The sequence below is a fragment of the Enorma shizhengliae genome (assembly GCF_009676995.1).
GTDB classification, from domain to species: Bacteria; Actinomycetota; Coriobacteriia; order Coriobacteriales; family Coriobacteriaceae; genus Enorma; species Enorma massiliensis.
This window is the reverse complement of the sequence record NZ_VTFZ01000001.1, coordinates 56,872-518,244: the sequence shown is the minus strand read 5'-3', so window position 1 is coordinate 518,244 and position 461,373 is coordinate 56,872. Positions and strand designations below refer to the sequence as shown.

The 461,373-nt window shown below is 61.9% G+C and carries 369 protein-coding genes, 5 tRNA genes, 5 pseudogenes and 1 riboswitch (2 of these 380 cut by a window edge); of the genes and pseudogenes, 161 read left to right on the top strand and 218 right to left on the bottom strand.

Annotation, left to right across the window (positions count from 1 at the left end; translation table 11 throughout):
• The 7 genes and pseudogenes from GJE22_RS02145 to GJE22_RS02115 form a co-directional block, all read right to left on the bottom strand.
• A protein-coding gene (locus GJE22_RS02145; RefSeq protein WP_144687155.1) for a flavodoxin crosses the window boundary here: on the bottom strand, positions 1-207 show its 5' end (the start). The gene continues 213 nt to the left of window position 1, outside the view; 207 of the gene's 420 nt are visible here — the first part of the coding sequence; the start codon lies at positions 205-207; the stop codon falls past the left edge of the window.
• Between the two features lie 90 nt (positions 208-297).
• Positions 298-1,125: a DUF3793 family protein gene (locus GJE22_RS02140; RefSeq protein WP_144687156.1), complete on the bottom strand. Its 828-nt coding sequence runs from the start codon at positions 1,123-1,125 to the stop codon at positions 298-300.
• A 174-nt stretch (positions 1,126-1,299) separates the two neighbouring features.
• Positions 1,300-2,175: a class I SAM-dependent methyltransferase gene (locus GJE22_RS02135; RefSeq protein ID WP_144687157.1), complete on the bottom strand. Its 876-nt coding sequence runs from the start codon at positions 2,173-2,175 to the stop codon at positions 1,300-1,302.
• Between the two features lie 59 nt (positions 2,176-2,234).
• On the bottom strand, positions 2,235-2,579 hold the full coding sequence (locus tag GJE22_RS02130; RefSeq protein ID WP_144687158.1) for a hypothetical protein: 345 nt from the start codon (positions 2,577-2,579) through the stop codon (positions 2,235-2,237).
• Between the two features lie 331 nt (positions 2,580-2,910).
• Positions 2,911-3,036: pseudogene (locus tag GJE22_RS10265) on the bottom strand (helix-turn-helix domain-containing protein); the annotation flags it as partial.
• Positions 3,008-4,432, bottom strand: a complete 1,425-nt coding sequence (locus GJE22_RS02120) for a tyrosine-type recombinase/integrase (RefSeq protein ID WP_218957876.1) — start codon at positions 4,430-4,432, stop codon at positions 3,008-3,010. The gene GJE22_RS02120 and the pseudogene GJE22_RS10265, both read right to left, overlap by 29 nt.
• 221 nt (positions 4,433-4,653) lie before the next feature.
• The gene (locus tag GJE22_RS02115) at positions 4,654-5,451 is read right to left on the bottom strand and encodes a helix-turn-helix domain-containing protein (protein ID WP_087196390.1); all 798 of its coding nucleotides are present in this window, start codon (positions 5,449-5,451) and stop codon (positions 4,654-4,656) included.
• Between the two features lie 235 nt (positions 5,452-5,686).
• Between GJE22_RS02115 and GJE22_RS02110 the strand changes: the two genes are divergently transcribed.
• The 5 genes from GJE22_RS02110 (at position 5,687) to GJE22_RS02090 (ending at position 11,497) form a co-directional block, all read left to right on the top strand.
• Positions 5,687-5,902, top strand: a complete 216-nt coding sequence (locus GJE22_RS02110; protein WP_066834602.1) for a helix-turn-helix domain-containing protein — start codon at positions 5,687-5,689, stop codon at positions 5,900-5,902.
• Positions 5,903-6,085: 183 nt separating this feature from the next.
• Complete coding sequence (locus GJE22_RS02105) at positions 6,086-8,830, top strand: phage NrS-1 polymerase family protein (RefSeq protein WP_186297341.1); 2,745 nt, start codon at positions 6,086-6,088, stop codon at positions 8,828-8,830.
• 268 nt (positions 8,831-9,098) lie between these two features.
• Positions 9,099-9,512, top strand: coding sequence for a hypothetical protein (locus tag GJE22_RS02100; RefSeq protein ID WP_144687160.1), 414 nt, complete (start codon positions 9,099-9,101; stop codon positions 9,510-9,512).
• Positions 9,513-9,798: 286 nt separating this feature from the next.
• Positions 9,799-10,227 carry a helix-turn-helix domain-containing protein gene (locus tag GJE22_RS02095; protein WP_144687161.1) on the top strand — a complete coding sequence of 143 codons (429 nt, stop codon included), beginning with the start codon at positions 9,799-9,801 and terminating at the stop codon, positions 10,225-10,227.
• Positions 10,220-11,497 (top strand): PBSX family phage terminase large subunit, encoded by a 1,278-nt coding sequence (locus GJE22_RS02090; protein ID WP_144687162.1) that lies wholly within the window; start codon positions 10,220-10,222, stop codon positions 11,495-11,497. Before GJE22_RS02095 ends, GJE22_RS02090 begins: the two co-directional genes overlap by 8 nt.
• A gap of 24 nt (positions 11,498-11,521) precedes the next feature.
• On the opposite strand, the gene GJE22_RS02085 is transcribed toward GJE22_RS02090, so the two are convergent.
• Complete coding sequence (locus GJE22_RS02085; RefSeq protein ID WP_144687163.1) at positions 11,522-11,791, bottom strand: hypothetical protein; 270 nt, start codon at positions 11,789-11,791, stop codon at positions 11,522-11,524.
• Between the two features lie 714 nt (positions 11,792-12,505).
• On the opposite strand from GJE22_RS02085, the gene GJE22_RS02080 reads away from it, so the two are divergent.
• Positions 12,506-14,071 carry a hypothetical protein gene (locus tag GJE22_RS02080; RefSeq protein WP_144687164.1) on the top strand — a complete coding sequence of 522 codons (1,566 nt, stop codon included), beginning with the start codon at positions 12,506-12,508 and terminating at the stop codon, positions 14,069-14,071.
• A gap of 979 nt (positions 14,072-15,050) precedes the next feature.
• Here the strand turns inward: GJE22_RS02080 and GJE22_RS02075 are convergent.
• Positions 15,051-16,055, bottom strand: a complete 1,005-nt coding sequence (locus GJE22_RS02075) for an Abi family protein (protein ID WP_144687165.1) — start codon at positions 16,053-16,055, stop codon at positions 15,051-15,053.
• Positions 16,056-16,218: 163 nt separating this feature from the next.
• On the opposite strand from GJE22_RS02075, the gene GJE22_RS02070 reads away from it, so the two are divergent.
• From GJE22_RS02070 to GJE22_RS01965, 22 genes are all read left to right on the top strand, one after another.
• Complete coding sequence (locus GJE22_RS02070) at positions 16,219-16,824, top strand: recombinase family protein (protein WP_144687166.1); 606 nt, start codon at positions 16,219-16,221, stop codon at positions 16,822-16,824.
• 241 nt (positions 16,825-17,065) lie between these two features.
• Positions 17,066-17,659: a hypothetical protein gene (locus GJE22_RS02065; protein ID WP_144687167.1), complete on the top strand. Its 594-nt coding sequence runs from the start codon at positions 17,066-17,068 to the stop codon at positions 17,657-17,659.
• Positions 17,660-17,708: 49 nt separating this feature from the next.
• Positions 17,709-18,572, top strand: coding sequence for a sugar transferase (locus tag GJE22_RS02060; protein ID WP_235895715.1), 864 nt, complete (start codon positions 17,709-17,711; stop codon positions 18,570-18,572).
• Positions 18,572-19,714: a glycosyltransferase family 1 protein gene (locus GJE22_RS02055; RefSeq protein WP_144687169.1), complete on the top strand. Its 1,143-nt coding sequence runs from the start codon at positions 18,572-18,574 to the stop codon at positions 19,712-19,714. The genes GJE22_RS02060 and GJE22_RS02055 overlap by 1 nt, the downstream gene beginning before the upstream one ends.
• Entirely contained in the window at positions 19,705-20,832 is a 1,128-nt protein-coding gene (locus GJE22_RS02050; protein ID WP_144687170.1) for a glycosyltransferase family 4 protein, read from the top strand. Before GJE22_RS02055 ends, GJE22_RS02050 begins: the two co-directional genes overlap by 10 nt.
• A gap of 28 nt (positions 20,833-20,860) precedes the next feature.
• Entirely contained in the window at positions 20,861-21,985 is a 1,125-nt protein-coding gene (locus GJE22_RS02045) for a polysaccharide pyruvyl transferase family protein (protein ID WP_154324056.1), read from the top strand.
• The gene (locus GJE22_RS02040) at positions 21,979-23,136 is read left to right on the top strand and encodes a Coenzyme F420 hydrogenase/dehydrogenase, beta subunit C-terminal domain (RefSeq protein WP_144687172.1); all 1,158 of its coding nucleotides are present in this window, start codon (positions 21,979-21,981) and stop codon (positions 23,134-23,136) included. The genes GJE22_RS02045 and GJE22_RS02040 overlap by 7 nt, the downstream gene beginning before the upstream one ends.
• A gap of 181 nt (positions 23,137-23,317) precedes the next feature.
• The gene (locus GJE22_RS02035; protein WP_144687173.1) at positions 23,318-24,385 is read left to right on the top strand and encodes an EpsG family protein; all 1,068 of its coding nucleotides are present in this window, start codon (positions 23,318-23,320) and stop codon (positions 24,383-24,385) included.
• A gap of 38 nt (positions 24,386-24,423) precedes the next feature.
• On the top strand, positions 24,424-25,458 hold the full coding sequence (locus GJE22_RS02030; protein WP_144687174.1) for a glycosyltransferase family 2 protein: 1,035 nt from the start codon (positions 24,424-24,426) through the stop codon (positions 25,456-25,458).
• A gap of 145 nt (positions 25,459-25,603) precedes the next feature.
• Complete coding sequence (locus GJE22_RS02025; RefSeq protein WP_144687175.1) at positions 25,604-26,689, top strand: polysaccharide pyruvyl transferase family protein; 1,086 nt, start codon at positions 25,604-25,606, stop codon at positions 26,687-26,689.
• The gene (locus GJE22_RS02020) at positions 26,682-28,187 is read left to right on the top strand and encodes a lipopolysaccharide biosynthesis protein (RefSeq protein WP_144687176.1); all 1,506 of its coding nucleotides are present in this window, start codon (positions 26,682-26,684) and stop codon (positions 28,185-28,187) included. The genes GJE22_RS02025 and GJE22_RS02020 overlap by 8 nt, the downstream gene beginning before the upstream one ends.
• Positions 28,188-28,195: 8 nt before the next feature.
• Entirely contained in the window at positions 28,196-29,401 is a 1,206-nt protein-coding gene (locus GJE22_RS02015) for a Coenzyme F420 hydrogenase/dehydrogenase, beta subunit C-terminal domain (RefSeq protein WP_186297342.1), read from the top strand.
• Between the two features lie 113 nt (positions 29,402-29,514).
• A complete protein-coding gene (locus GJE22_RS02010; protein WP_144687178.1) occupies positions 29,515-30,051 on the top strand; it encodes a nucleotide exchange factor GrpE in 537 nt (178 codons plus the stop codon).
• 3 nt (positions 30,052-30,054) lie between these two features.
• Entirely contained in the window at positions 30,055-31,071 is a 1,017-nt protein-coding gene (locus tag GJE22_RS02005; RefSeq protein ID WP_144687179.1) for a hypothetical protein, read from the top strand.
• Positions 31,072-31,199: 128 nt separating this feature from the next.
• Positions 31,200-31,454, top strand: coding sequence for a hypothetical protein (locus GJE22_RS02000; protein WP_235895716.1), 255 nt, complete (start codon positions 31,200-31,202; stop codon positions 31,452-31,454).
• The gene (locus GJE22_RS01995) at positions 31,455-31,784 is read left to right on the top strand and encodes a minor capsid protein (protein ID WP_144687180.1); all 330 of its coding nucleotides are present in this window, start codon (positions 31,455-31,457) and stop codon (positions 31,782-31,784) included.
• On the top strand, positions 31,784-32,182 hold the full coding sequence (locus GJE22_RS01990) for a hypothetical protein (RefSeq protein ID WP_144687181.1): 399 nt from the start codon (positions 31,784-31,786) through the stop codon (positions 32,180-32,182). The genes GJE22_RS01995 and GJE22_RS01990 overlap by 1 nt, the downstream gene beginning before the upstream one ends.
• Complete coding sequence (locus tag GJE22_RS01985; RefSeq protein ID WP_144687182.1) at positions 32,172-32,351, top strand: hypothetical protein; 180 nt, start codon at positions 32,172-32,174, stop codon at positions 32,349-32,351. The genes GJE22_RS01990 and GJE22_RS01985 overlap by 11 nt, the downstream gene beginning before the upstream one ends.
• Entirely contained in the window at positions 32,348-33,064 is a 717-nt protein-coding gene (locus GJE22_RS01980; RefSeq protein WP_144687183.1) for a phage distal tail protein, read from the top strand. Before GJE22_RS01985 ends, GJE22_RS01980 begins: the two co-directional genes overlap by 4 nt.
• The gene (locus tag GJE22_RS01975; protein ID WP_144687184.1) at positions 33,065-34,258 is read left to right on the top strand and encodes a phage tail spike protein; all 1,194 of its coding nucleotides are present in this window, start codon (positions 33,065-33,067) and stop codon (positions 34,256-34,258) included.
• Between the two features lies 1 nt (position 34,259).
• Positions 34,260-35,768 carry a collagen-like domain-containing protein gene (locus tag GJE22_RS01970; protein WP_186297343.1) on the top strand — a complete coding sequence of 503 codons (1,509 nt, stop codon included), beginning with the start codon at positions 34,260-34,262 and terminating at the stop codon, positions 35,766-35,768.
• Positions 35,769-37,151: a leucine-rich repeat domain-containing protein gene (locus tag GJE22_RS01965; RefSeq protein WP_144687185.1), complete on the top strand. Its 1,383-nt coding sequence runs from the start codon at positions 35,769-35,771 to the stop codon at positions 37,149-37,151.
• On the opposite strand, the gene GJE22_RS01960 is transcribed toward GJE22_RS01965, so the two are convergent.
• Complete coding sequence (locus GJE22_RS01960) at positions 37,148-37,504, bottom strand: hypothetical protein (RefSeq protein WP_144687186.1); 357 nt, start codon at positions 37,502-37,504, stop codon at positions 37,148-37,150. The genes GJE22_RS01965 and GJE22_RS01960 overlap by 4 nt on opposite strands.
• A 159-nt stretch (positions 37,505-37,663) precedes the next feature.
• Here GJE22_RS01960 and GJE22_RS01955 point away from each other — a divergent pair, with 159 nt between their 5' ends.
• Genes GJE22_RS01955 through GJE22_RS01940 form a run of 4 tightly spaced genes read left to right on the top strand, consistent with a single transcriptional unit; the run spans position 37,664 to position 39,173 of the window.
• A complete protein-coding gene (locus GJE22_RS01955) occupies positions 37,664-37,876 on the top strand; it encodes a hypothetical protein (protein WP_144687187.1) in 213 nt (70 codons plus the stop codon).
• 2 nt (positions 37,877-37,878) lie between these two features.
• Positions 37,879-38,103, top strand: a complete 225-nt coding sequence (locus GJE22_RS01950; RefSeq protein WP_144687188.1) for an alanine racemase — start codon at positions 37,879-37,881, stop codon at positions 38,101-38,103.
• Positions 38,096-38,239 carry a hypothetical protein gene (locus GJE22_RS01945; protein ID WP_154324055.1) on the top strand — a complete coding sequence of 48 codons (144 nt, stop codon included), beginning with the start codon at positions 38,096-38,098 and terminating at the stop codon, positions 38,237-38,239. Before GJE22_RS01950 ends, GJE22_RS01945 begins: the two co-directional genes overlap by 8 nt.
• On the top strand, positions 38,229-39,173 hold the full coding sequence (locus GJE22_RS01940; RefSeq protein ID WP_218957875.1) for an N-acetylmuramoyl-L-alanine amidase: 945 nt from the start codon (positions 38,229-38,231) through the stop codon (positions 39,171-39,173). The genes GJE22_RS01945 and GJE22_RS01940 overlap by 11 nt, the downstream gene beginning before the upstream one ends.
• 164 nt (positions 39,174-39,337) lie before the next feature.
• Here the strand turns inward: GJE22_RS01940 and GJE22_RS01935 are convergent, their stop codons facing one another.
• Positions 39,338-39,634 carry a hypothetical protein gene (locus GJE22_RS01935; RefSeq protein ID WP_087186593.1) on the bottom strand — a complete coding sequence of 99 codons (297 nt, stop codon included), beginning with the start codon at positions 39,632-39,634 and terminating at the stop codon, positions 39,338-39,340.
• Positions 39,635-39,814: 180 nt separating this feature from the next.
• The gene (locus tag GJE22_RS10010; protein WP_268878499.1) at positions 39,815-39,934 is read right to left on the bottom strand and encodes a helix-turn-helix transcriptional regulator; all 120 of its coding nucleotides are present in this window, start codon (positions 39,932-39,934) and stop codon (positions 39,815-39,817) included.
• A 55-nt stretch (positions 39,935-39,989) separates the two neighbouring features.
• On the opposite strand from GJE22_RS10010, the gene GJE22_RS01925 reads away from it, so the two are divergent.
• Positions 39,990-40,418 (top strand): flavin reductase family protein, encoded by a 429-nt coding sequence (locus GJE22_RS01925; protein WP_218957872.1) that lies wholly within the window; start codon positions 39,990-39,992, stop codon positions 40,416-40,418.
• Between the two features lie 430 nt (positions 40,419-40,848).
• Here the strand turns inward: GJE22_RS01925 and GJE22_RS01920 are convergent, their stop codons facing one another.
• From GJE22_RS01920 to GJE22_RS01910, 3 genes are all read right to left on the bottom strand, one after another.
• Entirely contained in the window at positions 40,849-41,361 is a 513-nt protein-coding gene (locus GJE22_RS01920) for a hypothetical protein (protein WP_154324054.1), read from the bottom strand.
• A gap of 117 nt (positions 41,362-41,478) precedes the next feature.
• On the bottom strand, positions 41,479-42,465 hold the full coding sequence (locus tag GJE22_RS09950; protein ID WP_218957871.1) for a GNAT family N-acetyltransferase: 987 nt from the start codon (positions 42,463-42,465) through the stop codon (positions 41,479-41,481).
• A 70-nt stretch (positions 42,466-42,535) separates the two neighbouring features.
• Positions 42,536-43,651 carry a winged helix DNA-binding domain-containing protein gene (locus GJE22_RS01910; protein ID WP_144687191.1) on the bottom strand — a complete coding sequence of 372 codons (1,116 nt, stop codon included), beginning with the start codon at positions 43,649-43,651 and terminating at the stop codon, positions 42,536-42,538.
• Positions 43,652-43,738: 87 nt separating this feature from the next.
• Between GJE22_RS01910 and GJE22_RS01905 the strand changes: the two genes are divergently transcribed.
• Positions 43,739-44,263, top strand: coding sequence for an AAA family ATPase (locus tag GJE22_RS01905; protein WP_144687192.1), 525 nt, complete (start codon positions 43,739-43,741; stop codon positions 44,261-44,263).
• Positions 44,264-44,320: 57 nt separating this feature from the next.
• Here GJE22_RS01905 and GJE22_RS01900 read toward each other — a convergent pair whose 3' ends face one another.
• From GJE22_RS01900 to GJE22_RS01880, 5 genes are all read right to left on the bottom strand, one after another.
• Positions 44,321-44,650, bottom strand: a complete 330-nt coding sequence (locus GJE22_RS01900) for a macro domain-containing protein (RefSeq protein WP_144687193.1) — start codon at positions 44,648-44,650, stop codon at positions 44,321-44,323.
• Positions 44,651-44,693: 43 nt separating this feature from the next.
• Positions 44,694-45,272, bottom strand: coding sequence for a GNAT family N-acetyltransferase (locus GJE22_RS01895; RefSeq protein WP_144687194.1), 579 nt, complete (start codon positions 45,270-45,272; stop codon positions 44,694-44,696).
• Positions 45,265-45,711: an Rrf2 family transcriptional regulator gene (locus GJE22_RS01890; RefSeq protein ID WP_144687195.1), complete on the bottom strand. Its 447-nt coding sequence runs from the start codon at positions 45,709-45,711 to the stop codon at positions 45,265-45,267. The genes GJE22_RS01895 and GJE22_RS01890 overlap by 8 nt, the downstream gene beginning before the upstream one ends.
• Before the next feature lie 529 nt (positions 45,712-46,240).
• Positions 46,241-47,509: a uracil-xanthine permease family protein gene (locus tag GJE22_RS01885; RefSeq protein ID WP_144687196.1), complete on the bottom strand. Its 1,269-nt coding sequence runs from the start codon at positions 47,507-47,509 to the stop codon at positions 46,241-46,243.
• A 12-nt stretch (positions 47,510-47,521) separates the two neighbouring features.
• Positions 47,522-47,935 carry a cysteine-rich small domain-containing protein gene (locus tag GJE22_RS01880; RefSeq protein ID WP_144687197.1) on the bottom strand — a complete coding sequence of 138 codons (414 nt, stop codon included), beginning with the start codon at positions 47,933-47,935 and terminating at the stop codon, positions 47,522-47,524.
• A 324-nt stretch (positions 47,936-48,259) separates the two neighbouring features.
• On the opposite strand from GJE22_RS01880, the gene GJE22_RS01875 reads away from it, so the two are divergent.
• Positions 48,260-48,856, top strand: coding sequence for a helix-turn-helix domain-containing protein (locus GJE22_RS01875; protein WP_144687198.1), 597 nt, complete (start codon positions 48,260-48,262; stop codon positions 48,854-48,856).
• Positions 48,857-49,198: 342 nt separating this feature from the next.
• Here GJE22_RS01875 and GJE22_RS01870 read toward each other — a convergent pair whose 3' ends face one another.
• Genes GJE22_RS01870 through GJE22_RS01860 form a run of 3 tightly spaced genes read right to left on the bottom strand, consistent with a single transcriptional unit; the run spans position 49,199 to position 52,516 of the window.
• A complete protein-coding gene (locus GJE22_RS01870) occupies positions 49,199-50,389 on the bottom strand; it encodes an ABC transporter permease (RefSeq protein WP_144687199.1) in 1,191 nt (396 codons plus the stop codon).
• Positions 50,376-51,572 carry an ABC transporter permease gene (locus tag GJE22_RS01865; RefSeq protein ID WP_144687200.1) on the bottom strand — a complete coding sequence of 399 codons (1,197 nt, stop codon included), beginning with the start codon at positions 51,570-51,572 and terminating at the stop codon, positions 50,376-50,378. The genes GJE22_RS01870 and GJE22_RS01865 overlap by 14 nt, the downstream gene beginning before the upstream one ends.
• Positions 51,573-51,580: 8 nt before the next feature.
• Positions 51,581-52,516, bottom strand: a complete 936-nt coding sequence (locus tag GJE22_RS01860; protein ID WP_144687201.1) for an ABC transporter ATP-binding protein — start codon at positions 52,514-52,516, stop codon at positions 51,581-51,583.
• A 409-nt stretch (positions 52,517-52,925) separates the two neighbouring features.
• Here GJE22_RS01860 and GJE22_RS01855 point away from each other — a divergent pair, with 409 nt between their 5' ends.
• Entirely contained in the window at positions 52,926-53,813 is an 888-nt protein-coding gene (locus GJE22_RS01855; protein WP_235895717.1) for a helix-turn-helix transcriptional regulator, read from the top strand.
• A 113-nt stretch (positions 53,814-53,926) separates the two neighbouring features.
• Here the strand turns inward: GJE22_RS01855 and GJE22_RS01850 are convergent, their stop codons facing one another.
• Both GJE22_RS01850 and GJE22_RS01845 read right to left on the bottom strand, forming a co-directional pair.
• Positions 53,927-55,225: an MFS transporter gene (locus GJE22_RS01850; protein ID WP_144687202.1), complete on the bottom strand. Its 1,299-nt coding sequence runs from the start codon at positions 55,223-55,225 to the stop codon at positions 53,927-53,929.
• Positions 55,226-55,369: 144 nt separating this feature from the next.
• A complete protein-coding gene (locus GJE22_RS01845; RefSeq protein ID WP_144687203.1) occupies positions 55,370-56,305 on the bottom strand; it encodes a TetR/AcrR family transcriptional regulator in 936 nt (311 codons plus the stop codon).
• A 659-nt stretch (positions 56,306-56,964) separates the two neighbouring features.
• Here GJE22_RS01845 and GJE22_RS01840 point away from each other — a divergent pair.
• From GJE22_RS01840 to GJE22_RS01830, 3 genes are all read left to right on the top strand, one after another.
• Positions 56,965-57,549: a hypothetical protein gene (locus GJE22_RS01840; RefSeq protein ID WP_144687204.1), complete on the top strand. Its 585-nt coding sequence runs from the start codon at positions 56,965-56,967 to the stop codon at positions 57,547-57,549.
• 540 nt (positions 57,550-58,089) lie between these two features.
• The gene (locus GJE22_RS01835; RefSeq protein WP_144687205.1) at positions 58,090-58,725 is read left to right on the top strand and encodes a TetR/AcrR family transcriptional regulator; all 636 of its coding nucleotides are present in this window, start codon (positions 58,090-58,092) and stop codon (positions 58,723-58,725) included.
• On the top strand, positions 58,722-59,258 hold the full coding sequence (locus GJE22_RS01830) for a flavodoxin family protein (protein ID WP_144687206.1): 537 nt from the start codon (positions 58,722-58,724) through the stop codon (positions 59,256-59,258). Before GJE22_RS01835 ends, GJE22_RS01830 begins: the two co-directional genes overlap by 4 nt.
• A 47-nt stretch (positions 59,259-59,305) precedes the next feature.
• Here the strand turns inward: GJE22_RS01830 and GJE22_RS01825 are convergent, their stop codons facing one another.
• Positions 59,306-60,157, bottom strand: coding sequence for a class I SAM-dependent methyltransferase (locus GJE22_RS01825; RefSeq protein WP_218957869.1), 852 nt, complete (start codon positions 60,155-60,157; stop codon positions 59,306-59,308).
• A gap of 77 nt (positions 60,158-60,234) precedes the next feature.
• Positions 60,235-60,828: a TetR/AcrR family transcriptional regulator gene (locus GJE22_RS01820; protein ID WP_144687207.1), complete on the bottom strand. Its 594-nt coding sequence runs from the start codon at positions 60,826-60,828 to the stop codon at positions 60,235-60,237.
• Positions 60,829-60,982: 154 nt separating this feature from the next.
• On the opposite strand from GJE22_RS01820, the gene GJE22_RS01815 reads away from it, so the two are divergent.
• The 4 genes from GJE22_RS01815 (at position 60,983) to GJE22_RS01800 (ending at position 62,626) form a co-directional block, all read left to right on the top strand.
• On the top strand, positions 60,983-61,267 hold the full coding sequence (locus GJE22_RS01815) for a type II toxin-antitoxin system RelB/DinJ family antitoxin (protein WP_144687208.1): 285 nt from the start codon (positions 60,983-60,985) through the stop codon (positions 61,265-61,267).
• Positions 61,268-61,269: 2 nt separating this feature from the next.
• Positions 61,270-61,578: a type II toxin-antitoxin system RelE/ParE family toxin gene (locus tag GJE22_RS01810; RefSeq protein ID WP_144687209.1), complete on the top strand. Its 309-nt coding sequence runs from the start codon at positions 61,270-61,272 to the stop codon at positions 61,576-61,578.
• 259 nt (positions 61,579-61,837) lie between these two features.
• Positions 61,838-62,188 (top strand): DUF2200 domain-containing protein, encoded by a 351-nt coding sequence (locus tag GJE22_RS01805; RefSeq protein WP_144687210.1) that lies wholly within the window; start codon positions 61,838-61,840, stop codon positions 62,186-62,188.
• Between the two features lie 132 nt (positions 62,189-62,320).
• Positions 62,321-62,626, top strand: a complete 306-nt coding sequence (locus tag GJE22_RS01800) for a hypothetical protein (protein ID WP_144687211.1) — start codon at positions 62,321-62,323, stop codon at positions 62,624-62,626.
• A 29-nt stretch (positions 62,627-62,655) separates the two neighbouring features.
• On the opposite strand, the gene GJE22_RS01795 is transcribed toward GJE22_RS01800, so the two are convergent.
• From GJE22_RS01795 to GJE22_RS01770, 6 genes are all read right to left on the bottom strand, one after another.
• On the bottom strand, positions 62,656-63,447 hold the full coding sequence (locus GJE22_RS01795; protein WP_235895718.1) for a MerR family transcriptional regulator: 792 nt from the start codon (positions 63,445-63,447) through the stop codon (positions 62,656-62,658).
• Between the two features lie 423 nt (positions 63,448-63,870).
• Complete coding sequence (locus tag GJE22_RS01790) at positions 63,871-64,092, bottom strand: DUF6440 family protein (protein WP_087186569.1); 222 nt, start codon at positions 64,090-64,092, stop codon at positions 63,871-63,873.
• A 183-nt stretch (positions 64,093-64,275) separates the two neighbouring features.
• Positions 64,276-64,872, bottom strand: coding sequence for a helix-turn-helix domain-containing protein (locus tag GJE22_RS01785; protein WP_144687212.1), 597 nt, complete (start codon positions 64,870-64,872; stop codon positions 64,276-64,278).
• Between the two features lie 352 nt (positions 64,873-65,224).
• Complete coding sequence (locus GJE22_RS01780) at positions 65,225-66,271, bottom strand: glycosyltransferase family 2 protein (protein WP_235895746.1); 1,047 nt, start codon at positions 66,269-66,271, stop codon at positions 65,225-65,227.
• A gap of 921 nt (positions 66,272-67,192) precedes the next feature.
• Positions 67,193-68,608 (bottom strand): lipopolysaccharide biosynthesis protein, encoded by a 1,416-nt coding sequence (locus GJE22_RS01775; protein ID WP_144687214.1) that lies wholly within the window; start codon positions 68,606-68,608, stop codon positions 67,193-67,195.
• Positions 68,609-68,626: 18 nt separating this feature from the next.
• Entirely contained in the window at positions 68,627-69,733 is a 1,107-nt protein-coding gene (locus GJE22_RS01770) for a glycosyltransferase family 2 protein (protein WP_186297345.1), read from the bottom strand.
• A gap of 499 nt (positions 69,734-70,232) precedes the next feature.
• Between GJE22_RS01770 and GJE22_RS01765 the strand changes: the two genes are divergently transcribed.
• Complete coding sequence (locus GJE22_RS01765) at positions 70,233-71,216, top strand: D-isomer specific 2-hydroxyacid dehydrogenase family protein (RefSeq protein WP_144687216.1); 984 nt, start codon at positions 70,233-70,235, stop codon at positions 71,214-71,216.
• Between the two features lie 293 nt (positions 71,217-71,509).
• On the opposite strand, the gene GJE22_RS01760 is transcribed toward GJE22_RS01765, so the two are convergent.
• Positions 71,510-72,403 carry a CorA family divalent cation transporter gene (locus tag GJE22_RS01760; RefSeq protein WP_186297346.1) on the bottom strand — a complete coding sequence of 298 codons (894 nt, stop codon included), beginning with the start codon at positions 72,401-72,403 and terminating at the stop codon, positions 71,510-71,512.
• Positions 72,404-72,873: 470 nt separating this feature from the next.
• Here GJE22_RS01760 and GJE22_RS01755 point away from each other — a divergent pair, with 470 nt between their 5' ends.
• The 6 genes from GJE22_RS01755 (at position 72,874) to GJE22_RS10210 (ending at position 78,383) form a co-directional block, all read left to right on the top strand.
• Positions 72,874-73,602, top strand: a complete 729-nt coding sequence (locus GJE22_RS01755; RefSeq protein WP_144687218.1) for a lantibiotic protection ABC transporter ATP-binding protein — start codon at positions 72,874-72,876, stop codon at positions 73,600-73,602.
• Positions 73,599-74,459 carry an ABC-2 family transporter permease gene (locus tag GJE22_RS01750; protein WP_235895719.1) on the top strand — a complete coding sequence of 287 codons (861 nt, stop codon included), beginning with the start codon at positions 73,599-73,601 and terminating at the stop codon, positions 74,457-74,459. The genes GJE22_RS01755 and GJE22_RS01750 overlap by 4 nt, the downstream gene beginning before the upstream one ends.
• A complete protein-coding gene (locus tag GJE22_RS01745; protein WP_144687219.1) occupies positions 74,459-75,292 on the top strand; it encodes an ABC-2 family transporter permease in 834 nt (277 codons plus the stop codon). Before GJE22_RS01750 ends, GJE22_RS01745 begins: the two co-directional genes overlap by 1 nt.
• A complete protein-coding gene (locus GJE22_RS01740) occupies positions 75,285-75,755 on the top strand; it encodes a hypothetical protein (protein WP_144687220.1) in 471 nt (156 codons plus the stop codon). Before GJE22_RS01745 ends, GJE22_RS01740 begins: the two co-directional genes overlap by 8 nt.
• 373 nt (positions 75,756-76,128) lie before the next feature.
• The gene (locus GJE22_RS01735; protein ID WP_144687221.1) at positions 76,129-76,791 is read left to right on the top strand and encodes a response regulator transcription factor; all 663 of its coding nucleotides are present in this window, start codon (positions 76,129-76,131) and stop codon (positions 76,789-76,791) included.
• 29 nt (positions 76,792-76,820) lie between these two features.
• Positions 76,821-78,383: a sensor histidine kinase gene (locus tag GJE22_RS10210; RefSeq protein ID WP_186297347.1), complete on the top strand. Its 1,563-nt coding sequence runs from the start codon at positions 76,821-76,823 to the stop codon at positions 78,381-78,383.
• Positions 78,384-78,692: 309 nt separating this feature from the next.
• Here the strand turns inward: GJE22_RS10210 and GJE22_RS01725 are convergent, their stop codons facing one another.
• From GJE22_RS01725 to GJE22_RS01715, 3 genes are all read right to left on the bottom strand, one after another.
• A complete protein-coding gene (locus tag GJE22_RS01725; RefSeq protein ID WP_144687223.1) occupies positions 78,693-79,091 on the bottom strand; it encodes an MmcQ/YjbR family DNA-binding protein in 399 nt (132 codons plus the stop codon).
• A gap of 101 nt (positions 79,092-79,192) precedes the next feature.
• Positions 79,193-79,942 carry a GyrI-like domain-containing protein gene (locus tag GJE22_RS01720; RefSeq protein ID WP_144687224.1) on the bottom strand — a complete coding sequence of 250 codons (750 nt, stop codon included), beginning with the start codon at positions 79,940-79,942 and terminating at the stop codon, positions 79,193-79,195.
• 89 nt (positions 79,943-80,031) lie between these two features.
• Positions 80,032-80,484, bottom strand: coding sequence for a zinc ribbon domain-containing protein (locus GJE22_RS01715; protein ID WP_022348805.1), 453 nt, complete (start codon positions 80,482-80,484; stop codon positions 80,032-80,034).
• 322 nt (positions 80,485-80,806) lie between these two features.
• Between GJE22_RS01715 and GJE22_RS01710 the strand changes: the two genes are divergently transcribed.
• Positions 80,807-82,810 carry a GTP-binding protein gene (locus GJE22_RS01710; protein WP_186297348.1) on the top strand — a complete coding sequence of 668 codons (2,004 nt, stop codon included), beginning with the start codon at positions 80,807-80,809 and terminating at the stop codon, positions 82,808-82,810.
• Between the two features lie 498 nt (positions 82,811-83,308).
• On the opposite strand, the gene GJE22_RS01705 is transcribed toward GJE22_RS01710, so the two are convergent.
• On the bottom strand, positions 83,309-84,064 hold the full coding sequence (locus GJE22_RS01705) for an ABC transporter permease (protein ID WP_144687226.1): 756 nt from the start codon (positions 84,062-84,064) through the stop codon (positions 83,309-83,311).
• 54 nt (positions 84,065-84,118) lie between these two features.
• Between GJE22_RS01705 and GJE22_RS01700 the strand changes: the two genes are divergently transcribed.
• The 5 genes from GJE22_RS01700 to GJE22_RS01680 all read left to right on the top strand — a co-directional run bounded on the left by GJE22_RS01700 (position 84,119) and on the right by GJE22_RS01680 (position 87,534).
• Positions 84,119-85,084 carry a LytTR family transcriptional regulator DNA-binding domain-containing protein gene (locus GJE22_RS01700; RefSeq protein WP_144687227.1) on the top strand — a complete coding sequence of 322 codons (966 nt, stop codon included), beginning with the start codon at positions 84,119-84,121 and terminating at the stop codon, positions 85,082-85,084.
• A gap of 286 nt (positions 85,085-85,370) precedes the next feature.
• Positions 85,371-85,631: a hypothetical protein gene (locus GJE22_RS01695; RefSeq protein WP_144687228.1), complete on the top strand. Its 261-nt coding sequence runs from the start codon at positions 85,371-85,373 to the stop codon at positions 85,629-85,631.
• Positions 85,632-85,778 (top strand): hypothetical protein, encoded by a 147-nt coding sequence (locus GJE22_RS01690; RefSeq protein ID WP_154324049.1) that lies wholly within the window; start codon positions 85,632-85,634, stop codon positions 85,776-85,778. It begins immediately after the preceding gene.
• A gap of 204 nt (positions 85,779-85,982) precedes the next feature.
• On the top strand, positions 85,983-86,771 hold the full coding sequence (locus GJE22_RS01685; protein ID WP_235895720.1) for an ABC transporter ATP-binding protein: 789 nt from the start codon (positions 85,983-85,985) through the stop codon (positions 86,769-86,771).
• Between the two features lies 1 nt (position 86,772).
• Positions 86,773-87,534 (top strand): ABC transporter permease, encoded by a 762-nt coding sequence (locus GJE22_RS01680; protein ID WP_144687230.1) that lies wholly within the window; start codon positions 86,773-86,775, stop codon positions 87,532-87,534.
• Between the two features lie 206 nt (positions 87,535-87,740).
• Here the strand turns inward: GJE22_RS01680 and GJE22_RS01675 are convergent, their stop codons facing one another.
• On the bottom strand, positions 87,741-88,403 hold the full coding sequence (locus GJE22_RS01675) for a pentapeptide repeat-containing protein (RefSeq protein ID WP_144687231.1): 663 nt from the start codon (positions 88,401-88,403) through the stop codon (positions 87,741-87,743).
• A gap of 333 nt (positions 88,404-88,736) precedes the next feature.
• On the opposite strand from GJE22_RS01675, the gene GJE22_RS01670 reads away from it, so the two are divergent.
• Together GJE22_RS01670 and GJE22_RS01665 are read left to right on the top strand one after the other, a co-directional pair.
• Positions 88,737-89,243, top strand: coding sequence for a flavin reductase family protein (locus GJE22_RS01670; RefSeq protein WP_144687232.1), 507 nt, complete (start codon positions 88,737-88,739; stop codon positions 89,241-89,243).
• 170 nt (positions 89,244-89,413) lie between these two features.
• Positions 89,414-90,043 (top strand): helix-turn-helix domain-containing protein, encoded by a 630-nt coding sequence (locus tag GJE22_RS01665; RefSeq protein WP_144687233.1) that lies wholly within the window; start codon positions 89,414-89,416, stop codon positions 90,041-90,043.
• A gap of 211 nt (positions 90,044-90,254) precedes the next feature.
• On the opposite strand, the gene GJE22_RS01660 is transcribed toward GJE22_RS01665, so the two are convergent.
• On the bottom strand, positions 90,255-92,078 hold the full coding sequence (locus GJE22_RS01660) for an ABC-ATPase domain-containing protein (protein WP_144687234.1): 1,824 nt from the start codon (positions 92,076-92,078) through the stop codon (positions 90,255-90,257).
• Positions 92,079-92,281: 203 nt separating this feature from the next.
• Here GJE22_RS01660 and GJE22_RS01655 point away from each other — a divergent pair, with 203 nt between their 5' ends.
• Positions 92,282-92,857 (top strand): YdcF family protein, encoded by a 576-nt coding sequence (locus GJE22_RS01655; RefSeq protein ID WP_186297349.1) that lies wholly within the window; start codon positions 92,282-92,284, stop codon positions 92,855-92,857.
• 337 nt (positions 92,858-93,194) lie between these two features.
• Here GJE22_RS01655 and GJE22_RS01650 read toward each other — a convergent pair whose 3' ends face one another.
• Complete coding sequence (locus tag GJE22_RS01650; RefSeq protein ID WP_144687236.1) at positions 93,195-94,193, bottom strand: VanZ family protein; 999 nt, start codon at positions 94,191-94,193, stop codon at positions 93,195-93,197.
• 317 nt (positions 94,194-94,510) lie between these two features.
• Between GJE22_RS01650 and GJE22_RS01645 the strand changes: the two genes are divergently transcribed.
• Positions 94,511-94,981, top strand: a complete 471-nt coding sequence (locus tag GJE22_RS01645; RefSeq protein WP_144687237.1) for a YbaK/EbsC family protein — start codon at positions 94,511-94,513, stop codon at positions 94,979-94,981.
• Between the two features lie 89 nt (positions 94,982-95,070).
• Here GJE22_RS01645 and GJE22_RS01640 read toward each other — a convergent pair whose 3' ends face one another.
• The 14 genes from GJE22_RS01640 to ilvA form a co-directional block, all read right to left on the bottom strand.
• Complete coding sequence (locus tag GJE22_RS01640) at positions 95,071-96,351, bottom strand: MFS transporter (RefSeq protein ID WP_235895721.1); 1,281 nt, start codon at positions 96,349-96,351, stop codon at positions 95,071-95,073.
• A 402-nt stretch (positions 96,352-96,753) separates the two neighbouring features.
• Positions 96,754-97,752 carry a ketol-acid reductoisomerase gene (ilvC, locus tag GJE22_RS01635; RefSeq protein WP_144687238.1) on the bottom strand — a complete coding sequence of 333 codons (999 nt, stop codon included), beginning with the start codon at positions 97,750-97,752 and terminating at the stop codon, positions 96,754-96,756.
• 103 nt (positions 97,753-97,855) lie between these two features.
• Positions 97,856-98,329 (bottom strand): acetolactate synthase small subunit, encoded by a 474-nt coding sequence (ilvN, locus tag GJE22_RS01630; RefSeq protein WP_019127688.1) that lies wholly within the window; start codon positions 98,327-98,329, stop codon positions 97,856-97,858.
• A 1-nt stretch (position 98,330) separates the two neighbouring features.
• On the bottom strand, positions 98,331-100,538 hold the full coding sequence (ilvB, locus tag GJE22_RS01625; RefSeq protein ID WP_235895722.1) for a biosynthetic-type acetolactate synthase large subunit: 2,208 nt from the start codon (positions 100,536-100,538) through the stop codon (positions 98,331-98,333).
• Complete coding sequence (ilvD, locus tag GJE22_RS01620) at positions 100,535-102,199, bottom strand: dihydroxy-acid dehydratase (protein WP_144687239.1); 1,665 nt, start codon at positions 102,197-102,199, stop codon at positions 100,535-100,537. The genes ilvB and ilvD overlap by 4 nt, the downstream gene beginning before the upstream one ends.
• Positions 102,200-102,855: 656 nt before the next feature.
• Complete coding sequence (locus tag GJE22_RS10260) at positions 102,856-103,305, bottom strand: YdeI/OmpD-associated family protein (RefSeq protein ID WP_407923522.1); 450 nt, start codon at positions 103,303-103,305, stop codon at positions 102,856-102,858.
• Complete coding sequence (locus tag GJE22_RS01610; RefSeq protein WP_144687240.1) at positions 103,278-104,120, bottom strand: PHP domain-containing protein; 843 nt, start codon at positions 104,118-104,120, stop codon at positions 103,278-103,280. The genes GJE22_RS10260 and GJE22_RS01610 overlap by 28 nt, the downstream gene beginning before the upstream one ends.
• A gap of 105 nt (positions 104,121-104,225) precedes the next feature.
• Positions 104,226-105,218: a CehA/McbA family metallohydrolase domain-containing protein gene (locus GJE22_RS01605; RefSeq protein WP_144687241.1), complete on the bottom strand. Its 993-nt coding sequence runs from the start codon at positions 105,216-105,218 to the stop codon at positions 104,226-104,228.
• A gap of 265 nt (positions 105,219-105,483) precedes the next feature.
• Positions 105,484-106,509, bottom strand: coding sequence for an ABC transporter ATP-binding protein (locus tag GJE22_RS01600; protein WP_144687242.1), 1,026 nt, complete (start codon positions 106,507-106,509; stop codon positions 105,484-105,486).
• Entirely contained in the window at positions 106,509-107,339 is an 831-nt protein-coding gene (locus tag GJE22_RS01595; RefSeq protein ID WP_144687243.1) for an ABC transporter permease, read from the bottom strand. Before GJE22_RS01595 ends, GJE22_RS01600 begins: the two co-directional genes overlap by 1 nt.
• Positions 107,336-108,238 carry an ABC transporter permease gene (locus GJE22_RS01590; RefSeq protein ID WP_218957866.1) on the bottom strand — a complete coding sequence of 301 codons (903 nt, stop codon included), beginning with the start codon at positions 108,236-108,238 and terminating at the stop codon, positions 107,336-107,338. Before GJE22_RS01590 ends, GJE22_RS01595 begins: the two co-directional genes overlap by 4 nt.
• 65 nt (positions 108,239-108,303) lie before the next feature.
• The gene (locus GJE22_RS01585) at positions 108,304-109,458 is read right to left on the bottom strand and encodes an ABC transporter substrate-binding protein (RefSeq protein WP_235895723.1); all 1,155 of its coding nucleotides are present in this window, start codon (positions 109,456-109,458) and stop codon (positions 108,304-108,306) included.
• 344 nt (positions 109,459-109,802) lie between these two features.
• Positions 109,803-111,182: a PQQ-binding-like beta-propeller repeat protein gene (locus tag GJE22_RS01580; RefSeq protein WP_144687244.1), complete on the bottom strand. Its 1,380-nt coding sequence runs from the start codon at positions 111,180-111,182 to the stop codon at positions 109,803-109,805.
• A 465-nt stretch (positions 111,183-111,647) separates the two neighbouring features.
• Positions 111,648-112,868, bottom strand: a complete 1,221-nt coding sequence (ilvA, locus tag GJE22_RS01575; protein ID WP_144687245.1) for a threonine ammonia-lyase — start codon at positions 112,866-112,868, stop codon at positions 111,648-111,650.
• Between the two features lie 377 nt (positions 112,869-113,245).
• Here ilvA and GJE22_RS01570 point away from each other — a divergent pair, with 377 nt between their 5' ends.
• On the top strand, positions 113,246-114,064 hold the full coding sequence (locus GJE22_RS01570) for an ABC transporter ATP-binding protein (protein ID WP_144687246.1): 819 nt from the start codon (positions 113,246-113,248) through the stop codon (positions 114,062-114,064).
• 105 nt (positions 114,065-114,169) lie between these two features.
• Here the strand turns inward: GJE22_RS01570 and GJE22_RS01565 are convergent, their stop codons facing one another.
• From GJE22_RS01565 to GJE22_RS01495, 16 genes and pseudogenes are all read right to left on the bottom strand, one after another.
• Positions 114,170-114,811, bottom strand: a complete 642-nt coding sequence (locus tag GJE22_RS01565) for a hypothetical protein (RefSeq protein WP_235895724.1) — start codon at positions 114,809-114,811, stop codon at positions 114,170-114,172.
• A gap of 198 nt (positions 114,812-115,009) precedes the next feature.
• Positions 115,010-115,075, bottom strand: a pseudogene (locus GJE22_RS10255) (zinc-ribbon domain-containing protein); the annotation flags it as partial.
• Between the two features lie 610 nt (positions 115,076-115,685).
• Entirely contained in the window at positions 115,686-116,558 is an 873-nt protein-coding gene (locus GJE22_RS01560; RefSeq protein WP_144687248.1) for a MetQ/NlpA family ABC transporter substrate-binding protein, read from the bottom strand.
• Between the two features lie 142 nt (positions 116,559-116,700).
• The gene (locus GJE22_RS01555; protein WP_087186538.1) at positions 116,701-117,384 is read right to left on the bottom strand and encodes a methionine ABC transporter permease; all 684 of its coding nucleotides are present in this window, start codon (positions 117,382-117,384) and stop codon (positions 116,701-116,703) included.
• Positions 117,377-118,126 carry a methionine ABC transporter ATP-binding protein gene (locus GJE22_RS01550; protein WP_022348863.1) on the bottom strand — a complete coding sequence of 250 codons (750 nt, stop codon included), beginning with the start codon at positions 118,124-118,126 and terminating at the stop codon, positions 117,377-117,379. Before GJE22_RS01550 ends, GJE22_RS01555 begins: the two co-directional genes overlap by 8 nt.
• 302 nt (positions 118,127-118,428) lie before the next feature.
• Positions 118,429-119,043 (bottom strand): Asp23/Gls24 family envelope stress response protein, encoded by a 615-nt coding sequence (locus GJE22_RS01545; RefSeq protein ID WP_235895725.1) that lies wholly within the window; start codon positions 119,041-119,043, stop codon positions 118,429-118,431.
• Positions 119,044-119,088: 45 nt separating this feature from the next.
• Positions 119,089-119,538: a DUF2273 domain-containing protein gene (locus tag GJE22_RS01540; protein WP_022348865.1), complete on the bottom strand. Its 450-nt coding sequence runs from the start codon at positions 119,536-119,538 to the stop codon at positions 119,089-119,091.
• Positions 119,531-120,079 carry a hypothetical protein gene (locus GJE22_RS01535; RefSeq protein WP_144687249.1) on the bottom strand — a complete coding sequence of 183 codons (549 nt, stop codon included), beginning with the start codon at positions 120,077-120,079 and terminating at the stop codon, positions 119,531-119,533. Before GJE22_RS01535 ends, GJE22_RS01540 begins: the two co-directional genes overlap by 8 nt.
• Before the next feature lie 192 nt (positions 120,080-120,271).
• Complete coding sequence (locus tag GJE22_RS01530; protein ID WP_144687250.1) at positions 120,272-121,078, bottom strand: YebC/PmpR family DNA-binding transcriptional regulator; 807 nt, start codon at positions 121,076-121,078, stop codon at positions 120,272-120,274.
• 237 nt (positions 121,079-121,315) lie between these two features.
• The gene (locus GJE22_RS01525; RefSeq protein ID WP_144687251.1) at positions 121,316-122,428 is read right to left on the bottom strand and encodes an SIS domain-containing protein; all 1,113 of its coding nucleotides are present in this window, start codon (positions 122,426-122,428) and stop codon (positions 121,316-121,318) included.
• A 186-nt stretch (positions 122,429-122,614) separates the two neighbouring features.
• On the bottom strand, positions 122,615-123,946 hold the full coding sequence (glmM, locus tag GJE22_RS01520) for a phosphoglucosamine mutase (RefSeq protein WP_144687252.1): 1,332 nt from the start codon (positions 123,944-123,946) through the stop codon (positions 122,615-122,617).
• Positions 123,947-124,481: 535 nt separating this feature from the next.
• Positions 124,482-125,408, bottom strand: coding sequence for a DUF4430 domain-containing protein (locus GJE22_RS01515; RefSeq protein ID WP_144687253.1), 927 nt, complete (start codon positions 125,406-125,408; stop codon positions 124,482-124,484).
• A 20-nt stretch (positions 125,409-125,428) separates the two neighbouring features.
• The gene (locus GJE22_RS01510; protein ID WP_186297350.1) at positions 125,429-128,245 is read right to left on the bottom strand and encodes a DUF4430 domain-containing protein; all 2,817 of its coding nucleotides are present in this window, start codon (positions 128,243-128,245) and stop codon (positions 125,429-125,431) included.
• A gap of 45 nt (positions 128,246-128,290) precedes the next feature.
• Positions 128,291-128,397: riboswitch (adenosylcobalamin-variant (AdoCbl-variant) riboswitch) on the bottom strand.
• 336 nt (positions 128,398-128,733) lie between these two features.
• Positions 128,734-129,549: a prolipoprotein diacylglyceryl transferase gene (gene lgt, locus GJE22_RS01505; protein ID WP_144687255.1), complete on the bottom strand. Its 816-nt coding sequence runs from the start codon at positions 129,547-129,549 to the stop codon at positions 128,734-128,736.
• 105 nt (positions 129,550-129,654) lie between these two features.
• Positions 129,655-129,939 carry a NifU family protein gene (locus GJE22_RS01500; protein ID WP_019127648.1) on the bottom strand — a complete coding sequence of 95 codons (285 nt, stop codon included), beginning with the start codon at positions 129,937-129,939 and terminating at the stop codon, positions 129,655-129,657.
• A gap of 352 nt (positions 129,940-130,291) precedes the next feature.
• Positions 130,292-132,118, bottom strand: coding sequence for an OPT/YSL family transporter (locus tag GJE22_RS01495; protein ID WP_144687256.1), 1,827 nt, complete (start codon positions 132,116-132,118; stop codon positions 130,292-130,294).
• A 158-nt stretch (positions 132,119-132,276) separates the two neighbouring features.
• Between GJE22_RS01495 and GJE22_RS01490 the strand changes: the two genes are divergently transcribed.
• Positions 132,277-133,191 (top strand): type III pantothenate kinase, encoded by a 915-nt coding sequence (locus tag GJE22_RS01490; protein ID WP_235895726.1) that lies wholly within the window; start codon positions 132,277-132,279, stop codon positions 133,189-133,191.
• Positions 133,192-133,715: 524 nt separating this feature from the next.
• On the opposite strand, the gene tet(W) is transcribed toward GJE22_RS01490, so the two are convergent.
• From tet(W) to GJE22_RS01430, 11 genes are all read right to left on the bottom strand, one after another.
• Entirely contained in the window at positions 133,716-135,635 is a 1,920-nt protein-coding gene (gene tet(W), locus GJE22_RS01485) for a tetracycline resistance ribosomal protection protein Tet(W) (RefSeq protein WP_000691721.1), read from the bottom strand.
• Positions 135,636-136,326: 691 nt separating this feature from the next.
• A complete protein-coding gene (locus tag GJE22_RS01475) occupies positions 136,327-137,343 on the bottom strand; it encodes a hypothetical protein (RefSeq protein WP_235895727.1) in 1,017 nt (338 codons plus the stop codon).
• Between the two features lie 396 nt (positions 137,344-137,739).
• Entirely contained in the window at positions 137,740-142,449 is a 4,710-nt protein-coding gene (locus tag GJE22_RS01470) for a 2-hydroxyacyl-CoA dehydratase (RefSeq protein ID WP_144687258.1), read from the bottom strand.
• The gene (locus GJE22_RS01465) at positions 142,442-143,134 is read right to left on the bottom strand and encodes a TetR/AcrR family transcriptional regulator C-terminal domain-containing protein (protein ID WP_328592309.1); all 693 of its coding nucleotides are present in this window, start codon (positions 143,132-143,134) and stop codon (positions 142,442-142,444) included. The genes GJE22_RS01470 and GJE22_RS01465 overlap by 8 nt, the downstream gene beginning before the upstream one ends.
• Positions 143,135-143,840: 706 nt before the next feature.
• Positions 143,841-144,698 carry an HAD family hydrolase gene (locus tag GJE22_RS01460; RefSeq protein WP_144687259.1) on the bottom strand — a complete coding sequence of 286 codons (858 nt, stop codon included), beginning with the start codon at positions 144,696-144,698 and terminating at the stop codon, positions 143,841-143,843.
• Positions 144,699-144,933: 235 nt separating this feature from the next.
• Positions 144,934-145,755 (bottom strand): ZIP family metal transporter, encoded by an 822-nt coding sequence (locus tag GJE22_RS01455; RefSeq protein WP_144687260.1) that lies wholly within the window; start codon positions 145,753-145,755, stop codon positions 144,934-144,936.
• A 309-nt stretch (positions 145,756-146,064) separates the two neighbouring features.
• Entirely contained in the window at positions 146,065-147,162 is a 1,098-nt protein-coding gene (locus GJE22_RS01450) for an aldo/keto reductase (RefSeq protein WP_144687261.1), read from the bottom strand.
• Positions 147,163-147,309: 147 nt separating this feature from the next.
• The gene (locus GJE22_RS01445; protein ID WP_218957864.1) at positions 147,310-148,176 is read right to left on the bottom strand and encodes a transporter substrate-binding domain-containing protein; all 867 of its coding nucleotides are present in this window, start codon (positions 148,174-148,176) and stop codon (positions 147,310-147,312) included.
• Positions 148,177-148,231: 55 nt separating this feature from the next.
• Positions 148,232-149,038, bottom strand: coding sequence for an amino acid ABC transporter ATP-binding protein (locus tag GJE22_RS01440; protein ID WP_144687262.1), 807 nt, complete (start codon positions 149,036-149,038; stop codon positions 148,232-148,234).
• A 4-nt stretch (positions 149,039-149,042) separates the two neighbouring features.
• The gene (locus GJE22_RS01435) at positions 149,043-149,717 is read right to left on the bottom strand and encodes an amino acid ABC transporter permease (protein WP_019127633.1); all 675 of its coding nucleotides are present in this window, start codon (positions 149,715-149,717) and stop codon (positions 149,043-149,045) included.
• Entirely contained in the window at positions 149,710-150,009 is a 300-nt protein-coding gene (locus tag GJE22_RS01430; RefSeq protein ID WP_144687263.1) for a hypothetical protein, read from the bottom strand. Before GJE22_RS01430 ends, GJE22_RS01435 begins: the two co-directional genes overlap by 8 nt.
• A gap of 247 nt (positions 150,010-150,256) precedes the next feature.
• Between GJE22_RS01430 and GJE22_RS01425 the strand changes: the two genes are divergently transcribed.
• From GJE22_RS01425 to GJE22_RS01395, 7 genes are all read left to right on the top strand, one after another.
• Positions 150,257-151,129 carry a LysR family transcriptional regulator gene (locus GJE22_RS01425; protein ID WP_144687264.1) on the top strand — a complete coding sequence of 291 codons (873 nt, stop codon included), beginning with the start codon at positions 150,257-150,259 and terminating at the stop codon, positions 151,127-151,129.
• Between the two features lie 137 nt (positions 151,130-151,266).
• A complete protein-coding gene (locus GJE22_RS01420; RefSeq protein WP_144687265.1) occupies positions 151,267-152,118 on the top strand; it encodes a putative RNA methyltransferase in 852 nt (283 codons plus the stop codon).
• A gap of 92 nt (positions 152,119-152,210) precedes the next feature.
• Positions 152,211-152,942 (top strand): response regulator transcription factor, encoded by a 732-nt coding sequence (locus GJE22_RS01415; RefSeq protein WP_235895728.1) that lies wholly within the window; start codon positions 152,211-152,213, stop codon positions 152,940-152,942.
• 262 nt (positions 152,943-153,204) lie between these two features.
• Complete coding sequence (locus GJE22_RS01410) at positions 153,205-154,218, top strand: ATP-binding cassette domain-containing protein (RefSeq protein ID WP_144687267.1); 1,014 nt, start codon at positions 153,205-153,207, stop codon at positions 154,216-154,218.
• Positions 154,219-154,452: 234 nt separating this feature from the next.
• Positions 154,453-155,301: a hypothetical protein gene (locus GJE22_RS01405; RefSeq protein WP_144687268.1), complete on the top strand. Its 849-nt coding sequence runs from the start codon at positions 154,453-154,455 to the stop codon at positions 155,299-155,301.
• 191 nt (positions 155,302-155,492) lie between these two features.
• A complete protein-coding gene (locus GJE22_RS01400) occupies positions 155,493-156,407 on the top strand; it encodes a sensor histidine kinase (RefSeq protein WP_144687269.1) in 915 nt (304 codons plus the stop codon).
• A gap of 135 nt (positions 156,408-156,542) precedes the next feature.
• Positions 156,543-158,318, top strand: coding sequence for a 1-deoxy-D-xylulose-5-phosphate synthase (locus GJE22_RS01395; protein WP_144687270.1), 1,776 nt, complete (start codon positions 156,543-156,545; stop codon positions 158,316-158,318).
• 303 nt (positions 158,319-158,621) lie between these two features.
• On the opposite strand, the gene GJE22_RS01390 is transcribed toward GJE22_RS01395, so the two are convergent.
• Complete coding sequence (locus GJE22_RS01390) at positions 158,622-159,740, bottom strand: aminotransferase (RefSeq protein ID WP_144687271.1); 1,119 nt, start codon at positions 159,738-159,740, stop codon at positions 158,622-158,624.
• 242 nt (positions 159,741-159,982) lie between these two features.
• Here GJE22_RS01390 and GJE22_RS01385 point away from each other — a divergent pair, with 242 nt between their 5' ends.
• The 3 genes from GJE22_RS01385 to GJE22_RS01375 all read left to right on the top strand — a co-directional run bounded on the left by GJE22_RS01385 (position 159,983) and on the right by GJE22_RS01375 (position 162,763).
• On the top strand, positions 159,983-160,618 hold the full coding sequence (locus tag GJE22_RS01385; protein ID WP_144687272.1) for a flavodoxin family protein: 636 nt from the start codon (positions 159,983-159,985) through the stop codon (positions 160,616-160,618).
• A 192-nt stretch (positions 160,619-160,810) separates the two neighbouring features.
• On the top strand, positions 160,811-161,893 hold the full coding sequence (locus GJE22_RS01380; protein WP_019127620.1) for a 6-phosphofructokinase: 1,083 nt from the start codon (positions 160,811-160,813) through the stop codon (positions 161,891-161,893).
• Between the two features lie 492 nt (positions 161,894-162,385).
• Entirely contained in the window at positions 162,386-162,763 is a 378-nt protein-coding gene (locus GJE22_RS01375; protein ID WP_144687273.1) for a MerR family transcriptional regulator, read from the top strand.
• 219 nt (positions 162,764-162,982) lie between these two features.
• Here the strand turns inward: GJE22_RS01375 and GJE22_RS01370 are convergent, their stop codons facing one another.
• Entirely contained in the window at positions 162,983-163,531 is a 549-nt protein-coding gene (locus tag GJE22_RS01370) for a TetR/AcrR family transcriptional regulator (protein WP_022349047.1), read from the bottom strand.
• A gap of 134 nt (positions 163,532-163,665) precedes the next feature.
• Here GJE22_RS01370 and GJE22_RS01365 point away from each other — a divergent pair, with 134 nt between their 5' ends.
• Both GJE22_RS01365 and GJE22_RS01360 read left to right on the top strand, forming a co-directional pair.
• Complete coding sequence (locus tag GJE22_RS01365; RefSeq protein ID WP_144687274.1) at positions 163,666-164,367, top strand: ABC transporter ATP-binding protein; 702 nt, start codon at positions 163,666-163,668, stop codon at positions 164,365-164,367.
• Positions 164,368-164,376: 9 nt separating this feature from the next.
• Positions 164,377-168,261 carry an FtsX-like permease family protein gene (locus tag GJE22_RS01360; RefSeq protein WP_144687275.1) on the top strand — a complete coding sequence of 1,295 codons (3,885 nt, stop codon included), beginning with the start codon at positions 164,377-164,379 and terminating at the stop codon, positions 168,259-168,261.
• 384 nt (positions 168,262-168,645) lie between these two features.
• On the opposite strand, the gene GJE22_RS01355 is transcribed toward GJE22_RS01360, so the two are convergent.
• Both GJE22_RS01355 and GJE22_RS01350 read right to left on the bottom strand, forming a co-directional pair.
• Positions 168,646-169,671, bottom strand: a complete 1,026-nt coding sequence (locus GJE22_RS01355; protein ID WP_144687276.1) for an aspartate-semialdehyde dehydrogenase — start codon at positions 169,669-169,671, stop codon at positions 168,646-168,648.
• A gap of 243 nt (positions 169,672-169,914) precedes the next feature.
• Positions 169,915-171,309, bottom strand: a complete 1,395-nt coding sequence (locus GJE22_RS01350) for an aspartate kinase (RefSeq protein ID WP_019127614.1) — start codon at positions 171,307-171,309, stop codon at positions 169,915-169,917.
• 96 nt (positions 171,310-171,405) lie between these two features.
• Here GJE22_RS01350 and thrC point away from each other — a divergent pair, with 96 nt between their 5' ends.
• The 3 genes from thrC to GJE22_RS01335 all read left to right on the top strand — a co-directional run bounded on the left by thrC (position 171,406) and on the right by GJE22_RS01335 (position 176,121).
• Entirely contained in the window at positions 171,406-172,929 is a 1,524-nt protein-coding gene (gene thrC / locus GJE22_RS01345; RefSeq protein ID WP_144687277.1) for a threonine synthase, read from the top strand.
• A gap of 6 nt (positions 172,930-172,935) precedes the next feature.
• Positions 172,936-173,817, top strand: a complete 882-nt coding sequence (thrB, locus tag GJE22_RS01340) for a homoserine kinase (protein ID WP_144687278.1) — start codon at positions 172,936-172,938, stop codon at positions 173,815-173,817.
• A 117-nt stretch (positions 173,818-173,934) separates the two neighbouring features.
• The gene (locus tag GJE22_RS01335) at positions 173,935-176,121 is read left to right on the top strand and encodes a YgiQ family radical SAM protein (protein WP_144687279.1); all 2,187 of its coding nucleotides are present in this window, start codon (positions 173,935-173,937) and stop codon (positions 176,119-176,121) included.
• 302 nt (positions 176,122-176,423) lie between these two features.
• On the opposite strand, the gene yihA is transcribed toward GJE22_RS01335, so the two are convergent.
• From yihA to GJE22_RS01295, 8 genes are all read right to left on the bottom strand, one after another.
• Positions 176,424-177,014, bottom strand: a complete 591-nt coding sequence (yihA, locus tag GJE22_RS01330; protein WP_019127610.1) for a ribosome biogenesis GTP-binding protein YihA/YsxC — start codon at positions 177,012-177,014, stop codon at positions 176,424-176,426.
• 50 nt (positions 177,015-177,064) lie between these two features.
• A complete protein-coding gene (gene mtnN / locus GJE22_RS01325; RefSeq protein ID WP_144687280.1) occupies positions 177,065-177,796 on the bottom strand; it encodes a 5'-methylthioadenosine/S-adenosylhomocysteine nucleosidase in 732 nt (243 codons plus the stop codon).
• Between the two features lie 435 nt (positions 177,797-178,231).
• A complete protein-coding gene (locus tag GJE22_RS01320; RefSeq protein ID WP_144687281.1) occupies positions 178,232-179,122 on the bottom strand; it encodes a MurR/RpiR family transcriptional regulator in 891 nt (296 codons plus the stop codon).
• Between the two features lie 467 nt (positions 179,123-179,589).
• Positions 179,590-180,492: a ketose-bisphosphate aldolase gene (locus GJE22_RS01315; RefSeq protein WP_144687282.1), complete on the bottom strand. Its 903-nt coding sequence runs from the start codon at positions 180,490-180,492 to the stop codon at positions 179,590-179,592.
• 129 nt (positions 180,493-180,621) lie between these two features.
• Positions 180,622-181,485: a class II fructose-bisphosphate aldolase gene (locus tag GJE22_RS01310; protein WP_144687283.1), complete on the bottom strand. Its 864-nt coding sequence runs from the start codon at positions 181,483-181,485 to the stop codon at positions 180,622-180,624.
• Positions 181,486-181,650: 165 nt separating this feature from the next.
• Complete coding sequence (locus GJE22_RS01305; RefSeq protein WP_144687284.1) at positions 181,651-182,778, bottom strand: PTS fructose transporter subunit IIC; 1,128 nt, start codon at positions 182,776-182,778, stop codon at positions 181,651-181,653.
• Positions 182,779-182,816: 38 nt separating this feature from the next.
• Positions 182,817-183,125, bottom strand: a complete 309-nt coding sequence (locus GJE22_RS01300) for a PTS fructose transporter subunit IIB (protein WP_019127604.1) — start codon at positions 183,123-183,125, stop codon at positions 182,817-182,819.
• Positions 183,126-183,327: 202 nt separating this feature from the next.
• Positions 183,328-183,819: a PTS sugar transporter subunit IIA gene (locus GJE22_RS01295; protein ID WP_019127603.1), complete on the bottom strand. Its 492-nt coding sequence runs from the start codon at positions 183,817-183,819 to the stop codon at positions 183,328-183,330.
• Positions 183,820-184,197: 378 nt separating this feature from the next.
• Here GJE22_RS01295 and GJE22_RS01290 point away from each other — a divergent pair, with 378 nt between their 5' ends.
• Positions 184,198-185,088 (top strand): ROK family protein, encoded by an 891-nt coding sequence (locus tag GJE22_RS01290; protein WP_144687640.1) that lies wholly within the window; start codon positions 184,198-184,200, stop codon positions 185,086-185,088.
• 192 nt (positions 185,089-185,280) lie between these two features.
• On the opposite strand, the gene GJE22_RS01285 is transcribed toward GJE22_RS01290, so the two are convergent.
• A complete protein-coding gene (locus GJE22_RS01285) occupies positions 185,281-186,270 on the bottom strand; it encodes a hypothetical protein (RefSeq protein WP_144687285.1) in 990 nt (329 codons plus the stop codon).
• A gap of 197 nt (positions 186,271-186,467) precedes the next feature.
• Entirely contained in the window at positions 186,468-187,265 is a 798-nt protein-coding gene (gene pflA, locus GJE22_RS01280) for a pyruvate formate-lyase-activating protein (protein WP_144687286.1), read from the bottom strand.
• Between the two features lie 297 nt (positions 187,266-187,562).
• Between pflA and GJE22_RS01275 the strand changes: the two genes are divergently transcribed.
• Positions 187,563-188,483, top strand: coding sequence for a ketopantoate reductase family protein (locus GJE22_RS01275; RefSeq protein WP_144687287.1), 921 nt, complete (start codon positions 187,563-187,565; stop codon positions 188,481-188,483).
• Positions 188,484-188,916: 433 nt separating this feature from the next.
• Here GJE22_RS01275 and grcA3 read toward each other — a convergent pair whose 3' ends face one another.
• Together grcA3 and pflB are read right to left on the bottom strand one after the other, a co-directional pair.
• Entirely contained in the window at positions 188,917-189,168 is a 252-nt protein-coding gene (gene grcA3 / locus GJE22_RS01270) for an autonomous glycyl radical cofactor GrcA3 (protein ID WP_019127598.1), read from the bottom strand.
• 149 nt (positions 189,169-189,317) lie between these two features.
• A complete protein-coding gene (pflB, locus tag GJE22_RS01265) occupies positions 189,318-191,414 on the bottom strand; it encodes a formate C-acetyltransferase (protein WP_144687288.1) in 2,097 nt (698 codons plus the stop codon).
• A 754-nt stretch (positions 191,415-192,168) separates the two neighbouring features.
• Here pflB and GJE22_RS01260 point away from each other — a divergent pair.
• From GJE22_RS01260 to GJE22_RS01240, 5 genes are all read left to right on the top strand, one after another.
• Entirely contained in the window at positions 192,169-193,203 is a 1,035-nt protein-coding gene (locus GJE22_RS01260) for an SPFH domain-containing protein (protein WP_087186844.1), read from the top strand.
• 151 nt (positions 193,204-193,354) lie between these two features.
• Positions 193,355-193,543: an Arc family DNA binding domain-containing protein gene (locus GJE22_RS01255; protein WP_144687289.1), complete on the top strand. Its 189-nt coding sequence runs from the start codon at positions 193,355-193,357 to the stop codon at positions 193,541-193,543.
• 116 nt (positions 193,544-193,659) lie between these two features.
• Positions 193,660-194,487, top strand: a complete 828-nt coding sequence (locus GJE22_RS01250) for an ABC transporter ATP-binding protein (protein ID WP_144687290.1) — start codon at positions 193,660-193,662, stop codon at positions 194,485-194,487.
• Positions 194,488-196,164 (top strand): hypothetical protein, encoded by a 1,677-nt coding sequence (locus tag GJE22_RS01245; protein ID WP_144687291.1) that lies wholly within the window; start codon positions 194,488-194,490, stop codon positions 196,162-196,164.
• Positions 196,165-196,366: 202 nt separating this feature from the next.
• Positions 196,367-196,648, top strand: coding sequence for a hypothetical protein (locus tag GJE22_RS01240; protein WP_144687292.1), 282 nt, complete (start codon positions 196,367-196,369; stop codon positions 196,646-196,648).
• A gap of 187 nt (positions 196,649-196,835) precedes the next feature.
• On the opposite strand, the gene GJE22_RS10145 is transcribed toward GJE22_RS01240, so the two are convergent.
• The 4 genes from GJE22_RS10145 to GJE22_RS01225 all read right to left on the bottom strand — a co-directional run bounded on the left by GJE22_RS10145 (position 196,836) and on the right by GJE22_RS01225 (position 200,463).
• Positions 196,836-196,958 carry a hypothetical protein gene (locus GJE22_RS10145; protein ID WP_019127590.1) on the bottom strand — a complete coding sequence of 41 codons (123 nt, stop codon included), beginning with the start codon at positions 196,956-196,958 and terminating at the stop codon, positions 196,836-196,838.
• 75 nt (positions 196,959-197,033) lie between these two features.
• Positions 197,034-199,232, bottom strand: coding sequence for an FtsX-like permease family protein (locus GJE22_RS01235; protein ID WP_144687293.1), 2,199 nt, complete (start codon positions 199,230-199,232; stop codon positions 197,034-197,036).
• Positions 199,222-200,043, bottom strand: a complete 822-nt coding sequence (locus GJE22_RS01230) for an ABC transporter ATP-binding protein (RefSeq protein ID WP_019127588.1) — start codon at positions 200,041-200,043, stop codon at positions 199,222-199,224. Before GJE22_RS01230 ends, GJE22_RS01235 begins: the two co-directional genes overlap by 11 nt.
• Before the next feature lie 225 nt (positions 200,044-200,268).
• Positions 200,269-200,463 carry a hypothetical protein gene (locus GJE22_RS01225; protein WP_144687294.1) on the bottom strand — a complete coding sequence of 65 codons (195 nt, stop codon included), beginning with the start codon at positions 200,461-200,463 and terminating at the stop codon, positions 200,269-200,271.
• A gap of 252 nt (positions 200,464-200,715) precedes the next feature.
• Here GJE22_RS01225 and vsr point away from each other — a divergent pair, with 252 nt between their 5' ends.
• A complete protein-coding gene (gene vsr / locus GJE22_RS01220) occupies positions 200,716-201,564 on the top strand; it encodes a DNA mismatch endonuclease Vsr (protein WP_144687295.1) in 849 nt (282 codons plus the stop codon).
• Positions 201,565-202,271: 707 nt separating this feature from the next.
• On the opposite strand, the gene htpG is transcribed toward vsr, so the two are convergent.
• A complete protein-coding gene (htpG, locus tag GJE22_RS01215; protein ID WP_144687296.1) occupies positions 202,272-204,305 on the bottom strand; it encodes a molecular chaperone HtpG in 2,034 nt (677 codons plus the stop codon).
• A 969-nt stretch (positions 204,306-205,274) separates the two neighbouring features.
• On the opposite strand from htpG, the gene GJE22_RS01210 reads away from it, so the two are divergent.
• Positions 205,275-206,114: a hypothetical protein gene (locus tag GJE22_RS01210; protein ID WP_144687297.1), complete on the top strand. Its 840-nt coding sequence runs from the start codon at positions 205,275-205,277 to the stop codon at positions 206,112-206,114.
• Positions 206,115-206,181: 67 nt separating this feature from the next.
• On the opposite strand, the gene GJE22_RS01205 is transcribed toward GJE22_RS01210, so the two are convergent.
• From GJE22_RS01205 to GJE22_RS01185, 6 genes and pseudogenes are all read right to left on the bottom strand, one after another.
• Positions 206,182-206,694, bottom strand: a complete 513-nt coding sequence (locus GJE22_RS01205; protein ID WP_235895729.1) for a GNAT family N-acetyltransferase — start codon at positions 206,692-206,694, stop codon at positions 206,182-206,184.
• Between the two features lie 255 nt (positions 206,695-206,949).
• The gene (locus tag GJE22_RS01200; protein ID WP_144687298.1) at positions 206,950-208,371 is read right to left on the bottom strand and encodes a sensor histidine kinase; all 1,422 of its coding nucleotides are present in this window, start codon (positions 208,369-208,371) and stop codon (positions 206,950-206,952) included.
• Positions 208,372-208,409: 38 nt separating this feature from the next.
• Positions 208,410-209,090 (bottom strand): response regulator transcription factor, encoded by a 681-nt coding sequence (locus GJE22_RS01195; protein ID WP_087186832.1) that lies wholly within the window; start codon positions 209,088-209,090, stop codon positions 208,410-208,412.
• 401 nt (positions 209,091-209,491) lie between these two features.
• A pseudogene (locus tag GJE22_RS10250) lies at positions 209,492-209,716 on the bottom strand (ATP-binding protein); the annotation flags it as partial.
• Positions 209,717-210,184: 468 nt separating this feature from the next.
• Positions 210,185-210,511, bottom strand: a pseudogene (locus GJE22_RS10245) (histidine kinase dimerization/phospho-acceptor domain-containing protein); the annotation flags it as partial.
• 1,394 nt (positions 210,512-211,905) lie between these two features.
• Positions 211,906-212,601 (bottom strand): response regulator transcription factor, encoded by a 696-nt coding sequence (locus GJE22_RS01185; RefSeq protein ID WP_087186830.1) that lies wholly within the window; start codon positions 212,599-212,601, stop codon positions 211,906-211,908.
• A gap of 389 nt (positions 212,602-212,990) precedes the next feature.
• On the opposite strand from GJE22_RS01185, the gene GJE22_RS01180 reads away from it, so the two are divergent.
• The gene (locus tag GJE22_RS01180) at positions 212,991-214,352 is read left to right on the top strand and encodes a D-alanyl-D-alanine carboxypeptidase family protein (protein WP_235895730.1); all 1,362 of its coding nucleotides are present in this window, start codon (positions 212,991-212,993) and stop codon (positions 214,350-214,352) included.
• A gap of 105 nt (positions 214,353-214,457) precedes the next feature.
• On the opposite strand, the gene GJE22_RS01175 is transcribed toward GJE22_RS01180, so the two are convergent.
• The 6 genes from GJE22_RS01175 to GJE22_RS01150 all read right to left on the bottom strand — a co-directional run bounded on the left by GJE22_RS01175 (position 214,458) and on the right by GJE22_RS01150 (position 221,866).
• A complete protein-coding gene (locus GJE22_RS01175; RefSeq protein ID WP_235895731.1) occupies positions 214,458-215,738 on the bottom strand; it encodes a PHP domain-containing protein in 1,281 nt (426 codons plus the stop codon).
• A gap of 63 nt (positions 215,739-215,801) precedes the next feature.
• Entirely contained in the window at positions 215,802-216,767 is a 966-nt protein-coding gene (locus GJE22_RS01170) for a TatD family hydrolase (RefSeq protein WP_144687299.1), read from the bottom strand.
• Positions 216,764-217,717, bottom strand: coding sequence for a 16S rRNA (adenine(1518)-N(6)/adenine(1519)-N(6))-dimethyltransferase RsmA (rsmA, locus tag GJE22_RS01165; RefSeq protein ID WP_144687300.1), 954 nt, complete (start codon positions 217,715-217,717; stop codon positions 216,764-216,766). The genes GJE22_RS01170 and rsmA overlap by 4 nt, the downstream gene beginning before the upstream one ends.
• A 375-nt stretch (positions 217,718-218,092) precedes the next feature.
• A complete protein-coding gene (gene metG / locus GJE22_RS01160; protein WP_144687301.1) occupies positions 218,093-219,715 on the bottom strand; it encodes a methionine--tRNA ligase in 1,623 nt (540 codons plus the stop codon).
• Positions 219,716-219,868: 153 nt separating this feature from the next.
• Positions 219,869-220,786: a 16S rRNA (cytidine(1402)-2'-O)-methyltransferase gene (gene rsmI / locus GJE22_RS01155; protein ID WP_144687302.1), complete on the bottom strand. Its 918-nt coding sequence runs from the start codon at positions 220,784-220,786 to the stop codon at positions 219,869-219,871.
• 18 nt (positions 220,787-220,804) lie between these two features.
• Positions 220,805-221,866 (bottom strand): glycoside hydrolase family 5 protein, encoded by a 1,062-nt coding sequence (locus GJE22_RS01150; RefSeq protein ID WP_144687303.1) that lies wholly within the window; start codon positions 221,864-221,866, stop codon positions 220,805-220,807.
• Positions 221,867-222,067: 201 nt separating this feature from the next.
• Between GJE22_RS01150 and GJE22_RS01145 the strand changes: the two genes are divergently transcribed.
• Together GJE22_RS01145 and GJE22_RS01140 are read left to right on the top strand one after the other, a co-directional pair.
• Positions 222,068-222,140: transfer RNA gene (locus GJE22_RS01145), tRNA-Phe, on the top strand.
• A gap of 273 nt (positions 222,141-222,413) precedes the next feature.
• On the top strand, positions 222,414-223,535 hold the full coding sequence (locus tag GJE22_RS01140; protein WP_144687304.1) for an IS1249 family transposase: 1,122 nt from the start codon (positions 222,414-222,416) through the stop codon (positions 223,533-223,535).
• A 486-nt stretch (positions 223,536-224,021) separates the two neighbouring features.
• Here GJE22_RS01140 and GJE22_RS01135 read toward each other — a convergent pair whose 3' ends face one another.
• The 13 genes from GJE22_RS01135 to GJE22_RS01075 all read right to left on the bottom strand — a co-directional run bounded on the left by GJE22_RS01135 (position 224,022) and on the right by GJE22_RS01075 (position 238,146).
• The gene (locus GJE22_RS01135; RefSeq protein ID WP_144687305.1) at positions 224,022-224,447 is read right to left on the bottom strand and encodes a hypothetical protein; all 426 of its coding nucleotides are present in this window, start codon (positions 224,445-224,447) and stop codon (positions 224,022-224,024) included.
• A gap of 161 nt (positions 224,448-224,608) precedes the next feature.
• Positions 224,609-226,654 (bottom strand): hypothetical protein, encoded by a 2,046-nt coding sequence (locus tag GJE22_RS01130; protein ID WP_144687306.1) that lies wholly within the window; start codon positions 226,652-226,654, stop codon positions 224,609-224,611.
• A complete protein-coding gene (locus tag GJE22_RS01125; RefSeq protein WP_235895732.1) occupies positions 226,626-227,108 on the bottom strand; it encodes a TadE/TadG family type IV pilus assembly protein in 483 nt (160 codons plus the stop codon). Before GJE22_RS01125 ends, GJE22_RS01130 begins: the two co-directional genes overlap by 29 nt.
• A gap of 34 nt (positions 227,109-227,142) precedes the next feature.
• Positions 227,143-227,370: a hypothetical protein gene (locus tag GJE22_RS01120; RefSeq protein WP_144687308.1), complete on the bottom strand. Its 228-nt coding sequence runs from the start codon at positions 227,368-227,370 to the stop codon at positions 227,143-227,145.
• Between the two features lie 93 nt (positions 227,371-227,463).
• A complete protein-coding gene (locus tag GJE22_RS01115) occupies positions 227,464-227,838 on the bottom strand; it encodes a hypothetical protein (protein WP_144687310.1) in 375 nt (124 codons plus the stop codon).
• 341 nt (positions 227,839-228,179) lie between these two features.
• Positions 228,180-228,368 (bottom strand): class III signal peptide-containing protein, encoded by a 189-nt coding sequence (locus GJE22_RS01110; RefSeq protein ID WP_186297371.1) that lies wholly within the window; start codon positions 228,366-228,368, stop codon positions 228,180-228,182.
• 110 nt (positions 228,369-228,478) lie between these two features.
• Positions 228,479-229,165 carry a type II secretion system F family protein gene (locus tag GJE22_RS01105; RefSeq protein ID WP_328597176.1) on the bottom strand — a complete coding sequence of 229 codons (687 nt, stop codon included), beginning with the start codon at positions 229,163-229,165 and terminating at the stop codon, positions 228,479-228,481.
• On the bottom strand, positions 229,126-230,073 hold the full coding sequence (locus tag GJE22_RS01100) for a type II secretion system F family protein (RefSeq protein WP_144687314.1): 948 nt from the start codon (positions 230,071-230,073) through the stop codon (positions 229,126-229,128). The genes GJE22_RS01105 and GJE22_RS01100 overlap by 40 nt, the downstream gene beginning before the upstream one ends.
• Positions 230,049-231,404, bottom strand: coding sequence for a CpaF family protein (locus GJE22_RS01095; RefSeq protein ID WP_407923520.1), 1,356 nt, complete (start codon positions 231,402-231,404; stop codon positions 230,049-230,051). Before GJE22_RS01095 ends, GJE22_RS01100 begins: the two co-directional genes overlap by 25 nt.
• The gene (locus tag GJE22_RS01090; protein ID WP_144687318.1) at positions 231,401-232,942 is read right to left on the bottom strand and encodes an AAA family ATPase; all 1,542 of its coding nucleotides are present in this window, start codon (positions 232,940-232,942) and stop codon (positions 231,401-231,403) included. The genes GJE22_RS01095 and GJE22_RS01090 overlap by 4 nt, the downstream gene beginning before the upstream one ends.
• Positions 232,939-233,697 carry a Flp pilus assembly protein CpaB gene (cpaB, locus tag GJE22_RS01085; RefSeq protein WP_144687320.1) on the bottom strand — a complete coding sequence of 253 codons (759 nt, stop codon included), beginning with the start codon at positions 233,695-233,697 and terminating at the stop codon, positions 232,939-232,941. The genes GJE22_RS01090 and cpaB overlap by 4 nt, the downstream gene beginning before the upstream one ends.
• A gap of 316 nt (positions 233,698-234,013) precedes the next feature.
• Positions 234,014-235,120 carry a ribosome small subunit-dependent GTPase A gene (gene rsgA, locus GJE22_RS01080; RefSeq protein WP_144687646.1) on the bottom strand — a complete coding sequence of 369 codons (1,107 nt, stop codon included), beginning with the start codon at positions 235,118-235,120 and terminating at the stop codon, positions 234,014-234,016.
• Between the two features lie 350 nt (positions 235,121-235,470).
• Positions 235,471-238,146 (bottom strand): cation-translocating P-type ATPase, encoded by a 2,676-nt coding sequence (locus GJE22_RS01075; RefSeq protein ID WP_144687322.1) that lies wholly within the window; start codon positions 238,144-238,146, stop codon positions 235,471-235,473.
• A gap of 506 nt (positions 238,147-238,652) precedes the next feature.
• Between GJE22_RS01075 and pyk the strand changes: the two genes are divergently transcribed.
• Positions 238,653-240,122, top strand: coding sequence for a pyruvate kinase (gene pyk, locus GJE22_RS01070; protein WP_087186881.1), 1,470 nt, complete (start codon positions 238,653-238,655; stop codon positions 240,120-240,122).
• 324 nt (positions 240,123-240,446) lie between these two features.
• A complete protein-coding gene (locus GJE22_RS01065) occupies positions 240,447-241,502 on the top strand; it encodes a hypothetical protein (RefSeq protein WP_144687324.1) in 1,056 nt (351 codons plus the stop codon).
• Between the two features lie 226 nt (positions 241,503-241,728).
• Here GJE22_RS01065 and GJE22_RS01060 read toward each other — a convergent pair whose 3' ends face one another.
• From GJE22_RS01060 to GJE22_RS01045, 4 genes are all read right to left on the bottom strand, one after another.
• The gene (locus GJE22_RS01060) at positions 241,729-242,589 is read right to left on the bottom strand and encodes a hypothetical protein (RefSeq protein ID WP_144687326.1); all 861 of its coding nucleotides are present in this window, start codon (positions 242,587-242,589) and stop codon (positions 241,729-241,731) included.
• A gap of 194 nt (positions 242,590-242,783) precedes the next feature.
• A complete protein-coding gene (pheT, locus tag GJE22_RS01055) occupies positions 242,784-245,291 on the bottom strand; it encodes a phenylalanine--tRNA ligase subunit beta (protein WP_144687328.1) in 2,508 nt (835 codons plus the stop codon).
• 78 nt (positions 245,292-245,369) lie between these two features.
• Positions 245,370-246,446 (bottom strand): phenylalanine--tRNA ligase subunit alpha, encoded by a 1,077-nt coding sequence (gene pheS, locus GJE22_RS01050; RefSeq protein WP_144687330.1) that lies wholly within the window; start codon positions 246,444-246,446, stop codon positions 245,370-245,372.
• 464 nt (positions 246,447-246,910) lie between these two features.
• The gene (locus tag GJE22_RS01045; protein WP_186297352.1) at positions 246,911-248,047 is read right to left on the bottom strand and encodes a C45 family autoproteolytic acyltransferase/hydolase; all 1,137 of its coding nucleotides are present in this window, start codon (positions 248,045-248,047) and stop codon (positions 246,911-246,913) included.
• Positions 248,048-248,721: 674 nt separating this feature from the next.
• Here GJE22_RS01045 and GJE22_RS01040 point away from each other — a divergent pair.
• On the top strand, positions 248,722-250,230 hold the full coding sequence (locus GJE22_RS01040; protein WP_144687334.1) for a carboxypeptidase M32: 1,509 nt from the start codon (positions 248,722-248,724) through the stop codon (positions 250,228-250,230).
• Between the two features lie 291 nt (positions 250,231-250,521).
• Here the strand turns inward: GJE22_RS01040 and GJE22_RS01035 are convergent, their stop codons facing one another.
• The 3 genes from GJE22_RS01035 to GJE22_RS01025 form a co-directional block, all read right to left on the bottom strand.
• Complete coding sequence (locus tag GJE22_RS01035) at positions 250,522-251,355, bottom strand: class II fructose-bisphosphate aldolase (protein WP_144687336.1); 834 nt, start codon at positions 251,353-251,355, stop codon at positions 250,522-250,524.
• A gap of 87 nt (positions 251,356-251,442) precedes the next feature.
• Entirely contained in the window at positions 251,443-252,582 is a 1,140-nt protein-coding gene (locus GJE22_RS01030) for an alpha/beta hydrolase (protein WP_144687338.1), read from the bottom strand.
• A gap of 24 nt (positions 252,583-252,606) precedes the next feature.
• Positions 252,607-254,520, bottom strand: coding sequence for a glucose PTS transporter subunit IIA (locus tag GJE22_RS01025; protein WP_144687340.1), 1,914 nt, complete (start codon positions 254,518-254,520; stop codon positions 252,607-252,609).
• Between the two features lie 193 nt (positions 254,521-254,713).
• On the opposite strand from GJE22_RS01025, the gene GJE22_RS01020 reads away from it, so the two are divergent.
• Complete coding sequence (locus tag GJE22_RS01020; RefSeq protein WP_019127545.1) at positions 254,714-255,574, top strand: MurR/RpiR family transcriptional regulator; 861 nt, start codon at positions 254,714-254,716, stop codon at positions 255,572-255,574.
• Positions 255,575-255,929: 355 nt separating this feature from the next.
• Here the strand turns inward: GJE22_RS01020 and GJE22_RS01015 are convergent, their stop codons facing one another.
• Entirely contained in the window at positions 255,930-256,925 is a 996-nt protein-coding gene (locus GJE22_RS01015) for a DMT family transporter (protein ID WP_144687342.1), read from the bottom strand.
• Positions 256,926-257,274: 349 nt separating this feature from the next.
• On the opposite strand from GJE22_RS01015, the gene GJE22_RS01010 reads away from it, so the two are divergent.
• Positions 257,275-260,442 (top strand): insulinase family protein, encoded by a 3,168-nt coding sequence (locus GJE22_RS01010; RefSeq protein ID WP_144687344.1) that lies wholly within the window; start codon positions 257,275-257,277, stop codon positions 260,440-260,442.
• A gap of 322 nt (positions 260,443-260,764) precedes the next feature.
• Here the strand turns inward: GJE22_RS01010 and metA are convergent, their stop codons facing one another.
• The 4 genes from metA to GJE22_RS00990 all read right to left on the bottom strand — a co-directional run bounded on the left by metA (position 260,765) and on the right by GJE22_RS00990 (position 266,100).
• On the bottom strand, positions 260,765-261,712 hold the full coding sequence (gene metA, locus GJE22_RS01005; RefSeq protein ID WP_144687347.1) for a homoserine O-acetyltransferase MetA: 948 nt from the start codon (positions 261,710-261,712) through the stop codon (positions 260,765-260,767).
• A gap of 429 nt (positions 261,713-262,141) precedes the next feature.
• Positions 262,142-263,260 (bottom strand): Gfo/Idh/MocA family protein, encoded by a 1,119-nt coding sequence (locus GJE22_RS01000; protein WP_144687349.1) that lies wholly within the window; start codon positions 263,258-263,260, stop codon positions 262,142-262,144.
• A gap of 367 nt (positions 263,261-263,627) precedes the next feature.
• Positions 263,628-265,625, bottom strand: a complete 1,998-nt coding sequence (locus GJE22_RS00995) for a RecQ family ATP-dependent DNA helicase (RefSeq protein ID WP_328592312.1) — start codon at positions 265,623-265,625, stop codon at positions 263,628-263,630.
• A gap of 399 nt (positions 265,626-266,024) precedes the next feature.
• Positions 266,025-266,100 (bottom strand) — tRNA-Arg (locus tag GJE22_RS00990).
• A 161-nt stretch (positions 266,101-266,261) separates the two neighbouring features.
• On the opposite strand from GJE22_RS00990, the gene GJE22_RS00985 reads away from it, so the two are divergent.
• Complete coding sequence (locus GJE22_RS00985; protein ID WP_144687351.1) at positions 266,262-266,894, top strand: TetR/AcrR family transcriptional regulator; 633 nt, start codon at positions 266,262-266,264, stop codon at positions 266,892-266,894.
• A gap of 69 nt (positions 266,895-266,963) precedes the next feature.
• On the opposite strand, the gene GJE22_RS00980 is transcribed toward GJE22_RS00985, so the two are convergent.
• The 5 genes from GJE22_RS00980 to GJE22_RS00960 form a co-directional block, all read right to left on the bottom strand.
• The gene (locus GJE22_RS00980; protein WP_144687354.1) at positions 266,964-267,503 is read right to left on the bottom strand and encodes a hypothetical protein; all 540 of its coding nucleotides are present in this window, start codon (positions 267,501-267,503) and stop codon (positions 266,964-266,966) included.
• Positions 267,504-267,572: 69 nt separating this feature from the next.
• Positions 267,573-268,016 carry an aconitase X swivel domain-containing protein gene (locus GJE22_RS00975; protein ID WP_087186903.1) on the bottom strand — a complete coding sequence of 148 codons (444 nt, stop codon included), beginning with the start codon at positions 268,014-268,016 and terminating at the stop codon, positions 267,573-267,575.
• Positions 268,016-269,302 carry an aconitase X gene (locus tag GJE22_RS00970; protein ID WP_144687356.1) on the bottom strand — a complete coding sequence of 429 codons (1,287 nt, stop codon included), beginning with the start codon at positions 269,300-269,302 and terminating at the stop codon, positions 268,016-268,018. The genes GJE22_RS00975 and GJE22_RS00970 overlap by 1 nt, the downstream gene beginning before the upstream one ends.
• Before the next feature lie 503 nt (positions 269,303-269,805).
• Positions 269,806-271,860, bottom strand: a complete 2,055-nt coding sequence (locus GJE22_RS00965) for an oxidoreductase (RefSeq protein WP_144687358.1) — start codon at positions 271,858-271,860, stop codon at positions 269,806-269,808.
• A 108-nt stretch (positions 271,861-271,968) separates the two neighbouring features.
• Entirely contained in the window at positions 271,969-272,178 is a 210-nt protein-coding gene (locus tag GJE22_RS00960) for a hypothetical protein (protein ID WP_144687360.1), read from the bottom strand.
• 309 nt (positions 272,179-272,487) lie between these two features.
• Between GJE22_RS00960 and GJE22_RS00955 the strand changes: the two genes are divergently transcribed.
• Positions 272,488-272,877, top strand: coding sequence for a hypothetical protein (locus GJE22_RS00955; protein ID WP_144687362.1), 390 nt, complete (start codon positions 272,488-272,490; stop codon positions 272,875-272,877).
• A gap of 102 nt (positions 272,878-272,979) precedes the next feature.
• On the opposite strand, the gene GJE22_RS00950 is transcribed toward GJE22_RS00955, so the two are convergent.
• A complete protein-coding gene (locus tag GJE22_RS00950) occupies positions 272,980-273,630 on the bottom strand; it encodes an HAD family hydrolase (protein ID WP_144687364.1) in 651 nt (216 codons plus the stop codon).
• 128 nt (positions 273,631-273,758) lie between these two features.
• Here GJE22_RS00950 and GJE22_RS00945 point away from each other — a divergent pair, with 128 nt between their 5' ends.
• Positions 273,759-274,244 (top strand): S-ribosylhomocysteine lyase, encoded by a 486-nt coding sequence (locus tag GJE22_RS00945; RefSeq protein WP_144687366.1) that lies wholly within the window; start codon positions 273,759-273,761, stop codon positions 274,242-274,244.
• A 575-nt stretch (positions 274,245-274,819) separates the two neighbouring features.
• Here GJE22_RS00945 and GJE22_RS09945 read toward each other — a convergent pair.
• Together GJE22_RS09945 and clpB are read right to left on the bottom strand one after the other, a co-directional pair.
• Positions 274,820-275,890, bottom strand: a complete 1,071-nt coding sequence (locus GJE22_RS09945; protein ID WP_218957858.1) for a hypothetical protein — start codon at positions 275,888-275,890, stop codon at positions 274,820-274,822.
• Positions 275,891-276,371: 481 nt separating this feature from the next.
• Entirely contained in the window at positions 276,372-278,996 is a 2,625-nt protein-coding gene (gene clpB / locus GJE22_RS00935) for an ATP-dependent chaperone ClpB (RefSeq protein WP_144687368.1), read from the bottom strand.
• A 363-nt stretch (positions 278,997-279,359) separates the two neighbouring features.
• Here clpB and GJE22_RS00930 point away from each other — a divergent pair, with 363 nt between their 5' ends.
• The 3 genes from GJE22_RS00930 to GJE22_RS00920 all read left to right on the top strand — a co-directional run bounded on the left by GJE22_RS00930 (position 279,360) and on the right by GJE22_RS00920 (position 282,553).
• Positions 279,360-280,571, top strand: a complete 1,212-nt coding sequence (locus GJE22_RS00930) for a hypothetical protein (RefSeq protein ID WP_144687370.1) — start codon at positions 279,360-279,362, stop codon at positions 280,569-280,571.
• A gap of 219 nt (positions 280,572-280,790) precedes the next feature.
• Positions 280,791-281,627: an alpha/beta hydrolase gene (locus GJE22_RS00925; protein ID WP_144687372.1), complete on the top strand. Its 837-nt coding sequence runs from the start codon at positions 280,791-280,793 to the stop codon at positions 281,625-281,627.
• A 29-nt stretch (positions 281,628-281,656) separates the two neighbouring features.
• On the top strand, positions 281,657-282,553 hold the full coding sequence (locus GJE22_RS00920; RefSeq protein ID WP_144687374.1) for an alpha/beta hydrolase: 897 nt from the start codon (positions 281,657-281,659) through the stop codon (positions 282,551-282,553).
• Positions 282,554-282,810: 257 nt separating this feature from the next.
• Here the strand turns inward: GJE22_RS00920 and GJE22_RS00915 are convergent, their stop codons facing one another.
• The 6 genes from GJE22_RS00915 to GJE22_RS00890 form a co-directional block, all read right to left on the bottom strand.
• On the bottom strand, positions 282,811-284,670 hold the full coding sequence (locus GJE22_RS00915; protein ID WP_144687376.1) for an ABC transporter ATP-binding protein: 1,860 nt from the start codon (positions 284,668-284,670) through the stop codon (positions 282,811-282,813).
• 2 nt (positions 284,671-284,672) lie between these two features.
• Positions 284,673-286,565, bottom strand: a complete 1,893-nt coding sequence (locus GJE22_RS00910; RefSeq protein ID WP_144687378.1) for an ABC transporter ATP-binding protein — start codon at positions 286,563-286,565, stop codon at positions 284,673-284,675.
• Positions 286,566-286,668: 103 nt separating this feature from the next.
• On the bottom strand, positions 286,669-287,178 hold the full coding sequence (locus tag GJE22_RS00905) for a MarR family winged helix-turn-helix transcriptional regulator (protein WP_144687380.1): 510 nt from the start codon (positions 287,176-287,178) through the stop codon (positions 286,669-286,671).
• A gap of 889 nt (positions 287,179-288,067) precedes the next feature.
• A complete protein-coding gene (locus GJE22_RS00900; protein WP_019127511.1) occupies positions 288,068-288,373 on the bottom strand; it encodes a hypothetical protein in 306 nt (101 codons plus the stop codon).
• Positions 288,374-288,570: 197 nt separating this feature from the next.
• Complete coding sequence (locus GJE22_RS00895; RefSeq protein WP_144687382.1) at positions 288,571-289,620, bottom strand: helix-turn-helix transcriptional regulator; 1,050 nt, start codon at positions 289,618-289,620, stop codon at positions 288,571-288,573.
• A gap of 393 nt (positions 289,621-290,013) precedes the next feature.
• The gene (locus GJE22_RS00890; protein ID WP_144687384.1) at positions 290,014-291,069 is read right to left on the bottom strand and encodes a YeiH family protein; all 1,056 of its coding nucleotides are present in this window, start codon (positions 291,067-291,069) and stop codon (positions 290,014-290,016) included.
• A 117-nt stretch (positions 291,070-291,186) separates the two neighbouring features.
• Between GJE22_RS00890 and GJE22_RS00885 the strand changes: the two genes are divergently transcribed.
• Positions 291,187-292,071, top strand: a complete 885-nt coding sequence (locus GJE22_RS00885; RefSeq protein WP_144687386.1) for a LysR family transcriptional regulator — start codon at positions 291,187-291,189, stop codon at positions 292,069-292,071.
• A 117-nt stretch (positions 292,072-292,188) separates the two neighbouring features.
• Here GJE22_RS00885 and glmS read toward each other — a convergent pair whose 3' ends face one another.
• Positions 292,189-294,075, bottom strand: a complete 1,887-nt coding sequence (glmS, locus tag GJE22_RS00880; protein WP_144687388.1) for a glutamine--fructose-6-phosphate transaminase (isomerizing) — start codon at positions 294,073-294,075, stop codon at positions 292,189-292,191.
• Between the two features lie 1,007 nt (positions 294,076-295,082).
• Between glmS and GJE22_RS00875 the strand changes: the two genes are divergently transcribed.
• Positions 295,083-295,159: transfer RNA gene (locus GJE22_RS00875), tRNA-Met, on the top strand.
• A gap of 14 nt (positions 295,160-295,173) precedes the next feature.
• Here the strand turns inward: GJE22_RS00875 and GJE22_RS00870 are convergent.
• Positions 295,174-296,661, bottom strand: coding sequence for a tyrosine-type recombinase/integrase (locus GJE22_RS00870; RefSeq protein WP_154324045.1), 1,488 nt, complete (start codon positions 296,659-296,661; stop codon positions 295,174-295,176).
• Between the two features lie 77 nt (positions 296,662-296,738).
• Entirely contained in the window at positions 296,739-297,764 is a 1,026-nt protein-coding gene (locus GJE22_RS00865) for a hypothetical protein (RefSeq protein WP_154324044.1), read from the bottom strand.
• A gap of 181 nt (positions 297,765-297,945) precedes the next feature.
• Between GJE22_RS00865 and GJE22_RS00860 the strand changes: the two genes are divergently transcribed.
• The 6 genes from GJE22_RS00860 to GJE22_RS00835 all read left to right on the top strand — a co-directional run bounded on the left by GJE22_RS00860 (position 297,946) and on the right by GJE22_RS00835 (position 303,542).
• Positions 297,946-298,158: a helix-turn-helix domain-containing protein gene (locus GJE22_RS00860; RefSeq protein WP_154324043.1), complete on the top strand. Its 213-nt coding sequence runs from the start codon at positions 297,946-297,948 to the stop codon at positions 298,156-298,158.
• Positions 298,159-298,422 carry a helix-turn-helix domain-containing protein gene (locus GJE22_RS00855; protein WP_154324042.1) on the top strand — a complete coding sequence of 88 codons (264 nt, stop codon included), beginning with the start codon at positions 298,159-298,161 and terminating at the stop codon, positions 298,420-298,422.
• Positions 298,415-301,093 carry a phage NrS-1 polymerase family protein gene (locus GJE22_RS00850; RefSeq protein ID WP_154324041.1) on the top strand — a complete coding sequence of 893 codons (2,679 nt, stop codon included), beginning with the start codon at positions 298,415-298,417 and terminating at the stop codon, positions 301,091-301,093. The genes GJE22_RS00855 and GJE22_RS00850 overlap by 8 nt, the downstream gene beginning before the upstream one ends.
• 310 nt (positions 301,094-301,403) lie before the next feature.
• Complete coding sequence (locus tag GJE22_RS00845) at positions 301,404-301,811, top strand: hypothetical protein (protein ID WP_154324040.1); 408 nt, start codon at positions 301,404-301,406, stop codon at positions 301,809-301,811.
• Positions 301,812-301,873: 62 nt separating this feature from the next.
• Positions 301,874-302,272, top strand: a complete 399-nt coding sequence (locus GJE22_RS00840) for a hypothetical protein (RefSeq protein WP_154324039.1) — start codon at positions 301,874-301,876, stop codon at positions 302,270-302,272.
• The gene (locus GJE22_RS00835) at positions 302,259-303,542 is read left to right on the top strand and encodes a PBSX family phage terminase large subunit (protein WP_154324038.1); all 1,284 of its coding nucleotides are present in this window, start codon (positions 302,259-302,261) and stop codon (positions 303,540-303,542) included. Before GJE22_RS00840 ends, GJE22_RS00835 begins: the two co-directional genes overlap by 14 nt.
• Here the strand turns inward: GJE22_RS00835 and GJE22_RS00830 are convergent.
• Positions 303,509-304,066, bottom strand: coding sequence for an AAA family ATPase (locus GJE22_RS00830; protein WP_154324037.1), 558 nt, complete (start codon positions 304,064-304,066; stop codon positions 303,509-303,511). The two genes, GJE22_RS00835 and GJE22_RS00830, sit on opposite strands and share 34 nt — an antisense overlap.
• Positions 304,067-304,180: 114 nt before the next feature.
• On the opposite strand from GJE22_RS00830, the gene GJE22_RS00825 reads away from it, so the two are divergent.
• The 5 genes from GJE22_RS00825 (at position 304,181) to GJE22_RS00805 (ending at position 316,487) form a co-directional block, all read left to right on the top strand.
• Complete coding sequence (locus tag GJE22_RS00825) at positions 304,181-305,671, top strand: hypothetical protein (RefSeq protein ID WP_154324036.1); 1,491 nt, start codon at positions 304,181-304,183, stop codon at positions 305,669-305,671.
• Positions 305,672-306,494: 823 nt separating this feature from the next.
• Positions 306,495-306,680, top strand: a complete 186-nt coding sequence (locus GJE22_RS00820) for a type II toxin-antitoxin system prevent-host-death family antitoxin (protein WP_195760767.1) — start codon at positions 306,495-306,497, stop codon at positions 306,678-306,680.
• Entirely contained in the window at positions 306,673-310,272 is a 3,600-nt protein-coding gene (locus tag GJE22_RS00815) for a helicase-related protein (RefSeq protein ID WP_154324034.1), read from the top strand. Before GJE22_RS00820 ends, GJE22_RS00815 begins: the two co-directional genes overlap by 8 nt.
• Positions 310,263-313,031, top strand: coding sequence for a DUF1156 domain-containing protein (locus tag GJE22_RS00810; protein ID WP_154324033.1), 2,769 nt, complete (start codon positions 310,263-310,265; stop codon positions 313,029-313,031). Before GJE22_RS00815 ends, GJE22_RS00810 begins: the two co-directional genes overlap by 10 nt.
• A gap of 15 nt (positions 313,032-313,046) precedes the next feature.
• Positions 313,047-316,487, top strand: coding sequence for a DUF499 domain-containing protein (locus tag GJE22_RS00805; RefSeq protein WP_154324032.1), 3,441 nt, complete (start codon positions 313,047-313,049; stop codon positions 316,485-316,487).
• A 22-nt stretch (positions 316,488-316,509) separates the two neighbouring features.
• Here GJE22_RS00805 and GJE22_RS00800 read toward each other — a convergent pair whose 3' ends face one another.
• Both GJE22_RS00800 and GJE22_RS00795 read right to left on the bottom strand, forming a co-directional pair.
• The gene (locus GJE22_RS00800; protein ID WP_154324031.1) at positions 316,510-318,846 is read right to left on the bottom strand and encodes a S8 family peptidase; all 2,337 of its coding nucleotides are present in this window, start codon (positions 318,844-318,846) and stop codon (positions 316,510-316,512) included.
• A 2-nt stretch (positions 318,847-318,848) separates the two neighbouring features.
• Entirely contained in the window at positions 318,849-319,940 is a 1,092-nt protein-coding gene (locus tag GJE22_RS00795) for an AAA family ATPase (protein ID WP_154324030.1), read from the bottom strand.
• Between the two features lie 247 nt (positions 319,941-320,187).
• Between GJE22_RS00795 and GJE22_RS00790 the strand changes: the two genes are divergently transcribed.
• The 12 genes from GJE22_RS00790 to GJE22_RS00735 all read left to right on the top strand — a co-directional run bounded on the left by GJE22_RS00790 (position 320,188) and on the right by GJE22_RS00735 (position 329,177).
• Positions 320,188-320,682, top strand: coding sequence for a hypothetical protein (locus GJE22_RS00790; RefSeq protein ID WP_154324029.1), 495 nt, complete (start codon positions 320,188-320,190; stop codon positions 320,680-320,682).
• Positions 320,683-320,694: 12 nt separating this feature from the next.
• Positions 320,695-321,708, top strand: coding sequence for a hypothetical protein (locus GJE22_RS00785; RefSeq protein WP_154324028.1), 1,014 nt, complete (start codon positions 320,695-320,697; stop codon positions 321,706-321,708).
• 17 nt (positions 321,709-321,725) lie between these two features.
• Positions 321,726-322,055: a hypothetical protein gene (locus tag GJE22_RS00780; protein ID WP_195760766.1), complete on the top strand. Its 330-nt coding sequence runs from the start codon at positions 321,726-321,728 to the stop codon at positions 322,053-322,055.
• Positions 322,052-322,381 (top strand): putative minor capsid protein, encoded by a 330-nt coding sequence (locus tag GJE22_RS00775; protein WP_235896383.1) that lies wholly within the window; start codon positions 322,052-322,054, stop codon positions 322,379-322,381. Before GJE22_RS00780 ends, GJE22_RS00775 begins: the two co-directional genes overlap by 4 nt.
• Positions 322,378-322,767: a phage tail terminator protein gene (locus GJE22_RS00770; protein WP_154324027.1), complete on the top strand. Its 390-nt coding sequence runs from the start codon at positions 322,378-322,380 to the stop codon at positions 322,765-322,767. The genes GJE22_RS00775 and GJE22_RS00770 overlap by 4 nt, the downstream gene beginning before the upstream one ends.
• The gene (locus GJE22_RS00765; RefSeq protein WP_154324026.1) at positions 322,764-322,931 is read left to right on the top strand and encodes a hypothetical protein; all 168 of its coding nucleotides are present in this window, start codon (positions 322,764-322,766) and stop codon (positions 322,929-322,931) included. The genes GJE22_RS00770 and GJE22_RS00765 overlap by 4 nt, the downstream gene beginning before the upstream one ends.
• Positions 322,928-323,641: a phage distal tail protein gene (locus GJE22_RS00760; RefSeq protein WP_154324025.1), complete on the top strand. Its 714-nt coding sequence runs from the start codon at positions 322,928-322,930 to the stop codon at positions 323,639-323,641. The genes GJE22_RS00765 and GJE22_RS00760 overlap by 4 nt, the downstream gene beginning before the upstream one ends.
• Positions 323,641-324,861, top strand: a complete 1,221-nt coding sequence (locus tag GJE22_RS00755) for a phage tail spike protein (protein WP_218957857.1) — start codon at positions 323,641-323,643, stop codon at positions 324,859-324,861. The genes GJE22_RS00760 and GJE22_RS00755 overlap by 1 nt, the downstream gene beginning before the upstream one ends.
• 53 nt (positions 324,862-324,914) lie before the next feature.
• Positions 324,915-326,348 (top strand): BppU family phage baseplate upper protein, encoded by a 1,434-nt coding sequence (locus tag GJE22_RS00750; protein ID WP_328597175.1) that lies wholly within the window; start codon positions 324,915-324,917, stop codon positions 326,346-326,348.
• The gene (locus GJE22_RS00745; protein ID WP_154324023.1) at positions 326,348-327,736 is read left to right on the top strand and encodes a leucine-rich repeat domain-containing protein; all 1,389 of its coding nucleotides are present in this window, start codon (positions 326,348-326,350) and stop codon (positions 327,734-327,736) included. Before GJE22_RS00750 ends, GJE22_RS00745 begins: the two co-directional genes overlap by 1 nt.
• A gap of 88 nt (positions 327,737-327,824) precedes the next feature.
• Entirely contained in the window at positions 327,825-328,979 is a 1,155-nt protein-coding gene (locus GJE22_RS00740) for an SDH family Clp fold serine proteinase (RefSeq protein ID WP_087186518.1), read from the top strand.
• A gap of 9 nt (positions 328,980-328,988) precedes the next feature.
• Entirely contained in the window at positions 328,989-329,177 is a 189-nt protein-coding gene (locus GJE22_RS00735) for a hypothetical protein (protein WP_087186496.1), read from the top strand.
• 105 nt (positions 329,178-329,282) lie between these two features.
• Here the strand turns inward: GJE22_RS00735 and GJE22_RS00730 are convergent, their stop codons facing one another.
• Together GJE22_RS00730 and GJE22_RS00725 are read right to left on the bottom strand one after the other, a co-directional pair.
• Complete coding sequence (locus tag GJE22_RS00730) at positions 329,283-329,597, bottom strand: hypothetical protein (RefSeq protein WP_087186495.1); 315 nt, start codon at positions 329,595-329,597, stop codon at positions 329,283-329,285.
• 349 nt (positions 329,598-329,946) lie between these two features.
• Positions 329,947-331,617, bottom strand: a complete 1,671-nt coding sequence (locus GJE22_RS00725) for an RNA-binding domain-containing protein (RefSeq protein ID WP_144687390.1) — start codon at positions 331,615-331,617, stop codon at positions 329,947-329,949.
• Positions 331,618-332,116: 499 nt separating this feature from the next.
• Here GJE22_RS00725 and GJE22_RS00720 point away from each other — a divergent pair, with 499 nt between their 5' ends.
• The 7 genes from GJE22_RS00720 (at position 332,117) to GJE22_RS00690 (ending at position 340,886) form a co-directional block, all read left to right on the top strand.
• On the top strand, positions 332,117-333,535 hold the full coding sequence (locus GJE22_RS00720; protein WP_144687392.1) for a glycoside hydrolase family 1 protein: 1,419 nt from the start codon (positions 332,117-332,119) through the stop codon (positions 333,533-333,535).
• Between the two features lie 107 nt (positions 333,536-333,642).
• Positions 333,643-334,434, top strand: a complete 792-nt coding sequence (locus tag GJE22_RS00715; protein WP_186297353.1) for a MurR/RpiR family transcriptional regulator — start codon at positions 333,643-333,645, stop codon at positions 334,432-334,434.
• Positions 334,435-334,674: 240 nt separating this feature from the next.
• Positions 334,675-336,060, top strand: a complete 1,386-nt coding sequence (locus GJE22_RS00710; RefSeq protein ID WP_144687396.1) for a PTS transporter subunit EIIC — start codon at positions 334,675-334,677, stop codon at positions 336,058-336,060.
• A gap of 226 nt (positions 336,061-336,286) precedes the next feature.
• Complete coding sequence (locus GJE22_RS00705) at positions 336,287-337,060, top strand: MurR/RpiR family transcriptional regulator (protein WP_186297354.1); 774 nt, start codon at positions 336,287-336,289, stop codon at positions 337,058-337,060.
• A 223-nt stretch (positions 337,061-337,283) separates the two neighbouring features.
• The gene (locus GJE22_RS00700) at positions 337,284-338,633 is read left to right on the top strand and encodes a family 4 glycosyl hydrolase (protein ID WP_144687400.1); all 1,350 of its coding nucleotides are present in this window, start codon (positions 337,284-337,286) and stop codon (positions 338,631-338,633) included.
• A 60-nt stretch (positions 338,634-338,693) separates the two neighbouring features.
• Entirely contained in the window at positions 338,694-340,310 is a 1,617-nt protein-coding gene (locus tag GJE22_RS00695; protein ID WP_144687402.1) for an alpha-glucoside-specific PTS transporter subunit IIBC, read from the top strand.
• Positions 340,311-340,427: 117 nt separating this feature from the next.
• Positions 340,428-340,886, top strand: coding sequence for a hypothetical protein (locus GJE22_RS00690; RefSeq protein ID WP_144687404.1), 459 nt, complete (start codon positions 340,428-340,430; stop codon positions 340,884-340,886).
• 187 nt (positions 340,887-341,073) lie between these two features.
• On the opposite strand, the gene GJE22_RS00685 is transcribed toward GJE22_RS00690, so the two are convergent.
• Positions 341,074-342,057, bottom strand: coding sequence for a helix-turn-helix transcriptional regulator (locus tag GJE22_RS00685; protein ID WP_195760765.1), 984 nt, complete (start codon positions 342,055-342,057; stop codon positions 341,074-341,076).
• Between the two features lie 706 nt (positions 342,058-342,763).
• Between GJE22_RS00685 and GJE22_RS00680 the strand changes: the two genes are divergently transcribed.
• Positions 342,764-344,413, top strand: coding sequence for a hypothetical protein (locus tag GJE22_RS00680; RefSeq protein ID WP_186297357.1), 1,650 nt, complete (start codon positions 342,764-342,766; stop codon positions 344,411-344,413).
• 144 nt (positions 344,414-344,557) lie between these two features.
• On the opposite strand, the gene GJE22_RS10205 is transcribed toward GJE22_RS00680, so the two are convergent.
• Positions 344,558-344,749, bottom strand: a complete 192-nt coding sequence (locus tag GJE22_RS10205) for a VOC family protein (RefSeq protein WP_328597174.1) — start codon at positions 344,747-344,749, stop codon at positions 344,558-344,560.
• Positions 344,750-345,015: 266 nt separating this feature from the next.
• On the opposite strand from GJE22_RS10205, the gene GJE22_RS00670 reads away from it, so the two are divergent.
• Positions 345,016-346,365 carry a DUF2252 domain-containing protein gene (locus tag GJE22_RS00670; RefSeq protein ID WP_144687410.1) on the top strand — a complete coding sequence of 450 codons (1,350 nt, stop codon included), beginning with the start codon at positions 345,016-345,018 and terminating at the stop codon, positions 346,363-346,365.
• A 139-nt stretch (positions 346,366-346,504) separates the two neighbouring features.
• On the opposite strand, the gene GJE22_RS00665 is transcribed toward GJE22_RS00670, so the two are convergent.
• Both GJE22_RS00665 and GJE22_RS00660 read right to left on the bottom strand, forming a co-directional pair.
• Positions 346,505-348,343 carry a carbon starvation CstA family protein gene (locus tag GJE22_RS00665; protein ID WP_144687412.1) on the bottom strand — a complete coding sequence of 613 codons (1,839 nt, stop codon included), beginning with the start codon at positions 348,341-348,343 and terminating at the stop codon, positions 346,505-346,507.
• Between the two features lie 437 nt (positions 348,344-348,780).
• Positions 348,781-350,784: a cation:proton antiporter domain-containing protein gene (locus GJE22_RS00660; RefSeq protein WP_144687414.1), complete on the bottom strand. Its 2,004-nt coding sequence runs from the start codon at positions 350,782-350,784 to the stop codon at positions 348,781-348,783.
• A 468-nt stretch (positions 350,785-351,252) separates the two neighbouring features.
• Here GJE22_RS00660 and glmU point away from each other — a divergent pair, with 468 nt between their 5' ends.
• Together glmU and GJE22_RS00650 are read left to right on the top strand one after the other, a co-directional pair.
• Positions 351,253-352,644, top strand: coding sequence for a bifunctional UDP-N-acetylglucosamine diphosphorylase/glucosamine-1-phosphate N-acetyltransferase GlmU (gene glmU, locus GJE22_RS00655; protein WP_144687416.1), 1,392 nt, complete (start codon positions 351,253-351,255; stop codon positions 352,642-352,644).
• 54 nt (positions 352,645-352,698) lie between these two features.
• Positions 352,699-353,682: a ribose-phosphate diphosphokinase gene (locus tag GJE22_RS00650; protein ID WP_019127476.1), complete on the top strand. Its 984-nt coding sequence runs from the start codon at positions 352,699-352,701 to the stop codon at positions 353,680-353,682.
• Positions 353,683-353,989: 307 nt separating this feature from the next.
• Here the strand turns inward: GJE22_RS00650 and GJE22_RS00645 are convergent, their stop codons facing one another.
• Entirely contained in the window at positions 353,990-354,970 is a 981-nt protein-coding gene (locus tag GJE22_RS00645) for a hypothetical protein (protein ID WP_235895734.1), read from the bottom strand.
• A gap of 397 nt (positions 354,971-355,367) precedes the next feature.
• On the opposite strand from GJE22_RS00645, the gene pth reads away from it, so the two are divergent.
• From pth to gltA, 3 genes are all read left to right on the top strand, one after another.
• Positions 355,368-355,997: an aminoacyl-tRNA hydrolase gene (gene pth / locus GJE22_RS00640; protein ID WP_186297358.1), complete on the top strand. Its 630-nt coding sequence runs from the start codon at positions 355,368-355,370 to the stop codon at positions 355,995-355,997.
• 218 nt (positions 355,998-356,215) lie between these two features.
• The gene (locus GJE22_RS00635) at positions 356,216-357,052 is read left to right on the top strand and encodes a sulfide/dihydroorotate dehydrogenase-like FAD/NAD-binding protein (protein WP_144687418.1); all 837 of its coding nucleotides are present in this window, start codon (positions 356,216-356,218) and stop codon (positions 357,050-357,052) included.
• Positions 357,040-358,449: an NADPH-dependent glutamate synthase gene (gene gltA / locus GJE22_RS00630; RefSeq protein WP_144687420.1), complete on the top strand. Its 1,410-nt coding sequence runs from the start codon at positions 357,040-357,042 to the stop codon at positions 358,447-358,449. The genes GJE22_RS00635 and gltA overlap by 13 nt, the downstream gene beginning before the upstream one ends.
• A 108-nt stretch (positions 358,450-358,557) precedes the next feature.
• Here the strand turns inward: gltA and GJE22_RS00625 are convergent, their stop codons facing one another.
• The 15 genes from GJE22_RS00625 to GJE22_RS00555 form a co-directional block, all read right to left on the bottom strand.
• Entirely contained in the window at positions 358,558-359,901 is a 1,344-nt protein-coding gene (locus GJE22_RS00625) for a lipase family protein (protein WP_144687423.1), read from the bottom strand.
• 352 nt (positions 359,902-360,253) lie between these two features.
• On the bottom strand, positions 360,254-361,003 hold the full coding sequence (locus tag GJE22_RS00620) for a cytidylate kinase-like family protein (protein WP_019127470.1): 750 nt from the start codon (positions 361,001-361,003) through the stop codon (positions 360,254-360,256).
• Between the two features lie 51 nt (positions 361,004-361,054).
• A complete protein-coding gene (locus tag GJE22_RS00615; protein ID WP_019127469.1) occupies positions 361,055-361,702 on the bottom strand; it encodes an amino acid ABC transporter permease in 648 nt (215 codons plus the stop codon).
• Positions 361,703-361,705: 3 nt separating this feature from the next.
• Positions 361,706-362,452 carry an amino acid ABC transporter permease gene (locus tag GJE22_RS00610; RefSeq protein ID WP_144687425.1) on the bottom strand — a complete coding sequence of 249 codons (747 nt, stop codon included), beginning with the start codon at positions 362,450-362,452 and terminating at the stop codon, positions 361,706-361,708.
• A gap of 165 nt (positions 362,453-362,617) precedes the next feature.
• Positions 362,618-363,475 (bottom strand): substrate-binding domain-containing protein, encoded by an 858-nt coding sequence (locus GJE22_RS00605; protein ID WP_144687427.1) that lies wholly within the window; start codon positions 363,473-363,475, stop codon positions 362,618-362,620.
• Between the two features lie 113 nt (positions 363,476-363,588).
• Positions 363,589-364,320 (bottom strand): amino acid ABC transporter ATP-binding protein, encoded by a 732-nt coding sequence (locus tag GJE22_RS00600; RefSeq protein ID WP_019127466.1) that lies wholly within the window; start codon positions 364,318-364,320, stop codon positions 363,589-363,591.
• Between the two features lie 304 nt (positions 364,321-364,624).
• A complete protein-coding gene (locus GJE22_RS00595) occupies positions 364,625-365,263 on the bottom strand; it encodes a recombinase family protein (protein ID WP_144687429.1) in 639 nt (212 codons plus the stop codon).
• Positions 365,264-365,773: 510 nt separating this feature from the next.
• The gene (locus GJE22_RS00590; RefSeq protein ID WP_144687431.1) at positions 365,774-366,217 is read right to left on the bottom strand and encodes a GatB/YqeY domain-containing protein; all 444 of its coding nucleotides are present in this window, start codon (positions 366,215-366,217) and stop codon (positions 365,774-365,776) included.
• 85 nt (positions 366,218-366,302) lie between these two features.
• Positions 366,303-367,598: a peptidylprolyl isomerase gene (locus tag GJE22_RS00585; protein ID WP_144687433.1), complete on the bottom strand. Its 1,296-nt coding sequence runs from the start codon at positions 367,596-367,598 to the stop codon at positions 366,303-366,305.
• Between the two features lie 230 nt (positions 367,599-367,828).
• Positions 367,829-368,488: a phosphoribosylglycinamide formyltransferase gene (purN, locus tag GJE22_RS00580; RefSeq protein ID WP_235895749.1), complete on the bottom strand. Its 660-nt coding sequence runs from the start codon at positions 368,486-368,488 to the stop codon at positions 367,829-367,831.
• A 310-nt stretch (positions 368,489-368,798) separates the two neighbouring features.
• Positions 368,799-369,923: a phosphoribosylformylglycinamidine cyclo-ligase gene (gene purM / locus GJE22_RS00575; RefSeq protein WP_144687437.1), complete on the bottom strand. Its 1,125-nt coding sequence runs from the start codon at positions 369,921-369,923 to the stop codon at positions 368,799-368,801.
• A 299-nt stretch (positions 369,924-370,222) separates the two neighbouring features.
• Positions 370,223-371,593 (bottom strand): sortase domain-containing protein, encoded by a 1,371-nt coding sequence (locus GJE22_RS09940; RefSeq protein ID WP_218957856.1) that lies wholly within the window; start codon positions 371,591-371,593, stop codon positions 370,223-370,225.
• 120 nt (positions 371,594-371,713) lie between these two features.
• A complete protein-coding gene (purF, locus tag GJE22_RS00565) occupies positions 371,714-373,339 on the bottom strand; it encodes an amidophosphoribosyltransferase (RefSeq protein WP_144687439.1) in 1,626 nt (541 codons plus the stop codon).
• Positions 373,340-373,594: 255 nt separating this feature from the next.
• Positions 373,595-374,920: a VanZ family protein gene (locus tag GJE22_RS00560; RefSeq protein ID WP_144687441.1), complete on the bottom strand. Its 1,326-nt coding sequence runs from the start codon at positions 374,918-374,920 to the stop codon at positions 373,595-373,597.
• 265 nt (positions 374,921-375,185) lie between these two features.
• The gene (locus tag GJE22_RS00555) at positions 375,186-377,867 is read right to left on the bottom strand and encodes an ABC transporter ATP-binding protein/permease (protein WP_144687443.1); all 2,682 of its coding nucleotides are present in this window, start codon (positions 377,865-377,867) and stop codon (positions 375,186-375,188) included.
• A gap of 591 nt (positions 377,868-378,458) precedes the next feature.
• Between GJE22_RS00555 and GJE22_RS00550 the strand changes: the two genes are divergently transcribed.
• The gene (locus GJE22_RS00550; protein ID WP_144687445.1) at positions 378,459-379,640 is read left to right on the top strand and encodes a hypothetical protein; all 1,182 of its coding nucleotides are present in this window, start codon (positions 378,459-378,461) and stop codon (positions 379,638-379,640) included.
• A 232-nt stretch (positions 379,641-379,872) separates the two neighbouring features.
• Here the strand turns inward: GJE22_RS00550 and GJE22_RS00545 are convergent, their stop codons facing one another.
• Together GJE22_RS00545 and GJE22_RS00540 are read right to left on the bottom strand one after the other, a co-directional pair.
• Positions 379,873-380,757 carry an aldose 1-epimerase family protein gene (locus GJE22_RS00545; RefSeq protein ID WP_144687447.1) on the bottom strand — a complete coding sequence of 295 codons (885 nt, stop codon included), beginning with the start codon at positions 380,755-380,757 and terminating at the stop codon, positions 379,873-379,875.
• A 227-nt stretch (positions 380,758-380,984) separates the two neighbouring features.
• On the bottom strand, positions 380,985-383,051 hold the full coding sequence (locus GJE22_RS00540) for an elongation factor G (protein WP_144687449.1): 2,067 nt from the start codon (positions 383,049-383,051) through the stop codon (positions 380,985-380,987).
• Between the two features lie 382 nt (positions 383,052-383,433).
• Between GJE22_RS00540 and GJE22_RS00535 the strand changes: the two genes are divergently transcribed.
• Genes GJE22_RS00535 through GJE22_RS00525 form a run of 3 tightly spaced genes read left to right on the top strand, consistent with a single transcriptional unit; the run spans position 383,434 to position 387,794 of the window.
• The gene (locus GJE22_RS00535; protein WP_144687451.1) at positions 383,434-383,928 is read left to right on the top strand and encodes a MarR family winged helix-turn-helix transcriptional regulator; all 495 of its coding nucleotides are present in this window, start codon (positions 383,434-383,436) and stop codon (positions 383,926-383,928) included.
• Positions 383,921-385,792, top strand: a complete 1,872-nt coding sequence (locus tag GJE22_RS00530; protein WP_144687453.1) for an ABC transporter ATP-binding protein — start codon at positions 383,921-383,923, stop codon at positions 385,790-385,792. Before GJE22_RS00535 ends, GJE22_RS00530 begins: the two co-directional genes overlap by 8 nt.
• On the top strand, positions 385,785-387,794 hold the full coding sequence (locus GJE22_RS00525; RefSeq protein WP_144687456.1) for an ABC transporter ATP-binding protein: 2,010 nt from the start codon (positions 385,785-385,787) through the stop codon (positions 387,792-387,794). Before GJE22_RS00530 ends, GJE22_RS00525 begins: the two co-directional genes overlap by 8 nt.
• A gap of 161 nt (positions 387,795-387,955) precedes the next feature.
• Here the strand turns inward: GJE22_RS00525 and GJE22_RS00520 are convergent, their stop codons facing one another.
• On the bottom strand, positions 387,956-388,777 hold the full coding sequence (locus GJE22_RS00520; RefSeq protein WP_144687458.1) for an HAD-IIB family hydrolase: 822 nt from the start codon (positions 388,775-388,777) through the stop codon (positions 387,956-387,958).
• Between the two features lie 127 nt (positions 388,778-388,904).
• Here GJE22_RS00520 and GJE22_RS00515 point away from each other — a divergent pair, with 127 nt between their 5' ends.
• Together GJE22_RS00515 and GJE22_RS00510 are read left to right on the top strand one after the other, a co-directional pair.
• Positions 388,905-391,385, top strand: coding sequence for a class I SAM-dependent methyltransferase (locus tag GJE22_RS00515; RefSeq protein ID WP_144687460.1), 2,481 nt, complete (start codon positions 388,905-388,907; stop codon positions 391,383-391,385).
• Between the two features lie 171 nt (positions 391,386-391,556).
• On the top strand, positions 391,557-393,770 hold the full coding sequence (locus GJE22_RS00510) for a KUP/HAK/KT family potassium transporter (protein ID WP_144687462.1): 2,214 nt from the start codon (positions 391,557-391,559) through the stop codon (positions 393,768-393,770).
• Positions 393,771-394,246: 476 nt separating this feature from the next.
• Here GJE22_RS00510 and GJE22_RS00505 read toward each other — a convergent pair whose 3' ends face one another.
• Entirely contained in the window at positions 394,247-395,122 is an 876-nt protein-coding gene (locus GJE22_RS00505) for a nitroreductase family protein (protein ID WP_144687464.1), read from the bottom strand.
• A 368-nt stretch (positions 395,123-395,490) separates the two neighbouring features.
• Between GJE22_RS00505 and GJE22_RS00500 the strand changes: the two genes are divergently transcribed.
• Positions 395,491-397,719 (top strand): LTA synthase family protein, encoded by a 2,229-nt coding sequence (locus tag GJE22_RS00500; protein WP_144687466.1) that lies wholly within the window; start codon positions 395,491-395,493, stop codon positions 397,717-397,719.
• Between the two features lie 236 nt (positions 397,720-397,955).
• Here GJE22_RS00500 and GJE22_RS00495 read toward each other — a convergent pair whose 3' ends face one another.
• Positions 397,956-398,774, bottom strand: a complete 819-nt coding sequence (locus GJE22_RS00495; protein ID WP_144687468.1) for a tyrosine-protein phosphatase — start codon at positions 398,772-398,774, stop codon at positions 397,956-397,958.
• Between the two features lie 210 nt (positions 398,775-398,984).
• Here GJE22_RS00495 and GJE22_RS00490 point away from each other — a divergent pair, with 210 nt between their 5' ends.
• A complete protein-coding gene (locus GJE22_RS00490) occupies positions 398,985-400,559 on the top strand; it encodes a Mur ligase family protein (protein ID WP_144687470.1) in 1,575 nt (524 codons plus the stop codon).
• 124 nt (positions 400,560-400,683) lie between these two features.
• Here GJE22_RS00490 and GJE22_RS00485 read toward each other — a convergent pair whose 3' ends face one another.
• The 10 genes from GJE22_RS00485 to GJE22_RS00440 form a co-directional block, all read right to left on the bottom strand.
• Positions 400,684-401,385 carry a 4Fe-4S binding protein gene (locus GJE22_RS00485; RefSeq protein WP_144687472.1) on the bottom strand — a complete coding sequence of 234 codons (702 nt, stop codon included), beginning with the start codon at positions 401,383-401,385 and terminating at the stop codon, positions 400,684-400,686.
• Positions 401,386-401,389: 4 nt separating this feature from the next.
• Positions 401,390-402,478: a hydrogenase large subunit gene (locus tag GJE22_RS00480; protein WP_019127443.1), complete on the bottom strand. Its 1,089-nt coding sequence runs from the start codon at positions 402,476-402,478 to the stop codon at positions 401,390-401,392.
• A 1-nt stretch (position 402,479) separates the two neighbouring features.
• Complete coding sequence (locus GJE22_RS10000; RefSeq protein ID WP_144687474.1) at positions 402,480-403,202, bottom strand: NADH-quinone oxidoreductase subunit C; 723 nt, start codon at positions 403,200-403,202, stop codon at positions 402,480-402,482.
• A 9-nt stretch (positions 403,203-403,211) separates the two neighbouring features.
• A complete protein-coding gene (locus tag GJE22_RS09995; RefSeq protein WP_235895735.1) occupies positions 403,212-403,862 on the bottom strand; it encodes an NADH-quinone oxidoreductase subunit B family protein in 651 nt (216 codons plus the stop codon).
• A gap of 9 nt (positions 403,863-403,871) precedes the next feature.
• On the bottom strand, positions 403,872-406,736 hold the full coding sequence (locus tag GJE22_RS00465) for a proton-conducting transporter transmembrane domain-containing protein (protein WP_144687476.1): 2,865 nt from the start codon (positions 406,734-406,736) through the stop codon (positions 403,872-403,874).
• 459 nt (positions 406,737-407,195) lie between these two features.
• A complete protein-coding gene (locus tag GJE22_RS00460; protein ID WP_144687478.1) occupies positions 407,196-408,380 on the bottom strand; it encodes an FprA family A-type flavoprotein in 1,185 nt (394 codons plus the stop codon).
• Positions 408,381-408,466: 86 nt separating this feature from the next.
• Positions 408,467-408,862, bottom strand: coding sequence for a helix-turn-helix domain-containing protein (locus GJE22_RS00455; protein WP_186297360.1), 396 nt, complete (start codon positions 408,860-408,862; stop codon positions 408,467-408,469).
• A gap of 382 nt (positions 408,863-409,244) precedes the next feature.
• Entirely contained in the window at positions 409,245-412,532 is a 3,288-nt protein-coding gene (carB, locus tag GJE22_RS00450) for a carbamoyl-phosphate synthase large subunit (protein WP_144687482.1), read from the bottom strand.
• A gap of 292 nt (positions 412,533-412,824) precedes the next feature.
• Entirely contained in the window at positions 412,825-414,288 is a 1,464-nt protein-coding gene (carA, locus tag GJE22_RS00445) for a glutamine-hydrolyzing carbamoyl-phosphate synthase small subunit (RefSeq protein ID WP_235895736.1), read from the bottom strand.
• 287 nt (positions 414,289-414,575) lie between these two features.
• Positions 414,576-415,640: a Spy0128 family protein gene (locus tag GJE22_RS00440; protein WP_154324020.1), complete on the bottom strand. Its 1,065-nt coding sequence runs from the start codon at positions 415,638-415,640 to the stop codon at positions 414,576-414,578.
• A gap of 108 nt (positions 415,641-415,748) precedes the next feature.
• On the opposite strand from GJE22_RS00440, the gene GJE22_RS00435 reads away from it, so the two are divergent.
• On the top strand, positions 415,749-416,909 hold the full coding sequence (locus tag GJE22_RS00435) for an IS256 family transposase (protein ID WP_144687486.1): 1,161 nt from the start codon (positions 415,749-415,751) through the stop codon (positions 416,907-416,909).
• Positions 416,910-417,407: 498 nt separating this feature from the next.
• Here GJE22_RS00435 and GJE22_RS10240 read toward each other — a convergent pair whose 3' ends face one another.
• The 3 genes and pseudogenes from GJE22_RS10240 to GJE22_RS00425 all read right to left on the bottom strand — a co-directional run bounded on the left by GJE22_RS10240 (position 417,408) and on the right by GJE22_RS00425 (position 424,631).
• A complete protein-coding gene (locus tag GJE22_RS10240) occupies positions 417,408-418,316 on the bottom strand; it encodes a Spy0128 family protein (protein WP_407923524.1) in 909 nt (302 codons plus the stop codon).
• A gap of 21 nt (positions 418,317-418,337) precedes the next feature.
• Positions 418,338-419,936, bottom strand: a pseudogene (locus tag GJE22_RS00430) (Spy0128 family protein); the annotation flags it as partial.
• 18 nt (positions 419,937-419,954) lie between these two features.
• A complete protein-coding gene (locus GJE22_RS00425; protein WP_154324018.1) occupies positions 419,955-424,631 on the bottom strand; it encodes a DUF7601 domain-containing protein in 4,677 nt (1,558 codons plus the stop codon).
• 648 nt (positions 424,632-425,279) lie between these two features.
• On the opposite strand from GJE22_RS00425, the gene GJE22_RS00420 reads away from it, so the two are divergent.
• Complete coding sequence (locus GJE22_RS00420) at positions 425,280-426,173, top strand: PfkB family carbohydrate kinase (RefSeq protein ID WP_144687494.1); 894 nt, start codon at positions 425,280-425,282, stop codon at positions 426,171-426,173.
• 461 nt (positions 426,174-426,634) lie between these two features.
• Here GJE22_RS00420 and GJE22_RS00415 read toward each other — a convergent pair whose 3' ends face one another.
• From GJE22_RS00415 to GJE22_RS00395, 5 genes are all read right to left on the bottom strand, one after another.
• The gene (locus GJE22_RS00415) at positions 426,635-427,657 is read right to left on the bottom strand and encodes a hypothetical protein (protein WP_235895737.1); all 1,023 of its coding nucleotides are present in this window, start codon (positions 427,655-427,657) and stop codon (positions 426,635-426,637) included.
• 78 nt (positions 427,658-427,735) lie between these two features.
• A complete protein-coding gene (locus GJE22_RS00410) occupies positions 427,736-429,511 on the bottom strand; it encodes an ABC transporter ATP-binding protein (RefSeq protein WP_144687652.1) in 1,776 nt (591 codons plus the stop codon).
• A 189-nt stretch (positions 429,512-429,700) separates the two neighbouring features.
• Complete coding sequence (locus GJE22_RS00405) at positions 429,701-430,174, bottom strand: PTS sugar transporter subunit IIA (protein WP_144687496.1); 474 nt, start codon at positions 430,172-430,174, stop codon at positions 429,701-429,703.
• A 170-nt stretch (positions 430,175-430,344) separates the two neighbouring features.
• Positions 430,345-430,420 (bottom strand) — tRNA-Ala (locus GJE22_RS00400).
• A gap of 62 nt (positions 430,421-430,482) precedes the next feature.
• Positions 430,483-430,559 (bottom strand) — tRNA-Ile (locus GJE22_RS00395).
• 900 nt (positions 430,560-431,459) lie between these two features.
• On the opposite strand from GJE22_RS00395, the gene GJE22_RS00390 reads away from it, so the two are divergent.
• On the top strand, positions 431,460-432,236 hold the full coding sequence (locus GJE22_RS00390; RefSeq protein ID WP_186297362.1) for a class B sortase: 777 nt from the start codon (positions 431,460-431,462) through the stop codon (positions 432,234-432,236).
• Here the strand turns inward: GJE22_RS00390 and GJE22_RS00385 are convergent.
• Complete coding sequence (locus GJE22_RS00385; protein ID WP_019127426.1) at positions 432,233-432,421, bottom strand: hypothetical protein; 189 nt, start codon at positions 432,419-432,421, stop codon at positions 432,233-432,235. The genes GJE22_RS00390 and GJE22_RS00385 overlap by 4 nt on opposite strands.
• Before the next feature lie 155 nt (positions 432,422-432,576).
• Between GJE22_RS00385 and GJE22_RS00380 the strand changes: the two genes are divergently transcribed.
• Positions 432,577-432,813 (top strand): glutaredoxin family protein, encoded by a 237-nt coding sequence (locus GJE22_RS00380; protein ID WP_144687500.1) that lies wholly within the window; start codon positions 432,577-432,579, stop codon positions 432,811-432,813.
• Between the two features lie 222 nt (positions 432,814-433,035).
• Here GJE22_RS00380 and GJE22_RS00375 read toward each other — a convergent pair whose 3' ends face one another.
• Positions 433,036-436,371 (bottom strand): hypothetical protein, encoded by a 3,336-nt coding sequence (locus GJE22_RS00375; RefSeq protein ID WP_144687502.1) that lies wholly within the window; start codon positions 436,369-436,371, stop codon positions 433,036-433,038.
• A 213-nt stretch (positions 436,372-436,584) separates the two neighbouring features.
• Between GJE22_RS00375 and GJE22_RS00370 the strand changes: the two genes are divergently transcribed.
• On the top strand, positions 436,585-437,598 hold the full coding sequence (locus tag GJE22_RS00370; protein ID WP_144687504.1) for a helix-turn-helix transcriptional regulator: 1,014 nt from the start codon (positions 436,585-436,587) through the stop codon (positions 437,596-437,598).
• Complete coding sequence (locus tag GJE22_RS00365) at positions 437,588-438,514, top strand: helix-turn-helix transcriptional regulator (protein WP_144687506.1); 927 nt, start codon at positions 437,588-437,590, stop codon at positions 438,512-438,514. Before GJE22_RS00370 ends, GJE22_RS00365 begins: the two co-directional genes overlap by 11 nt.
• 343 nt (positions 438,515-438,857) lie before the next feature.
• On the opposite strand, the gene GJE22_RS00360 is transcribed toward GJE22_RS00365, so the two are convergent.
• Both GJE22_RS00360 and GJE22_RS00355 read right to left on the bottom strand, forming a co-directional pair.
• Entirely contained in the window at positions 438,858-441,782 is a 2,925-nt protein-coding gene (locus tag GJE22_RS00360; RefSeq protein WP_144687508.1) for a helicase C-terminal domain-containing protein, read from the bottom strand.
• Positions 441,782-442,735 carry a D-alanine--D-alanine ligase family protein gene (locus GJE22_RS00355; RefSeq protein WP_144687510.1) on the bottom strand — a complete coding sequence of 318 codons (954 nt, stop codon included), beginning with the start codon at positions 442,733-442,735 and terminating at the stop codon, positions 441,782-441,784. The genes GJE22_RS00360 and GJE22_RS00355 overlap by 1 nt, the downstream gene beginning before the upstream one ends.
• 123 nt (positions 442,736-442,858) lie before the next feature.
• On the opposite strand from GJE22_RS00355, the gene rlmN reads away from it, so the two are divergent.
• Positions 442,859-443,911, top strand: a complete 1,053-nt coding sequence (gene rlmN / locus GJE22_RS00350; RefSeq protein ID WP_144687512.1) for a 23S rRNA (adenine(2503)-C(2))-methyltransferase RlmN — start codon at positions 442,859-442,861, stop codon at positions 443,909-443,911.
• 203 nt (positions 443,912-444,114) lie between these two features.
• On the opposite strand, the gene GJE22_RS00345 is transcribed toward rlmN, so the two are convergent.
• The 9 genes from GJE22_RS00345 to rpmH form a co-directional block, all read right to left on the bottom strand.
• The gene (locus GJE22_RS00345; RefSeq protein ID WP_144687514.1) at positions 444,115-444,372 is read right to left on the bottom strand and encodes a hypothetical protein; all 258 of its coding nucleotides are present in this window, start codon (positions 444,370-444,372) and stop codon (positions 444,115-444,117) included.
• A gap of 1 nt (position 444,373) precedes the next feature.
• Positions 444,374-445,243: a ParB/RepB/Spo0J family partition protein gene (locus GJE22_RS00340; protein WP_235895738.1), complete on the bottom strand. Its 870-nt coding sequence runs from the start codon at positions 445,241-445,243 to the stop codon at positions 444,374-444,376.
• Positions 445,236-446,033 (bottom strand): ParA family protein, encoded by a 798-nt coding sequence (locus tag GJE22_RS00335; protein ID WP_144687653.1) that lies wholly within the window; start codon positions 446,031-446,033, stop codon positions 445,236-445,238. The genes GJE22_RS00340 and GJE22_RS00335 overlap by 8 nt, the downstream gene beginning before the upstream one ends.
• Positions 446,034-446,939: 906 nt before the next feature.
• Positions 446,940-447,704, bottom strand: coding sequence for a 16S rRNA (guanine(527)-N(7))-methyltransferase RsmG (gene rsmG / locus GJE22_RS00330; protein WP_186297364.1), 765 nt, complete (start codon positions 447,702-447,704; stop codon positions 446,940-446,942).
• A gap of 101 nt (positions 447,705-447,805) precedes the next feature.
• On the bottom strand, positions 447,806-448,387 hold the full coding sequence (locus GJE22_RS00325; protein ID WP_019127412.1) for a Jag family protein: 582 nt from the start codon (positions 448,385-448,387) through the stop codon (positions 447,806-447,808).
• Between the two features lie 62 nt (positions 448,388-448,449).
• The gene (locus tag GJE22_RS00320) at positions 448,450-449,226 is read right to left on the bottom strand and encodes a YidC/Oxa1 family membrane protein insertase (protein ID WP_022349740.1); all 777 of its coding nucleotides are present in this window, start codon (positions 449,224-449,226) and stop codon (positions 448,450-448,452) included.
• Between the two features lie 27 nt (positions 449,227-449,253).
• A complete protein-coding gene (gene yidD / locus GJE22_RS00315) occupies positions 449,254-449,466 on the bottom strand; it encodes a membrane protein insertion efficiency factor YidD (protein ID WP_019127410.1) in 213 nt (70 codons plus the stop codon).
• Positions 449,467-449,474: 8 nt separating this feature from the next.
• The gene (gene rnpA, locus GJE22_RS00310) at positions 449,475-449,804 is read right to left on the bottom strand and encodes a ribonuclease P protein component (protein ID WP_144687518.1); all 330 of its coding nucleotides are present in this window, start codon (positions 449,802-449,804) and stop codon (positions 449,475-449,477) included.
• Between the two features lie 18 nt (positions 449,805-449,822).
• A complete protein-coding gene (gene rpmH, locus GJE22_RS00305) occupies positions 449,823-449,957 on the bottom strand; it encodes a 50S ribosomal protein L34 (protein ID WP_019127408.1) in 135 nt (44 codons plus the stop codon).
• A gap of 347 nt (positions 449,958-450,304) precedes the next feature.
• Here rpmH and GJE22_RS00300 point away from each other — a divergent pair, with 347 nt between their 5' ends.
• The 7 genes from GJE22_RS00300 to gyrA all read left to right on the top strand — a co-directional run.
• A complete protein-coding gene (locus GJE22_RS00300; RefSeq protein ID WP_144687655.1) occupies positions 450,305-451,732 on the top strand; it encodes an ATP-binding protein in 1,428 nt (475 codons plus the stop codon).
• 37 nt (positions 451,733-451,769) lie between these two features.
• Positions 451,770-453,548: a DnaA ATPase domain-containing protein gene (locus GJE22_RS00295; protein ID WP_144687520.1), complete on the top strand. Its 1,779-nt coding sequence runs from the start codon at positions 451,770-451,772 to the stop codon at positions 453,546-453,548.
• 301 nt (positions 453,549-453,849) lie between these two features.
• A complete protein-coding gene (gene dnaN, locus GJE22_RS00290; protein WP_144687522.1) occupies positions 453,850-454,959 on the top strand; it encodes a DNA polymerase III subunit beta in 1,110 nt (369 codons plus the stop codon).
• A gap of 22 nt (positions 454,960-454,981) precedes the next feature.
• Positions 454,982-456,115: a DNA replication/repair protein RecF gene (gene recF, locus GJE22_RS00285; RefSeq protein WP_144687524.1), complete on the top strand. Its 1,134-nt coding sequence runs from the start codon at positions 454,982-454,984 to the stop codon at positions 456,113-456,115.
• Positions 456,099-456,677 (top strand): DciA family protein, encoded by a 579-nt coding sequence (locus tag GJE22_RS00280; protein ID WP_235895739.1) that lies wholly within the window; start codon positions 456,099-456,101, stop codon positions 456,675-456,677. Before recF ends, GJE22_RS00280 begins: the two co-directional genes overlap by 17 nt.
• A gap of 128 nt (positions 456,678-456,805) precedes the next feature.
• The gene (gene gyrB / locus GJE22_RS00275; protein WP_019127402.1) at positions 456,806-458,827 is read left to right on the top strand and encodes a DNA topoisomerase (ATP-hydrolyzing) subunit B; all 2,022 of its coding nucleotides are present in this window, start codon (positions 456,806-456,808) and stop codon (positions 458,825-458,827) included.
• Between the two features lie 186 nt (positions 458,828-459,013).
• On the top strand, positions 459,014-461,373 hold the 5' portion of the coding sequence (gene gyrA, locus GJE22_RS00270) for a DNA gyrase subunit A (RefSeq protein WP_144687657.1). Its footprint extends 382 nt past the window's final position; the window shows 2,360 of its 2,742 coding nt (coding positions 1-2,360); it begins with the start codon at positions 459,014-459,016; its stop codon lies off the right edge, out of view.

The following is a 461,373-nucleotide window of genomic DNA, read 5'->3' as shown; positions in this document are numbered from 1 at the left end:
AAATTCCTCGCTTTCAAGCTCCTCCGCACCCATCGCGGGGCACCCAAAGGCAAAGGCATCGTAGGCATCGAGCTCTTCGACCGAGAATTCTGTCGCCTGGATTACACTAGCCTCACCGCCTGCGGACTGCACGCCCTCGGCTACGAGATCAGCCATGGCCTCAGTGTTTCCCGTCCCACTCCAAAACACGACTGCAACGTTACTCATATTGTTTCCCTTCTTTGAGCCATAGGCCCGTCATCTCCCTAGGTCCGTAGGACCCGATGAACCTAACCACGCGTACTGAGCTACACTGAACTAAGCCCCTCCACGCCCCCGATAACGACAACCGGCTGCGATGTCTACCACTTTGCTGCCGCTTCGTCGCAGCCGCACGCACCGGCGCGTACATCTTCGGTAGCGCGCAAACAGCTTCGCTGCCGCCCGAGGGTCGCCGTAGACCTTCCAGCACCCGCAAAATCGGAACTTCCGGCCCCGATGTCGCACGAACCCCTCAACATCCTCGTAGGGATAGCCCAAGAAGAAGCCAATCTCGTGGGGGAGCTTTTCCATAGCAAACCTTTGGGTAAGATGTGCGAGCAGCGCGTCGAGGGAAGTTTCTCGCACCCGATCAGGTAATACGCTGTTGAGAACGGGATATCCTAGGCTCGCCAACACCGCTGTTGTACGCGCATCGCGCAGATGCGAAACGAGCAAATCCGGACGATACGCAAGCACGATAGCGCCAAACGCCCGCCAAGCGATCACGCGCACGCGTACGCCGTATGGGCCCAGTTCCCTATCGAGCCTATGCACAAGAAGCCCAAGCTCTTCCCGCCGACGCCCGGTTATCGTGCAAGGGCAACGCTGATCGGTGCAGCCATGCTCGTCATCGGCCGCATGGGGCTGGCTCCAAGATTCCGCACAACCGTCGGCACATGCCCGGCTGAGCGGCTCCTCACAACCCGCAGCGCGACACCAGACGCGAGCATCCTCAAAAGCATTGGCCGACGGGGCCTGCACCTCATCGTCCGAAAAGCGCCCCGAGAAGGTAAACATGTTCGCCGGTTTCACGCCAAGCAGCGTCGGCGCGCACATGCGCACGACCGAGTCCTCGAGCTCCTCATCTGTAACCTGCTTCATCATGCCGCCTCCCGTGGCGCATCGTTTCAGGCAATAAGTTATCTATATTTAACTTTTCGGCCATTGCTTAGGACACTACAATGCTCCTCTGCAATAAGTTTCCATATGTTTACTTTTTAAATTGAGTGCGGAAACCGGGATCCGTCACGCCATCCCCGGCGTCCATTCCGCCCTACCTCATCGGACAGGCACGATACAGTCGTAGCGAACGCTCTTACCTGCCAGGGAGTAGCTCGGCTTAATTCCGGCGAGATGCGGTCCCTTGACCGGGCGCTTGACGACCACCTTGCGCGGATGCGCCGCCAAAGCTGCGCGCATGAGCGCCTCCTGATCGTCGCACGGATGCTCGAGGTAGTGGATGAGCTGGAATTTCTTCTTTACTGCCGCGCTCTTTCTCCGTTCGGGAAACATAGGGTCGAGATAGACCACATCAGGTGCAAGATCGATCGCCGGCATGGCTTCGACGCTGTCGGTACCCGCGAGATGCATGCGTGACGCGGCATCGGCAAGCTGCGGATGCTCTCGCGCGCGGCGCAGGCTATCGGCCAGGAGCGCGGCGATAACCGGGTCACGCTCGAAAAGCATCACCTCGAAGCCGGCCGCAGCGAGCAACAGTGCATCTTCGCCTAAGCCCGCCGTCGCGTCGACAGCACGCAGGGGGCATTCGCCCACCTGAGCGCCCTTGATGCGTGCGGCACGAACCAGCAGTTCGCGATTGAGGCGCCCAGCCTTGAGGCGCGGAAGCATCGCGGCCAGATCCGCGCGCATGCTCAGCTCACCACGCTGCAGGGACACGCCATCCGTATCAAAGCGCACAACGAGGTCGGACGGATCGAGAACACACTCATCGCGGAGCGGCGCCACGCCGATTTTGGCTCCCAGGCGCTCGGCAGCATCCTCATCGGCACCGGGGAGCACCAAGATGCGAACGAGCGACAGGGCAGTATCCGCGGGATCCGCCGGCGCAGACGCATGGGCCTTCCGCCCTGCAAACGCCTGCGCTCCATCGCGACCACACTGCGATGCTTGCCGAAAGCTATCTCGCTCGCCCATTTCTCCCCCTTTCGCCTTGGCAATTCAGCATACCGCACCGTCTGCGGCGTGGCCCGCTCTTATTCCTCGATCCCCGCTATGCGCTCGAGCCGCACGGCAACCAACCGCGCGCCCTGCCCGGAACCCATCGTTCTCACCAGCACCCATTCATCATCGACATCTTCTACCACGTCCTCGATCTGAGAGCTGTTCGCAACGAAGTGTACTTCGCCAAGCAAAAGCCGGCAGCGGGCGCCTTTGCGCGCACGCAGCTCCGCCGCGAGCCCCGCAGACCTGCGCGCCTCGGCATCGGGGTGCGTCGCCTTGCGGAGGTCGCGCTTCGTGGGCATCGAGAGCACGAGGTAGATGACGAAGCCAAAGATGAGAATCGCCATCGTATAGCCAAAGGGAATGAAGCTATCCATGCGCTACGCCTCCTTTGCGGGACCATGCGGCGCGCGCGAGCCGCCGGCGAGGCGCTCCTCGATCGCTATCGAGCACACGTCGTTGAGGTCGATGAGGCGAATCACGCGCTCGCTTTCCACGCGCGGCGAACCGAGCCGCGCGCTTGACCGTGCAGGACACGCGCAGCCATGCCGAGCTCACATCGAGCAGCTCTACATCTTGCTGCACCCCGTCAACAAGTTCCAACGTCGCAGCCCGCCCCATGAGACCCTGAAGCACGTGCAGGTCGCGCGGGGCATCATGCGCCCCCGTACTCACGACATCGACCTCATCGGACACGAGGTCATCGAGCGTCACGCCGTAGAGCCGCGCAAGCTCAGCAGCCTTGTCGAGCGCTGGAGACCCCTGGCCGAGCTCCCACTTCGAGACGGTTCGTTGGTTGAGCTTGTTAGATTGCCTCTGAAACTCGCAGGTCAGGGGCGGTGGTGATTACTTGGAACTTGGGGCGCTCGGGCTGCTGGTACGAATCTGGTACGAATCGTTCCTCGGTTTGTACCGGGGCTTGTTCTGGTGCTCTCGTGCGGCGTGACGGGCGGACGTGGCGAACCTTGTAGGGGCGGCCCTTCGGGGCGTCCTCGGCGTGCTTCGCCATGAACTCCTCCTCGGCGCCGATGCTCTGGAAAGCGTCCTCCATGACGTCGGCGGCCTCGCGCTTCTGGTCCATGTTCACATGGGTGTAGATGTCCATGGTGATGGTGGCGCTGGCGTGGCCGGCGAGCTCCTGCATCACCTTGGGGTGTACGCCCTGCTGGGCGAGCATCGAGAGGTAGGAGTGGCGCAGCTCGTGGAGGCACCAGCCGTCCAAGCCGAGGAGCTTGCGGTCGCGCTCCCACCATTTGCCGAAGGTGTCTGGATGCACGCGCTGGGCGTAGAAGTCGAGGACGACGGGCGTGTCCTCGGTCTGCTCGCTCCAGCCCTTCTTGAGCCCTCGGTGAAGGTAGTTGCGCGTGAGAAAGTACTCCTGCTGGGCTTTCTTGCGGCGCAGCAGCGCATTGCAGACGAACTCGGGCATGGGGAGATTCCTCATGCCGGCGTGGGTCTTTGCCTCCTTGAGGTTGCGGAACGCGTCGAAGTTGTGGTTGACGGTCAGCACCTTGTTGTCGAAGTCGATGTCTCGCCACGACAGGGCGCAGATCTCGCCGCGGCGGAGCCCCATCGTGATGGCCAGGAAGTAGCCGATGTCGCACGAGGTTTCGACCTCGAGCTGGTCGACGAGCTGCCGCATGCGAGCCGGCGTGAGGGCCCGCTTCTCCTTGGTGTCAACCTTTGGCGTCGCCACCTTGTCGATGGGGTTGCGCACGATGACCTCTCGCTCAACGAGGTCGCGGAACATGAGGTCGAGGGTCTTGTTGATCTGGTTCAGGTAGGCCCCGCTCGACGGCTTTCCCGAAAGCGTGTCGCCCTGGCGCATCGCCGCGTACATGTCCTCGATCATCTCGGGCGTGATGAGGGCGACTTCGGCCTTGCCGATGTGGCGGGAGACGGCCTTGAAGCAGCGGCGGTAGCGCAGCTGGGTGTTCTGCGAGAACTCGCCGGAAAGGTCGCGCCGCTCCATGAAGTCGGCGGCGCACTCCTCGAAGGTGGTGCCGGTGCGCTTCCAGACGCGGTCGTCCTCGATCTCCTCGATGAAGTCGCGCAGGGCCTTCTTGGCCTGGGTGTAGGTCATGCCGTTGACGCGGCGCGTGCGGGTCTTGTACTTGCCCGTGCGCGGGTCGAGGCCCACGGGCACGCGCAGCTGCCACTTGCGGCACTTGGACTTGGGCTTGTCCTTCTCGAGCTGGACGATGGTGCCCTCGCCGATTACCTTGGCCATGCTTAGCACCTCCTCTCGAGGAGGCGGGCAGCGGTTTGATGGCTGATGGGCATTGCCGCGCGGTATGCGCAGATGGCGGCGCCTGTGGCCGCATGGTCGGTCGATGGCATATAATGTCACCGGTCCTTTCCTTGTTAGCGCTTGGTTGGGACTGTCTTTGGGCTCGTGGGAGGTACCAGCTCCTGCGGGCCCGCATCTGTTTGTGCGATGCCTCCTTCCTGTTAGCCGCGGTTGTTGTCGAACGAGCCGCCGAGGCCGTGGGCGAAGGCGTTGCGGCGCCGGCGCATGCCGTCGTAGGCGGACGTGATGCCCTCCAGAACCTCGCGGTCTCGCTCCTCGTACTGTGCGGAGAGCATGTTGGAGAGCTTGTAGCAGGCGAGCTCGATCGACAGGGGCTCCTTGGGCTTCGTATCGCGTATGAGGAAGCGCTCGCCCGCCACCTCGAACTCCCAGCCGTTGTCGCGGGCGTTGCGGCGCCCGACGCTCTCCGCCATGTCGAGGGCGTCGGCGATCTCGCGGTCGCGCTCGTCGGCGAGGCGCGTCTCCACGAACTCGAGGAACCGCGCGCGCAGGGCGTCGGCGTCGCCGAGCGACACCAGGTCGATGAAATCGGCTTCGCCCGAGCCCATGGACTCGTAGAACTGGCGGCTGTACTGCTGGACCAGCTCCTCGTAGCGGCGCTGGTCCTGCGCGCGGTCGCGCGCCTGCTCCTTGCCGTCCTTGTACTGGATGTAGTCGAGGTAGTCGTCGAGCAGGCCCTTGTTCTTGTCGGACAGGGCGTCGTAGGCGCGCTGCACGGGGCCGCGCATCTCGCTGGGCTTGATGGGCGTGCGGCCGACGACGGCGTCGATGGTGCAGCCGAGGAAGTCGGCGATGATCCAGGCGCGCTCGATGGGGATCTTGGCGGGCTCCTGCTCGTAGCGGGTGTAGGTGGGTGCGGGTATGTCCACCGCCTCGGCGAAGTCCTTTGCCGTGCGGTATCCCGCCTCCTTCCTGAGATTTTGCAGGCTGTTAGGCACGGCTCGGCCCTCCTCGGATGCGTGCGTCCTATGGAGGCCCGATACGTAGAGATGCCTCCTGTAGTATCCGTTGGAATCATATTACAACATTGAGAATCACCAGGCAACCAGATTTACAATCATTGGGCGAGTTTGTATCGCAATGTGATTCTAAGCGTGGTAATGTAGCGCGTACGGACGGGGGACGCAAGGGAGCCCTCGCGAGGCGCGGCTTTGCCGCAGGAAGGGAGGGGTCATGGTCAGGAGCTTCCACGAGCTGCCGCTGCTGATGACGCCGAAGCAGCTTGCCGACGCGACCGGAGAGCACGTGAACTCTATACGGCGAAGCATCGCCGCCGGGCGGATTCCGGCGGACAAGGTTGACGGGCGGATCTACATCTGCAGGGATCTGGTGTTCCCGAACACGGCGAAGGGAATGGTGGGGCATGGCGACGACGCGCGCGCCCGCTGAGCGGTGGCGGTCGGGTGCCGGTGCGGGGGCGCTTGCAGGCGCGCCCGGATGCGGCGGACCGGTCGGATACGGCCCCGAAGGGGCGGCGAGCGCGGTTGCAGCCACGCCCGCCGCGATGAAGATTCCTGGCGGGATTCTTCGGGGAGACAGTGTAGCGCATACGGCGACGGGCGGTGCTTCTCCATGGCATCGCTAGAAAACGTGCCCGCTGAGCTGCGGGCGGAGGCGCGCTGGGTGTGCTGGCGGCGCGAAGAGCGCGGCGGGAAGACAACGAAGCTGCCGGTGTGCGCGAAGAGCGGGCGGATGGCCAAGAGCACCGACCCGGCGACGTGGGCGACCTTCGATGAGGCCGTGGCTGCTGTCGGGCGGTGGCGCTGCGACGGCGTTGGGTTCGTGTTCGGGCCCGACCGGGCCTTCACGGGGCTCGACCTCGACCACGTGATCGTCGATGGAGTGCTGGATGCTGAGTACCGCTGGGTGGTCGAGGAGGCCGGCACCTACACCGAGGTGTCCCCCTCGGGCGACGGCCTGCACCTGATCTTCCGGGGCGCGAAGCCCGACTGGGCGCAGAGATCGCGCAAGGGGCAGCCCGGCGGGCGCGTGGTGGAGATGTACGACCACGACCGCTACTTCACGGTGACGGGCGACGTCTTCGAGGGGCGCGGGGCGCTCGCGGAGAACTCCGGAGTGGTGGAGCGGGCGTACCGCACCTGGATCGAGCCGGAGGCCCGCTCGGCGCAGCCGCGCCTGGACGACGCGGCGCGCGAGGCCTCCACGGGCGACATGGGCGACGACGAGCTCGTCGAGCGCATGCTCGCGAGCAGGAGCGGCGACGACATCCGCGCCCTTCTCGCCGGTGACTGCTCGGCGCAGGGCGGCGACCATTCCGCCGCCGACATGGCGCTGTGCAGCCACCTGGCCTTCTGGTGCGCGGGCGACGCCGCGCGCATGGACAGGATCTTCCGCGCAAGCGGCCTCATGCGCGGCAAGTGGGACAGCAGGCGCGGCGGCACGACCTACGGCGCGCAGACGATAGAGCGCGCGATCTCGGGAGCCACGGAGTTCTACAGGCCGAGGGCCGCGAGACGTGATGGTTCTTCTCGCTCTTCCCGTGCCAATGATAAGAACGTGTGTTCGATGTCAACGCGGCGCGAGCGGCAAGGGGTACCCGACGATGGCGCCGCGCCGAGGGAGGCCACCACAGAGGGTGCGCCCTCGGTCGAGGGCTGGCACGTGGACGAGCGCGGCAGGCTCTGGGCGGCGGACGCCGCAGGCGAGCTGCGCTACACCGTGACGGCGACCGCGCCCTGGATCGCCTGCGACCTGGTGGACGTGGACACGGGCGACGTGCGGGCGCTCGTGCGCGTGGCGGTGGCGGGCGGCGTGCGCGAGCGGGCGCTCGACCGCGACGTGCTGCTGAACCAGACGCGCATCATCGGGGCGCTGGCGCCGCTCGGGGCGAACGTGTCGAGCACGAATTCCAAGGACGTGGTGCGCTACCTCACCGACTGCGAGCGCAGACTCGGCGGCGAACGGCCGCGGGTCCGGAGCGTGACGCACCTGGGCTGGGCGGACGGGCCGCTCGGCGCGTTCATGCCCTACGACGAAGGCGAGGTGCGCTTCGACCCGTCTCCCGACGAGGCGCTGAAGGCGCGCCCCTTCATGGCGGCGGCGGGCACGCTTGCCGAGTGGGTCGCGGGCGTCGCCCCGGCGCGCGCGGCGTCGCCCCTGTTCCGCTGCGTCCTGGCGGCGAGCTTCGCCTCGCCGCTCGTGGCGCTTCTCGGCGTGCAGACCTTCATCGTCTACGTCTGGGGCCGCTCGCGCTCCGGCAAGACGCCGACGCTCAAGGCGGCAGGATCGGTGTGGGGCGACCCGACCGAGGGGTCGGATTCGTACTTCCGCACGTTCGCGGACACTCCGAAGAGCATCGTGAGGGCGGCGGCCCTCCTGCACGACATTCCCGTGATCATCGACGAGCTGCAGAGCAAGGGGGCGCCTGGCGGCCAGGCGTCGAAGCGCCAGATCGTCGAGGACCTGCTCTATTCCCTCTCGCTCGGGCACGAGCGCGGGGCGCTGAACTCCGACCGCTCGATGATGCGGGCGGGCAGCTGGCGCTCGCTCACGATCGCCACGGGCGAGATCCCCATCGTCGGGGACTCGACGCAGCAGGGGGCTTCGAACCGCACGCTTGAGCTATCGGGCGAGCCCTTCGCCGACGTGCGCTCTGCCCAGGCGATGCACCGGCTCGTCGCTCAGCAGCACGGGACGGCAGGGCGGGCGTACGTGGCGGCGCTGAAGAGGAACGAACCGGCGTTCTACGCTGACCTGTTCTCCCTCGTGCGCGACGGCGTGGACGGCATCGCCTCCGGGCATCCCCAGGCCGACAACATCGCGCTGCTGGCGCTCGCGGACGCGCTCGCCGAGTACTACGTGCTCGCCCCTGGTTCCGAGTGGGCGTCGTGCCTGGACGGAGCGATGGAGATGGCGGCGTGGGCACTCGGCAACGCGACGGGGGCGGAGAGCGACACCGACACCCGCGCAATCCAGTTCGTCGCGGAATGGTTGGCGGGAAACCGCATCCACTTCGACGACTACTGCGAAAACGACCGGCTGGAGCGCTGGGGCGCTATCGAGGAGAAGTCATGCGCGACGGGGTTTCGCTGGTATGTGTTCTCGAGCGTGCTGGAGCGGGCGCTCACGGGCGCGAACTTCGACCGCGCCAAGACGCTGCGACGCATGGACGAGGAGGGCATCCTCGTGCGCGACTCGGGGCACCGCTACACCCGGCAGAAGAGGTTCCGCAACGCCGGGCGCGTCTACTGCGTCTGCATCGACAACGAGGCGCTGGAGGCGTTTCTCGACCGGTCTGCCGGGGCCACGGGCACAGGCGGTGCCGGCATCGCGTCTCAAGGAGGCGCGCCATGTTGAGACGGGGTTTGAGACGGCCATACCGGCTGGTGAGGGTGGTTGCCCGTCCCTCTTGTCTTGCTGTCTTGACAGGAATGCGAGTTGCAGGGGCATCGCGCGCGGGCACGCGCGCGCACATGCGCGCGGGGCTCTTTGGTGCCGTTCTGCTTGAGACGTTGAGACGGGCGGCGTTTGCGCTGGCAGTGGGCTTGTCCTGCGTCTCAAGTGCGGGTATTCGGCGCGATGGCGCACGCGGGCGGTGCATGAGACGGGCCGGGAGGGGGCGGAGATGAGCTGGTGGACCGAGGAGCAGGACGACGTCCTGCGCGAGGTGAGCTTCAGGGGTGCGGCCTACGTGGCCGCCGAGATCGAGCGACGCTGCGGCGTTACCCACTCCGTGCGGGCGGTGGAGATGCGGGCGAGCCGGATCCACTGCTCGCTGGCGGTGCAGACGGTGTGCCCCTCCTGCGGCGCGGTGGGCGTTAAGATCAACCGGCAGACCGGCATGTGCCGGCGGTGCACCGAGGAGTACCACCTGGCGCAGGAGCGCGCCTTCAACGAGCAGCTGGAGCGCGAGCGGGTCGCCGCCGAGGAGGCGGCGGACATCGACGACGTGCGGCGCGAGCGGGACATGATGCGACAGAGGAACAGCCGGCTGTGCAGGAAGTACGGGCTGAAGGGTAGACGGGAGCGGAAGGGATGAAAATGGTGGCGGTGCCCGGATTCGAACCGGGTGTGGCTAGAACCTTGAAAGACCGTGGTATTGCTTCGGACACCGCCGCCTAGCCACTTTGCCACCAAAGCAAGGAGACTCAAGAGTGCAGAAACTAGACTCATAGCATCACCTCCAAGAAAGAATTCAAGCAGGGAGAGGCCGAGCTCCACCACGGTGCTATCAAGCAACTAGTAAGCCTAACCATCATAGTACTTGTGACGCGCCTAGAGAATTCACCGTGATGAGATCTATTGACTTTCACGGGGGTGATTGCATGGCGAGGCGTCCGAAGCTGACGCAGGAGATGGTGGACGAGGCAATCAGCCTCAAGGCGGACGGCCTCTCCAACGGGGACATCGTCTGCGCCCTGGGGATCCATGAGTCCACGTTCTACCGCTGGATCGGCGACCCGAAGAACAAGCTGCAGCGCGCGTTAAGCGAGGGGCTAAAAAAGGAAGAATCGGCGTTCAAGCGGACGCTGCTCACGACTATCCGCTCGGCGGCTCTGGCGCGCAACCAGTACTGGACGGCCGCCGCATGGCTGCTCGAGCGCAAGTACCCGGACGAGTACGGCAAGGCGGACCGGCAGCGCGACGACGCGAAGGCGGCCGCGGCGCCGCAGATCGTGCTGGGCGTGGTGGCCCAGCCGGTGCAGGAGGCGCTGCCCGGGCTCGGCGGCACGGAGGGCGGCGGCAATGGTTGACGCGTCCTCGCTCGTCATCCCGCGCTTTCACGACGTGCTTGGCGACGTGATGGCCCACGGCCACACGCACTACTGGCTGCACGGCGGGCGCGGCTCCACGAAGTCGAGCTTCATCAGCGTGTGCGTCGTCCTTCTCCTCCTGCTGAACCCCGAGGCGAATGCGGTGGTGGTGCGCAGGTTCTCGAACACGCTGCGCGACTCCGTGTTCTCGCAGATGACGTGGGCGATCGCGGCGCTGGGGCTCGACGCGTGGTTCCGCGCGCGCATCTCCCCGATGGAGCTCACGTATCTGCCGACGGGGCAGCGCATCGTGTTCCGCGGGGCGGACGACCCGCTCAAGCTCAAGGGTGTGAAGTTCGCGCGCGGCTACGCTGCGGTGGTCTGGTTCGAGGAGCTGGACCAGTTCGACGGCATCGACGCGGTGAGGAGCATCCTGAACTCGCTTCGGCGCGGCGGCGACGACTTCTGGATCTTCTACTCGTACAACCCTCCCCGGACGCTTTGGAGCTGGGTGAACCGCGAGGAGCTGGAGCGGGAGCGCAGGGCCGACACGCTCGTTCGCCGGAGCTCGTACCTGGACGTGATCGAGAGCCACCCGGAGTGGCTGGGCGCTCCGTTCATCGAGGAAGCGGAGTACCTGCGCAGCGTCGACGAGCGGGCGTGGAGGAGCGAGTACCTGGGCGAGGTGACGGGCACGGGCGGCTCGGTGTTCAACAATGTCGTCTCGGTGCGCCTGTCCGACGCGCGGGTGCGGGGCTTCTCGCGCACGCGAAACGGCGTGGACTGGGGCTGGTTCCCGGACCCGTGGCGCTTCGTGCGCTGCGGCTGGGAGCCCGGAGAGCGGCGGCTCACGATCTTCGGCGAGCTCTCGGCCAACAGGAAGACGCCCTCCGAGACGGCGGCGATGGTGGTGGACGCGCTCACCTACGCCGACGAGCCCGGGGAGGACGCCTATCTGCACGACGAGCTGATATGGTGCGACGACACGCCGGACGGCAAGCAGTCGATGGCGGTTTGGCGGCGCGAGGCGGGGCTTCGCGTTCGGCCGGCGCGGAAGTCGAACATGCGCAGGCTCTCCTACGAGTGGCTGGCGGGGCTTCGGGAGATCTGCATCGACCCGGAACGGGCGCCCTTGGCCTACGAGGAGTTCCGGCTCAAGGAGTACGACCGCGACCGAGACGGCACGTGGATCGACGACATCCCGGACGGCAACGACCACTCGATCGACGCGGTGCGCTACGCGATGATGGACGACGTGCTGAGAGGGTAGCGACGCGAGCGTTCTTCTCGTCCCCTAATCATCGTTGGGAAGATACCAGCCGTGCTCCCTGTGTACGGGATATCCCGGCTCGCTGTCAGGATGTGAGGCCTTGTAACGACGGTTTTTCTCTCGATCTATTACATCGAGATGGTGCATTGCCCGCTCGTCACCAGAGCAATGCCGAAGCCTAATCTTCTCGCGCTCTTCGTCCAGCTCTTCCTCTGGAGACTTTTTCAGCCAGTCGTACGTGTACTTGTCGTAAGGGTCTTCCGAGCCCTTGAACAGCTTGCTGAAGAATCCCATGGTTCCTCCGTTCTTCTCGCCCTTCATTCGATATGGTAGTCGCTCGAGCTCGACGACCATTCAGTTGCCAACTGAATTTCTGGCGTTCTTCTCGCTCATCTCCTCCCCCTGCGGAGCAAGACCCGGAACGGGGCTTGCGGAGCCCGCGGAAAGACCGCGGAGGGAGCGCAGCGACCGTAGCGGGCTTGGAGCGGTGCGGAGGGTGACAGCGGAACGCTGGCACCCGCAGCTGCGGAGGCAGACCCGCCCGCGGGGCTGCCGGAGCGTGGAGCAAGACGGACCGGGCGCCGCCGTGGGGTGCGATGTGGGCGCGCGGCGCCCGCGGCGGCCGGGCTGGCTTGCGGAACAAGAGCGCCGACCTTGGCGGCGCGTTGCGGAGCGCAGACCTTTGGGCTGCGCGGAGGGGCGAGCGACCTTGGCGCGAGCCGCCTGCTTATGCAGGCCGCATAAGCAGGAACACCTTCGACAGCTCATATGGCGAAAACAGGGATAGCAGCATGACGGCGCCGTCGCGCGCGTGCATATGTGAAAGCGGCGGGGGCGGTGTGGCATGAGCGCTATGGGCAGCGAGAGAGCGGGCATGAACGCGGGTATTGGCGATCTGTGCGCGTGCATGGATGCCTGTGGCGCGTATGAGGGCGGCGGGGGCGGCGGGAGTTTGGGACGGGCGCGTAACCTGAGCGGCGAATCGGTTGGCTGCGTGGGAGGTGCGCTGTGCAGGGATTGGACGACGAGTACTGGGTGCCGGAGCATGTGAGGGCGTTTCTGCGGGGGCTGGGGTTCTCGCTGCCGCTGGAGGACATGGAGCCGCATATACGGGCGTGGGACCGGTGGATGCGGGCGCTCGGGGACTTCTACGACTATAGGGACACCGACGGCGTGGGGCGGGTGTACGAGGTGCACCGGCGTTCCATTCACCCCGCCATGAGGGCCTGCCGGGAGTGGGGGTCGCTTCTTCTCAACGACAGGACGCAGGTGGCGTGCGACGACCAGGCGTGCACGGACTGGCTGGCGGCGTGGATGGCGCGCACCGGGTTTCTCGCCAGCGCGCAGGAGTGCGTGGTGCGAGCGTTCGGCCTGGGAACGGGTGCGTGGGGACTCTGGGTCGATGCGGAGTCTCGAGAGGTGCGCGTGAGGCGCTACGACGCGCGGATGGTGGTGCCGCTCACGTGGGACGAGGAGGGCGTCACCGAGTGCGCGTTCGTGACGCGGGCGTTCTGGCGCGGGCGCGCGGTCGACCAGGTGCAGCTGCACCTCAAGGGTGCTGCCGACGCGTTCTTCTCGCCAAGCGAATCATCTGGAGGGGCTGCGGCGACGGGTCCTTCTCGCCTGACTGACGATGAAAGCGAGGGCACGTATCGGATCGTCACGGCGTGCTTCGACCAGGACGGGAACAGGGTCGAGCCGGAGGGCGTGTGCCCGGTGTACGACACGGGCTCGGCGTGGCCGACCTTCTCGATCGTGAAGCCGGCCATCGACAACACGCGGGTGGACATGTCGCCCTACGGGCAGTCGGTGTTCGCCGATGCCGTTGACGCGATCCAGGCGGTCGACCTGTGCTACGACGCGATGATGTCGGAGATCGACAACGGGAAGATGCGCGTGTTCCTCTCGGACGTGATGTTCGACGTCGAGCGCGACGGCAAGGGCGGGCGCGTCTCCATCCCCTTCGGGCGGCAGGACTGCACCGTGTTCAGGAAGGTCATGAGCACGGAGGACACGATCCACGAGTTCGCGCCGACGCTGCGCACGGAGGCGCAGGCGCGGGCGTTCAGGGTCGCGCTGCAGACGCTCGGCGACCTGTGCGGCTTCGGCATCAACTACTTCGACCTCGAGAACGTGGGGTATGTGAAGACGGCCACGGAGGTGTCGGCCGACAACTCGGCGCTGATGCGCAACATCAGGAGACACGAGCATGCGCTGGAGGGCGCGATCGCAGGGATCTGCCGGGCACTGCTCGCGGTGGAGCGGCGGCTCGGCGTGGGGCTGCCCGACGAGGGCGGGATCAGGGTGACGTTCGACGACAGCATCATCACGGACACGACGGCCGAGAAGCGCCAGGACATGGACGAGGTCGCGGCGGGGCTCATGGAGCCGTGGGAGTACCGAGCCAAGTGGTACGGCGAGGGCGAGGTCGCTGCGAGGCGCGGAGGGGCGTCTGGCGGGTCCGCTGCGAGCCGCGGCGGTTCGGATGGCGGCAACGCAGCCCAGGACGGGGTGCCGGGGCGCGGGCGCCGCCGCGAGGAGTGGGCGACGGGCGCGCCGGCGCGGATGAGATGATGTCCGAGGCGAGGGACGCGGCCGCTCCGGCGGGCGCGGAGGCGCAGACGAAGCGCCCGTGGGAGCGGGCGGGTGCCCGAGCCTCGGCCGTGTGATTGCGGCGCCGGTGCGGACGGCGGCTGCGACCCGGCGCACGCGCCCCGGCTCCCCGGCCTGGGCGACGGGCATCGGACCTCCGGTCGGGCAAGCCCCGAGGCCCCGTCAGGGGCTTCGGGGCGCTCTAGCGGGCATGGTTTCGCTCGGGATGGAGCTCGGCTCGCTCACGGGCGCGTGGGCACCTCAGCCCATGGTCGGCGCGCTTCTGGGCCCGTGACGGCCGTGCGGCAGCCGCTCGGCACGTCCGGGGCATGGGGCGGACGTGCGTCAGCGTGAGGCGTCTGCGACTCCCTCAGTGAGAGACGCGAGCAGATCTCACACCCCACAGCCACCCGCGAACGTGAAGAAAAACGTAGCAGCCCAGCCGCCGTAGCGGAGTGCGCGCCGCCGCGAGGAACCGACCCGACCTGCGCATGTCGAACCCCCGGCAGGCCATGCCCAGAGCGGAGGCTGTGTATGCGCAGCGCCGCGAGGGACAGACAGCGCAGCCGGAGTGTGCGACCGCCGCGAAGGGCAGACGGCGCAGCCGGCTGACCTGAGCCGGGAGCAACACGCAGGCGGAGCTGGCTGGCCCGAGCCGCGGAGCATACACAGCCGGAGCGGCGGGCATGGCCGTGAGTGGCGCTCTCCGCGCAGGGCGGGGCGGGTCCGAGCCGTGCGCGCAACGGAGCGCAGGCGGATGGGCTGCGGTGCGGCCCTCGACGGGCAGCGGGTGGCTGTGGGGTGTGGGATCTCTCGTCAATAAAAAAACTAGGCGGAACCGCTTGCGCGACTCCGCCTTACAAAGCCCGAGGGCTTTTCTGTGGCAAATGAAAACCGGGGCAGAAACGCTTTCGCACTCCCGCCCCGTAAAAACCTCCGAGGAGGTTTTGCTGTATGCGAGTCATTCTATCAGACCGAGGCCGCGTGTCAAGCGCTCGGCGAAGGTGAGCGAGGAAACTGCCGGGTTCTCGCTCGGGAGGCAGGCGCCCTCGCCGTGAAGGTAGCCGAACAGGTCGGCCAGCGCGCGCTCGCGGTCGGTGCGCACGGTGCCCTCGGGGACGGTCCGGTCGTAGAGGTACAGCAGCGTGCACATCTGGGCCATGCGCGGGCTCCTGAGCCGCTTTGCGCGCAAGCGCTTCGGGACGCCGCACGAGGCGAGCGCCCTCGTGACGGCGTCGGGCGCTCGCCAGCGGCGCGACGGGCGCTCGGAGAGGTCGTTGACTGCGCATGAGCCGTGCGCGGAAGCGTTGCGGATCGACTTTACCCACTTGAGGTGGTAATGGAGGTCCGAGAGCTCCACGTCGCCCCAGCGGTCGGCGCAGAACCTCAGGACGCCGAGGAAGGCGCCGAACGAGACGACCTCGCAGAACGCCCAGAGCGGCATGTCGTGCCGGTACTTGCGCACGACATCGCCGGCATAGGGATCGTCCTCGCGGCGGTCGAGCTCGCGCTCCAGATGGGATCTCTGCCTGTCCGTGACGGATGCCATGTAGCCGCGCATGACGGCGTAGCCGTCCTCGCCGGCGTCTTCGGCTGCGGCGAGCAGGCGCACCTTGGCGAAGTGCTCCAGGTCGAGCGCCATGGGGAGCAGGGTGTCGCGCAGCTTGCGGTCGAGGTTCGACAGGACGCGGAGATGCCCGAAGTCGAGGCCGACGTACTGCCCGTCGCGGTCGCCGCCGACGTGGCGGTCGAAGTTGCGGCGGTAGGCGTAGACGCGGAAGAACTGGCACTTGGCGCGCAGGTGGGCTGCGGCCTCTGCCTCGGAGACGAGGTCGAAGGTTATGCCCTTCGCTTTCATGTGGGCTATCTGCTGGTCGACGGTGAGCATCGGCTTGGGGTGCGCCTCGGCTGCGCCGATGTTTGCGTTGTCGTCTTGGATCTGGGTCGTTTGGGCTTTGTTTTCCACCTGGAGCCTCCGTTTCGCTACCGGCTCATTCTACCAGCGCGTTGGAAACCTGGGTATGCCGGGCGGTTTGCGACCGCCTTTTAACGTTGGCGCGTGAGTCCCTGCCTGCTTGCGCCCGCGCAGGTTGGGGCGGGTGGCGCGCGGGCGGGAAGGCGGGGTTTTGATGGCGAGGACGTACGGGTACGCGCGGGTGTCGACGCGGGAGCAGAACCTGGATCGGCAGATGGACGCGCTTCAGGAGTTCGGGGTGGCCCGGGAGGATATCTTCGCGGACAAGGCATCGGGAAAGGACTTCGAGCGGCCGCAGTGGATCGCCATGAAGGAGGCGCTGCGCGAGGGCGACGTGCTCGTGGTGAAGTCGATCGACAGGTTCGGGCGCAGCTACGAGGAGATCATCGAGCAGTGGCGCGACATCACCAAGGTGCGCAGGGCTGCCGTGGTGGTGCTCGACATGCCGCTTCTGGACACGCGCCGGGAGCGCGACGGGATCACGGGCGTGCTGATCGGGGACATCGTGCTGCAGCTGCTCTCCTACGTGGCGCAGGTGGAGCGCGAGAGCATACACCAGCGGCAGGCCGAGGGGATCGCGGCGGCGCGGGCTCGCGGGGTACGCTTCGGGCGGCCGGCGAAGAAGCGGCCGGGGACGTACGGGGCGACGAGGGACGCCTACCTGGAGGGGCACATCACGCGCGCGGAGGCGGCGGGCAGGCTCAAGGTCTCCATATCCACGTTCGACAAATGGGTGCGTCAGGACCGCGAGGACGCCTGACGAGAAGAGGCTCCAAAGTTGCGTTTGCGCTGGTAAACGGCAGTTTTCCGGTGCGTCAAAAGGTACACCTTTTCATGTCCTTAAAAACATGCCGATTATACGGCATCACAGACAGATGCGGCGGAAAAATCCCCAGCTCGCACTTTCAAAACACACCCCCTGACCCGCGAAAAGGCACCTGCGTTAAAAGGTGTACCTTTTCGCGCTCGCTGCGCGGGCACCGCTTGGGAGGAGGGTCGGCATGGCTTTGGCAACGGCGTCGCGTGCGCGTGCCCCGCGCATGGCCATGGGCCTTCCGTGCGGCCGCCGCGTGCCCAAGGGGCGCGTGCGCTGGTACCCGCTGAAGGTGCGCGAGGGCTCGGAGGACTCCACGTGCGCGAAGCTTCTGCGCCTGCTGCCCCGCGACGTCCTCATGGACTGCTTCCCGCTCGTGAAGGAGCGCTGGTTCAAGCGCGCGGGAGTCTGGGAGCTGCAGCGGGCCACGGCCTACCGCGGCTACGCGTTCGCCGTGACGGCGGACCCTGCGGGTCTCTACAAGGCGCTCTCCAAGGTCGATGTGAACGCGGAGATCGCGGGCGCGGACGGGCGCGCCTGGATGCCGCTGGCGCCGGACGCCCAGGAGTGGTTCGAGCGCTGCATGGACGAGAGTCACGTGCTCCGCAGCTCCACGGCGGTGATCGTGGACGGGGTGCTGCACGTCCAGGAGGGGCCGCTCGTCGGGCAGGAGGAGCGGATAGGCAAGATCGACCGGCACCGCAGGCGCTGCGAGGTGGCGGTCGGCTGGGACGGCGGGTTCACGGAGCAGATGCCGCTCGACGTGCCGTTCAAGAGCTAGCGGGTGCGTGTCGGGATACATGAGCACACGGGTCGGTGTTTTGGAAGCGATGGCTGAGGACATACGGAATCTCCCCGCGGATGCAGCGGGGGCGGGCGCTCATGCGCCTGGCAAGGACAACGGGATGGTCGGCGCGCCAACGGCGCGCTGTTGCGCTGTGGAGGGCGAATGCGCCCAGCATGGCGAGAGGCAGACCCATGGGGACTGGATCGCCTGCGACTGCAGCGACGCCGAGGCGACGGAGGTGCTCCGTCATGCCGACTCCGGTGTGAGGCCCGACCTGTCCCGCCACGGCTACCGCTTCGCCAAGCGCGCGTTCGACATCGTCGCCTCGGGCGCCGCCATCGTCCTCCTGCTCGTCCCCGGGGCGGTCCTCTCTGCCGTCATCTGCGCCAAGTCACCCGGCGCGGGGCCGTTCTACTCGCAGGTGCGCGTGGGCAGGCTGCGCAGGGACGGCTCGTTCCGCCTGTTCCGCATGTGGAAGTTCCGCTCCATGGTGCCCCGCGCAGACGAGATGCTCGCCCAGCTCAAGGAGAAGAACGAGGCGGATGGCCCCCTCTTCAAGATCAAGGACGACCCGAGGATCATCCCCGGCGTCGGGGGCTTCATACGCAGGCACAGCATCGACGAGCTTCCCCAGCTCCTGAACGTGTTCGCCGGCCAGATGACGCTCATCGGGCCGCGCCCCGCGCTGCCCCGCGAGGTCATGCAGTACGACTACCGCGCCATGCGGCGCCTCTCGGTCAAGCCCGGCTGCGGCGGGGCCTGGCAGGCGGGCGAGCGCTCGGACTCCACGTTCGAGGGCATGGTCGACGCCGACCTCGAGTACATCGAGAGGAGCTCGTTCGGGCACGATCTCCGCCTCATTCTCGGGACGCTTCGATCCATGCTTGACGGGAAGGGGGCGTACTGATGGCGGAGCCCATCCGCATCCTGGAGGTCGTCAACGCGATGGACCGCGCCGGCCTCGAGACGATGATCATGAACTACTACCGGGAGTTTGACCGCGACCGAATCCAGCTCGACTTCCTCACCCATCGCGACTGGCGTGGGGACTACGACGACGAGATCGAGTCGCTCGGAGGGCGCATCTACCGCGCCCCGAGACTCTACCCTCAGCATTGGTTCTCGTACCGGCGGTTCATGCGGCGCTTCTTCGCTGAGCACGACTACCCGGTCGTGCACTCGCACATCGACGCGATGTCCGCGTTCCCGCTCGCCATGGCGAGGGCGTGCGGCGTGCCGGTGAGGATCGCTCACTCGCACAACGAGTCAGTGGACCATGACCTGAAGTTTCCCATCAAGGAGCTTGCGCGCCGAAGGCTGCCGATAGTCGCGAACCGCTACTGGGCCTGCAGCGAGGCGTCCGGTGCCTACTTGTTCGGCGAGGCCCGCCGTGCAGAGATCCGCGTGGTGAGGAACGCCATCGACCTCGAGTCGTACCGGTTCGACCCGACCGCCCGCAAGGAGGTCCGCGCCGAGCTCGGCATAGCTGCCGGGCAGACGGCGATCGGCCACGTCGGCCGCTTCTCCAAGGTCAAGAACCATGCCCTTCTTGTCAGGCTGCTTGGCGAACTCCGCTCTCGGGACGAAGACGCCGTCCTCGTCCTCGTCGGCGACGGGGAGCTCCGCCGGGAGGTGGAGGGCATGGCTGAGAGCGAGGGCATCGCCCCATACGTGCGGTTCCTCGGGGTACGAGGGGACGTCGAGCGCGTCGTAAACGCCTTCGACGTTGTCGTGTTCCCCAGCATCCACGAGGGGATCCCCCTCGCGCTCATCGAGGCACAGGCGAACGGACTGCCCGTGCTGGCGTCGGACGCCGTGTCTGGCGAGTCGCTGCTGCTCCCCACCGCCGAGAGCCTGGCGCTCAGCGCGTTTATCGAGGATTGGGCGGACGCGACATCCCGGCTTTCGCGGACTGGTCGCTGCGAGGGGCCGATCGACATCCTCGCCGACGCGGGGTACGAGATCCATCGCGCCGCAAGGGGCCTCGCGGATGAGTACGCCTCGCTCTACGGGGCCGCTCGGAAAGACGGGGGGCGGTCATGCGCATAGCGATGATCGGGCAGAAGCGGACGGGGTCGCGCGAGGGCGGTATCGAGGTCGTCGTGACCGAGCTCGCCGTCCGCATGGCGGCGCTCGGCCACGAGGTGACCTGCTACGACCGCAGCGGCACCGACGTGAACGGTGTGCCCGCGCCGACCGAGCCCTACGAGTACAACGGGGTGCGCATCGTGCCCGTCAAGACGGTGGACGTGAAGGGCCTTGCTGCCCTCACGTCCGCGTACGCCGCCACGCGTGCCGCGCTCGGGGATCGCCCGGACGTCATCCACTACCACGCGGAGGGGCCGTGTAACGCGCTGCCGCTCGCGGCGCGCGCGGGCGTGCGCACCGTGGCCACCATCCACGGCCTCGACTGGCAGCGCGCCAAGTGGGGCGGCATCGCCTCCCGCGTCATCAGGCGCGGTGAGCGGAATGCCGCCCGGATGGCGGACGAACTCATCGTGCTGTCCAAATCGGTGCAGGGCTACTTCCAGGACGAGTACGGTCGCGAGGCGCACCTCATCCCCAACGGCGTGAACGTCGCGGAGCGCGTCCCTGCCGACCGCATCACCGAACGGTGGGGGCTCACGGAGGGCTCGTACGTCCTTTACCTCGGCCGCATCGTACCCGAGAAGCGCCCGGAGCTCCTGCTGGAGGCGTTTCGCGGCCTCGACACCGACAAGCGCTTGGTGATTGCGGGCGGGTCCTCCGACACGACGGGGTTCTACGGGGAGGTCCGCTCCCTCGCCGCGCGCGATCCTCGCGTGATCATGGTCGGGTTCGTCGAGGGGAGTGTGCTTGAGGAGCTCTACTCGAACGCCTACTGCTACGTGCTCCCGTCCGACCTGGAGGGCATGCCCATGAGCCTGCTCGAGGCCATGGCCCACGGCTGCTGCTGCGTGACGAGCGACATCCCCGAGTGTGCGGAGGTCATCGCGAATGCGGGGATTACTTTCCGGAGCGGCGATGTGGGAGATCTATATAACGCACTTAGGCTTTTGCTCGGCGATCATGCCGGTGCGGCCAGGCTCGGAGATTTGGCCCGTGCGTGCATTGGGTCCGAATGCGATTGGGATTCCGTGGTGCGCAAAACCCTCTCACTTTACGCAAGGGACTTGACCAACCGGTAGAGCCGTTTCTACGATTTGAAAGGCGATTGTGAAAGTATCACTTATTACCAGGCATGCGGCCATCAACTACGGCTCCCTGTTGCAGACCATAGCCACCCAGCGTTCCATCGAATCGCTGGGGCACGAGTGCGTCGTCATAGATTACGTCCGGGAAGACGAGGGCGTTTGGAACATCGAGAAGACGCTTCTCGCTTCGAAGCCGGAATGGAACGGCTCCGCGCTCAAGCGCTTTCTCTACCTAGCGATGAGGCAGCCGCCGAGCATCATTGCCGGAAAGCGCTTCAAGGCGGAGAGGGAGCGCTACCTGGCTCTGACGTGCCGCTATTCCTCCTATGACGAGCTTGCAAGCGATCCTCCCGAGGCGGACGTCTACATGACCGGGAGCGACCAAGTGTGGGGACCCATCGTAGATGGAGCGTACGACCCCGCCTACACGCTCGGCTTCGCTCCTGAGAATGCTCGCAAGGTTGCGTACGCGGCGAGTTTCGGAAAAAACGTACTAGACGCTGCAGCTGCAAGGTTGATGCGGAAGCGCCTGATGGCATACGACGCGATCGCGGTTCGCGAGGACATAGCCGTCGAACAGCTGCGGGAATGGGACATCCCATCTGAGCAGGTGCTCGACCCCACCCTCCTTCTTGACGCGGACGAGTGGCGCTCTCTGTCCGGGGAGTCAGGAGATTCTTCGGACGGCGGTGGTTCGCCGTATGCGCTTGTATACCAGGTACACAACGACCGGCAGCTCTCGAGCTATGCGGAGAGGGCAGCCGAGCATCTGGGGCTGCCGCTCTTCAGGGTCTCGCCCTACCTCCATCAAATCGGTCGCGCCGGGAAACTTCGCTACCTTCCCAGCGCCGGGCGCTTCATCGACTTGTTGGCGAACGCCTCTTGCCTGATTACGGACTCGTTCCATGGGACAGCATTCGCCATAAACTTCAATGTTCCGTTCGTGGAGGTCCTCCCCAACACCGGAACGACCGGGCGCGCGATGAGCCTACTTCGAATGACCGGGCTGCAGAGCCGCGTACTCGCCGACCCGGACGATGTCGCCCTAGCGGGCACCCCGGTGGAATTCGTAGAGGCCAACCGCATCTTGGCGGAGCAGAGGAGCCGTTCGCTCGACGTGATGAAGGGGCTGATCGAGGGATGCTGACCATCTGTGACGAGGGGATGTGCGCCGGCTGCATGGCCTGCGCTGACATATGCCCCACGGGGGCCGTAGAGGTTGTGCCGGGCATCGACTATTACCGTCCGGTCATCGACCAGGAGAAGTGCATCGGCTGCGAGCGCTGTAGCAAGGTTTGTCAGCAGCTCAATCCCGCCGCGTTCAGGAAGCCGGTCAAATGGCAACAGGGCTGGGCGGTGGATCCTGCCGAGCGCTCGGCATCCTCCTCCGGCGGCTTCGCCTCCGCGATCTCACGGGCCTTCGCAAGGTCGGGCGGCGCGGTGTGCTCATGTGCGTTCTCAGGGGGCCGTTTCGGCTTCGAGGTTGTGGACGATCCAGGCGATATCGATCGGTTCAGGGGCTCCAAGTACGTGAAGAGCGACCCTTCCGGTGTGTACGGGCAGGTTAAGAGTTTGCTCAAGGCCGGACAGAGGGTCCTTTTCATCGGGCTTCCATGTCAGGTGTCCGCCATGCGCAACTTCGTCGGCGAACGGCTTGAAGAGCGCCTCTACACGATCGACCTCATATGCCACGGCACGCCTTCTCCCCAGCTGCTTGAAACGTTCCTCGAGGAGCGCGGTTGCAAGCTTGGTGACATCGTCGACATAGCCTTCCGACGGAAGTCGAGCTTCCAGCTGCGCGATGGTTACGCCACTATCGATACCCCGGGCGTTGTCGACCGCTACCTCATCGCGTTTCTGGAAGGTCTCGACTATACCGAGAACTGCTATTCGTGCGCTTACGCGAGGAGAGAGCGCGTGTCCGACCTCACCCTCGGCGACTCATGGGGCACCGAGCTCGAGGACGAGGCGGGCGGCGGGATCTCCCTCGCCCTTTGCCAGACGGAAAAGGGGGGAGAACTGCTGCGGATGGCAAGGCTCAGAGTCCTCCCCGTCGACGAGGATCTTGCGACTGCCAACAACAAACAGCTCAACCGGCCCATGGAGTTGCCTGCGCAGCGGAGCCGCTTCTTGCGAGATGTCGAATCTGGGGTGCCGTTCGAGCGCGCCGTCAAAAGGGCTCTGCCCAAGCGGTGCCACAGACAGGATATCAAGCGCGCGTTGATTCGCTTGCACCTTTGGAAGCCGTCGGGGGGGGGATCTATGAAACCAGTGTCCTCGCATTTCGTAGATAGGTAGTCCAGATGGACAGGTGCCCTAGGTTGCATAGTCGAAGTCGGCAGCGATTCGGGTTGGAAAGCGTGTTGTCGACGCGCTACGCTGAGGGCGGACGGGGGTTGGGCAGTTGCTGCCGTATTTAGTTTCATTTTGCGCCACCTTGTTTGTATTGGCGGTCATACAGTCATGGCCCCGTAATAGTGTGGGATACATATTTTGGTCCATCGTCGCGGTGTTGATTCCGTGCATTCTCGCTGGTATGCGCGCGGACAGCATCGGCACCGATGTCGCGGTTTATGCCAAGCCGCTTTTTGATGTCGCTCATTCCTGCAGCTCTTTCGGTGAGTTCTATGGATCCGGGTTTGTACAGCACTGGTCGTACGCCAATGTTTCGGAATTCGAGCTCGGCTACCTTGTCCTCGTATGGATATCCTCCAGATTGTTCGATTCCGTTCAGGGGCTGTTGTTTCTGACTCAGCTGCTTATTGTTGTTCCGATTTACTGGACCCTGACGCGCGAGGGAAACAAAGAGACGCTTGCCATGGGCATGTGTCTCTTCCTATTCCTGTATTTCAACCAATCTTTGAATATGATGCGCCAGTGGATCGCTATGGCGTTCGTCTTTTTTGGCGCCGTGGGTCTCTACAAGAAGAATGGGAGCACCGAAAACCATATCGCAGGAATCGTTTCGATATTGATCGGTGCATCGTTTCACACCTCTGCGGTTCTCGGGCTTGCCGTGTTCGCTATCAGGTCGTACATGGACTCGAGCTCTAACGGACAGTTGAAAAAGGTAGTACATGTCTGCGGCCTAGCGCTGATTGCGATCCTCTTCATAGGCCCGGTTGCCTCGCTGCTCACGTCTTTCGGATTTGGATCCTATGTTGCGGGATATCTGGGCAACCAATCGGTAGGAATTATGCCCAACCAGATAATTATGCGGCTACCCCTAATCGTCTTCGCGCTTATCGCCTTCAGGCGAACCGAACAGCGAGACTCTTTCGCCGCATTTTTGCTTTGCATGGTAATCGTGGGCGTTCTGCTTTCGCAACTGACCTCGCTGAGCGACCATGGGGGCAGAATCGGCTTGTATTTTGATATGTTCGCTCTAGTCCTCCCCTCCGCGCTCCTGCGCACATATCAGATAAATAACGCGACGAGATTTGCAATCAAATCTGTCCTGATTGTGTATGCCGTGATCTATTGGGCTTATTTCTATGTCCTTATGGGCAGTAGCGAGACCGTTCCGTACCTTGCCATCTGGGGCTAGCAATTGTTTTACGTCATCAATCCGAGAAGAAGGGCTCTATGAAATACTCAGTTGTAGTTCCAGCTTACAATTGCGAGCGCTTTGTTGGCGAGTGCATCGAATCGATCCTCGGCCAAACATACGGAAACCTTGAGCTCATCGTGGTAGACGACGGGTCTGCCGACGCCACATTGGACATCTGCAACTCCTACGCTGAGAAAGATGCCCGCATGAAGGTCATCCACCAAGAAAATGGCGGTCCCTTTTCCGCGCGCATGGCCGCATACCCTTCGGTATCGGGAGACTATGTCCTGCACGTCGACGCCGACGATTGCCTGAGGGAGGATGCGCTTGAGGTCTTGAAACCGCTTACCGAGCCGGGCGATTATGACATAATCTTCTTTGAATTCTCGTCTTGTCCGGATTTTTCTTCCATGGACAAGAGGTTCCCATTTAGCGACTCTCGACAGTTTGGGCTTGGGGAGAAGGCGCAATATCTCAACCTCGCCCTCGATACCTATTGTCTCCACAGCATGTGCTCGAAGGCGGTCAAGGCGGAGCTTCTTTTGAATGCGCCTTATCCTTCGGATGCTCGGCACCTTGTTTCTGGAGAAGACCACCTTCAGTCGCTCTTTCTGCTCGATCGGGCGGACAAGACGTATTATCTCATGGAGGCTCTTTACTATTATCGCGACACCTCAAGCGGCACCACGAGCACCTTTCGCCTCAACGACTACCTCGATTTCCAGACCAAGGCAAAGTACTTCGCGCGGCTCCTTCAAAAATGGAAGAAGCTGCCAGGGTTCTGTCTCACGGACGACGCATTCGACGCCTACGTCCTCCTGTCGACTTGTCGCTATCTGACATCTTCGGTCAGGAACGGGGACCGCTCTGCATATAAGCAAGCAGTGGAGATCGTCACCTCATCAAAGATATTTCGAAGAGCGGTCAGCAATCGTGCCGCTGTTCGCAGGCTGAGGATTGACAGGCGGCTGGTGTCCAGACTGTTGGCTTTGGGCCATGCAACTTTGGCGAAAGGAGTGCTATCTATTGCCGTTGCAGCTTCAAGGACTCAGGGTGCTCTTAATGTTTAGCGCCGAAATATCACCCTGAATAAAGGGGTGCGTTGTCAAACTCTGGAAGAGAAAAAATCATCACCTTGATGCCTCGAGAAGGAGCTTTGGTAACGAGGCGAACGGTAGTGAACAATAGTAAATAGTAGTGAAAGGAAGGACAAACATGGTTAATGCCAAAGGGAAAGTTGGCATCGTTACCATTCAGGGAAGATTCAACTATGGGAATCGACTTCAGAATTATGCAGTGGATTGGATATATCGCCAATCGGGCTATACTGCGGAATCTCTCCTTCTTGACCGTCCATTTTCAATTATGCAGGCTGCAAAGAATACGACCAAAAAACTGTTGGGGAAAATGCCTCCTGCACCCGAATCAATGATGAGCGCCAATCGTCTAGCCGCTTTCGATAAGTTTAACTCATGCATTGCTCTGAGGACGCTCAAAAGCCTTTCAGAAGAAGTAATAGATGAATATTGTTTCTTTTCCGCCGGAAGCGACCAGATTTGGCGGATGGGTCGTAGCGCATATGATGAGGATTGGAGGTTTCTTCAGTTTTCAAGACCAGAGCAGAGAATCGCTCTCGCCCCTAGCTTTGGAACAGATGCGCCCCTTTCGAGCGCTCAGTTACGTAGACTTGCTAAGTACATCGATGGCTATTCGCGTATTTCTGTAAGGGAGGAGACGGGCGCCCGGTTCATCAAAGAGGCTTCTGGCAGGGATGCGTCAATCATCTGCGACCCTACGTTGGTTCTCAGTGTCCAAGATTGGCATTCGGTTGCAGACGAGCGAATTATTCCGAACTACGACTACGTATTCGCATATCTGTTGGGAGGCGTCTCCGAAGAGACAGAGAAGGTCCTTGATGTGGCAAGCAGACAGGGTGAGCTCCCTGTAATATATCTTTCCGATCGAGAGAAAGAAGGCGAGCCTGCAGCGGGGCCTGCTGAGTTCATTTCGCTTATCGAGAATGCTTCCTGGATCGTTACGGACTCGTTTCATGGGTCAGTTTTCTCGGCCATCTTCCAGAGACCTCTTACGATTGTTCGTCGTGGTGGCAATAGCGCAAAGCGTCCGCAGATGTTTGGACGACTCGAAACCCTGGCAGACAAACTCGGCATCGAACACAAGATTTATGGCTCACAGGACTTCGATTTTTCCCGTTCCGCTGATTACGAGGGCGTTTCCGAGGCGATCGAACGCGAACGCTCGAAGTTCATGGAGTATTTGGAGGCGTGCCTGAGTGCCTAGCCAACGTCGAGCCGGGGTTGTCCTCGGCTACGCCAACATCGTAGTCAAGAACCTAGTCAACCTGGTCTATACGCCCATGCTTCTGTCCTTTGTGGGGCAGGCGGAGTACGGCGTCTATCAGACGAGTTACTCGTTCGTTTTCTCGCTCACCCTGCTGTCGTTCGGGTTCTCGCAGGCGTACGTGAGGTTCTACACACAGAGGAAGGCGCACGGGACCGAGGAGGACATACGGCGGCTCAACGGAGTCTACCTCGTCCTATACCTCGCCGTCAGCGCCACGGCGCTCGCGCTCGGCCTAGCCTTCGCGGTGAACGCCGGAGCCGTGTTCTCGGCGAGCTTCACTCTGGAGGAGGTCAGCCTCGCCCAAACGGTCATGTCCATCATGGCGGGGAGCATTGCTATCACCCTCCTCAACTCGGTGTTCGATGCGTACGTGCTCGCGCACGAGGAGTTCCGCTTCCAGCAGACGAGGCAGCTCGCCACCACGCTCGCCACGCCCTTCTGTGCCTACGGGTTGCTGCTCCTCGGCATGGGTACGGTCGGCGTAGCGGTGGCGCAACTCGCCGTGAGCGTCCTGTTGCTCGCTCTCAACGCGTCGTTCTGCATCGGGCGCCTGCGCATGCGCTTCGACGTGCGGCGCCTCGACGGCGCGCTCTTCCGCTCGATCGCGGCGTTCAGCGCGTGGATCTTCGCCAACCAGGTGTGCGACCTCGTGAACCAGAACGTCCCGAACGTCCTGCTCGGCGCGCTTGCGGGCGCCTCGACCGTGGCGGTCTTCGCGGTGTCGGTCCAGGTGAGGAACGTGTTCGTCTCTCTCTCGTCAACGATGTCGAACGTGTTCACCCCCGAGATCAACCGCATCGTCGCGGAGTCCGACGACAACGGCGCTCTCACGCGCCTCATGGCTCGCGTAGGTCGCTACCAGATGGTGCTGTTCTGCTGGATCTACGGCGGCTTCGCATTGCTTGGCAAGTTCTTTGTTTTGAAGTGGGCGGGTGAAGGATTTGCTGATGCCTACTGGCTCATCCTCGTCATGGCGCTCCCCCTGGTGATCCCGCTAACACAGAACACCGGCATCGAGATCCAGCGGGCGAAGAACATGCACCGTGCGAGGAGCGTCGCCCTGCTTCTCATGGCTGTCTTCAACGTCGCCTTCACGTTGGTCGCTTCCCCCCTTATCGGGTATTGGGCGCCGGCGATCGGCTACGTGGCGAGCATCGCGCTCGGCAACGGTGCCTTCATGAATTGGTACTACCAGCGGCGGGTGGGCTTGGACATGTTCCATTTCTGGGGGCGGAACCTACCGGCGCTCGTCGCGGGGGCGGCAGTGACCGCGGTTTGCCTAGCGGCATCGCAAGCGCTCCCGGTCTCCGGCTGGGTCTCCTTCTTCGCATGGGGAGTCGCCTACACAGCCATCTTCGGTGCGGCGCTGTGGCTGATTGTCCTCGACGGAGACGAGAAGCGCGCCATATCTGCGCGCCTTCCGTTTCTCAGATAGGAGTCGAATTGGATTCGAAACGATACGAAGCTGGGATAGCCTCCCTGGGCGATGCTTGTTGCGGCTGCGGGGCCTGCGCGACGCGCTGCCCGAAGGGCTGCATCGCCATGGAACCCGATACGTGCGGGTTCCCGCGGCCCGTGATCGACGCCGACACGTGCGTGGGCTGCGGCGCGTGCGACGCCGTGTGCCCGGTGCTGGACCCGCCCGCCGGGGATTCCGCCGAGAGCGCGCTCTGGGCCAAGGCGGATGACGCCGACCTTCTCGGCCGATCCTCCTCGGGCGGTGTGTTCGGGCTTCTCGCTCTCGACGCCCTGTCGCGCGGCGGCGTCGTCGCAGGGGCGGCGTGGGCGGACGGCTGCAGGGAGCTCCGGCACGTCGTCGTCGAGCGCGAGGACGACTTGGACTCCATCATGCGCTCCAAGTACGTGCAGAGCTCCGTCGGGCGCGAGGTGTACGAGGGAATCAGAGATGCACTCCGTGGAGGGAGATTGGCTCTCTTCTGCGGCACCGCTTGCCAGGTGGCCGGGATGCGCTCATATCTTGGCAAGCTGGCAGACTCCGAGCTGTTCCTCGGCGTCGACGTCATCTGCCACGGCGTCCCGTCGCCCGAGCTGTGGAGGCGCTGGCTCGGGTACATGGAGGAGCGCGAGGGCGGCGAAGTTCACGGAGTGAACTTCCGGAGTAAGACAACCGGATGGTTGTCTTACTCCGTCATGTACGAGTACATGACGGAGAAAGATGGCGCTGCGCGAAGCTCGTCGACCAGGTTTTCAGACGACTGGTACATGAGGGCGTTCCTTAAAAACGCCTCCTTGCGCGGGTCGTGCCCATCCTGCCCCTTTAAGCGTAGGTGCGGCAGCGATATTACGCTTGGCGACTTTTGGGGAATTCAGAAGCAGCATCCAGAGGTTTCCATCGACGGTGGCGTCTCAGCCGTATTGGGCAACACACAGAAGGGCGTCGACGCCCTCTCGCGCATCTCGGGATCTATGGCCGTCGGTGATTCCTCTCACGAAAAGGTTGTTCCGGGCAACCCGGCCCTTGTTCGTCCTGTCCAGCCGTTCGTTGAGCGAGGCGAGTTCCTGTCCGCCCTCGCGACGGGGGCTTCGATTCCGGAAATGATGAGACGTTGGGATTTCGAGCCTACCCGCAAACAGAAGATTATTTCTGGAGCAAAAGCCGTGGTGAAGAGGTTGATTGGCAGGAGGTAAGCTTTTCATCTCCTCTGAGATTATATGCATCTTGTGACCACCTCATAGCCTGTACCCATCTGATGGGTGCGGGCTATTTCTTTGCCCGCCCGAGGAGAAAGGCGGGCCTTTTCATGGGTGGCGAGAACGATGGCGCGGCCGCGCAGGCGCAGGTCGCGGGTGAGCCGCAGGCGCAGGGCGACCAGGCGGCGCAGGCGGCGGTGACTGCCGGGCTCCAGGGCGCGGGCGCTGCGGGCGACGGCGGCGACGTGGTCGCCCGCGCCCACAAGGACTACGAGGCGGCGCTCGCGGAGCGCGACGCGCGGATCGCGGAGCTCGAGGGCGAGATCGCCGAGGCCGCGAAGACCGCCGAGGGCGCCGATGCGCTCCGTAAGGAGATGGACGAGCTGCGCCGCAGGGGCGACGAGGAGCGCGTGGGCTTCGAGCTCCAGCTCGCGGGCGCGAGGAACGTCAAGGCCGCCCGCGCGCTTCTCCCTGACCACGATAACGACATCGAGAAGCTCAAGGCGGCCGAGCCTTGGCTGTTCGGCGCGGGAGCGCCCGCGCAGACCGGCGCGACGGGGCTGCCCAACGCGGGAGCGGCGTCTGACGAGGGCAAGACACTTAAACGCTGGCGCTCGATCGCCGGCCTTCCCGAGAGTGAGGAGTAACTGATGGCAAACAGCATCGCATACACCAAGAACTACACGGCCGTGCTCGACGAGGTCTACAAGCGCGCGGCGTGCTCGACGTGCCTGAACAGCCCGCGCCGCATGGCGCGCGCGGGGCGCAACGCCAAGGAGATCATGGTCCCGAAGATCGAGGTGACGGGGCTCGGCGACTACACCCGAAACGTGGGCTACAAGACCGGGTCGATCACCTACGGGTTCGAGACGAAGACCTTCAACTACGACCGCGGCATCAGGCTGCTCGCCGACGTGATGGACGTGGAGGAGGCCGGGGTCCTCGACTGCTTCGTTGCCGCCGGCTCGGAGCTCCAGCGCACGCAGGTGGCGCCGGAGGCGGACGCCTTCACGTTCTCCGAGATCGCCGGTCACGAGGGCGTGACGCCCGCCGTCGAGGACTTCTCGGACGCAGACGCCGAGGACGTGCTGGCGTCCCTGCGCGCGGCGACGAACGCCATGGACGAGGCGGAGGTGACGACCGGGAGCCGCATCCTCTTCATCACGCCGACGCTGAAGGGCGTGCTGGACGACTTCAGCCTGGCGAACCCGGCGCGCTCGAACCGCGTGCTCGAGCGCTTCAGCCGCATCGTGGAGGTGCCTCAGACGCGCTTCTACAGCGCGATCGCGCTTAACTCCGGAGAGGAGGACCAGTTCGGCTACTCGCGCGCCGAGGGCAGCTACGTGAAGACCGAGGACACGAGCGTCACGCCCGGTAAGACCTACTACACGGAGAGCTCCGGCACCTACACCAAGGTCGCGAGCCCGAGCTCGGGGAGCCTCTCCAACTATTACGAGCTCGTGGGCGCGGGCGCGCCGATCAACTTCATGGTGGTCGAGCGAAGCGCGGTGATCAAGTTCGACAAGCACGTGGCGTCGAGGGTCTTCTCCCCGGACGAGCTGGAGAATTTGGACAGCTACATGATGAAGTACCGCAAGTACGGCATCGTGGAGCTGCTGGACAACAAGCTGGACGGCGTGCACGTCTCCTGCGCGCCGCTGGCGTGAGCGAGGGGCTGACGGGCGCGGCGGGCTGCGGCCCCGCGCCCGTCTCCTATGACTTCTACCTCGACGGCTACGGCGGGGCGCTGGCGGCTGCGGACTTTTCCGAGGTGATGCCGGCGGCGGTGCGCCTGGTGGCCTCCATCACCGGCGCGCGCGGTGTGCGCGATGACTGGGACGCGGAGCAGGCGGATGCCTGGCGGCGCGCGGTGTGCGCCGCAGCCGACGCCTTCGCGGAGTACGGAGAGGGGCGCGTGGGCGGTTTCTCCATCGGGTCCTTCTCGGTGACGAACTACCGCGACGAGGGCACGACGGGCGCCGAGGTGGCGCGGGAGGCCGCGCTCGCGGAGCTGGCTGGGACGGGGCTCTGCTGGAGCGGGGTGAGGTAGATGCGATTCTTGAGGCCGATACCGAGGCGCCTTCTGCCCGACGACATGATCGTGTGGCCGGCGGCGGGCGACGGGACGTACGGGCCGTCCGTGCTGGTGAGGCACGTGCGGTTCGAGCGCACGGAATCTGCCGTGGACGACGCTCACCGCAGCGCTGACGGCGGAGCGGGGCGGATCTTCGTGGACGCGACGAGCTCCGCGGGCGCCTTCGAGGTGCCCGCGGGCTCGCGCGTGCTGGTGGGCGCTGGCCCGAGCTTGCACGTGCGCGGGTGCCGGCGCTGCTGCGTGGTGCGTGGGCACGTGCACCACTGGGAGCTGGAGGTGGGCTGATGGTCTCATGCGGCGACGTGGCAGGCGCGGTGGCGTCGATGCTCTTTGCGCTGGGGTTTGCGGGCGTGTTCTGCGCACCGCCTTCGGCGAGGTGTTGCGCCGAGCCGATCGTGGTGTCCCAGGGGGCTTTTGAGCGCGAAGCGCGGCTGGCGGACGGGTGCGAGCGCGGGCGCGTTGACATTGGCGTGCTGGTGTGCCGCGAGGAGGCCGGGGCCGCTGAGGCTGCTTGCCTGGCTGCCGAGCGGGCTCTGCGCGGCGCTGCGTGGCCGATCGACGTCGACGGGGTGAGGATCTCCTCGGTGGACTCCGATGGGGCCGGGCCGCGCGGACGCGACGGGTCCGGGCGGTGGCTGTGGGGGTTCACCTTGATCTGCACGGTGGTGAGGCATGTTGGATAACGGACATGGGCGCGGGCGCGGGAACCGCAGCCGCGAGGATCTTAAGAAGGGGCCGGCTCGCCGCGATGCGCGGGACGATGGCCGGTACCGCGCCTCCGAGACCGACCGGATGGGTCGCGAGCAGCAGCGGCGCGCCACTGCGTACGGGCGCGCACGGGGGCAGCTGTGAGCGGGTTCTCCTACGCGGGGCGCGACTTCTCCCCGTACGTGCAGGCGGAGCTTGTTGAGCCGGCGGCGCACGTCCTGGAGCCGCGTGCGTTCCCGGTGTCCGGCAGACCCGGCGCGGTGCTTTTGGGCAGCGAGCTGCCGCCGCGCGAGGTGCGGCTGCGGCTGCATCTGGACGCGGGGTCGCAGATGGCAGCGTTCGAGCTGTCGCGCCTGCGGGCGCTGCTGCGCGCGTGGCTCTGCGTGCCCGGCGGCGGGGACCTTGCCGTTCCCGGCGAGGGCTCGCTCACGTGGCGCGGCGCGGTGGTGACGGGAGTCTCGGACTGGGATTCCCTTTTCGAGGGCGGCTCGTGCGCCGTGGATTTCACGTGCTACGACCCGGTGGCGTACGGCGATGCGCGCTCCTGCACGGGGACGGAGCTGGAGGTGCTGGGCACCTGGCCGACGCTTCCCGTGGTGAGGCTGACGGCGACAGCCGGCTCCTCCGTGAAGGTTGCCGACGAGGACGGCCGCTACGTTCTGGTGGAGCGGGATCTCTCCGCCGGGGACGAGGTGGTGATGGACTTCTCGGCCGAGTCCGTGACGGTGGGCGGCGAGGACGCCTCGACCGACGTCGCGGTGGAGAGCGCGTTCTTCTCGCTCTCGCCCGGTGCGCACGTCCTGACGTTCTCGGGGTGCTCGGCGCACGAGGTGGCGTGGACGGAGAGGTGGCTGTAGATGGTTCCGGCGATCTATCTCTTCGACCGCTTCGACGGCCGCCTGGGGATCCTGCCTGCCGTGGCCTCGCTTGCGCACACCGAGGAGCTGGGCGGCGAGGACACGATCGAGTTCGACTGCGGGGCTGCGCCCGAGAAGGGGTCCCGCCTGCTGTGGCGCGACCCCGAGGACGGCGCCTGGCGCGAGCACGTGGTGGTGCGCACCGACGAGCCGGCCGCGGGCCCCGCGCGCGTGTACGCCGAGTCCTCTATAAGCGAGCTCCTTGGCGACTTCATCGAGGAGGAGCGGCTGTCCGCGAAGACCGCCGCCGAGGCCCTCGCCGCCGTGCTGGCGCACACGCGCTGGGTTGCGGGCGACGTGGGCGTCGGCGACGCTGCACACGGGTGCCTCCTCTACCACGTGAACGCGCTCGCGGCGCTCCGGCGCGTCGAGGAGGTCTGGGGCGGCGAGCTCTTGTGCTCGATAGCCGTGGAAGACGGGCGTGTCGCCGGGCGCACGGTGTCGCTGCCCGCGCGGCGCGGGCGCTGGCGCGGGGCGCGGCTCACGCGCGGCAAGGGGCTCGTCTCCTGCACGCGCACGGTGCTGGAGGACGAGGTGTTCACGGCGCTCTATGGATTTGGGCGCGGGCTGCCGGTCCTGGACGAGAGCGGCGAGCATACCGGCGGATACACCAGGCGGCTGACCTTCGGCGCCGTGAACAACGGCGTGAACTGGGTGGGAAGCGACGAGGCGCGCCTTGCGTGGGGGCGCCCCGACGGCGCCGGGGGCCGGGCGCACCGGTTCGGCAGCGTGGTGTTCGCTGACTGCGAGGATGCCGACGAGTTGAAGGCGCTCACCGAGACGGAGCTTGCGCGGGCGTGCCGTCCGCGCGTGGCTTACGAGGCCGAGGCGGCTCGGGTCTGCGGCTGCGGCTTCGTGGGGTTGGGCGACGATGTGGCGGTGTGCGACGACGCGCGGGTGCCGCCGTGGCGGTTCACGGCGCGCTGCGTGCGGCGCGTGAGGGAGTTCGGTGCGGGCGGGATCGTGCGCCGGCTCTCGCTGGGGACCGTGGAGCGCACGACGTGGTCGGCGTCCGCCGACGTGGCGGCGCGCGTGGCCACGGTCGAGGAGACGGCTTCCGCCGCCGGCGAGGCGGCCGCCGCGGCCGCCGGTGCGGTCTCATCCCTGGAGGATCTGAGCGAGATGGAGTTCTGACATGGCTGACGAGGAGACGTTTGCGCTTGCGGGCGACGGGCTGTACGAGGTGACGTGGGACGGGGCCGACGCCCCGCTGCGAGTTCCGCTTCTTGCCTCGCCCGCAGACGCGCGGGGGCGCGGCATGGACCTTTCCGTGGTGCGCGGCGGCGAGGCGGTCGACCTCACGGGCGCGACGGCCTACCTGCTGTGGCGCCACCGCGAGGCGCGGGCGCGCGGGTGCGAGCCGTTCGAGGCCGTCGACGCCGAGCACGGCCGGTTCCGTGTGTTCTGGCCCGCCTCGATGGCGTGCGCGGAGGGCACGGTCGACGCGCAGGTGGTGGTCTGCGGCGGAGACGAGGCGATCTCGTCCGCGCCGTTCGCCGTGCGCGTTTCCGCTGCGCTTGCCAGCGTCGAGGGCTCGGGCGGAGACGGGTACTCGATGTTTCTGGAAGCGATCCGGAAGTTCGAGGAGGCCGACGAGCTGATCGACGCCGCCGTCGAGAAGGCGCAGCAGGCGGCTTCGGCCGCCGAGGGGGCGTCCGCCGCGATCGCTGCGGCGACGGCCGCGGCCGCGGCGGCGACCGAGGCGAAGGACGACCTGCTCGCGGCGGCGGAGCGCGGCGACTTCGACGGCGACCCGGGCGCCGCGGGCGCCGACGGGCAGGACGGTGCCGACGGCCAGGACGGCGTGAGCCCGACGGCGAAGGTGGAGCAGACCGAGACCGGAGCGCTCATCACCGTGACGGACGCTTCCGGCACCACGACCGCGACGCTCGCGCACGGGCAGAAGGGCGACGCGCTCACGTTCGACGACCTCACCGAGGAGCAGGTCGCGGCGCTGCGCGGCGAGAAGGGCGATACGGGCGACGCGTTCGAGTACTCCGACTTCACGCCCGAGCAGCTGGAGGCCCTGCGCGGGCCGGCCGGGGCGGACGGGGCCGACGGTGCGGACGGCATCAGCCCGCAGGTGTTCTTCGTCAGCTATCCCGAGGATGAGGGCATCAAGATCCAGATCTGGGACTATCAGCACGCGGAGGCGCGCGTGATCAGGCACGGCACGAGCTGCACCCACTCGTGGGACGGCACGGTGCTCACCGTGACGAGCGCGAGCGGGACGAGCTCGGCAGACCTCGCGGGACCGAAGGGCGACAAGGGCGACCCCGGCGACGCGTTCGAGTACTCGGACTTCACGGCGGAGCAGCTGGAGGCGCTGCGCGGGCCGGCGGGTGCCGACGGCGCAGACGGCGCGAACGGGGCCGATGCCGACATCGTGGGGGCGACCGCCACGGTGGACGGGTCCACGGGGACGCCCGCGGTCACCGTGACGATGGGCGGTGCGCCGGGGGCGCGGACGTTCGCGTTTGCCTTCTCGGGCCTCAAGGGCGAGGCCGGAGAGCCCGGGCCGCAGGGAGAGCCGGGCGCGGACGGGGCGCCGGGCAGCGCGCCCGACCTTTCCGCGTACGCGACGAAGGCCTATGTGGACCAGGCGATCGAGGACCTGGACGATCTTTCCGAGATGGAGTTCTAGATGGCTGTGGGAACGGTTTCCAAGGCGCTTCTGACCGAGATCGCCAACGCGATCCGCGAGCAGAACGGGCAGCAAGTGCACTACATGCCGCTGGAGATGAGCTCGCGGGTGCTGGAGATGGACGGGACGCGCGAGGGCGCGGGGCTCGTCGCCGCGCCTGAAGCGGGCACCGGGATCCTCTCCGAGGTCGTGTTCGAGCTTCTTGCCGACGCGATCCGCACGCAGAACGGGTCGACGACGACCTACACCCCCGCCGAGATGCCGGCGGCGATCCGCGCGCTCACATGGGACACGGGGGTCAAGATGCGTGCGCTGTTGCTCTCTGACGGGACGCTCGAGCTGAACTACCGCGACGGTCGGTCCTCCGACGTGGAGGGGGCGGTGATCCTGGAGGGATGGGAGATCCCGGCCGAGGGCTTCTCGTCCTCGAGCGACATCCCCTGGCGCACGCGGCGCAGCGAGGTGCTGCGGGCGCTGATAGACTCGGACTTCGCGGGCGGCGGCCTGACCAACGCGTCGCACCTGTTCCAAAGCCTGCAGCAGATGACCGAGGTGCGGGGGTTCGAGGCGCTCGAGGGCGCGCTGAGCTTCGATCAGGTGTTCTCGAGCTGCCCTTCGCTGGAGAGCGTGTACGCGGCCAGATGGGAGCCTGCCGGCGAGCAGACGGGCAGCCTTGGCCTCTACGGGTGCAACCGCCTGGTGGGCGGGATGGGCTATTCGCCCGACTACGGCGAGGACATCGACGGGCACCTGGGGTTCGGCGAGGACGGCATCCTGACGGATCCCGCGGCCGACGCGCGCGAATGGGTGGCGTGCCACCTGTACGCCGACGGCGAGCTCGTGCTGACGCTGGATCCCGAGCCCGAGGAGGGACGCGAGGTCGCGCTGAGCTCGCGGATGTGCGCGACGGCGCGCTACCGGGCGATTGGGTCGCGCGCCTGGGACGATGCCGGGGTGGACGTGCTGAAGGCGACGTTCTCCGAGGACCTGTCGGGACTTACGTACGCGAACCTGTCGTACTGGTTCTACACCGACGGGGAGATGACCGAGGTCGCCGGGCTCTCCAACCTGCCGGAGGTCCGGGAGATGCGCTACGCGTTCTCGAACTGCGACGGGCTCACCGAGCTCGACCTGTCTGGGTTTCCTACCGAGGGGCTCACGGACCTGTTCTACTGCTTCTCGGGCTGCTCGAACCTGGCGACAATCTGGGTGGATGCGGACTGGTCGCTGCCCGCGGGGTGCGAGGGGTCCGGCATGTTCTACGGCTGCGAGGCGCTGGTGGGCGGCGCGGGGACGGCGTACGACAGCGGAGGCAGGGACGAGGGTTACTGCCGGATCGACGACCCGCCGGTGGCTCCGGGGTATCTGACTGTGAAGGGCTAGGCTCTGCTGTTCAGCGCCTTCCTGACCTTCTCGTAGAGCTTTTCTCCGCTGAGGCCCCAGGGCTTGTCTATGGTCCTGAGCGCCTCAGCTACCTCATCGGAGCACGCATAGTCCTGTGCGTCTTCGAAGTCCCAGCCCATGTATTCGGCAAGGTATGCAGATAGCTCGCGCATCGGATAACCCTCCGTACGCTCACGCGCAAGATACATGCGCGCATCCATCAAAGAGAGATCCCAATGCTTCTGCAGCAGACCGATGATTTTCTTCTCGTCTGCTATTCCCTCATTCAGCGCAGCGACTGCCCGGGCGAGGGATTCGTCGTATCCATTTTGATATTCGATGCTCTGGTACATCTGCCGCCCCCTCTTATCGCCTACATGCTCTTGTGAACTCCTTTGTGAAGAAACAGAACGCAACATTACGCCCATTTTACCAGCTAGATGGGCATTTTGTGACTGCGCATGACACTTCTCCCAGAGGGCGGGGCGTTCCCGTCCGGGGAGGAGGCGCGCATGGAGTCGGTGATCGCGGCGCTCGTGACGGGGGTGCTCACCCTCGCGGGGGTGCTCGTGTCCAACTCGCGCAGCCGCGCGGTCATGGAGGTCAAGATCGACAACCTGACGAGGCAGGTCGAGAGGCACAACTGCCTCATCGAGCGCACCTACGCCCTGGAGCAGGACGTCGCCGTCGTGAAGGCGGAGATCGAGAACATGCGGAAGGGGTAGGTATGGAGGCTTTCCTGACATCCAACGAGTGGCCGTGGCGCCTGGCGAGGACGATCGCGCAGGGCGTGCTCGGCGTGGCGGTGGCCAACGTGGACATGCTCGTTGGCTGCGCGGTGCTGGAGCCCGAGTGGCGCGCCGTGGTGGTGGCGCTCGTGATGGCCGTGCTCACGCCGGTGATGGCGGAGCTCGGCGCGGCGCTGCCGTCGGGCGGTGGTTCCGATGAGTGACGGGCGCGAGTTCGCGAGCGAGGAGGAGCGCTGGGAGGCGCTGCGCGGCGAGGGCGTCGAGGCGGCCGCGCCCGACGGCTGGGAGCCCGACGAGGGCGAGGACGGCGGCTTCGAGGAGGCGCCCGATGGCGTATAGCATCCTCTTCAAGCAGTGCGGATCGGACCACATGACGCGCGGGCGCTCGCGCGCGATCGACCGCATCGTGGTGCACTTCACCGCCACCCTAGCGTCGGCGCGCAACAACGCGACGTACTTCTCGCGGAACGAGGGCCAGGGCGCGAGCGCGCACTACTTCGTCGACGACATCACGCCGGAGATCTACCAGAGCGTGGCCGAGGGCGATACCGCCTGGCACGCCGGCGACTGGCAGATGAACTGCCGTGCGATCGGCATCGAGGTCGTGTCGGCCGGCGAGGACTTCAGCGCGACCGAGGTCGAGAAGCTGGGCTGGCTCGTGAGGAAGCTCATGGCCAAGTACGGCATCGGCGCCTCCGGGGTCATCCGCCACTACGACGTGACGGGCAAGCTCTGCCCCGCGCCCTACGTGGCCGCGTCCAAGTGGGCGGCGCTGAAGGCCGCGATCACGGATGGGGCGGCGTCCGGCGGGACGACTTCCGCCGCGCCCGGTGGCACGGTCTCTGAGCTCGCGCGGCGCGTCATCGCCGGCGAGTTCGGCAACGGGGACGCGCGGCGCGCAGCCCTGGGGAGCCGCTACCCGGAGGTGCAGGCGGAGGTGAACCGCATCCTGGGCGGGGGCTCCTCGTCTGTTCCCGCGCAGCCCGCCGCCCCCGACATCGAGGCGCTGGCCCAGGCGGTGATCAGGGGCGACTACGGCAACGGGGACGATCGGCGCGCGGCGCTCGGTGCGAGCTACGACGCGGTGCAGGCTAGGGTCAACGAGATCCTGGGCGCCGGCGGCGGTTCTTCTGGCGGCTCGGGCGGTGCGGACATCGAAGCGCTAGCGCGGGCGGTCATACGCGGCGAGTACGGCAACGGCGAGGAGCGTAGGTCGCGCCTGGGGTCGCTGTACGACGCGGTGCAGGCGCGCGTGAACGAGATCCTACTTTGACGGTAGGCCAGGGCCCGGCGCACGGCTTTTCAACGTTTTCCATGCGCCGGAGGGCCCTGCTATAGCCCGCAGGCGTGTGGAAAAAGTTGGAAAGCCCCGGGCCCCTTGCTTTGGGATCGACATGGTGCGGCCCCGCATCTCTTGGGATGCGGGGCCGCCTTGTCTTAGATGGTTATGCCTTCGCGGCGCCTGGGGCCTGCTACGAGCATTCGGTACCACCAGCCGCGGTCTCTCGGGCCCGCCTCGGCGAGCGTGTCTATCAGGCGAGTTTGGGTCACCTCGTCGAGGCGAGCGAAGTCGTCGCGCATCGCGTTCTCGATTGCTGCGGACGCCTCGATCATGTTGCGCGGGATCCTTTGCTTCTCCTCTAGGGTGAAGCTCTGTGGGGAAATCTCGACCAGTTCTGCCATGAAGTAGGCGCGGTCCTCTTCGGCGGTGAGGGCGTTCCAGTCGGTTGCCATTTGGAATCTCCTTTTTCTTCTGGAACCGTCTTTCTGGGACTTCTGGGTGGTACGAATTCCGGTACGAAGGAGCCTGGAAGGAGCGTTTCGCAACGTTTTCTTGCGTTGTGCGCATCAGTCCGAAAAACGGTATTCTACCTGCGGGAATGATGCGTTTTGTTGCGAAGCGCTCCTTGGTGCTTATACCCCCTCAGTCCCCCAATTGCTTACCGTCTGCCGCGTTACCCCGATGGTTGCGGCGACCTCCTGCTGGCTCATTCCCGCGCGCCGCCGCAATAGCGCCAGTTTGTCGTGAATCATGGCTCTCCCCTGCCCGAGCTTGCCTGTTCCCCTATTGTCGCTAATGGCGCGGGCCTTGCCTAGCAAATCGCCTTGGCGCATGCGCAAATCGAGTTGGCGCAGTGCATTCACGCTGAGCATCGCGGACGTGGCCCATCTGGACGAAAGCGACTACTTTGGCATCGCGAGCGGAAACAAGGTGGCAGACAAGTTTGAGCGCACGGGCATGACCGCGACGAAGAGCAAGCGCGTCGACGCTCCCGTGGTCGACCAGTATCCCATCACGCTCGAATGCAGCGTGGTCGAAATGCAGGAGCAACCCTACGGCCTGCGCGTGCTGGGCAAAATCGAAAATGCGCTGGCCGACGAGGCAGTGCTCGACGAAGAGGGTAAAGTCGACCCTGCAAAACTCGGCGCATTCGCCTTTGACCAGTTCCAGAGCGGATATTACGCCCTGAGCGAGAAGGTTGGCCAGGCCTGGGACAGCGGCAAGCGGCTCGTGTAGGAAGCTATGCCGGCGAGGCGCTGCCATTGCTAGGACGTACATCACGAGGACGTATTGCGTCGCCCTGATGCGCTTTTTCGCAGCAGGCCCCATTTTTCTGGCAGTTATTTCAGATATGCGCGATTGACTTGCGTAGCTGTCGCTGTAAAACACCGAGACACCCACAGAACGATGATAAAACCGCAGGAAAGCGGCACTCGAAACTGACAGCTTGGTCCATTCTTGCGCCTTTGCGCCACTTCACACGCCCGTCAATCGCGCATATCTGAAATAACTGCCAGAAAGAGCCCGAGCATCGAGAAAAAACATTGGCTTTGTCGCAACGCATCGTTGATTTCCAGCGTCTTCCCATGCGAAGGAGCGAGAATCACGGCGCGTTCTTTTGACCTATCGTGCGCATTGTGACAGCAAAACTTCGCACAACCATGCCCTATGCGTTCTTTGGCGCTTTGCCGCCGGCCGAAGCTCCTGCATCCCGTTCGCGACGCTTGCGCGCGACCGCATCTCCGACCGCCTTGCCGCCGGCAGCCGCAAGCTTGCCTCCTGCCTTCGCTGCCGCCGCGATTCCTTTGCCCGCAACTCGGACTGCCTTTTCTGCCACTACGGGCGCTTCCCGCGCCGCTGTCTTCGCGATATTTCCCGCCTCTTTTTTGGCGGCGCTGCCAAGCTTTTCTGCAGCAGCATCAAGCTTGCGCTCCACCTTGGTCGGCTTTCGGCCTGAATAGGTGCGCTGCCCCTTGCTCGCCAGCGCCGCCCCGCAAGCAATGACCGCCACGCCGGGACCAGGCAGCACGCACAGCGGGACACCAATGGCTGCCACTGCAGCGCCTGCAATCATTTGAGAGATTCCCTTTGCTTTCTCTCGCTTCGGCTGCTGGGTACGCCCTGTTCTTGTTTGCGGATTCGTTGCCTCGTTACCCTCGGGCATGCCTTTGGTCTGCACGGAAACTCCTTTTGCGTTCGTACCTTAGCAGCGCTTTTTCCCGAAGGCATGCAGGCTATACACCGCTTGCACTCAACCACGAACAAAGCGCCCCGTTAGCCGAGCGCCTCGCAAGCCTCACGCATCCGCCCGCTTCATATAAAGCAGCGGAAACGGATCACCTTGCGTATCGGTATCCGTTCTTCGATAAGTCACGAAGCCCATATGCTCGTAAAACCCTATGGCCTGCGGATTTTGCTCGTTGACCGAGAGCTCCGTGACACCGAGAAGCTCTGTTGTGCGCTCAAGCAGCAGCCGACCGACGCCCGAACCCCGTGCATCGTCCGCAACGAAGAGCATCTCGAGAAACGCGCCGTCGGTTCCTGCAAATCCCACCGGCGCACCACCCCGGCGCGCCACAAGCAGATGAGGAACCTCCGCTATGGCCTGCGGAACCATGCCACGCAAGCGCTGAATGTCTGCCTCGGCCAGAAAGGCGTGCGTTGCGCGGACAGACCCTTCCCATATGTCGAGCAACCGGGCGACGAGCTCGCTCGACGGACGCTGTTCCTCCCCAACGGTTATACCCTGGCGCTCGAGCGCAAGCAGCGCCCGCTTGCGCCAGAGGCCGCCGGCATATCCTGTGAGCGAGCCATCCGCCCCCGTCACGCGATGACACGGCACGATGAGCGAGACGGGATTCCTGCCCACCGCCGCGCCAACCGCGCGGGCAGAAGTTGGCGTACCGCGACGCTCGCCAATGCTCTGGGCAAGTTTGCCGTACGTTGTCGTCTCGCCATACGGGATACGCTGCAATGCCTCCCAGACCATTCGTTGGAACGGCGTACCAAGGAGTTCAAGCCGAAGCAACTCGCCAGCCGGCGACCTCAGCCCCGGACCAGCGGGCGCGCCCGCGCACACCTTCGGCACTTCACCTGCAAAATATGACTCGAGCCATGCTTGCGCGAATTCGAAAACCGGCAACTCTGGAGCATCCGCCGCATCGGCTGGCAAACCCGCACCGCAATACGCCTGCCCCACAAACCACAAACCCGTGAGCGCCGCGCCGTCGCTTGCCAAGAGTATGTCGCCCAGCGGCGACGGGCACACCGTCTTGAACTGCATATACGCCTCCCTTGTCGCCTTCAGTCTACCTCGATAGATAGATCGGCACTCCGAACAAGCGCCGCGGCCGTTAGCCCTCAGATGAGCCGCGAAGCGCACTGGGCAGCGTCTCGAGGTTGAAGGGCTTTGGCGCGGGAAGGTCCGCCTCTGTTTGAAAGCCCACCCCGATGCGCCTTCTCGCAAAAAGCCTGCGCCCACGCGCAGCGATTGCATCGCGCGCCGTTTGAGAAAGCGGGCGGAATTCCGTGATGGACAGGCGCTTGCCCATAAGCTTCCAGCGCGCGCAGGCGCGGCCGCGATAGAGCACGATGGGGAAGACGATGCCCGCCCTGTTGGTGATGTGGGGCAGGTCATCGGTGCGAGCAAACCGGGATCGGTTGCGGTATCCCAGCACGAGCTGGTCAAAGCCCGCCAAGTACACGCATCCGGGCACGCGCGCCTCGGGGTCGAGGTCTCCAAGATAGAAGAGCTCGATGCCGTCGCATATCACCCTGCGCAGCGGCAATCCGGCGCGGCGCACGAGCTCCGCCACCTCGCTCGAGGGATACCCAAGAAACGCCGCGCAGTCCGCTATGGTCGCCGGGCCGAAATGCTCGAAGTATCGACGGACGAACATCGTTCGCGCCTCGTCTCGAGGCATCCATACGGGCTCCTCGGGAGGGAGTGTGAAGCGCTTGGACGTGCCCGCCTCATACACGAGCATGCCGCGGTCGCACATCTCCTTAAGCAAGCCGCCCCATCCGTTGAAGATGCGCGGCACGAGCTCCGGGGCCATACCGGCAGCCACGCAGGCCCGCTTGAGTTCCTCGCGCTCGCCCATGCCTGCAGCAGCTCGCTCGCGGATAACATCGGCCCAGCGTTCGACCTCATCCAGCGGGATACCCCAGCCATACCATGCCTCGGTAAGCGAGCCCGTATTGCCGCGCGCCGAGAGGTGCAAGCCAAGCTCGCTCGCCGGCACCACATGGATGGTGCCGCGATGCGACCAGATCTTGACAAGCCCCCGGTCCCAGCCGTCCTCGGTGTAGTCTTGCGCCCGAATGCGCAACGCCTCGCGCGGACCGGTGGCAAACTGGGCCTGTAGGCCGCAGAGGTCCGACACGACCTGGAGCCGGGCGGCGCGCTGCAGCACATGGTGCCGAGCTAAGGACTGCGCGAGCAGCTCTTTCTTGGTAAGGCTCGTCATGGGCGCCTCCTCACACGTAAGATATGGCAAGCTTATAGCAGAAGCAGCATGCCGCAATCTGCGAAGGCTCCACTCGGGAGGAAGCACATGAAGACCTTGTATCTCATCGGCGGCACCATGGGGGTGGGCAAATCGACGGTCGCCCAGCACCTGCTCGACACGCTCCCCGCCGCCGTGATGCTCGATGGCGATTGGTGCTGGAGCGCAGACCCCTTCATCGTGACGGACGAAACGCGCGCGATGGTGCTCGACAATATCTGCCACATGCTCAGCAACTTTTTGCGTTGCAGTGCCTATGAGAACGTTGTGTTCTGTTGGGTGATGCACGAGCAAGCGATTATCGATGCGATACGCACGAACCTTCCTCTTGCGGAAACCGGCTGCCGTGCCGTGAACATATCGCTCACCTGCTCGGAAGCAGCATTGCGCGAACGGCTGGCGCGCGACGTTTCCGCTGGCAAGCGCACAGACGACGTTATCGCACGAAGCGTTGCGCGCCTGCCGCTTTACTCTACCCTAGACAGCACGCTTATCGATACCACCGCGCTCACACCAGAAGAGGTTGCAGAGAGAGTCCTCTCAATCAGCCCCCTGCTTGATAACGGCGCTTAGGTACTTGCCGGGAGATTGACCGGGAATTCCAGCGAGAAGCTGGCAGGCTCAAATCTGCTACGCGCTGAGCAGGCGCCGGTAGATCGCAGCGTCCTCGTCGAGGAACACGTTGAAGATAACGCGCAGACAAGCACTTGGATGCGCGCCGAGCCACGCGCGAACGGTTCGCACGGCGATATGCGCCGCTCCATCGCGCGGGAAACCGAACACGCCCGTGCTTATGCAACAGAATGCAATGCTGCCGAGCCCCTCGCCCGCCGCCGCATCCAGGCAGGCCGTGTAGCACCGGGCAAGCTCGTCGCGGTGCCGGTCGCTCGGCCGCCCTCCCGCAATGGGACCGACCGTATGAATCACGCGCCGCGCGGGCAAGTTGTACGCATGCGTCACCTTGTTTACTTACATCGAATCACACGAGGCTCCGCCACTCGCCTTAGCAAGCAGCCGCCCATGCGTCGCGCGACAAGCACATGCCGTGCTCCACGCGCCGCTCGCCGAGCAAGGGCACGTCGCATTCCGCGCTGCGTTGGTACGCCATGCCCAAGCGTTCCATCACCCGGCGGGAGCGCTCATTCCCCTCGTAATAGCAGGCCCATATTGCCGAAAGCCCCAACTCGGCAAAGCCGTATCGAATAAGCTCGTGGGACGCCTCCGTAGCAAGTCCCTTGCCCCAGAAAGGCACGCCAAGCCAATAACCCAGCTCGGCCTCCCCCTCGCCTGCAGCGTTCGACGCCTCCGCCGGCGTGAGGCCAACGCAGCCAACCAGCGCGCCGCTATCTTCAAGAAACGCGGCGAAGCAATGGGGCGCGGACAGCACGTCTCGAATCACCTGCCGGCTCTCGTCAACGCTCGTATGCGGCGCCCAGCCCGCCGGCGGCCCCACCCGCGAATCGCGCGCAAGCTCGAAGAGGGCGGGCGCGTCATCGACGTTCCAAGGACGCAGCAGCAGGCGCTCACTGCGCAAGACCGTGCAATCATCGCAAGACGAGGCACTTGGTGCGGGGCTAGGCACGAGAGCCCTCCTTTGCAAGCTGAAGTTCGACCTCCGCGTCTAGATCGGCGATCGTCGTCTCGCTCAGCCGCTGTTCGAGCGCATGCTGCGCCGCAGCAACCTCGCTATCGAGGACCGCATGCACGTTGCGCCCCACCGGGCACTCCGGATTGGGATTGGCATGGAAGCTGAACAGGTCGCCCTGCACGCAATCGACCGCCCGGTACACGTCGAGCAAGGTGATGCGCTCCGCAGGGCGCGCAAGCGTGGCGCCGCCCACACCCGCCTCGACCAGCACGATGCCCGCTTCCTTGAGCTGCCCGAGCGTCCTTCGAATGACGACCGGATTCACGTTTACGCTCCCCGCGATGAACGCCGAGGTCATTTTCTGCGAGCCCGAGAACCGCGCGATGCACAGCAAGGTGTGCACCGCGATAGTAAAGCGAGAAGAGATCTGCATGCCCGTACCTCCGAATACTGCGAGAAGCTTTGGCGCCGCCGCGGCGCGTCGCGTTGTATACATCAAGTGTACAACACACGGAGCGGTGGTCCGGCGCGGGACGGCTATTTGGAGCGGGGCACGCAATTCAGAGGCCACCCGCCGCTCGGCTCGGAGGGCCGCCGCTCGGCCGGTCCGCAGCCCGCGCTACCGCCGCTCGAAACGGCAGGGCCGCCATCTGCGCTGCCGCCGCTCGGCCGGCCCGCCACCCAGTTCGGAGAACCGGTGCCCAGAACGGCCGGCCGGCCATTCGACACGAGACGCGCTAGGGAAACGCTGATTTTATCTTAGGGGCGATCGCGATTTCAGCTTTTGGGCACTTGGGGGCGAGGGGTCCGAGTAGCCGCGCCGCATCCGGGAGGGCGCCGGCCGCCTGAGCTGCGCCTTTCCCTTCCCCTCGCTTTCCTCTACCTGCCCGCCGCGTCGGGAAGTGCCCAAAAGTTGAAACCTCGCGGGACGGACGGCTCCGGTGCCCAATAATCAGCGTTTCCTAGCGGCTCTCCTGGCGCCCGCCCGGCAGAATCAGGTTGAGCAGAATGCCCGCAAGCGCCGAGGTGGCCATGCCGGGAAGCGTGTAGTCGCCGATGGGAATCGAGATGCCCGAGGTCTCCATACCCACGCCCACGATGATGACGACCGATGCGATCATGAGGTTACGGTTGACGTCGAAATCAACCTTGTTGGAGACGAGCATGCGCAGGCCGTTCGAGGCGATGAGGCCAAAGAGCAGCAGGCACACGCCGCCCATGACCGGGCTCGGGATGGACTGGATGAGCGCCGCCAACTTTGGGCAGAACCCGCCGATAACAAGCGCGAAGCCGCCTGCATACCAGAAGATCTGCGTGGAATACACGCGCGTGACGCTCATGACGCCGATGTTCTCGGCATAGGTGGTGGTGGGAGGACCGCCCAGGAAGCCGGAAATCATAGTGGAGATACCGTCGCCCGCGAGCGAGCGCGGCAGCATCTCGCGGTAATCCTTGCCCACAATCTCGCCCACGGCAAGCAGGTGGCCGATGTGCTCGATCACCACGACGATGGCCACAGGAGCCACGAGCGCAATGGCGCCCACATCGAAGCGCGGGGCGGAGATATTCGGCAAGCCGATCCACGCTGCCTCGGCCACGGGCGCGAAGTCCACGAGCCCGAGCGGGACCGACACCACATAGCCCACGATGATGGCCAGAAGCACCGGAATGGTGCCGAAGATGCCTCCCATGCTGGAGAAAACCACGGCTGCAACGAGCGTGATGGCGGCAACGATGGCTCCCAAGCCATAGAACGCCGACGTTCCATCGGGGAGGTCCTGCATGAAGGCCATATCGACCGCCGTAGCCGAAAGCCCCACGCCGATGACCACCATCACCGACGCCACGAGCACCGGCGGCAGCAAACGGTCGATCCAGCCGGTACCAGCAAGCCTAACGATGCCGGCAACCGCCAAAAACACGAGGCCCGCGACCACGACACCGGACATGGCAGCGTCGAGCCCCTGCGTGGCGCCCACGGCGAGGATGGGGCTGATGAAGGCAAAGGAGCTGCCCAGGTAACTGGGAATCTTATTGCCCGTAACCAGCAGATAGCAGATGGTGCCGATGCCCGAGCACATGATGGCAACGTTGGGATCGAGGCCCGTGAGCACGGGCACGAGCACCGTCGAGCCGAACATGCTCATCATATGCTGGATGCCTAGCGGTATGGCGCGGCCAACCGACACGCGGTCGTCGACGCCGATCACTTCACGTTCATGTGAACTCATGCAAAGCCCCTCTCAGTCGGTGCCATCATTCTCGCATACCGCGCGCCCCCGAGGCGCCCGCCCCGTGCTCTTAGCAAGATTGGAAACACGTTCAAACTGCCGCATGAGGTACTCGTAGTTTTCCACGCGGTGCGGCAGCGTGCACGCGCTGCAATCCTTGATATCTCCGATATAGCTGAAATTGCCCCCGCAGGTGCTGCCCAGGCAGTAGAGCGGGCAGAAGCAGAATAAGCAATTGAGCTGCTCGGCGGGCATATCGTGGCACGGATAGAATTCGCATGCCGTATGGTTGAAGAACTTGTAGTGTTGGGTGATGGGCCCCTCGCCGTGCCCGGCGGGCCGGCCCTCGGGCTCAACAGGGCGGGAGCCGCGCTCGGCGGGCTGGCCTTCGCACTCCGCGGACCGCTCGCTCAGCTGCTCGTCCATGCGTCCTCCTCATGCCATGGCACCCAACATGAGGACGCCCTCGTCTGTGCCATTGTAGCGCGCGTACACCAAACTCGTGAATCGTAGACACCGGGTGTTCGCGAGTCATGCACCAAATCGAGGTCCGCGGGGCGCCGCATGGTTCGCAGACACCTGGTTCCCGCGAACCATGTGAATCGTAGACACCGGGTGTCCGCGAGTCACGCTCTACGGTCCGTAGGTAGCGCCCGGCCGAATCGGCGTACATAATGAGCGGTGCCGGCACCAGTCAAGCGACCGTCATACCTCGACGCACTCCATAGCCACACAACGCGAAAGGATGCCATGAGCACCTACATCACTGCAGATACCATCCGAACCCTGCGTGAGCAGCAGGGACTCACCCAGCGCGCCCTTGCCGAAGCCGTCGGCGTCACCGACAAAGCGGTTTCCAAATGGGAAAGCGGCCGGGGCCTTCCCGACATCTCGCTCATCGAATCGCTCGCCGCAGCGCTCGGGGTGTCGGTAGCCGAGCTTCTCACGGGCGATGTGCGCCAAAATGCCAACCGCGCCGGCAACATGCTTCGTTCTCGCTTCTACGTTTGTCCTATCTGCGGCAACGTTGTCCATGCCCTTGGAGAAGGATCGTTCTCCTGTTGCGGAAGCCAGCTGATCTCCCAGGAAGCAGAAGAGCCCGACGAGCACCATAACGCAACCGTGACCTACCTCGACGGATCGTGGCATGTGCTGATCGACCACCCCATGACCAAGCAGCACTACATCAGCTTTATCGCCTACGTAACCTCGGGCGGCATCCAGCTCACCAAGCTTTATCCCGAGCAGGAGGCAGAGGTCCGCATCCCCGCAAACGGATCGGGATACCTTTACTTCTTCTGCAACCAGCACGGCCTGTTCCGCGTGCGCACCCCGCGCCGCCGCTAGGGAATCGCTGACTTTGCCATCGGGAGCGATTGGGATTGCAACTATTGGGCACTTCGCGGCGATGGGCTCGAGTAGCCGCGCCGCGGCCGGGAGAGCGCAGGCCCTCTGAGCTGCACCTTTCTCTCCGCCCCGCTCGCCCGTATCTGCCGTGCGCGCGGGGAAGTGCCCAAAAGTTGAAAACTCGACGGCAGCACGCCCCCGACTCGCCGGCCGGACGCTCCCGGCGCCCGGCAATCGGCGCTTCCCGAGGAAATCGCTGACCATTGCTCTTGGCGCGCGGCGTCGGCACCTCCGAAAACCCCATTCCCCGCCGCTCATGTTCGCGACATGCGGACTTCCCGGCTACGCCCTTGGGCGGGCGCGTCCCAAAGCAAGCCCCACTGCCGTGAAGGCGACAGCAAAAAGCAAGGTAACGCCCACATCGGTTCCCATGCGCAAGAGAAGCTCTTCGGTAATCGAAGGCGAGGTCAACGCAGCGGTAACGGCATCGTTCGTCCAGTACGCGGGCGAGAAGAGCGCGGCCGTCTGAACGGCGTCGCCCAAAAGCGCTATAGGCACCCACGCCCCTCCCAAAAACGAGGACACCATGCCTCCAAGGTTACCCAGAGCATTGAGCCCTTCCTCACGAAAGCCCAGCTGAGAGAGCATGAAGGCAAGCGCGAGCGGAACAAGGGAGAAGGCGAGCATCGCGCCGAGTGCAAGCGCGATCTGCGCTGCGCCCACACCGTTGGCAAGCGCCCCGCTCGAGATGACCCCCACCGCGCTCGTGAGCGCCCAGACGCACAGCACGAGCGCAAGACATGCTACGAGCACTCCGGCGCTCAAACGCCACGGGCGCGTGGGCGACACGAGCATGCGCCGGCGAACATCCTGCTCGCTTATCTTGGTGAGCACAAGGCCCACGCAGACCACAACTGAGCACACGATGGTGTACGTGCTAAAGCTCAAGTACGCTCGAAGCGGATACGAGGGCCCTCGCGACGACGAGACCTCGATCACCTCGGTATCGGCTCGCTCGGCGGTCGCAGCGGCAGCAAGCTCAGCAATCTGCGAAACGTCCGCCTCGGGCTCCAGCGACGCAGCAGCCCCGGCCAGCTGGACCCACTGCACCGCCTGTTGCTCAGCCAGCGCAGACGCCTGCGTGTAGCCGCCGTACGCGACCTCGACCTTCGGGAGCTCCTCCCCCGCACGCGCCGCCGCCAGGCAATCCGACCCGAAACCCTCCGGAACGATGACCACCGCGTCAACCGTGTTAGTGGCAAGCGCATCTTGCAGGGCGAACTCATCGTCTGCCACGTCCGTGACGTTGTGCATGCCTGCAAGATAGGCCTCAAGCGCCTGCGAGAGCGCCGAACCGTCGCGATCGACCACCGCCAAGTTCGCCGGCTCCGCCACATAGGTGGTGCCAGCGGTGTCCACATAGGTAGACCCGCCGGTGAGAAAGATTCCCAGAAGCGAAAGGAACACCACGTAGACACCCAGATAGATGGGATGCGCCAAGGCAATACCAAAGACCGATTTACAGATGCGCATAGCGTTGCCTCCTGAACAACGGCGCCGCGAGCGCGAAGAACACGACTCCCCAAGCGATGCAGGCCGCAAGGCGCGCGGCGAACGGCGCGAGCGATTCGTAGAAGTACAGGCTGTGGAACAGGTCGCAAACGAGCTTGGCCGGGTTGATCCACGCGGAGACCGGCACCGCGCGAGCGATGGCGTCGGCGAGCTTCATGGTGGGCTCGCCGTAAAGCCCCGCGAAGATGGAAAGGACACAGGTGAGGCCCGTAAGGATGCCCGATCCAGCAGAGGCACCCCCGTGGAGCGGAAGCGAGCCCACCAGCGAGCCGAGCCCCGCCGCCATGAACGCGCTACCGGCGATGCCAACCAGGCTGAGCACCTCGCGCCCCGCGAAGTCGATGTTCACCACGAAGCGGACATAGCAGAAGGCGACCGAGAGGAACACGACCGAAAGCAGCCATGACCCTGCGAGCGCGCCGGCAAGTTGCCGGACGCGGCTCACCCCGGCGATAGAGCGCCGCGCGGCGACGGCAGAGGCAGTGGGCCGGATGTTCGCCACGGCAAGCATGGAGAGCTGCGACGCGAAGAGCGCTGCCATGCCCATGAGGGCGTAATAGTAGCGCACCGTCTCGTCGGGCGTGCCCCGGGTGAGCGACACACGCTCCGAGCCAGCCTCGAGCGAGAGCGCGCGAGCCACGGCCGCGGGGTCGGCGAGCGCGGCGGGATCAGATGCGGCAACCTCCTCGATCAGTGCCGCCGACTGCACGTAAGAGCTTGCGAGCGTCTCTAAGATGGACCGATTGATGCCGTAGGACCGGCCGCGTTCACCTTGGTGGGCGTCGGAGGACTCGGGCGCGACCGTAAGGTGCGGAACGCCCGCCTCGTCGACCTCGAACGTGCCGTCTACCTCGCCCTCCTCAAGAAGTGAGCGGGCCTCGGCCGCATCATCTACCTCCCGCACGGCCACGAGCGCATCGTCACCCGATGCAAGGCCATCGATGACCTGCGAGAACGTTGATTCTTCCCATGCGCCATCTGCTACCACCGCCACGGGCACGGCGTCGACCGTACCGTCGGTGCGCATGCTCGAGAACATGAACATGAACAGCGTTGCCATGAGGATGGGGAACGCCAGCGCCCACACGATCGCCCCCGGCGTGCGCAGGAGCATCTTGACGGTGGCTTTGAACGTACTTCTCATGTGAGCCCCTAATCGCGCAGTTCGCGGCCAGTAAGCTCGAGGAACACGTCGTTCAAAGTGGGTGGCTCGGCCCAAACGCGCCCGGGCACGATGCGCGCCGCCCCCAACACGCCGAGCACATCGACGAGGTTGTGCGGGCTCGCCTCGCAGCGGACCGTAAGCTCCCCATCGGCGAACGCGGCGTCGATCACATGCGGGAGGGCGCGCAGGCGCTCGAGCACGCGAGCGGGAAGCTCAGAAAGTTCTACCACGATTTTCTCGCCCGTAGATACCATGCGCTTGAGCTCTTCATTGATGCCCTGCGCCAGCACGCGCCCGCGATCCATGATCATGATCTGAGAGCAGATCTGCTCGACCTCTTCCATGTAATGGCTGGTATAGACCACCGTTGCGCCCTCGTCGCGCAGGCCCTGGATGCCAGAGAGAATGGCGTTACGGCTCTGCGGGTCCACGGCGACCGTGGGCTCATCGAAGAAGATGAGCTCGGGCTTATGGGCGATGCCGCAGGCGATGTTAAGGCGGCGCAGCAGGCCACCCGAGAGCTTCTTCGGGCGGAACCGCACGTAATCTCCGAGGTCGACGAACTCGATCGCCTCGTCTACCAACGTCCGGCGGCGGGCGCGGTCGCGCACGTAGAGCGAGCAGAAGAAGTCGACGTTCTCGCGCACGGTGAGCTCCTCGAGCACCGCGACCTGCTGCGGCACCATGCCGATGCGCCGCTTGAGGTCGTAGCGCGTGGGCGCCATGGCCTCTCCGAAGAGCTCGATGGAGCCGCGGTCGTAGGTGAGAAGTTGCAGCATGCAGTTGATGGCCGTGGTCTTGCCGCTGCCGTTGGGGCCGAGCAGGCCGAATATCTCGCCCTGCTTGATGGACAGATCGAAGTGGTCGAGCGCAAGCAAATCTCCGTAACGCTTGACGAGGCCGGTAACACGAACGATATCCACAGGCTCCTCCTCGTGGTCGGACGACCGGATGGTCGAGTGGTCGGATAAGCGGTCGGGCAGTTGATAGATGGACTCGCAATCTTGCGTGGACGCGACGGCAGGCGCGGGCAGACGAGGCCTCGCAGGCGGCGAGCGGGCGCGCGCAACGGGCGCGGCTTCGCAGCCGGCGCAGCTTCGCAGCCGGCCGTTGCGGCACCGCGGCGACACACGAAATCGCGCCGGCGGGCTGCCGCGCTGCGGACAGCGGCCCCGCGTTGCCACCCATAATGCATAAGAGCGCTTCCCGCAACTAGTGACAAATGTCACGAAGTATCGTTTTCGCAGGTACGTTGATTGTGCTGAGATGCAAGGCCGGCGCGGTCCCATCACCTTTGCCGCGCGACTTCGCGCATTTGCTACTATGGAGCGCATGGAACGAATGACCGACAAATGCGCCGTATTCATCGCCTGCCTCGTGTGCCTGCTCACCGGGGACGCACTCGCGGGCGAGGCGGGAGGGGCCGCGTTGCTTTCTGCACCGGGCGTCGCCATGGTGCTGCTCGCCATCTCCGCCGCAGCGCTCGAGCACGCGCTCCCCGCACGGCTGCGAGCGGTCGCGCCGATCGCCTATGGCGTCGTCGCGCTTGCCGCCCAACCGGGCCTTTACTTCATGCCCCTTGCGCTCTATGACGCCATGCGCGAAATCCACGAGCCGGGCGTCGTTCGCGGCGCGCCCGGAATCGTCGCAGGCTTGCTTGCCGTAGCCGTGGTGGCCTGGCGCCCGCAGTTTTCGTCCATTCTCCTCGTCCTCGCTTCATGCGGGCTCGCCACGCTGCTCGCCCTGCGCACCAACCGCCTGCTCGCGCGGCTCGGCACCTTCAACCGCATACGCGATGACCTTGCCCTCAGGACGCGCTCGCTCCAAGACCGTAACCGCGCGCTCGAGGCCAAGCTCCACCATGTGCAGCACGCCGGAGGCGCCCCGGGAACCGCTGGCTTCTCCACAGCGGCCGGCACGTCTGCAACTGCCGGCACGCCTGCGCGCTCAGCAGGCCTCTCTAGCATGGACGCACCGGCCGAGGCGGATCTTCATTCCGCGGCCCTTGAGCGACCCGCCGCGTTCAGCTGTCTCACCGATCGGGAGTACGAGGTCGCGCGCCTTGTGGCCGACGGACTCGACAATCGCGAAATCGCCGCTGCGGCCTATATGGGCGAGGGCACGGTGCGCAACCACATCTCTTCGATTCTCTCCAAAATGCAGCTTAGCAACCGCACCCAGCTCGCCGTGTCGTTCTGGCGCGCCCACTACGAGGCGTGAATCCGGGCCCGCCCGCAATCTGCCTCCGCGCGATTCGCAAGCACCCAATACGTGAATCGCAGACACCCGGTGTTGGCGATTCATTCGCCGCGAACGCGCCGCTGCCGCGAGGGTCATTCCCCGCGGCGGAAGGAGCGCGACATGGGCACCGCCACAAGCGCCGTCGCCACCGCCGCCAGCGCAGCGACGAACCACGGGCTCGCAAGGTCAAACGCTGCGCCGTATGCTATCTGCCCCGCGGGAGTAGCCAGATTGCCGAACATCATCGCGAGCCCCATCACTTTGCCGGTGAGCTCGTCCGGCGTCTCCATCTGCAGATACGACGTCATGAGGATCGACGCGGCCATGCAGCACACCATCACCCAGAGATAGCTCGCGAGCATACCCGCGAACGCAACGTAGGGCTCCCCTGCAACGAGTAGCACAATCGCTACGGCCCCGATGCCTGCCGCCGCAAGCCCGACGAGGCGCGGCGTGGCCTTCACCGTGAAGCGCTCCGGCATGAACACCACGAGCGCGCCGCCCAGAAGCCCACCCACGGCAAGCGCCCCCTGTGCGATGCCCATGAGCTGGTTCGAGAGTCCAAGCGACTCGGTCACGATATAGGGCGTGCCGATGTTGATGAACGACGACCCGAAGAGGTTTATCAGCGTGGCAGCGGCGATAATCTGCCAGAGCACAGGCCGTGTGCGCAGGAAATGCAGCGCGTCGCGGATGTCGCCGGCGGCTGTGCGCAGCACGCCCTCGGTCCGGGCCGGCGGCTCGTACGGAATGTGCACGAATGCAAGCACCAGCGCGCTCGAGATGGCAAATGACACCGCCGCGACCACTACGATGGGCGCCAAGCCAAAAAATCCGAACACCATGCCGCCGATCACCGGCCCGCCAATACCCGTAATCATGCTCACCTGGTTTGCGATGGCCGTGGCCTGCGGAATGCGCTCGGTGGGGACCACGAGCGGGAGGGCAGACTGCACACAGGGGTGGTAGATAGCCTGAGCCGCGAAGGCGACCATAAGCACGAACACGGTGATTCCCACGAGGTGCTGGGACCCCGAACAGGCAAGGTAGCCGAGCATGATAAGCGCGAGAACGGCGTCGAGCGCGGCCATGACCCCGCGCTTGCGGGTACGGTCGGCAATGACGCCGCCCACCGGCGACAGGGCGATATAGGGAACAAAACCGGCTGCGACCACTCCCCCGTACAGCGTGCCCGATCCAGTCAGGTTGAGCAGATGGAGCGGAAGCACGAACTGCAGAATCTCAATGCCAAGGAGCGAGAACACCTGCGCCACCACGATGGCGCGAAACCCCGGCGTAAGCAAACGGCTTTGGGAACCGGTTTTTGGCTCGTCATGAAGCACCTGCGGCACCTCGTGCGGAGCCCGCGCTGTTCTGTGCCTTCTTTCCATGGTACATTCCTTTCTCTTTCATACATTCGGTTGGTATGTAAACACGGTCGAAAGAAAGCCGCTTGTAGCGGCTTCCTCCCGCGATTACAACCATACGGGGCTGGCGCGGTTGCATCCACCAACCACTGGTTGCAAGATGAGATGCTACGAATCCGCCTCCCTGGGGCAACCAGCAGGTTCCTCCCCGGCGGCAGCGGGGCTCGCGGCTGTTCCGGTGGCGGGCCCTTCCTTGGAAGCTGCGGCGGTAGCCGGGCTGGCCTCCGTACCCGCAGCGGGCTCCTCCCCGGAAGCCACAGCGACAGCGGACCCCTCCCCGGCCGTCGCTCCAGCAACGGGCTCCTTCCCGACGACCATGCCAGCAGCGGGCCCCTCCTCGCCGCCTGCCCAAGGCTCCTTCTGCGCCCAGCGCCAGCTCGCCCAGCCCTCTTCCTCCGCTACCTTCCCAACGCGTTTTTGGTCAAGGGATTTCCAGTCAACCAAATCGACGCCGACCGCATGCGAAACGCGCAGGAACGTTTGGACGCGGCGCTGGTACGCCTCGCGATCGTCTGCCGGCAACGGGTTGAACATTGGCACGAGCCAGAGATTCGCCAGGAGTATCAGCACTTCAGCTACCTCGCGCGGGTGCTCAGCGGCGATGGACCCATCCGCCATGCCCTCGCGAATCACCGGCTCAACATAGCGGTGCGCCGTATCCATGGCATCAACGAACTCCTGCGCGATGAGGCGCGGGTTCTGGACGGGGTCAGATGAAGGCTTCATCGCGTGCCACATATCGACCGAAGGACCCTCGGAAGACGCCTTGTCGAGAGCGCGAAACTTCTCCAAACCCGTAAGCGAACGGTCGGCAAGAATCGCATCCGATCGCTCGTACACCGGCCTGTTCGCCCTCTCGAACACGGCCTCGAAAATCTCCTCTTTGCTCTTGAAATGATGGTAGACGGCACCCTTGGTTAGGCCCCCAAGCCCATCGACGATATCCGCCATGGTGGTGTGCTCATAACCCTTCGTATAGAAGAGCTCTTCGGCCACATCGAGAATGCGGCGAACGGTCTCCTCGGGATACTTGTTGCGCGCCATCGACGCCTCCTCTTGCGCGGCAAGGCACCTGCATGCCACGCCCCGCTCAAAGCCCACCGGGCCTCTCTCGCGACCCGCCCTCACCGGACCTCTCGCGATCTACTCACACGCTGTAGCCACATTACATACCATTAGTATGTAAGTGTCAACTGCCATATGCGAACGCCGCGGTCCCTTTCGGCTATTCACCCTAGGAAAACACTGATTATTGGACGCCGAGGGCATCCCGCCAAGAGAGATTTCACTTTTGGGCACTTACCCGCACTGCGGGCGAGTACGGGCGAGCGAGGGGGAGGGAAAGGCGCAGCTCAGGCGGCCGGCCTCTCCCGGACGCGGCATGGCTACCCGGGCCCTCCGCCCCAAAGTGCCCAAAAGTTGCAATCCCGATCGGCCCGAAGATAAAGTTAGAACCGTTCCGTTAGCCTGGGCTCACGCCCCGAATGTCGAGCGAAGCGAGAGCCATGTCACTGCATCCTGCCACACACCGGACCGAGGCCCCCATGCGCGAGCCCCTGCCGGCTGATGAAACGCACACACCGGGTGTGCACGATTCGGGCAATGCGCTAACGCATGATGTGCGCTGCGGGGAGAACGCTGAAACGCGCTCGCCCGGCCTGCACGGTTCACGAGAGGAGGCTTTGCGCCGAAGGACGCTCGCCATGCTCGCAGAGCGCGGGCTGCTCATGCAAGCACCTGATGGCACCCGTCGCAATCGCAACCGTAACCACCAGCACTTCGAACACACGTGTGACGCACAACAGCAAAACGTAATAGAGGCAGAACCACTCACCATCTACCACCAACCGGCATGGCGCGCCATCGATCCCGAACGCAAGCCGCAAGCACTCATGGATGCCTCCGCACGTCAGCGCGACCTCGTTGCCCTTGCCCACGCCACGCCCGCAGCAGAGGCGGACCAATGCGCCGCCTGGGTTGAGCGCGTCTTCCTCCGCATGGGGCTCGGCGTAGTTACCGGCGATGCGTCCGCCCTCTATCACGCCTGGTGCCAAAGCTCCGACACGCGATGTCTTCGCGTGGGCATGATCGTCGCCGTACCCGCACACCCCTATGGCGCGGGCGGGCGCTCATGGGGTCATGTTGGTCTTTATCTTGGCGACAGCCGTGTGCGGCATTGCACGGACGGACACCTCGCAGACGCCCCACTCGAGTTGTGGACGTCGGTATACGGAGTCATGGCCGAACCGCGCTGGGGCTGGCTCGGCGGTATCGCGCTCGGTTCATAGACTCGATCGTTTTGCACTCAGTCCCATAAACGTTCGCATTGCCGATGGAGCGCCGGTTGATGGCGATGGCGCGGGCGAGGGAACCTAACCGGTACAGCGCTCCCTGCCGGTTATGTGCAGCCTGCGACGCCACCCCCGGCAGCAGGCCGGCTACCAGTACCGCCCCGGCAGCGAGCCAGCTCATGTCGCGGCCCCATCCCAAGCATCAGTGCGCAAAAACTTGTCGAGTGCTGCGCACAAACTTGCTGAGTGCCCGGAAATGCGTAACTTCGGCAAAGTTGTGCGCAGCACTCGTCAAGTTTTTGAACCCGATCGGCCATGGACGCCGCTCGGCTACATAGGTCACTCGGCCATGCGAGCCGCTCAACCATATAGGCCACTCTGCCACGTGCGCCGTCCGGCGACGGGCTCCGCTCGGCCATGGGCTCCGCTCGGCCATGCGCACCGTTTAGCAAGGCCGTGCGCACCTACCCCGGCATTCCCTTGACTCGCACGCCTTTCCCAATAAACTAATAGTTGATAGTTTAAGAAAGGAGTGGCATGGGACGGCCAGCGGGACCAACGCGCGACACCAAGGCCCTTATCTGCGAGCGAGCGCTCGACCTATTCGCGGAAAAGGGCTACACCGCCTCGACCATGCGCGACATCGCCCATGGGGCGGGGATGAAGGATGCTTCTCTCTACAACCATTTCTCCAGCAAACGCGACCTGTTCGACGCGACGGTCTCGTTGCAGCTCGAGCGGCTCACAAGCCTGCTGCGCAGCCACCAGGCCCTCGCTCATCCCGAGGACAGCACGGCAGCATATGCAACCGACGACCCCAACCAGCTGCTCTCGACCGTCCTCGCCAGCTACGAGCCGTTCTTTTCAGATCCGGCCATCATCAAGCTGCGGCACATCCTCGAAGCGGAGCGACACGCCGACCCAAGCATCTCCCAACTCTACCGCACGATATTCATCACGAGGCCAATCCAGCTGCAAGGAGCGATTTTCGCCCAGCTCATCGCACGCGGATACCTCGGTCCCTGCGATACGGAGCTTGCCGCCCGGCAATTCCACGGAGCGGTGTTCCTAGCGCTCTCAGAGGAGATGCCGTGGGACGACGCCCGCCGGTTTATCGCCAAGCACCTCGACGCATTCCAAAGTGAGCACCGCATTCGAAAGGAGCGCGCATGAGCACCGCCGTCGTCTACTGCTCCCAAACGGGGTACACCAGGACCTATGCTCGATGGCTCGCTGAGTCGCTCGGCACGGAATCCCTTCCATTCGAGAGGCGCGACGAGGCGGCGACGTCCGGCGCCGATACGCTCGTCTTCCTCAGCTGGTTCCATGCCGGCGGGCTCAAGGGCGCGAAATGGCTGCGCGGCCTCATGGATGCGCAGCCGGGCAAACGCTATGTCGTCGTCGGCGTGGGCGCGTACCCCATGCCGAGCGAAGACTGGCCGCAGAGCGATACCGACGAGGCGTTTGAGCGCGCCTTTCCCCGCGAGCGGTACTCCGCGCTCAAGCACTTCTATTGCCAGGGCGGCTTTGATTTTGACCGGCTTTGCACGCTCGACAAGCTGGCCATGCGGGCGTTCTTCCGCATGCAGGCCAAAGCAGCCGAAACCGATCCGCGCATCGCCTTTGCCCTCGAGTCCATGAAGCAAGGATTCGACGGCACGAACCGCGCTTACCTGAAACCGGTCCTCGACTATCTTGGAGCCTGATGGCGCGACATGCTGGCACATGGTCGATTGTTCCGCAGTTCAGGCATTTAGCCCTTGCTTGCGACCACAAGGCACCCCGTGAGCCCAATCCGGCTCCAGCGCACTCGCTGGAACCATGTGCCCAGAATCGTGCGGAGCTCCGCCTCCGAGTAGATGCGCACGTCCCCCTCGTGAGAGAACGGCATCCAGGCATTCATCACCGCGCGTGCGGGCGCTGGCTGCCACACGTCGCCCAGTACCAGCGCCCCGCCTTTTCTGAGAACGCGCCACATCTGAAACGCCGCACGGTCTGGATCGGGATAGTGATGAAACGAATCATTGCATACCACAAGGTCGAAGGCTCCATCATGAAAGGGCAGACGCTCCGCATCGGCCTCGCGGACCTCCGCCCTGCCCGCAAGGCGTGCCCGTGCACGCTCTACCATGGCAGGCGAAAGATCGACGCCGGCAAGGCGGCAGGAAGGGAATGCGCCTAGTAGCCGCTCGGACAGCATCCCGGTACCACAGCCCACGTCCAGCACGCTTGGAACGGGAATACTTTCCATCGCTCGGCGCGCTTCCTCGAGAATGCAGGGATAGAGCGCTCGGGCATGGTCCCCTTGCATACCCTCGTCGTATATCGGCGCTTGCTCGTCAAAAGCCGCTTTTGAACGAGCTTTGAGCTGCTCCGGAGCGAGCTTGCTGCTCCTGCGCCCCTGCGCGCTGAACCGCTGCGGGGCCGGCGCTTCTCCCTTGCGCCCGCGCGCGCTAGATCGCCGCGAGGCTGGCGCATCTCCCCCGCGCCCGCGCGCATTGAGTCGCTGTGGGGCTGGCATTTCGCCCTTCTCCTCGCGTGCGTCGAGCTGCCCCGAGTCCGCTGCTCCGCCCACGCCCGCCTGTCTGTCGATACCCTCGTCCATCTCTCATCCTTTCTGTTGAACATTGCTCAATCATTACGTGCAAGAAAAGCCCAAGCCTAAGGACTCGGGCAAATCTCCTATCCTTTGCGCTCGCCGATGTGCCGGAACTCCTTCATAAGGGCCGCTACGTAGCGGCGCGCCGCCCGCCTCGTCTGCTCACCCAACTCGTGCCCATCCGACGCAAGCCCGATGCTTCCGTATACGAGCATTCCGGCAAGCATCTCGGCATCGGGCGCCGGCATGCCGCGCGTTGCCGCATCGCGCTCGAGCGCAGCGGTCAGGCTGGGCCGCACCGCTTCGCAGATGCCAAGAGAGAGCCTCTCGTGAAGCGCACCGTGCTCGCTCGCATGGAAGAAATCGGCATACGGGAACGCTTCCCTCTTAGTTCCCAGGTCGAAGGCCAGGTCAAGCTGCTCATCCAGCGAGAGCGAGCGGTCGGCAAAAATCGAGCAGAACCGTTCCGCGCACTGGCGTGCGTACTCCTCAATCGCCGCATCAAAGAGCGCCTGCTTGGAATCGAAATAGTGGTACGCGAGCCCCGATGCCACGCCCGCCTCCCGCGCGACCGCACGAACCGACACGTTGTCATAGCCTTTCTCGGCAAACAGCCGCATGGCGCATGCCAAAAGCTCGCGTCTGCGCTCCTCGGGATCTTTAACCGTTCGGGCCATACCATCGCCTCCTTGTCAGGCCTCATGGTAGTCCTCGATTGAGCATTGGTCAATAATGGGATCCATAATCTCTCACTTAAGTTCAGAAGTGATGTATATATACATATGAATGAGGTATATTCGATATATCTTCTATATAGCTGAGGTGATTGCTATGGCAACGACAACTATTACTCTGGATGATATCGTCAAGCAAGAAACAACGGAAATCCTCGACAGCCTTGGTCTTTCGCTCAGCGGGTACTTCAATCTTGCTGCCCGTCAGCTCATCATCAAGCGCCGCATTCCATTCGATATCGAAGCGCCCGATCCCGCGCCAAACGAGGCAACACGTCGCGCAATGGTGGCAGCCGAAGCAAGGGAACTCGGCATCATTCCCGATGATACGCCGGCTTTCACCGACGTCGATGACCTTCTCGCTTACCTTGACGAGGCGTAAACATGTTCGAGCTGAAACCTGAGCCGCAATTTATCGCCGACTATCGGCAGGTGATGCGAAAACACCCTGCATTAAAATCGGAACTCAGAGCCGCTCTTCGAGAACTTGCCGCCACGGGAACGCTTCCCGCAATGTACCGGCTTCACCAGCTTGCCAATCCGGGAGGAAACTACAACGGGCACATGGAGTTCCATCTCGCCGACGGCATGGTTGACGTCCTTGTCCTATTCATGCGCCACCGCTCCAACCCTGTTATCAGGCTTGTGCGCATGGGATCGCACCAAGAGCTGTTTCAGGGCCCGCTGAAATAGCAAACAGAAGCACGAATTAAGAAGAAAGAAGCATCGCTGACACTAGAAATGAACGTCACAACCCGTACCCTCCGATGGAAAGGGCTCGTACGCGCATGGTACGCTTGACGGACAGCCTTGATTCTCCTCAGGATGAAGGGCGATGACCCCGTCCCGGCTCGGCTCGCCTTGGTCCCGGCTCGGCCCGGCTTGCCCCGCCGGCTCGGCCCGGCTTGCCCCGCCGGCTCGGCTCGGCCCGCCTTGACTGAAAGGAACTGCCATGGCTCGCATGCAGATTGCGCAGATGTCGTTTGCCAAGGTCTATCCACTGCTCGTGCAGAAGGCCGAACGCAAGGGCCGTACTAAGGAGGAGGTCGACCAAGTTCTCTCCTGGCTTACCGGATACGATGCGGCGGGGCTTCAGGCACAGCTTGAAGCGGATGCCACCTACGAGCAGTTCTTCGCGTCAGCGCCGCGGCTCAATCCCAATCGTTCCCTTATCACCGGCAAAATCTGCGGCGTAGACGTCTCTGCGATTAAAGATCCGGTCGAGCAGAATGCGCGCTATCTGGACAAATTGGTAGATGAGCTCGCTCGCGGGCGCGCCATGGAAAAGATCCTACGGTCATAGCCGTCGTAAAGCCATCCCCGGCGACCGCCGCGCCGGCGCTCCTCCGGCGGCGTCATTCCTGGAAGTTGGTTCGCTGGGCGAACGATCGGCCCTGGTTCTCGCCCGAATGAGTCAAAACAGACCCGTCCCATTTTGACCATTTCCATCAAAATCATCGTTGACCTGCGCCGCGCGCTTTCAGACGACCGGGCGCTTCGCCGCCTCCACGCAAAGGAGAACGACGAGCTCCAGGCTCACATGGAGCGGGAAGTTGCGAGGACGTTCATCCAGATCATGCCCGCGCTCGCTGTGATCGCCATCTTCGCCGGGGCGCTCGTGAGCCTTGAGTCCATGGCAGCAGCTGCCGCAACGCTCGTGTTTCTCTCGGTGGCCCTGCTCGTGGTCAAGCTATCCTACAAGATCCGCCTGCAGGGCGAAATCGGTGACGATGTGGAGTAGCGGGCGCTTCACCATACCGTGATGCCAAGCTATAACAGGTAGGCCTCGAGCACCTTGACGAGGAACTCCGTTGCCCCCGCGCCGGCAGCATCGTCGTAATACGAGCGGAATCGGTCGTCGGCCAGGTACATCTGCGCCAAGCCTCGATGCGCCTCGGGCGTGTAGCGCCCGGCACCCCAATGCCCCTCGATCCACTGTGCATGCATGTGCGCGAGCCGCCGCGCTTCCTCGCTCGCCGGGTCACCCGTTGCCATGGCAATCGCGAGCTGCCTGTTAATTTCATCGCCCAGCTGCTCGAGCGAATCCCATTCCTCGCGCGAAGCGGCCCGCAAGCGCTCATTCGCCGCATCTACCGCTTCATCGCCCCAGCGCGCCCGTGCCTCGTGACCATACGCACGCTCGTTCTCCGCGATCCTTTCGCCCTTCAGCGCCTCGAAGGCATCGTTCTCGTTCATCTGCTCGATCCTTTCGATTGTGGCAATTGCCGCTTCCGTGCGTTCAATCGCCTCGTCCAGCGAATCTCTCTGCGCGCTCAGAGTAAGAAGGTGCGCATGGAGCACATGGCGGAGATCTCCCTCATCGTTCTCTAGCAAGCTGTGAATCGTAGCCACCGGCAAGCCGCAGGCCCGCATGGACAGGATGTACGCCAAGCGCTTGGCATCGCTGGCGGCGTACACACGATACCCGCTCTCCGCGCGCGAAGGACGGAGTAGCCCCTCCTCCTCGTAGTACCTGAGCGTGCGCGCGCTCACGCCGGCGAGCTTGGCCAACTGGCCCACCGTATAGCTCGCGTCGCTGCGCCCCATACCTCGTTTTCCCATGCCACACCTCCCTGCAACCATAGTGCACCTTGCCGCAGCGGAAAGGTCAAGCATGGGACGGCTGACGCCCCAACCTCCCTCTCTTCAATACATCGAGCGCACATAGACATACCGGCCGCGCGATTTACCAACCACGCGCCCCAATGCCCCCTCCTCTTACAAGGTTTCAACTTTTGGGCACTTAACGTGCGCACCGCCGAGTGCAAGCAAAATTGCCCGAAAGAAAAGCGCTGGTAGAACGGTTGATGGCCATTAGCAAACCCGGCTTATACTCGGGGCCCTCTCGATAAAGTGCCCAAAAGTTGCAATCTCGTATGCGCTTGCATCCGGAGAGCGACTCGCAGGCGTTTTCCAGGCCGCCAGCCGACAAGCATGGTGCTCGCGATACAGCGCCCACCGCGTTGCGATGGGCGCCGGCATCAGCTATTCCCTGTCGAGCAGCTGGCCCATCGCTACCGGGTCGTCTGCGTCGAGCGGCGTGACCACTGGCTTGCCGTCGGCGTCTACCAAAACGGTGATGCCGCTACCGCCCGTCATGTTGGAAGACATCAGCAGGTAGTTCACCCCGGTTTGCGTGTCGACAATAATCTTGCGAACGTTGGTCACTCCCTGGGAGTAGACCTCGACGAAACGATCGTGTGCCATGGTTGTTCCTTTCCGTAGATGGACAGCAGCAATCGCACTGGGCATTTCCCACACCCAGGAGATTCCACGAAGCGAAGGCTGGCTCGAGACGAGGTGGCTCGGACCTAGAGGCAAAGCAAGCCGAAGCGAGGCGACGCAAGCGCGCGGCAAACCGGGGACGGAGCCTTTCTCGCCGATGGGCCATCACCCTATGAATCTGACGACGATGCCGGCGGCTCCCCACCCGCAGCAAAGCCCTACGATAATCATCAGAACAGTGAGCGCGATCCTCCGCGCGACCCAGTGCTCGCCGGCGCGCTGGTTGAAGCGGCTATTCACATCGGGGTCTTCGCCCGCTAGGTACGCCTCCACCGACTGGTACGCGTACAGCTGGTTGTCATGACGCATCTTGTCGACTCGGAACGCAGCAACCGATGCGGGAGCGAACAGAACCACGGCGGGCATCACGATGCACGGGACGTCTAGATCCATGATGATTCCGGCTATCACCCACACCAAGCAGGCAAGACCGAATACCGTCATGATGATTCCAAGACGACGCATCCTCTTCGAGCCCACGGCAAGGGCCTCGCGCATCTCAGGCGAATCCTCCCTCACCAGCGCATCGATGCTCACGCCAAAGATATTGCTTAGGAGGAGCAGGCTCTGCACGTCGGGATATGTTCGATCCGTCTCCCAGTTGGAGATCGTGTTCCGTGTTACGAATACTGCCTTCGCCAGCTCTCCCTGGGACATCCCCAGCCGCTCGCGATGCTCCTTGATGCGCTTTGCGAGTTCCACGCGGATCCCTTCCCTCCAACTGCGTAGGCACCAGACCGGGCCACTGTAGCACCCAAGCGCTTTACCGTACGTGCAGCCATGCGAAAATAGCATGCCAAAAGTCTTTGGCAGCCGCGCTGAACTGGAAGCTTTGTGAAGCACAAAGCTTCGATATAAAGCAAAAGGACCCCTGATGGGAGCGATGGCTCAATTGATGAAATGCATATTATGATGGATGTTCATTGCTTTGAATGACGAAGAACGGCCTTGGCCCCGTCCTTCATCTCGGACGAGGCGAGCATCGGAAGTCCGAGGGGTAACCAAACGATGCGGGTAGCTCATTGGCACCAACAAGGTCACCCGAATTCTTCGCTCAGCCAACCATGAAAGCACGGACACTTCGATTACGGATTCGCCTGGCGAGCCCTGCTGCACGAATAAGTTTTTCAACCACTGTGAAATGACCCTGCCTAAGGTTGCAAAGTATCAGCCAATAATCAAAGCGCTGGACCGCAATACTGCAGCGTTCAAAAGCCCCTTCTTTGAGCATTGTCGAACGAATGACCCTATAAAGACTCATCTTCTCTTCGCGAGACACAGCGCCTTTGTCCAACAGATTTAAAAGGCTGATGTACAGGCTTGCCTCTCCGACAGAAGCAGCCTTGATGCATGCCCCTCCCCATTTGCTTGCGTACTCCGTAAGTCCGCGCGATACCACTACAACGTCGTCGAGCTGCCGCCTTCTAAAACGGCTCGTGCTTGATGATCCGTTATCGCGGTAATAATATAGCGGCTCATTTATTTGCACCAGGCTCTCGGATCGATCGATTATGGAAAGCAGCTGGAAGAGGTCCTCACCATGCACTAGCCCTTTGTACGCCCCATAGTCAGAATCCATGTCTATGCGGCAAAGCCGCACGGCTTTGCCGCATAGATTGTTGAAGCACCCACGACAGACGCATTCCTTCACCTTCGCATACCTTTTATCGCGATACTCGCCAGGCCGTAGCCTCACTCTTTGTGAAACCGAGAAGTCGGGCACCCTTGAAAAGGGGAATGAAACGATGTCCGCCCCCGTGCGCTCAATCTCCCTAGCTAATACCATGAGCGCATCGTCTCGCAACAGGTCGTCTGAGTCGAGAAAGACCACATACTCACCTCGTGCGTACGATATCGCTATTCGGCGTGCCATGAGTGGGCCTGCATTTTCCTGGCGGAGAACCCTGAAACGCAGCCTGGAATCAGCAATTCCACTCAGTATTTCGCGGGTTCCATCCGTGGATCCATCATCAACGACAATCGCCTCAAAGTCGTCAAATTGTTGCAAAGCGACAGAATGAAGCGTTTCTTGAAGATATCGCTCCGCATTGTAGGCAGGAATAACTATGGAGAACAGCGGGTTTGTTCCAGCATTTTCCATTTTATTCACACGCTCCGTCCTAATCCATCTTGAGGCTGCGCGCCCCTGGCCCATGAGCAAACCCGTCTGCACGCGCAGCGCTCGCCCACAATTGAGGCGGTAGAGCCGCTAACCGCGTAGACACCATCGGTGACGAGGGCATAGCGGCGATAATCTCGTCATAGGGGGAGTCCAAAAGCTCGACGGACAGGACGAGGCACAAGATAGCTGACCAAGCCCACCTCGTCTGCGAAAACAGAAAGCACGACCCTCGGTACAGGCTCCTGGATTTCGCGAACCAGCATCTCCGCCACTTTATATAGTGCTCCTCGCAAAGCATGGAAGCATCGAACGGAACTGATTCGGACAACAAGGCTGAATTCCGCACAGATGGACATCTCACGCCCACCGGCGTATGCACGAGGCGCTAGCGCGCATGCCTTCAACGCACAGCACCCCATGGAAAAAAGCCCGGCGGCCAAGCTGCATCGGCTTTGAACATCCGGTCTCGCTTCTGGCATTGCTGCGGCGGACACCCAAGCCCCCTCTTCTCCGGTTGGTACTCCTGTACTCCCGGATAGGGAGTACATTTCTGAATCCGTAAATAACGACATTATACGTCACCCTTTTAGTGCCTTACAGACAAATGACCTGCTCTACGAGATTTGGCACCTGCTCCGATGCGCTCGAAAGCGATGGGCGAAAAGATGCGCTTTGTGACGCCACGAACAACTTCGCCCACCCATGAAAGCGGGCTATCGCCCGACGGCTGAGCCCCCTTCACCCTGCCTTCACGCAACCGCTTATTGAAATCAGAGGCGGCCAACTCAAGGCGCCTCACTGCCTGCAAGCTACTTCAAGCTCCTCTGGAAACACGTGTCATCTGGGACCCGTAGCAGGCATAATAACTTCAGATGATAAAACCCTGGAGCTTGCACCGATTTATGCATGACGCAGCCCGACGAGACGCCCAACCACTCGAAGGGAGTCGCGGTTAACCATGTAGTAGAGCGTTAGCACCACTAAGAAGGCAATAGGAGCATCGAAAAGAACGATCGACACCTCAAAGAAAGCTGCAAGGAGAACTTCTGATGCAAGCTGCCGACGAACGCTTACCCCGTAGAGGCGGAGTAATAAGGCTTCGGATGCAACGCTACGCACGGCAATACAAACGACGACGCTCAGCGCCGCCAAATGCACGTTATCGAGCAGAAAAATGCTCATGGCGGCAAGGGAACTCGAAGCGAACATCGTCAGAAGGTTGACCACAAGAAGGTAACCCTCCTTCCGGAGCGCCTTAAAGTAGGTACCGCAAAGCAGGTTCATCTTGCAATCGAAAAAACAAATGGGCAGCAAAATCGCCAGAAAATCAACGCTCGCCAAGTATTGCGGAAGCCACCAGGCAATCAGCAGGCGCACCGGAAAGTAGAGTAGATAGCCAAGGGGAAGCACGGCATTGAGCACCGCCCGCATTTCGCCTACAGCACGGGCCGCCCCGCCATCTCCCAAACGCCGAATCATCGGCAAGAACACAGTGGACAACTGCGACACAAACGAGAGAAAGAACATGACAATCGAGGTCGAAAACGAAAAGACCCCAAACACGGCGACGCCCCATCGTGCATCCACCATTGATCTGGCAACTCCCACAATAAGCTGGTCTGCTTGATAGGCCACCATGACCTTGAAGCCTGAGCGTACGTCGGCGATGATGTCGCGCATTGCTCCCTTCCAATCCGCGCGCGTCCCGTTAAGCAGACTTCGCATGTAAAGGCATACAAGCACCAGGAAGCCCAACTGGGAAAGCATCGACGTGACGATCAGCTGCACATATCCCAGTGCACCTCCTGACAAGAGCCCCAGCAGCATCGCAAAAAACGCAATCCGACATGCCATACCGACCTTGGACTGAACATGGGTAAGATTAACGCTTTGGAGCAGAAACGACATGAACGTCGTTATATTACATATGACGCCGTTGACCATCACCGCCACCACTACAATCAGCCGCTCTGGAGAACCCCACCATGCAACGACAAGCGGAACGGCAAGTATCGCGAGCAGAACGGTTTGCGAAAAAGCCACCAAAATCAGCTCGCCGCGAAACGTATGGCAATTGACCTCGCTGAGATGTTTGCCTGCCAACCGCAGAACCAGGCCGTCGTTCACGCCAAGCATGGCAATCCCGGTATAGCCGGAATAGAGCGAGAACAGTTGCCAATAGCCGTAATCGCCTACCCCCAGCGCCTTGGGAACCACAAGCGAGGTGAGCACTGCCGACACAAGGTTCAACGCCTGAGCCGCCGTCGCAAAGAACAGGTTTTTCCGGATGCCTCCGCATTCCTCAAGCCTAAACATGCTCACGGTACCTTCAACTTAATCAGCACTTCGAGCTCCGCTTCTTTGCCCATTCGGCCTTTCTGAGGAAACATCGCCATCGATAATTGATGGAAACAGGACTCGCATATGTTGGCTAATCCATGACAATTGCTGCTTAAAGCATCGCAGAAACCCATAAAAAAGACCCAACGCCCTCGGACAATCATGCAAAAGGTAGAACCGAATCGGACGACATTTAAGCGGAAGCGGGACCTCTCGCATCCTTTCAAGGGCACCGTTTCGCATCATCGTAGACCGCATCAGCGAAAAAGCCTTGAGTGCCTGATGGCGATCTGCGCCACTATATGCAATCTCAAGCACGTATAGATATAGCGAGGCCTCTCCCACCAAGCCGCTCTCCTGACACGCATCGCCCCATGAGGCCGCATATTTGCGCAATCGCCTACCAACCGTCTCGATGTCGCGAATCATCCCGAAGCGAAAGTGGCTTGTAACGGAATTCTGGTTCCTCCGATAGAAGTGCAAAACGTCCGGTATGAGGACAAATGAGCATGCCGCATCAAAAATGGGGAGAATCTGAAAAAAATCTTCTGCCTGAGTAAGCCCTATATATGACGAATAGTCGGCATCTATATCAATGCAGGAGCGACGGATGGCTTTTCCCCAAATGCTCACCATTCGTCCTTGGCACAGAAGACGCCGAGCCTCTTGATAGTTATTAGAGAAATACAAGCCAGGAGATACTCCAAAAGGACCCTCTGCCTGAGATAGGGATTCGTCTCTTGAATATCTATATGCAACAATGTCAGCATTGGTCTGCTCTATCACCGACGCGCAACGTTCAAGCGCCCGAGGATGAAGCCAGTCATCCCCATCGAGAAAAAGAATATACGAACCCCGCGCATGGGCAAGGCCGAGACGGCGTGCAAGCAAGAGCCCATGATGGCCTTTGTTCAGAAGCAATGCGCGTGGATGACGACGCGCGAACTCTTCGAGCTTGGCGCTCGTGTCATCCGTAGAACCATCATCAACCAACACTATCTCAAAATTAGTAAAACTCTGAGACTGAAGCGAATTTAGAGCTTCATCGATGAACTCCCCAATGTTGTATGCATTTACGATGACACTAAACAAGGGATTCACTCGACACCGCCTCGCCATCTATGGAAAAACACGCCCTTGACATCCGTAGCCCTCTGCTCCATCAAAGATGGTATCGGCCATCGCGCCGACGACCTTTGTGGAACCGGGTTCCAAAGCCGCAGAATGAATCGCTCACGAAGACACATCGTCTTGATTCTCCAAACGATAATAGTCGATGTTGTCAAGGCCCAACAACCATGAGCCCCCCCCCACTAATATTCTGCCACTCTCATTCTCTCACTCTCGAACAGCATCGATACATCCCTGAAAATCAACTGCAATGCGCTAGCCACCGAATTGACAATACGCAGTTGCCGTGTCGCAAACACCAAGCCCCTCGTTAGGCACTTTTACAGAGCTTCTTAAGGGAATGACAATGCGCACCCGCGCTATGATGGGACGGCACGTCTGCCATGCTGCTCACCAGCCTGCCGTATGTCGGCCCGCGCTGGCAGCACAGCTAGCCTCTACCATCCATCCAATCGCCCTAAGGAGCGCTATGAAGATCTTCGCGTTTGCCCTGCGCCCGTTCGACGAGCTCGCTTACCTTGAGCGCGCCTGCCACGAGCTGAACATCGAGTTCGACTGGACGAGCGAATATCCCACGCTGGAGAACGCCTCGCTCGCCGCCGGCGCGGACGCGCTCACCATCATCACCAACCCCATGACGGCCGAGCTCCTCGACCGCTATCACGAGCTCGGCATCCGCGCCATCGCCACGCGCTCCATCGGCTACGACCACATTGATGTGGACCATGCCCGCTCGCTCGGCATGCGCGTGGCCCATGCCGCCTATCCGCCCGAAGGCGTTGCAGATTACACCATCATGCTCATGCTGATGGCCCTCCGCCGCGCCAAGCAGGTGTTTCGCCATGCCGGAGTGCAGAACTTCGGGCTCGAAGGCAAACTTGGGCGCAGCTTGGGATCCTGCACCGTGGGCGTGGTAGGCACAGGCGCCATCGGATCGTGCGTGATTCGAGAACTCGCCGGATTCGGCTGCCGAGTGCTGGCATGCGACCCGTTCCCGCGTGACGACGTGCGCGCGATGGCCGAGTACGTGGAGTTGGAGAAGCTGCTCTCTGAATCCGACGTTGTGACGCTCCATGCACCTGGACTCGCAGAAAACCGCCACATGATCGGCGCCGCCGAGCTCGCGCTCATGAAGCCCGACGCGGTGCTGATAAACGCCGCTCGCGGTATGTTGGTCGATACCGATGCCCTCATCACCGCACTCGAACAGGGGCGTTTGGGAGGCGCCGCACTCGACACCATCGAGCATGAGGCCGGTCTCTACTACCTCGATCGAAGCCATGACGTGCTCGCCAACCGAGAGCGCGCCATCCTCATGGCTCTGCCCAATGTTGTCGTCTCGCCACACATGGCGTTCTACACTGCCGAGGACGTTGAGCAGATGGTGCGCACCAACGTCGAGGCGCTGCTGGCTTTCGACCGCGGGGACGGTTCGCCCTACGAGGTGCGATAACCGGTGCCTTGTGAGAAGATTCCACGCCGTATAATGTGGTTTACGCGGATACCGGAGCTGCCGAAAAGCGTCGCATAACTCGCGGGAGAAGGCCCAATCTGAGCTCCAGTCTCGAGATATGCGACGCTCGGAAGGGCAGAATGCGGATTGCTGGCGTCTACGATGAAGCGCCGGCCGCCCGCGCCTGAGGGACGTCGGCAGCTAGCGCCGGCCGCCCGCGCCTGGGGCTGCGTCCACACGGGCCGTTGGCGCCCGCGACTGGACCGACTGCCTGCCAGCAGCGCGGCGAATTCCTAGCGCCTGCGGCGGCGACTTCCGAATCTCAGCCATCCGCGTCGGTAGAAGAACACCACCTCTGCAACGACGATGACGATGCAGACGCACGCCACCAGCAGGTAGCCGTCCGCAGCATCGATGAGGCCCATATGCGGGAAGTTCATGCCGTACCATCCGGTTATCACCGTGAGCGGCATGGCAATCGTCGTGACCACGGTGAGCCACTGCATCACGTTGTTCTGCCGGATATCAATTCCCTCTTGATAGAGACCGTTGACCTGCAGCGCATAGTTCTGCAGCGATTCAAGCCGCGCGGACAGGCGGTCGAGCTGGCGCGAGAGCGCCGCAAAGCGCGCGCGGGAAACCGGGCTCATGAAGGCCGCATCTTCCCCGCCCAGAAGGCCAGCTATATCGGAAAGCCCCTGGTAAAACGTATCGAGCCCGAGCATTCGGCGAGAATCAGCCATCATCTTCGCTCGGTCGATGCGCTCTCGCCCCTCTAAAAGCAACTGCTCGAACTCCTCGAAATCCGCGCGCACGCGAGAGAGGAGCTCGGGCTGCTCGCGCAACGGCTCGGCAAGCAGACAGCAGAGAACGTCGGCGCAGCTTTCCACCGCGACATCGTCTGAGGACAGCGCGTTGAGCACCGGCGCGCAGACGCCGTCGCCATCAACGATGACGAGCTCGCTCGATGTGAGAGAAAAGGCGAAACGAGGGGCCTCCGCAGCCCTCCTGCCTGCAGGGGGAAGCACCACCACACCCACAGCGCACGTATCGCCCACCTCAGCGAACGGCATCGCTGCATGTGGAAGCTGGGCGACGACCCCCATGCCCACCCGACCGAACTCATCGTCGGCGGCATGTTCGGGGCCGACAATCATAACCGTCGGAACGCGAGATGGCCGTGCCATGCCCTCCGCCTCTGCCGTTCGACCGCCATGCGGCGCCAACTTTTCCGCAGGCGCCAGCCGATCACCCAAAATAGTCCAGACCTTCGCCATCGCCGCACCTCCATATGGCATCAATCTCTACGCCTCATGGTACCCATCGGGGGAGGCTTTAGGGCCGCTGCCTTGCGGGAAGGTGGCTGCATTGGCTGCATGCGGGAAAGGCAGTGGCATTGGCACCTGCGGGATAGACAGTGGCCCTGGCGCTCTTCCGAGACATTCCGGCGGTCTTGGCACCTATCGGCTGCCTGTGAGAGCGGCCCCGTCGCCCTTCCGAAGCTTGCGAAGGAAGCCCGCGAGCAGGGTTCGAAAGAGAGCACGGCGCGACCATGTCCCGCGCCACCCAAACAGATGGAAGACCGTTATGGCTTCGTTATAGTTGCCCGCGAGCATAGGAAACGTCAAGAAGCGGGACGCGAATAGAAAGGACCCCCATGGCGTTCATGCTCGAAACACGCGGGCTCACCAAACAGTTCGGCCGCGGCGACCACGCCCAAACAGCCGTGGCCGATGTGAACCTCCACATCAAAGAGGGCGAAGTGTACGGCCTCCTCGGGCCAAACGGCGCGGGCAAGTCCACGACACTCAAGATGATCTGCGGAATGCTTCGCCCCTCGGCAGGGCAAATCCTCATCGACGGCCACCCGTGGCAGCGCAACGACCTCTACCGCATTGGCTCGCTCATCGAAGAGGCAACGCTCTACCCCAATCTCTCTGCGCGGGAGAACCTGCGCGTCCGCACGACGCTCCTCGGCCTGCCCGAGAAGCGCATCGACGAGGTTCTTACCGAAGTGGGCCTCGGCAACGTGGGCAGCAAGCGCGCGGGCCGTTTCTCCATGGGCATGAAGCAACGGCTGGGAATCGCGCTCGCCCTGCTCGCGCACCCGCATCTGCTCATCTTGGACGAGCCTACGAACGGGCTCGACCCCATTGGCATCGAGGAGCTCCGCGACACCATCCGCGGCTTTGCGGCACGCGGCATCACGGTCCTCGTCTCGAGCCACATCCTTTCGGAGGTGCAGCAGATGGCAGATTCGGTGGGCATCATCCACGAGGGCAGGCTTGCCTATGAGGACCGGTTGCACAAAGGCCAGGACCTCGAGCAGCTCTTCATGGATGTCTGCAGGCACGGAAGGGCTTCTCAGCAGAGGGAGGTGGCATGATGGCTTCCCTAGATCGATGCTCCGCAGCAAACGCAGGCCGCTTGGGTGCCAGCGCGCAGGCGTCCCGTGCTACCTCGACCGACGCCCAAGCGCCCCGCGCCACCCTCGGGTCGGCGCTTGCCGCAGAGGTGCGTAAGGTCCGGCACGCCGCGCCCATGCGCCTCGCCCTCATCATGGCTCTACCGTTTCCCCTCATAGCACTCCTTACCGCACCGAGCGGCAACGTGAGCTTCTCACCCTGGAACTACTGGTACGTACTCCTCATGCCGGTAACGATTGCCCTGTTCACCGGGTGCGTGGCCAACGCCGACGCACGCATGCGCAATCGCCCGCTCCTCGGTTCAGGAGCCCCGCTCGGGCAGGCCTGGTGGGCGAAGGCGCTCTGGTGCCTCATGCTCTCGGGGCTCTCCAACCTCGTCGTGTTCGCTCTGTACATCGCAGCGCTCGCCATCGGAGGAGGCCTTTCTGCCGCAGCGGTGCTTACCATGGCGTTGGCGGCCCTTGCCACCACCATCACGAGCGCGTGGATGATACCTGCGGGGCTTTTCCTCACCGCCCGCGCCGGGCTCTTGGCGGGCATCTTCCTGCCGCTCGCCGTTCAGCTTGTGGGCGGGTTCGCCTGGAGCGCCATCCCCGTGCCGCAACTCTTCCCGCCCTCGGCGACCACCGTCATCCCCACGGCCTTCATACCCGTGCTACCGAGCGGCGAGCCCCTTGCCGCAGATACCGTGCTGAGCGGTGCGCTGGCAGCGAACGGCGCGCTCACCTGGGTGGGCATCGCCGTGGCCGCACTGACGTTTGTCCTGCTCACCGCCGTATCCGCAGCATGGTTCGCGCAATCTGAGGAGGTGCGCTGATGAGCATGCTCGCCGAAGCTTGGACAGAGCGCATGACGCTCCTTCGCGCCTTGCGTTCCGAGGCACTTCGCCTCGCGCGCTCACCGCTCGCACCCGTCCACCTCGCCTGCGCGCTCACGGGCGGCATCGCCTGCGGGGCGTACTTCGCCTACGCGCCGTGGGATCCGGCCTTTGGCGCAGACGCGTACGTGCAGCTGCTTGGCGCGCTTATGCCGCTGATGGCGAGCATCGCCTGCGGGCTCAATATGGACGAGGAGCGCCGAGCGGGGCGGCTCGCCAATCTCACAGGCGCTCCTTCGCGCGCGGTCGCCATCGCAGCCAAAGCAGCCTTACTCTGGACGGCGGGCGCGCTCGCGCTGCTGCTCGCGATGAGCATCTTCGCCAGCGCGCTCGCCCTAACCGGAAGGTTCTCGCTCAGCGCCGAAACGCTCGGCTTGGCCACCGCTGGAATCTGCTTGGGGAGCGTCCCGCTCTATCTGCTCTTCATCGCCATTGCCCTACAGAGTGGGCGGAACGCCGCTATCGGTGCAGGTGCGGCGGGGCTCGGCATCGGGCTCTTCTCGGTAGGCGGCCTGGCGCATGGCCTCATGACCGGCGAGCTCACGGCGGCAAGCGGGGGCGTGCTCGGCCTGATTCCCTTTTCCTGGCCTGCACGGCTCGGGTCGCTCGCCGTCGAAGCGGGCATTGCGCGAGCAACGGATGCCGCCCAGGCCGCCGCAATCAGCTCGCTTGCCTGGGCGCTCGCCATCGCAGCGGTCGTGCTCACCATAGCGGGGCTCGCCGCGCTCATAGCATGGTTCAACCGATTCGAAGGAGGACGAGACGATGCCTAATCCAGCCCCTGCCCGTGCTATGCCTAACCTCACCCGCACCCACGCCGTGCCTAACCCCGCCCGCTTCCGCGCTGTCGCGCTCCTGCTTCCCGCGCTGTTCGCCTGCACCCTGCTCTCGGGCTGTGGAGGCGGCTGGGGCGTGGCGGTGAGCTCGTTGTTCGACCGCGTCTTCATGCCCCAGGAGACCGTCTGGGCAGCCTCCCCAGAACCCGATTCGTTCACCGAGAGCTACGCCGATGCCACCGGCGCCGGTACCAACTACGTCTACCGCGTCCAGGGCGCCATCGCCGATGGCTCGCCCGTTGAAGTTACCCTTATTTCGTACGGAGGCAAGACGTCGGGCGAGGGATGGCTCCAAATCGAAGCTCATGGCGGGTCCGGCGTGCGGTACCGGACAATAGATGAACTCGATGTGCCGCTCGCAGCGCATGAGGCGCTTGCGGAACCCTCTTCTGCATCGTAACGGCGATAATCCATCGCGAAACAAGTTCGAGGCTCGAGTCGGAAGGTTTTTTGCGAACCTCCGAGTAGACACGGCCGTGCAATCAACAAAACCCCTGTTGGCAGCTGCGCATTACAGCCGGCTACTCGGCCCATCGACAAAAACCTTCCGACTCGAGCCTCGAACTGTTTCAACCGTGCGGCGGCATCGGGCAAATGGGGCGAACCCTCTCCCATCGTTATCGCTTCGTTAGAATGTTGGCGCACCATGAAACACGATGAACCACAGACGCCAGGTGCCTACGAGTCAAACGCGGGCACCACGTGAAACGCAGACACCGGGTGTCCACGATTCACGAACCACGGTGAGCCAACCGCAGCAGAAAGGAGCGAACGTGGCGCGCATCATCGCGATCGACGACGAGCAGGCGATACTCGATGTGATCGAGCGCATCCTCAAGCGCGACGGGCACGACGTGCTCTGCCTCGCCGATCCCACCAGTGCTCTAAAGCTGAACCTTGCCCGAGCGGACCTCATCTTATGCGATGTGATGATGCCCGGCATCGACGGCTTCGAGCTCGTGCGCGAGTTGCGTCCGCGCTTCGACGGGCCCATCGTCTTCCTCACCGCCAAAGTTGCCGAAGAGGACGCCGTGACCGGCTATGGCCTCGGCGCCGACGACTACGTACGCAAGCCGTTCGGTGCGGCCGAGCTGCGTGCGAAGGTCGCCGCTCACGTGCGCCGAGAACGGCGCGAGCACACGCATGCGATCGCCTTTGGCCCGGTTCGCCTAGACCTTGGAGCTCGGTTAGTCACGGTCGATGGCACACCCGTCGCCCTCACTCCCACGGAATATGAAATCTGCGAGCACCTTGCCCGCCATCCCGGTCAGGTGCTCAGCCGCGCGCAAATCTGCGAGGCGCTTTTCGGTTGGGAGCGCGAAGTTGACGATGCGGCCATTTCCATGCACGTAAGTCGTGCGCGCAAGAAGCTCGCCGCCGCCGGGGCCGACCCGATTGCGACCGTATGGGGAATGGGGTACAAGTGGCAGCTTTAAACAGCAGTGAGAACCAGGGAGGCCAGCCCGTGCTAAAGGACCGCGAGGTAGCAGGCACCCGTGAAGAGGGCGCCGATGGGGCAGGAACCAGCAAGGCCGGTGTTGCCGACGCGCGCGCCCGCCACGCATGGCGCATGCCGCTTTCCTTCCTCATCGCACGCTACTTCTTCTACGTGCTCGCCGCCCTCGCGGGAGTATGGCTCGCCGCGTTCACGGCGTTCAGCATGACGCTCAACGCCGGGCTCGTCTATTCAGCGAATTACGGTGCGGCCCATGCCAACGAGACCATTACTGCGGTACAAGAGGCGGGATCGGTAAACGAGGCGAGCATTCCCTCTGCATATCGGTATGCCCATGTAGCTCATGATGGCACGGTGCTTGCCACCGACCTTTCGGCGGAACGTCTTTGTCGTGCGCTCGATGCCACCGCCAGCTTTCGGTCTGAGGGCGCGAGCAGCCCGCAAACGTTCGGCATGGACGGAACCACATATTCGGTGGGCAAGCTCGCAGACGGAACGTTCTGCATTCTTACCAGCACTTACATGCCCGAATACACCACACGAGAGCTGCGCGACACACTTCCCAACCCGCAGAACCTCATGATTGCAGCCGGCTGTGCTGGAAGCGCCTTGGCGGTTGCCCTCATCGCGCGACGCGCCTCGTCTGTGCTAACAGGCAAGATGTTGCCGCTAACAGACGCGGCCGAGCGCATCGGGAAGGAGGAGCTCGATTTCGCTGTGGGCGCAAGCAATGTGCGCCAAATTGACGACGTGCTTGCGGCGATGGAACGCATGCGCTCCTCGCTCGCAGATTCTCTTGAAGCGCGCTGGCGCTCCGAGCAAGCACAACGCGACCAGATCGCAGCGCTCGCGCACGACCTCAAAACGCCGCTCACCGTGGTACGCGCCAACGCTGAATTTGTTGCGGAGGAAATGCAGGACCTTGAGAAACCTGGAGCCTGCAGCCAACTGGCGAATAGCGCTTTTTCCGATGTCGCCGCCGCTGCGCATGACGCAGCGCAGGGCTGCAAGCAGGTCGATCGATACGTGCAGCTCCTCATAGAGGCATCGCGCGGAAAGACGCCCGAGGGAGCCAGACAGCGCATCGATGCTGCCAGCTTGGCAAAGCATCTTGAACGAGAGGTCGTCCCGCTCGCACGGACCACGGGGGTGGAACTGCGCGTCATACGCGACGACGCCCTCGGGGGCGCGAGCGTTTTCGTTGAAGCCCAAGCAGTTGAGCGCGCAGTGGCCAATGTTGTCTCGAACGCCGTCGACCATGCGCGAAGCCGAGTGTGCATAGCATTTAGCCTTGCGGAGCATGACAAGAGCTCCGCTCGCGCTCTCGCCATCGACGTGGAAGACGACGGGCCAGGCTTCTCGCCCGCAGCCCTCGAACATGGTTGCGAGCGCTTCTTCCGCGACGATGCGTCCCGCACAGGCGCCGCATCGGGAACACATTACGGCATCGGGCTCTTTGCTGCTGCGGAAACCGCTCGCAACCATAACGGTACCATTGAGCTCACCAACCTCACGAACCCTGATGGCTCCACCCGCGGCGCCCGGGTTACGCTTCAGCTCCCGCTTGCTTAGCCTGTCACCCCCTTTGTCCGGCCGGCCCTCCTCATGCTTGATGCACCTTTCATCCTGTCCAACCCGACCCTCTCCTGGCCAATGTGCTCTTCCATGCTGTTTTACGTAATAAGGGCTCGCTTTAAGGTGCTTATTGCGTAATTCGGCATGCTACCTTCATCGCGGCACGCCCACCCGCAACACGCCATCCCGTCGCAGCCCGTCACGCCCTCGCGGCGCGCACTCCCGCCGCAGCCCGTCAAGCCTCGACGGCATGCCGCCCCCCCACCGCGGGCAACAAATCCGCCTTCGACAGTTCAACTTATCGCTTCAATTGGCGAGAATCTCGCGCTGCACCCTCTTCGTGAGCTTGGAAAACACAAGCCGGTAGCTCATGTCGCACAGATCGAGCACGAGGTCCTCCGACGGACCCCCGGGCCGCCCAACGCAATCGATATCCACCGATATCCAGGTGCGCCCGTCAGAATAATATCCAGGCAACACCGTGTTCGGATACTCCGCGCGCAGTTCGCGAATGCGATCAGGGTCGCACTTGAGCGAAAGAAGATGCCTGCCGGCATAGGGCTCCTTGGCTTCTGGTGCAGCAACGAACTCGCAGGCAAACTGCTTGCCACCCACCCAATACACCATCCATCCCCACGCCTCATGGAACGCCCTCGTTGCCCCGGCATGCGAGAGCAAGCGTTCGTCTATGTGCGCGTAGTCCACCTATACCCCCCCGAAGACTAGAACTGCACTGACAGCATTCATCGAGACGCTCCGCAACACCCCCGCCTAAGCCCGGCAAGCGTAAACCCGGCAAACGCACGTTACACGAGGGCGCTCACCGGATGCCTAATCACCGTCTTGAGATTCTCGGGCTTCGTACGCCGCGGGTCTCCCAGATATATCTCGTGATGCAATCGAACCGCGGGAACAGCACCATGCACATCAAGTGCATCGAGCATCTCGGCGGCATCGAAGCCCCTCGTCGCCTCATGCCCCGCCGGGGACTCGCCGCCCTCGGCGATATCAGTCGCCAGCCCTTCGTTCTCGATAAATGACGACAGCTTAGCGATGGTCGCAGGCTCGTCATCGTACGGCCCCCGATGCATGACCTGAGCACAAGATCCTTCAGCGAAGCGGACCAGGCGCAGGTCGCCCCGGTCGACCGGAACAGCAAGCTCGGGCTTTTTCTGGACGAGCAGCTCACACACCTTAATGAACACATCGGGAGTCACAAAATCGGGCTGCCTGATGAGCGAGACCCACGACAGGGCTCTCTTGTCGGCGATAACGGTACCATCAAAGGCCCCGGCACCACCCCACCACAGGCCCTCGAGCGGTGGCACCACATAATCGAAGTACCCGTCAGGCTGCCAGGAACCCATCTTCGCCATCTTCACGGTGTAGGAGAACCCATAGAGCAATGCAAGCGCCCGCGCGTATGCGCCGCCCTCCTCGTTGGGGTCGCCCGTACCGGCAACCGCGGCAAACGTCATCGCCGGCACCTCGATGCGCACCGGCTTCGTCTTGGCCTGATAGAGGTCGCGGTACTCTTTCTTGAAATCGAACGCCATGCCGGCCTCCTCTGCCGCCGGGATCCCATGCGTACATACTACACGAACATGTGTTCTCTTTCAAGCTTCTTTTCGCGCCCCACCGCGAACTAGCGGCTCTCCTTCCAGCGCTTGAGCGTTGGAAGCACGGCGCCCAGGAGCGAGGCGCTCTCGTCCACCGTCCAACCCATCGCCTCCGCCATGCGCGGGGCGCAATCCTCAATCATGTCCTCCATGGTGGTTTCGTAGGTATAGGCGCCGTCGTCGTAGCACCATCGGCAGAAATCCTCGACCTCGGTACCATCCGCCTCGTGGCCATGCTGGTCGGGTGCCGTGAACATCATTCCGCAGCTCTGACAATAGTGCTCCGGCATCTCAAGGAGCTCGGTTACGGGCACATCGAGCGTAACGGCGATGAGCTTCGTCATGTCGATCCCCGGCGCCGTCTCGCCTGTCTCCCACCGACTGACCGCCTGACGGGTGATAAAGAGCTTCTTCGCTAGATCTTCCTGTGTGAGCCCGCGTTCGCGGCGCAGACGGGGCAGCACGTCTTTGATAGCCATACCGGCACCTTTCTCACTAATGATACTCATTGAATCGCCCCTCCCGAAAGCGGGGCGCGGCATCCCCATTCTCTCCTTGCCCGCCTGTTCCTGTCGAGCAACAAGCTGTTGCGCGGACCCTTTAGGTGAAGGAGCTCTACGGGGTGAAGACGAAAGCCCTCGCCGAACGACGAGCCGCCACATCCCCCGGCGATGGCCTGCCAAGCGAATCGGTATGCAAACCCATACGGAACGGCTGCCCCACGGCACGGCCCGCGCACGCGATGCTTGGCCACCGCACTTGCTACAATCATGTGCGCTGGCAACGAAGAAAGGAGCACGGGTGAAGCAGGCGGTCGTAGGTCTTCTGGCGCATGTCGACGCAGGTAAGACCACGCTCGCCGAGGCCATGCTCCTCGCCGCGGGCGCCATCCGCACCGCCGGGCGCGTAGACCGCGGCGACTCGCACCTCGACACCGACCCCATGGAGCGCGAGCGGGGCATCACCATATTCGCGTCACAGGCCTCGCTTGACTGGAACGGCACCCACATCATGCTTCTTGACGCACCTGGGCACGTGGATTTTTCCGCAGAAGCAGAGCGCACCATCGCCGCCCTCGACTGCGCGCTCCTCGTCGTGGGCGCCAACGACGGCATCCAGGGCCACACCGAGACGCTCTGGGACCTGCTCCGGCGCCACCAAGTCCCCACGCTCATCTTCGTGAACAAATGCGATCTTGAACACCCCGGGCGCAGCACGCTTATGGCCGATCTTCGCGCACGCCTTTCCCCTGCCTGCCTCGACGGCGCCGCCTTCGCGTCGGGAGATCCCACGGCTCTTGAAGACGCCGCCTCCGCAGACGATACGGCGCTCGATGAATACCTCGAGACGGGCTCGATCGCCCCCGCCTCCTATGCAAGGCTCGTCGCAGAGCGTTCCGTCTTCCCCGTCTTCTTCGGAGCTGCACTCCGCAACGATGGCGTGCGTGAGCTGCTCGACGCATTGGCAGCCCTCGCTCCCGAACACTCCTGGCCCACCGCCTTCGCGGCGCGCGTATTTCGCATCAGCCGCTCGGATCGCGGCGAGCGCCTCTCATGGCTCAAGGTCACGGGCGGCACGCTCCGCGCCAAGATGATGGTCGAGGGCGCCGATCATGGCGCACCATGGGCCGAAAAGATCAACGAAATTCGCCTCTACCAGGGGAAGCGCCACGAAACGGTGGCCGAGCTGCCCGCCGGCAGCATCTGCGCGGTCACAGGTCTCACGCACACTATGCCCGGTAGCGCACTCGGTGCCGAGGCTGCAGCGCCACGCCCCCTGCTCGCCCCCGTCCTCTCCTACCAAGTCATCCCCGCGCCGGGAACCGACGCCTCCGCCCTCGTGCGCGCACTTCGCGAGCTTGCAAGCGAGGACCCGCTCCTCGGAGTTACCTGGCATGAACAACTCCAAGAGGCCCATGTTCAGCTTATGGGCGAGGTTCAGCAGGACGTGGTTCGCGAGCTCCTGCGTGATCGGTATGGCATCGAGGTGGGATTCGGCCCCGGCGGCATCCTCTACAAGGAGACGATTGTCGAGCCGGTCGAAGGGGTGGGGCACTTCGAGCCGCTGCGCCACTATGCCGAGGTGCGCGTACAGCTGGAACCGCTGCCGCGCGGAACGGGGGTGCAGTTTGGCACGCGCTGCTCTGAAGATGACCTCGATCGCAACTGGCAGCGTCTCGCTCTGAGCAACGCCATGGAGCGCGACCATGCGGGCGTGCTCACCGGGGCGCCCCTCACCGATGTGCGCATCACGCTCATCGCTGGCCGGGCGCACGCCAAACATACCGAGGGCGGAGACTTTCGACAGGCCACGTACCGCGCGGTTCGCCAAGCGCTCATGACGGCTCGCGAGCAGGGAGCGTGCGTGCTGCTGGAGCCATGGTATCGGTTTCGGCTTGTCGTTCCCGCTGATAAGGTTGGTCGCGCGCTCACCGATCTCACGCGCATGGCAGCGGTATTCGAAGCACCCGCAGCGGCAGGCGAGATGGCAGCGATCGAGGGAGTCGTCCCGGCTTCCGAAACCGGCGAATATGGACTCGAAGTCGCTCGGTATACTGGAGGACGCGGTCGCATCTCACTTGAACTCGAAGGCTATGCGAACTGCCATGACGCGGAAGCGGTCATCGAAGCCGGCGCATACGATCCGGAGGCAGACCTCCCCAATACGCCTGACTCCGTGTTCTGCAGCCATGGCGCTGGCCATACCGTCAAGTGGTACGACGTGCCGGAACACGCCCACACGACGGTCGACCCCGCGCGCCTGCGCCCATGGCGCCCAGCCGACACTGCGTTTTTCTCAAAATGACGAAGCTAACAGAGCAGCACGTATCATTTTGAGCACCAGGCCTGGTTGGGATGACCATACAAGATGACCTGCAGCGCAAGCGGTAGGAGCGTCATGCAACGACGCGTTCGACCCAGCTGGAATGTACCAAACATGACGGTCTTCAGCCCTTTTGACCAGCATTGCGGTTATCGTCGCCCATTCCACACGTACAAGCGCATCTCGCCGCGTGGCGAGGGGTAAGGCTGCCCCGGACGGCGGCCCCGCGTCCAGCCACTCAAAAATGAGTCCGTTCGATAATTAATAACGACACCCCAAGCGCTCATGTATCCAAAAATGCGTTAAGTCGGTCTTTTTATCTGTGGAATGATGGTGCAAACTCCCCAGCGCCCTGGTAGAAGACCTAGCAACGAGCCATCTATCAGGGCGGCGAGCAAATGGCACCCCTCTTTGACCAGATGAAAAGACCGACTTAGCGCATTTTTGGATAAAAACTCGCAACTAGTGGGGTTATTAATTCTAAAGCGCGCGATCTAGCTCCTCCTTGAGGTGGGCGGCGGCGCTGCGATGGGCCAGAAACGAGAACGCCCCGCACGCTGCAACCCATGCGACCATAAGGCCTGCAAGCAGTGCAGGCGATGCAGCCGATTCCATGCCGCAGAGCGCCCGGGCGAGCTCCGCCGCCTGGCCACCCGGCATGAGCCACCACACCTGCCGTAGCCCCGCGGAAAGAAATGCGATGAGCGGCATCGTCGCCATGAGCGTGATGGGCACCGCGAACACGCTCGACGCCATCTGCTCGGTCGCGAGCAACCCGAAGGCAAGGCCCGCAAGCAAAACGGGCAGCATAGCAGGGACAGACAGCAAAAGCGCCTGTACAGCGAGCCCCATAGGAAGCCCTAGCAACAGGCACAATAACCCCTCGACCGCAAGCGTCGCTACCAAGGCCGAAAGCAGCTTGGCGACCGCAACCTCAGCGAGCGACACCCCCGCCTCGGCAAGCGTGAGGTACATGCCGCGTTCCCGCTCCTCGGCCATCACGTACAGCGTCATCACACATCCGACGAATGCGGGCGCGCACCCAATCACGAAGGTCATGAGGAACGCCGGCGGCTCACCGGGTTCAAAGCGAACGCCCTGCACCGTGATGGTGCGAAACACCCATCCGAGCGCAGCGGAGGCGGCAACCATCACAAGCACCGTGCGGTTGCGCACGGCGTCCATCACATCGCGCCGCATGAGCGCGGCGATATGAGAGCGTCCACGTTGGTCCATGCGCCCATGATACCCGATATACTGTATGCTCGGCATTCGACAGGGAGGATGGACATGGCGAGCAGCACCGCGCAACGCGACAACGGGCAACGAGCCGCATATGCCTCGGTGGAAGAGCTGCTTGCCGGCGAGATGGGAGCGAGCGTTCATATCGAATGCGGACGCGAGACCGTGGACCGTGCAGCTCGCTTCGTGCACGAACGCTACCAGCGGCGGCGCTGCGCGTTCTACCTCGCCACCGACCAGGGCTTCGATCGCGAAACCGTCCGTTCCTACCTCACCTTCTTCTCGCGCATCGCGGGCGGCAGCGTCACGGCAAGCGACGCCATCGTGCACTTCGGCCTTGCGCATATCGCGAAGACCCAGATAAAGAAACTCTCCCTCGAGCAGCGCGCGCTCATCAATTTCGCTCGCATGAGCCTCTTCGAGCCGGAAGTCGTGTTCTGCGAGCGCCCCCTCGCGAACATCACCCCCGCTACGCGCGGCGTCGTCACCGCATGGATGGGCGCCGTAGCCGACGCGGGCGGCATCCTCATCACCGCGGGCGAACCGCTCCGCGAGGCGCTCCTCATGCCCGGCACCGCGTATTACGAAGAGGATGGGCGCTTTCTACCTGCCAAGACTGCCATCGGGTCCGAGCCCGAAGAGCCCGACGAGGCGTTCTATGCCGGGGACGAGGTGCATGTGTTCAAGGTGCCGGCCCGCATGGACGGCGCGACGCTCCTCTTCGATCCGCGCGAGGTCGATTTCGTGGAGAGTGTGAACCGCCAGAACTTCGCGAGCGTACGCGGAGAGCTCTATCCCGTGAGTATGACGCTCGACGAACTCGAAGCGGAGCTCGAGCGATTCGGGTTCTTCCGCTGCCACCGGTCCTACATCGTGAACGTGCAGAAGGTGGCAAAGGTCGAGCGCTTTACCCGGAGCAGCTTCAACTTGACCCTCGCCGACGCACGCGAAACGCAGATCCCGCTCGCCAAGGGCCGTGCCGAGGCCATGCGCGACCGTTACGGATGGCGGTAGCCCTCCTGCCATGAGGGATGAGCCCCTTTGCGCCACGCCAAGTGTCACGCTAGCGTCATGCTAGGGACAGCCCTCCTTGCGACAGGGATGAGCTCGCTTGCGCCATGCTAGGGACAGCCCCTGCGATAAGGGGCACGGCGCATGCTCCTCTCGTCACCTCTCATGCTCCTTTCGTCGTTTGCGCTGCTCCCAATAGGCAGAATGCCTTGAGTGCGCGCCGCCGCCCGGCGAGGATGGTCTCACACGCCAACCGCCCGCCACGCCGCGGGCCGACGAAAGGACCATCATGAACGCCCTACCCACCATCGCCATGACCGAGCAGCAAATCGTCGATTTCATGACCGAAGCGCTCGGCCCGCGCGCCCCCTTCACCCTCGAGCAGCTCTCAACGCTCCTCTTCGTTCTCGCCCTGGCCACGTTGCTTTTGGCCATGGGACTTGGTTACCAAGCCGCCAAGCTCGACCGTCGTGTAAAGGCGCTTGAGGCCGCAGCAGCCCTTGCTGAACCGGGCGACGCCCGCACCAACCCCGCAAAGGAGGTGTGCTAGATGGATGCCGCGCTCATGGGGGCCATCGTCATCGCCTGCTGCTTTGCCGCCGGCGTGTTCGAGACGGGCCGAAAGAAGAAGACGTCCGAGGAATCGCACCGCAATCGCCATGCCAGCGCAAAGGAGGCCCGCGATGACCAACTCTAGCCCCTCGCTCCCCGCCGAGCAGCAGAGCTACGCTGCGCCGCAGGGTCACGGCACGCCGCAGGGCCATTCTGAGCCGCAGGGCCACGGCGCGCCGCAGCGCAAGCCGGCGCCGCAAGGATACGTCGTGCACGGCCACGGCGCACCCATCCCCACCGCGCCCATTCTCGTCATGGAGGGGTCTGCCTCTCCTTCGGGCCCAAGCGCGTGCTCGACGGCCTCACCTTCAACGTGCGCCGGGGCGAATGCTTCGGCTTCCTTGGCCCATCCGGCGCAGGCAAAACCACCACGATCAAGCTCCTTACCCGCCAGCTCACCCAAGATACCGGGCGTATCCAACTTTTCGGGCGCCCCATTGAGCACGCGAGCAATGCCGACTACGACCGCATCGGCATCCTCTCCGACACGAGCGCCCTCTACGAGCGCCTTTCCATCGAAGAGAACCTGCGTCTGTATGCCAGCATCCGCGGTCGAGGGCAGCACGATATCGACCGGCTGCTCGAACGCATGAAGCTCAGCGACGACCGCCGCACCCTCATCAAAAACTGCTCAAAGGGCATGCGCCAGCGAGCCGCCCTCCTCTGCGCGCTCGTCCACGCCCCCGAGCTGCTCTTTCTAGACGAGCCGACCTCGGGCCTAGACCCTGCCGCGCGGGCCGAGGTTCATCGGATGCTCTCCGAGCTCAAGCGCGCCGGGGCAACGATCTTCATCACCACGCACGACATGGCAGAGGCCGAGGCGCTCTGCGACCGCCTGGCAATCATCGACCGCGGTCGCATCATCGCACTCGACGCGCCGCAATCGCTTAGTATGAAGTTCGCGCGCAACCGTATCGTCATCACGACGCGCACCCGCGGCGTGTTGGAGCTCACGCGCGATGCAGCTGCGGCCGACACCGTTCACGACCTTTTAGCCGCAAACGAGGTGCTTGCCATCCACTCCGACGAACCAAACCTCGAGGAGGTCTTCCTCGAGCTGACCGGAAGGAACCTGTAAGATGAACGCCACCATACGGAAGGTCCGTGCGCTCGCCGGTAAAGACTTCGCCGACCTCATCAAGAACCCCACGATGTTCGTCGTCTGCCTCATGCCTATCGGGTTCATGGTCCTCTACCGCTTCGTCATCGGCGACGCTGCGACGAGCGCGGGGGTCACCATGGGCGAGCTTGCGGCCGCGAGCGAAGAAATCGCCACGTTCATGCTTGGGTCGTCCCTCTGCATGACCATCGGAATGGTCGCGTCGATGATCGTGCTCTACGGCATCGCCGAGGAGAAGGAGAAGCACACGCTCCGAACGCTCATGCTTGCAAACGTTCGCGCCAGCGAGGTCGTAATCTCAAAGAGCTCCGTAGCGCTGCTCGCCGTAACCGTCGTCAACGCCGCCTGCTTCTTCGTGGCCGAGGGCCAGCTGAGCTGGCTCGCGCCGTACCTAGTGCTCGGGCTCGTGGGGGCGTTGCCCGTGATGTTCGTCTCGTTGGTGCTCGGGCTCGCTTGCCGCGACCAGATGACCGCTGGATTCTACAGCGTGCCCGTGCTGCTCGTGGCGCTCGTGCCGATGCTCGGCATGCTGAGTGAAGGCGCCGCGCGCATAGCGTCCTTCTCGCCGCTCGGGGGCATCTACGAGCTCATGGGGCTCGCGATCGAGGGCGCGCTCTTCACCGAAGCCGCCGTGGTTCCCCTCATCGTAACCATGGCATGGATCGCAGCCGGAGCGCTCGTGTTCGCCGCGCTCTTCCGCCGGCTCGCCCGCGATAACTAGGCCAGGGCAACGCGCTTGCGCTGCAGCGTGTCGCCGGCTTCCCTCGGCGTGTCAACGGCTCGCCTGCGACGTTTCGTCAGCTCGCCCGCGGCGTGCCGCTAGCTCGCCCGCGACAACTGGGCCAAGGCGAATCGCCCACATTGCGACGCACCGCCAAGGCCACGCGCGCAAGATCACCCAAGCGCGGCAATCCCGGCGAGGGCGCTCTACTCCTCCTTGACCTGAATGCCCAGAAGACCAGCGAGCTGCACGGCCTGCTCGGGACCAACGATGCAACCGCGCAGCTCGCGGAACGTATTCGATACGATGATGCCGGAAATATCGCATGTCGAAAGGTCTATTCCCAAAAGCGGTGTGCGGAACACATCCGCGCGCGTTAGGTCGCACGACTCGAACGCGCTGCGTTTGAGCGAAACGTCGTGCCACAGACTCTCGGCCAGATTCGTCTTCCGTGCGCGCAAATCGCGAATGGAAGCCTCCGAGAACTCTGTGTAGCGCATCTGGCTCTCTGCCAGCAAGACGCTGGTAAAGCGGCCTTTCTGAAAGCTCAGGCCCGGAGCGGAGCACGAGATGAAGTCGCACCGGTTGAGCCAGCAGCGCTCCATCGAGCACGAGATGAACCGGCACCCCATGAACTTTACATCGGTAAACGTGCAACGAGAGAAGTCGACGTCCTCAAACACGCAGGATTTGAAGACCACCTGATCGAATGTTGCGCCCCCTGCCGACACCGCGGCAAGCTCAAGCCCATCGAAGGCCGTCATCGTCACGAGCGCATCGCCCTCGGCAAAGAGCGCGAGCAACTCGTCGCTGCCCACATGCGCATTGATATGCTCGCTTGCCCGCGCAAATCCTACACGCCGCGCCATATCGACCTCACCGCACGCCCGAAATCGCCATCGAAGTTGGCCGCCTTGCGAAGGCCCGCTGCGCGGCCCCGCCCATTGTCCCACAAGGCCAACGCGCGTAAAAGGAGGGTACGGAGCGCGACGTCCCGCAAATCCGCGTGCGGTGCCAGAGTCCTGCCATGCCCCGCAAGTCCGCGCACGGCGCCACTCCCCAGCAACCATCCGAGAATCTATGCGCAGCTCCATGCCCCGCAAATCCACTATGATTTGAATTATGGGCGGGCAAGCCCCCGCACAACGCCAGCGAGGCCACCGCCCGTTAGCCGCCTAACCGCATCTCGCAAAGGAGCACGCATGGCACTTCAGGAGATACCCATCAGCGACCTCAGCATCAATCCGTTCGAGCTCATCGGCGCGGAATGGGGGCTCGTGACCGCCGGCGACGCTACGGGCTTCAACACCATGACGGTGAGCTGGGGCGGCATGGGCGTGATCTGGGGCAAAAACGTCGTAACGATCTACGTTCGCCCGCAGCGCTACACCAAGCGCTTCATCGATGCCACGGGCCGTTTCACGCTCTCGTTTTATGCCCCGGAGCACAAGCGCGCGCTCGGGGTGCTTGGAACGAAAAGCGGCCGCGATGGCGACAAAGTTGCCGAGGTGGGGTTCACGCCGCTCTTCCTCGATGACACGACCGCATTCGAAGAGGCGCGCCTGGTTCTCTCGTGCCGGACGCTCTACGCCGACGACATCAAGCCGGAATGCTTCCTCGACCAAAGCTGCGACAGCACCCATTACCCCGAGCATGACTATCACACCATGTATATCGCCGAGGTTGAGCACGTCTATCGCGCAGAGTAGACTGCGTGCACGTATATGGTTTCCGCAGGCCAGATGGCATGTCAAGAGCTTTTGACGGAACCAATGCGCCGTGATTGGGGCCATGTCGGGCCCTTTTGATGGTACGCTAGCTCGCGCCATGGCACGCTCCTTCTCGACAGGGCCGTGCCGAAGATCGAGGGAGGGCAAGGATGCAGATCGGAGCGCGCATACGCGACCATCGTACTCAGGCGGGCATGTCGCAAGACGACCTCGCCATGCGCGTATACGTGAGTCGTCAGACCATCAGCTCGTGGGAAAACGATAAGACGTATCCCGATGTGCAAAGCCTGCTCCTGCTCTCCGAGATCTTCGACACGTCCATCGACGACCTCATCAAAGGAGACGTGGAGACCATGACCAGTACGCTCGATTCAGATGCAACCACCATGAAGCGGCTTGGCTACACCATGCTCGGCTTCCTGGCCCTGATGCTGCTTGCTTTGATTTGGCAGACAGTTCAGCTCGTGGTTTGGGATTGGCCATTTGCCCAGACGTTGCCCACCTTCGTGCTCGCACTCATGCTATGGGGCATCGCGATGTTCGCAGCCGTTTGGGCGGAGCGCATCAAAAAGGAGCATGACCTCGTAACCTATCACGAGATCGTCTCCTTCTGGAAAGGCGAGCCCATCGACCGCGATACGCCTCGCGGGCGCCGCCTACGTTTGATCCCCACCTGGATGAAGGTCATCCGCACGATCGGCATGACGCTTCTCGCGGCAGCGATCGGCGCCTTCGTGGGCTACGGCGGCTCCGCACTCGTTAACCTGCTGCTTGGGTAGGCTCGAAGACAATGGTGCCAGCGGGCGTGCTATCGGCGCTCTAGCACTCGGGCGCTCGGGATAATAGCAGGCTGCCACTCGGGTATTCGGCAAATGGAAGCTCGGCATCAGGCATGGCATGGCCAGATGGCAACGCATTGCTCGGCATCAATCGGTCTTAAGGCTACCTAAAACCCGGCACGAAATGGCACGGGCAACTCTTCGCCGCTCTTCAGCGCAGGCGGTTAAGGGCGGCGAAGAGCTCGCACGGGCGAGGGCGCGCCAGACCGCAGGCAGTATCTCCGTAAGGCGAAAGCGCCTCCCAACCCTGCTCGTCAAGAACACGGAAGGCCTCGTCTACCACGTCCCGTAGTGCGCGCGTACCATCGAGCAGCCCATGCTCAAGCACCATGCGTACCATCTGGGCAAGAGCCGCGGACTGCTCGGCATCCACGAGCTGCTCGACCAAGCGCAGGTCCGCTTCGAACGAGCCAACAGAAAACCCGTCACGGCCGTGCCCGCGGACCTTGAGATGCTCGTGCCGGGCGGTTCCAGCGCCGTCGCCTCCCCTTGCTCGGCCACGACGCCCGGGCCGCCCCGTCGAGCGGCGCTCGAGTCTTCCATCCAGCTCGAGCGGACGCGATACCAGGGCATCTTGAACCGATGACGACGAAGCGGAGGCCTTGCCCGCCTCGCTCGCCTCCCCCGCCGAAACGCCCAGGCCGGACGCCTCCGGGTACGTGCCCGCCAACCGCGCATCGGCAAGCACAGCCCGTACGCGCTCCGTGATATCGTTTGCCTCGTAGGCGTCCATCTGAATAACGCTATCTGCCACCGGGAAAAACGCTCCCGAGCTTCCCATCACGAGCACGCAGCTCACGCCGTGCCGCTCCCAAAGGGCGCGCACACGCTCGACGAACGGCGTGATGGGCTCGTGCTCCGCCGCAACCACCGCCTCCATGAGCGCGTCGCGCACCATGAAATTCGTTGCCGATGTGTCTTCATCGATCAGCAGCGTCCGAGCGCCGGCCTCGAGGGCCTCCACGGTCGACGCCGCCTGCGAGGTGCTTCCGCTTGCGTCTTCCGTGCTGAACGAACGCGTATCGCGACCATCTGGAAGGTTGTTGATGAACGGGGAGATATCGACCGCATGCACGACGCGGCCGTCTTCCGCGCGCAGCTTCATCGCCGTCTCATCGGTTGCCACAAGTTCGCGCCCATCGCCCGCAATATGGTCGTATACACCCTCTTGCAGTGCTTTGAGCAGAGTCGACTTGCCATGGTAGCCACCGCCCACGATGAGGGTGATGCCCCGGCGAATGCCCATGCCGCGCACACGGCCGCGGTGGGGCAGCTCGAGCGTCACGCGCATGCTTTCGGGAGAGGTAAAGGGCCGAGCGCCCGCAAGCGGCTTCGCCGAGACACCGCTTGACCGTGGCAAGACCGAACCGTCCGCAACAAAGGCCACGAGGCCCCGCTCCCGCATCGCAGAGCGAACTGCCCGCTGGTCGTCGGCCAATTCCGCCGCCTTCTGAGCCGCGCACCGCCCAGCGTCGTCTAGCATGAGCGCGCGCTCCACACAAACCGGGATGAGGTCCAGCAGCATACGCGCCGCAGCGCGCGCATCGATGGTGCGACCATGCGCCGGGAGACCCGCCTCGAAGCGCAGCATCACCGCGCCATCCGGCGCGATCTCGCAGGCCGACCGCGCGAGTATCTCGGGACCCGGATTGCTTGTTCCGATAAACCCGCTCTTGCCCGAGCCTCCCACCTTGAAACTCGCCTGCGCCGCCTCCTTCGAGAACCGCCGCACGAGCAGGTCCTCCGTCGCTGTGCGCCTATGCGCGGCATCGCGGCAACATGCCGGAAGCCCGGAAACATCGCCTGGAACAAATACCGCAAGTTGAGAGGGCACGGCGAACGGATCCCCCTGCACGTGGGCGATATCCAGCTCGAAATCACCGAAATCGTATGTTCCGCGCAGGCCCTTGTATGCCGGATATCCGCGCCGATCGATTGACGCGAGCTGGCGCTCCAAGTCCCGGTCCGTCTTCATGCCGCCCCCTTTGCTAGCTCATCCGATTGTAGCAAGGTGTCCAAGACGCTGCTTGTGGGCGAAGGAACGCCCGCAGGCACACCGCGCGTACCGCCCGCGCCACCGCACCTGCCCCCGGCCTCACCGCACCTGCCCCCCCGGCCTCGGTTGGCAAGCAATCACGCATGGGTACCATGGAGTCATCCAGAGAAACGGAGGTGACCGTGACAACGCTCTTTCTGCTGGCTGCACTCCTAGCCGTTGTGCTCGCCTACTGCACCGCGAGCATAATCATCATGCGCGCGGGCCGCAGCACCCCGCCCGAAGACCTTGAGTGCCTCATCGTGCTCGGCGCCATGGTCCGGCCCGACGGACTGCCCACGCGCGCGCTGCGCTATCGGCTTGAAGCAGCACTTTCCTATCTTGCCGAACACCCCGCCACCATCGCTATCGTATCCGGTGGCCAGGGCGCCGACGAACCCGTTAGCGAAGCGGCTGCAATGGCATGCTGGCTCGCGGACCGCGGCGTCGACAGCGAGCACATCATTCAGGAGAGCGCCTCGACCACCACAGCCGAAAACCTCTCGCTATCCACTCAACTCGTGCCCGGACTCCGAAAGCGGCGCGTAGGTATCGTGACAAACGACTTCCATCTTTATCGCTCCCTGCTCATCGCCCGCAAACAGGGGTTTCAACGAGTCTGGGGTATTCCCGCCGCCTCCACGCCCGAAAATCTTCCCGTGAACCTCGCCCGCGAGTGCTTCGCCCTCATCAAAAACCGCATCCAGGGCAACCTCTAAACCATCGCAGCCTCTCGAAACGCGCTCATTGATGGCCCCACAAGGTCATTCCAAACAAGTTTTCAACTTTTGGGCACTTCATCGTCACCCGCCTGAGTACATGCCAATTGAGGCTCATAGAAACCACAGGTAGAAACGTTGCGCGAGCAGGGGGCAGGCCACATATACCCAGACCTCTTCCAATCAAGTGCCCAAAAATTGAATTCTCCTATCAATTTAGAAGCACTCGTCTGCCAAAACGCCGGAAAGTGGGCTCGTCGCCACCCGCATGGCTCAACTTCATACATGCTCGTCCCCACGCCGCGCAGACGCCCACCACGTAGACGCCCGCCGCACATTACAGCTCGTCGTACGGCATGCGGCGGCGGACGAAATAATACAGCGCCAGTAGCGGCCATGCGAACGGGAAGAAGCAATAGCTCATGCCCAGCACCGCAAGACGCGCCGCATAGAACACCCCGCGCCTGAGCCCCTCGCGCTCTCTGGTTTCGCACGTCATGCGCACGAAGCTGCCTCCCGGCGTGGACCCACCGTGCAACCATGGAAGCACGCCTTCAACCAGCAGAAACGTCGCAACCGACACGACGAGAATCCATGGTGCTCGCGCCAAGCAATCCCCGCCCGGCACGTTCTCGAATAGCATCGTGAGTGCCGTGGTCGCCACGATGACGATCAGCCCCATAAGAAGGCTATCGAGCCAGAACGCCACGCAGCGGCGCACGAACCCCGGTTCATGGGTGATATCGCTGGCATTTGCCAGCGCACCCGGCGGCAGAACGCGCCCGAGCTGCCCGGCGCACCACCAGCCAATCGCCGCACCAAGCGTGTTGTACATGAGATCGTTGACATCGGCGGTGCGGTACGCGTACGGATAAATTCCGAACAGCCCCGTACCCTGCGCAAGCTCGATACAGAGCGATGCCGCGAGCCCCGCCACCACCGAAGCCCCAAACCCCCAGCGCAGAAGGCGCCCAGCGATAAACCCGAGGGGCACGAAGAACACCACGTTAAACGCAATCTGCGGAATCGTCGATATGCCCTCGCGCACGAAATCGCCTATAAATGCCAAGGGATTTAGTTGCCATGGCACACCGTACGTGATGCCCAGGCCGGAATCTCCCGACGGCAGCGGGTAGAGGGTAAAACAACCGAGACCAAGCAGGTAGAGCACCGCCAGATAGGTCGATACCACCGAAACGAATTTGAGACGCCCATCGCGATGGTAGAGATACGCCAAAATAGGCAAGGTGAGCGCCGTGGCCGCAAGCGGCCACAAACCCACCGCGAGCATGAAGTTCTCGCTGTATCCGCTTATGAATCGCTCGATCATGCCCATGGCTACCCCGTGTTCAAAATCGCATTTGCACCGCAGCGCTATGCCCCATTGCCTACGCTGCCAGCCATTTTTACAGGTACACGCCAGACACACCATCGATTTTGCTTACGTGTAGCTTACGGTTTGGTAAGAAGAGGAGCAGGGAGTGTCCAGATGTGCGCGGCCGTCGCGAAAAATGGCGCGAGATGCTTCGGGCCTGGGCGCGTGAAGCGTTCTCAAAAGGGCCGCGCATTGCCCCCTCAAAAAGGTGCACGGAAGCCACTGCAAGCGATATGCTAAGAAGATAGCGAACTCATTCTGGAAAACGGGGGTTGCCCATGGCAATCGAAAAGGTCAGGGCGTATTTAGCCGAACATGACATGGCAGATCGCATCTTGGAATTCGAAGTTTCGAGTGCCACCGTCGAACTTGCCGCCCAGGCGGCGGGCGTGGAACCGGAGCGCATCGCGAAAACGCTCTCGTTTCACGTGGGCGACCGCGTGGCGCTCATCGTTGCCGCGGGAGATGCACGCATCGACAATCAAAAGTACAAAACGCAGTTTCACACCAAGGCGAAGATGCTCAGGGCCGAGGAAGCCGAGCAGCTCATTGGCCATGCCGTCGGCGGCGTGTGTCCCTTCGCTGTGAACGACGGATGCGATGTGTACCTCGATGCCTCGCTCCGCCGGTTCGAGACGGTCTTCCCCGCCTGCGGCAGCGCGAACAGCGCCATCGAACTCACGCCGGACGAGCTCGAAGAGCTCTGCGCACCCTGTACCTGGCTCGACGTGTGCAAGCTACCGGCCTAGCGCGACGCGCAAAACAACCCCATGTAAAATCACCCCAGGGGTTTTTAACATTACCGTCCCGTGCGAGCGAAACGGCAGCCCTTTCCTGGCTATTCCGCAGTACGTCCCGCGCGCGCCAGCCCCACCAGGCACACGACGGAACCCACAGCTGCAAGCACACCACCTGCAAGCCCGATGCTCGACAGCGAAAACGCCGTGCTCGCCATGCCGCCAAAAAACGACCCAGAACCAATCCCCAAATTGAAGATCCCCGAGTATAGCGCGACCGCCACGGAAGCCTCGTCCGGTCGCGCATAGCGAATAATCTCGGCCTGGAACGCGATGCCGAACGCCGTGTTGCACGCTCCCCACAGCGCGAGCATACCGAATATGCCTGCTACAAACGGTGCCGCGACATTCAACAGGAGCAACGCTGCCGAAAGCCCCGCGAGCGCCGTACCCAAGAACGGAAGCCGGTGCGCGTCGTAGGCGCGCGAGAACAGAAGGCTCCCTGCGAGCCCGGCAGCGCCGAAAACCGTGAGCGCCATGGTGGCGGTACCGGCATCGAGGTGCGCGACCTGCGCAAGATACGGGTCGATGTAGCTATACGCCGTGTAATAGCCGGTCGCCACGAGCAACGTGCTCACATAGACCGTCAGGAGCGCACGGTTGCGGAAGAGAGCAGGCAGCCGACGCAGTCCGAAACGCTCGCCAGCGGGAATGCGCGGAAAGATGGCCGCCATGTAGACTGCGAGCACTGCGCCCACAACGCCCACGCAGGCAAACGTCATGCGCCAGCCCACTGCCAATCCGATCGCACGACCAAGGGGCAGGCCGAACACCATGGCGACCGACGTTCCCGTCGCGACCATGCTGAGCGCAAGCGACCCCTGCTCCGGCGCGACCGCACGCGTCGCCATGACCGAGGCGATCGACCAGAAGATTGCGTGCGCGCAGGCAACGAGCAGGCGCGCTGCAACGAGCAGCTCGAAGGTGGGAGCCACAGCGCAGGCGAACTGACCCGCCGTGAACAGCGCAATTACCGTGAGCAGCAGCCGCTTGAACTCGAAGCGCGATGCGAACACCATAAGAGGCAGCGAGAGCGCCATGACCGCCCATGCATAGATCGAGGTCATCATGCCAGCCTGTGCCTCGGTAAGGCCGAAGCCGCCGGCGATGCTGCTCAAAAGGCCGATGGGCATGAACTCCGAGGTGTTGAACACGAAGGCCGAGCAGGTGAGACCCGCGAGCGCAAGCCACTGCCGCGCCGTCATGGCGTCGCTCTGCGAGGAAGCTGTGCGCGCTGCCGCACCGCGTTCGGCAGACGACTCGGGTGCGGCAGCAGCGGCAGATGTGATCTCAGCGGCAACCGCTTCTCCGCATTTTTCCATCGTCCGCCCCTCTCCCCGCTATTCGGGCGTTCGCCATACCTAACAAGCGGTTCGCGATTGTGGCAAAGTGGGGCTCTGGCGTTGGCCTTGGAGGCACGGCAACATTTCCGAAACATCCCGCCGCGAGCAATGGCGCAAACGCGCCCCGTGAAACGCCTGCCGTGCACCCGTCAGACAAAAACTTCCGGATATCAACGGTTGTTTTCCGAGTCACCGAGTATAGACGATTTTTAGCTCGCGTTTACCTGGGAAAGCATTCGAAATTTCGGACGTCTACTCGACACATCCAAGAATAACCGTTGATATCCGAAAGTTTTGGCGCTCAAACACCGGCGACCCCGCCACCGGCATGGGCAGCGGGGCCGCAATGTTAGAAAAACCCTGGAGTTCTTTTACATGGTGCTAGTCCTTCTTGATCCAGGAGAACATGGAACGAATCTTCTCGCCTGTCTGCTCGATCGGATGGCTGTTGATCTCTTCGCGCTTCTCGAGCAGCCACTTATGGCCGTTGTTGCAGTCGTCGACGAACTCCTGTGCAAAGCTGCCGTCCTGGATGCGAGCCAGGATCTGCTTCATGGCCTCGCGGCTCTGCTCGTTGATGACCTTAGGGCCGGCATAGTACTCGCCGTACTCGGCCGTGTTGGAGATGGAGTAGTTCATGAAGTGGATACCGCTCTCGTACATGAGGTCCACGATCATCTTCATCTCGTGGTAGCACTCGAAGTACGCAAGCTCGGGCGGGTACCCTGCCTCGGTCAGGGTCTCAAAGCCCGCCTTCACCAGCTCAACAAGGCCGCCGCAGAGCACGGCCTGCTCGCCGAACAGGTCCTCCTCGGTCTCCTCCTTGAACGTGGCCTTGATGATGCCGGAACGGGCACCGCCCACGCCCCAGCAGTACGCCAGCGCGATGTCCCACGCGTTACCGGTAGCGTCCTGCTGCACGCAGGCGAGGTCGGGCACGCCGGAACCCTCGGTGTACTGGCGACGAACGATGTGGCCCGGGCCCTTAGGCGCGCACATGATGACGTTCACGTCCTCGGGCGGCACGATGTAGCCGTAGTGGATGTTGAAACCATGGGCGAAGGCGAGCGTGTTGCCGGGCTTGAGATGCGCCTTGATGTGCTCCTCGTAGACCTTGGGCTGGGTCTCATCGGGCGTGAGAATCATGATGAGGTCGGCTTCCTCGGCCGCGGTGTCCATGTCGCACACCTTGAGGCCCGCCTCCTCGGCCTTGGCCCAGCTGCTCGAGCCCTCGCGCAGGCCCACACGCACGTCGCAGCCCGAATCGAGCAGGTTGAGTGCATGGGCGTGGCCCTGGCTTCCGTACCCGATGATGGCAATCTTCATGTCCTGGATCACCTCGGGCTTGCAGTCCGCCTCATAGTAAATCGTTACAGCCATTTCTTGTCTCCTTTGAATCGTGGCTGATAGTACCTTGCTTGCATCTCCGTGTCGGAACGCTGCCGCGCCATGAGTCAAAATGGACCCGTCCCAAAATGGATCGCTACGAGCGCGACATGGCGATCTTGCCTGTGCGCGTGATTTGGCGCAGCCCATAGCCGCGGAAGAGGTCCTCCATGGCGTCGAGCTTGCTCGCCGTGCCCGTCGCCTCGACGGTCAACGAGTTCTTGCCCACGTCGACCACCTTCGCACGGAAGATGTTCGCGATCTCGATGATCTCGTGGCGCTTGTCGGCCGGCGCGAGCACCTTGAACAGCACGAGCTCGCGTTCGATGGCGTCCTCATGCGTCATATCGCTGATCTTATAGACGCTCACGAGCTTATGGAGCTGCTTGGTGAGCTGCTCGTATGCCACCGCATCGGCGTCGACGATGATGGTCATACGGCTCATGGTGGTGTCTTCGGTTGGGGCAACGGTCAGCGAGTCGATGTTGAACCCGCGTCGGCTGATGAGCCCCGTCACGCGACTGAGCACGCCGGGCTTGTTCTCGACGAGCACCGAAAGGATGTATTTCATCTCACTCGCCTCCCTTCTGCGCAGCAACGCCGCGCGCAAGCCCGCTGCCCTCGGGACCGGGCTGCGGGCCGGCGGCAACGCGGGCGGACGCATCGAATTCATCGAGCGGCAGCGGCTCGGCCACGGTGCCCGCATGCTCGCCCGCCGGGCTCATACCCTTCTCGGTTACGCGCACGCCGCCGAGCGTCACATCGATCGCGCCGATGATATCGTCGATGGCCGCGCCGGGGGCCACCATGGGATAGACGGTCTGCGCCGTGGGAATGATGACATCCAGCAAGTAGGGGCCATCGGCGGCGAGCATCCGGTCGAGAGCATCACCGATCTGATCGGGGTGCGCGATGCGCTCCGCCTGCCAGCCGTACGCCTCGGCCAGCTTCACGAAGTCGGGGTTCGCCGTGAACTCCGTGCACGAATAGCGTTCGTGGTAGAACAGCCGCTGCCACTGGTGCACCATGCCGAGCGCGTTGTTGTCGATGACGAGCACCTTCACCGCCACGCCGTTACCGAGCGCCGTAGCCATCTCCTGGATGTTCATCTGGATGGAGCCGTCGCCCGCGATGCACACCACCTGCGCGTCCGGCCGCCCGATCTTGGCGCCGATCGCCGCCGGGAATCCGAAGCCCATCGTGCCCAGGCCACCCGAGCTGATGAACGTGCGACTCTCCTCGCGGTGCACGTGCTGGTGCGCCCACATCTGATGCTGGCCAACCTCGGTCGTGACCACGCTTTCATGGGGGTCGAGCTTGTTAGAGAGCTGTTCGAGCACCTGCTCCGGCGCGATGCGGTCGGGATAGTCGACGAAATCCTCGGTGTAGAACGGCCAGCGCTCGCGCCATTCGAGCACGGTCTCGACCCATTCTGCACTTCTTGGCTGGGCCTCAACCTTATCGAGTCGCGCGTTGATGGCCGCGACGACGCCCTGGGCATCGCCCACGATGGGCACCTGCGGGTCGCGCACCTTGCCGATCTCGGCTGGGTCGATGTCGATGTGAATGACCTTCGCGTGCGGCGCGAACTCGCTGAGCTTGCCCGTCACGCGATCCGAGAAGCGCGCGCCCACCGCAATGAGGAGGTCGCACTCGGTCACTGCCATGTTTGCATACTTGGAGCCGTGCATGCCCACGGGCCCTAAGTTGAGCGGGTTGGAGCAGGGCATGGCCGCCTTGCCCAACAAGGTCGTGACCACGGGAATCTGCATCTTCTCCGCGAGCTCAACCACTTCGTCGCACGCATGGCTCGACACCACGCCGCCACCCACCATGAGCAGCGGTCGCGTTGCCGCGCGGATATACTCGACCGCCTGCTTGACCTGCTTGGCATTGCCGCGATAGTTGGGTCGGTAGCTGGGGATGTCGATATGGTCCGGATAGCGGAACACCATCTGCGCGCCGGCGAGGTCACTCGGGATGTCGATGAGCACCGGGCCGGGGCGACCGGTCGAGGCGATGTAGAACGCCTCGCGGAACGTCTTCGTAAGGTCGTCGGTGCTCTGCAAGAGGAAGCTGTGCTTCACCACGGGCATGGTGATGCCTACGATGTCGGCTTCCTGGAAGGCGTCGGTGCCGATGACGCCGCGCGTGACTTGGCCCGTGATGACCACGAGCGGCACGGAGTCCATGTACGCCGTGGCGATGCCCGTCACCGTGTTGGTGGCGCCGGGGCCGGACGTCACGAGCACGACGCCCACCCTGCCGGTGGCGCGCGCGTAGCCATCGGCCTCGTGCACCGCACCTTGCTCGTGGCGGGCAAGGATGTGACGGATCTTCGTGGAGTCGTAGAGCGCGTCGTAGATCTTGATGGCCTGGCCACCGGGGTACCCGAAGAGCGTGTCCACGCCCTCGGCCTCGAGGCTCGCGATGATGGCCTGGGCTCCGGTCATGGTCTTGCCCTCGTGCTCGGTATGGCTGCCTGGCCCGAAGGGCTTACCGCTTATGGCGAGCTCCTTGAGCGCCAGCCGCTCGGCGCGTGTGGTACCCGCCGAAGGAGCGGCCTGCGCGGCAGTTACGCAGACATGCTGGCGAATATCGTCGGGCATGTCCGGCGTGCGCGGGCTCCCGGCGAGCGCTGTCGGCTGCCCAGCTGCCGCCCCTGCCGCCGGCACCCCCGTGCGCGCCGCCGGCGCGGCACCGCCCGCACGCTCCGCCCCGCCCTGGGCCGAGGTGCTGGCGGCACGCGCCGTCCCGCTCCGGTCGTTCGTGTTCGTCATGACAGATACGCCCCCTTATCTGCGCTGGTCACGAGCTTTGCATACCGGCTCAGCACGCCGGTGGTGTACTTGGGCGCGGGCGGCTGCCACGCAGCGCGGCGCTGCTTGAGCTCCGCCTCGTCCACCCGCAGCTCAAGCGATCCCGCCTCGATGTCGATGTCGATGATGTCGCCCTCTTCCACGAGCGCGATGGGGCCGCCTGCCGCGGCCTCAGGCGAGACATGGCCGATGCACGGACCCTTGCTCGCGCCGGAGAAGCGCCCGTCGGTGATGAGCGCCACGGACTTGTCGAGCCCCATGCCGCAGATAGCGCTCGTGGGCGTGAGCATCTCGCGCATGCCGGGACCACCGGCCGGGCCCTCGTAGCGAATGACCACCACGTCGCCCGGGTTGATCGTCCCGCCGAAGATCGCCCTGCAAGCTTCTTCCTCGCTGTTGAACACGCGCGCAGGGCCGGAATGCCGGTACATTTCGGGCGAGCAGGCGGAACGCTTCACCACGCCGCAATCCGGCGCAAGGCTGCCGCGCATGACCTTGAGGCCGCCGATGGGGCTATAGGCGTTCTCGATCTCGCGAACGATCTCTCCGTCCGCGGGCGGGCACTGGGCGATCCAATCCTTCATGCAGCCATGGCAGGTGCACGCCGTCTCGTCGAGCAGCCCCGCTCGCCCGAGCACGCCCAGAATCGCCGGGATGCCGCCCACGGCGTTGAGGTCCTCGATATGGAGCGGCCCCGCCGGCGCGATGCGCACGATGTTCGGCGTCTCGTCGGAGATGCGGTCCCAGTCGTCCATGGTGACGGGGCAGCCCGCCGCCTGCGCGATGGCCGTGAGATGGAGCATGGTGTTGGTGGAGCCACCGAAGGCCATGTCGAGCACCATGCCGTTGTGGATAGCCGCGGGAGTGAGGATGTCGAGCGCCGTGATGCCCTTTTCGACCAGGTCCATCACCTGCATGCCCGTCTGCTTGGCGAGGCGGATGCGCTCGGAATACACGGCAGGCACGGTGCCGTTGCCGGGAAGCGCCAAGCCGAGGGCCTCGGCCAGGCAGCAGATCGAGTTAGCGGTGAACATGCCCGAGCAGCTGCCGCACGTGGGGCAGGCGGTATTCTCGAGCCACGCGCACTCCTCCTCGGTCATGGTGCCCGCCGTAACCTGGCCCACGGCGTCGAAAAGCGTGTTCAGATCCGTCTGCTTTCCGCACTTATCATGCCCGGCGAGCATGGGCCCGCCGGAGACGAGCATGGTGGGGATATTCAGACGCGCCGCGGCGATGAGCATGCCGGGGACGATCTTGTCGCAGCTGGGGATGAGGACCATCGCATCGAACTGGTGGCCCTGGATAGCGCACTCGACGGAATCTGCGATGACCTCGCGCGAGACCAAACTGTAGTGCATGCCCTCATGGTTCATGGCGATGCCGTCGCATACGCCGATGGTGTTTATCTGCAGCGGCGTGCCGCCCGCCATGCGAACGCCCGCCTTCACGGCGTCGGCAATCTGTTGGAGGTGGAGGTGCCCCGGGATAACTTCGTTCTGCGCGGAGACAACGGCAACGAGCGGGCGCTCAAGCTCCTCGTCGGTAAGGCCATCTGCCTTGAGCAGGCTGCGGTGCGGCGCACGAGCCAGCCCCTTCTTCACGGCATCGCTTCTGAGTTCCATACACCCTCGCTTCCCTTTACGTCGGCGCGTGGCCAAACGGTTGGTGAAATTCAGGAAATGCGAGGTCATGGCGTGGGTTCGGCGATTGCTGCGGCGATTTCCGCGCGGTCGCTTGGCGGGGGCCCGTCGGGACCCTCACCTACTACCCAACCCTGCTCGATGCCCGTAACGGGGGCGCCGGCGCGGCATACTGACGAGCCTGCCGCGCGGGGGATCGCCCGGCGCAGACACGCGTTCAGCTGCACTGCTCGAGGGGGTGTTCCCAACCAGTCGCCGCGGGTTCTCACGCATCCCCGCTCGCTGTGGCACGTCCGGCCGGTACTCGCCCTGTCATCGCATTTGCTGAGTCCGGTAAGTGTCGCGCGCGTAGGCGAGCACCATGCGAGCGCCCAACAAATGAAACATTTTCGAAACACTTTATTCGGCGAAAGTGCTTCATGCGAGGACGAGCGGTACGGTGGCGATTTCTAGCCACAATCCCCAAACGTCACCCATGCAAAACCACGTTACATGTCGATGTACGCATTAAGCGCCATTTTTCAGCGGCTTAATGCGTATATCGGCATGTAACATCATCGACAATCGCAAGCGGGCGTCGTCATCCGTCCCCGACTCACGGAAGACGCTTCCTGTTGGCTTCCCAGAATATTCGCCCGCTACCGCCCCTTGGGGCGTGCGGTATCCGGCCAGGGCATACCTTTGTAGCGGTTGCCGGCTCGCAGCTCATCGAGCATCTGCGCGAGATGCGCCTGGCGCGTGGTCTCGCGCTTGGGACGCTCGATCCAGCTGATGTAGTCGTTGCGCTGATACGGCGGCCGACGAGTAGATCCACAATCTTTTCGGGCAAAAATGTGTCGAAACGGGGGCCTGCAGAGGCCGTTTTCGGTACATTCTTGCCCAAGTATGCGAGCGAACGTTCGGGAGAGCCGTGCGCCGTCCCGGTTGCGAGTCGCCCCGGTTGTGCGCCGCCCCGGCAGCGCCGCATCGCCACGCCCGCCGACGCTGCCCCGTCCCAACAGCGCCCCGCTCCGGCAGCGCGCCGCCCCGACAGCGCCGCCCCACCCGGCAACACGCAGCGCTACGCCACGATTGCCATCTGCTCCCACGAGCCGTCCGCGCGCGGCACCTCAACCGCCCGGTAGCCAACCGACGCCGCATGGTCGTACGCCCGCTCGATGCCCCAGCACAGATCGCCCGGCACATGGCCGTCGGAACCCACGGTGATGGGCACGTCCGCGCGGCAGAATCGCTCGAGCAAGCCCTTGGCCGGGTAATAGTCGCCCACGCCCTTGCGCCACCCCGCCGTGGAAAGCTCCACGCGTTTGCCGGTGTCGTGCGCACAGGCCACCATCTCGTCCCAGAGCGGCGCAAGGTCGATCGTGGGCGCAAAACCGTCGTTCACAAAGCGCATGGCGAGGTCCGGGTGCGCCATCGTGTCGAAGAGCGGGCACTCGCACGCGCGGCACCAGGTCTCTGCATAGCGCCGCCAAACCTCGTCCGGGCCCAACTCCTCCCAAATACGCCGGTCGGTCGAATCATCGATCCATGCGCCGCTCTCGATGGGCCCCAGCCAATGCACCGACCCCAAACGCACGAGCGCACCGGCGCTCCAGCGCCGGATGTTCTCCTCGCAGCCCTCATACCAATCGCACTCAAAGCCATAGATGTACTCGAGCTCAGGGTGCTCGGCTGCAGCGGCCGCGAACGCCGCGCGGTGCTCGGCAAGGCGCGCCTCGGGCACCTGGACCTCCTCGCCTGGATCCATTATGCGCGGCAGCGTAAGGTGGTCGGTCGAGACCATCACGCGGCATCCCGCCGCAACCGCAGCAGCCGCGTTCTCCATAAACGTACCGCCGCCGTCCGAGAACTGCGTATGGGTATGCGTGTCGACGATTGAACGGGCGGGCAAGGGCTCGATCATGCTCGGTCTCGCTTTCTCTAACAGTCTTCCGGAATCACCCGCTCCTCCCCAATGCCTCGCGCCCCATCAGGCGGGCAGCGTGGGAGCAGGCCGCGCGGAGCCGTGCTACGCCTCAGGATACAGCGGATTACTCCACGCCGCATGGCCCGTCGCATCCACGCACTCAAAGCGCAGGTACGTCTCGGTACCGTTCAACTCGAATTCAGCATACTCCAAGAGCGGGCCGCCAGCGGAGCGGTGCGTCTCGCCCACTCCCACCGGGCCTCCTGCAATAAGGCTCACACGTTCGCACGGGCTGCACGCTACCCAGGCGCGGCCATCGCGCACGCCCCAGTTCTCAATCGAAGGACCGCTCGACGCATAGAACGCCCCCTCCACAAGCGCGCGCACCACCGCGTCGCGCGTCAGCTCGGGAGCGGCGACCACCACCCAGCCGCCAAAGGAGTCGGGCAGCTCAGGCGCGTTGTGGTTATCGTCCGATGCCACACCGCCCAGCCGCTGTCCGCGGCGCAGCATAAGGTCCCAGAACAGCGTATCGTGCCCCAGCGCGCACTCCTCCACCGTGCCGAAGTTGTGTACCTCGATGGCAAAGCAGCCCTCGAGCCCCACGACGTCCGCTGGGTCCACGCGGCTCCAGATAGGATGGTTGTACATCACGGCACAGCCATGCGCGGCCAGCTCGTCCACCACCCGCTGCGCCACGGCGCGGCCATCCCAGCCGCCCCGGCATATCACCGGCTCCAGCCGCTCCATGTGCGCAAACCTGCGCGGTGCAGCGGCAACCATCTCGTCCGTACCCAAGATGCCGTGAATATGGTGCGTGGCCAGGCGCGTGCCCTTGCCGTCATCGGATACCAGGACCGCCGAAGCTTCGATGCCGGGCAGGATGATGAAGTCCTCCGTGTCAAAAGCACCGGAATAGTCGGTAAACAGGTCGTGGTCGGAAAGGCAGAGGAACTGGTAACCGTGCGCCCGGTGCTCGGCTACCGACTGCTCGGGCGTCCAGCGCCCGTCAGAGTTGACCGTGTGGCTGTGCAGGTTCCCCTTATAGCGAGGCAAATCCTCCGGCAGCCCCGTCTGATCGGCAAAATGCGTCATGGTTCATCCTTAGCTGAGATACCCGTGAGAAAACATCGACGTTGCTTCGGGGGGTGCGAGCGAACGTCTCGAAGGAGGCAGGAACCGACAAGAGGTTCCCCGCTCCGCTTCATCACCCCTCATCCCCAAAATGATAAAAGTAACCGGGTTCGTTTTCTCACTTGGCTCGTTGAATCACGCCATCACGCGAGCAGCGACGCATGCGCCAACATGTGCGCACACACCGCCGCCCGCGCGTCTGGAAGGAGCGTCTCCGCACGCAGCGCTACGCCGCGGCGGGAATGACCAGGCAATCGTGCTCGGGAATGGTCAGGAACACGTCGTCACCGGTATTGAACATGTGGAAGCTGCGGAAGAGCGCATCGACGCGCAGCACGGTGGCACCCACGCGCACGGTGTAGCGCAGCACGTTGCCGCGTGGCACGCTGTCCACGACCATGCCCTTGACCACGTAGCAGCCGTCGGCCTCGGCAGGGCGCTCGGCCGTGATGCCGATGGTCTCGGGACGGATGGCCACCACATTGCCCGCCGGTACCACCGTGCCGGTGAGCATGCCGTACTCCTCGGCGCGCAGCTGGTTGTAGCTGCCGATGAAGCTCGCCGCGAACTCGGAGACCGGGTTGGTGTACACCTCGACCGGGCTGCCGGCCTGCTCGATGCGTCCGTCATGGAAGAGCTGGATCACGTCGGACATGACCATGGCCTCGTCCTGGTCGTGCGTCACGAAGATCGAGGTCAGGTTGAGCTCTTGATTGATCTCGCGAATGCGCGACTGCAGGGCTTTGCGGAGCTTCGCATCGATGGCCGAAAGCGGCTCATCGAGCAAGAGCACCTTAGGCTCGGTCACAATCGAGCGGGCGAGCGCCGCGCGCTGCTGCTGGCCGCCGGAAAGGCTCGCGGGGTAGGCGCGCTCTTTGCCGGTAAGCTCGACCATGGCGATGGCCTCGGCCACCTTCTTGTCGATCACGTCCTGCGGGGTCTTCTGCATCTTGAGACCGAAGGCGATGTTCTGCTCGACCGTCATGTTGGGGAACAGGCTGTACTGCTGGAACACCATGCCGATGTTGCGCTTGCTCGCCGGCACGTTGGTGATATCCTCGCCGTCGAGGATGATGGTGCCCTCGGTAACCTGCTCCAGGCCGGAAAGGCAGCGCAGCAGGGTGGATTTGCCGCAGCCGGAGGGGCCGAGCAGCGTCACAAGGTCGCCCTTCTCGATACCGAAATTGATGTGATCAAGGACGGTGTTATCGCCAAAGCGCTTGACGACGTCGCGGAATTCAATATAGGCCATTACTTGGTCTCCTTCTGGGTAGACGAGTTCTGCAGCTTCAAAACCACCGCCGTCACGAGCGCAACCACCACGAAGATGACCACGACGATGGCGCTGGAAAGGCCGCTCGAAACGTCCATGTTCGCCTGCAGGAACACCTGGATGTTCTGGTAGTTGGTGCCCGCGATGTTGTTGGCAAGCACGAAGTCGCCGAAGATGATGCTCTCGGCAAGCAAGCTCGACACCAAGATGCCGGAGAGGATGTTTGGCAGCACCACCTGCACGTACGCGCGGAAGCGCCCGCAGCCGAGCATCTCGGCCGCCTGGATGAGCATCTCGGCATCGATCGAATTGAGCGCATTGCGAATGCCCTGGTAGATGTAGGGCAGCACCAAGATGGTGTACGCGCCGAACAGCATGAACAGCCGGTTGGAGAGAATCGTGCCCGTACCGGTGTAAAGCGAGATGATGCCGATCGAGAGGATCACGCCCTGCAGCGCATAGGGGATCATGCAGAGAAACTGCATCACACCCGCAAGCTTGCGATTGACGGCCACGACCACATACATGGCCGCAAGGATGAGCACGATGGTAATGATCACGCTCACGATGCACAGGATCAATGTGCGGCCTATGGACATCCAGAACGTAGTGTTGGAGAACAGCTCTACATAGTTGCGCAGCGTGAACCCGGACGGCAGGATGTCGGTCCATTCAACGAAGAGCGAATACACGAGCGTCACGGCGAACGGGATCAGCAGATACAGGGCGACGGCGCCCAAGAAGATCTTGCCGGCAAGGGAGGTCTTCTGCTTGGGCGCCGCGCTGGCAACGGCGTTCTTCTTGCTCATACGATCTCCCTCCCCTTAGCGGCGCGGCGCGTGAAGTAGTTGTTCACGAGCGTGCAGATGACCATGAGGGCAATGAGCACCATGGCGAGCGCGCCGCCCGTGGCGGCATCGGTCTGCACGTCACCACGGAAGCGCGAGGTGATCTGCAGCGCCAAGAGCGCGTAGTTGTTCATCACGAGCGCATAGGCCGTTGCGTAGGCAGCGAGTGCGTTGGAGAAGAGTACCGACAGCGTGCCCAGAATGGAAGGCATCAGGTTGGGGATCACGATGCGGAACCAGTAATCGAAGGTCGAGGCCTTGAGAATGGTCGCCGCCTCGCGCCACTCCTTGCGGATGCCCGCGAACGCCGGGATAAGCAGAAGCGTGGCCAACGGAATCTGGAAGTAGATGTACATCATGACCAGGCCGTCGGAGCCATAGAGGTTGAAGTTGGCGAGGAACGGGATGTTGAACTGTTCGCCGATGAGCGTGAGCACGCCGGCGTTGCCCATGAGGATCATGAACGCGAAGGCCAGCGGCACACCCGAGAAGTTCGACATCATGTTGAGGATCATGGTGAAGCCGTTGCGCACGCGCGGGCTCGCCTCGGAGCAGAAGCGCGCCGCAAGGAACGCCACCACGATGCCCACCACAGCAGAAAGCAGGCTGATCCACACGCTGTTCAAGATAGACTGCGTGTAGAGCGGCGTGGTGAACACGCGGATATAGTTCTCGAGGCCAAGCGCCTCAGAGTCGCGGCCGATCACCGAATCAAGGGCGAGCTGCGCCAAAGGGGCAAGCTCGTAGAGAATCACCACGAGGAAGAACGGAACGATGGCGATATAGCCCATCCAAGGACGGCGCTTCGCCGTCTTCGCCTTGCTCGCGGCGGCCGGCTCGACACCGGCATCTTGCTGCAAAACGTTTTCCATACGAACGACGGGGCGCGATGAATCCCGCCCCGTCTAGCTCCTTTCGAAGTTCCTTAGCCCAGAGCCGGGATAACATTCTCCTGGTACCAGGTGATAAGGTCCTGGCACACGCCACTCCAGACGGACTCGTCCACCGTCTGGACCTGATCACCGTACTGCTCGTCGGGCAGACGCATGGCAGCCACGTCCTCGGGCAGCTCCACGTCGCGGATGGGAGTCGCGTAGCCGCGGGCGAGGTTGATCTGGCCCTCGTCGGAGAGGATGAACTCGCGGGCGAGGCACGCGGCCGCCGGGTGCGGGGCGTACTTGTTGATAACGGTGCAGTAGCCCGACTGCACGCTCGCATCCCGCGGAATGCTCACCGTGAAGGAAGCGTTGGGGTTGTTCGTCTGAATCTGGTCGCGGTAGTTGAGCGAGTTGTAGTCCCAGTTGATGCAGACATCGATCTCGCCGGACTCAAGACGCGCGAGCGAGGCATCGGCGACATCGAGGCGGCCGGCCTCGGCAAGCTCGAGCAGGAAGTCATAGGCGGGCTGCATGTTGTCGATATCACCACCGAGCGCGTAGGCGGCGGCGAGGCTCGCGTACTGCGCCACAGCGGCGGCGGTCACGTCGCCCACGCAGACCGTGTAGTCGCCGTCGAGCAGGTCCTGGAAGCTCGTGGGCGGGTTGGAGACCGTGGCGTCGTTGGACATGAAGGAGATGGTGCCGTAGTAGCCCACGATCCAGTCGCCGTCGTCGTCCTTGGCCCAATCGGGGATCTCGTCCCAGTAGCTCGTCTTGTACTTGAGCGTGAGCTCCTGCTCCTCGGCCGTGGGGCCCCACGACTGGCCCACGTCGCCGATGTCTTTGGTGCCGTCGGCGCCCTCCTCGCGGAACATGGAGAGCTCCTCGGACGAGGACATGTCCTGGTCGGCGTGGGTGATACCGTACTCGGCCTCGATATCCTGCCAGGTCTCGACCCAGTTGGCCCAGGTGTCGGGCATACCAACGGACTGGATCTCGCCCTCCTCCTGCGCCTGCGCGATGAGGTCTTCGAGCGACATCTCGTTGTAATCAACAGCAGCCGCATCGCCGGAGCCATCGTCGCAACCGGTCAAGGCGCTGCCCGCCACGATAGCCATGCCGGCGCCCGCCAGCATGTTGAAGAACTGGCGGCGGGACACGCCGCGCTCCATCGCCACGCGCACGATCTTTTCTGTATCCACGTTTACTCCCATCGTCTTCACTGCTTCTATGGCTACATTGCAATAAACAGCAGGACAACGATATCGAAGGGAGGAACAGAGGATACCCCTTGCGCCGAAAGGCTTTCGCAAGGCTGACGGAATCTTACGATTAGCTAACAGATGCTGCGTTTTTCCTTTTCATGCGCGCGCGTCTGTAAAGAATCGAACGCAGGGGAATCGGGCGTCCCGGGAAAAGCCGATGCGACGCGAGCAGCAGTCTCTACGCATTGCGGCCTTATAAAGGAGCCCAGACGCGAAAAAGCTGCTACTCGCAATGCACGCGGAGAATCACAGGTAATGACTCTCTGCTGTTTGCCTGCACGCTACCCGAGCGCGATGGCATACAGGTTTTGCCTGTCGGTATTGCCCGACACCACATACGCTGTACCGTCCTCAACAAGCAACGGCTGATCCCAGGCCTGATGCGTCCTGTGAACCTCGGTGGTAAGCTCGGTCATTTCCAGCGCGTTTGGCAATTCGTCGAGCCCGATACGGTAGATACCCCCTTCGCCCAGATACACCGCCGATCCATCAACAAGCGTCGGAGTTGACTCGATTTCCCGCGCAGGAACCGAACCAACGAGCTCAAGCGTTTCCGCATCAAAGACGTTGCACGCTCCGTTGCTTGCGTCATGATCTGGGTCGAGCACCGTGCTCCCAGCACTTTCATCTATAGTCGGCGCGTTTACCAGCACATAGCCATCGAATACAAGTGGCATCGCACCAGAGGGTGTGCGTTTGTCATCATCAAGGCCGTCGGTCGAACAACTTATGTGCGCCTGCCCATCGCCATCGAATGCGACACGGCACAGCGTCCCTCGACGCGTCTGAAAATAGACAACGTCCCCAGCCTCTCCATCGTGAGAAAACCCGGTAGTAATCATATCGTCCACTTCGAGGTGCTGAACAATCTCGCCGTCAGCATAGCTCACCAGAAGACACGCCGCTTCGGTTCCCGCTGGAACCAACAACCCATAAGGGCTTGCGTAGGGGTACCCGCGATTACCCGAGGCGATGATTCGACTATCAACCGTTACGTTCCATTGCAGCGTTCCCGTACGTATGTCTATACAGGCAAGTCGAGATGTCGCTGCAAGTTCATACGAGGAGACCCCAATATAGGCATTTCCATCAAAGATGGCAAAATCGGTTGACTCCCAACCGACAACGATGGGCGGCTCTTGGTCGCTCCCCTCAAGCTGCGTTGCAACGTCTTCATCTTCGACGGAGATGACGGAGACGTTCCACCTTGCCTCCAGCGTATCGGCATCGAATGCTGCCACGCGACCCCATCTGCAAAACACGAGCACATAATCGCCGGCGAGCGCCAAAGCCTGTTCGATATTGCCCCAAGATCCATCAATGGCCTGCGTACACAGTAACTCGCCTGTAGCCTTGCTGTAGCTACGCAGCTCGTTGCCGGCGCCGATGAACAAGCGATCGTCGTTACCGTCGATTCGACTCGTCTCTGCCTGCCCGTTCACGATAACGGAAGCCCCGAGTTCTTCGCCGGATAAAGCACCCTTGCTTACGCAAACCTCAGCATTCCAATGAATTGGGCCTGCGACACGCTCCGACCCTTCATGTTGAGCATGAGAGGATTCACGACCCGAACAACTGGACAGAGCAGAAGCCGATAACAACCCAAGTGAACTGAGTATTCCAACGCATATCGCTGAGCGACGAGTATATACCGACTTCATGTTCTTATTCCAACTCGTACGTTACAGGATAGGCATCAATAACCGTCACGAAATCTTCGGCATAAACTTGAATATATCGCATACCTTCATGCTCCTTTCGACATGGCCCGCACCTCACCAGCCAAGACGGAAACATGACTTCTTAACTATATGCTTTATTCATCATATTATGATTATTATTATGCGAAAGGCGTGCATACAGCGCTCGGCGGTAGATGAAACGAGTCGTCACTGACCCCGAATTGACCACGTCATGATGCGTGGTGCAACCGATAAAAACAACCGAATCGATGCAGGAAAGGGCATTCATCAACCCGACAGCTTTCATCACTCCTGCTGCCCCAAACTCCCTCCATGGCGCGAGCAGCAGCCTCTACGCATTGCGGCCTTTCAAAAGCATGCCGAAATGTGCAGATGCCGCCGCCCGCTCCGTACGGGGCTTCTTTGCCGGCCGCTCCGGCTCCGTCACAGCATGGTGGCGCTGAGCTGCGGCTCGAACCCTGCTGCGCGCAACGCCTCCATAATCTGCTCCTTGTGCGAGGTGCCGTATGCCTCGATCGTCACGCGGAGCTCTACGGCGGCATTGCGATTGGTGCTCACGAACTGGTTGTGCTCGAGCTTGATGACGTTGCCGTTCTGCTCGGCGATGGCGCTTGCCACCTTCACGAGCATGCCGGGGCGGTCGGGCAAAAGCACGCTCACTGTGAAGATGCGGTCGCGCGCGATGAGCCCGTGCTGCACGACCGAGCTCATGGTGATGACGTCCATGTTCCCGCCAGAGAGGATCGAAACCACGCGCCGGTTCTCCGCCGGCAGGTGCTTGAGGGCCGCCACGGTAAGCAAGCCCGAATTCTCGACAATCATCTTATGATTCTCAACCATATCGAGGAACGCAACGATGAGCTCTTCATCGGGGACCGTGATGACGTCGTCCAGATTGGCCTGAAGATAGGGAAACACCTGGTCGCCGCATTCGAGCACCGCTGTTCCGTCGGCAATGGTGTTTGCGCTCGGCAGCTTCACCACATGCCCCGCCTCGAGCGCGCGCGTGAGCGAGGGGGCGCCTTCAGGCTCCACGCCGATCACGCGGATCTTGGGATTGTAGAGCTTGGCAAAGGTTGAGACGCCGCAAGCCAGACCGCCACCGCCCACCGGAACGAGAATGGTGTCTACGAGCGGCAACTCGGAAACGATTTCCATGGCAATGGTACCCTGGCCCGTTGCCACCACGGGATCGTTGAAGGGGTGGATGAACGTATAGCCGTGCTCCTCGGCAAGCTGCATGGCATATTCGCACGACTCGTCGTACACGTCGCCATAGAGCACGACCTCGGCTCCATAGCCTTTGGTGCGCTCGACCTTGATGAGCGGCGTCGTCGTGGGCATGACAACGATGGAACGCGCCCCGGCACGAGAGGCGGCAAATGCCACGCCCTGCGCATGGTTGCCCGCGCTCGCGGTGATGATACCGCGCTCCAGCTCTTCGGGCGCGAGCGTGCTGATCTTATAATAGGCGCCGCGCACCTTGTAGGCGCCTGTACGCTGCATGTTCTCGGGCTTAAAGAACACGCGGTTGCCCGTTGCCTGGCTAAAATGGGGGCTCTCCACGAGCTCGGTCTTTTGCGTGACTTCCTTGACCTTTTCGGAGGCCTGCTCGAAGGCGTCGAGCGTGAGCATCTCAGGCATAGGCGATTCCTCCTCTGGCATCACTGCTAGCATACGCGCCGTTTTCGTGGTATCTACGGTAGCACAGTGGAGCAGCGCCGCAGGCATGGGCCCCATCAAAATGCTTTGTCAGGGTCCGGATGGCTCCCTGGTGCAAAACTCTCGTCAAAGGATCGGATTTTTCTTCCCCGAGCGTGTACAAAGCAAATTGGGCCCACAGAAACAGCAGGTCAGAAGCTTGGCTCATGGAGGTATAGTTGCCCTGCACTCCAAAATTCGATCCTTTGGCGCGAGTTTTGTTTCCGCAGTGGCTTTGGCACCCCCAAATTCGACGTTTGTGCCACAATTCGTGTTGCTACGACCTTCCCCAGCCCCATCACGCTCGAATCGAGGTTTTCATGGCAAGCACAGCGCAACCGGCAGCAACCACGCCTCCCCTCTTCTCGCTGCGCGATGCGCGCGTCGTGCGGAGCGGACGCACCATTTTGCATGTGGACCATTTCGATCTTGCAGAGGGCGAGCACGTAGCGCTGCTCGGCCCCAATGGCGCAGGCAAGTCGACGTTCATCCAGTTACTCACGCGCGAGACGTTCCCGCTCCATCGCGAAGAGCCCCCGGTGCGCTTCCGCGGGCAGGCGCGGCCGCTGCTCTCCGATATCAAGCAGGCACTGGGCATCGTTTCTGCCACCATGCACGACCAAGTTCGCGTGCACCTGCCGGTAAGCGATATCGTGTGCGGCGGGCTTTTCGGCACGCTCGGCCTCCCCAACCACGTGCAAGCGACAGACGAGCAGCGAGCCCAGGCCCAAGACGCCCTCGACCGGCTGGGCATAGCAGATTTGGCCGAGCGCGACGTCATGACGCTCTCAACGGGCCAAGTGCGCCGCGTGCTCGTGGCCCGCGAGCTTATGAGCGACCCGCGCATCCTGATTTTCGACGAGCCGTGCACCGGCCTCGATCCCGAAGGCATGTACCACGTGCGCAACACGATGAGGCTCCTGGCAGACGAAGGGCGTTCGGTCGTGCTCGTCACGCACTATCCTGAAGACATCATCCCGGCAATCGAGCGCGTGCTGCTCATCAAGGACGCCGAAGTATTTGCCGACGGTCCGAAGGGGGACCTGCTCACCAGCGCAACGCTCTCCAACCTCTTCGGCGTGCCGCTTGAAGTTGAAGAGCGCCACGGCTGGTACTCGCTCCAAGGCCGCTACGAATAGCAAAAACGGCGGAGCCCGCTGGCTGGGTCCGCCGTTTTGAGAACTCGAAGCCGGCGTTGCTCGAACGCCGGGGTGACTACGGCCTAGAGCAGCCGCAGCCGCGAACTAGTCCTTGAGCACGAGCGACGAGAGGGTGCCCGCTGCGCCAAGCACAATCGTCACCACCGCACCATAAGCGGGAGCCATGAAGGGGCTCAGCAGCGACATCGTGAGGTTTACCGAGCTTGACGAGCTGGAGTACGATGCCATGTCGGAAATCAGCCCTTCGACGATGCCGCCGAGCACAAACGAGCCGATCGTGCACACGAGCGCCACGACCGCAGTACCCGCAAGCGCGAAGAAGAGCACCGCGTCAAAGCCGCGGAACAGCCTGAGGGCAACGCCCACAACCAGCGCCACAATGCAGATAACCCATAGAGCGAAGAGCACCTTCGTGACGAGAGACACCGTTCCGAACGTGCTGACCATTTGCTTCATTTGAAGCAGCGAGGAGTCGGTTGCGCCGTACGAGCTGTAGAGCGAGACCTGTTGCGCGCCCGCATCGGCAATCGAGCCGACCGTATTGCCTAAGGTGAAGAGCTCTGGCATGGTCACGGAGGGACTCACCGATTGCACGATCGCGGTTTCCATTCCCGTAAAGCCGCCGGCACCCGATGCAACAGCTGCGTTGAGAAACTTATTCACGAACGGGAAGCTAAACCAAGCCTGAAACATGAACACGAGGGCAAGCACGGCAGCAAAGATCATGACCGCCGAGCGCCTGCCCAGCGCCCTGCCCGCCTGCGCATGTGCGGTTGGGGCCGTCGGAAACGTTCTGGCGGCGCTGGGAGCGCTTTGCGTAGCAGGCGCCTGGGATGTTGGCACTTGGGCAGTAGACGCTTGGGCAGCAGGCATCTGAACGACGGGCGCCTGAGCTGTTGCCTGGGCGGCAGGCGCCTGCAGCTCTCGTCCGCACACCGCGCAAAACTTACTGCCTTCTGGCTGCTGGGAACCACAATGTGGGCAAAACATACCGACCCCTCCCTGCGCCCCTGCGCATAGTTCTCGTTACCGGTATTGTACGCGCTGAAAGCCGCTGCCGCCATCGCGCAATCTTAGCAGCAGCGTCCTCGTGTGCGCGTTCGTTCCCTGCAGTACCGCCCCCTTGTACGGAAAGACGTGATCAGCGCCTGCGCGCACGTTCGTTCCACTTTTGGGAATATCTTTTCTTACGGCCCACCGGCAACGCATCGCATATCACGAAAGTCGCAGGATTCGGCTCCGCTGGAAATGCTTGTCGGGCCCTACGCGAAATAGATGTTCCCAAAACTGAAACGAACGGCGTTTCTTTCTCAAACACGAGGGGCTGGCGACTCTCTTTGGCACCAAGTGCGAGGCCCGATCAACAAAGAGCGCGCCGCAGTCCATGAGCACGCGAGCCAAGAACGGCCGCAAGAGACCCCGTCCTTAGCTCAAGCGCAGTTCCACAGCAAAAGGGCCCCATACGTCGCTCAATTACCGTAGATGCGCTCGTACGTGGCAGTCCAAACACAGTTCCACAGCAAAAGGGCCCCATGCGGGGCCCTCTTGCGAAAAACCATCCTGTCGCCGGACATAGGCGGGCTTCTGCAAGGGGAACCCCTTAGAAGGCCGCCTGCACCGCGTCGCCAAAGGTCTCGACCAGGTAATCCTTGAAGTCGTCGGTCTGCAGGGCCGCCACGAGCGCCACGATGCGCTCATCGTCCTCGAGCTCCGGCGTGGTCACGATCACGTTCGCGTACTCATCCTGAATGACAGCGGAGTTCGCATCTTCCTGGGCCACAGCGTCCTCAAGGGCAAGGCCAGCATCGATGGCATAGTTACCATTGATCACAGCAAAGTCCACGTCGTTCAGCGTGCGAGGCAACGCCACCGCCTCCTGCTCGGAGAACTGCAAGTTCTTGGGGTTATCGACGATGTCGTTCGGCGTAGCGGTAATGCCGGCGTCGTCGGCAAGCGTGATGAGCCCAAGATCCTGCAGAAGCAGCAGCGCGCGGCCCTCGTTAGTGGGATCGTTGGGCACGCCAAAGGTGGCTCCGTCGGCAACGTTCTCGATATCGCTCGACTTTCCCGCGAACACGCCCATCGGCTCGAAGTGAATCTTGCCCACATTCACCAGGTCGGTGCCATTCTCCTCGTTGTAGTTATTGAGGTAGTTGATGTGCTGGAAATAATTGGCGTCAATGGCACCGGAGGTGGTGTCCTTGTTGGGCTGGATATAGTCCGTATACGACTTGACCTCGAGCTCGATGCCCTGCTCCGCGAGAATCGGCGCCGCGTAGTCGGTAAGGATCACGGCGTGCGGGCTCGGCGAGGCGCCCACGATGAGGGACTGGGTGGCAGCTGCGCCGGAGCCAGCCGCGGAACCGGTCTCGTTCGAACCGCCGCTGCAGGCAGCAAGCGAACCTGCGGCAACGAGCCCAGCGGCGCCTGCGATGAACGAGCGACGGGAAATGGAAGCATTCTGGAAGTTCATAATCTTCTCCTTTACTAGTTGGTGAGTCATTTGAGACGTTTGGAACACGTCCCCAAATGATTGAGGCGTTTTAAACACGTCCCAAAATGACTCAAAAAGCCTCGGTCAGTGTCAAATAGGGACTGTCCTTAATCTGATATCGCTATGCCTGCGTACGATGGTCGATCTTGCGCGCGATGAAATCGCATGCGCTCTGGATGAGCTGCACGATGATGATGAGCAGCACCACGGTCACAACCATCATCTCGTCCTCAAAACGGTAGTACCCGTAACGAATGGCGATGTCGCCCAGACCGCCGGCACCAACCGCGCCCGCGATAGCCGTATAGCCAAGCACGGCGATAAGCGTGATGGAAACGCCACGCACGATCGACGGCAGCGCCTCGGGCAAGAGCGCCGAGACCACGATGCGGGGTATGCTCGCCCCGCATGCTTCAGCCGCCTCCACGCTCGCGCGCGGTACCTCGGCGAGCGACTGCTCGATCATGCGCGCCACGAAGGGGGCGGTGGACACCACAAGAGGCGGAATGACGCCGCGAACCCCCGACGTCGTGCCCACGAGCGCCGACGTTACCGGCATGAGCGAGATGAGCAGGATGATGAAAGGCAGCGAGCGGCCGATGTTCACCACCCACCCCAGCACGGCGTTAAGCGCGCGCATGGGGCGCAGCGAACCCGGCGAGGTGAGATAGAGCACCACACCGAGCACCGTTCCTATCACATAGGCGATAGCAGTCGAAATAAAGAGCATGATGAGCGTATCGAGCACGCCCTGGCCAAGCAGCTCGCCATACTGCCCAATGAATTCGGTCACGATGCTAGGCATCCCAATCAACCCTTTCGAGCAAAACCTGAGCGGCGTCGGACACGGGGTTAGCGAAGACCTCTCCCACGCTCCCCTGCTCCACCACGCGCCCGTGATCAAGCACGACCACGTTGCGGCAGATTTTCTCTACGACGCCCATGGAATGCGTGATAACGATGATGGTGACACCCGTCGTGCGGTTGATATCGCGCAAGAGCTTGAGGATGGTGTTCGTGCTCGCCGGATCCAAGGCGCTCGTGGCCTCGTCGCAGAGGATGTATTCCGGATCGCACGCGAGCGCGCGGGCAATGGCCACGCGCTGCTGCTGGCCACCGGAAAGCTGGGACGGATACGACGATGCCTTCTCCTTGAGCCCAACCATATCGAGCAGTTCGAGCGCGCGCTCCCGATTCTCGGCCGTTACGCGCCCTGAGGCCGCACGGAACGGAAAGCAAACGTTATCGAGTACCGTTTTCTGCGCGAGAAGACCGAAGCTCTGGAAGATCATCGCCACGCGGCGACGATAGCTACGCAGCTCCTTGCCCGTAAGTCCGGTCACATCCTGGCCATCTACCACGATCTTGCCAGCGGTGGGGCGCTCAAGCAGGTTGATGCAGCGCACGAGCGTCGATTTGCCGGCGCCGCTCATGCCGATGATGCCCACGATGTCGCCATCTGCAATGGAGATGCTCACGTCGTCAAGCGCGTGCGCCGACGCGGCAGCGCCATCATAAGCCTTGGTGAGGTGTTGGATTTCGATCACGGGAACTCCGCTCGATGGATGGTTGGAAAAGAAGGCGGGCTATCCCCCGCCGGAGATAGCCTAACGAAGGCGCCCGGTCTCCGCATGCCCGCGACGATCGCGCGACATGACAAAGTGCCCGGGAGAGGGCATCTCCATGACCATCATCATCGTGATATGTGCGGCAACCGTAAACATGGTTGTTAGCCTACCAGCCTGCGGCGGGCATGGCAAGCGCGAAATGTTCTTGTAACGACTCGGCCAGTTGGAGCATGATAAAACGAACCCGGTTCGTTTTATCATGCTCCGGCGCGGTACTGCAGCTACTCCTCGTCCGCGTCGTCCTCGTTTTCGCGCTTAAGGTTGTCGATGAACTTCTTGCGGCTCGCCTCGTACTCCTCGCGCGTCACCACGTCCTCGATGCGCAGGTTGATACCCGCCACCTCGAGCCCTGTCATCTCGGCAAGGCGCTCGGTCACGCGGTTCTTCACATCCTCGAAGATATCCGGAGCATAGCAGCCGTATTCGATGATGACCGAGATGTTGATGATCATACGGTTGTCATCGGTGACTTCGACCGTCACGCCCTTGGTGAGGTTCTCGGCACCCAACTGCTCCTGGAAGAAGTGGACAAGGTTGCCCTTCATACCGAGCACGTGCGGCACCTCGCGCGTGGCCATGGCAACGATCTTCTCGATCACGCCGTTGGAATACGTGAGGGAATCATCGGTTTCGAAATCCTCGTCGTCATAGGCGTCATCGCCGGCATCGGTAGGCGTAACCCCTTCCGTCGCGGCGCCATCGGCTGCATCTTCCGCCGCTTTGGGGGCGCCTGCCTCGGCCGCGCCCTCGCTCACGGCGTCTTCCGCCTTGATGCCCTGATGCTCTTCCTGCTCCGCCACGGTCGGCGTCTTCGCCGTTGAATCGCTTGCTGCCATGGTATCCCCTTTCGAGTCCCAGATCGTCACGGTTTGCCGCTTGCACTACGAGCGGCGGTCGAACAGTCGGCCGAAGAAGTTCACCAGCCCGTTATCGCCATCGCGAATCTGGCCGAGCAGTGCTCCCACCAACACAAAGACTGCGATGACAATCGTGCTCCACAGGCCGATGGTAAGGATGAGCACCGCGAGCACAAGGCCAACGAAGGCGTAGCCGACAGTGAAGGGATGGTCTTCCGCATAGGCCCACGCCGAAGCGCCAAGTCCCTGGATGAAGCCGACGGCATCCGCAAGGTCGTCGCGCGTGATGCGCTCCTTACGCGCCTTTTTGCGAGCATGGCGACGCTTGCGTCCGCGGCCCGTGGCAGCGCCCTCGGCGCTTGCAGCATCCTCGGCATCTGCGCCCATGGCATCCGGCCCCTCCGCCACGTCGCCTTGCTCTATGAGCAACTTGGGCGCGCCCGTCTTCTCGTTGCCCAAATCTGTCTTACTCACCGGAAACCTCCCTGGTCACCGTTGTGGTCTTACTCGGCAAGAACCGCACAAGCACGTTCACGCCCGTAGCCCCGAGCAGTTGCTCGCAAGCACCCTGAACGCGCTCCTCGATGCGGCGGCCAAGAGTCTCAAGCCCCGTATCGGTAAACGCGATCACCTCGAGCGTGACGCGCACTTGTGAATCGTTATGCCCCATAACGCGCGTGCGAACATCTTCAACCAAAATATCTTCAGCTTCTGCAGCTGCGCGGGCAGCCGAGGAAAGGGCCGCGAGGCGCACCTCGATATGGGGGTTGCCCGCAGGATGCACGCTCGACGGCGGGCGCTGCTCGAGCAAGGCGAAAAGCGCGCTGAGCAGCACGCCCGCGCCTACAATCACCAAGCTCACGATGAGCACGATGCGTCCAGCCGGATGGGCGAGCAGCGCATCGATGCGGCGGCTGATCAGCGAGGGGGCAAACTGTGCGCAGGCAAACCCGCCCACCACCACGATGGCGGCAGCGAGATACAGCACCGCGCCGAATTTCTTGAGCAGCCGCACGCACGTCTCCTCTCATCGGGGCCGCCGTGCATCGAGCCCGGCATCCCCGCTCGTTCGCCTTTCGTCTGATTATAAAGAAAGCCGGGCACGCGCACGTAGCGCAGACCCGGCTTAAGCGCTTTATCACATGAGACACGGAGCAGGCGCGTTGCCATGAGACAAATTAACCTGGCACGATTGTCTCGTTGGGTGCTACTCCTCTTCGAGGGCGGCGACGACCTCGTCGGTCATGTCCATCGTGTTGTACACGTCCTGGACGTCGTCGAGCTCCTCAAGACGATCGATGAGGCGCTGCACCTTCTTGGCGTCGGCAGGAGAGACCGCGGTGGGCGTGGTGGGAACCATGGTGAGCTCAGAGCCCTTGACCTCGATGCCCTGCTCCTCGATGCCCTTGGACACGGCCATGAGCTCGGTTGCGTTGGTCCACACGATCCACTCGTCGCCAGCGTCCTCGTAGTCCTCGCCGCCGGCCTCGGCCACGGCCATCATGAACTCGTCCTCATCGCCGGCAGCGCCGTTGGACATGAGGTTCTCCTTCTTGTCGTTGGGGTCCACGATCTCCTTGGCAACGACGATCTGGCCCTTGCGCTCGAACTGGAAGGCAACGGAACCGGTGGTGCCCAGGCTGCCGCCGGAGTGAGAGAAGGCGGAGCGAACGTCGGCGGCGGTGCGGTTGCGGTTATCGGTGAGGCACTCAACGTAGACGGCAACGCCCGCGGGGCCATAGCCCTCGTAGACGATGTTCTCGTACACGGCCGCATCGGCACCGGCACCGAAGGCCTTATCGATGGCGCTCTTGATCTTGTCCTTGGGCATGGACTGCGCCTTGGCCTTGGCTACCGCAGCGGCAAGGGAGGCGTTGTTGTCCGGGTTGGGATCGTTGCCCAGGCGCGCCGCAACGGTGATGTTGCGGGAGAGCTTGGAGAAGAGTGCCGAACGCTTAGCGTCCTGCGCGCCCTTGCGGTGCTTGGTTGTTGCCCATTTTGAGTGTCCGGACATGCGAGACTCCTTCTATACGCTTCTGGCCGAGCGCGCCGAGACCATATCACCGGGAGCGCCAGCCCGTCTAACCATAAACGGCAATATGATATACCGACTTGCCCAGCTGGTACAGGGTTCACATGCGCGACAAAATGTGCGGCGCAACCGTCGCATACGGCAACGCAGCGCGCTCTGGGACCGGCGTGAGGCGGCGCGACGGGCGGCGGAACAACGCCCATCGCGCCGATGCCCCGCCTAGTTGGGCATAATCTGGTCGATCGTGTCCGTCTTGGTGCTAATCGCCTTGCGGAAGCGCTCCTCAAAGAGTGGGTGCTTCTCCCAACGGTGGAGGTCCGTTGTGGCCTGGTGGGCGATGATCTGGTAGAACGGCAGCACATAGAGCGGCATCATGAGCGGCTCTTTGATCTCGAACGGCAGGCGGATGGCATGGTCGTCATCCACGCGCTCGGAATTGGTAACGATAAACGCATGGTCCGTGACCGTGCGCGCAGCGAGATAGATATCCACGATGCGGTCTGCACCCTCAGTTAGGTGATCGACGCACACCACCGTGTAATTCGGCGTGAGCTGCAGGTTGGGGCCATGAATCCACTCCTCACCCTCGTAGGCGAAGCTGGGGATCTGGATGGTCTCGCCAAACTTGAGCGCGCCTTCGCACGCGATGCCGTAGCCCTGGAGGAAACCACAGTGGTTGACCACGGTCATCGAGGTGAAGTCGGCCTGGTGGCGCTTATACAGATCCCAGGTCTCCTGCTGCACGATCTCATGACGACGCGGGGCGTCTGCCATCTCGTTCAAAAGCTCGGCGCGCTGCTCGGGGGATACGATTCCCGTGCGCGCGCCCGCCTCGATGGCAAAGAGCATGAGGAACTGGGCAAGCGTGGCAACGCCCTTGGTCACGTAGCTCACGGTCTCCTCGCCCACACCGTAATCGACCACGAGGTCCGCATGGTCCTTAAAGTCCGAATCAACGTTGCCCGTAAGCCCGATGGCGGTGACGCCCAGCTTGCGGAGTTCGTCGAGGGCCTCGATGGAATTGGTGGAGCAACCGCTCTGCGAAATCACGAAGACGAAATCGTCCTCGTGCAGGTCGTGCTCACCGTAGATGAAGGTAGCCGGCGAGACGATCTTCACCTCGCGCTTCAGGTACTTCATCATGAAATAACGAGCGCACTGCGATCCGTTCGAGCTTGAACCGCAGGCCACGATCCAGATGGAGTGGCAGGGCTTTTGGGCGTACAAGTCGACCAGCTCGGCCGTAAGCTCCTCGGAGCGCTCGACGTTGAGCTTGAGCTGCGCCGGAGTCTGCTCGACGTACGTGAGCATCGTCGGTGTTTCTTCTGCCATAACTCCTCCTGACGTTGTGGCCCAAGTCGTAATATATCATTATAATACAACTTAGGCCTTCATGAGGAATGAACCACGTTACGGTTACGACTTCGAGTGCATATTCCGAGCCGCGCATGCTTGCCGAGAAACCCAGCCTGGGCTCCTACGGCATCCCATGTTGGTGACGTGCGCCCGCCTTCCGCGCTACAGGCTCTCGATAACCTCGACCACCTTGTTTACGTACTGCTCGCACAGCTCGATCGTCGGCGCCTCGACCATAACGCGGACCAGGGGCTCCGTGCCGCTCGCGCGGATGAGCGCACGGCCCTCGCCCTCGAGCGCGGCCTCGACATCAGCCGCGGCGGCCTTGACCGCCTCGTGCTCCATGACAGCGTGCTTGTCCTCGACCTTCACGTTCTTGAGCAGCTGCGGGTAAATCTTGAGCGGCTCGGCGAGCTCAGCCAAGCTTTTGCCAGTCTCTACGAGCGTCTGCATGATGCGCAGGCTCGTGTTGATGCCGTCGCCCGTGGCGCTGTACTCGGAGAAGATCACATGGCCGCTCTGCTCGCCACCGAGCGCGTAGCCATGCTCCTGCATGCAGGCGCTTACGTACTTATCGCCCACGTCGGTCTTCTCGTATCCGATGCCCAGCTTGTCGAGCGCCTTGAAGAGGCCGATGTTGCTCATGACGGTAGCCACGACCGTGTTGCCGCTGAGCTTGCCCTGCTTGGCAAGGTGCGCGCCGCACACGTACATGATGGTGTCACCGTCGCAAACGTTGCCGTACTCGTCCACCGCGATGCAGCGGTCGGCGTCGCCGTCATAGGCGAATCCGATGTCGAGCCCCTCCTCGCGCACATACGCCTGCAAGCGCTCGATATGCGTGGAACCGCAGCCCATGTTGATGTTGAAGCCATCGGGCTCGTTGGAGATCACGTGAACATCGGCACCGAGCGCGGTGAACACGCGCGGGGCGATAGGCGTGGAGGCGCCGTTGGCGCAGTCGATCGCCACGCGGAAACCCTCGAGCGAGCACGGCATGGACTCGATGAGCGACTTGATGTAGCGCGCGCGGCCCTCGACATAATCGACCGCACGGCCAATCTGCTCACCCGTAGCGAGCGGAATCTCGAACTCACCGTCGATATAGGCTTCTACCTGCTCGAGCACATCCGGGCTCATCTTGTAGCCACCAGAATCGATGAGCTTGATGCCGTTGTCGTGATAGGGATTGTGGCTCGCCGTGATCATGATGCCGCAGTCGAAATCACCGTGGCGCACCACGTAGCTTACCGACGGCGTGGTGGTCACGCGCAGCACATACGCATCGGCACCACTCGCCACGAGGCCCGCAACCAGCGCGTTCTCGTACATATAGCTGGAACGACGGGTATCCTTGCCAATGACCGCCTTGGTCTTGCGCCCCTGGCGGAGGCCGTAGTACCAGCCCACGAACTTGCCGATCTTGAATGCGTGGTCGACCGTGAGCTCCTCGTTGGCGCGCCCACGGAAGCCATCGGTACCGAAGTACTTCATATGTGCTCCCTCTAGATGGTTATCGGACGTGGGAAAGGCGCTACGAGAGATACCCCCGCGCATATGGTACCGATTGTTGGGTGCCTACGCGCAAACATCCACCAATCGCGCATATTCACCCGCCGCGCCGGCGGGCGCTCGCTACTCGGCCGCCGCGCGCTCGACGCGCGTTCCTGATGCGGTTGCCCCGCACTCGCCACACGGCCGCGGCGCGCCTGGCGGGCGCTCGCCGCTCGGCCGCCACGCCGCCACCAGTACCTGAAGCGATGCCTTAAGCAACCAGAAAAGGTGTACACGAGCGCCCGGAACCTAGACCGAGGGGCCCACCCACCAGAAAAGGTGTACACGAGCGTCAAAATAGTGCCGAAAAACAGCGATTCGTGACGCTCATGTACACCTTTTGGTCGAGAAGAGGCTCTTTGGCTTATGCAGAACCTCACGATTGGGAAGAACCGTTTGCCCGGAGTGGCGCCCCTCAATTGAAAGAACCGTTTGCCCGGGGTGGCGCCTCTCGATTGAAAAGGACGGGGCAGCCCTATCCCGTGACGGTGTAATACCAGGTCACATGATCACCGTCACTTAGCTCGTACGACCCGGCGGACTGCATGACCACCTGTCCATTCACCATGTACTTCCAGCCCGAAACGCCCGGGTAGCGGCTATCGTTCTCGAACAAGCCGCCAATGCCTTCGACGTAGATGCCCATCGCCGTGCTCGACGAGATCACATCGGAGCGAAGCGCACACAGGGCATCGTAGGGCGTGGCCCCTTCCTTGAACGTAAAGGTGCCCGAGCCGCTCACCGAACCGTCTGCCGCGCTTGAATCGATCGACACCGAGACGGTAACGGTCTTCTGCTGGCTCTCTCCCTGGCTCGCCCCGCTTGATCCTCCATGCGATGACGAGCTATCGGAAGTGTCACGGTCTCCGCCGTTGGATGAGCTTTGGCCCGACGCACCCGAACCAGCAGGGTCATCCGATCGATCCGAAGCATCCGATGAAGGCGAATCGTCCTCGCCGCTCGGCGTGGCCGCCGGCTCATCGCCTTCGGCGGGAGCGTCCTCGGAAGTCGCTGCATCATCCTCAGCTGCACGGGACGCGGCGCTCCCCTGCACCGCGACTCCGCCGGGAGCAGGAGCGCCACCGTCCGTCGCGAGCGCGAAGCCGCACACGGCGATAAGTGCCACGAAGCAAAGAGCGAGAACGGCAAGCACGACGCGCTGCCGCCTGCTCACGCGCGGAGCAGCCTTATGCGCCTCTTCCTGGGCTGGGGTCTCTTCCTGGGCTAGGATCTCTTCCCGTGCCGAAGCCACTTCCTGGGCTGGAATCTCTTCTAGAGTTGGCACCTTCTCCCGGGTTGGGATAGTTTCCCGGGCTGGAGCCTCCTCCTGGGCCAGAGCCCCTTCCTGGGCCGGCATCTCTTCCTGATGTCCTTGAACATCCCCTGTCTTGTGGTCGTTCATGTGGTCACACCCCTTCTGCGCTAGGAGCGCTTGCGAACGATGGCAAGGTAGATGCCAATGGCGGCCAAACCGCAAACGCCAACGACGATGCCCGCGACAGGCACCCAAGAGGGCAGGCCGCGCTCGGCTGCCGCATCAGAGGCGAGCGCGCTCGTCGCCCGGGCCGAAGCCGAAGCTTCCTCTTCGGCGTCAGAACCATCGGTGGCAGCACCCTCAAGCGCTTCGTCATCGGAGGTTGCAGCATCTCCATTGCTTGCAGCGAGAGGCTGGAGCGCAGGGGATACGGCCCCCGCAGGGCGCCGGCCCGCAGCTCCATCATCGCCGCTCCCGGAGACAGTGCCAGTATTACCCGGAACCTTATCGGACCCGTTCGGCTTGTTCTCTGGAGTATCGCCCCCATCACCCGAAGAGGACGATGCGCCCTTGATGGCGAAAAGATGGCCCGAATCGTTGATGTAGTAGAGCGTGCCTTCGGAGCCGCAAACGACCGACGCCATGCAATAGTTCTGCTGGCCCTCGCCCGGCTTGTAAATCAACTCGGCCTGCTTATCGCCCATACGGTACCGGTACACGCCGCCGGGCGTGGTATTGCACGTGAAGTACACGTACGTGGAGCCTTCCTGCTGCGAAACGAGGGGGCTCGCCTGAACCGCGGCAGGCAGATAGCCGTCCTCCGTAGAGATGATCCGGTACTCGATGGCGAGCGATGCCTCATCAATCACCGCAATCGTTCCGTAGTAACTCGTGCTTCCCCAGGAGTTCGCATAGCTCTCGAGCGAAGCGCCGCCAACATATACCTTGCCACCGGCCACCACCGGCGTAGAGGTTGAAGACGACCCAAACTTCACCGACCCCAGCTCAACGGCAACGCCCGTCCGGCTATCGACGGCAATCTTGTGCAGGCAGCCGTCTTTTGTCACCACGATAAAGGTACCAGCGTCCGTTCCACTCACCATTTGAGAGCGCGAACCGGCATCCAGGGCGAGCGTCGACGCCGTCTCCCCCGTCTCACGGTTGAACACCGTCACGGTACCCGCATCGTCTGCGATGACAGCCCATGAGCCCGAAACCGCCGCGCCGGCCCAATAGAACCCACTCTGCGTGCTCTCGCGCTGCCACACGACGTCACCCGTCTTGATGTCGACGCACAGCAGGTAGCCGTTATAGGAGCTCGACCAACTGGCCGAGGCCGTCGCGAAGTAGAGGTAACCGCCCTCCACCGTGAGCGACCCCAATGCCTGCTGGTCTCCACCCTGCTCGTGCGCAGGCAAGGCATCGGTGTACCACACGGTGGTGAGCGTATCGGCGGTGAGGGCCTGCAAGCGACCGTTATGCACGGGCACGATGATGAGGCCGTCGACCATGACCATGCGAGCGATGGAATCGACCTTCTCGACGAGCGTCGCGCGGCCGAGCTCTTCCCCCGTGGCAGCGTCCATCATGATGAGCTGACTGCCAGCGCAGATGTAGACCCTGCCGTGAGCCACGAGCGGATCGGAGACATTCGTCTGCCAGTCCGTTACATCCTTGATCTTCGAAACCCACGATTCTTCGGCATCGCCGGCGGGCGTCTCGGCCGTCGTGGACCCTTGGCCGAAGCCATAGGTGCCTTCCCAATCGGGTTGCTCCGCATCGGGATCTGCCACCACGCCGTTTTCAGGGTATTCTGCACCATACGCCGCGTAATACCAGGCAATCGACATGCCGTCTTCAACGGTAACAGAGCTTGCGCCTGCATCCGAGGCCGCACCGTTGACCCAGAGCTGCCAGTACGCACCCGTCGCCTCATCCCTGGCCAGCACGCTCCCATCGGAAGAGGTCATGCTGTTGAGGCACCATCCGTACGTGGATTCCTCGGCATCATAGGCAATGCCCGCAGCGTCGAGCATGCGCTCGGTCAGCTCTGCGGCGGTGGTGCCTTCCTCCACCGACAGAGAGTCGGTGGTCCACACCTCGGGGTTGCTCGAAGCATCGATGCCATACACCTCGAAGGTCGCCCGCACCATGGAAGGGAGCTCGCCCGTGGATCCGAAGACCAGGGCATACGAGGCCCCTTCGGTGGCGACCACACTGCTGGCACCCGTGGAGGCAGACACGCCGTCCACCAAGAACTGCCAATAGTTGCTCCCGTCATAGCTCAGCGTGTTGCTGGCATCGAACGGCGAGGTGATGCCCTGGAAGCACAGGCCGTACTCGCTCGGCGTCGCTTCATAAGCGATGCTGTTATCCTCGAGCGCCTGAACAAGGGCGTCTTCCGCAGTGTGTCCCTCATCGAGCGTGACCTCGTAGGGTGCGAGCCATTCCTCTGCATCGCCCGAGGCAGACATGCCATAGATGGACACGCTGACGGCCACCTGCTGGTCCTCGTCGTCCAAGGCGGCCGTCGCACCATTTTCAGCGGAATCTGCCGGCTGGTCGCTCCCTTCGGTTTGGCCGGAAGCGGTGCCATCGGCAGAAGTTGTATTGCCGTCGGCCGCGTCGGCATTGGCATCGGCTGCTCCGGTGATGTTATCGGCAGACTCCGAGGCATCCTGCTGGCCTTCGTCGGCCTGCGCATCGCTTGCCTGCTCGGCGCCCGCCGCGTCGTCGGTCTGTTCGGCATTCGCCGCATCGGAAGAATCGCCCGAGCTGGCATCGCCGGAGCTGGCATGCGATCCCTGGAGCTGAGCATTCGCAGCCGAGCTTGATTCTGCCGACGCAGCCTCAGCCCATGCAACCGCGGGCACCTGGCCCCACACGAGCAGCACGGCCAGCGCGACCGCTGCCGCACGACGCGCGATACCCCGCATGGCGGGAGCACCTCCCGAGCGCAAGCGCTCTGGAATCGTATTGGACATCTTCAAAAACCTCTCTATCCAGGACCCTGGCCGTATGGGGCCATGCGATGGAGAGGCGATCCGACTTGTCCGCGCGCGGCGATTCGCGCTGCGAGAGTTACGGTTACTGGTATAGCCGGGGACTTGCACCCCGATTCCCCTAGGCACCTGCGTGCCTGCGCAAAACGCGCCATCCATCAGGTCAGTTAAACAGATGTGCCTATTCTAGCCGTTCCAGAGGAAAAAGGGGCGGGCGCAGCGATGGAAGGCGGCGAAATGACGGAGCCGGCAATGGACGGGCGTAGCAAGGGAAGGTGTGAAATGACGGCGCAAGCGATGGGCGGCGGCACACCGACGAGCGCAAGCGATGGGGACACACGCTAGCGAGCGTGAAGACGAAAAGCGGCGCCACGACGGGCGCAAGCGATGGGGCAACGCGCTGCCGAACGCGACGGCAGACGACAGCGCGCCGACAGATGCAAACATAAAACGCCGGCGCGCCTACACGCTTATATATAATCGCGCTGCGAGCGCTTGGCGTGCAGCGCATAGGCGATGAGCCCGATGCCGATGACGATGAGCGGCAAGCTCAGTAGCTGCCCCATGGTGATGACATCGCCCAAGATGTAGCCGAGCTGAGCGTCGGGCACGCGCACGAACTCGATGAGGAATCGTACGATCCCATAGCCCAAGATGAACGTGCCCATAAACGTGCCCTGCGGAAGCGGCGGCTTGCGGCGGCTCATGAGGTAGAGGACCACGAAGAGCACCACACCCTCGAGAAACGCCTCGTAGAGCTGGGAAGGATGGCGCGCCACATCGCCCGCGGCGCCACCGAACACCACGCCCCAGGGCAGGTCGGTCGGTTTGCCCCAAAGCTCGCCGTTCACGAAGTTGGCGCAACGCCCCAGGCAAAGCGCTATGGGCACGCCGATGACCGCAAGGTCTGCAATGGTCCACGCGGAGATGTGGTAGATGCGGCATACGATGGCGCCGCCCACAATTCCGCCCACGAGCCCACCGTGGAAGCTCATTCCGCCGTGGTTGGTCATGAAGATCTCGAGCGGGTGCATCCAGTAGAATCCGTCGCCATAGAAGATCACATAGAAGAGGCGCGCGCCGATGACGAGCCCGATCACCACGCCGAAAACGACCATCATGAGGTCGTCGACCGTGAGATTGAGCCCCCAACGACGCTGCGTGCGGTACATCACGATACCCGTGATGAGAGCGCCCACGACATACGCGACGCCGTACCAATAGATCGTGATCGGCCCGACCGAAAGGGCCACCGGGTCAAGGCTTTGATAGAGTTCTGTGAGCATACATTCCCTGCCATGTTGAAGCGGGACCGAACGAACCTATTACCCGCATGAGACAGTTGTGCCGGGTTAAACTGTCTCATGCCGGCGCCGCTGTCACACGAATCGTTAGAACGGAGCGTACTCGTCGTACAGGCTCGAAAGCCCCCCGTCGGCGTTGTCGTTTACGGCAACAACGCGCGTTACGCCGGGGACGTGCTCTTTGAGCACACGCTCGATGCCCATCGAAAGGGTGAGCTGGCTCATGGGGCAGCCGGCGCAAGCGCCCTGCAGCTCCAGCGATACCACGCCGTCCTCATCGACACCCACATACTCCATATCGCCGCCATCGCCCTGAAGGTTCGGGCGAATTTGCTCAAGCACCTGCTTGAGCAGCTCTTCATTTACTGCCACAAGGGCTCCTTTCATGCCAATGCGAGCGCGCCGCTCGCAGATGCGTTCATGGTACTACAACGGTATACCCGCCTTCTCTTTCTTCCCTCGTTCTGGCTTACGGGCAGAAAATGTACGAAAAAGCCATCTGAGCAAGCTTCATCCGTAGATTTCCTGCCCGTAACCCTACGACCATGCACATGGGCGCACCGAGAGCATGACGACAAGCTGCGAACATGGCGGCGATTGGTGCGAGCGGCGAACAGGCGAAGACCCTAGGAAAACGCTGAATATTAGGCACCGGAGCCATCCGTTGCCCAATAATCAGCGTTTTCCTAGCTTGCAGGGAACAAAGGCATCACGCAGGGCCCATCTACCCCGCAAGGCCCGCCGCAACGCTGGCGAACGCCACGATTACGCCCACGATGGACTCGCCACCGAGCACACCCGAAGCCACCACGGCGCCCGTCTCTTCCGCCGCGCCCTTCTCGATACCGCGCGCAGCCACCACACGGTCGAACACAACGCGGATCAGCGCGCCCACCGCCGTGGTGAGCGACATGTAAAACGGCAGGTACACGCCAAGGCCGAGCATCATGGCAGGGATTCCCGCACAGTAGAGCACAGTGCCCGCAACGACGCCCACAACGAACGCGGGGACGCTCGGGATGCCCGAGACCATCGTCGCCACCACCTGGGCCTGAGCCGCCACGAAGAGATTGTCCCCACCGAACGCGTCGGTTCCGTATGCCGCCACGAGGGCAACGAGCACGGCAACAGCCACGACCGTGCCCAAAAGCGCACCGATAACCTGGCCGAGCCACAGGTCGCGCGGATTAGTGCCGATAATCTGGCCCGTCTTGAAATCGCTCATGACGTCGCCCGCAAGGCCGCAAGCCACAGCAATCACCCCGGCAACGAAGAAGAGCTGCACCTGGGTTACCTCGGAAAAGGCCGCCACGAACAGCAGCACGATGAGCCCGAAGATCTCCATGGGGTCGATGCCAGACTGGCCGACCGATTGCGCACTCATGATGGCCGTCACAAATGAGAGCAGCACGATTGCCACGGAGACGAACGGACCGAACGAGAGCGCGATGCAGCACACGAGCGCGGCTGCCGCCACGAACAGCGCGAGCAAGCCGGCATCGAAACGCGAAAAGTAGTCGGTGAGGCCGCCGAGTGAGGCGCGTGGCTGCTTGTTCATCCCCTGGGAGGGTGCCGGCGTGTCCCCCCTGCTCGGACAGTCCTGCTCGCACGGAGGCGCCACTGGCGCCTCCGGCTCGTGCGGAACTCGCATGTGAGACGCGCCGGCACCCTCACCAGCTATCGCGCTCTCTCCACTTTCAGAAACAGAGGATGAGCTACGCCGAGCCCTCGCCCGCCGCACCAGCGGGAGCACGATATCGCGCAGCACGACACCGAATCCCGACCCCATCATGAGGCCCATGCCCAGGCTGCTCACGATGCCTTGTGCAGTTCCCAGATCCCACAACCCCGCTGCCGTGCCACCCACGATGATGCCGAAGCTGCCCAGCACAGCGCCGACCATCCACCATGCAATCGAGCGGCCCCCAACAAGGAACCCGACCGAGAAGCGCATGGGCGAGGCCTGGATACCGAACGAAATCCCCGGGATGGGCAGCGTGGCCACCAGCGACGGTATAACGCCGAGCACATCGCGAAGGATCGCCCAGAGTCCGGCGAACGCCATCGACCCGAAGAGCTTGCGCCCCGTCGACCCGCCCGCCGTGCTGGCGAGCAAGGTCTCGGCCGCTGCCGTGCCGATGGGGTATTCCAGATCAGAATCTTCAACAAACCGTTTGCGGATGAGCGCCGTGCACACGAGGCCCAACAGCGTGCCCGCCAGCGCGACGGCAAGCATCTCCTGCCAAGACACCTCGTCCGCCAAACCAAGAATCCAGATACCGGGAATGGTGAACGCTAGGCCTCCCGCAACCATGGAGCCGGCAGACATGATGACCTGCGTGATATTCGCTTCGTTGAGGCTTGTGTGGCCGAGCGCCCGCAAAAGCACGAGGGCCGTGATAGATGTGAAAATGGTTGGCCACGGCAACGCGCCCATCTTGAGCGCAGTGTAAACCGACGAGGCCGTGATGATGACGCAGCCGATGCAGCCGATCAAAATGCCGGCAAAGCTCAGCTGCCCGCGCAGTGCGCGCGTGCGTGCTTGGTTCATGTTCGCTCCTTCGTATATCCGCTCCCCCGCTTGGGGAGTCGGGTTACGGCTCAAGCGCGTTCAGTATACGCTAAGGAATCGAGAATCGGAACCTGCCCGAGCATAGTTCGACTCGCAACATGCGACAATGGAGGCATCTATCGCGCAAAGGAGGACTCGTGGCCCACGTACTTGCCGCAGACATCGGAAACACCACCGCTCGATTTGGCCTGCTCGAAACGGCCGCAGCGGGTGCTGAGGGCGCCCCAAAGCTTCTCAGCGCATGCGAGGTCACCACGCGCCAACCCATCACGGCAGACGAGGCGCGCATGCAGCTTGGGCAGATTCTCGGCGAGCTGACGGGCAAGACGTCATCGCGCGGAGGCACGTGCCCTTCCCCCGAAGGCTCCATCCTCTCTTGCGTGGTTCCCACCCTCACCGACGCATGGCACCGAGCGCTTGCGGACACCGTCCTTGGCAGGCAGCTCGTGGTGGGACCCGGCTTGCGATCGGGCGTTAAGCTGCGGTTCAACGACCCCTCTGAAGTCGGGCCCGACCGCATCGCGGACGCCGTCGCGGCACGCGCCGCCTATGGAGCGCCCGTCGTGGTGGTGGACTTAGGAACCACCACGAACTTCGAGGCGATTGATGCCAGCGGTGCGTTCTGCGGCGGCATCATCGCACCGGGCGTTGCGCTCGGGGCGCGGTCACTCGCCGAAGCCGCGGCGCGCCTGCCCATTATCGAGCTTCGTGCACCTGAGCGCGTGCTCGGGCGCTCTACGCGCGAAGCCATGCAGTCTGGCGTCGTGCTCGGAGAGGCGGCGCGCATCGATGGCTTGCTCGATGCGGTGGTTGCCGAGCTTGCGGACAACGGCAAGCGTGCACGCGCCAGGTTGGGCGAAGGCTCGGCTGCGCATGAAAACGAGCGCGGCGAAGCCGATGCAGGTGCCGCCGAGCCGATGACCATTCCCATTGTCATCACGGGAGAGAATGCCGGCGCCATCGCCGCGCTCCTGCACCACCAGACACTCGTCGACGACGCCCTTACCCTTCGGGGGCTCGCCCTCATCTGGCAGGCTAATCAACGAGGATAGCGCTGGGCCAGCGGGGCACGGCGGGCCACGGAATGGCGTCGCGGAGGCACAGCGCGGCAGAGCACGCTCGCTTGCCTGCGCAGCGCTGCCGCTGGCACGCTCGCTTGCCTGCACGACCCCGAGACAGGCCCCTCCGCCGCCCGCCCCGCGCCGCCGCTGGCACATTTGCAACCCGCGCGACCCCACGGGGAAACGCATCTCAGCGGAAGAGACGCGGCGCAGCCCCGCGACAGACTCATTCGGCTCATTCGCTACCTAAATCAGGCTGCCACGCGCCGCTTAACAAACTTGCATGCCGTTTTACGCAATTAGACAGCTAGTTTAGCTTCTTATTGCGTAAAACGGCATGCAAGTTTGCAACAGACGCTTCAACCGCGTGCAAGTTGTGTTCGCAGATGACGTATTTGCTTTCCTGTTGTAATATTCGTCTGTTCCTGGTTCAAAATAGTTTCTCCTCTCTGATACTGATTTTATCAATGATATTTCGCAATAGCCAGCAATGAACGCTTGCATTGCGCAAGACGTTACATTATCTTCTGAAACATATAGCGCACCTTGTCCAGGCGGCTGTTTGGACGGCGGGGCTGGATGACTGGCTTGCCGACAGCGGCCTGATACCCTTTCAGTTCTGTAAGGCATACGCTCTGCCCGTTGGTGTAAAAGGCCAGATCAGTACGGTATGCCTGTATACAGCGGGCGGGAATCTCGCCAGTAAAGACAACTTCATCCTTTTTTACCTGGACCGTTTCGATGGTGGCACAGTATTTCGGTGCATCATGATAAGCCCTGGAAAGATATTCCCGGGGCGCATAGAGGGTGAAGGAGAGATAAGGTTCCAGCAGTTGCGTCCCTGATTCCTTCAATGCCTGTTCCAATACAATCGGGGCCAATGAGCGGAAGTCCGCCGGCGTGCTGACCGGACTGTAATAAAGCCCGTATTCAAAGCAAATCTTACAGTCCGTTACGTTCCAGCCGAACAAGCCCTGCTCCAGCCCGTAACGGATACCATCCCTGACAGCGTTTTGAAAACTCTGGTTCAAGTATCCCAGCGAAACCCGGCTCTCGTATTGTACACCGGAGCCAAGCGGGAGTGGTGTAACAGACAGTCCGATGGATGCCCAAAACGGGTTGGGCGGCACCTCGATATGGATGGTGTGGCTGGCTGCTTTGAGCGGCCGCTCCATATAAATGACGGTGGGTTCCTTTACCACTGTTTCAAGCTTGTATTTTTCCGACAGCAAAGCGGAAACAACCTCCAACTGCACCCGGCCCAAAAAAGAAAGAATGATCTCATGGGTGATGGAATCCACCTCGCAGCGCAAAAGCGGGTCAGTATCCGCAAGTTGCGTAAGAGCGTCCAGCAGCCGTTCTCTTTGCGCTGCCGTTTTCGGCGCAATCGACGTCCGCAGCATGGGGAGGGGGTCCTCACGCCACCTTTTACGAGGGAGCCGGGTTGGGTCCCCTAATACATCGTTTAACCTCACGCTGTCGCTGGGAAGGATAACAATTTCACCCGGATAAGCGGTGTCTGTCCGAACAATTTCCCCTTTGGATGGAATACGCATCTCTGTGATTTTCAGCTTTTCTCTCCCGGCCAGGGCCACCGTATCCCGCAGGCGCAGCGTTCCGCTGTATAGCCGTAGATAGACACGCCGCTGGCCGCAATCTGTATACTCCACCTTGAAAACGCTGCCGCATAGGGCGGCGCTCCCCTGTTCCCCAATCGGTTGGAACAGCCCTGTCACCGCATCCATCAACGGTTGAATGCCAAGGCCCTTTTTGGCGCTGCCATAATAGACCGGGAACAGGGAGGCGTCTTGAACCCGCCGCTGTTCCTCCCGCACAAGTTTTTCCCGGCTGATTGGTTCTCCTGCGATATACTTTTCCAATAATTTATCGTTATTTTCGATGACCGCATCCCATGCTTCTATGTCGGTATTTTCCTCCAGGACTATTTCCGGGGACAGCGACACCGTCTGCTTGATGATAATATCGGCGGAGAGCTTATCCCGAACAGACTGAACCACGCTCTGCAAATCAACGCCAGCCTGGTCGATCTTGTTGATAAAGATAACGGTGGGAATGTTCATTTTCCGCAGGGCATGGAACAGAATACGGGTCTGGGCCTGCACGCCATCTTTAGCGGAGATCACCAAGATGGCCCCATCTAAAACAGCCAAAGAGCGGTACACCTCCGCCAAAAAATCCATGTGGCCGGGCGTATCCACAATGTTGACTTTACATCTGTGCCACTGGAAGGAAGTGACTGCCGCTTGAATGGTAATCCCACGCTGCCGCTCCAAAAACATGGTGTCCGTCCTCGTTGTCCCTTTTTCGACGCTCCCCGGTTCTGAAATGGCTCCGCTGGCATATAGCAGGCTCTCCGTCAAGGTCGTCTTTCCAGCGTCTACATGGGCAAGAATTCCAATATTGATTATTTTCATGTGATTGTCCTCCCTTTACTGCCCCGAAGGGCATAAAAATCCCCAGCAGTAAAATACTTTTACCACTGGGGATGATAGATAATTTGCGGACATACACATATACAGCATACACCTGTTTGTGAGTGCTGTTTTTGGGGATATGTCAAAATTGATAAGGCAAAAGTATTCTTAAATTGGGTACAAAAAACTAAGCCCCTACAAAAGGGACTATCATAATCCTTTGTTCCCACTATTTGATTATAGTTTTATTTAAGAATACCTTGCCGCATATTTTTTACTCCTTTTCTGGAATTGAATTATTATATCTTATATCACATCAGTTTTAGGAAAACAAGTATCTAAAAGAAATTTTTCTTCCCCTTATATGTAACAATCATACCGGCTTCCTAACGTTCAGAATGGTTTCTACTGTCTGCTGCGGTGTTTGGTTGGAATTGTCCAGCCAAAAGCCGATCCGTGGTGTTGTCTGCATTTTACTAAATACAAATTCAATGTATACAGAAAGAAATATATAAGGAGTGGGAGGGATTCCGCCGTAGTCGGCATTGTAGGAAAATCCAAAAGTTTAGATTTTCTCAAAATGCTTATCTTTTGGTCTTTGGTTCGGAATAGTGTAGTGCTGGCGGTCTATCTATTGTTTTCGGTTGCTTGCTTCTTTACCGTACATGAGCATTTGTAGCGGGCTTGTCAACTACTTCTTCGGCCTGCCGTCGCCGGTCGCTCGATAGTCGCCCGGAGCGAGCGTGGAAGGCGTAACGCCTCCCACGGAGAGCAGATAGACAAGCCGACCCGAAGTGAGAACGTCATGCATGGAAAACCGCACCACCGGCATGCCGAGCAGCGTTAGATGCGACTCGCGCCGACGCTCACGCGCGAGCACCTCAGTCGTGCTCCGTCCCTGCGTGAGCTCAGGGTCGTCATACTTATCCAATCCGTCAAGCTCACCCAAGGCCGTAGATCCGTCTTTCAGAAGGAAGAGGAAATCTGGCCGCACCTCTCGCCAGGGCTCAACAGGATCCGAGAACGCAGGCTGGATATCAGACGGAGCCATGCCCGCCTCAATCATCACGGCGCGCGCAATCGACTCGCCGCCGCTCTCTGCCCTTCCATCGGCAAAAGCCGCGGCACGCCGAGCAATCGCGGCGCCACGCCTCGATTCGGCGAGCTCCTCAACGATGAACTTCAGAACGTCCCGATCGATATCGAACGTGCGGAGCAGCCCATCCGCCACCGCCAGCGCATCTGCAAACGGCGCCGACACCATACTATCCACCGCGGCCTCTACCAGCGATATCACACGCACGCCATCGACGCAGGTAATCTCGTGCGGCGTCATGCCGTGCCGCTTGAGCATTCCTCGGCTCTTTGACGGCGCGGATGCCTTCGTAACGCAATGAACTGCATCGAGAAGATGGTAGGAGACGGGCAGGCCATGGATGAGCGCCGCGCTATGGGAGCAGAACACTATATCCTGGTCGCGTGCCGCAAGCGCCCGCACGATATGAAGGTGCCGCGCATCGGGCCGCAGCGCATTCCAGTAGTCGTTCGTTGCGAACAGACGTGGGAACGGCTCTACCACGACACTCTGAGCAACGTGCCGCCGCAACAGCTGCACCTCATTCCGGTCGCGCGCGGCAAAGCATCTGCCACGCCCTTGCTCATCACGAATGAGCTGCTCGAGCTCTGCCCAGCGCTTCGACCTCCGCATAGCGCCACCCCCGACCACGAGACTGAGTTTCTAGCGCTCATTCTACATGCCGAATTACGCAATAAGACGGAGAAAAATGCTTCTAATTGCGTAATTCGGCATGAAAGATTCATTTTGTCGATTCTACGCCCGAGAACGCCGTCCGGAGCGGGCACCCTCCGCAAAGAGAAGCGCCCCCGCAGCCGGCTCCGCCCAAAATCGGGCGCCCATGCAAAGGGGAGCGCCTTCGCAAAGGGGGCGCCCGACATCATCAGGAGGTAGCAGCGCCGCCCGCAGACGGCTGAAAGCGGCATCACCCGACCCAGCTGAAAGCAGCAGCGCCGCCCGCCCCAGCCGAGAGAAGCGGCACCGCCTGGCACCGCCCGGCGCCGGCAGCATCGTCGAGCACCGACAGCGCTACTTGACTCCCTCGCCCAAACGCTCGGCCACGGCCGCCACGGCGTCATCGGTAACGGCACCGCACGTAGAACACGAGCCGCCGGCTGCGCCGGTACCGCCGCGCGCGCCGCTCCCCGCATCATCTCCGTGATACGGCCGGAACTTGCTGTCATCCATATCCATCGCAAGTGGCTTCACGCTCTGCATGGTGAAGCCCTTGCCCGCACGCAGGTTCTCCTTGGCCACGCTGATCATGAGCTTGATGCGGTTGAGCTGGTTCACCTCCGAAGCACCCGGGTCGTAGTCCACGGCCACGATGTTGCTCTCGGGGTGCTGCCGGCGCAGCTCCTTGATCACGGCCTTGCCCACCACGTGGTTCGGCAGGCATGCGAACGGCTGCGTGCAGATGATGTTCGGCGCGCCGTGGTCGATGAGGTCGAGCATCTCGGCAGTGAGCAGCCAGCCCTCGCCCATGTTGTTGCAAAGTGAAAGAACCTGCGTGGCCTTCTGAGCCATCACGCTAATGGGCTCGGGGCGCTCGAACCGGGCACTCCGCTCCAGCAGCTCGTCCACGGGCTTGCGCATCCAGTCGACCAGGCCGATGACGGCATCCATGGTGGCTCGCGATGCGGCGGAGCTCCCCAGCTCGTCCTTCTGCACCTTGGCATTCGACATGGAATACAGGAAGAAGTCGAGGAGCCCCGGCACCACGGCCTCGCAGCCCTCGGACTCAATGACCTCGACCACGTGGTTGTTAGCCGTGGGGTGGAATTTGACGAGAATCTCGCCTACCACGCCCACGCGCGGCTTGGTGCCCTCGCCCACGAGCGGCAGCGTATCGAACGCGCGGATGGCCTCGCGCGAGAGCCGCGTGAACGAACGGCGCGTGAACTTGGGCGCGAGCTTGCGGGCGCGCTCCATGTATTCCTCGAAGAGCGCGTTGGCAGAGCCCGGCGTGGCCTCGTACGGGCGCGTGCGGTAGAGCATCTGCATCATCACGTCACCGAAGAGCACGCAGTACACGGCGGCCTTAAGGAGGTTCGGCGTGAGCTTGAAGCCGGGATTCTGCTCGTCGAGCTTCACCGCGGCCAGGCTGATCACCGGCACCTGAGGGTTACCGCTCTCGCGCAGCGCCTTGCGGATGAGCGCGATGTAGTTGGTGGCGCGGCAGCCGCCGCCCGTCTGCGAGATGATCACGGCGGTGCGGTTAAGGTCGTACTTGCCGCTCTCGATAGCCTCCATGATCTGACCGGTCACGAGGATCGACGGGTAGCAGATGTCGTTGTTCACATAGCGCAGGCCCGCCTCGACGGCGCCGCGGTCGGTAGAGGGCAGCAGCACGAAGTTGTAACCCGCCGCCTTCATAACCTCTTTGACCAGGTCGAAGTGGATGGGCGCCATCTGCGGGCAGAGGATGGTGTAGCCCTGGTCGCGCATCTCCTCGGTGAACTGCACCTTGGGGAAGGCGGCCGAGTTCGCGCGGCGCTGCGCGGAGAGCGCGTACTTGTGCGTAGAGAATGCCGGGGCATCCTCGCTCGGCGCCACGGGGGCGGCGTCGCCCTGCTCGTAGGCCTCGCCGGCGCGGGCGGCCTCAGCGGCGCGCTCCGCCTCCTGGTCCTTCAAGGCAGCCATGAGCGAGCGGATGCGGATGCGCGCAGCGCCGAGGTTCGAGACCTCGTCGATCTTGAGTACGGTGTAGATCTTGCCGGAACCCTCAAGAATCTCCTGCACCTGGTCGGTGGTGAGCGCGTCGAGGCCGCAGCCGAAGGAGTTCAGCTGGATGAGGTCCAAGTCGTTGCGAAGCGTCACGAGCTTAGCCGCACGGTAGAGGCGGCTGTGGAACATCCACTGGTCGACCACGCGGATGGGCCGGTCGGGTTTCACGAGGTGCGCGACGGAATCCTCCGTGAGCACCGCGAAGCCGAAGCTCGTGATGAGCTCGGGCAGAGCGTGGTTGATCTCCGGGTCGTTGTGGTACGGGCGCCCGGCGAGCACGATGCCGTGGCCGCCGTGCTCTTCAATCCAGTGAATGGCCTCCTCGCCCATCTCCTGGATGCGCTCATGGAAGCGAGCGTCCTCCTCGTAGGCAGCGTTCACTGCGGCGTCGATCTCGGAACGGGTGATCTTGGGCCCGCGCACGCGGCCGAGGCCCTCCTCCGCATCCTGCACGCGCTCGACGGCGATGAGCTCGTACAGACGGCGCTTGAGCTCGATCTTGTCGTGATACGGCACGAACGGGTACATGAACTCGACGTTCTTGCTCGCAATCTCGTCGATGTTGAGGCCCAGCGCCGTGGGGTAGCTCATGACGATGGGGCAGTTGTAGCAGTTGCCCGCTGCCGGGTCTTCCTTGCGCTCCCAGCGGATGCACGGCATCCAGATGAAATCGACGTCCTTGTCGATGAGGTTCATCACGTGGCCGTGGCTGAGCTTAGCCGGGTAGCACACGGACTCGGATGGCATGGACTCGATGCCCGCGTCGTAGGTCTTCTTGCTCGAATCGTCCGAGAGCACCACGCGGAAACCCAACTTGGTGAAGAACGCGTGCCAGAACGGATAGTTCTCGTACATGTTGAGGGCGCGGGGGATGCCCACGGTGCCGCGCGGGGCGTCCTCCTCCGCCAGCACGGAGCGGTTGAAGAGCAGGTCGTTCTTGGCGGCGAAGAGGTTCGGCACCTCCTGCTTCTTGGCGTGGTTGCCCGCGCCCTTCTCGCAGCGGTTGCCGGTAATGAAACGACGGCCGCCACCGAAGTCGTTGATGGTGAGCTGGCAGTTGTTGGAGCAACGGCCGCAGCGTGCATGACGCTGGATCACGGTAAGCGCAGCGATCTCTTCGGCGGAGAGGATGGTCGAGGTGCCCTCGGCGCCGGCGCGGTCGCGCGCGAGGAGCGCCGCACCGTAAGCGCCCATGCAGCCCGCGATGTCCGGACGCACGGCGTTCACGCCGGTAAGGAGCTCGAAAGCGCGCAAAGTGGCGTCGCTCATGAAGGTGCCGCCCTGGACGATCACCTGTGTGCCGATCTCTTTAGGATCGCGCAATTTGATGACCTTGAACAGGGCGTTCTTAATCACGGAGTAGGACAGGCCCGCGGCGATGTCGCCCACCGTGGCGCCTTCCTTCTGCGCCTGCTTCACGCGGGAGTTCATGAACACGGTGCAGCGGCTGCCCAGGTCGACGGGCTGCAGGGCGCCGATGGCTTCGCGAGCGAATTGCTCGACACCCATATCCATGGACACGGCGAAGCTCTCGATGAAGGAACCGCAGCCCGAGGAGCAGGCTTCGTTGAGCATGATGTGCTCGATGACGCCGTCCGCCACGCGCAGGCACTTCATGTCCTGACCACCGATGTCCAAGATGAACTGCACGCCCGGCAGGAAGGCCTTCGCACCGCGCAGGTGAGCAACGGTCTCGATCTCGCCCGAGTCGGCCTTGAGCGCCTCGATGAGGAGCGCCTCACCGTAACCCGTGGTGGTCACATGGCCGATGGTGCAGCCTGCGGGAATGTGCGCGTAGAAATCGGCCATGATGGTCTTGGCCGTACCCAAGATGTCGCCGTTGTTGTTGCCATACCAGGTGTAGAGGAGCTGGCCATCCTCGCCCACCATCGCGGCCTTCATGGTGGTGGAGCCGGCGTCCAGGCCGATGAACACGCGGCCCTCGTAGCCCTCGAGCTCGCCGCGGGGCACGACCTCCTGGTCGTGGCGCTGCTTGAACTCCTTGTAGTCGGCATCGGTCGCGAAAAGCGGATCCAGGCGCGCCACCTCGGAGCCCTGGGTGTCGCCGAGCGCATCAATGGCGGCAATGAGCTCGGGGAAGGTGCTGAGCTTTTCGGACTCGTGCGCCATGGCGGCGCCGCTTGCTACGAAGAGGTGCGCGTTCGCGGGCACGATGCGATGCTCCTCGTCAAGCTCGAGCGTGATGTAGAAGCGCTCGCGCAGCTCGGAGAGATACTGGAGCGGGCCGCCGAGGAAGGCCACGTTGCCACGGATGGGGCGGCCGCACGCGAGGCCCGAGATGGTCTGCGTTACCACCGCCTGGAAGATGGACGCGGCCACGTCCTCCTGGCGCGCGCCCTCGTTCAAGAGCGGCTGCACGTCGGACTTGGCGAAGACGCCGCAGCGGCTCGCGATGGGGTAGATGGTGGTGGCACCCTTGGCGAGCTCGTTCAAGCCGGAGGCGTCGGTGTGGAGCAGCGTGGCCATCTGGTCGATGAACGCGCCCGTACCACCAGCGCAGGTGCCGTTCATGCGCTGCTCGATGCCCTGGTCGAAGTAGATGATCTTGGCGTCCTCGCCGCCGAGCTCAATTGCCACGTCCGTCTGGGGAATCATGGTCTCCACGGCGCGCTTGCTCGCGATGACCTCCTGCACGAACTCAAGACCGAGCCACTGCGAAAGGAGCAAGCCGCCGGAGCCTGTAATGGCACAGGTCATCTGCGCCTCGGGAAGCACCGCGGCCGCCTGCACGAAGAGGTCGCGGGCGCAAGCGCGCACGTCGGTGTGGTGCCGCTGGTACTTGGCATAGACGATTTGGTTGTCATCGTTCAGCACGGCGAGTTTGACGGTGGTGGATCCCACGTCGATGCCTAAATGCAGGTTGCTTGTTGCGGCATCAGGATTCCAGATTGCACCGTCTGATACCGCGCCCGCCGTCGCGCCCGGCGCCTCGGCAGCCATCTCCTGCTCGGGCATCTCGTCCACTTCGCCCATCACGGGAATCTTAACCATTGAAGTCCTCCTTGATGTCAGCATCATCCGTTGCGTCATCTAGCGGGCCGAAGAGGTTCAGGCCCATGAGCTTCATGCCGTACTCCGGCACGTTGATATCGATCGGCTTTCCGTACAGATCGCCCGGGCGCACGAACGCGGCGACCGTCATGATGCGCGCCATCGTTTCGGGGGTCTCGCGCAGCCCCCTCGCGAACCACCTCTGTACGATGCCCATTTCCGCGGCGACCACGTAGGCAAGGTAGTAGTCGAAGAATGCACCGAGCACGCCAGGGAAGATGCCCGTTTTCATGCGATCGGCAACCGTGTCGCGAGCGATATCCATGATTCTCTGGACGAACGCAGGGTCACCGCCCGGGCCCAGCAGCGCACCGATCACCGCACCGTCGCGTTTCAGATAGGCGAGCAGCTCAACGGAGCCCGGTGCGGGCTCGAGGTCCTCGATGTTTCGGTACAGAGAGGCAAGATCCGCCGCGGCCACGCGGGCGATGCGAGCGCGAATCTCGTCCAAGATGTTCGCCTCGACCTGCTCGATGAAATCAGGGATATCGCGGTAATGCGTGTAAAACGTGCGGCGCGTGAGGCCGGCGCGCTCCGTGAGCGCGGCGACCGTGACCGCATTTACGTCCTCGCCATCGCTGACCAGCTCTGCAAGCGCCCGGCGCAGCATACGCTGCGAACGCAAGCTGCGGCGATCGCATTTAGCGGGCGCCGGAGTCGCGGGAGCCATCGAAAGGGTTGCCGGGGGCACCTGCCGGACCGGCTCCGCCACAGGTGCTGTTACCGCTGCTGATGCAGATGGAACCATATACCATCTTTCTCGTGTGTGAAGGCCCATTCCTTCACGCGCTGAGTATTATTGCACACAGCGTGCAATATCATTCACACGCGCGCCGGCATCGCCGCGTCTTCACAAGTGTTAGGAGCTTGTTAGTGCTGTGACACGCTTGCCGCAACCAACCGGAGGAACAACGCAGCGCTTTTGCGATTCGTAAGTATCTGTCGCCGCCGCAGGCATCCGCCGTCACCGCAGGCTCCCCCGCCGCCGCAGGCTCCCCCGCCACCGCAGACATCCGCCGTCACCGCAGGCTCCCCCGCCACCGCAGACATCCGCCGTCACCATATGCCCGATTGCCCCCGCCGCCAAAAAACTCTCGCCAAAGGATCGAATTTCTCTCGCCCCACGCAGTAGCCCGATAGGAAGCAACCCTTGTAGCTGAGCTTTCTTCCGGCAAACAGGCGCTTGTACCCGGCGTGCCCAATAAAAATCGATCCTTTGGCGGGAGTTTTGCTTCGATGACGCGAAATTCTAAGGTTTCGGTCCCGCCCAACCGGTTGAATCCGCGGCAGCCACGCCAACAAGCAGGCGACGCCTCGATTGCGGCAATCAGCTACTCGATTACCACGCGCCCGCGCTCGCGACGGAGCGTCCGCAACATGTGCCGCGGCACGGCGTGTAGATAGCACGGCCCGATAACGGTGCCCGCCGCGCGCTTGGCTTCGTCGCTGCCGTTCGCAGTGGCATAAGCATGTTCGAATCTCTCGAGCATCACCAAATCGTTGCCGCCGTCACCGTATACGGCTACTTCGCTTTCGGCGTAGCCAAGATGCTCGGCGAGCCACGCGACGCTCGCGCCCTTGTTGACCCCGACCTGTGTGATTTCGAACATCACAGGGTTGAAGGGTGCATTAACCAGCGTATCGCTATGCTCGGCAAGATATGCTTTGAGCTCGCGTTCGAGCCCGTCGTCCGAAACACGGCAGTTGACCTTGCATATCTCGTGCGCGAGCACCTCGCCCATCGACTGGGAGAAACGGCGCTCCCCTCCGCCGCCGCGACGCTGACGCATGCCACGCATCACGATGCGTCGCACCAAACCGTCGCGGCGGAATCCCGCCTCATGGTCCTCGCGGGTGCCCGTGATATAAGAACCCTCTGGCGCCACGCAGTCGAAGCACACATGGGGAAATGAGCGCATGAGGTCTTCGAGCTCCGCCGGATCAAGCGGGAACGTCTTGATAATCTCCCCCGCACCATCGCGAATGATGGAGCCGTTTGACCCCACGGCTTCAATCGGCACGTCCTCGAAACCAAGGTCCCGAGCGGATATGACCGTGCGCCCCGTCGCGAGCACCAGATGCGCTCCGGCTGCCACGATGGCCCGCGCAGCGTCGAGGATGGTTCGGTCGACGTTGTGAAACGCGTTGAAAAGTGTGCCGTCGAGGTCGCTCGCGAAAAGCTTGATCATGGGTCCTCCTGGTTCAGCCACGTCGAGGGTGATACATGATACCGTCGCTATCACGTCGACCGAGCGCGCGAAGCCCCGGCCCGCATGGCAGGCGGACGGTGCCGGCAGCCAAACCGCTGCGACACACATACGCCATTCTCGCACGAATCGCTGAACAAGATGATGAACGTTTAATAAGGCTTGGCGGACATTTTGGCAACCGGCGCCTTTTCGTTCCCGGCGCCTCGACCCTTATCTATCCCAGCGCGACATCCAGGACCATCATGACCACGAAGCCTACGATCACGCCGAGCGTGCCAACGTTGGAATGCTCGCCCAGATGCGCCTCGGGAATGAGCTCCTCGACCACCACGTATATCATCGCGCCCGCGGCAAAGGCGAGAAGCCACGGCATGAAGGGACTGATCCACCCCGCCGCCAAGACCACGAGGATGCCGAATACGGGTTCGACGATGCCGGAAAGGCTCCCCATGGCGAACGCCTTCGCGCGGCTCATGCCCTCACGACGCAACGGCAGCGAAATGGCAGCGCCCTCGGGAAAGTTCTGCAGGCCTATGCCCAGCGCCAGCGCGAAGGCCATGCCCAGATACGCCTCTCCTGCTACCCCCTGCGCCTGCGAAGCCATGGCAAACAGCAGGCCAACGCTCATTCCCTCGGGGATGTTGTGGAGTGTCACAGCGGAAACCAAAAGCGTCGTGCGCTTCCAGCTGGTTTGGATGCCCTCGGGCTCATCGCTTTCCGCATGCAAATGCGGCAAGAGCGAATCGAGCGCTATAAGGAACGCGACTCCCAAGAGAAAACCGCCCGCGGCTGGAATCCAGCCGATCTGCCCCATCTCCTCCGCTTGCTCGATGGCGGGGTTCAAAAGCGACCATACGCTGGCGGCGATCATCACGCCCGCCGCGAACCCGAGGAAGATGTGATGGGTGAGCTTGCCTTTCTCGGGGTCCTTGCCAGTGAAAAACACCACGGCCGAGCCCGCAGTGGTCATGAGCCATGTGAAACCGCAGCCAAACGCGGCCCAAGATAGCGCCTGCAACGTCGAAGCGTCAAACATATTCGGTCCTTTCGTCTTCACTCATCCTACCCGGTTTACACGAAAGAACCTATTCGGACCCGCAGCGCTCCACAAGAATCCGCCAGGAACGTGCTGATTGATGGGCACCGGGGACATCCCGCTCATCGAGATCTCAACTTTTGGGCACTTCCTCGCGCGGCGGGCGGGTACGGGCGAGCGGGATGGAGGGAAAGGCGCAGCTCAGGGGGCCGGCGGCCTCCCGATCGCGGCGCGGCTACCCGGGCCTTCCGCCCCGAAGTGCCCAAAAGCTGCAGTCCCGATCGCCCCGAAGATGAAATCATCGTTTCCCTAGGCTCCGAAGTATGCCGCGATCTGGGCCATGCGCTCGCTTTGAGCGACGCCGAAGGGGCACCGGCGATCGCAGTGACCGCAACCGATGCACTCCCCTGCATGATGCTCCAAATTGCGATAGTGCTCGGCCGCCAGCTCATCCCCCACACACGCCAAGTCGTAATACTTGTTGACCAGACCGATCTGAATGCCGGCCGGACAGGGCTGGCAATGGTTGCAATACACGCACCTCGCCTCGCGCGTTTGCGGGGCCATGGACGCGAGGACGGAATAGTCGCGCTCCTCGGGTGACGCCTCGAAGAAGGAGAGCAGATCGCGCAGGTCGGACACGCCGTGCACACCCGGCAGCACCGTGAGGACACCCGGTTTATCGAGTGCGTACTGAATGCATTGGGAGCGCGTGAGCGCCCGCCCGAACGGTGACTGCTCGGCATCGAGCAGCTGACCGCCCGCAAACGGCTTCATCACCGCAACGCCCACGCCCGCGCGCTCGAACTCGCGGTATAGCAGCGCGCGGTCGGCGGCCTCGCCCTGACCATATTCGGACTCGTCGGTATAGTCGTACATTGGATTCAAGCTGAACATAGCGAGGTCGAAGGATCCCGTTGCGAGCAGCTCTCGCGCGATATGCAGGCTGTGCGTGGAAAACGCCAGGTGGCGAATGGTGCCGTCGGCTTTGCGTGCCTGAGCATAATCCCATATGCCGCCATTCATCACGCGATCGAGATCGGCATCTTCGTCGATACAGTGAATAAAGCCGAAGTCGGCATAATCGGTGCCGATGGCTGCCAGGCGCTGCTCGAACTCCGCAATAGCGGGAGCCGCCTTGGTCGTCCACCCATACGCTCCGCTTTCGTACAGCGCTCCGATATGCACCTGGATGTGCACCCGGTCGCGATGACGGCCGAGAACGCGCCCCATCACCGCGAGCGGGGCGGCCTCGCTCGGGATGAAATCGAAATGGTTGATACCGGCGTCAACCGCCGCGTCGATGGTGCGCTCAATCTCAGCCGAGCTCGCGTTATGCAACCCTCCCGATCCAAGTCCGATCACGCTGATCTTGTCGCCGCCATGCGGCAGAGTGCGATACTCCATGTTCTCCTCCGTTGCTGCACTTGTCGCTGCAGGTGCCTGTCGTTGCAGGCACGCCCCATGGGCAGCCTCATGCCACGATTGTGCACCTTGGAGTTCACTCAAAAGCAAGTAATCGCCGAAGCAATTCGCTCTGGCCGCCCAGCGCTTTTATGCCTCGGAGATATCCATGCCGAAGAACTCATTGGAAAGCTCGGCGAGCGTGCCGCTCTCGCGCAGCGAGGCGATTGCGTCGTTCATGGCGCTGAGCAGGGATTCCGTAGCCGCCTCACGGCGCAGCGGGAATGCCACATGGGTGGGCTCGCTGTTCTCGGCAGCGATTTTGAGACCGGCCTCGGGATGCTGCTCCATGTAGTCGTAGAACACGACCTCGTCGTTCAGCGTGGCGTCGATGCGCCCCGCCTCGAGCAGTTCAATGGTCTGGTTGAAATCGTCAACGCCGGTATTGGTGGCGCCATAGCTCTCGGCGAGCGTTGCGTAGCTCGATCCCAGCGTGTTCGCCGTCGTCTTGCCGCTGAGGTCGTGCATACTCGCGATATCGGAGTCTTCCGTGGTAATAACCACGATCCGATTGTATGCGTACGGGTCGGTGAACGCGTACTTCTCCTCGCGCTCCGGCGCCACCGAAACACCGTTCGCCATGGTGTCGTAGCGCCCCGAATCGAGACCCGCAAGCAGGCCATCCCATTCGCCTTCTGCGAACTCGGCATCGACGCCCAGCTCTGCAGCGATGGCGCGCGCGACCTCGATGTCAAAGCCGGTGAGCTCCCCCACCTCGTTGTGGAACGTCCAGGGGCTCCATGTGCCCTCGGTGGCAAACGTCATGCTCCCGCGCTCTTGTATTTGTGCGAGCAGGTCGTCCGAAGCGGCCGCAGAGCCGGAGTCGCCGACGTCCATCGAGCCTGCACCACCACCGTCGCCGCTGCAGCCCGCAAGGCCAGCGAGCGCCGCAAGGGCACCTGCACCCACAATAACTTCTCGGCGGCTCAGGGCCTGATCATGCATCGTGCTAACCATAGTGTGTCCTTTCCTTCTAAATCCCAGTGGTTCGTAGACACCCGGTGTCTACGATTCATGGTTCGTAGACACCGGGTGTCTGCGATTCACCGAGTGTCTGCGGACCACGCACGGTGTCTAAAAACGCGCGGACGCGTTCGTTGGCCGGGTGGTCGAAGAACTCCCGCGCGGGCGCCTCGGCCTGAACCATGCCATGCTCCATAAACACCACGCGGTCCGCAACATTCCGCGCGAAGCCCATCTCGTGCGTCACGACCACCATGGTCATGCCGTCTTGGGCGAGGTCGCGCATGACGCCGAGCACCTCGACCGTCAGCTCTGGGTCGAGCGCCGAAGTTGGCTCGTCGAAGTAGACGACTTTCGGGCTCGTCGCCATGGCACGCGCGATGGCAACACGCTGCTGCTGACCGCCAGACAGCTGCACCGGGTAGGCATCGAGCCGGCCTGCCATGCCCACGCGTTCCAAGCACCTCACGGCGATCTCGCGTGCCTCGTCCTTAGGCATGCGGTGCGCCACCACGAGCCCCTCGGTCACATTGCCGAGTACCGTTCGGTTGCGAAAGAGGTTGTATGACTGGAAGACGAACGCCGTGTTACGCCGAATCTCGGCAGCTTCCTTCACGGTAACACGAGCCAAATCGAAGTGGGCCCCATCGAGCGCAAGCTCGCCCGCATCGGCGTGCTCAAGCAGGTTTGCGCAACGCAACAGGGTCGTCTTGCCTGAACCCGAGGGCCCGAGGACGGCCACGACCTCGCCGCGCTCAACCGCCAGGTCGATGCCATGAAGCACCTCCGCATCGCCAAACGCCTTGCGCACCCCCGTGAACTGCAGAATGGGCGTTGTCGTAGAAACCTCAGCCATGGTCCTACCCCCTCTCCATGCCGCGCCTCGCGAGCGCGCGCTCACCCCAACCCTGCAGCCACGTGAGCGCCGTGGAGAAGATCAGGTAGATAACACCGACTTCTAGATACAGCGGCAATGCCTCGTACGTGCGCGAAACGATGCGCTGCGTGGCCATGAGCATTTCGAGTACCGTGATGTTCGCAGCAAGCGAGGTATCTTTCACAAGCGAGATGAGCTCGTTGGAAAGCGGCGGGAACGCCGTGCGAAGTGCCTGCGGCAGCACGATGCGCCGCATAACCTGCAGGTAGGTCATTCCCACGCAGTACCCCGCCTCAAGCTGACCCGCCGGCACGCTCTCGAGCGCGCCGCGAATGGTTTCGGCGGAATACGCACCCGTGTTGATGGAAAACACGATGATGGCCGAGGGCCACGGATCGAGCGTGATGCCAAGATCGGGAAGACCGTAAAACACCACGTAGAGCTGGATGAGGAGCGGCGTGCCGCGAATGATCCAGATGTAGAGACGTGCGAGCTGGCGCAACACGGGAATGCGCGCATACTGCACGAGCGCCACAACGACGGCGATTCCAAGCGCCAATACAAACGAGATGAGCGCCAACGGAATGGTTGCCGTGAGCCCTGGAATGAGAATCTGCACGAAGGAATCGGCCAAGATGCCCAGCACGCGATCAGACATGGTCCGCCCCTTCGCCGCCTCGGGCGCCCCGCGGCGCGGTCGGCTGCGCTGCTGGCGGTGCTGCTGGCGGCGTATCAAGGCGGCCCATACGGTGCAGCACGTGATCGATCTCATCGATGCTTCGCTGCTTGCTGTGCACATCATCGAGCAGCTGTTGACGCTGGCTCAATAGCACGCGCTTCGCCTCGCGCAAACGCCCTTCTTCGCACGCGCAGGTCGCACGCGCCGCCAGCGCGGCATCGCATTGCGCCGCCTCAAGGCAGCGGCACAGATCGTCGGTCAACTCGCCCATCTCACCCTCTCCTTTCAGGGGTCATCCTAGGGCGCAGGACATAACATGTAAAATACTTATATTGCATTGGCTATTATTCGGTAAACGTATGATACTATCGACCAAGTGCATGCGGGCGCGCATCGCGGACAGGTGCATGCAGGGCACATCGCAGTCAGGTGCATACAAGCGCACGTCGGGCGCTATCGGCAAACGCGTGCAAGCGCACATCGAGCGTCGGCACCACCTCTTGAACGGAGGCCAACCAGTGGAACTTCGCACCCTGAGCTACTTTCTCATGATTGCCCGCGAGGGGACCATCTCCGGAGCGGCCAACGTGCTCCACCTTTCACAGCCCACGCTCTCACGCCAGATGCAGGAACTCGAGCACGAGCTCGGATGCACGCTGTTCGAACGGGGCAAGCGACGGATCGAGCTCACCGAAGAGGGCATGCGCTTGAGGAGCCGTGCGGAGGAGATCGTCGACCTCGTCGACCGCACGGAGCGGGAATTTCGCACATCGCCCAACACGCTTGCCGGCGAGGTGCGCATCGGCGGCGGAGAGACCCCGGCCATGTCGCTCGTTGCCGATATCATCTCCGAGCTGCAGAACACCTATCCGCTCATGACATTCAGCCTGTACAGCGGCAACGCCGTGGACGTGAGCGAGCGCCTCGAGACCGGGCGCATCGACTTCGGTCTCTTCCTGGGCCCGACGGACCTGGGACGCTTCGAATCGCTCCCGCTACCTGCGCAAAACGCCTGGGGCGTGCTCATGCGCCAAGATGATCCGCTAGCGGCGCGCGAGCGAATCGCGCCCGAAGACCTCATAGGGAAGCCCATCATCCTATCCCAGCAAGCCGGAAACGAAATGAGCCGCTGGTTCAAACGCGACCTGGAAGATCTCGATGTCGTGGCGACGTACAACCTGCTGTACAACGCTGCCCTTCTCGCGCGCGGAGGCGTTGGCTACGTGCTCGGCCTCGAGGGCATCGCCGCCACCTCCCCCACGAGCGAGCTCGCGTTCTGTCCGCTCGACCCTCCGCTCACCGCCGACGTTTCCATCGGATGGAAACGCTACCAAAGCTTCTCCCCCGCCGCGAACGTCTTCTTGCAGAGCATCCGCGAACGATGGGGATAGCGGCGCGCGTGAGGAGACTTCGGAGAGCTTCGTCGCGCGCGGCTCCCCTTTAGCCCCGCCGTGAGACGAATGCACACCCTGCGCTACAATCGCTGACAGGCACGAAGCATCGAACACCATCGACCGGAAGGCATCACATGGACGAACGGAAGCGCGCACGATTCCTGCGGTGCAACACACTCCTCGCCTGCCCGGTATGCCGCTTGCCGCTCGAGCTCCACGGCACCTCGCTTGCCTGTGAGGCGGGCCATCGCTTCGACCTTGCCCGTCAAGGATATGTGAACCTGCTGCGCGGGAGCAAGAAGCCCGCTCGGTATGGCCGCGAGTCGTTCCACCTGCGGCGCACGGTGTTCGAAAACGGCCTCTACGAGCCGATCGCCGAGGCCCTGTGCCGTGAGGTAGCCTCCTTGGGAGAAACGGCGCGTCGCGTGCCCCGCGTACTCGATGCCGGATGCGGCGAGGGCTACTTCGCCCGTGCGGTGCGCGCGCGAACCGGAGCCGAGGTCTGCGCCTTCGACATCTCGAAGGATTCGGTGCAGCTTGCCGCCGGCCTCGATGCCGATGATGGCATCGCCTGGCTCGTTGCCGACCTCGCCGCGATCCCCGTCCTCGACGGCTGCATCGATTGCGCGCTCGACGTGTTCTCGCCCGCCAATTATGATGAGCTCCGCCGCGTGCTCGCGCCCGGAGGCATCGTGATCAAAGTCGTCCCCACCGCCCGGCACCTCCACGAGCTCCGCGAGCGCGCCGCGGGGCAGCTCGTCCACAGCTCGTACTCCAACCAGCGCGTACTCGATCATTTCTCCAGCTGTTGCACGCTCCGGAACCATTACACGGTCTCGAGCGCGCATCCCATCAATCCCGACGCGCTCGACGCGCTCATCCATATGACGCCCCTGCTCTTCAACGTCGACACGGAGCGCATCGACTGGAGCGGGCTCACGCACGTGACCGTCGAGGCCGAGGTGCTCATAGGCGCCTTCGAGTAACGCGGCTGCGGACGGCGGGCCACAGGGTGCCGGGGCAACCAGCTCGCCGGGTGGTTATACTTGATGCGGTCATGCGAGAAGGGAGGCGCACCGTGGCTACGCGCGTGCTGATCATCGAGGACGACGCCGACATCAACCAGATCGTCGCCACGCGCCTTGAGCGCGACGGCTACCTGTGTACGCAGGCGTTCTCGGGCAGCGAGGCGAAGCTGCTTCTCGAGCGGGGGCTGAAGGAGCGCGCCGAGGGAAAAGCCATGGGTGCGGCATTCCCCTTCGACCTCATCATCAGTGACCTCATGCTTCCGGGCACAACCGGCGAGGAGCTCGTGACGGCCATCCGCGAGAACGGCGCGGACGTGCCCGTTATCGTGATCTCGGCCCGCACCACCGCGGCGGACAAGATCGACCTGCTGAAACTCGGCGCGGACGACTACCTCACCAAGCCCTTCGACCTCGACGAGCTCGTCGCGCGCGTCGAGGTGCAGCTGCGTCACCGCGGGCATGTCGCGGTATCCGGCAGTGCGGGATCCACCCTGCGCTTCCGCGATTGGGAGCTCGACCACGAGGCGCGCACATTCATCGCCGCCGGGAAACCCGTGGACCTCACCCGCATCGAGTTCAACATCGTTGAAATGCTCATGCGCCACCCGAGCCGTGTCTTCACCAAGCAGGAGCTCTTCGAGGGCGCTTGGGGAGAGCCCTATGCAGCGGACGCGAATACCGTGAACGTGCACGTCTCGAACATCCGGACGAAGCTTAAGCCAACGGGCACCGCCGATTACATCAAGACCGTTTGGGGCATGGGCTTCAAGCTCGTCGGCTGAGGGACCGCCGACACTCCGTGGGTCATTTTGGGTCATTTTGGGACGTGTTTCAAACGACTCATTTGGGTCATTTGAAACACGTCCCAAAATGACCGAAACACGTCCCAAAATGACCATGCGGAGCAGCGGTCCGCGCCCGCACGATGCCCCGGCGCATGTTGAATCAGGGCTTTAGACTTCCTTAAAGGTTGCTTCAAGGTTCATGAAGAATCGCCCTCCATACTTAATGCCAACAAACGGAAACCCAGAGATTGGAACCGCTATGAACGTCATCCAGATCAACGGCCTCACCAAGGCGTACGGCGGAACGCGCGCTGTCGATGGCCTCAACATGCGCGTGGGTCAGGGCGATATCTACGGCTTCGTGGGAAAGAACGGCGCGGGCAAATCCACCACCATGAAAATGATCGCCGGGCTCGTAACGCCCACATCCGGCAGCATCAAGCTCTTTGACGAGCAGCGCACGGACGGCGGGTTCTCGAGCGCCTTCTCGCGCATCGGAACGCTCATCGAGCAGCCGGGCCTGCTGCCGAATTTCTCGGCATTCGAGAACCTCATGATGAAGGCACTCTCCATAGGCGTCGTCCGGCCGCGCGAACAATGTACCGAGTTGCTAACGCTTGTTGGACTTGAAGACGCCGGCGCGCGCAAGACGAAGAAGTTCTCCCTTGGCATGAAGCAGCGCCTGGGCCTGGCCCTCGCGCTCGTGGGCTCGCCCGACCTGCTACTCCTCGACGAGCCGTTTAACGGCATCGATCCAGAAGAAACCCGCGCGCTGCGCAGCGTGCTCATGCGCCTCAACCACGAACGCGGCGTGACCATGGTCATCTCAAGCCATGTGCTCGACCAGCTCAACCGCATGGCAACGCGCTTCGGCGTCATCCGCGAAGGCAGCATGGTGCGCGAGTTTACCGAGGAAGAGCTGCATACCGCCTGCGGGAGCTCGGTGCGCGTGAAGACCACCGACCCCGCGCGCAGCCTCGCCATCCTCGAGGAGCATCTGGCGGGAGCGACGTTCCGCGTTGAGCCGGACCAGGGCATCGTGGTCGCCGGAGCGGGTGGGACGCGCCACGCGGCCGCGGCGTTTGGCGGCGCAGCGGGCGACGCGTCGGCGAGCGGTGCGCCCCGGGCAGAGGAGATTTCTCGTGTGCTCTCCGCCGCCAATCAAACGATCGTCGAGCTCAGCGTGCTCGAACGCGACATCGAAGAGTATTTTGTGGAACTCATGGGAGGAGCAGACAACGCCACCCTCCCCACCATCGAACCACGGAGGTAGACCATGGGAGGCCTCATCCTCGACACCATCCTCATCGGCGCCATCGCGTATCTGCTTTCCTCGGGGCGCCGGCGCTAGCGAGCCAGCCAGCAGCCGAAAGAGTCGAGGCGCTGCCAGCAGCGAGCTCGCGCGCAGCAGCAAGGGCCCCGGCGCACCTGAAAGCAACCCCGAAACCCATCCCTCACAAGAGCACGTGCCCCTATTGGCCCATGCTCCCCATGGAAGGAGCCCCCTATGTTGAACCTTCTGAAAGCCGACCTCTACCGCATCACCCGCGTCCACGGCCTGCGCGGAGCCCTCTGGCAGTACCTCGGATTCTGCCTGGCAGTATATGCCTTGCTGTTCGGTTCGTTCCTCATGTTCGATCCATCCGGCGATATGATTCGCAGCTTCACGGTGTTCTCGTCCCCGAGCGCTATGCTTGGCTCCATGCTCGGCAGCCTCATACCGCTGTTCGTCTGCTTTTTCGTGGTTGAACACTGCCTCGCCGACTTCAAGGAGGGCTTCGTGCGCAGCCTCGTGCCTGCCCGCACCGGGCGCCTCTCCTATTTTGCGGAGCGCATCGTGTTCGCCGGCGTCGTAACGGTCATCGTGTTCGCCTCGCTGAGCCTCATCACCCTTGCGCTGGGAGCCGTATTCGGCATGCGCTTCGAGACGATGGATGACCCGCTGGCCTTCATCGCTTGGGCGGTCGCATCGTGCATGAACGTCTGGGCGCTTGCCGTGCTCTCGCTCATCCTCGTCTACGCTACGCGTATCGTCCCCATAAGCTACATCGGCTCGTTCATGCTCTGCAGCGCGATCGCTCCCGAGACGCTTTCGCTTGCATCCGGCCTCATCCAGGCGTATGCGCCCGGACTCATGGGCGTTGCCGATGTGCTCAGCGAGCTTGTGTGCTGGATACCCTCCAACTTGACCAACTGGCTTTTCGCTGGTGGCGCATCGTCGATGGCCGCGGGCTGGGGCGCACTCGGCGCCGCGCTGCCGGGTGCGGGCATCACGCAAGCGATCGTTGCGCCTGCGCTGTGGATCGCCGCCGCCAGCGCCCTCGTCCTTGCCATCGGCCGCAAGCGCGACATCTAACCTGCAACATGGTTCGCCCGTGGTTCGCCGGCACCGGGTGTTGGCGAACCACTTGCCCCGTGGGTGGTTCGTGGACACCGGGTGTTGGCGTTTCATCTGACGCGTAGACACCGGGTGTTGGCGAACCATTCCGGGTGCCACGCTACAATCGTGAACGAGGTATCAGACGGCCAACGTAGGAAAGGAGTGCCATGCTCGCCGCCGCCCTGCTCGTGCTCGGCATCGCTCTAGGTGCCCTCATCACCATGGCGACCTACGCCACCGAGCTCCGACGCATCGCCCGGTTCCTGCAAGCGCGCGAACCGCGCAGCAACGCCCGCGCCACCACCGCGGTGGGCGTGCCCGGCATCCGCGACCTCGCCGACGCCGTGAACACCGAGCTCGATCGCTCCTCACGGGAGCGAGTCGACGCGCAGCGTCACCAAGATGAGTTCCAGCGCGACCTCTCGGCCCTCTCGCATGACATTCGCACGCCGCTCACCGGCGCCAAAGGGTATCTCCAGCTTGCCTATGACGAGACCGATGCCAGCACTCGCCAGCTCCACCTTGCGGCCGCGACCTCCCGCATCGACAGCACGACGGCTTTGCTCGACGAGCTCTTCGCCTACACCAAATCCACCGACCCCGACCTTACGCTCAACATGCAGCCCGTCGCGCTTCGCCCGCTTATCGAACGCGTGCTGGTAGGCCATTATCCCGAATTCGAGAAACGGGGTTGGGAGCCGGAACTCTGCATGCCCGACGAGGCCCCGGGGCGAGACCTCGTCGTCCTGGCCGATCCAGATGCCCTCGCCCGCATCCTGGAGAATCTCGTTACCAACGCCGTGCGCCACGGCTCGGGCGCGCCGAGGGTCCTCGTGCAGCTCACGAGCCGAGGAGAGGCCTCCGTCACGGTCGAGAACCCGGTAGCGAGCACGGCCAGCATCGATACTGCGCGGCTCTTCGACCGCTTCTACCAGGCCGACTCCGCCCGTCACGCCGCCGGAAGCGGCCTTGGGCTCGCCGTCTCGGCCAACCTTGCCCATGCCATGGGCATGGAGCTCACTGCACACCTGAGCGATGCCGCGCCGCGTTCGCTGTCCATCACCCTCACTTGCCCCAGGTAGCGTCGGCCCTCCACATTTTTCGCCCGCGCCGTTCGCAGAGCGTTCACACATCCCTCAGCGGAATGTGAGAAACTAAATGTTCTCGAAACGACCAGAGGGGGCGTTTCGCATCGGAGGGTACGGAGCGGGCGCGTCATGCTTCTCGAACACATCGCATCACCACGGGACGTGAAGGCACTCGATGCCACGGCGCTCCCCCAGCTATGCGACGAAGTTCGCCGCGCCATCCTCGAAAACGCAGCTGCTGTTGGCGGCCACCTCGCTCCCAATCTCGGAGTCGTTGAGCTCACCGTCGCGCTGCACCGCGTCTTCGATTCGCCGCGCGACAAGATCATCTTTGACGTTTCTCATCAGAGCTATGCCCACAAGGTACTTACCGGGCGCGCTGCGGCGTTCACCGACCCCGCGCATTACGGCGAGGTCTCCGGGTTCTCCAATCCGCACGAGTCAGAGCACGACTTCTTCTCGATGGGCCACACCTCGACCTCCATCAGCTTGGCGTGCGGCCTAGCCAAGGCGCGCGACCTTGCCGGCGAGCGCTACGATGTCGTTGCCGTAATTGGCGACGGCTCGCTCTCGGGCGGGCTCGCATTCGAGGGGCTCGACAACGCCGCCGTTTTGAACAGCGGCATCGTTATCGTGGTTAATGACAACGACCAGTCGATCGCCGAAAACCATGGCGGAATCTACGGCTGCCTGGCGCGCCTGCGCACCTCGGGCGGAACTGCCTCGAACAACATCTTCCGCGCGATGGGGTTCGATTATCGCTACCTCGAAGAGGGGAACGACGTCGACTCTCTGGTCGAGGCGCTCGAAGCGCTTCGCGGCATCGACCATCCCGTGGTGCTGCACGTCCACACCACCAAAGGCGCCGGCTATGATCCCGCGGAGCGTGCGCCCGAGGTTTGGCACCATGTTGGCTCCTTCGACATCGAATCGGGCCGCAAGCATACGCTCATCTCGGGCGATGTCCCGGAGGGCACCTATGCCGATATCACCGGCGCACACCTGCTCGAGGCCATGAAGCGCGACCCGCGCGTTGTTGGCGTGACGGCGGGCATGCCCTATGTCATGGGCTTCACCCAGGAGCGCCGCGCCCAAGCCGGGCAGCAGTTCGTGGACGTTGGCATCGCTGAGGAGCATGCAGTCACATTCATCACGTCGCTCGCCGCGGCAGGCGCCTCGCCGGTGTTCGGCGTCTATGGCGCATTCCTGCAGCGCTCTTACGACGAGCTCTGGCACGATCTCTGCCTCAACTGTGCGCCGGCTACCATTCTCGACATCGGCGCGTCGGTCTTCGGCGCTTCAGCCGAAACGCATCTCAACTATTTTGACCTCGCCATGCTGGGGAGCTTGCCCAACCTGCGCGTGTTCGCCCCAACCTGCGTCGAGGAATACCTGCTTATGCTCGACTGGTCGCTTGGCCAGCGCGAGCTGCCCGTCGTGATTCGCGTGCCGGGGACCAAACCCGTTTCGCGCCCCGACCTTGTGGCCGATTTTACCGATGCGCCTGATTTCTCCAAGCCAGCATACCGTGTCGTGAAGCATGGCCAGGATGTTGCCGTACTCGCCTTGGGCGATTTCTTCGAGCTTGGCGAACGGGTCGTAGCTGCCCTTGCTGAGCATGGGATCCAAGCCACACTCGTCAACCCGCGCTTCGCCTCGGAATTTGACGAGGAGCTCATTTCTTCCCTGCCCGATCGGCACCGCGTTGTTGTCACGCTGGAAGACGGCGTCCTCGCCGGCGGATGGGGTGAAAAGATTGCCCGACGCCTGAGCGACCGTGACGTGCGCGTTCGCTGCTACGGCATCGATAACCACTTCCATGACCGCTTTGACCCTCGCAAGCTGCTTGAGCAGAACGGCGTCACCGTCGAGGGAATCGTCCGCGACATCACCAGCTTGCTGTAAGGTCATTTTGAGTCATTTTGGGACGGGTCCGTTTTGACTCATCCGCACCTCCGCCGGTCATATTGGGACGGGTCCGTTTTGACTCATCGCGGAGGCCCCGGCTCATCGCGGCTGTTCTGGTCGCCCGTGCTTGCCCCGGCCCATCACAGAAACTTCCGCCGCCCGCGCAGCGTCCCTGCCCCATAACGCGAACAAGAAACCGCCGCCAGGACGTTTGATCCCGACGGCGGTTTTCAGATAGCGACAGAATGAGTCAAAACGGACCCGTCCCAAAATGGCCAAATGGACCCGTCCCAAAATGACTCAGTCGAATTCGCGCAGCGCCTCCGAAAGCAGCGCCAAGCCACGACGAAGCGTCTCCTCGGATGCGCAGTAGCCCAAACGCGCGCCGCAGGGCAGCTCGAACCGGCTACCCGGCACCAGCAGCACGCCGCGCTCGCGCAGGAGCTTCAGGCAGAACTCCTCGTCGTCCATCGGGATATCGAACTGGATGTACGACGTAGACACCCCCTTGGGCGCAACCCAGCGCACGCGCGGCTCCTCGTCCACCCACGCCTGTGCGATGGCACGGTTGCCGAACACGATGGCGCGGTTACGCTCCATAATCCGCTCGCGGTTGCGCAGCACATGGACCGCCAAAGCGTCGTTGAACACACCTCCGCAAATGAGCGTGTAGTCGCGGTACGTGCGAATCCGGTCCGCCACCTCGGCATTCGACACCGTCCAGCCAATGCGCGCAGCCGGCACCGAGTACGTCTTGGAAATACTGTTCGTCACCACGGCGCGGTCGTACAGATCGGCCATGGAAACAAATGAATCCGTATCCTCCAGCGGCAGATACACCTCGTCCGAAAGCACATAAGCGCCCACCGAACGCGCAATCTCGACAATTCGCTCAAGCGTCTCGCGCGAGAGCACGGTGCCGAGCGGATTTGACGCGTTGTTAATGCAGATGAGCTTGGTATTCGGCCTCACGAGCCGCTCGAGCTCGGCAATGTCCGGCTGCCAGCCAAGTTCCTCCTGAATATGCCAGTACTCCACATCCGCCCCGAGCGTGCGGGGAATCTCGTACAGCGGCTGGTAGGTTGGATACTCCGCGATCACGTGGTCGCCCGGTTCCACGAGCGTCATAAGGGCGAGAAGGTTCGCGCCGGTAGCGCCATTCGTCTGCAAGATGTTCTCGGGCTCGACGTTTTCGTAAAACTTCGCCACCTCCGCTTTGAAGTCGGGCGAGCCCTCGATCCAGCCGTAGTTCATCTTTTCCCGGCCAAGCTGCTCGTAAAAACCGGCGCCATCCGTGCCGTCGAGTCGCAAGATCTCGTCCATGGTGAGCGACGCGATGGTCGACTGGGCAATATCCACCGTCGCGCTCTTCTCGTAAACGTTGAGCCAGTCCTCCACGCCGATGGTTGCGATGTTCATATTCAATCCTTTCTAGCAGCCCAATTGCGTTGATTGCAGTGGTTACAAGCTGATGATTCCCATGCCGAGCAACACGAGCGAGAGCACGCCCAAAGCGGTGACCACCACGAGTCATTTTGGGACGGGTCCATTTTGACTCATTGTCCCGCACCCCGCTGCAAAGCGCACCGCCCACGCCCGAAAAGATTACGAGCTGGGTACAATGCCCGATGAATGTACCGCTTGCATCGGGAGGAAATCGGATGAAAGTTTTGCTCGTCAACGGCAGCCCGCACAAAAACGGATGCACCAACCGCGCGCTCGAGGAGGTTGCCCGTTCGCTTGAGGCCGAGGGCATAGAAGCCGAACTGTTCTGGATCGGAGCCAAGCCAGTCGGCGGGTGCGTGGCATGCCAAGCCTGCAGGTCAACGGGAACCTGCGTCTTCAACGATAGCGTCAACCAGGCGCGTGCAAAGCTCGCCGAAGCAGACGGCTTCGTCTTTGGAGCGCCGGTGCACTATGCACATGCCGCCTCGTCGCTCCTTGGTTTCATGGACCGTCTCTTTTATGCAGACGGCAAGGGTGGCACCCAGAGCAACCTGCGCTTCAAACCAGCAGCAGCCGTGCTGAGCGCCAGGCGCGCCGGAACAACGGCCGCGTTCGAGGATATCAACAAGTTCTTCACCATCGCCCAGATGCCAATCGTAAGCTCACGGTACTGGAACAACGTACACGGCAACTCCGCCGAAGAGGTCGAGCAGGATGCCGAGGGCCTCTGGACCATGCGGCAACTTGGCCGCAACATGGCCTGGATGCTCAAGTGCATCGAGGCGGGGCGCGCGGCAGGAATCGCCCTGCCCGCTCAAGAGCCAAGCGAGATGACCAATTTCGTCCGATAGCCCATCATTTTGCATCATTCTGGGACGGGGCCGTTTTGACTCAGGACAGGGCAATTTGGCTCGCTGCCCTGCATCTCCTCTATGAGGCGCGCCGCCCACATTCCAATATGGCTGCGTCAAAACAACCCCGTCCCAATATGACTCACTCGGAGTACACTTAACGCATGCATCACTCCGGGGAAGGGGATCATCATGACACTTCGAATTGGCTTGCTCACCAGTGGTGGCGATTGCCAGGCCCTCAACGCCACCATGCGCGGCATCGTCAAGACGCTCATCAACAAGAGCTCTGAGCCCGTTGAGATCTACGGCTTTGAGGACGGCTACCAGGGCATGATCTATCGGCGCTATCGCAAGATGGATGCCCACGACTTCAGCGGCATCCTCACGCGCGGCGGCACCATCCTGGGAACGAGCCGCACGCCGTTCAAGCGCATCGACACGCCCGAGGCCGACGGCGTGGAGAAGGTTCCCGCCATGAAGCAGACCTATCACGACCTCAACCTCGATTGCCTCTTCATGCTGGGCGGCAACGGCTCCACCAAGACGGCAAACCGCCTATCGCAGGAGGGCCTCAACGTTATCGCACTGCCCAAGACCATCGATAACGATACCTGGGGCACCGAGATGACGTTCGGTTTCACGAGCGCCGTGGAGATCGCCACCAAGTGCATCGACGACATTCACACCACCGCGAGCTCGCATGGCCGCGTATTCGTGATCGAGATCATGGGGCACAAGGTCGGCTGGATCCCGCTGTACGCGGGCGTTGCCGGCGGTGCAGACGTAATCTTGATTCCCGAGATTCCGTACAGCATGGACAACGTGATCAAGACCATCGAAAAGCGCATGGAAACGGGCAGCCGTTTCACCATCATCGCGGTGGCGGAGGGCGCCATCTCCAAAGAGGACGCCGCGCTGTCCAAGAAGGAATATAAGAAGAAGGTAGCGGCTCGCACGAGCCCGTCGATCGTGTACGACATCGCTAAGGAGATTGAGTCGAAGACCGGGCGCGAGACCCGCGTTGCCATCCCCGGCCATACCCAGCGCGGCGGCATCCCCGATGCTCAGGACCGCATCTTCGCCACACAGTGCGGCGTGGAGGCGGCACTCGGCTGCCTCGAAGGCGAGTTCGGCTTTATGGTGGCGCAGCGCGATCGCCACATGTGCCGCGTGCCCCTTGAAGATGTTGCCGGCAAGCTCAAGTACGTCGATCCCGAAAGCGATCTCGTGCGCGAGGCAAAAGCGCTCGGCATCAGCTTCGGCGACGAGTAAGCGAGGCACACCGCGCATTGCGACCTCGTCTCGCGCCGGCCGCAGTACGCCAGCCCCGCCTTGCAACGCGCGCCGCGCACCGCGCCGACGCTACGTGCCCGCCACGCCCTACGTCTAAAAATCGCCCTGTCACAGAGTAGGCATTCGCCAAATTTAACTCTGCGACAGGGCATTTTGCTGAACGAGACCTCCAAACAAGGTTCGCTCCACTTTTGGGAACTTCTTTTCTACAAACCGTGGCTGCAGCTCGTTCGTGCTAACAAAACCGCAGGATTCGTTTCACGTGGTAAGCGAATACTCCAGGCATTTGAAAAAGATATTCCCAATAGTGGAACGAACTCTGCAAGAGCACGACCAGCCGCCACATTTCAAGTTCGAAAGCGCCCGAATAGCCCGGCGCAACCCTCGCGAAGACCAACCTAACGCGCCTCTTGACTTGGAGTTCGCTTCAAGCACTATGGTGTACAGTGAGCGAACAGAAGGAGAACCACCATGCGCATTGCGGAAGTTTCCAAAAAGTACGACATCAGCGCGGACACCCTGCGCTATTACGAGCGTATCGGGCTCCTTGAGCACGTACGACGCAACGAGAGCGGCATCCGCGATTACAGCGACGCAGATTGCGCGCGCATCCAGTTCATCAAGTGCATGCGCGGCGCCAACGTATCCATCGAGGCGCTCATCGAGTACATGCAGCTCTTTGCCGAGGGCGACTCAACCGTCGCCGCACGCAAGGCGCTCCTTGAAGAGCAGCGCGACCTCGTGCAGGAACGCATCAACGAGATGCAAGCGGGCCTCGATCGCCTCAACTATAAGATTGAGAACTACGACAGCATCATTCGCAAGGCGGAGCAAGGGCTCGAGAACTAGAAAGCTGATCCCGGCACGGCGATGCAGCTAGGCAGCTTCGCGATTCGACGTCGAAGCTCATCCCGGCACGGCGAGCCAGCTGGGCAGCTCCGCAGGCCGAACCGGCTGGGCAGCTCCGCAGGCCGGTGACGTCTCCCAGCCGCATCGCCCCAGCACTAGAATGACCAGGCTGCGCAGTCCCGGCCAGCACCGCCCGCATGCCAGAACAGCCAAAGCCGGCTAGAGCCCGACCGCCTTCACGATAAGCGCAATAAGCCGGTCGATGGGCATGCGCTCGGCTGGATCGGTCATCATCCAAGCGGTAATGGCACTCAGCACGCCGCTCGTGTAGAACTCACGTACAAGGTAGCGCTCCTCCTCGGAAAGGTTACGCGCCGGCAGGATGAACCGGTCGAGCAGCGGGGCGATGATGACCTTAAGCCGCGCCGAAAACGACGGATCGCTCGTAAGCAGTTTCGGCATATAGGTCGCGAATCGCTGGGCAAGCTCAAGGATGAACCCCATATGGTGCGTAAAGTCCAGCGTCTCCTCCCCTAGGAGGCGATCGTTGACCAGCTGCCGGACCTGGCCCAAAATGCTCTCTTCAAGCTGGTCGAACAAATCGTACACGTCGCGATAATACAGGTAGAACGTCGCACGGTTGTAGCCCGCGCGATCCGTAATCTCCCGTATGGTGATCTTCTCAATTGGTTTTTCGAGGTAAAGATCCCAGAACGCCTGCATAAGATTCGCCCGCGTCTGTTCGGTCACCTGCGGCTGCTTTCTCATGGCGGCCCCCATCGCTCGACAATTCGTTTCCATGTGTCGAACATTCCTCGCCTTCCCCCCTACGCTGCCACTATACTACATTTAGACAACATGCTGTCGAGTAATATCGCGGCACGACATAGCTAGGCGGACCCATGGCATACATCGAGTTCAACAACGTCGTTAAAACATACGGCGCAGGCGAATCGCAGATCAACGCGCTTGATGGCGCGAACTTCACCGTCGAGCGCGGCGAGCTTGCCGTCATTCTCGGCGCATCCGGCGCTGGCAAAACCACGGCGCTCAACATCTTGGGCGGTATGGACACAGCCACGTCGGGAACGGTCATGGTCGACGGTCGCAACATCACCCATGCAACCGAACGCGAGCTCGTGGAGTACCGCCGCACCGACGTGGGCTTCGTGTTCCAGTTCTACAACCTTGTTCCCAACCTCACCGCGCTCGAAAACGTCGAGCTCGCGGCCCAGGTGTGCGCCAATGCCCTCGATGCCGAGGAATCCCTCTGCAAGGTGGGCCTCGCCAAGCGCCTGGGAAACTTCCCCGCCCAGCTTTCGGGCGGCGAGCAGCAGCGCGTCTCCATCGCTCGCGCTATCGCCAAGGCCCCCAAACTCCTGCTCTGCGACGAACCCACGGGCGCCCTCGACTACCAAACAGGCAAGCAGATCCTGCAGCTCCTCCAAGATACCTGTCGGCGCGACGGCATCACCGTCATCATCATCACGCACAACTCTGCCCTCGCCCCCATGGCCGACCGCCTCATTCGCTTCAAGAGCGGCCGCGTGACCGACATGAAGCTCAATCCGAACCCAACGCCCATCGAGCGCATCGAGTGGTAGGAGCGAGCGATGAGGGCGTTTTCCAAGGACATCCTGCGCACGATCGGCGGCAGCAAGAAACGCTATCTTTCCATCGCAGCGATTTGCGCGCTTGGCGCCACGATGCTCACCGGGCTCTCCATCGCCTGCCTCGACCTGCGCGAATCGGCCGAGGCGCTCTACGAACGCCAGCATCTCTACGACATCTCGGTGCAATCGACGCTCGGTCTCACCCAGGACGACCTCGATGAACTCGCCGGCATCGAAGGCATCGCCGTGGCGGAGGGCGGCTACGAAATCGAAACCTACACCGAAGTCGATGGCATCCGCTCGACCGTAATGCTCAAGACGCTGCTCAGCTCTGGCATCAACGAACCGTATGTGGTGGAGGGCTCGCTTCCCGACGCGCCGAACGAAATCGCGGTCACGGAAAACTACCTGAACGCGGCGAACAAATCGATCGGCGACACCGTGACCTTCGAGGATGCCGTTGCAGAAGACCCCACAGGACTTTCCGACCTCAACACGAGCGCAGACACCGGAAGCGAAGCGGATTCCGGCGAATCGGGCGACGAGCAGAGCTCCACCGACGACCCGCTCATTCCCGGCGGCACGTATACCATCGTTGGCGCGGTCATCGACCCAACCAATATCACGCAGCCTGAAGGCCCCATCGCGTTTCGCGCGAGCACCTCGAGCGATTACACGTTCTTCGTAGACGAAAGCGCCGTGGCCGACACAAGCTCCTATACCGTTGTCTACCTCACCGTTTCGGGGACCGAAGGGCTCTCCTCGTATTCGAGCGAATATGAGGCACGCGTGGACGAGGTTCAGAGCCGTGTTGAAGACCTGGCGCCCCAGCGCGAGCGCGCACGCACCGAAGAGATCAAGTCGGATGCCCTTGACGAGATTGCCGTAAGCGAAGCCGACGCTCACCAGCAGCTTGCCGATGCCGAGCAGGAGCTCATCGATGGGCAGGCAACGATCGACGAGAGTCTCGCCGATGCGCTCGCCGGGCAACAGGAGCTCGACACGCAGCGCGCCAACGCCCTTAGCGAGCTGAACGACGCCCAGGCAACCATTGATGAGCAGCGCGCTGCCGCGCTTGACGGCATCGAGCAGGCACGCGAAGGCTTGGCGACGATCGAGACGACGCGCAGCGAGTTGAACGGGCAGCTCGACAGCCTCGATGCGCTTGCAGACGCGAAATCGCAAGCAGAAGCGGGTGTGGCCGTAGCCAAGCAGCAAGGCGACGAGCTCGTAAGCAGGCTCAGCAACGACCAAATCGCCGCCAGCGCCGAGCTGGCCGCGACCTGGAACACGCTCTCCTCCTGGACCGGAACGGAAGAGCCCGTTGCCGAGGAGCAGGCCTTCATCAATGCCGTCGACGCCTATGCCAGCGAGGTCTCGCAACTGCTCAGTCTTGCACGACTCGGCCAGCAAATAATGGAGGCCCAGTACGCGCCCGAGCTTGCACGCCGCGCCGAGATCGACGAGCGCCTACAAGAGATTGCGGTGCGCGACGGCGAGATCTCCAATCGCCAAGCGGCTATTGATGAGCGCCTCGCCCAGATTGAAGCCGAGCTGGCATCACTCCCCGATGGCGACGTCCAGCGCACCGAGCTACTCGACGAGCAGACCACCCTGCAAGAAGAGCAGCAAACGCTCAGCGCCGAGCAGGAAGCACTCGCCAACGAACAAACTGCGCTCGAGAAGGAACGCGCGGCGATCACCGAAACGCTCGTGCTTTCCTATGGCGGCATAACCATTCACTACGACGACCTAGCAAGCGTGATTGTGCAGCTTGAGCAGGCGCAAGAGCAACTGCAGCAACTCACTGCCGGGGGCGACCAAAGCGCAGTCGCTCAGCTCGCCCAGGGCATGGGCCAAGCTGCCTCGGGCCTCGCCCAAGTCAACGCGGCGATCGCACAGATCGACGGAGGCCTCGAGGGGGCCCAAGCCCAGATCAATGCCGGGCTCGAAGCGCTCGATGCAACCGAGCGTGATGCCCGCGCCGGCCTCGCCACCGCGCAAAACGGTCTCGAGCTCCTCGATGCTGCGCAATCGGAGCTCGCCACACAGCGTACCTCGGCGCTCGCCCAGCTTGCCGACGCTCAGCAGACCATCGACGCAGGCCTGTCCCAGCTTGCCGACGCCCAAGCCGAGCTTGACGAGGGCCGCGCCACCTTTGAGACAGAGCGCGCCGACGCCCTGCAGCAGATCGCCGACGCCCGCGCGCAAGTAGATGAGGTCGAAAGCGCCACCTGGTACGTGCAGGACCGCAGCGCCCTCGGCAGCTTCTCGAGCGTCGATTCCGATGCATCATCCATCGAGGCCATCGCCCGCATCATCCCGGTCATCTTCTTCGTTGTAGCCATTCTTGTGAGTCTCACCACGGCGACGCGCATGGTAGAAGAGGAGCGCGGGCTCGTTGGCCTCTACAAGGCGCTCGGCTATTCGAACGCGCGCATCCTCTCCAAGTACCTTATCTATACGGGATCCGCGGCGCTCATCGGCGGCATCGTCGGCGATATCGCTGGGTTTGTGGTCATCCCCTACGTGCTGTTCTATATCTTCCAGGCCATGTACCTGCTACCTCTCTTCAGCCTGCACTTCGACCTGTTCTACGCCGTCCTTGGCATCGTGGCGTTCGTGGCAGGCATCGCGGGAGCAACGTTCATCACCTGCCGCAAGGATCTCACTGAATCGCCCGCGTCGCTCATGCGCCCGCGCGCGCCGCGAGCAGGGTCGCGCATCTTCCTCGAGCATATCCGCCCGCTCTGGCGGCGCCTCGGGTTCCTCAACAAAGTGACCGCGCGCAACCTCTTCCGCTATAAGAAGCGCCTTGCCATGACCATCTTCGGCATCATGGGCTGTACGGCGCTCCTCATCTGCGGTTTCTCGATTAAGAACACCGTCGAGTCGCTTGCACCGCGCCAGTACGAGCAAATCTACCGCTACGACCTCATGGCGGTCACCTCGGCCGACGACTTCGAGGCGGCGCGCAGCGTGCTCGAAGGCGCGGATGAGGTCACGGACCTCGAAGCCATTGGCGTAGACACCATCACCGTCGAGCACGAGGGCGGCAAGGAGAGCATGCAACTCTACATCATCCCGAGCGGCATGAAGATCAGCGATTACGTGTCGCTGCAAACGCTTGAAGGCGACTCCATCAGCCTCGACGACGCCGGTGTTGTTATGACCAACAACGCTGCGACGGTGCTCGGCCTAAGCGCGGGCGACACGGCAAGCATCACCACGAGCGCTCTCGACAAAGCCGAGGTGACGGTCGAGTCCATCACTCGCAATTACCTGGGTAATGCCATCTATATGACCGAAGACGCCTATGAGGAGCTCTTCAGCCCGCTCGAGCCCAACGGCTTCTTCGCGCACCTTACCGGCGGCGACACCGAGCAGCGCGCGTTCGCCGACAAGCTCGAGGGTGATGACATCTTCCTGAGCATCACGAGCGTGGCCAAGATGCGCGAGCAATTCGAGCAGAGCTTCACGCTGATCAACGTGGTCGTATACGTTGTCATCGGCCTAGCAGCCGGGCTCGCCTTCGTAGTTCTGTTCACCCTCTCGACGGTGAACATCGGCGAGCGCGAGCGTGAGATTGCCACCATCAAGGTGCTCGGCTTCCGGGCGGGCGAGGTGCGCACGTACATCAACAAAGAGACGCTCGTGCTCACAAGCCTCGGCATCCTGGTTGGCCTGCCCGCCGGTTGGGCGCTTTCCGAGAGCTTCACGTACATCCTCAAGATGCCGTCGATCTTCTTTGACGTGGTGGTGGACCCGTGGTGCTATGCGCTCGCAGCGGCGTTCTCCATCGTGTTCGCGCTCGCCGTAAGCCTCATCACCAACCGCATGCTCGCCCGCATCGATATGGTCGAGGCGCTCAAGAGCCCGGAGTAAGATGTGCTGGGCAACGGCGCGGGCTACGAGCCGGCATACGGGGCCGCTCCTTCATACAGCACGCGATAGCCTCTGAGACAGCCTTGAGACAGTTTGACCCGGCACAGTTGTCTCAGGGCAGCTGCGGGGCACCGGGATAGCAGCTCATCACGCTGCGGGAGAGGGGCGCCCCGCGGAGCCTTTCAACTTTTGGGCACTTCCAGCGCAGCCTCCCGTATATAGGAGCATATGGCGACATTGTTTCCGCAGGTAGACGGACACCATCTATCGCGGATACTCGGCCCGCCCTCGTTGAAGTGCCCAAAAGTTGAAAAGGCGTTCGCCCTACACCGAGCGCACGGGCATACCGACGTCTCAGCAGGCGTCCGGACGGCCTTCATGCAGCTAGCCGATCAGGAGCCTCAGGATCTGCACGGCGTTGGTCGCGGCACCCTTGCGAATCTGATCGCCGCAGCACCAGAAGGTGATTCCGCGGTTGGGCTCGGGGTTCGAAATGTCGCGGCGCACGCGGCCCACCCAGATAAGGTCCTGGTCAGAGGTATCGATGGGCATGGGGAAGCGGTCGTGCGCGTCCTCGGCCTCGCGGTCGTCCACGAGCTTCACGCCCGGTGCGGCGGCGAGCGCCTCGCGCGCCTCCTCGAGCGTGATATCGCGCTCGAATTCAAGCGTGATGCTCTCGGAATGCGAACGCAGTACCGGCACACGAACGCAGGTGCAGTTCACGCGGAGTTCCGGCAGGTGCATGATCTTGCGACCCTCGTTCTGGAGCTTCATCTCCTCTGAGGTGTAGCCTTCCTCCTTGAAACCGCCAATTTGCGGAATGAGGTTGCTCACCAGCTGTGCAGCGAACGCGCGGGGCTCGGGCAGCTCTTCCCCACGGCCAAGCGCCGCCATCTGCGCCTCGAGCTCCTGCATGCCGGGAGCGCCGGCGCCGCTCGCAGCCTGGTACGTCGACACGACCATGCGCGTCACGCCCGCGAGCTGGTGAAGCGGCCACGTGGGCACGAGCCCGATGATGGTCGCGCAGTTGGGGTTTGCGATGATGCCCTTGTGCCAGGCAACATCGGCGCCGTTGATCTCGGGCACCACAAGCGGCACATCGGGGTCCATGCGGAAGGCATGGCTGTTATCCACCACCACAGCACCGGCCTTTACCGCCTCGGGCAGCAGCTCCTTGGCAATGGCGTCGTCTGCCGCGCCGAGCACGAAGTCGCAGCCCTCGAACGCCTCGGGGCGCGCTTCTTGGATGGTGACGGTCTGCCCACGGAACTCCACCGTCTTGCCCGCGCTGCGCGCACTTGCCAGCAGACGCAGCTCGCCAACGGGAATCTCCTGCTCATCGAGGCACTGGAGCATCTGCGTGCCTACCGCGCCCGTCGCGCCCAAGATGGCGATCGTGTACTGCTTCATGAGTTCCTCCCGTTGTGCCCGCGCCGGCAGCCGGCGCGCCCTGCGCAGGCTCGCGGTGCCGTGTTTGTCCAGTTAGGCGAGTGTACCGTGCTCATGTTTCAAATTAAAGAACAAGCTCGGGCACTCACCAGACAAGCGCGAAAGCACGTAGCCCCTAAGGTCCGGGTCCGCGAACGAGATGGCGCCCGCCGACAAACGCGGCAGCCCCGTAGCGCTGGGCAGCGCCCCCGTAGCGTTGGGCGACTACCGATTCGCGAGCACCGCCGCCTCGGCGCGGGCTTCTTCCTCGGCCCGCTTGAGGTCCGAGAGCTCCAGCAGGTGGTCGCCATCGGAAAACGCCCGGTAGATAGCGCGAATGGCCCGCTCGAAATCGTCGTCGCGCACGCCCACGATGATGTTGATCTCGTCGGAGCCCTGCGCGATCATTCGGATGGAGATTCCCTCCTGGCCAAGCGCCGCAAACAGGCTGCCCGACACGCCCGGACGGCCGATCATGTTGCGGCCCACCGTAGAGATGAGTGCGAGGTTGTCCACGACCTTGATGCTATCGGGCGTGGCCTCGGTCTTGATGTCGGCCACGATCGACCAGAGCGAGTCCTTCACATCCGAGCCCTGCACCACCACGGCAAACGAATCGATGCCCGAGGGAATGTGCTCGATCGACACGCGATAGCGCTCGAAGATCGAAAGCACGCGGCGCAGATAGCCCACCTCGTTGGACATGTGGTCCTTGAAGATGTGCACCGCTACAAAGTTCCGCTTGCCCGTTACACCCGTGATGATGGGCTCGTCGGAAACGAAGTCCTCGCGGTCGGAGATGATCGTTCCGGGGTCGAGCGGGCGGTTGGTGTTCTTCACCGCGATGGGAATGCCTGCCTCCATGACGGGGAATACGGCCTCCTCGTGCAGGACGCTCGCGCCCATGTACGAAAGCTCGCGCATCTCCTGGTACGTGATGCGGCCGATGGGCTGGGGATGCTCGACGATGCGCGGGTCGGCGGAGAGAAAGCCAGAAACATCGGTCCAGTTTTCATACAGATCGGCATCCAGGCACTTGGCAAGAATCGAGCCCGAGATATCGCCGCCGCCGCGATCGAGCAGCTTGATCTGCCCCTCGCGCGTGGCGCCGTAGAAGCCCGGCATCACGAAACCGCCCGGAATGCCCCGCTCCTGGATGAGCGCGTGCGTGCGGGTCATGGAAAGCGAGCCGTCGTGGTGGAAGGCAACGACGTCGGCGGCGTCGAGGAACGGCAGACCCAGGTATTCGGCCATCAGCTGGGCGGTGAAGTACTCGCCGCGGCTCACGAGCTCCTCAGTCGTGAGCTCCCCGGCGCGAGCCCGCTCGGCAAAGGCCGCAAATTCCTCGTGGATGGGATAGTTGAGACCCAGCTCTTCGGCGATATCGAAATAGCGCTTGCCGATGTCTTCGAGCAGATCGTCGCACGACACGTGGTAGCGCACGTGCGCGGCCACAAGATACAGCAGGTCGGTGACCTTGGCGTCGGACTTGTAGCGGCGCCCGCAAGCGGAAACCACCACGAAACGGCGGGAAGGATCGGCGTCGACGATCTTCTTGATCTGGCGAAAGTGCTTGGCATCTGCTACCGACGAGCCTCCGAACTTGGCAATCTTAATCATAACGAAGAGGTTACCTTTCTGACCCAGCCACCGGACGCATATGCGCTCTGATACCATGAGCGTATTGCTAACACCGGGGCCTACGAGGAGCTTCACATGAATTCGTATCATAGTACACGTTCACGTGCGGTGTCGTGCACAGCTAAGGAAGCGATTCGCACAGGAATCGCGCCAGACGGCGGGCTTTTCGTCTCGGACGCGCTCGGTTCGGAAAAACTCGACGTAACAGGCCTTGCCGAGCAGTCCTATGCAGACATTGCGAACTCGGTGCTCCAATTGTTACTACCTGATTACACAGCGGATGAAATCGCCGCGTGCGTGCATGAAGCGTACGACGGCACCTTCGCCTCGGCCGAAGTCACCCCTCTCGTGCCCCTTGTTGGCCATGAGGCTGAAGAGGGCCGCCAGCCCTTCGTGCTCGAGCTCTTCCACGGCCCCACGAGCGCCTTCAAGGACGTGGCCTTGCAGATGCTGCCGCGCCTCATGGCGCGAACGGGAAGCGCCTCGGATACTCCGACAGAGAGCATCATGATCGTAACCGCCACCTCGGGCGACACGGGCAAGGCTGCGCTCGCCGGCTTTGCGGACGCTCCCGGCACGGGCATCACCGTCTTCTACCCCGAGGGCAAGGTGAGCCGCGTTCAGGAGCTCCAGATGACCACCCAGACGGGCGATAACGTCTCGGTGTGCGGCGTTCGCGGCAACTTCGACGACGCCCAGAGCGCCGTCAAGCGCATCTTCGCCGACCGCGAGCTCGCAGAGCGCCTGGCCGAGCGCGGCGTGGTGCTCAGCAGCGCCAACTCCATCAACGTTGGGCGCCTGGTGCCGCAGGTTGTCTACTACTTCGCCGCATACGCGCAGCTCTTGCGCGCCGGTGCCATCGAGGCGGGCGACGAGGTCGAGTTCTGCGTGCCCACGGGCAACTTCGGCGACGTGCTCGCCGGCTACTACGCCAAGCTCCTGGGCCTGCCCGTTGCCAAGCTCATCGTAGCGAGCGATAAGAACAACGTGCTCTACGACTTCCTCACCACCGGCGTCTACGACCGCAAGCGCCCGTTCTTCACCACCATCTCGCCGAGCATGGACATCCTCATCTCCAGCAACCTCGAGCGCATGCTCTACTACCTGAGCGACGGTGACTGCGAGCTTGTGGCCTCGCTCATGGAGCAGCTCGCCCATGAGGGCCGCTACGAGGTGCCTGCCGAACTCCTCGCCCGCATCCAAGAGGTGTTCGCCTGCGGCTGGGCCAATGAAGACGAGGTCCGAGCGGCTATCGGTTCCTGCTGGCGCGACCACCGCTACGTGATCGACCCGCACACCGCGTGCGGCTACCACGTGTTGGAGCAGGTTCCCGCCGCGCCCGCGGCCCGCGCCCGCGTGCTGCTCTCGACTGCGAGCCCGTATAAGTTCCCGCGCGCCGTGGCCGAATCGCTCGGCCTCGACGTGCCCGCGGACGATTTCGCCTGCATGGAGGTCCTGGCTAAGGCGACCGGCACCACCCCGCCCGTGCAGCTCGCCACTCTGCAACAAGCCGCCGTGCTGCACGACGACGTGGTGGACGTGGACGGCATGGCCTCCTACGTCGAGCACGCCTGCCATGCAAAATTAGGACAGAGGTAATTTCGCATGATCAAAGTTACCGTTCCCGCAACGAGCGCAAACCTCGGTATTGGCTACGACACGCTCGGCATGGCGGTCTCGCTCTATTCCCACTTCACCTTCGACCATGCCGATACGCTCACGATCACCGGCTGCCCGGAAGAGTTCCAAAACCGTGACAACATGGTCTACGTGGCCTTTGAACAGGCACTTGAGCAGTGGGGCATGGAGCCCTTCCCCATCTCTATTGACATCCAGACCGAGATTCCCGTTGCCCGCGGCTTGGGTTCCAGCTCAACGTGCGTGGTCGCGGGCATCATGGGCGCGGCCGCGCTCACGCGCCGCACCGTGACACGCGAGGAGCTCGTCGCCATGGCGACCGCGCTCGAAGGGCACCCCGATAACGTTGCGCCCGCGCTCCTTGGCGCCGCCGTGTGCTCGTTCACCCCCGAGGGCGAGCTGCCGCGCTGCCTTCGCTACAACGTGAGCGAACGGCTGCGGTTCATCACCATCATCCCGCCTTACGAGGTGCATACAAGCGAGGCGCGCAAGGTTGTTCCGCAGGAGGTGCCGCTCAGCACGGCCGTGTGGCAGATGGGCCGCATCGCGGGGCTCACGCGGGGGCTCGAAACCGGCGACACCGAGCTTATCGCCGCCGCCAACGATGACCGCCTGCAGGAGCCGTACCGCCGCAAGCTCATCCCCGACTACGATGCGGTTCGCGCCACCTGCCTTGAGGGCGGGGCGAAGACCATCTGGATCAGCGGTTCGGGCTCCACGCTCATGGCCGTAACCGACGACACCATCGTGGCGAAGTTTTTGCAGGTGCGCCTGCGCGAGCAGTTCCCCACGTGCGAGACGCACATCCTCACCTGCGACACCCAGGGCGCGCAGATCGAGTACCTGTAGCGTGCGTGAGCGGCATGCCCTCCGGTGACAAACGTGGGCTCGCGGCCAAGCGCTTCAACACATTGCCTGCATGCCGCCTCTGCTAGGATGTGAGCATTACATCTGAACAGGAGCACCATGCAGAACGCCTCGTCCAAGCAAAAGAAGCCATCGCGACCGCAGAAGCGCGCGGGTAGCGCGGCGCAGGGCGCGTCGCGGCCGGGTAAGCACGGCGCGGCGCACACCCCCAACATCGACCCCACGGGCCCCACGGCGCTCGGCCTCGCACGAGCAGACTTCCTCCCCACCACGCGCTCCGACATGAAGGCCCGCGGCTGGGACCAATGCGACTTCGTCTACATCTGCGGCGACGCCTACGTGGATCATCCCAGCTTCGGGGCGGCCATCATCTGCCGGCTGCTCGAGGCGCACGGCTACAAGGTGGGCTTCATCGCCCAACCCGACTGGCGCGACCCCGCAAGCATCGCGGCGCTCGGCGAGCCGCGGCTTGCCTTCCTCGTCTCGGCGGGCAACATGGACTCCATGGTCAACCACTACAGCGTGAGCAAGCACCGCCGCCGCACCGACGCTTACACACCCGGCGGCCGCATGGGCGCGCGCCCCGACCATGCGACCATCGTGTACGGCAATCTCATCAGGCGCACCTTCAAGAACACGCCCATCATCTTGGGCGGCATCGAGGCGAGCCTCAGGCGCCTCGCGCACTACGACTACTGGCAGGATCGCTTGAAGCGCTCCGTGCTGCTCGATTCTGGCGCGGACCTTATCCTCTACGGCATGGGAGAACGCCCCATCATCGAGCTCGCCGAGGCCCTCGACGCCGGTCTGCCGATCGAGCAAATCACCTACATCGACGGAACCGTGTACCGCACCCGCTCGCTCGACGAGGTCTATGACGCCGTGGTGCTGCCCTCTTGGGACGAGCTCGAAGCAGACCCCCTCACCTACGCACGCAGCTTTAACACGCAATACGAAAACATGGACCCGTTCAGCGGGAACCGGCTCGTTGAGCCCTACCCGCACAGCGTCTTCGTGGTGCAGAACCCGCCTGCGAAGCCGCTCGCCACCGAAGCGTTCGACGAGGCTTACGACCTCCCCTATACGCGAACGTACCATCCGGATTACGAGGCGGCGGGCGGCGTTCCCGCGCTCGCCGAGGTAAAGATGTCGCTCATCTCCAACCGTGGCTGTTTCGGCGAATGCAGCTTCTGCGCGCTCACCTTCCACCAGGGGCGTATCGTGCAGGCACGCAGCCACCGCTCGCTCTTAGCCGAGGCGCGGCGCATCACGCAGGAACCGGATTTCAAGGGCTACATCAACGACGTGGGCGGCCCGACGGCGAACTTCCGCCAGCCAGCGTGCGCCAAACAGCTCACGCGCGGCGCCTGCGTACACAAGCGCTGCCTATGGCCAAAAGTGTGTCGCAGCATGAAGGTCGACCACAGCGACTACGTGCAGCTCCTGCACGAGCTTCGCTCTTTGCCAGGTGTGAAGAAGGTCTTCGTGAGAAGCGGCATCCGCTTCGACTACCTTCTCGCGGACCCCGACCCCAACCAGACCTTCCTGCGTGAGCTCTGCGAGCACCATGTGTCGGGCCAGCTCAAGGTGGCACCCGAGCATGTGAGCGACGCCGTGCTTTCGGTGATGGGCAAGCCGAGCCGCGCCGTCTATGACCGCTTCGTGGGCGAATACCGCGCCATGAACCGCGAGCTTGGGCGCGATCAGTACTTGGTGCCCTACCTCATGAGCAGCCATCCGGGCAGCACGCTTCGCGAGGCCGTCGAACTCGCTGAATACGTGCGCGACATGGGCTACATGCCCGAACAGGTGCAAGACTTCTATCCCACGCCGTCGACCATGTCTACCTGCATGTACTACACCGGCGTGGACCCGCGCACCATGAAACCGGTCTATGTACCGAAAACCGCGCACGAGAAAGCCCTGCAGCGGGCACTCATCCAATACCGCAAGCCCGAGAACTACGAACTCGTGCGCGAGGCTCTGCAGAAGGCTGGGCGAACCGACCTCATTGGTTACGGGCCGAAATGCTTGATCGCACCCGTCAAGGGACAGAGGCCGCATGGGCCGGGAAAGCGAGGGGGAAGCAAGCGCGGCTCCGGAACGGGCGGACAGGCACAAAGCTCATCCAAGCAGGGCGGACATGATGCGCGCACTCGAAGCGAGCGACGCGGTTCCGGCAAGCAATCCCCATTCGCTCAACAGGGCAAGCGCGGTTCGAATGCTGCGGGCCGCAACCGTGCTGGCCAGGGACGCGAGGCTAACCGTGGCGGACACCGCGGGTAGGTGGTGCGGAGAAACGCCCGCGCGCCGAAGCGGTGCCGCCTCAGTCTCTTATGGCACGGACTTCGGCCCCTCACGGCACGGAATTGCGCTCAAGAAAAAGTTCAAGGCTCGAGTCGGAAGGTTTTTCGCGAACCCCCAAGTAGACCAGCCTCCACGGGCAACAAAGCCGCAGGAAATGCGCGCGAAAAGCGGGTGTTGCTCGGAGGCTGCTAAAAAACCTTCCGACTCGAGCCTCGAACATATTTCCGCCGCCAAACGGGGGCCAAAACGGCTTCTCAGCGCAAACTGCACAGCCTTAACGCTTACAAACACGCCGCAGCGATGCGCTCCTTGAGCTTGTCTATGCCCAGGCCCGTCTCGGAACTCGTCACGATGATGTCCTCCGCAGGCACATTGAGCTGTTTGCGAATGGCGGCAAGCTGCTGGTTCTGCTTGCCACGACTGAGCTTATCGGCCTTGGTGAGCGCCACCACGAAGGGGAACTCGCCCGCCTGCAAAAACTCAATCATCTGGTGGTCGAGGGCACTCGGGTCATGACGGATGTCCACAAGCGAGACCACCAGGTTGAAGCTGCGATCAAGGTCAAAGAAGTCGCCGATCAAACGCGCCCAGCGCTCGCGCTCCGCCTTGGAGCGACGCGCGAAGCCATATCCAGGAAGGTCAACAAAATGCACGCCGTCAGCCTCAAAGAAGTTGACATTGCTTGTCTTTCCCGGCGTGCTCGACACCTTGACCAGGCCCTTTCGGCCAAATAGCTTGTTCATGATCGACGACTTGCCCACGTTCGAGCGCCCCACGAAGCTCACCTCTGGGCAGGTAGACGGCGGAATCTGAGATGCCTTGCCGTAGCTCGCCACAAAATGGGCAAGCTGATAGTTAATGGAATCGGCCATGGGAACTCCTATCGTGGTGAAAGCGTCCTCATTGTTTACGAGCAATTCGGCTATGCGATGCGACGAACGATTTCAAGAACGACACTGCTTGCAGTCCGCGCGTAGTCTTCGAGTTCGAACGCGCGCTCGCAAAGCGCATCGTACGACTCGTCGCAGTTATCCGAGATTGCACGCAGCACCAAGCACGCGGCGCCATTCTTGGCCGCGATGTGCGCGACCGCGGCGCCCTCCATCTCGGCGCAATCCGCGCTGGTCTGAGCCACCACGGTGTCGCGCAGATCGCCCGTAATGAACCGATTGCCCGTAGCGATCGTTCCTCGCAGGTACCGAGGGGCGTCGTCGCCAGGCGCGGCGGGGTTCACGGCAGCATCGACAAACCCCTTGTCGCGCAACACGGCCTCGGCAGCATCGACCAGCACGGGGCTCGAGGCGAATTCCTCCAAACCGGGAGTCGACTCGGCAATGAGCGAGGTGTCGGTGTCGAGATAGCGGAGGCGCTCGCCGATCACCACATCGTTGATATGAAGCGCCGGGTTAAGCCCTCCCGCAATGCCGGAGAAGATCACCGTGCCCGCCCCGTAACGACTCAGCAGGTGCTGCGTCGCTGCAGCGGCATTCACGGTGCCCATGCCCGCCGTGCAAGCCACCACCCGAACGCCTTCAAAGGTGCCGCGTGCAACGGTGAGGCCCGCCTCTTCAACAATTGAACGCTCGGAAAGCGTATCGTAGATCTGCGACACCTCTTTCTCGAGCGCGCCGATAATTGCAGTCGTTCGTGCCATAGTGCTCCGTCCCGCGCGGCGGGTGCCGCGCCTTTCCCGCGCGAACCGAGCCGCACCCGTTCGATATTCAGCAGCCCATGATAGCAGGCAGAATGTTACACACAACAGGCAAACGGTCGAAATTCATCGCTGAACGGCAATTAATCCGCCGAACCTTGACACCTTCGCAAGGTGGCGCCTCGCCACTTATCGCTGGCACCTTTGTGACCACCATGAGCCGTCATGCCTATGCGTACGTGAATCCCCGCATCTTCTCATTGTTCATTCTTGGGCAAGATTGTGCCGTTAATCGCCTTTAATACCCCCACTTTTCGGCACATTCTTGCCCAAGAATGTAGACACAGCAAAAAACTCTTGAGATTAGCCGCAACGCAGACATCAACTAATGCGTTTCGCATGAGGCGAGGGGCTCTGCCATGGCAGGACCCCCATGTGCTACCGCATACCGCCGGTGGCTCCGAAGACCTCGCCGGAAACACCCTTGTCATCGCCGAGGGATTTCCACAGCAAGCCCGCGTGCGCTTGGAAGTTAGGCATATCGGAACAAAGCAGCAGGAACACGACCTCGATAACGAAGTTCATGGAGTTATGCGAGAACGGGAGGTCGCTGTTAAGCATCTTATCGCGCGTCGCGGTCTGCAGAACGCAGGTCGCACGGCGCGCAAGCGGCGAGTCCGGCACATTGGTGATCACAATCGTAGGCGTCTGCGAATCGATGGCATTGTCCATCATATGGTTTAGCCGCTTAGAGTGACCGGATTTAGACATGAAAACAAGCACGTCTCGTTTGGTGAGCGACATGGACGAAAGCACCATGGCCTCGGTTGTGGGAGCACAATGCGAGCGAATGCCAAGCTGAGCGATAAGGAACGAGGCAGATAGAGCCGCCGGAATGGTGTTACCCACCGCTCCGAACACCACCGAATCGGCTTCCTCAATAAGGCGCACCGCATAGGTAAGATTTTGATCGCTAATGAGATTGAGCGTATCGAGCAGTTCGCGGTTCTTTGCGAGGAGCACCGTCTCCATAGCAGCTCGCGGAGCGTCGATCGAAATGACGTTTCGTGGAACCTCATCGGGGTCGTGCGTGCCGTTATCGCGCTGCATGGCGCTTCGCAGCTCGGAAAAGCTCTCGTATCCCAAATGGCGCACGAAGCGGGACACCGTGGCTGCCGACGTCTGGCTTCGTGCAGCAATCTCACGCGTGGTCAGCGAGGGAATTTCTCCTTGGTACGCCATGACAAAATCGGCGATGAGCTTCTCGGTGTCGCTCAGCCGGTCGTACAGCAAACAAATCTCGTTGATGACGCTTCCCTTACGCTGCATGATAACTCCCGAAACTTTGTCCTCTGCTCCCATGATAGCAATCTACGCTGCCATAGTGCGGCATTCCTTACGACTCCCCGCCGAACGGTCCTTGCCGCACGAACCCGCCCTATGCTTGAAGTCGCCGCGCGGCCGCCGCCAGCCCGGCAGGCCTCCGCCAGCCCGGCAAGCCATCGCAGGCCACAAGCCCACTCCAAGCCGGACGAGCCCCCGCCCCGGCAGGTCGCCCCGCCCCAGCAGGCTATCGCAGGCCACAAGCCCGCTCCAAGCTGAACGGACCGCCCCCACCCCGGCAGACCACCGCACACCGCGAAGCCGCCCCAAGCCCTGCCAAGATACAACTACCCGCGTGACAAGAAGAGGGCCCCATATGGGACCCTCTCCATAGATGATGCAGCGGCTAGGGAGCGAGGACGCGAAGCGCTCGGCCTACGCAACCCCAGGGGAGTGCGCGCTGCACGTATGAGCTAGTTGAGCTCCTGACGCCACTGGGGCATGACGGGATCGCGATAGTACTTCGCGGCGCCGACGCAGTTGAAGAGCTCCATCTTCTGCTTGATGACTGCCTTGCCAGCCTCGATGCACTCGGGGAAGAGGTTGTTCGGATCCCAGCCGGAGCCCTCCTGGGAGAGGATCTCGCGAGCCTTGGTGAAGAACGCGCTCTTGTAGTCGGAGGAGATGTTCACCTTCTGGATGCCCAGACGCACGGCCTCGGCAATCTCGCTGTCGGGGTTGCCCGAACCACCGTGGAGCACGAGCGGAATGTCAACGACCTTGGTGATCTCCTCGAGCACGTCCATGCGCAGCTTCGGGGTGACGCCCTTGGGATACAGGCCGTGGCAGGTGCCGATGGCAACGGCGAGCGTATCGACGCCGGTCTGCTCGACGAACTTCTTAGCGTCGGCGGGGTTGGTGTAGATGACCTCGGTCATGCCGCCCTCGATGGAGGTGCCGGTGTCACCGATGGTGCCCAGCTCGCCCTCGACCGAGACGCCGACCATGTGGCAGTAGTTCACGACTTCGGCCGTCTTGGCGATGTTCTCCTCGAACGGAAGAGCAGAGCCGTCGATCATGACGGAGGTGAAGCCCACGTGCACGGCGCGCATGATGCTCTCGATGCTGTCGCCATGGTCCATGTGGATGACGAACGGAACCGGGCTGTTGCCAGCGCGGGCGATCATGTACTTGACGAAATCGTCCTTGCAGTAGGCGAGCTCGGTGGGGTGCACCGCGATGATCGCGGGGGCGTCGTTGGCCTCAGCGGCCTCGACCACGGTGCGGAACAGATTGCTCTCGGACACGTTGTAGGCGCCCACTGCGAAGTGCTTCTCCTTCGCGACGCTGAGCATCTGGTTCATGTTGATGAGCATAGTCTCATGTCTCCTTTTACTTGTCGTACTCGTTGACTACCAACCATATGTGCTGTTCACCGTATGCGAGACGAGGCACATGTCCTTTATCTCAGCCTCTGCCTCACGCGGCAAACGTAACACCGCTGCTTACGAGCGAGCCTTCCCGGCAGAACCGGAAATCTCGATGTAGCGCTTGATAACCTCGATACCGGCCTTCCAGCTGTCCTCGACGAGCGTCGGGTAATCGTAACCGGGGTTCTCGGCAAGCGCCTTCGCGACGAACTCGCGCTGGGCAATCATGTAGTCCGTGCCCACGTTGATCTTGTTGATACCGGCCTCGACGGAGCGACGCATGTTCTCCTCGCCGGCGCCGGACCCGCCGTGAAGCACGAGCGGAGCGCCCGTCCCCGCCTTGATCTTCTCCACGATATCGAAGTGGAACGTGGGAACGTACCCCTCGGGATAGTCGCCATGCGTGGAACCGTACGAAACAGCAAGCGCATCCACGCCGGTCTCCTGGATGAACTTGATTGCCACATCGGGGTTCGTGTACATCTCGTCATCGGTTAGCACCGCCCCGCTCTCGTCGATGCGGCCCATGTTGCCCACCTCGGCCTCAACAGAGGCGCCGTAGGTCTGGGCGAGCTCGACGATGCCGCGCGTCACGCGAGCGTTCTCCTCGGGCGAAAGCGCGCTCGCGTCGCACATGACGCTTGAGAACCCCTCGTGCAGGCAGCGCTTGAGGTGCGCGATATCGTGACCGTGATCGAGGTTGATGGCCACGGGCACACTCGCCGCCTGCGCCATCTTGATGATGGGCTGGGTGATGATATCGCAATCGAAGAACGATTTCACATGATCCTGAAGCAGGTCGATGATGATGGGGGCGTTCATCTCTTCGGCAGCCGTGATGACACCACGCGCCGTCTCGAGGTTGAAGGCGTTGATTGCCATGACGGCATAGCCCTCGGCATTGGCCTTAGCGAGCATGCCCTTCATCGATTCATACATGGAACGGGTCCTTCCTAGACCGTACGAGCATCATGCCGAGTGCGTTCGGCGGATGCGGGCGAACGTTCGAACTCTTCTCGGGTGCTGCGGGTGGTGCCGGGAACAGAAGCCGCACCAAGCGCCGGGAAAACGGCGGCGGAGCCGAAGCCCCGCCGCATGCAAACCTTAGGAGAGGCTGAAGCCGGAGAGGTCAATCTCTTCCTCGGTGTCGTCCTCGGCCATGCCAAGATCGTCAACCTGCTCGGGGGTGAGGCGCTTCTTGATGAGCACCAGGAGCACGGCGGTGACGCAGGAACCCACGAGGAGCGCGACAACGGCCATGAGCGGGTTGGTCATAGCGGGGATCACGAAGACGCCGCCGGAGGGAACCATGGACTCAACACCAGCAGAGAAGCTGATCGCGCCGCACACGCCGCAGCCGATGGAGGTGCAGATCACGGTACGGATGAGGTCGTTCATGGCGATGGGAATGACGCCCTCGGAGATCATGCAGATGCCCATGGGGAAGGCGATCTTGATGTTCTCCTCCTCGGAGTACTTGAAGATCGGCTTCTTGATGGCCTTGGAAAGCAGCCAGCCGAGCGTCACGCCGATGGGCGGGACCATCGCGGCGAGCACCTTGATGCCCTCGGGGCCATAGATGCCGTCGGCCATGAGGCCGTCGCAGATCAGGTTCGGGACCTTGGAGATGGCTCCACCGTAATCCAGGCAGCCGATCCAGCCGATGATGAAGCCGTAGAGGGCCTTCTGGCTCTGGTCAAGACCGGTGATGAAGTTGGTCAGCGCACCGGTGAGCATCGTGATCGGGGTGCCGAGCACGAAGAACATGATGAGACCGCCGAGCGCAGAGGACAGCAGCGGGACGATCATCATGGGCATGAGCGCCTGCGCCCACTTGGGAACCTTGAGATAGGTCTCGATGACGAGCGCGATGTAGCCCACGAGCAGGCCGCCGATGAGGCCGCCGAGGAAGCCGGAGTTCAGGAACGAGGCGATCATGCCCATAAGGAAGCCGGGCGCGATGCCGGGACGGTCGGCAACGGAGTAGGCGATGTAGCCGCCGATGAATGCCGGGATGAGGCCCATGCCCATGCCGCCGAGCGTGGTGAGCGCCGAGGGCACCGTCATCGCGTCGAGTTCGTCGATCGAAGCGATGGTAACGCCACCGGTAAGGTTACCGATAGCGATGAGCAGGCCGGAGGCCACGATGAGCGGAAGCAGGTAGCTAATGGCGGTAAGCACGTGCTTCTTAATCTCGGAGGGAGCGAACTTTCCCTTCAGTTTTCCTGCCATGAGGAAATCCCCCTTTCACACGGGATATAGCCGGTTGACTACTTGCCGATGGACTCGGCAACCTTCTGGATGACCTGCTTGGGGGCCTTCACCACGAGCGAGGTCGGGATCTCGAGCGTGGGCTTGCCCTCGAAGCGGCCCTTCTCGACCTTGATGTCGACAGCCAGGATGACGGCATCGGCCTCGGCGATTTCTTCCGGGGTGAGCGGGTCCTCAACGCCGATGGTGCCCTGCGTCTCCACGTGGATCTCGTGGCCGAGTGCCTGGGCGGCTTTGACGAGCTTCTCCTTTGCCATGTAGGTGTGCGCGATACCAGAGGTACACGCGCAAACGCCGACGAGCTTCATGAGCTCCTCCTTCTCTATCGCCTCTCCCCAATTACCAACCACGGCGTGCGGGCGATAGCGTCGCGCCGTGGATGTTGCAAAGCCACACGCGCTGCCAGCCGGCGATCAGGCTGCGCGCGCTCATTGCCTGCAGTGAATGCGCGGGACCATCCGCAGGGCAGCTTCCTCAGCTGACGAACGGCTGCGCCTGCCTGCTCGGCCCCTAATCGTCGTAGTCGTCCGGGCTCGACTCGAGCAGCGCCAGCATCTCCTGCGGGCTCGTGACCGCATGCAGCTTCTCAACGAAGCTCTCATGCGCGAGCAGCATGGCCACATGCTGGAGCAGCTTAAGATGCACAACGTCGGAATCGCCCTCGGTAACGGCGAACAGGATGACAACCGTAACCGGCTCGTCGTCGAGCGACTCCCACGCAAGCGGGTTCTTCGACGTGCCGATAGCGAGCGCGGTCTCGTTCACACCCGCGGACTTGCCGTGCGGGATGGCGACACCCATACCGATGCCGGTCTGGCCCTCGCCCTCGCGCCACATGACATCCTTGAAGAAGCCCTCACGATCGTTGAGCTTTCCCTGCTCCTCGAACAGGTCGGTCAGAGCGTTGAGCATCTCCTCCTTGGTGTTCACGTCGAGGTCAAGCGCGATGAGCTTCTCGTCGATCACGTTGGAGATGTTGAACCCCTGGGTTCCCTCTGCCATGACATTCCTCCTCCCAAATGTCTTTCTCCCTCGTTGTTTCACAACTATACAATCTTGTGAAACATATTTGTGATTCATGGGGCGTTTTAGGGTGAACGGTAGGTTTTTTCAGGTGAACGGTTTCAGCATTTCTCATTTGATGAAACAGAATTGATTCAGCAGCATTTTATTGACAGCCGTTATTATTCTCTGCTTCGACCTGCACGTATCTGCATAATGCACGCTCGCGGCATGCAAGGGACTTTATGTAAACAAGACTTCTGTTTCATCCCGTTCACACCGAACAGAGCCCCGCTCGCCCAATATCATGCCCTTCTGCGTTTCATCAAACTATAATAGTTGAAACGGCAAGGTTATCTGGCTGAAAGGAGCCCTATGATGGATAAGGTCTTGCTCGGCGCGCTGGAAGCCGGCGGCACCAAGATGGTATGCGCCACGGGCTATGCCGACGGCACCGTCGTCGAGTCCGAGTCGTTCCCCACCACCACCCCGGAGGAAACAACCGCAACGTGCGCTGCTTGGTTCAAGGACAAGGGCATCGCTGCGCTGGGCATTGGCGCGTTCGGCCCCACTGCGGTGAACCCCTCTTCGCCTCGTTACGGCCAGATTCTTGAAACGCCCAAGACCGCGTGGCGCTATTTTGACCTGCTGGGCAATCTGCAGGGACCCCTCGGCATTCCGTGCGGATACGACACCGACGTGAACGTCGCGTGCCTGGGCGAGGTCACCTTCGGCTGCGCGCAGGGGCTTACCGATGTGGTGTACCTCACCATCGGTACGGGCGTGGGCGCCGGCGTTCTCTCGGGCGGGAAGCTCCTCCATGGCATGATGCACCCTGAGGCAGGCCATATCCCGCTGGTTCCTAATCCGGATGACCCCATCGCGGGCGATGGTGCGTGCCCGTACCACAAGAACTGCCTTGAAGGCCTCATCGCCGGCCCGGCAATCGCCAATCGCTGGAATGGCAAGAAGGGCAGCCAGATGGCGGACGATCCGGAAGCCATGGACCTGCTCGCCGGGTACCTGGGGCAGGCGCTCGCCACGTACATCCTCTGCTACTCGCCGCAGCGCATCATCATTGGCGGCGGCGTGGGCGACCACACCCCCATCGTGCAGCTCGCGCGCGCCAAGACGGCCGAGGTGCTCAACAACTACATCGTCACGCCCGAGGTGGCAGACCTCGACACCTATATTGTGAACAACAGCCTTGAGGGCAAGCAGGGCGTTATGGGCTGCCTCGAGCTGGCCCGCCAGGCGCTAGAGGGATAACGCCGCCGGGGCGGTGTCGCGCCGCAACGTGACGCCGCCTTCCCGCTCTCTCCCTATTCATTCTTGGGCAAGATTGTGCCGTTACAGCCACTTATTTCGGCCAAGTTCGACACATTCTTGCCCGAGAATGAAAGACAATCAAACAGCGTACGGCCGCGTGTCCGTACCTGTGCACCCACGCGGGCCCTATAATCAAATTCCACGAGACGCGACGCGCGGTACATCGTACGCATCCAAGAGCCGCGCTAGCGCTCCGGGCGTCATCACGGTACGGTAATCAAAACGAATCACGGCATCACAAACCGCCGTCAGGCGAGATTCGCGCTGGCGCTCATGCATCATGCGCGCCACGGTGTCGCCGTGTTCTCCTGAGAAACGCGTATATTTGTCTTTGCCGTCAAACTCCCACACCAGCTTTGTCCCGTCTTCCAAAATCCACGCGCCGTCGACGTAGAACGTTCTCCACGGCTCCAGAACATCTGGGAACGCCACCTGAAGCTCGGGGACGACGAAGCCCTCTTGGATCATAACGCCGCGCGCGATGGACTCTCCCCCGCTTTGGCTGCGCGCGTCCGCATACGATGCCACGCGCAACGCGCTCCTGACACCTCGCTTGCGACCGCCATATCGTCTCACAAGCTGCACAAGCTCTTCGCTCGATATGTCGAGAAGGCGCAACGCGGCGTCCGCAATGGCCAGTGCCTGAGGAAACGGCGCCGCACATAGGCAGTCGACAACCGTTTGTTCAGGTGAAGTCACGTGGATCCCGTTCACGACGCCGCGCGCAAACGTTGGTATTCCTGGTGTGGCGCGCACGCCGCATCGCACAAATCGGCCCGTCTTCCCAGTATGGGAACCGGGCGACACCGCGAGGTATACATCTTCCAGCAGCTCAAGCGACACGGGCAGGCCAAACACGCATGCCGCGGAAAACGAGGCGAAAATCAATTGTTCATCGTAACGCGCAAGGGATTGGATGATGACGTACGGCTTGCGCCATGATTCCAACCCTGCCCAAAATGCACTGTGCCCAAACAGCTGAGGAAATGGCTCGACCAGCTCGCCCGTATCCACACGTCGGCGAAACGCACGGATTTCTTTTCGCGGCGGACGAAATAGAATCCCGTCCTGCTCCGCCTGTGCGACGTGACGGGCGATTCGCTCCGAAACGCTTGAGCGCACGGCTTTTGCCCCCTAGGTAAACGTAGCCCGCATGCGTAGGCATGCAGACGGTCCATCTTCTTGCTAAAGCGTAGCCCCTCTCTCATTTTTGGGCAAGATTGTACCGTTGCAGGCCTCTGTAGAAGCCGTTAACGGTACATTTTTGCCCAAGAATGAACGGGCGCGGGCAGGCCGTCCGGCGTACGGCCGATGATCGCCTACTCGCTTGCGCGGGCCCCCTTCATGGCGCGAAGCACGGCGGCGCGCAGCTCGGGAATGCGACCCTTGTCCATCTGCGGAACGCCTTCGAGCTTGTAGGGGATGCCGAGCTGCTCGTACTTCACCACCCCCATGGTGTGGTATGGCAGCATCTCGAGACCGACAACGTTATGCCAGGGAGCGATCAGCCGACCGAGCTTTTCACATTCCTCAACCGAATCGGTATAGCCCGGCACCACAACATGCCGGATCACCGTCTTGATGTTGCGGCGAGCAAGCTCGTCGCCAAAGGCGAGGATTCGGTCCATGCTACGTTCCGTGAGCACACGATGGCCCTCGGGATCCGCGTGCTTGATGTCGAGCAACACGAGGTCGGTTGCGCGAAGCAGCGCGTCGAAGCGCTCAGGAGAATCGGGCGTATACGCGTACCCGCAGGTATCAAGACAGGTGTGCACCCTTCCGGCCGGACGGGCGTGGGCCTGGCCGAAGAGGGCGGCCACGAACTCGGGCTGGAGCAGCGGCTCCCCACCAGAAACCGTGATGCCGCCGTTGCGATAAAACTGCCAATTGCTCTCGAACGTGCCCATGACGTGCTCAACAGAGACGGGTGTGCCCGCCTGAAGCGACCAGGTATCGGGGTTGTGGCAGTATGCGCAACGCATAGGGCAGCCCTGGACGAACACTACAAGACGTGTGCCCGGTCCATCGACCGTGCCCATGGTCTCGATGGAATGAACGCGCCCCAACGGGAACTGCGATTGGTCTTCTATCTGCGCCTCGAGCTCAACCTTTGCCACCGCGCCCACGCTCCTTGCTCACGTTGCTTGTCCGCCACCGCTATTGTACGTCCTTCATCTGCGTCCGGCGCACACGGAACAACGGGTGAAGTCAGTGCGGAAGAGAGACGACTTCCCAAGGAAGGGGCGGGGCGGGCGCCGCACAAACAAAAACGGCCCGCGCGCCGCAATCGATGCGGGCACGCGGGCTCGATGAGTCAAAACGACCCCGTCCCAAAATGACTGCATGAACCCCCACAGCAGCAGGGCTATACTGGCAGGCGCGACCACGGAACCAAACGAGCATAGGGAGCAAGCATGGCAATCGAACGCATGGCAATAGTAGGCAAGGGTGCAGTAGGACTGCTCTACGGAAGCATTGCCGCAGCGCATCTCGATGCTGGGGCGGTTACCTATGTAATGGATGATGCACGGTTCGAACGGCATCGACACGACCGTACGCTCATCAATGGCGTGCAATGCGATATCGAAACTTTGCCCGTAAGCGCCTTGTCGGGCGAGCGTCCGTTCGACTTGATCGTGCTCGCCACTAAGGCAACCAGCCTCGACCAAGCGCTCGACACCATGGAAGCCCTGGTAGGCCCGAATACATGCATCATTTCGCTTCTTAACGGCATTCGAAGCGAGCGCATCATAGCCGAGCGATTTGGCTGGCAACATACAGTGCTCAGCGTTGCGCAGGGCATGGACGCCGTGTTTCTACATGGCGAGCTCACCTATACGCATCCGGGCGAGATCCGGTTCGGCGCGGCGGAGGAAACCAATCCAGGCGTCGTCGACAGCATTGCCGCGTTCTTCCGTCGAGCAGGCATCCCCCATACGGTCGAGGCGAATATCGAACATCGCCTATGGACGAAATTCATGCTCAACGTGGGGATAAACCAAACCTGCATGGCATATGGAGGCACCTATGGCACTGCAACCGCACCTGGCGAACAGAATCGCTGCTTCATCGCCGCTATGCGCGAGGCCATGGCCGTAGCACGGGCGGAAGGAATCGAGCTCACCGAGCAGGATCTGGGCGACATGGTGGACCTTATCGCCTCGATTGATCCGGCAGGCATACCCTCGATGGCACAAGACCGTGTCGCGCACCGCCGAACCGAGGTCGAGGAATTCGCTGGGGCCGTCATTCACCTTGCCGAGCAGCACGGCATCCTCGTCCCGCAGAATCGATGGCTCTACGACCGCATTCGCGAGATCGAGACAAACTGGTAGCCAGCGCAGCGGGGAAAAACTAACTGCAGATACAAACCTATCAATCGCGCATCGGGGAGCGAGTCGGGGACCACCCCCGCCGCGGAAACCGCCGTGCCACAAAGGTCGTTTCTCAACGTATTGAGCGAAAATTGGCTATCTTTGTCGATTTTCTGCTCTCGGATGGCGGTCAACGTTCTTACAGAGGCCAAAACAGCTCCTGTGTGGCTCGCTTTTCTTTATAACAAGGCGTTTCGCGCGGAAATGAGCCGGCCTGAGCGTCATCAGAGAGCAGAAAATCGACAAAGTTATCCATTTTTGCTGTTCACATTCAAATTTCTGCGCTCCGCACGCAAAGGGCCGGCTGCGAGGCGCATCTCGCAGCCGGCCCTTAAGCTCAGCTTTGTTGGAATCGCAGGAGCGTTACCGCATTCTAACAGGCAGAACGCGTGAGTTACATCCCCTGGTGGAAGGTACGGGAGATAACCTCGTCCTGCTGCTCCTTGGTGAGGTTGTGGAAGTTCACCGCATAGCCAGACACGCGGATGGTGAGCTGCGGGTACTTCTCGGGATGCTGCTGCGCATCGAGCAGCGTGTCGCGGTTGAACACGTTAACGTTCAGGTGATGGCCACCCTTCTCGGCATACGCGTCGATCATGTTAACGAGGTTGTCGGCCTGCGCCTGGGGGACGTCGGTGACGTTCATGTGCTTCTCCTTTTCGAAGGGGCGCGGCAACCCGTCGCGCCGCCACATTAGGAATCGTTACTAGTATAACGCCAAATTGCTTCTAGTACACTAGCAGTTGGCAATGGGACTGGAAATTTCCCGACCCATTGCCAACGTTGCCGGCGTTGTTAGCACTCGGCGCAGTCCGGGTTCTCGACGGAGATCTCGGCCGTGGAAAAGTCGAGGCTGTCCAGATCGATATCGCCGAAGAACACCTGGTCCTCCTTGCCGAGCGCGCCCGGGATGATGGAGAAGGTGTTGGAGATGCCGTCCTGGGCATCGCGGAACGGCAGCTTGGACACGGAGCTCAGGCTCGCGATGGCGCCGTGCGTATCGCGACGGTGCATGGGGTTCGCGCCCGGGGCGAACGGCACGCCCTTCTTGCGGCCGTCCGGCGTAGCGCCGGTGTTCTTGCCATACACCACGTTGGAGGTAATGGTGAGCACCGAGGTCGTGGGCACGGAGTTGCGGTAGGTGTCGTTCATGCGGATGTACTCCATGAACTGGTGCACCACGTCGTGGGCGATCTTGTCCACGCGGTCGTCGTCGTTGCCGTACTTGGGGAACTCGCCCTCGATCTCGAAGTCCACGATCACGCCCTGCTCGTCGCGAACGGGGTGAACCTTGGCGTACTTGATCGCGGAAAGCGAGTCGGCCACGACGGAAAGGCCGGCGATACCCGTGGCAAACCAGCGGTGCACGTGCTTGTCGTGCAGCGCCATCTGAATGCGCTCGTAGCAGTACTTATCATGCATGTAGTGGATGATGTTCAGCGCGTTCACGTACACGCCGGCGAGCCACTGCATCATGTCGTTGAACTTGCTCACAACGTCGTCGTAGTCGAGCGTGTCGCCCTCGACGGCGCGATACTTCGGGCCGATCTGCTTCTTGGAGATCTCGTCCACGCCGCCGTTGAGCGCGTAGAGCAGGCACTTGGCCAAGTTCGCGCGGGCGCCGAAGAACTGCATCTCCTTGCCGATGCGCATGGAGCTCACGCAGCAGGCGATGGCGTAGTCGTCGCCATGGTACACGCGCATGAGGTCGTCGTTCTCGTACTGGATGGAGCTCGAGGCGATGGAGGTCTTGGCGCAGAACTCCTTGAAGGCCTGCGGCAGACTCTTAGACCACAGCACCGTCAGGTTGGGCTCCGGCGAGGTGCCCATGTTCTCGAGCGTGTGGAGGTAGCGGAACGCCGTCTTGGTGACGAGGGTGCGGCCGTCCACGCCCATGCCGCCGATGGACTCGGTGACCCACTGCGGGTCGCCGGAGAAGAGGTTCTGATACTCGGGGGTACGGGCGAACTTGACCATGCGGAGCTTCATGATGAAGTGATCCACGAACTCCTGAATCTGCTCCTCGGTGAAGGTGCCGCGGGCGAGGTCGCGCTCAGCGTAGATGTCGATGAAGGTCGAGGTGCGGCCCATGGACATGGCGGCGCCGTTCTGCTCCTTCACCGCAGCGAGGTACGCGAAGTACATCCACTGGATGGCCTCCTGCACGTTCTTGGCCGGGCCGGAGATGTCATAGCCGTAGAAGTCGGCCATCATCTTGAGCTCGCCCAAAGCGCGAATCTGCTCCTGCAGCTCCTCGCGGTCGCGGATGTTCTCCTCGGTCATGACCTTGGGCGTGGAGGCCTTCTGGGCCTCCTTGTCCTTGATGAGGTAGTCCACGCCGTAGAGGGCCACACGACGGTAGTCGCCGATGATGCGGCCGCGGCCGTAGCCGTCGGGCAGGCCCGTGATGATGTGCGACGAACGGCAGGCGCGCATCTCGGGGGTGTAGACGTCAAAGACGCCCTGGTTGTGGGTCTTGCGACGGAAGGTGTAGTTCTCCACCACGTCGTCGTCGATCTTGTAGCCGTGCTGCTGGGCCGCCTGCATGGAGATGCGGATACCGCCGTTGACGTGCAGCGCGCGCTTGAGCGGCTTATCGGTCTGCAGACCGACGATGGTCTCGCGCTCGGGGTGCTCGTTGTCGATGTAGCCGGCCGGGTGGCTCACGATGCCCGTGACCACCTTGGTGTCCATGTCGAGGCAGCCGCCCTTCTCGCGCTCCTTGGTAAGGAGACCCATGACGTAGTCCCAGAGGTCCTTGGTGCGCTGGGTGGGACCAGCGAGGAACGACTCATCGCCTTCATAGGGGGTGTAGTTGCGCTGGATAAAGTCGCGGACGTCAACCTCATCGGTCCAGGTGCCGCCCTCGAAGCCTTCCCATGCTTCCTGCATCGTGTAACCACGCTCCTTGTTCGCGCCGGCAGGTGCCGGCTTGCTTACTCGGGACCCGGCGCACACGACGGAGCAACCGTGCACACCGACTGTGGTACGGGCCGGTGCAATTTGACGCTCGCGCCGCATTTTTGACCGTTTACCGAGAACTTATCTGTTTTGAAGAATACCATAGGCACCTGCTGTTAATGGCAGCGATTTGGGATGATATAGCCCCGCGCGCGTGGTTTTTTGCGCATGCATGGGATGCGGCCGAATTGCAGGCCGAGCGGAGGAGCGCGGACCGCCACAGGCGCCCGACCTGGCGGAGCCGACGAGCCACCGCCTTCCCCATGAGATGTGGCTCGCTCGACCGATCGCCGTCCCTCAGCAACAGCCCTCAACAATGACCCTCAGCAACTAATTCTATGCCGATTTACGCATTAAGAAGCTCGATTGAGGCTCTTGATGCGTAAATCGGCATGTAATATTAACGCGCCGCCTCCATGCGGCATCAGATGACCGTTCGCCGCCCACCGCGCTCACCAATCGGCGAACGGTAGTTGACTTGGTTTCAATGTGATATCACAATGGCATCACCACGGAGGTCGACGGGAAGCACGGAACGTCTGCCGGCGAAGGGGCGCCGGCGCGCAGAGCCCGCTCGCTCAGCGTCTCACGGCGCCCGTGGCCGGGGAGTCGCCCCCCCCCCGAGGAATATCAGGGGCAACGCTTTGCCGTCACGCCGGCGGAGCGCTTCGCGAAAGGAACATCCATGAGCGTGGAAAAGAAGATCAAGGCCGCATCTGGCTGGGGCATGCTTGGCGTCATTCTCATCGCCTTCATCGCCATCGTCGCCGTGTTCGTCCTGAGCATCATCGGGCTCGTGAACGCCGACGAGGCCGGCGTGGCGGCAAGCCCTCTCTCGGGCTGGGGCCTGGGGCTCAGCATCACCGCCTTCTGCCTGATCTGGATTCCCGTATCCGGCTTCTTCACCCTGCAGCCCGGGCAGGCGCGCGTGTGCATCCTCTTCGGCGACTACAAGGGCACCGTGCGCGACGAGGGCTTCCGCTGGGCGAACCCGTTCTACAGCCGCAGCATGGGCTCCAACTCTGCCACCGAAGATGCCGTAGCGAGCGCTGTGGGCAAAAGCGGGCTCTCGCTGAGCAAGAGCATCGAGACGGCGGCCAAAGCAGCAAGTGGCCTTTCCACCAAGGTCTCCGTACGCGCCCGCACGCTCAACGGCGACATCCTGAAGGTCAACGACAAGATGGGCAACCCCATCGAAATCGCCAACGTGGTCGTTTGGCACGTGGCCGATACCGCCAAGGCCCTCTTCGACGTGGACAACTACGAGCAGTTCGTGGCAACGCAGGCCGAAACGGCGCTCCGTCACGTAGCGAGCATCTATGCGTACGACCACGCCGAGGACAGCTCGGACTCCATGGATTCCATCACGCTGCGCAGCAATATCGAGGAGGTCTCGACCGCCCTCAAGCACGAGCTCACGCAGCGCCTGGCACCGGCTGGTGTCGCCATCGACGACGCGCGCCTCACGCACCTCGCTTACGCGCCCGAAATCGCCCAGGCGATGCTCCGCCGCCAGCAGGCCGAAGCCGTCATCGCCGCACGCAAGAAAATCGTTGAGGGCGCTGTCACCATGGTCGAAATGGCTGTGGACGAGCTTGGCCAGCACGGTAAGATCGAGCTCGACGAGGAGCGCAAGGCGCAGATGGCGTCGAACCTCATGGTGGTGCTCTGCGGCGAATCCGAAGCGCACCCCATCGTGAACGCAGGATCTCTCTACTAGCCTTCAGGGTCGAACAACGATGGGCCGGGGGAAGCGGTCTCGGTAAAGCAGCCTCCGGCCCAGCCTTCCAAGGCAAACAACATCCGGCCCGCTCTTCCAAGATTGACCGCCACTCGACCCCATTGTTAACTCTCAGCAGCAGGTGACCGCCATGGCGCGCAAACAATATCCCCTTCGCATCGACCCCGCCATATGGGAGGCGGTCCAGCGCTGGGCCGACGATGAGATGCGCAGCGCCAACGGACAAGTCGAGTGGATCTTGCGCGACGCACTCAAGCGCGCCGGCCGCCTGCCAAAAAAGGGCGTCGCCGATACCCCGAAGCCGCCGAAATCCCAATGAGACAGTTGTGCCGGGTTAAACTGTCTCATACATGGCAACAGAGAGACAGTTGTACCCGGCACAACTGTCTCACGACGCCCGGAGCACCAATCTCACCACCACAACAAGGAGATACCATGACCATCCAGAACGCCCCCGAGGCGCCCATTCTCGCTATCGATCATTACCAGAAGCGTTACGGGGAAACCGTAGCGGTGCGCGATATCTCGCTCGCGGTTGAGCCCGGCGATATCTATGGTTTCATCGGCCATAACGGCGCTGGCAAGACTACCCTCATCCGCTCGATCGTGGGCGTGCAGGGCATCGACGGGGGCAGCATCCGCGTGTGCGGCATCGACGTTGCGCGCGACCCCGTGGCAGCAAAGCGCCTCATCGCCTATGTCCCCGACAACCCCGACGTCTACGAATTCATGACGGGAATCCAGTACCTCACCTACCTTGCCGACATCTTCCAGGTGCCGGCTGATGTGCGCACCGAGCGCATCACCGAGCTTGCGGAGCGCCTTGAGCTCATGGGCGCCCTTGGCGATGCGGTGGGAAGCTATTCTCACGGCATGCGTCAAAAGCTCGTGCTCATCGGCGCGCTCCTGCACGAACCCCGGCTCCTCGTGCTCGATGAGCCCTTCGTAGGCCTCGATCCTGTTGCATCCCACGAGCTCAAGCTCATGCTCGGCGAGCTCGCTTCCCGTGGCAGCGCGGTCTTTTTCTCGTCGCACGTACTCGAGGTGGTTGAGAAGCTTTGCAACAAGGTGGCCATCATCCGTGGCGGCGAACTGCTCGCTGCCGGGCCCACCGAGCAGGTGCGCGGCGACGAATCGCTCGAGGCGGTATTCCTCGACCTTGTAGAGGATCCTGAGCATCCGAGCAACGACGGACAGGCTGCCCATCCAACAACCGGTAATGCTCGCTCTAATGGGCGCAGCCACCTCAAGGGGATGAAGTAGATGAACGGTTTCGCGCTGCTCTGCCGCGTGCAAGTCCTCGCACTCGTCAATTCCCTCGCACCCGAGCGCCAGGGATCGAAGAAGCGGTCGCGCACCGCACGCCTCGCCCTGGCCGGCGTGGTGGCAATCGCGCTCGGCGCCTTGATGGCGGCATATGTCGCGCTCATGGGCATGGGGCTCGTTGCCATGGACCTCACCGAGGTCATTCCGGCATTCGCCCTTGTTGTCGGTTCGCTCGCAGGCATTGTGTTCGCCTTCATGAAGGCGCGCGGCACGCTCTTTGGACTCGCCGACTGGGACCATGTGATGTCGCTGCCCATCTCGAGACGCATGGTCGTTGCCTCGCGTTTGGGAACGGTCTTTCTTGCCGCCATCGTGCTGAGCGCCGTGTTTATGGCACCGCTGTTTGTGGTCTACTTTCTGCATGCGCCCGCAAACCCGGTGTCGGTCACATTCGCCGTGCTAAGCATCCCGCTTGCCCCGCTCGCCCCGGTAAGCGCATCCGTGTTCGCCGCATTCGGCGTCACCATGCTCACGGTACGCTTCCGCCATGCCAACCTTGCCTACATAGTTCTTGCGCTCGCGTTTTTCACCCTAATCTTCGTTGGCGCCTATGCGCTCTCTTTTAGCGCGGGCACCGCCAGCGACCCCGCTGCCAAGCTGGCTGCCTTCGGCAGCGTTGCGTCTGCCATGGGCGCGGGCCTTACCGCCCTATATCCACCGGCCGCCTGGGCATGCGAGGGCATCATTTCGAGCAGTGTGCTGCCGTTCGTTGTCTTTGCGGCATTCTCGCTTGGCGCTGCGCTTGCATGCCTGGAAATCATGCAGCGCCTCTACCTTCCCATCAACGGCCTGTTGGCGAGCAAGGGAGGCGCTCGGGATCGCTATACCGCGGAGCGCCTGCGCGAACGCCGCAGCGGGGCATCGCCGTTCCGCGCCATGATAAACAAAGAGTTCCGAACGCTCATCGGCATCCCCTCCTATGCGTTTAACTGCCTGTTCGGCTACATCCTCATGGTCGTCGTCGCTGTTGCGCTTTCGGCAATGGGCATGCGCGAGATCCTGACCTCGGGGGTAGTGGACGGCGTCGAAATCACCGATGAAGCCGTGCGCGCATACGCCAGCCGCCTCGTGGTGCTCATCCCCTGGGTCTACGTGTTTTGCTCCGGCATGTGCCCGAGCGCCGCGTGCTCGGTGTCGCTCGAGGGGCGCGCGGCCTGGATTATGTCGACCGCGCCCGTGCCGCCGCGCACGATCCTGGGCGCGAAGCTCGCCACCAACGCCCTGCCCGTCGCCGTCACCCTTGCAATCAGCGCAGCCGTGCTGCTCATCTCGGGCGAGGCAGGCGTATTGCAGGCCCTCGAGATTATCGTGCTGGGCTTCGGCGTCTTTTACCTGCTTATCAATATCGCCCTGACCATCGACGCCACCTCGCCGAACTTCGTATGGAATACCCCGAACGAAGTGGTTAAGCGCAGCATGCCCATCCTGTTTACCACGCTCGGCGGCATGGCCGCCGCTTTCGGCGGGGGCTTTGCATGCTGGATGCTCATGGATACCCTTGGAGCTGCGGCGGCGGGCGACGCTCTCAACCTCGGGCTGGGCGTCGCCTGCGCCGCAGCGGGGCACCTCGTCTTTAGGAGGCTCTGCCACCGGACGGCTCTCTTTACGCGGTAGGCCAAGCGTACCTGTAGGAAAACCGTACCTGGGAGCTAACCGTCCCTGTAGAAATAGCGCAGGGCGCGGGATTAAGCAAAGATTAGGTTTATTGTCCGCGCCGGGTGGTACAAACCAAATGGCATTCGATACACGACCGTCGGGCGTCCAACATGCCAAAGCAAAACAGACGGCCCGGCAACGCTGAACAGGAGCATATCGCATGCATCGCAAGCATTCATCCTCCCGCACGGGGACCAAGCGCCAAGCAGGCCCCCTTCCCGCCGCCAAGGCCGCCGCGCCGGACACCACCGGGGCAACCAAGCAAGCAGGGCGCGCGAGCGGAAGCGTCATCCGCATGCGCACGCCGCGCAGGCGCTCCGAAGACCAGCGCGCAAATCTACGCCGTTCTTACGAAGCGCTCCTGCGTAAGCTGCGGGCGGGCGATGGCGCGAGCAACACTCACCAGTCTTGGCCCGTGCGACCCTATGCGGCGTCGGTATAAACTGAAATTGCTCCTGCGGCACATGGGTCTGCAGGGTTTCCCCTGATTTCAAACCCTTTCATACAAAGTGGGCGAGCCAAAAACGGGTCCCAAGCGGGCCGAAACGAAGCGAAGGGCACGCTCAACGAAGAACGCGCCCTCCGCTCCAACATCAATGCCTGCAGAATCCTCGGCTGGCGCACAGGCCTTAGTCGTCGCGCCTTTGCGAGCGGCCGGAAACCAGCCACATGGCAACCCCAGCCACCACCCACCCTGCAATAGGAAGCCAAACGCTCGTTACGCTTTGCATAACAGCATCGATAATCATCATCCGGCCCTCCTCTCTGCCATAGATACGGGAGCCAGGCTAATACCCACCTGGCCCGTCGAAAGCCCTCGCGCTTCGCTACAGGCTATGCCGCGCCCTAATCGCGTCGCCCACGATGCCCTTGCTCATGAGGTACGTCACAAAGAAGTAGCCTCCGTACGCCACGACGAATATGACCGCCGTAAGCCCAACCGCACCACCGATAGCAAACCCGCCGAAGAGCTGGACAAGCTTGATAATCACGCTCAGTGCCACGCACGAGTGCGCGATGCCCAGCACGAGCGGGAACACGAAGAACACCGTCTGCTGCGCGAGCACGGAATGCGCGATGTCGCGCCGCTCGGTGCCCAGCTCGGAGAGGATTCGGAAATTCCCGCTCGCGTCGGCCACGCCCGAGAGCTGCTGGATCGTAAGGATCGCGGCGCACGCCACCACGAGCACGAAGCCGATGTAGATGGCGAGGTACGAAATGAGGCCGTTCATGGAATCCACGCTCTCGTACGTCTCGGTGCGCGTGGCCTCCTGCCCCCACAGCGCCACGACCGCGCCGTCGCTATCCGTGAGGTCGCCGTAGCGGCGGTACGCGCGCACATAGGCGTCGCCCTCCTCGGTCGAGACGCCATCGGCGTAGTCGCCCAGGAAGTAACCGTAGTAGAGCGGCAGCCCCGCCTCGTCCACAAGCTCATCGGGCACCACGACGGAGCCGGAGTTCATACCGAACATCGCGTTCTGGAACACACTCGCCTCGTAATCGACCGCATCGGCAGCCGGATAGAGCTCGCGCCCAGCAATATCGATCGTCACGCCCTTCGCCATGGCGGCGTTGTAGACATCGTTCACCGTCGCACCCATGTCGGACGTGATGAGGTAACCGTCCTCACCAAGGTCGATCTCATCGAACCCGCGGAACCGCAGGTAGCGATTGTAGTCGCTCTCCTTCATGATACCGAGCCCAAAGCTCGTCATGTCGGCCGTCTCCGTGCCCGCAGGCAGCGGCATGTCCACCGCTTCGCAGAGGGCATTGAGCGTCACAAGCGGTACGCTCTCCCCCAGCGGCGTGGAGTCGTACACATCAACCTGAACGGAGCGACCGATAATCGATGCCAGGTCGAACGGGCGCGCGTCTGCGCTATCGGGGTCAACAGTATCAAGTGCGCTCGCCTTGAGCACGTCGATTGGCTCGCGCGTCACGGCGTACCGCGTACCCGAGCCGTTCTGCTCGCTCGATGCGTTCAGCTCCGCCGCAGACTGCTCGCCGATATATGTGATGATACGCGAATAATCCGCCGGCGTACCGTGCTCAACGTTCTCGTTCATCACGCCGGCAAGCGACATACCCGTCGTGACCGACGTGATGGCCAGGAACAGGATCATCGCAATCATGGCCATCGAGAAGCTCACGGTGTTCACCTTGGCCGCAAGCTGGCGAAGCGTCACCATGTTGAGGCCGCGCCAATAGAGTCCGCGTGCCGCCTGGAGCGCCTTGAGCAAAAAGCCTGAGAGACCGAAGAAAAACAGAATCGTGCCTACCACGACGGTGACGGTCGTGATGAGGAAGTTCGTCATGCCGTCCGGCGAGCCGTCGTAGGGCAAGCCGTCGTGCAGAAGCCGCGCATAGGCAATGCCGATAGCAGCCGCGCCCACCACGAAGACCACGGCGGAAAGCCACGGGTTGCGCACGTGCACCGTCTCGTTTTTGCGGCTAGCACTCATGAGGTCGATAATCTTCGCCCGCGCCACCACGCGCAGGTTGAAGACGAGCGTCACGAGGAAGATCGCCACCAAGCAGCCCACCGTGAGCATAAAGGCGCTCAGCGAGAAGAAGAAGCGGAAATCAGCGATCTGTGTCTTGAAGATGCTCGCGGTGAAGAACACCATGAGCCACGAGAGTCCGAGGCCGAGTACCACGCCCAGCACGAGCGCGGCAAGCGACACGAAAAGCGTCTCCATGGCCATGATGCGCGCCACCTGCCAGCGGCTCATACCGAGTACCTGGTACAGGCCGAATTCCTTCTTGCGGCGCTTCATGATGAAGTTGTTCGCGTACACCATGAGAAAGCCCATCACGAAGCCCAAAAAGACCGTGAGCCAAGAGATGACACCGCCGAGGGTCTCGCCCATGCCCGCGTTCTGCGCGGTAACGCCCGCGATGTCCACTTGGACGGAGATGGTATTGAACGCGTAGAACACCGTGACGGCCAACGTGAGCGTGAGCAGATAGACGAGGTAGTCCTTGCCCGCACGCCGCACGTTTCCGAGCGCTATCTTACAGAGCATCGGAACCCTCCCCGCCCATCATGGCCACAACCTCCATGATGCGGTCGAAGAACTCCTGGCGCGTGGACCCGCCGCGCCGAAGCTCGGTAAAGATGCGCCCGTCGCGAATGAAGAGCACGCGCTGCGTGTAGCTCGCAGCGAAGCTGTCGTGCGTAACCATGAGCACCGTCGCCCGGTACGTGCGGTTCATGGTCTCGAAGCTCTCGAGCAGAAGCCGCGCATTCTTGGAGTCAAGCGCACCCGTGGGCTCGTCGGCCATGATGATGGCCGGGTTGGTAACCAGGGCGCGCGCCGCGGCAACGCGCTGCTGCTGGCCACCCGAAAGCTGATAGGGGTATTTGTCCAGCGTCTCACGGATGCCGAGACGTCCGGCGACCTCGGTCACGCGAGCGAGCGTCTCTTTGGCAGGCACGCGGCTGATAGTGAGCGGCAGGGCAATGTTCTCTCGTGCGGTAAGCGTATCGAGAAGATTGGAGTCCTGGAAGATGAATCCCAGCTGCTCGCGGCGGAACTTGGTGAGCTGCTGGCTCTTAAGCCTCGTGACGTCTTCACCGTTCACGATCACGCTGCCGCTCGTGACCTTATCGATGGTAGAGACGCAATTGAGCAACGTCGACTTGCCGGATCCCGAGGCGCCCATGATGCCCACGAAGTCGCCCTGGTTGACGGTAAAGGAGACATCGCGCAGCGCATGCGTCACGTTGCTGCGGCTACCATAGATCTTTTCAATATGCTGAACGTCGAGCACGGGGGCACCGGCGACTCCGGCGGCGCCCGCCGCATGGCGCGCTTGCTGGGTAAGTACAGGCATCTTCGTTCCTTTCAGTCATTCTTCCATTATGGGGCATTGGTAGCGGACCTTGCTCCCATGCTGGCGACGGCGCGCCGAGTCGTTGCAACACCGTCGCCAGCCAGGGGGGGGAGATGCTCCGCAAGGCTCAACCGAGCTCCTTCGGCCGCCTCCGCGTGAAACGCTGGCACCTGGTGTCTGCGAACCACACGTGAAACGCCAACACCCGGTGAGCGTGAACCGCTGTTAGCGGGAGACGTTCCACAGGAGCACGATCATGCCAATGGAGAGCGCCGCCATGACCACAAGCCATGCCACCATCTCAACCACCGACATGCCCGCCCTGACCACGGGGTTATGCACCTCATGCGCAGGCTCGACATCATAGGGGCTCGCGTAGGCAAGCTTGCGATCAGTTGCGTTTACGTTCGTGGTTTTCATCGGGACCACCTCCTGATGCTATCCTCGCAGGATGGCCTTCGAGGTGCCATCGATTTGCCTTACAGGCGAATTGCAGTTTTGTAAGGTAGGGTGAAGGAAGGCTTAAGGCTGAGGCTGCACCTGGTTTCGAGGCACGCCGACCCCCCCGCCCCGCCGGCTTTCCGCGCTCACAGTCGTCATGGTAAATCGGCGAGGGCCGCCCAAGATGCGTACAATACGGTGAGAACCAAAGTCAAGCTGGGAGTACGTTGCATGAAAACAGTCCGTGTGGCAGCGGGAATCATCCACGAAGACGGCGACAGCAACCGCGTGCTCGCCGTTCGACGCGGCTACGGAGAGATGTCGGGCCTCTGGGAATTCCCCGGCGGCAAGGTGGAGCGCGGAGAAACGGCCGAAGACGCATGCCGGCGCGAGCTTGCCGAGGAGCTCAACATCCGCGCGACCGACCTCCGCGACATCTACACCGTCGAATACGACTACCCGGATTTTCACCTCTCGATGGAATGCTATTCGTGCCGCATCGAAGAGGGCGAACCCCAGAAGAGCGATCGCCAGCTCGAAATACGCTGGATCGAGCGCCGCTCTCTCGCTACCCTCACATGGATGCCCGCAGATGTAGAGCTCGTCAATACGCTCTCGCGGACCTCAAGCGACGAAGACCTTGCGGCCCTCGCCAAGCGCCGCCACGACAGCCGCCATTCCATGCAGGGAAACAAGCGGCAAAACACTAAGCCCGAGCTGCTCGTGCGCCAGCGACTGCGAGCCGCTGGCCTTACCGGCTATCGCCTTCAGTGGAAGAAGGCTCCAGGCAGGCCGGACATCGCGTTTCCCGGACGCAAAATCGCCATCTTCGTGAACGGATGCTTCTGGCACCGATGCCCGCACTGCAACCCTTCGACTCCCAAGCGCAATACCGAGTTCTGGGAGGCAAAGTTTCGCCGCAACGTCGAGCGAGATGCCCGTGCGATCACCGAGCTGAAAGAACTCGGCTGGACGCCCATCACTATTTGGGAATGCGAACTCAAACGCGACAAAATCGACGAAACCATGTCCCGCGTCATCGCGACCATCAACGAGCATGCGCCAAAAACGCGCAGGTAATTCGCCTGTTTCTGCCGTGCATTCGGCCTCCACGCTTATGTAAGCGATTCTTAGGCATGTCATAAGTAACTGTTTTGCGCTTTGCGGACATAATGGGGCTGTGCATCCAAGAGCAGCACACGGATGCACCCGTACCGGTGGATGAACGAGGAGGCCGTGCATGCATTCTTCCAAAGACGCAGCACGCATGGAACTCAGGGCCTCAACCCGACATGCGAACCCCTATTCCTTCCCCCCGACACCAGGATCCGGCCTCCTCGGCTCCACCACCCGCATGAATGCCCCTAAGTCTTCTTTCATGCCAGTCATTCGATCAGATGCTCGGCGTTCTCCCGACCAATGCGAGAATTTGCACCATAGCTGGCAAGCAGCGCTTCAAAACCTAAGCACCGAGCCACTTGGACACGCAGCAACCCTTCGCGCGTAGCGCATGACCCCCGGCGCTCCGGATGGCTGCAAAAGATATTCCCAAAAGCGGAGCGAGCGCATAGCTAGGCCGTGCGCTCGCTCCGCTTTTGGGAATATCTTTTGAGCTAGCACCACAAGACAGCGAGTAGCCGCCCCTTCCCCGATACCGCTTCACAAAAGAAGGCCCCCGCAGGAGCCTTCTTCAAAACCGAATGCGCCAAGGAGGTGGCCACGGCAACAAGCTCCCGCAGCCCAAGCCTCAGCAACCTACGAGCAATCGCAAACCGAGCAGTCGCGGCCTACATCAGCTCGCATACGCGCTGCGAGAACGCCACCGGGTCCTCAGGCAGAATGCCCTCTACGAGCAGCGCCTGGTCGTAGAGCAGGCCGGCATACAGCGCAATCTTCTCAGAATCGCCCGCATCTTGCGCAGTTGCAAGCTTGGTAAACACCGGGTGCTTTGCATTGAGCTCCAGTACACGCTGGGTCTTAGGCAGGCCCTCGGCCTCGCCCTCGGGACCGCGCTTGAGGACCTTCTCCATCTCAAGCGAAAGCGGGCCTTCAGTCGTGATGCACGCGGGAGCTTCGCCCTCTCCCACCAAACGTGACGAGACGGCAACCTTCTCCACCTTGTCGCCAAGCGCCTCCTTCATCGCATCGAAGAGGTCGCTGTGCTCCTTGGTAGCCTCCTCGGCCTCCTTCTTCTCGTCCTCGCTCGCCAGATCGAGGTCGCCCGTCGCCACATTCTTGAGCTCCAGGTGGCGATCCTCGGTCTCGGGTTCCGCGCCGTCGGCCTGAGCCTTCTCGGCCGCCTCGCGCGCAGCGTCGTCCTCATAGATCTTGGGCATGTCGCGCGCCACGTACTCGCGCATAGCCTGGAAGGTAAACTCGTCAACGTCCTGCGTGCACAGCAGCACGTCGTAGCCGCGTGCGAGCACGCCCGTCACCACGGGCATCTTGCTCAGGCGCTCGCGGTCGTCGCCGGCAGCATAATAGACGGCCTTCTGACCATCGGGCATGGCCTCGGCGTACTCGCGAAGCGTGACCATCTTCTGCTCTTTAGCGCTCCAGAAGAGCAGCAGGTCGCCAAGCTCGTCCGCCTTGCCGCCGTACGTGTTGTAAATACCAAACTTGAGGCCACGACCAAAGTTCTCAAAGAACTTCTCATACGCCTCGCGATCGTTGTCTCGCATGTCGCAGAGGTCATCCGTAATCTTCTTCTCGATGCGCCGCGCGATGGCATGAAGCTGGCGGTCATGCTGCAGGGTCTCGCGGCTGATGTTGAGCGAGACGTCTTCAGAATCCACAACGCCACGAACGAAGTTGTAATAGTCCGGCAGCAGGTCGGCGCACTTCTCCATGATCATGACGTTGGAGCTATAAAGCGCCAGGCCCTTCTCGTAATCCTTGCTGTACAGGTCGAACGGCGCGCGGCCGGGAACGAACAGCAACGCGTCGTACTCGAGCGCACCCTCGGCATGGAAGCTGATGGTGCGCGCCGGGTCCTCGAAGTCGTGGAACGTGCTCTTGTAGAACTCGTTGTAATCCTTCTGCTCCACATCCGAGGCACGCTTTTTCCAGATCGGCGTCATGGAGTTGATAGTCTCGAGCTCCTGATAGTCCTCGTACTCGGGCTGGTAATCGTCGCCTGCATCTTCCGGCTTGGGCTTCTGGCGGCTCTTGGTCACCATCATCTGGATCGGATAGCGCACGTAGTTGCTGTAGCGCGTGATAAGGTCCTTGAGAGCCCATTCGCTCAGATAGCGGTCATAGTTCTCGCCGGGTTCGCCGTCCTTGCCGGGTTCATTGTCGCGGAGCGTGAGGATAACATCGGTGCCGTGGCCCGCGCGCTCGCCCGGCTCGATGGTGTAGCCCTCGAGACCATCTGACTCCCATACGTTCGCCGCATCCTCGCCATACGCGCGGCTCACAACCTGGACGCGCTTGGCCACCATGAACGCAGAGTAAAAACCGACACCAAACTGACCGATGATATCGACAGCGTCGCCTTGGCTCTCGGCGTTCTCGGTCTTGAACTCCTGGCTGCCAGAATGGGCGATGGTACCCAGGTTCTTCTCCAACTCATCGGCCGTCATGCCGATACCATTATCCGAAACGGTAATGGTACGCGCATCGCGGTCAAAACTCACACGGATCGAAAGATCGTCCTGGTCGACCTGCATGCTATCGTCTGTAAGGCTCTTGAAATTGAGTTTGTCGACCGCATCCGACGCGTTGGAGATGAGCTCGCGCAGGAAGATCTCCTTGTTGGTGTAAATCGAGTTGATCATGAGATCGAGGAGCTTCTTGCTCTCTGTTTTGAACTTGCGCATGCGCTGCGTTCCCTTCCTCCCTGTGGATGCTTGTTGAGCGCGCGGCACATACTAAGTAGCAGGTCGCACAGCACTCAACAAACCTAACATGTTGAGACTTAGATTTTATATCCCTATTGTGCTCATATATGCACTGCTCACGTTATTTCCTCGTGATAATTCCAACCCGGATGAAATTATCAAATAATCGAGCCAACAGTCATTTCAAAATATGAAACGGGGGTTATGTAGTTAAACCCTCGAGCTATTCGGCGCCGCGACGATCAATTCCCCCGTACTTTCCGGCCGCAAGCACCCCCTGGATATAATATTTAGCCAACTTTTGCCATCTTTTAACTGCTTTGGCCAATTAGATACGGTTGGTGGAATTCGCGACCTCTTGCAAGGTTCTATAGAAGCGTCGAGCTTCCTTGTATTGAGCATATTTCGCCGCTTACCCTGGGAAAAATCAGCTGGTTGCGCGCAACGGCAACTCCACCAAACCAACCGCGCCTAAAACTTTATCTGGAATTACCACCATTCGTATCTATTTGGCCAAACCCGCCATAATCTATAATCCTTCTCACCAGCGAGGCGCTATTTCCACTTGTCAGGACCCCGACCCTCATTCAGCATCCCCTGTCCGGCCGATCCGTCCTGATGGCCCGAAAAGATCCCGCAATGGTAGTTACCAGCGGACCACATGACTTTCTTCACCTCACTTCCTCATGTGTGAAGGGCATGCTCACAAAAACGCACCGTACGACATACCCGTTTAGTGTTTTGTCAGCTTTACCAGGATTTCGACTGGTTCGTATTTACCAGCTCACGTGAAACGGCTGACAGCACGTCTATGCTTAGCCTATGAGGAAGTGCTTTTGCAACATATCGGCCCTTGAGCTATACCGCGCAAGTGGGCGTCTCGCGCCGGACATCCTGCATAAGCCACGAACCGCCAAGCTCAATGATTGCTCGGCGCCTCCGCGCCCCATGCTTGAGGACGACCTGAAACGATACGGTATCAAGACTCATCCTTGCCATGTATTGTGTGAAACCAAAACCGGACACGCCCCTCGCTTTGTTGCTCGGCATACGCACCGGCGTCCTCTTCCAGCACGATCGCTCATCGTTCTCAACAAAGATACGCTGGTAGTCACCCCGGAGCTGCTCTTCCTCGAGCTTGCGGCTTCCCGCGATATCGACGACATCGAGCTATTGCGAATTGGATTTGAGCTCTGCGGTACCTACGTTCTCGATGTATCGGAAGATTCCTGGGACGGCTACACCAGTACAGATGCCCCCATAACGAGCGTGAAAAAGATATCCACCTTTCTTGAACGATGCTCTGGTATGAACGGATCAAAGCGCGCTCGGCGGCTCGCCCGCCTTATCGCCGATGGTTCACACTCCCCCATGGAAACCGTTGCTGCCCTACTGGTAAGCCTTCCGCACTGCATGGGTGGATGGAACCTCGGTAGGGTGAAAATGAACCAGCGAATTATGACCGCCGATGGACCAAAGTGGGTGGACATTTTCTTTTACAAGGAGAGAGTGGGCCTAGAATACAAGGGGCGGCGCGCGCATTCGATAGAACGAACGGCGCGCGACGATCGCCGGCAGAATCGCCTCACCGGCACGGGCATCACGGTGCTCAATATTTGGTACGAGGATCTTGCGCAGGAGCATCTTTGCGAGAAGCTCATGCACAACATCGCGCACTCCCTTGGAAAACGCATAAGGTTACGCAGCGCTACCTACGAGGCTCGACGTCGAGTGCTCTACGCAACGCTCATGCCATCGATACAACGCTATGAGCAGTTGGGCGGTTAGGGGAAGGCCAACTCGGAGAACCTGGCCTAGGGCCCCATAATGGCGCAAAGGCGGTGCAGGCCTTGCTCTACAGCCGCTTTGCCATCCAAAGATGGGGCTGGCCCTCGTCTTCGTAGTCGACCTCGCTGATCTGCTCGTAACCCTCAGCTGCGTAGAGGTCGCGAATGTACTCCTGCGCATGAAGCTTGATGAGGCGGGCGTCGGCCTCGCGCGCGGCGCGCTCGCTCGCGCGCACCAGCTCTCGGGCAAGCCCGCGGCGGCGCATGGCGGGCATCACGGCGACGCGTCCCATGATGTAGGTCTCGCCTTGTTGCACGCCCGCATCAAGCGAGCATGCAGGCGACTGGGGCATGCCGGGATTCAACGTGCGCTCAAGCTCCTCGGGAAACACGCGTGCGCACCCGGCAAGCTCCCTCCCAGCATAAAGAACCACATGAATGCAGGAGGAGTCCTCATCAATGGGCTCGAACTCATTCTCGTAACCCTGCTCTTCCATGAAGACCGCACGACGAACCGCAAACGCGTCATCGTGCACCTGCGGCGAACACGCCCCGCAACTCATTTTGACGGTGGTTTCCACGGCACACCTTTCGCCTGTGATGGATGCCGCCATCATACGACAAGTGAGCAACGCGCGCAGGGCTCGAGGGCAGATCTCGACAGTTCAACGCTCGATGGAGGAACCTGATGGCAGGGCCTGATGGCATGCGGCTCGATTGCGCAGGGCCCGTTTACAGGAACCGTTTGCGGGGTCCGATAGCTAAACGCTCGTTTGCGGAGCCTGGTGGCGAGGACCAATAACCCAACGCCCGATGACGCAAGCCCAATGCCGTACCTATAGCTCAGGCAGTTCCTGCACGGGGAAGGTCACGGTAATGCATGTGCCCATGCCGAGCTCACTTGCCAAATCGATGCTCGCGCCGTGGTAGACCGCAGCATGCTTCACGATGGCAAGGCCCAGGCCCGTTCCGCCGCGCGCCTTCGAACGGCTCTTGTCCACGCGATAGAAGCGCTCGAAGACCTTGTCCTGCTCCTCGGGCGCGATGCCAATGCCCGTATCGATGACTTGGATGTAGGGATGTCCCCCCTCGTCGATTCCGCACGAAAGCGTGACCGAACCGCCCGGTAGGTTGTAGCGGATGGCGTTGCTCGCCAGGTTATACGCAAGCTCGTCGAGCAGGCGGGGCACACCCACCACCATCGCCGGCTTGGTTTCGAGCAGTATCGTCACATCGGCTTTCTTGGCAACCTGCTCCAGGCGCTGCGAGATAGATTCGAGCATACGAGGCACGTCGACCGGCTCGGTAGAGCCGAGCACGTCGGCCGAGTTCTCTGAATCCGTGCGCTCGGCCTCGTCGAGATTCGAGAGCGTGAGAATGTCGTTCACGAGTGACGTGAGGCGACCGGCCTCACGATGGATGCGGCTGCCAAAGTCACGCAAATCGGCCTCGTCGGCCACCATGCCGCCCGCGATGAGCTCGGCATATCCGGAAATCGTCGTGAGCGGCGTCTTGAGCTCATGCGTGATATTTGCCGTGAACTCACGGCGCATGCGATCGTTGTCGGCGAGCACGCGCATCTGGCGCTTGAGCTCTTGACGCTGGCTCTCGATACGATTGAGCATAGGTTCCATCTCGGAATACACATCCTCGCTGTTGCGCTTGGGATGATCCAGATCGACCTCGAGCAGCGGAGCGATGATCGAGCTCGCCGATCGGCGCGCCGCCACGAACGAAACGAGCAGCAACACGACAGCCAGCAGCACAATAGGAAGCGCCATCGAGGCGAGAATCGCCAAGATGCCGTCCTGCTCCTGCGCAAGGCGCACCACGGTGCCGTTATCGAGGCGAACTGCCTCGTAAAGCATGATCTCGCCCAGCGTGGAACTCGAGCGTTCCGACGACCCGCCCCCGGTCTCGATCGCATCGGCAACCTCGGGGCGGTTCGCGTGGTTTTCCATTTCCTCCGCAGGCTCTTCGCTGTCGTACAAGACCGAGCCGTCGGGGTTGATAAGCGTGACGCGCTTGCCGTCGAGAGACAGGCGCTCGAGCACCGTGATATCGTCGACCGTTTCGTTGAGGGAAGCGGCAACGATTCGTGTCTCGTCGCGCAGCTCGCTGCGTGTAACGCGGGCCACGTTGCCCTGGAGGTAACCGGCCCCTGCCAGGGTGAAAGTCGCGACCACCAAGAGCGCGATGCAAAAGATGGTTGCAAACACGCGCCTGAACAGTGATTTTTTACTCCCGATCGGGCTCATGGGCTAACTCCTCTGCGCCGGCCCCACACACCGAGCGCCTACGCCACGTGGTCGGTAAAGCGATACCCCACGCCGCGAACGGTCTCGATGCAGCTCGATCGGTCGCCGAGCTTCTGGCGGAGCGTCTGCACGTGCACATCGACCGTGCGCGAACCACCGTCAAAGTCCCAGCCCCAAACGCTCTGCAGCAGCGCCTCGCGGCTAAACACCACGCCTGGCTTACGCATAAGATACTCGAGCAGGTCGAACTCGCGCAGCGTGAGCTTGACGGGCTTGCCATCGACCGTAACCTCGCGATGGCTTGGGGAAAGCACGATGCCGGAACTCGAAAGAACGTCGCTCGTCTTCTTGGTCATGCCGCCGCGGCGTAGGAGCGCCCGGCAGCGGCTCGTGAGCTCCATGAGGCTAAAGGGCTTGGTGAGGTAATCGTCTGCGCCGCCATCGAGAGCAACGACCTTATCGAGCTCGGTGTCCTTGGCGGTGAGCATCATGATGGGCACCGTGGCGGTCTCTTGGTCTGCGCGCAGGCGGTGGAGAATCTCGAGGCCATCGGTGTCGGGCAGCATGATATCGAGAAGCACCGCATCGGGCACGCGGCGCGCCACGGCGGCCTTGAACTCGCTGTCGCAAGAGAAACCCTCGGCCTCTATGCCCTGCTGATGCAGTGCATAGAGCGTGAGACCCCGGATGTTGTCGTCGTCCTCGACGTAGTAAATCATAGCTGCCGTCACTCCAAACAAGATGCGCGCCCGTTTGCCAGAGCCCATCGCCAGCAGAGACGTCGCGTTCTCGCGGTATGTTCTCGCTCCATCATACACCGGCTTTACATTACGCCGGCTGAAGGTGGTCCTTATGGTTACCAGATGGTACGCGTTGCGGTTTATCCTGCTGAAAGGGCATTGTCAAGGGAATGTAAAGAGCCTTGCGGGGCGTCGCGCGCGGGCCGCCACCCTCGCGGGGGGGGCGCTGCGCGCGGGCCGCCTACCCCCACAGGAGCCGCCCTCAATCCCGCCACGCCGGTCGGTCTTCAGAGGCGTTGCGCGCGGCACGCCCGCCCCCGCTCATACCAAATGAGGGACAACCCCGTTTGCGTAGCCCCTCGTTGGACACAAAGACGGGCCTACGCAGGGAGCACGATCGTGAACACCGTATGCTCCGGCGTGGACTCACACGAGATGGCACCGCCGTGCGCGGTCACGATCTCCTTGGCGATGGCGAGGCCGAGGCCAGCGCCGCCACGATTGGTCGCACGCGCCGCATCAAGGCGATAGAACTTCTCGAAGATCACCTTGAGCTTCGGCTCCGGGATGGGGTCTCCCTGGTTCTCGAATCGGATGATGACCTCTCCGGCATCCTTGGCACGCGCGGGCTCTCCTGCGGCCACCTTTGTTGCAGCCGCGCGCTTCGCCGCCACGGCCCCGCTCGTCGTGCCCGCATGCTTCGCCGCTGCAATCCCGCTCGGTGCGTCCGTGTGCTCTGCGGCCGCGACCACCTTCTCCTCAATCCCGCTCGCCGCAGCCGGGCCTTCGGCAGCGTTCGCATCCACGCCATCTTCCATGCCCGCCCGCTCGGCCGTGATGCGAATCGCCGAGCCCTCGTAGCTATAGGCGATGGCATTTTTCATAACGTTGTTGAACACGCGCGCCATCTTATCGCCGTCGATGAGTGCCGTGAGCCCCAAGGGCACCTCAAGATCAACGGTCTTTCCCTGCTCGGTGAGGGTTGGGTAAAACTCGTCAACCACCTGGCCCAACATGAGGTTGAGGTCCACATACCCTCGCGTAAGCACGATGTCATGGAAATCGAACCGCGTGATATCGAAGAATTCCTCGATAAGCGCATCCAGGCGATGCGCCTTCTCGAGCGCGATGCCCGTGAAGTGCACGCGCTGTTCAGCAGGCAAATCGGGAGCCTCTTCAAGAAGCGAAAGGTACCCGACCACGCTCGCAAGCGGCGTTTTAAGATCGTGGGCCAGATAGGTTACGAGGTCGTCCTTGCGGCGGGCCTCATCGCGCCCCGCGCTCTCTACCGCGCGCTGCCGCTCGCGCACACGGTTGATAGCGCTCTCGCATTCAAGATAGTCACCGTCGAGGCCGCTCCAATCGTCGGGATGGTCGATGAGACGCCCCACGATATGCATCGCGATGGAGCGATCCGCTTCCTCCTGGCCGCGCGCCACGCCATGCTCGTACATTGCACGCCCGATAAAAAACGCCATGCACACCGCGAGCGCAAAGAGGAAGCCGCAAAACATAAACAGGTAATCGATGCTGAAGAAAATGGGCACTGACGTGCTGCCGATAACGAGGTTGCCCAGCAAGATAACCACAAGCCATGCCACACCGCCCAAGACGATGCACTGGCGCACGTTGACAAACCGGTCGAGCAACAGATATCCAACAAAGAACATGACAAGGAAGAGCATGAGCTCATCGAGCCCTACAATGGCGAATAACAGGGCGAAGAGGATAGCGGTTGCAACCACGCGGCTTCCCGCGGCCGCCTGCAAGCGCTCAAATAGAGCGTCGTTATCGGTGGCGGCGGAAACGGAAGGCTGCGCCACCGAAGCCGAAGCGGATGCCCATGCCGGAACATCCCCCGGAGTGGAGCCCCATGCCGAAACGGGGGGCACCGAAGCAGGCTCTTGTTCGGACGAGGAGCTCCGTTCCCCATCCGTACCCATATAAGCGGGGTCGCGCTCCTTATTGTGAAGGCTGGGTGCTGCCGCGGGTGGAACGGTCGCCTTGGGAGAATCGGAAGCAGCGGCCCCTGCGGAGCCCGGCGCTGCTGCACCGGAAACGGCCTCAGGCACATTCGGCAAGCCCGTGAGCGGGTTAATGGGGGGATGAGCAGGCCTTCTTTGGGCAATATCGTTTAGCTTCATTGCGCGCTCCTCGAATTACACCAGCGCGCACGCTTTACATCGAGCATTGCAGGCGCAGCGCTGAGACCTTGCATCGGGTTGTTTGTTCCAGTATAAAAAGCCCGCTTTCGCTGGATACTGAAGACTTAGTTAATTTGGCTCTCCAACTCGATGCGCCTGGGTGCCGCATGCGCCCGCAAGTGGGCGATGCAAATGAGGCCGGTTCGCTTGGACGCTACGACGCACGACACGATTGAGAACGGTGCGCTTGGAAACGCTGGCGAGCGGGGTCGTGCTGCGACGAAAGGCCACAATCGAACACGTGGCCCGGTTGCCTCCCGTCCTCTCTGGTGCTCGCTGAACTGCACTTACATGCCGATTTACGCAATAAGAGGCACGAAATTCGCTCTTACTGCGTAAAACGGCATGGAAGATGAATTGAGCGGGCGCGCCCTCGACGCGCTCCGACGCCGTGCGAGCCTGCCGACCGCCGCTGGGACACGCCCGACACCAAGCGGGCCCGCCGACAGCTGCCAGCGCTTCACTGACATCAAACGGGGCAGCCAGCCACCGCCGGCGCGCAATCAACGCAAAATGAGGGTGTCGACCGGCCGGCGCACAGTCAACGCAAAACGAGGCCGTCAGCCGCCGCAGCTGCCACCTCGAATGTCCTATTCAATCGTGTAGCCCACGCCCCAAATATTCTTAATGAAACGCGGGTTCTGCGCGTCGTCGCCGATCTTCTCGCGCAGATGGCGAATATGGACCATCACGGTATTGTTGGAGCTCGCCATGAACTCTTCGTTCCACACGGCGCGGAACAGGTCCTCAACCGGCACGACGCGGCCACGATTCTCCGCCAGATACAGCAGAATCGAATACTCGATCGGCGTGCATCGCACGGGCTTCTCGTCCACCGTAACAGACCGCGCATCCGGGTTGATCACCAGCCCGTTGATAGAGATGAGCTGCTGCTCCTCCGCCTGGTCGCGGCTTCCATAGCTCGTATATCGGCGAAGCTGCGCCTTCACGCGCGCCACGAGCTCAAGCGGGCGGAACGGCTTAACCACGTAATCGTCTGCGCCGAGCGACAGGCCCTCGATTTTGTCGGTCTGCGAATCGCGCGCGGTAAGCATGATAACCGGATAGGTATAGTCTGTACGAATGGTTCGCAGCAGCTCGAACCCATCGATATCGGGCAGCATGATATCGAGAATCGCGAGGTCGAATTCCTGTGTGAGAATGGCCTGGGCGGCGTCGGCGCCGTTATAGGCAAGCTGTACCTCGTAGCCTTCGTTTCGCAGATAGATGCCCACGAGGTCGGTAATAGTTTTCTCGTCGTCCACGACGAGGATACGCGTTTTCACCAAATGGCTCCTTTCCCCCCTTCCATTATGCCCGCGGGGAGGTCGGGTCCATGATAGCCCTCGAAGCTTAAGTTAAGCTTAACGGCTTTCCGACCATTCTCCCATACCGTTGTCGGAATGATGCGGGACGTAAGGCGGAACGGAGGTGCGTGAGGCGGTGCAGGACAGCCCGCGTGCCGCGCGTACGCGAAACTGCCCATAACAAGGAACGCGCGTGCCGTCCGTCTGCAAAGCGCCTGTGGGACTGCCCCAGCTCCGAGCGCGCGTACCGCCCGATACGGAGCCTTGCCTCAACGAGTCGTACCACGCGCGATGCGCTCGCCGCAGAACCGTATAATGGAGCGCAGCCACCAACTCGATGCGCCCGCCTCGCGCCACAAGGAGGAACCGTGCTCGAATCATTCCAGCTCCCCGCGCGCCATGCCCATAGCGCCCGCGCCCTCATGCCGCGGCTTCTCGCGGTCCTGAGTCTCGCATGCTGCGTGCTGCTTGGCACGCCCGCCCTCGCCGGAGCGGAAACGCGCATGACGGACATCGTCTGCGGGGTCACGGCGGAAGAGCGCGGGCTCGCCGGCGCCGATCTTCCCGATATCGAAGCAGCACAGGCAATCGTCATGGACCCGAACGGAACCGTTTATTTTGAACGCGATGCCGACACGCAGACCAAGATCGCCTCGATCACCAAGGTCATGACCGCCATCGTAGCGCTCGAAAACGCCGACCTTTCCACCACGATAACCGTCGATCACGCAGCGGCCACGGTGGGTGAGTCGACCGCCCACCTGCAAGAAGGCGACACGCTCACCCTTGAGACAGCGCTCAGGGCGCTCCTCATCCCTTCGGGCAACGACGCCGCCATGGCCATCGCCACGACCGTGGGGGCAATCATCGACCCCACGAGCACCGACCCGTACGCAACCTTCATCCAGGCGATGAACGACAAGGCTGCCGAGCTGGGCATGGACGCCACGTTCACCAATCCCCATGGGCTTGACTTCGGAGACTGGGTTGGCGATATGCACGCCTCCGCGCGCGACGTGGTAACGATGTTTAGCTACGCGATGAAAAACGACACGTTCCGCGAGATCGATGGCAGCGGCGACAACACCATCACGGTAACCGGCGCCGACGGCGCCGAGCGCGAGGTCACCTTCAAGGTGCGCAACGACATCCTTGGACAAGAGGGCAACGTGGGCGGGAAGACAGGCACCACCTACGATGCGGGAACCTGCTTTGTGGGAACGTTCCAGCGCGACGGGAAAGAGGTCTTCGTCGTTGTCTTGGGCTGCAGCGACAACGATTCCCGCTTCAGCAACACCCTAACGCTCGCTAACTGGTACTACGAGCACCTCAAGACCGTTCCGCTCTTTGAGAGCAGCAAGCTCACGCCCGACGGCGACCCGCTCATTGCGCGCGTGACCGATACGGATTGGACCGACAAGACCGTCGACGCCACCGTTGCCGACGCCAACGCTACCGTTAGCTACTTCGACCTCGAGGGCGATATTTCGCTCAAGGTCGATACCGTCGATTTTTCTGGCGACGTGCAGCGCGGCGACCATGCAGGGACCCTCGCGATTTGTCAGGGAGAAACGGAGCTCGCCTCCGTTGAGCTCGTTGCCGCAGAGGAGGTCCGGGCCCCCTCGCCGCTTGAATGGCTCCTTGTACAGTTCGACCGCTTCACGCGCTTCTTCACGGGAGATCCGGGCGTAGCAGAAACCGAGGTCATCGCCACGACGCCCAAGGCGTAGCGGAGATTGAGATTATCGCCCGGCCCCAGTGCCCGGCGCCCAAAGCGTAGCAGAAACCGGGGCCGTCGCCCCGCGCTCAAGGCGCAACATGCACGTGGATGCGGGCTACGAAAGCGCGGCTTCGCTGGCAAACAGCCCCTCGACCTTGCTTCCCGCCTCTTCTGGGCACACGAAGCTCGTTCCTAGCGCGGGGGAGCTACCGTACTTGCCATGATAGTCGCTGCCGCCCGTCACGAAGAGGCCAAGACGCTCGGCAAGCTCGAATGCCAGCCCCTCTTCAACGGGCCCGTGGTCCGGATGGAACGCCTCGATGCCCATGAGCCCTGCGCCAACGAGCTCCGGCACGATGGCCCACGACTTCGTCTGCCCCGGATGCGCAAGAACCGGCACGCCCCCTTGCTCGCGGATGGCGCGCACCGCCTCGACCGCCGTCGGATATTCGACGGTGCGATTCGCCGGGCTATCTCCCTTGAACCAGCATTGATAGCAGAACTGGTAATCGGGGTCGGTATGCGGGCGCCGCGTGAGGGCCTCCATGATGTGCTGCTTGTAGATGCCCGTGCTTGCCCTCGCGACATCGTACACCTCGTCGAACGAGAGCCTGTGACCGGAGAACTCAACGTCTTCGCGCTTGAGTACCCATGCCTGCCATAGGCTGGTCGCCGTACGCGCGAACAGCGTGGGCGCGACGAGCCGCTCAACCGGCCCTGAACCGTCTGCGGTCGCTTCCAGCCCAAAGCCCAGAACGTGCACCTTGCGCCCCGTCGCCGGATCGTGCGCCGACACCTCGACGCCCGCAAGCACCGGAAAACTTAGCTCGCGCGACCTCGCACGAATAAAGGAAAGCTGGGAGAGGCAATCGTGATCGGTAATGGCAATACGTGTGAGGCCCGCCGCGCGCGCCCCGGCAATGAGCTCGTCGACCGTACAAGAGCCGTCCGAGAAGACCGAGTGATTGTGCAGGTCCCACGACCCCAGCGCCGTGCGCCCCGCGACAGGGCATGGGGCAGAATAGCGCGGCGAGAGGTGGCGCGCCGCCTCTTGCGCCGCGCGCGCGGCGGTCTGGGCGGCAGTATTCGCCGCATCAACAGCCGCCTGAGCGGCAATGCTCTTGATGGCTCGATCAGTTTCCCTGCGAATGGCCTTGCTGGCCTCGGCATGCTCGCGCGCCTCTTCTCGTATGATGGCGCGCGCGTCCTTCTTCGCCTTCCCGTGCTTCTTTAGCTCGCGCTTCAATGCCTTGCGCCGGGCTTCCTCGCTTACGCGGGCATCGGCATCGAGCGACGCATCCGCCCGCTCCCTCATCTTCCTGCTGGCTTTCGCGCGCTTGCGAGCGCTCTTCTCTGCCTCTTTCGCCGCGGATTTTGCACCCTTTGTTTTCGCCATGGAAAGCCCCCGCTTCTCAGCATCGTTTCGTGCAGTTGTTATACCCGCTCTGGAAGCATCGATTTAGTAGAACAGTCGGCGTGCGTTCTCCCATGCGGCGCGCGCGACCAGGCCAGGGTCCTCGCCCGCACGCTCAGCACGGTCGTGGGCGAGCGCATTGACCGTGAATCCGATCATCGCGGGCTCGCACTCCACCCCTCGAATGGGTTCGGGGGCCATATAAGGACAATCGGTTTCGAACAAGATACGATCGAGCGGACAGGCGGCGAAGGCCTCGCGAATGCCCTCGTTGCGCTTGAACGTCGCAGCCCCGCCGAACGCTATATAGCAGCCGAGACCAAAAAAGCGCTCCGCAGTGGGCAGATCTTCAGTAAAGCAGTGGAGTACGCAGCCAGCCTGCGGCACGCCGTGCTCTTGCAGCACGCGGTAGGCATCTGCGTGCGCCTCGCGAGCTTCGTCGCCCGCATCGTTTCTCAGATGCAGTTCGACGGGAACCCCGTTCTCGCTGGCAAGCGCGAGCTGCGATTCCATGCAAGCAATCTGAACGTCATGCGGAGCCGCTTCGATGTTGTCATCCGCGTCGAAGTGGTAGTCGAGACCAATCTCGCCTATCCCCGCGCACAGCGGATCTAAAAGCGCCTCGCGGAGCTGGCGGAGCACCTGGGATTCCCGGCTCATGAAATCGAGCGCTCCATAAGGATGCACGCCCGCAAGGAATCGGACGTTATCGAAAAGGTCGAGGGACGCGCCCTCGCGTTCCGCCTGCTCGCGCGCCGCGGCGAGCTGTTCGGCAAGCCATGCGCGAAATGCAGGAAAGGAGTCGAAGTCGTCTGCGATGGGGTCCCAGAGCGTAACGAGCGAACGCACTCCCGCGCGAGCGGCGCGTGCAAGCGCCTCGGCGGGCGTTTTGTTCCAGAAACAGGTGAGGTGCGCATGGGTATCGGCAAGCGGGGCCGCGGGTGCGGGAAGCTCAAAGGAACGTTGCTTTTTCTTGACCGTTTTGGCGAACGAAAGCGGCGCGGAAGTCATCGGTTTCCCCTGCCCCGCGCTCCCGGCTCGGGCAGCCCGCTCAGGCGAGCAAGCTCCTGGGTAAGCGCAACGAATCGCTCGGTTGAGAGCGTCTCGGCACGAGCGGTCGGCGCGATACCCGTGGCCTCGAATGCGGCGTCGAGCGCATCTTTGTCAAACCCGTTCGCCCCCATGGAATTCCTGATGGTCTTGCGTCGCTGCGCGAACGCCGCATCGACCACTCGGCACACCTTGGAAACGAAGTCCGCTGCACCTGAGCCATGTTGTGCCTGCACGGAGCCAACGCCGGCGCTCGCAACAAGGCCCTCCGCTTCGCACCCAAGGCGATCGAGCCGCACCACGGCGGAATCGACGTGCGGAGCTGGCATGAAGCAGCGCGGGGGCACCTCAAACCGGCCAGTTACCTGTGCGAAGAGCGAAAGCTTGACGGTGTAGGCCCCGTAGTCTTTGCTGCCGGGCTGTGCGGAGATGCGGTCGGCGACCTCCTTTTGCACCATCACGACGGCGCGCTCGAGGTTGGGCATCTTCTCAAAGAAGTCCAAGATGATGGTCGCTGCCACGTTGTAGGGTAGATTCGCCACGAAATGCGTCGGAGGGGCGCCCGCTCCCTCCACGATGCGCTCTGGCGACACGCGAAGAGCGTCGCCCATGAGGTAGCGGAAGTTGGGATAGTCCGCCGCGTGCGCATCGAGCACCGGCTCGAGCGCGCTGTCCATCTCGATGGATACGACACGCGCCGCTTCTTGCACGAGCGCCAGCGTAAGCGTTCCGATGCCCGGCCCCACCTCGAGCACGCGCTCCGTGCCGGTAAGCTCCGCCAACTCGCAGATACGCTCGATCACATGGTTGTCGATGAGGAAATTCTGCCCGAAGCGATGCTTGGTGGCAAGGCCGAACTCATCAAGCAGCTCGCGCGTAGCAACACGATTGGCAAGCGGAGATATGGTCATGGGAGCTCCTTTCATCGCGGCGCGTCGCGCAAACGCATCAGCCTCAGCCGATTCTGGCTAAAAATGTCGATTTATGGCGCTGGGAATGGCAGCGTAGCCCACACTATGCAGTCCGATCGCCCCTTGAACCAGCCAAAAGCCGCAAAAGCATCAATAAAGCTCAGGAGATTGGCTCCAAACCGCGGCATCCATCGCTATCCCCGCGACACCGAGCGCCATAAATCGACATTTTTAGCCAAGATCGGCTTTTCCAATCTAAAAACACCGATACCATGTAAGCGCCCTCCTGCAACTCGGCGCAGAAGGGCGCAGCAAACCAGAACCAAAAAACGCAATGCTGCCGACCGGAGCAAAGCGGCAGGCGTTCCGCCGCGGCTAGTCGACCAAGCGCGGGAAGAGAGGCTCGCCCTTCTCGACGGGCTGGCCACCCGCCAGGCCGCCCCACTCGCAGGCATCGCGCAGGTCGCGCGACGGCTCCGGATCGAGCGCCAGGCGGCGGCGAACCTCGGCCGAGATCTTCGGCATAAACGGATCGTAGAGCTCGCTTGCGATGCGGATGACCTCGAGCAGATTCCAGATCACGCTCGCCAGCTCACCGGCCTTCTCGGGGTCTTTGGCAAGCGCCCACGGCGCCGTGTCCTCGATGTAGTGGTTAGCGGCCGAGACAATCGCAAGCACCTCGGATGCGGCGGTGCCGTAGTCCATAGCCTCCATCGCCTGCGCATAACGGTCGAACACGCCCTCGCAGGCATCGCGCACGGGCGATGCGCCGCCCAGGTCCACCGGGCGCGCCGGCGAGCACCCGTCGAAGTACTTCATGCTCATGTTGAGCGTACGGCTTACGAGGTTTCCCCAGCTATTGGCCAAATCGGCGTTGTAAACCTGACGCATGCGGCCCCAGCTGATCGGTGCATCCGTGCCGTGCGCGACGTCGCTCATGAAGTAATAGCGGTACGCCTCCACGCCCAGAAGATCGATGACCTCCTCCGGCGCGATAGCGTTGCCGCGGCTCTTCGACATCTTCTCGGCCTTGCCCGTCTCCTCGTTGCGCACGGTCAAGAAGCCGTGAACGAACACGCGCTCGGGCAACGGCAGGCCCGCCGCCATGAGAAGCGCCGGCCAAATGACGCAATGGAAGCGGATGATGTCCTTGCCAACCACATGGACCTGCGCGGGCCAGCGGAACGCGAGGCTGTCGGCAGCCTCATCGCCCTCGGCACCATACCCAACGGCAGAAAGGTAGTTGATGAGCGCGTCGACCCACACATAGGCAACGTGCTTGTCGTCAAAGGGGAACGGCACGCCCCAATCGAACGTGGAGCGGCTGATGGAAAGGTCCTTGAGGCCGCCCTTTACGAACGAGATGACCTCGTTCTTGCGCGTTTCCGGCTGAATGAAATCGGGATGGGCCTCGTAGAAGTCGAGGAGAGGCTGCTGGAACTCGGAAAGCTTGAAGAACCAGCTCTCCTCCTCGATGCGCTCGAGCGGGCGATCGCAATCCGGGCAGAGCGGGTGCGCCGGATCGGCCGGGGACTCCCCAGCCGCTACGCGGTCTTCCTCATGGTGGCGCACCTGCGTCTCGGTGAAGTAGGTTTCCTCCGGACGGCAGTACCAGCCATCATACGAGCCCTTGTAGATATAACCCCGGTCCAGCAATGCCTGCAGGAACTTCTGCACGCTCGCAATATGGCGAGGCTGCGTGGTGCGAATGAAGTCGTCGTTAGAAATCTCGAGCGTCTCCCACAGATCGCGGAAGGCGGGCTCCATGGAGTCGCACCATGCCTGCGGAGAATCGAACCCGTTCTTCTCGGCCGCCTCGGCGACCTTCTCGCCATGTTCATCCATGCCGGTAAGGAATTTGACGTCCTTACCGCATGCGCGCTGGAAACGAGCCTGCACGTCAGCAAGGACGGTGCAGTACGCCGTACCCAGGTGCGGCTTGGCGTTGACGTAGTAAATGGGTGTCGTGATGTAATACGAAGGCTTCGAATGCTCCATAACGGTGCGGTCCTCTCCCTCATGACGGGCTGACGTGCAGGGGATAATGATACCGCAGGCGAACGTTGGGCGCAGAATGATAAAACGAACCCGGTTTGTTTTATCATTCTGCCTCGATCTGAGAGAGTGATAAAACGAACCGGGTTCGTTTTATCACATCGCGCCTTCTGATGCGAGGATGAGGGCGTAGACCTCCCGCTTGCGGCGAGAGTACTTCTGGGCGAGGCGCTTGGCCAGGGCATTGGCCGGCTCCCCCGAAGCGAGCCCCTCGGCGATATCGGCGCGCAAAGCCTCCTCGGGATCTGGCGCAGCACCATCCATGGAAAGCGCGCTCATGCCCGCCGCTGTGCGGGCGGCCATCTCGGCCTGCTCCTCCGCACTCGGCGGAGCCACCACGACCACGCACTCCCCGCGCATCGGCTCGCCCGCCTCGATACGAGCCGCAACCTGAGAAGCGAGCTCTGGCGCGGGAGCACGAAGCACTTCCTCATGCAGCTTTGTCAGCTCGCGGCAAAGCGCCGCAACGCGCGTCGGGAACACGCTGGCCACGGATTCAAGCGTTGCCGCGACGCGATGGGGAGACTCATAGAACAAAAGCGCTCCCGGCACCGTCATGAGCTGCTGCAGGCGTCGCACGCGCTCCCCCGCCTTACGCGGCAGGAAGCCCTCGAAAAAGAAGTGGTCGCAAGGTATGCCCGAGGCGACGAGCGCTGTCACGCAGGCCACCGGACCGGGAACGACCTCCACCGGCACGCCCGCCTCTCGCGCCGCGTCCACGAGCACCTGTCCGGGGTCCGACACCCCTGGCATGCCCGCATCGGATGCAAAGGCGAGCGTCTCGCCCGCCAGCATGCGATCAACCAAAGACAGAGCGCGCCCAGCAATCACGTTCTCGTCACAGCGAATGAGCGGCCGCGATACGCCCGCCGCCGAGAGCAGCTTCCCCGTCACGCGCGTGTCTTCGCAGCACACGGCGTCGGCCGCGCGGAACGCCTCGACCGCGCGGGGCGAGAGGTCGCCCAAATTGCCGATCGGCGTTCCCACAATGAAGAGTTTTCCCTGGTTAGCCATAGCGTCTATGAGGTTTCGTTAGTCGAGCATCGCGCGCTCGAGCGTACCGAGCGCAGCGCGGGCGTCCCATGCCGCTATGCGCTTCTCGGTCTTCCAAGTCTGGAAGAACCAGCCATAGGCATCCGCAAACGACGCCATCTGGTTCGAGATGAACACGCGCTCATATGCCGCGCGGCCCTCGGGCGTGACCGACACGTTCGAGAACACGGCAGCTCCGGACCACTCGCCGACGATGACCGGGAAACCCGCCGCACGCGCCTCTTTGATCAGTCGCCTGTTGCGCGCGATCGCAGACGAGAGGCCCTTGGGCGTTGTGATGTCGATCGCCATCTCGTCGCGGTAATGGTACAGGTGAACGTCCATGCACACGTTCTTATACTGGTCGCCCCGCATGAAATGCTTCCATGCAGACGGATAGCCAGAGGCCGAGAAAACTACCATTTTCTCTTCGGGCATGTGCATGCGCACGATGCCATAGGCGTCGCGGTAAAAGTTTCGCAAGTAGTGGCTCGGTATGCCATCGGTCGTGGTGAAGAGGTTCTTGCGCACGCTCATGATGGGCGAGTCGAGCAGCTCGATGCCCATGATCTCCGCGCGCATACCATATCGCGTAGCAAGGCGGTCGAGCACACCGAGAGCGATGTGCCGCCCGTTGGCCGAGGAATGCCAATCGACTGTGGATTCCGGCGTGCTCCGAGAATTATTCGAATCTCCTTGACCACCCGGAACCGTTGCCAAGTCGAGCAGCACCTGCATGCCGAACTTTTTCGCCCATTCGAAGGCGCGGTCGATGTAATCGACGAGCGGGATATAGACCTCGCCATCGCCCTGAGAGCCAAAGGCGTACCACGGCACCGGCAGGCGCACTGCATTGAGGCCAATAGCCGACATGCGGCGGAAATCATCCTCGGTGATGAACGTCTCATAATGCTGGCGCATGCGCTCGTTGTAGGCAACCGAGCCGAGCGCGACCTGCAGCTCAACTTCGTTCGAAGCGCCCGTGGCGGCGAACAGCGAGGGGGTGACCCACGGCTCGGGTATGAACCATCCCGAAAGGTTGACTCCACGGATTCGCTCCATCGCTTCCCTCTCCTCATCAACGGCGCGCCCGACCTATTCAATCAAAAAACCATCTTGCTGGTCGCGTTTTACTCGCCCAACGCACCTAGGTGAACTATGAGTATAGCGCCATGGAACGAACTTTGTTCGATATCGCATATTTTGACTTGACGCTTACCGTCGATTTGGTATAGTTATCGAGCTGTCCTGCTTACAGCACCCGGTCAGATAGCTCAGTTGGTAGAGCAGAGGACTGAAAATCCTCGTGTCGGGGGTTCGAATCCCTCTCTGACCACCTTCGAAGTTTGCGGCCCCGGAAACGGGGCCGTTCTTGTTTTTTTCGCCCAATCCGCGACCCGGCATGCCGCGGGGAGGCTTTCCAGGCTTATAGGACAAAAAGTGTGTCCGATATTGCACCGTATCCGCAGGTAGATACGTCTAAATCAGGCCCGGAAATTGGTTCCTGCCAACTGCCCGCCTGGACAAAATGTGTGTCCGGTTTGCCGCGCAACCCCAGCTAGACCATGCTGAAACGACCTGAGAAGTTGGTCGATGAGGCGGGTTCCCGATGAAGGCTCACGCATGCCCCCTGTGCGGGGCGAGGATGAAGAGGAACGGCAGGACGAGCGCGGGCAGGACGCGGTGGAGGTGCACTTCCTGCGGCGCGAGCACGGTGCGCAGGATAGACAGCTCGGCCAAGCTGCTCGAGTCCTTCCTCGGCTGGCTGCTCACCAGGGAGCGGCAGGCCGACATGCCGGGCGGCGGGCGGACCTTCAGGCGGAAGACGGCCCGCTTCTGGGAGATATGGCCCATGCCGCCGAAGGTCGAGGCCCCGAGGAGGGTCGTCTACGTCGACGGCATACACCTCGGCCGCAAGGCGGTCGTGCTGATAGCGTCCGACGGCGAGCGCGTGCTCGGCTGGCACCTGTGCCGCTCCGAGAACTCCCGCGCGTGGGCTGCGCTGATGTCGCGCATCGCCGAGCCCGAGGTCGCCGTCTCCGACGGCGGGGACGGCCTCGCGAAGGCGCTCAAGAAGGCATGGCCCGGCGCGCGCCACCAGCGCTGCGTCTTCCACGCCTTCTCGCAGGTGAGGCGCTACACCACGACGAGGCCCAGGACGCAGGCCGGCGCCGAGCTCTACGGCCTCGCGAAGGCGCTCCTCGCGGTCACGACGCTCAAGGAGGCCGACGGGTGGGTCGGGGCCCTCCTCGCGTGGTCCGAGCGCTGGGACGCGTTCCTGTCGGAGGCCTCCGTCGGCGAGGACGGCCGCCCCAGGCTCGTCCACGAGCGCCTCGTGAAGGCGCGCCGCTCCCTCGTGCGCCTCGTCAACGCGGGGACGCTCTTCACCTACCTGGACCCCGGGCTCGCGGCGGACGGGCCGCTCCCCGCGACCAGCAACAGCATAGAGGGAGGCGTCAACGCCCAGCTCAGGGCCATGCTCAGGGACCACAGGGGGCTCTCCATCGAGCGCAGGGCCAAGGCGATATTCTGGTGGTGCTACATGCACTCGCCCGACCCGCTGCCCGCCGCAGAGATCCTGCGCGTCATGCCCACCGACAGCTCCATCGCCGAGATCTACGGCCGCATGGACGAGAGGGAGAGGCTGGAGGGCACCATCCCCAGGTGGGGCGACGCGATCGTGTGGTCGGAGCTGCATTCCTCGGAGCCCTACCGGATGGACTGGGACTAGCCGGACACACTTTTTGTCCTATAACCCGCTTTCCACTCAACGGCTTCCCGCATCGTCTTTCCGGGTACCGTCATTAACCAGCAAAAATCGTTGTTGTCGCCGGGCGCCGCTATCAACCCGTAGAGAACCGCTCGATTGCATACCAAGCCCCTCGGCACGACCGAATGCGCCACGGCGGAACGCTATCGAACCGAGCCAGCACTTCGCCTTCAGGGCCTGCGAAAACGATATCAATCGCCCGCCGCATAAACCATGTATGCACCGACGCGCAGCTCGGAAACACCATGACGATCGAAGCATCATCCAGCCCATCCATCTTTGATGGAACGCACGCCGCCAAACCAAGCAACCGGCGTAGCGGGCTTGCCGCGATGACGACCATGCGATCGTCCCAGCCCAGGCGCCGCACAACGCGACGGATTGCTTGCTCATCGAGACGATTGGCCCTCGCAAGCCTCTTTATGTGCGAGCGACCCTCTCTCTTCATCACATCACCACCCCCGGTCTCCAGGGATCGACCGTCACATCGCGATGATGCGCCAACGCGACCGGCGCACCGAGGTCGACACCCGCAATGGAAAGAGAACTCGGCCAAGGCCTCATGCGCATCGAACATCGATAGGTTCGCAAGCCCCCAATCAGGGTGAGGAGGTCATCCCCTGAACTAGCTCCCCCTTCGGTGCACGTCACCTCAATCTCCACGTCGTAGCCGGCCATGGCACCCTCTATCTGGGATTCGATCACACCCACGCTGTCATCCGTCGAGCCGTCGCTTTCACCCGAGGGCGAAACGGCATGCGCGGCCACGATATCGGGGGCGATTCGATCGAACCGAGCTGTCGCAGCTACAAACAACATGATGTTGTATACGATGAGCGCAAGAACGAGGAGTACGGGGACGACGACTGCCATCTCAACAGTCGCCTGCGCGCGCTCTTCCCCTACCAAGCTGCAACGATGATTGGCTCGGCCCGTGAACGCCAGCCGTATGCCACCCTTACGCCGCAGCAAAGAGTGCGCAGCGCACTTCCCGCGCATTATCGCAAGCAAACGCGGATGTGATCGCGAACGCATCATGGTTTGCCCTCCGCCGACCCGACCACATCCGAAAGGCGTATGGTGAGGGGAATTGACCCTCCGCCCGGCAGGGGAATCTCCGCGATCGTGAAAGACGCGGACAAAACCTCTTCGCCGACTTCGTACTGAAGCGCCTGCAACAGCGCCGAGGGGTCGGTCGTTCCCAAGGGAATGGAGCGCAAAAGCTCCTGAGCGTTAGCTAGGGCAGGAACATCTGCATGGGAGAGAACATTACCGCTATCGGTAAGAACCGGCTTAAGCGAACTCAGGTCTACCGGCTCGAAGCCAAGGCCGCGCACCGCGCTGTCAATCCGGTCACTCAGCCATGACGCTATGGGGCCCATCCCAACAGCGGATAGCCCGCCGATAAGATCATCCATGAGCGCCGATAGCCCGGCACTCACATCCCCGTACGAAACGAGCAGCGAGCCCCATAACCCCATAACGTCATCAATCAATCCAACCGCACCGCCTCCGCCGGTTCTATGCTCAAGAGAGCTGAAGAACGACGACAAGACGTTATTCGTATTGGTCGCGGCATCGGGCGCGAGCACGGCAGCGGACAGCGCACCCCGTCGCGACAGGCTCGGGCTTTCGGCGAACGTTGAGTCAAGGCCGTCCGGGGAAGACAGCTCGCTCGACACCACAAGGGAAACCACGCCATATCTTCCGGGAGGAGCGATGCGCGGCCGCTTGGTCGAAAGAACCGAAAGCGCCTCATCGAAGGCGTCGCCGGCCGTTTCCGCCGCACCTTGCGCCGCCCGCTCAAGCTCGAGCTCCCGATTTCGGCATGATACGTATGCATCGAGAGCCTCGGTAAAGGCGCGCAAATGGTATTCGTAGCCATTGTCAATCGAAGTCGATGCAGCAGGGACCCTTCCAACATCGCCGATCCCGAAATGGCACACAGGGCATTCGCGAACCGCTCCCGTCTCGACATCGGCGAGAGATCGCAACGGTCCGGCGGCACCCTCAGCTCCGGGGCAAGCCTCCCCATAATGAAGGACAAGCCCGCTTCCTTCGCGAGTCGTTGGCCACACGCTCTCGGTATAGAGCGTTGTCTTGCGGACCTCATCGGTATTGCGCGGCAAGAGCTCCGCCGTCGATGTCACCCTGCCGCCAGACTCAACGACATGGGCGCTTCGAAAATGATCGACCGCATATCGATAGAACGCCTTACGGGCAGCAGAATCGGCAGCCGCCTCGACGCTTGCGTTCTCCGGTTCGTCGTGCTCGAGACGCCAGGCGTAATATGACCGCGTTCGATTGAGCGCGACCTCGGGCTCCCAGGTGATGCTCGAGGCGTAGTCGGGATTTTCCGCGCCGGAAAGCGCCGAGAGTTTCCCGGCACGCTCTTGCATGTTCCGCCCATCGCTGCCGCAATCAGCAAGCCAGGCCTCCTCTTTTGCCTTCGCCGTTTCCTCTGCGGCTGCGGCGAGCTCTTGGGCGGCCTCGTCGAGCTCTCCTGCAGCGCTCTCGATGCCTTCCGTGGAAACCTGCTCCCCCTCAAGCGCGGGGAAATCGGAGCCAGACGAAAGCGGCACGGCAAGCGCGGTCCCCGTGAACACCACCTCATCGCTTCCCTGAGCCGCGCACGCGCGTGTGCCGTTTGCAGCAATGACGAGCGGCAACGACGACTCGAGCGCCTTTAGCCCCTTCGACGCCGAGGTTGCCAACTTGTTGCGGGCCTCGAGCATGCGCAATCCCGCATTAATCGTCTGAGGCGCGACCGCGTTCACGCCTGGGATCAAGAGCCCAACCAGCCCGGCACCCGTTACGCAGAGCCCCGCAAGCCCCATGCTCAGCACCGAGGCGTCCAGCACCGTAGCCGCCGTGTGATACGACGACACGACGTTCGCCCCGGCAAGCGCGGTCACATCGGCCGCCACCTGGGTATCTCCGGCTCGCGACATGCTCCAAATCCCGCTCGCGATGGCAAACAGCAAAGAGAGAATCACAAGAATCGACACCGCAGAGGTGAGCGTCGTATACGCGCCGTCTTCAAGAAACAGATCAATCCCAGCGCTGCGTCCACGTTCCATAATCGCCCTCCAGCCAACTCGGCCTGCCGTCATAGCTCGCCTGGACCGACATCTCCACATCTCCCTGGCCGTTCACCGCACCGAATTCATGCGCGAAGGCTCCGATTACCGGCAGCGGCGTTACCGCACCCGTAATGCAAACCATCACCTCGCCGTCCCCGCTCGATGCCGCCTGCATCTCGATATCCCATGCGAGCGGACCTCCTGCATGGAATATCGAGATATCGGGTACAGCTGCCAGACGCCTCAGAGCGAATGCCCGAATGCTCTCGTCCGTTTCCCCTTCAGCCGTAACCATCAGTCGCGCTGTTTCCGCCGCCGCAGACTCCATCACGGCGCGCGTGTACAGCACGCAAACGGGCTGCACGGCGAGAAGCAGCAGGGTGAGGAAGACCGGCAGGAGCACTGCGGCTTCCACCGTTGCCTGGGCGCGCTCTTCATGCGCTGCGCTCAAGGCGGCTGACTCCCCGGGCCGCCGCAACCCCTGCCTAATACAGCGAGATATCCAGCAACCCCAACCCATCCAGCGCATGCGACGCTGCCTCTTCGACTGCGCGCGCGAGCGCTCCGTCCGCGCCCGCATGCCAAAGTAACGCCAAGCCCGAGACCATCGCCATGAAAGCGATGACGGTGAGAGCATATTCAAGCGTTGCTTGGGCACATGATTCCTCGGCAATCTCGCGCAGGACGATTGCGCGGTGCTTTCTATCGTCCATATCTCCCTCCCCAAGATGCCCCCCTCACCAGACCGAACCCAGCAAGCGCCCGCACCGGCGACACGCTTGGAATGGCCCTCCTCCTGCCCGAACCTAATCCTCTGCATCGTCTGTAGCGAACATCCGAACCGCACGCACCGTCGAAGCCGAATCTTCTTCCAAGGCGGCTACCGTAACCACATCAATGCAGCCAGAACGAGCCTGAACGATGGCGCCCCAAGCATTTCCCTTTAGGTCGAGGTAGCCACTGGAATACAGGCGGGCGCCTTCGACGCCCTGATACACCTGGAGCACAGAGCGGGCTGCAGGAACAAGTCCCTCGTCCATGCGAAGCGCAACCGCCACCTGGCCTTCTCCCGCCTCGCGATCCGCCGAAAGCCGATCCAACTCGGCGAGAAGCGAAGCAGCTGTCGAAGCATGGGAGTCGCCGGCACCCGCTTCCTCTTCCCTCGCACCCGAGCGCCCCAACAAAGAATCCTGGCCATATGAAGCGTCACCTCCTCCTGCGCCATCGGCTCGAGCGGATGTATCGATAGAGTCTTCACCGCTAGAAGCGCGTTCCCCTTGGACGCCCTCTTCAACAGCAGGCGACACCTCCCCGTGCGCCGCCGTATCCTCTAACCGCCCATGCGCAATCGCCCCAAACCCCAACAGGGAGGCAGCAATCACCGCAAGGCAGAGCAAGGGGGCGGCGCACCAAGCAAGCCGCGTTCTGAGAGAACCGCCGGTGCGCAGCTCGTCCCCAGCCGATGCCCGCGATCTTCCCTGCGAGCGCACGAAGTCTTTGCCACGCTCACGCATTCGACGCGCTACAAACTGTTAATGCCGTCTGATATGGCATTCCAGAGCTCGCTGACCCTATCCCGGAATGCGATGATCGCAATTATTGCGATTACAACTAACACGCCAACCAAAATGGCGTACTCCGTCGTTCCCTGCGCCTTTTCTTCTGCAGCCAGTCTGCTTACTTCGCCCAGCCGTCTGTTTATGGCATGCATCACGCGCACGCGAATGATGTCCCTTTTCATGGAAAACCACGACCCTCCGCTTTCAATGGCCCTTCGGCAACCCTGCTGAATCCTCGACCAGCCCTTCATGAACACCCTCCTTACAACATGCCGCTCGCAGCGAGCAGCGGACCCACGATTGACAGCAAAAGCGCTGGCAGAATCAGCGTTCCGGTGGGTATGAGCAACTTGACCGGAATACGTTCGATTTCTCGCTCGACATCGGCCCGATGCGCCAACCTGATTTCCCTACTTTGCCCGGCAAGCGTTTCGCTCAGCGGGGCACCCAGCCCGAGCGCCTGTGAGACCGTTGCGGCGAACGACTCCAAGGCCCTTTCACCCAGCACGCGGGCGACCCTCAAAAGCTCCTCCTCGCGTGTTCCGAGACCCATCTGCCACGACATGTGTGCTTCACTCAAAAGATCCGCGAGGCGCCCGGTCCGATTGGCGCAGTACAATTCGAGCGCAGCATCAAACGAAAGCCCTGCAGACAGCCCGAGCCGTACAACATCGATCATCTCGGAGATTTCTCCAAGGGACGCTCGGCCATAAGCAGCATCGGGTGCAAGCGGAACAAGCTCTACGAGCCGGATCCCCACGGCGCGTGCCCTTCCCGCAATCGCCTTGCCAATCGCAACCATCCTAGCCAGAGCCTCCTGCCGTTCACCCGGCTCGACCCCCTGGAAAAGCCACAGGAACGTTGCCCATGCACCGCCGACCGCGCAAGGCCCCAACCACGACGCGGACATCACACATCCACCTCCATCATGCGCCGGATGATCCACCACGCAAGCAGGTTTAAGGCAAGAGCAACGGCCACGCTGCCAGCCCCAACGGGCGTTGCAAGACCCGCCCTGAAATCGCCTGAGAGCAGCGTGAGCAGACCGACCATCGCCACCGGCATGAGGGCCACCAAGCGCGCCGACATACGTGCTTGAGACGTTTTCACATCGAGCCGGCGCGCGAGCTCCATGCGTTCGCCCACCATCTCCGCGGCATCTGCGAGTAGGTCGCGCAGCGGTGCGCCCGTGCGCTGGGATATCTTCAAAGCGAGCGATACGAATCCCAACCCGGGGGCAGGCAGGCGTTCGAGCAAATCGTCAAGTGCCGACGCTGCAGGAACCCCGCAATCTATCGCGTGCGATACCCTCGTGAACTCCGATTTCACCGGCTCTTGAGCATGACTTCCCACGAAGCGCATGCCTTGGGCAAGCGAGTGCCCCGAACCGAGCGCGATGGCAAGCGCGGCGAACGCCTCCGGCATCTCCGCCTCTATGCGCCGCTCTTCCGACCGCATCCTTCGAGATGACCGTAAGCCCAGAACGCCCCAAAACGCCACAAGGCCTGCAGCGAACCCCCACAAAGAGAACGAGACGGTAGCCCCCGCAAGGCCGCAGGCAGCATCGGCGCACAACAGCATGCCAAGCTTGGTAACGTAGTCCCCGCCATCGAAAGGAATCTCCATCACGCAACGCCGTACCACGGAGTTCCCCGAGATCTGTTGCGGAACCATCTCGCCCAGCCTTCTGGAGAAAGCGAGCAGCCCCTCTTTCATCCCTGCTACCGAGACTTGTCGTGCGCCCGCAGAGGTAGGCACGGAGCGCCCTGGCACGCCCCCTACCGAAAAGCAGCCAAACAGGCAGGCCGTGCACACGGCCACAAGCGCCCCGATCACGAAGGGCATAAATCGCGCCATGCCGATACCTCCTCTTCTGTAAGAACATGAGCCTCGAGCGCTTGGGCGATAAACGGCGGTTCCCGCACAAGCTCCCACGCTCCGGCCGCCCGGTCGAAGGTCACATACTGCTCAAGCTCAACGCCTCCCCCCGCCCCTCTCGCCACCCCTGAATACGACGACACGAATCTCCTGCCATCGGCCCGGCGTTCAGACATGACGATTCCATCGAGCGCCATCGCGATCTGCTCTTCGATAAGCTCGGAGGGAAGATTGATGCCGTAACGCGCGAGCAGCGTGAGGCGCACGACGGCTTCCTCCTCGGTTCCCGCGTGCAAGGTCGTGAGCGATCCGTCATGCCCGGTGTTCATGGCCTGCAGCATATCGATGCATTCCGCCCCTCGCACCTCTCCTACCACGATGCGGTCGGGCCTCATGCGCAGGGCGTTTGTTACCAAGTCTCGTATCGTCACCTCACCCTCCCCCTCTATCGATGCCGCACGGGCCTCGAGCCTCACCACATGCGGGTGCCGCGAGAACTTGAGTTCCGCGGAATCCTCAATCGTCACGATGCGCTCGCCCACGGGAATCTCGCACGACAGAGCATTGAGAAGCGTGGTCTTGCCCGACCCCGTGCCGCCGGCAACCGCAAGGTCCTGGCGGAGCGACACCGCGCACGAGAGAAGCTGCGCATACCATTCGGGCAGAGAGCCCAGGTCAACGAGCTCTTTGAGCGAACTGATGCGATCGGAAAACTTACGGATGGTGAGGATGGGCCCATCGATCGCGATGGGTGGAATCACCGCGTTAACACGGTAGCCCTGGCTCAGGCGCGCATTGACGATGGGACTCCGTTCGTCGATACGCCTACCCAAGGGAGAGATAATGCGATCGATGAGGATACGAATCTGCTCGTCATCATCAAAGAGCCTCCCCATGGCATGCAGCGTTCCCGCCTGCTCAAAATATGTCGACTTGCATCCGTTGACCATTATCTCTGTGACCGAATCGTCTTCGATGAGGGGTTGAAGCGGCCCAAGCCCTACTACATCGTCCAAGACCTCGACCACGACCTCTTCACGGTCCTCTTGGCTGAGCTCTCCCGTATCCCGTGCGTTAATCACCGCTTCCACCGCGGGACGCAGCTCTTCGCGAGAATGCCTTGTATCGGAATCTCGAGCTAAACGCGCCACCTCGGCAAACCCCACGCGGTCGAGCATGTCGCGCTTCGCATCTCGCACAATGGCGCGAAGAGAACGCGACGCCCTTCCTCGCGGCGCGTGGCCTCGCCCGCCCGAATCGAGCTGGCCCTCACTCCTTCTTACGCGCTCAAATCGTTCAAAGACGCTCACGAGGCCTCACCGAGCCTCTTCCAAGGCAACCGCAGGCGAGGCCGCGCAGAAACCTCCTGGACACTGTCTGGCACATCGGCACCTATCGAGCAACCAAGCTCACGCAGCAAGCTGCGGGTAAACGCATGGATGCTTCTGCCGAACGCATCCTGAGCGCGCACGGCATCCTCTATGCGTCCAAACGAGAGAAGCGATGCGAGCGTACTTCCCCCGTCGGGGATGCGCGTCTTCGCGCTCAGCGACGCCGCCATCTCCAGGCGCATCGCTTCCTCTTCGGTGCAGGCGCGCTGCCCGAAGCGATTTACGACGCAGACCATACGCGTCCGCGGAACGCCTAGCCGGCTGACCATGCTCACCGCTCGCTCGAGCGCCGTCACCGCGCCCACCGCATGGCCGCATACCATAAGGCAACGATCGCAGCCTGCGACCGCCCCCGCCACGGCATCAGTCCACGTGCGGGACGTGTCAACGAATACGACATCCGATTCCCGGCGAAGGACGCCGATGAGCATCTCGACCGCGCGCCCAAGCAGCTCCGCGCGCTCGGGTGTGGCAATGGGGCCCCACAGCGTTAGCCCGGGCCCCACGCGCATCGAAGACCTCACGATTGCAGCCTCATCCAACGGGGCGCTTCCCGCTTGGTTCGCAAGCAAACCAAGGTCATGCAGCGTTTCTACGCCAAAGAGCTCGTAAAGGTTGCCGAACATGAGGTCCAAGTCGAGCACGGCGGTCCGAAGGCCGGCATGCGCAGAGCAAGCCGCCATCGCAGCGATGAGCGTTGTGGCTCCGCTCCCTCCCGCACCGGAAACCGCACAGATTACCGGCGCTCGACGTTCGCTAGCGCCCTCCACATGAGATGTGTCCACGCGCGGCGAAATCTCCTCGCCACTCGGTTCAGGTGCCGTATGATCCGGACCCGCAGCTCGAGATCCCCCCATGCACCGCAGGTCTTCTGCGCGGCATGGCGCAAAAGGCACCTCATCCGGCTCATCGAGGTCGGCCAGGTCATCTTGCGTATAGGACGGCGAACATCCATCCTGGACCCGAGGCACCGGTTCGTGAACGGCTTCCGTTGCGTTACAGGCAAGCCTCGTGGGTGCACAAGGCACCTCGAGCCCAGGCGTGGTATCGAGAGGCGGCGTCTGAGCCTCGCGGTTGCAATCCCTTCCCATGCATGCCCCATCAGCGCATCCGCGCCGCATCTCTTCCCTCGAAACAGGCACAACCTCCGCTGCGCCCGCGTGAAATAGCTGGGCGATCCACGCTGGATCGAGCTCGGAAACCATAACGACGGCACGGCACGGCACCTGAGATGACGCAACCTTGGCCAGCAAGGCAAGCAGCTCATCGTGCATGCCTTCGTCGTCCAGCACTACCACGCCATCAACCGGCTCGGATAATGCCGCGAGCACCTCCCCAAGAGCCTGCGCCCCATCGAGCCAGAGCAGGCGCGCGCCCACTTCTCGCGACTCTATCTCACGCTGAACGATCCTGCGCTCGTTACGTGGGCAGCACGCAAGCCATACCGCATCCTTCATCGCGCGTCGCCCCCTTCATCCAGCTCATCCGTCGGAGTACCGGCGCTCGCCGCGCTGGACCCTTCACCGACGGCATCGCTCGAAGCCTCGGTATCTACTGAATCATCTGAAACGCCTGCATTGGCTCCCTCACCAGGAGCCGCAAGGGCGATCGTCCCCTTTGCCGTTGCAGCCAACACCTCCGTTACGCGGTCGGGCTCAACGGCCAGCGTTACCCAGCTCAAATCTCCGCTCGCTGCTCCCCGCCCCTGTGCGCTGGTATCAATTACATGCGCTCCGCATAATCGATCGGCCACGCCGTTTGCGGAAACATAGACGTCGACATTCGTGCCCGGCTCGATAGAGCCTCCCACGGCATGGGCGGCGTCGACGCCCACCGAGACCGCAACCCGGCCTTCGGGTATATCCAAAGACCCGCTTCTCGCCTCGAAGTACAAGGGGCAGAGCACCGCATGCTCCGGAATCGCCGAGGTCGCCTGCTTCCCGATCACATCATCGACCGAGGTGAGCGCACCGGAAGGGAGCATGCCTGCAACCCATTCCTCAACGCGCACGCATCCTTCATCGATCGTTTCGCCCGCATCGATGTCGTGCGACGCCACGCAGACGCTCACAAGATCCCCTCCATATGCCGCGAGCATCTCCTGTCGTTCCTGCTCTGCCCCCGCCTGCAGGGACGCTCCGTACCACAGGCTCAGCGCAGCGGCAAGAAAACCCGACGCAACGCTTGCGATCAACCGCTTTCCATGCCTCATCTGCCGCCCCCTCGCTTGAACCATCGTGAGGAACTTCGTCCTTGATGCCATTGTCGCGAGGGACCAATCCAGAGCAGGCATCAACCCGATAAAGTGAGAGACCCGCTGACAAAACGCAGGCGGAAAACTAAACGCCCAGCTTCTATTCAGTTGTTTCTTTATGCATTACTCGAGTGCAAAAGAAGCGAGGCGGCCACTCAGCCAGCCCCGCACGCACAGGAAACGAAAAAGGTATTCATCTTTTGGAAGAACCGATGCATCACCGATCAGGCGCGTCGGCGCACCCCGGCATCCCAGACACCGCGACAAGACCAATCTACAGGTGGATATCAGGGTCCAGACTCTGCGCACTTACGCGCATCTCAGACGCCAGCCCCTTGAACACCTCGAGACGCAACTCGTCAATCTCTCCCGCCTCGACCGCAGCCCGCACCGAGCATCCAGGTTCATGCGTATGCGTGCAGTCGTTGAACCGGCACCCTCTTGACGCCTCGACGATCTCGGGGAACGCCCTGGCAAGCCCGCGCTCATGACCCACCAGGGGCAGGCTGCGCAGCCCGGGAGCATCCGTCACCACACCGCAAGAACCCGGCAGCTTGACCATCACGCGCGCGACCGTCGTGTGCCTGCCCGCATCGTCACGGGCACGTACCGCACCGGTTTCGAGCGCATCGTGTCCCAGCAGCGTATTGAGCAGCGTCGATTTGCCCGCACCCGATTCTCCCAGAATCATGGAGCAGGTACCCGCGGGCACGCAGGCGCGCACGCCATCGAGACCCTCTCCCGTCGCGGACGACGTCACCACGACGCGGACCCCGCCGCCCACGAGGCGCCGAACGCGAGCCACCTCGCCCTCGCGCTCCTCCTCAGAGCAGCGATCCGCCTTGGTGAGCACCACGATCGGCTCGGCGCCACAGTCTGCCGCGAGCACAAGCGAGCGAGCGATACGCCCAAGCAGCACCTCGCCGGCGCCAAGTGGCTGAACGACAAGAATCACGTCCACGTTCGCGCACAGAACCTGCCGCTCGCCGCGATTTTTCCCACGCCACCGCTCGAACACCGTGCGGCGCGGCAAAACGCGCTCGATAACGCCCATATCGTGCCCGGGGGCAAGCCTCAGCGCGACCCAATCTCCCACGGCGGGGAGCAAGCCATCGCCCTTCTCCTTATCCTGTTTGGCGAATCCAACAGCATGCTCCGCGCGCAGCATGCGCTCCTCGGTCACCACCAACGGAAATCCGCGGTCAAGGCGAACTACACATCCTAAATGCATTTCACCAGGCGTTTCCGCCGCCGAGCAAAAAGCCTCGAACGCCGCGCGCTGCTCGTCGCTCGGCCGCACATCCGTGAACGCCGGCACGTCCTCCAGCGCATCGATCTTGGGCAGCGCGGCGCCCACACACGTAGCATCGGCCGACCCCATCGCGGCCCTTCCACGCTTGCCGCGGCCAGCACCTTTGCTCCGCGCCCGTTTTGCCATGCAACCGCCCTTCAACACATCGATACACGCTGCCCATCTTACCGCACAGCCCCTCACACAAAAATGCTCGAACCTCGAACTCATTCCAGAACCCACCGGTGAGCAAATAGGAACAGAACGCGCTACGGAAGCGCGCGCTATCCCACACAAGTCCAGAGAATGGTGGCGCGTCAACGAAGAAGGCCCCGGCGAGTTCCGAAGGGCGTTTTCCGCAGCTGCTTGGCATCGCCAAGCAGCGAGGACCACGCCCGAAGGAATCGCCGGGGCCTTCGGTCAGGTTGACGTTCGGGAGCCTACTCCTTCTCGACCGCCCTCATGATGGCCTTGTAAATCTCGACCAACGGAATGATCAGGAAGCCGAGCGCGAGCGCGGTAATCATGCCCTTGGGCTCAAGATGCTCCACACCGAAGAAGATCATGGACAGGGCATCGACCTCGACCACAACGAGCGTGAGAACGAGCGCCAGGAACGCCGCGCCCCACAGCCACTTGTTCTGCTTCTTCATATGGAAGATGCTGGCACGACGGCTGCGCATGTTGAAGCAGTGGAAGATCTCGACCATGTTCAAGGTGATGAACGCCATCATGACGCCCTCTTCGTCGGCCATAGAGGTGGCCAGCTTGGAAAGATCGATAACGCCCAGGTCGTAGTACACACCGCAGAAGAAGCTGGCGAGCACGAGCACGGTGATGATGAGGCCCTGGACCACGGTATCGAGACCCATGTTGCCCGCGAACACGCCGTCGGAGGCATTGCGCGGCTTGCGCTTCATCACGTCGCCCTCGGCCTCTTCCATGCCGAGCGCGAGCGCAGGGAAGCAGTCGGTCACGAGGTTCACCCACAAAAGCTGGATGGGCTGGAACAGCGTGAAGCCCATGAGCGTCGCCGCGAACACGCTGAACACCTCGGCCAGGTTCGCGGACAGCAGGAACTGGATGACCTTACGGATGTTGTCGTAGATGCGACGACCCTCTTCGCACGCATTGATGATCGTGGCGAAGTTGTCGTCGGCAAGCACCATGTCGGCAACGTTCTTGGTAACGTCGGTGCCGGTGATGCCCATGCCAATGCCGATGTTCGCGTGCTTGATGGAGGGAGCATCGTTCACGCCGTCGCCCGTCATGGCAACGATCTTGTTCTTGGACTTCCACGCCTCGACGATGCGGGTCTTGTGCTCGGGCTGAACGCGAGCGTACACGCCGTACTTCTCGATGTTCTGATCGAGCTCTTCCTCAGACATCTTGTCGATCTCGGCACCGGTGATGGCCTGGCTGCGATCCTCGACGATACCGAGGTTCTTGGCGATGGCCACGGCGGTGTCGATATGGTCGCCCGTGATCATGACGGTGCGGATGCCGGCGCCGTGGGCCTCCTCGATAGCGGGGGCAACCTCGGGACGCTCGGGGTCAATCATGCCGGAGAGACCGCAGAACACAAGGTTGTTCTCGAGCGCTTCGGCAGCGAAGTCCGCAGGCTTCTCGGTGTAGGTGCGGCTGGCGAGCGCAAGCACGCGCAGCGCCTGGTCGGCCATGGCCTTGTTGGCGGCAAGAATCTGCTCGCGACGCTCGTCGGTCATGGGAACGATCTTGTCGCCGTCATACACCTGCGTGCAGAGCCCCACGACCACATCGGGCGCGCCCTTGGTGTACTGCTCGAAGTTGCCATCGGCTTCCTCGACCACGACGGACATCATCTTGCGACCGGAGTCGAACGGAGCCTCGCCCACGCGCGGGTGCTCCTCGTCCAGTCCCTTCATGCCCATCTTTGCGGCGTCGTTCACAAGCGCGCACTCGGTGGGCTCGCCCACGGCCTCGCCCGCCTCTTCGTCCCACTTGGCATCGGAGCACAGCGCCATGCCCGCGAGGAGCTTCTCCTCGGGAGCGGCAAGCTCGTGGTTCACGACCGTCATCTTGTTCTGGGTGAGGGTGCCCGTCTTATCCGAGCAAATGACCTGCGTGCAGCCAAGGGTCTCGACCGCACTGAGGTTACGGATAATCGCCTGGCGCTTGGCCATCTTGGTCACGCCGATGGAAAGCACAATCGTCACGACGGCGACAAGGCCCTCGGGGATAGCCGCAACGGCGAGCGACACGGCAACCATGAAGGTGTCGAGCAGCATGTGCGGCTCGGCGGTGACGGTGCCGATGCCGGCGCGCAGCACGTCGACGGCGAAGACGACCACGCAGATGACAATCACCAGGATGGTGAGGATCTTGGAAAGCTCGGCGAGCTTCACCTGAAGCGGCGTGAGCTCTTCCTTGGCGTCGTTGAGCGCGCCAGCGATCTTACCCATCTCGGTGTTCATGCCGGTACCGCACACCACGGCGCGGCCGCGGCCATACACCACGGTGGAGCCCATGTAGCACATGTTCTTACGGTCGCCGAGCGGAACGTCGTCGGCACCGTCGAGCGCGATCGGGTCGGTGTGCTTCTCTACCGGGACGGACTCGCCGGTGAGGGCGGCCTCCTCGATCTTCATGGAAGCACTCTCGAGCACGCGGCAGTCGGCGGGAACCGCGTCGCCCGCCTCGAGCAGCACGATGTCGCCGGGCACGAGCTCACTGGAGTGCAGCGAGATCTGCTTGCCGTCGCGGATGACCTTAGACTGGGCGGCGCTCATCTCCTGAAGAGCAGCGAGCGCCTCTTCGCTCTTGGCCTCCTGAATCACCCCGAGGGCGGAGTTGATGATAACGACCGCCATGATGATGACGACGTCGGCCCACTCGGACTCGCCCTGGATCATGCCGGTCACGGCGGAGATGACGGCCGCGACGATGAGCATGATGACCATGGGGTCGGCCATCTGCTGGAAGAAGCGAATCCACAGCGGGGTCTTCTCTTCCTCCTTGAGCTTGTTCGGGCCGAACTTCGCCTGGCGCGTTTGCGCCTCGGAAGTGCTCAGGCCCGCATCCGCGCTCGTGGATTGCTCTTTGAGCACGCCCTCAGCCGAAGCTAGGTACTCTTTCAAACTGTATCCCTCCTGGTACGTCTGAACTCTGGGTGCCCCGGGCACCCCCTATACCTACACAACGCCCAATCGTAATTCCCGGAGGCAAGGGCTCGTCATGCAAGCTTCTATTTTACCCAAGCGCGCGGGCCGCGAGGCCCAGAAGCTCGGGGTTTCTGCCGCTTACCTCAGTGGCGGCGTTTTTCGGGCAGCGCTCTGCCAGACGCGGCATTGCCGGGCGACATTCTGCTGCACGCGCCGTTGCTGGGCGCTCCGCACGGCAACGCCGGAGCGCCCGGCCCACCGTCGCCCGACAGTCCGTCCGACATTCCGCTCAGCTTACCTTCGCCGGCATCCCACCTCTTCAGCAAAAATTGCGATATATAATCCTGGTATTTGTGTTATGTAATGCAGATTCGGTAATCGGCTGTTTTTCTTCGATAAGCGGCTATCTTTCCGGCCAGTTCACCTATAATGCACCGCTGATCGAGAAGACCCATAAACGCAGTGTGTAATTGGAGGACTGCATGTATAAACGCACGAAAATTGTCTGCACGATGGGCCCTGCCTGCGACAACGACGAGACGTTGCGCGAGATGATGAAGGCGGGCATGAACGTCGCCCGCTTCAACTTCTCCCATGGCTCGTACGAGGAGCATCACGGCCGCATCGAGCGCGTCCGCCGCATCGCTGCCGAGCTCGACATGACGATCGGCATCCTACTTGACACCAAGGGCCCCGAGGTCCGCACCGGCCTGCTCAAGGACCACCAGAAGATCTCGGTGAAGGCCGGCGACAAGATCGTCGTCACCGCTGCCCCCACTTCCGAGGACTTCCTCGGCGACGCCAGCCACATCTCGCTCGACTACCTCGATCTTCCCAGCGAGGCCGAGGCCGGCACGCGCATCCTCATCGACGACGGCATCGTTGAGCTTGTGGTCGAGAGCGTTGAGGGCCAGGATATGCACTGCGTCGTCAAGAACGACGGCGAGATCGGCGAGCGCAAGGGCGTGAACCTGCCCAACGTCGAGATCGGCCTCCCCGCCATCACCGAGCGCGACCGCCAGGACATCCTCTTCGGCCTGAAGGAGGGCATCGATTACATCGCCGCCTCCTTCATCCGCAACGGCGCCGCCGTGCGCGAGATCCGCGAGCTCTGCCGTGAGAACGGCGGCGAGCACGTGGGCATCTTCCCCAAGATCGAATGCGCTCTGGGCGTCCAGAACTTCGACGAGATCCTCAAAGCCTCCGACGGCATCATGGTTGCCCGCGGTGACCTGGGTATCGAGATCTCGCCCGAGCTCGTGCCGCACCTGCAGAAGAAGATGATCAAGAAGTGCAACGCTGCGTACAAGCCGGTCATCACCGCCACGCAGATGCTCGACTCCATGATCCGCAACCCGCGCCCGACCCGCGCTGAGGTCGCTGACGTCGCGAACGCCATCTACGACGGCACCGACGCCGTGATGCTCTCCGGCGAGTCCGCTGCCGGTAAGTACCCGGTCGAGGCCGTTCGCATGCAGGCGAGCATCGCGCATGAGACCGAGCAGTACCTGGGGGCGCACGCCGAGCTCAAGGTTCCCGAGGGCAGCCAGAGCACGCGCGTGATCAACAACGTTGTGGGCCTCTCCGCCGTGAACATGGCCACGACCGTGGGCGCCAAGTGCATCGTTGTCCCCACCACCACCGGCCGCACCGCGCGCCTCATCTCGCACTTCCGCCCGAGCACGCCCGTTGTCGCTTTCTCGCGCCACCAGTGGGCCGTGCAGAAGATGCTCATGTACTGGGGTATCGAGCCGCACCTTGCCGCCATTACGCAGGGCAGCGTGGACGACACCGTGGCGAAGGCCATCGACTGCGCTAAGGAGCGCGGCTACGTGGACGCCGGCGATGTTGCCGTCGTGACCGTCGGCGATCCCAAGACCGCCGTCGACTCCACCATCGGCGATGGGAAGCGCAGCTCCACGAACGTGGTCTACGTCGCTCAGGTGCGCTAAGGCGTCACGTTATTCATCGAATAGAAGCGCTTTTTGCATCGAACCGCCCTCCTCTGCGAGGGCGGTTTTCTTTTCTCCGGGCACTCCTGCAACAAAACTTTCGGATATCAACGGTTATTCTCGGAAGCTCCGAGTAGACGGGGGCTTCTATTCATAAGACAAGCAGGTAAATACCTTGGCTGTTTTTTAACTACCTATCCTTTTCCAAAACAACCGTTGATATCCGAAAGTTTTCCAAGAACGCTACCCCCCCCCCGCATAATTGCCCTGACAAACGTCATAGGCTGATATCATTACGGCACATCACGTGCGGAGGGAGGCACCATGCATGAGTTCATCTGTGGGGTTTCGGCTTTTCGGCTGCTCAGAACCCCGCCGCAGATTCTCGCGCTCTACCCACCGCTCCCCGACATCTCAACACGGGTTGGAAAACTCGCGATAGCTCGCAACCCCGAAGCGCTCGGCGGCCTGGGTATACCCATCCACGTCCTTGTTACGCAGCGCAAATATCTACGCTACTCCAGTTCCGTCAAAATGCACCTTTGGTCGCAAGAGCTTCCCCTCGGCTCCTTCTTCGAAAACGACCTGGAAATCACGCTCAGCTCGCCACTCTTTACCCTGCTCACCATGGCACCACATGTTTCGGTTACGCATCTTGCAATGGCAATGTACGAACTTTGCGGTTCGTTTTCCGTTTATCGCCCAGCGCCCGAGACACAAGCCCGCCTCGACGCGATAAGAAACACCAGGCTCTCGCGCGACATGTGGCAACAGGTTCGAGATGCGCATGGCAATGGCACCTCCCTCTGGAAGCGCCCTCCGCTCATCACTGTGCATGAGCTTCAGCACTATGCCGAGCATATCTACGGTCTACGCGGCAGCAAGCAATTCCGACAGGCAGCGCAAATGGTAACCGGACAGACCGCCTCACCACTCGAAGCGCAAGCTTCCATGCTGCTGGGAGCATCCCGGCGGCTCGGCGGCGCAGGGCTTACGCCTTTCGAGAACAACCACCTGGTTCGGCTCGGCCGTAAAGCGCGCCGGCTCGCGGGGAGGCAGCATTGCTACTGCGACCTCTTCTTTCCCGGCTGCAAGGGTGGACAAGCACTTGACGTCGAATGCCACGGACACCTCGCCCATGATTCAGCTGAGCAAGGCGGCCTTGACGCCAACCGTACCCTTGCCCTTCAAAGCATGGGCATCGACGTCATCTTTCTCACCTATGAGCAGCTCATCGACGAGGAGCGCCGACATGCCGCCATCGATCACATCGCTCGCCGTGCGGGGTTTCGGCCTCAACCTAAAACCGAGGCGCTTATGCAGAAGGAGCGGGCACTCTGCGAAGAGCTCTTTATCGACTGGGAGACGCTTGGCTCGTAAGCGGCAACGCACAAGATGCGTAAACTCCAAAGACAAGCAGAGATTGCAACGTTTTTCAGACGCAACAGGCAACTCGCGACGGTTATCAACGGTTGTTTTTCCGAGTGCCGAGTAGATGAGCGCTTCTCTTTAAAGAACCAGCAGGTAGATGCGTTTTCTGGTTCTTAACTACTCAACCCTCTCCGAAACAACCGTTGATATCCGAAACGAATGTGTTGCGAACCGCTCACAGCGCCTCAACAAGACGTGCGCCCTGCAGCCGTTCCGCCAAAAGTCGGTCGGTGGTCTCGACAACCTCAGCAGACACGGTTGAGAAGAACTCGCTGGTGAGCAGGCGATAGGGCGGGTGGTCGAGCGCGCCTTGGTTCTCTCGGACAATCTCATGCGCAACGCCGATGGTCATAAGCACCGTGCGCTCGTCGAGCTCGTACTGCGGAAACGCCGCGGCGGCCGCAATGAGCCGCGGCGTATCGCGAGGAAACGAGGTAATGGGCAGTGTCTTGCCGAACCAGTCGAAATCTCCCTGTTTTTTAATGCGAAACTGCTCGCTGGGCTTATCGCCAAGCGCATCAAGAAACTCGTTGACGCGCGTGTTCCAAATGTTATCGGCCAGAAGGTGTGTCCATACGCCAAGCAAGAGATCAAAGCCCGAGCGCTCAAGTGCGGCAGTCGAGCAATCTTCGTCGGCGGGGGTCCCCTGCTTGGGAGGATTGATGGTCACGCCCTCGTAGCGCTGGGGATAGTGGATGCGATTGACCGTTTCGCGCTCAATAGCAATCGATGCGGGAGCGATGGCATCGGCAATGGGGACGCGGCCCTCTACGATACCAAGGCGCCCTGCAGCGGGGGCGACGTAATCGGCCCAGAACTCATGCTCGCGCGGCTTGGGGATAGGCTCGGGCGTTGCGAAGTGCGTGATGCGATACGCGATGGGCTCGCGCACGTCGGGAACCATGTAGCCCACCGGGATGTCCGGCACGAGCGCACCAAACAGAAAGGCATTGCGGTCCCGCACGGTGCAAGCGACCGCGCCATTGCGGGAAAAGAGCTGCTCGCTCTGGGCAATATGGATGTTCCAACTTGGCACAAGAGCTCCAATCGCTGTTTGCTCCCGAAGAGGGCCGGGGGCGGGTGACGTCCCTGGGCTTGGTCCTCGCTTCGCTGCGGAAATTGCCCCGGGGCGTCACCCCCCCACCGGGCCCCCGCGCGCACATCGTTCTCGCTAGAAGTGTAGGGCCGAACGGGCTCCAAGGGCCGAGGTGCGGCACCTGGCAAGCCGCACTAAGCGCGGACTTCGCCGCCGGTAGCCTTGCACACCTTGGTCACGAGCTTCTGGTGCACCTTCTCGACCTCTTCGGAGGTAAGCGTGTGGTCGTCGGCGCGATACGTAAGCGCGAACGCCATCGACTTCTTCCCCTCACCCACGCGCTTGTCGTCGCGGTACACATCGAAGAGGCGCACACCGCGCAGGAGCTTGCCTCCGGCAGACTGAAGACGACGCTCCAAATCTTCGCAGGTAACGCCCTCATCCACCACGATGGCAAGGTCCATCTCGACCGCTGGGTACGACGAGAAGTCGCGATACGCCTGCTGGTCGCGCGAGCACGTGATGAGCGCGTCGAGGCTCAGCTCAAACGCCACGACCGGAAGATCGATGCCGTACGCATCGCGGACCTCGGGGTGAATCTCGCCCACCCATCCGAGCACGGTACCACCCGCCAGCACTTCGGCACCGCGGCCCGGCTGCAAGAAGGCATAACCGTCGCCCTCGGCCGGGCGGAACCGAACCTTCTCGACTCGGAGCTGAGCAAGCAGCTCTTCCACCACACCCTTGCCGTCAAAGAAGCGCAGCGGCGCGAATTTCTGGTTCCACGTCACATCGCCCCACGCGCCGGACAGCACGCCGGCGAGCGAACGACGCTCCTTGGGCAGGCTCGCGTTCTCGCGACCGCAGAAGAGCGTACCCATCTCGTACAGGTGCACGTTGGCCGTGCCGTGCGCGTTGTTGTAGGCAACCGACTGCAACAGCCCCGGAAGCAGCGAACGACGCATCTCGGTCTGCTCGGCCACGAGCGGGTTCATGATGACGACCGGCAAGCCGCGGCCCTCGGTGCTCATGCGAGTCTTCTCCAAGTCGCCGGGCGCGGCGAACGAGTACGTCGTGGTCTCGTTGAGCCCGCAGGAGCGCAAGATGGCGCCCACGCGGCGAAGCAGGCGCTGCTCGTGCGTGAGGCCGCCGATGTGATTCTTCGCTGCAGGAATGGTCGCCTCCACGCGGTCCATGCCCCAAAGGCGCAGAACCTCCTCGATGAGGTCGATCTCGCGCTCGAGGTCCGGACGGAAGCTCGGCGGCACTACGCGGAACGTTCCCGCAGCGCCGGTGCCACCGGCCGCCGCGTCCGCGCCCGCGCCACCGGCGCTCGCAGCGTCCACGCGCACCGTGCAGCCGAGCCGCGTGAGCGCGCGCTTGATGAACTCCGGCGAAATCTGGGCACCGCAGATGAGGTCGACGCGCTCCTGGCGCAGCACGAGCTCCGGCTGCACCTTGGGCGCAGGATAGAGGTCCACGTAACCCGGTGCGACCTCGCCGCCCGCGAGCTCCTCGATGAGCGCCGCCGTGATGTTCGCCACATCCACACAGCCCGCCTCGTCTACCTGGCGCTCAAAACGAATCGATGCCTCGGAGATAAGCTGCAGATCGCGGCTCGTGTGCGACGTGCGCCCCGCATCAAAGCATGCGCTCTCGATGAGCACGTCACGCGTATCGTCTTCAATCTCGGAATCCATGCCGCCCATCACGCCGGCCAGCGCCACGGGGCGCTCGCCATCGGTGATGAGGCCCATGCCTTCGTCGAGCGTACGCTCAACGCCGTCGAGCGTCTGGAAGACCTCGCCCTCGTGCGCCCCGCGCACCACCACGCGGCGATGCCCGTCGCGCTCGGCAAAGGTATCGAGGTCGAAGGCGTGCAGGGGCTGGCCGGTAAGCATCATCACGTAGTTGGTGATGTCCACGATGTTGTTGATGGAGCGCACGCCGGCTGCCGCCAAGCGCTCGACCATCCACTCCGGCGAGGGCCCCACCTTCACGTTGCGCACGATGCGCGCCACGTAGCGGCTGCACAGCCCCTCGTCGGCGATGGCGAGCGAGACCTCGTCGGCCGTCGGGCGCCCAACCTCCTGCTTGATGGTTGGCAGCTCGATATGCGTGTCGCGGTCGAAGATGGCTCCTACCTCGCGGGCCATGCCCACCATGGAGAGGCAATCCGGGCGATTCGGGGTTATCTCGCAGTCCAGAACGGTGTCCGACGTGCCGCGATACTCGGCGAACGGCACGCCCACCGGCGCGTCCGCGGGCAGAATCATGATGCCGGAATGATCACCCGAAAGACCAAGCTCGCGCGCCGAGCAGTTCATGCCGTAACTCACCACACCGCGCAGCTTGCTCTTCTTGATCTTGATGCCACCGGGGAGCTCCGCCCCCACCAGCGCGGTCACGATGTGATCGCCCTGCTCGAAGTTTTGGGCGCCGCACACAATCTGCAACGGCTCGGGCGAGCCGTCCTCCCCCAGGTTATAACCTCCCACATCGACCATCGTGACCCACATGTGGTCGGAATCCGGATGGGGCTCTTTAGACACGACCTTCGCCGTCACGACATGGTCGAACGATTCGCCCACGGTGTCGATGGCCTCAACCTCAGTGCCCGTACGGATGAATTCGCGGCTGAGCTCTTCCGGCGACTCCGGAACATCGATGAGCTCCTGCAGCCAGTTATATGAAACGCGCATTGCATTCTCCTTCTGCGTAACAATGGTGACAACGGGGCGACAGGACTTGCCAGCCCCTCACCTGCGGTACTGCTCGGTTTAGAACTGCTCCAAGAAGCGCATGTCTCCGGTCATGAGCGTGCGCAGGTCGGGCAGGTCGTACCGGAGCGCCGCAACGCGCTCCACGCCGATGCCAAACGCGAAGCCGGTATAACGGTCGGGATCGACGCCGCAGTTGATCAGCACGTTCGGGTCGATCATGCCGCAACCGAGAATCTCGATCCAACCGCTGTGCTTGCAGAAGCTGCAGCCCTTGCCCCCGCAGACGTGGCAAGAAACGTCGAGTTCGCAGCTCGGCTCGGTGAAGGGGAAGAAATGCGGGCGATAACGCGTCTGACGGTCCTCACCGAACATCGCGCGCGCGAAGTAGTCCAGCGTGCCCTTGAGGTCGCCGAACGTAATGCCCTCGTCTACCACGATGCCCTCGACCTGGTTGAACTGGGGAAGGTGGCAGGCGTCGGCCGTATCCGGACGATACACGGTGCCGGGAACGATGGCATAGATGGGCGGCTTCTGATGCTCCATGATATGAATCTGCGCGCCGGACGTCTGGGTGCGCAGGAGCACGTCGGACTCGCCGTGCGCGTGCTGCTCGGGGTGTGCCACGGAGCCGGGCGCGTTGTCCACTACGTAGAACGTATCGCGCGCGGAACGGCTCGGATGGTCCATCGGGGCGTTCAGCGCAGTGAAGTTATAGTACGAGGTCTCCACCTGGGGGCCCGATTCGACGGTATAGCCGATACCGCAGAACACGTCCTCGATCTCCTCTTTGATCTGGTTGATGAGGTGGGCATGGCCGATGGTCGGGCGCGCCCCCGGAAGCGTCACGTCCACGGATTCGGTGGCCATGAGCTCGCGCATAGCCTGGCGCTTGAGGTCACCGGCAGCGTGCTCGATGAGGCTCTCGGCCATGCGACGCAGCTCGTTCGCGCGCTTGCCGAGCACTGGGCGCTCTTCAGGCGCAACCTTGCCCATCATGTGCATAATCTGCGTGATCTCGCCCTTTCGGCCGAGGAGCGCCACGCGTGCCTCTTCAAGCTTTTTCGCATCTGTCGAGGCGGCAATCATCTCCTGCGCGCGCGCCTGCAACGCATCGAGATCGTCAATCAGACCCATGTACTTCCCCTTTCGAAATCTCCCGGTGCTCGAGGTCTCTGGAACATCGCCCGAGACGAAAAGAAAAATCCGCCCTCGAGCTCAGCTTGCTCAAGGACGGATGCAATTCCGCGGTACCACCTTGGTTGGCTGCGGGATGTCGTGCCCCGCATACCCTCTTTGGCCTGATGTCGCCCAGGCGGCGGCTTCCCTACTCAGCGCAATGAGACAGTTGTGCCGGGTACATCTGTCTCGCACATCTGCCATGCGGCCGTTCAGGTCGCTACTCGGGAGTGAACGCTGCATCCTTGCCTCCGCAGGCGGGCTTTCAGCCGGTGACCCACCCTCTCTGAACGGCGACGCGGCGGGTGCAACCCTCTCCGTCAACGCGTTGGTCGAAATGATAGCACAACGGGTGCGCCTCCCACGTGCAATTATGCGGAATGCGGTGTGCTCAGCTCGCAGCGCCGGCGGGGCGAATGCCCCTAATCGGGCAGGCTCACCTCGTAGGCATTCTCGTAATCTCGTCCAATGGCAATGGTCGCACTCTGCTTGTCAAGGTTATACACCACCGACCATTGCGTCTGGCTCTCCTCCCCACGGCTATTGATATGCGGCTCCTGCGAGCACGCGGCGAGGAGACTCATAGCCTCATCCTCGGAAAGAACGCCGTCCGTCGCCCCAAGCCCCTCAGTCACGATCTGGTAGCGGTCTTGGCCCGTTCCGAAATCATACTCACCTGGCGTGAGCAGGAAGTTCGTAGCCGCCATGTACGTGGTACCCGCAGCGGGCTGGCCCGCAGTCGTCACGTCGTCGGGGTCGAGAACCGACATCTCGTTATCAACATACTCGACCACCACGGTATCGCCCGAGGCATCGGCGATCTGGAAGTGGTAGCAGCTGTTGGCACTCGAATGCATGTCGTACTGTTCAAGCAGGTCAAGCGCTTCGTCCACCGTCGCGCACTTATCGAGCATAAGACGGATGGCCGTCGTAGTTGTGATGTCCACTCTGTCGGTTTGCTGATTGGTGGGGTCGGTGTCGATGAGCAGCACCCCCACGGCCAGGCCAGCTTCGTTCACGCCATCAAGCGGCGCGTAAGGGGCCGCGAGCGCCGTTATGCTCGAAGTGGGAGAATCCGGCAACTTGTCTTCACCGTAGCCAAGGAACCCCAGGTTAACCATAGAAATCGATGCGTAGCCATCCGCCGGATCGGTGCGCACCAGCATGCTCGGCGAATAGCTCAAATCGAAGTTACGGCCAAAGATTGCGTCGCCTTCTGACGTGGTGGCGTTGAACGTCGAGCACGCAAGGTCGGGCAGCTCAATCGTTATGGGAAGCCCTTTCATGAGATGCTGCACGACGAACCCGATGAGCTCGGCATCGCTGGAAGCGCCTCCCTGGGCTATGAACTCGTCAATGCCGTAATCGCCCTCATAGGTCATGGTATAGAAGGGGTAATCGTTCACCTTCTTGATGGATGCCACGGTCGCGATTTCATTGCGGAACATAAATGCAATCCCTGCCATCGCAAGAACGATAAGCGCTACGAATACGACGGCCACACGGATAACGATCTTCTTCACGCTGAGCGCTTTGCTCGTTTTGGCCTGTCCTTCCATGCATTCTCCCCTGATAGACAACATAGCGGCGCATCATGCTAGCACAGGATGCTGGCATTAGTGACGATTATCATGTTTTCGTCAATTTACGCGAGGGAAATGCAGGCCTTCGGTTTAGCGGTCCGCAATGACGGTCGCTTACCCCATCCCTACGACAGCAAATTCGCAGCGCACATTGCCGTTTTGCAATTTCCCCATCGAAATCTGGCTGGATTTCGCAGGCCACGACGCGCAGAATACTTACCTCGCTCAGTGCAGATAATCTGCTGCAAAAAACTCCAGCACGACAAGTAGCCTATCAGCTGACCAATCAAGAGCTCAAAACGCTCGAACTTGAATAACCGCCCCGGCATGCGCATTCAGCGCGGCGCCCCTGCATGTACAGCCCCATATACAAAAGGATGTCGACGGGATGCCCATCCCGCCGACATCCAGAGGGCGCTTTGAGAACGTAGGCCCCATCGGGTGCCTCCGCGCAGAGCCCTAATTCAACACGACCTGTTCGCCATAAATGCCTGGCAGGGAAATAGTTGCCCCGAGCGTGCTTCCTCGGCAAGCGGCTCAACAATGCATTGCGGCCCCAACCCGTTGACACCAAATGGGAGCTCATTCCCTGACCAGCAGAGTGGGGTACACTGAGTTCACACGAAACGCCTCTGTTTGAAAGGATCGCCATGGCCGACAACCCAACTATTCAGCAGCTCAAACGCCTCGAGCGCGATCTGTGGCTGCGTACGTACCTTATGGGCATCCTGGAATTCGACGGGGAAACCAAGGCGCCGCCGAAGGGCGCACCTGCGCGCGCGGAAGCCATGGGTGCACTTGCCGGCGAATACCATGAAGCGCTTACCAGCGCTTCGGCGCAAGAACTAATTGCCCAGCTCGAAGAAGCGGCAGCCGCCGGAGAACTCGACGAGCAAACGGCAACTGAGCTTCGCGTCCTCGCCCGCGAGCAGCGCGAGGCGGTTGCCATTCCCACCGAAGAGGCTGCAGCGTGGTCGAAGCTCACCAGCGAAGCGAACGCCGTCTGGCACAAAGCCAAGCTTGCGAACGACTGGGAATCGTTCGCCCCGTACATCGATCGCATCCTCGCCGCGCTTAAGCGCCAGGCCGCCTGCATCGATTCGACGCGCGACCCTTACGATGTATGGCTCGATCAATACGAGCGCGGCATGAACTCGGCCGCCTACGACCAGTTCTTCGACCAGGTCAAGGCCACCGTCGTGCCGCTTGTGCACGAGATAGGAAAGCACCCCCAGCCCGAGGCGCCGTTCCTCACCGCCCGCGTGCCGGAATCCGTGCAGCTTGACATCGCTCGCGAGCTCATGGACATCGTGGGCCTTGACCCCGAGGCCTCTGTTCTCGATTGCGTCGAGCACCCTTTCACCAACGGCATGGCGCCCGGCGACGTGCGCATCACGACGCACATCTACGAAAACAACCTGCTCAGCAACGTGTTCTCGGTCATCCACGAGGCTGGCCACGCCATTTACGAGCAGAACATCGATCCCGCGTACGCCTACACCTGCCTGGGCACCGGCTCCACCATGGGCATCCACGAAAGCCAGTCGAGATTCTTTGAGAACATCGTCGGGCGCTCGCGCGCATTTATGGGCCCGCTTCTCGCCGTGCTGCGCAAGCACGTTCCCGAGGCGTATGGAAGCGTCTCGGAGGACCAGCTCTACCGCGCGGCAAACATCGCGCTGCCGCAGCTCATTCGCACCGAAGCTGATGAGCTCACCTACCCGCTGCATATCATGGTGCGCTATGACATCGAGCGGATGCTCTTCGCGGGCGAGGCAACCGCACGCGACATCCCTGAGCTCTGGGCGCAGTTTACCCGTACGTACCTGGGGCTTGACGTGCCGAATGACACGGACGGCTGCCTGCAGGACACGCACTGGTCGAGCGGAAGCTTCGGGTACTTCCCGAGCTACGCGCTCGGAAGCGCCTATGGAGCGCAGATGGTACCCGCCATGGCGGCGGACGGTGTGGATGTTGATGCCGCCTGCGCCGCAGGCGACCTTGCGCCCGTGCGCACCTGGCTGCGCGAAAAAATCTGGCGCTGGGGCGCGGGCAAGGACGCACCCGAGCTCATCCTGAACGCATGCGGCGCTCCGTTTGACGCCACGTTCTATTGCGATTATCTGCAAAAGAAATTCAGCAAGCTATACGGGCTGTAGAGAATCCGGCCGCGCCAGCAGCAACTCGCTGGCGCGGCCTTTTGCTTCGCGCTCTGCTTAGTCCCTGCCGGCCTTCGTCGTATGTTTCTCGCTCGGCGGACCCAGATTGGCGGGCACAGCACGGTGGGCCCAGGTCGGCGGGCCCGGCTCGACAAATCCAGCTCGGCGGGCCCAGCCTTGTGCTCTGAGTAAACTTTCATGCCGAATTACGCAATAAGAAGGCGAAACATGGCTCTTGTTTCGTAATTCGGCATGGAAGAGCCTCCGATACAAAGACATGCAAGCGATGCCCTATGCCTTGCCAGCAGAGCCGCAGGTGTCAATTGCGTGAGCTGCAGCCGCCTCGATGCCACGGAAAACCACGTTATAGAGGTCATAGGCTCCGTTGCCCGTAAAATCTGCATCCTCAAGGGCACGGAGAGCCCCGCAATATAAGTCATGGGCAATGTTGAGTTTCGCCACACCCATACGACAAGCGTTCCGTAGGTTTTCCTCGCCCGACCCCGAGCCTCCATGCAACACGAGCGGCACCGGCACCTTCTCTCTCAGCTCGGTGAGCAAACCAAATTGCAACTCGGGAGTTCCCTCGTAGGCTCCATGTGCCGTGCCGATAGATACCGCGAGCGCATCAACTCCCGTCTCCGAAACGAAGCGCACCGCTTCATCGGGATCGGTATACACGCTATGATCCGCCGTCTCGCCCGTGCCGAGCCCCATGCCCACATGGCCGAACTCAGCCTCAACGCCCACGCCAACCGCATGGGCAACCCGCACCACTTCGCGCATGCGGCTCGCGTTCTCCTCATAAGGCAGCGCTGAACAATCGAGCATCACATCGGGAAATCCAAGCCTAATGGCATGCATGACCTGCTCGAACGTTTTTCCATGGTCGAGAATAACCGATACCGGAACGCTCGCCTCTTCTGCCACGCGGAGTACGCCCCTGCCAATCGTCTCGAACGAGGGGATCACCTCGTAAATAACCAACAGGATAAGCGGCGAAGAAGCCTGCTCGGCCGCCGCGATACAAGCACGCGCCTGATGCTCGTTCCCGCACCCCAGAGCGGGTACGCAGTATCCCTGCTCACGAGCATCACGCAGCATCTGAACCATCGAAACAAGCACGGTAGCCAACCTTTCTTGCAATACACCAACCCCGCCGAATAAACCCAAGCAAAAAGCGGGTGTCACCCATAGGCGACACCCGCGCGATTACAAGGCCTTCAACTCGTCCGCCAGCGTTTGGCAGAGCTCCTCGGCTTGGACATACGTTCCAAGCATATCGAAGAATCCATGATCACAGCCACAGTAGTGCATGTTTCGAACCTTCACACCCAGATCTTGCATGCGCTTCACCAGGTGATCGGTCCCCACGCGAAGGTAGTCGTATTCCGACGAGATGGCGAGCACCTCAGGGAACTGCTCGAGCACCTCGTCAGACGCTGCCGCAACATTCACGAGCGGATTATCCGACGTAGTCTTACCCTGCAGGTACAGATTAGAAGAAGAGGTCTCGCTCCCCTCCACGCCGCTGCGAATACGCTCGATGCGACTCTTCACAAGCTCGAACTGATCCTCGCGAACCGGATACTCATCGTACGACCAGGTATATTCGTCCAGCGTACGCCAATCGCGAAGATCCCACCCAGGATAGATGCCAACGATCTTTTTGATAATGCGCTCCGCCCCCGATGCCATGCGTTCGAGATCCCTCTGCACGCACGCCGCGGTGAGCGAACCGCCTGCCGAATCTCCAGCGACCATGATGCCCTCTGGATCGACGCCCAGCTCGGCGGCATGCTCGTGCACCCAGCACACGGTACCCCACGCATCATCAATCGGTCCGGGGAACGGGCACTCCGGCGCGAGACGGTACTCAGGGAAAATTGCGACTGCCCCCGAAAGCTCCGCTACGAGCTTCATTTGGTTGGCGTACAAACGCATGTCACCCGCCGTAAAACCGCCGCCATGCAGATAAATCATCACGGGACAATTCTGCGGCGCTCCCTCGGCACGATATATGTAGATATCAATGAGGTGATCGTCGTCGATGGGAATGAGCCGTTCGTCTACGCCAACGTCCGTCGTCGTGAGGTCGTATGTCACCTTGTCGGGACGGTAGCGCTCGTTGGAAAGCCGCCACCCTGTTTGAGCGCGCTCGGAGAACATCTTGCGCTTCTTCTCCATAACGGTTTCCAGGCGCGGGTCGACAACATGCTCCTCGTCCACATCGGGCACCGGCTTAAAGAGCGTTTCGACTCCATAAACCTCCCCCGTATACTCCCGCTCACGGATCCGACCGACAAGCGACACATCGTAGAGCCGGCCATCTGCATGCTCAACTTGCTGCATATGGATCTCCTTAGTTGCTGCGCCCTACACCGTAGCGATCATGACCGCATCACCTTGTTGGAAGGCAACGCTCGCATAGTCTTTGCCGTTGATGAGCGAGCACACGATAGTAGTATCAACGCCCGCCTTCTCGAACACATCTTTGTCGAAAGACGCGATGCGCTGGCCCGCAATCACGCGGTCGCCCTTCTGAACAAACGTTTCGAGGCCAGCGCCATCGAGCTTGACCGAGTCGATGCCAATGTGAACCAGCACCTCGGCGCCGCCATCGGTCACGATAGTCACCGCATGCTTGGTGCCAGCGACCGCATAAACCGAACCAGCAACCGGAGAAACGACATCACCGTCTGTCGGCTTCACTCCAAAGCAAGGACCAAGAATGCCCTGCGCGAACACGTTGTCCGCGATATCCGCCTGAGCGATGTACTCGCCCTGCGCGGGAAGCACAAAGGACTCGTTTGCCGTTGGAGCCTTCTTTGCCGGTTCCCCCTCAGACTCAGGCAGGGGGTTGCCGTCCTCATCCTCCTCGTCGTAGATGGAGTCATCGAATCCGATAACCCATGTGAGCACGAAGGAAGCGACCGCCATGAACGCCACAAGAATAAGCGCGTTGGTAAAGTTGGCCATATCGCGATCGGGCCCCATGTAAAGCAGGATGTTCGTGAGAGAATATCCACCGAACGCATAGCACTTGAGCTGCATGATGCCCGCAAGCAGCGCCGTTGCGATGGCAACGATGGTATGCACGTAATACGGACGAACCATCTTGTAGGAAATGCCGTAAGTCGTGGGCTCGGAAATGCCGCCGAACAGCGCCGAAAGCGCCGCCGGGAATGCGATCTGACGCAGGTTGTTGCTCTTGGTCTTGAGCGCAACCGCGAGCGCAATGAAGCCAGGCGTGATGGTGCAGCAGAAGAACGCGATGTTCAGCAGGTTGTCATAGCCGATCGTAGCGATATTCGCCGTAGCGATGGGAACGAGCGCCATGTGGAAACCAGGAAGCACGACGCCAACGGTCGTGAAGAAGATGACCATAGCGGCAACAGTAAACCAGGGCGCAACTTCGCTGATCCAATTGATGAATGCCGTGAAGTAATCGGTAATGAGGGCACCGAGCGGACCAGTCACGGTCAGAGTAATCACGCTCATAACCAAAAGCAGCAGGAACGGCTTGAGGAAGTGGCGAACTACCTCGGGGATCGCGCGCTTGAGGAACATGTCGATCTTAGACATCACCCAGACAGAAAGGATGATCTGCACCACGGCGCCATTGTAGGTAGTAAGCGTAACCGGCAGACCGAAGTAGCTGACGAACTCCTGGCCCTCCGCCGTCAGGGTGTTCACCATAGTCACCCAGTCGGGGTACAGAAGCGCGCAAGCGAGTAGCATCGCGAGCACAGGCTCGGTATTAAAGCGCTGGGCCGAAGTGTACGCCACAAAAACCGGCATGAAGTAGAACACAGCCTGCGAGAAGTTGTATAGGATGGCGTACGTGGAGTTGCTCGAATCGATTCCGAAGAACACCGACATGATGGTCAGAATCGTGGCAAGGAAACCCGCGGCAACGAGACCGGGGATAACCGGGCTCATGATGCTCGCGAGCATGGACATGAAGCCCGCAACGTAATCGAGAGGCTTCTTAGGTTTGTCTGGTGAGGCTACCCCTCCCCCTGCCTTTCCCGCAAGGCTTCCAACCTGCTTCTCAACCGCCAGATACAGGTCTTCAATTACCTGTCCAACAATTACCTGAACCTGGTTGCCAGCCACCTCGAGCCCAAGCACGCCATCAACTTTCTTAACAGCCGCTTGGTCGATTTTTGCCGGGTCTTTTACCACAACACGTAGGCGGGTGGCGCAATGCGTGACGTTGGTCAGGTTTCCTGTTCCACCAAGGCCCTGGATAATGCTCGTGGCCATGGCTTTGTAATCAGATGCCATGTTTCCTCCTTTTCCCTGCCATCGGCTCTCCTAATACGAACATGGCCCGATTGTAAATGACGTGTATCTTTTATGTATTTGAAATCCGTGAAAGGTATTTTCTTAGCGGTAAACGCGCTAGGAGCCGCTGGTCAACGGCTTGTACTACAATCAAAGCCGTTGCTAAACGGTCGAACGAGAGGATGGGAGGCCCATGGAGGAGCCGGCTACCAGCGCGCTAGACATGCTTTGCTCGGATATCGAGTTGTTCGACGCAGAGAAGCGCATCGTGCAGTACATCCTCGATCACCCGAGACAGGCCTCGAACATGACTTCGGCGGCGCTCGCACAGGCAAGCGGAGCATCGGAGGCAACAGTCTCACGCCTAAGCAAGCGCCTCGGCTTTAATGGCTATCGCTCTTTTCAGCTCTCGCTCAATCGCGACATCGCCAAAGAGCGTCCCGGCATTGCGCCGAGCGAAATATCCCTTGATAACGTTGGCGGCTCTCTTCAAACGATACTCAGCACGAAGTCTTCTGAGCTCGAGATGACCGCTCAGCGTCTCGACCATAGCGAGCTGCGCGCCACGCTTAGGCTGCTCAGTGAAGCATCAATCATCCAGATCGTGGCAGTAGGCAACACCATTCCCGTCGCGATGGACGCTGCCTTCAAGTTCAACCAACTTGGACTTCGAAGCATAACGAGCGAAATAAACGAGAAAGCCTCCGCCTTCTCGCTCACCCTCACCAAGCAAGACCTGCTTGTACTCATCTCCAACTCAGGAAAATCGAGAAGGCTCATGCAAATTGCTCAGGTAGCCCGCTCGAACGGAGTTCCCATCGTGCTGCTCACGAGCGAAACCGAATCCCCTCTCGTTCACATGTCGGATCATGTGCTCACAGCAGTGAATCGCGAGCGGCTCCTCACCACGCGCGAATTCCAGCTCTCGCGCATCCCTCTTACCTTTGTTGTTGAGGTGCTGTATTACTTCCTGTACTCCATGCTGCCGGACCCGAAGCATCACATCAGCCTCCACGAATCAATGATGGCATCAGATAAGAAGCTCGATGCTTAGGTGAACGCCGCCAGCCCCTCCGCAGCACCGCCGCGGTGTCGCATGTCGAACAGCTCTGAGTAAACTTGCACGCCGAATTACGCAATAAGAAGGCGAAAATTGGCTCTTATTGCGTAAATCGGCATGCAAGAGCTTGCGCGGAGCCCGGCAGGGGCGCATAAAACACATTCTTTCATGCCGAGCCTTCAAAAACCGAGCTGGAACATGCAGCCGCGTGCCGGCATGCCATGCGGGCACGACGCACACCGTCGTGCGCAAGTCGCCACGCATGCAGCCTCACGCAGGAACGCCGCGCTCACGGAACCATGGCGCACGATAGCTCACGCCGCGCCCACGGAGCCCCGGCCGCGATGGCTCACGCCGTGAGGAACACCATCACGATGATGCAGGCAAAGCCGGCAATGTCCGGCATGGTGAACACCGTTCCCAGCACAACAGCGCTTGTCACCGCAGCTGAAACAGGCTCCACCGTGCCAATCAGACTCGCACGCATGGAACCGATATCCTTCACGCCCTGCATATACAGCGAATACGCAAGACACGAACCCACGGCGGCAAGCACGAAAAACGCGCCCCAGCCCATGCCGTCAAGCTGCGGCATGCTCGCCCACGGATGAAAGAGGCACGTTGTCACGATTCCCGAAAGCAGCATGCCCGACCCCGTGACCACCGAGGCTCCGTATTTAGGAAGGATGCGCGCCGGAATGATCGACATGCATGCAGCGCCCACCGCCGAAACGAGACCGATCGTCAGGCCCTCGAGGGGAATCGCCAGGTTGGAGGGGTTGCCTCCGGTCGCGAGAAGATAGGTGCCCGCCAGCGCCAGAACAACTCCCGCAAACTCCCTCCGGCGCGGCGCGCGGCGCGACCTCAAGCACGAATACACCATAATCATCACAAGCTGGAGGCATTGCAGCACCGTCGCGGTGCCCGCGTTGGTCAGGCGAACCGCCATGAGATAGCCGTACTGGTTGAGGAGCACGCCGAGCGCCGCGAACACCACGAGCACTGCCACATCGCGCTTCGTGGTGAGTAGGCGCACCAGATTACCTCGATCCGTACGGCGCGAAAGGATAACAATCAAGAAGATCAGGCCCGACACAATCTGGCGGGCGCACATGAGCCAGATCGTATCAACGGTATAGTTCTCGAACAGAAAGCTTGCGCATGTGCCGGAAAAGCCCCAGAAGATACCTCCGAAAAGCGTCGCAAGCACGCCGGTAACTGCGCGGCGGTCGCGCTCGGCATTTGATCGGCTGCGCCGGATGCGGCGCCATGCGCGCGACGCTGCGTCCACGCCGAACCTGTTCACCGATTTTTCTTCAACCGTCTCCGTCGCTTCTGCCGCCACGCCCTGCGCCCCTTTCCAATACCTTTTCCATCCTTCACCTTAACGTAAGATTCAGCAGGTTAAAAGGCATGTTTATGCAAAGTTGAGCAGGTTCGATCACATGCTTTAGCCCACCGGAGCATGCCCTTGGAAAACGCCGGCGTGCCGCGGCAGCACCGCTGCCCAAGCCCCGGCGGCATCACATTCTCACCACGATTGGGCGACCGAGGGACGCCAGCATTAAGGTCGCAGGCGGGCGGTCACTCATCTCGCACTGCGGGCGCGACAGGAGCCAATCCGCGCACAAGCGGGTCGCTCCACGCGCAATCGGGGTATAAGCGTTACCAGGCTATACACCGTAAGGAGAACCATGGAACCCGAAACCACCCCTTCTGAAAACAATCCGCAGGCCGCGGAAACCGCCAACCCCCGCGCTGCCGCTGCTGCGCTGCTCGCGCCTGGAACAACAACCTGCGGCTTCACCGTCACGCATGTTGAAACCATAGACGAGCTCGATGCCGACGCCTACGTGCTCTTCCACCATGCATCCGGCGCGCGCCTGCTCTACCTCGCCTGCGACGACGAGAACAAAGCCTTCTCCATCGGCTTCAAAACGCCGCCCGCCAACAGCACGGGCGTGTTCCACATCCTTGAGCACTCCGTCCTCGACGGTTCGGAAAAGTTCCCGCTCAAGGAGCCCTTCGTTGAGCTCATCAAGGGCTCCATGCAGACGTTCCTGAACGCCATGACCTACCCGGACAAGACCGTCTACCCCGTTGCCTCCACCAACGAGCAGGACCTGCTCAACCTCATGGACGTCTATATGGACGCGGTGCTCAACCCGGCCATCTACACGAAGCGCGCCGTCTTCGAGCAAGAGGGGTGGCACTACGAGCTCGACGTGCCGGAAGGCAAACCGCTCGCCGAGGGCATGCTCCGTTACAACGGCGTGGTGTTCAACGAGATGAAGGGTGCGCTCTCCGACCCCATGAGCGTGTTGGACGACGCCGTGGGCGCGGCCCTCTTCCCCGACACGGCGTATGCGTTCGAATCCGGCGGCGACCCGCGGGTGATACCCGAGCTCACCTATGAGGAGTTCCTCGACACGCATGCCCGACACTACAACTTGGCCAATAGCTATCTCACCCTGTATGGAGACTTCGCCGACGTGCGGCGCGAGCTCGCGTTTCTTGACGAGCGCTACCTCTCGCAGGAAAACGCCGCCGGCCGCCGCATCGCTGCCGAACGCGCCGCAGGAGCCCGCCCCGCCGCGCTCGCGCCCAACCCGCTCGCCATGCAGGAGCCGACCGTGTGCGACTACAAGCGCATCGAGATGCAGACCACTCCAGAGAACGCCCTCGTGGGCATGGGCTATGTCATTGGCCAGGCGCTCGATACCTTCCGCACCGTTGCAGCCGACGTGCTCTTCGATGCGATCCTCGGCTCCAACGAGGCCCCGGTCAAGAAAGCGATTATCGCCGCGGGCTTGGGCGGAAATGTGACGAGCTACACCTCGTCCGCTTGCCAGCAGCCCTATGAGCTCATCATCTTGCAAAACGCGCGACCGCAGGCGGCACAGGAATTCCGGAACGTAATTGAGGATACCTGCCGTGACCTTGTGGAGCATGGCGTACCGCGCGACCGGCTCGAAGCGGTGATCAGCAGCAACGAGTACGCGCTTCGGCAGCGCGATTACGGCATGTCGGACGGCGTCGTGCTCGCCTGCGAAGCGCTCTCCACCTGGCTCTATGATGACGATGCCGCAACCGACGCCCTCAAATACGCCGACACCTACGCGGCGCTTCGCGAAGCCCTCGATGGCCCGTTCTTTGAGGACCTGCTGAGGGAACTCGTGCTGGAAAGCAATCACTGTGCCTTGGTTGAACTCGTGCCGGTTGGCGCCGGCTCAGGCGAGGACGCAGCGGACGCGCCCGGTGCGGATGACAACGCGGGGAACGCACCCAGCTCGAGCGAGGGCGCGGCAACAGGCTCGGCCGACTTCGCCGGTAGCGCCGAGGCAGCGGGTGGCGGTTCCGACGCCGCCGACACCGAAGCGGCAAAGCTCGCCAACATCAAAGCGAGCATGAGCACCTCCGAGCTCCAAGCAATCCTCGACGACGTGGCAGAACTTCGCCGCCAGCAGGAAGCCGAGGACGCGCCCGAGGATCGCGCGAAGCTCCCGCGCCTCCACGTGGAGGACATCTGCGACGCTCGCCCGGATCCCGCCTGCACGCTCGATGACGCCGCGCCCATCCTCTGCCTCCGCCACAGCATCCCCACACGCCGGCTAGCCTACGCGCTCACCTACTTCGACCTTACCCACGTGAGCTATGCCGAGCTCCCCTACGTGAAGGTGCTTTGCCGCCTCATGCAGCAGCTTCCCACGGCGCAGCACACTGCCGCCGAACTCGACAGCTTCATAGGCTCTAACCTTGGCTTTCTTACCTTTACCACGGAGGTTTTCCAGCAACCCAATTGGAAGCTCGCCCGCCCGGTACTGCTCGTCTCGGCGGGAGCGCTCTCCGAGAAGATCGATGCGCTCGCGAGCATTCCCCGCGAGGTTTGGGCAGAGACCATCTTCGAGGACACCGATCGCATGCGCGACGTTCTCACGCAGCTCAAGATAGGTATGGAGCAGACGTTCATCACCGCGGGGCACCAAGCGGCGCTCGGGCGCGCGCTCTCGTACGTGTCGCCCGCAGCGGTCATCTCCGAGCAGCTTGGCGGCGTGGACTTCTACCGTTTCCTGCGCGATCTCCTCGACCACTTCGATGAGCGCACGGGCGAGCTCTGCGACAAGCTGCGCGAGCTGCAGCAGCGCATCTTCACCTCGACCGGCACCGTTGCGAGCTTCACTGGCTCCGATGAGGACTATGCCCGTTACTGGGCGGCGGCCGGGACGCTGGGGCTTGCCCCGCGCACCGCTCCTGCCAAGGAGCTCTATGTGCCCATGCCCGAAGACAAGCACGAGGCGTTCGTGATTCCCAGCGACGTATGCTACCTGGGACAGTCCACCGACCCGCGCGCGCTCGGCATTGCGACGGACGGCAGCTGGGGCGTTGCAGCGAACGCTCTCTCTTACGGCTATCTCTGGAACGAAATCCGTGTAAAGGGCGGTGCGTACGGCTGCGGATTCCGCGCCGCTGCAGACCGCCAGCTCGCATTCTATACGTATCGCGATCCGGCGATCGACCCCTCGATTGACCGCATCGCGGGCGCCGGCGCATGGCTCGGCGAGCTCGATACAGACCGCGACACCTTCGAGGGGTACATCGTCTCGACCGTCTCGAGCAACGACGCGCCCGTGAAGCCGTATGCGCTTACCAAGCGCATCAACGGGGCGTATTTCTCGAAGCGCACCCCGGGATACCGCGAGCAACTACGATCCGAGATGCTCGCCACCACGCCCGAGCGCCTGCGCGAGCTGGGCTCGGACGTTGCGCAGGTTGCCGAAAAGGCCCCGCGTTGCGTCTTCGGCGGACGCGAGATCATCGAGGCGAGCAACGCTGGGTGGAACGTGGTGGACCTGCTCGGGTAACGGAGGCAGGCGACGGGCGCTCCGTCTCCCCAGCGCCCGGATAAGGCGCCGGGTACTTTACCCCCCCCCATCGCCCAGGCAAAGAAACTGACCATCTGCCTCAGAAAAGCGTCGCGTAACTCGCAGGTGAAGGGCAAATTCAAGCTTCACCGTCGAGTTATGCGACGCTTTCGCATCGACGAGGCGGGGCGCGCCCTCTCGAGCGGCTCGCCCCCGGTCCTGTTGTGGAACATGGGCAGGAAACGGAAGGAACGGGTTTTTAATGCCCCCTCTTTTTATCCGTTTCTCGCCCCTTTTAAAATGAAGGAGAGCTCCCCCGCCCTTATACCAGTCCTGCCTTGGCGCGGGCGATGCGACCGGCCAAGCGGATGTCGTACGGCGTGGTCTGGTACACGTAATAGTTAAGCCAGTTGGTGTAGAGCAGCTGCGCCTGACTGCACCAGGTGTTGAGCGGCTCGCGCGCGGGGTCGTCGCCGGGGAAATAGTTCGCCGGCACCTGCGGGTCAATGCCGCGCTTCACATCGCGCTCGTATTCGAGCCGCAAGGTATCGGTATCGTACTCCGGATGACCAAACACGAAGAACTGGCGGCTGTCGACGCTCTTCACGATATAGAGCCCCGCCACCTCGGACGCCGCGACCACCTCAAGCTCGCCGCACGCCTCCACATCCGATGCGCGCACCTCGGTATAGCGCGAATGCACCGCATAGAAGCGGTCGTCGAAACCACGCACCAGAGGCGACGAGCGCTTGACGAGGTAATGCTCGTACACGCCCGAAAGCTTGGCCGGCAGCTCGTGCTTGTTGATGCCGTAATGATGGTAGAGCCCCGCCTGGGCGCCCCAGCAAATGTGCAGCGTCGAATGCACGTTCTCCACCGACCAGTCCATGATGCGCTGAAGCTCGGGCCAGTAGTCCACGTCCTCGAAATCGAGCTGCTCAACGGGCGCGCCCGTGATAATCAGGCCATCGAAGTGCTCATGCTCGACCTCTTCGAACGTGCGATAGAACGTCTCCAGATGGTCTTCGGAAACATGCGTCGCCTCGTGGCTCACCGTGCGCAGCAGCTCAACCTCAATCTGCAACGGGGTGTTGGACAGCTTTCGCATAATCTGCGTCTCGGTGGCGATCTTCGTGGGCATGAGGTTCAAGATGAGCACGCGCAGCGGGCGGATATCCTGGTGCAGCGCGCGATACTCGGTCATGACGAAGATGTTCTCGCGCTCGAGCGCCTGGGTGGCGGGCAGCGCATCGGGGATGCGGATGGGCATGGGTGCTCCTTACATGCAAATGGGCTCGCACTGCAGCGCGAGCCCAGACGCGCCGCGCGGCAACGTGAAATTCAATCTTTTCACGCGTTCATCGGGCCGTCAAGCAGTCGGTTGAGCAACTTTTTTTCGTCAGAAGCTGATTTCGTGGCAGTTATTTCAGATATGAACGATTCACGCGGCAAAGAGGGAGGCGCTGCACTGCCTTGGACAGACAGCTGGCAACAAAAGCGCAGGATTCGAAAGCCTGCATCCCATTGAAGGGCTGCTTTTGTAGCCTCGTGCGCCGGACAATCGTTCATATCTGAAATAACTGCCACAAAAAGACGCAAACGAAAAAACAACGGGCCGAGGACGGCAACGCGCCCCCGGCCCTGTCCAGAGCGCGCGTGGAGCTGTCCCAACCATGCGCGCCTATAGCCTGCTCAGAAATTACGCCCCCGCGACCTCCACGCCGGCGGCAGCCGCCAGCTCGGCCTCCTCGGGGTAGTACACGCCCCACTCGTAGCGAAGGCGCGTCATGATCTCCATCACATCGGCAGCGTAGTCCAGCAGCTTAAGCTTATCGGCATCACCCGCCACAGCGGCCTCGAGGTCGGCGATCTCGTACGCCAGCGCGTAGCCCTCCTCGCCAGCGCGAACCTCCTCACGGTGCCCGTCGTTCGTCCACACGATGGTCGCATGGTCGGCACGCGGATAATCGGTAGCCTCGATATAGCAGTTATCGAAGCTGATCATCGCGCGCTTGGGCTGCTTGGAATGGAGCGAGAGCGAGAACACGCCCAGCTGCCCCTCGGCGTTGCGCGTCACGAAGCCGCTCGTTTGATCCACGCCGGTCGTGCTGCGATTTGCAAGCGAGACAAGCTCCTTCGGCTGGCTTGCCATGAACAGCCGAGCGATGGAAAGGGCGTATACGCCGATATCGAGCATCGCGCCGCCGGCAAGCTTGGGGTTGTAAAAGCGATTGGTAAGATCGCCGTACTCTTTGAAGCTGCCGAAATTCACCTGCGCCAGGTTCATCTGGCCGAACTCGCCCGTGTTCATGCGGCGCACCAGCTCCTGGTACAGCGGCATGTGCAGAATGGTGGTCGCGTCCATAAGCACCACGCCGTGCTCATGCGCGAGGGCGCGCGCCTCGTCGAGCTCGGCGCTGTTGAGCGTGATGGACTTCTCGCACAGCACGTGCTTGCCCGCGGCGAGCGCCTGGCGCAGGTACGTGATATGCGTGTTATGGGGCGTCGTGATGTAAACCACATCGATGCTCGGGTCTGCATAGAGCTCATCGTAGGATTCGTACACGCGCTCAACGCCATAGCGCTCGGCAAATGCCCGCGCCTTCTCGATCGTGCGGTTGGCAACGCCTGCAAGCGGACGCCCGGCGAGCGCCATGACCTGCGCCATCTGGTTTGCAATCACACCGCAGCCGATAACCGCCCAGCGCAGCTGGGGCGCCGAGAAGATATCTTGGGGGAACGGCTGCGAGCTAATACGCGCGAACGCAGCGTCGGATGCAACGGCGGCGTCGAGCGGGGCGGCAACTTGATCGGACATGTGCTCCTCCTTCTGCACGGAGATGAACGCGATGACCGCAGGGGCAGATGCGGCTACCGTGAAAAACGGCCCCATTGTATCAGCTGAAACCCGCATGAAGCCGGCGTTTGCCGCAAAGCGAGCTCTTGTAACGCACCCACCGTGCGGCCCCCTGCCCCATGTATCCAAATTTGCGCTAAGTCGGTCTTTTTCCTGCATTTCTTCCGTGCGAATTGTCCACCGCGCTGGTAGAAGCATGTGTCATGGCCCGTCTACCAGGCATGTGAGGAATCGCCACCCATGTTTTCGCAGGATCAAAGACCGACTTAGCGCAAATTTGGATACTTTTCTCGAACCTGGGGAGTTATTAAATTAAAAAGCGCATCTTTTAGCCGCGGTGCTCGTCCTCGAACTCCGAAATAGCTTTGAGGAACGCCTCACCAAACTCATCCGCCTTGCGCTCGCCGATGCCCGAAACCTCCAGCAACTCCTCGCGCGTCGCTGGACGCTGGCGACACAGCCCGCGCAACGTTTTATCGCTGCAAACGATATATGGTGGCACGTCACGCCATTCTGCAAGCTCACGACGAAGCGCACGAAGCCGCTCGAAAAGTTCGGCATCGTCGCCGATCCGCGGCTTGCTGTCGAGAGCCGCCTCGTCGCGCAGCAAATCCACCGCGCGGCGCGCCCGCTCGGAACCAGCACGCCCACGCTTGCGGCGCTTGATGCTGAAGGCGAACTCCTCCGGGCTGTTCAGCGCCGCTAACCCTAAGTCACCCATGCCGATTACCGGATACTGTCCCATCGAAACGGTCAGGTATCCGCTGCCAATAAGCTGCTCCACCGTGTCCCTGACGCGTGCGATCGGCAGTTCGGCGAGCTTTCCATATTCCGAATCGCTATCAAGGCGAAGCGAACGAATGCGCTCGGTATTCGCCCCGTGCAACACGTCGGCAATAAGCGCTTTTCCAAAGCGACCCGGATGCTGAGAAACGAAGCGCATGATCGCGCGCGCGGCCTCTGTGACATCATCTGCCTCGAACGGCGTCAGGCAGTTCGAGCAATTGCCGCAACCGCGCGCAACCGCCGGAGCCGGGCTAGCCCCTTCCCTATCACGCCCATCTTCGCCGAAATAGCGAAGAATGTACGCCCGTAGGCAATCCGTAGTACGGCAATAGCCCTCCATTTGGGAAAGCAGCCTGAAACGGTTGCGTTTGGCCTGCTCGCGTTGCCCTTCATCGAGCTCGACATCGCCGGGGTCGCGGTCGATGAGCCGCCGCCGCAGGCTGAAATCGGCGCCATTCCACAGGAGCACGCATCCCGCCGGGTCGCCATCGCGCCCCGCGCGGCCAGCCTCTTGGTAATATGCCTCGATACTTTCCGGCGCATTCAGATGAATGACGTAGCGAACGTTCGGCTTGTCGATGCCCATGCCGAAGGCGTTCGTTGCCACGATTACCGGAATCGCATCCGTGATGAATCCCTCTTGGTTTACCCGGCGCTCCTCGGTGGAAAGGCCCGCGTGGTAATGCCCCACGCGAACACCCAGGGGCGCAAGCTCATGCATCAGGTCTTGCGCAAGCTCGTCCACCTTCTTGCGCGTTGCGCAGTACACGATGCCGCTCTCCTGCGCATGCGAATGCACGTAATCGCGCACCCAAGCAACCTTCGCCTTATCACCCAGCTCCTGCACTTCGAAATAAAGGTTGGGGCGGTCGAAACCCGTCGTGACCGTCTGCGGCGCACGAAGGCCGAGCATCGTGGAAATATCCGCCCGCACGCGCTCCGTTGCCGTCGCGGTAAAGGCGGCAAGCACCGGACGCTGGGGAAGCGCGGCAACGAACGAGGCTATCTCGAGGTACGACGGGCGGAAGTCTTGCCCCCATTGGGATACGCAATGCGCCTCGTCAACGGCAACAAGCGGTATGCCAATTCCACCCGGTCCCGCCGCCGCCCGTGCGAACGCGAGGAAGCGAGGATCGGCCAAGCGCTCGGGAGCCACGTACATAATCTGGTACCAGCCCTCGGAGGCTCGTTTGAGCACGGTGTTCTGCTGCGCCGGCGTAAGCGTTGAATTGAGATATGAGGGGCGTGCGCCTGCCGCCTTAAGCGCGCGCACCTGGTCGGCCATGAGCGAGACGAGCGGGCTCACGACCAGGGTAAGCCCGGGCAGCATGAGAGCGGGAACCTGATAGCAGATAGATTTTCCGGCGCCCGTGGGCATGACGCCGAGCGCGTCGCAGCCAGAAAGGATGGCGGAAACCATGCGCTCCTGCCCCGGCCTAAACGAGCTGTAGCCAAAGTAGCGCTTGAGCGTATCGAGCGCCGCTGCCGGCGCATACGAAGCCAAGGGCCCCACCCCATCGCCCTGATGCGAATATGCCAACGCTCGCCCCCTAGAGCACGAACCGGTACTGACTCCCTACATAATAACCGTCACCTTATTGGAACGAGATTGATTGCGATCGATATGAGGGGTCAGCGCGGGCCGCGAAACCAGAAGCGGCGCCGCCTGCGACGCCGCCGGATGCGCCTGCCCCCGGGCGGATTCGAAAACGACACCCGCGGGGAAGATGGCGGGCGGGTGCCGACGGCCCGAATCCGCCGGACAGTCCCTCAAAACCAGAAGCGGCGCCGCCTGCGACGCCGCCGGATACGCCTGCCCCCGGGCGGATTCGAAAACGACACCCGCGGGGAAGATGGCGGGCGGGTGCCGGCGGTCCGAATCCGCCGTACGGCCCCGCGAAACCAGAAGCGGCGCCGCCTGCGACGCCGCCTTATACGCTGGTGCCCCCGGGCGGATTCGAACCGTCGACACCCGCTTTAGGAGAGCGGTGCTCTATCCCCTGAGCTACGGAGGCAAGTAGGTAAAGTCTAGCAGAAACCGCCTGCGCATGGGCGCGTCGCGCAGATCATCCAACCCGGCCACCCATGACAACTGTCACCGATTATGCATTGACGTTTTGTCAATATTGCTCAACAATCAAAGATGCAGCAAATTCAGCGAAGAAGGAGTTAGCCCATGGCAGAGAGCCCCGGCCACGCGCGCCAGGCACGCCATTCGCACGAGGTGCGCCGCGAAGAGATTCTTCAGGCGGTCATCGATGTCTGCTCCGCCGAAGGCATCGGCAAGCTCTCGGTCTCCAACGTCACCTCCCGCGTTGGTTGCGCGCGTTCGCTTTTCTACCATTACTTCCCCAGCAAAGAGGTCGCCCTCGAGTCCGCGCTCGACTACACCATCGACGCCTTCATCGCACGCCTCCGCAGCTGGAACGAAGGACGCACCTTCGGCGATATCGAAGGCGCCCTCGACGGCATCTCCCATCTGCTCAAAACGCTCGTCCTCGAAATGCCCGGTATCTCGGGCTCTATCACCGAGGGCGGGGACGCCGTGCTCTATACCACGTTCGTGAACCGCGTGGCGGAACGCTGCGCGCGCTACATCTGCGAATCGACCGTCGTTGACTTCGCGCGGTACCACGAGGTCCTCATCGATAACGTCTACGAAACGTTCTACGTGCTCATCAGCGGGCTCATCCTCTACATTCGCTCGCATAAGGATGTGCCGGAATCCGTCATCAAAGACATCATCGCCTGCACGCTGCATATCGAGGGCTATACCGAGAAGTACAAGGACCGCCGGCCCGAGCACTAGCATGCCGCTGCCGCCGAGCCCCATCGCGGCCGGCAGCCCGCCCCTACCTCAGCGCGGGTGGCGCCAACGTCAATCGGCGTCCCGCAGGCTATCGTAGTGCTCCATGAGCGCATCCCTCTGCTGCTGGCGCGCCTCTTCAACGCGCGCCTCGGCAGCACGGTCGGCAAAACCCATTGCCACCGAAGCCGCGCCCAAGATGATGAATCCGCCCACTGCCATCACCAGCAAGCATCGTATGCCCACGCGCATGAGCTCGGGACGCAGCCGCTCATTGAGCTCGTTGACATTCTCTATGTTCGCCCATCTTTGCGCGCCGCAATGCGGGCACCACACCTTCTTGGAAAAACGCTGATATCTTGGCTCAGCAACAAGAACTGCGCCACGGCGCCTCGTCTTGGTAACGCTTCGCGACTTCGAGACGAAGGTTCGCGCAAGCTCGGCAGCATCCACGTCGAACCGCGCCCCACACGTATCGCACGTCGCCTGCGCCACAAGACCAGAGCGCGACGCGGAGCTCCGCAGGCGCCGAACAGCCATGACGCCGCAGCAGGCAACCCACGCGAGCAGTGCAACGCCCATCACCATGAGCACTATCAAACGCGGATCCACCGCTACCACCCCTTGCGCCGGCGCAACAAAACGGGGCAGAGGTCTATCCCCTGTCCCGTAAAGCTCGGCCTAGCCAACCTCAACTACGCCGCCCTCGCGCACGGTCACCGCCATGCCGTCCTGCACGTAACTCAAAAACTCATCGCCCAGGCTATCTATGACCGGCATCGATACATCGTCCAGCCATACGTCGGCGAGCACGGCGCCCGCCGCCGCCAACGAATCGATGGGCTCCGAGAACAGCATGCAGGCAGGCTGGCGCTTCATGGCGCATGCGCAGTACAGCACGAGGCCGCCCGTGGTGGAACCGATGGTCTGCGGCAGGCAGAGCGCGCGGCCCGCCATCTGCTTGCCGTAAAGATCCGGATTGTTCTGGTCGCCGCACGTGGCCTTCTTATCGCCAAATTGCAGCGCCTTCTGGAACGACGCCAGCGTGTTGAGCCCGCCGTGCGTCACCACGGCCTCCGCCGTGGTCTCTCCGGGCGAAATCACACGCCCTGTAAACGTCTTCATCAGCGCTCGCCTCCCTTGGTAATCTGCTCGAGAATCTCGTCATCGGTGTAGTAGCGCGCGGTGGTATACGTGCGCAACTTGTTGCTCGATGTGATAACCGGCATGCTCGCGCAGAGCGGGTTGTTCATATACATGAGCGGGCAGATATAAGAGGTAATCACGCCCGTCGCCTTGAGGCGCGCGGCATAGGGCGTCTCGCCGAAGCGCTTGAGCACCGCGGGTGCCGCCGTGAAGACCGTTGGGATGACCACGCGGTCGCGGCCCAGCTCCGCAAGCGCCTGCTCGATGCGCTCGGTCCACGTGACGAGCTGGTTGAGGCTCATGTGCGGGCACCCCATGAAGCACAGCTTGGGCCGAGCGTCGCGCTTCTTCCACACCACCGGATAGCTGTCGTAGACGCGCTGGAGCTCGGCGTCGTCGACCACGTACGTGCGGGCGCCCGGTTTAACGAGGCCGCGGCCCTGCCGCACCGCCTCGGGCGTGATTCCTTCCACATGGTAGAGGCCCACCGCGCCGTTTGATGCCGTAGCCGCGCCGAAATCCTTCAGATACGTGCGCGCGTCCTCATCGAGCTCGCCCAGCCACCGGTCGAGCCCCACGATATACGGCACGTCCTCCATCACCTTCATACCGATGGCCGAACCCAGAAGCTGCGCCTCGGGGCGCTTGGTGGTGCGCACCTCGACGATCCAGTCCGCCTTACGGCCTTCGTCCGTAAGCAGGCCGAAATACGGCACGTAGCCCACCACGGAGCCCATGAGGTCGATGATGCCCGAATTGCGGTTGCAGCGCGCGCCCAGAACGGAGTTGGCGTACACCACCGCACTCGACTCCGACCAGCTGAGCACCTCGCCCTCCGCTGGCGTATTGCCCACCTCATCCATATAGCAGGCGCAGGTGAAGGCGTCTTTCTCCATAAGGCCGAGCTTGTGGAGCTGTCCCTCGTAAAAGTCCTGTTTGGAGTACATGAACTTCTTGAACACGATGTTCTGGATGAAATTGCTGGGCACGTTGGGGTCGAGCGGGCGCGGGTCGGCGGAGAAGCGCTGCTTGGAGGTGGCGCCCGTCTCGATGAGTTGGTTCATGAGGTCGTAGACCGGCGTGAGCGCCTTCAGCCCGAACGATGTGACCAGATGGTTGTACTGACTGGTAACCGGCACCATCTTGGTGGCACCGAAGATTTCTCCGTAGCGCACGAGCGTTTCCATGACGCGAGCCATAGTCTCGCCCTGCGCACCGTCGAGGATGGCTTGCTGCTCCTCGGTTAGCTGCATGGTGTGGTCCATATGCTTCCTTTCGTGTTACGACTATCCTAGCGCAGGAATCTGGGAGCGGGGTGAAACTGCGGAGCGCCGGGGCGCGGGGCGCTGCAGGGCGCGGGCGGTGCACGATGGCGGTTGCGCATTCGCGGGCGGGATCCGGACATGCAAGGCGTTGTCGGGCGAGACCCGGGCAGCGCTCGCGTCGCCGGGCAGAATCCGGACACTCGAGGCGTTGTCGGGCACCTTTTGGACATGCAGGGCATTGTCGGGCGGCATTTCGCCATTTTTAGGGCTCCGAGCGTCCGAATCTCGCCCGAAGTCCCCCGTACTGTCCGAAATGCGCCCGGCAATGCGACGCTGTCCAGATCTCGCCCGATAATCCCCGCGTTGTCCGAATCGTGCCCGACAACGCGAGCACCGTCCAGATCTCGCCCGGAAACGCTGCGGCGCAACCACGCCACAACGCCGACTCCGCACCGCGGGCACCGACCCGCCGGCGGCGCCCCCGCAGCCAGATCGTTCCGCCGCTAAATCTTCATCGCCGTCTCATAGGCACCCCAGATCACGTTGCGCAGGTTGCCCACTTCCTTGCAATCGCCCACCAGATAGACGTTCTTGCCTTTCGGCGCAATCGGCGCGGGACTGTATCCAACCGAACTAATCACGCTATCGCACGGAATCTCGAACGTCGAGCCGTCCTTCGCGCGGCACGCCACGGCATCGGAACGCACCTCGGCAAGCATTGCCTCCAAGTGCACGGGCACTTCGTGCAGAGCGAACCATTCGCGCAGGTAGGAACTGTTAGCCAAGCACACGCCCGTCTGCGCGATAAGGTCGTCCTTCATCTCAACGATAACGGGATGCTTACCCTGGAGCGCCAGCTCATAGGCAATCTCGCACCCTGTGAGACCGCCCCCGACCACTACGACGCGGTCGCCCACCGGCGTGCCGGTCAGATAGTCACAAGCCTCGACCATGAGCTCATGGCCCGGGACGCTTCGCATGACCTTCGGGTGCGCGCCCGTCGCGACGACAACCGGCCCTGCGCCCAACGCGGCAACGTCGCGCACCTTGTCGTTCAAACGCACCTCGATGCCCAGCTCATCCATCTGGCGCCGATACCAAGCCAAGAGGTCGCGCAGCTTCCCCTTGTAGGATTCCGCGCTCGCCGCGATGAACGTTCCCCCGAGCTCGCCAGAGCGCTCGTGGATCACCGGCTCATGGCCGCGGAGCTTGAGCACGCGAGCGGTTTCCATGCCGCCGATGCCGCCGCCTACGATATGCACGGTCTTAGGAGCCGACGTCTTCACGATGCGGTGCTTCTTCCACTGCATCGTCTCGGCGTTCACCGCGCACCGCGAAAGCCCCAAGCTGTCCGTAAGCTCCTGGTCGTTCGGCACTCCCTTGTAGTGACACATGTTGAAGCATCCGTTGTGGCAAAGGATGCAGGGGCGGATATCTTCCGGACGGCCCTCGACGAGCTTCGTGACCCACGCCTGGTCGGCCAGAAACTGCCGCGCGAAACCCGCGCCGTCGAGCTTGCCCGCTGCGATGGCATCGGCCGCTACACGCGGGTCCAAGCGCCCCGCCGCGACCACGGGGATGTCCACGAACTGCTTGATGTGCTCGACATCCTCAAGATTGCAGTTCTCGGGCATGTAGATGGGCGGATGGGCCCAGTACCATGCGTCGTAGGTCCCGTTGTCGCAGTTGAGCATATCGTAGCCGGCGTCTTGCAGATACTTTGCCGCCCGCTCGGATTCCGCCATATCGCGCCCGACCTCGGTGTATTCCTCCCCCGGCAGAGCACCCTCGCGGAAGCCTTTCGTCTTGGAGACGACGCTGTAGCGCAGCGATACCGGGAAGTCCTTGCCGCAGGCCTGCTTGATGGCTTGAACGATCTCGACGGCGAAGCGATACCGGTTTTCGAACGAACCGCCGTATTCGTCGTTGCGACGATTGACGTAGGGCAGCGTGAACTGATCGAGCAGATACCCCTCGTGCACCGCATGGATCTCGACGCCGTCGACGCCCGCCTCCTGCAACAGCACCGCGCAGCGGCGAAACGCGTCGACCATCTCGTGAATCTCCTCGACGGTCATCTCGCGCGAGGGAACCTTGTCCGACCATCGGTTTGGCGTGGGGCTTGCCGTCGCGCAAATGCGGTCAAGGTCCATGAACGGTTTTGACACGCGCCGCAGCACCGGGTTGGTGTAGAGGTCCTCCATGAGCTTGCTCACGGTGAACGACCTGCCAAAACCCGCGGTAAGCTGGACGAAGAGCTTGGCGCCTGTGGCGTGCAGCTTGGGCATCCACGCCGCAAGATCGCGGTACATCTTCTTGTTCTTGTAGAGCCACTGGCCGAACATGGGGTTATACACCGGCTGGCAGCCCGGCAACACGAGGCCGACGTTGTTCTTGGCAACCTCAAGAATAAAGCGGGCGCCCGCCTCATCGAAATGGTTCTTCTCCATCCAGCCGAAGAGGTCCGTGCCGCCCATCGATGTGAGCACGATACGGTTTTTGAGCTCGACGTTTCCTATCTTCCACGGCGTGAAGAGCGGTTGAAGCCGTTCGTCCATATACATCCCCTTTCGTTCCCAACAGACCCTTGCGCATGATTCTACTTCGCGTTCATGGGAACGGGCGGTGTTCGTCGGCTGGCGGGGCGCATTAACGCGCAGCTGGCGTTAGCCCCACGGATCTCGCTCAAACAGCGGCTCGGGCTCGGGCAGACGGTCGGAATACGGATCGTAGCCGTCGTCGTCCTCATTCTCTGCTCGGATAAACGGGTCGCTCGGGGCCTCCGCCTTGCGGAGAGCTTCCTGCTTTCTGCCGCCAGCCGGCGCCGCCTGCTTTCCGCCGTCAACCGACGCCAGCTTGTCCAGGGCTTCCGCCATACCAGATCCTTTCCGCCGCGTTCCATACCGTAAGCATACCCCCTGCATTCACGAAAGCGGGCCCACATCTGCACCTTGGCTCAGCGCCTCGGGGAACACCGCTCCTGCATCCACGAGGAGAGATCGCATCTCCGCCGGCCGCACCCGCCGCGCCAGCCATTACCCCGCCGGCCCCCGCGCATACGGAACCATGCGCCGCAAAGGTCGGCAACGAACGCCTGTAGGGGTTCTTTTCAGCAGCGACCTCTCGTTCCAGTAATTAGTTAGCTATGGCTATCTTTTGTTGTTCGACCAACGGAAGGACCTACCATGACCCCGATACTCCTCATCGAGATTATCTCCGCCCTTGTGGGGCTGGTTTGCCTAGGCGCGCTTACTGTTCGCTTCATCTGCGTACGGCTCAACCGCACGCAAGGCAGCGGTACAGGAAGGGCGCGCACCCGGCGACACGCCGCTTGGGGAGTCGGCCTCGTTGCCGCAGCCGCGGTACACGGGGTGAGCGCCACGCTCTATGCATCGGGCGCGCATGCTGGAGCGTACGCGTGCGGTTGGGCGGCCCTTGCCTGCTTTGTTCTCTGTGCCGTGAGTATGATGCGCTTTGCGCACCTCAACGCGAGCGAATCGCGCCGCGCGCGCCTTGGCCTTTTTATTGCGGGCATCATATTCTTTGCGGGACACGTCGTTGCTGCGCGCCTTTAGCAGCCACGACCGCCTGCCACGCCCTGGATTCCCCTACGCCATCGATCTGCGCGCTATTCCTTTTCTTGCGGCAACTCCCCTAGGTTCTTGCCCCGAACGAGGCTACCCGATAAGCAGCGCCGGTAGCTCGTGCAGGCTCTGCAAGATGCCCACGCACGCTGTACGCACCTCGGGAGTCGGTTCGGCCCATTCGGGCACCATGAACGTCACCATACCGGCCGCGAGAGCCGCCCGCGCGCCATTCACGGAGTCCTCCACCGCCGCGCATGCTTCCGGCCTCGTGCCCAAGCGGCGCGCCGCCTCGAGGTAGATGTCCGGCTCGGGCTTCGAGCGCTCAATCTCGTCTCCGCAAACCGTCGTCGAGAAGAACTGCGCCAATCCGAAGCGCTCCATGAGCGGCATCGCGTGCTCCCGCTCCGTCGAAGTCGCAAGCGCCACGGGAAGGCCGGCATCGTGGAGCGCCCGCACTGCCTCGAATGCCCCCGGGCGCATCTCAAGATCTTCGTCGCGCATGGTGAGAAACAGCTCTGCCTGGTGCGAGAACAGCCGATCAACAAGCTGCACATCGCCAACCAGCTCAATCACCATGGTGCGAGCATTGGGAATGCTGCAGCCGACGAAATCATTGAGCATGCTATCGGGCAGAACGATGCCCATATCCGCCGCGGCCCTTCGCCACGATGCCTGACTCACCCGCTCCGTGTCCACGAGGGTGCCATCCATATCGAAAACCACTGCTTGCGGTGAGAGCATGCCGTTCCCTTCCTGAGATTGCGCTGTTTGGGCTCCGGTTATTCTATCAGGCGCAGCCTGAGGTGTGGCAACGCTACAATACAGGCCACAGGAGATGACGCCGACCCTCAAGAATCGCAGGGAGCACCATGGAGACTATTGCCAGCTTCACCGTTGACCACCTTACGCTCGAGCCGGGAATCTACGTATCGCGCGTCGACCGCGATCCCGCGACCGGCGCCGCAGTGACCACGTTCGACATTCGCCTGACCGCGCCGAACCGCGAGCCGGTCATGAATACCGCCGAGGTGCACACTATCGAACATCTCGGAGCGACGTTACTGCGCAATGACGCCGCGTGGAGTTCGCGCGTGGTGTACTTTGGCCCCATGGGATGCCGCACCGGCTTTTACCTTGTTGTTTTCGGCGAGGTCACGTCGCGCGAAATCCTGCCGCTCATTCGCGATCTTTTTGATTTCGTCGCTGGCTTTGAGGGAGAGATTCCCGGAGCTGCGCCCGAAGCCTGCGGCAACTATCTGGACCAAAACCTCCCCGCGGCGCAATGGTGGGCACGCCGGTTCTTGCGCGAAACGCTCGAGGATATCGACGACGCCCACTTAGCATACGGGGCATAAAGCCGCTTCGACACCGTTTCTGGCTACACAACCGATTACCCCTCGACGCCTGCGCGCGTTGCTCGTCACGCGTGCTAGACGTGGCGTTCCGCGCGCTTGCCCGTTGTTGCCCTCGCTGCCGTGAACACGCCGTTTCGCTCTGACATCGCCGCGCGTTCGAGCGCATTGTCCCTCGCTGCCGCGCGGACGCCGCCCCGCCCCCACCGGCGACCGCACGCCCGTGCCGCCTCGCTTCTTGCCTCCGCGCGTAACCCGTTTTGCTCCCAGCCCGCCGTTTCTGGCTAAAAATGTCGATTTATGGCAATCCGCACCCGCACCGAGAGAACGCCGCGACCTCATTAGCCCCCTCTTGTCGGGTCGGAAGCTCGCATTCTGCCCGTTAGCTGTCCCATCATCACGCGGATGGCGAGAGAGTCACTCCCGTCCTGTCCAAGTTTCCATCTTCCATCGCCAGAAATCGACATTTTTAGCCAAAATCGAGCACCGCAAGATACAAACCGATACTCGTCGGTTCAGACAGGGACAGGAAGCATGCAAGTGGAGCCCCGGGCACAACGCACCGGAATTCCAGCGCGTCACACAGGCGGCAAGCCGATACCGGCGCGCAACCCGTTGAGCAGTGCCAGTTGTCGCGCGCGATACCCCGCCACTTGATAGCGAAAACGTTGGTTGGCGTCGTCATAGATCGACTGTGCAATAGCTTCAAGCGCAACGATATCTATCATCTGGTCGCGATTAATCACGAGGACCTTGACCCCCATTCCCTTGAGGCCGTTATTGCGTTGGCCATCTCGTACGCGCACCGATTCCTGCTCGTGGTAGCCGCCGTTGTACTCAAGGTCGGACCCGGCGGCGGGGATGTACAAGTCGCACACGGCGTACGGAATCCCCGATGCCATCCGAACCGCCCGGGGAGAGAAGTCGATTCGATGGTTGAGAAGTATTCCTCCCTGAGGAAGCGCCCGCAAATTGAAGCCGCCCCAACGCATGGGAATAGAGAACATGCCAGCCATAACGGTCTCCATAGGAGAGGCCGAACCCGAGAGCGCATATTCAACAGCCCGACGAAACGTGGCGTATCGCCTGCCGGTTGCCCATGCAGCGACGGCACGCAGCTCGCGCATGGTCACGGCCGGTTCGCAGCGACAATGTTCCTGCTCCACGTTATACCGATCGGTAAAATCTGGCCACACGCCACCCCATGCAATGGGCAGCGTAGCTTCGGCAGGCAGCGAATAGATTCCCAGCAGCTCCATAACAAGCGCGTAGACCTCAGGCAGCGACCGCCCCTCAGAATACAGAAGCGTGGCGAACGCGGGAGAACAACAATAGAGGCCAGCGCCGACACGCATGATGGCACCCGCAGGCAAGGGCCTCGAAATCACGTGGCAGCGCAACCCGCTCTTCCTGCTTACATGAGATGGATCGCTCATCAAAATATGAAGCTCTTCGCTCTCGGCCCCCTGCCAGAAACCCTTACGGGCCAGCTCTTCAAAATCGATGGCAGTCTTGTTTGGAGCGCAAGAGGCAAGGACCCGGCGCTGCTCCCTTTTATCTAAGGGACGCCAGGTAACCGCAGCATATGAGCAGCGCTCAGCTCTCGCACCGCGGATGGCAGAAGTATGTGAAACAACGATGCACTCCATGCAACAACGCTATCACAAACGCGGTCGGGCTCCCGCACGAATCATGCACTCCACGACAAACCCCCGCGCATGGTCCTCGCTATCTGCGACGCACGTTTCTGGCTAAAAATGTCGATTTTCTGCTCTCACCGCTCGCACCTCTTCCTCAAATGCCAACAAACAATCTGCGCTGATCCGTGTAAACCAACATATCCGCAGGTTTTTCTAGCGCTTCGCACGCGCCCCCAATGCAGGCGGCGTCGAAACCGTCACGAGGGCACCGAGCCATCGCCATAAATCGACATTTTTAGCCAGAAAAGTATCCGTGCCGCGCAATGCAACGCGACACGGATACAACAAGCACTGTTTTATTCACTCAGTGGCACAAGCGGCGCGCTTTGGACAAAGACGAGGCCAGGCCGGCGACGGCGGGGGCGGCGCGCGATGCCCAGTCGCACCGCGCTCACCGCCCCGCACAGCCCAGCATGCGCCAGCGCTAGCTTTACTCCGCCGGCACCTCATAGGTTGCCGCAGGACCAGCTTCGCCGGCAACCACGTAGAACGAATTGTCCGCGTCCACGTCGATGGTCACCTGGTCGCCCTCGTGCACCGTGCCGTCGATGATTGCACGCGCGATACAGTCGACCACCTCGTTTTGGATGAGGCGCTTGAGCGGGCGAGCGCCGTACACCGGGTCGAGGCCACCCATCGCGAGCATCTGCTTCGCTGCCGGCGTAACCGCAAGGGTCATACGCTGCTTCGCCAAGCGTTCGCGCACATGAGCCAGCTGGATGTCGACAATCTGCTCGATCTGCTCCATTCCCAGCGGATGGAAAACCACAATGTCATCGATACGGTTGAGGAACTCCGGCCGGAACGTGGCGCGCATAGCCTCATCAACCTCGCGCTTGAGCGCCTCGTCATCGGTGCCCGCATGCTCCGCAATCGCCTGCGAGCCCACGTTGGACGTCATGATGATGATCGTGTTCTTAAAGCTCACCTGGCGCCCCTGGCCATCGGTTAGGCGGCCGTCATCGAGCACCTGCAGAAGCACGTTGAACACGTCGGGGTGCGCCTTCTCCATCTCGTCCAGCAGGATCACGCTGTACGGGCGACGGCGCACGGCCTCGGTCAGCTGGCCGCCCTCGTCGTAGCCCACGTATCCCGGAGGAGCGCCGATGAGGCGCTGGACCGAGAACTTCTCCATGTACTCGGACATGTCGATGCGCACAAGCGCGCGTTCGTCGTCGAACAGGCACTCGGCAAGCGCCTTGGCGAGCTCGGTCTTGCCCACGCCGGTGGGTCCGAGGAAGAAGAAGCTGCCGATGGGTTGGTCGGGGTCGGACAGGCCCGCACGGCTGCGGCGCACAGCGGCAGACACGGCCCGCACGGCTTCATCCTGCCCAATCACGCGCTTATGCAGCTCTTCCTCGAGATGGGAGAGCTTCTCGAGCTCGCCCTGCATCATCTTCGACACGGGTACGCCGGTCCATGCGCTCACCACCTCGGCGATCTCGTCGGAAGTCACCTGCTCGTTAAGGCCACCCCCGCGCTCCTTCTGCTCATCGAGCTCGGCTTCGGCAGCCTGCATGTCGTGCTCCAAGCCCGGAATCACCGCGTAGCGCAGCTCGCTCGCGCGCGCCAAGTCGCCATCGCGCGTAGCGCGCTCTTCCTCGCCGCGAGCCTCGTCCAGCTTGCCCTTGAGCTCCTGGACGCGGTCGATGGCGTTCTTTTGGTTGAGCCAGCCCGCTTTCTGCACGTTGAGCTTTTCCTGCACCTCGGCCATCTCCTGGCGAAGCGACTGCAGGCGCTCCTTCGAGGCATCGTCGGCCTCTTTCATGAGTGCCTGCTCCTCGATCTGCATCTGGGTGAGCTGGCGCTCCGTCGCGTCGATTTCGGCGGGCATGGAGTCGAGCTCCATGCGAAGGCGGCTCGCCGCCTCGTCTACCAGGTCGATAGCCTTGTCGGGCAGGAAGCGGTCGGCGATGTAGCGGTCCGAGAGGTCCGCCGCCGCCACAAGCGCGTTGTCCGCGATATGCACGCCGTGGAAGATCTCGTACTTCTCCTTGAGCCCGCGCAGGATGGAAATGGTGTCCTCCACGCTCGGCTCGCCCACGAACACGGTCTGGAAGCGGCGGGCGAGCGCCGCGTCCTTCTCGATGTACTTGCGATACTCATCGAGCGTCGTCGCGCCGATGGCATGCAGGTCGCCGCGGGCGAGCGCGGGCTTCAGGATGTTGCCCGCGTCCATGGAGCCCTCGGTGGCACCCGCGCCCACGATGGTGTGGAGTTCGTCGATGAAGAGGATCACGCGGCCCTCGGATTTTTCGACTTCCTTGAGCACGGCCTTCAAGCGGTCTTCGAACTCGCCGCGATACTTGGCACCAGCCACGAGCGCGCTCATGTCGAGCTCGATGAGGTCCTTGTCGCGCAGGGTGCTCGGCACGTCGCCGGCCACGATGCGCTGAGCGATGCCCTCCACGATGGCGGTCTTGCCCACGCCAGGCTCGCCGATGAGCACGGGATTGTTCTTGGTGCGGCGGCTGAGCACCTGGATGGTGCGGCGGATTTCTTCGCTGCGGCCGATGACCGGGTCCAGCTTGCCGGCGCGCGCCAGGTCGCACACGTTGCGGCCATATTGCTCAAGCGCCTCGAACTGCGTCTTATCTTCAGCAGAGGTAACGCGGTCCTCGCCTCGAAGCTCTTGATAGACCTCCTCGATGCGCTCACGCGTCACGCCGGAGTCGTTGAGCACGCGGCCCGCATCACCCTTGTCCTCGGCAAGGGCCATGAGCAGGTGCTCGGTTACCACGAAGCTATCGCCCATCTTGCCCGCGTGCTTCTCAGCGCGCTCGAGCACGCGCACCAGGTCGCGCGAAAGCCCGACCTGGGTACCATCGCCCGTTACCTTGGGGGCGCGGTCGATGGCTTCCTGCGTCGCGCGGCTGAGCTGCGCCGGATCGGCACCGATGCGCTCGATGATGACCGAGATGTTGCGCTCGCCGCTCGTGAGCAGCGCCGAAAGCAGGTGAATGGGCTCGACGGCGCCAGCCTCGGCATCGCCCGCGATGCCGATGGCCGCCTGCAGCGCCTCCCTCGATGTCATTGCCAGCTTGTCGATTCTCATGCGAATCACCTCTCTTGCGTGCGGTTCGCCAGGTTTGGCACGGGACCGGGACTGCGTCGGCTTCGGAGCGGGCTGGCAAGCCATCCAGCCCCGTCGTCGCCCCGGCCCTGTTGTTGGCCGGCGAACCATGCCGCCCTACGGAGCGGCGTCTGTTCTATCGTGGCTATTGTTTCCGCTCATAAGCTTCTCTATTCATAAATCTAAGTCTCTATATATAAGATTTTCTGTTATTGGCGCGCGCATATAACGCTCCTCCGCCGCACGCCGTAAGCGCTTGGTAAGGGCTTCGCCAAAGGCCCAGCTTGCTGCGAAGCGTGGCCTACACTGGGGCATATCTGAAAAGTTAAGCAGAAAGCCCAGCCCATGATCCCTTCAATCGATCAACTTGCCGCCATGTTTATCGACCTTGCCATCGCGTGGGGCGTTCCCGTGGTCTACCTGCTCCTCTGCATCATTTCCGACCGGCGCGCCCGAGCACGCGCCGTCCCGCTTCCAGCCGACATCGATGCGACGCCCACCGCCCCCAACCTGCACCCCGTACTCCTTGGCGCGCTGCGATGCCACGACGAGACAAGCAGGGGCAATGAGAGCAACGCCTACGAAACGGCGCTCGGTGCCGTCGTGGCCATGATTGGGCGCGGGGTGCTCAGATTCGAGGACAAGGCACCCCGTGGAGCGGCGGATGCGGAATCGACCTTGTTGGAAGACGGCGAAGAGGGACCCGTCGTCACCGAAAATCACAGGCGCCGCCGACGCCGAAAAGCCGTGCGCGACGAGCGCGTTCACGCCTTCGGCGCCCACCTTTGGCTCACGCGCCCAAGCCAGGAGGCGCGCAGCGCGAGCGCCTCCGACAACCGCGCGCGGGCGCGCTCCGGTAGCGAGCAGCAATACGACGCTGACGCGCTCAGGCTCGTCATGCCTCCCCAGGCCTCTCGCGCGAACCTTGAGGAGCTCTATAGCCGCGCCGCCGACGCCTACCGACCCCTTGGATCATTTCTCGTTCTGATGGCAGACGACCTCGTCGCGCTTGGGCTCACGCAGCGGCCAGGGGCGCTCTACCGCATCGTCTTTAGCTGGCCCGTCACGGTGTTCACCTGCCTCTGGTGCCTGTTCGGACCGGCGCTCGCACTCCTCGAACCTGGAACAGCGGGCTCGGCTGTGGCGTGCGTCATGATGATCGCCGTCATGTTGGGGCGCGCAATGCTGGTAGACCTTGGAACCCGGCTCACGCCCGAAGGCGCTCACGTGCTCGCCCAAGGAGATGCCAACATTCGCTGGGCGGAGTGCCTCAGCCGTGGAGCCATCGCGCTTCCAAGCCGCCTTTCGCCCGACGAGGTAACGCGCCTTCTGGCGACGCTTCTCGCCATGGGCCGCCACGACCTTGCCGGCGATGTCGCTGACTGCCTCGTGAGCAGCGGATACGCCAGGGTTCTCGATTCGCCCCATGCCCGGCAGGCCATCGACTTCTGCATGCGCCGTCCCTTTATCGACACGTCCGTTATGAGAAAGGACCTGTCGCCAGCAGACCTGCTCATCGAAAGCGTCGACAAAACCGTGGAAATCATGCGAGGCTGAGCGAACCGGGCAAAGCGCGCCGGCCAAGGGCACTGGACGCCGCACCCGCCAAGAGCCCCGGCCCCGCAACGGCCGAAGGCACCCAGCCGCTGGCCGGAACGTTCGCCCAAATGGCCCATCCGCGAAAAGCAAGCGGCTGGGCGCAGTATACTGACGATATCGAGTTTGTTGTCAGCACGCCCCGCAAACCGGGGCAGCCAGCACGTAAGAGGAGGCTGCATGGCTCGCCTTAGCGTAGATTTCTACTCCACCTCGCTCATGCGCACCACCACGCTTGACGTGATTCTCCCCACCGATTGCCCCAGCGACGCCATGGGGTTCGACTATATGCGCCGTCAAGACCCCGCATCGTGGGACCGCACGCCCATGCCCGCAGAGAAGCCGCCGTTCAAAGCGCTCTTTCTGCTTCACGGCATCTCCGGCAACCATACGGACTTCATGTCCGAAACGCGCATCCGCACATTCGCCGAGGAACGCGGCCTCGCGGTCATCATGCCGTCCGGCTACAACGCGTTCTACCTCGACCATCCCGAAACCCATAACTACTACGGTCGCTATGTGGGGCTCGAGCTCGTCGAAGCCGCCCGCCGCATGTTCCCCATCTCGCGGCGCCGCGAGGACACGTTCATCGGCGGCATCTCCATGGGGGCGTACGGCGCGCTCCGGAACGGCTTCAAGTATGCCGAGAACTTCGGCGGCATCATCGCTCTTTCCTCTGCCATGATCTTGGGGGACTTCGACCGCCTCATTAACGACGACGTCTTCTTCCTGAGCCGCAACTTCCTGGAATCCACCTTTGGCGACCTAACCCAGGTCATCGATAGCGACAAAGACCCACGCCGTCTGGCCGCCGACGTGGTCTATTGCGACCGCCCCAGGCCGCGCGTCTTCATGGCGTGGGGGTCGAATGACCCGCTCGCCGAACCCAATCGCGCACTCGCCGAGCGCCTGCGAGGCACCGGCATCGAAGTTGAGCAGCGCGAGATGCCCGGTGGCCACGACTGGACCTTCTGGAACACCGCGCTGCCCCAGGCGCTCGACTGGCTGCCTCGTTAGGCTCGACGCCCGCACGAAGGGAGATTGAGATGGCACTGCTCCGCGTCGATTTCTACTCCGAGTACCTCAAGCGCAACGTTGTGCTTACCGCCGTGATCCCCGTCGACAAGATGGACGGCGACAAGCGCGCCAAAAAGCGCCGCGGCCCGTATCGCACCGTCTACCTGCTTCACGGGCTCTTCGGCCAAGACGTCGACTGGATCGACAAGACGCATGTGGTCGAGACGGCCGAAGCCCGCGATGTGGCACTCATCATGCCTTCCGGCGAAGACGGCCTCTACCTCAATAAGCCCGAAATCAACGAATGGCACGGCAAGTTCATCAGCGAAGAGCTCATCACCATTACGCGGCAACTCTTCCCCCTCTCCGCCAAGCGCGAGGACACGGCGCTGGCCGGCATCTCCATCGGCGCGTATACGGCGCTCATCAACGGCATGCTTCGGCCCGACCGCTTCGGCAGCATCATCATGCTTTCGGGCGCTTTCATGCGCGACCGCATCCTCGACGCCGTCGACTCGCACTCGCCGCGCAAGCGCAAGTACTACGAGCGGTTCTTCGGCGACCTTGACACGGTCATTGGCACGGAAAAGGATTATGTGGCGCTGGCCGAGCGGTTCGAAAGCGAGCCCGAGCTGCCCAAACCCAACTTCTACGTGGCGTGCGGCCTGCATGACAACCTGTGCGAGAACAACCGCGAGGTGGTCAAGCTTCTGCGCGACACCGGCTTCGACGTGACGTACTGGGAGCCGGGCATCGGCGGGCACGAGTGGCCGTTCTGGAACGCATGGATCGACTGCGCGCTCGATTGGTTCGCCCCGGGCGAGATGCGCCCCACCACCGCCGGCGGCGACTACACCGCCTTAACGAGCCTGCGCGCGCCCGGCAAGCCCATCCCCATGACCGGGGAAGATCCAGGCAATCTGTAGCGGCGGGGCGGCAGCGTCCCGCTGAGGGCGCCCTTCTTCGGGCGGTTTTACGCACTTGCAGGGAAAACCTGCTGTCTAGCTGCGTAAATACCGCCCGAAGAAGGGCGCCTATCACGGTAACGGCCCGCCGTCCACCACGGCAACGGCCTCCCCAGGTGCCGCAGATTCGCCCGAAAGAGGAGAACGCACCTAGCGGTGGTGACCGACGAGTGAAGGGCAAGGTGGGGCGCTCTGGAAGGCCGGCCGGGTCGAAAAACCTACGCGAACTGGGCGTTGTAGAGCTCCGCATACGCGCCGCCGGCGGCGAGCAGCTCTTCATGCGTGCCCTGCTCGATGATGGTTCCGTGATCCATCACCAGGATGAGGTCCGAGTCCACGATGGTGGAAAGCCGGTGCGCGATCACGAAGCTCGTGCGCCCCTGCGTGAGCGCCTCCATGGCCTGCACGATGGCTTTTTCCGTGCGGGTGTCCACGCTCGAGGTCGCCTCGTCCAAGATGAGAATCGCCGGATTGGCAAGCAGCACGCGCGCAATCGTGAGCAGCTGGCGCTGGCCCTGGCTGATACTCTCGGCATCGTTGGCGAGCCGCGTGTCGTAGCCATGCGGCATCGTGCGCACAAAGAAGTCAACCTGCGCGGTCTTTGCCGCCTGGATAATCTCTTCGCGCGAGGCGCCGGGGCAGCCATACGCGATGTTCTCGGCAATCGTGCCCTCGCGCAGCCACGCATCCTGCAGCACCATGCCGAAGTTTCGGCGCAGGTCGGCGCGCGTCATGGCATGCGTGTCCACCCCATCGAGCGTGATGCGGCCGCCGTCGATCTCGTAGAAGCGCATAAGCAGGTTGATGAGTGTCGTCTTTCCAGCGCCGGTGGCACCCACGATGGCCACCTTCTGGCCCGGCTCCGCTACGAAGCTTACGTCGTGCATGAGCGGCTGCTCCGGGTTATAGCCAAAGCGAACGTGCTCGAAGGCGATACGGCCGCGCACGGGCTGCGGAACGGCGGCGGGCACCTTCGGGTCGGGCTCAATCTCCTCCTCATCGAGAATATCGTAGACGCGCTCCACCGCCGCCAGCGCGCTCTGCAGCTGGTTCATCGTGAGCGAGAACTGGGTGAGCGGCTCGGCCGCCGTGTTGACGTACTGGAAGAACGCCTGCAAGCGACCGATGGTGAGCTGGCCGCGCATGAGGAAGCCGCAGCCAACGAGCGCTAGGATGACCTGCGAGAGCCGCACCAAGAACCGCACCATGGGCGCCACCACGTTGGTCATGAAATCCGTCTTGCGCATGGCGTTGGCGAGCTCCTGCGCCGCCTCGTGGATGCGCGCCGAGCTGGCCTGCTCGCGATTGAACGCCTTGATGACGATGCGCCCGGAATACGCCTCTTCAACGTGGCCGGTAAGCAGGCCAACCGCGCGCTGCTGCTCGGAAGCAAGCACCAGCGTGCGCTTGGATATGGCGCGCGTCATGAGGATGGAGGCGGCTGCAAACGCTGCAAAGATCGCCGTGAGCACCCAGTTGTAGCGCAGCATCATGATGATCGCGCCGATAACCGAGCCAACCGAGACCATCATCGAGAGCAAACCGCGCTGCATGACCTCGGAAACCTTGTCAAGGTCGTTCGTCGCGCGGCTCATGATGTCGCCGGGCTTGTTGGCGTCGTAGAACTTGAGAGGCAGCACGTTGAGCTTCTGCGCGAGCTCTTGGCGCAGCGTGAGGTTAAGGCGCTCCGCAAAGCTCGCCATGGTGAAGCTCTGAATGGTGTAGAACCCCCAGGCTGCCGTCCAGATACCCAGGTAAACAAGGATCTCGCGGCCGCCGGTGTCCCAGCCGATCGTGAAGCCGCGGCCCTCGGCGAAGCTGGCCTGGATCTCGGTCCAAAGCAGGTCGATGACATGCGCGCTGTATGCGGGGGCGGCGATCTGCGCCACGGTGTAGCAAAGAACGCAGACGAGCACCACGGCAAAGCGCCAGTGCTCGCGGCGCGACGTCTTCCAAAGCCGACGCACCACGGCAAAGGCATCGCGCGGCACCTCAAGCTCTTGCTCCTCATCTCGTGTGGGCTCGGGCGCGTTCCCCTGCGCCGCCTGGCTGTTGGTCAGGTTCTTCTCCCCTGCCATGGCTACTCACCTCCCTTCATCGCTGCACCATCTGCGGCGGGCACCTGCTCGCGGTCCTCTCCCGTCAGCTCTGCGAGCTCCTCCTCGCGCAGCTGCGAGCGCGCAATCTCCTGATAGGCCGTACAGCTGCGCATAAGCTCCTCGTGCGTGCCCAAGCCCTGGATGCAGCCGTCTTTGAGCACGATGATCTGGTCGGCGGTAAGAATCGTGTTGATGCGCTGCGCGATAATGAGCACCGCGGCGTCGGCAACCTCCGTCTGGAGCGCGTGACGCAGCGCCGCGTCTGTCTTGAAGTCCAGCGCGCTGAACGAATCGTCGAAGATGTAGAGGTCGGCCGGGCGCACGAGCGCACGCGCGATGGAGAGGCGCTGGCGCTGACCGCCCGAGAAATTGGTTCCTCCCTGGGCCACGCGGCTCTGGAGGCCGTCGGGCAGCTCGCGCACGAAGCCGGACTGCGCCACGTCGAGCGCATGCCACAGCTCTTCATCCGAAGCATCCGCCTTGCCGTCGCGCAGGTTGTCCGCGATGGTTCCGCTGAAGAGCCAAGCTTTCTGCGGCACATACGAGATGTGGTCGCGGAGCTCCTGTTGGGTGATGGTGCGCACGTCGCTGCCGCACACGGTCAGCTCGCCATCCGTCACGTCATGGAAGCGCAGCATGAGCTTGGCGATGGTCGACTTGCCCGAGCCCGTCTGTCCGATGATCGCCGTCGTCGTGCCGCGCCTCAGGTAGAAGTTGAGGTGATGCAGCGTATCTTCGCTCGCATCGGCAAAGCGGAACGACACGTTGCCGAAATGCGCCACCACGTCCGGCCTGTCGGTGCGGGCATGGCCGCTTGGCAAGGCCTCGGCTCCTGCGCCCGCCTCGTGTGCCTCGAACGAAGCGAGGAAGCACTCCGGCACGCCAGCCCCGTCATGCGCGGCGGCCTCCAGCGGCGCGGCGTCCTTGATGGACGGTTCGCATTCGATGACCTCGCGGCAACGCTCCAGGCACACGAGAGCGCGCGGCAGGGTGAGCATGCAAATCTGCGCCATCATGATGAAGAACAGGATGAGCATCGCATACTCGATGCACGCAGAAATCGAAGCAATCTGCATAGCATGCGCGCCCACGCGATTGCCGCCGAGCCACAAAATCGAGACCTCGGCCAGATTCATCACGAAGAACGCTGAGCAATCGAGCGTGGCAAAGATCCAGTTGACCTTGATGGCACTGCTCGCATAGGTACCGAAGGCATCGTCGAGGCTTTCCCGCTCAGCCGCCTCCCTGCCAAAGGCGCGAATCACGCGCACGCCCGTAATGCTTTCGCGCAGGCGCACGTTCATGCGGTCGATGAAGCGCTGGAGGCGCTGGAAGATGCGGGCGGCCTTTTTCACGCTCACGACAGCGATCACCGCGACCACCGCGATGAACCCGGCAAGCAGCAGGCCCATCTGCATGTCGATGCTGCATGCCAGCACCACGCCGATTACCGCTGCAAACGGTACGGGAAGGATCATCTGAATGCTCATGCTGAGCGCGGTTTGAATGACGTTCACGTCGCCAAGCGTGCGCGTGATCATCGAGCCCGTGCCAAACTGCTCGAAGTCGCCACCCGAGAACGCGAGCGACGCGTCATAGACCGCAGTGCGAATGTCGCGGCCAACCTTGGTGGCAAGATCGGCGCAGAGGTAGTTGTTTGCAAATGCTCCGCCGCCCGAGATGAGCGCCGCAACGAGCATGACAAGCCCTTGCTGAACCAGGTAATCGAAATCTCTCGAGGAGACGCCGATGTTGATCATGTTGGCAAGGATCGTGGGCACCAGCAGCACGCCCAGCAGGTTAAGGCCGAGCGCTCCAAGCACCCCCGCTACTTGCAGACGATATGGTTTGAGGAAACGCAGCAACGTGCGCATACGCAAGGCTCCTTTTCCTTGGAATAGCATAAGGTCAAAGAAGGAACGGACGCTTGAAATGCATCCGCATCGTGGCGCCTGCACGCCCCAGGAGTGCATGGCGCTAGGTGGGAACGCAGGCTTCTGGCGTGCACGCCAAGATCTGCTGCTCAAGCGCATCGATATAGCGACGCACCAACTGCACCAGCAAGGAACGCTCCTGCTCGGTCAGCGACGAGAACGCACGCTCCTCCGCGCGAATGGCGGGAACGATGCGCTCGGCAGAAAACGCGCGCCCCTCTTCGGTGAAGGCCGCCAGCTTACTCTTGCGGCTGCCTTCCATGAACGTCAGCGCTATGAGGCCGCGCTCCTGCAGCACCTTAAGGGCCGAATTGATGGTCTGCTTGCTATACGACCACGACTCTGTGAGCCGGGCAAGCGGCAGCTCGCCGCCAGCGCGCTCGATATCGTAGAGCATCCAATAGGCGCAATCCGAGAGCCCGCAACCGCGCGCATATGCATGGTAGAGCTTGTCGACTTCGTTGTAGAGCAGGTCGAGCGCAAGCGGAGTCGTCTCCACGCCGGACAAGCTCGCGGCAAGGCTCTGCTCGCTAACATGCTGGCTATCTCCCATGGCACAAGCCCCCTCTCGCTGTTTTCCATACGTCTACGGACCTTCGGGCGTCGGGCTGGTCCTGCTCCGTTCCGCACGCGGGCATGCACTCGCAAGCACGAAAGCCGTAGGCGGGCATGCTGGCTCCGCTCCACGCGAGGGTGCCGCGCCGGCCTGCAAGTCGCAGCTCGACAGCTTCCCAAGGCCCGCCCGCGAATCGGAAGCGGCCTCATGCCCGAGAGCAGTTGGACAGGTACGCCGGCTCCGCGCCACACGTGCACGCAACGTCGGCCCGCAAGCCGCAGGCAGACACGCTGGCCCACTCCAAGCAGACGTGCGCCCGCAAGCCTGCGGCCCACGCGATCGACCACCCAACCCGAAGCCCACGGGTTCACAATGCACGGAATTTTAGTCCGATTTCGGATTAAAGTCAACGATGCACGTCTTGGAGATTTTAATAACTCCCCAGGTTGGCAATCTTTAGCCAAATTTGCGCTATGTCGGTCTTTTTTCCTGCAATATGGCAGTGGAGTTTTCCAAGTGGGCTGGTAGACGCTTGTGTCGCAGAGCGATTACCAGCACGATGAGGAAATCTCACCCCCGTTCTGCAGGAAAAAAGACCGACATAGCGCAAATTTGGATAGTATTCCCGCATCAGCGGGTGCATTAATTTATATGAGAATGTTAATGCGCGACCCGCCGCCCTCTTCGGGAGGCAACAACACACGAAACGTGCAACGGCCCGCCAGCAAACGGTCAAACTGGCCCGGAATCCATCATCCGCCGTGTCCAATCCTCAAACCAAAAGAGCCGCCGACGCTCGGGGTATGCGTCGGCGGCTCGTAGCGGGGTGGCTCTGCGGCCTGCCTTCCTGCGATGCCGCGAGCCGAATAGTCAGCATTACCAGCTACTATTTCTCCCAACCCTCTTGAATCGACTCATAGAACGTTGCGCCCGGGAACAGATCGTGAATGCTTTTCCCATCACGCCACGGGAGCTCGATAATCTCCGGCATGGTAGCCACGAGCTCGGAGCAATCGGTAAAACGGCCCTTATCGTTCAACTTGGAACAATCCTGCACGCGCCAGTATCCGTCGGTGTGGGTGATGTAGTACTGGTCACCATCAACATCCATGAATACGCGGGTCTTCGAGCGCAGGTATCCAAGGAACCCTTCGAAGTCGAAGTCGAGCGCCTCCTCAGCTTTGAGCCCCATGATATCCTCCTTGCTTCGGGCGCCTCCCGGGCGCCAGGCCGATAAAACCGTCTGTTTTTAGTAAACCCGTCGTAAGGGCTTCTCATGCATACAATCTGGTGGGCGGTCTGGCATACGGGGTGGACGGGCGCTCTATGCATCATCTCCATAAGTTGGGGCAACTCGCTCCAGGGGGCACGCGCACTGCGCTAGCCCGCCTACTTCTCGCGAGAGAAGCCCTCCATCAGCACCGCAACGATTCCGCAAATCATGCCGCCCACAGGCCACGCCACCCAAAACCACATGGCGGACGTGCCAATCGGGTCGAAATCTGAAGGGTCGGCCGCGGAAAACACCGGTATGAAGAGCAGGGCAAGTCCAATAATCGTCGCAGCAATCATAATGGCCCCGCAGATGGCGCCGAGCTTCTTGTTGGACCGCTTATGAGCGATCATGGCATGGCGGATCTCGTCTTCTACCTGAGCGTTCACGATGTCTTCCATCTCGAGCTCTTCCGCCGCGCTCTTGTTGTATTCGGCGATGTTCATACGGCCGAGAAGCATGCCATACCGCACGATAAGCCAAACACCCAGAGCGACGAACAGCATAAGCAGGCAGAGACCTTGGCGTTCGGTATCGCGATGCTCGCCGAACACCATGATGCACGCCACGCCCACAAAGATGGCCGCAACCCCGGCAACGATTGCGCGCGACAGGTCGCGCCGAGCGGAGGCGCGGTCGTCCTCCGTATAGAAATCCTCGATATAGGGATGCGCCTTCATGAACGCCGCGTGCTCCATACCTGCGGGCACGGCAAACGCCAAGCCAACGAGCACGCCCAGCAAGATGAGCATGATCATGAGCGTGTCGGCGTCGCCGCCCATGAAGGAGAAACTCCCCTCAAAGAGAAATGCGATGCCGCACATGACAAGGATCGCGGCGACGCCCGTAGGAACCTTGAACGCCATCATGCGCTGGTGCTCGTCGTAGCCGCAGATATCTTGCGGGGGCCCGTTGGGAACGGGCACCTGCGTCCCGTTCGCCGAGCTCGCGTTGCCCGCGAGAGCGGTCACATCGCCCGTTACAAGATCATCCAAACTGCATTCGAAGATCTGGCACATCTTAAGCAGCTTGTCCATCTCTGGATAGCTTTTCGCGGCCTCCCACTTGGTCACACTTTGGCGTGAAACTCCCAGCAACATGGCGAGCTGTTCTTGCGTCATGTTGCGCGTAGCGCGGAGGTGTTGAAGATTTTCGCGGAAACCCATGGCGGTGCCTCCCGTTATGGCTCCGCGCGCAGGCCAGGGCGACCGGATGCGACGGAGCGGCTGATACGTTGCCGGCACCATCAGAGTACGGGTGCGTTGGCCCCTATTCTACCAACCAGAGGGCTGCATTTTTCGAAATTTGAGGCAACCGCGAGGCGCCTTCCAGTTGCTTTTCGCAGGTTAGACAGCATTTCAATGTAAGGCCGACGGTTTGTCTTCGCCGGGCCATGCGACAGCGCCAAGCAAGCACAGGACGCGAGAGCGCCGGCGCCGGGCTGCCGCACAGGATGTGGGGACGAGCTGAGACCAAGCACCCGCGCGGCACGTGGAGACGCGCCGGCGCCGGGCCGCCCTCGGCATGAGGCGATGCACGGTGCCGAGCCATGCGCGCCCTTACCAGATACCAAGAAGATGCTGCATGCCCAAGCTCACCGCGGCGATGCCCACCCAGCAACAGGCCCCCATGAAGATGGGCTTGCCGCCGGTGCGAACGAGCTTGACGATGTTCGTGTTGAAGCCGATCGCCGCCATGGCCATAACGATAAAGAACTTGCTCAGCTCTTTGATAGGCGCGGTGACCGCGGCGGGCAGCGCGAACACCGTGGTGATAATGCTTGCCAGCACAAAGAACAGGATGAAGAACGGGAAGATCTTCTTAAAATCGAAGCTGCCCGCAGCCTGCGCGTCCTCGGTACGGCCCTCGGCGGCAGCGCGCCTGGCCTTCCGCACCTGCCAAAACGCAAGCGCCAGCGTGATGGGGATAATAGCGAGCGTGCGCGTAAGCTTGACGATCGTGGCGGAATCGAGCGTGTTGGCGCCGGGATGCATACCATCCCATGCCGCCGCGGCAGCCGTCACCGACGAAGTGTCGTTTACCGCCGTGCCCGCGAAGAGGCCGAACCCTTCGTTCGAAAGGCCGAGCATGCCGCCGAGCGTGGGAAACACGAGCGCCGCGATCACGTTGAACAAGAAAATCACGCTAATGGCCTGCGCAATCTCCTCGTCGTCCGCGTCGATAACCGGAGCGGTAGCTGCGATAGCAGAGCCCCCGCAGATGGAGGAGCCTACGCCCACAAGCGTCGAGATCTTGCTCGGAATGCGAAGTGCTCGGCAAAGCACGAAGGAAATGATGAGCGAGGTGGCAATAGTGCTCATGATGATGGGAAGCGACGTGGCGCCGACCTGTGCAATCTGGGCCAGGTTAAGGCCAAAGCCCAAAAGGATCACCGCATATTGGAGAATTTTCTTCGAGGTAAACTTCACACCCACCTCGAGCGGAGCTGCCGACGAACCGGGCACAACGAGCGCCAGCACCATACCTATGAGGATTGCGAACACCGGCCCGCCAATCACCTCGAACTGTTTACCCAGCAGCCATGCCGGCACCGCAATAACCAGGCAAAACAGAAGGCCCTTCCAAATATGCCTCGCATCCTTGACCAAATCCATACGCTCCCCTTCAATCTGGCATGTACGTTCGGCCACCATGGTAGATGAGCTGTCTATAATTATTTCTATCGTTATACTTATTCTTATATAAGAATTCTTTATGCATAGGACCCGGCCATGCTCGATTACCGCGCGCATACCTTCATCATTGCCTACCGGCTGCGGAGCTTCACGCGCGCCGCGGAGGAGCTCCATATCACGCAGCCCGCGGTCTCACAGCACATCAAGCAGCTGGAAGCCCGGGCTGGCTGCAGGCTCTTCGAGACGCGCGGTCGCGCCATTCACTCCACGCCCGCGGGAGACCTTCTCTACCGGAGACTTTCCGTTATGGCAAACGACGAAGCGCGTATCATCGATGAGCTTCGTCGGCTCGATAGCGCCACAGCTGTTCCGCTTCGCCTAGGGTGCACCCGCACCATCGCCGACTATGTCGCACCCCGTCTGCTCGCCAAGCATGCGCAGCGCCATCCCAAGCAGACCGTGCATCTTAGGAGCGCAAATACCCGCGATCTGCTCACCTCGCTCGAGATGGGCGAGCTCGACCTCGCGCTTGTGGAGGGGCCGTACGACCGCAGCTCCTTCGACGGCTCCGTGCTTTCCACGGAGCCGTACGTCGCGGTAGCCTCTCCGCGCAAGGCCCAGAGCGCGCACGCCCTCTCCGACCTTCTCGTGCACCCGATTATCGTGCGCGAAAAAGGCTCGGGAACACGCGAAATCTTGGAACGCATGCTAGCGGCGCAAGGGCTTGAGCTCGGCGACTTCGCTTCGGTTATCGAGGTCGCAAGCATCCCCGTTATCAAAGAGTTCGTTCGCGCGGGCCGGGGCATCACGTTCATCTACCGCGTAGCCGTGAGCGAGGAGCTTTCCCGCGGTGAGCTGGTAGACCTAACGCCAGCCGACTGCGCCGCGCACCATGATTTCACGCTTATCTGGCAACAGGGCAGCGCTTATGCCGAATCCTACCGCGCGCTGCTTGATGAATGGCGCAGCGATTTGCTCTGATGCATCAAAACGTTTTTGGCGCGAAGCCCAAAACGGCCCCCGGATGAGTCCATCCAGGGGCCGCGCTAACGCCATGCTGCATCAGGAGCTAGGCAATCGCCAGGCTTGCATTGCGCCCTACTCCACCGTCACGCTCTTGGCAAGGTTGCGGGGCTGGTCAACATCGCAGTCGCGCATGATGGCAACCTCGCGCGCCAGGAGCTGGAGCGGCACCGTCGCCGTAATGGGGCAAAACGCATCGCGCACCGGCGGAATGTAGATCACGTGATCGGCAATCTGCTTGATGTCCTCGTCGCCCTCGGTAGCCACAACGATAATCTTTGCCCCGCGTGCCTCGCATTCCTTGAGGTTCGACACGGTTTTATCGTAGGTGGGGCTCTTGGTGGTCACCGCGATCACGGGGAAACCAGGGTCGATAAGCGCGATGGGACCGTGCTTCATCTCCCCTGCCGCATATGCCTCGGCGTGCAGGTAGCTGATCTCTTTGAGCTTGAGCGCACCCTCGTGCGCGATGGCCGCACCCATGCCGCGCCCCACGAACAGCGCGGAGTGGGCGTCTTTACAGGCAAGCGCCGCCTCATGGACCGCCTCGGCCTGCGTATCGAAAATCCATTGGATCTGCTCGGCCGTGTCGCCCAGCTCGCGGAAGAGCATGCGGACCTGACCCGTCGTGAGCTTGCCCTTTACCTGCGCAAGCAGCAGGGAAAGCAGCGTGAGGGAGACCACTTGGCCAATGAAGCTCTTGGTAGACGCCACCGCGATCTCTTTATTGGCCTTGGTGTAGATGACGCCGTCGCTCTCGCGCGCCACGGGGCTTCCCACAACATTGGTGATGCCGAACACCTTGGCCCCTTTGATGCGTGCATCGCGGATGGCCGCCAGCGTGTCGGCCGTCTCGCCAGACTGGCTCACCGCAACGACCAGCGTCGAGGGCGTGATGATGGGGTTGCGGTAGCGGAACTCGCTCGCCGCCTCCACTTCGCACGGGATTCGCGCCCACATCTCGATGAGGTTTTTAGCGATGAGGCCCGCATGGTAGCTCGTGCCGCATGCGATCACGTACACGCGGTCGATAAGGTTGAGCTCTTCGTAGGTAAGGCCGAGCTCGTCGATATCCAGCTCTCCGCCGATCATGCGGCCCACCAGCGTGTCGCGCACCACGCGAGGCTGCTCGTGAATCTCTTTGAGCATGAAATCGGGGTAGCCGCCCTTTTCGGCCATGTCGATGTCCCAGTCGATGTGCGTGATGGCCGGCTCGATCGCCGTGCCCTCGGCATCGGTGTAGCTGATTCCTTCCGGCGTGAGGCGAGCGAACTGGCCGTCCTCAAGCACCACAACATCGCGCGTCGCGTCGATGACCGCGATGACATCCGAGGCAACGTAGCTGCCGTCCTCGCCGCGCCCGATGATGATGGGGCTGTCCTTGCGAGCCACAGCGATGACGCCGGGCTCGTCGGCGCACAACGCGGCGAGGCCGTACGCGCCCACCACATGCGTTGTCGCCTCGCGCACCGCAGCCATAAGGTCGTGCGAGCCAGGCTGGGCGGGCTCGCCCGTTGCTGGGTCTGCGGGACGGCCCTCGTAAGCCTCCTCGATAAGATGGGCGAAAACCTCGGTGTCGGTATCGCTCGTGAAGCGATGACCGCGACGTTCAAGTTCCTCGCGCAGCTCTGCGAAGTTCTCGATGATACCGTTGTGCACGACGGCGATCCTACCGTCGCAGCTCGTGTGCGGGTGCGCGTTCGTAACGCTCGGACGGCCGTGCGTTGCCCAACGAGTATGACCGATGCCGCAGGTCGACGCGGTGTCGACGTGCTCGAGCTCGGACTCGAGCCCGGCCACCTTCCCAACGCGACGATGCACGTCGAGCTCCGTGGCGGAGGCAGACTGCCGCTCGAGGGCGATGCCCGCCGAGTCGTAGCCGCGATATTCGAGCCGTTTAAGGCCATCGATGAGTACGTTTTTCGCTTGGCCGAAACCGGTGTAGCCAACGATTCCACACATGGGGGCGCTCCTTTGCAACGATGATTACCGTATGAGGCGGAAGATGCCGTCGCAGAAATCGGCGCACCACAGGTCGTGGCCAGACGCACGCGGCGCGTTCACCCGCAAAGCTATGGCCATCGGCCCGCCCAGGCGCGCACCGCCGCAAGACTAGCCTTTTCCCACTGATGGCACATTGTAACAGCCGAGTGGTGCCCGGATTGGCCCCTGTGGTATGTAAACATCAATACCAGACAATCTCCTAAACTGTGGAGGGGTGAATAAACTGGCTCGCGGCGGCGTTGGTCTCGCTCGTCTGGGCGGGGCGGGCTCTGCGGCGTGTCCGGACGCACCCAGCGCCGCGCCGAATCGAGGGCATGGCCCTGCAGCATATTTGGAGTTACCCACCCCGTCCACCTAATCCGCCCTGATGTCACCCATCGCTCGATGCCGCAAACACGGAGTTATCTCCTGCCCAGTGCAGCGTATTCGGTGCAACGTATTTAGAGCTATGCGGGACCGAGAATCATCGAGCGCTGCATATCTGGAGGCACCGGCAATGTCCAGGTACCCGATGCTGCAGATTTGGAGTTATAGATGACGAGCGCGGCAAATATGGAGTTAAGGGCAGCGAACGCTGCAGATATGGAATAAAGGGCACCTGCGGAGGCCGGTAACTCCATATTTGCAGCGCCGGGCGCGGATAACTCCATATCTGCGACATCGAACGGCGCGTAACCCCTTACCCGCAACGTTGGGCGGCGGCGCACCCGCCCCAGGCATGTCGTAACTCCGGATATGCAGCGCTGGGCGAATCTTGGCCCGGCGCAACTCCATATTTGCAGCAGCGAACACACCCAGCAATGCCGGCTCGTATGCGCCGCCGCCCGACCGGTCTTCTACCGACCTGGTCGTTCGCTTGCCGAAACACCCTGAAATGTGGAAATGCGCACACAATTAAGATTCTGCTTGAATCGAAAGACCTCACATCGTAATATATCTTCTTGCACCAGAGGTGCACCAGACATTGCGGGGTGGAGCAGTCTGGTAGCTCGCCGGGCTCATAACCCGGAGGTCGTAGGTTCAAATCCTGCCCCCGCGACCAAATGTTACAGCAGGTCAGCTAACCAATTTGAGTTCGCTGGCCTGCTTTCTTTTTGGCCTTGAACTGGCGTTTGGAAGACATTTGGAAGACATTGAGAAATCGTCCGCCTCGGGCTTGGAGGTGGAAGACTTCCCAGAAGACTTCTTGGAAGACTTTGGGTCTTCCGGCAGGGTCGCCGTGGCGTTGCCCTGGTTGAGGATGTTGCCGAGCATCTGCGCGGCATCGTGGTCGTTCTCCGGGATGGCGTGGGCGTACCAGCTCAGCGTGATGGTGGGGTTGGAGTGGCCAAGCCGCGTCTGCACGGTCTTGATATCCACGCCGTTCGACAGCAGCATGGTCGCCTGCGTGTGGCGCAGCTCGTGGTACTTGAGCCCCACGAAGTCATGCTCCTTGCGCCACTCGGCCCACCAGTGCTCGAAGTTGTCGACGCGAATCATGGTGCCGACGTCGGAGCTGCAGACCGGGGTCTCGCCGTTGGCCACGATGCCGATCTTGGCGAGCTCGGCCGCCTGGCGGGCCTTCCAATAGGAAAGGTGCTGCGCGGTGACGGTGTCGATGGCGAGCGTTCGGATACCCGCTTGCGTCTTGGGCGTCTTGATCTTGCCTGCGATGGTGGCCGCCTGGCACACGCGGATGGTGCCGCGCGTGAGGTCAACGTTCTTCCACACCAGCCCGATGACCTCGCCCCTGCGCATGCCGGTGGCGAGCCCGATGCGCACGGCGATGATGTTGCTGACGCGGTGGATGCCGCGAAGGGCGTTTCGGTCTCGCGCGTACCCGCGCTCCTCGCGCTGCTCGCGGCGCTCCTCCTTTTCACCCATGGATTCGTACTCCTCCATCTCGGTCTTGTCGATCTCCTCCAGAAGGCGGATGCCCTCCTCCTGGCTGAGCGAGCGGCGCTTGGGCTCCTCGCGCTTCGGCGCCGTGACGAAGTGGCAGGGGTTCTTGGGGATGAGGTCGTAGTCCACGGCCTTCTGGAACACGTTCTTGAGCAGCGTGTGCAGGTGGTTCATGGTGGTGCCAGACAGGCCGTGCTTCTTGCGGATGGCGGCGTAGGTCTGCTCGACCATCTGGGCGGTAATGGAGCCGATGGGCTTGTCGCCCAGGTACGCTTCTATGCGCTCGAGTCGCTTGCGGTCCTCGCGGATGGTGCGCTCGGACGCCTTGCCGGCGGTCTTTCGCGCCGTGTTCCACGTCTCTATCATGTCGGTGAGGGTTGTGGCCTTGGGCTTTGCCGCCTCCGTCGCGTTGATGGCCTGCTGGAACTCGTCGATCTCGCGGCCCTGGTCATCGTGCTCGGCCTTGATCTGCTCGAGCACCTCCTTGGCGTGGGTCTTGGTGCCGCGCACGGTCTTCTGGATGCGCTTGCGCTCCGTCGTGGTGGTGCCGTCCTCCTGGACGACCTCGACGGTGTAGGACACGCAGATCTGCCAACGCTTGGGGTTGTAGCTCTTGCCGTCTGGCCTGGTCTTCTCCCTGATGCTTCCTTCTCCGTAACTCATTTTGGTTTCTACCTCCTCTCTGTTCTCCCGAGGCGTTTCCTGATGACTATCACTGCGCCCTATTGGGCGGTGGTGAACTAGTGCTGTATGCGGCTCTTCGCTGCTGCTCGCTGGTTGCGCTTCTTCTGCCGTTCCTCGCAAGTCGAGCAACAGTAGATGGAGTCGGATGCCGGCGTCTTCGCCTTGCTCTGCTTTCGTTTGAAGGTAACGTCGCAGCCCTCGCACGCGCAGTCTCGCCAAGGCGCGGGATCCACGAATGCGTCGATCATCTGGTTGCAGATGGCAGCGGTGAGCATGGAGTGGACCTGCTGGGATGTGGCAGCGCCAGAACGCCAATCCCCGTAATGAAGCTTTCTGGAGTTGGAACTGCCCAGATTGAACGCATCGAGGTGCTTCATGTGTATCAGGCCGCCATGATGTATGCAGTGCATGATGTTTAGCACGGCTATCTGCAACGTCTCCAAGGTCAACGACGCCTCCGCGAACGATATCGCGTCGCTGTCCGTGAGCTCGTCGGCCATGCTGCGGAAAAGGTCCGCCTCAGCACCCGTGGGGATGCGCTCGCCGTATATGGGCTCCTCGTAGCTCTCGAACGCCTCCTCGTCAACGATGAGAGAGTTGTCCTCGGTGTAGTCACCATACTTGCCCTGCCTGGTCCTGCGGTCGTACTCGTCGCCCCACATCGCGCCGAGGACCCGCGCTAGGTCCCTGACTTCTTCTGTCGCCGATATAGCGGCGCTGATGCGCTCGGCATCCTGGTAACGCCAGCTGCCGTTCTCCTTGGTGAGGTTCCTTTGGGGCAGGAACGGGAAGCCCCAATCGGCGACGAAGCGCCTGACGCTCTCCTCGGAGCGGGGGTCGTAGTCCCTGAGTTGGTGGTTGAAGAACTCCACCGGTAACTCGCTGAAGCCCATGGGGCCCCATTCATTGCAGGGGTGTATGTAGCCGACCACCTCGAAGCCGTCTCCGTCCTCGAGACTCCACTCTCCGTCTGGGGTACGATATGCCACGACGATGCTTGCATTCGACCACTCGATGGGGTCGGCATGCAGCTCAACGTTCTCGTACACGGTAGTCTTCTTGCGAAGCTCCCTGACGTGCATTGTCCCTCCTAACTATAAATCGATAACGGGACTACCTACGCCAACCATACTAAAGACCAACGTTGTTGGTGTCAAGGCTTTTAACTCAATGTCCCTTTAAATCTCGATTTGATTGAGGGACTATAATGGACAACAATGAAGATGACCAAAAACGAGTGCGCCAGGTTAAGGACGGTGAAGCATGAGACGAATCGAGTTCCTGCGCAGGGGTTTGGGCATGTCGCAGAGAGAGTTCGGCAATCACGTCGGCATCGACGCCTCCTACATCTGCAATGCGGAGAAGAACGGCGTCATGTATCCGAACCATCTCAAGAGGATCGCTGACAAGCTTGAGATCGAGGATGGCGGGACGTCACTTCTCGATGTGGTCGCCGAAGTGAGGAAGGTGGGTTAGATGATGTCGTCGCCGAGCCACCATGCCAAGAATTCTCCGTCGACCTCTTCGCCGGTGCTGGCGGACTACCCCTCGCCGCTGTCGAAGTACGGCGACTTGCTGACTGTGGACGACATGGCCGAGCTGTTGGACACCTCGACGCGCACCATTTACCGCCTCTGCGACAAGGACGAGCTGCCGTATCGCAAGATCGGGCGTCGGCTCTATTTCCCCAAGCACGAGATGATCGAGTTCCTTGGTCTCGAGGAGTATTGCGTTGCTTAGTCTCAATGTCGACAACATCCCCGACGAGCTCAGGCGGCGCGAGCAGTGGATCTGCTGGGAACTCGTGGAGCGCAACGGCAAGGCCACCAAGGTGCCGAAACGTGCCGACACGGGCGGCAACGCCAAGAGCACGGATCCTGGCACGTGGTGCGGCTTCGACGCCGCCGTCGCGGGATGCGAGAAGCATAACCTGGACGGCGTCGGATTCGTGTTCGCTGGCGACCGCGAGGTGACGGGGCTCGACCTCGACCACGTGCTCGTCGACGGCCGGGTCGCCGAGGAATACGCCTGGGTTGTCGGCGCGGCTGATACCTACACCGAGGTTTCGCCCTCCGGCGACGGCCTTCATCTCTTCTTCCTTGGCGGGAAGCCCGAGTCCGACCACTGCAAGCGGACGCAGCCGGACAAGCGCGTGGTGGAGATGTACGACCACGACCGGTTCTTCACGGTGACGGGCAACCTCTTCGTCGACGCCAACGGCGAGGTTCATGACGAGGTGCGCGAGAGCCCGGACGCTTTGGCCAGAGCCTACGAGATGTGGCTTTCCGGCAACCGCCCGAAGGCGGAGAAGCCCAAGCTCAGGCGCGACGAGAGCGGAATGCCCCTCTCGCTCACCGACGCCGAGGTGGTTGAGCGCATGTACGCATCCGAGAAGGGCGTGAACATCCGGGCGCTGATGAACGGCGACACCTCGATGCATGGCGACGACGACTCCGGCGCGGACCAGGCGCTCTGCAACCACCTCGCCTTCTGGACCGGCGGCGATGCGGCGCAGATGGACAGGATCTTCCGCACGAGCGGGCTCATGCGCGACAAGTGGGACGAGAAGCGCGGGGCCAACACATACGGCGAGAGGACCATCGCCAAGGCCATTTCTGACTGCAGGGACTTCTACAAACCGGCAGAGTTCCGCAGGGCGACAGGCGGCCAGGTCAGCCAGGAGAAGAGCGAGGAGGCGGCGCCCTCCTTCGACCCGTGGCTCGTCGACAGGCAGGGCAGGCTCTGGAAGAGCACCGACGGCGAGAACTTCCGGCACATCACCTTTACGCCCCCGTTCATCAAGGCCGACCTGCGCGACGTAGACAGCGGGATGGTGCGCGCCCTCGTTGGCATGAAGGTATACGGGCACGGCAGGGAGTGCGTGCTCGACCGCGACACCCTGCTATCCAACACCAAGATCGTTGCCGCCATCGCGCCGCTGGGTGCCAACGTTTCGACCTCTAACGCCCGCGATGTCGTTTCTTACCTCACCGACTGCGACGGCGCCTTTGCGCGCGAGCGCCCCTCTTATGAAAGCGTCGCCCGTATGGGTTGGGCGAAACAGCCACTCGGGCCGTTCATGCCTTACGATGCCGATGGCTCGTCGGTTCGCTTCGACCCGGCGCTCGACACGCAGGGCAAGGCGAGGCCGTTCCTTGAGCCCAAGGGCACGCTCGAGGAATGGGTGGCCGGAGTGACCGGCGCGAGAGACGGCAGCGTTGCCTTCCGCGCCGTGCTGGCGGCAAGCTTCGCGTCACCGCTGATCGCGGTCGTTGGCGTGCAGACCTTTATCGTCTACCTGTGGGGCAAGTCTCGCTCCGGCAAGACCCCGACGCTCAAGGCGGCTGGCTCCGTCTGGGGCGATCCCTCCGAGGGTACCGACTCCTACTACCGCACCTTCGCCGATACGCCCAAGTCGATCGTCCGCTCAGCGACCTTCCTGGGCGATGTCCCCATTCTCCTCGACGAGCTGCAGAGCAAGGGCGCTGCAGGTGGGCAGAGGGGCAAGCAGCAGGCCGTGGAGGACCTCCTCTACGGACTTTCACTGGGACACGAGCGGGGTGCCCTCAACTCGAACCGCACGATGATGGGCTACGGATCCTGGCGCGCGCTCACCATCGCCACCGGCGAGATTCCCATAATCATCGACAACACGCAGCAGGGCGCTGTGAACCGTACGCTCGAGATCAACGCCGAGCCCTTCGATGACCCGCGTGTGGCGCAGGAGATGCACCGCCTGGTGTCCGAGCAGTATGGGACGGCGGGACGCGCTTACATCGCTGCACTCAAGGGTCACGATCTCGAGTTCTTCCGCGGGGGATACGCCAAGATGCGCGACTTCGTGTGCGCCATGGCCTATGACAACCCGCAGGCGGAGAACATCGCGCTGCTGGCATTGGCGGACGCGCTGGCCGAGTACCACGTGTTCTCGCCCGGCAAGGTCTCGTGGAATGAGGCCTTCGCAGGCGCGAAGCGGTTCGCTTTGGACCTGGCGAAGCTCACCAAGGGAGCTGACGACCGCGACACCGACCGCAAGGCCATCCAGTTCGTCGGCGAGTGGCTGGCCAGAAGCGAGGGGCATTTCAAACCCGAGGGCCAATGCCTTCCCGACCGCTACGGCATCCGCGAGAGCGAGATCAGTGGGCGCACCATCTGGTACGTGTTCAGCAACGAGATCGGCAGCGCCCTGGCGCAGGCGGGCTACGACCGTGACAAGACCTTCCGCAGGATGCGCGAGGAGAAGCTCATCCGCACGGGTGCCAAGGGGCTGACCATGCAGAAGCGCATGGCCGACGGCAGCCGGCCGCACTGCTACTGCATCGACGGCGACGCCCTCTACGCCTTCCTTGAAGGACCCAAGCCGCATGAGCAGCGGCGTCTTGACCTGTCTTGCCCTGCCGAGGTGGCATGATGCGCCGGTCAAGACACGGGAAACCACAGGTAGACGCTGGTTTTCTCGGTAACTGTCTTGACGTCTTGACTGTCTTCACCAATGAGAGAGTACGTGTGGACGGCGATATGCGGGCGAATGCTCGTGATGCGGTCTTAGTTGTTGACAGATGCGTGGTGGCGTCTTCTGGCAGCGGATGGTCAAGACGGTCAAGACGAGCGCGTGAAATAAGTAGTCTAGCTGCGATGACGGCGTCACGACCGTGGACCAAAGTGGAGCGTGACGGCATCGTGACGCTGGTCAAGACAACGCAATTCGACGGTGATGCCGCATGATGTGGAGTACCGGGCAGAACGACGTGATCCGCGAGCTCGGGCACAGAGGCGTGCAAGCCGTGCACGACGAGATCCTCGACCGCTACGGCGTGGAGCACACCCTTCATGCCATCGAGGCGCAGGCTTGCCGCATCCACGCTTCGCTGAAGGTGCTCGACGAGTGCCCCGAGTGCCATGCGCTGGGAGTGCGCATCAACAGGCAGTCCGGCATGTGCAGGCGTTGCACCGAAGCCGCCCATGTGGCGGAGGAGGAAGCCTTCAACGAGCTGCTGGAAGCCGAGGCGGCAGGATGCGACGGTGGCCCCGAATACGATGAGCTCCATCGCAGGTGGGCGCAGCTCAGGCAGAAGAACTCGCGCCTGATGCGCAAGCACAACCTCAAGAGCAAGCGGGAGCGCCTGTAGGTTTGTGACCGGGTGGGACGATACCTCCAGAAACGACGATGACGGGAAGGAGGTTCCACCCGATGAGGAAGCCGAAGCTCACGTACAAGATGGTCGAGCAGGCCATCGAGATGAAGTCGCACGGCATGAGCAACGCCGACATATGCCGCGGGCTGGGCGTCTCCGAGACCGCCTGGTACAAGTGGCTCAAGGACCCCGACAGCAAGGTGAAAGTTGCGTTAGTTGAGGGCATCAAAAAGGCCGAGGCCGAGTACAAGGAGACGCTGCTGCAGTCCATCATGGCGACGGCCACCCGCGAGAAGAACCCGCAGTGGACGGCGGCCGCCTGGCTGCTCGAGCGCAAGTACCCAGACGAGTACGCGCAGACGGCCCGCAAGGTCGAGACCGAGGGCGAGGACGTCCCGCAGATCACGCTCGGCGTGGAGCTCAAGGTTGCGAGGTCATCCGATGGCGACGACTAGCGCGGCTGACCTCTGCATCGAACGCTTCCATCCCGTGCTCGGCGACGTGATGATGCACGGCCATACGCATTACTGGCTTCACGGCGGGCGCGGCTCGACGAAGAGCTCGTTCATTTCCCTCTGCCTCGTTCTTCTCACCGTGGCCAACCCTGACGTGAACGTGGTCGTGGTGCGGAGGTTCGGCAACACGCTTCGCGACTCGGTGTACACGCAGGTGCTGTGGGCCATCGACGCCCTGGGGCTAAGCGAGTACTTCAAGGCGAAGATATCCCCGCTGGAGATCGTGTACATTCCGACCGGGCAGCGCATTGTCTTCCGCGGCTGTGACGACCCGCTCAAGCTGAAGTCGACCAAGTTCGCCAAGGGGTATTGCGCCTGCATATGGTTCGAAGAGCTGGACCAGCACGGGAGCATCGAGGACGTGAGGTCGGTCCTCAACTCGCTCCGGCGCGGTGGGAGCAGGTTCTGGGTCTTCTATTCCTTCAATCCGCCTAAGACGGCGATGAGCTGGGTGAACAAGGAGACCTTGGCAAGGAAGCAGCGGGAGGACACGCTCGTCTGGAAGACTTCTTACCTCGACGTGGTCTCTTCTCACCCTGAATGGCTGGGAGGTCCGTTCATCGAGGAGGCGGAGTACCTTCGCGAGGCCAACGAGACGGCCTGGCGCTGGGAGTTTCTCGGCGATGTGGTGGGGACCGGCGGCAACGTCTTCTCCAACATCGTGGAGCGCGAGGTTACCGACGAGGAGATCCGCACGTTCGAGCGCATTCGCAACGGGTTGGACTGGGGCTGGTGGCCTGACCCGTGGCGGTTCGTGAGGTGCGAATGGCAGCCAGGGTCCCGGCGGCTCATCATCTTCGAGGAGCATACTGCCAACAAGATGACGCCCGAGGAGACGGGGCGCATCGTTCTCGATTCTCTCACCTACGCGGACGAGCCCGGCGAGGAGCCCTACTACCATGACCAGGTGGTTTGGGTAGACGACACGCCCGACGGGAAGGTCCAGACGAGCGTTTACAGGCGCGACCTCGGCATACGCGCACGCCCTGCCCGCAAGGGGCGGATGCGCAAGCTTTCCTACGAATGGCTGGCAGGGCTGCGGGAGATCGTGATAGACCCGGTGCGGTGCCCGCTCACCTTCGAGGAGTTCGCCATGAAGGAGTACGAGCGCGACCGCGACGGGAACTGGCTCGACATCATCCCGGACGGCGACGACCATTCAATTGATGCGGTGCGCTATGCGGTAATGGACGACGTGTTGCGTGGGTGAAGCTCTTCTAGCACGGTCCTTATCGTTTCTTCGTAATCCGACTCGATGAGCGTGACCTTCTCCCCGCCTTCCTTGAAGGCGTCGATGTAGCGACGGTTGTCTTCTTTAAGCTCATCAGGCGTGCATTCAGCATCGTTCAGCCGTGCTTCGATGGCGCAGGCGTTTTCCCTTATCTCGCCGAAATGGGCGTCGATGAAGGCGTCCGACATGCCCAGGCAGACGAACTCTATTGAGCGCAGGTATTCTTCTTCAAAATCCTTTCGCCAGGCAGGCGGTATGTAGCAGCCTTCGACGATGAGGTTCTGCTTGTTCTCGATAGCCGTCTTCACCATTTCACGAACTATAGGCCAGAGGTATTCCGTGAGCTCTTCGTCGTCCTCAGGCGTAAGGGTTGTGTTTCCGCTTCGGATGAGGCCCATCTTCAGGTGGTCGATGGACAGATAGGGGTATCCGAATACTTCGAGCATCCTTTGTGCCAGGAGGGTCTTCCCCGTGTGTGACGCGCCGGCTACAAGAATGACCATGGTTTGTCCTGTTCTAAAGCATTCGTTCTTCTCGGCATTTTAAGACATGGGCGAGGTTGTGACGATGGGTGACACTTCATCACGATGATTACTGCGGCTGATGGAGGTCTTCTCATGAGCTTGAATTCCATGGACGAGTACTGGGTGCCAGAGCACGTCAAGGAGTACCTGCGGGGGCTTGGGTTCGTGCTTCCCCTGGATGACATGGAGCCTTGGATTCGGTCGTGGGACGACTGGATGGGGGCTCGTGGGGACTTTTACGACTATAGGGACAAGGACGGGCTCGGGCGTGTGTACGAGGTGCATCGGCGTAGCATTCACCCGGCAATGAGGGTGTGCAAGGAATGGGGTTCTCTTCTCCTCAACGAGGATGTCAAGGTGGTGTGCGACGACCAGAAGGCGACCGACTGGATCGGCTCGTTCTTCTCTTCCACGAACTTCATGGCGCAGGCGCAGGCGACCGTGGTGAGGGCATTTGGGCTTGGCACGGGTGCCTGGGCTTTGTGGGTGGACCTCGATAGGAAGAAGGTCCGCGTACGGCACTACGACGCGCGGATGGTGATACCGCTCACGTGGGACGAGGATGGCGTCGCAGAATGCGCTTTCGTTACGCGGGCGTTCTACCGTGGGAAGGCCGTCGACCAGCTGCAGATGCACCTCAAGGGCGGCGCGGGCTTCTCGGCAGACCTTTCCCAATCTTCACCTTCCTCATCTTCGCACGGATTATCAAACGGTCTTCTCACCATGGACGACGAGGAGACCTATAAGATCGTCACCGTCTGCTTCGACCATGAGGGCAACGAGCTCGCACCTGTGGGTGTGGCTCCCGTCTTCGACACGGGCTGCGCTTTCCCCACCTTCGGCATCGTCAAGCCGGCTGTCACCAACACGCGCGTGGATATGAGTCCATATGGGCAGTCAGTCTTCGCCGATGCGGTGGATGCGGTACAGGCGGTGGACCTCACCTTCGACGCCCTCATCAACGAGGTCGACGTGAGCAAGATGCGCGTGTTCCTCTCAGACGTGCTGTTCGACCGTGAGAAGACTGGGGACAAGTCCATCTCCATACCGTTCGGCAAGCAGGATTGCACCGTGTTCCGCAAGGTCATGTCGACCGAAGACACGATTCAGGAGTTCGCGCCGGCGCTGCGCACGGCCTCACAGTCAGAGGCTTTCCGCATCGCCCTGCAGATGCTTGGCGATTTGACGGGTTTCGGCATCGGCTACTTCGACTTCGACGAGTCCCATGGATATGTCCGCACGGCGACCGAGGTCTCCTCTGACAACTCCGCACTGATGCGCAACATCCGTAGGCATGAGAACGCTCTCGAGGGCGCTATCACCGGCATTGCAAAGGCGGTCATGGCCGTGTCGCGCGGGTTCGGCGAGGACATCCCCGATGAGGGCTGTATGCGCGTGCAGTACGACGACTCCATCATCCAGGACGTTGCCGCCGAGAAGGAACAGGACATGCGCGAGGTGGGTGTCACCATGGCGGCCTGGGAGTACCGCTCCAAGTGGTACGGCGAGGAGGAGTCGGTGGCCCGCGCCCGGGCGTCCGAGATTGGCTCGGGAGACGCTACGAACGGCGGTGCCGGTCGGTAGGCGTTCGGTGTGGGTTTCTGCCATGTGGAGGCACTGACGGGATGTTAGGAGCCCGCAGGCGCTCCCTGGTGGAGCTGGCCGGTTCGGGTTGCAAGAGGGGTTGTCGCTGCCCTGGTACGACTTCTGGTGGATGCTGTTGGCTGTTCGGTTGCTGGTGGAGCGGCTGGGAGACGGTTGCCGGTGGCGTGCGGTGGCTGTTGGGTAGCCGCTGCAGTGAGCCTTTGCCGCCCGCGCTGGCTGATGGACTGGACGGGCGCGGACGAGCGCGTGACGGCAGCAGTCCGGACGACCGCGCGTAGGGTGTGCGCCGCTGGCCGGGCGTGACGCACGCTGACCACGCGCCCCGTTGACCTCGCATTAGGCCGGACGGCGGCGTAGGGCGGGCTGAGCACGCGGCCGGAAGCAGACCGCGAAGCGGGCTGCTGTAGGCGCGTATGCGAAGACCGACCGGAGCCGACGGCTGGCCGTACGGGAGACTCCCATGGGCGCGTGGGCTGCGTGTGGCACGAACGGCCCGAGCGCACACCCGGAGCGTGGGCGGCCGGGCTGCGGACAACCCGAGGTTGGTAGCGCGCGGCCAGGCCAGCAGCCAGGGATGGCGGCAAAACAAATACGACGACGTGCGACTTGCTTGTTGTGGTTCCGCAGCAGCAATCGGTGACTCGCAGGTTCTTCTCGACATCATCGGAAAGCTATCGACATTCGGCGTCGTTCTTCTCGATGGGTTTATCGCATCGCTTGCGACCTCGTCCTTCTCGATACTGAAAAGTTTATGTATGATGTGCTGCAACATCGTTCATCACTCGGAAAGGCTGGGTGCGACATGGCGATTATTCGTCCCGTATCACACTTGCAGCGCAAGATCGGCGAATTGACCAAGCTTGCCAAGGAGACCGGTGAGCCCATTTACCTCTCAAAAAACGGCACCGAGCATCTGGTGCTCATGGACGCGGATGCGTTCGCTGAGCTTCAGAAGCGTGCCGAGAAGAGCGAGAGCAAGAATGACTAAGCTTGAGGACATCCGCGTAGGGTCGCAGCTTACGGGCGTCGTAGGCGACAAGGTCGTCACCGCCGTGGCTGTGGAGTGGTTCGGCAACTACGCACTCACGCTCACCTACCGCACCGAGGACAACGTTCTCGGCGAGACGATGCTCTACCGCGACATGGAGCCCAACCTTCGGCTCGTCAGCTCGTCGCAGTGGACATTCGACGCAGACCCGAGCGAGCTGAAGCTCGTGTCGGAGGCTTACCGCATTAACCTGGCGCACCTCTTCGACCCGTACCTTGCCGTGCGCACATCGGCCATCGACCCGCTGCCACACCAGATCTCGGCGGTGTACCAGAACATGCTACCGAAGATGCCGCTTCGCTACGTGCTGGCGGATGACCCGGGCGCTGGCAAGACCATTATGGCGGGCCTTCTCGTCAAGGAGATGCTGGCACGCGGCGACCTGAAGCGGTGCCTCATCGTGTGTCCGGGCAACCTTGTGGAGCAGTGGCAGGATGAGCTGTACCGCAAGTTCGGGTTGAAGTTCACCATCCTCACGAACGACCTGTTGGAGGCGTCGGTCACGCGCAATGCATTCAAGGAGAACGACCTCTGCATCGCGCGGCTCGACAAGCTTTCGCGCAGCGAGGATGTTCAGGCGCTTCTGAAGGACACGACTTGGGACCTCGTCGTGGTGGACGAGGCGCACAAGATGAGCGCGACCGTGTTCGGCGGCGAGGTGAAGTACACCAAGCGTTACCAGCTGGGGCAGCTTCTGGGCGAGACGACCGAGAACCTGCTGCTGATGACGGCGACGCCGCACAACGGCAAGCCCGAGGACTTCCAGCTGTTCATGGCACTCATCGACCGCGACCGCTTCGAGGGGGCGCGCCACCGCAAGCAGAAGCCCCGCGAGCTCACACCGCCCGACGCGTTCACCCACGATGTTCCCGAGAACGTCTTCAAGCCCGACTTCGACGTCTCCGACGTTATGCGACGGCTGGTGAAGGAGGAGCTGCTCCGCTTCGACGGGAGGCCGCTGTTTCCCGAGCGCCGTGCCCAGACCGTGACGTACACGCTCTCGCCCGCAGAGGCGGACCTGTACGCGCTGGTGACCGACTACGTGACCGAGGAGTTTAACCGGGCCGATCGACTGGACGGCAAGCGGAAGAACAGCGTCGGCTTCGCGCTCACCATCCTTCAGCGCAGGCTAGCATCCTCACCCGAGGCAATCTACCAGTCGCTGCGCCGCCGCAGGGAACGCCTGGAGTCGCGCCTTCTGGAGGTGCGTGACCAGGCAAACGGCACCGGTTCGTACTCGACCATCTTCAACCAGTTCGACGAGGACTTCGACGAGGACGACTACACGCCCGAAGAGCTTGAGGGCATGGAGGACGACGTCATCGACACCGCCTCCGCGTCGGCCACCGCGGCCGAGCTTGAGGCCGAAATCGCGACACTGAAGCTTCTTGAGCGCAAAGCGAACGAGGTCCGCATGAGCGGCGAAGACCGCAAGTGGGACGAGCTGAGCCGCCTGCTGCAGGACAACTCCGACATGTTTGGGCCGGATGGCAGGCGCGAGAAGCTCATCGTGTTCACCGAGCACAAGGACACGCTGGAATACCTCGCGACCAAGATACGGCAGCTTTTGGGCAGCCAGGACGCGGTGCTGACCATCAAGGGAGGCATGCCGCGCGACGAGCGCCACAAGGCCGAGGAGCTGTTCAAGCAGGACAAGAACGTGCGGATACTCGTCGCCACCGACGCGGCCGGCGAGGGCATCAACCTGCAGCGTGCTCACCTGATGGTGAACTACGACCTGCCGTGGAACCCCAACCGCATCGAGCAGCGTTTCGGGCGCGTGCACCGCATCGGCCAGACCGAGGTGTGCCACCTGTGGAACCTCGTGGCGAAGGAGACGCGCGAAGGCCAGGTGTTCGACCGGCTGTTCCAGAAGCTCGAGGAGGAGCGCACCGCGCTGGGTGGTCGCGTCTTCGACATCCTGGGCCGCGTGACCTTCGAGGACAAGCCGCTCCGCGAGCTGCTCGTCGAGGCCATCCGCTACGGAGACCGACCCGACGTGCGCGACCGGCTGAACCAGGTGGTCGACAGCTCGCTCGACGGCGACGCGCTGAAGCGGCTGCTCGAGGAATACGCGCTGACCTCCGACGTGATGGACGTGCACTCCGTCATGAAGATCAAGGAAGACATGGAGCGCATGGAGGCCCGCAAGCTGGAGCCGCACTTCATCGAGGCGTTCTTCGTGGAGGCCATGCGACGCCTGGGCGGCCGAATATCCGAGCGTGAAGACGGGCGTTACGAGGTGCTGGAGGTGCCGTTTTCCGTGCGCAGCCACGACATGCGCATTGGCATCGCCGACCCGGTGCTGCGCAGCTACGAGCGCATCTGCTTCGAGAAGGAGCGCGTGCAGATCCCCGGTGGCGTGACCGCCGACCTCGTGTGCCCGGGACATCCGCTGCTCGACGCAACCGTGTCGGTCATCCTTGAGCAGAGCCTGGGGACGCTTCGACAGGGAGCCGTGCTCGTGGACGACGACGAGACCGCCGACACTCCGCGGTTCCTGTTCTATGTGGAGAGCGCCATCCAAGACGGCACCGTGCTGCCCGACGGCACCAAGAAGACCGTGAGCCGTGCGGTGCATTTCGTGGAGATAGACTACGACGGCAACACGTTCGACGCCGGATACGCGCCGTACCTGGACTACCGACCGGCGACCGAGGCGGAACGCGCTTCGATGGAGGCCGTGTTCGCCGAGGAGCTGGGATGGCTCGAGAGCGACCCGGACAAGATTGCCACCGACTTTGCCATCCGCAACATCATCCCCGAGCATATCGGTGAAGTTCGCACGCGCACGCTCGCGCAGGTGGCGAAGGTGCAGAAGGCCGTGGACACGCGCCTGCGTGCCGAGATCAACTACTGGGACTACCGCGCGGGAGAGCTCGCTGACCGCGAGCATGCTGGCAAGAAGAATGCCCGCCTGAACTCGAAGCAGGCCGAACGCAGAGCCAACGAGCTCGCTGAACGACTGCAGAGGCGCATGGACCAGCTCGACAGGCAGAAGCAGCTGAGCCCCATGCCCCCGCGCGTGGTGGGCGGCGCTCTCGTGGTGCCGGCGTCTATGCTTCATGAATCGGCAACCGCAGACCCGAACGGACAGAGCAATGACGCCGCCACGAAGCGCAAGACCGAGCTCGCTGCCATGGACGCCATCATGGCCATCGAGCGTGAGCTCGGATACGCGCCGAGGGACGTGAGCGAGCAGCGCGGCATCGGCTACGACATTCTGAGCCGCGTGCCGGACGACATGCGCGACGGCGACGACCCGGTGACCCGCATGGTCGAGGTGAAGGGGCGTATCGCCGGTGGCGACACAATCACGCTGACCAAGAACGAGATTCTGTGTGGCCTGAACAAGCCCGAGTGCTGGATTCTCGCCATTGTCGAGGTCGACGGCCGCACCACCAAGACCACCTATCTGAGGCGGCCCGCACTGCGTGCGCCTTCATTTGCGGAGAATAGCGTCAACTACGATATGGGACGGCTCATCGAGTCCGCCGAGGTCGTCCTGGAAAGGACCGACACATGGCTGTAAAGAAGCTCATCGAAGTGGCGCTGCCGCTTGATGCTATTAATTCGGCGGCAGCAAGAGAAAAATCCATCAGACACGGGCATCCATCTACCATGCATCTATGGTGGGCCAGGCGACCCCTGGCCACGGCTCGCGCGGTAATATGGGCATCACTAGTGGACGACCCATCTTCGCATCTTGACAGGTTTCCAACGACGGAAGAGCAGGATAAAGAGCGCCAACGACTATTTCGCATACTTGAGGACCTGGTTATTTGGGAAAACTCGAATAACAGCACTTTGCTGGACAACGCGAGACGAGAGATCGAAGCTTCGAACCCAGGTGGACTGCCACCATTGCTAGACCCATTCGCTGGCGGTGGTGCTATACCCTTAGAAGCACAGAGACTGGGACTGGACGCCTATGCCCAGGACCTAAATCCTGTAGCCGTCACCATAAACAAAGCGATGATTGAGATTCCACCGCTTTTCGAGGATAACCCACCAGTTAATCCTAACGCAAGGACTGCGAGGATTGGCTCAATGTGGTCTGGCAATGACGGGCTGATTTCCGATATCGACTATTACGGTCATATGCTTAAGCGAAAGGCCTTTGAAAGAATCGGGCATCTTTATCCAACGGTCGAATTACCGCCAGAGTATGGTGGCGGTCAAGCAACGGTGATTGCGTGGCTATGGTCAAGAATCGTTGAGTGCCCTAATCCCGCATGTAAAGGAGAGGCACCATTAGCACGCACTTTCGATTTGGCCAAGAAGAAGGGCAAGGAAAGACACGTACGACCTATAGCAACTGATGGCAAGATAGCGTTTACCGTTCAAGCTGGGAAAAGCCCCATAGACGGTACCGTAAATCGAAAGGGAGCAAAATGCTTCCACTGCGGCTCGACTATCGATTTCCCATACATACGCAATGAAGGGCGAAGCCATCGAATGGGCCAGAAACTGATGGCAATCGTGCTTGAAGGACCGCATGGAAGAATTTACTTGCCTCCTGACCAGGTCAATACGGATATCGCGGATGTGCCACGCCCCGAAGATTATCCAGATGGACAAATCGCAAACAACCCTCGTGATTTCAAGACGCCGAATTATGGCCTCGAATACATGAGCGATTTGTTCACCAATCGACAACTGCAGATGCTTACAACATTCTGTGACCTGCTAGACGACATCGAAGACGAAGTCTATAGCGACGCCCTCGCAGCAGGAATGAAGGGGGAAGCATCTTTGCCAGACTTAGGGACAGGGCCTAGGGCATACGCACAAGCCGTACGCGTATACCTGTCCTTCGTTATCGACAAGCTTCTTGACAGAAACTCGAGTATTTGTGGCTGGGCAAATGGCGCAAAATACGAAATTATTAGAAACGTATTTGCACGGCAGGCGATAGCGATGAACTGGGACTATGCTGAAGCAAATCCGTTCTCATCTTCATCGGGGTGTTTCGATAGTTGCATGGAATGGATAACGCGCTGTCTGGCGGAGTTTCCCAGAGGCGCAAGAGTAGGCCATGCAAGGCAATTCGACGCGCAGAGCGACAACGAGATGAGGGGCATCATTGTTTCAACCGACCCGCCATACTATGACAATATCGGTTATGCGGATCTGTCTGATTTTTTCTATATCTGGCTTCGGCAATCGCTGAAAAGCGTCTATCCAGGGCTTTTCAGAACAATGTTGGTGCCCAAGCATGAAGAGCTGGTAGCCACACCTTATCGCGAGAACCGTGGCATAGACGGCGCACGAACGTTTTTCGAAGAAGGAATGTATAGCGCATTTAAGCAGGTGAATCGGTATGCATGTGACGATGTTCCGGTAACGATTTACTATGCTTTCAAGCAGAGCGAAACCACAACCGAAAATGAAGTAGAAACCACCGCTTCAACAGGCTGGGAAACGATGCTATCCGCAGTTATTCGAGCAGGTTTTGCAATAACTGGAACCTGGCCAATGCGAACGGAAATGAGCAATCGGACAATCGCGTCCGGAACCAACGCCCTGGCATCTTCCATAGTTCTTGTATGTAGAAAACGACCAGACGATGCGCCCATGGCAACTCGCCGTGATTTTGTCAATACGCTCAAGCGCGAGCTCAAGCCTGCGCTCGACAAGCTGCAGACCAGCAACATTGCTCCCGTTGACATGGCGCAATCCGCCATCGGACCCGGCATCGGCGTGTACTCACGGTTCTCGAAGGTGCTCGAGGCTGATGGTTCCGAGATGACTGTCCGAGCCGCGCTGCAAATTATCAATCAGGAACTGGACCTGTACTTCTCCGACCAGGACAGCGACCTCGACCGTGACAGCCGCTTCTGCGTGGACCTGTACACCCAGAGCGCGTTCAATGAAATCAAGTTCGGTGAGGCGGACGTTCTCGCCCGTGCCAAGAACACTTCCATCGACGGCCTTGCGGCCAAGGGTGCACTCTACGCAAGCAAAGGTATCGTAAGACTGCTCGGACGCGACGAGTTGAAGAACGCCAACGACTGGCAGTTCACCTGGCTCTTCACGCAGCAGCTCACCCACGCGATGGAGACCGGTGGCGTGGAGGCTTGCGCTCAGATGCTCAAGGACGTCTTCGACAGCAGAGCCGAGAACGCCAAGGCGCTGGCATATCGCCTGTTCACCATCGCAGACAAGAAGGGCTGGAACGCTGAAGCGTTCGCTTACAACTCGCTTGTCGTAGCGTGGCCGGAGATCCAGTCCCGTGCCGCGCAGTTGCAGGCGGAAAAGCCGGTGCAGTACACGCTGTTCGACGATTAGGAAAGGCCGTAAGTCATGGAGAATTACGTACGCGTAGCCAAGGGATTCGACATCCTGACCAACTCGCTCGCGCCGTATGTAGCACGCGAGTTCATCATCGCCTATGGGCCGGATAACTGGTGGCAGGAGGGCGTCCTGAACAAGCTGTACGAGGACCAGAAGCGCAACCTGCCCACGTCGGGCGACTTCGACACGCTGGTGGACTCGCTCGACATCGCGCTCTGCCTGCTGCTAGCCGACATCCAGTGGAACGACGTGTTCCGCAAGAAGCTGTCGAAGGACTGCAGGACGTGGCTCAACGAGCTGCGCACCACCCGCAACAAGTGGGCGCATCGTGGCAGCCAGGACATCAGCGACAACGACACGTGGCGTGCGCTCGACACGATGTCGCGGTTCTGCGAGCAGATAGACCCGGACGGTGCGGCCGACATCAACGCGCTGCTTCGCGAGGCCCGCTACGGCAGCGCCGAAGGGTCCGTCGCGACGACGAGCAACGCGGCTGCTCAGCCCATCAAATCGAAGAAGGCTGTTGCCGAGACGGTGGCGGCTGCAGGACTCCCCAGCTGGCGTGACGTGATGGAGCCCCATCAGGATGTGGCCGAGGGACGCTATCGCAACGCCGAGTTCGCGGCCGACCTGGCACAGGTGGCGCGAGGCGAAGGCACACTCGAGTACCGCGACCCGGTGGAGTTCTTCGGGCGCACGTACGTGACGGAGGGCATGAAGGGGCTGCTCGTGCAATCGCTCAAGCGCGTTGCCGGGCTTGACGGAGAGCCCGTCATCCAGTTGAAGACCGCGTTCGGCGGCGGCAAGACGCACAGCATGCTGGCGCTGTACCACCTGCTGCGCAGCCGCAAGCGCATCGGGCAGATTCCCAACGCGGTGCCCGTGCTTGAGGCCGCTGGCATCGACGAGGTGCCCGAGGTGCACGTCGCCGTCATCGTCGGCACCGCTCTGAACCCTGCGAAGGCCAAGCGGCCCACCGACATGCCGGGCATCACCGTGAACACCATTTGGGGCGAGATAGCCTACCAGCTTGCGATATCCAAGGGCGACCCGTCGCTCTACGAGTACGTGCGCGACGCCGACCGCCGTGGCGTCTCTCCCGGATCGCAGACGCTGGCCGAGATGTTCGACGCGTGCGGGTGCGCCCTGGTGCTCGTGGACGAGCTCGTGGCCTACGCCAAGAAGCTCTTCGGTGTGGATAAGCTGCCCGCAGGCTCGTTTGACAACTTCATCACGTTCATCCAGGAGCTGACTGAGGCCGCACGCGCCTCGAAGTGCAGCCTGGTGGTGGCGTCCATCCCCGAGAGCGAGCGCGAGATTGGCGGCGAAAGCGGCCAGCGTGCGCTTGAGGCCATCGAGCACACCTTCGGGCGCATGGAGGCCATCTGTAAACCCGTGAGCGCCAACGAGGGCTTCGAGGTGGTGCGTCGGCGCCTGTTCCTCGACTGCAAGGACACGGCGCAGCGCGATGCCGTGTGCAATGCGTTCAGCAAGATGTACGGCGAGAACGCCGCCGACTTCCCGGTTGATGCCCGCGAGCTCGAGTACCGCGACCGCATGGTGAGCTGCTATCCCATCCATCCGGAGGTGTTCGACCGGCTCTATGAGGACTGGGCGACGCTTGAGACCTTCCAGCGCACGCGCGGCGTGCTGCGCCTGATGGCGGCCGTGATCCACGAGCTGTGGATGAGCCAGGACAAGAGCCCAATGATCATGCCGGGCTCCCTGCCGCTGGACGTGCCCAACGTACGCGACGAGCTGACCCGCTATTTGGACGAGAACTGGAACGGCGTGGTCGACAGCGAGATAGACGGCAAGAAGTCGCTGCCGTACAAGAACGACCAGAGCAACGCGCGGTATGGCCGGCTGTTCGCGTCGAGGCGCGTGTCGCGCACCATCATGCTGGGGTCGGCCCCCGACGTGAGTGGGCAGACGGCTCGTGGCATCGAGCGGGCGCATATCCGCCTAGGCGTAGTACAGCCCGGCGAGAACATCGCCGTGTTCAACGATGCGCTGGGGACGCTGCAGAGCTCGTCTTCGTTCCTGTACAGCGACGGCAACGGCAACCGGTACTGGTACGACACACGCCCGACACTGCGCAAGGTGATGGAGGACCGCGCCCAGCAGCTGGACAAGGCAGACGCCGAGTACGAGGTGGAGCAGCGGCTGAAGACATTCCGCAAGTGCCCGCCGCTGGCTGGGATTCACGTTTGCCCCGCGACCTCGTTGGACGTGCCGGACGAGCAGACGCTGAGGCTTGTGGTGTTGCCGCCTGCTGCGGCGCATCGCAACGGGGCTGCCAACTCGCCTGCCGTCACGCGTGCTGCGGAGATCCTCGCGAACCGTGGCACGACGCCCAGGCAGTACAAGAACATGCTGGCCTTCATCGCATGCGACGGCGGGAGCGCCGGGTCTTTGGAGCAGGCCGCGCGTGCTTACCTTGCCTGGAAGTCGATTTCGGATGACCGCGAGTCGCTGAACCTGGACATGGCGCAGACGCGCGAGACCGAGCAGAACGTGCGCCGTGCCGAGGAGACGCTGAAGACGCGCATCCAGGAGGCGTACAGCTGGCTCATCGCGCCGAGAATCGACTTGCTCTCGGGTTCGATGGAAATCGAATGGGAGATCGACCGCATCGCGGGCTCGGGCGAGGATGCCGTTCACAAGGCCGCGAGCAAGCTGCTCTCGAACGAGGCGGCCATCTCGCAGTGGGCACCGGCGCTGCTGAGGATGGAGCTCGACCGCCTGCTGTGGAAGGACAAAAAGCACCTACAGATCAAGCAGCTGTGGGAGTTCATGTGTACGTACTGCTACCTGCCGAGGCTGGCTGGGTACTCGGTGCTGGAGAATGCCATCTCGCAGGGCGCTGCGAGCAAAGAATACTTCGCGATTGCCGCCGGCGTCGGCGATGACCGCTACCTTGACTTGACGATTGGCGAGGCCAGGCCGTTCATCAACCAGAGCGACTATCTGGTGAAGCCCGCCGTGGCGCTGGACCAGATCGAGCGCGAGGAAGAGGAGCGGGCCGAGGCCGAGAGGAAGAGGCGCGAGCGCGAGGCTGCTGGTGGCGCGGTGCTCGACGGGCTTGGCGGTATTTCGTCGGGCAGCGGTGCTGCTGGTGGCGGGAGTGCGGCGAGTGCAGGTGGCGGCGAGGGTGCCGATGGAGCCGCTGGCGGCAATGCTGGTGGCAGCGGACGTGCGGGTGAGCAGATGCAGCTGCCCTTGACGTTCACCATGAGCGCGAAGCTGGACAACACGCGCGTCAACCGCGACGTGCGCACCATCATGGACGAGATCGTGAGCCAGCTGATGCAGCTCGACGGCGCTGATGTGGAGCTCTCGTTCGAAGTGCGTGCGCGGGTGGACGAAGGCATCCCCGTGCCCACGACGCGGGCAATTTCGGAGAATTGCAATACGCTGCATATCGGGGATTACCGGTTCGACGGGTAGGTCCTTCAGCGCATAGCCTGAACTAACGCGACTGACCAATCATGGCTCTGACCTGGTTGGTCAGTTGTATGTTTTGATGCCAGAAGTTGTACTGCTCCAGCTGTTGAGGAACTTCGTTGTACAGAAGGGACTCTCCCGATGGATCGCGCAGTGTGATGATTACGCAATAGTCCTGGTCAAGCAGCCTATTGGTGATATCCGCCTCGCGTTCGGTGTTGTGGCGATAGGTGCCCTTCAAGCTCAAGAACCACAAGCGTTCGGCAGCTACCTTTTCTTTGAACTTTGGCGTGAGGTCGGCAAGGTCTATCGCGTACTTCTTCACCGGTGCGTACTTGCCCTTGTATTTGATGAGCATGCGCTCTCGCAGCGCAAAGTCCGTATCTGCCTCCCTGAGCTTAGGCGCACTATAGCGCGTCGGCAGCAGCAGGTTCGTGGAATACTTGCGGCCGATTGGGTTGAGGATGCCGTTCTGGGTCGTGTCTCGCTCCTCTTTGAAATCATACGTGCCGAACGTGACTTCGATGTCCGACTGGCAATACTCGCCGCCCTGCCCGATGGCTCGGATTGGAGACAGGACTGCGGTAAGGATAATCTGACCGGTGTAGTAGCCGTCGCGTATCAGCGATGGCGGCATTGGGAAATCCTTGATGTCGATAAGCTGACGCCGGGGAAGCTTGCCCCTGAGAATGAGCGTTGACGAGTGGATGTCATCGGACAGAATTGACCTAATGCTGCCAGGAATGCCGAACCCCATCTCCTGCACTCGCTCGTTGGCGGGCACCAGGACATCGCCAGGGAACGACGCCGAGTGGACTATGAGTGCCTTGATCAGCAAGGGATCGAAATCCCCGCCTATCGCATTCTGCAGATTCGCTGCGAGCGCGGCGATTCGTGGGGTCGAGAAGCTGGTGCCTACCGCCCCTGCCGGGCCGCCGTCAATCCCAAATGAGTGCACCTCAGAACGCGTGAGCCCAGATGGCGTCCAGCCCGCGTTGCCACCGTAATGGCAAACCTCCGGTTTGATTATGTATTCCGGGCCAGGTCCCATGCGCGAGAACGGCGAAGCGTAGCCGATCTCTGCCGCATCGTGAATATCCTTTTCGTGGGCGGCGGAGCCAACGGTCAACGCACGTACAGAGTCTGCTCCGACCAGCAGCTTGCCCTTTGCGCCATCACGAGACAGATCGCAATTGCCTGCGGATTTGCAGATGAGTACGCCGTATTCGTCTTGGATGTCGTCGAGCGCCATTCCAAACTCGGAATACTCGTCTTCGTCTACCTCCGTGAGAAAGCTGATTGAGAGGTTCCAAACTTTCACCTTGTCATGCATTGCCCCGACGATGGTGCGGATGGAGTCAACAAGATCGAGTTCATCGACATTGCCATCGCCAGGAAAGACGGCAGCATCGAGGAGGCGCACGGGCAAACCCCCGACCCAGTCCTTTTGCTCCAAGCGGTCGCCATACGCAGCGACACCAGCAACAAATGTACCGTGGCGGGTGTCGAGGTCTGAATCGACGTATGTGGACATACGTTTACCCTCAAGCCACGGTTCGAGGTGCTTTATCCTCTCGATGCCGCTATCAAGCACGCCGACAAGGGGGTAATCCTCGCCTGGCGTGGGCTTCTGGACGCCGGGGAGCGCGTATCCCGACACCCCGTCAAGCGTTGCTGCGCATTTGGGCATCGGACGAATGAAGAACAGCGTCTCGCATGCCACGCCGTCCGCTACCGCCCTTACCTGATCCGAGTCCGCGTGGATGCGATACACCATCAGATGCTTGGCGTACGACAGCTTCTCGAACGGAATGCCGAGGGAGCGGAGCTGCTCTTCGAATACGCGCTCATATGAAGGGTCGTCATCCTTGAAGTCAAGCAGACGGACCTTGTATACGTTCTCTTCGGCATTGGTTTCTATTTCAGGTTCGAACCTCGAAATTGAGTCTATGCAGGACAAGGCCGTGTCATAACGCTCGTAGTCCGAAAGGCGCTCCTGGATCGCCTGCACCTGACTATCGCCTGTGGCGCGAACAATCAGGCGCTTCGAGCCACGCATACCTATAACGTGCGCGGGGCCGTTTGCGCCATCAACCTCGAGCATATCGACGACTGCCTTGCGCTTCGATTTGGCAGTGTCCCTTTTGTCGAGAGTCACTTCGTAGATGTAGGGCAGCTCGATGTTGTGTTGTACCTGGGAATAGCTGTTTACGAGGTCGTTCACAAGGGAGTGAGACCTCGCGACCAAGTCTGCACCAGTGAGCACCCACTTGGGCTTCTCCTTTTGGCCACGCCCCTCGACGCGGTCCTCATCAACCGTTCGCTGACGAAACATCATGATGGGCAGGAAATCTTCGGCCATGGCTACACCTCTTCCCTAACCGAACGTGAGACCGCCTGAATACGACGCATCGAAATGCCGGACTTCTCGTTTATCTCTCTGAGCGTGCAACCGGCATCGATGAGGTAGCGAATGAACTCGTCTTGGTCGTCTAGGCTATGGTGCTTGAGGACGTACGTTTCTCGTGCGAGGTGGTACACAGAGAATCCGTCCTCCGAGCCTTCGAGCGTTGCGTTGTAGAACGCGTTCTTCGTTGCCGTGTTGAGATCGGAAAAGCTGAGCCCTTCGAGCGCGGCATATAGCCGAGGCTTGATTCTCACCGCCATATAGGGCTGTATGAAACGCTGGGCGTAGGCAACCAGCTCACCGTTTGTGGGCATGGGGACCTCGATGACCTTGTTGAACCTCCGCCACACTGCAGGATCGAGCAAGTCTTGATGATTCGTTGCTGCGATGAGAATGCTACCCTCGCCAAAGGAGTCGATGTTTTGCAGGAGGCTGTTCACGACGCGCTTGAGTTCTCCAAGCTCGTTCTCGTCATCGCGACGTTTTGCGACAACATCGAACTCGTCAAGGAACAGTACGCACTCCTGCTGAGCAGCGTAGTCAAAGACCTTACGAATGTTTTTGGCCGTGCTGCCGAGCAGCGATGACACCAAGCTGTCAAGGCGCGCCGTCACGAGGGGAAGACCTGTCTGCGCAGCAATATAGCGGGCAATGCTGGTTTTGCCGCAACCTGGGGGGCCATACAACAGCAGGTAGTTCTGCGCATCCATGCCGTGACGCGCGAGAACGTCTCGCTTGTCTCGCATGGTCACGACGCCATCGATCTCGGCCCGAAGGAAGTCGCTGAAAATGAGGTCGACATCCTCGGGGAGAACGAGTTCAACGTCGACTATCTCCATACGGCTCTCTTGGTCGACCGGCTTGGAAGACAGCCCGTCAAGTGTGGCTATGTTGAAGCGTTTGCCCGCAAGGGTCGTGCGAATCCGCTTGGCAAAACGGACATCGCCCGACTGCTCCAGATTGTCGGCCAGCGTTCTGGCATAATTGAGGACCTTGGTCTTATCACCTGTAAGTCCACCTTCTATGATGCGCAGCACCTCAGCTTGCATGATTTGCTCCGTATCCCTCAACGGCCTGTTTGTAAACCAAACTGGCGTTTTGTAATCAAATCTCTTGAATTGTACACGTATATAAGCGTTCTGTACACGTTCAGATTATCCATGTGGTCACAAACACAGAGTGGACGGCGTTCAGCCGTATCGACGAGTCGGGTTTGTGACGCGCCGATAGCCTGTATCCGTGCGAATCGAGAGCAGGCCGCCTTGAGCTGTCTGCCGAAGAGAAAGGCAGGCCGATATGGCAGGTGATGCACATGGCGACAAGACGCAGGAAGAGCCGCAAGCCCAGGAAGACCTCGGGCAGCAGCAGGCGACGCAAGACCAGCCGCAGGTGAGCGGCACCGATTGGGAAAAAGCTGTCGCCGAGCGCGACGAGAAGATTGCCGCGCTCGAGGAGCAGGTGGCAGAGGCCGCCAAGAACGCAGAGACGGCCGAGCAGCTGCGCGTCGAGATCGCCGAGCTCAAGGCCCAGGGCGAGAGCGACCGCATCGACTTCAGGCTGCAGCTCGCGGGCGTGCGCAACCTGAAGGCTGCCCGTGCGGTCTTGGGCGACCACGGCGGCGACGTCGACGCGCTAAAGGAGGCCGAGCCGTGGCTGTTCGCAGACGCCCCCGCAAAGCAGCAAGGCGGAAAGACCGGACTTCCCAACGCAGGCACGAGCGCGGACGCCGGCAAGACCATGAGGCGCTGGCGAAAGCTCGCCGGCCTTGACGATTCCAACGACAAAGCATAGGAGGGCTGACAGATGGCTAACAGCATCGAGTTCGCAAAGAATTACACCGGCATTTTGGACGAGGTCTATCAGAGGGCGGCGGTGTCGCGCTGCCTGAACAGCGGCGGGCGCATGGTCCGCGCGGGCCGCAACGCCAAGGAGATCCTCATCCCCAAGATCTCCGTCACGGGGCTCGGGGACTACACCCGCAACGTGGGCTACAAGACGGGCTCCATCACCTACGAGTACGAGACGCACAGCTTCGGCTACGACCGGGCCATACGGCTCTTCGCCGACGTGATGGACGTGGAGGAGAGCGGCGTGCTCGACTGCTTCGTCGAGGCTGGTGCCGAGCTTCAGCGCACGCAGGTGGCCCCCGAGGGCGACGCCTACACCTTCAGCCAGATCGCCTCGACCGAGGGCGTGACCGTGAAGGCTGAGGACCTCTCCGAGGCTTCTGCCGTGGACGTGCTCGCCGCCCTGCGCGCCGTGACCAACGACATGGACGAGAAGCAGGTCTCCACCGGCAGCCGCTACCTCTTCATCACGCCGACGCTGCGCGGCGTCCTGGACGACTTCTCGCTGGCGAACCCGACGCGCTCGAACCGCGTGCTGGAACGCTTCAGCCGCATCGTGGAGGTTCCTCAGGTGCGCTTCTACACGGCCATCGACCTGCTCAGCGGCGACGACGACCAGTTCGGCTACCAGAAGGCAGCCGGCACCTACGTGGCCACCACGGACACCGAGGTCGACAGCTCGAAGACCTACTACACCAAGAGCGGCGACGAATACACGGCGGTGGCGTCGCCCACCAAGAGCGGGCTCGCTAACTACTACGAGCTGAGGGGCGCCGGCGCGGACATCAACTTCATGGTCGTGGAGAAGTCGGCCGTGATCAAGTACGACAAGCACGTGGCGAGCCGCGTGTTCAGCCCCGACGAGCTGGAGGCGCTCGACTCCTACATGCTCAAGTACCGCAAGTACGGCATCGTGAGCGTGCTGGAGAACAAGCTCGACGGCGTGTACGTGAGCGCGGGCACGGAGTAGCGACCGTGGCCGTCGCGGTGACATACCAGTTCTACTCTGAGGTGTACGGGGGCGGTCTTTCCGAGGCCGCCTTCGGGCTTGCGCTGCCCGCGGCTTCCCGGCACGTGCGGTGGCTGGTGGGTGGACGCGAGCCCGGCGATGACGAGCTGGAAGCCTACCAGCGGGCCGTGTGCGCGGCCGCGGATGCCTTCGCGGAGTTCGGCGAGGGGCAGGTCGGCGGGTTTGCGCTCGGTGACTTCAAGGTGACCCACTACGAGGACGAGGGCACGACCGGCGAGGAGATCGCCATCGCCGACGCGCTGAAGGAGCTGGTGGGGACCTCGCTGGCGTTCTGCGGGGTGCGATGATGGGGAGCCTGCGGCCGATACCCTTGCGTCTGCTGGCCGAGGATGCCGTGGTGCGGGTGCCGGACGGCGAGGACGGCTATGCCGAGGGCGTGGCCGTGTCGCACGTGCGGTTCGCCAGGACGCAGTCAGTCGTGGATGACGGGCATCGCTCGGCTGATGCTGGCAACGGCAAGGTTTACGTCGATGCTTTGAACAGCGACGGTGCCTTCGAGGTGCCTGCCGGGTCGCGCATCTACATCGGCGGCCATTCCTACCTCGTGGCCGAGTGCAGGCGGTGCGAGGACTTCAACGGGCACGTGCACCACTGGGAGCTGGTGGTGAGATGAGCTGCGCGGACTCCATCGCGAAACTGCTGGCAGACGCCCACTTCACAATCTGCTTCACAAAAGTTTTACCGTCGGCGCTGGACCGCGAGGAGCCCGTCGTGGTGGTCGAAGGCGCGTTCTCGCGCGAGTCTCGGATGGCGGAGGAGGAGCGCGGGTCGGTCGTGGTGACCGTGCTCGTGGTACGGGAGGTCATGGCCGATGCGGAGTCCGTCGCCGCTGCCGCCGAGCAGGCGGTGAGACGCGCCGACTGGGAGCCGTATGCGGATGCTGACGAATATCGGATCGTGGGCGTCGACACCACGGCCCCAGCTCTCAAGGAGCGAGATTCGAGCGGGCGGTACGTGTGGGCATTCGACGTAACGTGCACGGTGGTGAGGTCGCTGTGAAAGAGAAACCCGATGACAAGCGTATGCACGAGCGCAATGACGAGCGGCGGCTTCTCGCCGACACGCTGAAGCGGAAGCAAAAGAGCGGTGGCTTCGTGGACGAGATGAGCCTGGAGTCACGTCGCAGGTCCATCGCCTACGGCAGGGCGAGGGGCAACGCATGAGGTCAATCGTGTACAACGGCATCGACCTCTCGGAGTGGTGCTCGGCCGAGGTCATCGAGAAGGTCGCGCTGCCCGTGGTGCCGGAAACGATGGCGGTGCCGGGGCGTGCTGGCGCGCTGCTCGTGTCCGGCCGCGTACCGCCCAGGCTTGTGAGGGTGCGGCTGCTCATGGATGCGGGTTTCAGGCCGGGGACAAACGGGCTGGCCGACATCAGGCACAGGGTCTATTCGGCGCTGTGCTCTACGGCTGGCGGGGCGCTGCGGCTACCTGACGAGCCGGAATTCGAGTACCGGGATGCCGTCTGCATTGATGCGGGCGCGTGGTCGTCGCTCTTCGAGGACGGGCAGGGCGAGGTCTTATTCACGCTGCTCGATCCTGTGGCCTACGGGAGGGCTCGCTCAGAGACTGGTACTGCTTTCGAGGTCGGCGGCTCGTGGCCCACGTGGCCGACGTTCGAGCTGGTTGCCTCTGCGGGTTCTGCCGTGCAGGTCGGCTGTGGTGGTTCCCTCATTCGCGTGGAGCATGCCTTCTCCGGCGACGAGGTGGTGCGCATCGACTGTGCCACCGAGGGTGTGACCGTATACGGCGTTGATGCGCGTGCCGACGTGACGCTTTCGAGCGACTTCTTCTCACTTGCGCCCAGCAGCTGCGTGCTGAGCTTCATGGGATGCACCTCCCACGTGACTGCCTTCAACGAGAGGTGGCTGTGATGGCCGGCTCTGCTCCCACGATCTTCTGGTTCGACCGGTTCGACGAGCGCATCGGCATCCTGCCCGTCGTCGGCGATCTCGTGCACACCGAGGAGCTGAACGGCGAGGACACGCTGGAGTTCGAGTGCCGCGAGGTTCCCGCCAAGGGCGACCGTTTGCTCTGGCGGGATGGCGATACCTGGCGCGAGCATGTGGTGGTTCGCACCGATGAGCCTTTGGAAGGTCTCTGCTCGGTATATGCGGAGTCATCCCTGTGCGAGCTTCTAGACGACTTCATCGAGGAGCAGCACCTGGTGTCGAGGACGGCACGACAGGCGCTGGCGGTCGTGCTGGCACCCACACGCTGGCCGATCGCGTCGTGCGACGTGAGCGGCACGGCAGGCTGCGTGCTCTACCACGTGAATGCGCTCTGGGCTCTGCGGAGGGTCGCCGAGGTCTGGGACGGCGAGGTCGAGCCCGTGATAACGGTTACTGACGGGCGGGTGGCTTCAAGGGCCATCCGTTTCAAGAGCCAACTCGGGAGTTGGAAGGGCCTGCGCTTCACCTACGGCAAGAACATGGCGGGGTGCACGCGCACGGTCCTGGAGCAGGACGTGCACACGGCGCTCTACGGGTTCGGCGCGGGCCTTCCCGTGACCGACGAGGACGGGCGCTACACCGGCGGCTACCGCAAGAAGCTCACCTTCGGCGAGGTCAACGGTGGCGTCAACTGGGTCGGTGACGAGGACGCGCGGCTCGTGTGGGGGCGCTGGAATGCCGACAGGACGGCCAAGGTCCACAGCTTCGGGCAGGTGACCTTCTCGGAGTGCGACGACCCGGCCAGGCTGCTGGCGCTGACGAGGAAGGCGCTTGTCGACGCGGTGCAGCCCAAGGTTTCGTATGAGATCGATGTTGCGGCCCTGGACGGCGGCGAGTGCGGGCTGGGCGACGAGGTGGCGGTCGTTGATTCGAGCAGGACGCCCGAGTGGCGGCTCAAGGCGCGGGTGGTGAAGCGCGTGCGCACGTTCGGCGATGCCGTCGTCTGCCGTGTGACCATCGGCACAGTGCAGCAGGTGGACTACGCGGTGACGAGCTCTCTTGCAGCCGACGTTGCCGCCCTGCAGGACGACGTGGCGGGCATCGACGGCAACCTGAGCGTGGCGACCTCGGTGCAGGTCGTGGAGAGCACGGTGACCACCGCGATCGACGATTTGGACGAGCTGGCTGACCTGGACTTCTGATGCCGGGGTTGTGACACGGGCATACCCTGAGCGGAGACTCTAGGAGGTGCTTCGTGCTCGACGGATACGGACTTCATAAGCTTGTTTGGGACGCCTGCGACGAGCGTTTCGGCGACGTGCTGGTGGCTTCACCAGCCGATTCGGGTGGGCGCGGGATCTCGCTTGCCGTGCGGGAGGGCGGCGCTGCCGCCGACCTGACGGGGGCTGCCGTCTACTTCTTGTGGCGGCACAAGGTGACCGGCGAGCGTGGGACCGAGCCCTTCTCGGCCGTCGACGCATCTGCCGGGACGTTCGAGGTCTACTACCCGGCGGCGATGCAGGGGGCCGAGGGGGCCGTGCAGGCGCAGGTCATGGTCTCGCGCGGGGACGATACCTACATCAGCTCTCGTGTGTTCACCATACGCGTGGAGCCAGTCATTGTGGGCGGCGAGGAGCACGAGGACGGGTTCACGCTGTTCGTGGACGCCATCAATGCGTACGAGCACGCGACCGAGATCACGACGGATGCCGCCACGGCTGCGAACGCTGCGGCGGCTTTGGCCAACTCGGCGCGGGAGAACCTGACGGCTGCGGCAGAGCGCGGAGACTTCGACGGCGCCGACGGCGTGGACGGCTTCAGCCCGACGGCCACCGTGACCCAGACCGAAGGCGGTTGCACCATCACCATCACCGACAAGAACGGCACCACCACGGCCGACGTGGCCAAGGGCGTCAAGGGTGACAAGGGCGATGCGGGTGACGTCGGGCCGCAAGGACCCAAGGGCGACACCGGCGAGCGGGGTCCGCAGGGAATCCAAGGTGAGACTGGGCTGCAAGGCCCGAAGGGAGAAACGGGCGATGCCGGGCCACAAGGACCGCAGGGCGTCCAGGGCGAGACCGGTGCCACAGGCGCTACTGGCCCCCAGGGACCTAAGGGCGACAAAGGCGACGTTGGCGCGACCGGAGCCCAGGGACCGAAGGGTGATACGGGCAACACAGGGCCACAAGGCGCGACCGGCCCTTCCGGTGCTGACGGTGTCTCCTGCACGCACTCATGGAACGGCTCGGTGCTGACCGTCACGAGCGCGTCGGGCACGAGCTCGGCCGATTTGCGCGGTCCGCAGGGCATCCAGGGGATTCAAGGTGCTACTGGTCCCCAGGGCGAGACCGGGCCGCAGGGCGAGACCGGCGCGACCGGCGCCACGGGACCACAGGGGCCGAAGGGCGACACGGGCAATGACGGCGCGGACGCGACCATCACCGGCGCTTCCGCCACCGTCGACTCTTCCACCGGCACGCCTTCCGTCAACGTCACTTTGGGCGGCACGGCTTCCGCCAGGACGTTCGCCTTCGCGTTCCGCAACCTCAAGGGCGAGACGGGCGCGACGGGACCGACTGGGCCGCAAGGGCCGGCGGGAACGACGCCCGACCTCTCGGCTTACGCCACCAAGCAGTACGTGGACGACGCCATCGCCGCGCTCGCCAACCTCGAAGAGGAGGAGTTCTGATGGCCGTAGGCACCGTTTCCACGAGCATCCTCACCGACATCGCCAACGCGATCCGCTATCAGGCGGGCGTTGCCACGACCTACAAGCCAAGGGAGATGGCCGCAGCGGTGGCCGCACTCGACGGCACGGACGCCGGGCAGTACCAGGCGCAGCCTTACATGACGCTTGAGAGCGGCGTGCTACCCGAGTCGGTGTTCTCGGACATCGCCTCCGCCATTCGCGGGCAGAACGGCGAGAGCACGCTCTACGCGCCGGGCGACATGGCCGCCGCCATCCTGGCGCTGGAGTGGGACGTGGGCTACAAGATCCGTGCGCTGCTTCTGGACGACGGAACCCTGGAGATCAACTACTACGAGCGGCGAACGTCGGTCACGGGCGGGCGCATCGTGCAGGTCTTCGAGATCGACCCGGTGGGCTACTCATCTGCCAGCGCGCGCTCCTACGACTCCATCAAGCTGCTGGTGAAGAAGGTCTACATCGACTCGACCATCGCGGGTCTGGGCATCACCAACTGCAACTACTGGTTCAACGCCTTCTCGAACTGCACCGAGGTGCGCGGCTTCGAGAACCTCTCCGGCATGACGAGCGCGAACCAGATGTTCACGAGCTGCGGGAGCCTTGAGACGATATATGCCACGAGCTTCAACAACTCGGGGCTCTCGGGCTCGCTCATGTTCAACAGCTGCAACCGCCTCGTGGGCGGCACGGACGGCTTCGTGCCCTCGACGACGAGCGGCGCGAGCGTGTGCAAGCTGGGAGCGGGCGGCGTGCTCACGGACCCGAACAACGACAACCGAACCTGGTTCTGGGCGCACTACTACGACGACGGCGAGGGCGTGCTCACGGCCTCTTCTACGCCTGACCCAACGCGCGAGCTTGTGGCGTCCAACAGGATCTGCGCCATCGGCAAGTACGTGGGGCTGGGCTTCACGCCTTGGGACGGCGTCACCGGGCCGACGCACCGCCAGCACCTCACGAGCGCGACCTTCGCGACCGACATGGCAGGCTTCTCGTATTTGAACTTCAACTACCTGTTCTACTCGTGCACGAACCTTGCGAGTGTGAATGGCCTGGGCAACCTATCCGGCGTGCGCTCGATGCGCTACATGTTCAGCTCCTGCGCGTTCACGACCATCGACTTCCGGGGCTTCGACCCGTCGACGCTGACGGACCTGTTCTACACGTTCTCGGGGTGCTCGCGCCTTACGACGATCTACGCGGATGCGAGCTGGGCGCTGCCTTCGAGCGGCATCACGGGCTCGCAGTGCTTCTACTCGTGCTCGACTTCGCTCGTTGGCGGTAACGGCACGGCTTGGGCGAGCAACAAGACGGCGTACACCTACTTCCGCATCGACACGGCGAGCACGCCGGGATACATCACCGCTTAAGATTGTTTCTTATTCACTCTCGAAGGAAATGGTCAACATGGGCGATAATAGGATGAGTGAGAAACTGCGTCTGTTTTTAAGGAGCGGCATGGGTATCTACTCGGATTATCTTGACCAGCAACTCTCGTTTGAAGAGTTATCTCGCCAGAGGAAGCTACAGCTTCAGCGGATATCCGAATTGAGAGGGCGTCCAATACTCGCCTATGCCAGCGATTTTACGAAACAGGTTCCTAGCAGTATCGATTATTCGGATATCGTCCCTTTCTCAGATCAGGTCTCTGCATTATACGGCGAAGATGTCGACATTGTTCTCGAAACACCTGGTGGGCTTGCGGAGGTTGTCGAGGATCTCGTGCATTTGCTTCGGTCAAAGTTTGAACGTGTTGGTGTGATCATCCCTGGGACAGCAAAAAGCGCGGGGACCATATTCGCGATGGCGGCCGACGAAATACTCATGGGCACTACCTCGGCACTTGGACCTATCGATGCGCAGATTAGTACGCAAGGGAAGACGTTTTCGGCCGATGCTTTCTTGACCGGACTCGATGATATCCGTCGTGGGGCTGAACGTGACAAGCATCTCGATATTGCCCTTATCCCAATACTTCAGGCAATATCACCTGGCGAGATTCAGCACTGCGTGAATGCACAGGCGTTCTCAAGGCAATTGGTCACCAACTGGCTTAAAGAATATAAGTTTAGGTACTGGGGACACCATTCCAGCAGCGGAGAACCTGTTACGGAAGAGGAGAAGGTAGCCCGCGCAGAAGAAATCGCCAAAGAGCTATGCGACCATAGCAAGTGGTTAACACATGGCCGCTCAATACGCATTGCAGATTTACGCAACATGCGGCTTCAAATCACCGATTACACCGAGAATGATGAGCTTAATGATGCGATAACGCGCTACTACACTCTTTTGCGCATGAGTTTTGAGACGAATATCTACAAGATATATGAAACGCCAACCTCTCAAATATATAGGTCAATCAACACAGGTCAGCCTCCACAAGTGCCCCAGCCACTGAACCTTCCGAATCCCTTGATGTTGGACTTTGAATGTCCGAAATGCAAGGTAACGTCGAAGATACAAATCAATTTTGATGAGGAGTTTCCAGTGCCTGTTGGCGTAATGGGCTTTCCGAAGGATAATATATTCCGGTGTCCTTCTTGCGGCTCAGACAGCAATTTACTGGGGCTGAGGCAGCAACTAGAAGCACAGCTGCATAGGACAATCGTTTAAGGAAGCACAATGGAAACCGTTTCGATTGCATATGACTCGCTCATTGAGCTGCTCAATACAGAGAAAGAGCGGCAGGGAGCGTATTTTGATGAAACCATGCGAAACGTGAGCAGCTTCCAGGAAAGCGAAGCGATGCAGGTATTACGAGATTACGCCACATGCTCACAACAGCCTTATCCGACTTATTCCCACGCGTAATAGCATAAGTACCCTCCGCTGATTAAGCGTCTCAATGATACGCCCCTTTCGCCATAAGGCCATGCGAGAGGGGCGTATTCGCTGTACTGCTAATTGCCTAGGTGGCTAGATGGTCTCAAGTTCCTTATACAGCGGGTCACCATCGCCGACGAGCACATCCCTCCACCACTCGGGGCTCTCGACACCTGACTGACAGAGCATGTCGAGCAGTTTGCTCCTAGCATCTGCTGGCAGTTGGTCGAAGTCGGCGCGCATGGCGTCGAGGACAGCCTTGCTGGTGGAGACCATCTCGTTGCAAATCTCCCTCTTCTCGTCGAGCGTATAGCTTTCGGGCGAGTACAGGCAGATATCCGCCTTGAAGTAAGCCATGTCCTCGGCCTGCTGCAGCTCAGTCCATTTCTCGTCGTTCATCGTGGTCATATCGGCGATCCTTTCGTCTCTCCCTCCGTGCAAAACCCGGAGGTCGCGGGTGAATCTTGGAAGACTTCTGGAAGACATTGGGAGAAAAACCAGTGGCGCCCAATGTCCTCTATCGGTACCAGTGTCATCAAGAAACGCCTGCTAGGAGTACTAGTGACGTATCGTGTCGCCTTCTGTCATGTCAATAAATGCCGCTCATAACCCGGAGGTCGTAGGTTCAAATCCTGCCCCCGCGACCAAGTATTTTAGCAGCTCAGGAATGGCAAAATTCCTGAGCTGCTTTCTTTTTTCCAACCAGCTCGGACGCCGTTGCGTCATCAGGGCTCTCTCGGCCATAGGGGGAAGCGGGCTAGATCGCCCTCCATCGCGCGGCCTTCCCGATGACCCCATCGTTGTCGACCGTCTTGTCGACGTTCTTCATCTTGGCGAGCAGGTTAGAAACCCGCTTTGACTTCTGCCGGTCGCTAAGGCCTGCCGGAAGCAGATCGTCCAGGAGCGCCACGATCTTCGCGCGCGACGCGGGCCCGGTCTCAGAGAGCATCTGGAGGATGAGCGACTTGCACGCTTCCTCGTTAAGCCCCTTGCTCCTCGTGTATGTGACCTCCTGACCAGTCTCAGCGGCGAGGGAGTTCGTGATTGAGAGCTGGGGGTATCTTCCCTCCACGAGTTTGAGCTCGTGGAGCCTCGCCGCCTGCTCCCGGGTGACTTCCTCGTGCTTCTGGACCTTGTCGAGGAGATAGACGATGTCCATGGGAAGATCGGGACGGGCATAGAGCAAGCGGCTGTAGCTCTCATTGATCGACTTGCCGAAGATGGTGACCTCGACGCGGTTCGGATCGCTGAGGTCGTACGTTGGTAGCGGAAAGCATCTACCCCTCTGCATCTGGAAAACTTTGGGGATCCCCATAGCTATGGTGTCAATCATATCCATCTGGACCATTGCCTCGCAGAGGAAGGGGTTTCGGTAATAGCTCGGCTTGAAGCCAGGCCTCATCGCCTTCTCGATGGTCTCGGGGATGAAGGCCCCCTCGTTGAGGAATACGAGGTGATCCTCGAACTCCTCGACGTTTACGCGCCCCTGCATGGAGTAATCCTGATGCGCGATACAGTTGTTGAGGAGCTCTCTGATTATCTCGGGCTCGTACTGGCTTACCTCGATGGGAAAGAGGCTCGCGCCGTTCGCGTTGAACCGGTATCTCTCGTTCCTAATCTTGCCGAGAACTCGGTCCACGGCGAGCAGGAATGGCGGCTTGAAGTGCTCGTAGGTGGTCACGGAGCCATCCGAAGCGTAGAGCGTCCAGGTGATGCGCGGCGAAATGTCGCCGAGGAGATAGATTGACTCAGGCCTTCCTATCAGGATGAGGGCGGTCGGAGTGATCTTCCCATCTCGGGTCAAGCTCGCCTTGTCAAGTATCGCCCGGTCGTTCATCCCAGCGAACGCGTCCCTATGGCGACCATGCTTGGAAAGGAACAGCTCGACCGCGCGGCGCACCGCCTCTGGGTCGAGGTCGTCGTACGTTGCCCCTTCGACCTCCGAGGCGCTCCAGTCGGGGCGGCGCATTTGCCGTATCTGCTCGTACTTGTCGATGGGCAGGGGCACGAGCGATTCGCCCTCCCTCGCCCAGGCGGCGTTGTTGAAGGCAGTCGGCATGCCCGGCGTTGCTGCGGGAATCTGGAAGGCGAGAACTCGCTTCCCCTCGATTTCGAGCTCGTGGATTTCCCTGAACGTCATGCGGTTGTTAGTGTGCCCGGCAACCTCCCGCTTGAGCGACTGGAGTTTTGTCGGGTTGTCCCTGCGATATGCGGTTCCGCAAACGGCTTTGTCGTTGTCTATGCCGAAGAGGAGCCATGCGTCCTGCTTGCCTCTCAGAACTGCCTCGTTGCTCAACGCCGAGAAGTACCTTCCAAGGTCCTTAAAGCTGAAGTCGTGTTTGGCCTCCTTGAGCTCGACGACCTCGGTCTCGTACGGCTTCTCGATTCTGCCGATTAGTTCTATCACGTCGGAGTTGCTGTAGTACAAGGTTGCTCCAGTTGGTTCCGATAGCCGTAAACAAGTCTTATTTATGACTAAAACGGGCTGCCAAGCAATGATTTAGTCCTATTTTACGACTAGGAAGAACTTGATTGAACTTCCCATTGCGCTAAAAACATCTAGAGGAGTAACGATAAGTCCAATCTACGCCGTTCGTTTTTCGGAACTATGTGCCCTTAGCCATGACAGCGGGCTTGCTTCCGTTGATGAGGATGGGGCATATTTTTTAGGCCACGCGCAGCAGCGTCTCGGCTATGAACAAAATCCAGCTTCTGCCTGCCCGGTCAACGAAACGCCTTCGTACAGCACAACCGCATGTCCTGGTCTCGCATCCGCTCGCTAGCATTCACGCTCACACCCCATCCCCATTCGCCCGCCGGCATGCGGTTGAAGCCTGTAAACGGTAGTTCGCCTTTTGAACCATAGGCCACCATTGGAACTGGATACAGTAGTTTCAAAAGACAACACCAAGGACTGGGGGCACACCATGCGCGAAGCGCCCACTTCGTTCGCCAACCGACCGTTTATCTGGGGATCCGCCAACTCGGCCTATCAATGCGAGGGCGCGTGGAACGAAGGCGGCAAAGGCCTGGGAGAGTGGGATTACTTCAACGCCATCCCCCACATGAACGTCAATGGAATCGACGGCAGGCAAGCCAGCGACTTCTACCACCGGTTCCGCGAGGATATCGCCCTCATGGCACAAGGCGGTCAGAACTCCATTCGCCTTTCCACCTCATGGAGCCGCATCCTCCCGGAAGGCCGCGGAACGGTTAACGAAGAAGGCGTCGCGTTTTACAACGAGCTCATTGACTGCTGCATCGAATGCGGCGTGGAGCCCAACATCACGCTCTTCCAGTACGACCTACCGTACGCCATCGCCTGTGAGGGCGGTTGGTCCAACGTTGCCACCGCAGATGCCTTCAGCGAATATGCCCGCGTATGCTTCGAGCGCTTCGGTGACCGAGTTTTCCTTTGGTCCACCGTTGACGAGCCCCAGTACTATAGCTACTGCGCCAACTTCCTTGGCATATATCCGCCCTGCCATAAGCTGGACATGCAATCGTTCCTGCAGTGGCAATACGTGCAGATGCTCGGCAGCGCAAAGGCCATTAAGATCTATCACGATATGGGGCTTCCCGGAGCTATTGGCGTCATCCACCACGATTGCAACGTCGAGGTAGCCCCCGGAACAGAAGATCCCGAGCGCGTCTACCGGGCAGCAGACTTCTTCTATAACCGCCTCATCCTGTGCCCAGCAGTTTTCGGATCCCTTCCGCCTGAAACCGACGAAATGCTCGAGGCGCTCGGCACCTACCTCTACCGCGTTCCAGGCGATGAGGAAATCTTCGCCGAGGGCGTAGTTGATTTTCTGAGTCTCAACGTGTTCTGTCGTAAATATGTAACCAGCTGGCATGGAGCGCCCTCGAACGCGTCCGGTAACGTCAAGGGAGCGGGCAGCAAGAGCGTCGAGGGGCAGATCGTTGCACCACTGTTCCAAACCGCCTACGACAGCACGGTCGAACACAATCAATGGGGCCGCGAGCTGCTGCCGCGCATCATGTACTCGTCTCTCATGCGCATCAAAAACGAATATGGCAACCCGCCCGTAGTGGCAGAAAACGGCCACGGCGCCTATGAGGTACCCGATGAAAACGGGTACGTGGCAGACGACGACCGGATCCGCGTGATCGGCTCGTTCATCGACTATCTCGAACAGGCCAAGCGCGAGGGCGCGAATGTGTGCGGCTATTACTATTGGTGTACGATGGATCTATACAGCTGGATCAACGGGTACGAAAAGCGCTATGGCCTTGTGCGTGTAGACTTCGATGATGATTTCCGCCGCATTCCAAAAAAGAGCTGGTCGTGGTTCCGCGAGCGCGGCAAGCGGTTCAAGAGCTAGCGGACGCATGGTAAGCTGACCCTCGATGTACCAAAACGCACACGTTGCGCCACCCCAACCCGCAGGCTGTCCGTTGCCACGGCGTGCGGTACAGAGAGATGTACCAAGTGAGCGCAAATAGTTTCGGCTTGCTCAACTCCCTTGCAGCAATCCTGAATTCACAGCGACGCGACTCGGATTACGCAATCGCCCGCTATCTCATCGAGCGGCTCAACGACATCAACGCGCTATCGATTACCGACATCATGGAGAACGCATTCGTAACGCGCTCGGCGGTGCGGAGGTTCTGCAACAGAGTCGGCTTCGACAGCTTCAGCGACTTCAAAGCTCGCATGACCACCGCAGCGTATCCAAGCGACCTCAACCATCGGGACCTCGAATTAAGCATCGACGGGTATCGGGCGACGCTCGACAGCGGCATCTCAAACACATTTGAAAAGCTGCACCAAGCCGTACGCACCGAAGATATTGTCGAGCTCGCTCAAGATATGCACGCCCGTACGCATGTGGTGCTCGTGTGCGCGGGCAACACAACGGGTGTGCTCGAGCGCTTCCAGCAAGAGCTTTTCTACGTCAACAAGTTCGTCCAACTGACCACAGACACGTACCGGGAGCGGCTCCAACATGCAGCATGGAATCCCGACAGCCTCCTTGTTGTCGTCTCGGCATCCGGTGTCTTCGCTCGAGAATCCGCAGAATGGCTTCGCGAGATCGATGCAGAAAAACGGCTGGTCACCGCCTGCCCCTCGTTCGACGGCCAAGATATTTACGACCGCATCTACCAGCTGCGACCAGAAGGCGACGAATCGGATTTCGACCGCCTCGGCTTATTTGGAAAGTACGGTACGACGTACTTCTTCGACCTCCTGAGCGCCTGCTATCTTAGCCGCTTTGCATAGTTGTGCCATAAGGCCCGGACGCGGATAGGGCGCGTTAACCAGGTCGGCAAGCAGTCCCACTCGATGAGCGAGACAAATCTGACCCCAAACGGTAGTTCAAGTAATGAACCACGAGGTTTCCGCCATCTTCTGTAACGTTTTGGCTAGCGAGGGGATGGTACCAACGCAAGCGCTCTCCCTCGCGTACGCAAGACACGCGGCGGCGGCCCGCCGTATGAGCGATCAGATGGGAGCGCCGGTATGACCGACTATGGCACATTTGCCGACCAGATAATCGAAGGTGTGGGAGGTATCCAAAACATCTCAAACGTGACGCACTGCTTTTCGCGTCTCCGCTTCACGCTTAAGGACCAGTCCCTCGTCGACGAGGCTGCCCTGAAGTCCCTCGATGGCGTGGCGGGGACCGTAATCGCCGCGGGACAATACCAAGTCGTCGTTGGCAACGAAGTGGCGAGCGTCTTCAAAGAGGTCTCGGCGCGCGTAACCGGTGCAGACAGCTCCGAAGAACCGGGTAGCACGGGCACGAAGAAGGGTATCGGCTATTGGATCGGCATCCCGCTGAACACGATGTCTGCCACCATCACGCCGATTCTTCCCGGCCTGGTAGTCACCGGTCTCTTCAAGGCAATCGTGTCCATCCTCACGCTCGCAGGCGTCGTTGACACAGCGAGCCAGACGGGCCAGCTGCTCAACGCGATCGGGGATGCGTTCTTCTACTTCATGCCGTTCATCGTTGCATGGAGCGCCTCGATTCATTTTCAGTGCAACAGCGTCATTTCGATGATGCTCATGGGCATTCTCATGCACCCCACGTTCTCTGGGCTTGTAGAAGAGGGTGGCGCCATCGCGCTGTTCGGCCTACCGGTGCACGCAATCTCCTATAGTGCATCGCTGCTGCCCGCGCTGATTACCGTATGGGTTCAGTCCAAGATTGAGCATGCCATCATGAGCACGCCCGTTGCCAAGCTCGGCCAGCTGCTGAGCCAGCTCCCGGTGTTCATCATCATGGCCCCGCTGACCCTTCTTGTCACCGGCCCGGTGGGCTCCATTATCGGCGAGGTCATCGCAAGCGCCATGCTCACGCTCTACAACGACTTTTATGTCATCGGCGTGTTCGCAGTCTGCGCCCTGATGCCTATCTTCATCCTGACCGGCAGCCACTGGATTTTCATGCCGACCGCCCTTTCCAACCTTGAGACCATGGGATTTGACCCCTTCCTGTGGGTTGGTTTTGCCGTCATCAACTTCTCTCAGCTTGCCGTCGCGCTTGCCATCTTTTTCAAAGCCAAGAACCGCGATATCAAGTCTTTTGCCGGCTCCGCCGCCCTGCCCATCGCGACCGCCGGAATCACCGAACCGTGCATGTACGGTTTGACGCTCAAGCTGAAGCGCCCCTTGGTCGCCACCTTCATCGGCTGCGCCGCGGGCGGCATCTTCTGCGCCTTCGCCCATGTAAAGGTCTACGAGCTGGTCACGGTCTCGCTGCTTTCGCTCCCCCAGTTCATCGATCCTACGGGTAGCAACAACTTTGTCATGGCAATCATCGGTATGGCCATCACGTTCGCCGTGACGTTTGCCGCCACGTGGATACTTGGATTTGACGAGAAGGATTTCGAAGAGGAATAGGCTCGGAATTACCCCCAGTCAGCTGGCTACCAGCTCAACTCGTGTAGCGCCTCCCGCATCTGGGCCGGAAATAACGGTCCAGATGCGGGAGGCATCTTGTGCCACGCCAGACGCTCGGCAACGAGGTTCCGTAACAATGAACACAAAGCAGGGGGCTGCCGTCCATCGAGGCTTCGTGCGAACCGCTATCATTGGAGGACATGGCGGCGGCGCAAGAGGAGTACGTATGCAGCATCGGTTTGAAGATCTGGTCAGCACGCATTTCGATACGTTGGGCGAAAACGACCTGCTCTGCCTGCGCTATGTGGCCTCGCATCGTGATGCGGTCTGCGACATGGGCATCGAGGAACTCGCCCACGCCTGCTCCGTGTCGCGCTCGACGGTCATGCGCTTCGCCCAGAAGCTCGGCCTGCACGGGTTCACCGAGCTCAAGACGCTCCTCAAATGGGAGCGCGACGCGGACCCACGCCCATCGCGCGACATGGTCGATGAGGCGTGCACAGCCAGCATCAGCGCAATCCGCTCGTTTCGCAACCTCGACTGCACCGACTTCTGCCACGACCTCGCACGGGCCCGGCGCATCTTCTCGTTCGGCACGGGCAACCTGCAGAAATCCGCCTGCCGCGAGTTCAAGCGCGTGCTTCTGGGCCTGGGCTACCTGGTCGACAACATCGCGGGCGAAAGCGAGCTGGCCAAGACCATCCCCCTCATGCGCTCGGACGACCTCGTCTTCATCGTCTCGCAGCGCGGCGAGTCCGACTACCTGCGCCGTGCAATCTCCCAGATCGCCGCCCGCGATGCCACCATCGCCTCGCTCACGCTCTCGAGCAACAACTACCTCGCCAACCATGCCAAGCACGCCCTGTTCGTACATCCGCAGCAGATCGAGGTCGGCGCGGCGACACCGTTTCACTCCAACGCCGCTGTCTTCTTCGTGGTCGAGCTCATCGGGGTGAAGTTCGCCGCCTACCTGCAGGAAGAACGCACAGGCACCGCGTAGGGCAGCGCCTCTCTATGCGGCCCAGCGACATCTTGTCGCCTACACGCACCGCTCCACCTCACCCCCCCCCGCACCATGTGAATCTTCACATTCGCTGTGAGAACTACCAGCTTTTGCCCAACCGCCCAAATTGGACATCTACGTGCACAAACACTGCCTGCAGCCCATACAATCCAAGCTAAAGCTAGCTTGTTGTATCGGTTTTTCACAGCGGGAGTCAATCATGAAGAAGTACAACGTCGTGCTCGTGGGAGGCGGCTCCATCCGCAACCCTGAGATGATGGCGACCCTCGTGCGCTACAAGGAGAAGTTCCCCATCGGTCGCTTCGTGCTCTACGACATCGACCAGAAGCGCCAAGAGATCATGGCCCAGTACGGCCAGATCCTGTTTCGCGAGTACTACCCCGAAATGGACGAGTTCATCTGGACCGATGACCCGGATGTCGCCTTCGCCGACATCGACTTCGCCCTCATGCAGATCCGCTCCGGCAACATGGAGATGCGTGAAAAGGACGAAAAAATCCCCCTCAAGCACGGGCTCGTCGGCCAGGAGACCTGCGGCGCGGGCGGCTTCGCGTACGGCCTGCGCTCCATCCCCGAGGTCATCGAGATCATCACGAAGATCCGCGAGCTCTCGCCCGAGGCGTGGATCATCAACTACTCCAACCCGGCCGCCATCGTTGCCGAGGCCACGCGCCGCGTGTTCCCCGATGATTACAAAATCCTGAACATCTGCGACATGCCCATCGCCATCATGGAGCGCTATGCCGAGATGCTCGGCTGCTCGCGCCACGATTTCGAACCGCGCTACTTCGGCCTCAACCACTACGGTTGGTTCACACACGTCTACGACAAGAAGACGGGCGAGGACCTGGCACCGCGCATCAAGCAGTGTTTGCTGGACGGCTACACCTTCGGCCTCGGCAACGAGGAGCACACGCTCGACGCCTCCTGGATCGAAACGTACAATACCATGGCCGATATACTGCGCGACTTCCCCGAGTACCTGCCCAACACGTACCTCAAGTATTACCTCTACCCCAACCGCGTCGTCGCGCACTCCGACCCCAACCACACGCGCTATGACGAAATCATGGAGGGCAAGTATCCGCGCGTACACAAGAAGCTCAACGAGATCATCGAGGCGAATGCCGTCCGCGGCACCAAGTACGACCTCGAGAACACGACCTCGGTCCACGCGTCATACATCTTCGAGTTGGCCACGAGCATCTTGAACAACGAGAACGAGATTTTCCTCATCATCGTCAAGAACAACGGTACGATCCCCAACCTCGACCCGGATGCCATGGTGGAAGTCGCCTGCCGCGTGGGCATCAACGGGCCCGAGCCGCTCTCGATGGAGCCCATCGGCACATTCTACAAGGGCATGATCGAGAGCCAGCACGCCTACGAGCGCCTGGCGGTGGACGGTCTGTTCGAGAAGGACAAGGGCAAGCTGCTGCAGGCCCTGACGCTCAACCGCACCATCTCGGATGCAGACCGGGCGCGCGCCGTACTCGACGACCTCATCGAGGCCAACAAGGGCTACTGGGGTGCCGACTTCTGCGCATAAACCCTGCGCGCTGTCGCCGGCGCGCACGTCACCTACCCGATGTGTTAAGAGGGGTGTGTTATGAAAGGAACGTTAATCGAGAAGTTTCAGCGCTTCGGCGGGGCTATGTACACGCCGGTTGTGCTGTTCACCTTCCCGGGCATGATTGTCGGTCTGTGCGCGATCTTCCGCAACGCGTCCATCATGGGCGGACTCGCGGCCGACGGCACCATGTGGAGCCAGATCTGGTACATGATTTACGAGGGTGCGCAGATGGTTTTCCGCCAGATGCCACTACTCTTCGCCATGGCCCTGCCCATCGGCCTGGCCAAGAAGCAGGCGGGGCGCTGCGTCTTTGAGGCCATCGCCGTCTATTTGACCTTCAACTACTTTCTGTCGGCCATCCTTACCAACTGGGGCACGAGCTTTGGCATCGACTTTGCCAACATGACGACCGACGACACCGGTATTACGCTAGTCGCGAGCATCAAGACGCTCGACACCGGTATCGCCGGCTCGCTCATCGTGGGTGCCATCGTGGTGTGGCTGCACAACCGATTCTACGAGTTCAAGTTGCCCGAGTGGCTTGGCGTCTTCAAGGGTGCGGCCTTCATCTACGCGCTCGGCTTCTTCGCGATGATTCCGCTGGCTCTCGCCTTCGCCATCATCTGGCCGCAGATCCAAATCGGGTTCGAGAACATGCAGACCTTCTTCATGAACAGCGGCGTGTTTGGCGTGTTCTGCTACACCACCCTGTCGCGCCTGCTCATCCCCGTGGGCCTGCACCACTTCATCTACATGCCGTTCAACTACGGCGACGCCGTGGTGGCCGGCGGCCTCAAGGCCTACTGGTCCACGCACGTGATCGAGTTCTCGCAGTATCAGGGCAACCTTGCCGATGTCTTCCCCGAGGGCCGCTTCCTCACGCTCGGCTACGCCAAGGTCTTCGGTTCGCCCGGAATCGCCGCCGCGTTCTACTTCACCTCGCCCAAGGAGAAGCGCCCGCAGGTGCTCGCCATCATGCTCCCCGTGACGCTGACCGCCGTGGTCGCCGGCATCACCGAGCCCATCGAGTTCACCTTCCTGTTCGTCGCGCCGCTCCTGTTCGTGGTCCACAGTGTGCTCGCGGGTGCCCTGGCCGCCGTCGAGTGCCTCTTCGGCGTGGTCAACGGCTCAGCCGGCAACCTCATCGAGTTCCTGCTCATGAACTGGATCCCGCTGTGGAGCACCCAGAGCGCCATGTGGATTAAGCAGATCGTCATCGGTCTCGTGTTCACAGGCATCTGGTTCGTCGTCTTCTACTTCCTCATCATCAAGCTCGATCTCAAGACCCCGGGCCGCGAGGAAAACGAGATCAAGCTCTACAGCAAGGCCGAGTACCGCGAGCGTCAGGCTGCGCTGGCTGTGGAGGCAGCTGGCGGTGCGGGTGCCACCGGGGCGACCGCTTCCCCCGACGACGTGAACGGTCTCAAGGCGGTCGAGTTCCTCATGATGCTCGGCGGTGCCGAGAATATTGTCGACGTGACCAACTGCGCGACCCGTTTGCGCGTCACCGTCAAGGACGGCACCAAGGTGTGCCCCGCTGACGACTTCAAGACCGCCGGTGCCTACGGCCTCGTGGTCAACGGCAACGCCGTGCAGGTTATCGTGGGCATGGATGTTTCCATCGTACGCGAACGCTTCGAGAACCTGCTGTAGCCGCACATAACGATCGTGACGGGCACGGCGCCATGGAGCGCTGGCCCGTCACGGCACCAACCTCTCCCCTGCATCTTTACCTGCATGCCCACCGAACAACCGCTGAAAGGACCGACTATGAGCCTTCGTCTCGGAGCCATCGCAAAACCACGCAACCTGATGCTTGCCGCCATCGTGCTACTTGCCGCCTCCGTCGTGTTCTTTGCTGTTTCCGTCCAGGCCATGGCGGCGGCATCCGGAGCGGATCTGTTCACCGTGCTCGAAACCAACCCCATCGTGAGCGCAGACCTGTTGGCGACCTGCGGCAAGGTGCTTTCAGCCATGGTGTTATTCAGGCTGCTCGATAACCAAGACGAAGGAGCCTTCCTTACCGTGCCGTGTGGGCTGCTTGCCGTCTCGCAGTTCATGGTACAGAGCTACTTGGTGGCAATGTTGCTCGCACTCGTAGCCGTGCAAAGCGGTCTTGACCTGCAAGGCTCTGCCAAGCGCGAGCTGGCTCGCGAAAGCGTGCTGCCAACGATCATCCTCTTGTTGCATGTGTTTATCTTAGTGGTAAACCTGTGCATTGCGGTGTAGTGGGCAGTGGGCCAGCCTCATCACCGGTAGGCTCGGACCGGCCCTTCTAACTGAAGACCCCGCCTGCCGCTATTGAATTGTGAGCAGACGGGGTCTTCATTATGTGTTGACTTGGCCGCGCGCTTCGTCGTGCCCACCCCAGCCAGGCGCCCCAGCCGCGCGGGCAAGGCCCATGCACCTAGCCCAGCTATCTCAGCAGGTATTGCGCCAAATCCCTGCGGGCATTGATCCCGAGTTTATGGAACGCGCTGTTTAGATGGGCCTTTACGGTATTTGACGAGATGCCCAAGTGGGCACCAATCTCTTTATTCGACCAATCACGGGCAGCAAGCATCGAGACGACGAACTCGGTCGTGGTCAGGTTATCCGCCACCATGTCGCCAGTCGCCGGATTGTGGACGGCAATCCATCCGTCGGAAAAGCGATACGCAAGGTCGATGATCTGCTTGAATTCGTCGGGCCACTCCTGTTGCAGCGTCGCCTCCAACAGGCCTCCCAGCAATCCATGGTGTTCGCCGAACGCCTCAACAAGCCCGTCGGGCTGGGCGATATGCCATGCGATAAGCAGCTGTTCGCGTGCCTCGTCGGGCTTCCGCAGCGCCATATAATCCATCGACGCCGCCAGCCGCAGGTAGATCTCCGGAATAGGATACGTGGCTGCCTGGCCCATGAGCGCCGCCTCGATCACGCCGAGGCTCCGCGCATAATCGCCATCCAGATACAGCCGATGCGCGTGGACATACAGCGCAAACGCCCTCAGTCCCGGCGGAAGAAGCGCGAGAAACTCCTTCATGGGCGGCGCTTCCTGCGGCAACGGCAAATGGAGCAACGTCGCCGCCGTATATCCCACAAAGGCGTTCAGTGCCCTACCGTGTGCGGGCGAGATATCGGAACGCTCCTGCAGCGCCTCGTGTATTTCGTTCAGTGCCATGCGCGATTGCGCCGCTTGGCCGAGTGTTAGGTTCGCGTAGGCGTAAATCAGGCAAGCCGAAAGCCGAACCGCGGGGTCCGCGTGCGCAAGCAGCTCCCGAGCTTCGCGCGCCGCCTCCTCTGCGCTGCCGCTGAAGTAGCGGTACTCGGCACGCGCAACGGCAAGCATGCCCGGATCATCGAGACCCTCCACCGCGCGCTCGCACTCCCCCGGCACGAACGGCGTGTTCATAAGGGGCATCAGGCGAGACAGAACGCTCGGCGCTCTCTCGGCAGAAGCAGATGAGACGTCGGCATCGCGCGCGGCGCTTGTCGCAGGATCAGGCTCGTCGGCGCGCATCGAAGCGAGGGGCCGAGCCCGGCCGGGTCCGCCCGCGGAGCCATCGGCTCGTTCACAGCAGTCTTCACCGGCTCGCTCGCAGCGGGCTTCACCTGCTGGGCCATCGACATGGCCAGCATCGTCAGCATGGGCCGAACCGGCGCACACAGAACTAGGAGCCACGGGGACAAATGGCTCGGACGGCATTCGGCGCGGCCTACTTGGCTTTGGAGCACCAACGGGAATCATCCAGGCTCTGCCAAATTTACGAGCACCCTCCACGCGCCCTTCGGAGCACAAGCGCTGTACGCGGCGGCTCGAGACGCCCCACGCCTCGGCTACCTCCCGGATGCCTTGATACTCCATTGTGTTGTCCCCTCTCCAATATCGTTGACCTCATTGTATTCGCCAATGCGAACACATAGACCGAAAACCTCGTCAAACGGAGGTGTTGGAGGTGTGAGGCCTCTGAAAGAATAGCTATGGTACGGAAGCGCCGAAACTCGGCGCAGGAGTAGGAAGCGGGTGCATCGCCATGAACTCAACGACCAGCGGAACGAGGCGGCGCCGGCTGGCGTGCATGGTGATCGCATCACTCGTTTTAGTCGCAGCGTATTTAGCCGCGCCCATGAGCGCGCAAGCAATCGAAACGTACAACTTATATGTATCAGGAATACAGGTCACGAGCGATAACGCCAGCGATGTTTTAGGTGATGGCACGGTATCGTACGACGCCGCCACAAACACGCTGACGCTCAACGGCGCACAGCTCGAAGCACCCGCCTCGGGAGACGATGTAGCGCTGCGCAACAACATGGATGAATTGACCATTCGACTCATGGGGGACAATACAGCAGCGAGCTCACGCAGCCGCGCAATCTATTCAATAGGTGCTACGAGCCTCACATTCGTTGGCGTTGACGGCGGAACGCTTGCCGCCACCAGCCCCGTAGGCAACGCCATTCAAATTGATAATGGCGCGGATGCAATCATCGATGGCTGCACCATCTGGGCAAATTCTGGTGATGGAGGCGGACTGCTTGCTCCTACAGGAAATTTGAAGATACAGAACAACGCGAACGTCTATGTTGAAGGAGACCAAAACCCTACAACCCCTTATTCGAGCAGCGCATTGGTTGGAAGAGATGGCATCACCATCTCCGACAGCTACGTCGAAGTGTTCACGAGCGCTGGCGAGGCGAACGCTATACATACCGGCGGGTCCATCTCCATCGAGAACTCAACCGTAGAAGTTGCCTTAACATCAGACCCGTATTATCCAGCACTGTACTGCATCGGCTCTGCAACCATAACGAACTCAACCATCGAAGCGGAGTGCGCAGCGAACAAAAGCATATACGTACTCGACTCCTTAACAGTGGCGGACTCGAGGGTAACGGCCACCAGCACAGAAGATACCGCTATTTACGTGGCTACTACCCTCTCAATCGCAAACTCGACGGTAACGGCTACCAGCGGCGACCCCAACGGTTCTCCCGCCATATACGCAGGCCCCATCTCCGTCGCAGCCTCCACCGTTACGGCGCGAGGCGGCCTGCACCCCTATAGGGCCCTGTACATAGAGCCAACAGCAGGCAAGCTTGTCGAGCTCAAGGTTGACGAAGCGAATTATGACGGATCGGCTGCGGCACATTATGACGGGGGAGGCGGCTCACCGTACAACGCCGCAACGACGGTCACCGGCTCCGGTGTTGAACAGATCCGCTCGTACCGCTACGTCTATATCGGCGAGCATGTGCACGAGGGCGTCGTGGCAACATGCTCCGCGCCCGCCACGTGCGACGATTGCGGCAGAGCATATGGCACTACGGACCCCAACAACCATGCATGGGGAGAGCCCACATGGAGCTGGGCTGAGGATGGATCTGCTTGCACGGCAACCATCACCTGTGCACATGACGCATCTCACACGCAAACCGCCCAGGCAACCATAACGTCATCGGTGCAAACACCCGCCACCTGCACCGAGCAGGGCGTGACCGCCTACGCCGCCACCGTGACTGTGAACGGCACGACGTACACCAGCACCAAGGCCATATCGGACATTCCCGCACTTGGACACTCGTTTGAAAACGGCGCCTGCACCGTCTGCGGCGCAGCCGACCCAGATGCCCAGCCCGCCAAACAAGATGCCGACAACAACCTCGTTGCAACCGGCGATGAAAGCAGCGCACTCGTAGGCACCCTGCTCGCAGCAGGAGCCGTAGCCGTCACCACCGGAGCAATCTTGCGGCGCAAAGCCCAGAACTCCCACTAGGCAACAGCGCGCCGTCTTTCGCACGACAACCCGAGCCGCGCGCCACGCCTCAACTTGCATCATCTCCCGCACGCCGCGTCCGCAACGGGGGCACGTGCAGCGGGCTCGCGTACCTGATAAAACCGGGTACGTGAGCCCGCTCCCTCAGAATAGGCAACGGCGCGATCCCCGCTCGCGCATCCCTAGGCGATGATTTCCAAACGTTAGGAAATACGTGCGCAGGCCCGTCTTCGGGTTATGGTAGCCATCATTTGGCACTGCCCCGAAATACGTCTCGAAAAACGCCCGGGCGCCCTCGAGGTCGTTCACATACAACGCAGCGTGCTCGATGCGCATCGCGCCATCTCCTCCTCTTTCTCCGCGACAACAAGCCATGCCTCCAGCCAGATTGGCTGAGCGCCCTTATCGCACGGCACACTGGGACAACGCACGCGCGCATCAAACGCCTCTCGCCCCCGGACTCGCCCGCCCCCACTCCCCCATTTCATCCGCCCCTCACCTCTTCGTTGAATCCACGTCGCATCGCGCCCACGCTGCAAGAGCGTCCCGCCTTGTACGACAATGGTGGAAGCACAAGCGCCCACACGGAAACCGGGGGACCTATGGCCAATATCGACACACGCAAACAGCCCGACCTCGAAGCTTTTGGCGTATGGGAGGTCCAAACGGGCCGCATCGATGCCATCGAGCTCATTGAAGAGCAATCCGCCACGCGCGTGCCCGAGCTTGTGCCGCTTCGCTACGAGCGCATGGGCGCCTCGCCTTTCACGTTCTTTCGCGGCACGGCCATCATCATGGCGCACGACCTCTCCACGCAGCCGGTCAGCGGCATCGAAGTGCAGTGCATCGGCGACGCGCACATCGCGAACTTCGGCGTCTTCTCGAGCCCCACGCGCCATCTCGTGTTCGATGTTAACGACTTCGATGAAACCGCGCCGGGCCCATGGGAATGGGATCTCAAGCGCCTCGCCGCGAGCGTCGAGATTTGCGGGCGCGGCCGAGGCTTCGCCAAGAAAGACCGCCGAGACGCCGTGCGCGCCTGTGCTAAGCAGTACCGCCGCTCGCTCTGCAGCTTCGCCAAGATGGGGGAACTCGATGTGTGGTATGCGCACCTTGACGTAGAGCAGGCGCTCGATGAGTTTGAGCGCGACCTCCATGGCAAGACCGGGCGCACCGTGCGCCGCGCAGTTGAGAAGGCGCGCCAGAAGGATAACCAGCGCGCCGCCGATAAGCTCGCCCATCGAGTCGGCGATGCGCTGCGCTTCAACTCGCAGCCTCCCGAACTCGTACCCCTTAGCGACCTTGAGGCGCTCCAGGGCTACACCGACAGCAACGAACTTTTTGCAGCCTTGCAGGAGCTGCTTGACTCCTACCTCGCAAGCCTCCCCTACGACCGGCGCATGTTGCTGGAGCACTACCATGTGCACGACGCCGCGCGCAAAGTCGTGGGTGTGGGCAGCGTGGGCACGCGTGCATGGATCGCGCTGCTCGCCGGTAAAAACGCCGACGACCCGCTTATCCTGCAGGCCAAGGAGGCGAGCGAGTCCGTAGTCGAGCGCTTCTGGCGACCCGCGCCCTTCGCGAGCCATGCCGAGCGCGTGGTGCAGGGGCAGAAGCTCGTCCAAAGCACAAGCGACATCTTGCTCGGGTGGACCAAAGCCACCGCGCCCGACGGCACCGCGCGCGATTACTATGTACGCCAGCTCTGGAACGGTAAGGGGTCAATCGACCTTGAGCGCATTGGTGCCGGCAGCTTGGAAAGCGTCGCCCGCTTGTGCGCCCACGCGCTTGCGCACGCACACGCCCGCACCGGCGACGAATTGGCCATATCGGCCTATCTGGATGACGGCGACGCGTTTGAGGACGCGCTCTGGAACTTCTCGCAGGCATACGCCAACCAGAACGAGGCCGACTACGAGGTCTTCATCGCTCGCCACGGCACGCGGGCGTAGTGAATGAAGCCATTTCTTGGCAACCGGGCGCCTCAAATTGACTCAGCCCGAAACCAACAAGCCGCGAAGGGCGCCTGCACCCTTCGCGGCTTATCTCGTCGGAAGAAATGATAAAACGAACCGGGTTCGTTTTATCAATTTAGGCTTGAGCCTTGGCGCCGTCGGCCGGAGCCTCGGGGCGCTCACCATGGCCGTAACGAGCCTTACCCATCTGCGACCACTCGGGCTCCTCGTCGGGGATGGAGCCGGCTTCCTTGGTGAAGAGCTCCTTCAAGCAGTTGTATGCCACGAAGATGCCCAGGATCACGATGAGGATTGCGAACACGAGCTGCAGACCGGAAGTCGCGATGACCGCCATGCCGCCGGTAGCGAGCGCGTTCGCGCAGCTGATGATGCTCTGCACAAGCGAGGTGAACGTGCAGGCAAGCAAGAACGCCACGGGAACGTAGAGCATGAAGCCCTTGCGGCCGGTGCACTTGCAGAACACCGCGAGCGTAATCATGGTCATGCCGCCAAGCAGCTGGTTGGACGCGCCGAAGAGCGGCCAGATGTTGTTGTAGCCGCCAAATGCGAGCGCGAAGCCGAGCGCCAGCGTGAGCACGGTGGCACCCCAGGTGTTCGAGAAGACCTTGGCAAGGCCGGTATTCTCGGCTGCCACGTCCTCGGCGGCGTCGTCGCCCTTTGCGAAGAACTCCTGGAACGAGAGGCGGCCAATGCGCGCCACAGCGTCAACCGAGGTCAGCGCGAGCGCGGAGACGCACATGGTCATGAACACGGTGGCAAGCGTCCCGTTCACGCCGAAGGCCATCATGCCGCGCGCCACACCCTGCGAGAAGATCTGGAACGGCGTGCCCTGAAGCGCACCGGCGGCGCCGGTGTTGTTGATCTGGGAGTACATGATGGCGGCCACCACGATGGCGAGCACACCCACGAAGGACTCGACGATCATGGCGCCGTAGCCCACGACGACGGTATCCTGCTCCTTCTCGACCTGCTTGGACGAGGTGTTGGTGGAAACGAGGCTATGGAAGCCAGAGAGCGCGCCGCATGCGACCGACACGAACAGCAGCGGGAACAGATAGCTGCCGTTTGCAGCGAGCGCCGAGATGTCGGCGACCATCGGGGCGGTCATCGTGGCCTCGCCATTGGCGCCGAGCACGAAGATGCCGAGCACCGCGCACACGATCATGACGATCATCATGATGCTCGTGAGGTAGTCACGCGGCTGTTTGAGGGTCTGGATGGGCATAGCTGCAGCAAACAGCAGGTACACCGCGATGACCGCGAACCAGCCAAACTTGCTCAGATACACCGGGAACTGCATGCCCACGGCGAACATGAGAACGAAAAGCACCACAGCGAGCAGGAGCTCTTTCCAACCGCTAAGGCCGAACTTGCGGTTGATCCAGCCGAATGCGATAGCAACGAACGTGAAGAGGATCGAGATGGTGCCCGCCGTGCCGCCGGCATAGGAGGCGGCCGCGTCCACGGCGCCATCGGCGGCGAAGGTGGCCTGGAAGGTGCCAGCGACCATGTCCACGAAGGCCGCGATCACGATAATGGTGAACAGCCAGCTAAAGAGCAGGAACAGGCGGCGTCCCGTGCGACCGATGTACTTGTCGATGAGCTGGGCGAGCGACTTGCCGTTGTTCTTCACGCTGGCATAGAGCGCACCGAAGTCGTGCACGGCGCCGAAGAAGATGCCGCCCACGAGCACCCACAGAAGCACCGGCAGCCAGCCGAACATCATCGCCGCGATAGTACCCGTGACCGGGCCCGCACCGCAGATGGAGCTGAACTGGTGCGAAAACGCCGTGAAGCACGAGGCGGGCGAGAAATTCTTGCCGTCCTCCATGCGCTTGGCAGGGGTAAGAGCCTCGCGGTCGATCCCCCAGGTCTTTGCCAGCCATCGACCATATACGAGGTAGCCGGCGGCAAGCACCACCGCGGCCACCACAACGACGACCATTCCGTTCATGACACGTTCCTTCCCTCGGAGCCCCGAAGATGATGCGATCTACATGCGCGCCCGCCGGCTCACCGGCCTGGACGCATCGCGCGAGCACGGGCAGATACAAAAAAGCGAGGGCCTCGATATACGACGGCCCTCGCCTTACAGCCGCCCGCGATGAGCGCGGGCTGGCGATATACCAAACCCGCGCTAGCTAATAATCTCACCCGAAATTAGTAGGTAAGCATGCATCGCAGAGCAACCTTTCGTTCTATCGAGCGCGGCCCCGTGCCGCCCTCGCTGCCCTTTCGGCGAACTAGATTGTGTCGCTTTAGTTGAGTGGAGTCAAGAAATGTTACAGGACTGTTGCAGGCTGACGTCTTGTCAAGCACGGAGGAGGAGAGGTTCTGGTGGTGGTAAGCCCGGCAGCGAGGGCGAATTCATCGGGTGGGTCCACCCCGCCGCTACGCGAACAGCTTCGCTGCGGCCTCCACCTGCTCCACGGTGCCAACGAGACCAACCTTATCGCCCTTGTGCAGCTCGGTCCGCGCATCGAGGAACAGCGTCACCTCTCCTCCGCGGCGGAGCGCCACCGCATTGACACCCGTCTTTGCGCGCAGATCAAGGTCGGCAAGGGTGCTCCCAGCGGCCGTACTTGCCTCGCCCACCAGCACCCACTCGAGCTCCACCTCGGAAAGCGACGCCACCAGGCGCTCGAAAGCACGCCGTCGCGCACCCTGCGCGTTATCGCCCAAGGCCTCGTAACCGCTTGCACGCAGCTCGTTCGCGTAATCCTGAATTTGGCGGGGCGTGTAGCCCAAATCGATGAGCGTATGGCGCATAAGCTCGATACCGCCCTCGAGCTCCGGCCTCACGACCTCGTTGGCGCCAGCGGCCACGAGCGCCTTCAGGCCGTCTTCGTCCTCGGCACGTGTCACGATGTGCAGACCAGGCGCGAACAGGCGCGCTTCGTAGGCAATCGCCTCGGCCGCCGCGTCTCCGCCGCCCGCGATCACGAGCACGCGCGCTGCATCCAAGTGGGCGTGGGCCAAAATCTCGGAATTGGCCGCATCTCCCACCAGCACGCACAGCCCATCCGCCTCTGCCTCCTCCGCCGTTTCCAGCTCGCGCTCTACGACCAAACACGGGATATCGAGATTCTTGAGCACCTCGGTCACGCACCTGCCCGCGTGCCCATACCCCACCACGACCACGTGATCGCGCACGTCGCTCGACGGCTCCTCAAACTGGCGCACATGGCGCTCGTACAGGGCAGCGAGCCGCGCATGCTTGCGCATCCACCCCTCGATGGGATCGATGAGCTTGAACGCGAACGAATTGAGCGCGATCGACACCACGGCGCCACCCAAAATGAGCGTGTACTGCTCGGCGGTGAGAATCCCCAGCCCCATACCGGTCTGTCCGATGATGAACGAGAACTCGCCAATCTGCGCGAGCCCCGCCGCCACCGTGAGCGTGCCATGCAATCCAGCCGAGAGCACTACGCCGAGCACCATGTTGATGAGCCATTTGCCCACCATGATGAGCGCTACGAGCGCGATAAGCTCTCCCACATGCGAAGCGAGGGTCACCGGATTGACCATCATGCCCACCGAAGCGAAGAAGATGATGGAGAAGAGATCTTTGAAGGGGATGGCCTCGGCAGCCACGCGATGCGAGAGCTTGGACCCGCTCACCACCACGCCTGCCAGGAAGGCCCCAAGCGCTACCGAGAGATCGAACAGCAGCGAAGCCGCCATGGCCGTGCCGAGCGCGATCACCACCACGGCCAACTGGAAGAGCTCGCTGGGGCAGAAGCGCGCGATCTTACCGAGCACCCACGGCAGCACGCGCGAGCCCACCACGAGCATAAGCAGCACGAACGCCACCGTTTTAAGCAGAGCTTCGGCAAGGCCCGCCGCCAGCTCGGCGCCCGAGGTCTCGCCCGGGCCGAAGACCACCGGCAGCACCACCAAAATCACGACCGTCGCCAGGTCCTCCACGATGAGCCACCCCGTCGCCACACGGCCGCCATGGCTCTGGTACAGGCCCGCGTCCGTCAGGTTCTTGATGAGGACCACCGTCGACGCGATGCTCACCGAAAGGCCGAGCATGATGCCCGCCTCGGGCGTCCATCCGAACGCCTGCGCCAACGCATACCCCGCCACGGTACCCACGGCTATCTGCAAGATAGCTCCCGGCACCGCGATGCCTTTGACCTCGAAGAGGTCCTTGAGCGAGAAATGCAGGCCCGTGCTGAACATCATGAACATGACGCCGACCTCGGACAGCTGGTTCATGGCATCCGAATCGCCGATGAAGCCCGGCGTAAATGGGCTCACCACGAGCCCGCCAACAAGATAGCCCACGATGGGCGGCAAGCGAAGCGCACGCGCCACAACGCCGCCGGCAAATGCCGCGACGAGCGCGAACACAAAGGTCATAAGCAGAATGGTATCCCCGTGCATATCTCTCCAAATGTTCAAGCGAAAATAGACCGCGCAGCGCGGGCCCTGCGAGCATGTGCTATTGGTCTACCCAAAATCAGAGCCTGCCATCCGGTCGGGCTGCGTGCCTAGTGCTTCGCCACCGCGCAGCACCTCGCCGCGCCGCCGACCTCGCACGCTACGCCGCGGGACCGTGCGCCCGCCGCCCCGCCGCTGGTTCCGCGCCCTCACACCGCGCGATCGGGCCGCAACCGCCCTCCGCTCCTCGCGCCTCCCCCACGCAACCGCGCAGCGCCTGCGCATTCGCTGTGACGTTTGGCGCTTGGCCCTCCTTGTTGCCCCCGCATACTTGCCCGCTAAGGTATCATCCAAGTGACATCCTGCTCGATTTGAGTCACATTCTTGGTGCAGCGCCCCGCGCGCAGCCGCGTGAACCGCCTCAAGCCGAGCGCTTCGGCATTGTACGGTACGCGCAATTCGGGGGAGTTCATGGAAGCAACTGCCATCATTCTTGCTGCGGGTGAGGGCACCCGCATGAAATCAAACCATGCTAAGGTTGCCCACAAGATTCTGGGCAAACCGATGATCGAATGGGTGGCCGACGCGGCGATTGCCGCCGGCTGCCAGCGCATCATCGTGGTCGTGGGCAGCCACGCGCAGGAAGTGCGCGACATCATCGACGCCTCCTATGCGAGCGCCGCGGTGTCCATCGAATGCGTGGAACAGGCCGAACGGCTGGGAACGGGCCATGCCGTCAAGGTCGCCCTCTCGGCATGCGGCATCTCGGAAGGGCCGGTCGTGGTGCTCAACGGCGATCTGCCGCTCATCCAGCCCGAAACCATCCAGCGATTCGCCGAGACCGTCGCCACCGGAAAAGCCGCGGGCGCCGTGCTCTCGATGCTGCCGCCCGATTCCTTCGGCTACGGCCGCATCGTGCTCGACGACGCAGGCGCCCTCATCGAGATCGTCGAACAGAAAGACTGCACGCCCAGCCAGGCTGCCATCCAGGAATGCAACGCCGGCTGCTACGCCTTCGACGGCGCCCTGCTCGCCGCCCACATCGACAAGATCAACAACGACAACGCCCAGGGCGAGTACTATCTGCCTGACATGCTCGCCATCCTGCGCGAGGCCGGGCAGCGCGTGACCTCCTTCTGCTGCGATGACTATCGCGACGGCCTCGGCGTCAACAGCCGCGCGCAGCTCGCCGAACTCACCGCCATCGCGCGCGATCGCATCAACGAGACCCTCATGGCGGAGGGAGTTACCTTTATCGACCCCGCCCTCGCTTGGATCGGGCCGGATTGCACCATCGGCCGCGACACGGTAGTGTGGCCGCTCACCTTCATGGACGGCACCTGCCGCATCGGCGAAGGCTGCGAGGTTGGCCCCAACACGCGCCTCACCAATGTGACCTGCGGCAACGGCTGCTCGCTTAACGAAACCGTTGGCATCGATGTCGTCATCGAGAACGAGGTCACCGTGGGGCCGCGCGCCTATCTGCGGCCCGGCACGCACCTGCTCGACCGCGCCCATGTGGGCACGCATGTCGAAATCAAGAAATCCACCATCGGCGAGGGCTCCAAGGTCCCCCACCTCTCGTATATTGGCGACACCACCATGGGCGCGGGCGTAAACATCGGCGCCGGCTCCATCACCTGCAACTACGACGGCGTCCACAAGAACCCGACCACCATCGGCGACAACACGTTCATCGGATCGGACACCATGATGGTCGCGCCCGTGAACATCGGGTCGAACGCGGTGACGGGCGCCGGCGGCACTATTACCAAGGATGTTCCTGACGGTGCGCTTGCTATCGAGCGCACCGAGCAGCGCATCATAACCGGCTACTCCGAGCGCAAGATCGCGCGGCAGTAACGGTATCTATTGGCCTCGAACGTTACATCAGTCGAGCAGAAGGAGAAGGGGAACATGCCCATCAACGACCCATCGAAGACGTGTGCCATGCAGAAAACGCTGCGCCTGTACTCGGGCACAGCGAACAGGCCGCTAGCAGAAAAGGTCGCGGACCTATTGGGGGTCGAGCTCTCGGGCCTGGCACTCGAAAAGTTCGCCAACGGCGAGATCTACGCGCGCTTCGATGAGACGGTGCGCGGCGCCGACGTGTTCTTCATCCAGTCCATCTCGGGCGACGTCAACGACGCGCTCATGGAGCTGCTCATTGCCACCGACGCCGCGAAGCGCGCCTCGGCCCGCACTATCACCGCGTGCATCACCCACTACGGCTACGCGCGCCAGGACCGCAAGGCCGCGCCGCGCGAGCCCATCACCGCACGCCTCGTTGCCAACCTGCTCGAGCGCGCAGGCGTTGACCGTGTCATCACGCTCGACCTGCACCAAGGGCAGATCCAGGGCTTCTTCGACATCCCCGTGAACCACCTCTCCGCGCTGCCGCTCTTTGGCGAGTACTACAACAACATGCACTTCGATACCGACAACCTTGTTGTCGTGTCTCCGGACGTGGGACGCGCCAAGGCTGCGAAGAAGCTCTCTGACATGCTCGATTGCTCGCTCGCCATCGCGCACAAGGGCCGTCCGCGCCACAACGCTGCTGAGGTCATGGGCATCATCGGCGATATCGAGGGCAAAACCTGCATCATCAACGACGACATGATCGACACCGCGGGCACGCTGTGCGCAAGCGTGCGCGAGCTCAAGAAGATGGGCGCTGGCGATATCTACGTGTGCGCCACCCATGGTATCTTCTCCGGCCCCGCCATCGAGCGCCTGAATGACGCCCCGATCGTCGAGTGCGTGGTCACGGATTCCATCCCCGTCGAGGCTGCCGGCAAGATCAAGACCATCACGGTGGCAGACGAGTTCGCCAACGCGATCGCGGCCGTGTACGACGAGGAGAGCGTCTCCAAGCTCGTCGGCGGCGACTTCGCGATGTAAGACATCCGCAATCGCAACGCCTGCAAAATAGGGGCCGCGGCATATGCCGCGGCCCCTATTTTGTGTTCAGAGCAACTTTTTTTCAATAAATCCAATTTTTCTGGCAGTTATTTCAACTATGAACGATTTGGCAGCCGCTGCGACGCCCGCCATAGCTTTTTGACACCAACGCACCTAGCAAAATGCCTGGTTTTTGTCGCTTATTTGACGGTTCCGCCATCCAGCTGCTGACGATGCTCGCCACATCGCCTGTGCAATCGTTCATAGTTGAAATAACTGCCAGAAAAAGCGGCATTTGAAAGAAAAATTACGCGGGAGGAAGTCCGCTCCCCGCCCGCAAGCCATTGAGCCATGCTGTCTGACGCTGGCGGACGCCAGAGTATCGATACCGGAGCAGGCCACCAGCCGCCTTATGAATCGAACGGGCAATTGCTTCCAAAGCAACAATGTCACGCATCTGGTCTCGATTGATAACGAGCACCGTAACACCCATACCCTTGAGACCGTTGTTGCGCTGCCCGTCATGAATCCGACGGTTCTCCTCCTCGTGCCCGATTCCGTTGTACTCCGTATCAATATGGGCAGCAGGAATGTACGCATCGCACACAGCATACGGCACCCCTGACGCCATATGAAGCGAAGTGGTATCGAAGTCAATCCGATGATTGAGCAGCATGCCTCCCTTCAGGGACGAAATCCCGAAAGCTCCGAATCGCAAGGGCGGGGCAAACATCCCATACATGATCGACTCGGCTGGCGACCTCGAGCCCGTCGCTGCAAGACGTACGGCAGTTCTAAAGTTGGCGTACTCGCTGCTCTTTGCATAACGCGCCATTGCCTGAAGCTCTTTTATTGTCACTACCGGCTCACTTGGATAGTGAATCTGCTCAACAGACTTTCTTTCAACCTCATCGGGCCAGACCCCGCACCACGCGATAGGAAATGTGGCCTCTGGCGGCAGCGAATAGGAGCCCAACAGTTCAAGCAACAGAACGAGGATCTCAGGAACGGATCTGCCACGCGAGCACCTCAGCGCCGTGTACGCCGGAGAAGAACAATACACCCCAGGGGCAACGCGCATAATCGCACCAAGCGGCAGCGGGCCGGGACACACATGGCAAAGCATCGGCGCTCGGGCGCGCCGCGCGCCCGCGCTCGCTACGAGCACGTGGAGCCCCTCGCTTTCATTGGGTGCCCACATGCCCAAGCGTGCTAAATCATCAAGATCAACCATATCCGCGTTGGGCACGCAACCCTCGATCGCATGGCGTTGCTCAACGCGGCCCACAGCGCCCCATGGCAAAGAGCCGTACGCGCGGCGGGCGGAACGCACGCCTCGCAAAGCGGAAAAGTCTATGATCACAAGTGCTTCCATGTACGAACGGTATCACATGGGCACCCGCGCTCATTCACCATATCGCATCCCTACAAAAGATATACCCCGAGTACATTTTGATGGAACCAGGACGAACGCGAACCAGATCCATACGCGAAACGCACGGGCGCTCCCAATGCGTAGCTGCGCGCTCGAGCTACGTCCCGTCATCCGGACGATTTAGGACATTCGGCGGACATGTCCTAAATCGAGGCGCTTCGTGTCCAAAACAGCGATAATTTGTCCACAATGAACGAGAATGGTGCGGGGATCTTACGCGATGGACCTCCATCACAGAAAAGGAGCTTGCATGGCGGCAGCACAACCAATGCCCATCCGCATGGTCGCAGGCCTGGGCAATCCTGGCGAAGAATACGCTAACACCCGGCACAATGCTGGGTTTAAAACGGTAGACGAGCTAGCTCGCCGCGCCGGTGTGTCGTACTGGAAAAACCAGCTGGGCGCCGAGGTCGCCACGACCAAGGTGCGCGATACGGAAGCCGAGGGCGGCGTACGCGAGGTCCTGCTCGTAAAGCCGCAAAGCTTCATGAATACGAGCGGCGGCCCCATCTCCAAACTCTGCCGTGAGTACGGCATCAAGCCGGAGGAGATCCTCGTCGTCCACGACGAGCTCGACATCCCCGAGGGCGACGTGCGTGTGAAGGTCGGCGGTGGCCACGCTGGGCACAACGGCTTGCGCTCGATCATCGACAAGCTGGGCAGCCGCGACTTCAGCCGCATCCGCACGGGCATCGGCGAGCCTCCGGGCCGCATGCCCACGGCCGATTTTGTGCTCAAGCAACTGCGCGGCAAGGACGCTGAGGCCTTCGACGACACCGTCATGCGCGCGGCAGACGCCTGCGAGCTCGCACTGGCGCAAGGCGTCATCTATGCCCGGGACCACGTGAACGGCGCCGCTGCGAACAACGGCAAGCACTAAATACCGGCGCTGCGCCCAGCGCGCCAACCCCTCAAACCGCATGCGTCACGCATGCGCCGCTCATCCGATACCTGCCACCCACTTGCATTGAAAATGCAGGCAGCGGGGTATAATCGGTTTTGTGTGTGCAGGCAGGAGCCCGGTATGCGCGCAGCCCGTCCTTCTAGGCCGAGCAGCATGCACCGCAGCCTCCCTGCCTCGTATGAGAGAGGGGTTCTATGTTCAAGATCCTGAAGAAGACGCAGTTCTCGGAGAAGGTCTTCGAGTTCCGCGTCCACGCACCCAGGATGGCCAAGCATGCCCATGCCGGTCAGTTCCTCATGGTGCGCATCAACGAGACGGGCGAGCGTGTCCCGTTCACCTTTGCCAACTGGAACCCGGAGGAGGGTTGGATCGAGTTCATCTTCATGGTCGTGGGCAAGACGACCCAGTGCCTCTCTGAGCTCAACGAAGGTGACGAGATCCAGGACATCACCGGACCGCTCGGCTGCCCGACCGAGATCGAGGGCGACCGCGTAGCCGTCGTTGGCGGCGGCGTGGGCCTCGCCATCGCCTATCCGGTCGCGCGCACCCTCTGCGAACAGGGCAAGAAGGTCTCGGTCATCATGGGCGCCCGCAACAAGGACCTGCTCATCCTCTTCGAGCAGTTCGCGTCGCTGCCGCTCGAGAACCTCTTCATCACCACGGACGACGGCTCCATGGGCGAGAAGGGCGTCGTAACCCTGCCGCTCCGTCGCCTCTGCGAGACCGACTCCATCGATTCGTGCTTCTGCGTGGGCCCCGTCCCCATGATGAAGTTCTCGACCCTCACCTGCCGCGAGTTCAAGATCCCCATCGTCGCGAGCTTGAACCCCATCATGGTCGACGGCACCGGCATGTGCGGATGCTGCCGCGTCGAAGTGGGCGGCGAAACCAAGTTCGCCTGCGTCGACGGCCCGGATTTCGATGCGAGCCTCGTCGACTGGGACGACCTCGCCCATCGCCAGGCCAGCTACAAGGCCGAGGAAGCCGCTTCCATCAAGCATCATGAGGAGGACTGCGCATGCCAGAAGTAAAGTACCGCCCCAATATCGGAGCTCCCCGCACCCCCGCGAACGAGGAGCCCGCAGAGGAGCGCGCTCATGATTTCCGCCCGGTCGACACGGGCTACACCAAGGCCGATGCCATCGCCGAGGCAAACCGCTGCCTCGACTGCAAGAAGCCGCTCTGCATGAACGGCTGCCCGGTAGGCGTCCATATCCCGCAGTTCATCGAGAAGATTCGCGAAGAGGACTGGGCGGGGGCGCTCGCGACCATCAAGGCCGACAACCTGCTCCCCTCCGTCTGCGGCCGCGTGTGCCCGCAGGAGAACCAATGCGAGGGCAAGTGCATCCTTGGCCGCAAGGGCGAGCCCGTGGCAATCGGCCAGCTCGAGCGCATGCTCGGCGACATGGCCGATGAGGTGGGCGAGGCTCCCGAGTGCAAGCCGTCCAACGGCAAAAAGGTTGCCATCGTGGGTTCTGGCCCCTCTGGCATCGCCTGCGCCGGCGAGCTCGCGCGCGAGGGCTTCGACGTTACCGTGTTCGAAGCGTTCTTCACCGGTGGCGGCGTGCTCACCTACGGTATCCCGGAGTTCCGCCTGCCCAAGGAGATCGTCAAGCGCGAGATCAAGGGCCTGGAGGAGCTGGGCGTCCACTTTGAGTACAACTCGGTCGCCGGCCGCCTCTTCGATGCCGACGAGCTCTTCAACGAGGACGGCTTCGACGCCCTCTACCTGGCCGTGGGCGCGGGCCTTCCGCGCTTCCTGCACGTCGACGGCGAGAACCTGCCCGGCGTGTACTGCGCCAACGAGTACCTCACGCGCACGAACCTCATGAAGGCGTACGAGTTCCCCGAGTACGACACGCCTATCCGCCATGGCAAGAACGTCGTCGTGTTCGGCGGCGGCAACGTAGCCATGGACGCCGCGCGCACCGCACTTCGCCTGGGCGCCGAAAAGGTCACCCTCGCCTACCGCCGTACCGAGGCCGAGATGCCCGCGCGCCGCGCCGAGATCCATCACGCCAAGGAAGAGGGCGTTGAGATTCTCGAGCTTTGCAACCCGCTGCGCTTCCTGCCCGGCCCGGACGGCTTCGTCTCGACCATTGAGCTTCAGCGCATGGAGCTTGGCGAGCCCGATGCGAGCGGCCGCCGCCGTCCCATCCCCATCCAGGACTCCGAGTTCGCCATCCCCTGCGACGTCGCGGTCACGGCCATCGGCACGCGCGCGAACCCGTTCGCAAAGCTTTGCGCCGACGTCGAGCTCAACCGTTGGGGCCTCATCGAGACCGACGAGAACGGACGCACCTCCAATCCGCGCGTCTGGGCTGGCGGCGACATCGTGACCGGTGCCGCAACCGTCATCCTGGCCATGGGCGCCGGCAAGAAGGCCGCTGCCGATATCAAGGAGAAGCTGCTCAGCGAGGAGGCGTAATCGCCACCCCGCGAACCTCGCAGCTTGATTGCGCATGATGCACGAGGGCCGCTGCTGGAACATCCGGCAGCGGCCCTTGGTTTGATGCAACGGCCCGCAAGTTTCGCCCTAAGAGCTGCGAAGGTCGTCCGCATCGATCACCTGCATCCATGCGATATACACGCCAGGATAATGTCCGTACAGCACCCGAACAGGGTCAAGGTCCACAGCGAGATCCTGTATAAGCGAAGCTATGCCACCTGCAGAAACAAGGTCGTCCTGCGTAGGAATCTGCTCACCCAGCTTCTCGATGAATGCATCTACCTGCGCACGGTCCTCGGGAACATACGGGCACTCCGCGCCCACGTTTTCCTCAAACGCAGCCCGCATATCAGCGTAATGGTCGTTAAAGGTCGCATCGCCGTACCCCGGAAGCCACAGATCGCGCCCGTAGCGTGTATAGCCCCATGAGGCAAGCGGCAGGCGCGGCACCAGGTCGCTCGGGTTCATGATATTGAAAATGTTGTTGTAGAGCGCCTCTCCCGTATTGTCGAACTGGGTTACCTCGGGCGTCGCGAACGTGTAACAGTAGATGTTCTCAAGCGTCGTGAGCGGGCGCAGGCCGGAGGTCATGTCGTCTGCGTAGGATGCAGCCAGATTCGCCGTCGCCGCGCCTCGCGAGTGGCCCGTGAAAAGCAGCGCCACCTGCACATCGGGGTTTTCGCTGTACTCCTCGGTCAAGCGAGTGGAAAGGTCCTCGATAATCTCGTCGGCTGCGCGCATAAACCCCTCATGGTCGATGGCATCCATGTCGTAATCGGCTGCATTGCCCATATTGAAATCGCTCAGCCACTCTGCGCCGTAGCTTCCGCGAATGGAAACGAGGTAGAGCACCTTCTCCTCGCCCGTACTGCTCGTTACATGCTTGGTTGCCACGGAATATGCCACTACATCGTCTGTGCCAGCGAAGAAATCGATTACCTCGTCAAAGACCTCGCTGCGGTACTGGTACGATGCGGTCGAGATTTCCTCGAAGCCAAGCGCGCCAAGCGCGTTCTCCATATAAGCGGGAGCATCCGACCCCTCTTGGTAATAGGAGGATTCCGCATTTGCTACGGCCGAGAGCACCGAGCATGTGGTTGCCAGCTCATGGTTGTAGGCCGTTGGATCCTGGAAGAACCAGTCGTCGTCCCAGGAAACCTCGGCCGCCACGCGCTGACCTTCGGTTGCAGCCATACTCGTGAACTCGATCTCCGCGGTAAACGCTCCCGAGCGCTTTGACGACCCCTCGATGGGCGTAGCCACAGCGGGCGCTTCGATGGTTGCCAGACCGAGTCGCTCTTGCTCGAGGCGGTTGCGCACCGCCACGGCAATGTACGCGCTAAAGCCAAGCGCGAGCACGAGCAGCGCCGCCGCGATACGCACGAACCACGGATGCCGCTTGCGGAACGGCGGCTTATCGGATGCAGACATAGATTCCCCCGTTATTCAGCATGAACAGTTCGAGTATATGCGGTATGGCGCCAACCTTGCCGTTGGGCTTCAACCGGTAGTTGTAGCAGGCCTGGAGCCTCAGCGCCCTGCTCCGACACATCCTGCCTTAAGGAGCGATACCGAACCACGAACAGCGCCTGCAATGAGGTGCAAAAAGCGCCGGCGGCCCGGAAACACCGAACCGCCGGCGCTCATGCGTCGCAGTAGATGCGTGTCAAAGCCTGCTCATGCACCAAACCCTGTTCATGCATCAAACCCGGTGCGTATCAGAGCCGGTGCGCGGCAAGCTCGGCGCGCGCCATGCCCAGCGCGTCACAACGGCAACCGGCTGCTATCCCACTTCCGCTGCCACATGCAGCGTATCGTCGTCAATCACGGTACGCGGCGCTTGGCCCGTCTCGGTAAGCCCCAGCTCGCGCAGCTTGGAGCGGTACGCGGCAGCGATCACGTCAACGCACCCCTGGCGCCCCAGCTTCGCGCGGTTGACCACCAGGTCCTTGCCCATATCCATGCGCCACTTGCCGGCGGAATAGCGCTTGTAGAACTGCTCGCGCGCACGCTGCTGTTTCTTGACCAGCTGCGCCCCCTTGTAATGGTTGAGCCCGCGCTTCTTGCTCACAATCTGAATACGGTCCTCAAGCGGCGCCGTCACGAGCACCGCGATGTGGTTGGGGTTGGCGCGCAGCAGGTAGTCGGACAGGCGCCCCTCGATAATGCAGCTCTCGGTCGAACCGAGGTCGATGATTACCTGGGCCATCTTCTCGAACAGCTTATCGGCGAGGTTGCGCGCGTCCACGCGATCCGGCAAGAACGCCATGTTCTCTGCAGCAAGTTGCTCGTCGTAGGCGGCGATGCGGTCCATAGACTCGCCGGCGCGAATGCTCGAACGAACGAGAATCTCGTTGTCGTAGAGCGGTATCCCAAGCTCCGCCGAGAGCATCTTGCCGATCTCGTGGCCCTCCGCGCCAAAATCGCGGGCGATGGTGATAACGACCGGCTGCCCCGCGCGCTCCGCCTCGGACGCGGCCACGCGCGACTCGAGCTCGGCGCGCCTCTTCTTCAACTGTGGAATGATGCCCATGATGCCTTCCCTCGATACGCTGGCCTGAACGTGCTGTTTCCTAGCTTACGCCTACGCAGCAACCACACGGCGCTGGTATGCGCGAACGATGAGCGAGATGCCAAAGTTCAACACGAAGTATAGGGCAAAGACCAGCCCGTACATGAGGAGCTTCTGATCGAGGCTGGGAATCTGCGCCATGACCACGCGCGCGTTGAACATGAGCTCCATGACGCTGATGCTCGCAAGGTACGAGGAGTCCTTGATGACCGTCGTGCACTGGCTGAAGAGCGCCGGAATGATGGTCTTGAACGTCTGCGGCAAGATGATGAGGCGCATGGTGGCGAAGAATCCAAAGCCCTGGCTCTGCGCCGCCTCGAACTGGCTCTTGGGGATGGAGTTGAAGCCGCCGCGCACGATCTCGGCCACGACCGCCGAGGTAAACACCGTGAACGCCACCACCGAGACCACGAAGTTGGAAGCACGCATCGTGAAGTAGATGAAGAGGATCCACAGCAGGTTGGGCGTGCAACGGAACAGCTCGATATAGGCCGTCACGATCCAACGGAAGATAGACAGCTTGCCGCGACAGTATTGCTTGATCATGGCGAGCACCGTACCGAAGATGATCGAGAATACGATCGCCAGCGCCGAAATGCGAATGGTCAACCAGAAACCGTTAAGGATGAAGGTGAGGTTCGCTGCGTTGAAAGCATCCATCGGTTACGCCTCCTTGGTGAGCTCGGGCGCGATATCGCGCAGTTTCTTTGCCTTGGGAACGCGCTTTGAGCGCTTCTCGAGATACTGCACGAGCATCGAGAGCGGGAAGCAGATGATGAAGTACATCACGCACGCGAGGATGTAGCCCTGCAGGTAACCATAGGTGCCCACGAAGCTGTTGGAGCGATACATAAGGTCGCCGCCTGCCACGAGCGCGAGTACCGAACTGTTTTTCACCAGGTTGAGCGCTTGGTTGCACAGCGGCGGGAGAATCACCTTAAACGTCTGGGGCAGGATGATGTAGATATACGCCTGCACGCGCGTAAAGCCCTGAGAGAGCGCAGCCTCCATCTGCCCGCGCGGAACCGCCTCGATACCGGTGCGGATAACCTCGGCCACATACGCGGCGTGGTACAGGCCAACACCCACGAAACCGAGCACTACAGACGGAATGGGCACCGGCGCGGCCGAGCCCGTGGCAATCTGCAGAAGCTGCGGCCCCATGAGGTACATGAAGATAACCTGCACCGGCAGCGGCGTGTTCTGGTAGAACTCGACATACACGCGGCTGATGGCGCGCAGCACGCGCGAGCGCGTGGTCGAGAACACGCCCAGGATCGTGCCGAGCGCGAGGGCCAAGATCAGGCCCCAAACAACCACCTGCAGCGTGACAAAGAACCCGTCCCAAAACGCATCGATCGAATCAAAGGTGATCTGCCAGCGCCGGGGATCAAGTAGGCTTTCTAGCATGACGTTCCTTTCCCGCATGTTCCAAAAGGGGACCGGCGCGTAGCAGCATATCCCGTGCGGCGCGGCGGGCGCAATCGTATGGGCCCGCGCGCCGGCCTCCTTTTGGGACACGGAGCGGGCCCGCGGCCAAAAGCCGAGAGCCCGCCGTCCATTACCCTGTAATCGTTAGACGAGGCCCCAGGTCTCGATTTCCTCGTCAATCCAGCCGCTCTCGAGCAGCTCGTTCACGGTGTCGTCCACGACCTCGGAAAGGTCGCTGCCCTTCTGGGTGGCAACGCCGTAGTCCTGCGTACCGAACTCAATCTCGGGCTGGAGCAGCTCGACGGTGTCGTCCATATAGGTGTTGAGGGTGGAGCGGTCCATGGCGAAGGCCTGGACCATGCCGGCGTCGAGCGCGTCCTTGATCTCGGGGTACGACTGGTACTCGGTGAAGTTGGGCTTGCAGTTGAAGCCGTTATCCTCGATCATCTGCTCAACGAGCTGCTGCGTGGTGGAGCCGGTGGACACGCCGATGGTCTGGCCGTCCAGGTCTTCCATCGAAGTCCAGCCGTTGGCCGACTTGACCATGATGCCCACGGAGTCGGTGCGGTACGGCGTGGAGAAGTCCCAGTCCTCCTCGCGCTCGGGCGTGATGGTGTAGGTGGCAGCCACGATGTCGAGCTGGCCGGAGTCGATGAGCGTGCCGCGGGTGGAAGGCGTCACCGTGGTGAACTCGCACAGCCCCTGCTCCTTGGCCTCCTCGTACGTGGTCTCGAGCACGGCGGCCGCGATCTGGTAGCACAGGTCGATCTCGAGGCCCTCGTACTCGTTGGTCTCGGTGTTCAGGTAACCATAGCCAAGAACGTCGGCTTTAACGCCGCAGTTGAGCACGCCACGGTCCTTGATGGTCTGCAGCTTGGAAGCGCTATCGCCCGAAGCGGAGCCCGAGCCGCTGTCGCCGCCGCTGCAACCAGCGAGCCCAAGGCCCGCCACCGTTGCCGCTGCGCCGAACGCCTTGATGAAGTTGCGACGAGTCATAGCCATGATTGATACCCCTTTCGTTCGGAATCGGGCGCCAAGCCGGCGATAACGTGCACCGGCTGGGCGTATATCTATCGGCGCCGAGACATCACGAAGCCGAGAGATAATCGCGTTCGCTAATGCAGGATCTTATTGAGGAAGTCCTGGCAACGCGGGTTCTGCGGGTTGGTGAAGAAGTGCTCCGGAGTGCCCTCCTCCAGAATCTGGCCGTCATCCATGAAGATCACGCGGTCGGCAACCTGCTTGGCGAAGTTCATCTCGTGCGTGACGCAGACCATGGTGATGTTCTCGTGGGCGAGCTCGATCATAACGTCGAGCACCTCCTGGATCATCTCCGGGTCGAGGGCCGATGTGGGCTCGTCGAACAAGATGATGGGCTGCTTGGTGCACATAGCGCGCGCGATGGCAACGCGCTGCTGCTGGCCACCGGAGAGATTCTGCGGGTATTCTCCCGCCTTCTGCGCGAGGCCAACGCGCTCGAGCGCAGCCATGGCGGTCTTCGTGGCCTCTTCCTTGCTCTTCTTCTGGAGCTTGATGGGAGCCAAGGTGAGGTTGCCGAGCACCGTCATGTTCGGGTAGAGATTGAACTGCTGGAACACCATCGACGAATACTTGCGCGCCATCTCAAGATGGTTTTTCTTCGTCACGAGCTGCCCGTCGATGAGCACCTCGCCTGTGGTGGGCTCCTCGAGCCAATCGATGCAGCGGATGAGCGTGGACTTGCCGGAGCCAGACGGTCCGATGACCACGAGCTTCTCGCCCGCCTCGACGGTCAGGTTGATATCCTTCAGCACGTGAAGATCGCCGAAGTACTTATTGAGACCGCGGATCTCGATCATATTTGCCATGGACGAGGTCCCTTCCTTTCACGATATGCGCGCCCAAGCCCGAAGCCCGAGCCTCAAAACGCACAGCTATGCGATTTGAATACGCCCTATTGTACGGGTGCGCGCCCTATCACTCACCATATACCGTTAGCTCGCAATAAACATGAAACCGAGCAGCAACACGCCGTACATCTGCAGTAATGGAATTAAGTATACCCAATTCGGTTTCATTCTGTCACTTTGATGCATTGCACGGCAGGGCGAGCCCGTTCGGACCCGCCCCGCTTTGGTCTTTATAGGAGGGGTTCATAAGCGCTCGCAAGGTCTATCGACCGCCTTCGAGAGCCCGAATCCAACGCCTAAACGTCGACTCCGATACGCCGCACGCCTCGGCTGCCTCGGCGCATGTAAGGCCTCCAGAACTATAGAGCCCCCTGACTGTTTCGAATGCCTCGGGGCGCTCGATGCGCGGCCGCCCGAAGCGCACGCCCCGCGCCCGAGCCGCCGCGATGCCCTCTGCCTGGCGCTGCCGGACGCGCTCGATATGCGCCACGTAGCTCAGCAGCTGCAGCACCATGTCTGCAATGAACTCGCCGGTCACGCCATTCGCCTCGCGGCGAGTGTCGAGCAGCGGCATGTCGAGCACCACGAGGTGCGCGCAGCTGTTCTTGGTAAGGCGACGCCACTCCTCAAGGATTTCGTCGTAGTTGCGGCCAAGTCGGTCGATGCTTTTGATGACCACCGTATCGCCCGTATGCAGCCGCCGCACCAGGCGCTGGTAGGCGGGCCGATGGAAGTCCTTGCCGCTCGCCTTATCCGCGAAGATGCACGCCCGTTCTACCCCGAATGCCTCCAACGCGTCAATCTGCCGCGCGAGGTTCTGATCGCGTGTCGAAACGCGCGCGTACCCATACGTTACCTGCTTCGTTCGAACTTCCCGTTGCGTCGTGGAACGCTGTGCCATATGCCCTCCTTGCTGGCGTGAAACCTACAAGAAGCAGCATGCCCATTGCCCTAGGGGCGCACGTACAGGCGAGGGCAGAGCGAAGCAACGTTAACGGTACGGATCGCCTTATCCAGGACCGGCATTCTCTCTGGCAATGCGAAACAGGAGCTCGCCAGAACGGGACGAGTAGATTTACGCGTCTGTTCGACCCTTTTCCCGCATTGCAAACCAAGCGCCGTGGGGTCTTCGCATTGTTCGTTCCAGTTTTGGGAACTTCTTTTGGAGGTTGCCGAACACAGCCTAGCCCGCGGCGGCATAACCGCAGGTTTTTCTGGACCAGTATTGCGGCTGCCCAAGAGGAACGGAAAAGAAGTTCCCAAAACTGGAACGAATCTTCTCGAGCGCCCTTTTCCGTCTCTGTTTTCCACAAAATACGGGCCCGATGAAGCGGATGCACCGCCCCAACGGACCCGTTTCAACAGTGCGGAGGCATGTCGTCCGCACTGAAACCCACGTGCGAGCCGATTCCTACGCGAGGCGGGCGCCGACCTCCTTGGCAGCAGCCGCCTTGTCGAAGTTTCCGCCCGTCGCCTTGTTGAGCGCACTCATCACGCGCCCCATATCCTTGCGTGTCGCAGCCCCAACCTCGGCGATGGTCTTCTCGATAAGCTCAACCAGCGCATCGCCAGAGAGCTGCTCGGGCAGCAGGCTCTCCAAAATCTCAACCTGCTGGGTCAGGGTGTCGGTGCGCTCCTGGTTGTTCCCAGCCTTGCGCGACATCTCGAGCGTCTCGGTCGTCTGCTTGATCAGGCGCTTGATCATGGTGTTAACGTCTTCTTCGGTTGCGTCGCGGCGCTCGTTCACCTCGAGGTTCTTCACCTCGCCCATCACCTGGCGCACAATGGAAAGGCGCACCTTGTCCTTTGCCTTCATCGCGGCAACCATCTCGTTATGCAGCTCTTCGTTGGTCATCGGTATCTCCTCACTCGCCTGCGGGCCGTGCCCGGGCGCTGCTTGCCTGTCGTGCCTAGACGGTATTAACCTACCGACCCCGGGCCTATTCGCTTGACGAACCCTGCGCGTCCTCGCCGGTAGAAGCCTCGTCGGTGCTCGCATCACTCGAGCTCGCCGAGCTCATATCAACGTTATACGGCACGTTTTCCGGCATATCGTTGATCTGGATGTCGGCCTCTTCGCGCGTGGCCGTAAGCCAATCGTTGTACGCGGTGCGCTGGTTGGTCGACTTAACGCTGCTCGAGAACGTGTCGCGCAGGTCCTCGGGGATCTGATCGATCGACGTCACCTCGCCGTCTACGCTAAAGACATCGGTGCACTGAATGATGTGGTACCCGTAGTCGGATTCCACCACGCCGCTGATTTGCCCCTTCTCAAGCCCGTCGAGCGCCGTCTGGTACGCCTCGACAAACGAAGAGAGCTTATCCCAGCCCACGTCGCCGCCGTTGCTCGCAGAGCTGTCCTCGGAGTACTCCTTCGCGGCGTCTTCGAACGAGATCTCGCCCGCGTTAATCTGGTCGAGGATGTCCTGTGCCTTCTGCTTGGCTTCCTCCTTGGTGGCGTCGTCGGCCTCGGAGTCGACCTTGATCAGAATGTGAGACGAGCGCTTGGCGCCGTTATAGGTGTCGAGGTTCTCGTTCGCGTAGGCGATGACCTCGTCGTCCGTGGGATCATCGACCGGCGCGACCGCATCGTAGAGCTTCTGGGTCATAAGGTTCTGGCTCAGGCTCTCCCGGTACGTCTCCTCGGTATACCCAATCTGCGACAGAAGCTCGATAAAGGCGTCCTCGGAGTCGTAGTTGGCTACGGCCTCCTGCCACGCCTCGTCGACCTCCTCGTCGCTTACCGTAATGTTGTTGTCGCGCTCGGCCTGGCTCACGAGCAGCTGGTCGGCGATGCTATCGATAACGCTCTCGCGGTAGCTTTCGGGCGTCATGCCGCTGCTCGCAAGATAGTTGGCCCAGTCCTCATCGCTGTCGTAGCCCAACGAAGAGCGCGTGCTCATGATCTGCTCGGTAACGGTATCTTCCGTAATCTTGACGCCGTTCACCGTTGCCGCCACGCCACCGGTAAGCTCGTAGCCATTGCCGTTGGACACCTGGTTAAGGATGCCCGAGCACGCAACGCTTGTGACCGACAGCACCATGGCGAGCACTCCAATCGCTACGAGCACGTACTTGACGCCCGTGCCCATCTTCTTGCGATTCTCACGCTTGAAATCTGCCTTCGTGGGCTGTTTGACCTGCTGGGACGCGGTGCGCGGGTGAGCGTTCTTGTCAGAGCGCTTGCGACTCGTGGCCTTCTGCGCGCCCGGCGTGTTGGCTTTGTTCATAGACATGAGGACATTCCTTGCCGTTCAAGCGGAAATTGCTAGGCCTATGATACTACGCTGCTCGCACCCGCATGCAAGGTGCAAGAAAGACTCAGCCGAAGCATCATGCTAAAGGTACGGGCCCTCCCCGATTCTGAACTGCCCCCTTAGGCAAAAGCCCGTTAGTGGGAGACGGCTCATTCCGGAAAGGGCCCGCTGATTCAAACCGCGAGCAAGGGTTGTATGAGAACGATTGGCTACGACCGATCGACGGAAACGGTAAGGTCCTCGCGCGCCTGAACGCGTCCCTCGGCGAGAAGCTCGACTACCTGCGGATACAGGCGATGCTCGACCGCGTGGATAGCCGCTTCGAGTTCATCGACCGACCAGCCCTCTTCGACGCGAACAGGCTCCTGCGCGATGATGGGCCCCTGATCGTAGACGGCGTTAGCAAAATGAACCGTCACGCCCGTGACCTTGACGCCGCGATCGTAGGCATCCTGAATGCCGTGCGCTCCCTGGAAGCTCGGCAGCAGCGCTGGATGCAGATTCACCACGCGGTTGGGCCAAAGCATAAGCAGAGGCTCGTGCACCTTGCGCATGTAGCCCGCCATGACGATGTACTCGGCTCCGGCGCGCTTGAGCTCGGTGGCGATGACCTCATCGGCATCCCAGGGGTCGGCGTATATCTCTTTGGAGAGAGCAAGGGTCTGGATTCCTGCCGACGCGGCACGCTTAAGCCCCGCCGCACTCGGCCGGCTCGAGACCACGAGCACGATCTCGGCATTGAGGTTGCCGGAGGCGATCTCGTCGATAAGCGCCTGCAAGTTGGTGCCCGACCCCGAGATGAGCACGCCGATCTTAAGCGGCGGAAGGTCCTCGCCCGCCGCCCGCGCGGCAGCACGACGAGCCTGCAGCGCGTTTCCGGCCTCCACGTCGAAAGCCGCTTCGAGCTGCTCGATGCGTCGGCGCGCCTCGGCAAACGCTGCCCGGTAGACAGGGCTTGCCGCAAGCGTTTCCGATGGCTCGGAGGAACCCATGGCGGCAGAGCGGGCAGCGGCGACCGCCTCGGCGCGGGCGCGGTCGACCTCGCGCTCAACGGAGGGCGCGAAGAACGAATCGCTCGGAAGCGCCTCGGGCGGGAGACCGGCCTCCTCGACAGCGGCGCGATATGCCTCGTCCACACCTGCGGGAGCTGGGGTCTCCTGGCAGGTGGAGCGATTCTCGTTATCGCTCATCGCTGTACACCACCTTGCCCGAGCCGGCAACGCACGTGCCCACGCGGAACGGGTGCTCGCCCTGAGCCTCAAGCTCGGCTATGACCGCGTTCTCGGCATCGGCCGGGCAGATGACCATAAGGCCGGCGCCCATGTTGAACGTCTTGCACGCCTCGTTAGGCGTGAGGCCCGCGGCGCGGGAGATATAGGAGATGACGGGCGGCACATCCCAGCCCATCGAGAAACCCGTCGGCGACACGGTGCGCTCTACCACGGCATCCACATCCGGCGCGAGCGCGCGATTGAGATTTTCGGTGATGCCACCGCCCGTGATGTGCGCAATTGCGTGGACGCGAGCGCCCGCCTCGGAGCGCAGAAGCCCGAGAACGGGCTTGACGTAGATGCGCGTGGGAGCGAGCAGGGCGTCGGCCAGGCTCTCTCCACCAAGCTCGGGCACAGGCTGCTCGAGTTCGGCTCGCTTGGCCTCGGCCTCGGGCGTTCCCGGCACAAGGCCATCAACGCCAATCACGCGGCGCACGAGCGAATAGCCGTTGGAATGAATGCCAGAGCTGGACAACCCGATGATCACATCGCCGGGGCGAACGTTGGCGGGATCGAGCATCTTGGGCCGATCGACCACGCCCACCGTGAAGCCCGCCATATCGTAATCGTCCGGGCGCATAACGCCTGGGTGCTCGGCCATCTCGCCGCCCACGAGCGCACAGCCCGCAAGCTTGCAGCCATCGGCCACGCCCTTTACGACCTTGGCCATGTGCTCGGCCTCGATATGGCCGATGGCAACATAGTCCAAGAAGAAGAGGGGTTCGGCGCCGCTCGCAAGGATGTCGTTCACGCACATGGCAACAAGATCCTGGCCCACGGTCTCGTGGCGATCGAGCACCTGCGCCAACACGAGCTTGGTGCCCACACCGTCGGTGCCGCTGATGAGGATGGGGTCCTCCATATCTTTGAGGGCCGCAGCGGAGAACAAGCCACCAAATCCGCCGATGCCGCCGATGACCTCAGGGCGAGACGTCTCGGCAACCATCTGCTTGATGGCGTCGACGGCACGGCTCCCTTCGGCAGTATCTACGCCGGCATCTTCATACGTGATGTGCCTAGCTGTCTCGCTCATACGCGAATCCTTTCCGTGGAGGAACGTTTCTTTCTGCCATCATACCAGCTCGATGCGGGAGCTCGCAGGAGTCGTGAGGATGCACGCAAGCCACGTGGTTGCCTTCTTTCAAGTTTTGGGCACTTCATCTGAGAGAGTCCGAGTAGACCGCGCATCAAGCGCAAGAAAACCGCAGGTTACAGAGGTGGCCGAACGGGGTCTACTTCGTGGTCCCGCATTCAAGCGCCCAAAACTTGCAACGACATTGCCCCGGGGCCGTCGACGGGCCTTTCGAGCGGGCTCGCGCACAAGAAAACCGCCTATTCTGCAGTTGACGAGGCGCCAGCGGCCGGCGTTTCCTCGGCGATGGTGCACACCATGACCGCACGGTGATCTGCGGGAGCCATGCCGCTGCAGGTAACGAGCGACAGCACCTGTTCGGTCTGGGAAAGGCGCTCGTCAACGTCGGACGCCTCCGCCTGGGCATAGGAGCGGAGGTCCGTCAGGTACTGCTGCAGCGCGGCCGTGTCTCCGAAATTGGCTTGCCGCGCCTCCACATAGCTTTCCTCCACGCGCGCGGTGAACAGCGGCGTGAGCTTGTAGGTAGCGTCGGGCGTGAGGTAATACACGGTGTCCATGGCATCGAAACTTGCCTGGTCGAGCGTTTGCTCGATGGGCTGGAACATGGAGCCGTCGTTCATATGGTGGCCGTAAACCGTGGTCTGCTGGTCTACCATGCCGGGCGCCGTCTGGTCGCAATCGAGCATGATGCTGCCGTTGTTGTTCCACGTGCCATCGGGCAGCGTGCGCAGGTATTCATCGTTGGTCTCGCCCTGCACCACGGGATAGCTGATATCGGTACCGGGCACGTAGATCCACGCGACGATGTCTTCGTTCTGCGCCTTGAGCGCGTCCCAGTCCACAACGGGAATGCCGTCGCCCTCGGAGTCTACCGTGACGTACTGGGTGAGGTTCGAGTAGGTCTCGGCGGCCTGACGATAGCCCAACTGCGCCCAAATGAAGATACCGGCGGCAACGAGCAGCAACACAACGCCGATGCCGATGAGAACGTACGAGACGATGTTGCGCTTGCTGCGCCCGGCGCCCGTTCTCCCGCGATCGTCACGCCCCGATCCGTGCCCGCCACCCGGCCCGCGACGGCCGCTCGAGGAACCACCCCGAGCACGGGCGGACGCTGCACCGCGGGAAGCAGCTCGCCCACGCGGAGCGGCAGAGGAGGCATAGCTCTGCGCCGCGCCCTCAGGCTGATACGAAGCATGAGCTCGATTTGTTCGCTGGGAGCGTGAAGTCTGGATGCGCGCAGGAGGCTGAACAGCAGAGCGCGAAGCCCCGGACGGGCCCGCGGCGTGGGAGGCTGAACCGGGCTGCGCGGCATGGCGGGCGGACGCACCCGCGGAGGCCGCACCGTCGCCCCTCGAAGATGCACCCGAGAAATGGCTTCCCGGCCGGGCATTGCCGGCGGAGCGGGCGCCACCGGCAGAGCGAGGGTCTCCGGCAGGCTTGGCACCATCGGCAAACCGGGATCCGCCGGCGGGGCGAACACCTTCGGCAGAGCCGGCGCCGCCAGCAGACCGAGCACCCCTGGCAAACCGGGAACCTCCGGCAGCCCCTCCCGTGGACGACGGCCTCTCGCCGTCACCGCGAAAACGCTTTCCCTCGTATGACGCCATGGGATCTCCCTCGTAAAGCCGAGGCCGCGCCCCGGCGTTCGCATACAGCCCAGCCATCAGCATCGAGGTGCCGCACGCACCCCAATACCTTGCGGCTCGCTTGGATTCTACCATCAGCGGCTATCGAACGCCGTGCTCCTCTTCCCAGCTGCGGTCACGGTCCTTTGAGGTCACCGCCGCCTCGCCGATTGCCTCGGCCTGCGTGAGGTTGCAGGGGTCGTAGCCCGCCATGAACTTGTCCCGGCCAAAGCTCGACGGTATCGCCACCGGATAGACTCCCGTAAAGCACGCCGTGCAGTAGCCGCGCTTGGGCAGGCTCGCAAGCAAGCCCTGAACGGAAAGGAAGGCGAGCGAATCGGCCCCGATGTATTCGCAAATCTCGTCAACCGACTTATTCGCGCTGATGAGCTGCTTCTGCATACCGGTATCGATGCCATAGAAGCACGGCCACTCGACCTCGGGGCTGTTGATGCGCACATGCACCTCGGCCGCGCCGGCCTGGCGCAGCATCTTCACCAGCTGCACCATGGTGGTGCCGCGCACGATGGAATCGTCGATCACCACGAGCCTTTTGCCTGCGATGTTGTCGCGCAACGGGTTGAGCTTCATACGCACGCCCATTGCCCGCAGCTCCTGCGTCGGCTGGATGAAGGTGCGCGCGACATAGCGGTTTTTGATGAGCCCCTCGCCGAAGGGGATGCCGCTCTCGCGTGCATAGCCCTCCGCCGGCGGCAAGCCGCTGTCCGGAACACCGATGACCATATCGGCATCGACGGGTGCCTCGTGCGCAAGCTGGCGGCCCATGTCGTAGCGGCACGCATAGACAGACTTGCCGGCCATAATGGAATCGGGGCGGGCAAAGTACACCTGCTCGAAGATACACTCGGCCGATTCGCGCGCAGCGAGAACACCCTGCTCGGAGACGAGCCCCTCCTCGCTGATGCGAAGTATTTCGCCGGGGCGGATGTCTCGCACGTATTCCGCGCCAACGATATCGAGCGCGCAGGTCTCGGATGCAACGACCCAGCCTTCGGCCCCAACGGAGGTTTCAGCGTCACATTGGGAGCTGTCCCCCTTTTGGCATTCCAGCGGCAGGCGGCCAAGCACAAGCGGGCGAATGCCGAACGGGTCGCGGAACGCGTAGAGCGCATGCTCGTTGATGAGCGTCATGGCATATCCGCCGCGCACGAGCTCCATCGTCTTGCGAATGCCTTCGCGCAGATGGCTCGTCCGCTGGGTGAAATACCCAATGAGACGCGTCGCGACCTCGGAATCGGAGCTCGACATGAACGAGACGCCCAGGTCGATGAGCTGGCGGCGCAGCTCGTCGGTATTCACGAGTGTGCCGTTATGCGCCAGCGCAATGATCACGTCGTTGATCGTCGAGAGATGCGGCTGCGCGGACTCCCAGCTTTTGGCGCCCGCCGTGCCGTAGCGCACATGTCCGATGGCGAGGTCGCCCGTGAGAGAACTGAGGTCTGCGTTCGAAAACACCTGGTCGAGGAGGCCCAAGTCCTTACGGACCATCACCGTTCCGCCGTCGCCCACCGCGATGCCCGCCGATTCCTGGCCGCGATGCTGCAGCGCCTTGAGGCCGAAGTATGTGAGTCGCGCGACGTCGAGGCCGGGAGCCCAAACGCCGAAGACACCGCACTCCTCATGGAGCGCATCATCTTGGCTGGAGCTCGGCAGCGCCGCGTCGCAAGGGACTGAAGCAGGGGCAATCGATGCATCTACGTGGGACATAGCGTCCTCTCTGTTGTTCGGCTGATACCCGCCTATTATGGCACAGGCCCACCGAGGTAGAAGCGCGACGGGAGCGCTCAGCAAAACCGTAACGTCCGCGCAAGGAACACGTTCCCCCAGGCCCGGCACGCTGCGCGGCACGCGCGGGGCTTGTCCGCCCAGGACCGGGTCACCCCCGTGGCACACCCTGCCCAAAGCCCAGGCCCGGCACGCTGCGCGGCACACCCCTCCCCGGCCCCGGCCCAGCGCCCTGCGCTACTCGTCCGCCCTCATCGCATCGATCTCGGCGTCCTCCTCGTCGGAGTACACCGCATCGAACGAGGAGTCGAAAGCGTCTTCGAGCGAGCTCGCACCCAGATCGTTCTGCGCGAGCTCCTCCTCCAAGCTCTGCGCGTGGCGCTCGGCGCGCAGACGCTCAACCTGCGCCTCGGACATCACGCGCGTGTTGGAAATAACGCCGTTGAGCATCACGAACGGGTGCTTGAAGGCCGAAAGCACCGCCCGGAGCGCGATGGTTACCAGCCAGAACAGGTAGACGCTTGCCAGCACGGTCTCTATCGCGGTCGCCCCGATAGAAACCTCGTCTGCCCCGGCATGGAGCGTAACTCCCCCGGTTGGGAACAGAGCGCTCACCCAGTTGGGCAGCAAGAGAAACACCCAGAACAGAAGGCCGTAGCGCGCGATGTACTGCCAGCCGCGCGCGCTCGAGCCATCGGGGCGCACAACGCGCAGCCGCAACACCATATGGCCGATCGTCTGGCCGCGCGTGATAACGGGGATGGCCATGAAGGTGACAAACGTGGCGATCAGCGAACCAGCCAGCACGGCGAATCGCTCGCTTGCAGCCGACGGCCCAGCCGGCACCACGATGCCATACAGCCAAAGCACGGCGGCGACGGCAGCCATGTCGATTCCAAACGCGAGCAGGCGACGCGAGAACGAGGTGTGCGCCGCGCCGCGCGCAATGGACCGCTCGTCCACGTCGCGCAGGTCGGGCAGGAAGTGGCAGAGCGGAATGGAGGCCCAGAACCCAAGCATGGCGCCGAGCGTGTTGGTGATGAGGTCGTCGACGTCGAACAGCCGGTACGGATGCTCGTAGATGCCGAAAAGCCCCGTGATCTGCGATACCTCGAAGAACAAGGTGAGCGCGAACCCCAACACGAGCGCCTGCCACCAACGGCGATGAAACAGATAGCGCAGGTAGACGCCGAACGGTACGGTAAGCAACACGTTGAAATACACCGTGTAGATGTCGGGGCGGCGCAGGAACGCGATCCACGACGCCGGAGATGTTGGGTCGAGCGGCGCCCCGGATTCGAGGGCGCGCATGAAGCGGAACGGAACGAGCTGCGGGTGCTGCGCCCCGGGTACCACGATGCTGCGGTCCGCCGGGAGCGGCAGAATGACCATGAAGTACGCGCACATGAGGTAGAAGATGAACGAGAAGACGAGGAAGGTCTTCCATAGAGAGATGCTGCCGTAGCTGCGGTACTGGTAGATGGCATAAGGAACCGAAAGCAACGCCGAGAGCAGGGGGAACAGCAGCACCGCTGTTTGCACGTTGCTTATATAGGTTCCCATGCGCGCTCCCGTCTTGCCGTGTTTGTCGCCGCTTCGATGCCACCCGCTGCCGCGCGGTTCACGCCGCTGCGTAGCTCACGCTGCCGTGCGGGGCGCGCGACGGGGAGGCACGAGGGCACCAAGCATAGCGCATTGCACGAACGCCCGCAGGCTGCATGCCGCAGGAGCAGCGGCGCCTCAAGCGCACGTAGACGAAACGAGAAGCCGGGGCAGGTCGCGCACGAGGGAACGGGCGCCGAGAGCGCGCGCGGCGCCCCCATCGGGGCTACTCGGTGCGCAGCGCGGTTACCGGGTCTTTCTTGGCAGCCATGCGGCTCGGCGCGAGCCCCGCTAGGAACGAGAGGCCCACCGAAATCAGCACAAGCACCGCTCCGGCGGCCACCGGCACAGAGGCCAGGTTCTCCACACCGGTAATATGGTAAATGATCATGTTGACCGGAATATCCAGCAGCACTGTCACCACGATGCCCAGCACACCCGAAACGAGGCCGATGATGAACGTCTCCGCCGTGAAGATACGGCTCACATCCTTCTTGCTCGCCCCGATTGCGCGCAGGATGCCGATCTCCTTGGTGCGCTCCAGCACGCTGATATAGGTGATGATGCCGATCATGATCGAGCTCACCACAAGCGAAATCGCCACGAACGCAATGAGGATGTACGTCAGTGCGTTCACGATATCCGTCACGCTCGACATGAGCATGCCCACCATGTCGGTGTACTGGATCTCCGTGCCCTCGCCCGACGTGCGAATCTGCTCGTTGTAGTCGTCAATCAGCGCGTCAATCTGCTCCTTCGCTTCGAAGTCTATGGGGTAGATGCTAATGGAGCTCGGCTCGTCCAGGCTGCACACGCCCAGCGTCTCGAGGTTCCCGTCGTATGTGGCGTTGTCGGTCTGTTCGCTCATCTGCCGGCTGAAGGCCGAGGCGATCTCCTCGTCCGAAAGGCCGTCTTCGCGCAAGCCGTCCACATAGGAGCGAAGCTGAGCCCCCAGCTCGCTCGGCATCTGGTCGATCATTGCCTCGATGGCATCCATGGTGAGGTTCACCGTGGTGTCCTCGAACGGGAGGCCGGTGAAGATATCGGTGTTGGGGTTCGCCTCTTGCGCAGCCACCACATCGCTGGCGTTCACAGCCTCCACCAGGTGCTCCGTCAACTCTGGCGTATAGAGCACGGCGCCCCAGTTGCTGCCCGTGTCGTTCTCCTCGCTCGGGCGCACGATACCCACCACCCGCAGCTCCTCGGCATCGTCCACCACGCCGCGCATATAATCCGCGTCGTCGCTCATGTCGGCCCATGTTCCGTCTTGCTGCTGAGCGTATTTGCTGCTCTCGGGCACCAGCTTGAACGTGAGGCCCATGAGCTCGTCATAGGTGTAACTCGTCTGCTCGCTATCTTCCACCTTCCGGCCGGCAATCACGTCGCTCATCATGCCGCGCAGCTCGCTTTGGTCGAGAAGCCCGAGCGCGTAGAGGGTGTAGTCGCTGATCCGATCGTTCTCATCCACGTAGATAACGACCTCGTTCCAGGCCTCGGGCATGCGTCCGGCCACCACGTCGTAGTCGCGCTCCCACGTCTCCTTGTTGGCGAGCATCTCCGTCCACACGTCGTACGCCGACCCGCTGCCGCCGTTCATCGTGCTCATCATCTCGGTCTGGGTCTCGCCCATCGCGATGCCGAGCGAGTCGAGCACGGTCGCCGGGTTAACCTGCACGGCGCCCGAGGTCGTGTCGGATCGGTAAACGTTGAGCGGCGTCGCGTAGGTAAACTGGATGTCGGTCACCAGCTCGCTCAAGTGGCTGTCCCCGATGGCGGGGTCGCTGTCAATCCATGCCTTGATGGCGCCCATGTCGTTTTCGGTGGAGCCCTCGGCCATGCTCGAGACCATGTCGCTCACGATGTTTTTCGACTGGACGCCGCCGCTGTCGTTTTGGCCGGTACGCTCGTCGCTCGTGCCCATAAGCGCACCCATGACGCTCGTAAGGTCCGTCGAGGTCTGGTTGATGGTCAGCGGGTAGCTGCCCATCGTGGATTCCTCCGTCTCCTTGATGTAATCCTGGGTGCCGCTGGAAAGCGACAAGATGAGCGCGATGCCAATGATGCCAATCGAGCCAGCGAACGCCGTCAGGAACGTGCGGCCCTTCTTGGTCATGAGGTTGTTGAACGAGAGCGCGAGCGCCTGGCGGAAGCTCATCGAGCGCTTGCCCTTGCGAGCATCGGCCACCGCGTGGGCCTGAACCTGCTCGGGCGTGAGACGCTCGCGCGCGGGGTCGACCGGAGCGGAGTCGCTCGTGATCAGGCCGTCTTGGATGCGCACGATGCGATCGGAGTATTCCTCGGCAAGCTGCGGGTTGTGCGTGACCATGATAACAAGGCGGTCGCGGCTGAGCTCCTTCAGGATATCCATGACCTCGACCGAGGTCTCGGTGTCGAGGGCGCCGGTGGGCTCGTCGGCGAGGATGATCTCGGGGTCGTTAACGATGGCGCGGGCGATGGCCACGCGCTGCATCTGCCCGCCCGAGAGCTGGTTTGGCCGCTTGCGCAGGTGCTCGCCGAGGCCCACGCGCCTAAGCGCCTCCTCCGCCCGGCGCCGCCGCTCCGCCTTGGGCGTGCCGGATAGCACAAGCGCCATCTCGACGTTGGCCAGCACGCTCTGATGCGGAATAAGGTTGTAGCTCTGGAACACGAAGCCCACGCTGTGGTTGCGGTACGTGTCCCAATCTCGGTCGAGATAGCTCTTGGTTGAACGGCCATTGATCACAAGGTCGCCGCGCGTGTATTGGTCGAGGCCGCCGATGATGTTGAGCAGCGTTGTCTTGCCGCATCCCGATTGTCCGAGAATGCTCACGAACTCCTGGCTGCGGAAGGTAACAGAGATGCCCTTGAGCGCATGGACAACCGAGTCGCCAGATGGATAATCCTTGGTGATGCCTTTGAGCTCAAGCACAGCGGGCCTTTCCAATACGAGAGTGCACCATGGGTAGTCGTGCGACCCCAGCCGCCCTCGCGACCAAGCCGCAACCCGCCCCAGCGCGAACGCCAGACTCCATATGGGCTCATGGTACCCATTGCCCCGCCCGCAGCAGACATCAAGCGCAGAAAACGAACGATTTCACCGCCTGCGTACGGAAGCAAGGCGCAGCTCGCCGCCGCGCATCTTATACATCCCGAGAAGTATGCGTCTCCGCTAGTCTAGGACGGCTCAGCGCCGATTTAGGCCGGTTTATTCGGCGCCTCACAAGTAGGCATCGCCTCTTCGAATACGAACGCGCAGGTAAACGCATCGCCACATCCATGTCTACTTTGGGTATCCCCGATAAACCGGCCCAAAATCGTTTTTTTATATCGCCCAGGGTCCATAAGCGACTGGAGCTAAAAAAGCGTTGTGCATCAAGCAGTCCGATGCATCTGCAATCTTTTTCACGTGTTCAGAAATCAGTCAGATTTTGGTCAGAAAAGCGTCATCTACCGGCCAGATATTGGTCAGCTCGGCGTGAGACCCTTTTCTCAACGGTTGGACCACATGAAAGGGCATGCCATGGTTATCGTTAGCGGTTGGTCGGCTATTGCCTACTGGAGAACCCCTCCCATTATCTGCGATGCCAGCGTATTAGACGGCTTCACCCAGCCCGATGAGCATCCAAGCGGCCCGAAGCCTCAACAAACCAGACTCCGAAGCAACGCCTCAGAGGCGACACGCCTCGTTTACCACCACGCATACACCGACCTAATTGGCGTTCCGCTACCCATACGCGTCCTTTCCGACTCGAGCGGCGGAATGCATCAAAATCCCCTTGTACACCCTTCTCGATTAGGAAAGTCCATCCCCAGGGAGTTCCTTCACGCACTTGGCGGAGGGCTCTACGTTGCCTCGCCAACCCTCGCCCTCCAACAGGTTGCCCGCACCGTTCCCCAGCCAAAGCTCATATCCTTGATCGATGAATTCTGCGGGCTCTACGCCGTCCATCATCCAACACGGCGCGAACGACGCGTCCTCGATGAGCTGGTTGCCGCCTACCGTACCTCGCGCCACCGGGGCGCTCCCGGTGCATATGCCTGCTATAACGAGCATGGCCGGTTCGAGACAACGCACACCGACAACAGCGCTGAAGCCTGGCTTCCTGCGTTCGATCGATCGGGCAATCCCACTAACTTATGGAAACGTCCCTCTCTTATCCGAACAGAGCAATTTGTCTCCAACCTTGAAGCGCTCCGAGGACGCAAGGGGTCATCCTTGTCGCGGCGCGCGGGGCCGCTCGCACTCGATGGCTCCGGCTCTCCTTTGGAAACATGCCTTGCTCTCCTGCTGTTTCTTCCAGAACAATATGGCGGAGAAGGTTGGCCCGCACCGCAGCTTAACAGACGAATCGCGTTTGACCCCGATGCACGAAAACTTGCAGGCATGGGCTCGTGCGTCGGAGATATGGTTTGGGAACGCCCGAGGGCGATTATCGAGGTAAATGGGTTCGAGTATCATGCCGACCGAAACGGCTTCTTCATCCAATCGGGCAGAACGGCCGCGTTGCAGTCGATGGGATACGTCGTACTCGATGTCAACTACCGTCAAATAGCCGACCTCGATCAGTTTGAAACCATGCTTTCAGTTTTCTCGGACATGCTCGGCTTTCCCCTGCACGCGCGCACGAAGACCTTCCTCGCCCGCCGCGAAGAGCTCCACCGTCTCCTGATGTCCGGTTTCCGCTCGCGAACAGGCGCGTAACACCTTCCAAAAGGCAACAATAAGGACCCGAAGGAGGCGGACGCGCGGAGTTGTGCCGATTTAGGCCGGTTCTATCGAGGTACCCAAAGCAGACATCGATGAAGTCCGACCATAGCCGCTGGTAGAGAGCCCGTTAACGTGCTGGCTGCTTGACAAGCGCCCGAAAAACCGGCCTAAAGACAAAAAACAGGCCGACATAGAGCCGGCCTGTTCGTCACATCAACCCGAAGCGCTACAGCAGCGTCACGGTAAACGAACGCTCGTCGACCTCGCCGGGGGCAAGAATGGTGATGTTGCGCTTATGCTCGAACACGTTGTCCTCGGTATCGAGGGTCGCATGCCCCGTCCAGGGCTCGAGCGCGACAAACGGGGCATCGCCCTCGGCGCTCCAGATGCCGATGTACTTGAAGCCAGGGAAATCAATCTTCACGCCGTGGCCGGAAACGCGGCTGCGCAGAGTGAGCGTGTCGTCGGGAACCTCGCTCAGCATCACGGCATCCGCCGCGAAGAGCCCGTGCGTGATGGGCAGCACATCGGAGCGGTCGATGACCATCTCCGCCGTGCGGTAGGTAAGCAGCCCGCCGTCGCAAATCTTCGGCGCCACGCAGCTCCACGGCTTGGTGAAGGCAAGCTCGTAGTCGTCGAACGCCTCCCCCTCGCCGCCGGGTGCGGGTACGTTGAACGCCGGATGGCCGCCCACGGAGAAGGGCAGGTCGACATCGCCGGTGTTCTCCACGCGGAACGTCTGGGTAAGGCTCGCGGGGCCCGTGAGCTCATAGGTCATATTGAGCTTGAAGGCATACGGATACGCCGAGCGGGTTTCCTCGGAATCCGTGAGCTCGAAGGTTACGGAACCCTCGCTCTGCGCCACAACCGCGTGCTCGTAATCGCGCGCGAGCCCGTGGCGCCCGAGCGTCACCTCGCCCTGGGCAGACTCCGCCTTGCCATCGCGGATGGAGCCCACGATGGGGAAAAGGATCGGCGCGTGCTTGCCCCACACGGCAGGATCAGCTTGCCAGAGGTATTCCTTGCCTCCGAGCGAAAGGCTCGTAAGCTGGGCACCCATGGCATCGATGGCAGCGGTGAGCTCACCGTTCTTCAAGGTAACAACAGACATATGCCCTCCTAGCAGCACATAACGTACAACACGGTTACCACCTAACATGGCCAACGGCTAGCATGGCCACCGTCCAGCACCGCTAGCGGCTGTACGGCCAACGGCCACCATGGCCAACGTCCGGCGCGGCCGGACTCCTTCTCTATCATACGCGCAAAGACGTGCAAAGCGCCGCGGGCGAGTCGCTTCCCGCAGCGCTTTGCACGAATAAGGCCCATGCCCAGCTGTTAGTGGCCCTGGGCGCGGCTCTCCTCATAGAACTCAACGAGGTGCTTCTGCACGTCGTATGGCACCTGCTCGTAGCCGGCAGGCTCCATGGTGAAATCGCCCGTGCCGCGCGTGATGGAGCGCAGGCGCGTGGCGTAATCCACCAGCTCCGCGTAGGGCACCGTCGCCGTGACCACCGTGTTGCCATGCTCGTCGGTGTCCATGCCGGTCACGCGGCCGCGCGAGCCGGACACGTCGCCCATCACGGCACCGGCGTAGCTCTCGGGGATGGTCACGGTGATGTTCTCCATGGGCTCAAGCACCACGGGGTCGGCGTCGGCGCACGCCTTCTTGAGCGCGATGCGCGCCGCCGCACGGAAGGCCATCTCGTTGGAGTCGACCGGGTGGTACGAACCGTCATAGCACGCCACGCGCACGCCCGTGAGCGGGTAACCTGCGATGACGCCTTCCTTCATGGTCTCCTGCACGCCCTTGTCCACGGCGGGGATGAGCGCGCGCGGAATGCGGCCGCCCACGACCTCGTCCACGAACTCATAGTCGGTGCCGTCAAGCAGCGGCTCGACGCGCAGATAGCAATCGCCGAACTGGCCAGCGCCGCCGGTCTGCTTCTTGTGACGGCCCTGGGCGCTCGCCACGCGACGGATGGTCTCGCGATACGGAATCTTGATGGGCACGATGTGCGCCGAGACCTTCGTGCGCTCCTCCAGGCGGTTGAGCAGCACGCTGACCTGTGCCTCGCCCACGGCGGAGATGATGGTCTGGCCGGTCTCCTCGTCGCGCTCGATCTTCATGGTGGGGTCGGCCTCGCAGGCGCGGTCGATGAAGGTGAAAAGCTTGTCCTCGTCCGAGCGGTTCTCGGCCTCGATGGCGATGCGGTACTGGCTGTTGGGGAACTGGAAGGCAGCCGCCTCGATCTTGCCGGAGACGGAGAGCGTATCGCCCGTGTCCGCGGCGATCTTGGTGGTCACGATGATGTCGCCGGCCTCGGCCTTGCCCACCTCGGTCTGCTCGCGGCCGCACATCACATACAGGTGCGCCAGGCGCTCGCCCTTGCGGGTGCGCGCGTTGGTGAGCTCGATGCCGGGCGTGAGCGTGCCGGTGAGCACCTTGAGGAAGCTGATGCGCCCCTGCTGGGGATCGTTCAAGGTCTTGAAGACGAAGGCCACGGGGCGGTCGTCCTCTGCCGAGATCTTAAGCGTGTCGCCGTCAACGAGCGGCATCTCGCCGTAATCCGTGGGGCTCGGGAAGTACGTGGCCACATCGTCCATGACGGAATGCACGCCGAGCTCCTTGGTGCAGGAACCCACGAACACGGGAACGAACAGGCGCTTGGCGATGGCCTCGGAGAGCAGGCCCTCGACCTCTTCCTGGGTGAGCGGTTCGCCGTCGAGGTACTTCATCATAAGGTCGTCATCGGCCTCGGCCACGGCCTCGCAGAGCTGCTCGCGGGCGGCCTCAGCAGCCTCGCGGTACTCCTCGGGGATGTTGAACTCCTCCTGCGTGGCGCCTTCGCAGTGGCGGGCCTTCATGCGCACGATGTCGATGACGCCCTCGAAGCTATCGCCCGTACCCCACGGCAGCGTCACAGCGCCCAGGCGCATGCCGAAGCGCTCACGCAGGGCCTTCATGCAGGCGTCGTAGTCCGCGTTTTCCTTGTCGATGCGATTGATGAACACCGCACGCGCCAGGCGCAGGTCCTCGGCGGCGTACCAGAGCTTGACCGTGGTGGGCTGCGGTCCCTCCGCGGCGTCGACCACGAAGAGCGCGGTCTCGCACACGCTCATGGCCGCGTAGGCATCGCCGATGAAGTCGGGGTAGCACGGCGCGTCCAACACATTGATGCGGACGTCTTTCCAGTCAATCGGCGCAATGGAGGTCGAAATTGAGAACTCGCGCTTGACCTCCTCGGCGTCATAGTCGAGCGTGGGCTTTGTGCCCGCATGGCCGCCTAAGCGAGCGGTCTTGCCAGAAAGGTGGAGCATGGCCTCCGCGAGCGAGGTCTTGCCCACCCCGCCTTGGCCTACGAGCACCACGTTCCTCACATTGCCGGTTTTGGGCGCACCCATGGGAGCCTCCTTCGTCGCCAGGCGCGCGGGGCGAAGCGGCCGAGTCATCCGGTTGGCAGCGCGCGCCGTTTTCATACGCTGTAATCGAGCCTACCCCTCGCACGGGTTCGGCTTACATTCATTTCGCCCAGCGCGACCGAAGCTGCGGTGAAGGGCGAGCGGCGCCGAGCCATCCTGGGTCATTCTGGGACGGGTCCGTTTTGACTCATTCGGGCGAACTGAGGGGCGCTATTTCAAAATGAGTCAAAACGGACCCGTCCCGGAATGACCGACCCGTCCCAGAATGACCCAGACTAATTTGGTACCTTGACATCTTCTTGCACAGTAGTAGTCTATGTTGGTTCAAAAATCACCAACCAGTTGAAAGGAGATCCCAGTCCACATGGATGCCATTCCGGACACATCTGGCGCGACCCGCCCGGAAGCGACCGGCCAGGACTCCGCCTGCCCCGGTATGCCCGACCCCACGCGAGCAGACCTCATCATCCGCAACCTCGGGTTCTGCGGCCACTACCTGCATTTCCACGGTGGAGGACGCTCGGGACGGGAGCCCATTCTCTGCCTGCTCCACTGCATGGGCGGCCAAATGTCCCAACAGGCCCTCGGCGCGCGCTTCGAGCTCAAGCCCGGGTCGCTCTCCGAGATCCTCGCCAAAATCGAGGCATCGGGCCTCATTGAGCGCACGCGCGATCCGCATGACCGCCGCCAGCTCTTCGTCCACCTCACGAAGGATGGCGAGCGCGAGGCCCTGCAGGCTCTTAAGGCTCGGGAGGCTTTTCGCAGCAAGGCGTTTTCGAACCTCACAGACGAGGAGCAGGAAACGCTGCTCATGCTCTTAGGAAAAGTACGGAATCGATGGGAGGAACTCAATGCTTAAAACACTCATGGCGAGCATCCGTGAGTATAAGCGCGCGGCCATTGCGACGCCCATCATCGTGACGGGCGAGGTGGTCATGGAGGTGGCCATTCCGTTCGTCACGGCGCAGCTCATCAACGCCATCCAGCTGGGCGCCGGCCTTGCTCAACTGCTGCCCTACGCGGGCGTGCTCGTGTGCATGGCGCTGGCATCGCTCGCCTTCGGCATCGGCGCGGGCCTCACGTGCAGCCAGGCAAGCTGCGGCTTCGCCAAGAACCTGCGCCACGACGTCTTCGCCGCCGTGCAGACCTTCAGCTTCGCCAATATCGACCAGTTCTCGTCGAGCTCGCTTGTCACGCGCCTGACCACCGACATCACCAACGTGCAGCTGGCCTACATGATGGTCATCCGCACCGCCGTGCGCTGCCCCCTGCTGCTCATCAGCAGCATCGTCATGGCCTTCATCATGGCGGGCCCCATGGCCACGGTGTTCGTGATCGTCGTGCCCCTGCTCGGCTTCGGCCTGTATAAAGTCGTGCGCACGGTACACCCCATCTTCCGCTCCGTGTTCCATAAGTACGATGCCCTGAACGAGTCCATCGAGGAAAACGTCACCGGCATGCGCGATGTGAAGAGCTACGTGCGCCAGGACTTTGAGAAGCGGAAGTTCAGCCGCGCTGCGCAGGATGTCTGCCGCGACTTCACCCGCGCCGAGAAGATCCTCGCGCTCAACACCCCCATGATGAACTTCGCCGTCTACACGGTGTTCGTCGTGGTCATCCAGTTCGGCAGCTACCTCATCATCTCGAGCCGCGGCACCCTCCTCAACGTGGGCCAGTTCAGCGCGCTCACCACCTACGGCTTCATGATCCTCATGGCACTCATGATGGTATCGATGGTCTTCGCCATGATCGTCATGGCGCAGGAGAGCGCCGAGCGTATCGTCGAGGTCATCGAGACCGAACCCACCATCAAGGACCCGGCCAACCCCGTCACCGAGATGAAGGACGGCTCGATCGACTTCGACCACGTCACGTTCAACTACTCCGAGAAGGCCGAGCACCGCGCCCTCGCCGAGATCGACCTGCACATCAAGAGCGGCGAGACCCTGGGCATCATGGGCGGCACCGGTTCGGCCAAGACCTCGCTCGTGAACCTCATCAGCCGCCTGTACGACGTGACCGAAGGCTCCGTGAAGGTGGGCGGCGTCGACGTGCGCGACTATGATCTGGAGTTCCTGCGCAACAACGTGGCTGTGGTATTGCAGAAGAACGTGCTGTTCAGCGGCACCATCAAGGAGAACCTGCGCTGGGGCGACCCGAACGCCACGTATGACGAGCTTGTCGAGGTGTGCAAGCTCGCCCAAGCCGATGAGTTCATCCAGACCTTCCCGCAGAAGTACGACACCTATATCGAGCAGGGCGGCACGAACGTGTCGGGCGGCCAGAAGCAGCGCCTGTGCATCGCCCGCGCGCTGCTCAAGCACCCCAAGGTGCTGATCTTGGACGATTCCACCAGCGCCGTGGACACCAAGACCGATGCGCTCATCCGCGAAGGCTTGGCGAGCTACCTACCCGAGACCACCAAGATCATCATCGCCCAACGTACGAGCTCCGTGGAGCACGCCGACCGCATCCTTGTGCTGGACAACGGCCATATCGCGGGCCTGGGAACGCACGCCGAGCTCATGCAAACGTGCGACATCTACCGCGATACCTATGAGAGCCAGAACCGCACCGGCGAGGAGGACGAGGTCGCGGCTGCAGCCGCCGACGCGACCACCGCGCCCGCTGCCGACGATATGTCCGCCAACGACGCGTCCACCGAAACCGTGACCGCCGCCGAAGCATCCGCCACCATGGAGGGAGGTGCCGCACATGAGTAGCAACAACTCGGCAGAGACCGCTTTCAAGAACACCCTGGGCGTAAACACCCCCGAGGCCCCCAAGCCCGAAGACACGCGCCAGAACGTCGCGGGCCGCAAGAAGCTGCCCGTCAAGAAGTCCGGCGTGCGCACCAAGACGCTCAGCCGTCTCATCAAGACGCTGTTCCAGTTCTATCCCAAGGCGCTTCCGCTCGTAATCTGCTGCATCGTGGTCTCGGCCATCCTGTCGTCGCTGCCGGCCACCTTCATGCAGCGCGCGCTCGAGATCGTGACCGCCACATGGGAATCGGGCGACTGGGAGTCCGTTGCCGGGCGCATCGGCTCGCTCGTGGTCACGCTTATCGGCATCTACTGCGTGTCGCTCATCCTGAACTTCACCTGGACGCGCACCATGGCCGTTATCACCCAGGGTTCGCTTGAGAAGTTCCGCGAGAAGCTCTTCGATCACATGCAGGACCTGCCGATCAGCTATTTCGACACGCACCAGCGCGGCGACATCATGAGCCACTACACCAACGACATCGACGCCCTGCGCCAGATGATCGGCCAGTCGCTGCCCAACATCACGCTCACGATGGTGACGCTCATCTCGGTGTTCTGCGTGATGATCTACTACAGCGTGTGGATGGCCATCATCGTGGTGGCCGGCGTGGGCTTCATGGCTTACATGACCAAGGTGCTGGGCAGCCGCTCCGCACGCAACTTCATCGCGCAGCAGAAGGAAATCGGCATCGTCGAGGGCCATGTCGAGGAGATTATGAACGGCCAGCGCGTGGTGAAGGTCTTCTGCCACGAAGAGGCTGCTCAGGAGGACTTCGACGTGCGCAACGAGGAGCTCTTCCGCGCCGCGCGCGCCGCGAACATGTACACCAACACCCTGGGCCCCATCCTCATGAACCTGGGCAACCTCATGTACGTCATCGTGGCGCTCATGGGCGGCGTGTTCATCGAGCTGGGCGTGCCCAACCTGTCTATCTCGGGCCTCGGGTTCTCCATCGCGGTGACGGTGCCGTTCCTCAACATGACGCGCCAGTTCTCCGGCCAGATCGGCCAGATCTCGCAGCAGATCAATTCGGTGGTCATGGGCCTCGCGGGAGCTGAGCGCCTCTTCGAGCTCATGGACGAAGAGCCCGAGCACGACGAGGGCTACGTGACGCTCGTGAACACCAAGATGGAGAACGGCGAGCTCGTTGAGACCAACGACACCAACAGCGGCCGCTGGGCGTGGAAGCACCCGCATCACGACGGCACCACAACGCTCGTTCCCCTGCGCGGCGATGTGCGCCTCAACCATGTGGACTTCGGCTACAAGCCCGGGCACACGGTCCTGCACGACGTGAGCGTGTGGGCGGAGCCGGGGCAGAAAATCGCCTTCGTGGGCGCAACCGGTGCCGGCAAGACGACGATCACCAACCTCATCAACCGGTTCTACGATATCGAGGATGGCAAGATCCGCTACGACGGCATCAACATCAACAAGATCAAGAAGAGCGACCTGCGCCGTTCGCTCGGCATGGTGCTTCAGGACGTGAACCTGTTCACGGGTACCGTTATGGACAACATCCGCTACGGCAGGCTCGACGCCTCCGACGAGGAATGCATCGCCGCGGCCAAGCTTGCCGGCGCGCATAGCTTCATCCAGCGACTGCCCGAGGGCTACAACACCATGCTCACCGACAACGGCTCGAACCTGAGCCAGGGCCAGCGCCAGCTGCTCTCGATCTCGCGCGCGGCGGTGGCCGACCCGCCGGTCATGATCTTGGACGAGGCAACGAGCTCGATCGACACGCGCACCGAGGCCATCGTGCAGAAGGGCATGGACGCGCTCATGAGCGGGCGCACCACCTTCGTGATCGCACACCGCCTCTCGACCGTGCGGAACTCCGATGCGATCATTGTGCTCGACCACGGCCGCATCATCGAGCGCGGCAGCCACGACGAGCTCATCGCGAAGCGCGGCGTGTACTATCAGCTCTATACCGGCGCATTTGAATTGGAGTAGCCAGCTCGATAGGATTTGCGCCACTGCAAGGGCCCCGGGCGATTGCCCGGGGCCCTTTTTCTTACCCGTCAAACGTTGTACGCCGATCGTGGTTCGCAGACACCCGGTGTCTACGATTCAAAATGGTTCGCAGACACCCGGTGCCTACGATTCGCGCTCGGCTAGATTAAGCCGAAGTGCTGAAGAGCGGTGACCACGCCGTCGTGCTCGACGGGGTCGGTAACGTAATCGGCTACCTCCTTGACCCCCGGCATCGCGTTACCCATTGCGACGAAGGTCCCTACGGCATCTGCCATGGAGAGATCGTTCTCAGAATCGCCGAACGCAATCGCACGCTCGGGCCCAATCCCCAGCATCTCGAGGACGCGGCGCACGCCCGCGCCCTTGTTCATCCCCTTGAGCGTCATCTCGTAGACAGGCAGGCCGAGCGCGAACTCTTCGAAATGCTCATCGAAAAACGCGCGGTTCTCCGGCGTCATGAGCCGGGCACGGTCGCTTTCCTGCAGCACGAACTTGCTAAAGCGCAGATCCCCCGTACCGGCGAACTCCTCCAAGCTATGCACCACGCCCACGCCCATCGCGTTCTTATAGTCCATTCCCTTAGGGACCAAGGCCACGCATGCGCGCGACCCCTCGAACATAATGAGGGAGTCGGCCTCGTACGCGCGGCCCGCAACATCGATGAGGAGCTCTGCCGGAACGACCTCGTCGCTCACGAGCTCGCCGCCCACGCTTACGCACGCGCCATCGGCCGTGACCAGGCCGTCAACGTCAAGCGAAAGCAGTTTGTCCGAAACCAAGGTGAGCGAGCGCCCCGTGCAGATGAACGGATGGTGCCCGCGCTGGCGCAGAGCGTGGAACGCCTCGGCCACAGCAGGGCTCGGAACCGCTGTGGCCACCGTAGCGTCAACATCGGCTCCCGGCTTATACCAGATGATCGTGCCGTCCACATCAAAGAAAAGAGCCATCGGCTGCTCAGACATGCCCAACCGCCCCCTATATACGTTTTAGCTTATGCCGTTTGACATTATGCCATGCCGTGCGCGGGGAATCGCATCAGTTGCAGGCCTTCTCGTATAATGGGCGCACCCACGCTGGAGAGGACGCACCATGGAATTCTACGCAAGCTGCCCGGCTGCCTTCGAGCAAGCGCTCGCACGCGAGCTGCGCGCCTTGGGCATACGGCGCCCGCGCCCCCTTAAGGGACGCGTCTCGTTCGAGGGCTCGGTGCGCGACGCCTATCGCGTCTGCCTGTGGTCGCACCTTGCCAGCCGCGTGCTGCTCGTACTCGGGCGCTTCGCATGCGCCACGCCCAACGACCTGTACCAAGGAACGTACGACCTCCCCTGGCACGAAATCATCCGTCCGGGCGCGAGCATCGCCGTTTCTGCCCATGGCACCAATCCCGAGCTTCGAAACTCGCGGTTCAGCATGCAGAAAGCCAAGGATGGCATCGTCGACCGCATGGTAGACGAGACGGGCGCGCGCCCGGCGGTCGATACGCACGCCCCTGATGCCCGCATCGTGCTCACGATTCGTGGCGACCGAGCGAGCATGAGCCTCGATTTGAGTGGAGAGCCGCTCTTCAAGCGTTTGTCACGCACCGTGCTGGCTCGCGCGCCCCAAGGTGTCGACATCCTGCGCCCCGACTACGCTGCGCTGGTGCTGGCCGAGGCGGGCTTCCCCGAACTCTGCCAAAGCGCCCGCGATGCGGGCACCGAGCCTCCCGTGCTCGTGGACCTTGCCTGTGCCGATGGCGGCGTTCTTCTGGAAGCAGCAACCTGGCTGACCGATCGGGCACCCGGCGCCACGCGCACGCGCTGGGGTTTCCAGGGATGGGCCGGCCATGACCGCACCGTATGGCGCGAGCTTCTCGCCGAGGCCCGCGAGCGCGAGCAGGCAGCGAACCGGCGGCCCGGGCGCATCATCGCAACCGACCCCGATGAGCGCGCGGTCGAAGCATCCAAGCGCGTCGTCGCGGCAGGCCGCATTGCATGCGCGGTGGACATCATCGATCCTAAGGCAGACGCGCTGCGCAGGGCGCTCGGACGAAATGTGCCGGCAGGCGTCATCGTGGCGGATACCTCGGTCATGGCACCGGACGTGATCCCATCCGCGCTTCGCCTTGCCACAGATGCAACCGCCCTCGCCCCATGCGCATCCATGCCCATCGCCTGGCTCTCGCGCCCCCATGGCGGGCTCCGCATCCCCGGGCGCGCGCCAAGCTCTACCAGCAATCTCTTGCTCGGAAGCGATGAGCTGCAGCTCGTTTGCCTTGCATCCGCTTCGGCCGAGGCGGCTGGCACGCCATACCCCGGTGCGGGGGCGGGCGAGCCCCATTCCGGCAAAGGTGCCGGCGGCAACCGCACCGCCGACCAGAAGCCCTCTCGCGCCGCTCGCGCCACGGTCGACGTCGGCGACGGCAAGCCCATTCCCCTCCTCGTTCCCGAGTCCGAGCAGTTCGCACGCCGCCTCATCAAGGTCGCGCGCCAGCGCCGCAAGTGGGCAAGGCGCGAAGGCATCACCTGCTACCGCGTTTACGACGCCGATCTTCCCGACTATTCCGCTGCCATTGACTTTTATGAGGGAACGCCCGTGGAGGCAGACCACGGTCAAAGAGATCGAGGTCTGGCCGGCGGCGGCCGCAACAGGCTCGGCAAGGCGAATGGGCACGACGGCGACCGCAACAAGCTCGATGCCGCACACGGCCACGCCGCCGAGCCCGCAACGGAACGCTGGATCGTCGTCGCGGAGTACGCGGCGCCTAAGACGGTCGACCCCGAGCTGGCCCGCGACCGCACGCTCGACATCCTCGCCATCGCTCCGCGCGTGCTCGGCGTTCCGCCCGAGCACGTCCACGCCAAGACGCGGCAGCGCTCGCGCGGAGGCTCGCAGTACGGCAAGCAGGGCGCGAGCGTGCGCCACGGAGGAAGCCCGCGGGCAGATGCCACCTCGCCGCTGGGCGATGTCCTCATCCGCGAGGGCGGCCTCTCCTTTACGGTCAACTTCAACGACTACCTCGATACCGGTATCTTCCTGGACCACCGCATCACGCGCGGCCTCGTGCGCGAGCATGCACGGCAAGCTCGCACGTTCCTCAACCTCTTTGCCTATACGGGCACGGCGACCTGCTACGCCGCAGATGCGGGTGTTGAGGAAACCGTAACCGTAGACCTCTCCAACACCTATCTCGATTGGGCCGAGCGAAACATGGCGCTCAACGGCTTCATCGGCAGCGCGCACCACTTCGTTCGAGACGACGTGCTCGCGTGGGTTGAGCAGCAGGTTCGCGGACGCAACCGCTGGGACCTCATCTTCTGCGACCCGCCCACCTTCTCGAACTCCTCGCGCATGGGCGAGCGCACGTGGGACGTGCAGCGCGACCACGTTGAGCTGCTGAAAGGCGTTGTAGGCCTGCTCGAACAGGGCGGCGTGGCCATCTTCTCGTGCAACCTGCGCAGCTTTAAACCGGACGTTGAGGCGCTCAGGGCCGCGGGCATAGGCCTCGAAGACATCACCGAGCGCACCATTCCCGAAGATTTCCAGCGCAACAAGCGCATCCACCATTGCTACCTCGTCCGGAGGCTCTAGCCCGCCGGCTTCAGCGCGCGGGGGCGGCCCCGTGGAACGGCTCCGAACACGCCGAGCGGCCCGCCCCCGCGGCAAAACGCGACCTATAGCACATTGCAGGCGCTATCGCTATAATGACGTGCCACGGCGCAGATTCGCGTCGACGTGCCATGCTTCTCAAGGAGTTATGCAATGTCTTCTGAAGACAAGAACCGAGAGCTTGACGAGGCCTCGGAAGAAACCGACGGGGTGGCCGCGCCACCCGATTCGACTTCGTCCCTATCGATCAAACCGAATCTTTCATCCGGCAAGGGGAACAAGCGCGGGCGCAAGCGCGCGGCGGCATCGAGCCGCAAGCGCAAGCCCGTTCGCCCGCCCAAGACCATCAAGGGCGCTTCTCACCCGCAGACTCATGTCATTCCGGTGAGCCTCGCCGCGATGCTCGTGACCATCGGCGTCGTGTACGGCGACATCGGAACGTCGCCGATGTACGTCACCAAGGCGCTGCTCGCCGGCAACGGCGGCATCATGAGCGTCACCGAGGAATTCGTGCTCGGCGCACTCTCGCTCGTGATCTGGACGGTAACGCTGCTCACCACGGTGAAATACGTCCTCATCTCGCTCAAGGCCGATAACTACGGCGAAGGCGGCATCTTCGCGCTCTACAGCATCGTGAGGCGCTACGGCAAGTGGCTCATCATCCCCGCCATGCTCGGCGGCTCCGCGCTGCTGGCCGATGGCGTGCTCACACCCGCCGTGACGATCACCACCGGCGTGGAGGGCCTGCGCACCATCCCCGAGACCCATGCGATCATCGGCGACAACCAGATGAACGTGGTGGTGATCACCCTCATCATCGTGTGCATCCTCTTCGTGGTGCAGCGCGCCGGAACGAGCAAGATCGGCCGCGCGTTCGGCCCGGTCATGCTCGGCTGGTTCCTCTTCCTGGGAATCACCGGCCTGCTCTTTACCTTCACGAACCCCAAGATCCTGCTCGCCATCAACCCGGTGTACGGCCTGCAGTTCCTGTTCAGCCCCAACAACCACGCCGGCATCATGATCTTGGGCAGCTGCTTCCTCGCTACCACCGGCGCCGAGGCGCTCTACTCGGACATGGGCCACGTGGGCAAGGGCAACATTTATGCAACCTGGCCCTTCGTGAAGGCATGCCTCATCCTGAGCTACCTCGGCCAGGGCGCCTGGCTGCTCGCTAATGCCGGCAACCCGGAACTCGCCGCCATCGAGGACCTCAACCCCTTCTTCCAGATGCTCCCCGGCGTGGTGCGTCCGTTCGGCGTGGTCTTCTCCGTGCTCGCGGCCATCATCGCCTCCCAGGCGCTCATCACCGGCGCGTTCTCGCTCGTTTCCGAGGCGAGCCGCTTGGACCTCATGCCGCACCTGCAGGTGTTCTATCCGTCCGAGACCAAGGGTCAGCTCTATATTCCGCTGGTCAACAAGGTCATGTGGGCGGGCTGCATCATCGTGGTGCTGCTGTTCCAGAGCTCTGCGCACATGGAGGCAGCATACGGCCTGGCCATCACCATCACGATGCTTTGCACGACGGTGCTGCTTTTCATCTACCTGCACCGCGTACGCAAGGTGAAGCTCTTCCCGTTCATCTTCCTTGCGTTCTTCGTGATGCTCGAGGGCTTCTTCTTCGGCTCTTCGCTCACCAAGTTCTTCCACGGCGGCTACTTCACCATCTTGCTTGCAGCGCTCATCATGAGCGTCATGCTTTGCTGGTATGCGGGCACGGCTGTGGAGCGCCGGCAGGCCACGCTGCTTCCGGTGCGCAAGTACCTCGACCAGCTGGCGCGCTTGCGTGACGACACCACCTACGACCGCTTGTGCGATAACCTGGTCTATCTCACCAATGGCACCAACACGGACTATCTCGACCGCGACATCCTCTATTCCATCCTCGACAAGCACCCCAAGCGCGCGCGTGCCTGGTGGTTCATCAACGTCGAGGTCATGGACGACCCGCACACCTGCGCGTACTCAATCGAGGACTTTGGCACCGATTACGTGTTCCGCGTGCATCTGTTCTTGGGATACAAGGTCAACCAGCGCATCAACGCGTACCTGCGCCAGATCGTGCAGGACCTCTCGGCCACCGGCGAACTTCCGCCGCAGACGCGCGACTACTCGGTTTACAAGCGCCCGAGCCCCATCGGCTCCTTCCAGTTCTGCATGATTCGGAAGACTTTGGCACCCGAGAGCGACGTCGTGAGCCGCGAGCGCACGGCCATTGGCCTCAAGTACGCCATCCGCAGCTTTGCTGGATCGCCTGCGCAGTGGTATGGCCTCGAGAACTCGAGTGTGTTCGTTGAGTACGTGCCGCTCTTCACCAAGTTCAAGAGCGCCGAGAAGCTCGTGCGCATCGCCCCGGACGACAGGCCGTAGGAAGCGTCAGCGGCGGCTGTATGGGAACGCGCCTATGCCACGGGGCCCGCAGGGAGGACTTCTTCCTGCGGGCCCCGTTTTGCATGAATTCCGTACAGCTTTTCGCTTGCTCAGAAGGGCCTCTGCACGAGATTCGTCCCCGTTTAGCCTCCTCTCGAAGGCCCGCCCCGTGCATAATTCAACTTTTGGGCAGTTGAGCCCCTACCCGGAAAGTAGAGACGCACGTTCTCCTACCAGAAGCGCAGGTAGAAGAAGTGCGATTCTTTGCTCTACTTTGCCTTCCCGGCTTGGAGTGCCCAAAAGTTGAAACAAAGTCGGCCATGGCGCACGATGAGGCCACCAAGCGGCTAGATGCGAAGCGTTTGCACGGGTTCCGAGGCCGGCGAGGGGCTTGATGTAAAGCGCCTGCGCGGGTTTCGAGTCCGCCATCCCGCAGCTCCAGCTTGCGGTGGCCCCCACCGACTCGCCAAGCGTCCCTAGCCTTGCAACGGATCCTCGCCGGTCCAGTTCTTAAACCACCGGCCCATGCTGCGCCCCATTTCCGCCATGAAGGGGCTCGTGTGCTTTCGCGTATAGATGTCGCGGACGCGCTCCCCCGCCTCCCGCGCATGGGGCCGGAACATCGCATCCATCTCGGCGACCTGCTTATCCATGGTCGCGGCATCGGCTCTGCGATAGCGCTCGGCCATGACGATGTTCTCAACGGGGTGCGGCGTCGCTGGGCGCTCCTTTGCCGGAACGCCCAATACGAGCATCGACAGGGGAAGGGTATAGGGAGGCAGGTCCAGCAAACGGCCGACGGCCTCGGCGTTTTCCACCACATCTCCTATGTAGCAGCTCCCCAGCCCCACCGCCTCGGCAGCGATGACCGCTGTTTGGGCCGCGATGACCGCATCCTGCGCAGCGATGGCGAACTCCCCCATGCCGGGAGCACGCCGCGGGCTCTTTCCCGTTTGCTCGACAAACGATGGCTCAAAACACCCCGCATGCTCAAACAGGTCGATCCATTTTGCATAGTCGACCACAAAGACGAGCGCCCAAGGCGCCGTTGCTATGAACGGCTGGTCGTCGCAGAGCACCGCCAGTTGATCCAGCGTTTCCTGGTTGCGGATATCGATGATCGAGTACATCATCATCGCGCCCGCAGACGGTGCGCGCGTAGCCGCATGCAAGACCGCGGAGCGCTGCTCGTCTGTCACCGGGTCCTGCGCGAACTTTCGCGTGGAGGAACGCGCCTCGATGACCTCGAGCACATCGCGCTTCCACGCGCGCGCCTCCGCTGGCCGTACGCTTCCTTCGCTCGGCTCTTCCCCGCGCTCGAAAGCACCCTGGGTTTCTGCTCGTCTCTCCATAACGCTCCATCCCCTCGCTTGTCGTGTGCTGCCGTCGACGTGGCCGCAACCGCGCGCCCGCTATCGCACGCTACCGTGGCGGTGCGGCTGCAACTGCACGCTGCCGCAACCGCGCACGGCTGCAACCGCGCGCTCGCAGCCGTGCCCGGTCGGGCCCTCCGTCCAACACGGGGCGGCCGGCACGGCGCATGCATCGCGCTGCTTCGGCGACGCGCCGCTTAAGAAACAGCTTAATTATTGCAAAGCCCCTGTTTGTCGATAGAATCTCGACAATCGCGGGGTACTATGGACACTTGTTGTCGCAAAGATTCGATGAAGGGCGCGTTAGCTTTTTATAAGGTCTCGCCCGCCACCAAAAGGAGCCATTCATGCTCGTCGCCATTATAACGTGCATCGCCGCCATCGCGAGCATCGTGCTTGGAGTACGCGAGTTCAAGCAAGCAAAAGCCGCCTCGAGCGAGCGCATGCCCCTACAGCGCAGCAGCATCGCTTGGGCGATCGCGTTTTTCGCCATCCAGGTCTTCATCGCCGTTTGGAGCGCCCTGGGACTCGTGCAAAACGAGCCGATCGCCCCGATCATCATGAACATCGTGCTCACCGGGTGCGTGTACCTCTCGGTGGCTCGGCCGCGACTGGGTAAGCAGGTCGTCGCGTTCCTCTCCCCCGAGGGTCGCTGGGCGCACCCGCAAATCGCCACGGCGCTCGCCATGGTCGTTGCGGGCATCTTCTCCACCCTCGCGCTCGAGATCCCCAGCAACCATGACATCTTCTGGATGTACCCGCTCTGTCTGCTGCTCGAGGTCGCGCTCGTCACGGCTATCGTCGCAGGCGTGTTCTACCTGTTCCAGCGGCGTGGCGCCGCACCCGCCATCGCCGCCTTCGTGTTCTTCGCGATCGGCATCGCTGAGTACTTCGTCATCCTCTTCAAGTCGCAGCCCATCCAGCCCGGCGATCTCACCGCCATCGCGACTGCCGCGGCCGTTGGCGCCGGCTACGTGTTCGAGCTCTCGTCGTACTGCCTGTACGGCATCGTCTTTTTCGCGCTTGCCATGATCGTCTCAAGCTACGCCGCGGTGCTTCGCCCGGACCGCGAGCATCGGTCGCGCAAGAAGTTCCTGCTCAACCTGCTCATTGGCGTGCTGTGCCTCGGTGGCGTGATCGGGCACGTAACCCTTATCGACTATTACAATGTCCTGCGCATTCAGGTGTATACCTGGCGCCCGCTCGAGAGCTATTACCGCCAGGGCTTCATCCCATCGTTCGTTTCGAGCGCGCAGACCATCCAGCCCCGTAAGCCCGACGGCTACACCGCCGAGCTTGCCCAAGATCTCATCGACGAGTACGCCGCGAAGTACGATGCCGGCGAGGGATCGAGCGCCGAGCGCACGGCCGCCTCGCAGCAGTTCAGCGAGGAGAAGCCCGCGGTCGTCGTAATCATGAACGAGACGTTCTCTGACCTCTCCGTATACCAGAACCTCCACGCAGGCTACGAGGGACCCACGTACTTCAAGAGCATCGATGACGCCGTGCAACGCGGCGACCTGTACGTCTCGGCGTACGGCGGCGGCACCTGCAACACCGAGTTCGAGTTCCTCACGGGCAACTCCATGGCATACCTTGGGCAGGGCGTCTACCCGTACACGATCTACAACCTCACGCACGCTGAGAACCTGGCGCAGCAGTTCAGCGACCTTGGCTACAAGACCACGGCCATGCACCCCAACCACGCCACCAACTGGAACCGCGAGAACGTCTACAACGACTTCGGGTTCGACCAGTTCCTTGCTATCGAGGATTTCCAGGACGCCGACACCCTGCGCGGCATGGTGACCGACGCCGCCACCTACGACAAAATCATCGAGATGCTGCAGACCGACGATAGCCCGCAGTTCATCTTCGATGTGACGATGCAGAACCACTCCGGCTACGACACCGGGCTCCTGCCGAGCAACATCCAGACGAACTACCTCATCGACGGCACCTATGATCCCGAGGTCAACGAGTATCTCGCGCTCATCGAGCAGTCCGACCAGGCGCTCGAGGAGTTCATCGGCAAGCTGCAGAATCTCGACCGTCCGGTTGTCGTGGTGTTCTTCGGCGACCACCAGCCGTTCTTCCCCTCGGACTTCAACGATGCGTGGTACCAGAACGAAGATGAGGCAACTCACAGCGAGCGCCTGTATCACACGAGCTATGTAATCTGGGCGAACTACGACGTCGCGGGCCGCGAGCAGACGAGCAGCACCGAGGATATCTCGACCAACTTCCTCGGAGCCGAGGTCATGAACCTCATCGGCGCCCCGCTGAGCGACTACCAGAAGGCTCAGCTCTCGCTGCGCGAGAGCATGCCCGCGATCAATATCATCGGCTACCAGGACAGCAATGGCTCATGGTATCTCACGGGCACCGACACGAGCGGCGGCGGAGGCTCCCTTTCCGATGCGCTTGCTGCCGCCAGCAAGGCGCGCGAAGACCTTGCGAAGATGCAGTACTTGAAACTCTTCGACCACGGGGACAGCGTCTTCACCAAGACGCTCCAGGGCGCGGCGAACGAAACCAACCCCAACCTCGCACCGGGAACGACGAAAATCAAATAACTTTCAACTTTTGGGCACTCCAGCCGTGCGCCGTCAGATATAAACGGATGGCGCACGGCAAAAGCTCAGGTAAAAGGCCTGCCGTTTTTTGGTCTACTTAGAATCTGCCTGCTGAAGCGCCCAAAAGCTGCAATCATATAACGTAGCGTGCGGCAGGCACCGCTACCAGCCGCCGTCGATTGCCGTTCCTCCGCTATCGCCTGGCTGCCAGCCCTCTATCGTCTGCCACCCGTCCGCTACCGCGCTGCAGCCAGAACCTCATTGCCGCCCCGCAGGCGGGCGGCCAGGCGATCGAGAAGCGCCGGCTTGCACCCGGCGTAGTCCTGCAGGTAGGCGCGCGCCGTACCGTAGCGCTCGTGAAGATGGCTGAGCGCGCGCTCCATCTCTGCCGGCTGCGCCACGAAGAGGCTACGCGGCACGCGGCGCCTCAACACCACCGCAACGAACACTCGCTGCGCATGCATGGAAAACGACATGTACTCCCCCGTCGCAGCGTAGTCCGCGACGATCTGGGCATCGTCTACCCCAGCAAGACCAAGCAGCAGCATCGCAATCACGCCTGTCCGGTCCTTGCCCGCACGGCAATGGAACAGCGCACAGCCCGGGCCATCCAGCGCCTCCATCACAAGACGGAAGCTCTCCGCATCGTTATCGAGCAGCTGGAGATACACATCCGACATGCGGCGAGGAACCTGGCCGCGCAGCCCGCTCGAATTGAGCTGATCGAGCATGGGGATGTGGATGTACTCGACGTTTTGCCGCGCGCCGCGCCTGCCCGGGGCGTACGGGTCTGGCCAATGGCGCACCTCGAATGAGCTGCGAACGTCGATGACCCGGCGCAAGCCATACCGGTCGAGCCTCGCAAAGTCCTGACTGCGCAGGCCGCCGAGTGCGTCTCCCCGCAGGAATGCCCCGTGCGCCGTGGTCCCGGTTTGCCCGCCCTCGGCCATGAAGGGATATCCTCCTAGGTCGCGCACGTTACGCGCACCGCGAAGCACAAGGTCCTGAAAGCGGGGCGTGCTTTCAGACGGATTGTTCGGCGCCGTTCCTGCCATGCCATCCTTTCGCCCACGCATGCGCGCCAAGCGCGCGCCCCGTGCCGTGCGCCCGGCGCACGCCTGCACGCCGTTGCACTCCCGCACGCCACTGCACGCTGATGGCACGCCCGCACGCATGCGAGAAAGCCTTAAGTATAATGAGATGGTTTGATTTCCCTGTTTTGCTTGCGTAATGCTGCGGTAAGCTCGTTGCCAGAGGAGGCACCCATGGCCGCATCACACACCGATTCGCACCCGGCTCGCACAGAGCTCGCATCCATCTCCCTCGACGACCTTATCGTAGCAATCAGGGCGGGCGGCGTCGATGCGCGACTTGCTGCTCGTGGCGCCACGGAACAGGCGGCCGTGCGCGGCATGACGGTCGACTCTCGGGAAGTTCAACCCGGAAACCTCTTCGTATGTAAGGGTGCAGCGTTTCGCCCCGCTTTTCTCGCTAGCGCGATCGAACGCGGCGCCTGCGCCTACCTGTGCTCCAACGATGCCGCGCTCCTTGAACAGCTCGAACTGGTGGCCCCTGGAGCACCGCATATCGTCGCGTCCGACGTTCGCCGGGCGATGGCCCTCGTTGCACCCGTCGTCTACCAGCATCCCGAGCAAGCGCTCGACATCGTGGGCATCACGGGAACCAAGGGCAAATCGACCGTCGCATATATGCTTCGCTCTATCCTGCTCGCCGCCGGCGAGACTCCATCGGTACTTGGTTCCATCGAAACCGACGACGGCATCGAGCACTACGAGAGCCACAACACCACGCCCGAGGCCCCCGAACTTTGGCGGCATCTGTGGAACTCCGTGAAATCCGGCCGGCATCACATGGTCATGGAGGTCTCGAGCCAAGGGCTGAAGTACGACCGCGTACTCGGCGTGCCGCTTTCCATTGGCGTCTTTCTCAACATCGGGCGCGACCATATCTCAGGCGTCGAGCACCCCACCTTTGAGGATTATTTCGCCAGCAAGCTGCGCATTTTCGACCAGTGCAAGACCGCCGTGGTAAACATCGACGCCGAGCACGCCGCTCGCGTGCTTTCGGCTGCCAAAAAGGCGCGGCGCCTCGTTACAACCAGCGCACAAGGTACCGACGACGCCACCTTTGCCGCCTTGAACGCACAGTCTACTGGCCTAGAACTCACCTTCGAGGTTGTCGACCGCCTCGATCCTGCGCACCCCCAAACGCACGCCATCGCGCTCGGCATGGCGGGCCTCTTTAACGTAGACAACGCACTCGCCGCCATAGCGTGCGCGCGCTTGCTCGGGGTTGGCTACGACGCCATCTCGCGCGGCCTTGCTCATGTACGCGTGCCCGGCCGCATGGAAATCGTGGCGACTCCCGACCAGCATGTTATCGCCATCGTCGACTATGCCCATAACGAGCTTTCGTTCGAAACGCTGTTCTCGTCGATCAAGCGCGAATACCCAGGCAGGCGCATCATCGCGCTCTTTGGCGCGCCGGGCGGCAAGGCCCAGGAGCGGCGCGAGGCGCTGCCGCGCGTTGCCGGCAAATATGCGGACCTCATCATCTATACGGAAGAGGATCCGGCGCACGAGCGCGTCGAGGATATCTGTGCGGAGCTCTCCGCCCACACCCCGGCCGGCGTTGAACATGAGGTCATCTGCGACCGCGAGGAAGCCGTCGCGCACGCCCTCGATGTGGCGCGCGCTGGCACCAGCGATGCCGTAGTGCTGCTCCTCGCTAAGGGCGACGAAACGCGCCAGCATCGCGGCGACGAGTACCCTGAGGTCGAAAGCGACCTTTCCATCGCCAAGCGCCTGCTCGCCCCCTAACAAGCACTGAAACGCAGGCACCCGGTGTCTGCGTTTCACGAAAGCGCCCCGGCATGCTGAGCCGTTGAGGCTCGCACACCGGGGCGCCTGCACAGGAAAAACCCGCACCTATATCTGCATACAGTTACTCCGCTGCCTTTTTGGCTTCGCGGGCGGCAAGGGCGGCACGCACCTTGGCAGCCTTCTCGGGGTCCATGGCCGCGAGTTTGGCCTCCATCTTGGCGGCGTGGTCGTCGGCGGGCGCAGCATCTGCCGCAGGGGCGCCCTCAGCCGCCTTGGCGGCATCTCCGCTCCCAGCTGCCTTGGCACCCTCGCCCTCGGCAGCCTTCGCAGCCTTTTTGGCTGCCGCAGCCTTGCGGGCAGCCTCGACGCGCGCCTGCTGCTCGGGCGTCAGCTCGCGCTTGGGCTTCGCGGCCCCAACGCCGGCAGCCTTACCAGCGGCGCCCGTCGCACCGGCTTTCGCAGCCGGCTTGGCGGGCATATCCTTGTGCATCGTCACCGTTGTGAGCTCCGTCGTAGGCTCCGTTGGCAAGATGCCCATCGAGAGGCAATCCTTGGGGCATTCGCGCACGCAGCTCGCGCACTGCACGCAGCGATACGGATCGATGGTCCAGTCGCCGCCCTTGCGGTCCACGACAATCGCGTCGACCGGGCACGCGCGCTGGCACATGCCGCACAGGATGCAGGTGTCGATATCGTTCACCACATGGCCGCGCATATGCGGGAACAGCGTCTCAAGATCGCGTTTCTCATACGGGTAGCGCACCGTCGCCGGCTTATGGAACAGCGAGCGCAGCGTCATCTTGCCCAGCTTGAAGGTTCCCATTGCGCTACCTCTCTGTGCAGCTGATGCACGGGTCGATGGTCAGGATAATCATAGGCACGTCGGCCAGGTCCACGCCCTGCAGTGCGCGCACAAGACCGCCCAGGTTCTGGGAGGTTGGGGTGCGCATGCGGAAGCGGTCGAGGTTCTTGGTGCCGTTGCCGCGCACGTAGTAGAACGCCTCGCCGCGCGGCTGCTCGATCATAACGAGCGACTGGCCCTCAGGAACCACCTTCGCCTTCGGCTTGCCGCCAATGCCGTCGTGCGGGATCTTCTTCACGAGCTCCTCGATGATGTCGATGGACTGGAAGACCTCCTCGCAGCGAACCTTGCAGCGCGCATAGCAGTCGCACTCGGTCGAGATGATGGGCTCGAAGTGCTCCAGGTCGCCGTATGCGCCGTACCCGGTGGTACGCATGTCGTGCTCGATGCCCGAGCCCTTGGCAAACGGACCGACCATCGAGAGCTCGAGCGCGTCCTCGAAGCTGATGTAGCCCACGCCGCACAAGCGCTCGCGCACGGTCACATCGTTGAACATAGTGTCCACGATCTCGCGATACTCGCGCTTGAGGCCCTCAAGCTGCTCGCAGACCCACTTGAGGTCTTCGTCGCTGATGTCGTGCGCCATGCCGCCCACGATCGTGATGGAAAGGATGATGCGCGCGCCGCACGTACGCTGGAAGATGTCGAGTACGGTCTCGCGCAGGCGCCAGCAGTGGTTGAAGAGCGCTTCGAATCCGAACGCGTCGGCCAGAAGGCCCAGCCACAGCAGGTGCGAGTGACAGCGGGAGAGCTCCTCCAGAATCACGCGGAGGTACTCAGCGCGGCGCGGAATCTCGATGCCCATGAGCTTCTCGGTTGCCGACGCATAGCCGTAACCATGGCCGAAGCTGCAGATGCCGCAAACGCGCTCGGCAACGTACACGAACTGGTTGAAGTCGCGCTTCTGCACGAGTTTCTCCAAGCCGCGGTGCACGAAGCCAATCTGCGGGATGGCCTCCACCACGCGCTCGTCCTCAACGACAAGGTCTAGGTGCACCGGCTCCGGCAGCACCGGATGCTGCGGACCGAAGGGGATGACAGAACGGGTTGCCACGCTACTTCGCCTCCTTTGCAGCGCGGGCCGCAAGGGCGGCACGCACCTTGGCTGCCTTCTCGGGATCCATGGCCGCGAGCTTTCCCTCCATCTTGGCGGCACGGTCGTCGGCCGAAGGGGCGCTGGCGGCGGGGGCATCGGCACCCGCATCGCCCGCATCCGCGGCAGCGGGGCCCGCGGGGGCAGCAGCCGCGGCCGGGTCGGCAACGTCGCCAACGCTGGCTGCGCTCTTGCCGGCCTCCACAGCGGCGATCTTGGCCGCGGCGGCGGCATCGGCCTCGGCCGCAGACTTCTCCTCTGCTGCCTTACGCGCCTTGGCTGCCTTAGCGGCAGCGACCTTGGCCGCCTTCTCGCGCTCGGCCTTCTGCTCGGGCGTGATGACGGTCATGGGCGAATCAACCGCCACATTGAAGAAGTGCCCGCCAAAGTCGAGCTTCATGTTCACGAACTTCACGCCGAACAGGTCGTGCGTCTCGTTCTCGTAGCTGAACGCCGTGAAGTACATGTTCTGGATAGACGGCACCTCGCTCGTCTCGTCGATATCGTAGATGTCGAGCGTGACGGCCTTGTCGTTCACCTCGTCATAGAAGGTGTAGAAGAGGTCCATACCCTGTGCGGTGGTCTCGGCCGCCATCTGCACGAAGCGAAGCCCCTCGTATTTGAAGGTCTGCACGCGCGTGAGCAGCTCGCCCAGCGGGATGGTTACATACTCGGTGGTGTACATCCGCGCCTCCTACTCGTTCGTCTGCTTGGTCGCAGCCGCGGGCTGCTCGGTCTTAGCTTCTCCGGCCTTCGGGCCGCCGGTAGCCTCCGGGCCCTCGGCCGCCTTAGCGCCGGCATCCGCCTTGCTGCCGGCCGGCGCGGCCTTCGCCGTAGCCTCGGCCGCAGCATGGCGCTCGTCAACCGGGGCGTTCGGCGTTTCGGGCATCGGCTTGCCGATCGTCGCCGGGTCCTCGCCCGCCGCCAAGCGCTTCGCTTTCTCGTCCAGAATCTCAACGGCCTTGAGCACGGCGTCGATGATGGTCTCGGGGCGCACCGCGCAGCCGGGCGCGTACACGTCCACCGGAATGGCCTTGTCCACGCCGCCGATGATGTTGTAGCAATCGCGGAACACGCCGCCCGTGCACGCGCAAATGCCGCACGCCACGACAACCTTCGGCTCCATCATCTGCTCGTAGATGTGCTTCACCACGTTGATGTTCTGGTGGTTCACCGAGCCCGTCACGAGGAAGATGTCCGCATGCTTGGGGTTGCCCGTGTTGATGATGCCAAAGCGCTCGAGGTCATAGAGCGGCATGAGCGAGTCGAGCACCTCGATGTCGCAGCCGTTGCAGCTCGATCCGTCGTAATGGATGAGCCACGGCGATTTGGATGCGTAACCCATATGCTCTCCTTAGATGAACGGGGTGATAAGCATGTAGAACAGGTTGATGACGCCCGCAACGAGCGCCACGAGCCACGCGTACTTGAGGCCGAACTGCCACTTGGTGCGCGCGCTGTTGTTGTCGATGAACACCTCGAAGAACCAGGTGAGGGCCACGACCGCCAACGCAACCACAAAAGAGATGGGGTTATCCCAGATGAAGAACATGCCCACCCACATGAGGAAGAGCACCGTCTCGCACCAGTGCATGATCTCGACCTTGGCGAGGGTGCGGCCCTCCATCTCGGTCGTGATGCCCTTGACGAGCTCCTGGTGCGCATGGTGGCTATAGGAGTAGTCGAACGGGCTCTTGCGCAGCTTGATGGTGAGGATGAAGAGCAAGCCCAGGAAGATCGGGATGAGCGAGATGATCATCGGCTGCTCGAGCGTAAGGAGCGACGCGGTATCGAACGACTGCGTCGCGCCGAAGAAGCCGACGGTCATGATGAGGAGCATGGGCTCGTAGCTCATCACCTGCAGGCACTCGCGGTCCGCGCCGGTGTCGGCGAAGGGGCTCCGCGCGGAGTACGACGCGATGATCACGAAGAGCGTGGCCAGGGTGACCAGGAACACGCACATGAGCAGGTTGGAACCAGAGATGAACATGCCGCCCGCGAGCAGGCAGAAGATGATGGCGCAGGTGATGTACGCCTCGTCCACCGCATTGACGCTCGCCTGCTCCTTGGCAAGGAGCTTGCGCACGTCATAGTAAGGCTGCAGCAGCTTGGGGCCCACGCGCCCCTGCATGTGCGCGCTCACCTTGCGGTCGAGCCCGTCGAGCAGGCAGCCGATAACGGGCGCGCAGACGGCGAAGACCACAACGCCGAGCAGCAGGCCGGGAAGCCCGGGGCCCACGAGACGCGGCAGGCGCTCAACATAGAACGTGCCGCCGGTGAGCACGTCGGTGTTGAAGATGAAGCAGGCGGCAAAGGCCATGAGGATGATGCCCAGGCACACGATCACGCCCACGTTGGTGAGGGCATGCTCGGGGAAGATGTCCTGCATGTACCAGTTGCGCTTGGTGGACGTCATGGTGCGGCCCATGGATCCGTGGAAGCGGCGGCTGTCCGGATCGGTGCAGGTGCCGCCCAGGTAGACCTCGACACGGCGCTTCTTGCTCGCGCGGCCCCACGGGGTGAGGAAGACGATGGCGATGAACGCCACGATGACCGCCATGATGAGCATGTTGTCCACGCCGAGGAACTGCGGGTTGCTACCGAACGTCGCCTCGAGGTACGGGGAGACCACGCCGAGGGAGATGGCCGGCAGGCCAAGGCAGCACGCGAGCATGAGCACGGCGATGGAGCCAATGGCGAACCACTCCGAGCGATGCACGCCCGCCTCGACGTTCTCGGCCTTCTGCGCCACGCCCGCAAGCTTGCCGAGCCACTTGGCCCAGAAGAAGAAGGTAGCGGCAGATCCGAAGGCAAGCAGGATGAGGAAGACCACGTTGCCGGTCTCGGCGAACGAGACGAGTGTGGCCCACTTGGAGATGAGCATGCCGAACGGGGCCACGAACATACCCAGGATGCCGAGCATCATGAAGCGGGTGAGGCGCGGCAAGCGGCTGAAGAGGCCGTCCATGTCCTCGATGTTACGGCTGCCGATGCGGTGCTCAACCGTGCCCACGCACAGGAACAGGATCGACTTGGACACCGTATGGAAGATGATGAGGAAGACCGCAGCCCAGGCGGCCTCGGCGATGCCCACGCCGGCGCAGGCGGCGATGAGGCCGAGGTTCGCAATCGTGGAGTACGCGAGCACGCGCTTGGCGTTGCTCTGGCTGATGGCCATGAAGCTGCAGAGCACAAAGGTCACGCCGCCCACGGTAACGACCATGATGGAGGCCGTAGGGAAGACCATGTAAACGGGCGCGAGCTTCACCAGCAGAAAGACGCCGGCCTTGACCATCGTGGAGGAGTGGAGCAGGGCGCTCGTGGGCGTCGGGGCCACCATGGCGCCAAGGAGCCAGCTGTGGAACGGCATCTGCGCGGCCTTCGTGAGGCCCGCAACCGAAAGCAGCAGGATCGGGAAGATGAGCACGGCGGCCTGGGTGGTGCTCGCCGTCTCGATGAACGCGGCGAGCGAGAGCTCGATACCGCCGAAGTGGAGCATGATGAGGGCCGCGAGGAAGGCCAGGCCGCCGATCATGTTGAGGTTGATCTGGCGGAAGGAGTTCTTGATGGCCTCGTCCGTGCGGGTGTACCCGATCATGAGGAACGAGCAGACCGTCGTGATCTCCCAGCCGGTGAAGAGCCACTCGAGGTTGTCGGAGAGCACGATGACGAACATCGCGGAGAGGAAGATGAACATGAGCGCGCTGAAGAAGTGGCGGCGGTCGGGCGCGCCGGCGGGCTCATGATGCTGGAAGTCGTGCATGTAACCGAGCGCGTAGACGCAGATGGCGCTGCCCACAAGGCCCACGATGAGCACCATGATCACCGAGAGCTGATCGCTGTAGAGCGGCTCGGGAAGCATGTGGCCGGCGCCCTCGGAGAGCGTCATGTTTGCGAATGCGATCACGCCAACGGTCTGAACGAGGCCGAGAACGAGCGCAAGCCGGTTCTTGTAACGCACGGCGTGCCACAAGATGACCGCGCAGAGCACGATGTCGATCGCCGTGAATACCCAGGTAGCGATGTAGCTCGTCTCCTGGGGCAACGCGAAGGATACGTGGCCGACGAACAGGTACTGCACCGCGAACGCCACAGCGGTAACACCCGTTATCGCTGCCGCCGCAATCGTAATGACGTTGCGCTGGGATTCGCTCCGGAACAGCATGAGCAGTACCGCCGCGATGAGCGGTACGGCGACAAGCGCCGCGATGAGACTCATGTGTCTCCTCCTCAATCCATGGATCCGATAAGACGGGTTTTATTCGTGTGCCTCCTCAACACACCAAACGTTTACATATTGTAGCTAACTTGACCCCCTGTGCGGTAGGAATTCGGCGGTGAACGGCAATGTTGGACGTGTTCACGCCTCTTTCGCCGCTTCCACAGCTAGGCCGTACCGCCTCAGCGTTCCTTTCAAAATAGTTCGAGGCTCGAGTCGGAAGATTTTTGGCGACCTACCGAGTAGACACCCCTTGCGGGCAAGCAAAACTGCAGGTCGAAGATTCCCAAAAGGGCGGTCTACTCGGCGAAACCTCAAAAACCTTCCGACTCGAGCCTCGAACTTAGAATTGCCCATGCGCGAGGGCAAAATGAGCCTGGGCACAGAAAAGGCCCCGAGCGCACGCGCGCCCGGGGCCTGACCATATCGCTTGTTTGACCTGCGGCTATGCTTGATCTCTTACGCGCGGGTGTCCTCGATAATCTTCTTCACCGTATCCTGGATCTCGGTGAGCTTCTCCTCGCCAGGAATCCACTGCTGGGTGATCACGGGCACGGGCATCTCGAACTTGGCGTCCTGCATGGCCTGCTCGACCTGCTTGGGACCAAGTGGCGCCCAGCCATAGCTGCCGAACGCGATACCGATGCGCTGGCTGTTGTTGGGCGAAAGGCCACGCATGTAGGTGAGGAAGCTCGCCACCGTAGGCATCATGTTGGAGTTGAGGGTGGGCGAGCCAACCGCCACGTAGCGCGCGTCGCACATATAGAGCATGATGTCCGAGATGTGCGTGTGCTTGAGGTCGATGAGCTGGGCCGTCACGCCCTCCTTGATGAAGGCGTCGCAGATCTCGCGAGCCATAAGCTCGGTGGAGTGCCACATGGAGTCGAACACCACCACGGCCTTATCCTCGGTCTGGTAGGTGCTCCAAGCCTGGTACTTCTCCAGGATGGCAGGGATGTTGCTGCGCCAAATCACACCGTGCGAGGGGGCGATCATCTTGATGTCGAGGCCCGCGAGCGCACCCATGGCCTTCTGCACCTGGGCACCGTACGGCCACACGATGTTGGCGTAGTACTTCTTGGCCTGCTTCATGACCTCGGCAAGGTCGTTCTCGTCGTCGAAACGCTTGCTCGTGGCGAAGTGCTGGCCGAAGGCGTCGTTCGAGAAGAGGATGCCGTCCTCGGGGCACCAGGTGACCATGTTGTCGGGCCAGTGGACCATGGGCGTCTGCACGAAGTGAAGCGTGCGCTCGCCGATGCTCAGCGAGTCGCCGGTCTTCACGCCCTCGACCTCGATGCCGTAGTGCGCGCGGATCTCGTTCACGCCGGCCGGGGCGCTGGCGTAGATGGTCGCGCTCGGCGCGAGCTCGTGGATCTTGGGCAGGCTGCCGGAGTGGTCCATCTCCACGTGGTTGGTGATCACGACATCGATCTTCGCCGGATCGACCACCTGGCTGATGCGCTGAACGAACTCGTCGGTGAAGGTCGCCTTGGCGGTGTCGATGAGCGTTACCTTCTCGTCCATGATGAGATAGGCGTTGTAGGTAATGCCGCGCTCGGTGGTGTAGCCGTGGAACTGGCGCTCGTTCCAGTCGAGCCCGCCGACCCACCAAACCTTCGGCGCGATCTCAATAGCGTTGAGCATGCTGCTCCCTTCTGCTGCCCGCAGGCAGCCTTGAATGCTTGACCGCGGACCATGATAGCACGCGCGCTGTGTCGCGGGAAATGCTCCTACGACGAGGATTCTTCCGAAGACCTGGGCTTGCGACCTCGACGTTTGTTAACGAGCGCATTCGCTCCGTCGCGTCGGTACGCCCGGCACCACGCCTTGAGCGAAGACTCGCTGGGAATCTGATACTTAACCATCACATCGCGGACCGACTTGCCGCGCTCCACGTGCTCCTTCACGGCAGCGAGCTTGGTCTCGTAGTCGTACACCTTGCGGTGGCTCCCGGCGTTGAGCACGGTCTCCGCGCCGCCCACGGCAAACGCGCGGGTCCATTGCCGGGCCGTCGCATCGCTCACCCCAAGCTCGCGCGCGAGGTGGCGGCGGCCCACATCGGCTTCGAGCAGTTCGACCGCCCGCTGGCGCACGTCGTCATGTATCGTCCTGCTGTTCTCGTCCATTGGGAATCGCCACCATCGCATTCGTGTCGCCGGCATTGCAGTCGCGGCGCCGGCATCGTCCTTATGCCGCCAGTGCCGCGCTCGCGTCGTAGGCTTCGTCTTCATGCCACCGGTGCCGCACTCGCGCCGCCGGCATCGCGTCCGCAGATTGAGGAACGAAACGGGATTGTACCTGCCCCGTCTCCTCGATCCGCTCGCTTACTTAGATTATGCGTAAATTGTTACTAGCTTAGGTCAATTAACATCGTATCGCCATGAACGGGGGCACCCTCGCCAGGGGAACGGGGTGCCCCCGGCGGCAGCGGAGCGGGGCACCCCGGTCGCCGCCGGCATCGCAATCTTCCAGAATCCGCAGGCCCGGACGCATCGAGGCAGAAGCGCCTTACACCTCGTACTGGGGGAGGTCCTGCAGGGCGATGACCCCCATGTCCTCGCCGCGATCGAGGCGAGCGTCCTCAATGGCTTCGACCGCTGCCACGAAGGCGTTCGCCGCGCTCAAGGCCGTGATGCACGTGACCCCGCGACGCACGGCCTCGGTGCGCAGCTGGTACCCGTCGCCACGAGACTCCTGCCCGAACGGCGTGTTGATCATGAGGGCGATCTCGCCATTCGCCACCATGTCCCCAATGTTGGGGTGCGCCTCGCTGAACTTGCGCACCACCTCGCACTTCACGTTGCCGCCAGCCAGCACGCGGGCCGTGCCCTCGGTGGAGCAAATCTCGAACCCCAGGTACCGCAGGATGCGCGCGAGCGAGAGGATGTTGCGCTTGTCGCGATCATTCACCGAGATGAACACCTTGCCGCTCTCCGGCGTGGGAAGCTCGTAGCTGATCGCGAGCTGCGTCTTGGCATATGCTTCGGGGTAGCTCTTCGCGATGCCCATCACCTCGCCCGTCGACTTCATCTCCGGGCCGAGCACCACGTCGGCACCCGGGAAGCGGCCCCATGGCATCACTGCCTCCTTCATGCAGAACCAGTCGAGCCGCCGGTCGTCGGCAGGCAGGTGCAGGTCAGCGATCTTCTCCCCCGCCATGATGCACGCCGCGCACTTGGCGAGCGGAACACCCGTTGCCTTCGAGATGAACGGCACCGTTCGGCTCGCGCGCGGGTTTGCCTCGATCACATAGACCTGCTCGCCCTGGATGGCATATTGCACGTTCACCAGGCCGCGCACGCCAAGCGCCATGGCAATGCGCGCCGTGGTGTCGCGCAACTTCGCCACGAGCGCGTCGGAAAAGCTGAAGGGCGGGATGCACGTGGCGGAATCGCCCGAATGGATGCCGGCCTCCTCGATATGCTCCAAGATGCCGCCGATATAGACCTCGTCCCCGTCGCAAAGCGCGTCCACGTCGCATTCCATAGCGCCCTCGAGGAACCGGTCGAGGTAGACGGGGTAGTCAGGCGAGACGCGCGTGGCCTCGGCCATGTACTCCCGCAGGTGCTCCGCGTCGTAGGCGATCATCATGCCGCGGCCGCCCAGCACGTAGCTCGGGCGCACGAGCAGCGGGAACCCGATCCGCGCCGCAACTTGCTCCGCCTCCTCGAAGCTCCGCGCCTCGCCCGCCGGCGGATACATGATGCGCATGCGGTCCAGCAGAGCGCTGAATCGCTCGCGGTCCTCGGCAAGGTCGATGGCGTCGGGCTGCGTGCCCATGATCTTCACGCCGGCATCGGCGAGCGCGCGGGCCAGTTTGAGCGGGGTCTGGCCGCCGAGCGTCACCACCACGCCGTCGGGGCGCTCCACATCAACGATATCCATGACGTCCTCGTAGGTAAGCGGCTCGAAGTACAGCCGGTCGGACGTGTCGTAGTCGGTGGAGACGGTTTCGGGGTTGCAGTTCACCATGATGGTCTCGAAGCCGCGGCTCGCCAGCGCGTAGCTCGCGTGCACGCAGCAGTAGTCGAACTCAATGCCCTGGCCAATACGGTTGGGCCCCGCGCCCAGAATCATCACCTTGGGTTTGTGCGCGCGGGTTACCTCGTCTGCCGCAACGCCACGGCTCGCGTCGGGCGATACCCGCATGAGGCCCTCGTAGGTCTTGTAGTGATACTCCGTTGCGCTCGCAAACTCCGCGGCGCACGTATCGACGGTCTTCATGCAGGGAACAACGCCGAGACCCTTGCGATAGGCCCGAACGAAGCGCTCGTCGCTCCCGGTGAGCTGCGCGATCTCGGCATCGCTCGCGCCGTATTGCTTGAGCAGGCGCATGGCGTCGACATCGATGTCCTCCACGCGCAGGCCCCGGACGCTCTCCTGCACGGCGATCATGTCGGCGATGCGCGAGATGAACCACGGATCGATGCCGGTGAGCTCGTGCACGCGCTCGTGACTCCATCCGCGACGGAGTGCCTCGGCGAGCGCGAAGATGCGGTCCTCGGTGGGCGATGCCACGCGGCCCTCGAGCTCGTCATCCGGCACGGTGGCAAGGTTGTCGCCACCCGCGCTCAGCCCGGCGTGCCCGTCTTCGAGCGAGCGCATGGCCTTACCGAACGCCTCCTCGAACGTGCGGCCGATAGCCATGATCTCTCCCACGGCCTTCATGCGCGTTGTGAGGGTGGTGTCGGTGCCCTTGAACTTCTCGAATGCGAAGCGCGGCACCTTGACCACGCAGTAATCGATGCTGGGCTCGAAGCACGCCGGGGTGGCCTTGGTGATGTCGTTTACGATCTCGTCGAGGGTGTAGCCCACTGCTAGGCGAGCCGCCGCCTTGGCGATGGGGAATCCGGTGGCCTTGGACGCAAGCGACGAGCTTCGGCTCACGCGCGGGTTCATTTCGATCACGATGAGGCGGCCGTTCTTGGGATTTACGGCAAACTGCACGTTGGATCCGCCCGTCTCCACGCCCACCTTCTCCAGGATGGCCAGCGAGGCCACTCGCATGCGCTGGTACTCCAGGTCGGATAGGGTCTGCGCCGGCGCCACGGTGATGGAATCGCCCGTGTGCACGCCCATGGGGTCGAGGTTCTCGATGGAGCACACGATGATGCCGTTGCCAGCGCGGTCGCGCATGACCTCCATCTCGTACTCTTTCCAGCCCTCGATGGATTCCTCCACGAGCACCTCGCCGGCAGGAGAGAGCTCGAGGCCCTGGCGCACAATCTCGCGCAGCTCCTGTTCATCGTGCGCGATACCGCCACCCGCGCCGCCCAGGGTAAAGCTCGGACGCAGCACGCAGGGGTAGCCCACACGCGCCACGATAGCGAGCGCGTCGTCGATGGAATAAGCGTAGCCGCTGCGGGCAACCTCCAGACCGATCTCGGCCATGGCCTCATTGAAGAGCTTGCGGTCCTCGCCTCGCTCGATGGCGGCAAGGTCGCACCCGATCATCTCGACGCCATATGCATCGAGCGTTCCGTTCTTGGCCAGCTCCACAGCGGCATTGAGGCCCGTCTGCCCGCCGAGCGTGGGGAGCAGGGCGTCGGGACGCTCTCGGGCGATCACCTTCTCGATGAACTCTGGGGTCACGGGCTCAACATAGGTGCGGTCCGCAAGCCCCGGGTCCGTCATGATCGTGGCCGGATTTGAGTTGACCAGAACGACCTCGTAGCCGTCCTCCTTGAGCACTTTGCAGGCCTGAGCGCCAGAATAATCGAACTCGCAGGCCTGGCCGATGACGATCGGGCCGGACCCGATAACGAGAATCCGCTTGATGTCGGTACGTTTTGGCATTGCGTTCTCCTAATCTGGCTAAAAATGTCGAAAAATGGCAATCGACCTGTGCCCTGCGCGCGGATATCGGTGTGTTTGCGGCCGTTTTGAAGGTTCTACGCCCGCCTGCCCACCCATTCCACGCCTTTTTCCTCTTTCATCGAGCCCTTCAGGGAGATGCGATTGCCGAAAATCGACATTTTTAGCCAATTTCACGGCGTAATCAGTAAATCCGTTTCGCAGAGGCGGCTTCCGGCATCGAATCTCGCGGCTCAGCTCGCTGAAAACCCTCGGAAGCGCGCCCTGCGCCACATCACGCAGCGAAGGTCCACCCCGCGAGGCGGTCCTTGGCGATATCGATATCCAGGTAATCGCGGTCGCCGTCCATGAGGCGCATAAACGCGGTGAACAGGTAGTGCGCATCGGTAGGACCAGGCGCGGCCTCGGGGTGGTATTGCACGCTGAACGCAGGGGCATCGAGCAGCTGAATGCCCTCGGCGGTGCCGTCGTTCAGGTTCACGTGCGTGAGGCGGATGCGTCCGAAGCGCTCATTGCTCACCACGGGCGCCACACCCCGCTCGACCCAGAATCGCAGGTCGCCGGTGGCGGGGGTGCCATCGGAGCCGCAAGGATGCTCGGACACGCCACCCGAAAGCTCCGGCACGAGCTCGCCCAAGCTCGGGAACACGAGGCCGAACCCGTGGTTCTGCGCGGTGATCTCCACGCGGTGCGTAAGCAGATTCATAACCGGCTGATTGCCTCCGCGGTGCCCGTAGGCGAGCTTCTCCATGGTGGCTCCGGCAGCAAGGCTGATCATCTGGTGCCCCAAGCAGATGCCGAAGATGGGCACCTTGCCAATAAGCCGCTGAACCTGGGCGTACGTTTCTTCCACGGCGTCCGGGTCGCCTGGTCCGTTGGAAAGAAAGACGCCGTCGGGATGGTGCTTGAGCACCTCGGAGGCCGGCGTATCCCATGGCACGACGAGAAGCTCGCACCCCACACGCGCGAGCCCCTCGATGATGCCCCTCTTCACGCCGCAGTCGTACACCACGACCTTCTTGCGCGCATTGGCCGGGGCGGCCGCAGCGAAGGCGCGGTTCTTGGACAGGCTCGACGCATCGTATCCGTAGGCCTCCTTGCAGCTTACGGTCTGCACGAGGTTCGTTCCCACGAGGTCGGGGGCGCTATCGAGCATGCGAGCGAGCTCGGCAAGATCGAACACCTCGGTTGAAACGATGCCCTTTTGTGCTCCGTTGTCGCGCAGGTGCCGCACGAGGGCGCGCGTATCGATACCCTCGATGGCGACGACGCCGCGCTCCTCGAGGTATTCCGGCAGGCTCATGGTCGAGCGCCAGTTCGACGGCACATGGCACATATCGTGCACCACGAGACCGCGCAGCGCCGGCTTCACGTTCCCCACGTGCCTGCCCGGCATACCCGGCGCCGTCTGGGTATCGGCAAGGTCGATGCCGTAGTTCCCTATCTGGGGGTAGGTCATGGTCACGATCTGTCCGGCATAGCTCGGGTCCGTCACGACCTCGAAGTACCCCTCGAGCGAGGTGTTAAAGCACACCTCCCCCACCGCCGTGCCTGCGGCGCCGCACGAACGCCCGTAGAACGCCGTGCCGTCGGCCAACAGCAAGATGGCCGGATCGCTCGATTGTTTGCTGGTTTTTGATAGCATGCGCGCCGCGAGGTCGCTTACGCGCGCCCGACGAGCCGATGGGCTCGCATCGCAAGTGCTGGCAAGCTCGGCTGCCATGTCTTGTGGTGCCATGTTCGCTCCTTCCCGGGCTCTCTGGACCGGATTAAAGGTTAATAGGCCGCAAGTATTGTACTGGTTTTATCCAGTTGTATAAAACTTTTGGTAATAATATTCGTGTATTAATTAAAAGATGCCAATTATATGCAGAATATGCTTCTCGATATACATGTTTTTCCACATGACGCACATCGGCAGCCCCCCGCATGCGGGCGGCGGACACGCGCAGGCCGCGACGGCAAGAAGCGTCCGACGCGAAAGCGGGAAGCTGCCGCGAACAGAAAGCCGCCGCAGGAGGAGAGCTACCATCCACGCGGCAAACGCCCGCCGCAGCCAAGGCGTTTCGCCAAGTCGCCCTTGCGGAAGCTCACCGTGCCATCTGCGGCGCTTGCCGCCGTTGCCACGCCATCCTGCGCACCCTCGGGCATCGGGGCGCCCTCAGAGCCGGCCAGCTCGAAGGTGAACTGGCCGTCTGCCAACGTGCCGCCGTTCAGCTGCTTGAACGCGCCAATGCTCGCCGTAGTGGAGGCAGCCGTATACGTGTTCTCGAACGAGACGGCGTCTACCGTTGCCCCGTCCTTCGCGTACGAAACATCCGCCACCAGCGCGTTTGCATCGGTATCCTCCGTCACCTTGACGGTAACCGCGAAGAGTGAATCGTCGTAGCCGATACCGCCCGCGCTGCCGTTCACCTCGGCGACGGTGTAGGAGTAGGTGCCCGCCGCATCGAAGGTGAGGTCGTCGAACACGAAGCTTCCATCGGCTGCGTTGGTAACGCGGCGCACCTCATCGCCGTTGGCGTCCAGAAGCACGAAGGTGAACTCCCCCTCGGCAAGCGCGCAGTCGGCGCCGTCGGAGACCGCAAGCGTCTTGGTGCCGCCAATCTGGGCGCTACCGCTCGTCCCAACCACAACCTCCTTCGGGGTGTAGGTGTTGGTGAAGAGCACATCGCTCGCCGTGGCACCCTCAGCGTCGGTAACCTGCGCGCTCGCCGACAGGCCACGGCCATCGTTGCTCTGCGTGACCGTCACCGTCACGGTGTAGACCGCCGTGCTGTAGAAAACGTTATCCGCATCCGTGCCGCCGGTTCCAGGCTGGCCGTCCGTGCCGAGCTCGTAGACCTTATAGGTGTGTGTCCCCGCCTCGGTGTAGGTGATGGGGCTGAACTGGAAGCTCGCGGCGTCGCCGTTCGGCGTACCGTTCGATACCTCCTCGATCTTGGTCTCGCTACCATCGGCGCCAACCTCGTACAGGGCGAAGGCATACTCGCCATCGGCGAGGGTCTCGCCGGCATACCCATTCGTCTCGAGCACCTTGCTGCCAGCGAGCTGATAGCTCACTTCCCGAAACGCTATGGTGACGTACAATTTCTTGCGCACTTTGACAGCGGCATAGCGTCCAGATAGGAAGGAGGGCACGGCCCGCCCCGGTATGATTTCTGATTGTCGAGAAAAGAAACATGCTGGAAGTAGACCATGCCCGAGCCCATCGTAACATTGAACGAGGAGTCCCTGAGGGCCGACCTGAGGGAGCTCATCCGCAAGACCGTCGAGGAGATGCTGAACGGCCTGCTCGAGGAGGAGGCGGGCGACCTCGTCGGCGCCGAGCGATACGAGCGCACCGCCGACTGCGAGGCCTATCGCGCGGGGCACTACGAGCGGAAGCTCGCGACGACGTCCGGCGAGGTGACGATCCGCATGCCCAAGCTCAAGGGGATGCGGTTCACCACGGCGATCATCGAGCGCTACCGGCGCCGCGAGACGAGCGTCGAGGAGGCCATGATAGAGATGTACCTGGCGGGCGTGTCCACCAGGCGGATCGAGGACGTGAGCGAGATACTCTGGGGCTCCAGCGTCTCTGCCGCCACCGTTTCGAACCTGAACGAGAAGGTCTTCGAGGCCGTCGAGGAGTGGCGCAACAGGCCGCTCGAGCGCTCCTACCCCTACGTCTACGTCGACGGCATCTACCTGAAGCGCAGCTGGGGAGGGTCCTACGAGAACGTGGCGGTCATGGTGGCCATAGGCGTCAACGACGACGGCTACCGCGAGGTCATAGGCGCGGCCGAGGGGCTCGCCGAGTCCGCCGAGTGCTGGCGGGAGTTCCTCTCGTGGCTGAAGTCTCGGGGCCTCAGGGGCGTGCGCATGTTCACGGGCGACAAGGCCGCCGGGATGGTCGGCTCCATCGCCGAGGTGTTCCCCGAGGCCGCCTACCAGAGGTGCACGGTCCACTTCTACAGGAACGTGCTCGCGAAGGTGCCGAAGTCCAAGCGCGCGAGGGTCGCCGCCATGCTCAAGGCCGTGCACGCGATGGAGTCGCGCGAGGCCTCCGAGGCCAAAGCGCTCGCCGTAGCCGGCGAGCTGGAGGGGATGAGGCTGAGGGAGGCCGCGAAGACCGTGCGCGACGGGTACGCCGAGACCCTGACCTACACCAGGTTCTCCCGCGGGCACTGGAGGAGGGTCCGCACGAACAACGCGATAGAGCGCCTCAACAGGGAAATCCGCCGCAGGACGAGGGCCGTGGGCACCTTCCCCGACGGGAAGAGCGCGCTTATGCTGGCGACAGCGAGGCTCAAGTACGTCGCGGAGAGCGAGTGGGGCTCCCTCCGCTACCTGGACGTGACGCTGCTGGACGAGTGACCGTACCGGGAGGCGGGCCTATGGGGCTGTCCGAAAGTGCGCAAGAATCTTGACGGTACCGCTCGTAGTGCGCGAATCCACCACGCGGTCGAGGACATAACCGAGAGCGTCTCGGGGTAGCTGTGCAAACAGAAAGGCGCGCGGCCCATGTGAACCGCGCGCCTTCGTCTACGACGATTGCCGTTTTATCTCTTCCGCTCGGACGATCCCGGCATCTGTCGCCCGATACTCGTTCCCCAATTGGGCCCCGCGCTCATCGAACACAGGCTTCGAAACAATCAGGCCGTCTCGTCGCAGCTTTGCAATGGCGCGATCGAGTGAGTGCTCGCAGCAACCCAAACGTTTGGAAAAGTCAAGCTTGCGAAAGCTCACCCACCCATGCCGCTCCGTCTCGCGCGCCACCACGATAAGAACCCGTTCGTGCACAAACGTGTGACGTCCGTTTGTCCTCGTAGCCACTCCACGCAAAGAACTAGTTGGGCTCCCCTGTTCCATGTGCTACGCTCCGCGCTTCCTATGAAGGATCACGCCTGCCGCAACGAGAGCCACGCCGGCAACAAGCACCGCACCAACGATGGTTGGAACCATATCGCCGGTCTGCAATATGCCGCCGTCATCCGCAGGCGGGTTGGTGGGCGGCACCACCGGAGGCTCCGAAGGCGGCTCGTAGGTATTGGTGATCACCAACGGCTCAGCAACGCCGTCATAGGTGAGTCCGCTCAGAACCAAGTTTTCCTGGCCGTTATCGGTTACCGTCACCTCAACCTCGTACGCGGTTTCGTCGTAGGTCACGTTGTTACTCTGGACACCATCGATCTGTGCATCATCATCCTGGGGAAGCACCTCGGAGATGGTGTATCGATAGGTTCCTGGCGCGCTATACACAATCGGGTCGAACGCGAACCCACCGCTCGCCCCGTTGCTAACGGTCTGAATCTCCTTGCCGTCCTCATCGCGCAGCACGAAGCTGAACTCATCCGCCTCAAGCTCGCGGCCGCCGAGCACCTTGGTGCCACCGAGCGTTATCTCCAAGGGCTTAGCAGTGTAGGAATTATCAAAGGTCATAGCCTCTGCAGACGCGCCATTCAGCAGGTAGCTCACCGTGGCAACCAGTTCCTTCGCATCCGGATCCTCGGTTACATCAACGCGCACGGTATATATGGCATCATCATAGGCAACACCGCCAAGACCGTTGTTGAGCTCGCGCACCGTATAGGTGTAGGTGCCTTGTTCGCTGTAGGTGATATCCCTGAACACGAAGCTACCGTCCGCGCCGTTCTTGGCAGTGGCAACCTGCGCCCCGTCCGCGCCGAACAGGCCGAACTCGAACTCATTTTCTGCGAGCGCGCGGCCCGTCAGCGTCTTCGTACCCTCGATACGCGCATTGCCGCTCGGGCCAACCGTCACCTCGCTCGGCTGATACACGTTCGTAAAAACGATGCTTTCCAGCTCGTGATCGGCCAACTCAATAGCGGCGTCCGCCGAAAGCACGCCGGTCTGGTTATCCTTGGTCACGCTGACCGTCACCGTGTAGACCTCGGCCGAATAGGTGATGCGGTCGTTGCTCACGCCACCCGTACCCGGCTGCCCGTCGGTACCAATCTCCATGACCTTGTAGGTAAAAGTGCCCGTTTCCTTGAAGGGAATCGGCTCGAAGACGAAGCTTCCCTGGTTGTTGGCCGACCCCGTGTTTTCAACGCGCTGAATCACGTTGCCATCGGCATCAACCAGCACGAATTCAAAGTCTCCATCAGCGAGCGTCGCGCCCGTGTAACCGTTGGTCACGAGTGATTTAGTGCCAGCAATCTGGTAGGACACTTCGCCGTCGTTGTAGGTATTCGTGAAGTTGAGCTCGCCTGCATCCACGGTTTCACCCGCCGAGCTCGTGATGATCTGGCTGGTCACCTTAAGCGCGCCGCCCTGATCTTCGACGGTAAAGGCCAGCGTGTAGACGGTGCCGTCGTAGCTCATGCCCGGCAGGCTGCCCTGGGTCTCGCGCACCTCATAGGTATAGGTCCCCGGCTGCTCGAACGTAAGGGTGCCAAAGCTGAAGGCGCCTTCTGCGTCGTTGGTCACCTCGCTGCCTGCCGACGGGACCGGTGCCGTGAGGCCCGCGGGGTCGGTTGCCGTGTTCACCATGGTGAAGGTGAAATCCCCTGCCTCGAGGCTATAGGAATTGCTGCTGTCGTCAACCTCGTTAACGGTCTTGGTACCACCAAAGCTCGCTGTAGCCGGCGCAGGCGCAGGCTTGTAGACGTTATTGAATGCAATCTCCTGCACCTTGGTACCGGACGCATCCTCGCCTTGGTAGACGTTCGTCGTTACCTCGAGCTGGCCAGCGTTGTTGTCGGCGACCACATACTCAACCATATAGACGGTTGAGTCGTAGGTATAACCCGCAGCTCCGATGTTGCGCTCGCTCACCTGGTACTGGTATGTGCCAGCCTGCTCGAACACGATCTGGCCGAAGTTCACCACGCCATCGGCATCGTTTGCCACGGTGTAGACGCCGTCCTCGCCAGCCACCGCGTTACCGGGCATGGGCGGGGTCACGCCATCGGGTGCAGCCACGCTCTTCACCTCGAACGTGAATGCGCCGGCCTCGATGCCCTTGCTCGCGCCGTTGACCGTCTTGCTCGCGATGAGCGACGCCGTGCCGTTCGCTGCGTCATAGGTGTTCTCGAACTTCGCTCCGCTCGCGCTCGTCACGTTTGCGGTGTATCCGCCATCCAGGTTGTCCACCACACTCACCACGAAGGTCGCTACATTACCGTCGTAGCTGATGCCACCAGTAGTTGTGCCACCGTTTCGCTCCGCCACCGTATAGGTGTAGGTGCCCGGCTCGGTATAGGTAATCTTGCCGAACCCGAAGCTCGCCATGCCATTTTGGAAGTCGCTCTCATGCAGGGTGACCTCGGTCACATCGTTACCCTCGGCATCCTTGGGCATGGGGGCAGGGGCTCCGCTTGCATCCTCACCGGAGAGCATGAAGGTGAAGGCCGTTCCCTCAGCCCACGGGCCAGTGTACTCCTTGGTTAGACCGAACTATGCCGTGGTGTCGAGAGACGTGTCGCCGCCCGGCTTGTACGTATTCACGAAGTCGCCGCAGTCCGGCGTGCTCGTAAGCGTCGCCTCGAGCTTGTTGCTGTCGGGGTTGATCTTCACCTCAAAGGTGAAGGACACCGATCCTGTCGCGGCCGTAACACCGTTCGACGTAGCCCCCTCGGTCACGGTAAAGGTGTAGGTGCCCGGCTTCGTGAAGGTGATGGGGTCAAAGCCGAAAGGAACCTGCTTGCCGTCGGAGTCCTCGGCCTGGTCAAGAGCGGCAACAGCATCAACGTACGTCACGGTCCGCTCGGTCGTTCCGGGCAGCTGGTATCCATCGCTGGGCGACCCATTCGCCGCCGCACCGGTGAGGGTAAAGGTGAAGGTATCGCCTTCCTTCCAATCGCGGCCATTAAGGACCTTGGTGAGCGGAACAGTCGCGTCCGTGCCACCCAGCTTCACAGTAGTCGACGTTTGCTGGTTGGTTACCTTGGCAATGGCGCCCTCGTTATTCAGCTGACCTCCACCGCTCGTGCTTCCGTCGGCAATCACATACCCCTCGTCGGAGTAATCGGCTTCGCCAACCGTGTAGTTCGTGCCGCGCGGCAGCCCAGCGACGGTCGCCTGCTGGCCGCCCCTGAGTGTAAAGGTGGCAGTGCCCGCAGCCTTGCCGCTCGCGTCGTCCGCTGCGAGACTCAGCTCGCTGCTACTAGCATTGCCGCCGTCGATGTCGGCAATCGTGAACGTATAGGTTCCTGTGAGAGGCTGACCGTTCTTATCCTTAAGCGTTACGGTAAACTCGAATTCGTCCTCGGGCGTAATCTCGGTGCCCTCGGCATTCAACACCGTCTTTCGTATGGTGAGGTAGCTCTTCTCGATTTCCGTATCGGTTTCGTTTGTCGTCACCTTCGGATCATTGCCCACCTGCACCTGCGCGGTATTCACCACCGTGCCGGGATTGCTCGGGTCGGTTGCTCCAGGCAAGGCATGTTCGTTGACCTGAGCAGTATAGGTGATAGCGATCAATCCAGCTGGCGCGTTCTCGATGGTCCAGGTGAGATTCTGGGGGTTCTGCTCGTCTTGAGCAAACGTTGCATTAAGTTTCTCGTCGGTCGTGTTCTCAACAAACGTCAGGCCCTCATCGAGTGTGTCGGTCACCACGACCGTTGCATCCTGCTTCACATTCTCAAATGAGATGGTGTAGGTCAAGAGATCGCCCACCTGCGCGGTCGAACCATCGTTGCCCTCGGCACCACCGTTGTTCGTCACACTCTTGCCCGGCACCGGGTTGTGCGTGGTGTTGGTCGTGATGTCTGGGTCGTTTTCGCCCACGCTGATGGTTGCCTGGTTCTCGACCGTCGTGGTCGCAGCGGAGTCGAGCACGCGCACCTTGAAGGAAACCGTGCCCGTAGCACCAGGTTCTTGCTCGCCGAAATCCAACGTAAGTATGCCATTATCGTCAGGCTCAACGGGGCTGCCATTAACGGCGTCCGCGCTCACGAACTCGGTGTTTTCTGGCACCGTATCCGTCACGGTCACCTCGGCGTTTGTCGCCTTATAATTGACCCACTTCACCTCGTAGGTGAGCACGTCTCCCACCTGCACCGCCTGGTCGTCGATGCTACCGTCGATCTTGGCGTTGCCCTGGTCCTCGTCCGTTGCGAAAACGTCCTTTGCCTCATCCTCGTTGAACGCGGTGTTCGTAAATACCACCGTGCTCGAGCCATCCGCCGGAATGGACCCCTCCGCGGTGAAGCCCGCTTCCCCGGAAGCATCCTCAGCCTTCTGGCCGTCGACCATGGCGACCGTGATGTAACCGTCAGCAGCGGCTTCGGTCACGGTGTAGTTCGCGCTTTCGCCAACCTGGATGACGATGCTTTGACCGCTCTTAAGGGTGACCTTGCCGCCGCTCTTGAGCGTTGTCGGTTGCCCCTCAGGCGTATTGCCGGTGTACTTCTGAGCGGGGTAGTCGCCCGTGAGCGTGCCGCCGTTAGCATCCGTCAGGTTCACGGTGAACGTGAACTCATCATTGGCGTCGGCACTCTCGCCCTGTACGCTCTTGCTGATTACGAGATTCCCCGTGCTCTCATTGTCCAGATGCACGATCGTGGTACCCGTAAAGAGTCCCGTGAGGTCAGTAGTTCCCAGGTTTTCGCGGTGCGTAGCAGTTGTGGCATGGCTATCGTCATTGCACTGCGTGATAGTCATCCCCGGAATGCCCGACTCGGTTCGGAAACCCAACTTCGTAGCGTCCGTGCCGCTCGTGATCTCGTAGTCGAGTACGTCGTCGCCATCGGGGCTATAGGTCAGGTGGATCGGATCGCCTGCGGGTTCGCTATCGAAGCTCACTGTCGGCGTAGTGCTAGACTCATCCACCGCACCCAGCTTCGGCGTTGCAACAATGTTCTCCAGGGTAGCATCGATGCCGTTGTCTGCTGCGAACTGAGACATGGAGTCCATCAAGCGCCCCACGCCGCGCGTTACCGCGATGCCGTCGGTTGCGGTACCAGCATCGGCATATACGCCATCCGCCGTGACAATAATCTTGGCAGCCTCGTTGGTCTTGGCGTAGCCCTCCGGCGCCGAGACCTCGCCAACGTAATACATGCCCGGCTCGAGGCCCGCGAACACCACCGCGCCTTCGAGCGAGATCTTATCCGTTTCCTTGGAGAGCGTCTTGGTCTCTCCCTGCCAGCGCGGGCTCGAGCTACCGCCGATGGGCGTCGCGTCTTCGTTGAGCGTGTACGTCCCGTCGTCGTTGGCTGTCACCTGGTCCTGATTGAAGAGCGCAAGCGTGGCACCGTTGATTGCCTCACCAGTCGTGGCGTCGGTCTTCTGCACAACCACGCGGTTGATGATGTCCGAAACGTACACCCGCGCCGAGAACTGACGATCAAAATCGCCAGTGTTTACCACTTCGTAGGTGTTATTAGTATTGGCCAAATCAAGGCTCTCCGCCTCAGTGTAGTAGTACGCACCGCGGAACGTGCCTGCGTCGCCTTTGAAGAACACGTATTCGTTGATATCTCCCGGCAAGTTTTCAATCTCTGCCTGGAAATCGCCCGACATGCCAATCTCAAACTCATACTTCGCTGCCGAATCGGCCTCTAGCGCACCGCTCAAATCGGTACCCGTGGTAAGGCGCCACCCACTCAGGGCATCACCAGTCACGGTATGCCATTGACCGTCCGCGCCTTTGTGCTGAACGACCGCGAACAGCGTACCGGCACCATCCTTGCGGAGGTCCTCGACAGTGATTGCATCATGTCCGTTGAGCGAAATATCATGAGGCGTCGTTGCCGTTACTTTCGGCTGAGCATATGCCCCACTCTCCCACTGATTGTCAGACAGAAGCACGTTCAGCGTGGACCCGTCCGTTGCCTCTAGCTTATTAACCGAAAGCTGAATTGGTTTCGTCGCCCGGTATCCAGAAGGAACCGTCTCCTCTGTCAGGGTAATTCGCCTGTGGCCGTTGTTAGCAAGCCAATCCGGCGTGATAAGTGTATGGCTATCGGGCTGCATGAGAACAACGCTGCCGTCGCGTTCGGTTGTAGCGGTGCAAATCAACGCACCGGTATCCGTATCGGTTACCCTGAATGTTGCTCCCGAAACAGGTCCACCATCTTGGTCAACCTTAACAATATCGGTCCTAGGAATAGATTGCAGGTTGAACTTAAGACTCATGTTGGAGTCGGTGTTGCCGCGTTCCATATAGAAAAAGTCAAGCGTATGGGAGGTACCGTCCTTGAAGATGGAATAGCCATCATCGGAGGAATCGTTGCTCACGAACATGTTGTCAATTTCGGCTTGGAGCGCCGCCCGACTTTCGGCTGGCTGAGCGTTAACAGCCTCTTGCATCATCGCGCGAATCGTCGTCTGACGAAACACGTGCTCTCCGTTGGTGTAATCATTATCGCGGTTACTGTCGGTGAAAACGATAACCTGACCGGTACTGAAATCGATATCCAGGGCAACGGCAGAATGAATGCCGCCAAGATCGCCGACCAGATATCCGTCGATGTAGACCCACACATCATCGTCGCCGGAGAAGTTGTAGGTCACCCTTGTTGTTCGGTCCTCACTGGTGAATCCGCCATATTGCTGGGCAAACTGAGTGCTCATCGAAAGACCAAAGTAGTGATGGAGCGTCGAGCTCGAAGCTTCAACGCCGCGGTCTGCAAGACCGCTCCCCGTATCAACCAACACATCGTCGGCATCGTTGAACAGGAAGAACTGTCCTCGGCGCGCATCATCGTCTCCGTTGCTCACCGCCCAGTGGTTATATACATTGAAGTGTCCAGTATCGCCCTCTTCAACGAATTCAGCGAAATTCTGCTTCGCGTCATATACGTAGTAACCGTTCTCATCAACCTTGAGAAGGCCCTGCACGTTGGAGTACGCCTGCTTGGCATTATCAATGTTGTTCAGATCGAACAGATAGGAAAGGGACTCAGTGCTGTTGGAGCCGCTACCAACCATCGCGGCATCTCCGCTGAGCGATGGATAGCCATCGGAGCCCAAGATGGGATTTACAACGCCGAACTTCGGATCGGAACCGCCCTCATTTGCTCCAACTAGCTCAGCACCCAGTGGGATACTGCCATCGAAATCGCTCGCAAATTTGAGCACATGACCGTTGTTGATTCCCGCGTCAATCCACTGATTATACCTATTCATTGGGTTACTGGTATCGTTCTCCCAACGATTCTCGTAGCCACCTCGCCAATAATCGAACACGTTAATCGTCGTTCCGCTGGGGCTCACGGTATCGACCAAGTTCTCGGGATCATCGACAGCCCGCGCCTGCGGGGCCGCATACGCAAAGGTCACTCCAATGAGTGCGAGGATGATGCCGCAGAACGCAGCAGCTAACGCGTTTCTACGAGCGCCCCCCCCCCCCCCGATTCTTTCTTGTACGCTCACTCACGAACAACATACGCCCTTCCTCCATACATCATGCGCAGACGCAATGCGCATAGGTAGTACCCTCGACAGATACACATGCAAGACTATACATCGTTTTGAACAATAAAACCCCAGCTCAGATATGTTTTCTTGGCCAAAAAATTGGATACCCACCTATGTTTTTTCTCAAATCAATTAGTCTGAGCTGCCCACTTATCGCAAAGGGTTGTTTACCTGCTAATTTGAAAAAAATGTTTCCGCGAGATGCGTGTTTATATACCTCCGGTCATATTTTATCGTCATAGCGCGTCATGCCCTCTTTTGAAACAAACGGTATTCTCAACACTGGTTACACATGCAAGTACTATGCTGGTGCCTCGTACGCTGGTCCATAAGTCCGCGGAAGAAAGAAGGCAATCCATGTCTAACCAAATCACCAGCTCCCTGCCACCCCTCTATCAACGCGAGGGGGACTACATCCCGCGCGTCGCTGCAGTTCACGACCTGTGCGGATACGGCAAGTGCTCGCTCGGCGTCGCCATTCCCGTGCTCTCGGCCGCCGGTTGCGACGTCTGCCCTGTGCCAACCGGGCTTTTTTCGAGTCACACGGCGTTTCCCGGCTGGTACATGCACGATACGACCGCGATTCTGCCCGATTATCTCGAAGCCTGGAAGGGCATTGGAGTCGATATCGACGCCGTGTACTCCGGTTTCCTGGGCGCTCCCGAGCAGGTAGACATCATCAAGGGAATCTACGAAACCTACCCGAAGGCCCTGCGCATCGTTGACCCCGTCATGGCCGATCACGGTAAGGTGTACGCCACCTACACCCCCGAGCTTTGCTCCGCCATGGCCGAGCTCGCCGAAGGCGCGGACATTCTCACCCCCAACCTCACCGAGGCAGCCATCATCCTCGATGAGCCAATCGGCGATGCCTGGGCGGGCGAGAGCATTTCGGACGACGAAGCGCGGCGAATGGTGGAAGCGCTCCTTGCCAAGGGGACCAAGACCGTGGTGCTTAAGGGCGTGCAGCGCGGCGATGGGCTCATCCGCAACTTCGTTGGGTCGCAGTCGGGTGCGTTCTTCGAGGTAAACAACGAACTGCTCCCCTACATGCTGCACGGAACAGGAGACCTGTACTGCTCGTGCCTGCTGGCTGCCGTCATGGCTGGAAAGGCGCTCGACGAGGCCGTCCGCTTCGCCGGTGACTTCGTGCACGACGCGATGATCGTCTCCTCGAAGCAGCCGCAGTTCCGCGAGCGCGGCGTTAGCTATGAGCCACTGCTCGGGAAGGTCACGGCGCTGCTAGCATAGCCCACACAGAGCAGCCCAGGATTCGCAGCGGTCGCTTAGCACGGCCCCTCCCTTTTTGGCTGCTGTTTTCGAGCGGGGGTGTTTGTCCCACCGGGACAAACACCCCCGCTTTTTCGCTTCTGGCTTCGCTTACACCCCGTTTTCGCCTGAATCTACCCCCCTTGCAGCACCAGCGCTTCAAAACTCTCGCCAAAGGATCGGATTTTAACGAATGGCCCAGATATACCCCGTGGCGAGCGCATGAAAAGCGCTGGTACGCGAGGTGCGATAATGTTGGCTACTCGGCACGTACCCCAAAATCCGATCCTTTGGCGGGAGTTTTGCACCGAACCACTTCCGCAGGGGGTCTTTAGCACCAAAATCGAGCCGGTTAGCGCAACACAACGCCCTAAAGGCGCACATCCGAGTATATAAGAGGCCGAATGCCTCTTGCACCGCGGAGCCTTTCGCCCCGCAGAACGCTATTGCCCTGAAGAATCCCCGGAGGCTGCATCCTGCTGCGCAGCCGTCGCACCCGAGTTTTGCGCAGCGGAGAGAGCGTCCCTCAGGGTTTGGCCATCGTCGGTCCCCAAGAACACATCCTTGCCCTTAAGGCTTTGCTCCAAAGCGAGCTCGTCTTCCTGAGCCTCGATATCGCTCTGGTCGACGCTCGGCGTGTCTATCAGCGACGACACCGAGTTCACCTGCTTCTGGATACGGCTGGCAACCTCCTCGTCCATACCGACAATCCGCAGCTCCCAGTCGATGTTGCTCGACGCCTCAGACATATTCTTCGTCCAGATGAACGTGAAGATCTGGCGCTCGGTGCCATCAACAGGGAAGAACGAGAACAGCCCGTCGCTCACGATGTTCCCGTCCTCGTCCATAACGGCCGAGACGTTGTACACCACGCGATTGATGTTGTCGTTAAGCAGTGCGTTCGTAGCGAGCGCCGCCGCCTCGATCTGGCTATTGGAGAACAGCTCGAGCTCGTTGGACGCGTCGGTCGAAACCACGCTCACCTCAACGACGCCCGTGCGCTCATCTGCCTCGTCCACCGTGAAGGTGCTCGGAAACTGGGTGAATCCGTTGCCCCACTCCAAGCCGCCCTCGATGGCGCGGCTCACGGTCTCCGTATTCACCGTGTCCGAAAGGTTTGCCGTGTTCAGGCGGCGCATGACGCCGTATCCCACCTGCATGCCCACCACGAGCACGATGATGCCCACGATGAACGCCACGCCAAAGCGCGAGATGGTGTTGCCAACCTTCGAACCCGAAGGGTCCTCGTCAGAAAGCGGGTCGACCGTGCTGCCCGTGCGCGAGCGGCGGTCTTCCGCGGTCAGGCGCTCCTCGGCCTCCTCGTCACCAGCGCTGCGCGCGGCGCGCCATGACATCAAGCGCTTCTTGCGCGTTTTCACGCGCGCAGGGTCGATGACGCCCGATGCGTCGACCTCCGAGAAGAGCTCGGTCACTTCTTCTGGTGTGAGCTGCCGTTTCTTTCCCATCGTCTTCCTGTCGAGCCAAATCCGAACGCGAGCGAATGCCTCCACGCAAGAACCGCGGCCCCGCGCAGGCCACAAGCCTTAGGCGCTGGTGGCGCGCATTCCCTCGAACTGCATTCGATAGTAGCGGGCGTATGTGCCGTTTTGCGCGAGAAGCTCTTCGTGGGTGCCGCGCTCCACAACTCGGCCACGCTCCACCGTCGCGATCTCGTCGGCGTTTTTGATGGTCGAGAGGCGGTGGGCGATGATGATCGTCGTGCGGTCGCGCGCCAAGCGCTCGAGCGATTCCTGCACTGCCTCCTCGCTCTCGTTGTCGAGCGCCGAAGTTGCCTCGTCGAGAATGAGGATCGCAGGGTCCTTGAGGAACACGCGCGCGATGGCCACGCGCTGCTTCTGACCGCCCGAAAGACGGCTTCCGCGCTCCCCCACCACCGTATCGTAGCCCTCGGGAAGACTCTCGATGAACTCATGGATGTTCGCGCGGCAGGCCGCCTCGACAATTTCTTCGAACGATGCGTCGGGCCTGCCGTACGCGATGTTCTCGGCGATGGTTCCGTCGAAGAGGTATACATCCTGCTGAACCAGGCCTATCGCCTGACGCAGGCTCCGCTGCGTGACGCTTCGCACATCCTGCCCGTCAATGCAGATGGAACCGTCCTGCACATCGTAGAAGCGGGGCAGCAGCGAACACGTTGTAGACTTGCCACCGCCCGACGGGCCCACGAGCGCGATGGTCTCGCCCGGACGAATCGAGAGATTGAGATGGTCGATGACCGGACGCTCGTCGCCCGCGCGATGCTCATCCTCGAGTTCGCGGTCCTCGTAGCTGAAGCACACATTGCGGTACTCGATAGCACCAGCGCTCACCTTGAGTGGGCGAGCGTCGGGCGCATCCTCGATATCGGGCGCGCTCTGAAGCACTTCGTCCATGCGGCGGAAGCCGGCGATGGCCTTCTGGAACGTTTCGGTCGAGTTGACGAGGGTCTCGATGGGCGTGGTGAAAAGGCTGATGTAGAGCGCAAACGTTGCCATATCGACCGCGCTCATGCGGCCTGCGGCAACAAGGCACCCGCCTGCCACCACCACGAGCGTGAACAGCGCCCCGGTCATGAGCGCGCTCGTGGCCTGATAGGTTCCCATCACGCGATACATGGCCTCTTTCGAGCCGAGATAGCGGTCGTTGGAACGACGGAACTTGATGCGCTCGGTTTCTTCATTCGCGAACGACTTCACCACGCGCATGCCGGCGAGAGAATCCTGAAGCTGTGAGTTGACCTCGGAGATCTTGATGCGATTGTCGGTGTAGACGGAGCGCATGCGGAGATTCTGCACTACCATGAGCGCGACGAACCCCGCAGTAACCAGCGCCATGATCCCGGTGAGCGCGGGCGAGATGGTAAAGAGGATCACGAACGCGCCGATGATCTCGACGCCGCAGATGATGATCCACTCCGGCACGTGGTGGGCCGCCTCGCAGATATCGAAGAGGTCATTGACCACGCGGCTCATCATGTCACCCGAGTTCACGCGATCGAAGTAGCTGAAGCTAAACCGCTCATACTGGTCGAAAAGGTCTTGGCGCATCTGCGATTCCATGCGGGCGCCCATGATATGACCCTGAGCAGACACGAAGTAGCGGCATGCACAACGAATGAGGTACATAATTACGAGCCCAACGGCGACCATGCCGATCGATGCCATAATCGCATGCTGCCCCTCGGTGAAAAGACCGTTGGTGAGCGCGCGCAGAATCACCGGAAACGCAAGGTCAATGCCTGCGATAACAAGCGCGCAAACGGTATCGGCAATGAAAAGATGCTTCTGCGGGCCATAGTAGGCAAGAAAACGGCGGAGCATGGTTGACGGGCGGGCCGCCCGCGAGGTGCTGGCACTCATGTGCTGGCTCTTTTCTATCGTATAGAGGCTGAAAACCCGAGCGACGCTCAGGAGTTACCAGTATATACAGGCTCGGCGAAGCATGCTTCGAGATTGGCAGAGCACGCCGAAATGTCGGCGCGCTCCCATTGGTTCACCTTGAGCGCAGAGCTACGAGCAGAGCTCGCGCATTGTCTCGACCATGCCTTCGGGGGTGGTCTGCGCCATGATTCTAGACACGGCGTCGGTATCCAGGAAAATGCCCATGAGCGCCTGGAGTACGGCAACTTGCCCTTCTTCGTGCGCCGTCAGGCCGAGATTCACGATAATCTGCGCGGGCACGTCGCCATCGATTCCAGCCATACCCCTAAATGCAATAGGCTCCTTTGGCTTGATGACGGCAATATAGGGCTTGTTCAGGTGCTCCGGATCGACATGCGGCAGAGCAACGGAAACCGTCTCGAAGGCGAGGCCCGTGGGGTATGTTTCCTCGCGCTCCTTGATGCCGGTGAGCCACGAATCCTTAATGTAGCCATATGGAGCAAGCTCGTTGGCGAGCTTCTCGAAGAGCTCGTCGCTATTGGCAGCCTCGAAATCGAAGAACACCAGCTCGGGCTTGAAGAGTTCCAAATCAACAGCGCGCATGAAGACCTCCTAGGTGCTCAGAGGTTTCATCATAACAGATGGAATGATGCCGGCTGGGCGGGTACCAACGCCTTTTAGGGCGGGTTTTGCGATATGGGGGACCTTTACTAAAGACCCCGTGCTCCCCTGGGCATGAAAAAGCCCCGCTGTAGCGAGGCTTTCAAAATTGTTGGTGGAGGTAAGGGGGTTCGAACCCCTGGCCTCAGGCTTGCAAAGCCCGCGCTCTCCCAGCTGAGCTATACCCCCTTTAGGAATAAACACCCCAGCGGCGACTCGGCTCTCGCTGGGGTGTTTATTGCGAAAGAAGATGGTGGACCTGACAAGATTCGAACTTGTGACCTCCCGGTTATCAGCCGGACGCTCTAACCAACTGAGCTACAGGTCCATCGCACTAGGAGATAATACCCCGCCCCACTAGCCGAAGTCAACGACTTTTTTCGACTTTTTGAATCCCCCTGATTTGCCGCGAGCCGGGACGGGATCGCGCGGAAGCTCTTTTGGATTCACGCAAGTCGGGTGCGAAACAGCCTGGGTGACCATTTTTGGATTCATGAGAGGCAAGTCGAAAACTCAGGAGCTTCATTTGGAGTTCACGCCGGCCAGGTTGGGACAGCCGGCTGGGTTAAGACCGCCTGCCCGGTTGGAGCTACCGGCTTGGCTGCGGCCACTCGATTGCGATGGGCTCTGTTCCTTTGGTGGAGTAATAGAGTCCTGTTCGCCGCACCTCGAATTTGGTTGTTCATGCGACAGGGCTGATAAGCTGCCGCTTTCCTTAGTCTTTCAAATTTTGTTCAGCTCTAAGACGGCATCTTGTCAGCTACAACCGAATCATCGACCACCTCCCCTTCATATGCTTGGACCACGGCGTGAAGAGGGAGGTAGCGATGGGCAGACGATGCGGCTTTGGCGGCAAGACTCGCACTCAAAACACAGACCAGGGGCGCGCGCCGAGCGTATTGCTCAGATGGCATCCGAAAGCAATCCATGCAAGGGTCACGAGGCTGCTCATGTGCACGATTGCTGCGGCGACTTTCATCCTCGCTATCGCTGCACCCCTCTTCCTGCCCAAACAGGCATGGGCGACAGATGACGTGGCCTTGCTCGCTATGAAAACGCTGGCGAACCGCAGATCGGACATCCTTGCAGAGACGCCTCTATCGGTTACGGGCCCGCTCGTAAGAACAGGCACGGCATCGATGGCGCCCATGTTAGCGGTAACGGTCTGCATCGCCCTTATCGCATGTATCTTGATGGCGACCTGGAGACGCGGGAAGCACTAGGCACGATGAGCGCACGTTATTCCGCCAAAAACATCCTGCACTCCATAGCTGCCCCGTGCCTTGCCGTTGTCTGCCTCATCAGCGCATGCTCCACCGGGATTCTCTCAGCGCAGGTCGATGCGTATGACCTGCGCATGCGGGGCCTTATGGGCGCGCTCGCCTCCAACGCCAACGATATCCAGGTTACGGACCAGATGGCCTATCACAACCCCGCCGTTGTGGCATGGATAGACGTTGATGGCACACACATCAGTTACCCCGTTGCGCAACCAACTTCAACCATGGCAGACGACTACTATCTCCATCATGCCATCGATGGGACTCCCCACAGCCTCGGATGCCCGTATATCGACCGGAGGAGCTCCAAAGATGGGCAGCACGTCGTGGTGTATGCCCACCATCTTGCAAGCTCACCGGTGCTGTTTGGCGAACTGGCGAACCGATACCAACAAGGCGCGTTCGATAAGCTCGGCAATGCCACATGGCGCTCCGTTGAGAATGGCAAGATCGCTCGAACCACAATCTTCCAGCCGCTCTGCGCACTCCGCGTTCCCGCATCGTACGAAGCGATACAGCAGTTTTCCTTTACATCCATTGAAGATATGAAAGCATGGCTCACCGAGCTCGCACACGAAGCATCCGCATGCACCGAGAACTGGCAGACTGCGATTAGCGGCGCGCGCCGCGTCCTCAGCCTCATCACTTGCACCGAAGGGAACGGTCACAGCATGCGGCGCACCATCGTGATATTCGTATCAGGGGACCAATCAGAAGCCGGTTAGAAGAGATAGAGCCCGGATGACGACTTAGACTGCTCCGAAGCCACCTCTTCAGCATGGAGCTGTTCCGGGGTGGAACCAACACGAAGAATAAAGAGGGATACCCCGAGGCCGAGCGCGATGGCAAGAATCGCACCGATGAGATACGCGATCCAATGGCGCTTTATAAACTCGATGATCTCACTCACCTGGACCTCCGGATACGAACCAGCTCCCTGTTATGCTACCAGCTTTTGGTGGTTCTGTGGCCGCTTGAGCAAGTTTACCCTGAACAAACGTCAATGGTCGGTTTATCCAAGAGTTGGGTATAGCAGCAATACCCAACAAACGAAAGGAGCTCCGCATGTCGCAAGCACTTGAACTCTATATCATGCCCGGTTGCCCATTCTGCCGGAAGGTACTTTCCTATATGGAGCGCCAGGGCATCGAGATACCCCTCCGCGATATCACGGCTAACCCCAGCGACCGCTCCACCCTCCAAAGCGTGGGTGGAAAGGTCCAGGTCCCCTGCTTGTTTATCGACGGGAAGCCTCTTTACGAATCTGACGACATCATCGCCTACCTCGAGGCTCATGCATAGCAACGCCAACGCATAGCCGGGCATCAGAACCACCCGCTTAGCAGGTGGTTTTCAATGGTGAGCGGGGCGTGCCACAGAGTTGGGACCCCTTGAATGAAACGAGACGCCGACACCCAAAATGGTTCATTTTGAACCCGTCCCAAAATGAACCAGGGCGCCGACACCCCTAGGGTATCGGCGCCCCGTCATCGCCATTCGAGACATGCGAGCAGGGTGCTCTTCTTAGGACCTCCTGATGACCTCCGTGACAACATCGGCAACGAGCCTGACATTCTTCTCGTTGACGCGATACGGCAGATCGTCCTCAGAATGCGAGCAGGCGAGGTGGTTGCCCTCAACGCCGGCGATCGTGAGCGAGCGCAGGCTCATGCTCATGGCACGGTAGGCATCGGTCGTGAGGTAGGGCATCTCGACGCTTGCGAACTCTCGATGGAAGGCGCCAGACACGCGACGGACAAGGTTCATGATGCGCTTGTCGCCCTTAAGCACGCGCTTGCCGCCTTCTCCGCCCTCGGTTGCGAGCATAACCGGCTCGCCTGCGCCGATGCTCTCGAGATTGATGAGGAACACACCACGCAGCTTATCGCGATGCGTGTCGAGGAACGCCTGGATACCGGCATTATCGAGCTCGGAAGCACCCGTTGCCACGAACCAGATGTCATGACCGAGAAGCTCGTCGTCGCCCATCGAGGTCACAGCGTCGCGCAGATCTTCCTGCGAAGCGCCGTTCGAGCTGGTGGCGCCACCCTTCCAGTCATCGCCTTCGAAATTATCCCAAGACCCGATATCGCGGCCAGAGCGCTTCGCATCGAAATCATCGTCGACGCCAAGCCAGTCGCTCATGCTCGACTCGTCCTGCTTCTTGCGATGGAAGAGCTTTCCGAGACCGCGCTTCCCGCTCTTCGCACGACCGGTTGCCGCCAGAGGCTCCGGGGCGTCGGCGGTGATGGTCTCAAACACGCTGTCATCGCGTTCGTAGGTATCGGCACCATACCCGTCGTTGTAGCCAAAACCGCCATCCTGGCCGTAGTCAGCGACATAGTCCTGATCGGACGAAATCACGCTGAACGCGCTCTGGGCGGGCGCCGGGGTTGCATCCTGGTTGGCAGGCGCTGCCGGCGCAGCAGGCTCGGTCACAAACGGATCAACCGGAGTCGTAGACGGATCCGGCAGGTCGAAGAGCGAGGACCTGTTGACCGTCGACATCTGGTTGACCGAGGGAGCCGCGGGATCGGGAACCATGCTGAACGCCCGGTTCTGCGGCGCGGGCTGAGGAGTGGTGCGACGCGGGGCGGTAATCTGCGCCATCAGGGAGTCGACGGTCTCCACCTGCTCGGCGCCCGCGTCAGACGCCTGCGACGGCGTCGCAGCGACATCTTGGACGGGAAAGGACCTCGTCTGGGCAATCGTTGCATCGGGGTCGAACCCGGCAGACCCTTGGGCACCCGGAGCTTCGGGCTGTTCAAGCGAAGCGGCATCGGCTACCGAGAAACGCTGGGTCGCGCCACCCGCGACAGACGATCCCTCATCCGAATCGGCCACATCAGCAACCTGCTCGGCTTCCGGAGCCGCGCTCTCGGGGGCACCGCTCTCCGCGGCGTCGGCAGTAACGGGAGCATCCTCGGCCACAGAAGTGGAGCCGTCAGCCGAAGCGTCTACCGTTGGCGCGCTCGCCTCAGCAGAGGTCTCATCGTGCTCGAGCTCCTCGTTGGAAGCATCGCCCTGACCATGAGACGTCACGGAATCAAGCATGCTCCGGCCCTTGCGCAGCGCGCCATCGAAGAACCGCGATGCACGAGCGCCAACAGCAGAGAGCGTCTCGGCGAGACCCGCGGCAGCGCCAGCGGGGTGCGCCCCGGCCCCGTGATTCACCGGAACCGGCGCGAAGGCATCATCGTCATAGTCACCGTAGTCTTCAAACCCGTAATCGTCGGCATCGGCATAGGCGTCCTCATCGGAAGCGTAGCCTTCGAACTCGTCCTCGAGCGGCGGAAGCTCTTCATCAACCTGATCGGCGAACTCATCGTCCTGCTCACGATCGAGGGGCTCACCCTCATCGATCGCAGCATCAGCCTCGGCCTCGGGCTCCGGCTCGGGTTCAGTGAGGTCGTACTCAATGGCGCAGTTCTCGGGAACCATGCCGATGGCGCGGATCACATCGATACCGTAGCGATAATTACCATAGGCGTTGATAACGCTCGGTGCGGAAGCCTCATCCTCCGCTTCCTCCGAAGAGCCTTCGTCTTCGAGCTCGGCAGGCTCATCTGCAAGATCGTCGGCCGGAGCCTCATCGGCACCATGCTCTGCAGCTGCGTCCTCGGCCACACGCTCATCGTTCTCGTCACCATCGACCACGGGCATGGCGACCGTAGCGCCAGCAGAATCGGATTCGCTCACCTGGGCGGCAACGGCATCGTCGGCACCCTGAACCGCATCGGCAGCGGACGCGCCAGCATCCACGACGGCAGCTGCGGCATCCACGGCCGCACCTGCAACGACATCAACCGGAGCCATGGTCGCGGTGGCCCCCATCGCATCGGTGGCCTCCGGGGCAGTATTGCCCGAGAGCTCGGCCTGGCCGGCCTCGAGATCATCGAGCGAAAGCGCCGCAGTTCCGGCAAGCGTGGCACCAAGCCCCTGATCATCCTGTGCCCCGGCCTGGTCTTCCGTAGCCCCAGTCTGCTCGCCGGCGGCTACGCCTGCAACCTCATCGAGCGCCTCCTCGGGAAGATCTCCCGAGGCCACCGCAGCCTCGACCTCGGCTGCCTGAGCCATGCGAACCTGCTCGGAGAAATAATCCTCGAAGGGAACGTCGTTCGGGAACTCTTCACCGTGCTCGAACGGGGCAACGGCATCCATCACGCCGAGCATGGCGGCAACAGACGATTTGTTGCAAATCGAACCAGAGGTATATGGGAGGATGAACCGGTTCGCGATAACACCCACCGCATGAGCAAGCGGAATAAGGGCCGCTACGATCGCGAGCAGCCAGAAGACAACCTTCGCGCCACCCGGGAACGGCAGCAGGCGAATGATGGCGAGCATCGCGGGGACCACCATCATATAGGGCATGAGCTTGACGATGATGGGCTTGTAGGTCGCATAGGGGAGCTGCGAGAACAGGTCGGCGCGCGGCGAATCGTAATGAGCTACAACGACCACCGGGCGGTTGCGCGGCGACGCAAGCGGGCCGGACGCCTTGTGATAGGCGATAACGTTCTGGGAGAGGCCGGATGCGCCGAAGCCCGCAAACGACAGCTTGCCCATACGCTCCAGCACGTACACCACGCCCACGGCGACCGTGAGCAAGAGGCCGATGATGCCCACCACACCGCCAACACCCATGAGCACCGCGCCCACGAAGAGCGCGATACCCAAGGCGGCGAGCACAACCTTCGGGGTGCCCGAGGCGTTGAACTCCTGAACCTCCGGCTCAAAGCCATGGTTGGAGAAGATGCGGGCGATGTCTTCTGCAGCGGCTCGCTCTTCCTCGCTGCACGCGGGGGTGATCCCTGTGTTCTGGAGTAGATGGTTCAAATATTTACGGGTGGTGGCCATCAGCTTTCCCTGTCCCTGTTCGATAGTCGCGGTCACAACGCATAAGAACATGCAGATAATGCGTCCGTATTCTGGAAAGTATACCGCTACTCTGAAAATGCCGCTGCGTTACCGCAGGTTATATGCGCTCGCAGGCCCATTTGCACCTTCTATCTCCATAACACGTCGCCCGGGGGCCTCATGTAGAATGGATGCGAGAAAGGGAGGGTATTCGTGCCATCGTATGACGAAGCGCAGGCCATAGCCGGGGACACCTCGGCGCAACGCCTCCTCAACCTGTTTTTTATCTTCAATGCCTCTACGCGGGCGCTCTCGACGGAAGAGATCGTCTCGGACTCCGACCTGGGCTATGGGTCTCCTCAGCGCGACTCAGACCTTCGCAAGTTTCGCCGTGATCGTGCGAAGCTCGCCGAGCAGGGCATTCAAATCGTTGAAGCGAAGCCGTTGGGCGCCGCCGAAAGCGAGGAGAGCTACTGGAAGCTCGACCACGTGAATACCTTCGCAACAGGCGGTATCGTCACAAGGGACGACGCACAAACGCTTGCCGCGGCGATAGATGAATATCTCGAGGGGCAGGCGACGCCGCTTGGCCGCCCGCTCCAGTCGGTGCGCAACAAGGCCCTCGAGCTTGCTGAGGGCAGCACGCCGCAGGGACGGGACGAACAGGCCTCCAACGCCTTCGATCCTATTCTCGATGCACTTTGGAGCGCCTTCGCCACGCGCAAGAAGATCACGTTCTCGTACCGCAACGCGCGCGGCGAAGCATCAAAGCGCAGCCTTGCCATATATGGAATCTTCAGCCATGAGGGCTGCGCCTACGTTACCGGCCTCGACGACGCAAGCGAAAGCATTCGCACCTTTCGCACCGACCGCATCGAAAAGGTCTGGCGCCCAAAGGGCACCTACAACATCCCCAACACGTTTTCCATTAAGGACTACGTCTTTCTCCCCTTCGATTTCGGCGAGGGAGAATCGGCACAGGTGCAGTTCTCGCTGCCCGCTTCCATGCCTCGAGCGGCGGTGCTCGCATTCACCCATGGACGCGGGGAAATAGCCCTCACAGAAGCCGACTCCTGGCAATGGACTATCGAGGTGCGGGATATTGATGCTGCCGCCTCGTTTGCCCTCAGCCATGCACGGGAGGGGCTGCGCCCTGTGGCTCCGCAGACATTCGTAGACGCATGGAAGTGCATGATCGATAAGGTGGTTGAGGCACATGGCGCATAGCGATCGGGTGACCAACGCCCTCTGGATGCTCGAAGCGCTCACAGCTGCTCCGGGCCACCGCCTTAGCGCAGCCGAGACGCGCCGGACGCTCGCATGCACCGACGAAGAGCTTGACGGGTATCTTGACCTGCTCTCCACCCTTGCCGACCGACAAGGGGGAGCCCGCGCGATCGCCTATCGACAAGGCGATTCGATCGTCCTTGAAGGGGATGCGGCACGCATGCGGCCGCTGCGCCTTACGGCGGGAGAAAGCATGGCCCTCGCCCACGTGATCCGTGCTCTGGAAGTCGACTCCAACCTCTCCGAACGTCTTGAACGCGCCCTCATCGCCCCAGGAATCGAGGCGGGCAACCAACAGCCGCTCCTTGCGACCGCGCGCACATACGGCCCGTTCTACCAAGAGCTCTCCGAAGCCATCGAAGACGGGGTTCGGTGCCGCATCCTGTACCGAGCGCAGACAGACACTCAGCCCGCGCCGCGCCTTATCGACCCGCTCGCCTTCGAAGCGTTTGACGACTATGCCTACCTCGTCGCGTGGAACGTCGAGAAAGATGCGGAGCGGCGATATCGCTTGGACCGCATCAGCAATGTTGAACTCACCGATGAGTCCGTCGGCCGTCGCGAACCGAGCGACCTCACCGTCGAAGACCATCTCGCACAGACGGGCACCATCGTGACCGTCGAATGCCCCGCATCGAGCGATGAGTTTTCGTCGTGGTCGGGCGTGGTCGATGTGTCGCCGTCCCCGCAAGACCCATGCCGCTCACGCGTCGCGGTGCGCGTAAGCACTGCTTCCTGGCTGTTCGACCAAGTGCTTGCAGCCGGGGGAGACATGAAGATCGTCGAGCCTACAGCATGGCGCGAGCAGTTGCTCCGCTATGCGCAAGAGCTCTCCCAGGGGAATGCCACCCCATAGTCGCCCCATATCGCAGGGCAGGGTCGGCGAAGAAACGCCTGCAGGGCGCGCCAAAAGCAGTAATCAGCGATTCCCTCGAAAAGCGCTGATTGCTGGACGCCGGAGACGCCTAGCAGACAAGTCGGGGGCATACTTCCGTCGAGTTTTCAACTTCTGGGCACTTCGCGGCGCGCACGGCAGATACGGGCGAGCGGGGCGGAAGGAAAAGCGCAGGTCAAGTGGCATGCGTCCTCCCGGCCGCGGCACGGCTACCCGGGCCCTTCGCCGCGAAGTGCCCAGAAGTTGCAATCCCGCTCGACCCCGACGGCGATCGATCGCCCCCGATGGTAAAGGCAGCGTTTCCCTAGGAGCGTCCGTGCTCGTGCGCACGGCGCCACAGCGAGAGGTACGCCCCCACGCGCTTCGCCTCGATACGCTGGTACGAGGGCGTGGGAAGCGAATTGAGAAACTTCTTGCCATACCCCTTGCTCACAAGCCGAGAATCCGCCAGCACAAGCACGCCCGTGTCGCTTGACGAGCGAATTAGACGTCCTGCAGCCTGCTTGACCTCGAGAACCGCATCCGGCAGCGAGTATCTCGCCCACGCTCGCTCCTCTCGAAGCGCCCGCTCACACGAAAGCGGATCGGTGGGACTCGCAAAAGGCAGCTTCGGAATGACAACACAGCGCAGCGTATCGCCCGAAGCATCGAAACCCTCCCAGAACGCCTTGAGCGCGAACAGCGACGAGGATTTCTCTGAAACGAAATGATCGCGCAGACGGCGCGGCGAGCTCATGCGCTTCTGGCATGCCAGCTCCAAGCCCTCCGCTGCAAGGCGGGGTGCCACCAAATCAAAGAGATCCTCCATATCGCGTCGGTTGGTGAAGAGGGTGAGCACGGAGCCGGACATGGCAACATGAACGTCGAAGAGCAGGTCCTCGAGCGCCGAGATGTACGCATCCCGGTTGCGCGGGTCGGGCAGGTCGCCCGCCACGACGACCGCCATGTTCGACTCAAAGTCGTAGCTCGAATCAAGGTGAAGCGACTTGTACGAGCCCGATGGCAGGCGGTCCAAACCCACGGCATGCTCAAAGTGCTTAAACCCACCCGAAACCGACATCGTCGCCGAGGTGAATATCGCCGTATGGACCTCGGGAAGCCATTGCTCGGCAAGCGTTTCCCCGATATCGAGGCGCTCAGCAGTGAACGCCTCGCCGCCCGCGCGCAACCTGCGATTAACCTGCAGGGAGTAGACGTAGCGATCGTCTGCACCCTCAGCGATAAGCTTGAGCCCGTCGAACAGCTCGCGAACGCGCCGCTCAAGATCAGCCGGATCCGCGGCGAGCTCAGGTGAATCCTGCGCGAGATTCTCCGCAAGCGCATGCAGGGCCTTTACGGTCTCCTCGAGCGCGTCGATTGCGGTGAGAAGCGAACTTGCCAGGAAGGACCAGTCGTCGCTCTCTCGAACCTCGGGACCGATCCAAATATTCAGCTGGTCATAGCCGCCGCTTCTCACGGTCTTGGCGAACTCGCGCGCGCCGCTGAATGCCTCGGCCATCGTAAGCGAGGCACGGTTCGCCGTTGAGATGCAACGCGATACAAGGCCCATGTACAGCGTCGAGCCGTCGCGCCCCGCCAGCTCATGGGAGAGGCGGCCGAGCACGCCCGCATCCTTGCCACCCATGCGTTCGAACACCTGCCTGCTATCGTCGGCAGAGACGCAGACGGCCCACTGGCGCCTGGCCTCCTTCTCGACCGCATGGGCCTCATCGACCACCCAATGCCTGATGGGAGGCAGTATTTTGCCATCTGCCGCAACATTTCTGAACAGCAGCGAGTGGTTCGTCACCACGACATCAGCGCGGGCAGCGCGAATGCGTGCGCCGTGCACCAGGCATTTATGCGGGAAGAACGGGCAAAGCCTGCGCGCGCACTCGCGCGAACCCGTGGTGAGGTCCTGCCTGTTCACGCTTTTCCAACGGATGCCCAGCGCATCGAGGTCGCCCGAGGGGCTCTGGCACACATATGCGTAGATGACGGCCATAGCGGTGAGCGTATCCGCCGGGTCGCGCGTGGTCACGATGTCCGAACGGCTTCTCACCAAGCGCTCGAGCTTTCGCAGGCAGGGGTAGTGGTCAAACCCCTTGAGCGCGCAGTACGAGAGCCCTCCCTCAAGTGCCTCACTAAGTTTGGGCAGCTCGTGGTACATGAGCTGATCAGCCAGGTTGTTTGATTTCGTTGCGATGCCCACGGTGATGCCGTTGCGCTTCGCCGCCTCTGCAAACGGGATGAGATAGGCCATGGACTTTCCCACGCCGGTACCCGCCTCGATGACGCGATGGGTGGAGGTTGCCAAGGCATCGCGCACCTCGCAGGCCATCTCGACCTGCTCGGCGCGGGGCTCGTACGTTGGATACATCGAGCTCACCAGACCACCCGGGGCGTAGCTCGCTTCCACCTGGTCGCGGCGCGGCACCTCGAGCGACGGCAGATCGTCGGCGTCCATGTGCTCAACGGACGACTCATCACTGATCACGCGGGTGCGGGCCGCCTCGAGCGAGAACACGGCGTCCGGCTTCTCTTGCGCGAGATAGGAGAAGATGGGGCGGTACGTCCACGGAACATCGGGGTGCGAGTTCGCAAGCAGGCCGAGCAATCCCTCTGGAAGGTCCGCCAGAGCGGTAAGCAAAACACGCCACACCCCCGCAAGCGCATCGACGTCATCCGTTGCCCGGTGTGAAACCGCGCTGCATCCGAAGACCTCGGCAATATACGAGAGCTTGTGCGATGCAAGCCGGGGAAGCGCGATACGCGAGAGGGCGAGCGAGTCGATCCAGATGGAGCTCACGTCTACGCCGCCTTTGACCGACTCGATGAAAGTGCGGTCGAACGTTGCGTTATGTGCGACCACCGGGCGCCCGCCCACGAACTCGGCGAGCTGGGCCACAGCGGTGCGAGCATCGGGGGCATGGGCAACATCTGCGTTCGTAATCCCCGTGAGCTCGGTAATCTCAGCAGGAATCAGCGTCGTGGGATGCACGAAGGTATCGAAGCGGTCGGTTATCTCACGCCCCGAGAGCACTGCTGCCGAAATCTCGATGAGTTCGTTCTCTTGCGGAGACAAACCCGTGGCCTCGGTATCGAGAATGACCACGTCCTCTTCGATGAGGCCAAACTCGCGCTCCTTCGCGCGTTCAGCAAGGGTCCGGTACGCCTCGATAACGAACCGCGGCGTACCGGGCATGACCGCATCCTCGATAGCCGGGATGCTTTCGTGTTGTTCGGGCATTATTCCTCCGCGCCCTCAAGGGCGATATGAATGAGCTCGTCGCATACCGCGCTGAACGGCATGCCCGCATGGCGCGCCTCGTCGGGGAAGAGCGAGGTATCGGTCATTCCCGGAATCGTGTTGGTCTCGAGAATCGTCGTTCCGTGCTCCCCCACGATGAAATCCGAACGCGAGAATCCCTTGCAACCAAGGGCTTCGTGCGCAGCCACCGCATATTCCTCGGCGCGATGGTAGTCTTTCGGAGAAATCGCAGCTGGGATACGGTGAACGTGCGTTGGGTCGATGTACTTCACATCAAGATCGTAGAACTCCGAACCCTCTTGGGGGAGGATTTCGACGATGGGCAGGGCGCGCGGGGGATCGCCCAGCACACCGACCGTAATCTCGGTGCCCACAAGCCGCTCTTCCACGAGGGCCTTCTCGTCGCACTCGAACGCGGTTTCCAGGGCGTCGAGCAATTTCGATTCATCCTTCACATAGGTGACGCCGTAGCTCGACCCGTTCACCGCAGGCTTCACGAAGCACTCGCTGCCAACCTCGTCGACGATGTCCGCAATGCATACGTCATCGTCGCGCTTGATGGTGATGCCGCGTGCCGTCGGAATACCGGCGCGCTGGTAGATCGCCTTGGCAACATCCTTGTCTGCCGCGCACGCGCTCGCGATTACGCCAGATCCCGTGTACGGGATACCGAGGTATTCCAGAATGCTCTGAATCATGCCATCCTCGCCACCGCGGCCATGCAGGGCGATAAAGGCTACGTCGTAAGATCCCTCCGAAAGCTTCACCAGGAAGTCATCGTCTGCCGGATCGAGCATCTCAACATGCGTGTATCCGGCTTCTGCCAGAGCCGCCATGACATTCTTGCCCGACGAGAACGAGATTTCCCGCTCATCGGATATACCACCTGCGAGCACTGCTACGCGCAGCTCATCCGGCTTATACTCAGACATTGCCGGCTCCCCTTCCTGGTGTTTTTTCGCCCACCCCATCAGCGGGCATAACTTCCCTTATTGTATAGGTATGTACGCAACTTGCACCCGTGTGCTATCAAACGTTTCGCAGAAAGGCCTCGTATGGAGCGCACCCACCATCTTCCCGACATCAGAACCCTTTCCTCTAAGGAACTTTCGCAGGTAGTGAGCGAGCTTGGCCAACCTGCGTTTCGTGCCAAGCAGCTCAGCGAATGGCTCTTCGATAAGAACGTATGTTCGTTTGAAGAGATGACCAACCTTCCTAAAGCGTTCCGTGAGCAGCTTGCTGAACACTTCGTCTTCGCTGTGCCAACAGAGGTTGTCAAACAGGTTTCTAAGGATGGTTCGCGAAAGTACCTTCTCCAATTCCCCGACGGCGTTGCCGTCGAAACGGTTGGAATGCCCTCGCGCAATCGTCTTGCGGTCTGCATCTCCACGCAAGCTGGATGCAACATGGGCTGCGCGTTCTGTGCCACTGGCCTTGCCGGCCTTACGCGCTCGCTTACCGCGCAGGAAATGGTCGACCAAGTTGTTCACGTGAGCCGAGACCTTGGCGAACGTGTTACGAGCGTTGTCTTTATGGGACAGGGGGAGCCCTTCGCCAACTTCAACGAAACGGTGCGCGCCCTCCGCATGCTCAACAGCGAGCACGGCCTCAACATTGGTGCGCGTCACCTTACGGTGTCTACCTGCGGAATCATTCCCAACATCCGTGCTTTTGCCGACTTACCCGAACAGTTCACCCTTGCCGTTTCGCTCCACTCTGCCATCCAAAGCACCCGAAACCAGCTCATGCCGGGCGTTAAGAAGTACACGCTCGTTCGCCTCCATGAGGCACTGCAGCTGTACACCGAGAAGACTGGCAGAAGGCCAACCTACGAATTCGCCATGATTGAAGGCATCAACGACACCAACCCTGAGATGAACGCACTCTGCGACTTCTGCGAGGGCACACTGTGCCACGTCAACCTCATCCAGCTCAACGATATTCCCGACAGCCCCTTTAAGCCGTCCCCCATGAAGAAGGTCGAAGAACTGCAACGCAGGCTTCAGATGCGTGGCGTGGAAACCACGATCCGCAATTCCCGGGGGAGTGACATCGATGCCGCCTGCGGGCAGCTGAAGCAGCGGAAGATCAACGCTCATCTTTCGTGAGATCTTTGACATTTAGTTGTTCTTCTTCCTATCGAGCACAGTAAAACGGATTTCGCTACAACGGAACGGGGGGGTGCCAGGCACATGCTTGGCACCCCCCGTTTCACGTGAAACCATATTCTCTTGCATCAGGGAAGGCTGGCCTACGGATTGCATCTACGTTATGGTAAACGCGTTATTAGTTAGGTACCTAACTTACAATCCTAATACCCAACGCTTTCCCACTGGTTAGCCACCCAATCCTGATTAATCTTTGGGTTCTTGGTCATCTGCGCCGTCCTCAAAGCAACGTCTTCGGACATAGTTACGATCTTCTTCTTGGAAGTTTCGTATGCATCACGAGCCCCACGACCCAGCCGTGCCCTGAGCTCTGGATTTGTTGCAACCATATAACCAACTACCGAGCCCACAACTACTGCAGCTCCAGCAGCAACCAGACCACCGATCAATCCTGGCTTCATCTTAGTCACCTTGCTCTCCAATAATCTGAGAGAGAATTCGCGTTAGGTCTTCCTCATCCTTGAACTCAATCTCAATCTTGTTTTTACCTCGTGAGTTCTTTACCCGAACGTTCGTATTGAATGTCTGGCGAAGTACCTTTGCTGCACGCTTATACGATTGCGGAGTAACGGGACGAGGGGCTTTCGGTGTTTCCGCGACAGAAAACAGTGGTGCAAGATGTTCTGTCGCTCGCACCGACAAACCTTCCGCAACAACCTTCTCAGCCAGCTTGATCCGAGCATCTTCATAAGGAACGGCAAGAATCGCTCTTGCATGACCAGCGGTAAGCTTACCGTCAAAGATGAGCTCCTGGACTGGCTCTGGAAGATCTAGAAGGCGCAGGGAGTTACTGATTGCGAAGCGCGACTTCGAAACCGCCTTCGAAAGAGCAGTCTGTGTCATTCCGCTTGATTCAATGAGCTGCTTGTAACCCTTTGCCTCTTCAATGGGATTCAAGTCAGAGCGCTGAAGATTCTCAATCAGCGCAATCGTTAGCATCTCAGCATCATCAACATCTTTAATGATGACCGGAAGCTCGGTTAGCCCTGCAAGCGTTGCCGCTTGGTATCTACGCTCTCCCGCAATGATCTCATATCCCTTCGCATCCTTACGGACAAGAAGGGGTTGAAGCACTCCGTGCTCCTGAATCGACTCGCTCAGCTCACCAAGTTCCTTCTCATTGAAATGAGTACGAGGTTGATTAGGGTTCGGATGAATCTCCTGAATCGGAATCATTGTATTGTCTGTTGTATGCCCGGTTTCATACTGGGCTTCACTTACAAGAGCAGACAACCCTTTACCAAGTCCGGACTTCTTCTTTGTGCTAGGCACGACTGATCACCTCATCTGCAAGAGAAAGATACGCAATTGCACCCTTGTTGCTCGGAGCGTATTCGATTACTGGCATTCCAAATGACGGTGCTTCGGAAATCTTGACCGTTCTAGGAACCAGCGTGTCAAACACCTTGTCACCAAAGTACGCCCGAACCTCATCAACAACCTGGTTTGCAAGCGAAGTACGAGAGTCATACATCGTCATGAGCACGCCAAACACTTCAAGCAAGCGATTGATGCGCTCTTTGACCATTCTCATTGACTCAAGTAGCTTCGTAACACCCTCAAGTGCATAGTATTCACACTGAATCGGTATCAGTACGCTATCTGCTGCCGCCAAAGCGTTGATAGTCAACAATCCGAGAGACGGCGGACAATCGATAAAGATGTAATCGAATTCATTTTGAACCGGAGAGAGCAACTCTTTCAATCGTGTTTCACGCGCCATTGCTGAAACAAGCTCTATTTCGGCGCCGGCAAGCTGAATCGTTGCGGGAATTACAAAGACTCGCTCGCAATCCGTATCATGAATGAGGTCTTCTGCAGATACGTTATGGATTAGCGCATCATACACACATTGCTCGAGCTCTTCTTTTTCTATACCGAAGCCACTCGTGCTGTTTCCTTGTGGGTCAAAATCAACCAACAGGACCTTTTTGCCCTTTGAGCTAAGCGCAGCTGACAGATTGACTGCCGTGGTGCTTTTCCCAACGCCACCTTTTTGATTGATGATTGAAATGATCCTTGTCTTCGAGTTCGAATCCCGCGGGACGTCTTTGAACCCCATTTGACCTCCTACTGCAGTTAAAGAATGATATTGGTCGGTCGCAGCGTTTTCACGTGAAAACATTTAACTTGTTCATTCATTATGTTTCAGCTTGATTGGACATGCAAGATGCCAAGCTGATGAATTTGACTACAATTGAGAAATCTAAAACAAACGACTGGAAGATAATATCCGACGAGCATATCCAAGCTGTTCAGTTCTGAAGTTGTGTCTGAAACTCTATTCCGAATTACAAGTTTTAATACCGCTCAGCCTAAAGCAACAGCACACATATCGTGTTTTCACGTGAAAACAGCTCCGATGCACGCACTTAAATCAATAGTGTAGACACATGAATGCACGTGCGCCATAGTTACTATAAAGATGATTACAAATCAAAATCCTACAGCCATCTAACAATTGTAGGCGATTACGCATTTATGGAACGAATTACAAGCCTGCCGAACAATTGATGGACAAACGCATGATTTCTCGAAATTTATAAATACAACTCGATTCAACCTTTTACAAACGACCTGATCGAACTGTATTCACAAGCAATATGAGTATGCATTGATTAGATGACGCGCTGTAAGGCGAAAAGCTATCTAACCATCAGCCTTGTGTTCAATAAGCGATTCAGGTTGCATGAAAGCATGCCAAACAATTTCTATCCCATTTGTCACAACAGTTGCGAAACAAATTTAGAACCGAAATCTCTCGAAAAGGGACAAAGAATATATGAGGCGGACCCTCAATACAGAACAGAATAATACAAATCGAGTTTTCACGTGAAAACAGACTGATGATAATCGGCCATCAATGCCCTAACGCAACATCAAAAAGCTAGTAAGCTAGAGAATGCGTAAGATCGAGAGCACTTATAATATAATAGAGGCCAATCGGAATGATTGACCTTTTTGAAGATTACTTCGAAATAGGATGTTTCTTAGCCATCCCAACAGCCCGAGGGAGCTTCATTGATGGCTTGTGAGATTTCTTGAATACAAAGATTGCTCGCGCGCCACGTTTCCCAGGAAGAGAAAGATCGTAACGCAGGGGAGCATCGAACCCACAAACCTGAGCCGCATAAGTTCCATCAGATACCTCGTCAGCAGCAGGGACACCCTTCGAAACTATAAGCAGACCGCTTTTCTTCAGAAGTGGTGAAGCATACTCAACGAGGGTAGATAGATGCGCGACAGCACGTGCTACAACAACGGAAAACTCACCACGATGAGAAAGAGCGTAGGATTCAACACGTTCATGAACAGTTTCGACTCGCTCTACACCCAACTGTGAGGCACACGCTTCTACAACCTTAACCTTCTTACCAACCGAATCCATGAGGACAGAAGGACGGTGAGAAGTAATAGCAAGAGGAAGCCCGGGGAAACCAGCCCCGGTGCCAATATCAAGCAACTTACCCTTAGGGGCACCATCAACATATGGCAGAAGAACAAGCGAATCGTAGATATGTAGGATGGCAGCCTCGTGTGGATCAGTGATGCGGGTCAGGTTAATGTTCTCATTGGCCTTAAGAACATATTCAAGATGACCAACACACAACTCCAACTCATCAGGAGTAACCTTGGAGGTCAGTTGCCCATCCTGAAGTGAGCCAACATAACGATCCCAATACTGTCCAAGCTCTGCAACAAGCATTGAGTGAAAAGCGGAGGGCTCGCTCATAGATATACTCCTGCCAATAGTTCTTGAAGCACAAACTCTTGTCATAGAAAAGGGGTGCGGCACAGCCACACCCCTTAATACTACCAATATAGAAGAAACTCCTATAGAGCAGTCACAACAACTCGACGCTCGGGATCAACGCCCTCGGAATGAGTTTCAACAGCAGCGTTATCGCGAAGCGCGATATGCACCAGACGACGCTCGTAGGCACTCATAGGAGGAAGAGCGACAGACCCATGCTGACGCACAGCACGGGCGGCAGCAGAGTGGGCCATGGAAGTAACCTTGTCATTACGACGACTCTTATAACCCTCGATGTCAACCACCACAGGATAACGGAATCCCAAACGACGGCTCACAATCAGAGAGAACATGGTCTGCAGAGACTCAAGCGTACGACCGTGACGCCCGATGAGCACAGCCAGATTGGGAGCAGTAACATCGAGAATCAGCTCGCCGTCATCGCCCTCATACTCATCGATAGGGGAATCTTCGGCATCAAAATGCTTCAGGATATTGCGAATCACAGACAGCGCAACATCAGCGACGGTATCGAGCTCCTCATCGGTAAGCTCCTCGCCCGCTTTATATTTGCGCGCAATCTCGGGATACTCGCCGACGACCTCATCGAGGGAGGTCGGCGCGACCTCATTCTCCTCGATTTCAAGCAGTTCCTCAGACATGACGTCTCCCAAAATTATTTAGGTACCTAATTAAGTACCGGCTTACGTAACTCTTCTATCGGCTAGTTCTTCTTGCGCGGACGAGCCTTGTGCTCACGGCGCACCACATCGACCTCGATGGGGGCATGCGCCAGGCGCTCCTCTTCCTCGGCCTTAGCCTTCTCCATAACGCGACGGGTCACGAAGATCTGCTGCGCAACCTGCCACAGAGACGAAACGTCGTAGTAGAGCAAAACGCCCGCAGGCAGGTTCCAACCAAGCCAGAGCATCATGATGCCCATGACGAGCGCCATCGTGCGCATGGAAGAAGCCTGCTGACCAGTCTGGTTATGGGACTGATACAGCGAAGGAATAACCGTCAGGATGCCGAACAGGATCAGCGAAATGAGGTACGGCAGCGCGGTGGCGATACCATTCGCCCACTGGGCGCCGGGCGTAGTCGTAAGGTCGGGCATGATGTTGTAGAACGAGAACACCACACCGGACTCGCCGATGTACCCAGGAAGGTTGCGCAGCAGGGTGAACAGCGCAAGCAGGATGGGCATCTGAATAAGCAGAGGCAGGCAACCACCCAGCGGGTTGAACTTGTTCTCCGAGTAGAACTTCTGCATCTCCTCGGCCTGACGCTGCGGATCATCGGCATACTTCTGCTGAATCTCCATCAGCTTCGGCTGAAGCACCTGCATGCGCGCCGTCGATTTCGTCGACTTCAACAGAAGCGGCGTGAGAATCAGGCGCACGATGACGGTAAGGATGATGATCGAGAGACCCCAGTCAGAGGCGAACCCCTGAATGAACCTCAGGATCTGAAGAAGAATTTGAACGATCCAATCCCACATCTATGGTTTCCTCCGTTTAACCTAGCCCTAGGGCACCGGGTCGTAGCCGCCGCCGTGAAACGGATTGCATCGAATGATGCGACGAATCGCGAGCCAGCTACCTTTACCTACTCCGTATCGCTCGATTGCCTCGACCGCGTACTGCGAGCACGTGGGCGTATAGATGCAAGCGGCGGGCAACAAAGGGGAAATGACGCGCTGATAGACCTTGATGGGAGCAATGAGAAGCCGCCGGAACATGAAAGCCCCTACCAGCCAACGCCGGCGCGTGCAGACAGCCGCATAAGCGCCGCGCAAAGATCCTGCGGGGCCGCGTCGCGGGTCGCCGCGGTGGCGAACAAGATCACATCATGCCCAGGTACGGGAAAGTCGCACGCGCGCGCCGTTTCGCGCAACACGCGCTTGGACCTATTCCTCAAGACAGCGTTTCCAAGACGCTTAGGTGCAGCGAAGGCGACCCGACCAGGATCGCCTTCGCTCACAGCATCACATATAACCATTCGCATCAAGGGATGGTTATAGCGCCGTCCCCGTGTATAGACACGCTCGAAATCCGACCGGGCTTTAATGGTCTTCATGCGCAAGCGCGTTGCAAGCTAGACGGTGAGGCGCTTGCGGCCCTTGGCACGACGGCGAGCGAGCACAGCGCGGCCGCCCTTGGTGGCCATACGGGCGCGGAAACCGTGGGTCTTGGCACGCTTGCGCTTATTAGGCTGGTACGTACGCTTCATGATTTCTATCCTCCTGCTTGTTTGAACAAACAAATAAGTCGCGTGAGCTTCAAGATTGTAGGGAAAACGGCACAAGAATGTCAACAAGCAGGTAGAACTTGTTTGCAAGTTACCACATGCCGTTCAAACCGCCTTGTGCCGCCAAGAAAGGAGAATTATTCGTTTCAGAAGATTTCAATGAGTTTTCGACAGGTTATCAAGCTGTGTGGATAACTTTTCACTTCGTTTCTTCAGTTTTCAACACGTTTTGAAAAGTTGTTGAAAGGTTCAGAAGCTTTCAATGCGGTACTATCTAAGGCCTAGACTTCAGATTCATCTCGAGCGGGCGTTTACTAGGATGGTTGCTCATGGCCGACGATTTTTATCCCTTTGTCGATTCAGGTGACCCCGCACCCGACAACAGGCACATCACGGGCATATCCGACGGCCAGCATGCAGACATGGCGAACGCGGCGCCAAGCGCCCAAACTGACCAAGCGAAAACACCCCAGGATGAGACCGCCGGAGCGGCCGAACCATCCGGCGAGTCGACCGTGTTTGCCACACGCATTGCAATCTACGACGACATGCTTTCCACACCGCGCGTGATCGTAGTGCAGCCGAAAGACCCTCGCTCCTATCTTGAGGAAATTACCAACACCGTCTATCGCTGCATGAAAGAACAGGGCGGGTCGCTCTCACTCATGGTCATCCGAGAGCTCGTGGAAAACTTCATCCACGCCCACTTCACCGAGCCGATCGTCTCCATCCTCGATGGCGGAAACACGATTAGATTCGCAGATCAGGGACCGGGGATCAACGACAAGGAACGCGCATTCGAATTCGGCGTGACCTCGGCAAACCGTTCGATGAAGCGCTACATACGCGGCACGGGCGCGGGCCTGCCCATGGTTCAGCAGTACCTCGAGAATGCAGGGGGCGCAGTTTCCATCGAAGACAACCTAGGCGCGGGAACCGTGGTGACGGTGAGCGTCGACCAAGCACGCGTGGCAGAAATCGAAGCAAACAGCGGGCGCGGGGCGGCCGTCCGGGGGACCCAGTTCACGTCGGCATCCCTCCGACGAGGAATCCCCCAGGGAGGGTACGCGGGAGCTCCAAACCCCTACCAAGAGCAGTACCCCTACCAATCAGGAGCATTCGCGCAGATACCCGGCCAGGGCTTTGCAGCTGGAGCGGGCTCTATGCCGGCACAAGGGTATCCGCAGCAAGCGGGAGCTTGGCCGCAGCAGCAGGCGCCGTACCCACAGCAGCCCGCTCAATATCAGCAGACTGCCCCTCAGGGAGCGCCCGTTCAACAGCAGACAGAATCATTCCAGCAGGCGGACCCCTATACGCAGGCGGGTCTGTATCAGCAGTCGGGATTCCCACAACAGTACGGCTACCCCGCCCAACCACCCTACGGCATGGGATGGGGCTTTTCGACAACACCCGAACCGGGTTTTCAACAATCTGGTCAAGAGTTTTCCACAATTCAACAGCATAAGCCTCAAGCTGGGGAAACACAGGAGCAGCAGGCGGCGGCCGGCACTGTTCAAAATCGCGGTGCAAACGATCCCTTCCTCACGGAACGAGGCCTACAAGCTCTGGATTTCCTTGTCGCCAACGGCCAATGCGGGCCCACCGAGCTCACGAACGCGTTCGGACACTCCGGCCCCACCTGGTCACGCGAGCTTGCTACACTGAGCGGGTACGGTTTCGCAACTAAACATGGAAGAAAATACTTCCTCACCGAGCTGGGGGCGGCGTGGATCGCCGAACACGGGACTCGAAACTAACCAGGGACCGCGAACCATAGGAAGCAAGGGGTAGCCCATGGATACCGAGGCGAAGATCATCCTCGATGACACCATCTCGTTCTGTGAACGCGACGAGCGCGACGGGCGCCTCATCAACATTCTTGGCCAGTGCGTTCCCGTCGAACTCACCGAAACGTCCCTCACCATCGAGGCTCCCACGCGTTTCGCCTACTCTTATTTGCTCAAACAGCGCGCCATCATAGAGCGCTATCTCGAGGAGATAACCTTCGGCCCCCTCGCGCTGAACGTAACGGTTCCCGAGTCGATCACCGCAGGCCATCGCGGCGCTGCGGACGCAAGCCCTCGACGCGGCGAAACAGCCCCCGCCCCGGCAGTGGTTTCACGTGAAACATATGAGCAGGCAGAAGCCTCCGCGCCAGCGGGCAGCGATGCCGGCGTGCATGCCGGTGCTTCAGGCGATGCCGCCGCGTTCACGGGCGCGGCCTCGCACGGCGACGATGCCATAACCTCGGAGGCACACGAGGCGCATCGCCTTTCGCTCGGCACCCCCGCCGACGGTGGATCGGGGAAGGTCAAGGTCACAAACGTCCTCTCACCCGATGCGTTCCGCCAGCTCACTTCAGCCGTCCATGCAAGCGAGCAGAAACCGGCCGAAGTTGCCAAGAAGAGGGAGGAACACACACCGGATTCCCCCGAACAAGAGCAGCAGTCGGTACACGTGCACTCAAAATTCACGTTCGAAAACTTCGTGTACGGCGATGAGAACAAGCACGCCTACCAGTCCGCCGTGCGCTTCGCCGCCATGGCAGACGAGCCCGGCACCTGCACGTCGCTCTTCATCTACGGCAAGAGCGGCCTCGGCAAGACGCACCTGCTGCTCGCGATCAAGAATTATCTCAACGAGCACAGCCCGCACCTGCGCGTGAAGTACGCGAACTCGCAAACATATGTCGAGGATTACATCAGCGAGCTCGCCATCTCGAAGAACCGCGCGGGCATCATCCTGCGCGAATACCACGACGCCGACGTGCTCATCATCGACGACATCCAGAACATCATCGGCAAGACGCAGAGCATCGAGAACTTCTTCTCGCTCATGGACGAGTTCATCCGCAACAACAAGAAGATCGCCATCGCGTCGGACCGCGCGCCGAAGAACCTCGGCATGGATGAGCGCCTCACGAGCCGCTTCAACGCCGGTATGCTCTGCCTCGTATCGGAGCCTGGCTTCGAGATGAAGTACATGATTCTAAAGCGGTACTACGAGAACACGGTGCTGCCCGACGCAGAGGCCGAAGCGGCAGCCGTGGCACTCGACGGCACGGGGTCGCTGCTCGACACCCTCCGCTCCGGCGGCGGAAAGCTCACCGACGAGCAACTCCGCCATATGGCAGAAGTCTCCGGCACCAACATTCGCGAACTTGAGAGCTTCTGCGAGCGCTGCGCGGGCGCATCGTACGAGTGCGAGCAGAGCGGCCGGGAACTCACCGGCGAGGAGATAGACCGGATTGCCAACGAGTACTTCGATACGGCGCACAAGAAGATCCACATCGATACCGTCCAGTCGGTGGTCGAAGAGTTCTACCACGTGAGCCACGAAGAGCTGATCGGCCCGCGGCGCATGGCGAACATCGCGTTCGCACGGCATGTGGCCATCTATCTCGCCATGGACATGTGTGAGATGACGACACCCATGGTCGGCGCGGAATTCGGCGGTAGAAACCATTCCACCGTGCTCAGTTCCATCAAGGTGGTCGAGAAGAAGCTCAAGGAAGACCGCAGCCTCTGCGAAGATTTGCAGGCCATGAGGAACAAGATCATCCTCAAGTCGTAGCGCCGAAAGGGTTTGGAAACCCGCTGCGGCGACGAGGGTCCGCCCACAGTGCAACCACTGTCAACCGGGGAGTTGAAAACATGTTGAGAGGTGCTCGAAAGCCTGTTGAAAACACGGGGGCAGTGGTGGAGAATCAAGGAGGTGCCTCGGCGCTGTGGAAAACAAGGGTGCTTGCCAACAGGTCGATGTTCAATAAAACAACGCGTCTGACCTGCCCGTATCCAAGCTTTCCACATCTTCAACGGTCTAATTGTAATAGTTGGTTTTAGATATATATCTATATATAAAAGAAAGGCGCGCCATGAAGTTCACCGTGAGTCAAGACTCCCTCGCCGATGCCCTCTCCGTCGTACTCAAGGGCGCGGGCGGCGCAACCACCCTACCCATTCTGAACGGCGTACTCATCAAAGCCTATGACGGCGTTCTGGAACTCCATACGACAAATACTGAGATTTCCATCAAGCACCGCATCACCGCGCGCGTGGATGAGCCGGGCGAGGCGGTCGTTCCCTGCAAGCTCTTCTCGAACATCACGAAGGCGCTGCCCGACGCTCCGGTGAGCTTCGAGGTCGTTGAGCGCCAGGCGGTCATCTCGTGCGCCAAGAGCTCGTTCCGCTTGAACATGCTCGATCCCCGCGACTTCCCCGAGTTCCCTGCCTATGCTATCGAGTCGTGCGTCGACCTGCCGGTGAGCGTGCTTTCCGAGATGGTGTCGCGCGTGTGGCGCGTGGCGTCGAAGGACCGCAGCCGCGGCGTTCTCACGGGCGTTTTGATGACCGTGGAGAACAACACGATCCGCCTGGTTGCAACGGACTCATACCGTCTGGCTGTATGCGATACCCAGGTGGAGACCTCGAACCTGGAGGGAAGCTTCGAGGCGATCGTGCCCTCCGAGTCGCTCAACGATGCCCTCTCCGTCATGGGCGACGCGCCAACCATCATGGTGGGCGTAACGGATGCCCAGGTGGTCTTCGAGGCGGGGAATACGTGCTACGTGACGCGCCGCATGAAAGAGTCGTTCCCCAGCTATCGCATGCTCATCCCCTCGGCCTGCGCCATGACGGCGAAGCTCGACAACACCTCCTTCGCCGCGGCGGTGAAGCGCGTCTCGGCTATCGGTTCGGGTAACCCCACACTGCGTTTTGATATCGACACCGAGGCGGGCGTGCTCAAGCTCACGCTTATCTCGAGCGATCAGGGCTATGCGAGCGAGACGTTGGATATCGAGGCTGAAGGCAAGAGCGGCTGCACGGGCTTCTCGTGCCACTACATCGCCGACTTCTTCAATATGGCGGGCCACGACAAGGACCTCACCCTCGAGATTCAAGATTACGGGCGCCCCGCCGTTTTCAAAACGTATGGCAAGGTCAATTACCTCTACCTCGCCATGCCGATTCGCTTGAGCGAATAGCGAAGACCCCGCAGCCGCCGTCATGTCCATATACGCGCGCACGCTCTCGGTTACCGAATACCGTAGCTTCCCCTCGTTCGAGCTCGATCTTGCCCGTGGCGTAACGGTTCTCGTGGGGCACAACGCCGTGGGCAAGACCAACCTTGTCGAGGCGTTGCAGCTGCTAACGTCGGGGCGGTCGTTTAGGAAGCCGTCGCCCCGTGAGCTCGTTCGCGCGGGCGGCCCGCGCTGCTCGATGAAGCTCACGCTCGAGGGCGAGGGCCGCGTGATCGATATGGGGTGCGTGGTTGAAGACGGCAGGCGGGCGTTCATGCGCAACGGCAAGCGGTGCCGTGCGGCTGGTGTGCGCGGCGTCGTTCCCTCGGTGCTCTTCTGTCCCGACGACCTAGACCTGGTGAAGCGCGGCGCCCGATTGCGGCGCGAGGCACTCGACGGCTTCGGCATCCAGCTCAACGAGAGCTACGCCCAGCTGGCGAGCACCTACGAGCGCACCGTTGAACAGCGCAACTCTCTGCTCAAGGAGCCGTTCTGCACGCGTGACCTTCTGGATGCTTGGAACGACTCCATCGCATCCACGGGTGCGGCGCTTACGGTGCACCGCCTCGCGCTGCTGAGCCGTATTCGCGAACACCTCATCGATGTGTATGCCGGGCTCTCTGGCGGCGAGGCCGCGGACGTTTCATATGTTCCCTCGTGGGGCGCCCCCGACGCCACCCCGCTACCGGCCGTCGCCGATGCATCCTCGCGCGCTGACCGCATCGAAGCGGTGCGGGCGCGGATCGCATCGGCGCTCGACGAGCGTGCCGGCGAGGAGCTGCGGCGCGGCATCACATTGGTGGGGCCCCATCGCGACGAGATCGCGTTCACGATAGACGGTCGGGATGCCAGGACCTTTGCATCGCAGGGGCAGCAGCGAAGCCTCGTGCTCGCATGGAAGATCGCCGAGGTCGAGGTGACGCGCGAGATTCTCGGCAGGCCTCCGCTGCTTCTGCTCGACGATGTGATGAGCGAGCTCGACGAGACGCGCCGGCAAGCGTTTCTAGGGCTCGTGGGCGGTGGCGTGCAGACGGTGATCACGACCACCAACCTCGGCTACTTCGATGATTCGGCGCTCGATCGGGCGAAGGTGGTGAAGATCGGTGGGGGCAGCAGATAGAACCGACGGTGGCTTCGAACGCGAGCGGACGACTGTTGCCGTCTCTTCGATCATGGGCCAGGTCCGGCGGGACATTGTCTCCCGCGCCACGCCCGAGCAGCTCGAGCGCATGCGCAAGGCAGAGGCGGCCCGCGGCGTCTACCGCGCGTGGAACGCGGTGTGCGGCGGCACGCGCGAAGGGGAGCACGTGACCGGCCTCAGGTATCTCTCCGATCAAAACAAGCTTCTCGTCTACCTCGACGATGCCGTGTGGACGCAAGAGATGACGATGCTCCGCGAGATTATCCGCGCGCGCATGGAGCGCGAAGGGGTGAGGCTCGATGGATTCGTCTTCCGCACCACGAAACCGGGGTTCAAGCGCTCCGGCGTCGAGCGCCCGCGTGGGGAGAAGAAGGCGGCGCCGACCCCGCCCAGCACCGCTCCTTTGAGCGCGGAGGAGGAGGGGGCCATCGATGCGGCGGTGGCGCCCATCGCCGACGACCGTTTGCGCAAATCGCTCAAAAAGGCCATGAAGGCGAGTATGGAGTGGAAAAAGGGTACCGACTTGAAAAACAAGGCGTAAATCCAATCTGGTGGCCTTGTAGAGGTACTCAAGCGCCGTAAAGACAGCGCGCGTATTCGGCTATCATAGATAGGCTAACTGAACTTTGCGATCTCACACGCAATCGATGTGGTCGAAAGGGAGAATACGTGGCAAAAAAGGAACAGTACGACGGTAGCGAGATTAAGATTCTCGAAGGTCTCGAAGCCGTTCGCAAGCGCCCCGGCATGTACATCGGTTCAACGAGTGCCAGCGGCCTGCACCATCTCGTATGGGAGATCGTCGACAACTCGGTCGACGAGGCCATGGCCGGCTTCTGCACCAAGATCGAGGTGACGGTGCATGCCGATAACTCCGTTACCGTTGTGGACAACGGCCGCGGCATCCCCGTGGACAAGCACCCCGTGAAGAAGATCCCCACGCTGGAAGTCGTCATGACGATCCTCCACGCGGGCGGTAAGTTCGACAACTCCGCCTATAAGGTTTCGGGCGGCCTCCACGGCGTGGGCGTCTCGGTGGTAAACGCCCTCTCCAAGAAGATGGTCGTGCAGGTCAAGCGCGGCGGCAAGATCTACGAGATGCAGTTCAGCCGCGGTAAGACCACGATGAAGATGAAGGAAGTGGGAACCGCTAAGAGCACCGGTACCACGACGACGTTCTGGCCGGATGACGAGATCTTCGAGACCACGGTCTTCGACTACGAGACGCTGAGGAACCGCCTCCAGGAGACGGCGTTTCTGAACAAGAACCTGAAGATCGTGCTCAAGGACGAGCGCGAGCTCATGCCGCGCGTGGATGAGTTCTGCTACGAGGGCGGCATCGTCGACTTCGTGAAGTTCCTGAACGAGGGGCGCGAGATCCCCGACGGTCTCAAGCGCCCTATCTACCTGACGGGCAAGAGCGAGCCGGACGCTCCGGTCGACCGCACCGGCGAGGTCGAGGTGGCGCTGCAGTGGAACACCTCGTATTCCGAGACGGTCATGAGCTTTGCGAACGACATCTACACCCCCGAGGGCGGCATGCACCTTGAGGGCTTCCGCACCGCGCTCACCCGCGTGATCAACGATTACGCGAAGAAGCAGAACATGCTGAAGAAGGATACCGATAAGCTTACCGGCGATGACGTGCGCGAAGGCCTTGCCGCGGTTATTTCCGTCAAGCTTGCGGACCCGCAGTTCGAGGGCCAGACCAAGGCCAAGCTCGGCAGCTCGTTCATGCGCGCGCTCGTGCTTAAGGTCGTAACCGACGGCCTTACCGATTACCTTGAGGAGCACCCCAAGGCCGCCCGCGAGATCGTGAAGAAGGCTCAGCAGGCTTCGAAGGCGCGCAACGCCGCCCGCAAGGCCCGCGAGGCCACGCGCCGCAAGAGCCTGCTCGAAAGTGCATCGCTTCCCGGCAAGCTCGCGGACTGCTCGGTGCGCGATGCCGAGATGACCGAGCTCTTCATCGTGGAGGGCGACTCCGCAGGCGGGTCCGCGAAGGACGGCCGCCGCCGCGATATCCAGGCAATCCTGCCGCTGCGCGGCAAGATTTTGAACGTGGAACGCGTGGGCGACCACCGTGCGTTCTCGAGCGATACCATCCAGTCACTTATCACGGCGATCGGCACCGGCGTGACCACGAGCTTGGGTGATGGCGGCGACTTCGACATCACGAAGGCCCGCTACCACAAGATCATCATCATGACTGATGCCGACGTGGACGGCGCCCATATCCGCATCCTCTTGCTCACGTTCTTCTACAAGTACATGCGCCCGCTCATCGATGCCGGATACGTCTACGTGGCGTGCCCGCCCATCTTTGGCGTGAAGGTGCGCAACAAGATCCATTACGTGTATCCCAACGGCCGCCAGCCGGAGGAGGAGATCCTGCGCGACACCATCAAGAGCCTGGGCCTCAACCCCGACGACGATGGCGACGATGCGAGCGGCAAGGTCACCAAGAAGCGCCGTGGCTACACCGTGCAGCGCTACAAGGGCTTGGGTGAGATGGATCCCAAGCAGCTCGCCTCGACGACCATGGACCCCAAGACGCGCATCTTGCAGCGGGTTACCATCGACGACGCCGTGGCTGCTGATCGCGCGGTGCGCGAGCTTATGGGCAACCAGGTTGAGTTCCGCCGGGAGTACATCGAGAAGCACGCGCACGACGCCCGCTTCCTCGACGCGTAATGGGTCATTTTGGGACGGGTCCATTTTGAACCATCCCTGAGAAACCGAGCGGACCTGAGTCATTCTGGGACGGGTCCATTTTGAGTCATCGATTGATGCCAAGCAACGTGGCCTGATGACGTACCCGTCCCCATAGTCAGACTGGACGACCACGACGAAACCAGGAGGTAGTACGTGGCAGACGATATGAACAACACGCCGGAGACGCCGGAATCTGAGGGGTTGCCCGAGGATCTGAGGCGCCTGCTCGCCCGCGCCGAAAGCGACGACGAGGGCACCGACGTCTACGTCGACGACGAGGGCGACGAGGAGGAAGAGGACGAGGGCGAGCTCGAGGAGAGCTTTGGCGACATCGACCGCGGTGAAGACGCCGGCGAAGACATCAACGGTGGTTCGCTGCAGATCAGCGAGTTCGGCCACGAGATGCGCCAGAGCTTCATCGAATACTCGATGTCGGTCATCACCGCGCGCGCCCTGCCCGACGTGCGCGACGGCCTGAAGCCCGTTCACCGCCGCATCCTCTACGCCATGAACGAGAGCGGCATCTACCCCAACCGCCCGCACAAGAAGTCGGCCTGGACGGTCGGCGAGGTTATCGGTAAGTACCATCCGCACGGCGATTTCGCAGTCTACGACACGATGGTCCGCCTTGCGCAGTGGTTCTCCATGCGCACCCCGCTGATCGACGGTCACGGCAACTTCGGCAACATCGACGGCGACTCTGCCGCAGCCATGCGTTATACCGAGAGCCGCTTGGCTCGTCCTGCCATGGAGCTCCTCCGTGACCTCCAGAAGGACACCGTTGATTGGCAGCCCAACTACGACGAATCGCTCGCCGAGCCCCAGGTGCTCCCCGCGCGCTTCCCCAACCTGCTCGTTAACGGCTCCTCGGGCATCGCGGTCGGCATGGCAACGAACATCCCGCCGCACAACCTCGGCGAGGCGATCGAGGCGACCTGCTACTACATCGACCATCCCGACGCGACGGTCGACGAGCTCATGCAGGTCATGCCCGGCCCCGACTTCCCTACGGGTGCGGTCATCATGGGGTCCGACGGAATTCGCCAGGCTTACGAGACCGGGCGCGGCTCCATCACCGTGCGCGCGAAGGCGCATGTGGAGTCTACCAAGACCGGCCGTAACCGCCTCGTGTTCACCGAGATTCCCTACCAGGTGAACAAGGGCACACTGCAGGAGAAGATCGCTCAGCTCGTGAACGAGAAGCGCATCGAAGGCATCTCCGACATGCGCGACGAATCCACGAGCAAGGGCATTCGCCTCGTCATCGAGCTCAAGAAGGGCGTCATCCCGCAGGTCGTGCTCAACAACCTGTATAAGTTCACCTCGCTGCAGACCACCTTCGGCGTAAACAATCTCGCCCTCGTGGACGGCGTTCCCAAGTGCCTCTCGCTCCCCGAGATCCTGCGCTGCTACATCGACCATCAGGTCGACGTGGTGACCCGCCGCACGCGCTATGACCTCAAGAAGGCCCAGGCCCGCGCGCACATCCTCGAGGGCTATCTCCTCGCGCTCGACCACATCGACGAGGTCATCCAGATCATCCGTTCCTCGCAAACCGACGCCGAGGCCAGCGCGCGCCTCATCGATCGCTTCGGGTTCACGCAGGAGCAGACGAACGCCATCCTGGAGATGAAGCTTCGCCGCCTGACCGGCCTCGAGCGCGATAAGATCGAGGAAGAGCTCGCGGGACTTCGCCGCGCCATCGCCTATTACGAGGACCTTCTGGCGCACGAGGAGAAGATTCTCGGCGTCATCAAGGAAGAGATGCGCGAGATCGAGAAGAAGTACGCCGACAAGCGCCGCACTGAGATCGCCGCGGCCGAGAAGGACCTCGATGTTGAGGACCTCATCGCCGACGAGGACATGGTTGTGACCATCACGCACACCGGATATGTGAAGCGCATCCCGGTTGCCACCTACCGCTCTCAGAAACGTGGCGGCAAGGGCGTTTCGGGCGTGAACCTCAAAGAGGACGACGTCATCGCCGAGATGTTCATCGCGAGCACGCACGAGTACGTGCTGTTCTTCTCGAATCGCGGCAAGGTGTACCGTCTTAAGGTGCATGAGCTGCCCATCGGCACGCGCCAGGCCCGCGGAACCGCGATCGTGAACCTCCTGCCCTTCGAGGAGGGCGAGAAGATCGCGAGCGTGATCAGCTGCCGCGAGTTCCCTGAGAACGAATTCCTCCTCTTTGCCACCAAACAGGGCATGGTCAAGAAGACCGTGATGAGCGCTTACAACCGCAGCCGCCGCGACGGCATCATCGCCATCAACCTGAAGGCTGGCGACGACCTGCTCGACGTGCGCCGCGTGCGCGAGGGCGACAAGATCATCATGGCCACGACCGCCGGCAAGGCCATCATGTTCGAGGAGGAGCAGGTGCGCGCCACCGGTCGCGACACCTCGGGTGTGCGCGGCATCACCATGAAGGATGGCGCCGAGGTGCTTGGCATGGAGATCACCAACGGCAAGGGCGATCTTTTCGTGATCACCGAGCGCGGCTTCGGCAAGCGCACGCCAGTTGC

Excerpts from the sequence above, each read along its gene's own strand:
- GJE22_RS02140 (WP_144687156.1), bottom strand. The coding sequence starts at position 1,125 with ATGATGAAGCAGGTTACAGATGAGGAGCTCGAGGACTCGGTCGTGCGC.
- GJE22_RS02135 (WP_144687157.1), bottom strand. The coding sequence starts at position 2,175 with ATGGGCGAGCGAGATAGCTTTCGGCAAGCATCGCAGTGTGGTCGCGAT.
- GJE22_RS02130 (WP_144687158.1), bottom strand. The coding sequence starts at position 2,579 with ATGGATAGCTTCATTCCCTTTGGCTATACGATGGCGATTCTCATCTTT.
- GJE22_RS02120 (WP_218957876.1), bottom strand. The coding sequence starts at position 4,432 with ATGGCCAAGGTAATCGGCGAGGGCACCATCGTCCAGCTCGAGAAGGAC.
- GJE22_RS02110 (WP_066834602.1), top strand. The coding sequence starts at position 5,687 with ATGGTCAGGAGCTTCCACGAGCTGCCGCTGCTGATGACGCCGAAGCAG.
- GJE22_RS02105 (WP_186297341.1), top strand. The coding sequence starts at position 6,086 with ATGGCATCGCTAGAAAACGTGCCCGCTGAGCTGCGGGCGGAGGCGCGC.
- GJE22_RS02100 (WP_144687160.1), top strand. The coding sequence starts at position 9,099 with ATGAGCTGGTGGACCGAGGAGCAGGACGACGTCCTGCGCGAGGTGAGC.
- GJE22_RS02095 (WP_144687161.1), top strand. The coding sequence starts at position 9,799 with ATGGCGAGGCGTCCGAAGCTGACGCAGGAGATGGTGGACGAGGCAATC.
- GJE22_RS02090 (WP_144687162.1), top strand. The coding sequence starts at position 10,220 with ATGGTTGACGCGTCCTCGCTCGTCATCCCGCGCTTTCACGACGTGCTT.
- GJE22_RS02085 (WP_144687163.1), bottom strand. The coding sequence starts at position 11,791 with ATGGGATTCTTCAGCAAGCTGTTCAAGGGCTCGGAAGACCCTTACGAC.
- GJE22_RS02070 (WP_144687166.1), top strand. The coding sequence starts at position 16,219 with ATGGCGAGGACGTACGGGTACGCGCGGGTGTCGACGCGGGAGCAGAAC.
- GJE22_RS02065 (WP_144687167.1), top strand. The coding sequence starts at position 17,066 with ATGGCTTTGGCAACGGCGTCGCGTGCGCGTGCCCCGCGCATGGCCATG.
- GJE22_RS02060 (WP_235895715.1), top strand. The coding sequence starts at position 17,709 with ATGGCTGAGGACATACGGAATCTCCCCGCGGATGCAGCGGGGGCGGGC.
- GJE22_RS02055 (WP_144687169.1), top strand. The coding sequence starts at position 18,572 with ATGGCGGAGCCCATCCGCATCCTGGAGGTCGTCAACGCGATGGACCGC.
- GJE22_RS02050 (WP_144687170.1), top strand. The coding sequence starts at position 19,705 with ATGCGCATAGCGATGATCGGGCAGAAGCGGACGGGGTCGCGCGAGGGC.
- GJE22_RS02040 (WP_144687172.1), top strand. The coding sequence starts at position 21,979 with ATGCTGACCATCTGTGACGAGGGGATGTGCGCCGGCTGCATGGCCTGC.
- GJE22_RS02030 (WP_144687174.1), top strand. The coding sequence starts at position 24,424 with ATGAAATACTCAGTTGTAGTTCCAGCTTACAATTGCGAGCGCTTTGTT.
- GJE22_RS02025 (WP_144687175.1), top strand. The coding sequence starts at position 25,604 with ATGGTTAATGCCAAAGGGAAAGTTGGCATCGTTACCATTCAGGGAAGA.
- GJE22_RS02010 (WP_144687178.1), top strand. The coding sequence starts at position 29,515 with ATGGGTGGCGAGAACGATGGCGCGGCCGCGCAGGCGCAGGTCGCGGGT.
- GJE22_RS02005 (WP_144687179.1), top strand. The coding sequence starts at position 30,055 with ATGGCAAACAGCATCGCATACACCAAGAACTACACGGCCGTGCTCGAC.
- GJE22_RS01995 (WP_144687180.1), top strand. The coding sequence starts at position 31,455 with ATGCGATTCTTGAGGCCGATACCGAGGCGCCTTCTGCCCGACGACATG.
- GJE22_RS01990 (WP_144687181.1), top strand. The coding sequence starts at position 31,784 with ATGGTCTCATGCGGCGACGTGGCAGGCGCGGTGGCGTCGATGCTCTTT.
- GJE22_RS01985 (WP_144687182.1), top strand. The coding sequence starts at position 32,172 with ATGTTGGATAACGGACATGGGCGCGGGCGCGGGAACCGCAGCCGCGAG.
- GJE22_RS01975 (WP_144687184.1), top strand. The coding sequence starts at position 33,065 with ATGGTTCCGGCGATCTATCTCTTCGACCGCTTCGACGGCCGCCTGGGG.
- GJE22_RS01970 (WP_186297343.1), top strand. The coding sequence starts at position 34,260 with ATGGCTGACGAGGAGACGTTTGCGCTTGCGGGCGACGGGCTGTACGAG.
- GJE22_RS01965 (WP_144687185.1), top strand. The coding sequence starts at position 35,769 with ATGGCTGTGGGAACGGTTTCCAAGGCGCTTCTGACCGAGATCGCCAAC.
- GJE22_RS01960 (WP_144687186.1), bottom strand. The coding sequence starts at position 37,504 with ATGTACCAGAGCATCGAATATCAAAATGGATACGACGAATCCCTCGCC.
- GJE22_RS01955 (WP_144687187.1), top strand. The coding sequence starts at position 37,664 with ATGGAGTCGGTGATCGCGGCGCTCGTGACGGGGGTGCTCACCCTCGCG.
- GJE22_RS01950 (WP_144687188.1), top strand. The coding sequence starts at position 37,879 with ATGGAGGCTTTCCTGACATCCAACGAGTGGCCGTGGCGCCTGGCGAGG.
- GJE22_RS01945 (WP_154324055.1), top strand. The coding sequence starts at position 38,096 with ATGAGTGACGGGCGCGAGTTCGCGAGCGAGGAGGAGCGCTGGGAGGCG.
- GJE22_RS01940 (WP_218957875.1), top strand. The coding sequence starts at position 38,229 with ATGGCGTATAGCATCCTCTTCAAGCAGTGCGGATCGGACCACATGACG.
- GJE22_RS01935 (WP_087186593.1), bottom strand. The coding sequence starts at position 39,634 with ATGGCAACCGACTGGAACGCCCTCACCGCCGAAGAGGACCGCGCCTAC.
- GJE22_RS10010 (WP_268878499.1), bottom strand. The coding sequence starts at position 39,934 with ATGATTCACGACAAACTGGCGCTATTGCGGCGGCGCGCGGGAATGAGC.
- GJE22_RS09950 (WP_218957871.1), bottom strand. The coding sequence starts at position 42,465 with ATGCAGTTCAAGACGGTGTGCCCGTCGCCGCTGGGCGACATACTCTTG.
- GJE22_RS01910 (WP_144687191.1), bottom strand. The coding sequence starts at position 43,651 with ATGACGAGCCTTACCAAGAAAGAGCTGCTCGCGCAGTCCTTAGCTCGG.
- GJE22_RS01905 (WP_144687192.1), top strand. The coding sequence starts at position 43,739 with ATGAAGACCTTGTATCTCATCGGCGGCACCATGGGGGTGGGCAAATCG.
- GJE22_RS01890 (WP_144687195.1), bottom strand. The coding sequence starts at position 45,711 with ATGCAGATCTCTTCTCGCTTTACTATCGCGGTGCACACCTTGCTGTGC.
- GJE22_RS01885 (WP_144687196.1), bottom strand. The coding sequence starts at position 47,509 with ATGAGTTCACATGAACGTGAAGTGATCGGCGTCGACGACCGCGTGTCG.
- GJE22_RS01880 (WP_144687197.1), bottom strand. The coding sequence starts at position 47,935 with ATGGACGAGCAGCTGAGCGAGCGGTCCGCGGAGTGCGAAGGCCAGCCC.
- GJE22_RS01875 (WP_144687198.1), top strand. The coding sequence starts at position 48,260 with ATGAGCACCTACATCACTGCAGATACCATCCGAACCCTGCGTGAGCAG.
- GJE22_RS01870 (WP_144687199.1), bottom strand. The coding sequence starts at position 50,389 with ATGCGCATCTGTAAATCGGTCTTTGGTATTGCCTTGGCGCATCCCATC.
- GJE22_RS01865 (WP_144687200.1), bottom strand. The coding sequence starts at position 51,572 with ATGAGAAGTACGTTCAAAGCCACCGTCAAGATGCTCCTGCGCACGCCG.
- GJE22_RS01855 (WP_235895717.1), top strand. The coding sequence starts at position 52,926 with ATGGAACGAATGACCGACAAATGCGCCGTATTCATCGCCTGCCTCGTG.
- GJE22_RS01850 (WP_144687202.1), bottom strand. The coding sequence starts at position 55,225 with ATGGAAAGAAGGCACAGAACAGCGCGGGCTCCGCACGAGGTGCCGCAG.
- GJE22_RS01845 (WP_144687203.1), bottom strand. The coding sequence starts at position 56,305 with ATGGCGCGCAACAAGTATCCCGAGGAGACCGTTCGCCGCATTCTCGAT.
- GJE22_RS01840 (WP_144687204.1), top strand. The coding sequence starts at position 56,965 with ATGCTCGCAGAGCGCGGGCTGCTCATGCAAGCACCTGATGGCACCCGT.
- GJE22_RS01835 (WP_144687205.1), top strand. The coding sequence starts at position 58,090 with ATGGGACGGCCAGCGGGACCAACGCGCGACACCAAGGCCCTTATCTGC.
- GJE22_RS01830 (WP_144687206.1), top strand. The coding sequence starts at position 58,722 with ATGAGCACCGCCGTCGTCTACTGCTCCCAAACGGGGTACACCAGGACC.
- GJE22_RS01825 (WP_218957869.1), bottom strand. The coding sequence starts at position 60,157 with ATGGACGAGGGTATCGACAGACAGGCGGGCGTGGGCGGAGCAGCGGAC.
- GJE22_RS01820 (WP_144687207.1), bottom strand. The coding sequence starts at position 60,828 with ATGGCCCGAACGGTTAAAGATCCCGAGGAGCGCAGACGCGAGCTTTTG.
- GJE22_RS01815 (WP_144687208.1), top strand. The coding sequence starts at position 60,983 with ATGGCAACGACAACTATTACTCTGGATGATATCGTCAAGCAAGAAACA.
- GJE22_RS01810 (WP_144687209.1), top strand. The coding sequence starts at position 61,270 with ATGTTCGAGCTGAAACCTGAGCCGCAATTTATCGCCGACTATCGGCAG.
- GJE22_RS01805 (WP_144687210.1), top strand. The coding sequence starts at position 61,838 with ATGGCTCGCATGCAGATTGCGCAGATGTCGTTTGCCAAGGTCTATCCA.
- GJE22_RS01795 (WP_235895718.1), bottom strand. The coding sequence starts at position 63,447 with ATGGGAAAACGAGGTATGGGGCGCAGCGACGCGAGCTATACGGTGGGC.
- GJE22_RS01790 (WP_087186569.1), bottom strand. The coding sequence starts at position 64,092 with ATGGCACACGATCGTTTCGTCGAGGTCTACTCCCAGGGAGTGACCAAC.
- GJE22_RS01780 (WP_235895746.1), bottom strand. The coding sequence starts at position 66,271 with ATGGAAAATGCTGGAACAAACCCGCTGTTCTCCATAGTTATTCCTGCC.
- GJE22_RS01775 (WP_144687214.1), bottom strand. The coding sequence starts at position 68,608 with ATGTTTAGGCTTGAGGAATGCGGAGGCATCCGGAAAAACCTGTTCTTT.
- GJE22_RS01765 (WP_144687216.1), top strand. The coding sequence starts at position 70,233 with ATGAAGATCTTCGCGTTTGCCCTGCGCCCGTTCGACGAGCTCGCTTAC.
- GJE22_RS01760 (WP_186297346.1), bottom strand. The coding sequence starts at position 72,403 with ATGGCACGGCCATCTCGCGTTCCGACGGTTATGATTGTCGGCCCCGAA.
- GJE22_RS01755 (WP_144687218.1), top strand. The coding sequence starts at position 72,874 with ATGGCGTTCATGCTCGAAACACGCGGGCTCACCAAACAGTTCGGCCGC.
- GJE22_RS01750 (WP_235895719.1), top strand. The coding sequence starts at position 73,599 with ATGATGGCTTCCCTAGATCGATGCTCCGCAGCAAACGCAGGCCGCTTG.
- GJE22_RS01745 (WP_144687219.1), top strand. The coding sequence starts at position 74,459 with ATGAGCATGCTCGCCGAAGCTTGGACAGAGCGCATGACGCTCCTTCGC.
- GJE22_RS01740 (WP_144687220.1), top strand. The coding sequence starts at position 75,285 with ATGCCTAATCCAGCCCCTGCCCGTGCTATGCCTAACCTCACCCGCACC.
- GJE22_RS01720 (WP_144687224.1), bottom strand. The coding sequence starts at position 79,942 with ATGGCGTTCGATTTCAAGAAAGAGTACCGCGACCTCTATCAGGCCAAG.
- GJE22_RS01715 (WP_022348805.1), bottom strand. The coding sequence starts at position 80,484 with ATGGCTATCAAAGACGTGCTGCCCCGTCTGCGCCGCGAACGCGGGCTC.
- GJE22_RS01705 (WP_144687226.1), bottom strand. The coding sequence starts at position 84,064 with ATGGACCAACGTGGACGCTCTCATATCGCCGCGCTCATGCGGCGCGAT.
- GJE22_RS01700 (WP_144687227.1), top strand. The coding sequence starts at position 84,119 with ATGGCGAGCAGCACCGCGCAACGCGACAACGGGCAACGAGCCGCATAT.
- GJE22_RS01695 (WP_144687228.1), top strand. The coding sequence starts at position 85,371 with ATGAACGCCCTACCCACCATCGCCATGACCGAGCAGCAAATCGTCGAT.
- GJE22_RS01690 (WP_154324049.1), top strand. The coding sequence starts at position 85,632 with ATGGATGCCGCGCTCATGGGGGCCATCGTCATCGCCTGCTGCTTTGCC.
- GJE22_RS01680 (WP_144687230.1), top strand. The coding sequence starts at position 86,773 with ATGAACGCCACCATACGGAAGGTCCGTGCGCTCGCCGGTAAAGACTTC.
- GJE22_RS01675 (WP_144687231.1), bottom strand. The coding sequence starts at position 88,403 with ATGGCGCGGCGTGTAGGATTTGCGCGGGCAAGCGAGCATATCAATGCG.
- GJE22_RS01670 (WP_144687232.1), top strand. The coding sequence starts at position 88,737 with ATGGCACTTCAGGAGATACCCATCAGCGACCTCAGCATCAATCCGTTC.
- GJE22_RS01665 (WP_144687233.1), top strand. The coding sequence starts at position 89,414 with ATGCAGATCGGAGCGCGCATACGCGACCATCGTACTCAGGCGGGCATG.
- GJE22_RS01660 (WP_144687234.1), bottom strand. The coding sequence starts at position 92,078 with ATGAAGACGGACCGGGACTTGGAGCGCCAGCTCGCGTCAATCGATCGG.
- GJE22_RS01650 (WP_144687236.1), bottom strand. The coding sequence starts at position 94,193 with ATGGGCATGATCGAGCGATTCATAAGCGGATACAGCGAGAACTTCATG.
- GJE22_RS01645 (WP_144687237.1), top strand. The coding sequence starts at position 94,511 with ATGGCAATCGAAAAGGTCAGGGCGTATTTAGCCGAACATGACATGGCA.
- GJE22_RS01640 (WP_235895721.1), bottom strand. The coding sequence starts at position 96,351 with ATGGAAAAATGCGGAGAAGCGGTTGCCGCTGAGATCACATCTGCCGCT.
- ilvC (WP_144687238.1), bottom strand. The coding sequence starts at position 97,752 with ATGGCTGTAACGATTTACTATGAGGCGGACTGCAAGCCCGAGGTGATC.
- ilvN (WP_019127688.1), bottom strand. The coding sequence starts at position 98,329 with ATGAAATACATCCTTTCGGTGCTCGTCGAGAACAAGCCCGGCGTGCTC.
- ilvB (WP_235895722.1), bottom strand. The coding sequence starts at position 100,538 with ATGACGAACACGAACGACCGGAGCGGGACGGCGCGTGCCGCCAGCACC.
- ilvD (WP_144687239.1), bottom strand. The coding sequence starts at position 102,199 with ATGGAACTCAGAAGCGATGCCGTGAAGAAGGGGCTGGCTCGTGCGCCG.
- GJE22_RS01610 (WP_144687240.1), bottom strand. The coding sequence starts at position 104,120 with ATGATCGAGCCCTTGCCCGCCCGTTCAATCGTCGACACGCATACCCAT.
- GJE22_RS01605 (WP_144687241.1), bottom strand. The coding sequence starts at position 105,218 with ATGACGCATTTTGCCGATCAGACGGGGCTGCCGGAGGATTTGCCTCGC.
- GJE22_RS01600 (WP_144687242.1), bottom strand. The coding sequence starts at position 106,509 with ATGGCCTATATTGAATTCCGCGACGTCGTCAAGCGCTTTGGCGATAAC.
- GJE22_RS01595 (WP_144687243.1), bottom strand. The coding sequence starts at position 107,339 with ATGAGCAAGAAGAACGCCGTTGCCAGCGCGGCGCCCAAGCAGAAGACC.
- GJE22_RS01580 (WP_144687244.1), bottom strand. The coding sequence starts at position 111,182 with ATGAAGTCGGTATATACTCGTCGCTCAGCGATATGCGTTGGAATACTC.
- ilvA (WP_144687245.1), bottom strand. The coding sequence starts at position 112,868 with ATGCCTGAGATGCTCACGCTCGACGCCTTCGAGCAGGCCTCCGAAAAG.
- GJE22_RS01570 (WP_144687246.1), top strand. The coding sequence starts at position 113,246 with ATGGCAAGCACAGCGCAACCGGCAGCAACCACGCCTCCCCTCTTCTCG.
- GJE22_RS01565 (WP_235895724.1), bottom strand. The coding sequence starts at position 114,811 with ATGATCTTTGCTGCCGTGCTTGCCCTCGTGTTCATGTTTCAGGCTTGG.
- GJE22_RS01560 (WP_144687248.1), bottom strand. The coding sequence starts at position 116,558 with ATGAACTTCCAGAATGCTTCCATTTCCCGTCGCTCGTTCATCGCAGGC.
- GJE22_RS01555 (WP_087186538.1), bottom strand. The coding sequence starts at position 117,384 with ATGCCTAGCATCGTGACCGAATTCATTGGGCAGTATGGCGAGCTGCTT.
- GJE22_RS01545 (WP_235895725.1), bottom strand. The coding sequence starts at position 119,043 with ATGGCAGCAAGCGATTCAACGGCGAAGACGCCGACCGTGGCGGAGCAG.
- GJE22_RS01530 (WP_144687250.1), bottom strand. The coding sequence starts at position 121,078 with ATGTCCGGACACTCAAAATGGGCAACAACCAAGCACCGCAAGGGCGCG.
- GJE22_RS01525 (WP_144687251.1), bottom strand. The coding sequence starts at position 122,428 with ATGGCAGAAGAAACACCGACGATGCTCACGTACGTCGAGCAGACTCCG.
- glmM (WP_144687252.1), bottom strand. The coding sequence starts at position 123,946 with ATGAAGTACTTCGGTACCGATGGCTTCCGTGGGCGCGCCAACGAGGAG.
- GJE22_RS01515 (WP_144687253.1), bottom strand. The coding sequence starts at position 125,408 with ATGAACGACCACAAGACAGGGGATGTTCAAGGACATCAGGAAGAGATG.
- GJE22_RS01510 (WP_186297350.1), bottom strand. The coding sequence starts at position 128,245 with ATGTCCAATACGATTCCAGAGCGCTTGCGCTCGGGAGGTGCTCCCGCC.
- lgt (WP_144687255.1), bottom strand. The coding sequence starts at position 129,549 with ATGCTCACAGAACTCTATCAAAGCCTTGACCCGGTGGCCCTTTCGGTC.
- GJE22_RS01495 (WP_144687256.1), bottom strand. The coding sequence starts at position 132,118 with ATGAACCAAGCACGCACGCGCGCACTGCGCGGGCAGCTGAGCTTTGCC.
- GJE22_RS01475 (WP_235895727.1), bottom strand. The coding sequence starts at position 137,343 with ATGCGGAGGTCGAAGCGCTGGGCAGAGCTCGAGCAGCTCATTCGTGAT.
- GJE22_RS01470 (WP_144687258.1), bottom strand. The coding sequence starts at position 142,449 with ATGGTTAAGATTCCCGTGATGGGCGAAGTGGACGAGATGCCCGAGCAG.
- GJE22_RS01460 (WP_144687259.1), bottom strand. The coding sequence starts at position 144,698 with ATGATCAAGCTTTTCGCGAGCGACCTCGACGGCACACTTTTCAACGCG.
- GJE22_RS01455 (WP_144687260.1), bottom strand. The coding sequence starts at position 145,755 with ATGTTTGACGCTTCGACGTTGCAGGCGCTATCTTGGGCCGCGTTTGGC.
- GJE22_RS01450 (WP_144687261.1), bottom strand. The coding sequence starts at position 147,162 with ATGGAGTATCGCACTCTGCCGCATGGCGGCGACAAGATCAGCGTGATC.
- GJE22_RS01445 (WP_218957864.1), bottom strand. The coding sequence starts at position 148,176 with ATGGTTAGCACGATGCATGATCAGGCCCTGAGCCGCCGAGAAGTTATT.
- GJE22_RS01440 (WP_144687262.1), bottom strand. The coding sequence starts at position 149,038 with ATGGCTGAGGTTTCTACGACAACGCCCATTCTGCAGTTCACGGGGGTG.
- GJE22_RS01435 (WP_019127633.1), bottom strand. The coding sequence starts at position 149,717 with ATGTCTGATCGCGTGCTGGGCATCTTGGCCGATTCCTTCGTGCAGATT.
- GJE22_RS01430 (WP_144687263.1), bottom strand. The coding sequence starts at position 150,009 with ATGGGCGAGTTGACCGACGATCTGTGCCGCTGCCTTGAGGCGGCGCAA.
- GJE22_RS01420 (WP_144687265.1), top strand. The coding sequence starts at position 151,267 with ATGGACGAACGGAAGCGCGCACGATTCCTGCGGTGCAACACACTCCTC.
- GJE22_RS01410 (WP_144687267.1), top strand. The coding sequence starts at position 153,205 with ATGAACGTCATCCAGATCAACGGCCTCACCAAGGCGTACGGCGGAACG.
- GJE22_RS01405 (WP_144687268.1), top strand. The coding sequence starts at position 154,453 with ATGTTGAACCTTCTGAAAGCCGACCTCTACCGCATCACCCGCGTCCAC.
- GJE22_RS01400 (WP_144687269.1), top strand. The coding sequence starts at position 155,493 with ATGCTCGCCGCCGCCCTGCTCGTGCTCGGCATCGCTCTAGGTGCCCTC.
- GJE22_RS01395 (WP_144687270.1), top strand. The coding sequence starts at position 156,543 with ATGCTTCTCGAACACATCGCATCACCACGGGACGTGAAGGCACTCGAT.
- GJE22_RS01390 (WP_144687271.1), bottom strand. The coding sequence starts at position 159,740 with ATGAACATCGCAACCATCGGCGTGGAGGACTGGCTCAACGTTTACGAG.
- GJE22_RS01385 (WP_144687272.1), top strand. The coding sequence starts at position 159,983 with ATGAAAGTTTTGCTCGTCAACGGCAGCCCGCACAAAAACGGATGCACC.
- GJE22_RS01380 (WP_019127620.1), top strand. The coding sequence starts at position 160,811 with ATGACACTTCGAATTGGCTTGCTCACCAGTGGTGGCGATTGCCAGGCC.
- GJE22_RS01375 (WP_144687273.1), top strand. The coding sequence starts at position 162,386 with ATGCGCATTGCGGAAGTTTCCAAAAAGTACGACATCAGCGCGGACACC.
- GJE22_RS01370 (WP_022349047.1), bottom strand. The coding sequence starts at position 163,531 with ATGAGAAAGCAGCCGCAGGTGACCGAACAGACGCGGGCGAATCTTATG.
- GJE22_RS01365 (WP_144687274.1), top strand. The coding sequence starts at position 163,666 with ATGGCATACATCGAGTTCAACAACGTCGTTAAAACATACGGCGCAGGC.
- GJE22_RS01360 (WP_144687275.1), top strand. The coding sequence starts at position 164,377 with ATGAGGGCGTTTTCCAAGGACATCCTGCGCACGATCGGCGGCAGCAAG.
- GJE22_RS01355 (WP_144687276.1), bottom strand. The coding sequence starts at position 169,671 with ATGAAGCAGTACACGATCGCCATCTTGGGCGCGACGGGCGCGGTAGGC.
- GJE22_RS01350 (WP_019127614.1), bottom strand. The coding sequence starts at position 171,309 with ATGATTAAGATTGCCAAGTTCGGAGGCTCGTCGGTAGCAGATGCCAAG.
- thrC (WP_144687277.1), top strand. The coding sequence starts at position 171,406 with ATGAATTCGTATCATAGTACACGTTCACGTGCGGTGTCGTGCACAGCT.
- thrB (WP_144687278.1), top strand. The coding sequence starts at position 172,936 with ATGATCAAAGTTACCGTTCCCGCAACGAGCGCAAACCTCGGTATTGGC.
- GJE22_RS01335 (WP_144687279.1), top strand. The coding sequence starts at position 173,935 with ATGCAGAACGCCTCGTCCAAGCAAAAGAAGCCATCGCGACCGCAGAAG.
- yihA (WP_019127610.1), bottom strand. The coding sequence starts at position 177,014 with ATGGCCGATTCCATTAACTATCAGCTTGCCCATTTTGTGGCGAGCTAC.
- mtnN (WP_144687280.1), bottom strand. The coding sequence starts at position 177,796 with ATGGCACGAACGACTGCAATTATCGGCGCGCTCGAGAAAGAGGTGTCG.
- GJE22_RS01320 (WP_144687281.1), bottom strand. The coding sequence starts at position 179,122 with ATGCAGCGTAAGGGAAGCGTCATCAACGAGATTTGTTTGCTGTACGAC.
- GJE22_RS01315 (WP_144687282.1), bottom strand. The coding sequence starts at position 180,492 with ATGCTCATCAACATGAACCAGATGCTCAGCGTCGCGAAGGAGAAGCAC.
- GJE22_RS01310 (WP_144687283.1), bottom strand. The coding sequence starts at position 181,485 with ATGTATGAATCGATGAAGGGCATGCTCGCTAAGGCCAATGCCGAGGGC.
- GJE22_RS01305 (WP_144687284.1), bottom strand. The coding sequence starts at position 182,778 with ATGGCAGGAAAACTGAAGGGAAAGTTCGCTCCCTCCGAGATTAAGAAG.
- GJE22_RS01300 (WP_019127604.1), bottom strand. The coding sequence starts at position 183,125 with ATGAAGCTCGTCGGCGTTTGCGCGTGTACCTCTGGTATCGCGCACACC.
- GJE22_RS01295 (WP_019127603.1), bottom strand. The coding sequence starts at position 183,819 with ATGGCAGAGGGAACCCAGGGGTTCAACATCTCCAACGTGATCGACGAG.
- GJE22_RS01290 (WP_144687640.1), top strand. The coding sequence starts at position 184,198 with ATGGATAAGGTCTTGCTCGGCGCGCTGGAAGCCGGCGGCACCAAGATG.
- GJE22_RS01275 (WP_144687287.1), top strand. The coding sequence starts at position 187,563 with ATGGCAATCGAACGCATGGCAATAGTAGGCAAGGGTGCAGTAGGACTG.
- grcA3 (WP_019127598.1), bottom strand. The coding sequence starts at position 189,168 with ATGAACGTCACCGACGTCCCCCAGGCGCAGGCCGACAACCTCGTTAAC.
- pflB (WP_144687288.1), bottom strand. The coding sequence starts at position 191,414 with ATGCAGGAAGCATGGGAAGGCTTCGAGGGCGGCACCTGGACCGATGAG.
- GJE22_RS01260 (WP_087186844.1), top strand. The coding sequence starts at position 192,169 with ATGAGCGTGGAAAAGAAGATCAAGGCCGCATCTGGCTGGGGCATGCTT.
- GJE22_RS01255 (WP_144687289.1), top strand. The coding sequence starts at position 193,355 with ATGGCGCGCAAACAATATCCCCTTCGCATCGACCCCGCCATATGGGAG.
- GJE22_RS01250 (WP_144687290.1), top strand. The coding sequence starts at position 193,660 with ATGACCATCCAGAACGCCCCCGAGGCGCCCATTCTCGCTATCGATCAT.
- GJE22_RS01245 (WP_144687291.1), top strand. The coding sequence starts at position 194,488 with ATGAACGGTTTCGCGCTGCTCTGCCGCGTGCAAGTCCTCGCACTCGTC.
- GJE22_RS01240 (WP_144687292.1), top strand. The coding sequence starts at position 196,367 with ATGCATCGCAAGCATTCATCCTCCCGCACGGGGACCAAGCGCCAAGCA.
- GJE22_RS10145 (WP_019127590.1), bottom strand. The coding sequence starts at position 196,958 with ATGATGATTATCGATGCTGTTATGCAAAGCGTAACGAGCGTTTGGCTT.
- GJE22_RS01235 (WP_144687293.1), bottom strand. The coding sequence starts at position 199,232 with ATGCTCTGTAAGATAGCGCTCGGAAACGTGCGGCGTGCGGGCAAGGAC.
- GJE22_RS01230 (WP_019127588.1), bottom strand. The coding sequence starts at position 200,043 with ATGCCTGTACTTACCCAGCAAGCGCGCCATGCGGCGGGCGCCGCCGGA.
- GJE22_RS01225 (WP_144687294.1), bottom strand. The coding sequence starts at position 200,463 with ATGAAAACCACGAACGTAAACGCAACTGATCGCAAGCTTGCCTACGCG.
- vsr (WP_144687295.1), top strand. The coding sequence starts at position 200,716 with ATGAAAACAGTCCGTGTGGCAGCGGGAATCATCCACGAAGACGGCGAC.
- htpG (WP_144687296.1), bottom strand. The coding sequence starts at position 204,305 with ATGCGCAAGTTCAAAACAGAGAGCAAGAAGCTCCTCGATCTCATGATC.
- GJE22_RS01210 (WP_144687297.1), top strand. The coding sequence starts at position 205,275 with ATGCTTGAGGACGACCTGAAACGATACGGTATCAAGACTCATCCTTGC.
- GJE22_RS01200 (WP_144687298.1), bottom strand. The coding sequence starts at position 208,371 with ATGAGCCCGATCGGGAGTAAAAAATCACTGTTCAGGCGCGTGTTTGCA.
- GJE22_RS01195 (WP_087186832.1), bottom strand. The coding sequence starts at position 209,090 with ATGATTTACTACGTCGAGGACGACGACAACATCCGGGGTCTCACGCTC.
- GJE22_RS01175 (WP_235895731.1), bottom strand. The coding sequence starts at position 215,738 with ATGGCGAAAACAAAGGGTGCAAAATCCGCGGCGAAAGAGGCAGAGAAG.
- GJE22_RS01170 (WP_144687299.1), bottom strand. The coding sequence starts at position 216,767 with ATGACTTCCGCGCCGCTTTCGTTCGCCAAAACGGTCAAGAAAAAGCAA.
- rsmA (WP_144687300.1), bottom strand. The coding sequence starts at position 217,717 with ATGACCATATCTCCGCTTGCCAATCGTGTTGCTACGCGCGAGCTGCTT.
- metG (WP_144687301.1), bottom strand. The coding sequence starts at position 219,715 with ATGGAGCATTCGAAGCCTTCGTATTACATCACGACACCCATTTACTAC.
- rsmI (WP_144687302.1), bottom strand. The coding sequence starts at position 220,786 with ATGGCTAACCAGGGAAAACTCTTCATTGTGGGAACGCCGATCGGCAAT.
- GJE22_RS01150 (WP_144687303.1), bottom strand. The coding sequence starts at position 221,866 with ATGGAGCGAATCCGTGGAGTCAACCTTTCGGGATGGTTCATACCCGAG.
- GJE22_RS01140 (WP_144687304.1), top strand. The coding sequence starts at position 222,414 with ATGAAGGCTCACGCATGCCCCCTGTGCGGGGCGAGGATGAAGAGGAAC.
- GJE22_RS01135 (WP_144687305.1), bottom strand. The coding sequence starts at position 224,447 with ATGGCAGTCGTCGTCCCCGTACTCCTCGTTCTTGCGCTCATCGTATAC.
- GJE22_RS01130 (WP_144687306.1), bottom strand. The coding sequence starts at position 226,654 with ATGGAACGTGGACGCAGCGCTGGGATTGATCTGTTTCTTGAAGACGGC.
- GJE22_RS01120 (WP_144687308.1), bottom strand. The coding sequence starts at position 227,370 with ATGGACGATAGAAAGCACCGCGCAATCGTCCTGCGCGAGATTGCCGAG.
- GJE22_RS01110 (WP_186297371.1), bottom strand. The coding sequence starts at position 228,368 with ATGCATGCCATAAACAGACGGCTGGGCGAAGTAAGCAGACTGGCTGCA.
- GJE22_RS01100 (WP_144687314.1), bottom strand. The coding sequence starts at position 230,073 with ATGGCGCGATTTATGCCCTTCGTGATCGGGGCGCTTGTGGCCGTGTGC.
- GJE22_RS01090 (WP_144687318.1), bottom strand. The coding sequence starts at position 232,942 with ATGAAGGATGCGGTATGGCTTGCGTGCTGCCCACGTAACGAGCGCAGG.
- cpaB (WP_144687320.1), bottom strand. The coding sequence starts at position 233,697 with ATGAGGCATGGAAAGCGGTTGATCGCAAGCGTTGCGTCGGGTTTTCTT.
- rsgA (WP_144687646.1), bottom strand. The coding sequence starts at position 235,120 with ATGGGGTCGGCCGATGCTACGTGTGTGGGCGCCGCGCTGCCCAAGATC.
- pyk (WP_087186881.1), top strand. The coding sequence starts at position 238,653 with ATGTATAAACGCACGAAAATTGTCTGCACGATGGGCCCTGCCTGCGAC.
- GJE22_RS01065 (WP_144687324.1), top strand. The coding sequence starts at position 240,447 with ATGCATGAGTTCATCTGTGGGGTTTCGGCTTTTCGGCTGCTCAGAACC.
- pheT (WP_144687328.1), bottom strand. The coding sequence starts at position 245,291 with ATGCGCGTTTCATATAACTGGCTGCAGGAGCTCATCGATGTTCCGGAG.
- pheS (WP_144687330.1), bottom strand. The coding sequence starts at position 246,446 with ATGGGTCTGATTGACGATCTCGATGCGTTGCAGGCGCGCGCGCAGGAG.
- GJE22_RS01045 (WP_186297352.1), bottom strand. The coding sequence starts at position 248,047 with ATGGAAGGACAGGCCAAAACGAGCAAAGCGCTCAGCGTGAAGAAGATC.
- GJE22_RS01040 (WP_144687334.1), top strand. The coding sequence starts at position 248,722 with ATGGCCGACAACCCAACTATTCAGCAGCTCAAACGCCTCGAGCGCGAT.
- GJE22_RS01030 (WP_144687338.1), bottom strand. The coding sequence starts at position 252,582 with ATGCAGCAAGTTGAGCATGCAGATGGCCGGCTCTACGATGTGTCGCTT.
- GJE22_RS01025 (WP_144687340.1), bottom strand. The coding sequence starts at position 254,520 with ATGGCATCTGATTACAAAGCCATGGCCACGAGCATTATCCAGGGCCTT.
- GJE22_RS01020 (WP_019127545.1), top strand. The coding sequence starts at position 254,714 with ATGGAGGAGCCGGCTACCAGCGCGCTAGACATGCTTTGCTCGGATATC.
- GJE22_RS01010 (WP_144687344.1), top strand. The coding sequence starts at position 257,275 with ATGGAACCCGAAACCACCCCTTCTGAAAACAATCCGCAGGCCGCGGAA.
- metA (WP_144687347.1), bottom strand. The coding sequence starts at position 261,712 with ATGCCCATCCGCATCCCCGATGCGCTGCCCGCCACCCAGGCGCTCGAG.
- GJE22_RS01000 (WP_144687349.1), bottom strand. The coding sequence starts at position 263,260 with ATGTCCGATCAAGTTGCCGCCCCGCTCGACGCCGCCGTTGCATCCGAC.
- GJE22_RS00985 (WP_144687351.1), top strand. The coding sequence starts at position 266,262 with ATGGCAGAGAGCCCCGGCCACGCGCGCCAGGCACGCCATTCGCACGAG.
- GJE22_RS00975 (WP_087186903.1), bottom strand. The coding sequence starts at position 268,016 with ATGAAGACGTTTACAGGGCGTGTGATTTCGCCCGGAGAGACCACGGCG.
- GJE22_RS00970 (WP_144687356.1), bottom strand. The coding sequence starts at position 269,302 with ATGGACCACACCATGCAGCTAACCGAGGAGCAGCAAGCCATCCTCGAC.
- GJE22_RS00965 (WP_144687358.1), bottom strand. The coding sequence starts at position 271,860 with ATGGACGAACGGCTTCAACCGCTCTTCACGCCGTGGAAGATAGGAAAC.
- GJE22_RS00960 (WP_144687360.1), bottom strand. The coding sequence starts at position 272,178 with ATGGCGGAAGCCCTGGACAAGCTGGCGTCGGTTGACGGCGGAAAGCAG.
- GJE22_RS00955 (WP_144687362.1), top strand. The coding sequence starts at position 272,488 with ATGACCCCGATACTCCTCATCGAGATTATCTCCGCCCTTGTGGGGCTG.
- GJE22_RS00950 (WP_144687364.1), bottom strand. The coding sequence starts at position 273,630 with ATGCTCTCACCGCAAGCAGTGGTTTTCGATATGGATGGCACCCTCGTG.
- GJE22_RS00945 (WP_144687366.1), top strand. The coding sequence starts at position 273,759 with ATGGAGACTATTGCCAGCTTCACCGTTGACCACCTTACGCTCGAGCCG.
- GJE22_RS09945 (WP_218957858.1), bottom strand. The coding sequence starts at position 275,890 with ATGGAGTGCATCGTTGTTTCACATACTTCTGCCATCCGCGGTGCGAGA.
- clpB (WP_144687368.1), bottom strand. The coding sequence starts at position 278,996 with ATGAGAATCGACAAGCTGGCAATGACATCGAGGGAGGCGCTGCAGGCG.
- GJE22_RS00930 (WP_144687370.1), top strand. The coding sequence starts at position 279,360 with ATGATCCCTTCAATCGATCAACTTGCCGCCATGTTTATCGACCTTGCC.
- GJE22_RS00925 (WP_144687372.1), top strand. The coding sequence starts at position 280,791 with ATGGCTCGCCTTAGCGTAGATTTCTACTCCACCTCGCTCATGCGCACC.
- GJE22_RS00920 (WP_144687374.1), top strand. The coding sequence starts at position 281,657 with ATGGCACTGCTCCGCGTCGATTTCTACTCCGAGTACCTCAAGCGCAAC.
- GJE22_RS00915 (WP_144687376.1), bottom strand. The coding sequence starts at position 284,670 with ATGGCAGGGGAGAAGAACCTGACCAACAGCCAGGCGGCGCAGGGGAAC.
- GJE22_RS00910 (WP_144687378.1), bottom strand. The coding sequence starts at position 286,565 with ATGCGCACGTTGCTGCGTTTCCTCAAACCATATCGTCTGCAAGTAGCG.
- GJE22_RS00905 (WP_144687380.1), bottom strand. The coding sequence starts at position 287,178 with ATGGGAGATAGCCAGCATGTTAGCGAGCAGAGCCTTGCCGCGAGCTTG.
- GJE22_RS00900 (WP_019127511.1), bottom strand. The coding sequence starts at position 288,373 with ATGGGGCTCAAAGCTGAGGAGGCGCTCGACTTCGACTTCGAAGGGTTC.
- GJE22_RS00895 (WP_144687382.1), bottom strand. The coding sequence starts at position 289,620 with ATGGGTTTCCGCGAAAATCTTCAACACCTCCGCGCTACGCGCAACATG.
- GJE22_RS00890 (WP_144687384.1), bottom strand. The coding sequence starts at position 291,069 with ATGGATTTGGTCAAGGATGCGAGGCATATTTGGAAGGGCCTTCTGTTT.
- GJE22_RS00885 (WP_144687386.1), top strand. The coding sequence starts at position 291,187 with ATGCTCGATTACCGCGCGCATACCTTCATCATTGCCTACCGGCTGCGG.
- glmS (WP_144687388.1), bottom strand. The coding sequence starts at position 294,075 with ATGTGTGGAATCGTTGGCTACACCGGTTTCGGCCAAGCGAAAAACGTA.
- GJE22_RS00870 (WP_154324045.1), bottom strand. The coding sequence starts at position 296,661 with ATGAGTTACGGAGAAGGAAGCATCAGGGAGAAGACCAGGCCAGACGGC.
- GJE22_RS00865 (WP_154324044.1), bottom strand. The coding sequence starts at position 297,764 with ATGCACGTCAGGGAGCTTCGCAAGAAGACTACCGTGTACGAGAACGTT.
- GJE22_RS00860 (WP_154324043.1), top strand. The coding sequence starts at position 297,946 with ATGAGACGAATCGAGTTCCTGCGCAGGGGTTTGGGCATGTCGCAGAGA.
- GJE22_RS00855 (WP_154324042.1), top strand. The coding sequence starts at position 298,159 with ATGATGTCGTCGCCGAGCCACCATGCCAAGAATTCTCCGTCGACCTCT.
- GJE22_RS00845 (WP_154324040.1), top strand. The coding sequence starts at position 301,404 with ATGATGTGGAGTACCGGGCAGAACGACGTGATCCGCGAGCTCGGGCAC.
- GJE22_RS00840 (WP_154324039.1), top strand. The coding sequence starts at position 301,874 with ATGAGGAAGCCGAAGCTCACGTACAAGATGGTCGAGCAGGCCATCGAG.
- GJE22_RS00835 (WP_154324038.1), top strand. The coding sequence starts at position 302,259 with ATGGCGACGACTAGCGCGGCTGACCTCTGCATCGAACGCTTCCATCCC.
- GJE22_RS00830 (WP_154324037.1), bottom strand. The coding sequence starts at position 304,066 with ATGGTCATTCTTGTAGCCGGCGCGTCACACACGGGGAAGACCCTCCTG.
- GJE22_RS00825 (WP_154324036.1), top strand. The coding sequence starts at position 304,181 with ATGAGCTTGAATTCCATGGACGAGTACTGGGTGCCAGAGCACGTCAAG.
- GJE22_RS00820 (WP_195760767.1), top strand. The coding sequence starts at position 306,495 with ATGGCGATTATTCGTCCCGTATCACACTTGCAGCGCAAGATCGGCGAA.
- GJE22_RS00815 (WP_154324034.1), top strand. The coding sequence starts at position 306,673 with ATGACTAAGCTTGAGGACATCCGCGTAGGGTCGCAGCTTACGGGCGTC.
- GJE22_RS00810 (WP_154324033.1), top strand. The coding sequence starts at position 310,263 with ATGGCTGTAAAGAAGCTCATCGAAGTGGCGCTGCCGCTTGATGCTATT.
- GJE22_RS00805 (WP_154324032.1), top strand. The coding sequence starts at position 313,047 with ATGGAGAATTACGTACGCGTAGCCAAGGGATTCGACATCCTGACCAAC.
- GJE22_RS00800 (WP_154324031.1), bottom strand. The coding sequence starts at position 318,846 with ATGGCCGAAGATTTCCTGCCCATCATGATGTTTCGTCAGCGAACGGTT.
- GJE22_RS00795 (WP_154324030.1), bottom strand. The coding sequence starts at position 319,940 with ATGCAAGCTGAGGTGCTGCGCATCATAGAAGGTGGACTTACAGGTGAT.
- GJE22_RS00790 (WP_154324029.1), top strand. The coding sequence starts at position 320,188 with ATGGCAGGTGATGCACATGGCGACAAGACGCAGGAAGAGCCGCAAGCC.
- GJE22_RS00785 (WP_154324028.1), top strand. The coding sequence starts at position 320,695 with ATGGCTAACAGCATCGAGTTCGCAAAGAATTACACCGGCATTTTGGAC.
- GJE22_RS00775 (WP_235896383.1), top strand. The coding sequence starts at position 322,052 with ATGATGGGGAGCCTGCGGCCGATACCCTTGCGTCTGCTGGCCGAGGAT.
- GJE22_RS00770 (WP_154324027.1), top strand. The coding sequence starts at position 322,378 with ATGAGCTGCGCGGACTCCATCGCGAAACTGCTGGCAGACGCCCACTTC.
- GJE22_RS00760 (WP_154324025.1), top strand. The coding sequence starts at position 322,928 with ATGAGGTCAATCGTGTACAACGGCATCGACCTCTCGGAGTGGTGCTCG.
- GJE22_RS00755 (WP_218957857.1), top strand. The coding sequence starts at position 323,641 with ATGGCCGGCTCTGCTCCCACGATCTTCTGGTTCGACCGGTTCGACGAG.
- GJE22_RS00745 (WP_154324023.1), top strand. The coding sequence starts at position 326,348 with ATGGCCGTAGGCACCGTTTCCACGAGCATCCTCACCGACATCGCCAAC.
- GJE22_RS00740 (WP_087186518.1), top strand. The coding sequence starts at position 327,825 with ATGGGTATCTACTCGGATTATCTTGACCAGCAACTCTCGTTTGAAGAG.
- GJE22_RS00735 (WP_087186496.1), top strand. The coding sequence starts at position 328,989 with ATGGAAACCGTTTCGATTGCATATGACTCGCTCATTGAGCTGCTCAAT.
- GJE22_RS00730 (WP_087186495.1), bottom strand. The coding sequence starts at position 329,597 with ATGACCACGATGAACGACGAGAAATGGACTGAGCTGCAGCAGGCCGAG.
- GJE22_RS00720 (WP_144687392.1), top strand. The coding sequence starts at position 332,117 with ATGCGCGAAGCGCCCACTTCGTTCGCCAACCGACCGTTTATCTGGGGA.
- GJE22_RS00710 (WP_144687396.1), top strand. The coding sequence starts at position 334,675 with ATGACCGACTATGGCACATTTGCCGACCAGATAATCGAAGGTGTGGGA.
- GJE22_RS00705 (WP_186297354.1), top strand. The coding sequence starts at position 336,287 with ATGCAGCATCGGTTTGAAGATCTGGTCAGCACGCATTTCGATACGTTG.
- GJE22_RS00700 (WP_144687400.1), top strand. The coding sequence starts at position 337,284 with ATGAAGAAGTACAACGTCGTGCTCGTGGGAGGCGGCTCCATCCGCAAC.
- GJE22_RS00695 (WP_144687402.1), top strand. The coding sequence starts at position 338,694 with ATGAAAGGAACGTTAATCGAGAAGTTTCAGCGCTTCGGCGGGGCTATG.
- GJE22_RS00690 (WP_144687404.1), top strand. The coding sequence starts at position 340,428 with ATGAGCCTTCGTCTCGGAGCCATCGCAAAACCACGCAACCTGATGCTT.
- GJE22_RS00685 (WP_195760765.1), bottom strand. The coding sequence starts at position 342,057 with ATGCCCCTTATGAACACGCCGTTCGTGCCGGGGGAGTGCGAGCGCGCG.
- GJE22_RS00680 (WP_186297357.1), top strand. The coding sequence starts at position 342,764 with ATGAGCGCGCAAGCAATCGAAACGTACAACTTATATGTATCAGGAATA.
- GJE22_RS10205 (WP_328597174.1), bottom strand. The coding sequence starts at position 344,749 with ATGCGCATCGAGCACGCTGCGTTGTATGTGAACGACCTCGAGGGCGCC.
- GJE22_RS00670 (WP_144687410.1), top strand. The coding sequence starts at position 345,016 with ATGGCCAATATCGACACACGCAAACAGCCCGACCTCGAAGCTTTTGGC.
- GJE22_RS00665 (WP_144687412.1), bottom strand. The coding sequence starts at position 348,343 with ATGAACGGAATGGTCGTCGTTGTGGTGGCCGCGGTGGTGCTTGCCGCC.
- GJE22_RS00660 (WP_144687414.1), bottom strand. The coding sequence starts at position 350,784 with ATGCACGGGGATACCATTCTGCTTATGACCTTTGTGTTCGCGCTCGTC.
- glmU (WP_144687416.1), top strand. The coding sequence starts at position 351,253 with ATGGAAGCAACTGCCATCATTCTTGCTGCGGGTGAGGGCACCCGCATG.
- GJE22_RS00650 (WP_019127476.1), top strand. The coding sequence starts at position 352,699 with ATGCCCATCAACGACCCATCGAAGACGTGTGCCATGCAGAAAACGCTG.
- pth (WP_186297358.1), top strand. The coding sequence starts at position 355,368 with ATGGCGGCAGCACAACCAATGCCCATCCGCATGGTCGCAGGCCTGGGC.
- GJE22_RS00635 (WP_144687418.1), top strand. The coding sequence starts at position 356,216 with ATGTTCAAGATCCTGAAGAAGACGCAGTTCTCGGAGAAGGTCTTCGAG.
- gltA (WP_144687420.1), top strand. The coding sequence starts at position 357,040 with ATGCCAGAAGTAAAGTACCGCCCCAATATCGGAGCTCCCCGCACCCCC.
- GJE22_RS00625 (WP_144687423.1), bottom strand. The coding sequence starts at position 359,901 with ATGTCTGCATCCGATAAGCCGCCGTTCCGCAAGCGGCATCCGTGGTTC.
- GJE22_RS00620 (WP_019127470.1), bottom strand. The coding sequence starts at position 361,003 with ATGGGCATCATTCCACAGTTGAAGAAGAGGCGCGCCGAGCTCGAGTCG.
- GJE22_RS00615 (WP_019127469.1), bottom strand. The coding sequence starts at position 361,702 with ATGGATGCTTTCAACGCAGCGAACCTCACCTTCATCCTTAACGGTTTC.
- GJE22_RS00610 (WP_144687425.1), bottom strand. The coding sequence starts at position 362,452 with ATGCTAGAAAGCCTACTTGATCCCCGGCGCTGGCAGATCACCTTTGAT.
- GJE22_RS00605 (WP_144687427.1), bottom strand. The coding sequence starts at position 363,475 with ATGGCTATGACTCGTCGCAACTTCATCAAGGCGTTCGGCGCAGCGGCA.
- GJE22_RS00600 (WP_019127466.1), bottom strand. The coding sequence starts at position 364,320 with ATGGCAAATATGATCGAGATCCGCGGTCTCAATAAGTACTTCGGCGAT.
- GJE22_RS00595 (WP_144687429.1), bottom strand. The coding sequence starts at position 365,263 with ATGGCACAGCGTTCCACGACGCAACGGGAAGTTCGAACGAAGCAGGTA.
- GJE22_RS00590 (WP_144687431.1), bottom strand. The coding sequence starts at position 366,217 with ATGACCAACGAAGAGCTGCATAACGAGATGGTTGCCGCGATGAAGGCA.
- GJE22_RS00585 (WP_144687433.1), bottom strand. The coding sequence starts at position 367,598 with ATGTCTATGAACAAAGCCAACACGCCGGGCGCGCAGAAGGCCACGAGT.
- purM (WP_144687437.1), bottom strand. The coding sequence starts at position 369,923 with ATGAGCGAGACAGCTAGGCACATCACGTATGAAGATGCCGGCGTAGAT.
- GJE22_RS09940 (WP_218957856.1), bottom strand. The coding sequence starts at position 371,593 with ATGGCGTCATACGAGGGAAAGCGTTTTCGCGGTGACGGCGAGAGGCCG.
- purF (WP_144687439.1), bottom strand. The coding sequence starts at position 373,339 with ATGTCCCACGTAGATGCATCGATTGCCCCTGCTTCAGTCCCTTGCGAC.
- GJE22_RS00560 (WP_144687441.1), bottom strand. The coding sequence starts at position 374,920 with ATGGGAACCTATATAAGCAACGTGCAAACAGCGGTGCTGCTGTTCCCC.
- GJE22_RS00550 (WP_144687445.1), top strand. The coding sequence starts at position 378,459 with ATGGTTATCGTTAGCGGTTGGTCGGCTATTGCCTACTGGAGAACCCCT.
- GJE22_RS00545 (WP_144687447.1), bottom strand. The coding sequence starts at position 380,757 with ATGTCTGTTGTTACCTTGAAGAACGGTGAGCTCACCGCTGCCATCGAT.
- GJE22_RS00540 (WP_144687449.1), bottom strand. The coding sequence starts at position 383,051 with ATGGGTGCGCCCAAAACCGGCAATGTGAGGAACGTGGTGCTCGTAGGC.
- GJE22_RS00535 (WP_144687451.1), top strand. The coding sequence starts at position 383,434 with ATGGATGCCATTCCGGACACATCTGGCGCGACCCGCCCGGAAGCGACC.
- GJE22_RS00530 (WP_144687453.1), top strand. The coding sequence starts at position 383,921 with ATGCTTAAAACACTCATGGCGAGCATCCGTGAGTATAAGCGCGCGGCC.
- GJE22_RS00525 (WP_144687456.1), top strand. The coding sequence starts at position 385,785 with ATGAGTAGCAACAACTCGGCAGAGACCGCTTTCAAGAACACCCTGGGC.
- GJE22_RS00520 (WP_144687458.1), bottom strand. The coding sequence starts at position 388,777 with ATGTCTGAGCAGCCGATGGCTCTTTTCTTTGATGTGGACGGCACGATC.
- GJE22_RS00515 (WP_144687460.1), top strand. The coding sequence starts at position 388,905 with ATGGAATTCTACGCAAGCTGCCCGGCTGCCTTCGAGCAAGCGCTCGCA.
- GJE22_RS00510 (WP_144687462.1), top strand. The coding sequence starts at position 391,557 with ATGTCTTCTGAAGACAAGAACCGAGAGCTTGACGAGGCCTCGGAAGAA.
- GJE22_RS00505 (WP_144687464.1), bottom strand. The coding sequence starts at position 395,122 with ATGGAGAGACGAGCAGAAACCCAGGGTGCTTTCGAGCGCGGGGAAGAG.
- GJE22_RS00500 (WP_144687466.1), top strand. The coding sequence starts at position 395,491 with ATGCTCGTCGCCATTATAACGTGCATCGCCGCCATCGCGAGCATCGTG.
- GJE22_RS00495 (WP_144687468.1), bottom strand. The coding sequence starts at position 398,774 with ATGGCAGGAACGGCGCCGAACAATCCGTCTGAAAGCACGCCCCGCTTT.
- GJE22_RS00490 (WP_144687470.1), top strand. The coding sequence starts at position 398,985 with ATGGCCGCATCACACACCGATTCGCACCCGGCTCGCACAGAGCTCGCA.
- GJE22_RS00485 (WP_144687472.1), bottom strand. The coding sequence starts at position 401,385 with ATGGGAACCTTCAAGCTGGGCAAGATGACGCTGCGCTCGCTGTTCCAT.
- GJE22_RS10000 (WP_144687474.1), bottom strand. The coding sequence starts at position 403,202 with ATGTACACCACCGAGTATGTAACCATCCCGCTGGGCGAGCTGCTCACG.
- GJE22_RS09995 (WP_235895735.1), bottom strand. The coding sequence starts at position 403,862 with ATGGGTTACGCATCCAAATCGCCGTGGCTCATCCATTACGACGGATCG.
- GJE22_RS00465 (WP_144687476.1), bottom strand. The coding sequence starts at position 406,736 with ATGAGTCTCATCGCGGCGCTTGTCGCCGTACCGCTCATCGCGGCGGTA.
- GJE22_RS00460 (WP_144687478.1), bottom strand. The coding sequence starts at position 408,380 with ATGCTCAACGCTATTGAGATCGCGCCGAAGGTTTGGTGGGTCGGCGGG.
- GJE22_RS00455 (WP_186297360.1), bottom strand. The coding sequence starts at position 408,862 with ATGGACGAGAACAGCAGGACGATACATGACGACGTGCGCCAGCGGGCG.
- carB (WP_144687482.1), bottom strand. The coding sequence starts at position 412,532 with ATGCCAAAACGTACCGACATCAAGCGGATTCTCGTTATCGGGTCCGGC.
- carA (WP_235895736.1), bottom strand. The coding sequence starts at position 414,288 with ATGGCACCACAAGACATGGCAGCCGAGCTTGCCAGCACTTGCGATGCG.
- GJE22_RS00435 (WP_144687486.1), top strand. The coding sequence starts at position 415,749 with ATGCCCGAGCCCATCGTAACATTGAACGAGGAGTCCCTGAGGGCCGAC.
- GJE22_RS00425 (WP_154324018.1), bottom strand. The coding sequence starts at position 424,631 with ATGAATAGGTATAATCAGTGGATTGACGCGGGAATCAACAACGGTCAT.
- GJE22_RS00420 (WP_144687494.1), top strand. The coding sequence starts at position 425,280 with ATGTCTAACCAAATCACCAGCTCCCTGCCACCCCTCTATCAACGCGAG.
- GJE22_RS00415 (WP_235895737.1), bottom strand. The coding sequence starts at position 427,657 with ATGGGAAAGAAACGGCAGCTCACACCAGAAGAAGTGACCGAGCTCTTC.
- GJE22_RS00410 (WP_144687652.1), bottom strand. The coding sequence starts at position 429,511 with ATGCTCCGCCGTTTTCTTGCCTACTATGGCCCGCAGAAGCATCTTTTC.
- GJE22_RS00405 (WP_144687496.1), bottom strand. The coding sequence starts at position 430,174 with ATGCGCGCTGTTGATTTGGAACTCTTCAAGCCCGAGCTGGTGTTCTTC.
- GJE22_RS00390 (WP_186297362.1), top strand. The coding sequence starts at position 431,460 with ATGAGCGCACGTTATTCCGCCAAAAACATCCTGCACTCCATAGCTGCC.
- GJE22_RS00380 (WP_144687500.1), top strand. The coding sequence starts at position 432,577 with ATGTCGCAAGCACTTGAACTCTATATCATGCCCGGTTGCCCATTCTGC.
- GJE22_RS00375 (WP_144687502.1), bottom strand. The coding sequence starts at position 436,371 with ATGGCCACCACCCGTAAATATTTGAACCATCTACTCCAGAACACAGGG.
- GJE22_RS00365 (WP_144687506.1), top strand. The coding sequence starts at position 437,588 with ATGGCGCATAGCGATCGGGTGACCAACGCCCTCTGGATGCTCGAAGCG.
- GJE22_RS00360 (WP_144687508.1), bottom strand. The coding sequence starts at position 441,782 with ATGCCCGAACAACACGAAAGCATCCCGGCTATCGAGGATGCGGTCATG.
- GJE22_RS00355 (WP_144687510.1), bottom strand. The coding sequence starts at position 442,735 with ATGTCTGAGTATAAGCCGGATGAGCTGCGCGTAGCAGTGCTCGCAGGT.
- rlmN (WP_144687512.1), top strand. The coding sequence starts at position 442,859 with ATGGAGCGCACCCACCATCTTCCCGACATCAGAACCCTTTCCTCTAAG.
- GJE22_RS00345 (WP_144687514.1), bottom strand. The coding sequence starts at position 444,372 with ATGAAGCCAGGATTGATCGGTGGTCTGGTTGCTGCTGGAGCTGCAGTA.
- GJE22_RS00335 (WP_144687653.1), bottom strand. The coding sequence starts at position 446,033 with ATGGGGTTCAAAGACGTCCCGCGGGATTCGAACTCGAAGACAAGGATC.
- rsmG (WP_186297364.1), bottom strand. The coding sequence starts at position 447,704 with ATGAGCGAGCCCTCCGCTTTTCACTCAATGCTTGTTGCAGAGCTTGGA.
- GJE22_RS00325 (WP_019127412.1), bottom strand. The coding sequence starts at position 448,387 with ATGTCTGAGGAACTGCTTGAAATCGAGGAGAATGAGGTCGCGCCGACC.
- GJE22_RS00320 (WP_022349740.1), bottom strand. The coding sequence starts at position 449,226 with ATGTGGGATTGGATCGTTCAAATTCTTCTTCAGATCCTGAGGTTCATT.
- yidD (WP_019127410.1), bottom strand. The coding sequence starts at position 449,466 with ATGTTCCGGCGGCTTCTCATTGCTCCCATCAAGGTCTATCAGCGCGTC.
- rnpA (WP_144687518.1), bottom strand. The coding sequence starts at position 449,804 with ATGAAGACCATTAAAGCCCGGTCGGATTTCGAGCGTGTCTATACACGG.
- rpmH (WP_019127408.1), bottom strand. The coding sequence starts at position 449,957 with ATGAAGCGTACGTACCAGCCTAATAAGCGCAAGCGTGCCAAGACCCAC.
- GJE22_RS00300 (WP_144687655.1), top strand. The coding sequence starts at position 450,305 with ATGGCCGACGATTTTTATCCCTTTGTCGATTCAGGTGACCCCGCACCC.
- GJE22_RS00295 (WP_144687520.1), top strand. The coding sequence starts at position 451,770 with ATGGATACCGAGGCGAAGATCATCCTCGATGACACCATCTCGTTCTGT.
- dnaN (WP_144687522.1), top strand. The coding sequence starts at position 453,850 with ATGAAGTTCACCGTGAGTCAAGACTCCCTCGCCGATGCCCTCTCCGTC.
- recF (WP_144687524.1), top strand. The coding sequence starts at position 454,982 with ATGTCCATATACGCGCGCACGCTCTCGGTTACCGAATACCGTAGCTTC.